We start from the raw sequence: 461,373 nt of genomic DNA on the forward strand, positions 1-461,373 counted from the left end.
CCAAGCCATAAGCGGTTGCCCGCAATGCAGGAAAGCGCCCTCGGCCAGCTTCCGCTCGGTCGTTTTGATTGCGCCCGTGAGCTTCCAGCCTTGAGAGATACCGATGATTTGCTCTTCGCTGATACCAACATCTGATAGCGCGTCGAGCACCGCGCCGATTCCAGCAGGGTCAAGGCCCACCTTGTCGAGCAGGCCAGCATCGTTGATGCGTTGAACAATGACTGCCAGAGCCGCAACGTCATCGCCTATCTTCTGCACCAGTGTCAGGTCGCCGATAGCGGCCAGATCCTGAATCCGTGGCGCCTCTGATTTACGCCGGGTTAGGACAGACGGGTGTGCGTACGCATGCGCCCAGTGCAGCCAGTCGCGTGAATCTCGAACACGCCCCATCACTGCCAGCCCGAGCAAGTCATCAAGACCGCCTCCGTCAACACCAACGACTATGACCTCACAGCGCTCAATCAAGCTGTCGAGGGTCAAGCCCGGCAAAGCCTGAGGCTCCCAGAAGTCCGCGCCAACCCAGCTATCGGACATCAGCGCCAAGCCGATCTCAATATTCAGGAACTTGGCGAGAAACCCTCGGATCTCGGCTTCACCGTCGATTTCGGCCTGCATAAACAAACGCTCGAGCGTTGCCCTGTCCACCGAGTACCCCATATTGGGGTTCACCAGGTGGAAGTTTTCAGGCAGTCGGGCTTCCCCGCTCTTGATCATCTCCGGCGGGAATTCGTAGATCACTGGTAAAAAGCGAGGGTCCTGAATCTTGCCCTCTCGAACGCCGCGCGCGTAGCTCAGCTTCGACTTGAATATTCCAGCTGGTGGCTCGTTCGATTGAGTTGTCAGCCAGATGATGAAGCCTTCAGGCCTCGACAGCAGGCCACCAGTCGCCTCTCGGATCATGTCCGGGGCTTTTGGGTTCTTTCCGAAGAGCCAAGCTTCGTCGATTAGCACGCCAACCGCTTTTTTCCCACCGACTACGTCACTGTCAGCAGCCACAACCTTGAGCGTCGCGCCAGTTTCACGGTGCGTGATCAACCTCATATGCGGCTGAACATGCATGAGCGCGCTCAGCTCGTCGTCATGCTTGATCATCGCCGCAGCAGGCTTGAACGAGTTATCAGCGATCTCTTTGGTCGGTGCGAGGATGATGAATTCAGCCTCAAGCCGCCAGTTACGGATCAACGCCGTCAGCATGATCGCGGCCGCAATGGTCGACTTAGAATTTTTCTTGGGAATGCATAGAAAGTATTCGCTGATCAGGCGCTGGCCGGTTTCGCTGTTGTAGCTTCCGAAAATCGCACCAGCAAACGCGAGTACCCAAGGCGCGCAGGCCGTTTCCATCGTCGGACTGCCAGGGGCGTCCACGATCTTCAGCGACCGGAACACCTCAAGACCTTCATGGGCTTCAGCAGGGAACAGAGGGTCTGGAATGATTGACTCGCAGGCAGACAGACGCCTCCACCAGTCAGGGCAGGCGGTAGTCCAGAGCATTGGTTTACCCCTTTACTACTGAGAGCGGCGGCTTGCCAGCTGAGAACCTGCCTTTACTGGCTTCTTTAGATGCCTCGGCCTTCTGCTCTTTTTTGCCTGCCTCGCCTCTTTTGCCATGCACATACGGCACAGCGGTCTGAGCAGCGTTACGACGGTCAAAAACTTTAGCTCTGGGTTCGTTCATCAAAGCCAGCAGCCAAACAAGCGGATCTTCCGTGGTGGGAAGGCATTCTAGAAATTCGCCACCGGCCTCATCGCCTTCCGGCGTGGCATCGGCTGGTGGTCCGCTCCGATTGCGCGACTTCTCGGGGTTAACACTCAACTCAGCACGCCGTGCAAGTATTGCGCTGGAAATCTTGGGGTCGTTAGCCCACCGAGAACCGGCTGCCGAAGCTGTCGAGGCCTTACATCCTGCGGCTTCCGCCGCCTCTTTGTTGGACGCACCCCGAGCCTTTGCGTCAACAAACTGTCGCTGTTTGTCTGTTAACACCATTAACATAAACCTTAGGGTCGGGAAAAAAAGTGCGGATGGGAGGGGGAGTGGTCTGGGACGCAGAGAGATCGTGTATTTTTACCCCCCCCGGTACGTCAGTGGCGTGCCGCTTTACTGCCGCACAATTGCCTTGGCTAGTTGTAGCACGCCAGTGTCGCCAATCAGCGCAGTCCTTGTGCTTCCTCTGCCTGCTTGACAGATGAGTGGCAAGGGCCACACAGGGACATCCAGTTAGAACGGTCCCAGAACAGCGTCATATCGCCTCTGTGCGGTATCACGTGGTCGACCGTATTGGCAGCTGTTACGCGACCAATCCTTTCGCAGTAGACGCACAATGGGTTTGCATCGAGGTGAACCAAGCGAGCCTTCTGCCACTTGGAGTCGTACCCACGCTGGGCAGCTGTGGTCTTGCCTGCTCGCCATGAATTCGTGTTGATCGTTTGCAATCTGTCCGGGATCGTCTGAAGCGTGCTCTTGAGAGTCTTCAGCCTGCCCATCAGGGATAACCGGTGATGGGCTCACCGTTCATGTAGTGGGTGGGCTCGGCATCAGGGTCTTCCGGCTCGCTGTCAGCAAGAGCTTCAATCAGCATCACCTGCTGCTCTGCCATTCGCTGTAGCAGATCGGCCTGGTTCTGCAGCAACTGGGTCTGCTTCACTTGCTCGGCCAGGATCTGGCTTAGCAAAGAGTTGCTGTGCTCGTTCATTTGCCACCTTGCTCCACTTCTTGAACCACTCGCGCCGTGCGGCGCATCCACTGCATGACATCGCTATTTGCTCTGACTGCGTTTGATCTGTGCGTCGACCTGATCGGCGCACGTGTCCAGCAGGTTGACGGCTCGGTCTTTCAAGGCCCACAGATCACCGTTCAGTGCCAGGTCTTCGTCGCTATCGCTGACCCGTTCGCACGGCACCATTACCGGAGCTTCCAGACTTACCGCTGATGTCTTTACCACCACTGGGCGCGGGCTTGCCGCGCAGGCCGTCAGGCAAAGGCTGATCAGCCCACTTACGAACAGCCGGGCTCTTACGCTTGAGGTCTTCAAAGTCTTTCCTCGCTTGTCGGGCCTTGTCTTCGCTGGCCTTGAGGCGCTGCTGTAGATCGGCCGTGTAGTTGGCATTGCGCTTGGCCTCGGCCTGGAGCGTGGTGATCGTCTTCTGGCTTTCGGCGTTGGCGTCGGTGGCATCCTTGGCAGTCTTCATCTGCAGCGTCACCTGCCCTTCCAGCGCGAGGACGCGGTACTGCTGGATACCGACCAGCAGCAGGCCCACCAAACTGATGATGATTGCAGCGGCGAGAGCCTTCATACGGAATCCACCTTGCGGCCAATGAACCGGGTCACCAGCTCGCGAATGGCTGTTACGCCGAGAAAGCCGATGGTGCCACCGGCAGCGACTGAAAGGCTGGGCGGCCAGGCCATCCACTCGATCAGGCTGGACGCAACGAGGCTCAACGCACCGCAGATCAACGCTTCAAAGAAAATCCGGCGCTTGCTGGTTTCCTTGGCGTCGTAGAGGACTCGCAGTAGAGAGACGATGATGGCCATGATCGCGCCCTGCCATAGTGGATTCGATAAGGCCATCCAGAGCTTGGCCCAGGTGTCTGGCTTGTCGGGCATAGTGCGCATCCGGTCTTGGCCCTTTCGGGATCTATAAACGAAAAAGGCCCGCCGATATGGCGAGCCTTTGAAATGGTTCAGAAAGCAAAAACCCAGCACTTGGCTGGGCTTAATCATCAGGGGTGCCGCGCTGGAACAGCTGAACACCGTGCCATGAAAACAGAGCTATTCCATATGGACAACTCTTTTTTAAGCTGCCGAGCGAACGCCCTCCAAATAGCAGTCCACCCAGGCAGCACCAGCCTTGATCAACTCGCGTGCCTTGCCCTCGCTCATTGCGAAGTGGCGACCGACCCGGATCGCGGGCCACTTGGCACCGTAATAGAACCAGACCATATCGCCCATCTGCTGATGGCGGGCGCACAGGCCGGCAACGGCGGCGTCAACAAGGCCGGCAAGTTCGTCGGTGATCACATACGACTTACCGGGCATCGGCATGGCATCCCGCATCAGGGCGAGCGTGGGCGATGCGTAGCTGGGCACACCCATACCATCCATCCGCCAATACCCCCACTGCTCGAGCATGTTTTCAGTTTCACCCAGCGGGCGGTGCAGCGTGTTGCGAGTCATCATGGTTAATCCCCCGATTCAGTATTTATTGCTCTGCGACCTGCCCGAGCAAGCACAATGTTTTGGCATGCGTGAATAGCCCTGCAAAACTCATCACTCTCCATTGGATGCTCGGCAGGCAGCTTCAAGTATTCGTTCCACACGCCGCCGAGAAGGCCTGCAATGAACGCTTCGCGGTCAGTCAGTACGATCGGCATGGTCAATCCCCTGTGTAATTCGATCCACCGGCACCGCGGCGGTTGTTCTGTTGGTAAATGGCGGCAGGTCCAGTCATCTGGTCCGGGCGCTTCAATTGTTCGATATGCCGGTCAGCGGCCTGCAGGCGCATGCTCAGCTGCGTCACCAGCACTTCCAGCGGCAGCGCTTCACCTGTCTCGGCGGCGACCCAGCCCGAGGCATTGCACTGCACGCATGCCATTTCGTGGAACACACCCTTGATAACAGCGCGACCTCGGCAGGCCGGGCACTGGGCCAGGTCAACTTGGGCGACGCGGAACGCTGGGCCGTGACTCTTTTTCATTGAGCCTCCAGCAATTGCTCGTGCAGGCGGTAAACGTTCGGGCCATCACCATAGGGCCAGTGCTGTACGGATAGCTCCTTGCCGGTTTGCATGGTCAGCACCAGGTGCTTGTCACCGTTCCAATTTTCGTAACGCATTGAGCTGACTTCGGCCGGATTCACAGCGAGGCCGGATGCCCTGTCGAGCACAATCATCATTTTTAAACCTCGCCTTTTATGGATTCGTGATCGCGCTGGAAGCCGCGCCGTTATTGGCCTCGACTGCATTCTGCGAATTTTCGTTTCTAGTCAGGGTCGAGCGGTGAATGCGGCTAAAGCCTTTCCCGTCTAACCATTCGTGCCACTTGTTCAGCGCGTCACGCTTGAGCAGCTCAGCCGAGGTGTGGATATAGGTCTGCACGTTGCGGGTCAGCGTGTGGTTCACCAGCATCTCGCCGATCAGGAAGTCGACGCCCAGATCAGTCCAGCCGGTCCGGGCCACTTTGCGCAGGTCGTGGCTCGTCCACTCACCCTTTCCCAGGCGAGCGAATACGGCACATGCCTGGCTGTCGCTGATCGGCCCACGGTTGCGAGCCGGGAACATGTAGGCACCCTTGTAGCCCTTCGACGACTGCCAGTCCCGATACCGCTCCAGCAGCGCGCAGGCCTGATGGGTCAGCGGTAGCCGGTGCTCACAGCGGGTCTTGGTGTTCTCGGCAGGAATGAACCATTCGCCCTGCTCACCCAGCGTCAGGTGCGACCATCGGGCCTGCCTTGTCTCGCCAGCACGCGTGCCGTGGCACAGCATCATCAAGGCCAGCATGCAGTCCTGCGGGTGCTGGTCGAATCCAGCAGCAAGGTCACCAAGCACCTCTTCCAGCTGAACGGCACGCAGGCGCGATGGTTTCGGCAGGATGCGGGCCTTGGTGAAGTCGGTGAACTTGAAACCGGCAACCGGGTTCTGGGCGATCAGACGCAGCTTTTCGGCCTGTCGGAACGCGACAACCAGCACGCCCCACATCAACCGGACGTAGGAGAGCGACATTTCGGCCTGCATGGGCCACATGACCAGCTTGTCCAAGGTGGACCGGTCCACATCGGCAATGAGCAGCTCGGACAGGCGCGGCTTGAGGTGGCAGGTGATGATTGAGGTGTTCGTGGCGCGGCGCTTTGCCGACAGGCTGCGCTCGGTGGACTGACGAACCATGAACCACTCCAGCAGCTGGCCAACGGTCTGCAGCGTGCCGGCAGCCGCAGAGGCCTTCGGGTCAGTCGCCAGGCGTTCCCGGATTTTCGGCAGAGCATTGATCAGCCCTTTCACCGGCAACTCTGGAAAACCGGCGATCTTCTCCCACTTCTTGCCCACAACCAGGTGCCAGGTGCCGCGCTCACGACTCTTATGAAACCGGAAGTAAACGCCCGGATAGCGAGCATCGCGCAGGTCGCGCACGTCTGAATTCGCTGCCTGCCGGCGGATTTCCGCATCAGAGAACGAAGTAAGCAGGGTCTGGCTCATGGGGCCACCACAGTCTTAGGAAGTCGGAGGTATGCGCGGATCTGCTCCATCGCGTCGAAATGACCACGGCAGACGATCGCCAGATAGCCTTGCAGGTTGAGCTGACGTATCCACTCGTACTGGGTGCCAGAGACGGCGGCATCGTTCGGCGGCGTTGCTTTGAATTCGATGTACAGGCCGAAGTACCCACCACGGGCCATCGGCAGCACCAGATCGGGAACACCAGCGCGCACGCCCTGCTCTTTCAACTTGACCGCCACCTGCTTGAGCCGGTGGCCACCGTTGGGAACGTGGTAGATCAACGCCGCCACCAGCGGCATTCGCAGCTTGAGCTCGCGCAGCAATGCGGCCTGCTCCAGGCCCTCACGGTCGACGGGCTTGGCGCGGGTACGCTTCGGTTTGAACAACGTCATTTCGGCGGGCTTCACGGTGACACCTTCCCTTCGCGAATCAGGGCGTCCTGGGTACGCATGACACCCTCGGCGTGGAACAGGCGGACTTCGTTACGACTCAGCACCGCCGGGGCGCGCAGGCGGCCATCGGCGATGTCGTGGCAGTACGCACACGCCCAAGCGGCCTGAAGGTCGTTCGGCTTGATGCCCATGCCGCAAGTCCCGGCGAGCCGGTAATGGGCCAGCACCGTGGTCGAGGATTCGCTCGAGCAGCCTGGGTAACGGATCTGGCATTCGCGGTCGCGCGCTGCCTTGGTGAGTTTGGTTTGTCGAGTCATCAGAACCGATCCTTGTTGTTGTACCGATCTGCAAGGCTTGCGACCTTTGCTGGTCTCGGTTGCTCTACCCAACCAGCGGCAAGCTGATCGAAGCGGCTGTACTGGCCGAGGAATGCGGCTCGCACAGTGCCCGTTTCGATATCCCGGCCCTTGCCGATAATTATCTCGGCGATGCCTTTGGCTTCGCTGTGTTCGTGGTAGACCTCATCGCGATACACGAACAAAATAATGTCGGCGTCCTGCTCAATCGCTCCGGACTCACGCAGGTCAGAACACAGAGGCCGCTTGTTCGGGCGTTCTTCACACTTACGTGAAAGCTGGCTGAGCAGGATTACAGGCACACCCAGCTCCCTGGCCATCAGCTTGGCGCTACGGGTCATGTGGCTTACTTCCTGCTCACGGCTGAACGTCCGAGAATCCGATTCCATCAACTGCAGGTAATCGATAACGATCAGATCCAGGCCGCGTTGGCGCTTGTGACGGCGCGCAGCAGACCGTATCCGGTTGATCGTCATCGACGCGCGGTCTGAGATGTATAGGTCGGCGTGCTTGATCTTGGCGGCAGCCCCCATCAGTTCGGCGCCGTGGGTATGCGGTGCTTTTCCGCTCTTGATCAGTTGCAGTGGCACCTTCCCTTCGGAGGCCATCAACCGATCCATCAAGCCGTTCTGGTTCATCTCAAGACTGAACACCATCACGCTCTTTTTCTCGCGGATGCAGGCATGGGACGCGATGTTCATCGCAAGGGTTGTCTTGCCCATTGCAGGCCGGCCAGCAATCACGATCAACTGTTCTGGCTTGAGCCCTTGCAGCTTTTCGTCGAGGTCTGCGATACCGGTCGACAGTCCGTCGATACCCTCTCCACGATCCGCTCGGGCCTGCAACACCTCGATGTAATCGTCCAGGATGTCCTGGGCTTTGATCACTTCCGCCGTGGCAGTCTTGCCGTCGATGGCCAGAGCCTCGGTCTGAATGGCTGCGACCTTGTCGGGGGTGGGCTGATCGCTGTAGGCGATATCGTTGATGCGAGAACCTAACTGGATCATGGCGCGATCTAGGCTGCGCTCCCGAACTGTGGCTGCATACGAGGACGCATTAGCAACGCTGGGTGTGTTTCTTGCAATTTCGGAGGCATACGCAAGAGCGCTGACACCATCGGCCAACTCGTGGATAAACACACCCACTGTCACGCAGTCAACAGGCTTGTTATCACCATGCAGAGCTAGGATTCCGCGATAGATGGCGGCGTTATCCTCGAAATAAAAATCATCGACCGCCAGGTCTGCGCTGAGAACGTCGATCAGTTCCTGACGCAAAAGCATCGCACCCAGCACGCTGTGTTCTGCCTCAAGGCTGTAGGGATCACGCACTGTAATTCCCCTCGACGACCTTCACGAAGTTGCTCGGCGCGATCAACCAGTCGAAGCTGGCCCGGAACGGTACAGAACCGTTCTTGCCGCCCGTTCGGCCCATCAGGAAGTCGGACTCAGCGACGATGGCGAAGTACTCGACCCAGAAATCCATGCTCTGGTGAACAGGGCTTTGGTTCCACCGCGCCTTGATCTGCTTTTTGCGGGTTTCAGAGAGCAGGACCACTGCCGGAAGCACTGGCGTCAACAGTCGATTGAACGCATCTACGATTTCCTGAACAGGACATTTCGGAGAGCTCGGAGCAGGATCTCCATCATGTGACGGTTCACCTGACGGTTCCCTTACGGTTCTGGGGGCATTTGGTGCCGGGGTTGGGGGCATATCCTGCCGGGGTGATGGGGCATCCGGTGCCGGGGGGCATTTGGTGCCGGGGGCATATGCTGCCGGGGTAATTGTGTACCAGGTTGACCGGCCAAATCGCTGGTTGCTCGCCAAGATCCCTGCGTCTTCGAGCCAGCGCAAAGCGTTGCGAACCGCGCGCTCAGAAAGACACGTCCGGATACCAATTGTCGAAACTGAAGGCCAGCAGACCCCCTCATCGCTCGCATTATCTGCGAGCGAGACGAGGACCGACTTTTGCGCAGGACTCATTCCCTGCAGAGGCCAGCAAAGGCTCATGATTACTGTGCTCACTTGCTGCACTCCAAGAACTGACGCGCCAGATATCGTGGGAGCTGGCAAACTGATGATTCAGGCTCGCTATTGCTCGGCGTTAATTTCGTATGCATAATCTGTCTCGCAAGTTGTGAAGAAGCCGGTCTAGCCACCGGCTTTTTTTTGCCTGAAATTTGGTACTGGATGAATTAACAGCTCATCCGCTGTACTACCCGCCCTTCCCGCCTAAGCGGATACTTGCCGTCAAGCCGGTAAAGACGCCGCATGCTCTTCAACGGGGTAAAGATCTGGGCGCAGTTCGTGTCGGGTAACCTGCCCGTCTACTGCCCGCTCGAATGGAATTACCAGATCGGCAGGCACCCTCTGATTCCGGTTAATGCACTGCCAAATGCGTGGCTGACTGGTGCTGCATAGGCGTGCAAGCTTGGCCTGTCCTCCAGCAAGGCGGACAACCATGTCTACTGGTCTTTCTTTTGTGGGCATGTCTGTGTGCCTCAGTGAGTCGTGCTCGAAATGATAACTCAAGTTATAGAACAAGCAAACACATGTTATTTGATGGGCGATAACGCGTGTTTTACCCTGCTGGGCATGAATGAGCCTACGAACACACTGGCGGGCCGAGTGCTTGCTAAGCGAACTACTCTCGGTATGAGCCAGCAACAGCTGGCTGATCGAGCGGGCGTCAGTCAAGTCACGATCCAGCATTTGGAGAGCGGCCGTAATCTGACATCTAAGAAAATGGTCGACATCGGTCGAGCACTGGGCGTGTCTGCGGAATGGCTTATGAGTGGCAAGTCCGATTCCCCACGCGAACTGCCGAATGTCGGGGATACCCGTCAGCCAGACCGGTACTACCGGTATCCAGTTATCAGTTGGGTTTCAGCTGGTGGCTGGGCTGAAGCTGTCGAACCGTATGCTCCCGGCGCCAGCGACGCCTACCAGTACTCGGACTATCAAGCCAAAGGTCCTGCGTTCTGGCTTGAGGTAAAGGGTGACTCAATGACTGCGCCGAGCGGTATTAGTGTGCCGGAAGGCCAGCTAATTCTCGTAGACACCCAGGCAGACGTGAAACCGGGGAAGCTTGTAATCGCGAAGCTTTCTGGCAGCAATGAAGCAACCTTCAAAAAGCTGGTCGAAGACGGAGGCGTTCGTTATCTGAAGCCTCTTAACAGCGCCTACCCCATCATAAAATTTGAAGCAGACTGCAAGATCATCGGTGTTGCAGTGAGGTCGATGAGCGTCCTGCCCTGACACACGAAGTAATTTAAGACCCGCATCAAGCGGGTTTTTTTACGCCCGGACACCTGAAGAGTACAGATGTACTCCACCCGAACGACACTCAAATCTTCCCTGTAAAAATATAACCAAGGTTATTGACATGGTTAAAACTTGGGTTATGATCACCTCCATAACTTATGTTATCTAGCAAGCCGGAGTTTCACCGGCTACCAAGGTCAGGGGGAATCCTGATCCCAGCCCCCGATAAGGGGACCGACTGGCTCAGAAATGAGAGCTCTTTTAGATGGACAGCATCACTGAAGCACCTGGCTTGCCGGGTGCTTTGGGATGACAACCACCGAGTAAAACGTAATGGACACCACCATCGTATGTGGGGCATGGAGAGGCCACCTCGGCCGTGGTCTTGCGCCGCGAGAGTTGCAGTATTTGTTGTCAGCCGCCCAAGGCTGCACAGCCAAGGAAATCGCCCGCACGTTCGGCATCGCGCCGGGCACGGTCGTCAAGCGGCTGTCGGTCGCCATGTTCAAGCTCGGCGTGAATCGCCAGACAGCGATGATCGCCGAGGCCATGCGCCGCCAGATCATTTCCCCGCTCTGCCTGTTGTTCATGTCGGTGATCGTTCTGCACGCGGTGCTGGGCGATGAATCGATGAGGCGAGAGCGCAGAGCTCCCGAGTCACGCCGGGGCGGGTACGAACAGAAGATCAGCCGTAAGGGTTCAGACAAGCTTCGACCAGTGGCAGCGATCTGCTGAGGAACAAATTAACGGACTGGCCTTGGCGACATGGTCAGGTTGGCAATCAACCGGAGAAACAGAAATGACAGAGGCTCAGTTAGCCGCGTTCAACGAACTGGCAGCAGCAGCGAAACAAGAAGACGAGGCACAGCGAGCATACGAGCAAGCAAGCACCGCTCTAGAGCTGGCGATCACTGCCCTTGGCGGAGCGCGCGGAGAGAGGTACAGAGCTCAAGAAATACTTCTGCAGTCGGCTCGCTCCACAAATGAGAACCCGGCTCCGCATTAAAGCCTGACTCAAGCAATTGGCTGTGGCCTCAACCAGCACTACGTCAGCCTGACGAAAACTGCCCGAACCCTGTCATAGCGCCAGGCTGCATCGGAGGTAGCAATCCCGCTGGGCGGTTCGATTCCGTAAGCCGAAAGGCGATCACCGGTACGGCCTGGATTGCTACCTCCGATGCGGAAGAGTTTAAACCGTTAAATCGGCCCCCTGCATCACCCTCCCCCCTAAATCAAACGACCGCATCGGCAGGTGCCAGGCCAGTCTCACGGCTGGGTTTGGTCACCCGCGCCTGTCATCTGACCAATGCGGTCAAGGAGCCTCACATGCATCAGACAATCAGCCAGCGTCGTGCAATCCTCGAAGGCCTGCGCCAGCGCTGCACCCTCTCCACTGCCGAGTTTTACGACAAGGTCGGCCGCAAGAATCCGGCAGCCCTGCCGCGCTTCACGGTCGTGCCGAACGGCAATAACGAGTTCGGCATCGTCGAGCGCTCGACAGGTAATGTATGCGGCGTGCATCGCGGCCACAGCGCCGCTTGCAAGGCCGCTGATCAACTGGAAGCCCAGCCTGTACGTCAGCGGTCGTTCGCCACTCACATGCTGCGCTGGACTGCTGCCATCGCTACCGGCCTGGCGCTCTTCGCGCTCTACGGTGCCAGCTGATGATCAGTCCAGAGCTGAGCACGATTCAGCGCAACAAAGAGCGGTCCGCCATCCTCGAGGCTGAGGTGGCTGAGTTCCTGAAGAGCGGCGGCGTGATAGCCACGCTGCAGGGCTTCGCTTATAAGCCCAGGCCGTATGGACGGATGGGCCCAGCAGCAACCCCAGCGCCTCGCCGCCGGACCAAGGACGCAATGCGCGCAGCAGCCCCACCGCCCCCTGAGCCGAATCTGCCACGGGGCCACGTCAGTGATGAGGTGGTCGCGCAGATCCGCCAAATGGCACAGACAACCACCATAACCGATGTGAGCCGTACCACCGGGGTCAGCCACCACATGCTTCGCAAGATCGCCGCACAGCACCGGTTCGAGTACAAGCGCTTCGATCCAAGCCCACATCTTTCGCGTGTGAAGGCCGCGCGTATAGACCCAGTCGCGGATGCATTGAACGTGCTGCGCATCAAGGAAGCGAGGGACCGCGGACTTTCGCGCAAGGCCGCAAAGGACCTGATCGGGATCAGCAGCACGCTGATGGAGCGGCTAATCAAAGACTTCGCCATCGACTACCCGCTGCACAGGATTCACCGCAAGTGAGGCGCGCTAACCCAGTCGAAAAAATGAACATCTGAGAACTTCCGGACTGCGCACGGCGTCTCACTTCGCTACTTAACAGAGAAAAAAACTCTAAACATCTCGCCCATAGCCGTCTTTAAATTCGATCTCAACCACCTCAATTGGAACATCCGAGTAGAAACTTAGGAATAAACTTATTCCCTTCTTCAATTCGATATTTTTGAGGGATACAGAGAACGTTTTCCCGTCATCAATGAATGTAGATCCTGAAAAAGAGCTGGTACTGATGCTGGGCCGAATTGGATCACCACTTGCACCGATTCTTTTATGAGCGTAACTGTACCCAGATGTCACTACCCGTGAACTCACCCCGGAGACCGGAGAAAGATTGGCAGTAAGTTCAATTACCAGCTCATATAAGCCATCACCGTTCTTGCCAAGATCGTGTATCCCAACTACTCCATTTGAGTAGGGCTCCAGAGTCCGCCTCAACGGCTCATTTTTTATACCTGACATTAGCTCTTCGCATGCATCTTCAAAACTTTTATCTGTAAAGTTCGCATATATCTTTTCTCTTAAAAAAAAGGGAACCTTACAAGCTTCAAGCAATACTGGAATTACAAATTTGCTGCCTAGTCCTTTTTCTTCCGCTATTTCCATAATAACCCCACCATTTATCTCACGCTCAACCCAATTGGATTTAAGCGAATCCGGCGAAAGGAACACGACCAGCTTGTCAGAAGAATCGATACCTTCAGATATTTTCTTTATAAGAGAATCGCCTGGGGACATTTCCCATGCATCAAGCCATACCGAAACCCCCCGGCTTTCCAAGTATGCGCCAACGTGCTTTACATTTGGTTTGTCTTTAGAAGTGTGACTTAAGAAAACCTTCATACAGCCTCCGTCTTCCGGCTCCATGCCGGTCACACGTAATACCCCATCCCCAACCAATTTGCCACCACCGGACGCCGGAGGGCGGCGCATGCAATGGAGAACACAATGCAAATTCAACGTGAAGGCCGCGTCACCTTCGGCGAAGCCCGTCTTGCCGTATGGGAAGAAGGTATCCCCCGCGAATGGGACGCCAAAGTTATCTGGGAGCGTAAATTCAAAGGCGAAGTGTTCAAGCGCATCATTCAGACGCTCAACCGGATCGGCTGGACTGTCGGCAAGCAGACACACATCTTCACCGACAACAATTCGCGCCATTGCATTAAGGGTGACCTGCAGGCCGATCTCAGGATTTCCGGGCGAAGCATTGAGCTGGAGTTCTTCCAAAGCGTAAACACGCCGGACCGTGCCGACCACGGCGGGCGCTACCAGAACGATAAAGAGAAGCACATGCCTTATCTGGCGCGCCTGGAGATGGAGCGCACTCGCCGACGCGTCCGTGACTACTTGTGCAATGTTTTCACCGGCTACACGTTCAAGGCGTCGGATCGAAAGTGTAGCTTGGGCGGTATGACCAACATCGAGTGGATCAATGCCGACTACGTTAGTAAGCGCCGCTTCGGTCCGCCGACTATTCCCGCTGCCGACTACAACTCAGGGTCAGGCGACAAGAAAACCATTGAGCATGGCGCGAAGGTCTGGACGACTGATCGCAAAGGCCGCTGGTACCAAGGCACCGCTTTCGTGAACATCAACAACATGTGGTGGGTGGCTCATGGCAAGTATGGCTACGACAACAAGGCTTGCTTCGAGCTGTTTGTCGAGCGGCCGACAGATATCAGAGCCAAGAAGAACGAGCGAGCCCGCCGCCAGCGCTTGGAAGACCTGATCGCTAAAGCGGTTGCCGGGATGAACTATCAGCGTGCCGAGGTGCTGCGCAAGGTGCTTTTCCCTAAGCCCGAGCCCCTTTTCATGATTTTCAATGTGAAAGATGAACTCTACTTCCGCCCCAACTACAGCGGCTACACCAAGGACACGGTGAGGGCTGGCAAGTACACTCGCGCCGAACTGAAGCCGTATCTGGGTGATTTCGACCAGAAAGACGACCTGAAGGCCGTGCCGATTTCACAGGCCGCCTAACCCACCCTCACCTATTGTGCTGAACGATTGATCACCATGATCAATAGCCAGACCCGCAATACGCTTTCAATCAACGCTGATATGGAAGCAGCGAATTCAACAAGCAAAGATAAATGTTCCATTTGAGGCTCCTCGTTTAAGACCTCAAATTAGAGAAGCATAAGCGCGTCGGGCTATAAGGTAATGCGTTTATGCAACAGATAACCGCTGCATAACTGCTACGTCGCCTGTGGACAACTCTCTAACCGCTCTCCGCACTTCAACGACTCACGCCACCCCGGCGAGGATGAACTATGCCTACCCAGAACATCGTCAGCGTCAGCGGCGGGAAAGATTCGACCGCGACACTGCTGGTGGCGATCGCGCTGGAGACAGAAAACCTGCAGGCCGTCTTCGCCGACACCGGCAACGAACATGAGCAGACTTACCAGTACCTCGATTACCTGGAGCGCGCGACTGGCATTCCGATCACCAGAGTTAAAGCCAGCTTCGCGCGGCAGATCGCCGGAAAGCGACAGTTCATCGCGACCAAATGGCGAGAGCAAGGCATCGACGAATCGATCGTGCTAGCCGCACTCGAAGTGCTGGAGCCAACAGGCAACCCTTTCCTTGACCTATGCATCTGGAAGGGTCGCTTCCCGAGCCGCAAGGCGCAGTTCTGCACGATGGAGCTGAAGCGGGACCCTATGCTCGAGCAGGTTGTTATGCCGATGATGGGTAAAGGCGACATGCTGGTCAGTTGGCAAGGCGTGCGCGCCGACGAATCACTGAATCGGCGCTACCTACCCGAGTGCGACGAGGTCGGCGGTGGCCTGTTCAATTACCGGCCAATTCTGAAATGGGATATTCCCGCAGTTTTTGAAGCGCACCGCTTCATGGGCATCGAACCTAACCCACTCTATTCCCAAGGAATGGGCCGTGTCGGGTGCATGCCCTGCATCAATTGCCGGAAAGACGAGCTTCGGGAAATCGCCCTGCGCTTCCCCGAGGTAATCGATCGTATCGACCGATGGGAGCGAATTGTTCAGCAGGCCAGCAAGCGCGGCGCTGCCACCTTCTTCGCCGGTTCCAACGCCAAACACCCGAAAGGCTCTATCGCAGACATGAGCGCACTTGAGGTGATGGAGATCGCGAGCATCCGCCAAGCTGTCGAGTGGTCAAAGACGTCCCGTGGCGGTATCCAGTACGACCTGATGATTGCAACAGACGCAACAGCATGCAGTTCTGCTTATGGCCTTTGTGAGTAACCGTAAGCCCGATCTCGCTAGGAATAATATTTAAACGGTAGATCTCCGTAGGCCCAAATAATGGTTCCGGCTATCACCAAGATGAAGATATGAGCATCGACTTTTTCGAACTCGGGCAGGAATATTTTCCGCAACTCATTCAAGCCCTCCCACCCAAAACCAGCCGGTGTTATCGACAGTCTCGCTTTTAGCAACACGGTTTCAGCGAGTAACGCGAATACAGTCATCACTGCGCCACTTCGACCAAACCACGACCCGGCGTCTAAGTCGGGAAGTTTTGGATAGGGGGCGATCACAGAGAGTACGGGCACTGCAATCGCAAAGATGATCAATGCCCAAACAATTTTTACGCATTTCCACAAGCCTGCCTCAGTAGGTCCGTCCACAACAATCTCCTTTTATTCCAACTAAGAACGCCGAATATACCGGCAAGGATAACCCGTGCTCAATCTCTTCTGGCGACTGCTCGCCAAGCTACTCGCGCACCCGGCAATCGCTGCCTGGGTCATCACCCGCGCCCAGCGCACCCCATACCTGCACATCCGGTCAGCTGACGGCCAAGAGGTGTACATGGGCCGCTGGTGGCTGTTCAACCCGTATGACCGGGAAACCCACCTCGGGCGAATCCGGTGGTGCCCTTGGTCGATCCGGGTACACCACATCATGCGGCCCGATGCCGACCGGGACTTGCACGACCATCCGTGGGATGCGCGCACGGTCATCCTGCGTGGCTTCTACAAGGAGCAGCGCCGCCATTTCTGGTTGGCTGGCGGGCATAGCGACCTCGAATACTGGCGGCGACCGGGCGCAACGGCCCAGCTCAAGCACGGCGAATACCACCGCATCGACGAAGTGTCTCCCGGCGGCGTGTACACGCTCTTCATCACCAGCCGCTGGAAAGGCGACTGGGGCTTTCTGGTAAACGGCGTGAAGGTCGCTTGGCGTGAATACACAGGGGAAGGATCATGACCAGCACGCCAATCTGCTGGCGTGCAGCGGCCCAGGCAGTGCCGAAACAACCGAGTATCACCGCCGAAAGGCCGATACTTGAACTCATAAAGCGCTTCTCCAAGGGTTTGACAGGGCCTCACTTTTGCCCGGTGCGCCCGAACACCCCGCAGTAACCACCCCATATCAATCAATTCAATGTCAGCCGCGTGCGCGGCAAGGACGAAGTCATGTCTGAAGAAAAGTTGATAGGCCCCGTCGAAGTCACTCGCGACGAGGACGGCTACTGGTATCACCCAGGAATCCCGGATTTCGATGAAGACCATGCCGCCTACAAAGCCTGGCTTGATGGTCAGCAGCTGAAGGTGGTCGGCTGGCACATGGACGGCGACCTTGAATCGCACCCCTATTGGGATGAAGACGCAGCCAACTGCATCGGCTGGGAGCCTGAAACACCCGCTGAGCCCGGCTGGTTCCTTCTGGGCATCTTCGACACGGACGATGGCCCATACGTGCAGTGGGCTTGGCGGGTGGTGACGCCATGACCCAGGCCAAGGAAAGACCGATCCTGTTCAGCGCGCCGATGGTGCGCGCCATCCTGTCCGGCCAGAAGACGGTCACCCGGAGAGCGATCAAACCTCAACCAACTTGGAATGGGAAATGGTTTCAGTGGGATGGACATGCGCCGAACAGTAAGCATGGAGCCGTTGGTAGTAACAACATCGAGGCAGCCCTCCTGATGAGCTTCAGCTCTCCTTACGGCAAGCCCGGCGACCGGCTGTGGGTGCGAGAGACGTGGTACTGCGATCACTTCCAAGTGCTACGCGGGCCATACCTGAAGCCGGACGATCTGGATGTTGTTGAGGCGCGTGAGGACGGAACGCTGGTCTACGCCGCCGATGGGCTTGCACCCTACGAGGCCGAGCAGCCAGCCTGGAAACCCAGCATCCACATGCCGCGCTGGGCAAGCCGCATCCTGCTGGAGATAACTGACGTGCGGGTCGAGCGCTTGCAGGAGGGCGACGGCGAAACAGCGTTCGAAAGCCGCTACGTCGCCGAAGGTATTCACCGGATCCACCACGGTGAGGGTGATTATTACTTCCACCCTTTCAAAGACGAGCCCGGCCCGGGCAACTGGTCCGATCCGCTCGATGCCTGGCGGGAGCTGTGGGTATCCATCAACGGTGCTGAATCGTGGAACGCAAACCCGTGGGTCTGGGTCGTCGAATTCAAGCGGGTGACGCCGTGATTCTGCGCAAAGGTTGGCTGCGCAGAAAGCTGGAGGCCGGGACGATCCGCATCGCGGCGCGCATTCTCATTGGCCGCAACGTCCAGCGCTCCGCTGTCGTCTCCCGCCGCGACAACAACGACATGTGGTACATGGCCGAGAAGTTGGAAGGCATCGCCGACCGAATCTCCCGCCAGTACCCATAACCCCCTTCCCTACAGAGCCTGCCGGTGATCGGCGGGCGAGGAATCGATATGGCCGCAAACACCGAATACAGCATGACGCTAAGCGATGCCTCCGATCTTGCGGGCATTGCTCAGCTTGACCTTGCTAAGCGGCGAGAAGCACTGACCCGGTATCTCCAAATCAATGGCTCTCAGAGGCTGTTGGAATTTACGGCCCAACTGATTGGTCTTGCCAACTCGGTCGCGGAAAACTGCGCAGAGATGAGCGACCAAGTGCTAATTGAAGAGTGCGGCGTCCACCCGGATAAGTTCATCGGGGTGAACCTGCCAACCATCATAGGCGCTTGCCAGGGCGTAATGATCGCCAGCAAGTGCGATCCCTCTGGCGCTTGCCACGGATGCGCCTACCGCCTTGGGTCTATTGCCAACCAATCGCCCATAACCACCTGCGATGCGGAATTCATGGCGCATGACAAGAAAGGATTCATGTGTCACGCGCACTTCGACGAACAAGGCGAGCCGACCAAGGTCTGCGTCGGTCACGCCAAAGCATCAAAATCCTAAGCCTTTCCGCCGCCCAGAGCGGCCCGGAGCATAAGCCTATGGCCACCGCTGCCAAGCTGCCGGAAGATCCGGCGCACGACAAAGTTACCGAAAAACGCATGGCCGAACTGATCGGCACCACCGCGAAAGCGCTTCAGCGAAAGCGCGAGCGCAACATAATCCCCGCCGGCGTCTGGATGAAGATCGACGGACGAATCATGTACAGCAAATGGAGATATGACGAATGGCTAGAGAACCTCTGGAACTCCCGACCGGTGTCGAGCTTATTGGGCAATCCATCAGAATCCGGTTCTCAAGGGGCAAGCGCCGCTGCTGTGAGACGCTCCCCTACCCCCAGACGCCGAAAGGCATCGCCGCAGCAGCAGGTCTACGTTCTCAGGTAAAACAGCTGGAAAAGCTCGGCGCGCTGACCCCAGAGAAGTACGCCGAGCTGTTCCCGAACTCCCGCAGCGCCAGCACACACAAGATCCCGATCTTCTTCGACTATGCGCAAGATTGGCTGGATAGTCTGCAGATCGTGGACAGCACCCGAAAGAACTATCGATCCGCACTGCAAACCTACTGGATTCCGTACCTGGCCAGCCTACGCCTTGATGAAATCACGCCGATGAAAATGCGCAAGCTGGCCACAGACATTCAATGGCCGTCCCCCAGCCGCAGGAAAGGTGCAGTGCGAATCGTCACCAGCATTTTTGCCCAGGCGGTCAGTGATGAATTGATCGTGCGCAACCCGGCCGCATCAATACCCGCGACTCGAGGTGTGAAGCGCGAAATTGATCCGCTGACGCGCGAAGAGGCAGACGCATTGATTGACCAGCTCTACAGATCGACAAGCGGTTTGCAGGCCATCTACGCAGCATTTTTCGAGTTTTCTTTCTACACGGGGATGCGTCCGGGCGAGGCGATGGCCCTGCGCTGGAGCGAGGTGGATACCCGCAAAAGATCGGCACGGGTATGCCGGATTCGCATCTACGGGAAGATTCAGGAAAGGACAAAAACGAAGGTGGTGAGGGAAGTTTTATTGAACGATCGGGCCTTACATGCACTCGATAAGGCTAGGCCGCTGACGGAGCTGCGCTCTGATTACGTGTTTGCACCCGAAGGGAATGGGGACCGAACAGAGCTTTTTATCCGCTCCGAGACGGGGCCAAAACGTTACTGGTTGAGCGCCATGCGGAAGGTGGGAATTAGAAGGCGCAGGATGTACGACACGCGCCACACCTACGCAACCATGTGCCTGATGTCCGGCATGAATCCGGCATTCATTGCCGCGCAACTTGGGCACAGCGTGCAGGTATTGTTGTCGACCTATGCGAAGTGGATCAGCTCGCCGAGCGACTGGGCAGAGCTTGAAAAGCTCAATATGAGTGAAAGTGGTACGAAATTGGTACGCACCGAAAGCCAGTAACGCCAAACACGCCGAAACACATAAGGTTTAGGACAAATGTGCGGATTAGCAGGTGAATTAGGTTTCGACCATCAACCAGCGGACTTAGCCGCTGTTGAACGCATTACCCATGAGCTGGCGCCTCGCGGCCCGGATGCGTGGGGGTTTCATAGCCAGGGGCCGGTTGCCCTTGGTCATCGTCGCCTGAAAATCATGGACCTGTCGGACGGCTCGGCGCAGCCGATGATCGACAGCAATCTGGGCCTGTCCCTGGCCTTCAACGGTGCGATCTACAACTTCCCGGAACTGCGTGCCGAGTTGGAAAGCCTTGGCTATCAGTTCCATTCCGGCGGTGACACCGAAGTGTTGCTCAAGGGCTATCACGCCTGGGGCGCAGACATGCTGCCCAAGCTTAATGGCATGTTCGCCTTTGCCATCTGGGAACGTGACAGCAAGCAGCTGTTCATCGCCCGTGACCGCCTCGGCGTCAAGCCGTTGTACCTGTCGAAAACCGACAAGCGCCTGCGCTTCGCGTCCTCGCTGCCTGCCTTGCTTAAGGGCGGTGACATCAGCGGGATGCTTGATCCGGTGGCGCTTAACCATTACCTCAACTTCCATGCGGTAGTGCCTGCGCCGCGCACCCTGCTGGCCGGCGTCGAAAAACTTCCGCCAGCCAGCTGGATGCGTATCGACGCCAGCGGCAAGGTCGAACAGAAAGTCTGGTGGACTCTGCCCTACGGCCCGCACGAAGACGAGAAAAACCTCACCCTCGAAGACTGGCGTGACCGCGTACTGGATAGCACGCGTGAAGCGGTAGCGATCCGCCAGCGTGCTGCAGTGGACGTCGGTGTGCTGCTGTCCGGCGGCGTCGACTCGAGCATGCTGGTCGGTCTGTTGCGCGAAGTGGGCGTCGAGGATCTGTCGACCTTTTCTATCGGTTTTCAGGATGCCGGCGGCGAGCGCGGTGACGAATTTCAGTATTCCGACCTGATCGCCAAGCATTACGGCACGCGCCATCACCAGTTGCGTATTCAGGAACGCGAGATCATCGAGCAATTGCCTGCGGCGTTCCGCGCCATGAGCGAACCGATGGTCAGCCACGACTGCATCGCCTTCTACCTGCTGTCGCGTGAAGTATCGAAGCACTGCAAGGTGGTACAGAGCGGCCAGGGCGCTGACGAACTGTTCGCCGGTTACCACTGGTACCCGCAAGTCGACGGCGCGAGCGATCCGGTTGCCGCCTACCGTGATGCATTCGTCGACCGCAGCTACGCGGAATACGCCGAGACCGTGCAGCCGAAGTGGCGCACTGCCAACGACGCAGCCGGTGATTTCGTTCGCGATCACTTTGCCCAGCCAGGCGCCAGCGCTGCTGTCGACAAGGCATTGCGTCTGGACAGCACGGTGATGCTGGTCGATGACCCGGTCAAGCGTGTCGACAACATGACCATGGCTTGGGGCCTGGAAGCGCGTACGCCGTTCCTGGACTATCGTCTGGTCGAACTGTCGGCTCGCATTCCGGGTAAATTCAAGCTGCCCGACGGTGGCAAACAGGTGCTGAAAGAAGCCGCGCGCATGGTCATTCCTTCGGAGGTGATCGACCGCAAAAAAGGCTACTTCCCGGTGCCTGGCCTCAAACACTTGCAGGGCGACACGCTTGACTGGGTGCGCGAACTGCTGACCGACTCCAGTCAGGACCGCGGCCTGTTCAACCCTGCCATGGTCGACAAGTTGCTGACCAACCCCGAGGGCCAGCTCACGCCATTGCGCGGCTCCAAGCTGTGGCAACTGGCAGCGCTGAACCTGTGGCTCAGCGAACAGGGACTGTGATCGATGAAACAGAACGCGACGACTTATAGCCAGCGCCTGTTGCGCGGCCAGTCGCCCTCGTACGAACGTCTGCAGGCGCGACTCGCTGAAGACGGCAGCCAGATAGATGCAGACCCTCTGGCGCTGCATTGTGGCTGGGGACGCTTGCTGATCGGTCACACCTACCCTGATCCGGCCGCACTGGCTCAGGACCTGCTCAACGAAAAACCCGGCGAGCGCGATATCGCCCTGTATGTGGCAGCCCCGCAACAGGTGCTGGCGCAATCGCCGCAGCAGTTGTTTCTCGACCCGTCGGACACGCTGCGTCTGTGGTTCAGCGATTACCGCCCGGCGCACCGTGTGTTTCGCGGCTACCGTATCCGCCGTGCGCATAATGAGAACGACTGGCAGGCCATCAACAACCTGTATCTGGCGCGCGGCATGTTGCCCATCGACCCCGAGCTGCTGACCCCGCGCCACGAAGGTGGCCCGGTGTATTGGGTGGCCGAGGACGAGGGCAGCAAGACGATCATCGGCAGCGTCATGGGCCTCAACCACCAGAAGGCCTTCAATGATCCGGAAAAAGGCAGCAGCCTCTGGTGCCTGGCGGTTGACCCGCAATGCACGCGGCCGGGTGTCGGCGAAGTGCTGGTCCGGCACCTGATCGAGCATTTCATGAGTCGCGGCCTGAGCTACCTCGACCTGTCGGTGCTGCATGACAACGATCAGGCCAAGGCGCTGTACGCCAAATTGAATTTTCGCAACCTGCCGACCTTCGCCATCAAGCGCAAGAACGGCATCAACGAGTCATTGTTTCTCGGCCCAGGCCCGCAGGCAGACTTCAATCCGTATGCGCGGATCATTGTCGAGGAAGCCCATCGACGCGGCATTGACGTGCAGGTGGATGATGCCGATGCCGGGCTGTTCACCCTCAGCTATGGCGGTCGTCGCATCCGCTGCCGCGAGTCGTTGAGCGATCTGACCAGCGCGGTGAGCATGACCCTGTGTCAGGACAAGAGCCTGACCCATCGTGCCCTGAAGGCCGCCGGCCTGCGCCTGCCCGCACAGCAAAGGGCGGGCAACGCAGACGATAATCTGGCGTTTCTCGAAGAGCACGGGCAAATCGTGGTCAAGCCGCTGGACGGTGAGCAAGGTCAGGGCGTCGCGGTTGATCTGCGCACCATTGAAGACGTGCAGAGCGCCATCGAACAGGCCCGCCAGTTCGACACTCGCGTGATTCTGGAAAGCTTTCACGAAGGTCTGGACCTGCGCATCGTGGTGATCGGCTTTCAGGTCGTGGCGGCGGCGATACGTCGCCCGGCTGAAATCATTGGTGATGGTCGCCACACCATCAAACAGTTGATCGAAGCGCAGAGCCGACGCCGCGCCGCTGCAACGGATGGCGAAAGCCGTATTCCGATGGATCAGGAAACCGAGCGCACGGTGCGCGAGGCCGGCTTTGACTACGCCGATATTCTGCCGATGGATCAGCGCCTGGCCGTACGTCGTGCTGCCAATCTGCATACTGGCGGCTGCCTGGAAGATGTCACGGCCATTCTGCACCCGGTGCTCCACGACGCAGCGGTGCGTGCCGCGCGGGCGCTGGACATCCCGGTGGTCGGTCTGGACCTGATGGTGCCGGCTGCCGACCAGCCTGACTACGTGTTCATCGAAGCCAATGAACGCGTAGGCCTTGCCAATCACGAACCACAACCCACCGCCGAACGTTTCGTCGATCTGTTGTTTCCGCACAGCCTGCCTGTGCATATCTGATCGCAGCTGCGGGCACGGCTGCAAATGGCGTATCAGCCTTTGCAGCCCGTGGCTTGCAACTGTTCCATAAGGAGCATCCATGACCCCTGCAAATATCCCCGATCCGGATCTGAAATACCTGCAGAAAGTTCTGTTGGAAATGCTCGCGATCCCAAGCCCTACCGGCTTCACCGACACTATTGTGCGTTACGTGGCCGAGCGTCTCGAAGAGCTGGGCATTCCGTTCGAACTGACCCGCCGCGGCACGATCCGCGCCACGCTGAAGGGCAAGCAGAACAGCCCCGACCGCGCCGTATCGGCGCACCTGGACACCATCGGTGCCAGCGTTCGGGAAGTTAAAGAAAACGGCCGCCTGTCACTGGCTGCGGTCGGCTGCTGGTCGAGCCGCTTTGCCGAAGGCAGCCGGGTCAGCGTGTTCACCGACACCGGCGTGATCCGTGGCAGCGTTTTGCCGCTGATGGCTTCCGGTCACGCGTTCAACACCGCCGTGGATGAAATGCCGATCAGTTGGGACCACGTCGAGTTGCGCCTGGATGCCTATTGCACCACCCGCGCCGACTGCGAATCGCTGGGTATCGGCATCGGTGACTTCGTCGCCTTCGACCCGCTGCCGGAGTTCACCGAGAGCGGACACATCAGTGCCCGCCACCTGGATGACAAGGCTGGTGTCGCGGCACTGCTCGCCGCCCTGAAATCCATTGTCGACAGCGGTGCCGAGCCGTTGATCGACTGTCACCCGCTGTTCACCATCACCGAAGAAACCGGTACGGGCGCGGCTGGCGTGCTGCCCTGGGACGTGAGCGAGTTCGTCGGCATCGACATCGCGCCGGTTGCGCCAGGTCAGCATTCCAGCGAACACGCCGTCAGCGTGGCGATGCAGGACTCGGGCGGTCCTTACGACTACCACCTGTCCCGCCATCTACTGCGGCTGGGTGTGGAAAACGAGTTGCCGGTGCGTCGTGACCTGTTCCGCTATTACTACAGTGATGCGCACTCGGCCGTGACTTCGGGGCATGACATCCGCACCGCCCTGCTGGCCTTCGGCTGTGACGCGACGCATGGCTACGAGCGCACGCATATCGACAGTCTGGCGGCGCTGAGCAAGTTGCTGGGTGCCTACATACTCAGCCCACCGGTATTCGCCAGCGATGCCAAACCGGCGCAGAGCTCGCTGGAGCGCTTCAGCCATCAGATCGAACACGATGCGCAGATGGAATCCGATACCCGCGTACCACCGGTCGACAGCCTGATCGGGCAGAATCGCGAAGAGAGTTGAGGCCCTGTGAATTGCGGTGCGTGGCGCCGCAGTTCTATCATCGCCGCTCATCGACACGAGAACCGCCATGCTGATCCCCTACGACCAACTGGAACCTGACACCCTCACTCGCCTGATCGAGGATTTCGTCACCCGTGAGGGCACCGATAATGGCGACGAAACACCGCTGCAAACCCGTGTACTGCGCGTGCGTCATGCGTTGACCAAGGGCCAGGCGGTGATCTTTTTCGACCTTGAGAGCCAGCAGTGTCAGCTGATGCTCAAGCACGACGTGCCGAAGGAGTTTTTCGAATAGCCTCCAAAGGCCGAGTCAGGTCATTTGCTCACAACGTCGCCTGCTGACCACGCCGCTCACCGAAGCGGCGTTGTTGCCTGTTGCGCAAGCGTCCTGGCGATTCGCTTGTAGACTTCGGCGCGGTGAACCTTGACGTCTTTCGGGGCATTGATCCCGAGCCTGACCTGATTGCCGTTGATGCCCAGAATCTGCACGGTGATGTCATCACCAATGGAAAACGTTTCGCCAATTTCCCGCGTCAGTACCAGCATTTTTCCCACCCTTGCGTTGCGCAAAAGAGGCAGGGTGCATGGCGAAACAAGGCGCTTCAATGCGCTGATGGCAAATCAGTAACGTCCTGCAACAGCACCGGAAAAGACTGAAGGAAACGTCTTACTTTCCAGCCAAATCCGTGGGAAATATCGTTCGCGGCAGTGGTTAATCAAGCGGCGGACCAACGCGGCCCCAGCAGAATGATGGTCGCACCGATGACGCAGAACGCCAGACCCAGCCAGTCCGTGCCCAGCGGCCTGACCCGCTCGACCAGCCCCAGCCAGGCAATCGACGCAACAATGTAGATCCCGCCATACGCCGCATAGGCTCGGCCCGCATAAGCCGCCTCCACACGTGTCAGCAACAGTGCAAACACCGTCAGGCTTACAAGCGCAGGAATCACCCACAGCGCGCTCTTGCCCTGACGTAACCACAGCCAGAAGGCATAGCAGCCGAATATCTCGAACAGAGCAGCGAGGAAAAACCACAGGTAATTGAGCATGAAAGGTTCTCAGGTCAGGGCTGCAAGATGCGCGCAACCCTATCAGAAAACAGTGTGGTCATGACCTTGATACCACCCAAGAGGACGCAGAGCGTCGCACGATAGTTGAGGTTATCGTTCCTCACGCTCCAGCGTGGGAATGCAGGTCACGACGCTCTGCGTCGCAAGAGGACGCGGAGCGTCCGGAACGGCATGACGACGCGGAGCGTCCGGAACGGCATGACGACGCGGAGCGTCGCACGATAGTCGCGATTATCGTTCCTCACGCTCCAGCGTGGGAATGCAGGTCACGACGCTCTGCGTCGCAAGAGGACGCAGCGCTTCCGGGTTAGTCAGGCATGCCCCTTCTGCGCCTTGGCGCGCATCTTCGCGCACATGACGGTCATTTCGTCGTACATCGCCTGCGGTTGCTTGCGCTTCATTTCCCAGGCCATGCGGCCTTCTTCATGAGGCAGGATCATGAACTCGCCTTCGCCAACCTGCCTGAAGATGCAGTCGGCGATATCCCCCGCGGTGATCGGCGACTTCTCCAGCAACCTGCCGATCTGCGCCTTCATCGCGGGCGTGGGGCCGCGGAAGGAATCCAGCAGGTTGGTCTGAAAGAACGACGGGCAGACCACATGAACACCAACCCCCTGATCATGCAGTTCGACCAGCAGGCTCTCGGAAAGCGCGACGACCCCGGCCTTGGCGACGTTGTAATTGCTCATCGCCGGGGCCTGCATCAGCGCTGCCATCGAGGCGATGTTGATGATCCTGCCCTTGCTGGCCAGCAGCATAGGCAGGAACGCCTTGCAGCCCTTGACCACCCCCATCAGGTTGATCGCGATCTGCCAGTCCCAGTCCTCCAGCGACAATTCGTTGAAAAAGCCCCCCGAGGCCACACCCGCATTGTTGACGATGATGTCGATGCCGCCAAAGCGCTGTTCGCACGCCTGGGCAAACGCGGTGAGCTGGCTGTAATCGCGAACGTCGCAACGCTGCACGAAACCGTCACCACCCGCCTTGCGTACTTGCGCAAGGGTCTCCTGCAAGCCGGCATCGTTGATGTCCGAGAGTGCCAGCCGCCACCCTTCGCGCGCCCAGCGCAGTGCAATTTCACGACCCAGACCTGAGCCGGCGCCAGTAATCATGATGCGGTTTTGCATAGCGAGTGCCTTGTGATGTGCAGGAGTTGCCTGAGTGTAATCACAGTGGAAGCACCACAAACCCACCATCAAGACGCTGAATGCCTGGAACAAACCGCAGCCCTATGGACGCCTGGACCGGGCCACATAACGGAGCAACAACAGGCCATACACCGACACATTGAGCAGCACGACGATGCCGCCCAGCCAGAGCTGTATGCCCGGCGTAAGCCCGGCCGGGTAAATCAGCGGGATCAGATAATGCTCAACGAAGCCCCCGGTATAACCCTGCCCTCCAGCGTTGCTGCGCAGGGTGTTTTCCAGCGGTGTCAGCGGGCAATACAGATGCAGAAACTCGACCGCAGTCCCCCAGGCCGCAGCTGGAACGTGCAGCAGTGCCAGCCAGGGCCTTCTCAATACCAGCAGTCCGCCGAACAGGACGAACACAATGAACAGTAGATGAAACACGACCACGGCATCCGCCGCCACTCGATAAACCATCATTGCGTCCTCTTGTGGCCCATCCCTCAGGTGGAAAGTTCGAAGCGAACGGAAACTTTTCAGGGCCTTTAGTTCAATTGTTTTTAAGACCGATTCAAACCCACCAGGTTAAAACGGGCCAAGTTATTGTCAGACAAAAGTACGACAAGATGCTGATTTTCAATGTTTTTTAGAAATGTAAGAAATTATTTAAAATAGATCGAACCTTTCTCCAACCCCCAGAGTCCGATGAGTCAAGCAGGCAAACTTCATACCGTCTGGCGTGACGTTTTAACGGCATCTGTTAATTAACACTAATGTAAAGAGGGAACTCACCATGGGTATCGGCACTATTCTTATCATCGTTCTGATTCTGCTGCTAGTTGGCGGTTTGCCAGTATTCCCGCACTCGCGCAGCTGGGGCTACGGTCCGTCGGGCATCATCGGTACGATCCTGGTGATCCTGCTGATTCTGGTGTTGCTCGGCAAGATATGACCTGCTGCTCCACGCAGCAGCGCATATAGCCAATAAAAAACCCCGCTTTTTCAAGCGGGGTTTTTTTATCGCTCATGAAAAAGCAGCCCGAAGGCTGCTTCGTTCACAACACCGGTACCTTAGTGCGAAACCGCACCACTGGCACCCAGCCCCGTCTGCGAGCGGACGAATTGCGGATAGAACAGAGCGCGCTCGCCCTCCGCCGCTTTCGACTTGTCGGTGATGGAGAAGAACCAGATACCTACGAAGGCGATGGCGATGGAAAACAGCGCCGGGTATTCGTAAGGGAAAATGGCTTTCTCGTGGTGCAGGATCTGCACCCAGATGGTCGGACCGAGCACCATCAGCACCACTGCACTGATCAGGCCCATCCAGCCGCCGATCATGGCGCCACGGGTGGTCAGGTTTTTCCAATACATGGAAAGCAGCAGAATCGGGAAGTTGCAGCTTGCCGCGACCGAGAACGCCAGGCCCACCATGAAGGCGATGTTCTGGCTTTCAAAGGCAATACCCAGAAAGATCGCCACGACCGCCAGGGCAATGGTGGTGATTTTCGAGATACGGATCTCGTCCTTCTCGTTGGCTTTGCCTGCCTTGATGACGCTGGCATACAAGTCGTGGGAAACCGCCGAAGCACCCGCCAGGGTCAGACCGGCAACCACTGCCAGAATGGTGGCGAAAGCGACTGCCGAGATGAAGCCCAGGAACAGACTGCCACCGACCGCATCGGCCAGGTGAACCGCAGCCATGTTGTTACCGCCCAACAAGGCGCCTGCTGCATCCTTGAACGCCGGATTGGTGCTGACCAGCAGGATCGCGCCGAAACCGATGATGAAGGTCAGGATGTAGAAGTAACCGATAAAGCCGGTTGCGTAGAGCACCGACTTGCGCGCTTCCTTGGCATCGCTCACGGTGAAGAAGCGCATCAGGATGTGTGGCAGGCCCGCAGTACCGAACATCAGGGCCAGACCCAGCGAGAACGCCGAGATCGGGTCTTTCACCAGCCCGCCAGGGCTCATGATCGCTTCACCTTTGGGGTGAACCTTGATCGCTTCGGAGAACAGCATGTTGAAGTCGAAGTTGACGTGCTTCATGACCATCAATGCCATGAACGACGCACCGGACAGCAACATCACCGCCTTGATGATCTGCACCCAGGTAGTAGCGAGCATGCCGCCGAACAGCACATAGAGGCACATCAGGATACCGACCAGCACCACCGCAACGGCGTAGTCCAGACCGAACAGCAACTGGATCAGCTTGCCGGCACCGACCATCTGCGCAATCAGGTAAAACGCCACCACGACCAGTGAGCCGCAGGCAGACAGGGTGCGAATTTCCTTTTGCTTGAGGCGGTACGACGCCACATCGGCAAAGGTGTATTTACCCAGGTTGCGCAGGCGTTCGGCGATCAGGAACAGGATGATCGGCCAGCCTACCAGGAAGCCGATCGAGTAGATCAGGCCATCGTAGCCGGAGGTGTAGACCAGCGCGGAAATACCCAGAAAGGACGCTGCCGACATGTAGTCACCGGCGATCGCCAGACCGTTCTGGAAGCCGGTGATCTTGCCACCTGCCGAGTAATAGTCCGACGCTGTCTTGTTCTTTTTCGATGCCCAGTAGGTGATGTACAGCGTGAAAGCGACGAAGACCACGAACATGACGATCGCGGCGACGTTCAGGGGTTGTTTCTGCACTGCACCCGTCAACGCGTCTGCCGCCCAGAGGGTCGGCGCGAAGGCGGCCAGGCCAAGTGCTGCTGATAGGCGCCGGATCATTGCTGAGCCTCCTTGAGGATCGCGTTGTTCAGGTCATCGAATTCACCGTTGGCACGGCGAACATAGATGGCCGTCAATATGAACGCGGAAAGGATCAGCCCAACGCCTATCGGCATTCCCCAGGTAATGGTCGAAGTGGGACTTAGTTTGGCCCCCAGAATATGGGGTCCGTAAGCGATCAAAAGAATAAAGGCCGCATACAGGCCAAGCATGATCGCCGAGAGAATCCAGGCGAAACGCTCTCTTTTGGAGACCAGCTCCTTGAAACGGGGGCTGTTTTGAATCGAGAGGTAAATGCTGTCGTTCATTGTTTTTGTCCTCGCAGCACAGATGAGATGTCACGTAACGCACTTTAGTCGGGTCCGGCGCGCACTCCAGACGACCTTAGTATTAGAACGACATTAGCTGTAGATACCTCTTCTCGCACGGCCTGGACCCGCCGGCAGTCGGTCGCACGGAAAATACTTCGGAGCGGAAAAACAAAAGGCCGTCTGGCGACAACACCAGACGGCCTTGAGAAGGGCTGTTCAGACACTTTGCGACTATTTGGCAGTCCATGCAGCAACGCGATCCGGGTGCTTGGCGACCCAGTCCTTTGCTGCCGCTTCAGGTTTGGCACCGTCCTGAATCGCCAGCATCACTTCACCGATTTCGTCCTTGGATGCCCACTGGAATTTTTTCAGGAAGGCCACGACCTCAGGCGCTTTTTTCTCCAGCCCCAGGCTGGCAACGTTGTCGACGGTTTCAGCCTCGCCATAGACACCTTTCGGGTCGTCCAGGAAACGCAGTTTCCACTTGGCGAACATCCAGTGCGGCACCCAGCCGGTAACCACGATGGATTTCTTCGCCTTCTCTGCGCGGGTCAGCTCGGCGATCATGCCTGCGCCGGAGCTCGCCTGCAGCTTATAGCCGTCCAGACCGTAGTCCTTGATGGCCTGATCGGTCTTGAGCATCACGCCCGAGCCCGCATCGATCCCGGTGATCTTCTTGTTGAAGGAGGCATCAGTCTTCAGGTCTTCGATGGTTTTGGCCTTGACGTACTCAGGCACGATCAAGCCAATCTTGGCGTCCTTGAAGTTGGGGCCGTAGTTGACGACCTGATCCTTGTACTTGGCGTAGTACTCGCCATGCGTGCCCGGAAGCCACGCAGACAGCATCAGGTCCAGCTTGTCGGTTGCCACCGCCTGCCACATGATCCCTGCAGCGACAGACTGCAACTTGACGTCATAGCCAAGCTTTTGCTTGATCACCTCGGAAGCCACGAAGGTGGTGGCGACACTGTCGGACCAGCCTTCCACATAGCCAATGGTCAGGGTCTTGGTTTCGGCAATCGCCAGCGTGGAGCTGACCGCAAGTACCAGAGCGGCACCCGCCCCCAGTATTTTTCGCATCATCATTGTCGCTTCCCCGGAAGTCTGCACCGACGGTTGTCGGAACATGGTTAACGTTGTTCTCCAGACCGCCCTCGCGCCCGACCTTGGGGCACGCGGCGCCTTGCACGTTTTTATCGCTGCCACGCGCAGTCAAACGCACCGCAACGCCACCCTGATCATCGACCTGCGGAACAGGCAGGCATGCTCTGTCTGCGACACTGGGGCAATGGGAAACGACAACAACGAGCCATCAACGACAACGCGCCCCGAAAAACGCCTTGATCCGGCCATCAACAGCTGAGGACGCTGCTTCATGCCTATGGGCGAGCCCCCTTCCCCATACCAACGTCGTATAGACGGTAGAGAACTGCAGCGCACCACTCTGGCTCATGTTTCGAAGGAAACACGATGTGTTACCGCAGCTTCACGATCACCGACGCGAACGGGTAACACGGAAACATTTTTTCCGGCTCCATGACCAGCCAACAATCATCAGAATCCGCAAATTACTGATTTTAAAGGTTTTTAAAAAACTGGCACGGGTCCTGCTATATCTCTGGTACAACAAAAACAACAAATGATGCGGCAAACCAATAAAAACAAGACGTAACGGCTCTGACACAACAAGAACAAAACGGACAGAGGCGCAGCTAACAGATTTTTTTGGAGTGGATCAGCTTTACAGGGCCCTTTCAATGAAAGGCCTCGCGACCGGACCGAGAACAATAAAACTACCGTCAGGTAGCTCCAGAACCGGTGGGATCACGCTGTTGTGCAGGCAGGTGATTAAAGCGAATCAGCGCTCAAAAAAATACGTTTGCTCTTGACCCCGGATAGGGGTCGCACAACAACGCTGTAAAGGGACTGGTCGCCAACAACAATAACAGGCCGCCCTATAACAATAAAAAGAGCACGTGAACCACATTGGAGGAGAGCTACGGCTCTCCTTTGTGCTTTCCGCGAGCTGGAAAATCCGCCTCCAGGCCATGGTCTGCCAACCTTTACCAGCAGTGCAAACGTCGCGCCGGGGCAGCAAATACGCTAGTCACGCAAAAATAAACCGCATATCTGCATTGCAAAATCCAAAGAACGTGTATTGTTCCGTCATATTTACAGGATTAACCAGTGGATGGGGCACTTTGGCACTACACCTTGGTCATAGCCTGCGTATTTCATCAGCACTTCTTTCCCAAGGGATTTAGTCATGCTCCGTTTTCTGCGCCTCGCCACTGTTATAGGTGGCTTGTGTTTAAGTGCGTCCGCTCTGGCAACCAACGTCGACTCCGCCACCTATGGCTACCCGCTGACTAATCCGTTCGAAGCGACCATTGCGACCACACCGCCCGCTCTGCGCCCCGACCTGCCTGACGATGAAGATATCGATCAGGATGTCTACACCCTGAACCTGCATCCCGAGCGCGAGTTCACCCTGCCCGACAACTTCTGGGCGGTGAAGAAGTTGCACTATCGCCTGGCCAAGCAGGACCACGCTGCCCCGCTGATCTTCCTGATCGCCGGCACCGGCGCGCCGTATAACAGCACGATCAATGAATTCCTGAAAAAGCTCTATTACGGCGCGGGCTACCACGTCGTACAGCTGTCTTCGCCCACCAGCTATGACTTCATGACCTCGGCCTCGCGCTTTGCGACTCCTGGCGTCTCCACCGACGACGCAGAAGACATTTATCGCGTCATGCAGGCCATTCGGGCTCAGCAGGCGCAACTGCCGGTAACCGACTATTACCTGACCGGTTACAGCCTTGGGGCACTGAATGCTGCGTTTGTCAGCAAACTGGATGAAACCCGCCGCAGCTTCAACTTCAAGAAAGTCCTGCTGCTCAACCCGCCGGTCAATCTCTACACCTCGATCAGCAACCTCGACAAACTGGTACAGACCAACGTCAAGGGCATCAACAACACCACCACGTTCTATGAACTGGTGCTGGCCAAGCTGACCCGCTACTTCCGCCAAAAGGGCTACATCGACCTCAACGATGCACTGCTGTTCGACTTCCAGCAGTCCAAGCAGCACCTGACCAATGAACAGATGGCGATGCTGATCGGTACCACGTTCCGCTTCTCGTCGGCTGACATCGCGTTCACCTCCGACCTGATCAACCGTCGCGGTCTGATCACGCCACCGAAATTCCCGATCACCGAAGGCACCAGCCTGACGCCGTTCCTCAAGCGTGCCCTGCAGTGCGACTTCGATTGCTACCTGACCGAACAGGTCATCCCTATGTGGCGCGCGCGCACCGACGGCGGTAGCCTTCTGCAACTGGTCGACCAGGTCAGCCTCTATGCACTCAAGGACTACCTGCACAGCAACACCAAGATTGCCGTCATGCACAACGCTGACGACGTGATTCTGGGCTCGGGTGACCTCGGCTTCCTGCGCAAGACCTTTGGCGATCGCCTGACCGTTTACCCGTACGGCGGGCATTGCGGCAACGTTAATTACCGCGTCAACACCGACGCAATGCTGGAGTTTTTCCGTGGCTAAACGTCTTTTACTTCTTGCCGCTCTGCTCTGTGCCGGCACAGTCCAGGCCGCTGACGCGGATACCAGCAACAAGGCCCAGCATCCGGCCACGGTGGCCCGTCAGACCGATGCTGATGGCTTTACCCAGCCGCTGAAGTCGCTGCAATTCAACCCGGGGCTGGATCAGCGTGAGTTCGAGCGCGCCTCCATCAACGCACTGGAAGTCTATGATCCGCTGGAATCCTGGAACCGCCGGGTCTACCACTTCAACTACCGTTTCGATGAATGGGTATTCCTGCCGGTCGTGGACGGCTACCGCTACATAACCCCTGGCTTCGTGCGCAGCGGTGTGAGCAACTTTTTCAGCAACCTGGGTGACGTCTCCAACCTGCTGAACAGCCTGCTGCAGTTCAAGGGCGAGCGCTCGCTGGACACCACTGGCCGCCTGCTGCTCAACACCACCATCGGCATCGCCGGTCTGTGGGACCCGGCGACCATGATGGGCCTGCCGCGCCAGAGCGAAGACTTCGGCCAGACCCTGGGCTTCTACGGTGTGCCGTCCGGGCCTTATCTGGTGTTGCCATTGTTCGGTCCATCGAACCTGCGTGACACCGGCGGCATGCTGTTCGATTACACGGCTGAAAACCAGATCAACTTCCTCAACGTGGCCGAAGTCAGCAGCGACCATCCGGAAATCACCGTGTTGCGTGCCATTGACCGCCGTTACGTCACCAGCTTCCGTTACGGCCAGCTCAACTCGCCGTTCGAGTATGAAAAAGTGCGCTACGTCTACACCGAGTCGCGCAAGCTGCAGATCGCCGAATAAGCGTAACGCAGTAAAACGACGGCCAGCCGGAGTGATCGGGCTGGTCGTTTTTTTATGGGCACTTTTACCTGCCTGGTTAATCACATGCCTCAGGCGCAAACGCCTGCGTCATTAACAGACAAAAAGGAATTTCCATGCGCTCTTTCGGTTTCAAGACAATCGTTGTGTGTATCGCACTGGCAGCGTGCCAGAGCATGGTCAGCGTTCAGGCTGCCACCAAGCCGCAGGCCGCCGCGCCCGCCGCTGCTGCGGTGCAAAACGCTTCACTGCTGGGCGGCAAACTGGCCTTCACCATTCCTGCGGGCTACGTACAAGGCGAGATGCCCGAGATTGACGCAAAGGCCAAGGCTCAGGGTGTGACGGGGTCGCTTTACACCAATGCGGCTGAAAAGCGCGTGTTGATCGTTACCGAAACGCCGATGCCAATGGGCGTGCAGGCCAGCGATAACGATGGCGCAGTACTTGATGGGCTGGTCACCGGCATCCTTGCCCAGCAGAGTACCGGCTACAAGGATTTCAAAAAGCTGGGTGACAAGAAGATCGTCAAGAAGAACGGTCTTGGTGTGCGCCAGCTGGACACCTCGGCGACCATGAGCGACGCCCAGGTGCTGAGCACGTCGATCATCGCGGCATCGGGTACTCGCGCAGCCGTGCTGAACGTGGTCTCCAATGCAAAGAATCCGAAAGAGCACGCCGCGCTGGTGAAGACCGTTATCGGCCAATGATCTGCGGACCGGTCAGCCGGTCCGATGCGACTCAATCCGCCCGCAACACGCCGAACATTCGCTCGCCCAAGGCCGGCCCCTGGACAGGACACAGACGAAATTCCAATTAGTGAATTCCAGTCCACAATAAAGGGAAAACTTGGCAAAGATACAAGCTCATTTCTGCAATAAGCTGGCGGACTTATTTTTAATGGGTCTGCACTATGCCTTCTCTGGAAACCACTGCCTCCGGCGCTCGCAGCGCAAGCTCGACCGGCGCCGGCTTGTCCATCGCGATTCTGGCCCTGGCCGGCTTCGTGATCGTCACCACTGAATTTCTCATCATCGGTCTGTTGCCTTCGATGGCCCGTGATCTGGGAATCTCCATCTCTACTGCCGGTTTGCTGGTGACGCTGTTCGCCTTCACGGTGATGCTCTTTGGCCCACCGCTGACGGCCATGCTTTCGCACCTGGACCGCAAGCGCACGTTCATCGTCATTCTGCTGATCTTTGCCGCCTCCAACGCACTGGCGGCGGTATCGAGCAATATCTGGGTGCTGGCGCTGGCACGGTTCATTCCGGCACTGGCCTTGCCAGTGTTCTGGGGCACCGCCAGTGAAACGGCAAGCCTGCTGGCCGGACCGAAGCGCGCTGGCAAGGCCGTTGCGCAGGTCTACCTCGGTATCTCGGCTGCCATGCTGTTCGGTATCCCGCTGGGTACGGTATTCGCCGATGCCGTGGGTTGGCGCGGGGCATTCTGGGCTCTGACGTTGCTGTCAGCGTTGATGGCTTTGTTGCTGGCACTGTCGATGCCGCGTATCGAACCTACCGCAAAGGTCGGCCTCGCGGAGCAGGCAAAAATTCTTCGGGATCCGTTTTTCCTCGCCAACCTGCTGCTGTCCATCCTGCTGTTCACGGCCATGTTCGGCGCCTATACCTATCTGGCTGATACGCTGGAACGCATCGCGGGCATCGAATCGGCTCAAGTGGGTTGGTGGTTGATGGGCTTCGGCGCGGTAGGCCTGATCGGCAATGCCCTGGGTGGACGTTATGTGGACCGCAGCCCGCTCGGCTCGACCATGGCGTTTGCGCTGCTGCTCGCACTGGGCATGACCGCAAGCGTACCCGCCGCAGGCTCCATGCCGCTGCTTGCCGTGGTACTGGTGATTTGGGGCATTGCGCACACGGCGTTGTTTCCGATCTGCCAGATCAGAGTGATGAAAGCAGCGCCTCAGGCCCAGGCACTGGCCGGGACCCTGAATGTCTCGGCAGCCAATGCCGGCATCGGTCTGGGATCGATCATCGGAGGCCTTACCATCGAGCACCTGGGCCTGGGTGCCGTAGGGTATGTCGCCGCTGTTGTTGCGCTGCTGTCCATCGGCGTTGCATGGATGACCAGCATGCAGAAAAACAGGGCACCGTTGTAACCGCCTGACCGTCGCTTTACTGAATTCGCCGGGCAGTGTGTCTGCCAACAACCAGACACCCTGCCCCGGTTATTCACGGTGTATTAGATTGTAAGTTTCGTCATATTTTTGAACGGGTTTTAGCACTGCTTATGTCATTTAATTGACTTCTAAACAGTGCCTCTTCATTAATATGTGGTTATTTGACACCCCTCGGCAAAATACTCTTCCCTTGCCACTAGTGAACGCTCAAACTCCAGCCTTTCGGTCAAGCGGCGTCGATTTCCGACCGATTCGAAAGTAATGTCCGGTAAGAATCTATGAGCACCTATCACCGCCGAGGGATGGCATTCGCCAAGCGGATCTACGCCCCGAGATGCTTCGGTGTCAGCGTTGGCTTTGTGACGGTCGCTGTTTCTTTGTATTACGTGAACACAGCACACTGGGCGTGGTTGTTGGCACTGCTCTACAGTCTGGTATGGCCACATGTTGCTTATCAGCTCGCAAGAACGTCACGCGAGCCCTACCAGGCTGAATGGCGCAATCTGCTGTTCGATTCGATGATGGGCGGTTTCTGGATTGGCGCGATGGGTTTCAGCGCCGTTCCCGGGGTCACGGTCCTCGCCATGATGGCCATGCATAACATGGCCGCCGCCGGGCCACGGCTGATGCTGCAAGGCCTGTGCATGCAGGCACTGGGCGTGCTGATTTCGCTGGCCGCGCTCGACCCTGTCGTCAATCTGCATGGCAACATGGCGCAGATCTACGCCTGCCTTCCGGTACTGGTGACCTACCCTATCTTCATTGGCTGGCTGAGCCATCAGGTCACACTCAAGCTATGGGAACACCGCAACATCCTGCGCAAGGTCAGCCGCACCGACAGCCTCACCGGCCTGCTCAATCATGGTGCGTGGAAGGACCTGCTTGATCTGGAGTACGCCAGTAGCCAGAACGCGTATCAGGAGTGCGTCATCGCGCTGATCGATATCGATCACTTCAAGGTCATCAACGACACTTATGGCCACCTGATGGGCGACACGGTGCTGCAGAGTATCAGCGAAGCACTGATCGAAAACCTGCGTGATTCCGACCTGATCGGGCGTTGTGGCGGCGATGAGTTCTGCGTCATTCTGCCCGACACCAGCTTGCTTCAGGCAAAGGAAATCCTCGAGCGCCTGCGTCTGGCGATAGACGAAATGACCTATACCCTGCATTGCGATCTCAAGGTCAGTCTCAGTATCGGTATTGCCGCCTATTCTCCTGAAATGCCGGATGCCTCGTCGTGGCTGCATGAAGCAGACAAGGCGCTGTATCTGGCCAAAAGCACAGGCCGCAACCGCGTCGCCAGCCCTCAGGATGCGCCGCCAGAACTCCAGTCGCTTGGCGCACAGGCCTGACCTGTCAACGCCTGTCCTTGAACAGCATGTCGAACAGGGATGAGAGACTCTTGACCCCCATCGCTTTCAGGAACGTCTCGCGCATGTCGTTACGCAGGCTTTCCAGGGTTATTTCCTTGGGTTTGGTGGCTTTTTTTACGGATGGCGTTTCTCGAGAGTCTCCTTCGCCGGGAGTGTACGTTTCCTTGGACAGCGTCCTTATGTAGTCACTCTTCTGGCTTTTATAGGTAGTGAAATCTGCCCCCAGTTGCTCGTCTCTTTCCCCCGCCGTTGAAAACCGGTTGATGACTTTTTCCATGAACTCAAAATTATTGTGCCCTATGGAGCCGTAGTCCTTGTCAGTGATGAAGCGAACAAACCCCTGGTCCAGCCGTGTTGTTTTTAACCCATCGCTCTCGGTAATACGCTTGGCGGTGGCCGCGTGCGGCTCGGTAAAACTGTAGAAAACCTTGTGGCCTTCGAGGTCATATGTTTTGCCCTGGTTCTGGCGGCCCCATATTCTTCCATCATCTTTCTCTCTATATGAGGCCAGTCCAAAAGCCAGATCATCAACATAGCCCAGATCAGCTCCCTGAGCGCTTGCCCATTCATAAACATCACCCAGCAGCCTGCGATCATCCCGGGTTAAAAAAAACGCCTCGGGCATGGACATTCCACATTCGGCTTTCCCGAGCATGGGCGCAGAACGACCAGAGTCCGCGACCCCAAATACCCTATGTTTCAGGAGGGCCTGGCCGCTGATGGTCACCGCAGAGTCTGGAGAGGTTGATCGAAGGGGGGGATTGGCAATTGAGGACATGGTCTTTGCTGCTCTTTTATCATCAAGTTGTTGCGCGGCTATCAGTGCATCTGCTCCGGAACTTATGACTCGCATGACGTTGGCTCCTGCCCCGAAAGACCCCTGACGGTTATCGCCAGGGATTAACAATCAGTACGTTAAATGAAAGGTGACTGTTTCTGGCCCGGCAGGCTTGCTTTGCCAAGGTCCACTTTCAGCGCTGTGCCTGATCATGACGTCGGAGGCATAGCTAAAACCAAGACTGTTGAATCTCTCAGTACTGCCAGGCACGCCTGGCGTTATAGAGATACAATCAGAATCATGTACACCGCCTCTCCTGAAACAAAGATTTGCGCGTTCGTTCACGCTTTCCGGAAAGGTAGTCGCGGTCCAGGAAATCTTTTGCAACCGAGAGTTGTTAGCCGCGCCGCGGGGGTAATCAGCCAATCTCAACTGGTGTCGGGAAAACGCACTGTGACCAGGCCCATTGATAAACGTCGGGGTTCTGGTAGTCGTCACCGAATAGTCGGCCGCCTGGCTGGCAGCCGACACTAACAAGAAAACCAAAGGTGTTATTTTTTTCATAGGCGTTACTCCAATATTTATAAATAAAATTCATCGGCCGTGCAAAAGCCCCAGGCTTGAAACGTCTGCACGAGCTGCTATTTCGTATCATTCGCCGGACGCGCTGACGCGCACTGAGCTTGAACGTGTTTTGTTAGAAAAAACCTGAACCGCTTGTAAAACCCTATCAGCCGAGAGGATCAACACCCGCTTCCAACACCTGCTTAGCCACACGCTTGATCAATGGAAAGTTCAAACGAGGACAGGTTATTCAACAGCCACTCAGGCGTATGCATCTCAAGCAATGTACCGATGGGCTGCTCCATCATCAGTGCTCCATAGAGGGCTTCCTCATTATCGAGGTGCGCTTGCTGGACAGCGCGATAGTTGAGCGGATAGATGCTCTTCTCAATGGGCAGTAATCGGTCGAAGTGTTCGAGCAGACCATGGAAGACGATTCGCCGCTCGACGGTGTTGCGCGTGGTGGCAATGAGTTTGACGAAGTACTCACTGTCCTGAGCCCGCAGCGCTTCGCTGGCGGTATAACGCTCGACCAGCGTGTGCGTTGAGGGGTCATCGAACACGATGCAGCACAGGTCTTCGCGCACCAGGCCTTTGAACGGGTTCTCGACTTCTGGCCGACGGCCGTGCAGGCCCAGTGCGAATTGTACGGCGCGCTCGGCCAGCCATTGACGCTTGCGGCCCTCAAGCCGGGCAATGTCTTCGAGCAAGGGTGACTGACGCCCATGCGAACGAAGCTGCCGACAGAGTTTGGCAAACAGGCCAACGGGGCCGGACAGCTTTGCCTGTTGCTCGGCCAGTTGCGCCACCGAAAGCGCGGACTGCCGGGTTGCCAGATGATGGAAGTTTGTTGTCATATTAAAACCGGGCCGCTGCGGATCCAGCCGCAACGACACGTCGGCACCTGACTCGCCCCGAACAAAACAAACAGTCATGAGTGGCTCCTTTTTTATTGTTTACAGTTCGTCGTGCGAGCAGGCTTCGGATATTCCTTTCTGCAGCCAGCCAGGAAGCAGTGCCTGATGGGCGTCACAGCGCAGCACGGTATTATTGATGGCACTGCCAAACGTCAGCAGTGCTCATTGCATTAACAAGTTACAGGTTGCGACAAGACACATTATGTATGTGCTGGCTCGCTGCGCAACCCGACAGATGTAGGGGGTCGGGTAATGTTTCCCGGAAGCAATAGAGATACGCACCTGGCCATGAGCTCGGCACGCGTCCTTACCTGGTTCTTTCTCAGCAGCGAAGAGACGTGATCGCGAACTGTGTAGTCACTGATACTGAGTTGCCTGGCAATTTCCTTGTTCGTACATCCCTGCAACAACAGGCCAAGAACCTCCTGCTCTCTCATTGTCACCCACATGATACTTCCCCTTGCCAGCATTTTGCCAAACAGGCAAATTTGTAGGATGTTTCTTACATTCGTCTTCCATGACCCAAACAGTAAGTCGGCACAGAAATCATTTTATTTAATCTTGTTTTGCATTAAAACGACACACCCCTCAAAGTCTCGCAACAAAACCGAAGACTGTAAGAAGAATCGCCGATAATTAAATATCGAGGAAAACTCCTACAACAAACTCGGAATAGTTACACCTATCTATTTACAGACGTCATAAGGGATTCACCTGACGAAACATTTCGCGCAGGCACGAGCCAAGAGCACATTAGATAAACAACGTAAACAATATGGAGAGGCGAAAGATAGACTTGAGGAAACGGAATTACAATCACTTGTTACAAATGAACGCGTCTGCCAGCAGGAACTTTCCGGCCATGTTCGAGCTGCCATTCACCCCACAGCAGAGGTGAGCAGCGGGCGTTGCGCCACCCGGGCCGGAGTTATCCGGCGTTACCGCTTGCCAGGTCATCCACCACCACGCCCTGGCGCAGGCCGAATACCGCTGCGGTAACCAGGCCCGTGGCGCCCATGATCAGGCTATAGAACACGCACACCCAGATATTCCAGGGCATCAGGGTAATCAGCATCAATGGCGTGGTGCTGGCCCAGAAGGCGTAGGCGATGTTGTAAGTGAACGAGATGCCTGACACTCGGATGTTCGCCGGGAACAGGCCGACCATCACCGATGGCACCACACCGACAATCCCGCACGCCAGCCCGGCAATCGCATAGGCGATGCCCAGTGGCATCCATTGCTCGATGAGGCTGGTGTAAAGCACGCCGATGCCTATCGGCATCAGCAGGCTGTAGAACATGATGCCGCGCCAGGCGCCGATGCGGTCGACCAGCATGCCTGCCAGCACACAACCTATATTGAGAAACACGATGCCGACGGCGCTCAGGGCAAAGGTGTCGCTGGCGCTGATACCAAAGCGCTGCTGCATGACCGTCGGGGTAATCACCACCAGTACCACCACGGCGGAGGTCAGCACAAAGGTCAGCAACGCAGCAGGCAGCAAGGATTGGCGGTGATCACGCAGAACCTGGCCAAGTGGCAGCGCCGGCAGATGTTCACGCTGGGCATGCATGGCGATGAACACAGGGGTTTCGTTCAGCCAGCGGCGTAGCCAGACCCCCACCACGCCGAATACGCCACCGAGCAGGAACGGAATACGCCATGCCCACTCAAGGATCTGGTCAGGGCTGAAGACTCGCGCCAGCCATGTCGCGGTCAGTGCGCCAAGCAGGTATCCGAACGTCAGGCCGGCTTGCAGTACGCCCAGTGCATAGCCGCGATGCCCCTTGGGCGCGTGTTCTGCCACGAATACCCAGGCACTTGGCACTTCACCGCCCACGGCGGCTCCTTGCAGGATGCGCAGCGCCAGCAGCACCAGCGGCGCCCAGTAACCGATCTGTGCGTAGGTGGGCATCACGCCGATCAGCAGACAAGGCAGCGCCATCATCAGAATGCTCAGGCTGAACACCCGCTTGCGGCCCAGCCGGTCGGCGAAGTGCGCCATGAGTATCCCGCCCAGCGGGCGTGCCAGATAGCCGGTCACGAAGATCCCGAAACTTTGCAGCAGACGCAGCCATTCAGGCATGTCCGGGGGAAAGAACAACTGGCTGAGGGTCAGCGCAAAGAACACGAAAATGATGAAGTCGTAGATTTCCAGTGCCCCACCCAGCGCCGCAAGGCTCAGGGTCTTGTAGTCGGCTTTGCTGAAGGGCTGGGAGTGGGAACGTACGATGTCCGTCATGAGGCATCCGAAACATGGCTTGAAAGAGCGCCTGGCGCTCACAGGGCGCGAAGAATAGCAAAGCTTGCGGGCGCACTGATACCGAGCTGACGCCTGCAACGGGAACGATCATCTCAACTATCGTGCCACGCTCTGCGTCGCATGCCGTTCCGGTTGACCAGATCAGACGCTCCGCGTCCTCTTGACGACGCGGAGCGTCGAGAACTGCATTCCCACGCTGGAGCGTGCGGAACGATCATCTCAACTATCGTGCGACGCTCTGCGTCGCATGCCTTTCCGGACGCTCCGCGTCCTCTTGACGACGCAGAGCATCGAGACCTGCATTCCCCCGCTGGAGCGATCAGTTTAACTATCGTGCGACGCTCTGCGTCGCATGCCGTTCTGGACGCTCCGCGTCCTCTTGACGACGCAGAGCATCGAGACCTGCATTCCCCCGCTGGAGCGATCAGTTTAACTATCGTGCGACGCTCTGCGTCGCATGCCGTTCTGGACGCTCCGCGTCCTCTTGACGACGCGGAGCGTCGAGACCTGCATTCCCCCGCTGGAGCGGGCGGAACGATGATCTCGACTGTCGTGCCAATACTCCGCGCACTAAAGCCCTTCCGCTAAAAGTTGACAGTGGCCGACAATCTCGCCGTTCTGGGCGCGCCCATGAACAGGTAGTCGTCACCCAGATACTCCCCGGCATCACGCCAGTAGCGTTTGTCGAACAGGTTGTCGACGGTCAGGCGCAGTACCGTGTCGTAACCGCTGATTCGGGTGCTGTAACGGCTGCCGATATTGAACAGTGCGTAGTCATTGACCTGCACGGTGCCTTCACGGTCAGCGTACTTGCTGGCGCTGTACTGCACGCCGCCGAGCAACGCGAGCCCGGGCACCGGCAGGCTGTAGTCGGCTTGCAAGGTGCCACGGTATCTGGGCACATTGAGGGCCTGATGATCATCGTAGGCCTCGGTGCCGCTGTCTTCAACGCGCGCCCGGATGGCCGCCGCACTGGCGGATATCTGCAGGCGGTCAGTCACCCAGCCACTCGCCCCCAGTTCAAGACCGGTGTTTTTCTGCTCGCCTTGCTGCACATAGGTAAACGTACCGTCATCGTTGGGCCTGGAGTACTGGTACGCCTGGCGGGCCTGAAACACCGCGGCGGTCAGGCTCATGCGCTGCCAGTCATACTTGATGCCTGCTTCGAGCTGTCGGGAGACGGTCGGCGCCAGAATTTCACTGGCATTGGTGGTGAACCACGCTGCCGTCCCGCCCAGCGACAGGCCCTTGCTGTAGCTGGTGTAGAGCGAAACATTGTCCACCGGCTTGTAGATCAGCGCCGCCTGGGGCAGAAACACATAGCGCTCGGTGTGTCGCGCATCGCTGCCGTCCTCGTTGAACGCCTGCTCGTCGAGCCGCACCCCGCGTCCGCCCAGCACGGTTTGCCAGTGCTCGTTGAGGCTGATCCGGTCAGTGGCAAACAGCCCGTACTGGCGGCTGTCCAGGCGGCGCTCGGTATGTGGCAGCGCCAGGGTCGAGGGGGCCACCTGCTCAGGCGCCTCATCGATAGTGCCCGAGCCGACGAATTCGTTGAAGGTCCCGCGCGTATCAACCGTACGGCGGTAGGCACTGCTGCCGAAGGTCAGCTCGTGCCCAAGCGATCCGGTAGTGAAGGTGCCGGACATGGCCGCTTCGACTTCGTCATTGCGACGCGTGTCGTCCGGGCTGCGGAAATCATAGATGTCATAACCCCCTTCGGCACTGAAGTGGTTGGGCACCGCCTGCCCTGCGCAGCTGGCCGAACCGTAGCAACCCCACGCAAAGGCACTGTAGTCATCAATGACCACGCGACTGCGCGACGCACTGAGGCTGCCCTTCCAGTTGTCATTGAAGCGGTATTCGAAACGTCCGTTGATGTTCAGCGAGTCGATACCGACCGGATTGGACCAGTTCTGGTAACCCAGCAATTTGCCCGGCGAGGCATCGTGAGGCAGCGTGGTGCCGCCCAGAAGCTGATAACCGGGCACCGAGCGCTGCTCTTTGCTCTGGTACTCGACATCGAGTTGCAACAGGGCGCGCTCACTGATGTTCCAGTCGAACGCCAGCGAGGCAAAATCGCGCTGGCCATCGGCGTGTTCGACATACGAACGAATGTCTTCATGGGCAAGGTTGGCGCGCAGGCCGAATTGCTGTTCACTGCCGAACCAGCCACCGACGTCGGTCGCGATGTAGCGCTCGCCGTGTTCGTTGGTAGAGACTGTGACCGACCGGACGTCCTGCGCCCGCTTGGTCTGATAGTTGATAACGCCACCGGGCTCGGCCACGCCGCTCTGCAGGCCGGAAAGCCCCTTGAGCAACTCGACCTGCTGCTTGTTTTCCAGCGCGACGTTCTGCTCGCCGGCAATGCTGCGACCGTTGATGCGATAACTGTTGGCGGCGTTCAACGAAAACCCGCGCATCACAAAGTTTTCGTAATAGCCCACCGGGGCATAGCCGTCGCCGACCGACGCGTCGTTGCGCAGCACTTCACTCAGCAACTTTGCCTGCCGGTCCTTGATCAACGCAGCGTTGAACACCGACACCGAGGCGGGCGTATCCAGCAGTGAAGCCTGATCGAATCCGAAGATCGATGCCCGCTCGGCTTTATAGTCGCCGGTACTTTCCGGCTCGCTGAACCCGGTGACATTGACCGCATTCAGGCTGAGCGCCTCTGCGGCCAGCAACGGCGAGGCAACGACCATGCCCAACGGTAACAATCGCCAGGCGTGGCGCATGGCAGGTCGGTAAGGCGTTCTCATCGAGCAGACTCCGCAAGGACAGCTGCCTGGACAGACGCGACGCACCTTCCGGCAGGGGGCCAACCTTTTACGTTCACTGCCGGTTTTTTTCAACCTTTACGTGATGCTTTGCCTGTAAACGAAGTGCAGGGGAAAACTTTACTTACGAATCGGCAGAGCGAGACCGGCTTCAAAACGCTTCGCACACTTGAATAATTAAGCGTGAATTAAGTAAGCGCGGATAATCTGAGTTCAACAAAACCGCTGAACCCATCAGCGTGTGATGAATCAATCAAGACAGATCAATCAAAAAGGAATACCCCATGAAACTTATGCCTGCCGTTTTCGCCGCTGTTGCCCTCACTGCTGTTGCAGGTGCCGCCCAGGCTGACGTTGGTCCCGATGAAGTGATCCGCCTGTACAAGTCTCAGGCGTTGGGTGACTTTGAACAGTTCAACAAGCAGGCCGTTGCCAAGCACACAGGCTTCACGGTCCACGATACCGAACTGGACAAGGACCGCACCGGCCGCCTGATCTATCAGATCGAACTGAAAGACGTCAAAGGTGTGGAGTGGAATTACGACGTCGATGCCAAGACAGGCGAAGTGGTACGTGACGCAAAGGATAATTGATCCGACTGCTTTACCGGTTACCACCGCAAGCAACTCATAAGAAAATCCCCACAATATTGTGGGAATTTTCTTTTTCAAGCGATTAACAGTTTATTACTGGGCCAAGCCGACTTTCAGCAGACTTCCCTTATCGTCGTCGGTCAACAGATACAAGTAACCGTCCGGTCCCTGACGCACATCCCGTATGCGCTGTTTCATGTCTTTCAACAGACGTTCTTCATGAACGATCTTGTCATTTTCGAACTGCAGTCTGATCAACTCTTCAGTGGCCAGGGCACCGATGAATACACTGTGATCCCATGCCTTGAAAAGGCTGTGATCATAGAACGCCATGCCACTGAGGCCCGGTGACACTTCCCAGACCTGGAACGGAATTTTGGTTCCTTCGACAACCTTGCCTTTCGACTCCGAAATCGGCTGACCCGAGTAGTCGATACCGTGGGTCGCGATCGGCCAGCCGTAATTCGCGCCACGCTCGATGATATTCAGCTCATCACCGCCCTTGGGGCCATGCTCGTTGGTCCACAACGTCCCGGTCCAGGGGTCGAGCGCGGCGCCCTGCTGATTGCGATGGCCATAGGACCATATCTCGGGGCGTACACCCTTCTGGCCCACGAACGGATTGTCTTTCGGTACGCTGCCGTCCGGATAGATGCGCACGATCTTGCCCTGCAGCTTGTCCAGATCCTGCGCCGTGGGGCGCTGATTGTTTTCGCCCAGGGCGATGAACAGGTAACCGTCGCGATCGAAGACCATCCGCGCGCCGAAGTGGTTGCCCACCGACAGTTTCGGTTCCTGGCGGAAGATGACTTCGAAGTCTTCCAGACGAGTCATGTCCTTGGACAGACGACCACGCCCTGCGGCAGTGCCGGCGGTATCACCTTCGGCGGCGGTCTTGCCGCTGCCCTCGGAGTAGGTCAGATACACCATGCGGTCCTTGGCGAAGTCCGGTGACAGCACCACATCAAGCAGGCCGCCCTGCTTCTGTGCCCAGACTTGCGGGACCCCGGAAAGCGGTGCGGACAATTTGCCATCCGCCGATACCACGCGCAGGTTGCCGGAACGCTCTGTCACCAGCATGCCTTGCCTGTCAGGCAGAAAGGCCAGCGCCCACGGATGATCCAGACCTTCGACAACAGGGGTCACCGTGACGGTGCCCAGTTCGCTTTTGTAGGTTTCCGTAGCGGCGCTGGCCGTCAGTGGCAGGCTCAGAATGGCTGCAGTACACAATGTCGCGATCAGGTTTTTTCTAGGCATGAGCGTTTCCTTATGCATTGAGTCGACGTCCACACGGGTTCGCCGGGTTGAAAATTCAGTTGCCGCGCTTGGGGTCGGTTATCGGTGTAGAAGGACGTGGCGTGTTCTGGCGCGTAGGGTAGCCGTTACCAATGCCACCGTTTTCCAGAGTGGGCTTGCGCACCGGCGGCGCGATGTTGGGGCCACGGGACGGTGGCACGCTGGACTCGGTGCCCTGGCGGCTGTTGGGGTTGGCACGGTGGATCGGGCTGTTATACGGGTTGCTGCTGGCACCATTGTTGAGGGTGCTGTTTGGCAGCGTCTGCGCCTGGACCGCGCCGATGCAGCATGACGCAACAAGCACGCCGCCGACAAGATTACGCACAAAACTGTTCATCACTACCTCTGGGCAAGGTGAAAACTTCGGAGTAACCGTGAAGACTCAGGCCTTTGATGGCAACCCGGGCCTCAGGTTCGACCCGGCACTGCCGATGAGCAAGCAAAGCGGTAGGAGAGTTTGTAACAAGGATGGTCAAGGCTGTCGCAGCCGAACGACGCGACGGCCTGCACCCGAGGTTTGCGGAGCACAAAAAAGCGCCTGGCGGGCAGTCTGTGTGATCACAGGACACAGGCTGACGCAGGATGCCTATGCAGACTTCAACGGCATACTGAAGGTAAAGACCGTGCCCTGCTCTCGCGTCGAGCACACCTCGAGCGTACCTCCATGAGCAATGGCGATCTCGCTGGCGATGTACAGCCCCAGCCCGAGCCCGGCTTGCGGCTCGTCGGTGATGGGTCTGGAGTACGGCAGGAACAGTTGCGCACGAACCGATTCAGGTATCGGCTCTCCCTGATTGGTAACGCTGAGCACAAACACATCGCCATGCACGCCTGCCGTCACTTCGACCGGGCTCTCGGCATCACCATGGCTGATCGCGTTGGACACCAGATTGGAGAGCAATTGTGCGATCCGCTCGTGATCGCAGCGAATACGCTCCAGCGCGCCTATGTTCGAGTGAATCGGCCGCGACGGGTGAACGCGTTGCACCTCTGAAATCACATGCTCCAGGGTTTTATCCAGACCGTGTGCCTCATGGATACTCAGAGGAATGCCATGCCCCATACGACCACGGGCAAAATCGAGCACGTCATCGACCAGCTGCGAGGCGCGCTGGCCAGAGGTCAGGATGTGTTGCACGATCTGCTGGGCCTTTTCATCCAGCGGACGACGCAGCAGCAATTCGGCACTGGCATTGATGGCAAACAACGGGTTGCGCAGGTCGTGCCCCAGCACCGCGATAAACTGCTCGCGCAGCTCAGCCACCTCACGTTCGGCGAGCAGGTCTTCACGCGCCTGTTGCAGGTTTTCCTCGGCCTCGATCTGCAGCGCCAGAAGACGTGCGAACGACACCATCATGGCCTCGATGGGCGTCCCGATCAGCTTTGCAGGCTTGGGATCCAGCGCGCAGATAGTGCCGAAAAAGGAGCCGTCGGAAAGAAAGATCGGCACCGAGATATAGCTCTGGAAGCTGTACAGACGTGGTGTGTCATGCGCACAGAACAGCGGGTCCTCGGCGACATGGTCAATCACCACAGGCTTGTGGGAACTGCGAATCTCGTGGCAGATGGTGCTGCTCAGCTCCAGCTCACCGCCGGGCTTCAAACCGAAGTCGAGCTTGTCCAGGACCGCACAGGCCGTCCAGCTGGTTTCGGTTACACGCGCCACGGCGGCGAAACCCAGCCCGGTGGATTCGGCAATGACCTGCAGGATGGCCGGCACTGCGCTGATCCGGTTGATCGTGGCCACATCATTTGAAATGGATCGCCGCATGTAGAACCTGTATGAGCCTTGAGGTGATGACGCAGCACGTTAGTTTAGGACTGTAACGATTTTTCTGCACCCGTGAATAACACGGGTTGCTCGTCAACCTGTACGAAACCTGATCAAACCTCGGATTTCGCCGGGGGACGCGGAAACGCCACCGTGAACGTCGTGCCCTCTTCAGCCGAAGAGCGAACCGTCACATCGCCCAGATGGGCTCGAACGATCTCGCGCACGATAAACAGGCCGAGCCCGACGGTGCGGGTCTCGTCACTGTCGCTGACCACGCGTACGACGGGCTCGTACAGGTCGTCTACCTTCTCCATCGGTATCGGTTCACCGAGGTTGTGCACCGACAGCTTGATCATCCAGGTGTCGAACGACGACGTAATCAAAACCTCACCGTCGTCGGCGCCGTAATTGATGGCATTGCTGACCAGATTGCCGAGCATCTGCAGCAGGCGGTCAGGATCCGCCGAACAGGCGCCCTGTCCTTCGCTGCGATGGGTCAGCACCCGATCCGGGAAAACCTGGCGCAGTTCTTCGACGCCCCGGGCGACGACTGCGTGAAAGTCGATAGGCTGAGGAACGACGGTAATGCCACTGCCCACCCGGGCGTGAGTGAAATCCAGCAGGTCGACAATCATGCGATCGGCACGGTCGGTGGAATGATTGATGTGTCCCAGAATCCGCTCCTGCCGCGACTCCAGTGGGGTGCGCTCCAGCAGTCCGGCGGCCATCTTGATCGCGGCCAGCGGGTTGCGCAGGTCGTGGCTGACGATGCCAATCATCTGCTCGGCAAAAATAGCCCGGATCTCCGCCTCGGCATGCGCCAGACGCAAGCGATTGCGCGCCGAGGTCAGCTCGCTCTGCACGGTCATCTGCTGTTGCAGGAGCTCTTCGGCAATTTTGCGGGCAGCCAGCAGTTCGCGCTCGTACTTGTTGCGCTCTTCGGCCAGGAACACGGCCACTTCATGCAGATACCCCGACGGGTACTCGCGGCGTACGGCGTTGAGCATCATCGGGATGGGGCGGCCATCGGCATGAATCAGCTCGACCTTGACCTCGGCAATTGACCCTTGCGACTGCAGCGTGGGCGCCCAGTGAGTCTGCAGAAAGGCCTTGCCTGCCAGACTCAGCAGTTCCTGAAAGCGGCGGCCCACAACAGCGTCGCGCTCCAGCCCCAGCCATCGGCAAAACGTCAGGTTGGCGCGCTCGATAGTGCCGTTGGGCAACGTGATCAACAGACCACAGGGCGCATGCTCGTAGAGGTCTTCGGTGACGGGCAGGCTCACCTGTTCAACGGTCATGGGCGGCACTCTCGCAAGAGGCCAGAAACTGATTCATCGCAGTAATGCATTCCTGTGCTGCGCTCATGTGCGGGTAGTGCCCTACATTGTCGATCATGTGCAGGGTGCTGTCGGTAATGACGCGGTGCAAGTACTCACCCACCTCGACCGGCACCACCATATCGTCGCTGCTTTGCAGAATGAGTGTTCTGCTCTTGAGTTGCGCGACATCGGCACGATGGTCGGATAAAAACGTCACGTGGGCAAACTGTCTGGCAATCTCCGCATTGGTGCGACAGAAACTGTTGGCGAGTTCTTCGCTCAGCTCAGGTCGATCCGAGGCACCCATGAGTGTCGGCGCGATGGTGCTGGACCAGCCCAGATAATTGCTTTCCAGCGTCTCAAGCAACGAATCGACATCGGCGCGAGTGAATCCACCCAGGTAATCTTCTTCGTTGAGGTAACGCGGGGACGGACCAATCATGATGTGACTGTCGAACCGACCGGGAGACTGAAGCTCGGCCAGCACGGCAATCATGCAACTGACCGAATGACCGACGTGCACCACCGGCCCCTCTGCGGCGAACTCGTTGACCACCTCCAGCAAGTCGGTTGCGTAGCCCTTGAGCGACGAATACTTGTGCGGATACCAGGCCGATACGTCCGAATTGCCGTTGCCCACCAGGTCGAACAGCACGACTTTGAAGCGCTCTGCGAAGTGCGGCGCTATAAAACGCCACATGTTCTGATCGCAGCCGAATCCATGAGCGAAAATCAGAGTGATCGGTCCGTCGCCCATAATGTTGACGTTGTTGCGCTGCTGGACCGACATATCGGGCTCCGAAAATGGCCAGGTAAACGGCTGGGTATGTGCATACCGTGATAAAGATGAGAGGAGGTTATCACCGTTAAAGGCACATTAGTGGCACAAACCGCACTTTAAGGCAGGAGCCAAAGAAGATTAATGATGGGCAGTGTTCTGAGGCGCACCTGAACTTCGCAGGTATCGGAGCGGTGTCGGGTGACGCAGAGCGTCACGAACTGCATGCCAACGCGGAGCATTGGCACGATAAGCCGTTGGATTTACGATGAGCGCGGAGCATGGGGCTGACAAGAAGCGGTCTTTACTCGCCGATGTCTTCGTTCCACAGCTCTGGCTTGCTGGCGATAAAGTCTTTCATCATGTGTGTGCACTCAGGGTTATCCAGCACGTCGATCTGCACGCCACGCGAGCGCAGCAGTTCTTCCTCGCCCATGAAGGACTCATTCTCACCGATGATCACTTTGCGAATCCCGTAGAGCAGAATCGCACCGCTGCACATCGCACAAGGCGACAGTGTGGTGTAGAGCACCGAGTCACGGTAGACACTGGCCGGCTGGCGACCGGCATTTTCCAGCGCATCCATCTCGCCGTGCTTCGTCGCACTGCCCTCTTGTACACGACGGTTATGGCCTCGACCGATGATCTCGCCGCCGTGGACGATGACCGAGCCGATGGGGATTCCGCCTTCCTTCAGCCCAAGTTGCGCCTCATCGAATGCTGCCTGCATGAATGCGTCCATGTTTTTTGCCTCGTCTCGTCAAAATAGCTGTCAGTGTTGCAGTGCTGCCTCGGCATTGCCCAGCGCACGACTGACAAATTGTCCCAGCAGCTCCGATGATCGGGCTTTCATATCGACGCTGACCTGGGTGTTTCTGGCCCTGAAGCTGTTTCCCAATGAAGGTGAATCCCCGCCCTGATTGAGCGAGCGCAATTCCTCGGCGGTAAATGAATGAGCATAAGCGGCTGCCAGATTGCGGTCCCACTGCGCCTGATATTCCGGTTTGAGGCGCTGTAATTCCTTCTGTACCAGTTCCTGCGCTTCAGTCTTGCCGACTGCCTGCACGATACCGGCAAACGTCGCCGTGCGCGAGGCGACCTGATACCCCAGCCAGGCAAGGCCCTCGCCCAGATTTCGTTGCTCCACCAGCGCCAGCGCCATGTCGTCGGCCTCTTCGGCACAGGCCGGATGCATCGCCTCCAGGCACAGACAGGCCAGCAATGCCAGGCAGGTATGCCACGTGCCGCGCGAGCCCCGAACATGATCAGTCATGACGCCTCCCGCATCGATTGACCCAGACCTGAACTTATCAGCTCGGCGGGGCTTTACCACTCGGCGCGTCGCATACCGGTCATTGATGCCGTTATCAGCTATGCGCCTCGCGTCATGCAGCAGAGTCATAGTTAAAGACTGCTGCTGACCCGGGTGGCAACATCGGCAGGTAACCAGGCTTTCCAGACCTCGGGATGCTGCTTGAGAAAGCGGGCAGCCACGACCTTGGCATCCTCGTGCTTGTCACTCATTTCGCCCAAGGTCTTGTTCAGCAGGTCAATCGGGAAATCCACGCCCTTGAAGACACTCACCAGCTCAGGGTATTGCTTGCTGAATTCTGCCGATACGCCGATCGACAGCGTTGCCGCCAGCGAAGACGTGCCGCGCGGGTTGGGGTTGCTGGCGTCGGTCAGGGTTTTCCAGGCTTCAGCGTCAAAGGCGGGCTCGTCCAGTTTGATCAGCTTGTACTTGCCCAACAGGGGCGTAGGTGACCAGTAGTAAAACAACACCGGCTTGCCGCGCCGGATGGACGATGCGACCTCGGCGTCCAGTGCTGCGCCCGAGCCGGTGCGGAAGTTGACGAAGCTGTCGGCCAGGCCATAAGCCTTGAGTTTCTGGGTGTTGACGATTTCCGAGGTCCAGCCGCTCGGGCTATTCAGGAATCGGCCTTTGTCCGGCGATTCCGGGTCTTTGAAGACGTCCTTGTAGCGCGCCAGGTCCGCGACAGACTTCAGGTCCGGCGCCAGCGGTTTGATGCCTTTGGCGGCGTCACCCTTGATCACGTATTCAGGCACCCACCAGCCTTCGGTCGCGCCCTTGACGATGTTGCCCAGGCCGAGCACCTTGCCTTCCTCTTCAGCCTTGACCCACACCGGACTGCGTCCGGTCCACTCTTCGGCGATCACCTGGATATCATTTTTCGCCAGCGCGGTTTCCAGGCTGACCGTACTGCCTGGCAGGGTATCGGTCGGGTAGCCATAGCCCTTCTCGACAATGGTACGCAGGACTTCAGTGATCAGGCTGCCGCTTTCCCAGGTCAGCGCGCCAAACTGGATAGGCTTGGTTTTTTCAGCCGCTGTCGCGGTCTGCCCGAGCAGGCCCAGCGCCAGAAGTGAACAGCCCAGGAGTCGTGTTATTGATTTCATGCTCACCTCAAATGGCGCGGAAGAAACGGGTCTGAAAGTATCGACACCAGCCTGCGCCGATTAGTTGTCACGGCTTGAGCCTCTGTATGATGCAAGGCTCCTATTTCAAGCGCAGCCGCGATGTCCGAAATCCAGTTCTACCCGCTACCTGATGAATGTCGCCCATTGCTGGGCAAGTTCTACCGCGAGCACCAGTCGTCAATGCGCGCTGCCAGCAAGGGCCAGGCCTGGGTTGCAAAACGGGCAGAAATCATCGGTGCGTTGTGCCTGACGCCTGTCGCAGAGGGGCATTGGCTGACCGGGCTGTTCGTCGCGCCGGCGGCTCGCGGGCAAGCAGTGGCGCAGGGCCTGATCGAAGCGGCATTGCAACCGCTGAACGGGCCGGTGTGGCTGTTCTGCCATCCGGACCTGCTGGGCTTTTATCAACGTTCAGGGTTCGCGACGGCCCGGCGTCTGCCACAGGCCCTGGGTGAACGGTTCATGCGTTACAGCCGCAGCAAGCCGCTGATCGCACTGTGCCGCGAAACCTGATGGCGTCGCAGCACAACACGACGATCACTCGTCGGCGTTGGGGTCCATGTCCGGAAACATCACGTCCATGAAGCCGAATTTGCTGAAATCGGTGATGCGCGACGGGTAAAGCCGACCGATCAGGTGGTCGCATTCATGCTGAACGACCCGCGCGTGAAAACCGTGGGCAACACGCTCGATGGGCTGGCCCTGAGGATCGAAGCCTTCGTAACGAATGCTCTGATAACGGTCCACCATGCCGCGCAGGCCGGGCACTGAGAGGCAGCCTTCCCAGCCCTCTTCCAGCGTCGGGCTCAATGGGGTAATCAGCGGGTTGATCAGGATCGTCTGCGGGACCGCCTCGGCCTGCGGATAGCGCTCGTTGCGCTCGAAACCAAAAATCACCAGTTGCAGATCAACGCCGATCTGCGGCGCCGCCAGGCCAACACCGCCGACGCTGTGCATGGTTTCGAACATGTCGGCAATCAGCGTATCGAGCTCGCTGCTGCCGAACATCTCTGCGGGTACCGGAGGGGCGATGCGCAACAAGCGCTCATCGCCCATCTTCAGGATTTTGTGGATCATGACTGCGTGTCTCTTGCCGACTTAAAAAGCGATCTTGCCACACAACACGATCAGGCTTCGTCCGCCTTCTGCAACGGCACCGAATGGTCGCGGCCCAGACCGGAGACATGCTGCTTGACTGTCTCGCTGCTCTCTTCGCCGCCGTCACCGGCTTCCTTCTCGCCTGCGTCCTTGCCTTCGGCGGACATGTGCTCGATCACCGCATTCATTTCCGCACCCAGCAACAGCACCGCCGCGGAAATATAGAAATACAGTAACAGCACGATGATCGCGCCGATGCTGCCGTACATGGCGTTGTAGTCGGCAAAGGTCTTGACGTAAAAACCGAAGGCCAGGGAAGCGACGATCCACACCACCACGGCCAGCACCGAGCCTGGGGTGATAAAGCGAAACTCCTGTTTGACGTCAGGCATCACGTAATAGATCAGCGCCACGGCGACCATCAGCAGGATAATGATCGCGGGCCAGCGCAGGATGGTCCACAGCGTGACGATGAAGTCTTCCATGCCGATCTGCGCGGCAATCCAGTTCATGACCTGCGGCCCCAGCACCATGAAGGCGGCTGCCGCCAGTAACATGCCAGCAATGCCTACGGTGTAGAGAATCGACAGCGGCAGGCGTTTCCAGATAGGACGCCCTTCGACCACGTCATACGCTGCGTTCATGGCGCTCATCATCAGGCGCACACCCGCTGACGCGGTCCACAAGGCGATGACGATACCGATCGACAGCAAGCCGCCCTTGGACTGCTGCAACTGGTCGATGACCGGGTTGACCTGCTCGAGCGCCTGCGGCGGCAAGAGAAACTCCGACTGCAGTCGCAACCAGGAAAAAAAGTCCGGCAGATGCAGAAAGCCGATCAACGCGATCAGAAACAGCAGGAACGGGAACAGAGAAAACAACATCTGGTAAGCCAGCGCCGAGGCATAGGTGGACATCTCGTCATCGAGGAACTCGTTGACGGTTCTCACCAGCACTTTGCCGACTTTCAATTTACGCAAATGGGGGAAAATCATGGCGCTTCCTCTCGCTCCCTTACTGGAAAACCTTACATCCTGAAAACCGGCATGTCATAGATGACGTGTCGCGTTGACGAACCGATACGCGAATACCGATGGCACATTGACTGGACAGGCCATGAAAGGTTTCAGTCCCGCAGAGCAGAAAGCATAACGGCCATCCGTGGATGACCGTTATCGGTAAACCTGCCCCGGCGCCAGGGCGCCGGGAACAATCGACTCAAGCCTTGTCCACGCCCTTCTTGATCGCGTCCTTGACCTTGCCTACGGTCTGCTGGCCTTCGCCTTTCAGCTCTTGTACCTTGCCTTCAGCCTGAAGTTTGTCATTGTCGGTAGCCTTGCCAACAGCCTGCTTGACGTTACCAACTGCTTCGTTGGCCATACCTTTGGCTTTATCGCTGGTGCTGCTCATCGAAAATCTCCTGGGTCTGAAGACCGCGCTGGAATCGGACGTCGTACTCGACAGAAGATTGACCTGTGCCGGTGGCCAAGAGTTTCAACTATTTTCCAGGCCACTCGTCTGCCGAGCATTTGGGCAGGTTTGCGGCAGAGTTTGTGCGAGAATGCGCGCCACCGTTGTCCGGCAGGGCCGACACGCTGAACACACCGATTCACAGGAACGTTATGAAACTCGATAAAAAGCTGGCCATTGCACGCAGAAACCAGGATCTGGGTGGCGCAGTGCTGGGCGTCAACAACACGCATTTCGCCGTGCTGGACCACAAAAGAAACATCTGGTGGTTCGACCTGCCTGTCCCGCGCCTGCAAGTAGGCCAGTACGAGTGGCTGCACCTGCTGCTGCACACGCCTGAAACCGACCAGTTACTGCATTTGAAAGTGACCACGGTATTCATGCGCGATCACATGGAAGGCCTTGAAGTGCGCAATGCCGACAAGCGCAAACCGACCGTCAGCCTGGAGCTGAGCGCCGACAAGGACTCTTTCCTCAAGGACATGCGCCCCAAGGGCAGCAACCTGAGTTTTGCCGGCTTCCTGCAGAAGTAGCGGTAAACCCGCCACCAGATTCGCGCACTGCGCCGGGTGAGCGTTGCGAGCAGCCAACCCTCACCCGGCACACCGCTTCAGGCAAATCGACGTACCGCCAGATAGCCCGCCGTACCGGCCAGCGCCGACACCACCGTGCCCCACGCATGATCCACCAGCGCCAGCTGCGCCGGCCAGCCCTGCAAGGTGGCCCAGTTGGTCAGGTCATAGGTGCCATAGGCAATCAGCCCCAGCAGACCGCTGCACAATGTCGCATGGCTCAGTCGTTGCACTCTGAGCGCAGGCATGACGCCGAAAAACACCACCCCCGCCCCATACAGCAGATAAAACGCGATGGCAGGTCCTAATACGGGCGTATCGAGCATCAGCGGTCCGAGCCATTCACGGTAGGTCGGCCCCATCAACACGCCCAGCCACAGTCCGTCGAGGATCAGAAACGCCAGCAATGTGCCGAAGTAAGCGATCAGTATTCTTTTCATGGCGCGTCCTTGATCAAGTTTCAGGGCCGGGAAAGCCCGCTTGAGGGTATGACCGACCAAAGGTAGACATTGATCCATCCAACTTCAGGACTTTTAAAAGGTGAAGGGAGTCAGTGTTAACGAGCGTTATGGAGTTTCAAGCACATGAACACTGTTGGTCCCCTGAAAATAGATGTCTGGAGCGACTACGTCTGCCCGTTCTGCTACCTGCAACTGGCCGTCCTGGAACAGCTTCAGCAAACCTACGGTGAGCGGCTCGAATTTAACTGGCATGCCTTTGAACTGCGCCCTGACCCATTGGCACTGCTCGACCCGAGTGCTGATTATCTGCGTGAAACCTGGTCACGATCTGTACTGCCGATGGCCGACAGGCGTCAGGTGATGATGAAGATGCCCAGCGTTCAGCCGCGCAGCCGCAAGGTTCTGGAAGCCGCAGTCTTTGCCAGGAATGCAGGAGGTTTTGAAGCGTTTCACAAAGAGGCTTACCGGGCGTTCTTCGAAAAGGGGCTGGATATCAGCGAGACGCACACGCTGCTCGAGCTGGCCACCACCACCGGACTGGATCGGCAAGCGATGGAGCAGGCACTCAATGCCGGTCATTTTGAAAAGGCCGTGTTGGACGACCGGCAACTGGCACAGAAGCTTGGGTTGAGAGCGGTGCCGGTCGTGCTGCTGCGACGCAGCGACGAGGCGCTGGAAGACGCGCGGGTATTCAACGGCACCTTGCCGTTTGAGCGCCTGAGCCAGGAAATAGACGCGCTCGCCACTTGGGCCTGAGGCATCGCGAGCTGCATTGACTGCAGCTCACATCAATTGCCGCTCAGGCACCCAGGCTGCGACGTGTTGTCAGACCAGCTCGATACGGTCGGCGTGAATCACGATCTGGCCCTGCTTGTACAACGCACCAATGGCCTTTTTGAAGTTGCCCTTGCTGACGCCAAACAGGCCGCTGATGACCTGCGGATCACTTTTATCGCTGACCGGCAGCGTGCCGTTGTTCTCGCGCAGCTTGGTGAGAATCTTCGAGTTCAGGCTGCTCGCGGCCTCTGCACCGACGGGTTGCAGGCTCAGGCTGATATTGCCGTCGCTGCGAATTTCCTTGATGTAACCCTTTTCCTGCTTGCCGGCGCGCATGAACTTGAACACTTCGTTCTTGTGAATCAGGCCCCAGTGCTTGTTGTTGATGATCGCCTTGAAGCCCATGTCGGTCGCTTCAGCCACCAGCAGATCGACTTCCTGGCCCACGCTGTAGTTGGCGGGAGTCTTGTCCAGGTAGCGATCCAGACGCGCAGTCGCGGTAATGCGCCGTGTGTGTTTGTCGAGGTAGACGTGAACCACGCAGTAATCACCGGCCTGCAAGGTGCGCTTCTCTTCGGAGTACGGCAGCAACAGGTCCTTGGGCAGGCCCCAGTCAAGGAATACACCGATGCTGTTGACTTCAACCACCTTCAGGCTGGCGAACTCACCGACCTGCACCTTGGGTTTTTCAGTGGTGGCGAGCAGCTTGTCTTCGCTGTCCAGATAGATGAACACATTGAGCCAGTCCTCATCTTCCGTAGGAACGTCCTTGGGGATGTACCGATTGGGCAGCAGGATTTCACCATCCTGCGCACCGTCCAGATACAGACCGAAGTTCGTGTGCTTGACGATTTGCAAGCTGTTGTAACGCCCGATTAAAGCCATTTCCAGATACCCTCATTACGTGGGCGGCATTCTACCCGACTTTGAGTCCGGGTTCGCGTTGCGTGGCCGAAGGTGTCGATACAGCCTCCACTCGTCAGTTTCCCCGATCCCCGTCGATCGACCTTGCTGCACTGCGGCGCAGCGCCACGTCGAAATTTTGTATCTGAAAACAGGCGCTTAGCGGCTTCCGGAATAAATTCGCCAAGCCACCGAGTGCAGGTTCGGCTCGGGCGAATGCCATATTCACCAAGCAATAATCAAGCGTTTCCTGTACTCTGGCTGGCCGTATTACGTTTATGAAGGTAAATGGCAGCCATGCGTATCAAAGCATCCCACTCGAAAGCCAAACCCGCCCCAGCCGTTGAAACGAGCGACTCGATCAACGCGCAGATTGCAGCTTTCCTGAAGTCCGGCGGTGAAATCCAGCAAATTGCCAAAGGCGTGAGTGGCCAGACCTTCGCACCGTCCAAGCAGATCAATCTCGGTAAAAAGTAAAACCGCGTCCTGCCTGTCGATCTCTACGCGCCTTGACGCTCAAGGCGCTAGATTGACCATCCTTCGCTGGATATTCTTCCGGTCACGCTGCTACTCTCTCCTCTGATATCACTATGACCACGAGCTGGATCACGCTCTGGACGTTATCTTCTTTGTGGAATGCTCGAATGAAGAACTGGATGCTTTTCGGTGCACTTGTCTACCTTGGCGGCTGCGCGTCGCAGCACTGCGAAAACGGCCCCAACGACAGTCAGCTCACCGACAGCCCTTGCCGGGCGGAGCATCTGCTCTATCAGAACGACATGCTGCAGGCCAAACTGCTGATCAGCGAAGACAACCGCGAAAACTATGAGCTGGCCGAAGCCATGCTGCGCCGTGCCGCACTTGACGACGCGTCGGGCGAAGCCGAGTTCTATCAGGCTGTATTGCTGATTCGCCAGCAGGCCGACCAAAAGCAGATCATCGATTTGCTGCAAACCGCCGCGAAACACAAGCATCCACTGGCCATCGCCCTGCTCTCCCAGCAACTGAGTGTCAGCGATCCAAAGCTTGCCGAACGTTATCAGTCTGAATACGCCCAACTGGACGTCGCCAAGAGTGGCTACCCGTCGTTTGAGCAGGCGCTGGTGGTGATTCGAGGGCTGATCATCCCGTCTGCGCGCACCACTGCGGCCAACTGACACACGACGGATCGACGAACGGTCCGCCCCGAGCTCATTTCAACGGTATGCTTGCGAGGCTCTAGCTCGCGGCTTGTGTCGGCTCCTGAGCCATTTTCGATACGCCATCCCTGACCACACTCCTCGCAGATCAAGGAGTGAGCCATGCTCAGCCATCGCTTACACGTGCTGTCTTTCAGCGCCATGCTTGTTTGTCAGTCCGTCTCTGCCCAGGTTCTGGAGCGGGATCTGGGCGACTTCGACCTGAAACTCGCCACCACGCCTACGCGCAGCATGGCCCAGGGTCTGGTGACGCCCACCGGCGGTTCCGGGTCCTTTCATGGCGGCATGGACCTGACCCACGAAAGCGGTTTCTACTTCGGGCAGTGGGCGCCCAACATGGGCCTGGCCTCCGATACCGGGATGGAGCTCGACTCCTACATGGGCTTCAAGAAGCCCTTCGATAACACCCTTGGCTACGAGCTGGGGATGATTCGTTACAGTTACCCCGACACCAGCCAGATCGACAGCCACGAGTTCTATGCCGGCCTGCGCATGCGCGACAGCCGGATCGGCGCGGCCTTCAGCAACGATGTCGGCACCCGCGACAGTACGGTATTCGTCGATCTGGGCGCCATCGAGCAACTCGGCGTCGGCGTGCGCATGCAGTACGCCAATCACCAGTTCGATACCCCGCAGTCCGCCGCCGACGGCGGGTTGATCAACGGCTTCAACGACTGGTCGCTGAACCTGTCACGCCCCTGGCTGGGCATCGACATGAACCTCATCTATAGCGGCTCAAGCCTGAGCGGCGGCGATTGCAGCGTCTACAGCGGCCACAACGCACGCTGTGACGGGACGTTCACCCTTAAAGCGGTGCGTTCATTCTTTTAAAGGCCCAAACCGGTTGAACTGCCAGACGCTACACTCCTCTACTGCACGTCAGTACGCCAAGGAGATGTCATGCAGTCTTTATTCAAAGCATTCGTCACACTGTTGATGACCGTTGCACTGCTCGCAGGATGCAATCAGGTAGGACTGGCGTACCGCAACCTCGACGTGATCATTCCGTGGACGCTCAGCGACTACCTGGACATGAATTCGGAACAGAAAGGCTGGCTGGACGTGCGCCTCAAGCAACACTTGAGCTGGCACTGCAGCACCCAGCTGCCGGAGTACCTGACCTGGCTGGACAAGCTCGAGGACATGGTCAAGACCGATCAGGTGACCTACGAAGGGCTGCAGGCTCGTACCAGCGAAGCCAAAGAAGCAATCGCCAAGATCTCGAAGGAAATCACGCCCTCTGCGGTAGAGTTGCTGTCGCGCTTTGACGACAAGCAGGTGCAGGAGATGCAGGAGTCGTTCGCCAAGGATCAGCGCAAGCGCGAGAACAAATACCTCGACCAGCCACTGGAACGTCAGATCGCAGAGCGCGCCGACCGTATGCAGAAACGTGTGACGCCGTGGGTCGGCAAGCTCAATCAGGCGCAGAAAGACCGCATTCAGGCCTGGTCTGCATCGCTCGGCGAACAGAACAAGGCGTGGATCGAGAACCGTACGCGGTGGCAGAACCTGTTTCTGGCCACGGTCCAGCAGCGTCAGGCCAGCGACTTCCCGCAACGCATCGCCGCGTTGCTGCAGGACCGCGAGACGTTCTGGACCCCTGAATACCGCAAGGCCTACGACCAGACCGAGAAGGCCGCGATATCGCTGATCGTCGACATCACCGCCCTGAGCACCCCGGAACAACGCGCCAAACTGCTGAGCCGCATCGCCGACATGCGCAAGGACTTCACCGACCTGGATTGCCTGAAGTCGCAGCAGAAGTGATCCGATAGCCCTCTTACCACACCTATCGTGCCCATGCTCCGCGTGGGTATGCCGTTCCGGACGCTCTGCGTCCTGCCTTGAGGGCGCGGCGCGGCGCAGAATCGTGACGCAGAGCGTCACCCAATGCATTCCCACGCGGAGCGTGAGGAACGATCGGTATCTACCGTGCCCAAGCCTTTCCGCTATCGTACCCATGCTCTGCGTGGGTATGCCGTTCCGGACGCTCTGCGTCCTGCCTTGAGTGCGCGGCGCGGCGCAGAATCATGACGCGGAGCGTCACCCAATGCATTCCCACGCTGGAGCGTGAGGAACGATGGTCATCTCAGCACAACTATGACTATCGTACCCATGCTCCGCCTGGGTGTGCCGTTCTGGACGCTCTGCTTCCTGCCTTGCGCACGCGGGCGCGGCGCAGAATCGTGACGCAGAGCGTCACCCAAGGCATTCCCACGCTGGAGCGTGAGGAACGATGGTCATCTCAGCACAACCATGACTATCGTGCCCGCGCTCCGCATGGGTATGCCGTTCTGGACGCTCTGCCTCCTGCCTTGAGTGCGCGGACAGCTCTCTGACTATCGTACCCATGCTCCGCGTGGGTATGCCGTTCTATGCGATCTGGGGCTTTTTGGCGATGATGTCGAAGAGCGCGGGGTCAAGCGGGTCGCCGGCCTGCTCATTGAGGACCTGACGTGGGTGATCATCCCCCGGAATGCTGCTATCGATCAAAGCCAGCAGGCTCGCGCCGCGCTTTGTCAGCATGTAGGTCGAGCCATCTCCGCCTTCCTCGCGAGGACGCGGTTCGATGTAGCTGCGATTGAGCAGCGTCTCGAATTCCGTGGATGTCGATGGGCTGCGGTTGTTCTGCACATCGTGCAGCAAACGCTCGATAAGGTCCCATTTGTAAGTCATGTCTATACACCTCCGTCCAGCATGGAATGATCACCCATGACCTCCAGCCACGGGCATGCGACTCAAAGGGTGTGACCTGCGAGGTGAATGACGGTTCAGAGAAGCTGGCGGACGGTGTAACGAGGCGTTATCAGTACTGTAAAGAGATTGATCGCTCCCGAATGCTCGGGAGCGATCACGGCAATCACTCGGCAGCCGGGGCCGGGGTGCTGCGTTTTTTCAGCGGGGCCATGCCGTCCTGGCTGACCAGGTCAGACTTGGGACGGTTGACCGTCTTGCGTTTGGTCGGCCCTTTGGCCGCGACCTTCTTCTTGTCGCCCTTGGCGTCGGTCTTTTTCTTCTTGACGCCGACTGCCTTGCCGGAGGCCTTGACCTTCTTCGGCCCGCCGTAGGTGCCTTTGACTTCCTTGATGACGCGACGCTCGAAGCTCTGCTTGAGATAGCGCTCCACGCTCGACATCAGGTTCCAGTCGCCATGACAGATCAGCGAGATCGCCAGGCCGTCGCTGCCTGCCCGGCCGGTACGCCCGACGCGGTGGACGTAGTCATCGCCGCTGCGTGGCATGTCGAAGTTGATCACCATGTCCAGACCTTCGACATCAAGGCCACGAGCCGCCACATCGGTGGCAACCATGATTTTCGCGCCGCCCTGCTTGAGACGGTCGATGGCCGCCTTGCGGTCCTTCTGGTCCTTGTCGCCGTGCAGCACGAACGCCTTGTATTCCAGCGCTACCAGGCGGCCATACAAACGGTCAGCCATGGCCTTGGTGTTGGTGAAGATAATGGCTTTCTGGTAGGTCTCGTTAGCCAGCAGCCAATTGAGAACCTGCTCTTTGTGCACATTGTGATCAGCAGTGATGATCTGGTGGCGTGTGCCGGAAGCCAGCTCGCTGACGCTGTTGACTTGCAGGTGCTGTGGATCCTTGAGCACCTTGCCGATCATTTCCCGCAGGCCAGCGCCGCCGGTGGTCGCCGAGAACAGCATGGTCTGCTCACGACCGGCACATTCGCCGGCCAGACGCTCGACGTCTTCGGAGAAGCCCATGTCCAGCATGCGGTCGGCTTCGTCCAGTACCAGCACTTCAACGTGCTTGAGGTCCAGGTTGCCTGCGTTCAACTGCTCCAGCAGGCGACCCGGCGTGCCGATCAGAATGTCCGGCACCTTGCGCAGCATCGCGGCCTGAACCTTGAAGTCCTCGCCACCGGTGATCAAACCGGCCTTGACGAAAGTGAACTGCGAGAAGCGCTCGACTTCCTTGAGCGTCTGCTGAGCCAGCTCACGGGTTGGCAGCAGGATCACCGCACGGATGTCGACACGGACCTTGGCCGGGCCGATCAGACGATTGAGGATCGGCAGCACAAATGCGGCGGTCTTGCCGCTACCGGTTTGCGCAGTCACCCGCAGGTCGCGCCCTTGCAGTGCGAGCGGAATGGCGGCCGCCTGCACAGGCGTAGGCTCGACAAATTTAAGCTCGGCCACAGCTTTGAGCAGGCGTTCGTGCAGGGCGAATTCGGAAAACACGGGTGCTACCTCGACGAAAAACAAAAATACAGCTGCATAGCGTAACGGTTTCGAGCGCCGGGGCCGAGTTTCTTTACCACCAAAGGCCGATTTTGTTTACCAACGGGCGGATAACGGCCATTCGAAACGCTGCAAAACCATTGAGCGCCGTCACGACACCGGCAGCAGCACATCGACCACCAGACCGCCGCCCGGCCGATTGCGTGCGGCGATCTGCCCGCCGTGCATTTCGATAGCCCGCAGGGCGATGGCCAGGCCCAGGCCAAAGCCCTGCGCGGCATTCTCCGGGCCGCGCTCGAAGGGCTGGAAAATCCGTTGCAGGCACGCCTCGTCCACACCTGGCCCCTGATCGATGACATTGACCATCAGGCACAGCGGCTGGGCCTGAACGTTGGCGACCACCACCACATCCGTGCCGACCGCCGTGTGGCGAACGGCATTGCGGATCACGTTTTCGAAGGCCCGGTAGAGCAGTTCGCTGTCGACCTGTGCGACGAAAGACCCGGGAGCCTGCAGCCTGACCCGACACTGCTTCAGTCCGGCCTCGAATTCGGCATCTTCGACGATGGCCGCCAGCAGGCTGATGACATCGACCTTTTCCCGCGTCAGGCTTTCGACATCGCTCTGCATGCGCGCCAGGGTCAGCAATTCTTCGATCAGTGAGTCCATGCGCTCCGATTCGCGCTCGATGCGTTCGAGCATGTCCAGTTGGCTCGGCTCCTGGCGCAACAGGCCGATGGCGGCGCTCATGCGCGTCAGCGGCGAACGCAGTTCATGGGAAATGTCATGCAACAGTTGTTGCTGAGAGTCGGCCATGACCTTGAGCTGATTGGCCATGCGGTCGCAATCCTCGGCAAGGTCGACGATTTCATCGCGCCGCCGGCCCATGTCGGGTTTTACCCGTGTGTCGAAACGGCCTCTGGCGACCTTGCCCATCGCCTCCCGCAATTTCATCAGCGGCGCCACCAGATAGCTGCTGAGAAACCAGCTGAACAGCGCACTCATGACCGTGCCGGTGATCAGCGGATTGAGGTGAGAGGGTTGATCGTCATGGTTGGGGCGCTGGGTAGAGCGGATGTGCACGAGTGCACCTTCGCGTGTGTGCACAGCCAGTTCGAAGCGAGGATTCTCCAGCGCCTCGCCCGCCAGCAGCAGACCCTGGTTGTCGTATAGCCCGACCCTGCCTTGCCCCTCCGGCTGCCAGGTATCGAGCAACGCCCGCCCTGCGGCAATGCCCGAGCGCTGCAAAATGCGCACTTCGTTATCGAGCACCGTGCTGAACGAAGGATCGCCCCGCCCTGACTGGGTGAACATGAACAGGCCGGCACCGACCATGAAGGTCAGGCTGGTCGCCAGCCAGAATGCCAGGAACAGCTTCCAGAACAACCGGTTCGGCCTCATGGCGTGATCAACATGTAGCCCAGATTGCGCACGCTCTGTATCCAGCTCTGGTTATCGTTGCGCGGACCGAGCTTGTGGCGAATGCTGCTGATGTGCACATCGATACTGCGATCGTAGCGAGCCAGCGGCCGTCCCAGCGCGTTCATCGACAGGTTCTGCTTGCTGACCAGTTGCCCGGCATGCCGCGCCAGCTCTTCGAGCAGGCAGAACTCGTTGCCGGTCAGTTCAAGCGTCGCGCCCTGCCAGCGCGCTTCACGCTTGCCTGGCCAGAGCATCAGCTCTCCGGCCTGAATCACATCCCGGACCGCATCGACTACCGACACCGCACGCACCCGGCGCATGATCGCCCGCAGACGCGCTACCAGTTCACCCGGCGAGCTGGGCTTGGGCACGTAATCGTCGGCGCCCAGTTCCAGCCCGGAAATACGGTCGATATTGTCGCCGCGGGCGGTCAGCAGAATAACCGGCACCTGGCTTTGCGCACGGATCCGCCGCAGCACTTCGATCCCGGAGATGCGCGGCATCATGATGTCCAGCACGACGATGTCGTGACGCCCGGACAAGGCTTCAATCTCGCCCTCTTCAGCGCTGTTGGTGCAGGTCACGTCGAAGCTTTCACGGGTCAGGTACTGGCTGAGCATTTCCGTCAGTTCCCGGTCATCGTCGACAAGCAATACGGAAGTCATGGCAGGCCCTTGATTGGTGGTTGCCGATTATCCCGACGCTGCTGCGGCGTGTCAGCCGGGCTCGATGATCTTTACCTAACCTTACACGGCGTTAACCGTCCCCAACATGCCCTCGCCCTATGCTGCGCAGCCAACAGCGCCCGCCGGACCGGCCCTTTCTGGCGTGTCATCGGCAGCGCTCAAATGCCTTTGTCGCAGCTTTCTGGAAAGGGTTTGATGATTTCTTCGCGTCTGCTTCTATCGTTCTGCCTGTTAATCAGCGTCCCGCTGGCACACGCCGACACTTTTTCCATCTCGGACATCCGCGTCAACGGCCTGCAACGCGTATCAGCCGGCAGCGTATTCGCTGCGCTGCCGCTCAATGTCGGCGATCAGGCCGATGAGCAGCGCCTGGCCGACGCGTCGCGCTCACTGTTCAAGACCGGTTTCTTTCAGGACATCAACGTTGCACGCGATGGCAATGTGCTGGTGATCAATGTAGTCGAACGTCCCTCTATCGCCAGTATCGAGATTGTCGGCAACAAGGTCATCAGCACCGACGACCTGATGAAGGGGCTCAAGCAGTCGGGGCTCAGTGAAGGCGAGATATTCCAGCGCGCCACGCTGGAGGGCGTGCGCAATGAACTGCAACGCCAATATGTCTCCCAGGGCCGCTACAGTGCCTCGGTCGATACCCAGGCGCTGCCTGCACCACGTAATCGCATCGCCCTGAAAATCACCATCGACGAAGGCACGGTGGCGTCGATCCAGCACATCAATGTGGTCGGCAACACAGTGTTCTCCGATGAACAACTGGCCGACCAGTTTCAGCTCAAGACCAGTAACTGGCTGTCGTTTTTCAAGAACGATGACAAGTACGCCCGCGAAAAACTCTCCGGCGACCTGGAGCGACTGCGCTCCTGGTACCTGGACCGTGGCTACATCAACATGGATATAAATTCGACGCAGGTGTCGCTGACGCCTGACAAGAAAGGCGTGTTCATTACCGTCAATATCACCGAAGGCGACCGCTATACCGTGGGCAGCGTCAAGCTGGGCGGCGACCTGAAAGTGCCGAAGGACCAGCTCGAACAACTGATTCTGGTCAAACCGGGCCAGGTGTTTTCACGCAAGGTCATGACTGACAGCAGCAACCTGATCACCCGCCGTCTAGGCAACGATGGCTACACATTCGCCAACGTCAACGGCTTGCCGAAAGCCAACGTTGCCGATCACACCGTTGATATCAGTTTCGTGGTCGACCCCGGCAAGCGCGCCTACGCCAACCGCATCAACTTTCGCGGCAACACCAAGACTGCCGATGAGGTGCTGCGCCGTGAAATGCGCCAGATGGAAGGCGGCTGGGCATCAACCTACCTGATCGACCAGTCGAAGGTGCGCCTCGAGCGTCTCGGTTTCTTCAAGGAAGTGAACGTCGAAACGCCAGCGGTCCCCGGCACCGACGATCAGGTCGACATCAACTACGCCGTCGAAGAACAGGCCTCGGGCAACATCACCGCCAGCGTGGGCTTTTCGCAAAGCGCCGGGCTGATACTCGGCGGCTCCATCTCGCAGAACAACATCCTCGGCACCGGCAACTTCGCCAGCCTCGGCATGACCCGCTCCGAGTACCAGACCAAGTACAACTTCGCGTTCACCAACCCGTACTTCACGCCTGACGGGGTGAGCCTGGGCTACAACGTTTTCTACAATGCGACCGACTACAGCAAGTATTACGACGATGACGACGAGGTCTCGTACTACTCGCTCAACAGCGTGGGCGCCGGGGTCAACCTCGGCTATCCGATCAGCGAAACATCGCGCCTGACCTACGGGCTGTCGATCCAGCGTGACACCCTCGACCCCGGCAGCTACAGCGCTGACGAGATCTATGACTTCATCGAGCGCGAGGGTGATGCGTTCACCAACCTCAAGGCCAGCGTCGGCTGGTCGGAATCGACCCTCAACAAGGGCGTGCTGGCCACCCGCGGTCACTCGCAAAGCCTGACCCTGACCAGCACCGTGCCGGGCAGTGACCTGCAGTTCTACAAACTCGACTACAACGGCCAGACCTTCCTGCCGCTCAGCGACACCACCTCGCTGCGCCTGCATACCAAACTGGGCTACGGCAACGGCTACGGCGATACCGACGGCCTGCCCTTCTACGAAAACTATACGGCGGGCGGCCAGGCCACGGTGCGCGGCTTCAAGGACGGCACGCTGGGGCCACGCAATACCCCGGCCACCGGCGCCTACGCCAGTCAGGGGCAGATCTACTATTCCGACCGCGACACTGAAGCCCTGGGCGGCAACATCCTGATCTCCGGCGGCATGGAATACCTGTTCCCGATGCCCTTCGTCAAAGACCAGAAATCCCTGCGCACCTCGCTGTTCTGGGACTTCGGCACGGTTTACGCCGACAAGTGCTACCTGACCACCACGCAGAACTGCGGCAACATCAATATCGACCAGATGGCCAGCTCGGTCGGCGTCGGCGTGACCTGGTACTCGCCGCTCGGCCCCCTGAGCTTCGACCTCGCCGTGCCGATCAAAAAGCCCGAAGACGCCGAGACCCAAGTGTTCCAGTTCTCGCTGGGCCAGACCTTTTGAGGCGGACCTTTTACAGCATGAACAAGGCGGTCTTTACCCAGCATTACCTGGCCCGGACCGCGCTTTACATCCCGTCGTTGAATACTGCCTGCACTACTCATCAGGTCAGGAGTTGTTACATGAGCCGCGAAGTCAGACAGATCACCCCCGATGTGCAGGAAATCATCCAGCACGCCTTGCGCTCACTGCTGGGCAAAGGCTTCGTCATCGCGCTGTTCGGCAGCGAAGATGCAACCGGGACCATGCACTACCACCTGCGCATCGACCACGACGCCACGGGGCTGGGCATCGAGCATCACGACCACGTCGAAGACGGCTTCATCGACGACATCTTCATGCTCGCCACCCGCATGAAAGCCATGCTAAAGCAACGCGAAACTCTGTCTCGCATGCACGGCGGCAGCCAGGCGACGGGCCAGGTGCGGCTACTGACCTGGATCACCGAGGACAACAGCCAGACGGTCATGCAAACCGCCGAGGCTGCGGGGCGCGAGTGTTTAAGTGCGTTGCGCGAGCGCAGGCTGCGGGCTTGAGTCATAGGCGCCGCACGGCTTAATCGATGGCCGCGACCATCAGTTCTCGCAGCCACCTGTGAGCCGGATCGCGGTGCAAACGCTCTGGCCACAGCATGAGCATTTCAAACCCGGGAATCGAAAGCGGCGGTTCCTGAACCACGAGCGTCGGCTGATTGCGCACCAGCCGTTCAGGCACTACCGCAACCAGGTCGCTGCAGGTCAGTGCAGACACCAGCGAACCGAAATGCGGAGCCGACAACACCACCCGCCGGCTTAACCCCAGCGCCGCCAGAGCCTGATCGGTGCTTCCAGCGAAGCCGCCGCCGTTGGGAGACATGACCGCATGCTCCAGCTCACAGAAACGTGTCAGCGACACAGGTTGCGCGAGATCCGGATGATCATGCCGGGCAGCAAGCACATAACGCTCATGAATCAACGATCGCTGGCGCAGCTTGGGCGGTGCCTCGTCGCGGGTGTGCAACGCCAGATCCAGTCGACCGCTTTCAAGATCCGCGGCCAGGCTGACCGGGTGCTTGTTCAGCATGGCCAGACGTGTGCCCGGAGCACTGTTGCGCAACCTGCCGAGCGACGGCCATATCAATGCGATGGTCGCGTAGTCGCTGGCAGCCACACGCCAGGTGTGATCGGCCGTTGCCGGATCGAAATCCCGGCCGGGCAGCAAAGCTGACTCCAGCGCTGCAAGTGCCTGACGGAGTGGTTCGCGCAGTTCTTCAGCCCGCGCAGTCGGGGTCATGCCCCGCGGTCCCGGCAGCAACAATGGATCCTCCAGCACCTGCCTCAGCCTGCCCAATTGCAGGCTGACGGTGGGCTGGGTCAGGTTCAGCCGATGCGCCGCGCGGGTCACGTTCTGCTCCGAGAGCAATGCATCCAGCGTGACCAGCAGATTGAGGTCGATACGTCGCAAGGTATTATTCATGCACATACCCAGTGTTTGGGAGATTGATTTCCAGCATACCCGAGCGAGTCTGTAGCGTTGCGTCATTACAGACAAACCGGAGCCCCTCATGAACGTACTTATTGTCTACGCCCATCCTGAACCGCGCTCGCTGAACGGGTCGTTGAAAGACTTCGCCGTCGATCATCTGCAGAACAACGGCCATCAGGTGCAGGTGTCCGACCTTTACCAGATGGGCTGGAAGCCGATCATCGACGCCAACGATGCACCCGGTCTCGAGAGCAGCAGCCGCTTTGACCCTGCCCTTGAGTCGCAACGCGTATTTGCCGCCGGTATTCAGCCGCCGGACATCGAGGCCGAACAGGCCAAACTACTCTGGGCAGACGCCGTCATATTTCAGTTTCCGCTCTGGTGGTTTTCGATGCCCGCGATCATGAAAGGCTGGATAGAGCGGGTATACGCCTGTGGTTTCGCCTACGGCGTGGGCGAGCACAGCGACCAGCACTGGGGTGATCGCTACGGTGAAGGGACGCTGGCAGGCAAGCGCGCCATGCTGGTGGTGACCATGGGCGGCTGGGAGTCCCATTACAGCGAGCGTGGCGTAAACGGGGCGCTGAACGATGTGCTCTTTCCTATGCAGCACGGCATCCTGTTCTATCCAGGCTTCGATGTGCTCGCGCCCTTCCCCGTGTACCGGGCAGGCAAAGTGGACAGCGCAACCTTTGCGCGGATTTGCGCCGACTACGGCAACCGCCTGGATACCCTGTTCACCCTTGAGCCCTTGCCATTTCGCAGGCAGAACGACGGCGACTACGAGATCCCGGCACTGACCTTGCGTCCTGAGCTTGCAGCGGGTCGGCAGGGACTGGGCATTCACCTGCGCGATCAGTGACTGATAACGAAAAGGCCCTGCTTGTGCAGGGCCTCTTCATGCGTAATGCTTTTTGGCGGACTACTTCAGGTTGTTCTTGAAAAACTCGCCCAGCTTGTCGAACGGGATCAGATCGACCCGATCGTACAGATCCACATGTCCGGCCTCCGGTACGATGATCAGTTGCTTGGGCTGGCCGGCCAGTTTGTACGCTTCCTCGCTGAACTCCAGAGAGTGCGCCTTTGAACCGGCGATGAACAACATCGGGCGTGGCGAGATGGTCGCGATGTCGTTGAACGGATAGAAGTTCATGAACTTGATGTTGCTGGTCAGCGTCGGGTGAGTGGTCAGCTCGGGGGACTGGCCTTCGGGCGTGAACTCGCCGCGTGGCGTGCGATAGAAATCGTAGAACTCGCGTTCGATCGGGGCGGATTTGTCAGTCAGCTTGTGTACGGTGCCGCTGGTGTAGGCCGTATCACCGCCGCTGTATTCAACGTCGCGCTGCAGCGCCGCCTGCTCGATGATCTTCTTGCGCTGCGCCAGCGTCTGCGAGTGTTTCAGGCCGTTGCGATTGGCGGCGCCCATGTCATACATGCTCACCGTGGCAATGGCTTTCATGCGCGGGTCGATCTTCGCGGCACTGATGACAAAGCTGCCACTGCCGCAAATCCCCAGAACACCGATTCGGTTTTTGTCCACGAAGGTCTGAGTGCCCAGAAAGTCCACTGCGGCACTGAAGTCTTCGGCGTAGAGATCCGGTGAAACGGCGTTACGCGGCTGGCCTTCGCTCCCGCCCCAGAACGACAGGTCCAGCGACAAGGTGACAAACCCTTGTTCGGCCAGTTTCTGCGCGTACAGATTAGCGCTTTGCTCCTTCACCGCCCCCATCGGATGGCCGACGATGATGGCCGGAGCTTTAACGTTCGGGTTCGAGCCTTTGGGTATAAACAGATTGCCCGCGACTTTCATCTTGTACTGGTTGTTGAACAGCACTTTTTGCGCAACGACCTTGTCGCTTGTGTAGAAATTATCGGCACCGTGAGACATGTCTGCTCCTGTCGCAGCGTATGAGCTGATTAAAAGCCCAAGCATCAAAAGAATCTTTTTCATGGCGTGTTACCTCGTTGAGAAATTGACCCGCGTTTATCTGCCCGGCCCTGACCGGTGTTGCTTTCCTGCAGAGACGCGTTGTCGCGTGCCGTCCAGGCCAGCGCGGCCGAACACACCAGTAACACGCCACCGAATGCGAACGGGCTCCACCAACCGAGTCTGTCGAACAGCGCGCCGCCGATGCCGGCCCCGGCGGTGATCGCCAATTGAATGGTCGCCACCATCAGGCCGCCGCCTGCCTCGGCATCGTCGGGCAGCGTGCGGCTCAACCACAGGCCCCAGGCAACTGGTGCCGGCGTGGCAATCAGGCCCCAGACGGCAAGCACAATGGCGACGGCCTGAGGTGAGTGCCCCATGCCGGTCAGTGCCACGGCCAGCACCGCCATCAGCAGCGGAATGGCGATCAGGCAGGCATACAGGCCTTTGTGCAGCAGCCTGCCGATCAGGTAGGTGCCGACCAGCCCGCTGGCTCCCAGCGCCAAAAGCATCAGGGACAACGTGTTGACGCTGACCCCGGTGATCTCTTCCAGAAACGGGCGCAGGTAGGTGAAGACGGCGAACTGGCCCATGAACAGCAACAGGATCGCGCTTATGCCGACGGCCACTTGCGGGTTACGCAGCAGGCGGAACGGATTGCGTGCCCGGTTGTGCGGCTGGCTGCGCATGGCCGGCAGGCTCAGCCATTGCCAGGCAAACGCCAGCGCCGCGAGCGGGATGACCAGGAAAAACGCGCCGCGCCAGCCGATGTATTGGCCCATGAAGCTGCCCAATGGTGCGGCGACCGTCGCCGCCAGCGCATTGCCGCCGTTGATCAGCGCCAGGCCCTTGGCGACCGATTGCTTGGGCACCAGCTTCATCACGGTGGCGGTCGACATCGACCAGAAGCCGCCAATGGCGATCCCGAGCAATGCACGGCCCGTCATGAACAACCAGCCGTTGGAGGCCAGCGTGACGATCACGCCAGACACCAGCAACAACAGGCTGAAGCCCAGCAGGACAGGCTTGCGATCCAGATGCCCGGTCAGCAGCGTGTTCAGCAGACTGGTCAGCACGGCAAAAAAGCCGGAGATCGAAATCGCCTGCCCGGCCTGCCCCTGACTGATGCCCAGATCCTGCGCGATGGGTGTCAGCAGGCTGACCGGCATGAACTCCGACGCAATCAGCACCACCACACACAGCGCCATCGAAAACACCGCGCCCCATGCGGGCGGATGAGTAGTTATTTCGGACTGCTTCAGAGTTGAATCAAATGCTTGCATGCGTCCTGACCTGACGACGTTAAAAATTAGTCGGCACAGGTTAGGGCAAAGGTATTAGGATGATTAGACACCACAATTTAAACGCGCTTGTGAGAAGGATTCAGCAATGAGCACACCCAAACTCAATGATCTGCAAGCCTTTCTGCAGGTGGCGCGCGATCAGAGCTTTACCAAGGCCGCCACCAAACTCGGCGTTACGCCTTCAGCCCTGAGCCACACCCTGCGCGGCCTTGAAGAGCGCATGGGCCTGCGCCTTTTGGCGAGAACCACCCGCAACGTAGCCCCGACCGAAGCCGGCGAACGGCTGATGCGCTCGATCGGGCCGCTGCTGGATCAGATTGCCGCAGAAGTCGAAGTGCTGGGCGAACTGCGCGACAAGCCCGCCGGCACCATTCGCATTACCTGCTCCGATGACGCCGCAGAGGGCATTATCCGCCCAATGCTTGCAGGGTTTCTCGCACAGTACCCGGATATCCAGGTCGAGATCTGCATCGACTACGGCTTCACCAATATTGTCAGCGAACGTTTCGATGCCGGCATTCGCTTGGGTGAGTCCATCAGCAAGGACATGATTGCCGTGCGCCTCGGGCCTGACTGGCGCTTGTCAGTGGTCGGGTCACCGGCCTACTTCGAGCGACACCCCGTCCCGCTGCAGCCTCAGGACCTGACTCAACACACGTGCATCAACATCCGCCACTCGCCGAACGGCAGTTGCTACGCCTGGGAGTTCGAGAAGGGCAGCCGCAAGCTCAACATACGGGTCAACGGGCAATTCACTTCGAACAGCATGATTCATGTGCTCAACGCCGCACTGGACGGCGTGGGCCTGGCCTACGTGCCGGACTCCATGGCCGAGCCGCACATCGCCAGCGGCCGCCTGAGAGAAGTGCTGGTCGACTGGAGCCCGTATTTCGAAGGCTTTCACTTGTACTACCCGAACCGGCGACAGGCGTCGCCGGCGTTCAGTGCGTTTGTCGAGGCGGTGAGGTATCGGGGCTAGTCCCCCGCCGCCTGATTAGTGCGCGGCTTTCAACGCATCCGCGACCTTGTTCAGCGAACCTTGAGCGGGCTCGGCAAGCAGTTTCAGCTCGGTGGTTTTGCCACGCACCACCACTTGCATGGCGGTGGGCGCACCCTTTGCGTCACCCACGATCCGGTAAGCGGTGTCGCCGCGCACGAAGCTCAATACTTGACTGGCAGCGTCGTACTTCAGTTGCTCACCGTCAGCCTGGGGAAACAGCAGCCCGACCTGATTCTTGCTGTCCACGGCCGCGTAGAAGACCGGGCTTGCGTCCCCTGAGCGGAACAACACAATGCGCTTGCCGGACGGCGCGAGCCTGAAGGACAGAAGAATCTCACGCTGCTCGTCTTCCTCCCAGACGATGCTGGTGGTGTGCGTCATCTTGCCATTCTGATTGCGACTGACTGTTTCAGTCGGCAGTCCCGACCCACCGGTATGGTCAAGGACCGTCTGCGTTTCAAGAACCGGCTCGCCATTACGGATGCTATACGTAGACGTCTGGTGCCAGCAGCAACCGTCCTTGGTCATGGTCTCGATCTTGCGGGCTTTCTCATTCACGCTGAACAGGCCGCAGTTGTTTTGCGCCAGTTGGGTAAACGAATCGCTGTGCCGAAAACCATCGGCCGTGCCGAGAAAGACCTGATACGAGGGGCCGTGGTAACAGCTGTTCTGCCCGTCCATCAAGGCCAGATCCTTGATGCCATCGAAGTTGAAATCCTGATAGATCAGTACGCTTTGTTCGCCATAGGGCAACTCGTGCACATTGGTTTTGACCTTGCCGGTTTTGGGGTCAGTGCCAAGCACCAGTTCATCGGACTGCACGCGGATCAAGGCCGCACCGCTCGCCTTGTCGTACACGTTGATGACGCCGGGACGAAACACATCGTCTTTGGCGGAAATATCCAGCGTCGCACGGTATTTATCGGAAAAATCCTGCAGGGTGTAGTTCTCCCGGGGCGAGCCCGCAAAGCCTGCTGCATCCATTTCCCCGTAGGTCGGTAACGCACCGGCGGCACTGACCAGTGTCGACGAGGCCAGGCCGAGCAGTACCCACAAGGCCTGCAAGCCGAGACGTGACGCACAGCGTTGAACGATGGATAGGTGCAAGACGCAACTCCTCTGATAATGAGCGATGAGTCTACTTCAGCAATTGATACAATTTGAAATCATTGCTCAACGTGCACTTCGTGCTCACAGGCCGCCCCGTCCGACCCGGTAAATGTTCTAATCACGCCCCCCTCTTCGCTCAACGGGCCCGATGCTTTTATGGATATTCACTCGCTTTGGCTCAAGACCCAGGAACTCTGGGACATGCTCGATCAGCACCCGTGGGTACGCACCGGGCTGGCGCTGATCCTGTTGCTGACCGCTGCACTGGTGCTTGGCCGCGTGGCGCGCTTTCTGGTGCTGTACGCCGTCAGGATGCTCGGCCGTCAGCCGTCCCTGCATTGGGTCAACGACTTCCGCCACAACAAGGTTTTCCATCGCCTGGCGCAGATGGTGCCGTCGCTGGTCATCCAGTTCGGCCTCACCCTGGTCCCGGGCCTGAGTACTGCGGGCCGGAACGTGATCGGCAACATCGCCATGGCCTTCACCATCCTGTTCATGACGCTGGCCATCGGCACCCTGCTCAACGCCCTGCTGGACATCTACGCACGCACCGAACACGCCCGCACGCGCTCCATCAAGGGTTACGTGCAGCTGTCGAAAATGATCCTGTACGTCTTCGCCGGGATCATCATCGTCGCCACCCTGATCGACCGTTCGCCCCTGCTACTGCTGTCCGGCCTCGGCGCCATGTCGGCGGTCATCCTGTTGGTCTACAAGGACACCCTGCTCTCCTTCGTCGCCAGTGTGCAACTGACCAGCAACGACATGCTGCGCGTCGGCGACTGGATCGAAATGCCGCAAGTCGGCGCGGACGGCGACGTGGTGGACATCACCCTGCACACCGTCAAGGTGCAGAACTTCGACAAAACCATCGTCTCCATCCCGACCTGGCGCCTGATGTCCGAGTCGTTCCGCAACTGGCGCGGCATGCAGCAATCAGGCGGACGGCGCATCAAGCGCAGCCTGTTCATCGACGCCAGCGGCGTGCGCTTCGTGCGCGACGACGAAGAACAGCAGCTCATGCAAATCCACCTGCTCACCGACTACATCGGCCGCAAACAGGCCGAACTGCTGGCCTGGAACCAGGCACAAGGCAACGTCGCACAAATGTCCGCCAACCGACGACGCATGACCAACATCGGCACCTTCCGCGCCTACGCCCTGGCGTACCTGAAAAGCCACGTCGACATCAACCCGAACATGACCTGCATGGTTCGCCAGCTCGAACCCACCTCACAGGGCATCCCGCTGGAAATCTACTGCTTCACCCGCACCACGGTGTGGGTGGATTACGAGCGGATACAGGGGGATATTTTCGATTATCTGATTACGGTGATGCCGGAGTTTGGGTTGAATTTGTATCAGCAGCCTAGTGGGGCGGATATGCGGGTGGGGTTGAGGGGGGAGCCGGCGCGGGTGGGGGCTACACCGTTGGTAGAGCCGTTGCCTACAGAACATTCAGGCTGAACGGCGCAGATAATGCGCAACTGAAGGCCTAAGATAGATTACAGCTTCATTGAGGCCAGCCGCTCTCTTGGTCTCGGCGAGTCGGCTTTGCGCCGATGGGTAGACCAGGTGCAAAGAACGCACGGGCGTCACCCAGCAGATCAAAGCGCTAACCCCGGAGCAGCAGAAAATCCAAGAGCTGGAAGCCCGAATTGCTCGCCTTGAGCGGGAAAAATCGATCTTAAAAAAGGCTACCGCGCTCTTGATGTCGGCAGATCTCGAGCGTTCGCGCTGATTGACCAGTTGAGCATCCACGATCCGGTTGATTGGCTATGCAAGGTGTTTGAATTGACCCGCGCGTGCTACTACGCTCGGCGTCTCAGGCGCCGCACACCGGATGTAGAACGCATTCGATTGCGCAGTTGGGTGAACGAGTTGTTCACCCAAGGCCACAGTGCTCCCGGTAGCCGCAGCATCATGGCCATGATGCAGAACGACGGTGAGCAGATCGGGCGATTCAAGGTACGCATCTGATGCGCGAGCTGGAGTTGGTCAGCAAACAACCGGGATCGCATACTTACAAAAAGGCAACGGTCGAGCGGCCCGACATCCCTAATATTTTGAACTGGGAGTTTGATGTGTGACCTTGCCCCTGAAAAACGTATCCCTTGCCAGGTGCCTCAATAGCCGCAAGGATACGACATGACTAAGCCCAAGACAGATCGCGTTAAATACACCCTTGAGTTCAAACTTGAGGCCGTGCGACTGGTCGATACAGGCCTGACGCTTGCTGCCGCTGCCCGCTCTCTGGGTATATCCGACCAGACCTTGTTCAACTGGGTCAAGGCGCATCGCCAAGGCAGGCTGACCGGCGCTGACATCAAGTCTGTCACTCCCGAGCAGATGGAGATAAGCCGTCTACGAGCCGAGCTGGCACGCGTCAAGATGGAGCGCGACATTCTGGAAAAGGCGACGGCGTACTTCGCAAAAGCATCCAGCTGAAGTACGCGTTCATCTTTACTCATCGCCGTCTCTGGCCTATCGGTGTGCAGTGCCGGGTGCTGGGCGTCAGTGCGACCGGCTTTCATTGCCACCAAGCTCGCTGTGCAGTTAATTGCCCTCAACGAGGTTTAAGCGACGCAGCATTGCTCGTCCACATTCGCGCCGCTCATGCCCGCAGTCGTGGCAGCTACGGCTGGCCCAGGATCTGGCACGGTTTGCTGGCTGACGGCGTTCGCGTCGGCAAAGAGCGTGTGCAAAAGCTGATGCAGCTTCATGGTATTTGCGGCAAGGGCAAACGACGTTTCAAAGTGACCACTGATAGCGCTCATGACTTACCCATTTCGGAGAACCTGCTGGATCGCCAGTTCGCCGTGATGGAGCCTGACAGAGCTTGGGTGGGCGACATCACCTACATCCCGACAGATGAGGGCTGGCTGTTTCTGGCGGTAGTGGTAGACCTGTTCAGTCGCCAGATCGTGGGCTGGTCGATGGACGAGCGCATGAAAAGCAGCCTGGTGATTGATGCGTTGCGCATGGCCTGGTTCAAGCGTCATCCACATAAGGCCTCCGGACTGCTGTTTCATAGTGATCGCGGGAGCCAGTACGCCAGCTTTGATTTTCGTCATGTCCTTCAGGGCTACGGGATTGTCAGCTCGATGAGTCGACGGGGCAATTGCTGGGATAACGCGTGCAGCGAGACCGTGTTCGGCTCGTTGAAGGTGGAACGTCTGCATGGCTTGAAATTCAAAACCCGACGCGCTGCCAAGGACGAGGTCATTAACTGGCTGCTGTGGTACAACCAGGAGCGCCTGCACTCGACGCTTCATTACGTAAGTCCGATGCAATACGAGCAGAACTGGCAAAGGCAACAACCTTAGATACTCAACCCCGACGCCGGGTTAAGGGATACGTTTCTCGGGGGCAAGGTCATTGCATCACACAGGCCCCATATACGGCCGTCGGAGAGGCAGAATGTATGCGCCCGTATGAAAGCGTCCAATACGTCAAGAGCCTGTTGAGGCCAATCGGGGAGGAGATCCAATATCCAAGTCAAACCTTCCCAACCTTCATTTCTGATAAGGCGACGAGCATACTCATTCGTATCAATCATCTGGGCAAGGTCACCATTATCTATCCAGTGGCGGAAAAATTGATGGTCATGTCTTTGAACCCCGGGGGGAATCAAAAACGAACGTATTAGGTGCTTAGTTTCTAGCTCAGATCTTATATCAGCAGAGGCTAAATATTCGGCTGCATGGGCGTCTGTTGGAAAGCGAAAATCTATAAATCTATATTTTCTCTTCTCTTCATAAGTGAAAACCATAGAAAGCCATTCTTCTAGACTGAGACTGGTTGCATCAAAAACTGGTCTTTCTTTTTTTGCTTTTGCCATGTCAATTTGCTGCTGCTTGTGTGGGGGGCTTGGGATGAGCCTTCTATGGCTGCATGCTGTTTATTATATATCGTAAGGTCGGTTTTATAGATTGACAACACCAAGCTTTCATCGGTTATTTGCTACAGGCAGCTATTGGCCGAATGCGGCCATTCGTGACTGGCAGAAATCGGTCAGAAGCGGTCGATTATCCAAATAAATCTGCCCCCGTTTTCTTAACCGCATGAGATGAGCGTTGCACCTTTGATTTAGAGATGTATCGAATCGGCTTTGGCAATAAATCAGGACACTTTTGAGAGGCAAGCCCTGAAGTCCGGTCTGACTACTTAAAGCCCCGTCGACGAGCAAGAATGGTGAGTGTGCAGCGATTTTCACCCAAGGGGCCGCCCATGCAAATGGTTCTCCGTTCGCACCTTGGCCGTGTTCTAGGCTATTTAGGGCGATCATGGAATGCAGCAAAAACATCCGCCATAAAATCCATGAAAACGATCGCTCGCTGGGGCAGCAGCCGATTCGCTAAGTATACGAATTGGATCGGGACGGGTGGCGCCACGTATTCGTTAAGCAGCAATTGAAGATTGCCACTTCTGAGCCCTTCCTCATAAAGCCATTGAGGCCCCTGCGCGATTCCCAATCCTGCATTGACGTACTCACGTATCGCCTCAGGCGAGTTGACACGCAGTCGTCCGGAGATCGGGACATCAGTGTTCTTAAACCGCCAGTTGGTTCCAGTGGATAGGAGGGTATAAATGAGGCAGTCGTGTTCCTTCAGGTCATCAGGCGAAGAGGGAGAGCCACGTTTTTCTAGGTACGCACGGCTGGCAACGCACACACGTTCGAACGATGCTAGTGGCCGGGCTCGCATTGCACTGTCCTCCAGGTGCCCAATACGAATCGCGAGTTCTACCCCCTCGTCGATTAAATTGACGTAGCGATCATTGATTTGAAGATCGAGCGACAGTTCGGGATAACGCGCTAGAAAGCTCGCCACGTGCGGTACGATGAAGGTGTGAGCCAATGCGGTCGGGCAAGCGACTCGCAGTAACCCAGACGGCGCTACGTTCCCTCTCAGTGAGGACTCTGACTGTTCCACTGAGTCCAGAATACGCCGCGCATCCGCGTAGTACCGTTCACCCTCGGGCGTGAGCATCAGCTTTCGTGTGGATCGGTGAAGCAGCCTGGTTTGCAAATGGTCTTCAAGAGCAGCGACGTAACGACTGACGTTCGGTTGCCCTAGTCCTAGATCACGTCCCGCAGCAGAGAAACTACCTGTCTCGACAGCGCGTACAAAACAGCCCATCAGTAACAACCGGTCCATCACGCCTCTTTTCATGCAGATTTTGCATGAGATCTATTCTATTTGCCCATCTTATCAGCGCGCTGGCATGAATACATAGTTGCTCTCAGAAGGTCAGCCGTCCGGCTGGCCGAACCAATAGAGAGGAAATTACATGTCCCGTTTACAAGGCAAGCGTACTCTCATCACAGGCGGTACAAGCGGCATCGGCCTGGAGACCGCCAAGCAATTTCTCGCCGAAGGCGCACGCCTGATCGTCACAGGTGTTAATCCTGAGTCCATGGCAAATGCTCAAGCTATTTTAGGGAGCGATGTCTTGGTGCTGCGAGCCGACTCAGCTAGTGTCGCAGCCCAGAAGAAGCTGGCGCAGGCTGTTCAGTCTCATTACGGGCAGCTCGACATTGCCTTTCTCAATGCTGGCGTATCCGTCTGGAAGCCGATCGAAGAATGGAACGAAGAGATGTTTCACCGCTCCTTTGACATCAATGTCAAAGGCCCTTACTTCCTCCTGCAAGCACTGCTGCCGGTCTTCTCAAACCCTGCATCGGTGGTTCTTAACACCTCGATCAGTGCACACTTGGGCGCCCCGCGCTCATCCATTTATGCCGCAACAAAGGCGGCCTTTCTAAGCATGTCGAAAACGCTCTCTAGCGAGCTTCTTCCGCGTGGTGTACGAGTAAATGCGGTCAGCCCTGGGCCGATCGACACGCCGCTGTACGACAAGGCGGGTATTCCCGATGCATACCGCGAGCAGGTCAACAAAGATATTGCTGCGACTATCCCATTTGGCCGTTTTGGCACGCCTGAAGAAGTAGCTAAGGCGGTGGTGTACCTCGCGTCGGACGAGTCTCGTTGGACGTTGGGAACAGAAATTATCGTTGATGGTGGTCGCTCGCTTTAACGAGATAGGCACGCCTTCGAGTCTGTACATCCCGCTTCCTGCCCGGAAGCGGGAGTTGTCGAAATAACAGTGAGTATTCAAATCTCGCAATCACAGCTCACGCTCGTTAGCCACGAGCTTTGTCCCTTTGTTCAGCGAGTGGCAATTTTACTTCACGAAAAGCAGGGTGGTTTTCCAAATCGACACCGGTCCCAAAGCTGCGCACCAGGGCAGCGGTGGCCAGATCAGTTCCAGCCTCTCCAACGCAAGCAGATTGAGGGCTGTAGCCGCATTCAGGATTCATTAGAGACTGCACACGGTTGCACGCGCTGATAACGAGCCGAGCGGTTGGCCAGGGTTGAGCGTCACCGTTCACGAGCGTACCTAGCTGCGGTTGGATCTCGAAGTGGCAGCGCATAGTGCAGGCCTAATCGGCGACAGTTTTACGTTTTGCGGACAAACAAAAGGCCTGCATCGCCGCAAGCCTTTGGTTGTATGGTGCAGGCACTATGAGTCGACCCCGGGACCTACTGATTACAAGGGAGATGCTTTTAACTTTTATATCAATGAGTTACGGATTTTATTATTACGTGACAACGTCGTAAACGTTGTGTGCTACTTAAGGTCTTCGTGTGCTATTACGTGGTCTAGCGGGGGAATAGCCGGAGTGTGTCAGGGCTATCGTAGGCTTTCGATCCCTAGCAGCCAGTCGCGGACGGCGGCTTTCGGCCCAGAGTGTGTAAAAACGCTAGATCCCGCTTCGATCTTCAACGCTGAGCAGCTTCGTAGCCTGATCAAGGCACGACTTCCCTTTGTGATGAGCTAAACCGCCCCAGCAACCCACCAGATCATCGGGACGCGCAAAAACAGGCGGTTTTTAGGCCTTTAGCGCCTTTATCAAGTGATGGGTACCGATGATTTTCATGACCCGTTTCAAGTTGTAGGCGAGCACATTCAAGCTCATCTCCGTACTCACCCCGGCCAGCTTTCGCGTCAAAAAGTGCGTCGCCCCCATCCATTGTTTGAGCGTCCCGAAGGGATGCTCAACCGTTCGTTTTCGGACTCGCATCATCTCTGGTGCTTTGCTCAGCCGAAGCTGCATCCCCTCCAATACATCTTCATGCTCCCAGCGTCGAACTCGTCGTTCCGTGCTCGGTGTGCACTGCGATTTCAGTGTGCAGTTCTGGCATTTCGAACTCCAGTAGCGGTGCAACTTCAGACCTTTTTCAACGCTGGAAAAACGCCAGATCAGCGCATTGCTAGCTGGACAAATGTATTCATTTTTTGCCGCGTCATAGATGAAGGCGTCGTTATTGAAACGCCCGTCAGCCTTGGCTCCAGAGGTCATAGGCTTGGGCACATAGGCGGTGATGCCTGCATCGTGACAAGCCAGGATTTGTTCGCCTTTGAAATAACCTCGATCCGCTACTACCGACAACGAATCTGACGCCATCGCCTCGCGGGCCTGCTTGGCAATCGAGCTGAGTTGATCGCGGTCAGAACCGACGTTGGTCACCTCATGGGCAACGATCAAATGGTGCTGCGTATCGACCGCTGTCTGCACGTTGTAGCCAACGATTCCCATGCCGCGCGTCATCATGGAGCGACTGTCTGGATCGGTCAGTGAGACCTGTTTATCCGGCGAATCATTGAGCTGGATTTCGATCGCTTGAAGCTCCTTCATTTGCTTCTTCAGTTTGGCGATTTTCTCTTCCAGCCGAACCGCGCTGGGCTCGGAAGCTGTTGGTTCTTGCCGATCGGCAGCATCGAGTGCTACCAGGTAACGATTGATACTCGATTCAATTTCTTCCATGCGCCGTTTCAGTTTGGCGCTGGTGAAATTGCGGTCGCGGTTGTTGACGGCCTTGAATTTACCGCCGTCAATGGCAACCAGATTTTCTCCGAACAGTCCCAACTGCTGGCACAGCATCACGAATTGGCGGCAGACGCCTCGGATGGCCTTGCTGTTGTCTTTTCGGAAGTTGGCGATGGTCTTGAAATCGGGCATCAAACGCCCTGTCAGCCACATCAACTCGACGTTGCGTTGGGCTTCTCGTTCAAGACGCCGGCTCGATTGAATGCGGTTGAGATAGCCGTATATGTAGATCTTCAGCAAGATTGCGGGGTGGTAAGCAGGTCGGCCGGTATCGGCTGGAATGACGCCTTCAAAACGTAGATTGACCAGGTCGAGTTCGTCGACGAAAACGTCCACTACTCGCACCGGATTTGTGTCACTGACGTAGTCGTCAAGGCTTTCGGGAAGCAAATTGCTTTGTCCGCGATGCTCACCTTGAATGAAACGTTTCATGGGCAATCCTGCGTTAACACTTTGGGCAATCATAGCAACGTTAGCCGGGTCTTCACGTACTCTGACGTAAGCACGATATGCTACTGAATTTGAAGTTGAAGGGCTTACCCATGGATGTAATTTCAGCGCACCGATTTTGTAAAAATCACCGAGCCCAAATTGAAGCAAGTGATCGTTGTGGCTGTTTTTACTGCTTAAGTGTGTTTTCGTCCGCAGAAATCACAGAGTGGGTCGATCTGGATACCACCGCTTTGTGTCCGAAGTGTGGGATTGACTCGGTCATCGGCTCAGCATCCAGCGCGCCGGTTAACCCAGAGTTTCTTTCGAAAATGAACGAGCACTGGTTTTAGACGATCCCATCATTCGATGGTTTTCGGTCTGTCGGGAATCTACACAGAACGTGGTTTGACCCAGCGCCTTACGATGCTGCTGATCGAATACGTTTTTACACACTCTGGGCCAGAAGCGGACACTCTCCAGTGTCTACTTAATCAGCGGTGATTCAGGGGCTGGGAGGTATACATAGTTGATTGCCAAGCTAATCCCCAAGCTCGAATTGCTGAAACCCCACGCGCCTGACGTAAACCCAAAAGTTATCCTTTGGCTCATATTGCTCCATGCAAACACTGTGTTCCTGGCACAATTCATCTTCGTCGATCAGGATGCGATCCCAATCGAAGTCAGGGTTCTTGGAAATGGTATAGCTAGGGTAAGGTTTGTCGAGATCGAAGTGGATCGAGTACACGAATAACGGAGATTCCCACGGCATGTGGGTTTCGTACAACCGCATCAGTTCGGGCATCTGTGCTTTACAGTGCTGTTCGGCAAACGTCAGTGCCTGGGGCAAATCATCCCACGTAGCCTTGACCGCGCGTTGCGCAGCGGCGAGCCTGGCGTAAGGTGGCTCGTCATTGTGGTGCTGGACGTAAATCAATCGGCTGCCGAACTGGAATTCGCATTGCCAGACACCCGAGGGAGCATGCCAGTGGCCAAGCATGGATTCGGTCAGTAGATTGATGTCCATATCGGTACCACACAGATGGAAAGGTGCTCAGTTTACCCTCTCTAATATCAGCCTGGGAATGCGTAGGCGTTTGGGCTATTTGTCCGACATCCACGGGATCTGACCGGCAGCTTTGGGTCGAAAGCGGCCGGCCGTGGCTGATTTCCCGGCCTGACACCGCTCAGGTGGTCATCGATCGTCACGCTGCGAGGCGAACAGGATGGGGATCGAGTCGAGGAAATGAAGTTTCTCAGGCACCTTCGTGTTCAGGCTTCGCCCACCATCATCTTCTTCTCTGATCGCAAAATTGCCACTTTCGAGTTGGTCGACCAACCACTCGATAAACACAGCCAAAGAGCTGGCCACCACGAATTTCTCTTCTTCGTCGCTTCCAAAATTGATGACCTGCCCCAGCGTACCACGGTCTCCGGGATCCAAATCCAAGCCAAGGTGGTTTCCACCGTAGTCGTAGGCAAACGGGATCCAGTACTTGTTGGCATACAAAGCTTGAACAGCGCCGGGTTTCGCCGAGGTGCAAAAAGCGCTCGCTTCGGTCATTTCTTCCGGTGACCATTGATCGATGATGCTTTTCCACGATTCCCAATGGGTTTTCGCACCCGCCAATGACAGGAAAGTAAGGCCATAGAAAGGCCCCGTGTTGACAGCATCCCTTTGCCCATCATGCAGCCGGTAAAGCGCCTTCAAATTCTCTGGAAAAGCCCTGCCGATCTGGCTTTCGAAATCGGTGATTGCAGCCTCTGAACAGCCCGGGGCCAAATCTTCACGGACCTCGGGAAGGTTGGCTTCCAACCAGTGTTCCAGTCGTTCCATCAATGTGTTCATGTCGAGCCTCCCTAGGGGCGGTTTACTATTGGGCTGAATCGGTACGGGAAACGTGGCGGTGAATGTCGCTCCCTGAGCCAAGAACCATTTTACCGTTATCGCGCCATCCTCAGCACGGGCGTGCAGCGGACGGTCGGGAAAGGCGGATTTCGACCCGAAGCTGCCCTTCACGAAGGGCAGAAATCGGCTAATAACTGCCATTCGTTCCACCATCAACTGCCAGCAATGCTGCCTAGAATACGCTGAGTGCCAGATTCTTGAGCATTTGCCTATACTCAAGGCAATCCAGTGTTTAACCTAGCCGCGACGCAGTTCGAGCTGTTGCTACTGGTATTCGGATGCTCTCGGCCGATACTGTTGAAAAAGTCGGTTTTCTCAAACTGCCAGCATATTGATCGGTGAAAGCGTATTTTTTATGCGCTGCCACGTGAAATCTGATTCCGAATACCTCTGCGCCGATTCTAGATTTAAAGCTCAGGCGCGTACTTTTCTGCTGTGAAAACCACTCCCGACTTTTTCAATAGAATCGACCAAAAGTGGACATTCGTCAGAGATTCCAGAAATCGTCAAGGTGGCAAGCTTCTTATTGGATAACCTATGCTTATACGTCAGCGCAACACGATATGCTTACCTGAAGGACGTTTTGACTCGTCTGCCCACGCAGCGGGCAAGTGACGCTACCGACTTGTTACCACATCGTTGGGCGCCCGTTTAATCACAAACTACTCAAGGAGAAAGCTGTGGACTTACGGATAGAGATAAATGAGACGCCTCAAGAGGCGGATTACCAAGCGATTTTGACACCGTTGCGCGAATACAACCAAACACAAACGGGGCTCACCGGAACTGAAAAACTTGCGATCTTAATCAAGGATGACGCGGGGGCTACGCAAGGTGGGCTATACGCAAAAATTTCTGGGCAGTGGTTATTTGTTGAGTTGCTGGTAGTGCCTGGAGTTGCCCGAGGGCAAGGTCTGGGCGCAAAGTTGATGAACAAGGCGGAAGCGCTGGCGCGTGAGAAAGGCTGTCAAGGTATCTGGCTGGACACGTTCTCTTTTCAAGCTCCGGACTTTTACCTCCGGCACGGCTTCAGCATATTTGGAGAACTTAAAGATTACCCGGTCGTTGGATACAACCGGTTTTTTATGCAGAAAAGACTTGATATCAATAAGCATAACGCTATCAATACTCAGCCTTGAGGCAATAACAGCAAAAACCTAAGAAAGGTGTATTACCCGGACACTTACCCTACAACATCGGTGGACGCGAGGCGCTGGACATGCGTTTCATCGCTAAAAACAATAAGGATTTCACTATAAAAACTGCAGGCAGTGCCTGGAAGAAAGAAGATGGGCCTTTTGGTCTTGTCTATAACGTGTGTGAAAAAACATCACCTGAAAACTGCAAGTTCACCGTCGTTCAGTAACACGAAATAACCTTGTCGCTCTTCAGCAAGCCTGCAATGGCTCGCTGAAGAGCCACTCACGTCAGATCATGCAAATCCTTGCCCAGTGCAGGCATGACCTCGAAATGAGAGAACACCACCTCCAGCCCTCCCCGTTCCGGGCTGCAGCACATTGGGCCTACGGCATAAGACTCACTCACGGGAAATGGTGCCAGGCGTAGCAGCGGCCAGCGCAGGCCGTCGCTGGAGTGCTGAATACGCAGTACGCCCTTGGCGACGGTGACCCGCAGCCAGAGACCGGAGGACGACTCATCAAACGCACCCGTGGCCCAATCGGATTGTCCGCAGGTTAGAACGCTGCCCAGCATCAGGGCTCCGTCACTGACTTCAACGCCGGTTTTGACCCAGTTGCGCTCGTCAATGCGGACCATCAAGCCCGCCTGATCGTAAAGTGTCTTGAAATCACCCTGCACATGCACTTGCGCAGTGAATTCACCGGTCACCGAAACACCCAGAAAATGACCGGTGTCGCGGCAGAAGCCGTAGTGCGTCTGCTGCCAGAAATCGGTTTGCGGGTCTGTGGTAACCGTCAGACGCTCGTCCGTCACGCTGCAGTGCCGGGGTTGGTTCAGCCAGATGCCTTTGTCGAACATGTCGCCTCCAGTGTGGGGTTGTCGAGGGTGATGGACCGGGTACGCCGGGAAACGTAGGCAGGCCCGTCGAAAGTGCTTCCTGATTGAAATGGATCAGGTTTTACCTTGGAAGGCCTGATCGCACTAATTGAGCCGCATTACCCGAAGGACCAAGGTGGGCCTGATCGCGATGTTGCGCCAATGCAGGGTGATCGATGCAACGATCATTTATGCGCCGAGCTCGACCAGGAACAAGGACGGCAATAGTCAGTCTGTCTAAAGCGAGCTCGATAATAATGACCCTTTGACGAAAACTTATACTCCAGCCTCCTTACCGCTTAAAAATTGACAATATGTCAGCCCGAGCTAAAACCAAAACCAATAAATTCTAGAAACACTAAAACAATCTAGCTTTAAATAAACTAATTAGAGGCCAAGCTCTTCAATTACGTCATCTTCCCCCATAGGAGAGTAGTCGGGTAATTTTTTTGCTTCACTCTCTGCAATAGCCTCTTCATTATCAAAAATATCAATTTTTTTACATCCAGACGCAATGCCCGATGTAAAGCGTACTGATTCATCATGAGGAATATAATCCTCATCATGAGCAACTATTCGCCAATCACCTTCGATTTTTCGATCAAACAATCCATAAGAGTCCAATATTACAGGCCGCCCAAGCCTTTTCATCGAAACTAATTTTGACGCGTCGGGAGTATCTAATACTTGATCAAATATCTCCGCTACGTGACCAAGACTGTTTTGAGTCATTACTCTACCAATACGGTATTTTCCATTTACAGAAAAACAGAAAATATCGCCCGACTTTATATTACGCAACAACGTTTTAGGCTTTTTCGCCCAGCTATAATATTTTACGCCCATCATCCACATCCTCCAGAGCCTAGTGATAATTTCTTAGCTCGATAATTGCCTTCAAAGTTACTCTGTCGAGAAGCTGCTCGAGTCGTATTATTGTGATCAAATGAATTGTATTTATTCCCCCTATTTCCTGGGGATATATCCTCTCCAATCACACCTGTTTTAGTCTCGTAATGCTCAATATAAGCTTGCTCATATCCTCTAGCCTGCCCGTAGTTGACATTTCTGTCCAAAGGTTTTAACTTCGCTCCAGAGCTAAGTCTACCCGCATCTACGTGTTCAGTACGGCGCCTAGCAATATCATTCGTAATGCCTACATAGTAAGGTTTGCCAGCCCCTTTATCGAATAATCCATATACATTAAACCCAGGAGCAAGCTCGTGCACCCATCCTAACGGGTCAATCCACTGGATAGGGTTTGGGGCATATTTATACAAATTCTCCCCACCCAACAACCCAATCGGATCCTGCGTTATAAACCGCCCAATCTCCGGGTCATAATACCGAAACGTGTTGTAATGCAGTCCCGTCTCGACATCAAAATACTGTCCTTGAAACCTTAGGTTCTGCTCAACCTCGTTCACCACCAGCTTCTCAACCGCCCCCCAGGCTCGGTACTTCGCCTGCCAGACAATCTGCCCTTCGGCGTCGGTCATTTCCAGCGGTGTACCGATCTGGTCGGTGTGGAAGTAGTAAACCTTGTTCTCTACCTCGCCTTCTTTCTCGTCAACACGCGCCAACGGTGCATAGCTGCCGGGCTCGTAGAGGTACAGGCTGCTCTGTCCCGGACTTTCCTCACGCAGCATGCGCAGGCCTTGCCAGAGGAAGCGTTTGTGGTCGGTTTGGCCTTTGATCTCGGACTGTTTAAAGACTCGCTTGCCCAGACTGTCGTGCTGGTAGCTGCTGGTGCTTTCCACCTGTGTGTCGGCCATGGTGCAGCTTCGTAGCAGAACTCTTCGCCGTCGACCACTCGACCGGTGTTGCTGTCGTAGCCGAATGCTTGAGTGCGATAGACGTAAGCGGCAAGTCGTCGCGTCCAATGGCGCTGATCGGTCGGCGATCCAGGTTGACTTGATACGGATAGCCACTGGTGTAATACAGATGGTTAGGTGCAGGCCTGTGCGAAGAGACTGTGTGCTCAACTCGCTGAGTAGATCGTACTCGCAGGGCAACGGTCCATAAGACACAGTATTTTTGACACAGTGGATCAACAGTTCTTAGACAAAGTCGATTTTTCAGCTTTGACGCCAAGTTTCTACCCCCTTTGGTTTTAACCTTAAACTATTAAAGAGCCGTAAATTCCAATATATTAAAAAGCAAAAAGTCTTATGCATTATTTTTAGTTATTGTCGAAGCTTTTCAGATAATCACCAAACCAAAACTCTACAGCCTCTTCATTAACGCCATACATACCTTCCCAAAAATCTACAGGATAGCTCCAGTCTGTTGAACGAGATTTTTTTGGTGCAAGTCCAATATACGTATAACCCTTAGTGAACCCTTTATGATCTGGGCTTTCCAAAACACCAATCTGCCCTAAAAAATCCAATAGACCTCGGGATAACTCTTTGTTTAACATGGAGCCCTGTATAGCCCTTACTTTTTTTCCAATGTCACAGGCGTTTCTTCAGGGCCTGATTCCCTAGCAGTTTTTAGCACCTTCTTTAAAATATCAATGGATTCAACTTTTTCTGATGGCGCTTTATTATGTTCCCTTAAGAAAAAATACAGTTGTTCAGGGTTTCCGCTGTTGCTGACGCCTATGCTATACCTAGCGAGGTTGCAAAAAGTGAAATCTCTTGTTTTTTTCTTAAACAAACCACAGATATTGCATTGGATATTTTCCGCAGACTGAAAACTATGCTTCGGAAAGTTCAACATAATAGCGTAAGCTGAGAGAGCTGCTCTTTTTTCTGGCTTGCCTGTTTCAAGACCTACCAAGAAAGATTCGACAATGCTTTCTTTTGCAGCTGATTTTTTCTCATGGAAAAGTTTTTCTATGAGTTCGTCGTGCTCAATTTCTTCACTTGGAAAAATCATATTATTTTCAAGCAGAACTTCTAGTGAGCGAGGACTACTCAGCGTTTCCAGAGCGCCGCTGCGATAAAAGTCTTTTATAGCCTTTTCCAAATCTTTATTCATAGTAACCCCTAGCAAGTTGCTGTGCCGACTGCGGTGCGCGTTTCAATGGGTGACAATGAGCTGACTTTGCTCACACCTTTTCCTTCCAAGTAATTATTGGCGCCAGCTACCCTTGCTCTACCCTTTTCTGTAGGAAGTTTATCGTCAGCCATACCATGGATAATATTTCCCCGCACATTAGCACTACCACGACCTAATATCGGTTTTTCTCTAACCCCGGCATTCTCAATGCCTCGTACAACATCATAATCCGTGCCTCTTGGAGTTATTTGAGAAATGCTATCGCCAGTCCCGAAACGTACGCCATCTGCTCCCTCATTTTTACCGTGACGACGCATAACATCGCTCAACGACGTTTTATCTGAAGCACGACCATGATAATAAGCACCATCTTCGTTAGAAAGGAAATAGTTCCAATCCAGCCCTAACGGATCAATCCAAGCCGTAGGGTTACGGCAATAGCCGTATAGATTAAACCCACCTTCCAACCCAATCGGATCCTGCGTAATAAACCGCCCAATCTCCGGGTCATAATACCGAAACGTGTTGTAATGAAGCCCCGTCTCGACATCAAAATACTGCCCTTGAAACCGCAGGTTCTGCTCGACCTTGTTCACCACCAGCTTCTCAACCGCCCCCCACGCCCGGTACTTGGCCTGCCAGACAATCTGCCCTTCGGCATCGGTCATTTCCAGCGGTGTGCCGATCTGGTCGGTGTGGAAGTAATAAACCTTGTTCTCTACCTCGCCTTCTTTTTCATCCACGCGGGCCAGCGGCGCGTAGCTGCCGGGCTCGTAAAGGTACAGGCTGCTCTGTCCCGGGCTTTCCTCACGCAGCATGCGCAGGCCTTGCCAGAGAAAGCGTTTGTGGTCGCTCTGGCTTTTGATCTCGGACTGTTTGGCGACGCGTCGGCCAAGGCTGTCGTACTGGTAGCTGCTGGTGCTTTCCACCTGCGTGTCAGCCATGGTCTCGGTTTTGACCAGGCGGTTTTCACAGTCGTAGGTGAAGGTCTGCCAGCGCACGATGCCGACAACTTTTTCGATCAGGTTGCCCCAGGCGTCGTATTTGTATTCGTGGTTCGCCCACTGTTTGAGGCGGTTGTCTTTGACGTGGTCGAAGCGGCTGGTGTTGAAGTTCAGGCGGTTGGCGGCGGCGTCGTAGCGGAATTCTTCGCCGTCGACCACGCGGCCGGTGTTGCGTGCCAGCAACTGGCCGTTGGCTTCGTATTCGTACTGGGTTTCGCCGCGCAGTTTGTCGAGGGTGCGGCTCAGTTCACCGGCCGGGTCGTATTCGTAGCGGCGGTGAATCGGGTTGTAGGCGTGTTCGACGTAACTGCCTGAGCAGTCCTGAAAGCGCACAACCTGAGCGAGGCTGTTCCGCCACAGGTATTTGGACTTGAGCGTCGGGTCGACTATGGTTCCCCAGTAGCATGTTGCTGTGGCGGGTCACCACGTCTTCGGTGTAGGTGAGACGAAGCGCACTGAATCGCCGTTACCATTGAACACCTCGCCGAGCTTGCTGTCGCTGTCGCTGTCGCTGTCGGTAGTACAGCTTGATTTGGTGTAAGCGATAGCACAGCGCTAATTCAAGAGAAAGTGGCAGCTGACTGAGACAAAGTTGGCAGTCATGCCGCGGCATACCTTATTAAAGAGCAATAGAGCTTTTGGTATATGTGGAGTAGGTAGCAAATGCATCGTTACGACTAATAAATCATTTTTTACGCTTGCGGTATCTGTGCCTTTCGAGCTAATAACTAGCTATACATAAAATGCTGGCTAGATTATTTTATTTAAAGTTGCTTGTGGTTTTTCTAGGCTTTAAAGATCTTAAATGTATCATTTTCATAATAAAACTTAAACGCATCGAAGTAGTTCTCGACGCTTGGGTGAGGTAATTGTTCATTAACATTTGATATTATATCTTCGATAATAGGTGTTTCTAGGGTCTCCTTCCAACCCTCACCTAATACTTGCGGAGGCAAGTAGTCTGTGGAGTCGGGCGGAAAATCGCGACTATCTAGTGAAAATGCCCCTTTGGTATCCAATGCCCATGGGGTGTCAGGAAGATAAAACCATGAGTCTGGCATCTCTGATATGTTTAAAATAACTTCTCTAATGCTATAAGTCTTCATTTTCACCTCAACATGCTGAGTTTTGCAACTTTTTAAATCCACCCTGCTGGTTAGGGTGGAGGCTGTTCTGTACGGGGCCTGGAGCCTTATGTTGCGCTCTAGGCATCAACTCAATATCTTTAGGGCTTTGAGCATTATGATGCCAAGAATGGTTTGGAGGGCTTCTATCACTGAAACCTCCTCTAGGACCAGGTTGAATGTGCTTTGCCGCATCTGGAGGAAGAGCTGGCTTTAGCTGGGGGTATAATGCTATAGCATATTCAAAGCATATGGCTGGTTACTAATTTTTCTAGATCGCTAATACTTATGCCGAAAGAGGTTTTTGTATTTGAGATTTTTGTGGCTAGATCTAATACAACGGCAATTTCATTTGAGGTTACTTTATTTTCATCATAGAGTTCGTCAATCTCATAGCTCAATAAGTCTATATTCTGCAGAGCCATGTCTACGCATTTATGAAGTTTGAAAGTGTCGGAGTCGATAAGAAATAATAAAAAATAATCTAATGCAATCATCAGATTTTGTGCATAGCTACCTTCTTGCTCAGAAAACTCCTCAGTGTCTGGTATGTTTTTCTTTACAGTATGCTCAATTTTTATAATAGAATCTTTCTTTTCGGACAGCGAGGTTTTTAGCGCTTCTACAACTAAACCTTCAAGATTTTCTGAATAGCAACTATCAAAAGCTTTTATAAGACGTATTTGCCTATACAAATAGCTTGCTATCAGCAAACATTTTTGTTGATGATTAAGTTTCTCGATATAGGACAACACGGTGGCGTCCTCAAAAATCAAATTCCACTGCATGTGCTTCCTCCTAACCGTTTCCGACTTTTTTTACCAGTTGTATGTGTGTCCGTCTTAACACCGTGCTCCTTCATTAAGTGTTCACAGTCCAAACACACCCCTCTCGATGCATCTATATTGGTCGCGCCTTTACCTGCTTTTATTATAGTTTCCTCTGCATGGCCCTGCCCATTTACGACGTTAATCCCTTTACCTTGAGCCCACTCTCGTTGAATTTTAGGCACGGTCTTATCGCTTGATGCAATGAATAATCCCCCTTTGCTATCCATTCCCAAAGCAGTAGTCTTAAACTTTTGCGCGGTAGGATCAAGCAAAGCATGAGCTTCATTCACAAGGCCTAGTAATTCAGATAAGCCCCATGGATCAATCCAAGCTGTTGAATTATGTGCATACTGATATAAATTAAACCCACCTTCCAACCCAATCGGATCCTGCGTAATAAACCGCCCAATCTCCGGGTCGTAATACCGAAACGTGTTGTAATGCAGTCCCGTCTCGACATCAAAATACTGCCCCTGAAACCGCAGGTTCTGCTCAACCTCGTTCACCACCAGCTTTTCAACCGCACCCCACGCCCGGTACTTGGCCTGCCAGACGATCTGCCCTTCAGCATCGGTCATCTCCAGCGGTGTACCAATCTGGTCGGTATGAAAGTAGTAAACCTTGTTTTCTATCTCGCCTTCTTTTTCATCCACGCGTGCCAGCGGCGCATAGCTGCCGGGCTCGTAGATATACAGGCTGCTCTGGCCCGGACTTTCCTCACGCAGCATCCGCAGACTTTGCCAGAGAAAGCGTTTGTGGTCGGTGTGGCCTTTGATCTCGGACTGTTTTGCGACTCGCCTGCCCAGGCTGTCGTATTGGTAGCTACTGGTGCTTTCAACCTGCGTGTCGGCCATGGTCTCGGTTTTGACCAGGCGGTTTTCGCAATCGTAGGTGAAGGTTTGCCAGCGCACGATGCCGACAACTTTTTCGATCAGGTTGCCCCAGGCGTCGTATTTGTATTCGTGGTTCGCCAACTGTTTGAGGCGGTTGTCTTTGACATGATCGAATCGGCTGGTGTTGAAGTTGAGGCGGTTGGCCGCAGCGTCGTAGCGGAACTCTTCGCCATCGACTACTCGACCGGTGTTGCGCGCCAGCAACTGGCCGTTGGCTTCGTATTCGTACTGGGTTTCGCCGCGCAGCTTGTCGAGGGTGCGGCTCAACTCGCCAGCCGGGTCGTATTCGTAGCGGCGGTGAATCGGGTTGTAGGCGTGTTCGACGTAGCGCTCTGGCTTTATGAGCGGGTTCTGGATCTGCGATAGCTTTTCCGCGGGCAGGGTGGTTGCGTACTGCCAGGCCTTACGACCCATGCTGTCGTAGCCGAAGCAACTGGTCAGCTTGCCTTGGGTGCGGTAGATCTCGCGATGGAGGTCGTCGCGCTCCATGTCGCTGATCAGTTGGCCGTCGAGGTTGAGCTGATGCAGGTGGCCGCTGCCGTAATACAGGTGGTTCAGATGCTGGCCGGTGGGCAGGGTCAGCGTGGTCAGGTTGCTGAGCGGATCGTACTCGTAGGCCAGCGCGCCCTGAGGCGTGGTTTCTTTGACGAGGCGGCCGAGCAGGTCGTAGGCGAAGTCGATCTTCTCAGCGGTGACGCCCAGTTTTCTGCCGGTGTCCGTCGGCTTGCGCTCGATTGACAGCAGTCGGTCGCCGTCATCGTAGGCGTAGTCCTGACGCGCATCGTCGTTGAGTCTGGCCAGCAGGCGACCAATCGGGTCGCGCTCCAGATGAGTGCTGCGCCGTGGCTGTTCGCCTTTCTCGCCGTAGCCGATTTCCTCGACCTGTGTCAGGTGTCCGCCGAGGTTGTAGCTGAAACGGCGGGTGAGGTTGTCGATGCGCTTTTCTTCGATCAGGCGGTCTGCGTCGTCGTAGGCAAAGCGGTAGGTCGCATCGTTTTCGTTGGTCAGGGCGACGAGGCGAATGGCCTTGTCGTATTCGTAGGTGATGGTCTGCCCTTTGGCATCCTGTCGCCATTTAGGCAGGCCACGGCCGTTGCGCAGCAGCTGGGTGGTCTGGCCTTTGCCGTCTGTGTGGGTCAGGACCTGGCCCAGTTCGTTGTAGGTAAAGGTCTCGCTGGTGCCATCCGGGTGGTTGATGCGCAGCACTTCGCCGTCGGGTTTGCGTTCCAGCGTGGTGGTGTTGTTCAGGGCATCGGTGACGGCCACCAGGTGGTGGCGCTCGTCGTAGCGGTAATAAGTGCTTTTGCCCGAACAGTCCTGAAAGCGCTGCACTTGCGCCAGGTTGTTCCACCACAGGTATTTGGACTTGAGCGTCGGGTCGACGATGGTGTGCGGCAGGCCGTCCTCACCGTTGAGGTACTCGGTCTTGTGGCCCAGCGCATCGATCTCGGCGACGAGGTTGCCTTTGGCATCGTAGTTAGCCTTCCAGGTACTGCCATCCGGGTAATCGACCTGAGTGATCAGCGTCGTCAGGTGGTGGTACTGGTAGCGAATACTGCGGCCCAGCGGATCGGTCTCCTTGAGCAATCGGGCGAACTCGTCGTACTCGAACGCCAGTTGGTTGCCATCGGGCAGGGTCAGCCCGGTCATGTTGCCGGTGTCGTCGATCTCGATGACGTAGTGATCGCCACTGTAGTCGCGGCTCGAGGTGACGCGATGATCCTTGTTGTAATGAATTTCCAGCTCGCGGCCCAGTACGTCGGTGACCCAGGTGGTGCGGGCCTCGCGGTCGTAGCGGAAGTGGAAATGCTCACCATCGCTGGTCTGGTGTTCGACGACACGCGGCTGGCCGTCGATGATTTCCCAGCGGTACTCGCAGGTCAGGCCCAGTGCGTTGCTGTGGCGGGTCATGACGCCATCGGTGTAACTGAAACGGCGCACTGAATCACCGTTGCGGTTGAACACCTCAGCGAGCTGGCCATTACTGTCGTAGTGGTATTGAACCAGCGTTTCGACCGCCTCGTTGTCGACGATGCGCTTGACCGAGGTCAGGCGCGTGGTCACTTCGTCGTAATGCAGGTGCACGCGGATCCCGCCCGTCGCGCTGATGTCGGTCAGCGTGCCTTGTTCAGTGCGGGTGAAATGCAGGAAGTGACCGAGTGCGTTTTCGATACGATCCAGCGGGACCGGCTTGTTGTCGTCAGGCACTTCGCCGAAGTAGAAGAAGATGTTGTCCAGCGTCTGCAGCAGGTAGTGCCCACCCTGCGTGCAGACCAGATAGACCTGTTCGTGAGGGTTGTAGATGCGCTGGCCGGGCGCTATGTCCACGAACGGTACGGTGCGGCCCTGGTTGTCCGTAAGGTAGAGGAAGCTGCCGCGCTTGCGCAGGCTTTGCTCCCACGGCAGCACCCAGCCTTTGCCGAGTACGCTGTCGACATTCAGATTGCTGGCGTAAAAACGCGACCATTCGATGGGCATCAGGCCTGGCAGGCTGAAGTCGATCTCATCCGGGATCAGCTTGCGGCCAGTCGTGGTGTCGACCGGATTGCCGCTCAGGCCGCCGATCGCACTGCGCATTACAGGCTCAACCACGTAGCGACTGCCCACTTCGCCGGCCACGAAACCTGCGGTGAACTTCAGGGCGCAGGGCAGCACTGCTTTCATGCCTGCCTGCGTTCCGGCCTTGATCAACTGGGCGATACCACCTGCCGCACCCGCCACGGCCATCAGCACATCGACGGTAGTGCGCAGCCAGCCTGGAATTTCGTCGTCCACTGGCAGATAGCGATACCTGCCGCCGCCGATGAATACGTTGTCGGAGCCGCCGGAGATGGTCGCGCCACAGGTCAGCTTGTCGCCTTTGCGCGCCGCCGCCACACTGTTGATGAAGACGTTGGTCGAACCCTCGGCAATCTTGACCGGCCCTGGATGTTTGTCGCAGGCACCAATGCTTTTTTCAACATGCGCTGCCTTGCGGTTGTTGATGTATACATTGGGTGAGGCCGTGATGATCGTGCCGGAAGGGGAGGAAAACATACTCCCTATGGCCTCTCCTGCGGCGGTGAGCAGGCTACCTCCGACGCCTGCTGCAAGTCCTGCCAGAAGAGCCACGCCGAACCCGCACGTGAAGGTTGCGATCGCCACCGTCGCAATGAGCGCAATACCGAGCACAGCCCCGATCAGGAAGCCCCCCAGGGCGCCGGTATGCGATATTTCGTCACCAAAGCGTGCTGCTTCGAACATCTCCCCTACTCCCGCCTGGCCATAGCAGAAAACCCTATGAGACAACCCGAAGAGCGGGTGATGTATTGCGGCGCTTGATAGTCCATTTAGGTTGTCTGTCCTTGAACTCTATTGGTCTAAGTTCGGTCAGCGTCAGGCTAACTTCATCTACTGCGACATACCTTACGCGACTGACCCACTGGATTTCTGCGACACAGTTCGAAAAAGATACAACAATAGCTGCAGGCCTACTCGGAAAAATGCCATTTCCTACGCCCCAAACCCACGTCCACACCCTTGCCACCCCATCCCTGCCACGCTAACCTCCCCGCCGTTCGCTGCCAAATCAGCGGCCGGATTTAGCGATCCGTTCTATCCAGGCGTGTCAGCGCCCCACACACTGCATCAAGCTAAACTTGAAGTACGTGCTATGGCGGCTGTGCGTCGGAGACCTTCGGGTCTGCCGGTTTCCTGGATACCGGTTCGCTAACCTTCGCACAGCTGCCACCCATTCGTTTAGCGACGTCTTGTGGCAGTCTCATATCCAGGAGCTGCACCCATGTTCACTGCAACCCCCTGCGTGACCCCTACCCCCCATTTCGAAGCCACCCTCTTCCTCCGCCACAGCCGCACCCTGCGCGCCATTTTCACTGAATCTCAAGCCTGGTTCTGCCTGGCTGACCTTGCGCGTCTGATGGGCAGGCCGCTGGATGAGCGCGCCACGCTCAAGCTCGATGCGGATCAGCGTCGCGAGGTCTGGCTAGAAGCTCATGGCGAGTGCCAGCGGCAGTTGATGATCAGCGAGTCCGGGGTGCTGGCGCTGCTGGTTCATCATTACGTGCCCGAGAACCGCGCGCTGCGTCAGTGGCTGACGCATGAGGTGCTGACGACCTTGCATGATCAACAGAACGTCACGCTGGATAACCCCAGAATGAGCCAGCTGCAATGGCCTGGCACATCGCTGAGCGTGCTGCACTGGCGCAGCGAAACCTGGGTTCGCTTGCGCGACATGCCGAATGTGGTGGCCGAGGCAGCTCCTCGTCCGAAGCGGCCGTTATGGCGCAGGGTGTTGAAGCGCATCAACACAATGCGCACTGCCGCCTGACCGGTACTGCCTGAACCCCGTTGACACCCTTCCCAGCAAAAAACATGATGCATCCACCCTAAAAACCGGAACGCACTCATGAGCGACAAGAAAAAGCTTTTGCTGACTGGCGCAAGCCGGGGTATCGGTCATGCCACGGTCAAGCATTTCAATGCCGCTGGCTGGGAGGTGTTTACCGCGTCGCGGCAGAACTGGGTCGATGATTGCCCGTGGGCTGAAGGTCTGCTCAACCACATTCACCTGGACCTGGAAAACATCGACAGCGTCAGCGAGAGCATGGCGGCGATCAAGGACAAGCTCGGCGGGCGGCTCGATGCGCTGGTCAACAATGCCGGCGTTTCACCGAAGACCGAGGACGGCGGGCGCATGGGTGTGCTGGAGTCGGATTACAGCACCTGGATCAAGGTGTTCAACGTCAATCTGTTCTCCACCGCGCTGCTGGGTCGGGGTTTGTTTGACGAGTTGAAGGCGGCCAAGGGCAGCATCATCAATGTCACCTCGATCGCCGGCTCCAAGGTCCACCCGTTTGCGGGGGTCGCCTACGCCACGTCCAAGGCGGCACTGTCGGCGCTGACCCGGGAAATGGCCTTCGATTTCGGTCCGCACGGGATACGGGTCAATGCCATTGCGCCGGGTGAAATCGATACGTCGATTCTGTCACCCGGCACCGCCGAGATTGTCGAGCGGCTGGTGCCGATGCACCGGCTGGGCAAGCCTGAGGAAGTCGCCTCGCTGATCTACTTCCTGTGTACGGCTGGCGCGTCCTACGTGAACGGTGCGGAGATTCACGTCAACGGCGGCCAGCACGTCTGACTCAACGTGTGCCGGAAACGCTCTCCGGCACGCGTCGCACGCCCAGGCGACTGATCCACACCGACGCCACGATCACCCCGCCGCCGATCAGCAGGCGGGTGAAGTCCTCATGCTGGTTCCAGATCAGCAGATTGATCAACAGCCCCAGCGGCACATGCAGGTTATTCATCACCGCCAGTGTGCCGCCGTTGACCATGCACGCACCTTTATTCCACCAGTACATGCCCAGCGCCGTCGAACACAGGCCGAGAAATAGCAGCACGATCCATTGGGTCGGCGCTTCGGGCAGGTGTTGCGGGTTGCCGAACATCAGGAACGCCGGCAGGACCACCGCCAGTGCGCCGAGGTAGAAGTAGCCGAAGCGTCGGTAATGCGGCAGGTCGCTCGGGTGGCGCGCCACCAGATGCTTGTACAGCACCTGCCCGGCGGCGTAGGTGAAGTTGGCCAGTTGCAGCAGCAGGAAGCCGCCTAGGAAGTCGCCGTCCAGGCCATCGTAACGAATCACGCCGGCGCCCAGCACCGCGACCACTGCCGCCAGCAATGCCCAGGGGTTGAAGCGTCGGTTCAGCGCATCTTCGATCAACGTTACGTGCAGTGGCGTGAGGATGGTGAACAGTAGCACTTCCGGCACCGTCAGCACCCTGAAACTCAGGTACAGGCAGACATAGGTCACGCCGAATTGCAGCGCGCCGATCAGCAGCATGCTGCGCATGAAGCGGGGTTCGACCTGACGCCAGCGGGTCAGCGGAATGAATACCAGACCGGCCAGCACCACGCGGACCAGCACCGCGAAATAACTGTCGACGTGCCCGGCCAGATAGACACCGATCAGGCTGAATGAAAACGCCTGAATCAGTGTGACGAAAAGTAGATAACCCATGCCCGCCCCCCATTTTTGAAGGGCGCGACCATAGCGGTTGCGTCACTCACTGTCCACTCGACGGCCGCCGCTTTTTGACGCCAAGCCGTCGCCGCGCCCCGCGTTACCCGTCACAAATATGACAGTCGCATTATTGACGTACATGTCGTCGGTTTCGACGAAAATATAGCCCATATCGGCAACTTTTCCACAGAAAAAGGTCTTATCATCCCGGCGCTGCAATATTGACTTAATTCATCCACATTCGTCGTCGCCTGGAGTAACACCATGATATTCAACACAAAAGACTTCGGAGCACTTGGCGACGGCGTCACTGACGATACGGCAGCCATTCAGGCCGCGATCGACGCAGCCGCTGCTGCAGGCGGCGGTGAAGTGGTGATGGGGGCCGGAACGTACGTCGTGTCCGGTGGCGAGGAGCCTTCGGATGGCTGCCTGATGCTCAAGAGCAACGTCACCCTGTCGGGTGCAGGCATGGGCGAGACGATCATCAAGCTCGCGGATGGCTCGGACACTAAAGTGACCGGCATCGTGCGCTCGGCCTATGGCGAAGAAACCCACGACTTCGGCATGAAGAACCTGACGCTGGACGGTAACCGCGACGCCACCACCGGCAAGGTGGACGGCTGGTTCAACGGTTACATTCCAGGCTCTGACGGCAAGGACTCGAACGTCACCCTCGACAGCGTCGAGATCAAGGATTGCTCGGGCTACGGCTTCGACCCGCACGAGCAGACCGTCAACATGGTGATCAAGAACAGCGTGTCGCATGGCAACGGCCTGGACGGCTTCGTGGCCGATTACCTGAGCGACAGCGTGTTTGAAAACAACGTCGCCTATGACAACGATCGCCACGGCTTCAACGTGGTCACCAGCACCCACGACTTCACCCTGAGCAACAACGTTGCCTATGGCAATGGCAGCACCGGCATCGTGGTGCAGCGCGGCAGCGAGAACATCCCCTCGCCCGCCAACATCACCATCACCGGCGGCGCGGTATATGGCAACGCCGCAGAAGGCGTACTGATCAAGCTGTCCAGCCAGGTTTCGGTCAGCGGCGTGGACATCCACGACAACGGCAACGCCGGCGTGCGCATTTACGGCAGTTCCGGGGTGGATATCTTCGATAACACCCTGAGCAACAACGCGCTGGGTTCAGCGCCGGAAATCATCATTCAGTCCTACGACGACACCACAGGCGTGTCCGGCAAGTTCTTCAGCGGCAGCGACAACCTGATCCGTGGCAACACGATCACCGGCAGTGACAACTCCACCTACGGCGTCGCCGAGCGCAACGAAGACGGCACCGACCGCAACAGCATCGTCGGCAACACCATCAGCCACACCAGCAAGGGGCTGACCCTGGTGTATGGCGATGGCAGCTTTGCCGGTGATGCGTTCCCGCTGGTGACCGTCAATGGCACCGAGGGCAACGACGTCATCACCGGTGGCGCGGCCCACGAGCAGATCTTCGGCCTGGCGGGCAAGGACACCTTGAACGGCGGTTCGGGTGACGACATCCTGGTCGGCGGTGCCGGGGCCGACAAGCTCACCGGCGGCGCGGGAGCCGACACCTTTCGCTTCGATCAGTTGACCGACAGCTACCGGACGGCGACCACCAGTTCCACCGATCTGGTCACCGACTTCGACATCAGCCAGGACCGCATCGACCTGACCAATCTGGGCTTCACCGGGCTGGGCAGCGGCAAGGGCGGTACGCTGAACATCAGCTACAACGCCACACTGGACCGCACCTACGTCAAATCACTCGACGCCGATGCCAGCGGCAACCGCTTCGAGCTAGGCCTGAGCGGCAACCTGAAAGACACGCTCAATGCCAGCCACTTCATCTTCCAGCATGTCGTGGAAGGCACGGCGGGCGGCGATACCCTCACCGGCACCGACGGCAATGACGTGCTCAACGGCAATGCCGGTACGGACCGCATCGACGGCGGCGCGGGCGCCGACACGATCACTGGGGGAGCCGATGCCGACACCCTGACCGGCGGCGCAGGCGCGGACCTGTTCATCTACAACTCGCGCCTGGACAGCTATCGCAATTACACCGCCAGCGGCACCAAGCAAAGCGACACGATCACCGACTTCAACCCGGCCGAAGACCGCATCGACCTGTCCAGCATCGGCCTGCGCGGCATAGGCGATGGCAGCGCCAACACCATTTACCTGTCGGTCAATGCCGACGGCAGCAAGACCTACATCAAGACCGATGCAGTCGACAGCACAGGCAATCGCTTCGAGATTGCCTTGCAAGGCAACCTGGCCGACAAACTCAGTGCGTCCAACTTCATCTTCTCTACCGCCTCAGCCGCCAATCAGGCACCAGTGCTCAATACGCCGCTGATGGACCAGAACGTTACCGAGCTGAAGGCGTTCTCCTACGCCGTGCAGCCCGGCAGCTTCAGCGACCCGGACAGCGACACGCTGACCTACAGCGCGACCCTGGCCGATAACAGCGCCCTGCCCGAGTGGCTGAAGTTCGACAGCAAGACCCTGACCTTCAGCGGCACACCGGGCGGCACGGCATCCGGGCTTTACTCGGTATTGCTGACTGCGAGCGACGCCACCGGCGCTTCGGTGGCCGACAGTTTTGCCATCAATGTGGGCAACGTGACGCCGGGGATCCTCACCGGCACCGAGAACGCCGAGGCGCTGTACGGCACCGAAGGCAACGATACGATTCTGGGCCTGGGCGGTGACGACACGCTGCGTGGCGATACCGGCGCCGACATCATCAACGGTGGCGCAGGACGCGACGCCCTGTACGGTGGCGCCGATGCCGACACGTTCGTCTACAGCGCACTGACCGACAGCTACCGCGATTACGACGCTGGCGGCCTGACTGCCACCGACACGATCTATGACTTCACCCCCGGTCAGGACAAGATAGACGTCTCCGCACTGGGCTTTCTGGGGCTGGGCAACGGCGAAGACCACACGCTGTACATGACCCTCAACGAAACCGGCGACAAGACCTACATCAAGTCCGCCACGGCGGATGCCGACGGCAATCGCTTCGAGATCGCCCTGAGCGGCAACCTGATCGACACCCTCACCGACGCGGACTTCGTATTCGGCCAGCGTGAGGCGCAGGAGATTCTCTACCTGCCGACCCTGGGCCAGTCCAACGCGCGCCTGCTGCGCATGACTGAAGACGATAACCAGTCCGGCACCTCGGAAATGGTCAAGGACCTGACCCGCTACACCGATTACGACGTGCGCAGCCAGTTCACCGACGCCAACGGTGATGGCATCGACCTCGCCGTGGGCGGCAGCACCGTGGTCGGCTACTCGACCGGCACTCAGGATGAACAGCGTGTTTCCTGGTGGCTGGTCGACACCGATGAGCCGGGCCCTGCGCTGTTGCGCGCCACCGAGTTGCTCAAGTCGCAACTGGCGTCGCTGACCGCCATCGACAAAGTGACCACCGGGATCATCTGGGGTCAGGGCGAAGAAGCCGCTCAGGAAATCGCCCGCGCCACCGACAAGCAGGCGGCGGCCGAGCTGTACAAGGCCTCGACCCTGAAAGTGTTCGACTACCTGCACGCGCAGATCGGTGATTTCACCGTGTACATCGCCGAAACCGGGCACTACCAGACCGACGCGGCCAAGGCGCGTGGTTACACCGACGAAAAGATCAACGCCATTGTCGAAGGCGCCGGGTACGTCAGAAGCGTCCAGGAAGCCATTGCCACTGAGCGCGCCGACGTCAAGCTGGCGGTTGACTACACCGACCTGCCCCTGCGTTACGAGGTCAACCCGCTGGTTTACCCCGATGACGTCTGGCACTTGCATGAAGAGTCCGCCGAGATCGTCGGCCAGCGTCTGGCCGATTTCATCGCCGATGACCTGGGTTTTCAGGGCAACGCCGCTGACAACAACGACCCGGCGGCCATTTTCGAGAGTGGCCAGAACGAAGGTGGCCATATCTTCGGCACCAGTGACGACGACACGCTGGTCGGCAGTTCCGGCAATGACGTGCTGGACGGCGATCAGGGCGCGGACGACATGAGCGGCGGCGATGGCAACGATATCTACGTGGTCGACAACGCTTTCGATACCGTCACCGAAAGCAACGACTCGCCCTCGCAGGTGGACACCGTGGTGTCGTCTGTCAGCTGGACGCTGGGCGCCAACGTGGAAAACCTGGTGCTTACCGGCGTGTCTGCGATCAACGGCACCGGCAACGCCGTGAAAAACGTCATCATCGGCAATGCCAGCAACAACATTCTCGACGGCGCTGCAGGTGCCGACATGCTGACCGGCGGCGATGGATCGGACAGTTATTACGTCGACGATGCCGCCGACCGGGTGGTCGAGACCAATACCGATGCGCAGGTGGGCGGCGTCGATACAGTGTACAGCTCGCTGGCCAGCTACACGCTGGGGGCCAATCTGGAAAACATCGTCATCAACAGCAGCGGGGCCGCCAATGCCACCGGCAATGCCCTGGATAACCTGATTTACGCAGGCGCTGGCGACAACGTCATGGACGGCCGCGACGGCAATGACACCGTGTCGTATCTGTTCGCCACCGCCGGCGTCACCGTTGCGCTGAACACCAGCGCTCAGCAAGCCACTGGCGGCTCGGGTCTGGACACGCTGAAAGGCACTGAAAACCTGATCGGCAGCCAGTTTGCCGACACGCTGACCGGCAACAAGAACGCCAACACCCTGAGTGGCGGCGATGGCAATGACACCTTGTCCGGTGGCGCGGGCGACGACGTGCTGATCGGCGGATCAGGCGCGGATACGCTGATCGGTGGCACCGGCGCAGACCACTACGTGTTCAATGGCATCAGCGATACGGGCCTGGGCGGACTGCGCGACATCATCAATGGCTTCAAGACAGTCGAAGGCGACAAGCTGGACTTCTCCGGCTTCGATGCCCGGCCGCTGACCGATGGCCACGATGCCTTCGTGTTCATCGGCAACGCGGCGTTCAGCGCCAACAACAGCGGTGAGCTGCGTTTTGCCGACGGCGTGCTATACGGCAACATCGATGACAACGTCGGCGCGGACTTCGAAATCCAGCTCACAGGCGTGCAGACGCTGCAGGCCGCCGACATCATTGTCTGATCGTCGCAAAGCACATCACTCATAAACAGCCCTGGAAACAGGGCTGCACTCTCAGAATATCTGCGAAAGCGACCGGGGTAAGTGATACCCACCACAACCCCGGTCAATCACCAACGCGTTGCGCAAAAACGCGAAGCCTTTGTGCCCCCACCCACAAATTTGTCTTATCCATAAGAGCGCTCTACTCTCAGGCGGGCTGACAGCTGAGCCTGATTCGCAACTTTATGATGCTGCGATTGAATCGGGATGAGACGTCGAGACTCTTGCCTGCGCCAACCTGCACACGCCGGGTGCGCGGTGCCTCCGGCCCGTTGATGAACACCACCGAACATTTGGCGTCTACTTCACCGTAGTTGTTGACGGTGATTGACCCGGTATCGTGATAGACGTCGTGGGCAACATAATCGATCTTCACGTCCTGGTACTGTTTTTCCACCTCGATGGGGTACGCCAGGGCCGTCACCGGCAACATGACCAGCAGCGCACAACACAGTCGATTCATTCGGCAATCTCCGAGTCGGGATTGTCAGAGTAGAACAACAAGCCCGTATTTAAAGAGGAATTACAGCATGAAAGCGCCCCGCGTGACTCTCGACCAGTGGCGCACATTGCAGGCCGTGGTCGATCACGGTGGTTTTGCTCAGGCCGCCGAAGCGTTGCATCGCTCGCAATCATCGGTGAGTTACACCGTGGCGCGCATGCAGGAACAGCTCGGCGTGCCGTTATTGCGTATCGACGGGCGCAAGGCGGTGCTGACCGAAGCCGGTGGCGTACTGCTGCGCCGTTCGCGGCAGCTGGTCAAGCAGGCCAGCCAACTGGAAGACCTCGCGCACCATATGGAACAGGGCTGGGAAGCGGAAGTGCGCCTGGTGATCGACGCGGCGTACCCTTCGGCACGTCTGGTCAAGGCGCTGACCGCGTTCATGCCGCAGAGCCGCGGCTGCCGGGTGCGACTGCGTGAAGAAGTGCTCTCCGGCGTTGAGGAGGTCTTGCTCGAAGGCGTGGCGGACCTGGCCATCAGCGGCTACAGCATTGCCGGGCATCTGGGCACCGAGATGAGCTCGGTCGAGTTCGTCGCCGTCGCGCACCCGGACCACGCCCTGCATCAGGCCAATCGCGAACTGACCTTTCAGGACCTGGAAAGCCAGTTGCAGGTGGTCATCCGTGACTCCGGCAGGCAGCAACCCAGGGACTTCGGCTGGCTGGGCGCGGAACAGCGCTGGACCGTCGGCAGCCTCGGCACCGCCGCGACCTTCGTCAGCAACGGCCTGGGCTTCGCCTGGCTGCCACGGCACATGATCGAGCGCGAACTGCGCGAAGGCTTGCTCAAGCCCCTGCGCCTGGACAAGGGCGGTAGCCGTAACCCGACCTTCTATCTTTACTCCAGCAAGGACCGGCCGCTGGGCCCGGCCACGCAGATCCTGATCGACCTGATCCGCAGCTTTGACACGACACCGCTCACCGCTGCACTCGGCACGCCGCAAAACGCCTGACCGGAGCAGGCACGTGGCGCTCTTCGCTCAGTCAGGGCTGCCTGCTGCACTTCAATCACACGCGGCTGGAATTCATCGCCAGCAACGCAGTCTGAAAATCCTGTGCGGTCCATGGACGTGCAGCCTGATCGCCTGAAGTGCTGCAAACCCGCCAATACGCTGGGCAAAAAAAGCCAAACGTGGTTACCTTGCCGGTCACAGTCGATATCTCTTAATGAAGGACGTGTTGCCACATGCTGAAAAAAATCGCTCTCGCCGCCTGCTCCGTGCTGTTCGCCGCCAACCTGATGGCTGCCCCGGATAAAGCCACGCACGTGGTGCTCGACACCAGTTTCGGCCAGATTGAAATCGAACTCGCAGACACCAAGGCGCCGGTCAGCACCCAGAACTTTCTGGGTTATGTCGACAGCGGCTTCTACACCAACACCATCTTTCACCGGGTGATTCCGGGCTTCATGGTGCAAGGCGGTGGCTTCACCCCGCAGATGGTTCAGAAGCAGACCAAGGATCCGATCAAGAACGAAGCCCAGAACGGTTTGCATAACGTGCGTGGCACCATTGCCATGGCGCGTACCTCGGACGTGAACTCGGCCACCAGTCAATTCTTCATCAACACCAACGACAATGCCATGCTCGACAACGGCGCACGCGACTTCGGTTACGCGGTGTTCGGCAAAGTCGTCAAGGGTATGGACGTCGTCGACAACATCGTCGACGCCCGCACTACTACTCAGAAAGGCATGCAAAACGTGCCAGTCGACCCGATCCTGATCAAGTCCGCCAAACGCGTCAACTGATCGGGAAACCTGCACCGCATGAAGCCTCGGGGCTTCGTGCGGTCCGGACGGGAGAGCCTCCACTTATCAAGGAGAACCCACGTCGCGTGGGTGTGATAGCCAATGCTTTATCGTCGTTTCGAAAAACTGATCGATATCTTCAAAGACGCTCCTACCGCTGCCCCGCCCAATACCGTCTTCGCGTTCTACCTCTACTACCTGCGTCAGGTATGGCCGACGTTCACCGCGCTGCTGGTGGTCGGGCTGATCGGTGCGCTGATCGAAGTGTCGCTGTTCAGCTACCTGAGCCGCATCATCGACCTGGCGCAAACCACGCCGCCGGAGAATTTCTTCAGTATTCACGGTTCCGAACTGATCTGGATGGTCGTCGTAGCTCTGTTGCTGCGGCCGATTTTCGTCGGCCTGCATGACCTGCTGGTACACCAGACGATCAGCCCCGGCATGACCAACCTGATTCGCTGGCAGAACCACAGCCACGTGCTCAAACAGAGCGTCAATTTCTTCCAGAACGACTTCGCCGGGCGTATCGCCCAGCGCATCATGCAGACCGGCAACTCGTTGCGTGACTCGGCCGTGCAGACGGTGGATGCGCTGTGGCATGTGCTGATCTACGCGATCAGCGCGATGGTGCTGTTCGCCGAGGCCGACTGGCGCCTGATGATTCCGCTGGGCACCTGGATCGCGGCGTTCATCCTCTCGCTGATGTATTTCGTGCCGCGGGTCAAGCAGCGCTCGGTGGATTCGTCCGATGCGCGCTCCAGACTGATGGGCCGCATCGTCGACGGCTACACCAACATCACCACGCTCAAGCTGTTCGCCCACACCAACCACGAGCAGCAGTACGCGCGCGAAGCGATGCGCGACCACACCGAAAAGAGTCAGCTGGCTGGCCGCGTGGTCACCTCGATGGACACCACCATCACCACCATGAACGGCATACTGATCGTCACCACGACCGGTCTGGCCCTCTGGCTGTGGACCCAGTCCATTATCTCGGTGGGTGCGATCGCGCTGGCCACCGGTCTGGTCATCCGTATCGTCAACATGTCCGGCTGGATCATGTGGGTGGTCAACGGCATCTTCGAGAACATCGGCACCGTGCAAGACGGCCTGGAAAGTATTTCGCAGCCCGTCACGGTCAATGACAAACCCGGCGCCCTGCCGCTGAAGATCGAAAACGGCGGTGTCAGGTTCGACGGCGTGGATTTCCATTACGGCAATGGCAACGGGATCATTCACAACCTCAACCTGGACATCAAACCGGGTGAGAAGATCGGCCTGATCGGGCCTTCCGGCGCGGGCAAGTCGACGCTGGTCAACCTGCTGCTGCGCATGTACGACGTGCAAGGCGGGAGAATCCTCATCGACGGCCAGGACATTTCCGAAATCACCCAGGAAAGCCTGCGCGCTCAGATCGGCATGATTACCCAGGACACCTCGCTGCTGCACCGCTCGATTCGCGAGAACCTGTTGTATGGCAATCCGCACGCAACCGATGAACAGCTCTGGGAATCGATCCACAAGGCGCGTGCCGACGAGTTCATCCCGCTGCTGTCGGACTCCGAAGGTCGCACCGGCTTCGACGCCCATGTCGGTGAGCGCGGCGTCAAGCTGTCCGGCGGGCAACGCCAGCGTATCGCGATCACCCGCGTGCTGCTCAAGGACGCGCCGATCCTGATCATGGACGAAGCCACCTCGGCACTCGACTCGGAAGTCGAAGCAGCGATTCAGGAGAGCCTGGAGACGTTGATGCAGGGCAAGACCGTGATCGCCATCGCGCACCGCCTGTCGACGATTGCGCGCATGGATCGCCTGGTGGTTCTGGAGAAAGGCCAGATCGCCGAAACCGGCACGCACAGCGAACTGCTGGCGCATGGCGGGCTTTATGCGCGTTTATGGCAGCATCAGACGGGCGGGTTTGTAGGCGTGGATTGATAGGGCGAGGCTGCCGGCCTCTTCGCGAGCAAGCTCGCTCCCACAAGATCTGCACACGCCATAAGATCTTCAGGGGCAGTGATCTCCCCGCTGCCCCGCCTGTCGGTCAGGTGTACACCGCACTTGTGGGAGCTTGCTCGCGAAGAGGCCCGTGCAGTCGCTGAATATCTGCTGGGTAGCTGCTCACCTGTCGGTCAGGTGTACACAGAAGTTGTGTGAGCTTGCTCACGAAGGTGCCAGTGCAGTCGCTGGATGTCTTCTGGGTAGCTGCTCACCTGTCGGTCAGGTGTACACCGAACTTGTGGGAGCCAACTGTCTTTCATCATCCCCCGATGAATGGGCATTTTATAATGCCATCGCGGATAGATTCCGCGATGGCAGGCAAAGCCCGCCCCCATTCAAACCGCATGATCACGCCATGGTGTTCCGTCGCGCACCATGGCGTTCAGGCGTATCAGCAACACCCGCATGCAGGCCACCAGGGCCACTTTCGCGCACTTGCCTTTGGCACGCAGCCTCGCATACCGCTCCTTGAAATCGGCGTTATAGCGCACCATCACCAGCGCACACATGTAGGTCGCACGGCGCAGTTTCGTCCGCCCACCGTAGATCTGCCGCTTGCCGACCTTGCTACCGCTGTCGTTGTTATACGGTGCCACACCGGCTAACGCTGCGATTTGTCCACGACTCAGGTCACCCAGCTCTGGCAGGTAGCAGAACAGGCTGGCGATTGTCACTGGGCCTACGCCCTTTACGGCATGCAGCCGCTGCAGCAGTTCTGAGTCGACCTTGCGCGCTTGTGCATCGACAAGCTGATCTACCGCTTTGATCTGCACTTTGAGGCTGGCTTCCAACGCAAGGTAAATGTCCACCACGCTGGGCAATATGGCCTGTTTGATACGGCGCCGGTTGTCGTCACGTTGTTGAAGCAGGTTGTTGCGCAAGTTCACCAGCTCAAGCAGGACTTCGCGCTCCTCGTCAGGCTTTGCGAAGCCCTTCGCCTCCAGGCTGGAGGCGAACATGGCCAGCATTTGCGCATCGATTGGATCGGTCTTGGCACGCTTGCCCATGGCCAGAGCGAACTGACGTGAGCGAACAGGGTTAATACGCTGGATCTTGAACCCTGCATTAGCCAGAAGCTTTACCGACAGTTTCTCGTAACCACCGGTGGCTTCAACAAGAACGCGCTCAACCTGATGGGCGCTGAGGTACTCGGCAATGCTGGCGAGACCTTCTTCAGTATTAGGTACACACAGCTCATCCGCTTTGGGAAACAGCGCAACCTGCAGCGTGGCCTTGGAAACATCAATACCGGCATAGGCGGACATGAGTAAAACCTCTAGGATAAAGGGTGAGAGGCGCTTTGGCCTGGCTCACGCTTGTTGTTCGAGGTCGGACTCAGTCAACTGTTCGAGCTTTGAGCCAAAGCGGGAAGAGTGGATGGCAGCTTGGCTCCCACACGTGCTCTAGGCACCGCGATTTGTCAGCTTGCCATCCACCCCTCTCACCCCAGACTTTACCTTGATCAAAGACACAAGCGAGCTTGCTCACGAAGAGGCCCGTGCAGTCGCTGGATGTCTTCTGGGTAGCTGCTCACCTGTCGGTCAGGTGTACACAGCACTTGTGGGAGCTTGCTCGCGAAGAGGCCCGTGCAGTCGCTGGATGTCTGCTGGATAGCTACTCACCTGTCGGTCAGGTGTACACAGAAGTTGTGTGAGCTTGCTCACGAAGGTGCCAGTGCAGTCGCTGGATGTCTTCTGGGTAGCTACTCACCTGTCGGTCAGGTGTACACCGCACTTGTGGGAGCGAGCTTGCTCGCGAAGAGGCCCGTGCAGTCGCTGGATGTCTTCTGGCCGGTTACTCCGCCTGCCGATACGGCAGCGCGCTGCGCGCTTCCTCGGCATAGGCCAGTACGCCGACTCGCTCCTGCTCCAGAAACTCGCTGACCGCGTCTTTCAGGCCTGGGTGCATCAGGTAATGCCACGAACGGGTGATCTGCGGTTCGAAGCCGCGGATCAGTTTGTGTTCGCCCTGCGCGCCGGCGTCGAATCGTTGCAGGCCGTGGGCGATGGCATAGTCCATACCCTGATAGAAACAGGTTTCGAAATGCAGCCGGTCAAACTCGGCCAGGCAGCCCCAATAGCGCCCATAGAAACTGTCGTCACCAATCAGGCTGAAGGCCATCGCCACAGGCCGTGAGCCCTGCAGCGCGATGACCACACGGATAGACTCAGGCATACGTTCGGCCAACAGGCTGAAGAACTCACGCGTCAGGTAAGGCGCCTGCCCACGCACCTCGTAGGTATTGGAGTAGCACGCATAAACGAAGTCCCACAGGACTTCGCTCATCTGCGCGCCCTCGAGCCATTCAAACTCGATGCCCTGCCCCGCCACTTGTTCACGTTCCTTGCGCATCTGTTTGCGCTTGCGTGAACTCAATGCGTCAAGAAAGTCCTGAAAGTCCCGGTAACCCCGGTTATGCCAGTGAAACTGGCAACCGATGCGCTGCAACCAGCCCGGCTGGGTTTCAAGCAAGGCATCGGCCGCCGGATCGGTAAAGTTCACGTGTGCGCTCGACAGCCCCTCACGTTGCAGGTATGCCGGCAGCTCGCCGAGCAACTCGATGCCACCCTGAGGCGTCGCGGACAGAATCCGCGAACCGCCGACCGGGCTGAACGGCACGGCGATCAGCAGCTTGGGGTAATAGGCGATGCCGGCGCGACGGCAGGCGTCTGCCCAGGCGTGATCGAACACGTACTCGCCATACGAATGCCACTTTCGGTAGGCTGGCAATGCCGCCACCAACTGATCGTTTTCGTAGTGCAGCACATGTTCGGCACGCCAGCCCGATCGTGGCCCGAGACTGCCGCTGTCCTCCAGCGAGCTGAGAAACGCATGCCGCAGGAATGGCTGATTGCCAGGTACCAGCGCATCCCACTGGGCAGGCGCAACGGTGGCGAGGCTGTCGATTACGTGAACAGGCATGCAGGTTCCCCGATAGGCTGACAGGGTGAAGAATATCCCTTATTGAGGCGTCATGTTCACCGCCTCGGCAATCTGCCTGGAAAGAGTGATCGCGAAATCATTGAGCGCCTGCTCACGCTCACTGGAGATCAAGCCAATCTGCTCGAGGTACTGTTGATCGGATTGCCGGTTTGGCGGCAACTCATCCAGGAGGGTCAGACGCTCGCTGAAGGGCTTCTTTACCCGTTCGAAATCAGAGGCGTAACGAGTTTCCAGATAACTCATCCAGAATTCCCTGGCGACCAGCGACTCGAAAAATGCCCGCGTACTTTCACGCGTGATTATTTCGCTGTGCGCATCCTGCAAATCAGCGTCGGTCACCTTCGCGATATTGCTGAACAGCATGGTTTGGGGCTGACCGGGCAGCTCAAGCCGAGCTTGCAGGCCGATACGGTAGGCCAGGCGTACTTCAGCCTCATCTACCCTGTAGCCGTGCTGCTGGCGAAGAGCAATCTCGCGCAGTGCAATTTTTTCCACCTGATCCAGACGGTCCAGGCTCCGGCTCATCTTGAACAGCTCCAGTGGCTGCGCGGCGTGTGGGGTGGACGACATGATCGAGAACACCCGCACGCGTACTTCCATGTCGCCAAAGATCAATGCAAGTCCATCGCCACAGGTCTGAGGGTGGGCGGCAATATCGAATAACTGGAGACGCAACTCCGTACTTGCCGAGGCCGCGTCTATCATTGCCCAGACTCTTGCGGCCAGTGCTTCATGGTTACTTGAAAAATCAGCCGAGTACGTCAGGTCCCCCAGCATCTGAAAAAAGTCCGTAGAACCCGCGCAGGCTCGCAGATCCTGCCAAAGCCTGGTACGCACCGCCGCCTGCTCACTGCTCAGACCTGCAAGCCAGGCGGCACTGCCAGGTCCGGCTTCAAGTGGAGAACGGTTCTGGCTGACACCCAGCCGCGGCCGCGTCCTGCCCTCGAGAAACAGTCTGATGCTAGCCAGCGTTGGCGGAGTCAACGGGTTGCCACTCAAATGCAGGTGAAGGCGGGTGGAACTGAGCGAGCGCTCGATATTATCAAGCTCCTCGATCGATATTTCCGAGATGCGATTATCGCGCACATCCAGACGAATCAAGTCAGACCTGCGCCAATTCCACACTGGCAATGTTTCAATGCCTGTAGAACGCAAAAACAGCATACGTAACGAGTTGAGCGCTGTGAGACGTGCCTGCGATCCAAGCGAACAATAGTTGAGATCAAGAACCTCCAGTCGGCGCAGATTCAGCAAAATGGCGTTGCAGGCGGCTGTCCAGTTCAAGGGGTTATGGTTGAGCGACAGCTCTGTAAGCAGTGTCATTCTTCCTATCGACTCTGGCAGGGATTGCAGTTCATTGAAGCCCAGGCCCAACGACCGCAGGTTAGGGAAGTTGTTCAGCAATGCATCGACATGTGCAGGGGTAAGCTGCATGTTCCGCGCTTTCAACTCAGCCACATGGCCAAAGCTGGCGGTTATATCCGGTATTTGCTCTACTCGCAGGTTATCCAGATCAAGCGTGTAGCCTAAAAACTCCCCCTGAAGACTGATGCTGTGAACGCTGAGTCTTCTCCAGCAGCCATGAAGGCGCCTCGCCGCGACCTCCCTTGACCTGCGCTGCAACGAGGACGTCGCTTGCGCTATCCAGGCATCCAGAGTGTTTTGCAGGGTGCGTAATTCATCAGCAAGACCGCGCAGCCTTCGCTTGACGAACCGGGGCAGTTGCCTGGCCGACCCGGTGTGTTCGGCGCGCAACTCGTCAAGGAAGCTCGCCACCTGAGCATCGGAAAAGTCCGGGTATAAACTTTTCACGGCAAGCTCCGGCGAGTGGCTGGACGCGCCAATACCCAGGCGACGAAACAAGCCGCGCAACCGTCCACTCAAGGGATAGCCAATGCGGCCATGGGGCAGGCGTTGCGGCCATTTGATACCCGGCTTGATCGGCTGCAATTGCAGAACGGCAGCCATCCGCTCACGTCGCTGAACCGCCGTATTGCGCAACAGACTGCGCAGTTGCGGCTCATCCGCGCCAGCTGGTAACTGAATGTCGAGCCGTACCTGTTCGGGAAGCGCCTGCAACAACGCCCTGAAAAACTGCTGATCGACCTCGCCGAGCGGCTCACCTGACGGTTCGAAACACTGGATCCCCGCTTCGGTGCTGACCAGCAGCCGATGCATTGAGGCCTGATCGCTGTCGAGACTGGCGATTTCGTCGCCCTCCAGCGAGTCCTTCAACAGATCGATCGAAACCTCACCCCGCCAGCCTGGCAGGTACTGCAGCATGCCCAGCGCCGCAGCCTGCGTGTCCAGATTGTCGGTTACCGCCCGATAGAAGCCTTCGGTGGCGCGGTTTATCCGCAGTTGCTGCTGATACTCGCGGGCATGCTCGGCCAGCGCCAGAGGAATGCGTTTTTCCGTGGTCATTCGCGCTTTGTCTGCATCGCTGGCCATGCCGATAAGTTCGAGCGCCACGCTGCTCGGCAAGCTGCCGAAGTCGCGCTGTATCAGTTGCACATGCGGGTCGTCGCTGCGACCTTCGAGCAGTTGAACGTCATCCAGCAGGCGTCCCACATGCGTCTGAGCGTAACCGGCCAGATAGCGTTTGAAGCCGCGCAGTTGAACGACCTTGTCGGCACTGTCGCTCCCGGTCAGGCGAGTGACTTCATCGGCGGGCAGACTTTCCAGCAATTGGCCAAGCACCTGACTGAGGTGCCCGGTCGGCCCGGCGACATGGGACGACAGCGTCATCTGCGATCCCGCGTTCCACGCTTCCAGCAGCGCCCCTTGCGCGTCGAGCAGTAACAGGCCGCGGGTCTCATGCCAGCGTGGTGACGACACCAGCAGTTTCAGCCACGGCCCAAGATGAGCAACATGAACCTGCGGCACATCATCGGCCTTCAGGGCTTCGATACAGACGTGCAACTGCCGTTCTGTTGCAACGCGCTGAATGGCGTCTTTCAGCAAGGCCGGAGGCCGGAGGTTTTCGACATGTATCTGACGCAGCAAGGCCTCGTTGGCGCCGGTAATGTGCAGGACTTTGTGAATGTCTTCTTCCGGCAGCGCATGACACGTCGGGTTCAGGCGCCTGAACGCCGTTACCTCGTCCCACCCCATGGGGTTTTCCCATTCATGGCGCCATGCGCCAGCACCGTTGTGCTTGAGCCTTGGCGCGTACGAACGCTCATTCACCGGATGCCTGACGCGCCATTGGCTGCCGTCTGCATCGGACTCGACGCAATACAGTTTGCCGTCCAGTGGCAGCCAGGTCTTGCCGTCGTGCTCATAAAGCCCAAGGGCGTTGCTGCTCAGGTTGTCGGGCAGGGAGACCGTATGGGCATAGGCATCGATGCTCGGCTTGCCGAGGCGCACCGCCCCATCGACACGCCTTTGCACCAGACTTTCGATGAACATCGAGGGTTGCAGCCCGTTCACCGCAGCCACGACGCCGCCTGCCACCAGCATCTGTGCAACGTTTTCGCCGATGTCGTAGACATGTTGCATGGCGTCTTCGACTTCATCGTGCGTCCAGTCTTCGTAAGCAACGAACGCTTCGCTGGCAAGCTGATAAAGGGCGACCACGGACATGATTTCACCCAGCACCGGCACAAAGAACCCGGCCACGTTGAGCAGGTTCATGCCGTTGTTTTCAAGGCTTTCGATCAGTGCATCGTGAGCCTGCTGGTCGACCTGTGCGGATGGCACCGCGATTACTTTTGAGTCGTCATAGGTTTTGGCCAGCAACTGCTCGTACAGCCGCTCGAACGGTGGCTTCGAGAATGGCTGTGCCTGCACGACCAGGTCGGCGTCGGGGTCCAGCGTGCGGTCCCCGGCGGGATACAGCCGCGCATCCAGTTTGGCAAAAAATGCCGGAGCCTGGCCGAGACTGACGAAACGACTGAAGTAGCGTCGGTAGTGCCTGCTGTCCAACGCCGTCACCAGCCAGGCGTTGAAGGCCCGCAGCGACGCAAACTGCTTGACCGGATGCGCAGGCTCGGCAGGCAGGTAGACCAGACAAGGACCGTCATCGGGCTTGGCGCCGTCCTGCTGTATCAATAAGGCACCCTGTAACAGCGAGCCTGAAAACGTGTAGGTATCGAGCATGTGCAACTGGCAATAGCGCACGCCCTTGCCATCCCAGCGTGGCTGGTCAACGGACTTCACCATGTCCAGCAGGGTCTGGTACGCCGCGTCAGTGATATCGCCTTTCATCATGGCGATATGCGCAAGCACCTCGACGGCGGCCCGCTCGCTGTCCATGAACGCGCTGGCAACCGCTTGCGCAGCCGGGCCTGGCGGCTTGAACACGCTGTCCAGGTGGGTCTGATACTGACGGCCCAGATCCAGTTCATGGCAAAAATCAGCGAACTGCTCAAGATCGATCGCCTGACGGTCCCGGTATTCGACCTTGTAGCGGCGTTCGGCGCTGTCGATCAGCCAGTAACGCAGGCCCCCTGTACGCAGGATTGCCGAGTAGGGATCGAAGCGGCTTCTGTTGCTCGGAGCGAAGTTCTGCAAGGCTGCCTGAAGCAAAGTCTGCTCGAGCGGAGCCGGGTTCCAGGTGCTGTCGTAGCGCCAGGTCATCAGTTGAAAGGCTTCAACGTCGAGGTCGAGCTGGAAACGTTCGACAAACGCTTTCGACAGCAAGGGGGCTGCAAATTGCTGCGCCGATAACAGGCGGGCGCGCACTGGCTCCAGCGCCTGCGCGTAACGCCGTGCGCTTTGCTGGCTGGCATGCAGTGTCTGGCGCAATACCGTGGGCGCACCCACATACCAGTCTGGCAAGTTGAGCCTGATGAATTCGCTGTTGACGTGCTCCGCTTCGAACGGGGCGCAATCCTGTGGTCGGGGCGTTACAGAGGCGTGTGCAACGGACGATTCTATGGTTTCAAAAGGGTTGTATCTGAAGGTGAACATGGTCGATACCGCTAATGGCTTTGTGAATAGCCAATACGATAAAGACCCAACGGCCTGCACATGACATAACGGGATATGACAGGTAGCGCCCGTCTCGAGAGCGCTACCCGTCGAACGCGATCAGCGCTTGCGCAGGATCACGCTGCCGATCGAGTAACCGGCGCCGAACGAACTGAGTACCGCCAGCGCGCCTTGCGGCAAGTCATCCTGGTAGGTGTGAAACGCAATCACCGAACCCGCGGAGCTGGTATTGCCGTAGGTGTCGAGAATCACCGGCGCTTCTTCGACCGTGGCGTCGCGGCCCAGCAGCTTCTTGACGATCAGATGGTTCATGCTCAGGTTGGCCTGATGCAGCCAGAAGCGTTTGACGTCGGTGATGTTGATGCTGTTGTCCTGCAAATGCGCAGCGACCAGTTCGGCGACCATCGGGCACACTTCGCGGAAGACCTTGCGGCCTTCCTGCACGAACAGCTTGTCCGGCGCGTTCTGGCCCTCGTCCGAGGTACGGTTGAGGAAGCCGAAATTGTTGCGGATGTTGTTGGAAAACTGGGTCAGCAAACGGGTGCTGACGATATCGAACTGATAAGGCGACGTGGCAAGGTCGGCGCGCTCGACCACCACCGCCGTGGCGCCGTCACCAAAGATGAAGTGGCTGTCACGATCCCGGAAATTAAGGTGCGCGGTGCAGATTTCCGGGCTGATCACCAGCAAGGCGCGGGCCTGCCCCAGTTGCACGCTGTTACAGGCTGCCTGAATGCCGAAGGTGGCCGAGGAACAGGCCACGTTCATGTCAAACCCGTATCCGGCGACACCCAGCGCCTGCTGAATCTCGATGGAGACCGCCGGGTAGGCCCGCTGCAGGTTGGAGCAGGCAACGATTACACCGTCGATGTCGGCTGCGGTTTTGCCGGCGCGTTGCAGCGCCTGTCTGGCGGCAGCTACACCCATCTCACAGAGGATCGACCACTCGTCATTGCTGCGCTCCGGCAGGTTGGGCTTCATGCGCTGCGGATCGAGAATGCCCTGCTTGTCCATGACGAAACGGCTTTTGATACCCGAAGCCTTCTCGATGAAAGCGGCGCTGGATTCACTCAGTGCCTGCACTTCGCCACGTTCGATAGCGGCGGCGTTATCGCTGTTGAACTGTGCAACATAGGCATTGAAAGACTGCACCAGCTCTTCGTTGGAGATGCTGTTGGCCGGGGTAAACAGGCCTGTGCCGCTGATGACGACGTTGTGCACGGTCGTTCCTCTCTTATTGGTTGCAGGTAATGACCTGCTCAGGCACGGCAACTGAAGGCCCACTGTTTTCCGGACCGACGTACCCGTGCGACTGTAAAAGCTGCCCGCAACAGGCAGCAGCATTTCATGACACGGTGAAGACAGGCGCGGAGTGTGCCACAGAGCCCGGTTTTGGCGCTATCGGGCCAATGAATATAGGCACGACAGGCGCCCTTTACTTCGCGGCGTGAAGCCGCGGATCAGCTCTCCACCTGACTCCACTGCTTGCTCAACCGTTTGTCCGACACCGGCATTTTTGTGCCCAGTTGCTGGGCGAACAGCGAGACGCGGTATTCCTCCATCCACCAGCGGTACAGGGCCAGTTCCGGGTCGCGCTTGCCCTCTTGAGCGTGCTTGTCGGCGCGCGCCTGGTATTGCGCCCACAGACCTGCAAGCTCGATGCTCCACACCCGATCCTTCTGCACCTGAGCCGGGAGTTTTTCCAGACGCATCTCGATGGCCTTGAGGTAACGCGGCAGTTCCTTGAGCCATACCGCCGGGGTCTCGCGAACGAATCCGGGGTACACCAGCTTGCTCAGTTGCGCCTTGATGTCGTTGAGTGCAACGGCCTGGGACAGGTCGATCTTGCCTTTGAAGCGCTTTTGCAGACCGTGCCACAGCTTGAGGATTTCCAGCGTCAGCTTCGCGAGCCGCTCGGCATGCTCGGTCCAGTCGGCGCGCTTGCGTTCAGCCAGTGACAGCAGACCGGCACCGTCGCGCGGCAATTCGGCCTCACCTTCCAGCACGCAACTGTCGAGGCTGGCCAGCAGGATGTCTTCGATCAACGCATCGATGCGCCCCAGTTCGCGATGCAGCAAGGCCAGCTCGGTCTGCCCCGGCAATTTGTTGCGCAGAAACTTGGCGGGTTCGGCCAGCTGCTGCAACAGCAAACGCTGCAAGGCACGACGATGCTGATACTCGGCCTCGGCCTGGGTCGAGAACCGGCCTTCCTTGACCGCGCCGCCCTCTTCGACCAGCGCCGGATAAACCGTCATCGACAGCCCGGCGATGTTCTGCTGGGTTTTCTGCGCCACTGCTGCAAAGGCCTTGGCCTGCACCGGTTGCTGGCTCTTCGCGGTTTGCGGCACGGCCAGCGCGGCCTGGCTCGCCTCGGCGAAGCGCGCGGTCAGCTCGGCCAGATCACGTCCCTCACCGAGAAACTTGCCGCCGCCATCGACGATTTCCAGGTTCATCTTCAGATGGCCTTCAAGCTGCTGTGCCGCCTCGGCCCAGGCTTCGTCGCTGACCCGTACACCGGTCATGCGCAGCAGTTCACGGCCCAGCGCCTGAGGCAACGAGCCCTCGCCGAAGGTGATGCGCTGCAACGCCGCCTTGATGAAATCCGGGACCGGCACAAAGTTCTTGCGTACCGCCTTGGGCAGGTTGCGGACCAGCGCGATGCATTTGCTCTCGAGCAACCCCGGCACCAGCCACTCAAGACGTTCGGCAGGCAGCGACAGCAACAACGGCGCGGGAACACGCAAGGTCACGCCGTCACGCGGGTGATTGGGTTCGAAGTGGTAGCTCAGTGACAGGCTCAGGTCGCCCAGACGCAAGGTGTCCGGATATTGCGCGGCGGTGACTTCGCTGGCCTCGCGGGCCAGCACGTCCTCTTCACGCATGATCAGCAACTGCGGATTCTTCTGGCTTTCGGTCTTGTACCAGCTGTCGAACGTGGCCGTCTGATGAATCTCGGCCGGAATGCGTGCTTCATAGAAGCTGTACAAGGTGTCTTCGTCAGCCAGAATATCGCGACGCCGAGCCTTGGCTTCCAGTTCGTCGAGCTGTTCCAGCAAACGGGTATTGGCGCTCAGACACTTGGCCCGCGACAGGATATCGCCACGCACCAGGCCTTCACGAATGAACAGCTCGCGCGAAACCACCGGGTCGATCGGCCCGAAATGCACCGGGCGACGGCCCACCACGATCAGGCCGAACAGCGTGATCTGTTCGAACGCCACGACCTGTCCGCGCTTCTTCTCCCAGTGCGGCTCGAAGTGATTTTTCTTGATCAGGTGGCCGGCCAGCGGCTCGATCCAGTCCGAATCGATCTTGGCAACCATGCGCGCGTACAGTTTGGTGGTCTCTACCAACTCGGCGGTCATCAACCACTGCGGACGCTTCTTGCCCAACCCGGAGGACGGGTGAATCCAGAAGCGCCGTTGCCGTGCGCCCAGGTAATCGCCCTCGTCAGCCTTTTGCCCGATCTGACTCAGCAGGCCGGAAAGAATGGCCTTGTGGAATTTCGGGTAATCGGCCGGCTCCTTGTTGACCGTCAGTTGCAGGTCGCGACAGATCAGGCTCAATTGCCGATGGGAATCGCGCCATTCACGCAGGCGCAGGTAATTCAGAAAATTGCGCCGGCACCAGTTACGCAGCGGGCTGGCGGTCAGGGTCTGGCGCTGCTCTTCGAAGCCGCGCCATAGATTGACCATCCCGGCGAAGTCCGAGTCGGCGTCCTTCCATTGCGCGTGGGCCTGATCCGCAGCCTGCTGACGCTCGGGCGGGCGCTCGCGCACGTCCTGTACCGACATGGCGCTGGCGACGATCAGCACTTCCTGCAGACTGCCCTGCTTCGCCGCTTCCAGCAGCATGCGACCCATACGCGGGTCAACCGGCAGACGCGCCAGTTGGCGGCCCAGCGGGGTCAGCTGATTTTCGCGATTGACCGCCGAAAGCTCCTGCAACAGGTTGAAGCCGTCGCTGATTGCCTTGCCGTCCGGCGGCTCGATGAACGGGAAGTCGGTGATCTCGCCCAGGCGCAAGTGCAGCATCTGCAGGATGACTGCGGCCAGGTTGGTGCGCAGGATCTCGGGGTCGGTAAACTCCGGCCGACCGTTGAAATCCTCTTCGCTATAGAGACGCACACACAGGCCGGGCTCGACCCGCCCGCAACGGCCCTTGCGCTGGTTGGCACTGGCCTGCGACACCGCCTCGATCGGCAGGCGCTGGACCTTGGCGCGATAGCTGTAGCGACTGATGCGCGCCGTACCGGTGTCGATCACATAGCGGATGCCCGGCACGGTCAGCGAAGTTTCAGCGACGTTGGTAGCCAGCACCACACGCCGACCGGGATGCGATTGAAAGATACGCTGCTGCTCGGCCGGCGAGAGGCGCGCGTAGAGCGGCAGAATCTCGGTGTGCTTGAGTTGCGCCTTGCGCAGCACCTCGGCGGCATCACGGATCTCGCGCTCGCCGGGCAGGAACACCAACACATCACCCGGGCTCTTGCGCTCGCTGCGCTCAAAGGCCGCCAGTTCGTCCAGCGCGGCCAGAATCGCCTGATCGACGGTCAGGTCCTCTTCGACGCTGTTGCCGTCTTCGTCCTGCTCGCTGGTCAGCGGTCGATACCAGACGTCCACGGGGAAGGTACGCCCGGACACTTCGATCACTGGCGCATCGTTGAAGTGCTCGGAAAAGCGCTGCAGGTCGATGGTCGCGGAGGTGATGATGACCTTCAGGTCCGGACGGCGCGGCAGCAGGGTTTTCAGGTAACCCAGCAGGAAATCGATGTTCAGGCTGCGTTCGTGGGCTTCGTCGACGATGATCGTGTCGTAGCGCTCAAGAAAGCGGTCGTGCTGGGTTTCGGCCAGCAGAATCCCGTCGGTCATCAGCTTGATCAGGGTGTTGCTGTCGCTCTGGTCCTCGAAACGCACTTGATAGCCGACCAGCGCACCGAGGGGCGTGCCGATTTCCTCGGCAACCCGGCTGGCCACGCTGCGCGCAGCGATCCGGCGCGGCTGGGTATGACCGATCAGACCGTGCTGACCGCGACCGATTTCCAGGCAGATCTTCGGCAACTGGGTGGTTTTCCCGGAGCCGGTCTCGCCGGCAATGATCAGCACCTGGTGCTTGAGCAGCGCCTCCTTGATCTCGTCACGCTTGGCCGCGATGGGCAGGTTATCGTCATAACGGATCGCCGGCACACTCTCGCGCCGCGCCGTGACCTGCGCGCAGGATGCCTGCACCCGCGCAACCCACTGCGCCAGCTTCGCCTCGTCGGGTTTTTTGCGCAGATCGTGCAACTGACGGCGCAGACGATGACGTTCGCTGATCATCGCGTGGTCGAGGTTTTTCAGAAGTTGGTCGATAGAGGGCGATTCGTCGGTCATCAGGCGCGCAGGGTCTTTTTTCAAATGGCAGATGCGGATTGTCGCAGATTGCGGTGGGTCGTGACGATGGTCTGAGGATTGGGCGGTCTATGACGGCAACGACGCAGCATCTTCTCTCTTGCACCAGCGCATCAAAAAAGACCAAAATAGAGCACTAACTGGAGTCCTAAATCATGCAAAGCATCCTTGCAGATGTCGCGGTCAGCGTCTCTGAACTCAAGAAAAATCCGTCAGCGGTCCTGAGTGGCGCTCATGGTTTACCTGTGGCCGTCCTTAATCACAATAAAGTCATGGGCTACATGGTCCCTGCCGAGGTGTTTGAAGCAATGATGGAGAGGCTTGATGACCTTGATCTGGCCGAGCTGATCAAATCTCGCCAACATGAAAAGCCGGTGTCGGTAGATATAGATGACCTTTAAGCTTGAATTTCTGCCCTCGGCCTTGAAGGAGTGGGAAAAACTGGGCCATACCATCCGTGTTCAGCTCAAGAAAAAGCTTCTCGAACGACTCGGACTACCAAGAATTCCAGGCGATGCGCTTCATGGCATGCCAGATCATTACAAAATCAAACTGCGCAGTGCAGGATACCGACTCGTCTATCGAGTCGAGGAAGATAGGGTAGTGGTAACCGTCGTTGCGGTAGGCAAGCGCGAGCGCGGGAATATTTATGATTCGGCCAAAGGCAGGCTTGGCCCTTGAGGTGCAGTGCATCTGCATTACACATCGGCATCCTGCAACACGCTCGGACAGGACGCAGAGCGTCAGGAAAGGCATTCACATGCGGAGCGTGAGGAACGAGAGGTGTCCGGGAGAACACTTCTCGTGGCTATGCATGGGGCGAGCGCTATCGCGATCTGAAAGGGTCAGTCCAATCGCTGAAAATGCATCGCATGGACGCACCGTCTTCGCGAACAAGTTCGCTCCTACAAAAGCCCTGCTCTGCACTCATCGAGATTTTTATATAACGATGAGCGCCTGGCGTGAGAATGAACGTCAATCCGGTTTCGGGCCTGCTCTTACTTCTTCACACCCAGTTTCTTCAATTCCTCATCACGCAGCTCGCGACGCAGGATCTTGCCGACGTTGGTGGTTGGCAGCACGTCGCGGAATTCGACGCTGCGCGGCACTTTGTAGCCGGTCAGGTTGGCGCGCATGTGCGCCATGACCTGTTCCTTGGTCAGGGTAACGCCGGGTTTGGCCACCACGAAGACCTTGATGGTCTCGCCCGACTTCTCGTCCGGGACGCCGATCGCCGCGCACTGAAGCACGCCGGGAAGTGTCGCCAGTACGTCTTCCAGTTCGTTGGGGTACACATTGAAACCGGAGATCAGGATCATATCTTTCTTGCGATCGACAATCCGGATGTAGCCGTCAGGCTGGATGATCGCGATGTCGCCGGTCTTCAGCCAGCCTTCGCTGTCGATCATTTCATCGGTCGCTTCCTGGCGCTGCCAGTAGCCTTTCATGACCTGCGGCCCCTTGATGCACAGCTCGCCGGTTTCACCGAATGCCAGCTCATTGCCCGCATCGTCGATGACCTTGCACAGGGTCGACGGCACGGGAATGCCGATGCTGCCCATCTGCACGTACTGAGAAGGATTGACCGTGGCCACCGGACTGGTCTCGGTCATGCCATAGCCTTCGCAGACCTGGCAGCCCGTCACCTGCTTCCAGCGCTCGGCGGCGGCCTGCTGCAAGGCCATGCCGCCGGACAAGGTGACTTTCAACGCCGAGAAATCGAGGTTGCGGAAGCCGTCGCTATTGCACAGGGCCACGAACAGCGTGTTAAGACCGACAAAGCCGCTGAACTTCCATTTCGAAAGTTCCTTGACCATGGCCGGCAGGTCACGCGGGTTGCTGATCAGGATGTTGTGATTGCCAAGCAGCATCATCGCCATGCAATGAAAGGTGAAGGCGTAGATGTGATACAGCGGCAGCGGCGTGATGATGATTTCACAGCCTTCGTCCAGGTTGGACGCCATCAGCGCCCGGCATTGCAGCATGTTGGCGATCAGGTTGCGGTGCGTCAGCATTGCCCCCTTGGCCACCCCGGTGGTGCCGCCGGTGTACTGCAGCACGGCAACGTCGACGCTGCCGGGCGACACGTCGGTCACTGGCTGACCACGGCCCTTGCCCAGCACATCGTTGAATTTGATGGCCTTGGGCAAGTGATAGGCCGGAACCATTTTCTTCACGTACTTGATGACGCTGTTGATCAGCAAGCGCTTGAACGGTGACAGCATGTCGGCCACTTCGGTGACAATCACCTGCCTGATCTGCGTCCTGGGTACGACCTTCTCGGCCAGATGGGCCATGTTTGCCAGACACACCAGCGCCTTGGCACCGGAGTCATTGAACTGGTGTTCCATTTCCCGCGCGGTGTACAGCGGGTTGGTGTTGACCACGATCAGCCCGGCGCGAATCGCACCGAAGACGGCAATCGGGTACTGCAATACGTTGGGGAGCTGCACGGCGATACGGTCGCCCGGCTGCAGGTCGGTATGTTGCTGAATCCAGGCGGCAAACGCGCCGGACAGCTCATACAGCTCACCGTAGGTGATGGTCTTGCCCAGATTGCTGAACGCCGGCTTGTCGGCGAAGCGCTGGCAGGACTGCTTCAGGACCGCCTGGACGTTAGGGTACTCGTCGGGGTTGATATCGGCAGGGATACCGGACGGGTACTTGTCCTTCCAGAAGTTATCAATCATTCAGTCGGCTCCGTAGCGATAGCGAATTCTTCACATCGCCTGAAGCGATGATTTTCTTGTGCTTGGAATTATGCAGTAGACGCTTTTTCCGCTTTATGACTGATCAAAAAGCGCGCCGAGAGTAGCAGCTTTGCCAAACGTCGACTAGAGGCAGAAGCAGGCCGCACAGTCACCAATAAGACCAGAAAATCACATCTGGTCACTTTTAATGCATTTAATAAAAACCTCATCACTGCCTCAAAAGCACCGGACCAGAGCGGCCAGTCAGCATAATCGCCTGTTTCCGAAAAAAATCGACCCCGTTTGCAGCGGTCTGCGAACGGGGCCAGGTACACAGATGGAGACGATTAAAGGGTCAGGCGATGTCACGAAGCTCGCGGCGCAGAACCTTGCCCACCGGGGTCATCGGCAATGAATCACGCAGAACGATCTGCCTGGGCACCTTGTAGCCGGTGAAATTCTCTTTGCAGAAGGCCTTGAGCTCTTCAATGCTCAGCCCCGGGTCTCGCGCCACCACGAACAGCTTCACAGCCTCCCCCGAGCGCTCGTCCGGCACGCCGATACAGGCGCAGTTGGCGACTTTCGGATGAGCCATGACCACGTCTTCGATTTCGTTGGGGTAGACGTTGAAACCGGACACGATGATCAGGTCTTTCTTGCGGTCGACGATACTGACAAACCCGTCAGCGCCAATCACGGCAATATCACCGGTCTTGAACCAGCCTTCGGCATCCAGGCACTCGGCCGTGGCATCAGGCTGGTTCCAGTAGCCTTTCATGACCTGCGGCCCCTTGATGCACAGCTCGCCACGCTCGCCGAAAGGCAACTCGACGCCATTGTCATCGATGACTTTCATGGCGGTGCCGGGCACGGGAATGCCCACGGTTCCCAGACGCGCCAGCGCGCCGTAGGGATTGGCACTGGCAACAGGCGACGTCTCGGTCAGGCCGTAACCTTCGACGATCGTGCAGCCGGTGATCTGCGCCCAGCGCTCGGCCGTGGCCTTGACCAGTGCAGTGCCGCCGGAGTTGGTGCTTTTCAGCGCCGAGAAATCCAGTTTTTTGAATTCCGGATGGTTCATGAGCGCCACGAACAGTGTGTTGAGGCCGATCATGGCAGTGAACTGCCACTTGCCCAGTTCCTTGATGAAGCCGCCGATATCGCGAGGATTGGTGATCAGGATGTTGTGATTGCCGCTGATCATCATGCACATGCAGTTCGCCGTGAACGCGTAGATGTGATAGAGCGGCAGCGGCGCGATCATCACCTCTTTGCCTTCTTCAAACAGCGATCCGCCTCGCGGCCCTTGCTGACGCATGCAGGCGTAGACCTGCTGCATGTTGGCGACCAGATTGCCATGGGTGAGCATCGCGCCCTTGGCCAGCCCCGTGGTGCCACCGGTGTACTGCAGAACGGCAACATCCTGCAGATCTCGCGGTACGACCTGCATGCGGCTGTCACGCCCCAGGCGCAGCGCCCGCTTGAAGCCGACGGCCTGAGGCAGATGGAATTCAGGGACCATCTTCTTGACCTTGTCGACGATGGTATTGACCAGCCAGCCCTTGGCCGCCGACTGCATGTCGCCCATTTTCACTTCGATCAGGTATTCGATGGCCGTGTCCGGCAGCACTTCCTGCACCAGCTTGCCGAACAGGTTGAGGTAAACCAGCGCCCGGGCACCGGAGTCCTTGAATTGATGGCGCATCTCGCGCGCGGTGTACAGCGGGTTGGTATTGACCACCGTCAGACCGGCACGCATCGCACCGAATACGGCGATCGGATACTGCAGGATATTGGGCATCTGTACGGCAATGCGGTCACCCGGCACCAGTTGCGTGTGCTGCTGCAAATACGCGGCGAAGGCGGCAGAATGACGCTCGAGCTCCGCGTAGGTCAGCGTCACGCCCATGTTGCTGAACGCAGGTCGGTCGGCGAATTTCCTGCAGCAGCGCTCGAACACATCGACGACCGATTGGTAGGTCTGCAGATCCACCTCGGCGTCGACACCCGCCGGACGCTTGTCATCCCAGAAGTCAGCTTGCATTATTTTTATCCTTTTTCCCTGCATAGGTCTGGGCGGACGTTAGCAGTTAAAGTGCCGCAGGCAAATAATCGTCCGGGCCTCATCAGCAGCATGAATCTTGTCTCTGTTCAGACTGAAATCCGTCGCCGGCGATACACTGCCCAAGGCAATCGGGCTGGCAAAGACACTTGCCCGATAGCGCAATAGCTGTATTCACACAACGTTTGCTTATTATTTGCCTTGAATGTGATCCGGGGAGCGCCAGCAAGCGTCTGAATGATCTTGTCCGCGCATTGGCGGCGACAGGTCATCAAGTGTTACAAATCGAGGCCAGGTCGGATTGCACGAACCGGCGCGCTTCAATTCATTTTTATTGTCAGGACAGCCACATGACTCAAGTCACCAACACGCCTTACGAAGCCCTTGAAGTCGGTCAGACCGCCAGCTACAGCAAGACAGTGGAAGAGCGTGATATTCAACTGTTCGCCGCCATGTCCGGTGACCACAACCCGGTCCACCTGGACGCCGAATACGCCGCCAAGACCATGTTCAAGGAGCGTATTGCCCACGGCATGTTCAGTGGCGCGCTGATCAGTGCGGCGGTTGCGTGCGAGTTGCCTGGCCCCGGCACCATCTATATCGGTCAGCAGATGACCTTCCTCAAGCCGGTAAAACTGGGCGATACCCTGACTGTGCGCCTGGAAATCCTGGAAAAACTGCCGAAGTTCCGCGTGCGCATCGCCACCCGCGTTTTCAATCAGAACGATGAGCTGGTTGTAGACGGCGAAGCCGAGATTCTCGCCCCGCGCAAGCAGCAGACCGTCGACCTGACCGTATTGCCCGAGATCACTTTCGGCTGATACCGCGCACGGGCGTGCGCCACGCAGCGCGCATGCCCGACTCGCCAGTGGCCTGAACAAAAAATTCATGATGCACCCGGAACTGCTTTCCTGCGCTTTCCACTCAGGGAACCAGTAGCGCTCCCTTATCCGGGTCACGAATTGTTCATCCCACAGGCGGGGAAATCAGCCATGAATACGATCAACAGAAACTACTACCCCGTCTCCGGGATTCCTGCGCAGGACGCCCCGGCACAGACCGATCAACTGCAGCCCCAAGGCCAGGGCATCAAGCCGGGCCACAATAGCAACCTGATCGACTTCGGCCTGACACAGCAGGCCAATGGCCCGCACTCCTCGCTGAATACCCTGGGCTCCAGAGTCCAGCCGACTGACACGAACACGTCTTCAAATATGCCGGGTGGCAACGGTGAGCAGGTACTGAACAAACTTGTGCAAGCGATCCGCAACATCCTCAACAACCTGCTCTCGCTGCTGGAAGGAAATCTACACAACGGCTCTGGGCCTGCACAGCCTCAACGCGATCAGACGCCGACGCTCGCTCAATCGCCCTCTTCCGCCTCCCCTTCCTCGTCGCCGCCTTCAACACCTCAGGGCAACGCAGAAAAACCCTTTGTGGTGCAGAACGATCACCCTTCAGAAAAACCTGTATCACTGCAAAAGAATACAGAGCCGACGTCCGCTGCGCCGTCACAAACAGCACCCCGGACGACCGAGCGAAGCAGTGCCACCCCAGACAAGACACCCGCCAGACCCGATGCGGTAAACCCGGCAGTGGTCCATGACCTTGCGCTGCCGAAAACTTCGACGGACACCACCGCCAAACCCGATAACACGGTTAACGCAGCCAAAACCGCGACCCCGGCCGCGCATGGCCAGGGCGCGGACATGTCCGGCATCATGGGTTTCGCCAAAGAGGCCAACACCACCGGCGGTAACGGCGGCGAAGTCGTCACGGTCAATACCGTGGCGGACCTCAAGAAGTACATGGAGGACGACAAAGCCCGCACCGTCAAACTGGGGGCCAACCTGTCTGCCGACAGCAAGGTGACCATCAACTTTGGCGCCAACAAGACCCTGCTGGGCACCGACAAGGGCAACAGCCTGCACAACATCTACCTGGCCAGCGGCAAGACCGCCAGCAATGACATCTTCCAGAACCTGAACTTCGACCACGACAGCCGTTATCGCGAAAACGGTGACATGCAGATGTTCATCAGCAGCGGTCAGAAATACTGGATCGACCACAACACCTATTCAGGCACCAAGGATCAGAACGCCAAAGGCCTGGACAAGCTGCTGTATGTCGGCGGGACGGCAGACAACGTCAGCCTGACCAACTCTAAATTCCAGAACAACGAATACGGCGTGATTCTTGGTCAGCCGGACGACTCCGCTCAAGCCAAGGCCGAGTACAAGGGCTACCCGCGCATGACCATCGCCAACAATGTGTTCAGCAACCTTGATGTTCGCGCACCCGGCCTGATGCGTCATGGGCAATTTGATGTGCTCAACAACTCGATCGACAACTTCCATCTTGGCTTCACCGCGACGGGGGATGCGACCATCCTTTCGCAGGACAACTATTTCGCGAAAGGCGTGGATGTTTCCGACAAGGCCAGCAACTCCGGCGTGCTGGATGACTATGGCGATGCGCACTTCAAGGACATCGGCAGCAATGTCAGCTTCACCCAGAAGTCAGCGGTGACCGCGTGGACGCCGAGCTATCAGCGCGACATCAAGACCGCCGAAGCCGCCAGAGCCTATGACCAGGCCAATGCCGGCGCCAAAACCGTGAGCTGATAGCGCGCGGCGCTCGATGCAGGGCGCGGCATGCAGACGAAAAAAAGGGCGACCGAAGTCGCCCCAAGTGCCTTGCGTGCTCATTGAATGCGTGCAGGCGCGTGTCCGCCCACAGCGCATTCGATGGAGCAAGATTAAGGCAGCGTGCATAAAGACGAGTTGATCCAGATCAGCTGTTGTAAAACCAAACTGATCAGATCAAGGGTGTGGCGGCGGGATCAGCGCTTTTTAGGCTTTTTGCCGGACTTTTTCTGCTTGCCCAACGGCATGGCCTGCTCGAAGGCATTGCGTACTTCATTGAGGCGCTTGTCATTCAGATCGTGGATACGCTTGGCGCGCTCGGCACCCAGGTCGATCAGTTGTGCATCGTCGCTCATGGCTTGCGGTTCTCGAACACGGGGAATCAGGACCAATAATGCTCAATCGCGGCAGCCCTGACCAGTCCCGTGACCCGCACAGACATGGGCAGTGCAGCGATCAGATCTGAATATCCACCCAAAGCCCCTGGCGCGGCTCATCGTCGATGAGCGGTACGACGGGTACGGTGTTGTCGGCGTTCAGCGAGTCACCCGGAACCACCAGCCCCTGGTATTCCTCGGCTTCTGCACCGCCATGAGCCTGTTGCTGTTGCTGCTGGCGCTGTTGCTCTTCACGCAACAGCAACGCGCTGCGCTCAGTATCTTCATTGCGCAGATCGATGGAGGTCTCGCTGGAGCTCTGCTGAACCGGCGCTACAGGCGGAATGTCCGGCATGCGTTTGGCCGGATCCAGCTGTGATGTCACAGGCACCACACTTAACGGAAGCATAGGTTGCAGCATGGTTTTATCTCCTCTTACCGGGGTGTCGGCCGTGCACGAGGCAACTTGAACCGGGCTGAAATAGCCAGTAGTGGTTTATAAGATCTTTTTTGACCCCTCTCAGTGAAATAAGTGTCATGGAACCAAAAATTCGATAGGTTCCGGCGCTGACCATGAGTTTTTTCACGCCGCCTTTGGCCTTCGGGGCGCGTTCCGTTAACATACTCAGCTTTTTCAAGCGGGAGACAGGCAGCATGGCGCAGCAGTATCAACCGGGGCAACGCTGGATTAGTGACAGCGAAGCCGAGCTGGGTTTGGGCACCGTTCTGGCACAGGACGGCCGCTTGTTGACCGTGCTCTATCCGGCCACTGGCGAAACACGTCAGTACGCACTGCGTAACGCGCCGCTGACCCGCGTGCGCTTCTCCCCTGGCGACGTGATCACGCACTTCGAAAACTGGAAAATGACCGTTCGCGAAGTCGACGATGTCGATGGCCTGCTGGTCTACCACGGCCTGAACGCGCAGAACGAACTGGTCACGCTGCCGGAAACCCAGTTGTCGAACTTCATCCAGTTCCGCCTGGCGACCGACCGTCTGTTCGCCGGCCAGATCGACCAGTTGTCGTGGTTCTCGTTGCGCTACAACACGCTCGAGCACACCAGCCGCCAATTGCAGTCCTCGCTCTGGGGCCTGGGTGGCGTGCGCGCACAGCCTATCGCCCACCAGTTGCACATCGCTCGTGAAGTTGCAGACCGCATCGCGCCACGCGTTCTGCTGGCCGACGAAGTGGGCCTGGGTAAAACCATCGAAGCCGGCCTGGTGATCCATCGCCAACTGCTGTCGGGCCGCGCCAGCCGCGTGCTGATCCTGGTCCCGGAAAACCTCCAGCACCAGTGGCTGGTGGAGATGCGTCGTCGCTTCAACCTGCAGGTCGCGCTGTTCGACGCCGAGCGCTTCATGGAAAGCGATGCCGGCAACCCGTTCGAAGACACCCAGCTCGCGCTGGTTGCCCTGGAATGGCTGGTCGAAGACGAAAAAGCCCAGGACGCCCTGTTTGCGGCAGGCTGGGACCTGATGGTGGTTGACGAAGCGCACCACCTGGTCTGGCACGAAGACAAGGCCAGCCGCGAATATTCGCTGGTCGAACAGCTGGCCGAAGTCATTGCTGGCGTACTGCTGCTGACCGCGACGCCGGAACAACTGGGCCAGGACAGCCACTTTGCCCGTCTGCGCCTGCTGGACCCGAACCGTTTCCACGACCTCAAGGCCTTCCGTGCCGAGAGCGAGAACTATCGCCCGGTGGCTCAGGCCGTTCAGGAACTGCTCGACAAGGGCAAGCTGTCCGCAGCAGCACAAGAGACCATTCACGGCTTCCTGGGTGCCGAAGGCGATTCGCTGCTGGCCGCGGTGAATACCGGCGACGAAGAAGCCAAATCGCGTCTGATTCGTGAACTGCTCGACCGTCACGGCACCGGCCGCGTGCTGTTCCGCAACACCCGTGCCGCGGTGCAGGGTTTCCCGGAGCGCAAGCTGCATCAATACCCGCTGCCCTGCCCCGTCGAATACCTCGAATTGCCGGTCGGCGAGCACGCCGACCTTTACCCGGAAGTCAGCTTCCAGTCGCATTCGGACGTCAGTGAAGAAGAGCGCTGGTGGCGCTTCGACCCACGCGTCGACTGGCTGATCGATACCCTGAAAATGCTCAAGCGCGTCAAGGTGCTGGTGATCTGTGCCCACGCCGAAACCGCCATGGACCTGGAAGACGCGCTGCGTGTGCGTTCCGGCATTCCTGCCACGGTGTTCCACGAAGGCATGAACATTCTCGAGCGCGACCGTGCCGCGGCCTATTTTGCGGACGAAGAGTTCGGCGCCCAGGTGCTGATCTGTTCGGAAATCGGCAGCGAAGGCCGCAACTTCCAGTTCTCCCACCATCTGGTCCTGTTCGATCTGCCGTCGCACCCGGACTTGCTGGAGCAGCGTATCGGGCGTCTGGACCGGATCGGCCAGAAGCACACCATCGAGCTGCACGTGCCTTTCCTGGAAACCAGTCCGCAGGCCCGCCTGTTCCAGTGGTATCACGAAGCGCTCAACGCGTTCCTCAATACCTGCCCGACCGGCAACGCCCTGCAGCATCAGTTCGGCCCGCGCCTGCTGCCGCTGCTGGAAAGCGGTGACGACGACGAGTGGCAAACCCTGATCAATGAAGCCCGCAGCGAACGCGAGCGTCTGGAAAGCGAACTGCACACCGGTCGCGACCGCTTGCTGGAGCTCAATTCCGGCGGCGCTGGCGAAGGTGAAGCGCTGGTCGAAGCAATCCTCGATCAGGACGATCAGTTCAGCCTGCCGATCTACATGGAAACCCTGTTCGACGCGTTTGGCATCGACAGCGAGGACCATTCGGAAAACGCCCTGATCCTCAAACCGAGTGAAAAGATGCTCGACGCCAGCTTCCCGCTGGGCGACGACGAAGGCGTGACCATTACCTACGACCGCAATCAGGCGCTGTCCCGCGAGGATATGCAGTTCATCACCTGGGAACACCCGATGGTGCAAGGCGGCATGGACCTGGTGCTGTCCGGCTCGATGGGCAACACCGCCGTGGCACTGATCAAGAACAAGGCGCTCAAGCCGGGCACCGTTCTGCTCGAACTGATCTACGTCAGCGAAGTGGTTGCGCCTCGTTCTCTGCAGCTGGGACGTTATCTGCCGCCTGCCGCGCTGCGCTGCCTGCTCGACCCGAATGGCAACGATCTGGCCAGCCGTGTGTCGTTCAACACGCTCAATGATCAGCTCGAAAGCGTGCCCCGTGCCAGCGCCAACAAGTTCATCCAGGCCCAACGTGACCAACTGACCCCGAGGATCAACGCGGGCGAAGAGAAAATCATGCCGAAACACGCCGAGCGCGTCGCCGAAGCGCAGCGTCGCCTGGCAGCCGACACCGAAGAAGAACTGGCCCGCCTGACGGCATTGCAAGCGGTCAACCCGACCGTGCGCGACAGTGAACTGGTGGCTCTGCGCACTCAACGTGAACAGGGTCTGGCCATGCTTGAAAAAGCGGCCCTGCGTCTGGAAGCGATCCGGGTACTGGTCGCAGGCTGAAGGCCGGTTACACACCCGCCTGCCACGCCCATGCGCCGCATGGGCATGGCGCTCCTGCTCAGGCTATGACGCAGAGCGTCATGAAAGGCATTCCCACGCTGGAGCGTGAGGAACGATGTGTACCGTAACCAAGCCCATGCTCCGCGATATCCGCCCCCCTATCATGCCCATGCGCCGCATGGGCATCGCGCTCTTGCTCCCGCTATGACGCAGAGCGTCATGAAAGGCATTCCCACGCTGGAGCGTGAGGAACGATGTGTACCGTGACCAGGCCCCTGCCCCGCGATATCAGCAACACCCCCTATCGTGCGCCTGTTCCCGATATCCGCAACACCCCCTATCATGCCCACGCTCCGCGTGGGCATGCCTTTCCGGACGCTCTGCGTCCTCCCAATCATCAAGGCCAAACGCGCCAGCCATCACTTTGATGCCAAATTGGCACCTCGTGTATTGGCAGGTTGTAAACAGCTTCTATACTCACCTTACAACGCCAGGCTTTCAGCCCTGGCGCCCTTGCAGTGAGAATAGGGCAAGCTATGGATTGGCTGGGTTTGAACGTATTCGCTGACCCACCAGCGGACGTGCAATTATTGATCGACTGTAGTCACAACCTGTTTCTGGTCGCGCTGGCTTACGGCGTGGCCTGTGCTGCGTGCTTTGCCACGCTGGATATTGCGGACCGTGTCATCCAGGTCGACGCCCTCAAAAGCCGTCGCCTCTGGAAAGCGCTGGGCGCGTTGTGCCTGGCCGGTGGCGTGTGGGCGATGCACTTCATCAGCATGCTGGCCTTTCAGGCACCGCTCAAAATCGCTTACGACCTCTCCATCACGCTGATTTCCCTGCTGATCGTATTGATTACCGCATTGGTGGCCATGCGAGCACTGACAGTCCCGGAACTGACTCTGAGACGCTGCCTGATCAGCGCGGTGGTGATGGGGGTCGGCATCAGCGTCATGCACTGCCTGGGCATGTCGGCCATGCGCTCCACTGCCACGCAGTACTACGAGCCGCGGATGTTCGCCCTGTCGATTCTGGTCGCAGTCCTCTCCAGCATTGCGCTCCTGACACTGCCGCGGCACTTGCGCCAGTACAACGGCATGTTTCATCAGATGTTCCGATATGCGGTCAGCCTTCTGCTGGGCGCGGGCCTGTTGACCATGCACCTGATGGGCATGAAGGCGCTGCGGCTGGTGATCCCGGAAGGCACTGAGCTGCACGGGCCCGCCACCGAAAACAGCCAACAGCTGGGGCTGACCATCGCGGCCATCGCCCTGCTGATCATCGCCGGCAGCATCAGTGCGGCAATGGCTGACAAGAAACTGCAAGGCAAGGAGCATGACCTGCAGCGGGTCAATGCACTGCTTACCCAGCTGGATCAGGCACGCGTCTCGCTTCAGCAGGTTGCGCATTACGACCCGCTGACCAATCTGATCAACCGCCGCGGTTTCAATCAGATCTTCGCCGAGAAGCTGCAGGAGCACACTTACAACAACGGCATGCTCGCAGTGATGTTCCTCGACATCGACCACTTCAAGCGCATCAATGACAGCCTGGGCCATGATGCGGGTGACGAGCTGCTCAAAGTGATAGCCGACCGCATCCGTGGTGCTACCCGGGTTCAGGACGTGGTAGCGCGCTTCGGCGGCGATGAATTCTGCATCCTGCTGAGCATTCCGGACTACGAAGAGGCACGACACCTGGCCCATCGGGTCATGCAAAAAATGAAAGAGACCATCGCGCTGGCAGGAAGACGCATGGTCATGACCACCAGTATCGGTATTGCCGTGTTCCCGCGTGACGGTTCGACCTGCGATGAGCTGCTCAAGCACGCGGACCTCGCGCTCTACCAGTCCAAGGACAAAGGGCGCAACGGCGTCAACTTCTTCAACCCGGCGCTCAAGACCAAGGCCAGTCTGGAGCTGCAACTGGAAGAAGAACTGCGCAATGCCCTGCGCGAAGGCACGGGGCTGCAGGTGTACTACCAGCCTATCGTCGACATGCGCACCGGCCACGTTGCAAAGCTCGAGGCGCTGGTGCGCTGGAATCATCCGCACCACGGCCTGCTGGTACCCGCCCGCTTCATCGGCATTGCCGAAGCCAACGGCCTGATTGCAGAGCTGGATAACTGGGTGCTGCGCCGCGCCTGTCACGACCTGCGCACTCTGCATCAGGAAGGGCTGGAACAGCTGATCATCTCGGTCAACTGCTCAGCGCTGACGCTGGGCCGCAACGAATTGGTCGAAGAGGTTGAACGGGCAATGGCCGATGCTGACGCAGCGCCTGGACGGCTGGAACTGGAGGTCACCGAAAATGCCTTGATGGGCAACATCAGCAACACCATCCTGATGCTCAAGCACATTCGCAGCCTGGGTGTTTCCCTGTCGATCGACGACTTCGGCACGGGTTACTCGTCGCTCGCCTATCTCAAGCGACTGCCACTGGACACGCTGAAGATCGACCGTTCGTTCATTATCGACATTCCCCAGTCACCGCAGGATATGGAAATCGTTCAGGCAATCCTCGTCATGGCGCATACCCTGCGCTTGAAAGTCGTGACGGAGGGCGTCGAAACCCAGGCTCAGCTGGAGTTTCTCAGGCAGTTTGGCAGTGATTACGTACAAGGTTATATGTTCAGCAGGCCTCAGCCGCTGGAGCGAATCCTGCCCCTTGCCAGACAGATGAATGAGCGTGAGGCCAGCTTGCAGTGGTCTGCCCTGCCACCACCGTATGCCCACGGACCTGACATCGGGATACCAGAAGCATCGGATGTGTTCGCCGAACTGTCTGACAGTGACGATTTCGCCAGTCACAGACCTGTTCGCACCTGAAGCGGCGCTGCATGGAACCATCGCCGAAAAGCCAGCACAGCCCGCTGAAACCGCCACCTCGAAAGGTGTGGTTTTACGCTACGCGGGCTGCCAAAGAGTTACCTTCCAACTCACCCGCGAAAACCGCAAGGCACCCAACTGGTGCGCAAATCATTCCTGCGCCCTGTTTTGAATCAATACCCAGGGTGCCACTACTACAGCCCACAGCACTGGATCTGTCTCCACCAGCTCAAGCGCCTTGGTTTCAGACACCTTGCCAACCTGCCCTTCAGCCAGCCATGCAGACACCCTGGCTGCATCATTTTCGGCCACTGCCTCGGCGACTTCGATCAAATCCAGAGGCAGCTCGACCCACAACAGGGCACCCTTGGCAAAGAATGGTTGCAATTCAGTCCAGGTGATTGAGGCCGTTTCGCCAAGCAGTTTGGCATAGAGGGTGCTAGGTTCTTGCGTCATGGGTTTCACCAAAAAGAAAATCGGCGCAATGATAGCGCCGAGTTTCCCACCGGCAAGCCCAGAAGCAGGCGATTTATCGCAGGGAAGTGCAGATAACCTTATGGATCTGAAGTGATTTCAGACACTCAAGCGGTTCGATTCTGTAACTTTCTTTCGATTAGGCGACACGCACAGGTTTGTCCCCGGACGCCCGGCTTTCCAAGCCCGCGAACGGCGCTCTAAACTGTTCCGGTACAGTTGGCGGTGCGGGACAACCGGTGATCGAATCGGTCCTGGAGCCTTGGCCATCAGGATTATAAAAACTACAACGCAAGAGTGGAGCATCATGACTAAGGGTACCAATAAGCTTTCAAGGCTGTTTGCCGCACTGGTTATGGCGGGGGTTGCCAGCCATTCGTTCGCAGCTGACACCATCAAGATCGGCATCGCCGGCCCCAAGACCGGCCCTGTCGCCGAATACGGCACCATGCAGTTCAATGGTGCCAGGATGGCCATCGAGCAGATCAACGCCAAAGGCGGCGTAGATGGCAAAAAGCTTGAAGCCGTCGAATATGATGACGCCTGCGATCCGAAACAGGCCGTTGCGGTCGCCAACAAGGTGGTCAACGACGGCGTGAAATACGTGGTCGGCCACCTCTGCTCCAGCTCCGCCCAGCCAGCCTCCGACGTTTACGAAGACGAAGGCATCATCATGGTGACCCCGGCTGCCACCAGCCCGGAAATCACCGCGCGCGGCTACAAACTGGTGTTCCGCACCATCGGTCTCGACAGCGCCCAGGGTCCGGCCGCTGGCAACTACATTGCCGACGTCGCCAAGCCGAAAATCGTTGCAGTGATCCACGACAAGCAGCAGTACGGCGAAGGTATCGCGACAGCCGTCAAGCAAACGCTGGAGAAAAAAGGCGTCAAGGTTGCACTGTTCGAAGGCATCAACGCTGGCGACAAGGACTTCTCCTCGCTGATTCAAAAACTCAAGCAGGCCAACGTCGACTTCGTCTACTACGGCGGCTACCACCCTGAGCTGGGCCAGATCCTGCGCCAGTCCAAGGAAAAAGGCCTGAACGCCAAGTTCATGGGCCCTGAAGGCGTCGGCAACGAGTCGATCTCGCAAATTGCTGGCGAAGCTTCCGAAGGCCTGCTGGTCACCCTGCCAAAATCCTTCGACCAGGACCCGGCCAACCAGGCGCTGACCGAGGCCTTCAAGGCCAAGAGTCAGGACCCGAGCGGCCCGTTCGTGTACCCGTCCTACTCCGCCGTACAGGTCATTGCTGACGGCATCGCTGCCGCCAAGTCCGAAGACACCACCAAGGTGGCTGCTGCCATCCACGCCGGTACCTTCAAGACGCCAATGGGCGAGCTGAGCTACGACGAAAAAGGTGACCTGAAGAACTTCCAGTTCGTGGTCTACGAGTGGCACTTCGGCAAGCCCAAGACCGAAGCCGCCAAATAAGCTGCTTGCGTTAACCCTCAAAGCCCACTGCCAGCGCAGTGGGCTTTGTTTTACGAATCCAGGCCCGTACGCAGGTTTCGGCAACCCGAACTGTATGCACGAGGCCCCCTGAAAATCTTAAAACCGTCAATAGCGGTTCCTTGATAGCGCAACAGGCTACGCATCGACAGAATGCCACCCCGGCGCACGTCAGAGAAATGCAGATCAGGTTTTTAGGAGCGCGGTAAATGCCCGAGTTATTCCACTACATGCAGCAGCTGGTCAATGGCCTGACCATTGGCAGTACGTATGCATTGATCGCCATCGGTTACACGATGGTGTACGGCATCATCGGAATGATCAACTTCGCCCATGGCGAGGTGTACATGATCGGTTCCTATGTCGCTTTCATGGCACTCGCCGGTCTGGCGATGCTGGGTATTCACAGCCTGCCGCTGCTGATGATTGCCGGTTTTGCCGCTGCGATCATCGTGACCAGTGCCTACGGATACAGCATCGAGCGTGTGGCCTACCGTCCGTTGCGCAACAGCAACCGTCTGATCCCCCTGATTTCTGCCATCGGCATGTCGATCTTTCTGCAGAACTCGGTCCAGCTTTCCCAGGGCTCCGGCAACTTCGCCATCCCCAACCTGCTGCCCGGCAGCCTCTCGTTCGGGCCTGGTGGCGCCGAGGAAGTGCTGATTTCCTACATGCAGATCGTGGTGTTCGTCGTCACCCTGCTGGCCATGACCGGCCTGACCCTGTTCATCTCCCGCTCGCGAATGGGCCGCGCCTGCCGCGCCTGCGCCGAGGACATGAAGATGGCCAATCTGCTGGGCATCAACACCAACAACATCATCGCCCTGACCTTCGTGGTCGGTGCTGCACTGGCCGCCGTCGCCGCCATGCTGCTGAGCATGCAATACGGCGTGATCAACCCCAACGCCGGCTTCCTCGTCGGCCTGAAAGCCTTCACGGCTGCAGTACTGGGCGGTATCGGTTCGATCCCGGGTGCCGTGCTCGGTGGTCTGGTGCTGGGCGTCGCCGAAGCCTTCGGTGCCGACATTTTTGGTGATCAGTACAAGGACGTCGTGGCTTTCGGCCTGCTGGTCCTGGTGCTGCTGTTCCGACCGACCGGCATTCTGGGTCGTCCGGAGGTTGAGAAAGTATGAGCAAGTCTTTCAAACAGGCGCTGTTCAGCGCCGCACTGGTCTGGGCTGTGGCCTACCCGGTGTTTGGCCTGAAACTGGCCTTTTCCGGCGTCACCCTGCAAGTGCAGAACGCCAGCCCGCTGACCCTGACCATTATTGCCGTGTGTTCGGTCCTGCTGTTTCTGCGCGTATTGTTTGCCGAGCAGATCAGCGGCCTGCGTCGCGGCTCCGACAAACCGCTGATCCCGCAAAAGACCAGCGACTTCCTGACCCAGCCGAAAACCCAGCGCTGGGGCCTGGCAGCGCTGATCGTGCTGGCCTTCATCTGGCCATTCTTCGGGTCGCGCGGTGCGGTGGACATTGCCACGCTGATCCTGATCTACGTGATGCTCGGCCTCGGCCTGAATATCGTGGTCGGCCTGGCAGGTCTGCTTGACCTGGGCTATGTCGGTTTCTATGCGGTCGGCGCCTACAGCTATGCCCTGCTGTCGCACTATTACGGGCTCGGCTTCTGGATCTGCCTGCCGATCGCGGGGCTGATGGCGGCGCTGTTCGGGTTCCTGCTGGGCTTTCCGGTGTTGCGTCTGCGCGGCGACTATCTGGCCATCGTGACGCTGGGGTTCGGCGAGATCATCCGCATCTTCCTGCGCAACCTGACCGATATCACCGGCGGTCCGAACGGCATCAGCAACATCGAAAAGCCGACCTTCTTCGGCCTGACTTTCGAGCGCAAGGCTGCTGAAGGCATGCAGACCTTCCACGAGTTCTTCGGCCTGCCGTACAACTCGATCAACAAGGTCATCTTCCTCTACCTGATCGCCCTGCTGCTGGCACTGGCGGCGTTGTTCGTCATTAATCGCCTGCTGCGCATGCCGATCGGCCGGGCCTGGGAAGCCTTGCGCGAAGACGAAATCGCCTGTCGCGCACTGGGTCTGAACCCGACCGTGATCAAGCTCTCGGCCTTCACCCTTGGCGCTGCGTTCGCAGGTTTCGCAGGCAGCTTCTTTGCTGCACGTCAGGGTCTGATCACCCCGGAATCGTTCACCTTCATCGAGTCGGCAATCATTCTGGCCATCGTGGTGCTGGGTGGCATGGGCTCGCAACTGGGCGTGATTCTGGCGGCCATCGTGATGATCCTGTTGCCTGAGCTGATGCGTGAGTTCAGCGACTACCGCATGCTGATGTTCGGCGCGCTGATGGTGCTGATGATGATCTGGCGTCCACAAGGGTTCCTGCCGATGCAGCGTCCCGAAATGAAATTGAAAGCGGAGCTGCCGAAATGAGCCGCCCATTACTGCAAGCCACCGGCTTGAGCATGCGTTTTGGCGGCCTGCTGGCGGTCAATGGCGTTGCCCTGACCGTCAATCAGGGGCAGGTCGTATCGATGATCGGCCCCAATGGCGCAGGCAAGACCACAGTCTTCAACTGCCTGACCGGGTTCTACCGGCCGAGCGCGGGCACCATTCTGCTCGACGGTGAGCCGATCCAGGGCCTGGCTGGTCACCAGATCGCGCGCAAGGGCGTGGTGCGTACCTTCCAGAACGTGCGCCTGTTCAAGGACATGACCGCCGTGGAAAACCTGCTGGTTGCCCAGCACCGGCATTTGAACACCAACTTCCTGTCCGGCCTGCTCAAGACGCCCGCGTTTCGCCGCAGCGAACGTGAAGCCATGGACTACGCCGAGCACTGGCTTGAGGCGGTCAACCTGCGTGAATTCGCCAATCGCCCTGCCGGGACGCTGGCCTATGGTCAGCAACGCCGCCTGGAAATCGCCCGCTGCATGATGACGCGTCCGCGCATTCTGATGCTCGACGAACCGGCGGCGGGTCTGAACCCCAGGGAAACCGATGATCTGAAAGCGCTGATCGGCGTGTTGCGCAGCGAGCACAACGCGACGGTCCTGCTGATCGAGCATGACATGAAACTGGTGATGAGCATTTCCGACCACATTGTGGTGATCAACCAGGGCACGCCTCTGGCCGATGGCACGCCGGAGCAGATTCGTGACAATCCCGATGTGATCAAAGCCTACCTGGGGGAAGCGTAAATGCTGCAGTTCGAAAACGTTTCCACCTTCTACGGCAAGATCCAGGCGCTGCACAGCGTCAACGTGGAAGTACGCCAGGGTGAAATTGTCACCCTGATCGGCGCCAACGGCGCGGGCAAGTCCACCCTGCTGATGACCCTGTGCGGCTCGCCGCGCGCCCACAGCGGCAGTATTCGCTACATGGGCGAGGAACTGGTCGGGCTGGAGTCGTCGATCATCATGCGCAAGAGCATTGCCGTGGTGCCGGAAGGCCGCCGGGTATTTGCGCGCCTGACCGTTGAAGAGAACCTGGCAATGGGCGGTTTCTTCACGCAAAAGGAGGATTATCAGGAACAGATGGACAAGGTCCTGCAGCTTTTTCCACGCCTCAAGGAACGCTTCAATCAGCGCGGCGGCACCATGTCCGGTGGCGAACAGCAGATGCTGGCCATCGGTCGCGCACTGATGAGCAAGCCCAAGCTGCTGTTGCTGGACGAGCCTTCACTGGGTCTGGCGCCGATCATCATCCAGCAGATTTTCGAGATCGTCGAACAGCTGCGCCGCGATGGGGTGACGGTATTTCTGGTCGAACAGAACGCCAACCAGGCCTTGAAAGTCGCCGACCGCGCCTACGTACTGGAAAACGGCCGCGTGGTCATGCAAGGCACAGGCGAAGAACTGCTGGTCGATCCGAAAGTGCGGGACGCGTATCTGGGCGGCTAAGCGCACGCCACGTCCCGAGAGGCCGAAACGGCTTTGCAGGAGCGAATCGGCCGACGCTTCGCCTGTTCGCGAAGGCGTTCGTTTAAACGATGTATTTTCGTCGAACAAAACGGCCCTTTCGCGAACACGTTCGCTCCTACTGTCAGAGTCAGGCCTGCACGATAGTCAAAGCCACTGCTCGCGCGATAAGCATCCAGGCCCTTGTGATGCACCTCCAGTCTGAGTAACGTGGCGGCACTTGTCTGGAGACCACATCATGTTTGCTGCCCGTTCCGTCCTCGTATTTGCTCTTCTACCGCTGTTTGCCGGGTGTCAGTTGCTCGGTAAACAGACCGAGGAACCGAAGGTTTCCACGGCGGGCATGCTCCGCATGCAGGGCGATCTGACCGGGGAGAACGGCCAGTTGCTGTTCAAGCCGTGTAACGAGCAGCGTCGCTACGTGGTCAAGGATCGCGGCAACACCGGCATTCTGCAGGAGGCGGCCTCGCTGGCGGACAGCAAGGGCACGGTGTTTGCCGATCTGCGCGGCAGCTTTGCCGCGAGCAAGGCGGCCAACAGTGACGGTCAGCTGGACCTGCATCAGCTGTACCGCGTCGAACGTCCAGGCCAGGCCTGTGAAGACCTCAACTTCAAACGCCTGACATTGCACGTCAATGGCAACAAACCCGCCTGGAACGTCAATGTCAGCGGCAAGGGCATGGTTCTGGAGCGCGAGGGCGTCGCGCCACTGGCGTTGCCCTACGTGGAAGAGAAGCTGCCGGACGGCAGTTTCAGCGTCAGCAGCGAAGCCAACAACCAGCGTATCGAGATATGGGTCGCACCACAGCGCTGCGTCGACAGCGTCGACGGCTCGGTGCAACACCTCACCGCAGAGCTGCGCATCAACGGCCAGGCCCAGCGTGGCTGCGGTTATTACGGCGGTTCACGCGACGACTGATCGCCCAGGCTCGCCGCCAAAGGGGTTCAGCGCTTATAATCGCCGGTTCTTGTAGTGCTGTCGGGCTGAACCTGCGGCCCGAAAACTGGACCCCTTAATGTTACGAATCACCGAACTCAAGCTGCCGATCGATCATCCGGAAGAAGACCTGCGCGTTGCGCTCTTGAAGCACCTGGGTATCGACAGCGGCGAACTGCTGGACTTTACCCTCTTCAAGCGCAGTTACGACGCGCGCAAAAAGTCTTCCGAGCTGTGCTTCATCTACACCATCGACTTCCAGGTCAAGGATGAAGAGGCACTGTTGCGCAAGCTGGCCAACGACCGCCACGTCGGCCCGGCACCTGATGTCAGCTACAAAGTCGTCGGTCACGCTCCCGAGGGGCTGACAGAGCGCCCGATCGTCGTGGGTTTCGGGCCCTGCGGTATCTTTGCCGGGCTGCTGCTGGCGCAGATGGGCTTCAAGCCGATCATCCTCGAGCGCGGCACCGAAGTTCGTCAGCGCACCAAGGACACCTGGGCGCTGTGGCGCAAAAACGTACTCAACCCCGAGTCCAACGTGCAGTTTGGCGAGGGCGGTGCCGGGACCTTTTCCGACGGCAAGCTTTACAGCCAGATCAAGGACCCGAAATTCATCGGCCGCAAGGTGCTGCACGAGTTCGTGAAGGCCGGCGCGCCGGAAGAAATCCTCTATGTCAGCAAACCGCATATCGGCACGTTCCGCCTGACCGGTGTGGTCGAGAACATGCGCCATCAGATCGAAGCGCTCGGCGGCGAAGTGCGCTTTCAGCAGCGCGTGACCGACGTGATGATCGAGGATGGCCAATTGCTGGGCGTGCAGCTGGACAGCGGCGAACAGCTCGAGTCCCGGCACGTGATTCTGGCGCTGGGCCACAGTGCCCGTGACACCTTCCGCATGCTGCACGGCCGTGGCGTGTTCATGGAAGCCAAGCCGTTCTCGGTGGGCTTCCGCATCGAACACCCGCAATCGTTGATCGACCGCGCGCGACTGGGCAAATATGCCGGTCACCCGAAGCTCGGCGCAGCCGATTACAAACTGGTGCACCACGCCAGCAACGGCCGCTCGGTCTACAGCTTCTGCATGTGCCCTGGCGGCACGGTCGTGGCAGCCACGTCAGAGCCCGGCCGAGTGGTCACCAACGGCATGAGCCAATACTCGCGCAACGAGCGCAATGCCAACTCGGGCATCGTGGTCGGTATCTCGCCGGAACAGGACTACCCGGGCAGCCCGCTGGCCGGTATCGAATTGCAGGAGCGTCTGGAGTCTCACGCCTATCTGCTCGGCGGCAGCAGTTACGAGGCCCCTGCGCAACTGGTCGGCGACTTCATTGCCGGCAGGGCCTCGACAGCCCTGGGCAGCGTTGAACCGTCCTACAAGCCGGGCGTGAAGCTGGTGGACCTTGCCGAGGCCCTACCCGCCTTTGCCATCGAAGCCATTCGTGAAGCCCTGCCGGCATTCGACAAGCAGATCAAAGGCTTCTCGCTGCACGACGCCGTGCTGACCGGCATCGAAACCCGCACCTCGGCACCGCTGCGCATTACCCGCGGGCCGACTATGCAGAGCCTGAACACCAAAGGCCTTTACCCGGCCGGTGAAGGCGCTGGCTATGCGGGCGGGATTCTCTCGGCTGGCGTGGACGGCATTCGGGTGGCCGAAGCGCTGGTGCGGGACATGCTGGGGATCGAGGGCTGAGCCCAGGGTGACTATCGTTCCCGCGATCCGTGCGGGAATGTATTTCGTGACGCGCCGCGTCACACATAAAAGCTGCGGTTCACCGTCAGGATCGGACGCGGAGCGTCCAGAACTGCATGCCAACGCAGAGCATTGGTACGATATTCACGCGCCATGCCTGGCGCACCAATAAAAAACCCCGAGCATTGCGGCTCGGGGTTTTGCTGTGCGGTGTTGCAGATCAGTGGGTAACGCGGCTGGTGCCGTTGACGCTCATGATACGCACGCGCTCGCCGACCCGGAAAATCTCGTTTTCCTGAACCTGCTGCACGTAGGCACGCATGCTGCCGTCGTCCTCACGCACGGTGATCTCGACACCTTGCGTACGGGTCAGGCCTTCCTCGGTCGCCGAACCCAGCAAACCACCGGCCACTGCGCCGATCACCGCTGCCACGATACTGCCGCGACCACCGCCGATGGCGCTACCGCCCACACCACCAACGACTGCACCCGCCGCGCCGCCGATCGGGGTCTTGGTGCCCTCGATCTTGACCGGACGCAAGGATTCGATCGTCCCCATGCGAACTGTCTGTACGGTCCTGGCCTCGTCACGGGAGTAGGAATCACCGGTCAGATTCGAGGTACAGCCGCCCAGCGTCAGAGCCATGGCAGTGAACGAAGCAACCAGAAGAGCAGACTTGCGCATAAAAGGAATCTCCAGAGGAATCAGTGGCCATTAGACTACCCGACAAAGGTGCTGTCACGGCCCCGAGCCTGCAAATTAAATTGATTCAGGCCTCATACAGCCATAGCCCGTATAACGCTCAGACGATTGGCCAAACGAATAATTCAATCAGGGTGCAAGGCGCTCACGTGTCCATCTGTCGTCTATCAAACGATAGTTCAAACGGTCGTGAAGTCGACTGGAGCGACCCTGCCAGAACTCGATTCGCTCGGGCAAAAGACGATAGCCACCCCAGTGCTCGGGGCAGTGTGGCTGGGTGTCTGCGAAGCGTTGTTCCGTCTGTCTGATCAGGCCTTCCAGTTCGTCGCGATCCGCGATTACACGACTCTGTGGCGAGGCCCATGCCCCCAGACGACTGCCCAGGGGGCGCACCTGGTAATAAGCGTCGGACTCTTGCGCAGAGACTTTCTCGACCCGCCCCTCGATACGCACCTGGCGCTCCAGTGTCGGCCAGAAGAAAGTCATCGCGGCAAATGGACGGGCAGCCAGTTGCTGGCCCTTGGCGCTTTCGTAGTTGGTGAAAAACGTGAAACCCTGAGTGTCGAGGCCCTTGAGCAGCAAGACGCGGCAATGTGGACGTCCTTCCTCATCAACCGTCGCCAATGTCATGGCGTTAGCCTCGACAGGCGGCTGCTCGGTGTTCACCGCATCGGCGAACCATGCATGGAAGAGTGCAAAGGGCTCGTCCGGCGATTGCGCTTCGGTCAACCCGTCGCGCGTGTAATCACGGCGCATATCGGCCAGGGTCTGGGTCATGGTCTGGTTCCTGCGAGGGCACGGATCGACTCCACGCGAAGCGTCAGTGACGATCCGCGTGGGTGCTGACAGGCTTAGTTACTGGCCTGGCTGTCATCCTTCTTGGCGGGCGTTGTGCTCTTGGCCGGAGCCTTGGCCGCCGCTTTGGTCGCTGCCGGCTTCTTGGCCGCTGCGGTGGTCTTGGCTGGCGCGGCCTTCTTGGCGGTGCTGGCCTTGGCCGGTGCAGCTTTCTTGGCGGTGTCTTTCTTCGCAGCGGCTTTCTTGGCCGGTGCGGCGGCAGGTGCCGGAGCAACCGGCTTGACGTCCTGGGTAGCAACCATGGTCGGCGCCACTGGCGGCAGTGCATAGCGGCTCATCAGCGCGCGCATGGTGTCCTGCGGCGTCATGAGAATCTCGACCCGGCGGTTGAGCGCACGACCCTGCAGGCTGTCGTTGGCGGCGCGCGGCATCACCGCACCCATGCCACGCTGGCTGAGGCGGTTACGCTCCAGGCCACTGAGACGGAAAATCGCGGCAACCGACTGCGCGCGTTCCTGGCTGATCTTCTGGTTGGCGTCGGTAGGACCCGACGTGTCGGCATGACCGAGAATCAACACGGCAGTTTTCTGATCGCCTTCGACCACCTTGGCCAGACGGGTGATCGGACCCAGCGTGTTGGGCAGCAGCATGGCTGGACGGTCAGGGTTGAACGAGCTGTCGACTGGCGCGGTGATTGCCAGCAGGTCTTCGCGGCGCTCCAGCTGGAACGGGCTGTCCTTGATTGCAGCGCGCAGGCGCGGCTCGTACTCGTCCAGCCACGCCTGGGTCACTTTCGGATCAGGCATCGGCAGCGCTTTAGGCTCGTCCTTGGCGGAGTCGTTGCCAAACGGCCACCACCACTTGGTGTCGGTTTCCGACTTGGCGACCATCGACGGCGCCGCTGGCTTGGCTGCCGGTTTGTCGGCAACGGCATCAGGTTTGGCCTGAGCACTGTCGCTGGAGCCGAACGGCCAGTACCACGGCGCGCTGTTTTCAGCACCCGTCGCAGGTGGCGGCGTTGCAGCAGCCTTGGCAACCGGAGCGGGCGCCGGGCTCGGTGCCGGAGCCTTGGCAGCGGTGCCTGCGTCAGCGGACTCGCTGCCGGAACCGAACTGCCACCAATGGCCTCCGGTTGCAGCAGAGTCGGATTGTGGGGTTTGGGCACAGCCGGTCACGGCGATGCACAGGGCGAGAACGAGGCTTTTATTAGACGACATGGGTAACCCGCAACGGTTTTTGATCAGACAGAAGGACGTAACTACGCCGGTATAACATGCATAAAGATGCAGTTGGAAAAAGAAACCGTCGTACGGTTCCTGTTACAGCCATTTAACTGACAGTCGGTATGAAACAAGCACTTATAGCCGATACTTACTGCAAACACTCACGCAGAACCCCGACCAGTTTCTGAGCGCGTGGGTCCATCAGAATGTAGGGCCCCAACGTATTGGTAACGAAGCCAAAGGCAACCTCGTGATCGGGATCGGCAAACCCTACCGAACCGCCCGCCCCCGGATGGCCAAAGGCCTTGGGCCCCAGGCCGTAAGTCGCATTGGCAACGCCCGGCTGATCGAGCATGCAGCCCAGTCCCAGACGGGTCGAGGTCAGTAATGTCTTGTCCTGACCGAGGCTGTGTTCACGGGTCAGCTCGCTGAGCATGTCTGCTTCAAGCAGGCTGCCATCGAGCAAACCGTTATAGAAACCGGCAAGACTGCGCGCATTGCCGTGGCCGTTGGCCGCCGGTTGCTGCATGCGCCGCCACTCCGGCTTGTTGGTGCTGGTCATGATCGACGGCGGGTTGGTAAACGCCTTGGCGGTGATCGAAGCCGGCTCGCGCATCGTCGCCTGCAGCACGCGCTGGGCAGCGTCGTCACCGGCATTGCCTTTGCCACGCGCGATGTGGGCAACGCGATGAAACTGGTCATCGGCCAGGCCCACATGAAAATCCAGCCCCAGCGGGCGGGCAATACGCGCCGCAATGGACTCCCCCGGGCCTCGGCCATCGGCGCGGCGCAGCATCTCGCCCACCAGCCAGCCATAGGTGATCGCCGCATAACCATGCCCCTGGCCCGGGGTCCACCAGGGCTCTTCGGCTGCCAGGGCGGCGGTCATGGTGTCCCACTGGTAAAGCGCTTCGGCAGGCAACGGTTCACGCAACGCGGGCAGGCCGGCCTGATGGCAGAGCAATTGGCGAAGAGTGATAGAGGCCTTGCCCGCCGCGGCGAATTCGGGCCAGAGCCTGGCCACGGGTTCGTCCAGCTTCAACTTGCCCTCTTCGACCAGTTGCAGAACGGCCACGCTGGTGAAGGTCTTGGTGCAAGAGAACAGGTTGAGAATAGTGTCGGTGTGCCACGCCTCGGCACCGTCCTTGTCGGCGGTGCCCGCCCACAGATCGATGACGGTCTGGCCGCCGACCTGAATGCACAAGGCAGCGCCGCGCTCCTGAGGGTCGTCAAAGAGCGCCGCAAAGGCTTCACGTACTGCTTCGAATTGAAGTTCGTAATGACCCTGGATCTGCAACGGCTGACTCCTGACTGCAACATGAGCCTGGCGACAGGCTAAACGGCCCGTATTGTTTCAGTGATCGAGCGCTTTGGGAACAGATGTGAAATGCTCTTCATCTTTGGCTCACGTTATTTCCCGGCGGAACGGTGGCAGCGCATTGAGAATCGCCTTGCCATAGCGCTGGGTGACCACCCGCCGGTCCAGCAGCGTGATGGTGCCGCGGTCCTCTTCGGTGCGCAGCAAGCGGCCACAGGCCTGCACCAGACGCAACGAGGCATCGGGCACGGCGATCTCCATGAACGGGTTGCCGCCACGCGCTTCGATCCACTCGGCCAGCGCGGCCTCGACCGGGTCATCCGGCACCGCGAACGGGATCTTGGCGATGACCACGTGTTCGCAGTAGGCGCCGGGCAAATCCACACCCTCGGCGAAGCTGGCCAGCCCGAACAGTACGCTGGACTCGCCGCTGTCGACGCGTGCCTTGTGCTTGTTGAGGGTTTCCTGTTTGGACAGGTTGCCCTGAATGAACACCTGCTTGCGCCAGTCACGGTCCAGGCCGTCGAACACATCCTGCATCTGCTTGCGCGACGAATACAGCACCAGCGTGCCTCGCGAACCTTCCACCAGACCGGGCAGGTCGCGAATGATCGCGGCGGTATGCGCCACCGAGTCACGCGGGTCGGCCTTGAGGTCGGGGACGCGCAGCACGCCGGCATCAGCGTGATGGAACGGGCTTGGCACCACCGCGGTCACCGCCCCCTTGGGCAGGCCGGCGCGCATGCGATAGCGGTCGAACTTGCCCAGCGCGGTCAGGGTCGCCGAGGTGACCAGCGCTCCGTAGGCGATGTTCCACAAATTGCGACGCAGCATTTCCGCCGCCAGGATCGGGCTGGCATTGACCTCGATATCGAACATTGCACCGCTGTCGGCCAGGGTCAGCCAGCGCGCCATTGGCGGGCTGTCTTCCGGGTCTTCGGCGGTGAAGGCTGTCCACAATTCCCAGTTGCCATGCGCGCGAGCCAGCAGGCTGCCGAACAGCGGATACCATTCTTCGGCCTGATGGCTGGCGATGCCGATGTTGACCTCACCGTCCATGCCTTCCTTGAGCAGCTCGGTCAGGCGCGTGAACAGGTCGTCGAGGCGCGCGAAGCCCTTCTTGAGCTCGATGCCCATCTCGCGAATGTGCTCGGGAATCACGCCGCCGACAAAGCGGTGACGTGGACGCTCGCGGCCCTGCATGTCCTCACCGGCGCGGAAATCCGCCAGTTGCTCGCAGGCACCGAACATGAACTGCTGATGGCCCTTGATCTCGCGGGCCAGCTCCGGCACCTGCTCGATCAGCTTGCCCAGATCGCCGGGCAGCGGATGCTGGGCCAGCAGCTTGGCGAGGTTCTTGGCGGTCTGTTCCAGCCAGTCGGCGGTCGATTTCAATCGGGTGTAGTGGGCAAAGTGGCCGATGGCCTTGTCCGGCAGGTGATGACCTTCGTCGAAGACATACAGGGTGTCACGCGGGTCCGGCAGCACCGCACCGCCGCCCAGTGCCAGGTCGGCCAGCACCATGTCGTGGTTGGTGACAATCACATCGACCTTGCCCATGCCTTCACGCGCTTTATAGAAGGCGCACTGCTGAAAGTTGGGGCAGTGCCGGTTGGTGCACTGGCTGTGATCGGTGGTCAGACGCGCCCAGTCCTGATCGGCGAGTTCCTGCGGCCAGCTGTCGCGATCGCCGTCCCACTTGTTGCCCGCCAGCTTCTGCAACATGCTGGTGAAAAGCTTCTGGCTGGCCTCATCGACTTCGATCTTGAAGCCTTCTTCCTCGAACAGCTGCGCGGTCGCGTTGGTCGCGTCACTTTCCTGCAGCAATGCGTCGAGCTTGGACAGGCACATGTAACGCCCGCGCCCCTTGGCCAGGGCGAAGGTAAAATTCAGACCGCTGTTGCGCATCAGGTCCGGCAGGTCCTTGTAGACGATCTGCTCCTGCAGGGCGACGGTCGCGGTGGCGATCACCAGCCGCTTGCCTGCCGCCTTGGCGGTGGGGATCGAGGCGATCGCGTAAGCCACGGTCTTGCCGGTACCCGTTCCGGCTTCGACGGCCACTACCGCAGGATCGCCCGAACGACGGCCCTCTTCATCGGTGTCAATGTCCCCCAGCACCTTGGCGACTTCAGCGATCATCAATCGCTGGCCATAGCGTGGCTTGAGGCTCTTGGCTTCGAGGAAACGCGAGTAAGCGCCCTGGATCTGGGTTTTGAGTTCGGTACTGATCATTGGCTTCGGTTCGGGGGCACGGCTAAAAAGGCTGGATAAATTTTCAGTAGTTCTGAGTGGGCGCTATCATAGCGCGCTAAATCCATCCGCGCAGAACGGAGTGTCCGATGACCGCTTTTTCTACTGTCTATACGTTGCATCTGCTGGCTGCTCTGGTGTGGGTTGGCGGCATGTTTTTCGCCTGGATGGTGTTGCGCCCGGCAGTCATTGCAGCACTTGAAGGCCCTTCTCGCTTGAAAGTGTGGGTCCAGGTGTTTCCGCGCTTCTTTGCCTGGGTCTGGGCCGCGGTGGTGCTGCTGCCGATAACCGGCATCGGCATGATTCAGCTCAACTTCACCGGCTTTGAAACCGCGCCGCGTTATGTGCAGATCATGATGGGCCTATACGTCGTCATGGTTGCGCTGTTTTTGCGTATCCAGTCATTGCAACTGCCTGAGCTGCGTCGCGCCGTGGAAGCCGAACAGTGGGCCGAGGGCGCGGCAGCATTGGGCAATATCCGCCGCCTCGCCGGCATCAACCTGATGATCGGTCTGGCCGTGGTCATGCTCGCCGCTGCTCGTCCGGGCCTTTGAGGTAAAACGGAACATCACGGGGCACTGGCGGTGACACCGCGCACAGCTTGCGGGCGTTTTCCTGCCCGATCGGTCATCTTCTGCACCTGATATCCAAGGCATTCAACATCTTGAAACAGTTTGGCATGGGCTGTGCAAACGCTTGCGATCAGCAGTACGCGCCCACGAAAAGGAGCTTCAATGCCACAGCCGCCATTCACTCGACCCGCAACGCCCTCAAGATTTCTCATGCCTCTGCTGTTCGCCGCCGCCGCCGCGGCGCTGCCCTGTACCAGCGTCCTGGCAGCACCCGCCACCGCCGAAGACTCGGCGCAAGGCGAAGCACTCAGCCCGCCCGCCTCGCCCAAGGAAGGTAAAGGCGCGTATTTTTCAGACTGGTTCAACCAGGACCTGACGCTGATCGGCAGCAAGGACATCAGCTTCGGCCCCAAGCCCAACGATGACATCTACCTGGAGTACGAATACTTCGGCCGCAAAGGGCCGTTCGAGCTGTATGGCTATGTCGACGTACCGAAGATCCTCGGCATCGGCAACGATAATGACAAAGGCGTCTGGGACCACGGCTCGCCGCTGTTCATGGAGCACGAGCCACGCATCTCGATCGACTACCTCGCCGGGCGCAGTCTGGCCGTCGGGCCGTTCAAGGAATGGTACGTCGCCTTCGACTGGATCTATGACCACGGCAGCAATACGGCCAACCGGGCCAACACCCTGTACAGCGGCCTGGGCACTGACATCGATACCCACTCGCGGGTCAATCTGTCAGCCAACTTCTATGGCCGCTACCAGTGGGAGAACTACGGCGCCAGCAACGAGTACTCGTGGGACGGCTACCGCGCGCAGCTCAAATACATCGTACCGATCAGCACCTTCGATAACGGTGCGTCGCTGACCTACATCGGCTTCACCAACTTCGATTTCGGCTCGGACCTCAAGAACGATCCGGCACGCACCGGCAACTCCACGGTCGCCACCAATGTGCTGCTTTATGCCTTCACGCACCTGCGCTTCACCCTGGTTGGCCGCTACTTCCACAACGGCGGCAACTGGCAGGACGGCAGCGAGCTGAACTTCGGCGATGGCAACTTCCGCGCGCGCTCCGATGGCTGGGGCTATTACGCAGGCGTGGGTTACCAGTTCTGAACCTTATTATGACGACAGGAGTTTTCATGAAACACACCACTCGCAACACGCTCTGCGCCACGCTGGCACTGCTCAGCCCGGCTGTCTGGGCGGCTACCGCACCGGTGGCACCGGTCACACCCAAGGTCATGCTGATCGCGATGTTTGCGCCCGAAGCACAGAACTGGATCGACCGGCTGCACCTGACCAAGGAAATCCAGGTGCCCGGCCTTGCCGCCGAGTACCCGGCCATACGCTGCAATGATCAGGACGTGTGCCTGCTGGTCACCGGCATGGGCCAGACCAACGCTGCGGCATCGACCCTGGCGCTGGCCCTGTCGCCGCAATTCGACCTGCGCAAGACGTACTTCATTGTCGCGGGCATTGCCGGCATCAACCCGCACCGCGGCACACTCGGCACCACGGCCTGGGCGCATTATCTGGTGGAGTTCGGCACGCAGTGGGAAATCGACTCCCGCGATGTGCCCAAGGAATGGCCGACCGGTTATCTGGGCATCAACACCAAGGGCCCGAACGAGAAGCCGCCACTGGATTACAAGACCGAAGTCTTCGAGCTCAACCCCAAGCTGCAGGCCAAGGCGTTTGCCCTATCGCACAAGGTGACGCTCAGCGAGAGCAAGGAATCCGCCGCGTGGCGCGTCAAATACCCTTATGCGCCGGCCAACCAGCCGCCGCAGGTCACGCAGTGCGACACGCTGGCGGGCAATACCTGGTTTTCCGGGACGCGTCTGAGCGAGCGTGCGGAAGTCTGGACCAAGCTGCTGACCGACGGTAAAGGCGAGTATTGCACCACCCAGCAGGAGGATAACTCCACCTACGAGGCTCTGTTGCGAGCGAGCAAGGCCGGCAAGGTCGATGTCAATCGCCTGGCTGTCGTACGTGCGGGCTCCGACTTCGATCGTCCGTATCCGGGTTACAGCGAGGTGGACAACCTGCTCAAGTACGCCGATCAGGGTGCCTTCGTCCCGGCGCTGGAAAACCTCTACCGCACCGGTAACCCGCTGGTGCAGGCGATTGTCGGCGACTGGAAGAATTGGGAAAAAGGCGTACCGCAATAATATGATGTGAAGCGATTCGCGACTGTCCGGATCATGGCCTTGCACCTGATCCGGACATCTCGCAGATTACAGACGTTGCAGGATCAACGCGCCTGCCGGTCCTGGAGCACCTGGCAGACCGGGCTCACCCTGTCTGCCAGCCTTGCCGCCTTCAGCGCGGTAGACGATACAGCCCTTGGACGCACCGCCCTTGCCTGCCTTGCCGCCTTCGCCAGCCTTGCCCGCTGCGCCACCCGCGACATTCACCTTGATGCGTTCGGCCGGATAGCTCTGTGGCAATTCGAGACGAACCTGCGCGCCCGCAGCACCATCGTGGCCATTGCCGCCGCTGTCGCCGTTATAACCACGCCCGGCCTGGCCCCAGGTGCAACCAGGGTCTTCGCCCGTGCCGCCGTCCAGCCCGGCATAGCCTGGGCTGCCTGCACCACCGCGGGCGTCAATCGACAGCTCTTCGGCATCCAGGCTCTGCAGGCGCAGGGTCAGGTTGCGTCCAGGCCGTGCCGGTTTCTCGAACGTACCCGGCGCGCCCCGTGCGGTGATCTGGCTGCCGGTGCCGAACTCACCATGCAGCACCACCATATTGAACGCCTGCACGCCAGGGACGATGGCAATTCGCGCTTCGTGCCCCAGCACCAGCTCGCCAATCTTCACATCATCGATACCGGCCGGGATCAGCAGAGTGCCGTAATCGGCCACTTCAAGGCGCTCGACCTGCAGAACGCTGCTGTTGCCAGGCAGACGCATCAGCGAGTGCGGTGCAACGATAATTGCCTGGGCCATGGCCAGAGGGCTGAACAATGCTGCCAGCAGAACGAGCTTACGCATGAGTGTGTCCCCTGACCGGACGGCCGATGGATTGAACGTGAAAGATGCCGAACAGGATGATTTTGCCCCGGTCGCGCCACGGATGCCGGCGACCGCGCAGGCTGCCGTTGAACAGGATCAGTTCCAGCAAATGAGTCAACAGCAGTACCGCGCCGGCCATGTCGATCATCACGCCAAGCGGGCTGGGCGCCTCAATCGCCGCGTTGACCAGCACCACCAGCCAGAAGCCCAGCATCAATATCTTTCCCAGCCCCCAAAACACCTTCATTGCCTGCCCACCCCTTGTCATGATCCGTTACGAAATTGCAGTCTTCGCATGCTTTTCGTCGCCGCACAGTAGACGTGCTGTACGCCGAATATGCCAGCGGTGTGTTGAAAAAGATCAAGCATAGATCGTTGTCGTGCATCTGTGGACACCGGCCTTGGACTGACGGCTGTTCAGAGCCGGCCCGGCAGGCTAGTCTTGTTCGTCAACCAGAGGACTTTCAATGACCGTCGGCTACTCGAACCGTACGCCCCAACAAGCGCTGGCCGCCCTGCTCGATCGCTATGCGCCGCAACGCCTGCTGTTGATCGGCGCTCAGGCGTTCCCGGCGTTGCAAGCCTTTCAGGAGGCCCACCCGCAGACCGAGGTGGCGCTGGCCGAACCCGGTGCGCTGCCTGCCCATCTGGCGGCGCAACGTTTCGATCTGGCGCTGGTGGTCGATTGTCTGGAACACATCCCCAAGCGCACTGGCCTGGAACTGCTGGGTGGCATCCGCAACCTCAACGCCAGCCGCATCGCGGTGCTTGCCGATTTGCAGGCCTGCGGTTGGCAGGAGACCGATTTTTTCTCGCTGGCGCTGCAATGCAGCGAACGCTTCGCCCGCGACGAGCAGGTGCTGAACCTGTTTACGTACGACTTGCGTGAGTACAAACAGGTGCCCGACTGGTTGAACGCGAAGTACTGGGCCAACCCGGAGAATTTTGGAAAGTATTGGTGGTGACCCTTTGAATATAAAGGGCTTACCCAAACATGACTAGCAACGTCAATATGCCAGTGCAGGGCCAACTGTCACCAGCCTCGTCACCAACGACCCGATCAGCACCTTTCCATCTGGCATTACAGGCGCTCAGGGATCTACTACCTAAGGGTATGTCCAATGGGCTGCTCTGCCCGTAGCCTTACCCTCTCTCTTGGATCTACCGATAGGCAGACGCAGACCGCCATGCCATTCTCCAAGGACATCCTCTTGTTTACATCCCCTATAAGGGAAACGGTTGCTCCGGCGTCTATGAGTCACTTCAAGATAGCCTGATGCAACGTGCCCAAATCCTGAAGCTCATCAACGAAGAGTTGCGGATACCGGGCCGTCAACGCTCGAAGCACAACTGGCTGCTCGACCACGGTGCGGTAGACCCAGTTACGACCAAGCTCATGGGTCTAGGCGAACGTAATATAGATTGGACACCGCTTTACGTTTGCGTGGAACCCGATCCATCCGCCGAGCCACTCAAGCACTGCGACATGCTGACTTTGAGCAGGCAAGCAAGGCACACCCACTTTACCTACAAAGCCTGGAGCCCAGCCGGGCAGAAGCATTGAATGCATGGGTACCGCCATACGTGTCTTTTCCACCCATCGTACAACCAGATATAAACACGGACATAATGATGCTGATTCGAAGTCATTCTCTGCCAGCGCTTAATCTTGTCGATACGGCAATGACTGTATCAGGCGTAGAGCACCCTTCTGAAACAAGACGATTACCCGACAACTCCATATTTAAATACACCCCTTCGAGGGTGATGTTAAATAAGCTAGAAAACCTGGTTCAAAAGCTAAAAGACCCAGACTGCGAACTGGAAGGCAGCCTTCTTGAGCTCCTCAGTTTGGTAATTGTTAAAGATGACGACTGGCCCAAAAACGCTTTTCTGGTGTGGAAGCATTATCCTGATACCACGCCGTGTGCGGTCTTCAGACCCGACGAGGAAAAAAGCCGGGGAAACTACGATACGCTATCAGAAGAGCAAAAATTTCAGTGCATTGAGGTGTGCCGTGAAGGCAAAGAGACATACACAGTAAGTCAAAGGGAAAAAAAATGGGAGAGCTCGGGAGAAGACGCTTTCTTTAGAGTTATGCTTGCTGTCAAGGCGGATGCACCGACAGATACCATAAGCCCTAAGCAAGCTACGGAATTTAAGGAGCAGCTGTACAAAAACTTACTTAATCAGTACGACTCTATAAGTACATCTATTCAACCTGGCGCTTCACCTCTTATGTCACTCGATCACGTCAACCCTGCAAGGGCCCCGCTACAGGTAAATAACCCTCCCATTCAACTGAAGTGCAACCCCAGATGGGCCAATCCTGAAACAAGGCCAGCGTGTAAGTATTCACCTGTCAAAGTCTCTGAATCAACGAGCAAGGAGACCATGGACAGTATGCAGGCCGTGCTTGACAATCGGATAAACGAATGCAGGAAACTGGCCATGGACCGAGCCATTCCGGGAGACGGCAGTTGGTTCTCGTTTATAAGAGGGCCTCAACTGCACGAGCCACATCTTAATAAAGCTACTGTTCCTGCTTTTGTTATAAGCGGCGGCAGCGCGCATAAGCTGGCGGCAGAGCTTACCAAAGACTATAGCTTGGCATGGCATCCCAAAAACATGCGTGGGGCGCGTGGGCGGCGGGCGGAACCTATCTATCTTCTTGTTCATAAAATGGATTACCCGACCTACGCTTCCACGATGAAAGAGGTGATCGAACACTATCCGAATCTGCATATTATTGGCTGGGATGGTGGAGGTTTGACAGGTTTTGGTGCCGCTCGAGCAGCGGCCTTGGCCTTTGCCGATACGCTGCCCTACCGCCCTGAGCGGATAATGATGATCGACCAGGATGTCGTGAAGACAGAACAGACCAGGCACACGAATCCAATCATTAAAAACAAGGTGGAAAGTCTGCACCAAACGATAGAGCAGCCTATCGTGGGCTACGGTGTCGGCTACCCGACGCGACAAGCAACGCCTTCACCCTTCAGCAAGACACCCACGCCCAGACCTTCGGATCTGGATGGCCCAGCTGAGCAGTTTGTGTCCATTCGCGCCCCCTTCCTCCGAGAAGGAGATGGCATCTACCCCCCTTACATGGTGGCCGGCGGAGAAGACATGCTAATGAGTAAGCAATTGAAGTTGAGTAACGATCACCGTAACGTAGCTTTGCAGCAAGAAATGATTATTAAAAAGGAACTAGAAGGGCCTGCAGACAGGCCGAACCCTTACTGGGATAAGGGTCGAATCAATACTCTAAAAGCACTCTTCGATGCTGAAAAAAATATAATGATTGAATTTGAAGGTCAACACATCAACCTTGACACCCTCTTGAGGAAATTTGAAGCCAATGGCTGGATCTCTTCACATCCAAGTGACGAATCCTATAATGTGGCAGCCTGTATCGTCGAGCGAATCATCTTGCGTTTAAGCAATGATTTGGCGCGTAAAAATATTCAACACCCATCAGTATCTTCTTCCTCCAACTCACTCAAGACGGGTGAATCGCGTCCTGTATCGTGAGCGCATCAGCGAAGTGTATGTTCATATGAGTATCTTGTTGAGGTGCGCCTGTAGCTGAATCACGCGCGCGTCGTTACAACAACTTTTTGTCAGAAATCATTGCCTTTCTTTTTTGAAAATACGTTAAGGAATTTGAATGAAAATCCAGAACAACCTGGGTGTGTACGCGCCTGCCCAGCCCTCAACCTCGGGCATCGAAAAATCTCAAACGTCTAACGCGTTGATGGACGTATATCCCAAGAAAGACTTCAAGGTCGTTCCGTCAAATATTCATATGGTCTGGGTCGGTTCTCAACCCGGCGACAAACAGCAAGAGTATGTACGCCAATGGGCAAAAAAAAATCCGGATTGTACCGTCATGCTATGGGTTGATGCCTCGCAGTTCAAAGCTTACGAAACCAATAAAATCACTCGGCAGCAAGCAGAGAACGTGTTCCCGGAGTATCAGTCAGAGAAGCTGATGCGTGGTCTGTTCAGTCAACTTGAGACGACGCTTGATACGTCCGGCAGCGTGTCGAATCTAAGCGCACAAAAACAGGCTCTGAGTGAATTGAACAAAGAACTCCTGGCCGAAGGTAATGAGTCCTTGAAGCAAAACGTGCTACCTCACGCCGCGGAAGTGACCTTACATAATGCACGATTGGCACTGGCCGCGTTCAAAGAACACACCGCCAGGCATGATGATAATTTTTTTCAGGCTGAGAGGATTATTCTAGACCAAACCGTCAAGTCATGGGATCGACTGACAACAAATGCAACCCGTGACGTTGTCACGTTGAATGAGTTGCAGAAAAAATTCCAGGGTATTAAAAACGTTCAGATTCGCGATTTGAGCAATTCGAAAGACATCCGACTCAAGAACAAGGACGCTTATCAGCACGAAATCATCGGGCGTAATGGTGCCTACCCAGCCGCATCCGACATTGCTCGTTACGAGATATTGCACGAATACGGAGGTGTGTATGCAGATATCGATCTGGAGTGCATGCGGCCGCTAAGTGGAGTATTGCACGCGCACCCGGACCTAATGTTAGTAGGTTTGGCGCAAGCCAAGAGCGAGGCGTCCGGTAGCACGACCCCCTATTTTGCGAACGCGTTACTTGCGGCACACCCTGGCAGTAAAATGCTTTCCGACTTTATCGATAAAATAGGTGAGGACTACAAACGTCTGAAAGGCAATGAGTTCAGAGGGGATCGGTATTTCAGTCGTCCTAATAAAAGCACGATTGAAGCGACCGGCCCTAACGGATTGCGCGGTCACGTCGATGCGGTAATACGTAAGGCGCAGGGGCTGTCATCGTTGATGCGTGACGACGCGGTGTCGTTATCGGAACGTATCTGGGGGCAGGATCTATCTCAAAACAAAGACTTCTGGTCATCGTTGAAGACGCACTTCAATTTCCCGGAAAACTACGTGAATTTTGAAACTGACGAGCAACAGAATAGTGCTACCAAGGCCATGGCCGGGGGGGTGACAAAACAGGCTAGCGCAGCACAAAAAACCTCATTGCAAAACACGATAGTTATCTCTGGAGTACACAAGAGTGTTTCAACAGAGCGAACAGTGACCACTGAAAAGGTCGCAAGCTTGATTCTAAAAAAAGTCCAGGAAAAACGACAAGCTGGCAAGCCAGTCATCATCTTCGTTTCCGGACCTTCGGCGTCCGGAAAGTCAACGCTGACTAAAGCGCTGGAACAAGCAGAGTTGACATTTGAGTCGATCAAAACTGACCACTTCTTGAAGTCTTTCTCGGAGCTGAGTAAGCACCCAGGCAATCGAGGTCCAGTGACAGACTGGGCGGTCGTTCACGGGCATGTCGACTCGTTCAACAGAGAGCTGGCAACGCGAGTGATGGACAATATATTGAGTGGCAAAGGCGCCACTTACAGCCTGCCGAGCACCTATCGCGAGGGGGTTATGATTGGAGGCTTTCCGCGAGGGGAGCGCGATTCTGATGGACCCTATAAAGAAATTAGATTGCCTGTCTGTGACACTTATTTAATTGAAGGCATCTGCACACCTCATTTGATCAAGGATGCGGCGCATGTCGTAGTGCGCCTCGACTGTGAGTTCGAAGAAACAGTTAAAAGACGAGCTAATCGTGGTCACGATGAGTCGATTCCGGCCGAAGTCAAGGTAGCTGAAGACAAAGGCCAGTATTTAGCATTCCAACAGGCAATGAACCAACTGGAGATTAGACCTGACATTCATCTGGACTCATCCGGAATGAATCCTGGACAGTTTCGCTTATTCAGAAATTCATAACGAAATTTTGGTCCTGCAACAAAAAAGGCGTCCCGAAAGACGCCTTTTTTTCAGCACCCCAATTGACACCCTGCCGGCTGCCTGTCTGGTCTGTGTGGTTGCCCATCTGGTCTTGTGGCTTTACGGGCACCTCAAACGGCCTTGACGAAAAATACAGAATATTTGGGAGTGATCACCTAATTGCTTCTACTCCCGTGTGCCCTCGCGCAGGTCCGCGCGGGCTAATAAGGCCCCCAAGAAGGCGACCCAATGGGCACCTTAGAGACTCGCCAACTGTCACCAACGCTGTCACCATGTCGTCACCAGAAACCTTGAGGTCCCCTATGAACCCCACTACGCCAGGGCCTCCATCAGTCGTCTCTCGGTTCTGGGGCCAACCCGGAGAATTTTGGAAAATACTGGTGATGAATCATGAGTAGTGCTATTTGCCCGTGCGGCAGCGGTGATCTGTTGCTGGCCTGTTGCGGCCATTATCACGCTGGCCAGCCTGCGCCGTGTGCGGAAAAGCTGATGCGCTCACGTTACAGCGCTTACGTGCTGGGACTGACCGATTATCTGGTGGAATCCACGCTGCCGGTGCAGCAAAGCGCACTGGACCGTGAAGCCATCGCTCAGTGGAGCGCGCAAAGCACCTGGCTGGGGCTGGAGGTGGAAAGCGCGGAAGTGTTTGGCGGCAAGCCTGAGCATGCATTTGTGACCTTCACTGCTCGTTGGCACGATGGCAACGGCGAACACAGCCACAAGGAACGCTCGTCGTTCGTGCAGAATCAGGGCCGCTGGTACTTCATCGACTCCACCGTCCCCCTTAAAGCCGGCCGCAACGATGCGTGCCCGTGTGGCAGTGAGCAGAAATTCAAGAAGTGTTGCTCCGGGTATGTCGTTTGAGCGGGTCCTAAATCCGAACCGCACTGCCCACACTCGGTAGGGACGCAGAGCGTCCAGAACGGCATACGACGCAAAGCGTCCTGCGATAGTCGGGATTCTCGTTCCGCACGCGTCAGCAGTCAGGTCGGCGTGATGCCGCGATCAAAACTCCAGCTGTGCCGAAAACGCGACGGTGCGTGGGTCGCCCAGGTAGCTGCTGTTGAGCCAGTATTCTTTGTTGGTCAGGTTGCTGACGTTGACGCGCAGGGTCAGGTCGTTTTCTGCAAGGCGCAGGCGGTAGCGGGCTCCGGCGTCGAAGGTGGTGAAGGACGGCAGGTCGTTTTCGTTGCTTTGATCGGTGTATTGCTTGCCGGTGTAGAACGCCCCGCCGGTCATGGCCAGGCCTGGTACAGGGTTGATGTCGTATTCGGCATAGACCTTGGCCAGTTGCTTGGCGACGTTGGTTGGCACGTTGCCTTCATCCGCCGCGACACCGGTTTTCTTGATTTTCGGGTCGAGCAAGGTAAAGCCGCCCACCACGGTCAGTTCCGGGATGACCTTGCCGGTGACGCTGAATTCCAGGCCGTTGTTCTCCTGACGTCCGTCCACGACGTAGATGTTCGCGCCTGTGGTGTAGCCGTTGGGCTTCTCGATGTTGAACAGCGCCAGGGTCAGCAGGGTTTCGCCCAGTGTCGCCTTGGCACCGATTTCGTATTGTTCGCTGATTTCAGGCGCAAACGCCTGGCCGGCATTGGCGGTGCCGCCAGGCGCGACGCCGCCCGATTGCAGGCCTTCTATATACGTCGCGTAGGTGGTCAGCCACGGCAGCGGTTTATAGACCAGCGAGATGTTCGGCGAGGTCTTGCTCTCGTTGTAGGTGGTCTCGGTTTCGGCGGAACCGAACGCCTTGGCGTAGACGAACTCGTTGGCGTAGGTTTTGATCTGTGTGTTGGTCACACCCAGGATCGCCGACCACTGCTCATTGAAAGTAATGACGTCACCGATCAGGACGTTATTGCTTTCCGAACTGTTGGCCAAGCGCTGGGCGCCATGCCCGATGGAGTAAGACGGTTTACCGACCTGAGGCGTCTGGTCCAGCGGTATCGTGCCCACCGGCGAGGTGTATTGCGGGCCTGGCTGATCGGGCGTGTACGGAATGTGATCCTCGTACTGTTTCTGCCGTGAGGTATTGCCCTGATAGCCCACAGTGACCTTGTGACCGATAAAGCCGGTATCGAACGCCGCATCGAGGAACAGCGAACCGGTCTTTTCTTCGGTTTCAATCGGCGCGAAGGCATACAGCGGCTGCGAGTAAAGGCCCGCGCTGTAGACCGTCGGCCCGGTGTAGGTGTTCTCCGAGGTGTACTGCTGGGCAGCGAAGGCCGCGCGCAAGGTGAACGTGTCGTTCAAGCGCCACTTGGCACGCACGCCGGCCTTGTCGGACTCGTAATCGGAAAACGACCACTTCTGGCTGTAGAGCTTGTCGTTGTCCAGCGATGCCGCGCCGGGGCGCAGGGATTGGTCACCGAAATACCAGTAACTGGTCAGGCCGCGAATTTCGGTCTTCTTGTGCGAGGCGTCGAACTGCACCAGCAGGTCGTCGGACACGTTCCAGTCCAGCGCCAGGGAAATCATCTCGCGGCGACGCTTGTTCAGATCGACAGCGGTTTCGCCATCCTGAGTCAGCACATTGAGGCGATAGGCGAATTTGCCCTCGCTGTCGATCGGCCCGCCGAAGTCACCATGCAGGTAGTAATTCTCACCCCCGGCATTGCCCAGGGTGACGCTGTTGTAGCGTTGATAGGTCGGGCGCTTGAGCACGTAATTGACCAGCCCGCCCGGCGAGGCCGGACCATACAGGAAGCCGGTCAGACCGGTGATGACTTCCAACTGCTCCATCTCTTCCATGTAGTTGCTGCCGTCGGCACCGTTGGTGAAACGCAGGCCATCATTGGCGATGTTCAGGCTGCCCGCGCTGCTGAAGCCTCGAATGTTGACGGCACTGGCATAACCGGCGCTGGTCGGCGAGTACATCTGGGTGAACGGGTTGTGCTTGATGACATCGTCCAGCGAGGTGGCCTGGATGTTTTTCAGCAGCGCCTGAGGCGTTACGCTGATGGAATAAGGCGCGTCCTGCAGACGCATGCCACCCAGCGCGCCGACACTGCTGACGTTCTCGCTGCGATAACCTGCGGCTTCCGAGCCTTCGAGGGGCGTGCTGTTGGCGTTGATGTTCACGTCCGACAGGTTCAAGGCGTTCTGTTCCATGACCATCAGCGTGTACGTCCCGGCGCTGCTCTGCACCAGTTGCAGGCCGCTGCCACGCAGAGCCTCGCGCAAGGCCGTGGCCGCATCGAAATTGCCTTTCACCGCCGAGCTGGTCTTGCCGGCGACCAGCGCCGGGTCAAGACTCAATGCCAGGCCACCCTGGCTGGAGATCTGATTCAGCGTAGTGGCCATCGGGCCTGCGGGCAGATCATAGGCAACCACGCTGGCCTGCTGCGCCGCCATCGACAGCGGGCTGGTCAGAGGCGTGCACAGGGCGATCGCCACGGCCAACAGACTGGGACGCAGAAGGGTGTCTAACGAACGGGACATCGGGCAACTCCTGATGGAATACTTCTCAATGCCTGTTAGCCGGACGAACGCTCGAAAGTAACAGGGCTGATTGAAAATAATTCCGTTTCAGGAATCAGCTGACTGGCAGCATCATTCCGGGATGATCTTCAGGTGCGACGTATCGGGCGCCTCCTGCGCCTCGGCTTTTTCGACCTGGCCCATGTCGCTGCCCAGCGGGGCCAGGCTCAAACGCGAGAGATCCAGCAGCGGCGCAACAGGCTGAGGCTTGCCGGGCAGCAACTCGACGCCCGCTTCTGCGACCGAGTAATCCGGCGCATCGACGTCCACAAAAGCCGCCATGTAAGCGTCGCGCGGTTTGATCTGCAAACGCCCCGGACTGACCGAGGCTTTGCGCAACCAGTTCGGTGCGTCGGGCGGTGGCGCCAGTTCGACCTCTTCCATGGGCGGTGGCGTGTTCATTTCCAGCACACGCACCAGCGCGCCTGCGCGCTCGAGGGTGGCGCGGTATTTCTCTGCGGTTGCCGCGTCGAGATTGTTTTTCAGAACCAGTCGGCGCCCCGAGAACAGCAGGTCCAGACGTTCGGCATCTGCATTGAACAGCTTGCCAAGGTTAGCCCTTACCTTCTCGGGTTGTGCTCCAGCGACCAGTTCGGCGCTGAAGACAATTTCGTAGAGATTCATGGAAGAAGACACCAATATGCACGTCAGTAAAAGTATGGCGTAGCGTCAGACAGCGCAACAAGCGCGTTGCCCTCGACCGTCGAGTTGGTAGACTCAGGTGTCAAAGGGAGCACATCCATGTCTTTTCAGGCGCACATTACAAGAATCATAAGCCTTGCGTTGATCCTGTTCGGGCTCAGCGGATGCTCGCTCCTGAGCTTTGACCGCGCTCAGGAACCGGAAGTGCATTTGCTGAAGGTCCAGGTGGTCAAGGCGAGGCTGACACAGCAGGATTTCAAGCTGTACTTCGAAGTTGATAACCCCAACGAAGACAGCTTGCTGGTGCGTGGCCTGAAGTACAAGATCACCCTCAATGACATGGTCCTTGTCGATGACACGTTCAGCGACTGGTTTGTCGTCGACGGTAATAGCCGCAAAACCTTCGTGGTGCCGATTCGCACCAACCTCTGGCGCTACGCACGGTACATCGCTCAACTGCTGAAAAAACCTGATGAGCTGATCCATTATCAGCTGGACGGCAAGCTCAAGACCGGAATCGTGTTCAGGCACAACGTCCGCGTCGGCACATCAGGCGATGTGCTGCCGCAAGACCTGATCCAGCGCCGATGATCATTCAGCCTATCCGCCCAGCTTGCCCTTGATCAGTTCCAGAAGAAACTTCCAGATGTCAGCGGCCCACAATGCCCGGTTGACGGCACTGATCAGCGCACCACCGAACGAGCCCAGCAGAAACCCCACGCCCGTGGTGTTGCGCGGATCTGCGATGCCAAGGTAATCACTGGCGATGCCGGTGAGGAACACCGCACAGGCCACACCGGTCACCAGAAAAACCAGCCAGGCACGCCAGTCAAGCAGACCTGCCTTATGCCACCAGCCAGAAATGATCGCACCCACCAGACCGGCTACCAGCCATTCGCCTCGGTCTGCCAAACCATTCAAGATATCCATCGCTTCTGACTCCGTTCAAGAAATACAGCCGTTCACGAACACAGAAAAATTCAGACACTGGGGGACCTGCCGGGGGATTGCCGCGGCGCCGGCACCGTTCAAAAAACTAAAAATTAAGCATGCTTAAAATCACAGGCAAACGTGCACCATCAACCCACCGGGCTATCGGGCGAGCAACAGAGGCTTGAGGTCAGTTATCGATGTAGCGCTGCCAGCCGATCCTTACCGAACCGTCTGGCTGACGGTCAATCTCGATGCCTTCGGTCTCTTCGATTTCCTGCAGCACCACGTTCCAGCTGTCCACGGGCTCATCATCACGACGGGCGACGATGACCCACTGGGTCTTTTGAACATTGGGCGCGGATACCAGCCGTTGAATGCGCTTGCCGATCTGCTCGTAGGAAGACCTGCCTGCCGATCCATTATCATTGCCAGCCATGACAGCCCCCGAGGCATAACTGTATATAAATACAGTATTCCAGCTGTAGGAACCTCGCAAGCATTTCGTAGGACGTTTCCTGACGAGCATTTTCGGTGAAAACGCCCGCACGCCTTGTCAAACAAGGCTTACAGCTTGCCGGTCATCCTCACCGCCACGCCGATAATGCGACAGTCGGCACCGCATTCGATCATTTTGTACGCCGGGTTCAAGGGCTTCAGGTAGCGTGTGCCGCCATCCTCGACCAGCTTCTTGAACGTCGCCTCGTTGCTGGCGGGCAGCTTGGCGATCACCAGCTTGCCGGGCTGCACATCGGCCTCCGTGTCCACCAGAATCATCATTCCTTCCGGCACACTGACGCCGGTGGGCGCGGTCATCGAATCGCCCTTGACCTCCAGCCAGAACGCCGGCCCCTTGGAGTCATAGTCGGAGATTTCATAGCGGTCGGAAAAACCGTCGGGGTAAGGCTGAACCGCTTCCTCCCAAGAGCCTGCCGACACCCAGCTGATCACCGGGTAACGGAAGGACATGTCCGGCTGATCGATCAGCGCAACGTTGGCGTCGAAGGCAGGCGCTTTTTCCGGTCCCTCGCCAATCGCCAGCCATTCGGCACGAAAGCCCGTGGCCCGCGCCAGTGCGTAAAGGTTTTCCGGCCGCAGGCTTTTGCTTTCCCCGCTGATCCATTGGGTAACGGCAGAGTTGGCCACGCCGCACTGGGCGGCAATTTCACCTTTCTTCAAGCCACTGGCGGCGATTGCCCTGGCGATACGTTCCTGTCGGGTCATGAGTCGGCTCTGCATAGGGGAATAAAGAACGCTGAAAAACGCTCGACTGAAACTAAGCATACTTAAAAAATGGCGCTGTGCGAATCGCAATATGCCGATACTGCTTGGCCATGATTTACGGGATAATGCGCGCCAGATTTAATTGCGGAGTAAAACCGATGAACCAGCAAGACCATGTGCATGGCCCCGATTGCAACCATGATCACGATCACCACGACCAGCAGCACGGCCATGTACACGGCCCGAACTGCGGTCATGCCCATCAGGAGCCGGTGCGTAATACCCTTAAGGATGTCGGTCGTAACGATCCCTGCCCGTGCGGCAGCGACAAGAAATTCAAGAAATGCCACGGCGCGTAAGGCGCGGAGCATTCTGACGACGGCCTGCATTGCAGGCCGTTTTCATTTGAGTGTGCTGCATGCTTTCAGGTAGTGATCCAGGGCATGTAGCCATGGCTGCAATGTGGCGCAGAGCGTGGCGAGCGAGAGGCGTCTGGCCAGCCTCTGCAAAATCCTGAAATAAACTACCCCGTGCCGCTTGCGTGCGGCTTGCCTGCTCTCTAACGTAGCGACTTTTGTACGTTACCCCTCCAGGAGCTTGCCCATGGCCTCGCCAGCCCTTCGTCATTTTCTACCCCGATTCGGCGCTGCCGCTGCTGCGGCGAGCTTCCTGAGCCTTGCCGGCTGCCAGTTGGGCGGCAACGATCCCGAGACCGTGCTGCCTGTTTCCGGGACGTTCCCGCTCAAGGGGCTGGCGCAGAACGTTTCCGTGCGCCGCAACAACATGGGCATGCCGCTGATAGAAAGCAGCAGCTACCACGATGCGCTGTTCACGCTGGGCTACGTTCATGCCGGTGATCGAATCAGTCAGATGCTCGGCATGCGCCTGCTGGCGCAGGGCCGTTTGTCGGAAATGGCCGGCGCGGATGCGCTGGACGTCGACCGCCTGATGCGCTCGGTCAACCTCAAGCAGAATGCCAGCGACCTGTACAACGCCGCTTCGCCGCGTTTGAAACGCTTCTTCGATGTCTATGCGCGCGGCGTGAACGCCTACCTGTTCCGTTATCGCGACAAGCTGCCTGCCGATATCGCCAGCTCGGGCTACAAGCCGGAATACTGGAAGCCGGAAGACTCGGCGCTGATCTTCAGCCTGCTCAACTTCAGCCTGTCGGTCAACCTGCAGGAGGAGCTGTCGGCGCTGGTCCTGGCGCAGAAAGTCAGCGCGGACAAGCTCGCCTGGCTACTGCCGACCTACCCTGACGAAGAATTACCATTTGCCGAAGCCGACAAGCTCAAGGGCCTGAACCTGAACAATCAGGTCACCGGCCTGAGCGATCTGAACAGGATCGCCCTGCAGCTCTCGGACCTGAACATGCTCGGCGTCGCGGCCTCCAGCAACTGGGCCATCGCGCCACAACGCAGTCGCAACGGCAAAAGTCTGCTGGCCAGTGACATGCAACTGCCCGCCGGGCTCAATTCTGCCTGGAGCTTCGTGCAGATCCGTGCACCGAAATACCAGGTGTCCGGTGTCACCATCGCCGGTATGCCACTGGTACTCAGCGGTTTCAACGGCAAACTGGCGTGGAGCATGAGCAACGTCAAGGGCGACAATCAGGATCTGTTTCTGGAGAAGATCAAGCGCGAAGGCAACCGCGTTTCCTACATGGTTGACGGCAAATGGCTGCCAGCGGCGGCCCATCAGGAAACCTTTCTGGTCAAGGGCGGCAGCCCGCTGCGTGAAACCGTGTACGAAACCCGCCACGGCGCGCTGCTCAACGCCTCTGCAACCCCGCCCGGCAACGGTTTGAGCCTGGCGCTGCAAGTCCCGAACTTCAAGGATGACAAGAGCCTGGATGCGTTCTTCGATCTGTCCCGTGCACCTAACGTCGAGAAAGCCTTCGACACCAGCCGCGAGATTCGGGCGATCACCCTGAACATGATCTTTGCCGACGCCTCGAACATTGGCTGGCAGGTCACTGGCCGCTTCCCGAACCGCCGCGAAGGCCAGGGCCTGCTGCCTTCGCCGGGCTGGGATGGCAAGTACGACTGGGACGGTTTTGCCGACTCGATGCTTCATCCCTATGATCAGGACCCGCGCCAAGGCTGGCTCGCCGCAGCCAATCAGCGCACGATTCCGAAAGGCTACGGCATGCAGCTCTCCAACTCGTGGGGCTACCCGGAGCGCGCCGAGCGAATTGCCGAACTGGCCAACGGGGGCAAGCAGGACCTGCGCAGCACCATCGCCATGCAATACGACCAGACCACGACGTTCGCCGCCAAGCTCAAGAGCATGTTTCAGGCGCCCGGCATGAGCAAGCCGCTCAAGCAGGCCGTTGATGCCCTGCCCGAAGCCGATCGCAACAAGGCCCGTGAAGCGTTCACGCGCCTGATGGCGTTTGACGGCAAGCTCAGTGCTACCTCGGCTGATGCGGCGCTGTACGAGCTGTTTCTGCAGGAAAGCGCCAAGCAGATTTTCCTTGATGAGTTGGGTCCGGAGACCAGCCCTGCCTGGCAGGCACTGGTCGCCAACGCCAGTTCATCCTACTCGCCACAGGCCGACCACTTGCTGGGGCGCGATGACAGCCCCTATTGGGATGACGTCAAAACCCCGCAGAAGGAAGACAAACCGGCCATCCTCGCGCGCAGTCTGGCGGCCGCCATCACCAGCGGCGACAGCCTGTTGGGCAGCGATCACAAGGCCTGGCAATGGGGCAAGCTGCACCGTGACAACTGGGCCTCGACCAGCCCGCTGGCCAAGCAGTTGGGTGGCGGCGAGTTCAACCGGGGCGCCACGCCAGCGGGCGGTGATCACACGACGCTGAACGTATCCGGCTTCGAGTGGGGCAAGGGCTTCGACACCCGCATGGCACCGGGTCTGCGCATGATCGTAGACTTCAGCCTGGTCGAACCGATGACCGGCCTGATCAGCACCGGCCAGTCCGGCAACCCGGCCAGCCCGTACTACGCCAACAGCATCGAGCCGTGGCAGAAAGGCCAGTACCAGTCGATTCCGGTGCAACAACAGAACTACGAAAAGGGCTACGGCAAACAGCGCCTGACGCTGACGCCGGGCAAGTAAGCGCCGAAAACCGGACGCAGAGCGTCCAGAACGGCATACCCACGCAGAGCATGGGCACGATAGCGTTCTTCAGTACACCTATCGTTCCCACGCTCCAGCGTGGTAATGCAGTTCGTGACGCTCCGCGTCACACGGCAGTGTTTCTTTGTCAGGTAGATTGGGGTTCAGCTCAGGTCACCTTTTCGCCCCTCGGCGAGTTACTTTGATGAGGCCAAAGTAACCAAAGCCTTTCGCTCCGTTTCCGGCCCGACTTCGTCGGGTTCCTTTGTCCTGACACTGATCCGGGGGTCGCCGCAACGGGCCATCCATGGCCCAGACTGTGTAAAAACCCAAGGTAAACCTTTGCTATGATTCCCCAGGATTTCATTGCAAGGGTTGCCCATGAAACGCTTCATTCAAGGTGAACACAGAGGTCAAAGTACCTTGCTTCCCGAGAGTCTCGACGATTACGTCAGCGACACCAATCCGGTGCGCGTTGTCGATGTCTTTGTGGATGAGCTCGACCTGATCACCTTGGGTTTTGAAAGCGCTGTCCCCGCTGAAACGGGCCGACCGGCCTACCATCCTGCAGTCATGCTGAAGATCTACATCTACGGCTATCTCAACCGTATCCAGTCAAGCCGACGCCTTGAGCGCGAGGCGCAGCGCAACGTCGAGCTGATGTGGTTGACCGGTCGCCTGATGCCGGATTTCAAGACCATCGCCAACTTTCGCAAAGACAACGCAAAGGGCATTCGAGGAGTCTGTCGGCAGTTTGTCGTGCTGTGTCAACAATTGGGGCTTTTCTCGGAGCATTTCGTTGCCATCGATGGCAGTAAATTCAAGGCGGTCAATCACCGCGATCGCAATTTCACCAGTGCCAAACTGAAGCGTCGGATGGAAGAGATTGAATCAAGCATTGCCCTTTATCTAAAGGGGCTGGATGCGGCTGATCGGGAAGAGCCCAAGACTGCAGGCCCCAAAGGCGGCCTAGAGGAGAAGATCGCCAAATTGAAGGAGCAAATGAAGGCGTTGCAGACCATCGAGGTACAGCTTGAAGAATCCCCGGACAAACAAATTTCGCTGACCGATCCGGACGCGCGCTCAATGATGAGCAGTGGGGGAAAAGGTATCGTGGGTTACAACGTACAGACCGCGGTGGATACCAAGCACCATTTGATCGTCGCGCACGAGGTGATCAATGTGGGTCACGACCTTGATCAACTTAGTTCGATGGCCCAGCAGGCCCGTGAGGTGATGCAAGTCGAATCGTTGTCGGTGGTGGCGGACCGCGGGTATTACAAAAGCGGAGAAATCCTGGCCTGTCACGAGGCAGGGATCACAGCTTATGTGCCAAAAACGCTGAGCTCGCGGGCCAAATTTGATGGCCGTTTCGGCAATGACGAGTTTGTTTACGACGCGGACAACGATGTGTACGTCTGCCCCGCCAATCAAGTGCTGATCTGGCGCAACTCTTACATCGACAAGGGCAAGAAGCTGGACGTTTACTGGCGCTCCAACTGCCAGGCCTGCTCGATAAAGGCGCAATGCACACCGGCCAGAGAGCGAAAAATTCGGCGCTGGGAACATGAGGCAGTACTGGAAGAAATGCAGGCCCGCCTGGCTAACGCGCCGCAGGTAATGACCATCCGCAAGCAGACCGTCGAGCACCCCTTCGGGACTCTCAAGCAGTGGATGGGTGCAACGCATTTTCTGACGCGACGGCTTGGCGGAGTGAGCACCGAAATGAGTTTGAACGTGCTTGCTTATAACTTGAAGCGGGTAATGAACATCCTCGGCACGCAGAATCTTGTAAAAGCGCTGGCGGCTTGAAAAGCCTCCATTGCGCCCGATAAAAGGGGCTGTAAAGCGCTATTAACGGCCTTAAGGGCGGATTAGAGCGATGGCAGGACTTTCAAGGCGTTCCGGCTAGCCAAGTATCGTCTGCGCTACGCGCAGCCGATACTTGGGCTGGTTTTTACACACTCTGGGCCCGGTGCGGCTAGCCTGGCGTCCTGCCAGGCTACCCCCGGATCAGCGCCAGGACTCAGCCGTCACTTACGTCGCACTCTGCGTCGTCTGTGCCATCGCGACAAAAAAGCGCTTTTATGCACGATAGTGTTCTTCTGGACATTTATCGCACCTCACGCTCCGCAGCGCTCACGCAAACTCCCCGAACTTCCAGTTCCTTCCCGGCTCATAGCTAACAAGCCCATCCATACGGTTGCCCCATGGATCTTGTCGTTGCGCGCCCCGAAGGTTTGTACTGCCCACCCGGTGATTTCTATATCGATCCATGGCGTCCTGTCGAACGCGCCGTCATCACCCATGCGCATGGCGATCATGCCCGCACGGGCAACGAGCATTACCTGTCAGCCGCCAGTGGCGAGGGTATTCTGCGTTCGCGCCTTGGGCAGGACATTAATCTGCAGACTCTGGAGTACGGCGAAACCATCACCCATCACGGGGTGAAACTGAGCCTGCATCCGGCCGGGCATGTACTGGGGTCGGCGCAAGTGCGACTGGAGTACCAAGGCGAGGTCTGGGTTGCTTCCGGCGATTACAAAGTCGAGCCGGACGGCACCTGTGCGGCCTTCGAACCGGTGCGCTGCCATACCTTTATCACCGAATCGACCTTCGGCCTGCCGATCTATCGCTGGGCGCCGCAGGCGCAGATCTTCGAAGGCATCAACCAGTGGTGGCGTGCCAATGCAGCCCAGGGCAAGGCCAGCGTGTTGTTCGCCTACTCGTTCGGCAAGGCCCAGCGCATCCTCCACGGCATTGACGCGCAGATCGGACCGATCCTGGTGCACGGCGCCGTCGAGCCGCTGAACCGCGTGTATCGCGAGGGCGGCATCTACATCCCGGAAACCCAATACGCCGGCGATTTCAAAAAGACCGATCCCGCGCTGCGCCAGGCGTTGATCCTCGCCCCGCCTTCAGCGGGCGGCAGCAGCTGGATGAAGCGCTTTGGCGAATACAGCGATGCGTTTGCCAGCGGCTGGATGATGCTGCGCGGCACACGACGCCGGCGCGGTGTGGACCGCGGTTTTGTGCTGTCCGATCACGCCGACTGGCCGGGCCTGCTGTGGGCTGTGGAACAGACCGGCGCCGAACGCGTCATGGTGACCCACGGCTCGGTCGGCATACTGGTGCGTTACCTGCGTGAACTGGGTCTCGACGCACAGGGCTTCAGCACCGAATACGGCGATGAAGAAGACAGCAACCCGGCAGCCGGCGAACCCGAGGCGGCAGGCACCGGTGAGGCTCAGTCATGAAAGCCTTTGCTGAACTCTATGCACAGCTGGACGCGACCACTTCAAGCAACGCCAAACTCGCCGCAATGCGCGACTACTTCGAAAAGGCGGCAGCAGAGGACGCCGCCTGGGCGGTGTACTTTCTGTCAGGCGGCCGCCCACGGCAATTGGTGCCGACCCGTGTGCTGCGCGAACAGGCCATGACCCTGGCAAGTCTGCCGGAATGGCTGTTCGAAGAGAGCTATCAGGCGGTCGGCGACCTGGCGGAAACCCTGTCGCTGTTACTGCCCCAGGCCGACCACAGTAATGACGAAGGCCTGGCCACGTGGATGGAAGACAAGCTGTTGCCATTGCGCGGCCTGCCGCCTGAAGAACTTGCCGAGCGGCTGCCGATGTTCTGGTCGCAGTTGGACCGCAGCAGTCTGATGGTCTGCATCAAGCTGATCACCGGCAGTTTCCGGGTCGGCGTGTCGAAGCTGCTGGTCACCCGTGCGCTGGCGGCGCTGGCAGATATCGACAGCAAACGCGTCGCACAACGGCTGGTGGGCTACACCGATCTATCGCACAGGCCCAGCGCCGAACGCTATTTGAAGCTGATCGCGCCGGAATCCGAGGATGAGCACGCCCAACGCGGCGGCCAGCCCTACCCGTTTTTTCTCGCCCACTCCCTGCAACAGCCCGCCGATCAGTTTGAGGCGTTGCTCGGTCCGGCGCAGAACTGGCAGGTGGAATGGAAGTGGGACGGCATTCGCGCGCAACTGGTCAAACGCGACGGGCGCTTGTGGATCTGGTCACGCGGCGAAGAACTGGTGACCGACCGTTTTCCGGAGCTGCACAGCCTGGTGCAGTGCCTGCCGGACGGCACGGTGATCGACGGCGAAATCGTGGTCTGGAAAGCCCCCGATGCGAACCCCGATGGCGATGCGGAGTTTGCCTTGAACAGCGATGCTCCTGCGGCAGCGCCTTCGGTCCAACCGTTCGCCCTGCTGCAACAGCGCATAGGCCGGAAGACGCTGGGCAAAAAGATTCTTGCCGACGTTCCGGTCGTGGTGCTCGCCTATGACCTGCTGGAGTGGCAAGGCGATGACTGGCGCAGCCGCCCGCAACATGAACGCCGCTCGCAACTGGAAGCCTTGATCGAAACCTGCAAGAGCGAGGTGCTGATGCCCTCCCCGGTGCTCAGCGGCAAGGATTGGCTCGACCTGGCCACCCAGCGCGAAGCCTCCCGCAGCCTGGGCGTCGAGGGCATGATGCTCAAGGCTCGCGACTCGCTGTATGGCGTCGGTCGCACCAAGGACATGGGGGTGTGGTGGAAATGGAAAATCGACCCGTTCAGTGTCGATGCCGTGCTGATTTACGCGCAACGCGGTCACGGACGACGCGCCAGCCTGTACAGCGACTACACCTTTGCGGTGTGGGATGGCCCGCCCGAATCGAGTGAACGCACGCTGGTGCCGTTCGCCAAGGCCTACTCGGGGCTGACCGATGAAGAAATGCGCAAGGTCGACGCCATCGTTCGCAAGACGACGGTGGAGAAATTCGGGCCGGTCAGCAGCGTAACGCCGACGCTGGTGTTCGAGCTGGGCTTTGAAGGCATCGCCCTGTCGAAGCGCCACAAGAGCGGCATCGCGGTGCGTTTCCCGCGCATGCTGCGCTGGCGCCAGGACAAGCCCGTCGCCGAAGCCGACAGTCTGGCGACGCTGCAGGACCTGCTGAACTAGAGCACCAAAAAGGCGCACACCAAATAGCGTGCACCTTTTTGAAACATCGAAGAACGAATCATCCCGCCTCCCTGCAGGAAACTTCCTGATTCGTTACCAATCTTCCGCTCTGTCTCACCTGACACCGCACCTTGCGTAGGACCGGGCGATGAACACCAACCCTGTAAGCGCGCATGGGCGGCCAATTGCCAGCCGTTTATATGAAATAGCGACAACCCCTTACATTTCAAACGCACGTTCGTTCCTCTGGTTCGGAAATTGCTAACCAATGCCTATCTGGCACTTGCCGGTAGCACGCTTCGCGTATTCCCAACGCCCCATTTAAGGTTTTAAGGACTGAACAATGAAAAAAGCATGGCTGACTCTTTCTGCACTGGCTCTGTGCATCGCCGCCGGTAACACCATGGCCAAGGAATACAAGGAACTGCGCTTCGGCGTCGATCCATCTTATGCACCGTTCGAATCCAAAGCGGCCGACGGCAGCCTGGTCGGCTTCGATATCGATCTGGGCAACGCAATCTGCAAAGAGCTGAAAGTCAAATGCAAATGGGTCGAAAGCGACTTCGACGGCATGATCCCCGGCCTCAAGGCACGCAAATTCGACGGCGTTATCTCCTCGATGACCGTGACCCCTGCTCGCGAAAAAGTCATCGACTTCTCCAACGAGCTGTTCTCCGGCCCGACCTCGCTGGTGTTCAAGAAAGGTGCAGGCTTTACTGCCGACCCGGCCAGCCTGAAAGGCAAGACCGTGGGCTATGAGCAAGGCACCATCCAGGAAGCCTACGCCAAGGCGGTACTGGACAAGGCCGGTATCTCCACCAAGGCCTATGCCAACCAGGATCAGGTTTACTCCGACCTGACCTCGGGCCGTCTCGACGCCTCGATCCAGGACATGCTGCAGGCCGAACTGGGCTTCCTGAAATCGCCAGCCGGTGCTGACTACGAAGTCAGCAAGCCTATCGACAGCGAACTGCTGCCAGCCAAAACCGCTATTGGCATTGCTCAGGGCAACAAGGAACTCAAGGCGTTGCTGGACAAAGGCATCGAGGCGATGCACAAAGACGGCACCTACGCTGAAATCCAGAAAAAACACTTTGGCGACCTGAACCTCTACAGCGGTAAATAACACCCCGACGCCCATCGATTTCGGCGATCATTCGTCGCCCGATCGGTGGGCGTTTTTGTTGGTAACAAGGCCTATCCATGCTCGATGCACTCATGCAAAACCTGGGACTCTCGGCATTCAGCCTGAAGGGCTTTGGCCCGCTGTTGCTGGAAGGCACCTGGATGACCGTCAAACTGGCTGTGCTGTCGCTTGCGCTGAGCATTTTGCTCGGACTGATCGGGGCCAGCGCCAAACTGTCGAGCTCTGCGCTGCTGCGCGTGCCGGCGCAAATTTACACGACACTGATCCGCGGTGTTCCGGACCTGGTGTTGATGCTGCTGATTTTCTACAGCCTGCAAACCTGGCTCACCATGCTGACCGACGCGATGGAATGGGAATACATCGAGATCAACCCGTTCGGCGCAGGCGTCATCACGCTGGGCTTCATCTATGGTGCGTACTTCACCGAGACCTTTCGCGGCGCGATTCTGTCCGTGCCTCGCGGTCAGGTGGAAGCAGCGACGGCCTATGGATTGAAACGCGGCCAGCGCTTTCGTTACGTTGTGTTCCCGCAGATGATGCGTTACGCGCTGCCGGGTATCGGCAACAACTGGCAGGTGCTGCTCAAGGCGACTGCGCTGGTATCGATCATCGGCCTGGCCGATCTGGTCAAGGCGTCACAGGATGCGGGCAAGAGCACCTATCAGTTGTTCTACTTTCTGGTGCTGGCAGCATTGATTTACCTGCTGATCACCAGTGCCTCGAACTTCGCCCTGCGTTGGGCTGAGCGGTATTACTCCGCAGGCAGCCGGGAGGCACAGCGATGATCGAATTGCTGCAGGAATACTGGAAACCCTTCCTTTATACAGATGGCGTCAACGTCACCGGTCTGGCGATGACCATGTGGCTGCTCAGCGCCTCCATCGTCATCGGCTTTTGCGTGTCGATCCCGCTGTCCATTGCGCGGGTGTCGAGAAACCGCTGGGTGCGCTGGCCGGTGCAGTTCTACACCTACCTGTTTCGCGGTACGCCCCTCTATATACAGCTGCTGATCTGCTACACCGGCATTTACAGCCTTGCCGCGGTGCGTGAACAGCCGATGCTCGATGCGTTCTTTCGCAATGCGATGAACTGCACGATCCTGGCTTTCACCCTGAACACCTGCGCCTACACCACGGAGATCTTTGCCGGGGCGATCCGCAGCATGGCCCACGGCGAAGTCGAAGCGGCCAAGGCCTACGGCCTGACCGGCTGGAAGCTTTATGCCTACGTGATCATGCCGTCGGTGCTGCGCCGCTCTCTGCCGTATTACAGCAACGAAGTGATCCTGATGCTGCACTCGACCACTGTGGCCTTTACCGCCACGGTGCCGGACATCCTGAAAGTGGCGCGGGATGCCAACTCTGCCACTTTCATGACGTTCCAGTCCTTCGGTATCGCCGCCGTCATGTACCTGACCGTGACGTTCATTCTGGTCGGGCTGTTCCGCCTTGCCGAACGCCGCTGGCTGGCCTTTCTCGGCCCAGCCCATTAATCAGGACTGAACATGCGCCATCACACCCATGACTTGCTGTCGCCAGTGCCCGGCACTGGCCGGCAAATCCACAGCTTCCATTACGGCCCGCAAAACGGCGCCGGCAAAGTCTATATTCAGGCGTCGCTGCATGCCGACGAGCTACCGGGCATGCTGGTGGCCTGGTACCTGAAGCAGCGTCTGGCCGAGCTGGAAAATGCCGGTCGCCTGCTGGGCGAAATCGTTGTGGTGCCCGTCGCCAACCCGATCGGTCTGGAACAGGTGCTGATGGACACCCCGCTGGGCCGCTACGAGCTGGAAAGCGGCCAGAACTTCAATCGCTGGTTCAGCGACCTCGGCACTCAGGTCGGTGATGACATCGAAGCCCGACTCACTGCCGACGCAGAGCACAACCGCGCGCTGGTCAGGGACAGCCTGCTGGCGGCGCTGAATGCCGTACCGGCGACCACCCAGCTGCATTCGTTGCGCCTGACCCTGCAGCGCCTGGCCTGCGATGCCGACATGGTGCTGGACCTGCACTGTGATTTCGAGTCGGTCGAGCACCTGTACACCACGCCCGAGGCCTGGCCGAAAGTCGAACCTTTATCCCGCTACCTGGGCGCGCAAGCCAGCCTGCTGGCGACCGACTCAGGCGGGCAGTCGTTCGATGAGTGCTTCACGCTGGTCTGGTGGCAATTGCAGCAACGCTTTGGCGAGCGCTTTCCGATGCCCATGGGCAGCTTTTCAGTGACCCTGGAGCTGCGCGGGCAAGGCGATGTCAACCATGCGCTGGCCAGCCGCGACTGTCAGGCGATCATTCATTACCTGATCGATGCCGGCATCATTGACGGCGATCTGCAGCCACTCCCCGAACTGCTCTACCCCGCTACGCCACTGGCAGCGGTCGAACCGGTGGCTACGCCGGTCGGCGGCCTGCTGGTGTTCTGCGCGATGCCCGGCGAACACGTCGAGGCCGGCCAGCTGATTGCCGAGGTCATCGACCCGATCAGCGACACCGTGACCTGCATCCATGCCCTCAACGCAGGCCTGCTGTATGCGCGTTCCCTGCGCCGCATGGCGACTGCCGGCATGGTCATTGCGCATATCGCCGGCACCCACGCCTATCGCAGCGGCTATCTACTTTCTCCTTGAGGACCTGTCATGTACAAACTGACCATCGATGGCCTGCACAAAAGCTATGGCGACAACCACGTGCTCAAAGGCGTATCGCTCAAGGCCAGCAGCGGTGACGTCATCTGTCTGATCGGCGCCAGTGGCTCCGGCAAGAGCACCTTTTTGCGCTGCATCAACTTTCTCGAACAGCCCAGTGACGGGGCGATGAGCCTGGATGGCAAGCAAGTGCGCATGGTCAGCGACAAGGACGGCATGCGCGTTGCCGACCCGGATGAGCTGCAGCGTATCCGCACGCGGCTGGCGATGGTGTTTCAGCACTTCAACCTGTGGGCGCACATGACCGTGCTGGAAAACATCACCATGGCGCCGCGCCGGGTATTGGGCGTGCCCAAGGCCGAAGCGGAGGCTCGCGCGCGCAAATACCTGGAAAAGGTCGGTCTGCCGGAGCGTGTCGCCGATCAGTATCCTGCGTTTCTTTCCGGTGGTCAGCAGCAGCGCGTGGCCATCGCCCGTGCGCTGGCGATGGAGCCGGAAATCATGCTCTTCGACGAGCCTACATCCGCGCTGGACCCGGAGCTGGTTGGTGAAGTGCTGAAGGTCATTCAAGGCCTGGCTGAAGAAGGCCGGACAATGATTCTGGTCACCCACGAAATGGGCTTTGCGCGCAAGGTGGCGAGCCAGGTGGTATTCCTGCACCAGGGCCAGATCGAAGAATCCGGCCATCCGGATGAAGTCCTCAACAACCCGAAAAGCGAGCGTTTGCAGCAGTTCTTGAGCGGCAATCTGAAGTAGCACGGATTGCTGCGTACACACGTCTGGATCCCCCCTCAAATCTCGTTCCCACGCTCAAGCGTGGAAGACGCTCTACGTCATCAAGAGGACGCAGAGCGTCCAGAACGGCATGCCGACGCGGAGCATCGGCACGATGGTGTTATCCCTGACGACTATCGTTCCTCACGCTCTGGTGTGACCCCCGAAGGTTGGACAATTATCCACCTACGCTGCCTTGGCGGCCTGCATTCTGTATTCCACAGGACTCAGGCCGTTAAGCTTCAGTTTTATGCGTGAGTGATTGTAATACTCAATGTACTCTTCGATACCCGCTTGAAGCTCATCCAGATCGTTAAATTTGTTCAGGTAGAAAAATTCGGATTTCAGCGTGCTAAAAAAGCTCTCAATAGCCGCGTTGTCGTAGCAGTTACCCTTGCGCGACATGCTGGCTGCGATCGAATTCTCATTGAGCAGTCGCTGGTAAATAGGCATCCGATATTGCCAACCCTGGTCGGAATGCAAAATCGGCTTTTCATGCGGTCCAAGCCGCTTAAATGCTCCTTCAAGCATTTCGTCGACCATGGAGTACAGCGGGCGCCTGGCAATCGCATAGGAAATGATTTCGCCGCTGTACAGATCCATGATCGGCGACAGATAAAGTTTCTGGCCTCCTACTTTGAATTCGGTCACGTCGGTGGCCCATTTCTGGTTAGGGTATTGCGCTTTGAAATCACGCTTTAGCAGGTTAGGCGCGGCCTTGCCTGTTTCGCCTTTGTAGGAACGGTATTTCTTCACGCGTATCAGGCTCTTCAGGCCTAGCTGCCCCATTAGTTTCTGCACCGTCTTGTGGTTCACAAGATGGCCCGCCCTGCGCAACGCTGCCGTGATGCGACGATAGCCATACCGGCCCTTGTGCTCGTAGAAAGTTGCCTGAATCAGGTCTTTCAGCCCGGCGTATTTGTCATCTGCCAGCAGTACCTTTTGTTGATAGTAAAAAGTGCTGCGTGCCAGACCGGCAAACTTCAGCAGGCCGTCCAGAGAATGTAAAGGCCTCAGTTCCATCACGATTTGCGCTTTTTCTGCTGCGCTATTCGTTGCTTCTTCTGAACCAAGGCATCGAGCTTTTTTAGATAATCGACCTCCATCCGCAGTTGCTTCACCTCGGCAAGCAACTCGTCACGCGAGCGCGATTCATCGTTGATCGGAGCGGAGTTCACAGGGGGAAGGGGCGTCGTCATCTTTCTTGGGCGTCCAACTTTCTTAGGGGGCTTTGAGGATGCGTTAAGAGCACCTTCGTCAAAAAGGCGCTGCCATAGATTGATGATGCCGAACTGACGGATATCGAACAAGGCCGCTGTCTGGCGCAGTGATAATCGCTCATCATGCATGCGCTTCAAAACAGCTAGCTTGAATTCGTCACTGTAACGCTGCCGCCTTTTCTCTTTAAGAGCGGCTGGGCCGTGGATCTGATAAGCCGCGACCCACTGACGAAGGCAGGAAAAGTCCACATCGTGGCGACGCGCAACATCCCTCAAACCTGCCTTGCCGGCACAATACTCTTTCACGGCTGCGAGTTTTGCCTGCTCTGTATATTTACCCATGACGCCTCCAAAGGTTGCATCCAACCTTCGGGGGTCACACCACTCAGCGTGGGAACGCACTTCGTGACGCTCCGCGTCATCAAGAGGACGCAGAGCGTCCAGACCGGCATGCCCGACGCAGAGCATCGGCACGATGGTGTTACCCCTGACGACTATCGTTCCTCACGCTCCAGCATGGGAATGCACTTCGTGACGCTCCGCGTCATCAAGAGGACGCAGAGCGTCCAGAACGGCATGCCGACGCAGAGCATCGGCATGATGGTGTTATCCCTGACGACTATCGTTCCTCACGCTCCAGCGTGGGAATGCACTTCGTGACGCTCCGCGTCATCAAGAGGACGCGGAGCGTCCGGAACGGCATGCCGACGCGGAGCATCGGCACGATAGTCATGGTGTTACCCCTGACGACTATCGTTCCTCAAGCTCCAGCGTGGGAACGCATTTCATGACGCTCCGCGTCATCAAGAGGACGCAGAGCGTCCGGAACGGCATGCCGACGCGGAGCATCGGCACGATAGTCATGGTGTTACCCCTGACGACTATCGTTCCTCAAGCTCCAGCGTGGGAACGCATTTCATGACGCTCCGCGTCATCAAGAGGACGCAGAGCGTCCGGAACGGCATGCCGCCGCGGAGCATCGGCACGATAGTCAATCCAGGAACGATCAGCCACATAACCATTTAAACTATTACCCTTTCTCTGCTGTCTCTGACTTAACGCCACTCAGAGCACACTCAGACGGATGAGCAGACCCACCGATTTCGCTCGACGATGGTTTCTCGCCCGGGGCTGGAAGCCCTTTGCGTTTCAGAAAGAGGTCTGGGCAGCGGTGAAGAATGGCGAGTCCGGTTTGCTGCATGCCAGCACCGGCTCGGGCAAGACCTACGCCGTGTGGTTCGCCGCGCTCAACCGCTTCGCCAAAGCCAATACGCTCACCGCTGACAACAAACCCCGCAAACGCAAACCGCCTGCTGAACCGCTGAGTGTCCTGTGGATAACGCCCATGCGCGCCCTGGCCGCCGATACCGCCCGGGCCCTTGAGGCACCACTGGCCGAACTGGATATCCCCTGGTCGGTCGGCTTGCGCACCGGCGATACCAGCGGCAGTGAACGCGCCCGGCAGAGCCGGCGGCTGCCCTCGGCCTTGATCACCACCCCTGAAAGCCTGACGCTGCTGCTGACCCGTGCCGACGCTCAGGTCGCCTTGTCGACGCTGAAGATGGTGGTGGTGGACGAATGGCACGAGCTGATCGGCAACAAGCGTGGCGTGCAGTTGCAACTGGCCCTTGCCCGCCTGAGGCGCTGGAATCCACAGCTGATCGTGTGGGGCATTTCCGCGACGCTGGGTAATCAGCAACACGCGCAGCAGGTGCTGATCGGCGACGGCGGCGTGACCGTGCAAGGCAAGATCGTCAAGGACTTGCAGGTCGATACGCTGTTGCCGTCTTCCATCGAACGCTTCCCGTGGGCCGGGCACATGGGCTTGCGCATGTTGCCGCAGGTCGTCGCCGAGGTGGAAAGCAGCGCGAGCTGTCTGGTGTTCACCAACACCCGGGCGCAGTCGGAAATATGGTATCAGGCGCTACTGGAGGCCCGCCCCGACTGGGCCGGGCTGATTGCCCTGCACCATGGATCGCTGGCCCGAGAGGTACGCGACTGGGTCGAACGCGCGTTGAAAGAAGGCGCACTCAAGGCCGTGGTATGCACCTCCAGCCTGGACCTGGGCGTGGACTTTCTGCCGGTCGAGCGCGTGTTGCAAATCGGCTCGCCCAAAGGTGTCGCGCGCCTGATGCAGCGCGCCGGTCGTTCGGGCCACGCGCCGGGTCGCCCTTCGCGCGTGACGCTGGTGCCGACCCACAGCCTGGAACTGGTCGAAGCCGCTGCTGCACATGACGCCGTCGAAGCTCGGATGATCGAGCCCCGTGAGTCACCACACCAGCCGCTGGACGTGCTGGTCCAGCACCTGGTCAGCATCGCCCTGGGCGGTGGTTTTCTGCCCGAAGAGCTGCTGGCCGAAGTACGCAGCGCCTGGGCTTACCGCAACCTCAGCGACGAGCAATGGCAATGGGCGCTGGCGTTTGTCCGCAACGGCGGCCACTCACTGACCGCCTACCCCGATTACCGCCGCGCCGAACCCGACGAGGACGGCGTCTGGCGGGTCCCTGATGCGCGTCTTGCCAGACGCCACCGCATGAGCGTGGGGACCATCGTCAGTGAGGCCACCGTCAACCTGAAATACTGGAAAAAAGGCGGCGGTGGTGGCTCTCTGGGCAGCGTCGAGGAAGGCTTTATCGCCAGACTCAAACCCGGTGACGGCTTTCTGTTCGGCGGACGCTTACTGGAATTGGTTCGAGTAGAAAACATGACGGCCTACGTCAAGCGCGCGACCGGCAAGAAAGCCGCCGTGCCACGCTGGAATGGCGGTCGGATGCCGCTGTCCAGCGAACTGGCAGATGCAGTGGTGGAGAAGTTCGATGCCGCTGCGCGGGGCCAATTCAACAGCCCGGAAATGCGCGCCATCAAACCCCTGCTGGAAGTGCAGCAGCACTGGTCAGGGCTGCCGAGACGCGACACGTTGCTGGCCGAGACACTCAAATCCCGCGAAGGCTGGCATCTATTCCTCTACCCGTTCGCCGGCCGTCATGTGCACCTGGGGCTGGGCAGCCTGCTGGCCTGGCGCCTGAGCCGGCATCGGCCGCTGACCTTTTCCATCGCCGTCAACGACTACGGGCTGGAGCTGCTCAGCGCCAGCGAGATCGACTGGTCGCAGACGTTGCAGGCCGAGCTGTTCAGCGAAACGGATCTTTTACCCGATATCATCGCCAGCCTGAACGCTGGCGAGCTGGCCCTGCGGCGCTTTCGGGAAATCGCGCGTATCTCCGGGTTGGTGTTTTCCGGCTACCCTGGCGCGGCCAAGAGCAATCGTCAGCTTCAGGCATCCAGCGGACTGTTTTTCGAGGTGTTCAAGCAATACGACGCTGACAACATGCTGCTAACTCAGGCCGAACAGGAAGTCCTGCGTCAGGAACTGGACCTGCAGCGCCTGGAGCTGACGTTGCGCCAGATCAACAGCCGCACGCTGGACCTGCACGCTATAAAACGCGCGACCCCGCTGGCCTTTCCACTGCTGGTCGAACGCTTTCGCGAAAGCCTCAGTTCGGAGAAACTTGCCGACCGCATCGCGCGCATGGTTCGCGATCTGGAGAAAGCCGCTGGCCCGGAGCCTGAACGATGACGCCGTATCTTGCTGTCACGCTGGCAGGAGAAGAACTGTGGTTGCTGGCCGACAAGGCCATCTACTACCCTGCCGAACGATCCTTGCTGATTGCCGACGCGCACTTTGGCAAGGCGGCCGCCTATCGCAAGCTCGGCCAACCGGTGCCGCACGGCACTACACAGGCGAATCTGCGCCGCCTGGACAGCCTTCTGAATGCCTATCCCTGCGATCATCTGATCTTTCTGGGCGATTTCCTGCACGCGCCGGAGTCTCACGCAGTCGGCACCTTGGCAGCGCTGGAACAATGGCGGGCAGAGCGCTCGACACTGCGCATCACACTCATCCGCGGCAACCACGACAAGCGGGCCGGCGACCCGCCTGCCTACCTGGGCATCGATGTGGTTCCCGAGCCCTTGGCGCTTGGGCCCTTTGCCCTGCAGCACGAGCCCGATGCGCACCCTGACCTGCATGTACTGGCCGGGCATGTTCATCCGGTGTATCGGCTAAACGGTCGCGGTCGGCAAAGCTTGCGGCTGGCGTGCTTCTACCTGGGCCAGCGCGTCAGCCTGCTGCCGGCCTTCGGTGAATTTACCGGCGGTTTTCAGATTCGCCCGGCACCGGACAGCACGATCTATGTGACCGGCGGTGATGCAGTGTGGCGAGTGGCATAGCGGCAACGGTCGCCACATACAAAACTGCCTGCCGCTCGCGAGCGCAGCAGGCAGTTTTGTGATGATCAGGCCACAGGTGCGGGTGGCGGCTCGTCAGGAACAGTAGGACCGCCTGGCTCGGTAGGCTCCGGGAACGGCGTGTCGGGGCCTGGATCACCCGGGATCCCGCCGCCGACCATGTTCAGCTCCGGGCTGAGATCGGAATGAGCCATCAATGACCAGGCGAGTAACCCGATCTCGTTAAGCGGAGATTGAACCTGTTCAGAGATTTTGAAAGTAGTCTTCATAGGGCACTCCAGATCAAAGGCCGTCGCACGTAATGAATTATGCGAAAGCATGTGAGCAGATAGAGTGCGAAATAGAGTATTAATTCAATTCCACTAGTCACCTGGACCGCAAATCAGGTACGCGGCAGGGTGACGCCACGCTGGCCCTGGTACTTGCCACCCCGATCCTTGTAGGAGACTTCACACTCCTCATCGGACTCCAGGAACAGCATCTGCGCCACACCCTCGTTGGCGTAGATCTTGGCCGGCAGTGTCGTGGTGTTGGAAAACTCCAGCGTCACATGGCCTTCCCACTCAGGCTCGAGCGGCGTGACATTGACGATGATGCCGCAGCGCGCGTAGGTGCTCTTGCCCAGGCAGATGGTCAGAACGTTACGCGGAATGCGGAAATATTCGACGGTGCGCGCCAGTGCGAACGAGTTGGGAGGGATGATGCATACGTCGCTCTTGATATCGACGAAGCTTTTTTCATCGAAGTTTTTCGGATCGACCGTGGCCGAATTGATGTTGGTGAACACCTTGAATTCGTCGGCGCAACGCACGTCGTAGCCGTAACTGGACACCCCGAAAGAGATCACCCGATCAGCACCTTCGCCACGTACCTGGCGCTCTACGAAGGGCTCGATCATCCCGTGTTCCTGCGCCATGCGGCGAATCCACTTGTCCGATTTGATGCTCATGGCGGTGTCCTGAATAGCGAGGTGAAAAAGATATCCGGCATCTTACCGGGCTGAGGCCGACGGTTCAAAGGCAACAGATCGCGAGTTTGCGTGACCGGCCGGGCTGTTTCGCCGCGAATGGAAATAATCATCAACAGACCATTGGCACGTTCGGAAAAAAGGGTTAAGGTGGCGTCACTGTGTTGCTTGTGTCACTGAGAATCTCTACACGATGTTGAATTTCGATCCAACCATCTCCATGAATTTTCCAGCTCTTTGCACTCAGTCTCGGCCAGGGCTCTTCCTACGCCGCAGTTAACTTTGTCCAAGGAGATTTACTATGTCCAATCGCCAAACTGGTACCGTTAAGTGGTTCAACGATGAAAAAGGCTTCGGCTTCATCACTCCACAATCCGGTGACGACCTGTTCGTGCACTTCAAAGCTATCCAATCCGACGGCTTCAAAAGCCTGAAAGAAGGCCAACAGGTTTCTTTCATCGCTACCCGCGGTCAGAAAGGCATGCAAGCTGAAGAAGTTCAAGTTATCTAACTTGTACTGATTCGCTTAAAAACCCCGCCCTTAAAAGCGGGGTTTTTTATTGTCCGTCTTTTGACCTCTCGCGGCTTGAGCACCTGCTGCACAGCTGACCGGAACGAGAGAAGCACCTCCCCCGCCCGATCACCGCCATACAATCAGTCGTCGCTTACCGAAATGGTCGGCATGGCCGGACTTGCAGCTTCCTGCAACACGATCCGTGCACCGACGTGACGTGCCAGTTCCTGATACACCATCGCAATCTGACTCTCCGGCTCGGCAATCGCCGTAGGCCTGCCGCCATCTGCCTGCTCGCGAATCAGCATCGACAGCGGCAGTGACGCCAGCAGTTCGACATCGTACTGCGTCGCCAGCTTCGCGCCGCCACCCTCACCGAACAGATGCTCGGCATGGCCGCAGTTGGAGCAAATGTGCACCGCCATGTTTTCCACTACGCCCAGCACCGGAATGTTGACCTTGCGGAACATCTCGACACCTTTTTTCGCATCCAGCAAAGCCAGATCCTGCGGTGTGGTGACAATTACGGCACCGGCGACCGGGACTTTCTGCGCGAGCGTCAACTGGATATCACCGGTGCCGGGCGGCATGTCGATGACCAGATAATCCAGATCATTCCAGGCAGTCTGCGTGACCAGTTGCAGCAACGCTCCTGAAACCATCGGCCCGCGCCAGACCATCGGCGTATTGTCGTCGGTCAGAAAAGCCATCGACATCACCTCGATGCCATGCGCCTCGACCGGCACGAACCACTTCTGATCCTTGATCTTCGGTCGCGTACCTTCGGGAATACCGAACATCACCCCTTGGCTCGGTCCGTAGATATCGGCATCGAGGATTCCGACGCGGGCGCCCTCGCGAGACAGCGCCAAGGCCAGATTGGCGGCGGTAGTGGACTTGCCGACACCGCCCTTGCCGGACGCGACGGCGACAATGTTTTTCACATTGGCAAGCCCCGGAATCTGGCTCTGCGCCTTGTGCGCGCTGATCACGCTGCTGATGGCGACCGTGGCCGAACTGACACCGTCCAGATTCTCGATGGCAGTTTTCAACACGTGCGCCCAACCGTTCCTGAACAGGTCGGCGGCATAGCCCAATTCGAGTTGCACGCTGACCTGTGCCCCCTGAATATCGATGGACCGCACGCAACCGGCAGTGACCGGATCCTGATTCAGATAGGGGTCGGTGTACTGGCGAAGAATCGTCTCCACCGCTGCGCGATTGACTGCGCTCATGGGCTTACTCCGTAAAAAGACTGACTGGAACAGCCGACTATCGTACCTGTTCTGCCAGCAGCCCACATGATTTCACTGAACTGCGCCCAGCCTTTCAGGAGCATTCCCACAACCGCACGGGTGAAAAAAATCGTTCAGACCTTTATAGTGGCCGGTCTCCGTTTCACTTCAAGTAGCCGAGCCCCATGTCCGAGCCACGCAAGATTCTCGTTACCAGCGCCCTGCCCTATGCCAATGGTTCCATTCACCTTGGCCACATGCTCGAGTACATCCAGACCGACATGTGGGTGCGTTTTCAGAAGCACCGCGGCAATCAATGCATTTATGTCTGCGCGGACGACGCCCATGGCTCGGCAATCATGCTGCGCGCCGAAAAGGAAGGCATTACGCCAGAGCAACTGATCGCCAACGTCAAGGCCGAGCACAGCGCCGACTTTGCCGACTTCCTGGTGGAATTCGATAATTTCCACTCGACGCACTCGGACGAGAACCGCGAGCTGTCGAGCATGATCTACAAGCGTCTGCGCGATGCCGGTCATATCGCGACGCGCTCGGTCACCCAGTACTTCGACCCGGAAAAGAAAATGTTCCTGGCCGACCGCTTCATCAAGGGCACCTGCCCGAAATGCGCGGCCGAGGACCAGTACGGCGACAACTGTGAAAAGTGCGGCGCCACCTATGCCCCGACGGACCTCAAAGACCCCAAGTCGGCGATTTCCGGGGCCACGCCGGTGCTCAAGGACTCGAAGCACTTCTTCTTCGACCTTCCTGCATTCGACGCCATGCTCAAGAGCTGGACACGCAGTGGCACCCTGCAGGATGCCGTTGCCAACAAGATCGCCGAATGGCTGGACAGTGGCCTGCAACAGTGGGACATCTCCCGCGATGCGCCCTATTTCGGCTTTGAAATTCCCGACGAGCCCGGCAAATACTTCTACGTGTGGCTCGATGCGCCAATCGGCTACATGGCCAGCTTCAAGAACCTGTGCGCACGTCGTCCGGACCTGGACTTCGATGCGTACTGGGGAAAGGGCGCGACCACCGAGCTCTATCACTTCATCGGCAAGGACATCGTCAACTTCCATGCGCTGTTCTGGCCAGCCATGCTGGAAGGTGCTGAGTTGCGCACACCGACCGGCATCAACGTCCACGGCTACCTGACCGTCAATGGTCAGAAGATGTCGAAGTCGCGTGGCACCTTTATCAAGGCGCGTACCTACCTCGACCACCTGCCGCCCGAGTACCTGCGCTATTACTACGCGTCGAAGCTGGGCCGTGGCGTCGACGACCTGGACCTGAACCTCGAAGACTTCGTGCAAAAGGTCAACTCCGACCTGATCGGCAAGGTCGTCAACATCGCCAGCCGTTGCGCCGGGTTCATTCACAAGGGCAACGCCGGTGTGATGGTCGAAACCAATGCGGCGCCCGAACTGACCGACGCGTTTCTGACGGCTGCACCCAGCATCGCCGACGCCTACGAAGCCCGCGACTTCGCCCGCGCCATGCGCGAAACCATGGCTCTGGCGGACCGCGCCAATGCCTACATCGCGGAGAAAGCGCCATGGGCGCTGGCCAAACAGGAAGGCAAGCAGGATGAGGTCCAGGCCGTATGCGCGCTGGGCATCAATCTGTTCCGCCAACTGGTGATTTTCCTCAAGCCGGTCCTGCCGAATCTGGCCGCCGATGCAGAAAAATTCCTCAACGTCGAACCACTGACCTGGGAAGACCACAAGACCTTGCTGGCCAATCATCAGCTCAACCCGTTCTCGGCACTGATGACCCGTATCGACCCGGTCAAGGTCGAGGCCATGGCCACTGCCTCCAAGGAAGACCTGACCGCTACCGACTCGTCGGCGGACACCGCGCCTGCCGGTAATGGCGAACTCGCCAAGGACCCGCTGTCGGCGGAAATCGACTTTGACGCCTTTGCCGCCATCGACCTGCGCGTCGCGCTGATTCTCAAGGCCGAACATGTAGAGGGTGCCGACAAACTGCTGCGCCTGACCCTGGACATCGGCGACGAGCAGCGCAATGTCTTTTCCGGCATCAAGAGCGCCTACCCGAACCCGTCCGAACTCGAAGGCCGTCTGACCATGATGATCGCCAACCTCAAGCCGCGAAAAATGCGTTTCGGTATTTCGCAGGGCATGGTGATGGCTGCAGGCCCCGGCGGTGAGGAGATCTATCTGCTCAGCCCGGACAGCGGCGCCAAGCCAGGCCAGCGCATCAAGTAAAAAACGCAAGGCCCGGTATCCTGCCATCAGGCAGATACCGGGCCTTTACGCATTCGCAAGCTCCCTGATCTGTCCGATAATGCTGCTCTCTCAATAGACAGAACACCTGTTGGTCACCTGGCAAGATCATGACTGAATTGATTCGCCTGCTTCCCGACGTGGACCTCATCCGCAGTATCGACGCCCTCCTGCCGCAGACTCAGTGCGGCAAGTGCGGCCATCCCGGCTGCAAGCCTTACGCCGAAGGTATCGCTGGCGGTGAAGCCATCAACAAATGCCCACCGGGCGGCGACGAAACGATAGTCCAGCTGGCCGAACTGCTGTCTGTTCCGGTCCTGACACTGGACCTGCAACGCGGCACTGCACCTGCGCAGGTTGCCTTCATTCGCGAAGCAGAGTGCATCGGTTGTACCAAATGCATTCAGGCCTGCCCCGTGGACGCCATTCTCGGCGCAGCCAGGCTTATGCACACCGTGATTATCAATGAATGCACAGGCTGTGATCTGTGCATTGCTCCATGCCCGGTGGATTGCATTGAAATGCACCCGCTGCCACTGGCAACGGTCACGCCCGTCGTGGGTGGTCTGGCCCCTACTCCCGAGCTGCAGGAGGCGCGGCAGCGCAAGCGTAGCAACGCGCGGATGCGTTTCGAAGCCCGAAATGCACGCTTGCACCGCGAGCAGCAAACGCGGCTGGCAGAGCGCCTTGCGCGGTCGCAGCGCGTTGAATCCGCTCGTGACGTGCTGCCTCGATCCGCCGCCGCACTCGCCCGGAACGACAAGCCTGCCGGTCCGGATGAAGCAGTGAAAAAAGCCCGGATTGCCCTGGCCATGAGCCGCGCGCAGCTCAACAAGTCACTCAAGGCATTTGGGCACCCTCCCATTGCGGAGCAGGCCGCCAGGCTTGTGGAATTGCAGCGCGAATACGAAGCTGCCGAGCAGGCACTTGCAGCGCTTCTACCGCCCCCCGCACAGGCTCATTCCGAGGAAAAGCTCCGCCCATGAATGCCGCAAAACGCCAGGAAATCTTTCGCAGGCTGCATGAGGACAATCCGGACCCAAAAACCGAATTGGCCTACACCACGCCTTTCGAACTGTTGATAGCCGTCATCCTTTCCGCCCAGGCCACCGACGTAAGCGTCAATAAGGCGACTGCCAGGCTCTACCCGATAGCCAACACCCCACAGGCCATCTATGAACTGGGTGTAGAGGGGCTTTCCGAGTACATCAAGACCATCGGCCTCTACAACAGCAAAGCCAAAAACGTGATCGAAACCTGCCGCATGCTGGTGGAACTGCACAACGGTGAAGTACCGCAAACCCGAGAAGCACTCGAGGCGTTGCCGGGCGTCGGGCGCAAAACCGCTAACGTTGTGCTCAACACCGCTTTCCGCCAGATCGCGATGGCGGTAGACACGCATATCTTCCGCGTCAGTAACCGCACAGGCATCGCGCCAGGGAAAAATGTGGTGGAGGTGGAAAGGCAACTGATGAAATTTGTGCCGAAAAACTACCTGCTCGACGCTCATCACTGGCTGATTCTGCACGGGCGCTATGTTTGCCAGGCCCGTAAACCGCGATGTGGCAGTTGCCGTATAGAAGACCTGTGCGATTACAAGGCAAAAACGTCCGACGATTGAGCCAGACAGCTCATTGCTGTCCTGGCGATTGAAAAAATCTTTTTTACCGACCTGTGGATTGTCGATATAAGAAGCGCCAGAGAGCCCAAGCCCTGGAGTCGACTTCATGAGCAATGACAACGAACAACTGGATGTAGACGACGACCTTGTCTCCATCGACACGGACGACACAGAACCCGCGACTGTCGAGCCAGCGAAGACCAACCTGAGCAAACGACGCACCATCGACAACCTGCTTGAAGAGCGGCGTTTGCAGAAGCAGTTGGCTGATTACGACTTCGATTTCTAGGCAGGCCTGAAATCCCGCATTGACTCCCTGCTCGATCAAGACATTTGAAGCCTCTCGCAGAAGAGGCTTCAATACGTGATCAATACAGGAAATGAATACTGAATGGCTGACCTGCATGGCCAGGCATCAGCCACAACCCTTTTCGACAATCCCTACTCAGACAAGCCCGTTACGCTGGGCGAGCTCGATCAGATCGACCAGCGAATGCGCGTTGAGCTTGAGCAACAAACGCGTTTTATAGGTGCTGACGGTCTTGTTGCTCAGAAACATGCCGTCTGCAATTTCCTTGTTGGTCTTGCCTCGAGCCAACTGCTGCAGAACCATCATCTCCCTGCCGGAAAGTCGGTCGACCATGTCCGACTCACTCGCGTTGCCCATACTGGAGCGAACGGTGTGCAATGCCTGGTTGGGAAAGTAGCTGTACCCTGACAGTACCGCCTTGATGGCACTGAGAAGTTCGGTCAGATCCTGCTGTTTGCAGACATAGCCGGCGGCCCCGGCCTGCATGCAGCGCATGGAGAAATGGCCTGGCGCCTGGGAGGTCAGGATCAGCACCTTGAATGGCAGCGTCATGGCTGACAGACGGGCAATCACCTCCAGCCCGTCGAGCTTGGGGATACCGATATCAAGAATGACGATATCCGGGAGGTGCTCACGCGCCAGTTGCAGCGCATCCACACCGTTGTCAGTCTCCGCGATGACCTCATAGCCATGACGCTCCATCAGCATGCGTACAGCAAGGCGAATGACGGGATGATCATCCACGATCAGCACTTTATTCATGGGCAGTCCATTTTTCGCTATTCGAATTTTCAGAGCCAGCACAATAACTTAGTCGTTTACTGCTTTGCATGGCGCTCACCCTTGTGGACTGACAGCCAAAGACCGTTCCTACAATTACAGCAGAAACTTCCTACAATACTTGGCAGGAACGTACATTTTTTATTAATTCTCACAAAGCCTTCCTTTTGGGAACCTGGTGAATGTGTTGCTGATAGCCGCGGCACAAGCATCGCAACATCAGTAGATAAATGCGTGCAACAGGCGCCCACCGAACGCTTACATTCAAAGGTGACCCTGCCACACCGGTTAAAAGTATTGCCGGAACATTCCTGCATCAGTGTCACAAACCGACCAATACATGGCTTATCGCCAGCAATGTAAAACCAATTCCCTTTAGCTGAATCATTAAGAAAACAGGTCGTTCCCTGTGCCCGATAGAGCACAGCTGCTGTCACAGCCCCTTGTAACCGGTCTGCGGAGTGGAAAGCGACACCTGCACATAACGCCCCTGTAGCAGGGCGACTGAAAAGCTTCTGCATGCGGATGCCCTAGCCTGCAGACATATGATCGAAGACTACTGGATGCATCCCACACGCTAAATACGTAAACAAGGTTTAAAAATTACACATTATTTACAGATTTTCGTACAAATATTTATTTAAGGAAAGACCTCACAGAACAGCAAGAAAAATCCTACAAACAAAACGCACGGCAGCAACGTGCCACACCGCTACGAACCGCTCATTGACATGTCTATGCTCAACAAGCCCACAGTCTCACTGTCGCAAAATCTTACATACACACTAGCATTAGCCTACATCATTCAAGACCATCAGTAGGTCTTTCGACAAGTAGCAAATACCATTTTTCATTTCAAAGCCAGACGCATTCTTTCGAATAGGAAACGGACTACACGATTAGCGGACGCAACATTACAACCCGTAAGACATTATAAAAACCGCCCAATCAATTCTTGTAACCCGCTATTTTTCCCTTGCAAATTTTATTACCAGTCGTTACTTTTTTAACAGCAACTTCATTACTTACTGCCCTTGAACACGCGCAGCTATATGAAACACCGTCGCTGCGTACTGTACTTGTGTACTTCATCAGCGATGCATTTAAGCAGGCTTCATGTAGTGCGCGTCCGAATGAGTTCGGGCACTGGGTATATAGCCGATCCGGCATCGCTGCTCTCTGCAAACTCCCGGGGCGCCTGGCAACTTTTTGAATGGCCCCTGTGTATAACCATGTTCAAAAAGGGATGTACCATGAACACTAAATACACTCGTACGCGGTCATCAACGCCCACCGCGTCTGATCTCGCCACCGCAGTAGAAGCCTTTATTGCCAGCGGTGGTGTTGTTGCAGTCATTCCCGAAGGAGAGACCGCTGAATTGGCCGCCCCGTCATCACCTCGTACAAAACCTGCGCAGGAACAGGGGCTTGAACTCGCGGGTAAAGTGCAGCAACTGAGGTACCTGGCGGCCAAGGGCGCCGGTTTTACCGCGCTACAGTATTCACTGCGAATGAGTAAAAGGGATGTGCGCCGGCTGGCCACAGAAAATGGCGTGACCATCAACCTCAGCCAGCCCCTGCTTACCCCGCGCAGGAAGGCCCTCGATGACGTTACGGATATCGATGACGTCGTTGCAGGTCACGCCATGCACTACTCGGCATTGGGCTACACCGCGTCCGAGATAGCCCGGATACTCGATCTGAGCCTTCGTCAGGTACTCGGTATTGGCAAGGCCTATCGATTTGAGTTCAGCCAACGACGGGAGAGCGACAAGCTCTGAATAACGACGCAAAAAAAGAAGCAGACTGCGATACGTATCAGGGAGCCGATGGAAAACCCTGTTATTCCCTGCCCTGAACTTCCACAGCTGTTGTAGGAAAAGACTAAAACAAATACGCCCTTTTCGACGCTAATCGTAAGAAGGTCTTCAAAGATTCAATACTTGACGCGCCTGGCGACCGCTGCACGCTGAGAATGCAAGGTAAAACAGGCATAACCCTACCGGCATAAGGCTACCTTGCATCGCACATATACCCTGCCTATCAACCATTATGACGACACTGACTTAGCGTCTTTTTACATGACGCCCGGAAGGAATAACCCTGTCGATATTATTTGCAGTGCAGCCCTGAACGGGCTGCACTTGTCGAACAACTTGCTGTATCAGAACAGCTTGCGGCCCTTGTTGGCGGCAATCCGCATGCGCAATGCGTTGAGCTTGATGAAGCCCGCTGCATCGGCCTGATCGTAGGCACCTGCGTCGTCTTCGAACGTGGCAATGTTGGCGTCGAACAGCGAATCATCCGACTTGCGACCGGTGACGATCACATTGCCCTTGTACAACTTCAGACGCACAACGCCGTTCACGTGAACCTGGGACGCGTCGATCATCTGCTGCAACATCAGACGCTCAGGGCTCCACCAGTAACCTGTGTAGATCAGGCTGGCATACTTGGCCATGAGTTCGTCCTTGAGGTGGGCGACTTCGCGGTCCAGGGTGATCGACTCGATGGCGCGGTGAGCACGCAGCATGATGGTGCCACCAGGCGTCTCGTAGCAGCCACGGGACTTCATGCCCACATAACGGTTTTCAACGATATCCAGACGGCCGATACCGTTTTCGCCACCGATGCGGTTCAGGGTCGCGAGCACAGTGGCCGGGGTCATTTCGACACCATCCAGGGCAACGATGTCGCCATTGCGATAGGTCAGCTCAAGGTAGGTCGCAACGTTTGGCGCGTCCTCAGGGGACTTGGTCCAGCGCCACATGTCTTCTTCGTGCTCTGTCCAGGTGTCTTCCAGCACGCCGCCTTCATAAGAGATGTGCAGCAGGTTGGCGTCCATGGAGTACGGAGATTTCTTCTTGCCGTGACGCTCAATGGGAATGTTGTGCTTCTCGGCGTAGTCCATCAGTTTCTCACGCGACAGCAGATCCCATTCGCGCCACGGAGCGATGACCTTGACGCCTGGCTTGAGCGCGTAGGCACCCAGCTCGAAACGTACCTGGTCGTTACCCTTGCCGGTTGCGCCGTGGGAAATGGCGTCAGCGCCGGTTTCGTTGGCGATCTCGATCAGACGTTTGGCGATCAACGGACGGGCGATGGAGGTACCCAGCAGGTACTCGCCTTCATAGACAGTGTTGGCACGGAACATCGGGAAGACGAAATCGCGCACGAACTCTTCGCGCAGGTCATCGATGTAGATTTCTTTCACGCCCATGGCCTGAGCCTTGGCGCGTGCCGGCTCGACTTCTTCACCCTGACCCAGGTCAGCGGTAAAGGTCACCACTTCGCAGTTGTACGTATCTTGCAGCCACTTGAGGATTACCGAAGTATCCAGGCCACCGGAATACGCGAGAACTACCTTGTTTACGTCCGCCATGCCATCACTCCACCGGGTTGTACGGAAAACCGCTGATTCTACCGTTCAAACCAGCAAATTTACAGGGGCGCGACAGCTTGTGACGACAAGGCGACGTCTGACAGATGCTTTTTACAGGCTTTAAGAGGTGTGCGCTGCGCTGGCAGACGCAACCGGCACCGGGCGCTCATCGGGCGCAACACGCTCGAGGTGCACATTCACCCGACGGTTGCGCGCACGATTGGCTTCGTTGGTGTTGGGCGCCAATGGGTAACGTTCGCCGTGAAAGCGCAGGGTGATTTGCTGCTCGGGAACGCCCTGAGCCTTGAAATAATCCATGACCGCCAGCGCGCGACGGCGAGACAGGTCACGGTTGGTCAGGCGATTGCCGCTGTTATCCGAATGACCGTCCAGTTCGATACGGTTCACGGTCGGGTCAGCCTTCAAGTAGGCGACCATGTTATCCAGGCGCGCCTTGGCACGGGCATCCAGTTCGATACCGCCGCCAGGGAAACCCACTTCAGCCTGTTTGATCTGATCGAAGTTCATCGGCAGCAGCTTGGCAGTGCATGCCTGGTAATCGCTGAATGCCTTGCTGAACTTGACCGGCAGCAGACGTACCTCCATCTGGCCGCCATCCCGGGTGTAATGGCGAATCAGCGGACTGCGCCCGTCCATCAGACCACTGATCAGGCGGCCGGCCTGGGCCTGGGAGGTATTGAAGGGAATATCGCCATTGCTGACGCGCACTGATCCCAGGTTGATATCGCCGCGACCCGGTTGCCACGGTGCCGCAGCGGCCAGCAGCGTCGCAGAGCCGTTACCGAGCATGTTGTATGAAGCCTTGAGGCGAAACGTCGCCTGCTCGCCCGCTCGGCGCACGAACTCACCGGCCCCGAAGTCGGTGATCGGTTGAGTCAGGCGGCACTCGAACTGATCGCCTTCGACCTTCCACTCAATGCTCTCCAGACGCGTCTGGAAACTGATAGCCATCGCCGGGAGGCTGGCAAACATGCTGAGCAGGGCTAAATATCGCTGGCGCACGGGAGGCTCCACTGGAAATGAACGCGAAACAGAAAATTACCGACTGACAAGGGAGCTATCGGTAACTTCATGCAAAACTTGATAGCGGATGCCTGAGAGAGTCTTTTCCGGTAGCATTCCCAGCGAGTTTGACCCGCCTGGAATCCCCAATGTCTGACCGCCTGACCCTCCTGCGTCCCGACGACTGGCATATTCACCTCCGTGACGGAGCTGTCTTGCCTCATACCGTTGCTGACGTAGCGCGAACTTTTGGCCGCGCAATCATCATGCCCAACCTCGTGCCTCCGGTACGCAACGCGCAGCAAGCCGATGCCTATCGCCAGCGCATTCTGGCGGCACGTCCGGCCAGCAGCCGCTTCGAGCCATTGATGGTGCTGTACCTCACCGACCAGACCACGCCCGACGACATCCGCACCGCCAAGGCCAGTGGCTTCGTGTATGCGGCCAAGCTGTATCCGGCCGGCGCGACCACCAACTCCGATTCCGGTGTCACCAGCATCGACAAGATCTTCCCCGCCCTCGAAGCCATGGCCGACGTCGGCATGCTGCTGCTGGTGCACGGGGAAGTAACACGTGGCGAAATCGACGTATTCGATCGCGAGAAGGTCTTCATCGATGAGCACCTGCGCCGTGTAGTCGAGCGCTTCCCGACCCTGAAAGTGGTGTTCGAACACATCACCACCGGTGAAGCGGTGCAGTTCGTCAATGAAGCTTCAGCCAATGTCGCGGCGACCATCACCGCGCATCATCTGATGTACAACCGTAACCACATGCTGGTCGGCGGGATTCGTCCGCACTTCTATTGCCTGCCGATCCTCAAGCGCAATACTCATCAGACAGCCCTGCTCGACGCGGCCACCAGCGGCAGCGGCAAGTTCTTCCTGGGCACCGACTCGGCGCCGCATGCCCAGCATGCCAAGGAAAACGCTTGCGGTTGCGCCGGGTGCTACACCGCCTACGCAGCCATCGAACTGTATGCAGAAGCTTTCGAGCAGCGTAACGCTCTGGACAAGCTGGAAGGCTTCGCCAGCCTTCACGGTCCGGCGTTCTACGGCTTGCCCGCCAATCAGGACACCATCACGCTGGTGCGTGACGAGTGGACCGCCCCTGCCAGCCTGCCGTTTGGCGAGTTGACCGTTATCCCGCTGCGCGCAGGTGAAACACTGCGCTGGCGTCTGGAGGAACACGCGTGAGTGAAGATCATTTTGACGACGAACACGAAGGCCACGGCGGTGGCGGCGGTTCCCGTCACCCGATGGCGGCGCGCTTTCGCGGCTACCTGCCAGTGGTCGTCGACGTAGAAACCGGCGGCTTCAATTCAGCCACCGACGCCTTGCTGGAAATCGCTGCGGTGACGATCGGCATGGATGAAAAAGGCTTCGTGTTCCCGGAACACACCTATTTCTTCCGCGTAGAACCGTTCGAGGGTGCCAACATCGAAGCGGCGGCGCTGGAGTTCACCGGCATCAAGCTCGATCACCCGCTGCGCATGGCCGTCAGCGAAGAAACCGCGATGAACGACATCTTCCGCGGCGTGCGCAAGGCCCTCAAGGCCAATGGCTGCAAACGCGCGGTGCTGGTCGGCCACAACGCCAGCTTCGACCTCGGCTTCGTCAATGCCGCCGTCGCGCGGATGGACATGAAGCGCAATCCGTTTCACCCGTTCTCCAGCTTCGACACCGCCACCCTCGCCGGCCTGGCCTATGGTCAAACCGTACTGGCAAAGGCCTGTCAGGCTGCCGGCATCGACTTCGACGGACGCGAGGCGCACTCGGCCCGTTACGACACCGAGAAGACCGCCGAGCTGTTCTGCGGCATCGTCAATCGCTGGAAAGAAATGGGCGGTTGGCAAGATTTCGACGACTGACGTCGTTACGTCTGTGAATGGACCGGCCTTGCGCCGGTTTTTTCATGTCTGCAGCGGGACGATCCAGAGGGCGGACAAATGATGCGATTCTCGCGAAAGCAACCGCTCATCGCTCGACCTGAATACAACCCAAAACAGTTTTGACAAGCATTCTCATTAACATTAAGCTCCTCGGCACCAAGCAATAAACCAGCGACGGTCCATAGCTTATGTATGTTTGCCTCTGCCAAGGTGTCACCGACGGTCAAATCCGGGATGCAATTCTGGAAGGCTGCTGCAGTTATCGTGAAGTCCGTGAAACACTGGGTGTTGCGAGTAAATGTGGAAAATGCGCCTGCCTGGCAAAGGAAGTGGTGCGTGATACGCTGACCGAGCTGCAAACCAGCCATGCCTTGCTGGCCTATCCGGCAAAATTTTCAGCTGCCTGAATCCCCTCTTTTAAAGAACCGGACACCACGTCCGGTTTTTTTATGTCTGTAATTCAAGCGCTTAGCGTCAAGATGCGGAACTCAAACATTCTTATTCCTATTTAATTTCACTTATTATTCAACAACTTAGGTTTGACAGACGTTTAAGCGCAGCTCACACTCGGCACTTATATACACAAGCCACCGGCAGGACCTCGAACATGAAAGGCGACATTACCGTCATCCAGCATCTCAACAAGATCCTCGGGAACGAGCTGGTCGCTATCAATCAGTATTTCCTGCATGCGCGCATGTACGAAGACTGGGGTCTGAAAAAGCTGGGTGGCCACGAATATAAAGAGTCCATCCATGCGATGAAGTACGCTGACAAGCTGATCAAGCGCACCTTGTTTCTGGAAGGGCTGCCAAACCTGCAGGACCTGGGCAAGATCCTCATCGGTGAGCACACCAAGGAAATGCTGGAGTGCGACCTGAAGATCGAGCAAAAAGGTCTGGCCGATCTGAAAGCCGCGATCGCTCACTTCGAGACCGTCGGTGACTTCGGCAGCCGTGAGCTGCTGGAAGACATCCTTGAGCCCAAGGAAGAGCAAATCGACTGGCTGGAGACTCAGTTGGGTCTGATCGTCAAGGTAGGTATCGAGAACTACCTGCAGTCGCAGATGGGTGACTGATTCCCCCATCGCGCCGCAATGAAAAAGCCCGCCTCAATCGAGAGCGGGCTTTTTCTTGTGTGTAAAACCATGCTGGAGCGCAGGGAACGATAATCTCGACTATCGTGCGACGCTCTGCGCAAGGCTTTACTCGGCCTTGGCGGCGGATGCTTCCTTGACCAACGTCTGCAACGAACCGTCATCCATCATCTCGGTGATGATGTCGCTACCACCGACCAGCTCACCGGCAACCCACAGTTGCGGGAAAGTCGGCCAGTTGGCGTACTTTGGCAGGTTGGCGCGGATTTCAGGGTTTTGCAGAATGTCGACGTAGGCAAACTTTTCGCCACACGCCATCAATGCCTGGGAAGCCTTGGCCGAAAAGCCGCATTGCGGAGCGTTCGGAGCGCCTTTCATGTAAAGCAGAATGGTGTTGTTGGCAATCTGCTCTTTGATCGTTTCGATGATATCCATGGAGCACCTCGGCTGAAATATCCGACTCAGTTGTCGGCACGGTGACACATTGTAACGAAATCCCGAGCATGACGCTCTGTCTTGAGGCTTAACACGCCACGACCTGCACCGGTACGCCGTTCAACGCCGCGTTGCCGGACAGCACGTCGAGTTGCCGTTCGTCGGTCAGGTCATTGGCACTGACGCCGGGCAGGCTCTGCGCGATCGCCATTTTTACCCCTGAACGCGAATGCCCCCAACCGTGCGGCAGGCTGACCACCCCGCGCATCATGTCCAGACTGCCCAGCACCTGAACCTCGATCATCCCGACCCGGGAGCTGACCCGGACCTGCTGGCCGTCACTCAGACCACGGCACGCGAGATCGTCAGGATGCATCAACAGTTGATGCCTGGGTTTGCCCTTCACCAGCCGATGGTAGTTGTGCATCCATGAATTGTTACTGCGCACATGCCTGCGGCCAATCAGCAGCAACTCGCTTGCCTGAGGAGAAGGGTCGGCTGCAAAGCGCGCCAGGTCGGCCATGATCACCTCAGGCGCGGCCTGAATGCGGCCATTGGCGGTCTTCAGGCGCTGTGCAAGATTGGCCTTCAACGCCCCCAGATCGAGGCCGTGCGGATGACTGTCCAGGGTTTCCAGTGACAGCTTATGGGACGATGCATCGCCATAGAGGCCTGCACGCAGCCCGCGATCGATCATCTGCGCAGGCGGCAACGTGGGTTTCAGCGCTCGCTCGGCCTTGGCAGCAAAGGCGCTGGCCAGCCCGACGAAGATCTCCCAGTCGTGCAGGGCACCTTCGGGCTTGTCGAAAATGGCCCGATTGAAGCGCGTGACGTTGCGCACTGCGAGCGTGTTGAAGGTGGTGTCGTAGTGATCATTTTCCAGTGCCGAGGTGGACGGCAGGATCAAGTCGGCGTGGCGAGTGGTCTCGTTGATGTAAAGATCGATGCTGAGCATGAACTCAAGCCCTTCGAGCGCCTGCTCCAGCTGACGGCCGTTGGGCGTCGACAGAACCGGGTTACCCGCAACGGTCACCAACGCGCGAACCTGCCCTTCCCCGTCCACAAGCATTTCCTCGGCGAGCGCCGAAACCGGCAACTCGCCGCCATACTCTGGCAGGCCGGACACCCTGCTTTGCCACCGATTGAAATGACCGCCGGATGTCGAGCTGACGAGGTCGACGGCGGGCTCCGTACAGAGTGCGCCACCCACACGGTCCAGGTTGCCCGTCACCAGATTGATCAGTTGTGCCAGCCAATGACACAGCGTGCCAAAGGTCTGAGTCGACACGCCCATTCGCCCATAACACACCGCCTTGTCAGCGGCCGCGAAATCCCGTGCCAGTTGCCGGATCTGCTCGGCGGCGATACCGCAGCGCGGGCTCATGGCCTCTGCAGTGAAGCCGGCAATGGCCTGGCGAACCTGCTCCAGGCCGTCGACAGGCAAATGGCTCTCGCGGGTCAGCCCCTCTTCGAACAGCGTATTGAGCAGCCCGAACAGCAACGCTGCGTCACCGCCCGGACGTACGAACAGATGCTGGTCAGCGATGGCAGCCGTCTCACTGCGGCGCGGGTCGATGACCACCAGTTTGCCGCCGCGCTGCTGGATCGCTTTCAGACGCTTTTCAACATCCGGAACCGTCATGATGCTGCCATTGGACGCCAACGGATTGCCGCCGAGAATCAGCATGAAGTCGGTGTGATCGATATCCGGAATCGGCAACAGCATGCCGTGGCCATACATCAGGAAACTGCTGAGGTGGTGCGGCAACTGATCGACCGACGTCGCCGAAAAACGATTGCGGGTCTTGAGCAGGCCGAGAAAGTAATTGCTGTGGGTCATCAACCCGTAGTTATGCACGCTGGGGTTGCCCTGATAGACCGCTACCGCGTTCTGCCCACGGCGCTGCTGAATGGCGTAAAGCCGCTCCGCCACCAGATCGAACGCCTGCTGCCAGGCAATCGGCTGCCACTGATCACCGCTGCGCAGCATCGGCTGGCGCAAACGATCAGGGTCGTTCTGGATGTCCTGCAGCGCTACGGCCTTGGGGCAGATATGACCGCGGCTGAACGTGTCCAGCGGGTCGCCCTTGATCGAGGCAATGCGCGGCGCAGAATCCGCCTCCACGACGGTCTCGATCACAAGACCGCAAATGGCCTCGCACAGGTGGCAGGCTCGGTAGTGTTCAGTCCGGGTCATCACAGCCTCAGATCGTGTCATGGCAATCCGGTTGATTGCCGAACACTCACTATGCTGTCTGCTCATGCCCCGCGCCACTGATGTTCGGCCCGTGAATCGAGGGGCATCAGGCGCGCGGATGAGTTGGCCGAATCAACCGCCGATAGGCGTGACGACCTTGCGCTGTTGCTGGATTTCAGCCACGGTTTCGATCTGTTCCTGCGCCAGGTGGACGCCGGTCAGGTCGCCGATCAGGCGCCAGTGCTCGTCGAGGCCGGAGCTGATGGTGGCCATGCGATCGATCATGCGCCGCCCCGCCGTACGCGTGACTTCGTCCTCGCTGCGCAGCAACTCGAAAGACATCGAGGTCATCGACGCTGTCAGATGGGTAAGTGTGCGGGCGGTGAGCCCGAGCAACTCCGTTAATTGATGCTCTTTTGAGTCCATTCCCCCACCCCTTGATCAGTAATGTATCGGCAACGATTTATAACTCACGTCCGGGATTAAAGAAACGGTCCTTGTTTCAAGCCCGTGAAGCGCGTCCCATCAGGCAACGCCCGCGCAGACGTGGACTGTTACAGGATTGGTACTAATTGCCAAGCGCTATTTGGGCAGTGTACAAATGCTGCCTTCGGAAAAAGTGCAGATGGCTGTCAACCTTCTCAGCGTAGCCAGTTTTTGCCCCGTCAACACAGAATAACGGCGTCCCCTCTATCCGGGACGCCACTAGTACCCATGTTTCAGAAAAACGCATGCTATTGGTAAGACGCGACATTTTTTTATACTATCGCGCCTTTCTTATTCGTCGCCCCGTGCGGCTTCCGCCGCAGGTCTAGCCCGTTTTATCGATAAAAACCGGCTTTGATAACCTGCGGTCTGTTGCAGAAAAGGTAGTTAATCATGAACGCCAGGCACTTTCTCTCGATGATGGATTACACCCCGGATGAACTCTTGGGCTTGATCCGTCGTGGCGTAGAGCTTAAAGACCTGCGAAATCGCGGTGTACTTTTTGAACCGCTGAAGAACCGGGTCTTGGGGATGATTTTCGAGAAATCCTCGACACGTACCCGTCTTTCTTTTGAAGCAGGGATGATTCAGCTCGGTGGCCAGGCCATCTTTTTGTCGCATCGGGACACCCAGCTGGGCCGTGGCGAGCCGATTGCCGACAGTGCAAAAGTGATGTCGCGCATGCTGGATGCGGTCATGATCCGTACTTATGCGCACAGCAATCTGACCGAATTCGCCGCCAATTCACGCGTGCCGGTTATCAACGGCCTGTCCGATGACCTGCACCCGTGCCAGTTGCTCGCCGACATGCAGACCTTCCTGGAGCATCGCGGCTCGATCAAGGGCAAGACCGTTGCCTGGGTCGGCGATGGCAATAACATGTGCAACAGCTATATAGAAGCGGCGATTCAATTCGACTTCCAGTTGCGTGTGGCCTGCCCTGCCGGCTACGAGCCAAACGCCGAGTTCCTGGCACTGGCTGGCGAGCGGGTCACCGTGGTCCGCGATCCGAAAGCCGCAGTTGCCGGCGCCCATCTGGTCAGCACCGATGTGTGGACCTCCATGGGTCAGGAAGAGGAAACCGCCCGGCGCAAGAAGTTGTTCGCGCCGTTTCAGGTCACGCGCGCCCTGCTCGACCTGGCCGACAAGGACGTGCTGTTCATGCACTGCCTGCCTGCCCATCGCGGCGAAGAAATCAGTGTCGACCTGCTGGATGATTCGCGCTCGGTCGCCTGGGATCAGGCAGAAAATCGCCTGCACGCGCAGAAAGCACTGCTGGAGTTTCTCGTCGCGCCGTCCTGCAAGCCCGCATGAACCCGTTGCTGCTGAATCTGCGCAACCTCGCTTGCGGCTATCAGAACCAGCGCGTGGTGCAGGATCTGAACCTGCACCTCAACGCGGGCGATATCGGCTGCCTGCTGGGCTCGTCGGGCTGCGGCAAGACCACCACACTGCGCGCCATTGCCGGTTTCGAACCGATCCATGCGGGTGAGATCACCCTGGCGGGCGAAGTGATCTCCCGGCCGGGCTGGACCCTGCCGCCGGAGAAACGCCACATCGGCATGGTGTTTCAGGATTACGCGCTATTTCCGCACCTGAGTGTCGCCGAAAACATCGCATTCGGCATTCGCAACCACCCGCGCCTGGATCAGGTGATCGCCGAGTTGCTTGAACTGGTCAACCTCGGCGCGCTGGGCAAGCGTTATCCTCACGAGCTGTCCGGTGGGCAGCAACAGCGAGTGGCGCTGGCCAGAGCGTTGGCGCCCGAGCCGCAGCTCCTGCTGCTCGATGAGCCCTTCTCCAACCTGGACGGCGAGTTGCGTCGGCGCCTGAGCCATGAGGTGCGCGATATTCTCAAGGCGCGTGGCACCAGCGCGATTCTGGTGACTCATGACCAGGAAGAGGCTTTTGCCGTCAGCGATCACGTCGGTGTATTCAAAGAAGGGCGCCTGGAACAGTGGGACACGCCCTACAATCTTTATCACGAACCCCGTACGCCGTTCGTTGCCAGCTTCATCGGCCAAGGCTATTTCATTCGCGGGCAGATGATGGACCCGCAATCGGTGCATACCGAACTCGGCGTATTGCGCGGCAACCGGGCATACCCGGGCGTCAGTGGCACCGCCGTGGATGTCTTGTTACGTCCTGACGATATCGTCTACGCGCCGCACAGCGACCTGAAAGCAAGGGTCATCGGTCGAACCTTTCAGGGCGCCTCGACCCTGTATCGCCTGCAACTGTCGACCGGCAGTCAACTGGAAGCCATTTTCCCCAGCCACGCCGACCACGGCCAGGGTGAGGAAGTCGGTATTCGTGTGGCAGTTGACCATCTGGTGCTGTTCCCGGCGCCCGGCAGTGTAGCCGTGCAGACGCTCAATAACTGAGGCGCAGGTCATTCCCTGCCGATCGGGGCAAACCTGGCCTGGGTATGTTCAGCCAGCACTGCTGGCGAAAGCTCGACCTCAAGCCCCCTCCTCCCGGCACTGACGTAAATGCTTGCAAAGCGCTGCGCGGTCTCGTCGATAAAGGTGCGCAGGCGCTTCTTCTGGCCCAAAGGGCTGATACCACCCAACAGGTAACCCGTCGAGCGTTGCGCCGCCGCAGGGTCGGCCATCTCGGTTTTTTTTGCTCCGGCAGCCTGCGCCAGCGCCTTTAGATCAAGTGTTCCGACGACCGGCACGACGGCGACCAGTAACTCGCCTTTTTCGGTACTGGCGAGCAGCGTCTTGAAAACCTGTGCAGGCTCCAGACCCAGCTTTTCCGCTGCCTCCAGCCCATATGACGGCGCTTTCGGATCATGTTCATAACTGTGAATGCGATGTTCGGCGCGGTTTTTTTTCAGCAAATCCAGTGCGGGTGTCATGCAGCGCTCCAAAAGGTTCCGAATGCCCATCACTTTAAGCGAAGTAAAGTGAACATGCCTTGATTCACGCCACCTGCGACACTGATAGCCTTTTGATAACAGCCTGAATTACCCGGTATAAAAGGGCCTTGCGGGGTGCTGGCGACTTTCTGACCGTTCGGTTCCGACCTTTGACAGCGGTGTTTCTTGCCTATATTTTTTCGTTTACGAATATTATCGAAAGCGATTTTTCGGTATAACTCGCAACGGCGATCAGAAATGGGGTTTTTTCTGAGACGCACGAATAACGAGCACCCACACCTGTCTCAGGGTGCCGAGACAAAAACAAAAAATGAGGTATCCATGTCCATCGCACTAAAACAACCGACGCTCACCGGGCAATGTGTGGCTGAATTTCTTGGCACCGCCCTGATGATTTTTTTCGGCACAGGATGCGTTGCAGCGCTCAAGGTAGCGGGAGCCACCTTCGGCCTTTGGGAAATCAGCATCATCTGGGGCATTGCCGTCAGCATGGGGATCTACCTCAGCGCCGGCATTTCGGGTGCCCACCTCAACCCGGCCGTCAGCATCGCGCTGAGTCTGTTCGCCGGTTTTGAAAAACGTAAATTGCCCTTCTATATCTCGGCGCAAATCGCAGGCGCGTTCTGCGGAGCGGGTCTGGTGTACCTGCTGTACATCAGCCTTTTTTTCGACTTCGAACATGCTCACCACATCATTCGCGGCAGCGAGCAGAGTCTTGAACTGGCCTCGGTGTTCTCGACGTATCCGAACCCGGCCATTTCGGTCGGTCAGGCCTTTCTGGTCGAAGTGGTCATCACCACCATTCTGATGGGTGTGATCATGGCCTTGGGCGATGACAGCAATGGTTTGCCGCGCGGCCCGCTGGCACCCTTGCTGATCGGCCTGCTGGTAGCCGTGATCGGCAGCTCGATGGGCCCGCTGACCGGTTTCGCCATGAACCCGGCGCGCGACTTCGGTCCGAAGCTGATGACCTTCTTCGCTGGCTGGGGTGAAATGGCCTTCACTGGCGGTCGCGACATTCCTTATTTCCTGGTTCCGATTTTTGCGCCCATTCTGGGTGCCTGCCTTGGTGCTGCCGGCTACCGCGCGCTGATTGCGCGTCATCTGCCAAGCGCCGCTCCTGTTGAAAATGAAAAAGAGGCTCCTGTGGTTCGCGGCAAAGTTCAGGCTTCATCTTGATTTCACTCAATTTGAATCTCACCCAACTGAATCCCACCCAATAATGCAAGGCAATCGACATGACTGACACACAGAACAAGAACTACATCATTGCTCTTGACCAGGGCACCACCAGCTCGCGCGCGATCATCTTCGACCGCGACGCCAACGTGGTGAGCACTGCCCAAAGCGAATTCGTTCAGCATTACCCGCAGGCAGGCTGGGTCGAACACGACCCGATGGAAATCTTCGCCACTCAGACCGCGTGCATGACCAAGGCGCTGGCGCAGGCCGATCTGCACCACAACCAGATCGCCGCGATCGGTATCACCAATCAGCGTGAAACGACCGTCATCTGGGAACGCGACACCGGCCGCCCGATCTACAACGCCATCGTCTGGCAGTGCCGCCGCAGCACCGAGATCTGCCAGCAGCTCAAGCGCGATGGCCTTGAGGAGTACATCAAGGACACCACAGGCCTGGTGATTGACCCGTACTTCTCCGGCTCCAAGGTCAAGTGGATCCTGGACAACGTCGAAGGCAGCCGTGAGCGCGCCCGCAAAGGCGAGCTGATGTTCGGCACCATCGATACCTGGCTGATCTGGAAATTCACCGGTGGCAAGGTTCACGTCACCGACTACACCAATGCCTCGCGGACCATGCTGTTCAACATCCATACGCTGGAATGGGATCAGCGCATGCTCGACGTGCTGGATATCCCGCGCGAGATGCTGCCGGAGGTCAAAGCCTCCTCCGAAGTTTACGGCCACAGCAAGAGCGGCATCCCGATCGCCGGTATCGCAGGCGACCAGCAGGCGGCGTTGTTCGGCCAGATGTGTGTCGAACCCGGCCAGGCCAAGAACACCTATGGCACTGGCTGCTTCCTGCTGATGAACACCGGCAAGAAAGCCGTGAAATCGGCGCACGGCATGCTCACCACCATCGGCTGTGGCCCGCGTGGCGAAGTGGCCTATGCGCTGGAAGGCGCGGTCTTCAACGGTGGCTCGACGGTGCAGTGGCTGCGCGACGAACTCAAACTCATCAACGACGCGCTGGACACCGAATACTTCGCCGGCAAGGTCAAGGACAGCAACGGCGTATACCTGGTGCCGGCGTTCACGGGCCTGGGCGCACCTTACTGGGACCCGTACGCACGAGGCGCATTGTTCGGCCTGACCCGTGGCGTGAAAGTCGATCACATCATCCGTGCAGCGCTGGAATCCATCGCCTATCAAACCCGCGACGTGCTCGATGCCATGCAACAGGACTCCGGCGAACGCCTCAAGTCGCTGCGCGTGGACGGCGGTGCCGTGGCCAACAACTTCCTGATGCAGTTCCAGGCAGACATTCTCGGCACCCACGTCGAGCGTCCGCAAATGCGTGAAACCACGGCACTGGGTGCAGCCTTCCTGGCCGGTCTGGCGATTGGTTTCTGGAGCAGCCTGGACGAGTTGCGCAACAAGGCCGTGATCGAGCGTGTGTTCGAGCCATCGTGTGAAGAAGCGCATCGCGAAAAACTTTACGCAGGCTGGCAGAAAGCCGTCGCGCGTACTCGTGACTGGGAACCGCACGAAAACGAAGAGTGACAGCGCTGTTGTAAGGAGGGGAGCAGGATTCCGGCTGACAGGTTGCACTTTCCTGCGGCATGATGGGCGCCATTTGTAGAGGGCGCCCAAGGAAAAACAATGAACCTGCCTCCCCGCCAACAACAGATCCTCGAACTGGTCCGCGACCGTGGCTATGTCAGCATCGAGGAGATGGCGACGCTGTTCGTCGTGACCCCACAAACCATTCGCCGTGATATCAATCAATTGGCGGAAATGAACCTGTTGCGCCGCTACCACGGCGGCGCGGCCTATGACTCCAGCATCGAAAACACCGCCTACGCCATGCGTGCGGACCAGATGCGCGACGAAAAACAACGGATCGCCGAGGCCATCGCCGCGCAGATCCCGGACAACGCCTCGTTGTTCATCAATATCGGTACCACCACCGAATCCATCGCACGTGCGTTGCTCAACCACAACAACCTGAAGATCATCACCAATAACCTGCATGTGGCGTCGATCCTCAGCACCAAGGATGATTTCGAGGTGCTGATAGCAGGCGGTAATGTGCGGCGTGACGGCGGCGTTGTGGGCCAGGGCAGCGTCGACTTCATCACCCAGTTCAAAGTGGACTTTGCCCTGGTGGGCATCAGTGGCATCGACGAAGACGGCAGCCTGCTGGATTTCGATTACCAGGAAGTGCGGGTGTCCCAGGCGATCATCGCCAACGCTCGCAAAGTGCTGCTGGCGGCTGACTCCAGCAAGTTCGGGCGCAACGCCATGGTCCGCTTGGGGCCGATTACCCTCATCGATTGCCTGGTCACAGACCAGCCACCGGTGCCCGCACTGCAGCAACTGCTGACCCAGCACAAGATTCGTCTGGAAGTGGTGTGATTGTCAGGCGCGAGCGGTGTTCGCGCGGCGGTCCGCAGTGCTCATGAAGACGGTGCATCGAGCGCCCCATTTTCTGGAGTCTGTACCGGCCTCTTCGCGAGCAAGCTCGCTCCCACAAGACTTGTGTATGTATGGCGCAGCGCGCATCTGTGACGCGAAGCGTTACCCAAGGCATTCCCACGCTGGAGCGTGAGGAACGATAGCCGCCCGTAAGAACACTATCGTGCCCATGCTCCGCGTGGGTATGCCGTTCCGGACGCTCTGCGTCCTCTCCTGTTTCGGCGGGGCAGCTCAGAGCTGTGACGCAGAGCAGTTCCGTGCCGACTGTGCACCGATCCTGCCTGTGCTAATTCCCGCCCTACAATGTTCACATTTGTTCTTTTCTTTATTTCATCATCAGTATTTTCAATCGATACGTGCTGGCAACGGTCATTTTATTGAGCTATGATTTTCGGAAATGAACATTAATGTTCAGATTCGCCTTTCGAGCACTGCTCACGAATTGTCCAGGAGGCCACCAATGCCCCACACCAACGTGCCAACCCCGCCCCTCTCAGAGGTTTACGACATTGCCGTTATTGGCGGTGGCATCAACGGTGTCGGCATTGCAGCGGATGCCGCAGGTCGCGGCCTTTCGGTTTTTCTGTGCGAAAAGGACGACCTGGCCAGCCACACGTCCTCGGCCAGCAGCAAGCTGATCCATGGTGGCTTGCGCTATCTGGAGCATTACGAGTTCCGCCTGGTGCGTGAAGCCCTGGCAGAACGCGAAGTGCTGCTTGCCAAAGCGCCGCACATCGTCAAGCCAATGCGTTTTGTGCTGCCTCATCGTCCGCACCTGCGTCCGGCCTGGATGATTCGTGCCGGGATGTTCCTGTATGACAACCTCGGCAAGCGCGAAAAACTTCCCGCATCGCGAACCATTCATTTCGGTGCGGACAGCCCGCTCAACCCGAGCATCACCCGCGGCTTCGAATACTCCGACTGCTGGGTCGACGATGCGCGTCTGGTCGTGCTCAACGCCATGTCCGCTCGTGAGAACGGTGCGCACATTCATACTCAGACCCGCTGTGTCAGCGCCCGCCGTATCAAGGGCATGTGGCATCTGCATCTGGAGCGCAGCGACGGCAGCCTGTTTTCGATCCATGCCAAGGCATTGGTCAATGCGGCAGGCCCGTGGGTGGCCAAGTTCATCCGTGAAGACCTCAAGCTCGACTCGGCTTACGGCATCCGCCTGATTCAGGGCAGCCACCTGATCGTGCCGAAACTGTACGAAGGTGAGCACGCGTTCATTCTGCAGAACGAAGACAAGCGCATCGTGTTCACGATTCCGTACCTGGAGCACTTCACTATCGTCGGCACCACCGACCGTGAGTATCAGGGCGATCCGAACAAGGTGGATATCACTGAAGGCGAGATGGATTACGTACTGAAAGTGGCCAATGACCACTTCAAGAAACAGTTGAGTCGCGCAGACGTGCTCCACACGTTCTCTGGCGTGCGCCCGCTGTGCAACGACGAGTCCGATAATCCGTCTGCCATCACCCGTGATTACACGCTTTCGTTGTCAGGCGGCGCTGACGAAGCGCCGATTCTGTCGGTGTTCGGCGGCAAGTTGACCACCTACCGCAAACTGGCCGAGTCGGCGATGGCGCAGTTGGCACCGTTCTTCAAACAGATGAAACCGAGCTGGACGGCCAAGGCTGCCCTGCCGGGTGGCGAAGACATGACCACCGCCGAAGCGCTGGCAACAGAAATGACCCGCCGCTGCAGCTGGCTGCCAGCCCCTATCGCCAAACGCTGGTCGATCACTTACGGCAGCCGCAGCTGGCGCTTGCTGGAGGGTGCGCAAAGCCTGGAAGACCTTGGTCAGCATTTGGGGGCGGGCCTGTATACCCGCGAGGTCGATTACCTGTGCGACCAGGAATGGGCCACCAGCATCGAAGACATCCTGTGGCGCCGCACCAAGCTCGGTCTGTTCACGACGCCTGAAGAACAGGCTGCCGTGAGCAGCTACCTGGAAACAGTGGTGCGCAACAAAGCCTCTTTCGAAGCGGCCTGATCATCCGCCTGCAACCTGTTCACCCATCGCGCGGTGAACAGGCTTCTCTACTTGCTGCCCTCTTCCTGCACAACCCCTTCCATTCGGTTTTCCGAACAATCGACCCCGCCTTATTCGGCTTCCCGGACGCATTGATCCGTAACACCAAAGCCAATATAAAGAAATCCCTTTAAATTCAGCATGTTGACTTCTTAAAAAAGCTTGGCACGACTCATGCTCTACATTCTGAACCGAGCGTTTCGACAAGGGCGTGTGTCTGGATGTGGACGCCGTTGAAGCATTCGCCAAGAAGCGGGCCGACTCTGATGGCGGCCCCATCAATAAAAAATGAAATCAAGGACTCACCCATGCGCATCGTTCCCCACCTGTTGGGCGCAGCAATCACTGCCGCTCTGATCAGCACGCCGGTTTTCGCCGCCGAACTCACCGGCACTCTGAAGAAGATCAAGGAATCCGGCACCATCACGCTGGGCCATCGTGACGCCTCCATTCCGTTTTCCTACATAGCGGATGCTTCGGGCGTACCTGTGGGCTACTCCCATGACATCCAGCTGAAAATCGTCGAAGCCATCAAGAAAGACCTCGACATGCCTGACCTCAAGGTCAAGTACAACCTGGTGACTTCACAGACCCGTATCCCGCTGGTTCAGAACGGCACCGTCGATGTGGAATGTGGCTCGACCACCAACAATGTCGAGCGTCAACAGCAGGTCGATTTCTCCATCGGCATCTTTGAAGTCGGCACACGCCTGCTGTCGAAAAAGGACTCCAGCTACAAGGATTTCGACGACCTGAAAGGCAAGAACGTCGTCACCACGGCCGGCACTACTTCCGAGCGCATCCTCAAGGCGATGAACGCTGACAAGCAGATGGGCATGAACGTGATCTCCGCCAAAGACCACGGTGAATCCTTCCAGATGCTCGAGTCCGGCCGTGCCGTCGCGTTCATGATGGACGACGCGCTGCTGGCAGGCGAAATGGCCAAGGCCAAGAAGCCGGACGACTGGGCAGTGACCGGCACTGCACAATCCTACGAAATATACGGCTGCATGGTTCGCAAGGGTGACGCCCCGTTCAAGAAGGCTGTCGATGACGCCATTGTCGCTACCTACAAGTCGGGTGACATCAACGCTATCTACAGCAAGTGGTTCATGTCCCCTGTCCCTCCGAAAGGTCTGAACCTGAATTTCCCGATGAGCGACAAGCTCAAGGAGCTGATTCAGAACCCGACCGACAAAGCGGCTGACGACAAAAAAGCCTGAAGGACCGGTTCGGCCAGTCCGAACTGACGGTATCCCGGGCGGGCACTGCCTGGCCGGGATCGCCTCGTCACTCCTGACTGACGACAGTGCGTGCATTTCGATAGCAATAAAAAGAGGGGGAGACCCTGATGAATTACAACTGGGACTGGGGCGTATTCTTCAAGTCCACCGGCGTCGGCAGCGAGACCTATCTGGACTGGTTCATCTCCGGTCTGGGCTGGACCATCGCCATTGCTGTAGTTGCCTGGATCATTGCCCTGATACTGGGTTCGGTGCTGGGCGTCATGCGCACCGTGCCAAACCGTCTGGTGTCGGGCATCGCCACGGTATACGTGGAAATCTTCCGTAATGTGCCACTGCTGGTGCAGCTGTTCATCTGGTACTTCCTGGTGCCCGACCTGCTGCCGGAAAACCTGCAGGAGTGGTACAAGCAAGACCTGAACCCGACCACCTCCGCGTTCCTCAGCGTAGTGGTCTGCCTTGGCCTGTTCACCGCTGCACGGGTCTGCGAACAGGTGCGTACCGGCATTGAGGCACTGCCCAAGGGCCAGGAATCGGCCGCACGCGCCATGGGCTTCAAGCTGCCACAGATCTACTGGAACGTGCTGTTGCCGCAGGCTTACCGGATCATCATTCCGCCGCTCACCTCCGAATTCCTGAACGTGTTCAAGAACTCATCGGTCGCGTCGCTGATTGGCCTGATGGAGCTGCTCGCGCAGACCAAACAGACCGCCGAGTTCTCCGCCAACCTGTTCGAGGCCTTCACCCTCGCGACCCTCATCTACTTCACGCTGAACATGAGCCTGATGCTGCTGATGCGTGTGATCGAGAAGAAAGTCGCCGTACCGGGACTCATCTCACTGGGGGGCAAATAAATGGACTTCACTGGAATCGTTCCGGCCATTCCCGGTCTGTGGAACGGCATGGTCATGACCCTCAAGCTGATGGCGATGGGTGTCGTCGGCGGCCTGGTGCTTGGCACGCTGCTGGCGTTGATGCGCCTGTCATCGAACAAGCTGCTGGCCAATGTGGCCGGCGCCTACGTGAACTACTTTCGTTCGATCCCGCTGCTGCTGGTGATCACCTGGTTCTATCTGGCCGTGCCGTTCGTGCTGCGCTGGATTACCGGTAAGGACACGCCCATCGGTGCGTTCGCCTCCTGCGTCGTGGCCTTCATGATGTTCGAAGCCGCGTACTTCTGCGAAATCGTCCGTGCCGGTGTGCAGTCGATCTCCAAGGGACAAATGGGCGCCGCTCAGGCGCTGGGCATGAACTACTCGCAAATGATGCGACTGATCATCCTGCCCCAGGCGTTTCGCAAGATGACCCCGCTGCTGCTGCAACAGAGCATCATTCTGTTTCAGGACACCTCCCTGGTGTACACCGTCGGCCTCGTCGATTTTCTCAACGCATCGCGCTCCAGTGGCGACATCATCGGGCGCGCCAACGAGTTCCTGATCATTGCCGGCCTGGTGTATTTCACGATCAGCTTTGCCGCCTCGCTGCTGGTGAAGCGTCTGCAAAAAAGGTTTGCCGTATGATTTCCATCAAAAACGTCAACAAGTGGTATGGGGACTTCCAGGTACTGACCGATTGCAGCACCGAGGTCAGCAAGGGCGAAGTGGTGGTGGTGTGCGGCCCGTCCGGCTCGGGCAAATCGACCCTGATCAAATGCGTGAACGCGCTGGAGCCGTTTCAGAAAGGCGAGATCGTCGTCGACGGCACATCGATCTCCGACTCGAAGACCAACCTGCCGAAACTGCGCTCGCGGGTCGGCATGGTGTTTCAGCACTTCGAACTGTTTCCGCACCTGAGCATTGTCGAAAACCTGACCATCGCGCAGATCAAGGTACTGGGCCGCAGCAAGGCCGAAGCCACCGAGAAGGGTCTGAAGCTGCTGGACCGCGTCGGTCTTTCCGAGCATGCGCACAAGCATCCCGGCCAGCTTTCCGGTGGGCAGCAACAGCGTGTCGCCATCGCGCGCGCGCTGGCGATGGACCCGGTGGTCATGCTGTTCGACGAGCCCACGTCCGCACTTGACCCGGAAATGGTCAATGAAGTGCTCGATGTGATGGTGCAACTGGCCCAGGAAGGCATGACCATGATGTGCGTGACCCACGAAATGGGTTTCGCGCGCAAAGTCGCCAACCGGGTGATTTTCATGGACAAGGGGCAGATCGTCGAAGACTGCGCCAAGGAAGAGTTTTTCGGTGACGTGAGCGCACGCTCGGAACGCGCCCAGCAATTCCTCGCCAAGATTCTTCAGCACTAGGCAATAGCTTGACGGCTGTCCGCCTATCAGCGGGCAGCTGTTCGGTCCAGGACGACTGTGATGAAATGCGACCCCACTCTTTATCGCGCCGCCCCGCCATCACTCGCCGTGAAACCCCGTCTGATCCGTCAACTGTTTCTGCCGCCGCTGATCCTCATGCTGATGATCGGGCTGGGCTATATCGCCTATCTGGTCAGTGAACACAGCGGCATCAAGAGCCTGCGCGAAACCGGCGAACGCCAGCTTGAGCTGCACGCGCGCACGGTCGAGAGCGAAATCAGCAAATACACCTACCTGCCCAGCGTGCTGGAGCTCGAATCCAGCGTGTCGCAGTTGCTGAACGAACCGGGACCCGAGCTTCAGCAGCAGGTCAACCGCTACCTCGAAGGGCTGAATCGACGCAGTCGCAGCCGTGCCATTTATGTAATGGATACCACCGGACGCGTGCTGGCCACCAGCAACTGGCGCGACGCCGACAGTTATCAGGGTGAAGACCTGTCTTTCCGTGCCTACTTTCAGGACGCGGTGCGCGGCCTGCCCGGGCGCTTTTACGGCATCGGCACCACCACCGGAGAGTCGGGCTATTACCTGGCGCACGGGCTGGAAGACAAAGGCCGCATTATCGGCGTTGCGGTGATCAAGGTGCGCCTCGAAGCACTCGAAGAACGCTGGCAGCGGGCACGGCTGGAGGCGTTTGTCAGCGACGAGAATGGCATCATCATCCTCTCCAGCGACCCGGCCCGGCGTCTGAAATCAGTGCGCCCGCTCACGGCTGAGGTCAAGGAACGCCTGGCTCGCAGCCTGCAATATTACTGGTGGCCGCTCAACGAACTGGTGCCACTGGAACGGGAAACCTTGTCCGAGGGCGTCGAGACATTGGTTTTCCCCGCCAACATCAGTGTCGACCGCGAACACAAAAAGGTCAGTTATCTGGCCCAGAGCCGCCCGCTGAGTGACACCGCCTGGCACCTGACACTGCTTACCCCGCTGGAGAATCTGCGCCGTGAAGCGGCCAATCAGGGCATGCTGGTCGCCGTGGCTTGCGCGCTGGTGACCTTTCTGCTGATCGCCTGGAACGAGCGGCGTAAGGTCATCTCGACCCGGCTTGCGGCCAGGGAAGCGCTGCAGGCTGCCAACAACGAGCTGGAACGCAAGATCGCCGAACGTACCGAACACCTGCGGGCCAGCAACGAACGCCTCAAGGCGCAGATTCGTGAACGAAGGCAGGCTGAAGACACCTTGCGCAAGGCGCAGGACGAGCTGGTACAGGCCGGAAAGCTGGCAGCCATCGGCCAGATGTCGACCAGCATCGCGCATGAACTGAACCAGCCTCTGGCCGCACTGCGCACCTTGTCCGGCAACACCGTGCGCTTTCTGGAACGAGGTGCGCTGGACACCGCGAGCACCAACCTGCGTACCATCAATGATCTGGTCGATCGCATGGGCCGCATCACCGCCAGCCTGCGCGCATTCGCCAGACGCGGCGACGATCAGGGCCAGGCGCAACTGAGCAAGGCTGTCGATGCGGCGATGCAATTGCTGGGCGTGCGCGTGGAGCAGTCCGGTCTGACGCTGCATCGAGACTTCGTCGACGCCACCCTGACCATCGACCAGACCCGCCTGGAACAGATTCTGGTCAACCTGATCGGCAACGCACTGGACGCCATGTTCGACCTGCAGCAACCGGAGTTATGGCTCACCGGATCGGTTATCGACGGCCGATACCGTCTGCGGGTACGTGATAACGGGCACGGCGTCGATGCCGACGCGCGCAAGCATCTGTTTGAACCTTTTTTCACCACCAAACCGGGCGAACAAGGCCTGGGCCTGGGCCTGACACTGTCGGCGAGCCTTGCCGCCGCAGCCGGGGGCAGCCTGAGCGCAGAGCATCCGCAGGACGGCGGTACGACGTTTGTCCTGAGCCTGCCGTTCATCCCCGATGCCCGCCACCCGGACAGCCCGACATGAGACGACACCCATGAGCATAAACAGCGACCTGACCGTCCTGATCGTCGAAGACGATCCGCATGTATTGCTCGGCTGCCAGCAGGCCCTCGCGCTGGAAGACATCGCCAGCGAGGGCGTTTCGAGCGCCGAAGAGGCCTTGAAACGTATTGATGACAACTTCGCCGGTATCGTCATCAGCGATATTCGCTTGCCGGGTATCGACGGGCTGGAGTTGCTGAGCCGTCTCAAGGCACGTGACAGCAGCCTGCCGGTGGTGCTCATCACCGGCCATGGCGACATCACCATGGCCGTCAACGCAATGCGCGATGGCGCTTACGATTTCATGGAGAAACCCTTTTCGCCTGAGCGTCTGGTCGACGTCACCCGGCGCGCACTGGAGCAACGCGGCCTGGCCCGTGAAGTGTGGGCCTTGCGCAAGCAACTGGCCGAACGCGATTCGCTGGAAGGCCGGATCATCGGCCGCTCCCCGGCCATGCAAAACCTGCGTGCGTTGATTGCCAACGTCGCCGACACCTCGGCCAACGTACTGATCGAAGGTGAAACCGGCACGGGCAAGGAACTGGTCGCGCGCTGCCTGCACGATTTCAGTCGGCGCAAGGACAGCCAGTTCGTGGCGCTCAACTGTGGCGGGCTGGCGGAAAGCCTGTTCGAGTCGGAAATCTTCGGCCATGAAGCCAACGCCTTTACCGGCGCGGGCAAGCGGCGCATCGGCAAGATCGAACACGCGCACAACGGCACGCTGTTTCTCGATGAAGTGGAAAGCATGCCGGTCAATCTGCAGATCAAGCTGCTGCGCGTCCTGCAGGAGCGAACCCTCGAGCGGCTGGGTTCCAACCAGAGCGTCGCCGTGGATTGCCGGGTCATAGCGGCGACCAAATCCGATTTGAATGCCTTGGGCAAAACCAATCAGTTCCGCAGCGATCTGTATTACCGCCTCAACGTTGTCACGCTTGAACTGCCACCCTTGCGTGAGCGCCGCGAAGACATTCTGCAGTTGTTCGAACACTTCCTGCAGTTGTCGTCGTTACGCTTCGACCGCGAACCGCCCGTGCTGGATCGGCAAACCAGCTCGAACCTGATGAGCCATGACTGGCCGGGCAATGTACGCGAACTGCGCAACGTGGCCGAGCGGTTTGCCTTGGGTCTGCCAGCGTTCAAGCAGTCAGGCACGGTCAGTGAAAACCAGAGTCTGGGGTTTGCCGAAGCGGTCGAAGCCTTCGAACGCTCATTGCTCGGCGACGCCTTGCAACGCAGCGGCGGCAACCTCAGCCAGGCCAGTCAGGAACTGGGCATGGCCAAGACCACACTGTTCGACAAGGTCAAGAAATACGGGCTTTGAGCACTGCGCCCGATCTGGAGCACGCGGCGTAGCGCAGATCTGTGACGCAGAGCGTCACCCACTGCACTCCCACGCTGGAGCGTGAGGAACGATAGGCGTTCACGCCCCTACGCCGGAGCGCGAGGAACGATAGGCGTGCGCAAGATACCTATCGTGCCCATGCTCCGCGTGGGCATGCCTTTCCGGACGCTCTGCGTCCGATCCTGCACAGACAGTGCGTTACTGCGATTCACCGACAATCTGGCGAATCGCGCTGACGAACACCTCGACCGGCTGACCGCCCGAGACGGCGTACTGGTCGTTGAAGACCATGGTCGGCACGGAGGTGATACCGCGAGACGTCCAGAGCTGCTCGGCCTCACGAACCTCGGCGGTGTACTCGTCACTGCCCAGGATGGCCTGAGCACGCAGACGGTCCAGGCCGACCTTCTGCGCCACAGCTGCCAGAGTCTGGTGATCGGACGGGTCTTTCAGGTCGCTGAAATACGCCTCGAACAGCGCCTGCTTCAACGCGTGCTGCTTGCCTTGCTGTTCGGCCCAGTGCAGCAGGCGATGGGCATCGAACGTGTTGTAGATACGCCGCTCGCCGCTGGCAAAGGTGAAGCCGAGTTCAGCACCGCGTTCACGGATGGTTTCGTGAATACCTTCGATCTGTTCCGGCGTGGAGCCGTACTTTTCGGCGATGTGTTCTTTGATGTCCTGCCCTTCGGCAGGCATGTTCGGGTTCAGCTCGAAAGGCTGGAAGTGAATGTGCGCTTGCACCTCATCCCCAAGTGCCTCCAGCGCCTGATCCAGCGCGCGCAGACCAATGACGCACCAGGGGCAGGAAACATCGGAGATGAAGTCGATCTTCAGTGCAGTTGTCATGTCGGCCCTTTTCGGTAAGCAAAGGTCACACGATACACCTCTGCCCATGCCTGACAACCGGGCCGGCTTACAACTGAGCCAGGTTGCGTCCGTCTTCATGCTGGGCCTTCAGGTACGGCAGCACTGCACCGAGCAACGGGGCCTTGAAGGCCTCCTGAAAACGGTGCGCCAGCCCCGGAATCAGGCGCAGCTGGCTGCCCTGAATGTGCGCGGCCACATGCACACCATGCATGACCGGCAACAGCGGGTCAGCCGTGCCGTGAACCACCAGTACCGGCAGACGCAGACGGTTCAGCAGTTCCACGCGGCTGGGCTCGGCCAGAATCGCCATGATCTGGCGCTTCACACCCTCGGGATTGAACGCCCGGTCATAGGAAACAGCCGCCTGATGCAGCAATTGCTGGCGATCGTCCTTGACCTGCGGGCTGCCCAGCGCGGCAAGCAGATCGGCCTGTTGCTCGATCGCCACTTCCCGATTGGGCGCGCCGCGCCGCGCCAACAGTTGCATAAGCGCGGTACTGGGCATAGGCAAACCCTGCGCACCGGAACTGGTCATGATCAGCGTCAGGCTTTCGACCCGCGACGGCGCCAGATCGGCAAGATGCTGAGCGATCATGCCGCCCATGCTCGCGCCCAACACGTGAAACTGGCGAATCTGCAATGCATCCATCAGACCCAGTGCATCGTCGGCCATATCAGTCAACGAATAGGGTGCCGAGACAGGCAGGCCAAGTTTGTAACGCAGCACTTCGAACGTCAGATTGGCATCCGCTGGCTGTTGCACCCACGAAGACAGACCCACATCGCGATTGTCGTAACGAATCACCCGATAGCCCTGCTGACACAACGCGACCACGACTTCATCCGGCCAGTGAATCAACTGCCCACCCAGCCCCATCACCAACAGCAAGGCAGGGTCGGACTCGCTGCCAATACTCTGGTAGGCAATCCGCACATCCTTGAGGTTGGCCATCTGTACAGGAACATCGGTATCACAACGATCGGCCGCAAAAGACGGCAAGCCGCACAGAAGCGCGGCCAGAAAAATTAAAACCCGCATGAAAAACACCAAAAAACAGAACCCCAGTAGGCCGCGAGTCTGATGATGTTTTTCCAAGCGCGCTGCCACACTTGCGTGACAGTTTGATGAATGGCGCTGAGCGGTCGTTAATCGGGTATTACATTACGCAGCGACCTGATCCGCCACCATCAGGTTTTCCCCAAAACGGGCGCGCGCTTCGAGCAACGATTCCTGATGCCAGTTCGAATGCGTATCGCACTCGCCCAGGGACAGAACCTTGTAAACCGGCAGACGATCAAACACCGGGGCCAGCAGCTCCGGTTCGGTCACGCTGTCCAGATGCAACCCTGCAACCGGCAGCAAGGCCGCGACACCCAGGTTGGGCCGCAGGTCACCGTGATAGAGGCCGATGAGCTTCTTCAACGGCGAATACTGAAGAATGTGATAGGCACGTTCGAAGGCGTTGCTCCATGCCAGCGGCAGGTCGAGCGCGAGGATCGGTTCGTCGATCTGAATCCACTCGACACCGCGCGCAGCCAGACGCCCGAAGATCTCGCCATACACCGGCAGCAGATGCTCCAGCAGGTCGAGGCGATCTACCTCGTCACCCTGAACGTCACTTAGCCAGAGCAGTGTCAGAGGACCGATCAATGCAGGTTTGCGGCCTTGCTCGCCTGCTTCAGCGACGCTCGCCAGCAACGACGCCCAATCGGGCTGAAAACGCTGGTCGCGTTTCAGGTGTGGCACCTGCTGCGGGTAACGCGCCATCAACCAGGTGCGCAATTCGACGCCCGTGGTCGTAACACCCTGATCCTGTTTCCAGAAAGCCTGCAGAGCGTGCTGCAGTTCACGGTCTGCGCCAATGTGAAAATAGTCCGGGTGTTGAGTCAGGGCCACGATGCGTCCTCCATAAAAGATGGGGCTATTGTCGACAGCTGACACAACATGAGACAAACTCATTTTTTTCGTGTTGATCACAAATACTGCTCATGGAGCACTGACCGTGCTTGAAATACGCCACCTCAAAACCCTGCATGCCCTGCGCGAGGCCGACAGCCTTGTGGAGGCAGCCGAGCGCCTGCATTTGACGCAGTCGGCGCTGTCCCATCAGTTCAAGGAGCTGGAAGAGCGCATGGGCATGCCGCTGTTTGTACGCAAGACCAAACCGGTGCGCTTTACCAGCGCCGGTTTGCGCCTGCTGCAACTGGCCGACTCCATCCTGCCGCAACTGCGCAGTGCCGAGCGCGACATCGCCCGACTGGCCGGTGGTACGGCGGGACGCCTGCACATGGCAATCGAGTGCCACAGCTGTTTTCAGTGGCTGATGCCGACCATCGACCAGTTCCGCGATGCCTGGCCCGAGGTCGAACTGGACCTGTCTTCCGGTTTCTCGTTCGCGCCCTTGCCTGCCCTGGCGCGTGGCGATCTGGACCTGGTGGTGACCTCGGACCCGCTGGAATTGCCCGGCATCACCTACGTGCCGCTGTTTACCTATGAAGCGATGCTGGCGGTGGCCAATCAACATGCGCTGGCAACCAGGCCCTACATCGTCCCGGAAGACTTGCTGAGTGAAACGCTGATCACTTACCCGGTGGAACGCGACCGGCTGGACATCTTCACGCGCTTTCTGGAGCCCGCCGACATCGAACCGGCACAGGTACGAACATCAGAGTTGACGGTGATGATGATGCAACTGGTCGCCAGCGGGCGCGGGGTCTGCGGCATGCCGCACTGGGCGCTGCATGAATACAGCTCACGCGGCTATGTGAAGGCCAAGCGGTTGGGCGAGAAAGGACTGTTTGCGACGCTCTATGCCGGTATCCGCGCCGACATGCTCGACGCACCGTACATGCGCGATTTCCTGCTGACCGCCAAGGACACCTCGTTTTCGACGCTCGACGGGGTAAGTGTGGTTCGCTGACAGTGCCGTCCTGCACCACGATGCAGGACGACTGCGCCGTTCAGCTACGTGCTGCCTGCCGCTTCAGATACAGCGGCAGGATCAGATCGCGGGTCAACGGGGCCAGTTGCAAACCCGCATGACTGTCCGCGTCAACCCACAGCACTTCCTCGATCTCCGCGGCAGGCACTGCCTCAGCGTCAGTCCTGACCTCATACAACTGACAGTTGACCTCGAAACCGGGCTCGTTGGCGGCAGGTGCCGTGAACTCACCAAGAAACACCGCCTGCGCCGGATCGACGCTCAGCCCGAGCTCTTCTTCGAGCTCTCTGGCCAAGGCTTGCGCTGCCGGTTCACCGGGCTCGATCTTGCCGCCCGGCTGCATGAAGGCCTGGGTACCGCGCTTGCGCACCAGCAGGGTCCGGCCATCTGCACCGATCAGCAGCGCCGCCGCGATGCGGATGATCTTCATGGAAAGATCTCCGTTTTCAGCAGCCGCGCCTGATCAGCCCGTTCCAGCGCCAGAACGATCAGGCGATGGATCAGTTCGGCATACGACAGACCGCTGGCCTGCCAGAGCTTGGGGTACATGCTGATCGAGGTGAAGCCCGGCAGCGTGTTGACCTCGTTGATGATGATGTCGCGCCCTTCGGTGACGAAGAAATCGACCCGCGAGAGCCCTGCGCAGCCCAGCACCTTGTACGCCTGCAACGCGACGTCACGCACCTGATCACTCAGATCGGCGGGCAGCTCGGCGGGAATGGCGATGCGTGCCTGATCGCCATTCAGGTACTTGGTGTCGTAGGCATAGAATTCATCGTTGGCAATCACTTCGCCACAGACACTGACCTGCGCATCGAAGTTACCCAATACCGCGCACTCCACTTCCCGGCCAACGATGCCCTGCTCGATCAGCAGCTTGTGATCGAACTCGAAACCCAGCGCCAGTGCTGCCGCGAAACCGGCCTCGTCAGACACCTTGCTCACGCCCACCGATGAACCCTGGTTGGCCGGCTTGACGAACATCGGCAGCCCCAACTGGTCGGCAGCCTCCGTGAAAGAAAGGCTCTCTCCACGCGACAGGACCCTGAACGGCGCGACGGCAATGCCCGCATCGCGCAGCAGACGCTTGGTCACGTCCTTGTCCATGCAGGCCGCAGAGGACAGCACATCGGCGCCGACAAAAGGCACGGCCAGCATGCGCAGCAGACCCTGCAACGCGCCGTCTTCACCAAAAGCGCCGTGGATCAGCGGGAATACCACATCGATGGCTGCCAGTGGCTGGCCTGACTCGACGTCGACAAACTGCCCGCCGATACTGCCCGGCAGCAAGGACAATGGCTTGCCTGATGCGCTCAGTTTGATCCGTGCAGGATCAGTGGCATTAAGCAGGTAATCGGCTTCGTCGAAATGCAGCCAGCGGCCCAGCTTGTCGACGCCGATCAGGGTCAGTGCATAGCGTTCACGATCAATCGCATTGATCACGTTGCGTGCCGACTGCAACGAAACCTCATGCTCGCTGGATTGCCCACCGAAAACGATGGCGACTGACTTTTTCAAAGCGGTTACTCCTGTTTTTCAGGCCGCGAAGATAAAAGCAATGTCGGCTGTTAGTCCAGTAGATGATTGGCCGTTGGCCTGAAATTCAGACAAAAAAATCCCGGTCGTGGGCAATCCATGCGAAATGCCCAAGACCGGGAGGTCAAACCACTCATTGAGCGGCTGCGGTTTCTTTCTTGCCAGCAGAGCCAAAGGTGGCGAAACGCTTGTTGAAACCCGCGATCCGGCCTTCGGTGGTGGCCTTGCGCTGCTGCCCGGTGTACATCGGGTGCGAGGCACTGGAAACGTCGAGCGCAACATAAGGATAGGTAGTGCCGTCGGTGTGCTGTTGCGTGCGGTCCGTGTCTACGGTCGAGCCGATAAGAAAGTAGGCGTCGGCAGCGGTGTCGTGGAACAGCACGGTGCGGTATTGAGGATGGATATCGGGTTTCATCGTGATCTCTCCGGTGAGTTGACTGAAATAGTTATACAGTAACATAACGGAAGATGAGAATGACTGCTGTTGATTGCCATCATTGGTGAGGTTGATCGAACACGCACACGGTGCCGCTGTCGGCGTAACGCCGCCGGGCCGCTTGAGCCAGAGACATTCTGTAATAGCGCGCCTTTGCAATTGCCCTCGATTAGCGGCACCCTGCCGCGCCGCCGAACGTCACTGGTCGCCGGCCAGGAACCTGAGCCTCTGTGGCCTATCTTTACTCATTCGCACTTTCAAGAGTCCACCGTTATGAATAACGGACGCGATCATCGAATCGACTTCTTTCGCGGCCTGGCGCTGATCTTCATATTCTGGGATCACGTGCCGGACAATCCTCTGGCGCAACTGACTGTACGCAACTTCGGCTTCAGCGACGCGGCGGAAATCTTCGTTTTCCTCGCCGGTTACGCCTCGATCCTGGCCTACGGGCGGATCGCTCGACGTGACGGCATGCTGGTGGCTGGCGTGCGGATCCTGCGCCGGACCTGGGTGCTGTATGTGGTGCATATCTTTCTGCTGACCCTGCTGATGGGCATCGTCTTCGTCGCCAACAATCACGTCGAGACGCGCGACATGGTCCAGCAGATGGGCCTTGAATACTTTGTCGGCAACCCGCAACAGGCATTGGCCGATGAACTGCTGCTGCGCTTCAAACCCAACCTGACCGACCCGTTGCCGCTGTATATCGTGCTGTTGCTGACTTTGCCGCTGACCTTGCCACTGATGCTGCGCAAACTCGAAGTGGCCGTCGGCCTGTCGATTGCCCTGTACCTGATGGTGCCGTTACTGGGCTGGAACCTGCGCGCCTACGAAGGCGGCGGTGTCTGGTACTTCAACCCGGTGGCCTGGCAGCTGCTGTTCGTGCTCGGCGGTGCGTGCGCGTTGCGCAGCGAAACAGCCACGACAGCTGAGCGCCCTCCGTTGCGCCAGCAACCCTTGTTCATGCTGGCCGCCATCTACGTGCTGATCGCAGGCATCCTGACCTTCAGCGAAAAATGGCCCGGGCTGCACGCCGCGCTGGTCTCCAGCCTGCACCTTGAAAGCCTTTACCCGATCAGCAAGACCGATCTTGCGCCCGTCCGGTTACTGCACTTCCTTGCCCTGGTCTACGTCGTCGCCCGACTGCTGCCAACCTCAAGCACCTGGCTGGAAAACTGGCCTGCGCGCCAGACCTGTCGCATGGGCCGCTATTCACTGGAAGTCTTTTGCCTGGGCGTCCTGCTCGCCCCGTTGGCTGACATGGCCAATGCACTGGCAGGCGATACATGGCCCATGCAAGTGACGACCGCAATTGTCGGCCTGGGGTTGATGATGTTGATGGCCAATGGGCTGGAGTTGAATAAACGCCTAGGGACATCGCCACACCTGTTGCCAACTTGAGAACAGCGTCACGTTTGCATGCCCTCTCGGAGATTTCCTACTGGTTTGTCAGGCCAAGTTTTTCAGGAACTGGCCGCTATCCGGTATGAGACCAAAGAGAGGGCAATGCTTTGAACATAAATGGAATTCCAAATCCGGCAAACATCCCGCAACAGTCCGCGTTGGTAACCGGTGTTAAGAACGTTGATCCGACAGAAGACATCAGTCTTCAAGAGGCCATTGCATCTGACGAAAAAGCGACAGAAAAAAAAGTATTCTATGACGATCAGAAAGAGCCGTGGTTATTGGAGTCGATCAACGAACACATCACAAACAGGCTTGACTACGTAGCTCACAAAAAGAGACTCGACGTGCTGGAGCTTGCGCTGGTAAATGTCACCTATGATAGCTTTCGAAAAGAACTGCAAGAAACCCACCCCGACATTGCACGTAAAAACTTTGGCTTCACACTGACCGAAAGTGCATCCATCAAGATAATTGACTACGATAACAGCCTGACTGCAAACGACACATCAGTTCTTACCCACGCCATCAACGAGTTCAGAGAACTCAAGGAGCAAATACAACATCATGCAAAGACCATCATGACCCTGGTGGACCACGACCATGAAACATTTGGCGGCCGATACAAGCTGGATATCAGTAATTTTCAAGACGTGATCGACTATGGCAAGATCATGAACACCAGCGTACAAAAAATGCAGGACGAATGGATAAATCAAGTTCAAAGTAATGCTGAAAAACGGGACTTCTCGTATATTTCGTTGGCGGTATGAAACATCAGTCTGGCGAGACAAATGATTCGCCAGGCTGAGTTAGACGTTAACCGCGAGGAGCAACAGCTCGTACAACGGTTTGTGTGCAAATATGCCCCATAAAGACGATACGAGGGGTCGCTGTCATTGGCCCCAACGAAAAAATATGCACGATATAACCAGCAATTTTGTAGTAACTCCGTCATGTATTAAAACATCTTTTTTTGTGCACAAAGTCTTGGGCCTCCAAGCCTCCGCAGCAGCGTCCGAACTCGATACACTGAGAGGCATAGCCGTTGGAGTCGCTTATTGCAATCATGCCCATAGGTATTCTCAAAAATTATGCAGAGGCAGGTTGCTACTGACAACATCGACGCAATAGATATTGAATCAATTAGTCAACCCTTCGCGCTGAAAATACAGAAACCTCCTACAAAAAACTATCCCATCTGCATTCTAGGAAAAGTCCTACGCAACAAACAGGAAAAGTTTTTCAGCGCAATGCCGTTAGAGAGTTGTCACCAACAGCGAAGGGCGTTTCAAAATGAACATCAACTCCCCTACCAACACTATTTATAAGCAGCCATTTCCCCGCCAAATAACCTCACTAGAGGCACGCCCAGAAAAAGATGCTCAAACGGTCGAAAAACAACGCAACCCTAATGAAGAATTCTACCGCTATGAGGACTCTCCGTGGCTAACAAAAAACTCAAGAGGTGAAATCGCATCATTCTACAAGAGGCTTCCCAAAGAAGATATTGATGACCTTAGAGACAAATACCTGAAGGAGCTAATTAAAACATCGAACGCAGAAATGTGCCGCATGTTCGACAATTACCACGAATTCAAACAACAGCTTCCTTATTTAAATTTGGAGCTGTCAAATAAGCATTTTGGTTTCACACTGGGTTTCAACGAGGCCATTCAGGTTACAGATCCCGACGGTGTACTCACCCCCGCAGAATTCACCTACCTGACCGAGAAGTTGAACGAGCGCCAGTCACTGAAAGACGACCTACGAAAGAATGCTAAAAGCGTCATGGAACTCGTAGACCAATATACGGAAAAGCTTGACAACCGCCACACGCTTAACCTGGAGAATTACAGCAAGATTATTGACTACGGACAGGTATTCAGCCGCAACCACATCGGCAATTTCATCAACACGATTCTTTATCAAGTGGAGCGTAATGCGCCGAAGCGTGAGGATGAGCACAGGTCCATAATTGACATTCACGCTTGACTTATACACGATTAGGACTCTACAGAGCCCTAATCTTTCAGCAACAGGAAAAGGCATTTTTTGTCAGGCGCGGCAGCCTTGCTTGCAGAAATGGAAAATATTCTGCCTGGATATTTCCAGGCAGAATATTTAAGCTTAGATCAATTCCTGGACCAATTAGTTAACCACCGCTTGCAAATATGACCGAAATTATATTTGTGCGGCTTGTCAGCCAATTGTTCCGGCAGCACATTTTTAGCCCAGTAGGATTTTGATTGATAGCGTGTACTCCAAGTTTCTCTTCCGTTTTCGCTGTAATGAGTAAAGTTATCAGCAAGCTTTCCGCCTTCACATCGGCCGAACGTTATCAACTGCATGATCTTCCCAGAACTGTCCGAGGTATACGTCACACCAGCGTCGCTTTCTACACCTAGAAAAAAGTCTAGCACCCCGCCCTCTAATGGAAAAGCTTTGCTGTCTGTAAAGGTAGCTTCCAGCATGGCATTTGTAAGTGCTTGAGTCGCCAAAAAAGGAGGATCGGTAAAACCATACGGAATCAATCTGAAGCCTTTCTCATGGTGCAAGTCATACTGCATATGAGGAAAAGAGCCAAATACTACTTTATAGTCAGCCGTATCAAACTTGGCACCGTCAGTTGCAACGATACGTATATTGACTTGCGAACCAGGGTTGAGCGCTTTGATTCTCTCTGCCGATGAGTGACGCTTGGACTGCCATTGCCCGCCGTCCACCTGATACTCAAGCCGCCATTTCTGGTTATAGTCTCTGTCCGGCGTCGTAATCAAAACATTCTGGCCGCGTACTGCAGTGAATCCATACTGATGGACCGCCGTTGTGCTTTCCAGAACATTACTGATCTGATGAATCTTGTCCGACAGCACCACAGGAATCGAATGATTTTGGTTTTGTGCAGTCTGCTCCGACGGCATGGGCGGTTCAGTGATAACTGGTGCCACCTCTACTTGCGCCCTTGCATGGCAAGACATTGCCAATAATAGCCCGGACACAAACGTACGACCCGCCCTGCTCTTCTTGTATTTCATTTTATTGATCTCGATAGTAGTGATTGATTACCCAGGGCATCATTGCCACTGACAAAATCGGACGTAATCAACTGTTACCTCCAAGATCAAGCGCTTGAAACAATTATCGGAAAGGTCTTACAAATAACTGATCAGACTTTAAAAACTAAAAGCCAGTTTGAAAACTGCTTCACGAACGCCTGTCCATGACCGATCCCCTTTCAATCAGGCTTGGTGCCTGAAGAAGCAACCCGCGGGCTAGGCTCGTCTAAGCAGCCCCTCCGAGCGGCTCGAAAACCACCAGACAATTCCCTCCCACAATCCCATCCAGCGTCTAAGCTTGGGTCAGGTGCTTTGACAGGATGACCGGACAATCGACTATGGGCGCATTTCGGCATTCCGATAGCAAGCAAGAGACGCTATCCGCTGATCGTGAGGATGATCCTCGTACGCCCAAATATCCGCGTCGCAAGCGATACGGATGGCGGGTGTTCTGGGTCGTGGTGGTGTTAGCCGGGGTTGCATTGGGCGTTGCGGTGGCCGTGGAGAGCAGGACCTCCAGGCTTCAGGCGCGGGAATTCAGCCGCTTTGCCGCGAGCCTGGGTTATTCAATGCAGCCCGGGCCTAGTCATGACGTGGTGTATCCCGGTGACGGGCCGTTCGACCGGCGCCTGGGCTATTCATCCATGGATGAATTCCTCTCGCGCCTGCTCAAGCGCGATTATGTGATTACGCGTCAGACCCGGTTTTCGCCGGAACTGTTGCGTTACGTCCGGCATGGTTTTTTCGTGCCTTACGAGGAAAAAACCCAGGCCGGGCTGTCGATCACCGATTGCCGAAACGAGCCGCTGTACGAGTTCAGATACCCACAGCAGTTTTACCCGACCTTCGCCGCCATTCCGCCGATGCTGGTGAACAGTCTGCTGTTTATCGAAAACCGTGATCTGCTTGATCCGCAGCAGCCCATGGCCAACCCTGCGGTGGACTGGCCACGTTTTGTCAAAGCCGCCTGGTCGCAACTGGCGAAGATGTTTGCCCTCCCCGGCCAGTCGGCTGGGGGCAGCACGCTGGCCACTCAGCTGGAAAAATACCGTCACTCCCCAGACGGACTGACGCTGTCGGGTTCGGAAAAGCTGCGGCAGATGATTTCTGCCAGCGTTCGCGCCTATCAGCCAGGGACCGAGACACTCGCCGTGCGCCAGCGAGTGGTGCGTGACTACCTGAACAGCGTGCCGCTGTCTGCGGTGCCGGGGCATGGCGAGGTGCATGGTCTGGCCGAAGGACTGCGGGTGTGGTTCGGCGCAGACTTCGGCAAAACCAACGAGATACTGGCTTCGAATCCGGGCAATAAACAGGCGCTGGCCGACAAGGCGCTGGCGCTGCGTGAAGTGCTCTCACTGGTAATCGCCCAACGTCGCCCGTCGCACTATCTGGCCAAGGGACGCCAGGAATTGGCAGAGCTGACCGACAGCCACATCCGCCTGCTGGCCCAGGCCAACGTCATCGACCGACCGCTGGCCGATGCCGCGCTGGCAGCCCAGGTCACCTACCGCGACTGGGCGCAGCAACCGACCCTGCAGCCCATCGAAACCAATAAGGGCATCAGTGTCGCGCGCACTCGCCTGTCGAATCTGCTCAATCGCCCGCTTTACGACCTCGACCGTCTCGACCTGTCCGCCACCAGCACCCTGCATGGCGAATTGCAGCGCAGCGTCAGCCAGTACCTGCGTGACCTGGCCAACCCTGAGTTTGCCGCAAAGACCGGTTTGATGGGCGAGCGCCTGTTGACCCCGGCCAGCACAACGCAGGTGCGCTACAGCTTCACGCTGTTTGAACGCGGCGTGGATGGCTCGCGGGTCAGGGTCCAGACCGACAGCACCGATCAGCCGTTCGATATCAACGAAGGCAGCAAGCTGGAGCTGGGCTCGACGGCGAAGATGCGCGTGCTGACGACGTATCTGGAGATCATCGCCGAGTTGCATGGGCGCTATTCGGGCTTGAGCCCTGCGCAGTTGCGCAAAGTCCCGGTCGAGGAACCGGATCGGCTGACCCGTTGGGCGGTGGATTATCTGCTGCTGAACAAGGACCGTGACCTGGCGAAGATGCTTTCGGCCGCACTCGACCGCACCTATTCGGCCAGCCCCGCAGAAGCGTTCTTCACCGGTGGCGGCATGCACCGTTTCAATAATTTCCGGCGCGAAGACAACGAGCGGATTCCGACCCTGCGCGAGTCGCTGCGTGAGTCGATCAACCTGCCGTTCATTCGTCTGATGCGCGATGTGGTGCGCTACAGCACCTATCAGGCGCCCAACAACAGCGCCGAGCTGCTCAAGGATGATGACAACCCGCGCCGCCAGGAATACCTGGCGCAGTTTGCCGACCGCGAAGGCACGGTATTCCTGCTGCGCTTCTGGAAACGCTACAAGGAAAAGACCACGCAGGAGCGGCTCGACACCTTCCTCGACGGCATTCACCCGACGGCGATCCGCCTGGCTGCGGTACACCGTTACCTGTTGCCGGGCGCTGATCAGGGCACATTTAACGCGTTCATCCGCGCCCACCTGGACGAGCCCAGGGCGAGCTCGAAACTCACCGACAAACGTCTCGCCGATCTGTACCAGAGTTACGGTCCGGGCACTTATGACCTGCCCGATCAAGGCTACATCGCCCGCGTCCATCCGCTGGAACTGTGGCTGGTGGGCTACCTGCTCAAGCACCCGGAAGCACAGTTCAAGGACGCGGTGGCCGCCAGTCGTTACGAACGTCAGGAAGTCTATGGCTGGCTGTTCAAGAGTCGCCACAAAGGCGCGCGCGACAGCCGGGTGCGGACCATGATGGAGGTCGAAGCGTTTCTGGACATCGAGCAACGCCGGCAACGTGTGGGTTATCCGTTCGACTACCTGGTGCCTTCGCTGGCGACGGCTATCGGCAGTTCGGGAGACCGTCCGGCGGCGCTTGCCGAGCTGATCGGCATCATCCAGAACGATGGGATCCGCCTGCCTGCGGTGCGCATCGACAGTCTGCACTTTGCCGCCGACACGCCTTATGACACTCAACTGAGCATCAACCCGGAGCTGGGCAAGCGTGTGTTGCCATCGGAAGTCGCCGCGGCAATGCGCGAGGCCTTGTCGCAAGTGGTGGACGGCGGCACGGCCAAACGCGTGCAAGGCACGTTCAAGATGCAGGACGGCAGTGTGCTGGCGATGGGCGGCAAGACCGGCACCGGCGACAACAGGATCGAAAGCGTCGGTGCCGGCGGGCGCATTCTCAGCTCAAGGGCGATCAACCGCACGGCGACTTTCGTGTTTTATATCGGCGACAACCACTTTGGCGCGCTCACGGCGTTCGTACCGGGACGCGCTGCCGAGGGCTTTCGTTTCACCTCGGCGTTGCCGGTGCAGGTGCTCAAAGGCATGGCACCGATCCTAACGCCTTACCTGGAAAACCACGGACAGGCGATGTGCAATGCCCCGCTCGCCGATGCGCCTAAGGGTGTCTGAGCGGCAATGACCGCTCGTCTGCCAGCTCTGTGATTACAATAAGATACATCTTAAGGTATATCTAACTTGTAACCAGAGAGCAAAAACATGCGTGAAGATAAACATCCACCCCACCATCGTCCGCCGCATCTTCGTGAAGCAGGTGAAGATCGCGACGGTTTTGAAAAACGTCCAGGCCGCGAACGCGGTGGACGTGGCCCTCGGGTTTTCGCCCCTGGCGATCTGAAATTGCTGCTATTGGCGTTGATCGCCGAACAGCCTGCCCACGGCTATGACCTGATCCGCAAGATCGAAGGTCTGTTCGAGGGTGCGTACTGCCCCAGCCCCGGCGTTATCTACCCCACCCTGACGTTTCTTGAAGAAAGCGAAATGGTGGTCGGCGATGCCCAGGCCGGCAAGAAGCTCTACACCGTCACCGATGCGGGTCGCCAATCCCTGGAAGATCAGGCCGTGGCGCTGGAAGGTGTGCGCATGCGCATCGATGTCAGCAAGCGCTCACTGCGCGGCCATGACCGTCCGCCGGAAATCCATGAAGCGGTGCACAACCTGCGCCACGCGCTGCAGATGCACCATGGCCGCTGGAGCCCGGAAGAGATTCTGCGGGTCAGCGAACTGCTCAACAGCACGGCCAGGGCGGTCGTCGATGGGCCCCAACCTGCCTCGGAGGAGTCGGCATGAATTCACAGCAGTCAATCCATCGTGTCATGCATGAAATCAAGCGACGCAAGCTGCAGGTGGTGCGGGTCACGGAACTGACCCCCCTGATGCGCCGCATTACCTTGCAGGGGCCGGAGCTGGCGGGTTTCATCAGCCTGGGCACGGATGACCACGTCAAACTGTTCTTCCCGCAGACGGCAGAACAACAGGCCGCGCTGGAAAACCTCAACCCTGCCGGCGACAAGGACACGCCGCGCCCGCCGATGCGCGATTACACGCCGCGTCGCTACGACGAAAAAACCGGGGAACTGGATATCGATTTCGTGCTGCATGGCGAAGGCCCGGCGACCACTTGGGCCGCTCAGGCAGCGCCCGGGCAATTCCTGCACATCGCCGGGCCAAAGGGTTCGATGGTGGTGCCGGACATGTTCGACAGCTACCTGCTGATCGGCGACGAAACAGCCATTCCCGCCATCGCCCGACGCCTCGAAGCGCTGCCCGCCAACCGCGCTGCGCTGGTGGTGGTCGAGGTGGCCAACCCGCAGGAACAGCAGGTGTTCGACAGCGCCGCACAGGTCGACGTGATCTGGATTGTACGCGGCGAACAGAATCTGCTGGACGTCACGCGGCGCCTGGAGATGCCCGAGGGCAAGCTGTACGCCTGGGTCGCGACCGAATCCGCGCTGTCACGCAAGCTACGTCGTGTACTGCTCGACGAGTTCGGCCTGGAAGAGGAATTCGTCAAGGCTGCCGGTTACTGGAAGCTGGACAGCACTGAAGAATGAGCAGGACCGGGCGACTCACAGCGTGCGACGAGACGCCCGTTTATCGACGCCCAGCAACAACAATGCGATGAGCACGAAACCGAGCAGTACACCCAGCGCGTTGATGAATGCCTTCGGAAAACCGATCGTACCGACATCGATGAACGGGTACAGGTAATCACCGAACATGTGGCCCCGTAGCAGGACATAGGCGAAGTAGACGATCGGATAGATCGCCCAGAGCGCTACATGGCCCAGACGCAGCGCGCCCTTGGGCACGTACAGCCACCAGTAAATCACGAACGCCAGCGGCATTATGTCGTGCAGCAGTTCGTCGGCCACCCACTGCCAGCCTTCCGGGTGCCACAAGTGGCGCAACAGGATGTTGTAGGCGATGCCCACCAGCGCGATGCTTACCGCAATGCCGCCGCATACCACCGGATGCCGGAAGAACCGGTGGCCTGCCGACTGCTGTGTCGTCAGGGCGCAACTCAGCGCGACCGCTACAAGCATGTTGGTCAGTACGGTGAAGAAACTTGAAAAGCGTACCAGCCCACCCAGCAGACTGGCGTGATCGGCATAACGGCCAATCAGGATCAGGTAAAGCTGAATCACCAGTCCCGACCAGCCGAGGCAAGCGGCCACGAGGGCGTAATAGCGCTGTCCCTGCGCAGGTGGTGGATGTTCGCTGAGCATCAATCGGTATCCTTGAGTGCCGGCCTCCGTGCCAAGCTATTCTGGCGGGTCTGTTACCAGCCCTTGCTGCGATGCAACTTCACATACAGCGCTTCGACCTTCTCCCGCGCCCAGGGTGTCTTGCGCAGGAAGGTCAGACTGGACTTGATGCTCGGATCGCTTTTGAAGCAGCGAATATCGATGCGCTCGGCAAGGCCGGACCATTCGTAATGTTCGACCAGCGCGCTGAGGATCTGCTCCAGCGTGACGCCGTGCAACGGGTCAGAGTGAGGTGTTGTCATGATGAGCCTTGAAACGGATGAAGAAGAGACGAACCTGAACGGATCTCCGGAGTACGCAGGTGCGTTCCGAAAGTCTGCCATTGTAAGCGCCACGCCTTGATAAAACACAGTCGGCCTGCAGCACTATTGCCGGCCTCGCAATGATCCATGTCAGGTTTTTCGCTTTTAGAAAAATTGTTAGCGCCCTATCATTGCCGGGTTAAGGATTGAAGATTCCCCCTTCTGCAGATGTTCCTTCGGACAAAAGCCTATGCACGAATTCGGGCGGCAAGGGTCTACGACTCGATGACCGCGCGACCGAACGTGCAACCGCGCTCTGCCTGACGGTTTAATTCCACCGTCGGCGATTCGTCTCAACAAGCAGCTTCAAGGAATGGCGCCAAGGCAGGCGATGCTTAAAACAAGATGTCAATTACTTACTTCTCGCGGAGATTCGCATTATGAGCACTGACAGTGCTTCAAATAGAAATCGCCTGTTACCGACCCTGCTCGGGCTGGTGATCCTGTTGATGGGGCTGGCGTTGCTGGTCGGTGGCGCCCGACTGCTGCAACTGGATGGCTCGTTGTATTACCTGCTGGCCGGTATCGGTTTCGCCGTAACTGGCGTGTTGTTGATCACCGGTCGTGCGGCTGCGCTGGGCCTTTATGCACTGCTGCTGTTCGCGAGCACAGTCTGGTCGTTGTGGGAAGTCGGCCTCGACTGGTGGCAATTGGTGCCACGCCTGGCGCTGTGGTTCGCCCTGGGTATCGTGTTGCTGCTGCCATGGTTCCGCGAGCCGCTACTGCGCAACGGTCCGGCACGCATGGGCACCGGTGCACTGAGCATCGCTGTGGTGCTGGCCGGCCTGACCGCACTGGCAAGCCAGTTCACTAACCCGGGTCGTATCGAAGGCCAGCTGGACCGCGAGACGGCTGGCACGACCAACACCGCCCCGGCCATGCCTGACGGCGACTGGCAGTCCTACGGCCGCACCGCGTTCGGTGACCGCTACTCGCCACTGGCGCAGATCACGCCGGAAAACGTCAACAAGCTGGAGCCGGCCTGGACCTATCGCACGGGTGACATTCCGGGGCCGAATGACCCGGGTGAAACCACTGCCGAGAACACCCCGCTCAAGGTCAACGGCATGCTCTACGTGTGCACGCCGCACAGTCAGGTGATCGCCCTTGACCCGGATTCGGGCAAGGAAATCTGGCGCTTCGATCCGAAGCTCAGCACTCAGAACGCTGCCAACTTCAAGGGTTGGGCGCACATGACCTGCCGTGGCGTCACCTATCATGACGACGCTGCCTATGCCGCCAGTGCCCCGGCGCAAAGCCCGACGGTCCCGGCTGCCGACGGCACGGCCACTGCCAGTGCTGCCTGCCCGCGCAGAATCTTCCTGCCGACTGCCGACACCCGTCTGATCGCGCTGAACGCCGACACCGGCAAGATGTGCGAAGACTTCGGCAACAAGGGTTCGGTTGACCTGACCGCCAACATGGGCACCTTCGCTCCGGGCGGCTACTACTCCACGTCGCCACCGGCGGTCACCAAGGACCTGGTGATTATCGGTGGCCACGTCACTGACAACGTTTCCATGGACGAGCCGTCCGGCGTGATCCGCGCCTATGACGTACACACTGGCCGTCTGGTGTGGAACTGGGACAGCGGCAATCCGGAAGAAACTGCGCCGATCGCCGAAGGCAAGATATACACGCGCAACTCGCCGAACATGTGGTCCATGTTCAGCGTCGATGAAAAACTCGGCCTGATCTACCTGCCGATGGGCAACCAGACGCCGGACCAATGGGGCGGCGACCGTACCAAAGAGTCCGAGAAGTACAGCGCGGGCCTGGTTGCACTGGACATCGCGACCGGCCGCGTACGCTGGGACTACCAGTTCACTCACCATGACCTGTGGGACATGGACGTGGGCGGTCAGCCGACCCTGCTGGACATGAAAACCGCTGACGGCATCAAACCCGCTGTGCTGGCGTCGACCAAGCAGGGCAGCATCTACGTGCTGGATCGCAGCACCGGCAAGGAAATCGTGCCGATCAATGAAGTGCCGGTCCCGCAAGGCGCTGTTGCGGGCGATCACACCTCGCCAACCCAGCCCAAGTCCGACCTGAACTTCATGCCGCCGCCCCTTAAAGAGCGCGACATGTGGGGCGTGACACCGTTTGACCAGATGATGTGCCGGATCGACTTCAAGTCGCTGCGCTACGATGGTCCGTTCACCCCGCCTTCGCTGCAGGGTTCGATCGTTTATCCGGGCAACTTCGGTGTGTTCGACTGGGGCGGTATTTCCGTCGACCCGGTGCGTCAGATCGCCTTCGTCAATCCTAACTACATGGCTTTCCGCTCGAAGCTGGTGCCTTCTGCCGAAGTTGAAGGCGGCCCGGGCCGCAAGAGCGAAACCGAAGGCGTACAGCCGAACAAGGGCGCGCCTTATGGTGTGATCCTGGAAGCACTGCTGTCGCCGATGGGCCTGCCTTGCCAGGCGCCAGCATGGGGTTACGTGGCGGCGGTCGACCTGACCACCCAAAAAACCATCTGGATGCACAAGAACGGCACCGTGCGCGACAGCTCGCCGATCCCGCTTCCGCTGACCATGGGCGTTCCAAGCCTGGGTGGTACGTTCACAACCGCCAGCGGCCTGGCGTTCATGAGCGCTACGCTTGACCAGTACCTGCGTGCTTATGACGTGCGTAACGGCAAGCAGTTGTGGGAAGCCCGCCTGCCAGCAGGTGCGCAAACCACCCCGATGACCTACACCGGCAAGGACGGTCAGCAATACGTGCTGGTCGTTGCAGGCGGTCACGGCTCACTGGGCACCAAACAGGGTGACTACGTGATGGCGTTCAAACTGCCTAAGTAATGCGTTGCTGAGGTCAATGAAAAGCGGCTACCGAGAGGTAGCCGCTTTTTTTTGTCGCCACTGAAACTTGATTTCAGTGGCGCCAGCTACCAGGCAGGGCTGCGGATCTGTGCGCTCTCCCAGACGACTATCGTTGCGCACGCTCCAGCGTGGGAATGCCGTTCCGGACGCTCTGCGTCCTCTCTTGAATGTGCAGCGCGGCGCAGATCTGTGACGCGGAGCGTCACGAAATGCATGCCAACGCGGAGCATTGGCACGATAAAGTTCACACGACTATCGTTCCGCACGCTCCAGCGTGGGAATGCCGTTCCGGACCCTCTGCGTCCTCTCTTGAATGTGCGGCGCGGCGCAGATCTGTGACGCAGAGCGTCACGAAATGCATGCCAACGCGGAGCATTGGCACGATAGGGTTCACACGATTACCGTTGCGCACGTTCTGCGTCCGCTCCCCAGTGCGTATGGCTAGCGCGCTTTGGCGCTGCTTTTGTCACTGGCGCGCAGGATGTCGTTCCAGCGGCGGACCAGGTAGTTGTGCTCGTTCATGACCGAATTCCACACGGCGATGTGGCCCATGCGTTCTTCGTAGGAGCCGCCGTCGCGGACCTCTCCGGCGTCGATCAGCGGCAAGCCATCGCTGCCGAGCAGTTGTTCGCGGGCAGGCAGGCCGGCGTACCAGTAATCCCATTCGGCAGCGCTGAGGTGATCACGGCTGCGTGCCGGATTGCCGATGTAATAGCCCTGCCGCGCCATCACTGCGCCGGGCCAGCCCGACAGCCACCAGTTCAGGTACGCATAGGCGGCATCCAGCACCGGGCCCTTGACGTGACGTGACAAGGAAAGCCCGCCAAACCAGCCGCGATAACCTTCCTTGGGCACCGCCACGCGGTACTTGACCCCCGCACGGTGCAGCCTGACCAGGGTCGGTGACCAGAGGCTCTGAATATCGATGTTCGGGCTGAGCATTAGTTCGGCGGCTTCTTCGTCACCTGACCAGAACGCACCAAAATGCCCTTGCTGCTGTTTGCGCACCAGCACATCAGCGAGCCGATCGATCTCTTCGATGTTCATGTTGCCGATGTCCTTGAAGCTCGCCAGCCCCGCCCCCTGCACAGCCAGGGCGGCATCCAGCGCGCCGATGGCCGCGTCACTCTGCAAGGCGATGCGCCCGCCCCATACAGGGTCGAGCAACCAGCCCCAGCTTTCGTCCGCAGAGCTCAAGCCATCCGGCAAGCGCTCGGGGCGATAGGCGAAGCTGTCGGCGTTATGGGTCAGCGGCAACATGCTGATGCGCTCGGTCACCGCACTGCCCAGGCTGCCGTCGTGCTGCACGAACAAACGCTCGCTGGGCACACTGCCGCTACCAGGCTGATCGGTAGGCCGCAGCCGGCCCTGCTTGGGCAAGTCGTTGATTTCGTGCCACAGCGCGATGCGCCGCGTGTCGATGGGTTGAATCGCCCGCGCAGGCCAGACGAAATCGACGTTATGAAACCACTGATCGTAAAGGTCGTAGCTGTCTGGCTGCATGACCGCGATGCGTTGCGCGGTTTGCACGTCGTGAATCTGGTAGACCAGCTTGATCCCCAGCTCCTGCTCGGCCCGCTCACGCAAAGACTCCAGCAGGGTCACGGAGGTGCCCAGCACACGCAAGGTGATGGTCATGCTGACGACTCGCCGAGCGGCGGCGCGAAACTGCCGGAGAAGACTTCAAACGAACGACGCAGCAGATCGGGATCGAGACCGCGCAGGATGAACACCAGCCGTGAGGTGCGATCCTCGCCCGGCCAGGCGGCAAGGTGCACCGGCGCATGCAGGCAATGCTGCACACCATGAATCACGATGGGAGCCTGATTGTCGTTCACGTTGAGCAGCCCTTTGACGCGGAGGATTCGTTCACCGTGGCATCTTAACAGCATCGACAGCCACACCCCGAAGCCGACCCAGTCCAGAGGGCGCTCGAACGTCAGGCAACAGACTTGCGCATCACCATGCCGCGCGGAGGTCGACAGTACCCGGTGCAGTTGCCAGCGCGTCACTTCAGCGGCCGGTTCGTCGCTGCGCATGCCCTCGCCCAGCAACAACTGATCGCCGCTGTGGACATCCGCCGTATCCAGCAGCGGCGCAGAAAAATTCAGTGCTTGCAGATGCTCGCGCAGGCCATCCAGCACCGACTCGTCGACCAGATCGGTCTTGCTCAACAGCAGCCGGTCCGCCGCCGCGACCTGCGCCAGCCACTCCGGATGCAGACGCTCTTGCAGCGTCGCGTGGCAGGCGTCCACCAGCGTGACGATCAGGCCGATATGAAAACGCCCGCGCAGTTGCGGGTCGTTGCTCAGCGTGGTGAGAATCGGTGCCGGATCGGCCAGGCCGGTAGTCTCCAGAATCACCCGGCGAAACGCAGGAATTTCACCTCGATTACGCCGCTCCAGAAGACCGAGCAGCGCGTCTTTCAATTCACCGCGAACGGTGCAACAGACACAACCGCTGGGCAGCAGCACGGTGTCCGGTGCGACCTCTTCAACCAGCAGATGATCGATACCGACATCGCCGAATTCGTTGATCAGCAGTGCGGTGTCGCCCATGTTTTCATCGGCCAGCAGGCGTTTGAGCAATGTGGTCTTGCCGCTGCCGAGAAAGCCGGTAATCACATTCAGGGCAATGCTCATGATGACCTCTGCAGATGATCAAGCAGACCTGAATCAAGCGGATCCAGCGGTCGGCCGATCAGCAACTCGGCCTTCTGCCAGAGCTGCTCCAGACCGGTCGCCAGTTCCTGCTTGCCGGTGGCCCCGAGCAGAAGATAGGAAACGCCCTGAAAATCTTCGACCTTCAGACGAAACGGCGCGACCACCTTGTTGATGGCAGCAATACGCCGCAAGCGCTCACGCCGCCGGGGCAGTTCTGCCGCCAGCGGATCGCTCCAGTGCACGTCCTCTCCCAACAGCCCGCACAATCCACACATCAGGTGTTCTCCGGCTGTTTGCTCATGGCATGACGTCGCCGGAATTTGGGCCCAGTGTCTGACCGACGAACAGATTGCCACCCGGCTCGCTGGCCAGTAGCACCGCCACCGGGGCGACCTCTTCGGCCAGACCGAAGCGGCCCAGCGGCAACTCGGCGGCCTTGGCGGTTTTCCAGGCGCTGCTGATTCCGGCCACCAGTGGGGTTTCGATCGGACCGGGCGCAATGGCGTTGACCAGCACGTTGTCCTTGGCGACTTCCAGCGCCAGGGACTTGCTGAAACCGATCACCCCGGCCTTGGCGGCAGCGTAGTGGGTCAGTTCGGCACCGCCCTTGATACCCAGTTGCGAGGCGACATTGATGATGCGCCCCCAGCGCTGGGCAATCATGTGCGGCAATGCACGCTGGCTGGCCACGAACACGCTGGTCAGGTCGATGCGCAACATGTCGTTCCACATGTCGAGGGTCAGGTCGACGCAACGCGCCTGGGTCAGCATGCCCGCGTTGTTGACCAGAATGTCGATACCTCCGAACTGTTCGACACAGGCATCGACGCTGGCTTGCGCGCCGTCGACGCTGCCGACATCGGCCACGCACTCCTGAACCTGCGCGCCAAGCTGGCGGCACTCTGCAGCGATCTTCGCCAGGCTGTCGGCGTCTCGGTCGCCCAGCACCAGACGCGCGCCTTCAGCCGCATAGGCGCGGGCGATGGCTGCGCCGATGCCACTGCCGGCTCCGGTGATCACTACGCGCTTTTGTTTGAGTTGCTGCATGGGTCGGATTCCTTGGTTGATTTGGGGATCACGGCGTATGGCTCGCGAACGCTCAGTCACTGGCACGCCATTCCCGGCGTCTGTACTGAACGCTTCGCGAGCACGCTCCCGATCCGAATCGATCTACTCGGGCCAGCGCACGGTCAGGCCACCGTCGATCACGATGCTTTGCCCGGTCAGGTAACTGGCTTCATCGCTGCACAGAAAACGCACCAGCGCAGCGACTTCATCCGCCCGGCCGACACGGCCCAGCGGGATGGCTTTGGCCGCCTGCGCCAGACCTTCAGGCCCCAGCGAGTTCGTGCTGTCCAGCGATTGCGGCGTCTCGATCAAACCGGGAATCACCGCGTTGCAACGGATGCCCTTCGCTGCGAGCTCCACCGCCAGTGACCGACACAGCCCTGGTACGCCAGCCTTGGCCGCTGCGTAATGGGAATGGTCCTGCCAGCCATACACACCACCGGCAATCGAGGAAATCGCCACCAGCGCCCCGCCCTCACCCATGTGCCGGACGGCGGCGCGGAAGGTGCGCATCACGCCTGTCAGGTCGACGTCGAGCATCTCGTTCCAGCGCTCGTCGGTCATTTCCAGCAACGGCGCGCGGCGCAACAATCCGGCATTGGCAACCGCGTAGTCGATGCGGCCGAATGCCTTGACCGCCTGCGCGGCCAGGTCATCGACCGACTCGGTGAAGGTCACGTCCAGTGGCAGCATCAGGCATTCGCCGCCCGCCTCCGCCACCAGCCTGCGGGTTTCGTCCGGATCATGCGGATCAGCCGGATAGAACCCGCCTGCCACCGCCACCCCCTGGCGGGCAAAAGCCACTGCCAGGGCCTGACCAATGCCACTGGCGGCACCGGTTATCACTGCAACTTTACGCGTCATGTGCTGCTCCTCATTTCACCGTTTCAGGTCGCACGTGTTTAGCCGCGAACATCAGCGCACCCGACAGGAAGCAAGGCACTGCGCCGAAGTACAATGCCGAGGTCTGCCAGTCGCCGCCGGCGCTCAGTACCGATGTGGCACCGAAACCTGCGACCACGGCACCGAGCGGGCCCATGGCATGGATGATTGCGCCGCCCGTGGCACGAATGCTGGTCGGGAAGCTTTCGCTGATGAAGAACAATGCCGCCGAGTACGGGCCGATCAGGAAGAACAGCCCCAGGCTGTACAAGCCGACCACCGTCACCATGTTGCTCGGCCCGTAAAGCATGCCGGCAAACGCCAGGCCGCCGAACATCCAGCCAAGGCCGATGACATTACGGCGACCGATCCGGTCACCCATCCAGCCGTGACACAGGTAGCCGCAATAGCCCACCAGGTTGGACAGCACCAGAATGATCAGCGAGTTCTCGAACGAGATGTGGTGAACGCTGACGATCACCGTCGTACCCAGCACACTGAACACCTGAATGGCCGCCCAGTTGAGCAGGATCGCAGCACCGATCACCAGGGTCGCGCGACGCGACGAACCGCGAAAGGCAGCGCCGATACCGGCCTTGCTGTGTTCTTCGTAATCCACCCCGTAAGTCTGCGCCACGGCCTTCGCCTGGCTGAGGTCGCCCTTCTTGCGCAATTGGGTGATGCGTTGATGGATCTGAAACTGCGGGCTCTCCTTGAGCTTGCGCGCCAGGATCGCGATGATGATGGCCGGGATCGCTGCAAACACGAAGCAACCCTGCCAGCCGATGACCGGCAACAGCACCGCCGTCAGACCGGCCGCGATCAGCGCACCGACCGGCCAGCCGCCCTGCACCAGGCTGTAGATGAAGCCACGGCGCTTGGTCAGTCGCGGGTCGTCGGATGCAGCATAGATTTCGCTCAGATAGGTCGCGTTGACCGTTTCCTCTGCATAACCCAGACCGCCCAGCGAACGAATGAGGATCAGGGGCGACTTGCCCCACGCTCCGCCGATGGCCGTGAGCGCCGAGCAGATCGCCGAGCCACTCACGGTAAAAATGATACCCACGCGCCGTCCCAGGCGATCTACCAGCGGGCCGATGGCCAGAGCCACCACCGCGGTGCCGACCGCGACCCAGGTCGCGATTTCGGCCTGTTCGACCTCACTCCAGCTGAAATGCCGACCGATTTCCGGTAACAGCGTGCCAAACAGAATGAAGTCATATACCGCAAACACCCACGCGAAAAACGCAATCCATGTGGCGAACCGTACTTGCTCCGGAGTCAGTTGCTCAGGTTTCCAGCCGGTCAGGTCGAGCTTATTGTAAATGGACATGAGTGACGCCTCGGACAGGGCAATGAATCAGCGGGTACGGGGGTTGCGACGCACGAAGTCGTCGGCAATCTCGTCGAAAGTGACGAACTTGACGCCAGCATGGCTTTGAATGTGCTCGATCAAGCGCTCCAGCATCAGCAGCACTTGCGGGCGACCAGACACGTCCGGGTGAATGGTCATGGTGAATACAGCGTGTTCATGTTCGCGATAGACCCAGTCGAACTGGTCGCGCCACATTTCTTCCAGGTGCCGAGGGTTGACGAAACCGTGGCTGTTCGGCGCCTTCTTGATGAACATCATTGGCGGCAGATCGTCCAGGTACCAGTTGGCCGGGATTTCCACCAGATCGGTTTCTTCGCCACGCACCAGAGGCTTCATCCAGGTATCCGGATGTTGGCTGTAATCGATTTTGGTCCACTTGTCGCCCACTCGAACGTAGTAAGGGTGGAAGTCGTTGTGCATCAGGCTGTGGTCATACTTGATGCCTTTCTTGAGCAGCAGCTCGTTGGTGACGTTGCTGAACTCCCACCATGGCGCGACATAGCCGGTCGGACGTTTGCCGGTCATTTGCGTGATCAGGTCAATGGACTTGTCGAGGACGATCTCCTCTTGCTCCGGGGTCATCGCAATCGGGTTTTCATGGCTGTAACCATGCACACCGATTTCATGCCCGGCATCCGCCACGGCTTTCATCTGCTCGGGGAAGGTCTCCATGGAGTGCCCCGGAATGAACCAGGTGGTGCGCAGACCGTAACGCTCGAACAGCTTGAGCAGACGCGGCGCGCCGACGTCACCGGCGAACAGGCCGCGGGAAATGTCGTCCGGCGAATCCTCGCCACCATAGGAGCCCAGCCAGCCGGCAACGGCATCCACATCCACACCAAACGCACACAGAATTTCTTTGGCCATCGTTGTTCTCCCACGGGTTAATCAGATCGGTTTCGCGCGGTACGGCACGCGGGCCGGTTGGCATTGCAAAACGTGTTCAAGGGGCTGCGATCAATGACTCCACGGTCAGCGCCGCACGCAGCAGCCGTGCGTCTTCGCCTGCCGGTGCGCTGAGCAACAGCCCGGTGGGCAGGCCCGAGGCATCGCGGCCGCTGGGCAATGACACGCCGGGCATGTTCAGCAGGCTGCCGGGCATGGTCAGGCGCAGCGTGGCGAGGTTGGTTTGAACGAACAGATCGTCGTCCTTGAGCAGCGGTACGAGCGGCGGCGCCACATGGGCCACGGTCGGGGTAATCAGCAGCGCGCCGTCCAGTTCGAGGGTCAACTGCTCCTGCAACCGCTCGCGCGCGGCATACAGATTGACCAGCAGGCTGGCCGGCATGGAACGGGCGGCCTCCAGGCGCTTGCGAACCCTGGGGTCGAGCTGGCTGGCGGCGTCGCTGTCGAGCAACGCCTGATGCAGCGCGAACGCTTCGGCTGCGCCAAGCCAGCCCTGTTGCTGGATCAACAGCAAGGTGGCCTGAAATGCCTGGCAAGGCTTGACCTCGATCAGCGCGCCACTTGCACGCAAGGCTTCGACGGCACGCAACAGGTTGTCGCGAACGGCCGGCGTGACGCGCTCGTCTTCCAGCACCGCCTGATCGAGCAGAAAACGCTGACCGGCCAGGCTGCGTGGTATCAACGATGAAGGTTTGCTGCGCGCACAGAGCAGATCGTCGATCACCAGAGCGTCGCGCACGCTGCGGGTCAGTGGCCCGACGCTGTCCAGCGTCAGCGCCAGCGGGAAAACGCCGTCGCGGCTGTAGCGGCGGCTGGTACTGCGAAAACCCACCAGGCCATTGAGCGCTGCCGGCACACGAATAGAACCGGCGGTATCGGTGCCCATTGCAATCGGTACTGTTCCGTTGGCCACGGCGACTGCCGAACCTGAAGACGAACCGCCCGGAATGCGCGGCGAGCTGTCGCTGTTGGGGTTGATCGGCGTGCCGAAATGTGGGTTCAGGCCCAGCCCTGAATAAGCGAACTCACTGAGGTTGGTCTTGCCCAGGCTGACCATCCCGGACCTTGCCAGCAGCCCGACACTCGGCGCATCCAGCAGCGCGGGCGACAGGTTGTTGCGCACCGCGGCGCCGGCGGTCGTGACGCTGCCTGCCACGTCGAAAAGATCCTTCCAGGCGATGGGCACGCCGTCGAAGGGGCTCAATGGCTGCCCTTGTTGCCAGCGGGCCGCAGAGGCTTCAGCTTCCCGACGTGCCCGTTCGATACTCATGGAAATGAACACATGATCGGCGGTTTCTGCCTGTTGCAGGGCCTTGTCCAGAGCCTGCACAGGGTCACTGCGCCCCTGAGCAAAATCCTCGGCCAGTGCGCAGGCATCACGGGTAACGCTGTGACTCCCGGTATCGGTCATGGACATCACACCTTTAAAAATGTACTTATTAATAAAATGTACATTTAGTAAAGGCAGGTTCCATGCCAATCTGCACGTCGCGACGCACTGACCCGATCGAGCTGATGGCCCTTTCGCGCTGGAACCGCCGTACTAGAAACCTTTTTGCAAAGGCATCAATCAGTTGCGATAAAGCTTCGCCGGCGCACCAGATCGTCATAAAGAAATAATGTATCTTTTATAAAAGGTACATTTCAGTGCAAAAAAGTAACGGGGGCCCCATGAACGAGCATAAGGACGTGTGCCAAGGTGACAACAGCGCTTCTGTGCGAGAATCGTCCGTCAACCGCCAGAAGTGTATGAAACCGATGTCAGAAGAGGACCCGCGCACCGCGTCGCGCTACGCCATGATCCGCGAGGTGTTGCGTAACGCTATCGTCTCGGGCGCGGCCACCAATGGACTGGTACTGCTTGAAGCACCGCTGGCAGAACTGTTCGGCACCAGCCGGGTGCCGGTGCGCAAGGCGCTCAATCTGCTGCATGAAGAAGGCTTGATCAGCCGTTTCGACGGCCGGGGTTATCTGGTCAATCCTGACGCGCAGGAAGTCGAGCCGCTGCGCCTGAGCCTGAGCCACAAGCAGTTCGGGCTGGACAGCAGTGAAGAACTGGTCGACACCCGCCCGCTCGGCGAACGTATTCATGATGAGATCGGTGCGGCATTGTCGGCCTGTATCGCGTTTGGTCACTACCGGCTGGATGAACAGAGCGCCGCGCAGCATTACGGAGTGAGCCGCGCAGTGGTTCGTGAGGCGCTGATGCGTCTGCGCGATCGCGGCCTGGTGGAAAAAGAGCCTTACTCGCAATGGCTGGCGGGGCCGCTGACGGCCCGGGAAATCACTGAAGACTACGAACTGCGTGCCTGCCTTGAGCCCGAAGCCTTGCGCCAGACGGCGCCACAGCTGAGCCGCGAAACCCTGGAGGCAATGCTGGCCAGGGTCGTCGAGGCGCAAAACGCCGAACAGTGCAGCCTTGAGGAAATCGAGCGCCTTGAGGACGACCTGCATCAGCAATGCCTGGGCGGCCTGCAAAACCGCAAGATCGCCATGCTGATCAGCCAGGCGCAGAGCCCGATGATCATCAACCGGATTTTCTATCGCCTGCTGAGCATTGGCGCCGATGAAGCGATGCTGGCCGAACATCGGCTGATCATCGAATTGCTGCTGCACGGCGCCTTCGACGCCGCCGCCCTGAACCTCAAGGAACACCTGCTGCGCGCCCGGCAGCGCATGCTGCAACGCCTGAAAGTCCTGTCGGTATTGCCGGAGCAGGAAGTGCCGGGGTATCTGACGCGGTTGAGTTGAGGTGGGCTGGATCACTCTCGCTGCCACGCTATATAAACGAGTCAACTCGCACTCGGTGTGAAACCCGGTTTCTGTAGGAGCGGACTTGTCCGCGAAAGGGCCTGTACATTCACAACATTTCTGCTGCCCAAACGCCCTCTTCGCGAACAAGTTCGCTCCTACACGAGCGTCCGATTTCGTAACGCCCGGCAGCGCATGCCACGCTACAAACGAGTCAACTCGCACTCGGTGTGAAACCCGGTTTCTGTAGGAGCGGACTTGTCCGCGAAAGGGCCTGTACATTCACAACATTTCTGCTGCCCAAACGCCCTCTTCGCGAACAAGTTCGCTCCTACACGAGCGTCCGATTTCGTAACGCCCGGCAGCGCATGCCACGCTACAAACGAGTCAACTCGCACTCGGTGTGAAACCCGGTTTCTGTAGGAGCGGACTTGTCCGCGAAAGGGCCTGTACATTCACAACATTTCTGCTGCCCAAACGCCCTCTTCGCGAACAAGTTCGCGCCTGCACAAGCGTCCGATTTCGTAGCGCCCGGCAGCGCATGCCACGCTATAAACGAGTCAACTCGCACTCGGTGTGAAACCCGGTTTCTGTAGGAGCGGACTTGTCCGCGAAAGGGCCTGTACATTCACAACATTTCTGCTGCCCAAACGCCCTCTTCGCGAACAAGTTCGCTCCTACACGAGCGTCCGATTTCGTAACGCCCGGCAGCGCATGCCACGCTATAAACGAGTCAACTCGCACTCGATGTGAAACCCGGTTTCTGTAGGAGCGGACTTGTTCGCGAAAGGGCCTGTACATTCACAACATTTCTGCTGCTCAAACGCCCTCTTCGCGAACAAGTTCGCTCCTACACAAGCGTCCGATTTCGTAGCGCCCGGCAGCGCATGCCACGCTATAAACGAGTCAACTCGCACTCGGTGTGAAACCCGGTTTCTGTAGGAGCGGACTTGTCCGCGAAAGGGCCTGTACATTCACAACATTTCTGCTGCCCCAACGCCCTCTTCGCGAACAAGTTCGCGCCTGCACAAGCGTCCGATTTCGTAACGCCCGGCAGCGCATGCCACGCTACAAACGAGTCAACTCGCACTCGGTGTGAAACCCGGTTTCTGTAGGAGCGGACTTGTCCGCGAAAGGGCCTGTACATTCACAACATTTCTGCTGCCCAAACGCCCTCTTCGCGAACAAGTTCGCTCCTGCACAAGCGTCCGATTTCGTAACGCCCGGCAGCGCATGCCACGCTACAAACGAGTCAACTCGCACTCGGTGTGAAACCCGGTTTCTGTAGGAGCGGACTTGTCCGCGAAAGGGCCTGTACATTCACAACATTTCTGCTGCCCAAACGCCCTCTTCGCGAACAAGTTCGCGCCTGCACAAGCGTCCGATTTCGTAGCGCCCGGCAGCGCATGCCACGCTATAAACGAGTCAACTCGCACTCGGTGTGAAACCCGGTTTCTGTAGGAGCGGACTTGTCCGCGAAAGGGCCTGTACATTCACAACATTTCTGCTGCCCCAACGCCCTCTTCGCGAACAAGTTCGCGCCTGCACAAGCGTCCGATTTCGTAACGCCCGGCAGCGCATGCCACGCTACAAACGAGTCAACTCGCACTCGGTGTGAAACCCGGTTTCTGTAGGAGCGGACTTGTCCGCGAAAGGGCCTGTACATTCACAACATTTCTGCTGCCCAAACGCCCTCTTCGCGAACAAGTTCGCTCCTACACGAGCGTTCTATTTTTTAAGGTCCAGGCTACGACTTACTTGCCGATCACTTCGCTGCGCATCGGTGCCAGACGGGCGATGAGGCGGTTTTGTGCGGGGACCGGGACCTTTTCGGTGTCCATCGAGGCGATCAGATCTTCGACCAGCGCGTTGAAATCGCTGGGCGTCAGGTTCTGGCCCTTGTGCGCCTCGGCCATGCTGTCGCCGGTATAGCGACACGGGCCGCCGGACTCGACGCAGAGTTGCTCGACCAGTTTGTCGCGCAGCCGCACGATGTCGACTTTCCTGAAGTGCTCGACGATCCGCTGATCCCTGGCCACGTTTATCAGCATGCCTTCGACGATGCGCTGGATACCGGCACGCTGACCCAGGTCCTGGTAGAGGCTGTCATCCTTGGGTGGTTGTTGCTGCTGCGCGCAACCGGCCAGCAGCGTCAGCATCATGGCTATCAGCAAGCGCCTCATCAAAAACTCCCCTGCACAGACAAATAGGTACCGTTCTGGTTGTCCAGCGTGGCGATTTCTCCCAAACGGGCGTAAGCCAGGACCACGGACAGGTGCTTGTTGGGAAAATAGCCGAGAAACACATCGGCCCAGTCACTCTCGCCTGCAAACGACAGGTTGTCCGGCTTCTCGCGATATTCGACGCCCAGCGCCCAGCGGGGATTGAACAGCACCGCCACCGAACCCTCCTTGAGCAGGCTGCGGCTGTCGCGGCGATCGCCGCCAAACCCCAACAGTCCGGTTTCGTTGGCGCGGCTGTAACGCACGCCGCCGTTGACCACGACGTTGTAGCCGAATGCCGCGCCCATGAGCAACCGGCTGGCCGTCAGGTAGCCTTCGACATCCGAGTCACGCCGGGCACCGACCAGGCTGGGGATCAGGAAATCGTTCTGATGCTTGTACTGCACACCCAGAGAAACCTGCGGCAGGCTTTCGTAGATCAGGTCGCCGAACAGCCGTACCTTGACGCCGAACACGTCCTGACTGAGGTTATCGTCCGGCAGGCTGAGCCTGTGCTGCAGGTTGCTGATATCGAAACGCTGATGCGCATAGGAAAACTCCACGCGATTGCCATAGGCGACCGCCAGGCCTGCCACATCAAGGTTGTAGTCCGGCAGATTCACGTGCGTGGCGAAGGCGGTAGCACCCCACTCGCCTTGCTCGCTGTAGCCGGTGATCACCGCCCACGGGGTTATGCCGCCGCCGGCGCTCCCTTCAATGCTGGTCGCGCCGCCCGTGGCGATCAACCGGCCGTTGTCGCCCAAAGCGGGCGTCGGAGCAACGCCCGCCATACCCACCAGCAAAGACCCTAACAGCAGCGATGTTTTGTGCAACATGAATTAATTCACCATAAGACCGGGTGACGCCTGGTACGTGGCAATCCATGCCTCGAATGCCGACGCGGTCAGCGGTCGACTGATCAGGTAACCCTGGGCCGTATCGCAGTGCCAACGCCGGAGCAGGTCCAGGCTGTGTTGGTACTCGACACCCTCTGCCACCACCTTCAGTCCGAGGTTGTGGCTCATTTCAATGGTCGACCGCACGATCACTGCGTCTTCACTGGTTTCATCCAGGTTGCGCACGAAAGACTGATCGATTTTCAGCTCTTGCACGGGCAGACGCTTCAAGTGCGCCAGTGACGAGTAACCGGTACCGAAATCGTCGATCGACAGGCTGATGCCGCAATCGCGCAGGCGATGCAGGACGATCAGTGCCTTTTCCGGTTCGCTCATGACGGCGCTTTCGGTGATCTCGAATACCAGTTGTTCGGCAGGCACGGCGTATTGCTTGAGCAGTTTCATGACATAGCCGACCAGGTCATCACCCAGCAGGTCATCAGCGGAAATGTTCACCGACACCTGCAGGACCAGACCGCGCTGGCGCCATACGGCCAACTGGCGCATTGCCTCTTCGATCACCCAGTTGGTCAGCAGGTAAATGCTTCCGGTGCGCTCGGCGAGGACGATGAATTCGGCGGGCGAGACACTGCCGAACTGCGGATGAGCCCAGCGCAACAACGCTTCGGCCTGACGCACATAGCCCTGACGAATATCCAGCTTGGGCTGGTAATGCAGCGATAGTTCGCCATTCTGCGCGGCCTTGCGCAGGTCACGAATGAGCGTGATCTGCCGCTGGTGGGCCAGGTCACGTCCATCCTGATAGATCTGCAGGCGACCGGGAAGGAACGTGGCATCCTTGCGGGCAATGGCCGCACGGCTGAGCAATTCCTGGGCGGAATCACCGTGTTCCGGGTAGACCGTGATACCAATGCAGCACTCAAGCTCTAGCTCATGATTGTCGATACGCTGCGGCTCACTGAGCAGACGCTGCACAGCGTCTGCCATGCCCACCGCGCCAGCGCTGGACGTGTTGTCCAGTAGCAGCAGAAACTCGTTGGCCCCCAGAAGCGCCACGGTATCGCCGGCGCGCAGATTACCTTGCAGGCGCTGACCCGCCTGCCGTAACAACTGGTCAACACCTTCGGCGCTCACGCTTTCGCTGATCGTGGCGAGGTTCTCGATGCTCAGAGACAACAGGGCAACCCCGCGATGTGCCGCAATCGAACTGCCCAGACGCTCCATCACCAGCGCCCGGTTGGGCAGCCCGGTCAGATTGTCGTGCAGGGCGTTGTGGGCCAATTGCCCCTCGCGCACGGCAATGCCCTGCTGCATGGTGTTGATCGCGTCGGCGAGCATGCCGAGTTCATCGCTACGCACCAGCGCGACCGGCGTTTTATAGTCGCCATCACCAATACGTTTGGCCGCCGTGGCCAGGGCCCGTACCGGCAGCGAGACGCTTCGCGCCAGCGCCAGTGTGCCGATCAGCGAGGCCACCAGGGCGGCCATGGAAATCCAGAAGATCTTTTGATTCAGTGGCGCGAATGCCTGATAGGCCTTGTCCAGAGGGCTCTGCAACAGCGCGATGACCTGCCCGTCGCCGCCATTGCTGGTGTTGGCGAGCATCAGGGTCTGACTGAGAAAGTTAAGGTTCGATTGCTCGGTCAGCAACATCTGGCCTTCCGAGGAGCTGCGCATCAGCTCGATCAAACCCGCGTGCAGGGCCGCTGGCTGGGTACTGATCAGATCACCGGTCTTACCGTCTTCTACGGTGAGAAAAGACACTTCCAGACCGCTGAGCGAACGCAGTTCTTCGGCAATATCGCTGTCGATGGTAAAGCCCATGACCACGCGGCCGATCGGCAATGGCGCGAGAACGGTGGCCTCCACCAGCAAATGAGGGTCTCCGCCGCCGGGCACAATGAGCACTGACTGACCGGCACGTTTGGCGTTGCGCAGGGCCTGGTCATAGACAAATCTGGAACCCTCGGGGACTTTCGGCACGGTGCTGGCAATCACCACGCCATCCATGCCCAGCAGGAACATGTCGCTGGCGTTGATGCGTTTGCCATGGTTGAGCAACACCGAGCGAATGGTCGAGGAATCGGCACTGGCCACAGCGTCGCGAAAGCCAAAATCGGCGGCCACCAACTGCACCGTGTCACGCAAACGTTTGCCGCGCAGATCGATCAGCCGTTCGAACACGCGGCTACCCACTTCCAGTTGTGCCTGGGCCTGAGTACGCACCGCATCGCCCGTTGCAACCTTGACGGCGAGATAAACCGCACTCACGACAATCAGCAACAGGACAATCAGAACCCCGGCGATGCGCGCCTGAAAGCTGGCTTTAAATTTCATTCATGCGTGGCCTCGTGGAAGGCGTCACCGAAGCGGCCCGGTGCGGGCTTGCCGGGTTTGTCCTCGGCCTCCACTTCGACCGCCAGGTTGAAACGCTGGGTGAGGCCTGCCGCCGGCACCTCGAACTCGCCGCCCGATACAGGCTGCATGTCCGCGATGCGCGGATGCCAGAGGGTGGCGGCATAATGCCCGGCCGGCACCTGATCCAGCTTGAGCAGGCCGTTTCTGTCGGTCACGCCGAACCATGAATCGTCGGTGACGTAGATGTAACCGACCATCCAGTCGTGGATGTTGCAGCCCAGCACCACCACGCCGGGCTTGTCGAACAACAGCGGATCCGAGGGCACGCCCTCGTAAAGCCGCAACTCGAAGCGCTTGGCCGGAGAAAAGGAGTAGACCTGGTGGCGGATGTTGTCGCTGTTGGGAAACTTGACCTGGGTGCCGGCGTGGACGGCCAGTACATGTGGTGCAAACTCCTGATCACGCTGGTCCATTGACGCCTTCAACACGATAGGTGAAGGATCGGACGGCCCTTTGAGCGTTACCACCGCATCTGCAAGGGGCTTGCCTTCCTTGTCCATTACCTGGGCAGTAAAGCTGGAAGCCGATGCGTTTGCAGCCGATGCTATCCACAGTCCTGCCACTAATGCAGAAATAAATACGTTGGTCATGCCTGATTCAACCCATACCGGCGGCGCTGTAAATGAAGTAAGCCCGTTCTTGTCAGCCCTGACAGGCCCGCTAATAAATAACGGTTTTCCAACCGCTTTACAGACTATCGACCAAGACTATTGAAACCTGAGAGCCGCTGCCCCATCTAAGAGCCATGTTCAACTTCTCAGGTGCCCCATGAGCGACCAGCAGACAGACTCGCCAGACTTGCCCAATGACGCAGACGAGCACGACGTGTCTCTGAGTTCCGACAGCACCTCGCTGGCCTTGCCCGGCCAGAACCTGCCCGACAAGGTTTACATCATTCCGATCCACAACCGTCCGTTCTTTCCGGCGCAGGTCCTGCCTGTCATCGTCAATGAAGAGCCGTGGGCCGAAACGCTGGAGCTGGTCAGCAAGTCCGAACACCATTCGCTGGCGCTGTTCTTCATGGACACTCCGCAGGAAGATCCACGCCACTTCAAGACTGACGCACTCCCCGAGTACGGCACTCTGGTCAAGGTTCACCACGCCAGTCGTGAAAATGGTCGTTTACAGTTCGTCGCGCAGGGCCTCAGCCGGGTGCGCATCCGTACCTGGCTCAAGCATCATCGCCCGCCGTATCTGGTAGAAGTCGAATACCCGCAGCAGCCCAATGAGCCGACCGATGAAGTGAAGGCCTACGGCATGGCCCTGATCAACGCGATCAAGGAACTGCTGCCGCTCAACCCGCTGTACAGCGAAGAGCTGAAGAATTATCTCAACCGTTTCAGCCCCAATGACCCCTCGCCGCTCACCGACTTTGCCGCTGCCCTGACCTCGGCCACCGGTGTCGAATTACAGGAAGTACTCGACTGTGTGCCGATGCTCAGGCGCATGGAGAAAGTCCTGCCGATGCTGCGCAAGGAAGTCGAGGTTGCACGCCTGCAGAAGGAAATCTCTGCCGAGGTGAACCGCAAGATCGGCGAGCATCAGCGGCAGTTCTTCCTCAAGGAACAGCTCAAGGTCATTCAGCAGGAGCTGGGCCTGAGCAAGGACGATCGCAGCGCCGACATCGAACAGTTCGAGCAGCGCCTGGAAGGCAAGACCCTGCCGCCACAGGCGCGCAAGAAGTTCGACGAAGAAATCGGCAAGCTCAAGGTGCTGGAAACCGGCTCGCCCGAATACGCCGTGACACGCAATTACCTGGACTGGACCAGCTCGTTGCCATGGGGCGTCTACGGCGCCGACAAGCTGGATCTCAAGCACGCACGCAAGGTGCTCGATCAGCACCATGCCGGGCTTGACGATATCAAGGCGCGGATTCTCGAATTCCTTGCGGTGGGTGCCTACAAGGGCGAAATCAGCGGCTCGATCGTGCTGCTGGTCGGCCCGCCGGGGGTGGGCAAGACCAGTGTCGGGCGCTCGATTGCCGAGTCGCTGGGGCGACCGTTCTATCGCCTGAGCGTGGGCGGCATGCGCGACGAGGCGGAAATCAAGGGCCACCGCCGTACCTATATCGGTGCGCAACCGGGCAAGCTGGTGCAGGCGTTGAAAGACGTTGAAGTCATGAACCCGGTCATCATGCTCGATGAAATCGACAAGATGGGCCAGAGCTATCAGGGCGACCCGGCGTCTGCCCTGCTGGAAACCCTGGACCCGGAACAGAACGTCGAGTTTCTCGATCACTACCTGGACCTGCGCCTGGACCTCTCCAAGGTCCTGTTCGTGTGCACGGCCAACACGCTGGACTCGATCCCCGGCCCGCTGCTTGACCGGATGGAAGTGATTCGCCTGTCCGGCTATATCACCGAAGAGAAGCTGGCAATCGCCAAACGCCACTTGTGGCCCAAGCAGTTGGCGAAAGCCGGCGTTGCGAAAAACAAGCTGAGCATCAGCGACAGCGCACTGCGCGCCGTCATCGAGGGTTACGCTCGCGAAGCCGGTGTGCGGCATCTGGAGAAACAGCTTGGCAAGCTGGTGCGCAAAGCTGTCGTGAAACTGCTGGACGAGCCCGATTCAGTGATCAAGATCGGGCCGAAAGACCTCGAAGCGTCGCTGGGCATGCCGGTGTTCCGCAGCGAACAGGTGCTGTCCGGCACCGGCGTGATCACCGGTCTGGCCTGGACCAGTATGGGCGGCGCTACCCTGCCGATCGAGGCGACGCGCATTCATACGCTCAACCGCGGCTTCAAGCTGACCGGGCAATTGGGCGATGTGATGAAGGAGTCGGCCGAAATTGCCTACAGCTACGTCAGCGCCAATCTGTCGAAGTTTGGTGGTGATGCGAAGTTCTTCGATGAAGCGTTCGTGCACGTACACGTCCCCGAAGGTGCCACCCCGAAAGACGGCCCGAGTGCGGGCGTGACCATGGCCAGCGCCTTGCTGTCCCTGGCCCGCAACCAGCCACCGAAAAAAGGCGTCGCCATGACCGGCGAACTGACCCTGACCGGGCATGTACTGCCCATCGGCGGCGTCCGCGAAAAAGTCATTGCCGCGCGGCGCCAGAAGATCCACGAACTGATCCTGCCGGAGCCTAACCGTGGCAACTTCGAAGAACTGCCGGACTATCTCAAGGAAGGCATTACCGTGCACTTCGCCAAACGCTTCGCCGACGTGGTGAAGGTGTTGTTCTAAAGATTGATACTGCGCAGGTCCCACGCTGAACTGGCACAAGAGGTGTTCTATCGGGCGCCTCTCGTTCCGCACGCTCCAGCGTGAGTGAGAATGCAGTTCTGGACGCTCTGCGTCCGATCCACAGCGCGACACCTGTCGTACTCCCCCACAAAACTCCGATCAGTTATCCTTGCGCCTCGTATCGCGATACCGGAACTTGCCATGACCCCTGCCCGTTTCATTGCCCCGCTGAGCCTTGCGCTGCTGACGGCGTGCGCTCAGACGCCGAAAAACATTGTTTCCATCGACACGCAAAGCGACTGCCCGCTGACACTCACGTCCGGGCAGACATTGATCCTGACCCTGCCCAGCAACCCGACCACCGGCTTTCGCTGGCTGACCCAGAACCCGGCCCAGAACATCCTGCGCAGCCTGGGCCCTGAGGTGTATGCCAGCGCCGAGAGCAAGGAAATGGTCGGCAACGGTGGGCAGTCGGTCTGGCGCTTCAAGGCCACCGATGCCGGGACCGGCCGGCTGATGATGGTCTATCAGCAGCCCTGGGCACCCGAAGTCGCCCCGGAGCAGACCTTCGAGTGCGCCATCAGCGTGAAGTGAGGCGTTGCGCGCGGCTTGTCCGACAGCACGTACTGCACCATGCATCCCGGCGGCAACTTGGCTAGAATGCCCGCCTTTCAAAGCCTTCGCCGGAATCGCCGTGAGCAAAGAAACCGATCGTATTTTCGCCCAGCCGCTGACCCAGGTACCTGACTTCGCCTTCAACGAAGACGTGGTGCGGGTATTCCCGGACATGATCAAACGCTCGGTGCCCGGTTATCCGACGATTGTCGAAAACCTCGGTGTCCTAGCCGCGCAATTTGCCCAGCCAAACACTGTGCTCTATGACCTGGGCAGTTCTCTGGGCGCCGTCACCCAGGCCCTGCGCCGCCATGTGCGCGGTGAGGGTTGTGAGGTCATCGCGATAGACAACTCCAGTGCCATGGTCGAGCGTTGCCGTGAATACCTCAACGCGCAGGACTCCATGTTTCAGGAGTTGTTGCCGGTGCAGGTGCTCGAAGGCGACATCCTCGCGCTGGCGTTCAAACCGGCCTCGGTGGTGGCGCTGAACTTCACCCTGCAATTCATCGCTCCCGACCAGCGCCTGGCATTGCTCGGGCGCATTCGTGATGCACTGGTGCCCGGCGGCGCGCTGATTCTCTCGGAAAAGCTGCGCTTCGATGACCCGCAGGAACAGGCGCTGCTGACCGACCTGCACATCGCCTTCAAACGCGCCAACGGCTACAGCGACCTGGAAATTGCCCAGAAGCGCAGCGCCATCGAAAACGTCATGAAACCCGACAGCCTAGAAGAACATCGCCAACGCCTGCTCGCCGCAGGTTTTTCCAAGGTGGTGCCGTGGTTTCAATGCCTCAACTTCACCTCGTTGATTGCCCTGCCATGATTGATCTCGCTCCCCTCGTCCGTCGTCTGGCGGGAACCCCTCTGGCCGATTGGGCCAATGGCCTGCAGGCCCAGCTCAACACCAAGATGGCCAAGGGTCACGGTGACCTGCAGCGCTGGCAAAGTGCGCTGGATGCCTTGCCCGACCTGCAGCCCGAGCGAATCGACCTGATCGACAGTTTTACCCTGGAAGCCGAGTGCAACGGCGAGACCCGCACCGTGCTGCGCAAGGCATTGCTGGGCCTGTCACCGTGGCGCAAGGGGCCGTTCAATGTGTTCGGCGTGCATATCGACACCGAATGGCGCTCGGACTGGAAGTGGTCGCGGGTTTCGCCACACCTGGACCTGAAGGGCAAACGCGTTCTGGATGTCGGCTGCGGTAACGGTTATTACCAGTGGCGCATGCTTGGCGCCGGGGCCGACAGCGTGATCGGGGTCGACCCCAACTGGCTGTTCTTCTGTCAGTTCCAGGCCATGCAGCGCTATCTGCCTGACCTGCCCGCCTGGCACCTGCCGTTCGCGCTGGAAGACTTGCCCGCCAATCTGGAAGGCTTCGACACAGTCTTCTCGATGGGCGTGCTGTATCACCGCAAATCCCCCATCGACCACCTGCTGGCCTTGAAAGACTGTCTGGTAAAAGGCGGCGAGCTGGTGATGGAAACCCTGGTAGTGCCGGGTGATGTCCATCAGGTGCTGGTCCCGGAAGATCGTTATGCGCAGATGCGCAACGTCTGGTTCCTGCCTTCAGTGCCTGCTCTGGAATTGTGGATGCGCCGTGCCGGCTTCACCGATGTGCGTTGCGTCGACGTCAGCCACACGACGGTCGACGAACAACGCAGCACCGAGTGGATGCGCTTTCAGTCCCTGAGCGACTATCTGGACCCCACCGATCACAGCAAGACAGTCGAGGGCCTGCCTGCCCCCATGCGTGCGGTGATCGTGGGGCGCAAGCCCTGAGGGACGAGTTATCTGGCTGCCGCCACGATCAACGCCTTCATCTCGGCCACTGCCGCCTTGAAGCCGACGAACAGAGCATGAGCCACCAGCGCGTGGCCGATGTTCAGTTCGTTGATGCCCTTGATCGCGGCGACGGCTTCGACGTTGTGATAATGCAGGCCGTGACCGGCATTGACGATCAGCCCCTGGGCGAGACCAAACGCTACGCCATCGGCGACCCGCTGCAGTTCTTCGGCGACTTCGGTCGGGGTCTGAGCATCGGCATAGCGACCGGTATGCAGTTCGATGGCGGGGGCGCCGACGCGCTTTGAAGCGGCGATCTGACGCTCGTCGGCGTCGATGAACAGTGAAACCTCGCAACCAATCTTCGCCAGTCGCTCGACCGCTGCCTTGATCCGCGCTTCCTGCCCTGCCACATCCAGACCGCCTTCGGTGGTCAGCTCCTGCCGTGTCTCAGGCACCAGGCAGATATGCGCCGGACGAATGCGTTCGGCAAAGGCGAGCATGTCTTCGGTGACGCCCATCTCGAAATTCATGCGGGTCTGCAAGACATCCTTGAGCAGCAGGACATCGCGCTCCTGAATGTGTCGGCGGTCCTCACGCAGGTGGACGGTGATGCCGTCGGCGCCTGCCTCTTCGGCATCCAGGGCAGCCTTTACCGGGTCCGGGTAGCGCGTGCCACGGGCCTGGCGCAAGGTGGCTACGTGGTCGATGTTCACGCCGAGAAGGATACGAGTGCTGTGGGTCACGGTGGTCTCCAGAAAAATGGGCGAGCTGGTCGAAGCAGGCTGTAGAGAATAAAGCCTGATCAAGGCTTGCGAAACAGTTCACGACTGACTAACGGGCGACCGCCCAAGTGTACCGCCAGCGCCTGACGCATCAGGCGCTTGGCAGCGGACAACGCGCCGGGGACGCTCCAGTCAGCTTCGGACATGGCCAGTAATTCCGCGCCCTGAAAAAGACCGGGCTGAAGCAGGTACACACGCTCGAGCCCGGCATCGACCTGCAGGCGATACATGCCATCAATGGCCAGCGGTTCGCCGTTGATGTCGGCGTCCATCGCGAAGCCATAGCCCAGGTCATCCAGCAAGCGCCATTCGAACGAACGCAGCAACGGCTCCAGCGGACGCCCCAGAGCAAGGGCCAGCAGCGTGGCAGCGTAATGTTCGAACACCGCAGGATGAGGGTCTTCGGCAGGCAACAGGCGAATCAGCAGTTCGTTGAGGTACATGCCGCTGAACAGCGCCTCGCCGGTCATCCAGGTGGCGATGCCCGCGCTTTCCATGCGGCCGACATTCTTCAGCTCGCCCCGCCCTCGAAACTCGACCTCGAGGGGCACGAACGGGCGTGCCAGCGAACCCGCCTTGCCCTTGGCACTGCGCAGCACGGCACGCAGACGGCCCTGAGGCGTGAGGAAGTCGACCAGCGCGCTGTTTTCGCGATACGCACGACTGTGGAGCACATAAGCAGGTTGGCCGGTGGGCGTGCTCATCAGGCTGGCTCGAGAGGGAAGTGTTCGCCCGACCACCGAAAGGTCGGGCGAAAGGACAGCTTAGAGGTCGCCGTAGCCAAGGGAACGCAGGGCGCGCTCGTCATCGGACCAGCCACCTTTGACCTTGACCCAGAGGTTGAGCATCACCTTGGAGTCGAACAGCAGTTCCATGTCACGACGCGCATCACTGCCGATGCGCTTGATGCGATCGCCCTTGTCGCCAATGATGATCTTCTTCTGTCCGTCGCGCTCGACGAGAATCAGCGCGTGGATATGCAGGGTGCGGCCCTGCTGCTTGAACTCTTCGATCTCGACGGTGATCTGGTACGGAAGCTCGGCACCCAGCTGGCGCATGATCTTCTCGCGAACCAGTTCGGCGGCCAGAAAGCGGCTGCTGCGATCGGTGATCTGGTCTTCCGGGAAGAAGTGGTCATTCTCCGGCAGATGCGAGGCAATCAGGCTTTCCAGCGCTTCGAGGTTGTGGCCATGCTGCGCGGAGATCGGCACGATGGACGCATTCGGCAGCTGGCCCTGCAGCCACTCCAGGTGCGGCATCAGGTCGCTCTTGTCCTCGATGCGATCGGTCTTGTTGATCGCCAGGATGACCGGACCCTGGACATACTGAACGCGCTCCAGAACCATCTGGTCTTCGTCCGTCCAGCGGGTGCGATCGACGACGAAGATGACCACGTCGACGTCCTTCAGCGCCGCCGAAGCGGTCTTGTTCATGTAACGGTTGAGCGCTTTCTCGCCATTCTTGTGCATACCGGGGGTATCGACATAGATCGCCTGAACGGCGCCCTCGGTCTTGATGCCCAGCATGTTGTGGCGCGTGGTCTGCGGCTTGCGCGAGGTGATCGCGAGCTTCTGACCGAGAATGTGGTTGAGCAGCGTGGACTTGCCTACGTTGGGACGGCCGACAATGGCAACATAGCCACAGCGTGTTGCGGTTGTATCATTCATGACCGTTCTCCACGCCCAGGGCGATGAGTGCTGCTGCGGCGGCTACCTGTTCGGCAATCCGGCGGCTGACACCCTGTCCTCGGCTTTTTTCATTCAATAGGTTGATCTCGCATTCGACGAAAAACGTCCGGCAATGCGGTTCGCCCTGGATATCCACCACCTCGTAACGCGGCAGTTCACAGGCCCGCGACTGGAGAAATTCCTGCAGTCGGGTCTTGGGGTCCTTGTTGGTGTCCACCAGCGTCAGGCTGTCAAATTCGGTGGTCAGCCAGGCCAGGACGCGCTCGCGCGCTGCTTCCATGCCTGCATCCAGATAGATCGCCCCGATCAGCGCCTCGAGCGCGTCGGCGAGAATCGACTCACGACGGAAACCACCGCTTTTCAACTCGCCCGAGCCAAGGCGCAAGTACTCGCCCAGATCAAAACCACGCGCCAGCAACGCCAGGGTTTCGCCCTTCACCAGCCGCGCGCGCAAGCGGGACAACTGGCCTTCGCGAGCCTGGGGGAAGCGCTCGAACAGCGCCTCGCCGGCCACGAAGTTGAGAATGGCATCACCGAGAAACTCCAGACGCTCATTGTTGCGACCGGCAAAACTGCGATGGGTCAGGGCCAGGACCATCAGCTCCTGATCCTTGAAGGTGTAGCCGAGCTGACGCTCAAGGCGGCTCAAGGATACGCTCACGGTTTACCCACGCTGAATTGCTTGTCGAACTTCAACACCAGATCGATGTTCTGGAACCACGGTTCACGCTGCTCATAGTTCAAATGAGCCTGGAACGCATTGTTCTCCACCGTCACTTTCAACGCCTTGTTCAAATCTATATCCCGAATGCTGTTGACCTGCATGTTCTTACCGACATAACCGTAAAAATCGTCGACCGTGGTGATGTCCAGGGTCTTGTTGGTGTCGACCGCTTCGATGATTTTCTTCATCGTCATGTAGTCGAGGTAGTGCGGGACCAGCTTGAAGGCCGTGCTCGTCGCAAACGCGACCAGCGCCAGCAGCAACAGCCAGCCCACGAAAGAAAAGCCTTTTTGAGAAGTAGAGAACGTCATGTTCGACTTCGACCTCAAGAGTGCAACGCCTCCTGACCGGGTCGACTCATGCTTCAGAGGCGTTTCCAGTCAGCCCAAATGACATGCGGCGCTGCTCAGGCAGCGCCGCATCGATTACTTGATCAGCCCTACGCGCGCAAAATTGGGGAAGTGGCTCAGTTTCGGCTCGGGCCAGCTCATCCACACCGCGAACGCCTTGCCTACGATGTTCTTGTCCGGGACCATGCCCAGCTCGTCCTTGGGAATGTTGGGATCATCCCAGTAACGGCTGTCGTTGGAGTTGTCACGGTTATCGCCCATCATGAAGTAGTGCGCGGCAGGCACTGTCCATTCACTGTCAGGCGGCGCGCGGTAGCGGCTCATTTCCTGACGGATCTGATGTTCGACTTCGCCCAGCTGCTCTTCGTACAGTTCCGCGCTGCCCAATGTGCCGGGCTCGGTGCCGATCAGCTTCTTGGCGACCAGCTCGCCATTGATGAACAGCCGCTTGTCGCTGGTGTAGCGGATACGATCACCTGGCAGACCCACGACACGCTTGATGTAGTTGACGCTCGGGTCGCTCGGGTAGCGGAACACCATCACGTCGCCACGCTGCGGATCACCGATCTGAATCACCTTCTGGTCCAGTACCGGCAGGCGAATGCCGTACGCGAACTTGTTGACCAGAATGAAATCACCCACATCCAGTGTCGGCTTCATCGAGCCCGAAGGAATCTGGAACGGCTCGACCAGAAACGAACGAAGCACCAGCACGATAAACAACACCGGGAAGAACGATTTGCCGTACTCGACCAGCAAAGGCTCCTTGTTCAAGCGCTCCACGACAGCAATGTCAGGTTCGCCCACGCTGCCCTGATAGTTGGAAATGGCAGCCCGGCGACGAGGCGCCAGGATGACCAGATCAATCAGTGCAAGCACGCCACAGACGAAGACAGCGATGACCAACAACAGCGGGAAATTTAGTGACATAGGACCTGACTATTCCAACCTGAGCACTGCAAGGAAGGCTTCCTGTGGAATTTCCACGTTGCCGACCTGCTTCATGCGTTTCTTACCGGCCTTTTGCTTCTCCAGCAATTTACGCTTGCGGCTGACGTCACCGCCGTAGCATTTGGCCAATACGTTCTTTCTAAGCGCCTTGACGGTTGTCCGGGCCACAATCTGACCGCCGATAGCCGCCTGAATTGCCACGTCGAACATCTGTCGAGGGATCAGCTCTTTCATCTTCTCGGTCAACGCACGCCCCTTGTAGTGTGCGTTGTCGCGGTGAACGATCAGGGCCAGGGCGTCGACCTTCTCGGCGTTGATCAGCACGTCGAGCTTGACCAGGTTGGCCGACTGGTAGCGATCAAAATGATAATCCAGCGAAGCATAACCGCGGCTGACAGACTTGAGACGATCGAAGAAGTCCAGAACGACTTCGTTCATCGGCAAATCGTAGCTCACCTGAACCTGCGTGCCGAGGAACAGCATGTCGTGCTGTACGCCACGTTTTTCGATGCACAACGTAATGACGTTGCCCAGGTGCTCCTGCGGCACAAGAATATTTGCGCGAACGATGGGCTCGCGCATGTCTTCGATGGCCGACAGGTCAGGCAGTTTGGAAGGGTTATCGACGTAAATCGTTTCGCCGGTCTTGAGCAACAGCTCGAAGATTACAGTTGGCGCGGTGGTGATCAGGTCGAGATTGTACTCACGCTCCAGGCGTTCCTGGATGATCTCCATGTGCAGCATGCCGAGGAAGCCGCAGCGGAAGCCGAAGCCCAGCGCGTCGGAACTCTCGGGCAGGTATTGCAGTGAAGAGTCGTTCAGGGTCAGCTTTTGCAGCGCTTCACGGAAGTCTTCGAAGTCGTCCGAGCTGACCGGAAACAGGCCTGCATAGACTTGTGGCTGAATACGTTTGAAGCCAGGCAGGACGTCGACGTCGGGGGTGGTGCTAAGGGTCAGGGTGTCACCGACCGGCGCACCGTGAATGTCCTTGATGCCGGCAATGATGAAGCCTACTTCGCCGGCTTTCAGATCGACGGTCGCCGTGTGCTTGGGGTTGAACACGCCCACGCTGTCGACCAGATGCAGCTTGCCGGTCGACTTGACGAGAATCTTGTCGCCCTTCTTGACGCGGCCGTGGCGCACACGCACCAGGGACACAACGCCCAGGTAGTTGTCGAACCAGGAGTCGATGATCAACGCCTGCAGCGGATCTTCGATATTGCCGGTGGGCGCTGGAATGGTCGCGACCAGACGCTCGAGGACCTCGTCCACGCCCATGCCGCTCTTGGCGCTGCACGCCACGGCATCGGTGGCGTCGATGCCGATGATCTTCTCGATCTCTTCCTTGACGCGGTCCGGATCGGCCTGCGGCAAGTCCATCTTGTTCAGTACCGGCATGACCTCAAGGCCCTGCTCGATGGCGGTGTAGCAGTTGGCGACCGATTGCGCCTCGACGCCCTGCCCTGCATCGACCACCAGCAACGCGCCTTCGCACGCGGCCAGAGAACGGCTGACTTCGTAGGTGAAGTCGACGTGCCCCGGGGTGTCAATGAAGTTCAGTTGGTAGGTGATACCGTCTTTGGCCTTGTAATACAGGGTAACGCTATGGGCCTTGATGGTGATCCCGCGCTCGCGCTCAAGATCCATGGAGTCCAGCACCTGCGCTTCCATTTCGCGCTCGGTCAGGCCGCCGCACATTTGAATGAAGCGGTCGGCCAGCGTCGACTTGCCATGGTCAATGTGGGCGATGATGGAGAAATTGCGGATATGACTCAAATCACTCACGGATCAACACTCAAAAAGGTTGCAGGCAGATTGCCCGCCGAAAAATAGCCGGGAATTGTACCTGAACTAAGCAAGAGGCGTCACGCTTACAGGCACCCGGATCGGCGCACGGTAAACAAACGGGCACAAAAAAGGGTGGCCATGGCCACCCTTTCCGCTTAAACCGACCGGTTACTCGGACAGCTTGAAGGTGATGAAGGTCGCACGGCCCTGACGCAGAACACGCATCGAGACAGAGCGATCCTTGGGCAGGCTTTTCGCCACCTCGGTGAACTGCTTGCTGGACGTGATCGCCTGATTGTTCAGGTGAGTGATCACATCACCCGCCTGCAGACCGATCAGCGAAGCCGGGCCGCCGGTGACTTCCTTGATGGCAACGCCACCTTTGAGGTCCAGGGATTTCTTCTGCTCGGCGGTCAGCTCAATCACCGATACGCCCAGACGATTACTGCTGCGCTCGGCACCCGTACCTCCAACATCGCCCATTTCCTGACCTTCATCAGGCAGCGCGCCGACGGTGACCGTCAGCTTCTGACGCTTGCCGTCGCGAATCACTTCAAGTTCGGCCTTGCTGCCGTCCTTGAGGTTGCCGATCAGGTGCGGCAGGTCGGCCGACATGACGATGGGCTGGCCGTTGGCGCTCAGAATCACGTCACCCACCTGCACACCGCCCTTGGCAGCCGGGCCGTCTTCAAGCACTTGCGCAACCAGCGCGCCGGCAGGCTTGTCCAGACCAAACGACTCGGCAAGGTCCTTGTTCACTTCCTGGATGACCACACCCAGCCAGCCGCGGCTGACTTTGCCGTTGGCCTTGAGCTGGTTGGCCACATCCATGGCGACGTCGATCGGAATCGCGAACGACAGGCCCATGAAACCACCGGAACGCGTGAAGATCTGCGAGTTGATCCCGACGACCTCGCCAGCCATGTTGAACAGCGGGCCACCGGAGTTACCCGGGTTGATGGCCACGTCGGTCTGAATGAACGGCACGTAGGTGTCGTTAGGCAGGCTGCGCCCCTTGGCACTGACGATACCCTTGGTCACGGAGTGATCGAAACCGAACGGCGAGCCGATCGCCAGAACCCATTCACCGACCTTGAGCGTATTGGAATTGCCCAGTTTGGCGGTTGGCAGGTCCTTGCCCTCAATCTTCAGAACGGCAACGTCGGTACGCGGATCGGTACCGACCAGCTTGGCCTTCAACTCGCTGCGATCGGACAGGCGTACGAGAATCTCGTCAGCACCATCGATTACATGATTGTTGGTCAGCACGTAGCCGTCAGGGGAGATGATGAAGCCCGAGCCGAGGGACTGAGCTTCACGCTGGCGATCACCCTTGCCTGCACCCGAGCCCGGCGGACGCGAACCTGGCGGCATGCTGCGCTCGAGAAACTCACGAAGCATCGGCGGCAGGCCTTCCAGATCAGGCATCTGCTGATTGGCGACGGCACGGTCCGGCAACTTCTGGCGCGTACTGATATTCACCACTGCGGGCGATGCCTGCTCGACCAGCCCGGTGAAGTCCGGCAGGTTTTCGGCCTGAGCCGTAGCAACCTGACCGAGCATCAGCACAGCGGCAATCAATGAAAAGTAGGATTTCATGCGTGGTATCGACATATGGCTCCCGTTCGTAACGAGGAAAAAATTAAGCAGTCCGAAGCAACCGACTCAAAGACCTCAAGCAACGATGCTCATCTCTGGATCAGCGACATGACCTCTGGAAACGACAAAAGGCCAGAGCTGCGAGGCTGTGACCTATAGAAAAAAAACCGAGCTTTTGCAATCTGGAAACCTCACCAAACATTTCAGCGCCTTTGCTCAAGCCAGGTTGAGTGCGGCCTGGCGGCTTCTGTAACCCAGGATGAAAATTTTTACATCCCGGGAGCCGTGACTCCAAATGTTTATTTATTGGCTGAAGGTTCGTCGTTACGCATCGACAATGCTATGCGCTCTGCAGTGCCCATCGGAACTTCTCCGACGACCGTCACCATCATGTCGCCCTGCGGCGTTGTCAGACGGCGGGAAACGGCCACTGTCGGGCCTAGCTGGGTGCGAATATCCGAAGAAGCACCGCCTTTCACCGATTCGATGAACACCGAAAAACGCGCCAGACCGTCGCTGTACATGAGATGCGTCACCGCCGACTGCGTAGCAGGGTCTTTGCGCACACCGCTGCTGCTGACGTCAAAACCCGGCGGCAGCCAGTCTGAGTGCCAGGCCACAGGGCTTATGGAGGCCTCAGGCTTGGTCTTCACCACAGAAACAGGCTTGCAGTCGGCACTGGTCTTGAGCATCTGTTCGGACAGCACGCTGGCGGTATCGAGATCAGTAAACTGGAAACGCTCGAGCAACTGCCCCTTCTCACTCAACAGAAGCGACTTGAGCACAAGACCGGTTTCGTTATCCAGGTGCAATTCGAGGCCGTATCGATGCTGGTCCTTGGGGGACAGCGCAACGATAGTTGCCTGACGACCGGCCACTCTGGATTTGCCGGCAATTTTCATGTCGTACCAGGCGGATAGTCTTTTGACATCGAATGCGCGGGCAGAAGAATCGGCCGGATTGGCCACCCCCGCTTCCAGCGTGCCGCTGACGCACTGAGTAAGCCCGTCAACACGCAATACTTCCTGAGCGGAACCATCAAGCTGTAGCAGGCGCTCCTGAATATGACCGTCCGCTATGCGGTGCCAGATTCGATGGGTAGAAAAACTACCATTGCGCTCGTATACAAACGTACCTTGATAGCCCTGCTGCTGATCAACCTTGGCAAGACGATTGATTGCGTCTTGCGCATCATCAGCCTGTACCGGGAGGGCAAGCCATCCACCAAGCAGTAACGGCAGTAGAGGGACGGCTCGCATGATCCTCCTTAACGGTTTTCCAGGCTCGCAGCACGTGCGTATGGCAGCGCGCTTTCAGTACCTTTCAACGCCGCTTCCTGGGCGTGCTGGCGCAGATAGCCCGGCAGACGCTGGTCACCTTGACCACCGCCCTGCAACACACCATTGGCCATAGGACCAGGCGCTTGCTCGGCGCTTTCAGTGTAACCAGCCAGTACGGCCGGGCCTTTGACTTGCGGAACAGTCAGGTTGGCAGGCTGTTGGGTCTGCTGTGCCAGTTGTGCACCGGCAATGTCATCCTGGTTATACAGGCGGACACCAGCCAGAACGGCTACGGTAACCGACGCTGCAACGGCCAGACGACCCAGCGTACGCCAAGGACCGCGAGCTGCCTTGAGCGGGCTGACTTCATCGGCGATCGCGGCAGACACAGCAGCCGAGATATCCAGATGAGGCACCAGCAGCTCTTTGTGCATCGCTGCACGAGCAACTTGGTAACGCGACCAGGTGGCGCGAGTATCGGCATCGTCAATGGCATTCAATACCCGACGTAATTCCAGTTCGTCCGCTTCGTTATCCAGTACCGCGGACAGCGATTCCTGCAGGGCTTCACGACTCATGGCGGGTTCCTCTCTTGGGCTATCGCCGCTGTCTCAGGATTCCTGCAACAACGGCTGCAGGGCTTTATCGATGGCTTCCCGAGCGCGGAAGATCCGAGAGCGCACGGTACCAACAGGACACTGCATGACGCTCGCAATGTCTTCATAACTCAGACCATCGAATTCACGTAAAGTTAGTGCCGTACGTAAATCTTCCGGGAGAAGCTGGATGGTCCGATGGACGGTGCCTTCGATCTCATCCCTCAACAATGCACGCTCCGGCGACTCGATGTCCTTGAGGCCGTGGTCGCCGTCGTAGAACTCCGCGTCTTCAGACCTTACATCGCTATCCGGTGGTCGCCGACCTCGCGAGACCAGATAGTTCTTCGCCGTGTTAATGGCGATGCGATACAGCCACGTGTAGAAAGCACTGTCACCGCGAAAATTTCCGAGAGCACGGTAAGCCTTGATAAAGGCTTCCTGTGCAACGTCTTGAGCCTCATGGGTGTCGTGCACGAATCGCACGATCAACCCTAGAATTTTGTGCTGATACTTCAGCACCAACAGATCAAATGCTCGCGTATCGCCACGCTGTACGCGCTCGACAAGCTGCTGATCCTCTTCCTGGGTTAGCATGAACACTCCTCGTTGAGCATGAAGGAGTGTTGCAACTGATATTGTTCAGGCTCGCAAACATAGACTCGGGCTTTTCGCAAAAGTTCTCCCCCTTCAAGCAAGTTTCCTGCAAGCCATCTTAAAGCGTGCACGAAAAACGCAGCTCGACACGGTCGGCTGCGCGAATAGTCTTGTCGCCAGTTTCGCAGTTGATGATCACTTATCTAACCCTGCGAAATCGACGCTGTTCCTGTGTAGGCAACCTGCTATTGAGCATGGTTCTTTACAAAAAGTTCCATTGACACAATCGCCGGCGTGAGCCGCAAATGGCATAAAACTCCTTTGAATCAACACACTGGAGTATTTCCAGTGGCCGAACAAAAGGAAAACAATAGGCATGCCGTCCGGGACTGGAGCACAATCCAGACCCGCCGTGGTCTCACATTGCCATGTAGGCGCGGCTATTGTGCCGTTACCCCAATACTTATACTAGTGGTCGCCAAGGGCAGAATTCGCAGATGAGTCAACATTTTCAGCATGACGTACTGGTAATCGGCAGCGGCGCTGCCGGGTTGAGCCTGGCACTGACCCTGCCCGACCACCTGCGGATTGCAGTCCTGAGCAAGGGCGATCTCGCCAATGGCTCGACATTCTGGGCGCAGGGCGGTGTTGCGGCAGTGCTGGATGACACCGACACCGTGCAGTCTCATGTTGAGGACACGCTGAACGCAGGCGGCGGCCTTTGCCACGAAGACGCTGTGCGCTTCACTGTCGAACACAGCCGCGAGGCGATTCAATGGCTGATCGATCAAGGCGTGCCTTTTACCCGTGGCGATGACGCAGACACCGACGAAAGCGGATTTGAATTTCACCTGACGCGTGAAGGCGGCCATAGCCACAGGCGGATCATTCATGCTGCAGATGCCACAGGTGCCGCCATTTTTCGCACCTTGCTGGAACAGGCCATCAGGCGACCCAACATCGAATTGCTCGAGCAGCGCGCTGCCATCGACCTCATCACCGAACGCCGTCTCGGCCTGGACGGAGAGCGCTGCCTTGGTGCCTATGTGCTCAATCGCCACAGTGGCGAAGTGGATACGTACAGCGCGCGCTTCACCATCCTGGCGTCGGGCGGCGCCGCCAAGGTCTACCTGTACACCAGCAACCCTGACGGAGCCTGCGGCGACGGCATCGCCATGGCCTGGCGTTCCGGCTGCCGGGTGGCGAACCTTGAGTTCAACCAGTTTCACCCCACTTGCCTGTATCACCCGCAAGCCAAGAGCTTTCTGATCACCGAGGCACTTCGCGGTGAAGGGGCCTACCTCAAGCTGCCCAACGGCGAGCGCTTCATGCAACGCTTCGATGAGCGGGCGGAACTGGCCCCGCGCGATATCGTGGCCCGCGCGATAGACCATGAGATGAAGCGACTGGGCATCGACTGTGTGTATCTGGACATCAGCCACAAGCCGGAAGCCTTCATCAAGACGCACTTTCCAACCGTCTATGAACGCTGCCTGGAGTTTTCCATCGACATCACCCGCGAGCCGATCCCCGTGGTCCCCGCCGCGCATTACACCTGTGGCGGCGTGATGGTGGACAGCAAGGGGCATACCGATGTGCCGGGCCTGTACGCCATCGGCGAGACCAGCTTCACAGGCCTGCACGGCGCCAACCGCATGGCCAGCAACTCGCTGCTGGAGTGCTTCGTCTATGCCCGATCGGCCGCCGCAGACATCGAGAAGCAACTGAATGACGTGCAGATGCCCGCCGCCCTTCCGGCCTGGGATGCCAGCCAGGTCACTGACTCGGACGAGGACGTGATCATTGCGCACAACTGGGACGAGCTGAGGCGGTTCATGTGGGACTACGTCGGCATTGTGCGCACCAACAAACGCCTGCAGCGCGCTCAGCACCGCGTGCGCTTGCTGCTGGATGAGATTGACGAGTTTTACAGCAACTACAAGGTCAGCCGCGACCTGATCGAGTTGCGCAATCTGGCGCAGGTGGCCGAACTGATGATCCGCTCGGCCATGCAGCGCAAGGAAAGCCGCGGTCTGCACTACACGCTGGACTATCCCGATATGTTGCCGGAGGCGCTGGACACTATTCTGGTGCCGCCCACCTATGCCTGCTGAATTTCAAACGCACGCGCAGACGTCGGTGAATGTCCGGCGTCAATGCGTCATGCGGGATACAACAACTGTTTATTGATCGTGCTGGCCGACCGGCGATAATCGGGCGAAAACGCAGAATGACCACCCACGGCAAGGCAAGACTGTCAGGGCATAACTGCACAGGCTGCCAGCCGTCACGTACATTCCACAGTTGCCAGCCTTGATGATCGCGCCTGAGCGCGGTGAATGCCGCCGGATGCGTCAGCAGGATGGCGCGTGGTATCACCCGGACAGCGTGCGCCAGACATATCAGCACACCCAGCGCTGCAGCCCACACAGCGATGTCCAGCCAGTACAACGCGACCAGTGCCAGACACTGGACCGCGAGGTACACCGTCACCAGCAGACGTGAAGCCTGCCAGTGACATTCAAAGCGATCACTGGGGCTGGACACGATCCAGAATCATGCGAACCATGCGCTGCAATTCAGCATCCTCGGATTCGGCACGCTGCATGAACCAGCCGAACATATCCTGATCCTCACAGGTCAGCAGACGGCGGTACAAATCGCGGTCCACGTCATTCAAATGTGGATAGACCTCACGGACAAACGGCACCAGCAGCACGTCCAGTTCAAGCATGCCGCGGCGGCTGTGCCAGTAAAGGCGGTTGAGTTCAACGTCTTCGACCATGGAGCGCTCCTCAAAGTAGGCGGCAAGTATACAGCCGTGAGCCGGGCGCGCGAATCTCGCAATGGTCGCAGCAGTTTTCATGTACCCGTATGCATAACCTCGACTCGGCACTATGATGTGTCCCCGGACTTTTTTCCCAATCTGCGATGACCATGGCCCACACAGCTTTTTTCTGCACGCTATCCCATGAGGGCGTTCTCGCCGTTCGCGGCGTGGATGCCAGCAAGTTTCTTCAGGGTCAGCTGACGTGCAACCTCAATTATCTGAATGAAGACACATCCAGCCTGGGTGCCCGTTGCACACAGAAAGGCCGGATGCAGTCGAGTTTTCGTATCGTCTTCGAGGGCGACGGCTGCCTGCTGGCGATGGCTGGCGAACTGATCGAGGCGCAACTGCTCGACCTGCGCAAATACGCAGTGTTCTCCAAATCGAAGCTCACGGACGAAAGCGCAGACTGGGTGCGCTTCGGCCTGCAGGACGGGGACGCCGCGCTGGTCAGCCTGGGGCTGGATCTGCCACAGCAAACCGATAGCGTGGTGCGCGCCAACGATCTGATGGCGATCCGCGTCTCGCCAGGCCGGACCGAGCTTTGGGTGCGCAGCGCAGAGGCCGACAGCATCAAGTCGCGTCTGGCATCGCACTTGAATGAAGCCCCGCTGAACGACTGGCTACTGGGCCAGATACGTGTCGGCATCGGTCAGGTGTTCGGCAGCACTCGCGAAGAGTTCATTCCGCAGATGATCAATCTGCAAGCGGTTGGCGGCGTCAGCTTCAAGAAAGGCTGCTACACCGGCCAGGAAATCGTTGCCAGAATGCAATATCTTGGCAAACTCAAGCGCAGGCTTTATCGCCTGACCCTGAGCGGCGAAGAGATCCCGCAGCCCGGTACGGCACTGTTCTCACCGGTGCATGCCAGCGCGGTGGGCAACGTTGTCATGGCCGCACAGGATGGGCAGAACATCGAACTGCTCGCGGTATTGCAGGGTGATGCGGCAGAAGACGGTCGTATCAATCTGGGCTCGCCAGAAGGCGCAGCGCTGCAAATGAGTGAACTGCCCTACACACTGGACAGCAAACTCGAAACTCAGCGCTAGCCAGACGAACACATTCAGCTTCCTAGTGTCTTTAGAGCGATCCAGTACAGCCTGGCGCTCTGAAGGGCGCGCGGATAACTCTGGACACCCCCAACAGCTGCGAGATGCAACATGAGCAAGATGGCTGACGAGGTGCAGAGAAACTTGATCAAGGCCATCGACAGAGATGCCTTGTTTCTCCCCACCCTGCCGGAAGTGGCACTGAGAATTCGCCTGGCTGCAGAGGACACCGAGATCAGTATCTCGGCCCTGAGCAAGGTCATCGGTAGCGATACAGCCCTTTCGGCACGCCTGATAAAGGTTGCGAACAGCCCCTTGCTGCGCCCGAACTTTGAAGTCAGCGACGTCAATACCGCGATTCGACGCTTGGGCGTCAACTACACCTGCAACCTGGCCATTGGTCTGGTGGTCGAGCAGATGTTCCACGCCAAATCGCCGGTCATCGAACAGAAAATGCGCGATATCTGGAAGCAAAGCCTGCAGGTTGCCGGTATCAGCTACACCCTGTGTCAGCGCTACACCAATCTGAAACCTGATCAGGCCACGCTCGCCGGGCTGATCCACCTGATCGGGATTCTGCCGATCCTGACCTATGCCGAAGACCATTACGAGTTGCTGTCCGACCCGATCAGCCTCAACCACGTGATCGACAGCATTCATCCGGTCATCGGCGAGCGCCTGCTGCGCTCATGGGACTTCCCTGAACCGCTGGCCTGTGTGCCAGGCCAGTTCCAGAACTTCGCGCGCGTCTCGAAAAACCCGGACTACACCGATCTGGTACAGATCGCCACGGTGCATATCCACAGAAATACCGACCACCCCTTCAGCCTCATTGAAATGGTCGACCTGCCTGCCTACAGCCAGTTGAGACTTGCCAGAGCCGAAGACGTGCTCAGCGCCCAGATGGACGAAGCCAAGAGCATGCTCTACTAGCCTCGACCCATCAGGTGGCGCTGAAACTGACCCTTACCTTCAAGCCGCGCTCGGCGCCCTCGTGCAAGGTGATTCTGGCCAGATGTGCCCGGCAGATCTCACCCACAATCGCCAGGCCGAGCCCGGCACCGCTGCCCTGCTGGCTGCGACGGTAAAAACGCTCGAAGACCCGTTCACGCTCATCTGCAGGAATGCCGGGACCATCATCCTCGACCTCCAGAACACCCGGCGCATAGACCCGCAACACCACGTTGCCGCCTGGCGAGGTATGGGCCAGCGCATTGTCGATCAGATTGCTCAGCAACTCGTTCAGCAAGGTCGGCTCGCCGCGCAGCCAGACCGGCTCATCAGCCTCCAGCGCCAGCGCCACGCCCCGGGAATGAGCCAACGGCGCCATGGCCATGCCCAGCTCCCTGGCCAGTTGACTGAGATCCAGCTGTTGCGCCCCACCCTCGGCGATGGCCCGCGCGCCGTTTTCGATGCGCGCCAGGGACAGCAACTGGTTGGCCAGATGCGTGAGTCGATCGGTGCCGAGCGCCGCCGACTCCAGCGTGCTGCGCCAATGCTGCGGGTCGCGTTCGCGCAGCCCCAGTTCGACCCGCGCCTTCAGGGCGGCCAGCGGGGTACGCAGTTCGTGGGCCGCATCGGCGATGAATTGCGCCTGACGCTCGAACTGCACGCGCAGTCGCTCGGTGAAGTGGTTCAGCGCGCCCACCAACGGACGCAGTTCGTGCTGCACCTCAACCATCGGCAACGCGCGCAGATCATCCGGCTGACGCTCCTCGACGGCAGTACGCAGCCGCTCCAGCGGTCGCAATGCCGCGCTTACCGTGAACCAGACCAGCAGCAGCGCGCCCCCTCCGAGCATGCCCAGGCGCAGCAATGTGTCGGCCATCAGGCTGCGCGCCATGCCCTTGCGCGCTTCCTGGGTTTCGGCAACGCGGATTTCAGCGGTACCGTTCATGCCCGGGTCGGTCACCGGCTTGAGCAGGCTGACGACGCGCACATCCTGCCCCTGATAGGTTCCGTTATAAAATTTCGCCAGGGCCGGGTAATCGTCGGTACGCAAGGTACCGGGCGGCGGCGAAGGCAGGTTTTCATAGCCGGAAATCAGCTTCTGATGAATGTCATTGACTTGATAGTAGATGCGCCCTTCGCTGTCGTAGGCGAAGGTATCCAGCGCCACGTAGGGGATGTCGGCGCTCAGCGTCCCATCACGCTGGGTCAGACCGGCAGCGATGGTCCGCGCGGAAGCCAGCAATGTGCGGTCATAGGCGGTGTCGGCCACTTCGCGGCCATTCCAGTAAGCGCTCATGCCGCTGGCCAGCATCAACACCACCAGCAGCAAGGCCAGGTTCCACAACAACCGCCAGCGCAGGCTGTCGTTAATCATCACGGCTTTCCAGCAGATACCCCAGACCGCGAAAGGTCACGATGGCCACGGAATGCCCGTCGAGCTTTTTCCGCAGACGATGGACATAGATCTCGATGGCGTCGGGGCTGGCTTCTTCATCGAGCCCGAACACCTGCGCCGCCAGTTGCTCCTTGCTCATCACCCGACCCGGCCGGGCGATAAGCGCTTCCAGCACCGCCTGTTCGCGAGAGGTCAGGGTCAGCAGTTCTTCACCAAGCGTGAAACGTCGCGTATCCAGATCGTAGGCCAGCACGCCGCAACACTGTTGCCGCTCGCCACCCAGCACACTGCGCCGCAGCAAGGCCTTGACCCTGGCTTCCAGCTCGGAGAGTTCAAAAGGCTTGGCCAGGTAGTCGTCGGCGCCCAGATTCAGGCCATGGACCCGGTCCTTGACGTCACTGCGCGCCGTCAGCATCAGCACCGGCAGGTTTTTGCTGCGCGCGCGCAGACGCGCCAGCACTTCGAAGCCATCCATGCGCGGCAACCCGACATCGAGAATGGCAACGGCGTATTCCTCGCTGTTCAACGCCAGGTCGGCAGCCACGCCATCATGCAGCACATCAACGGTCAAACCCGCGCTTTTGAGCGCCTGCGCGACACTTTCAGCCAATTGCAGATGATCTTCCACAAGAAGAACACGCATCGCCGTCTCCTGATTGTCACTGTTGTTATCGATCGGGGTATCGAGGCTCGTGGCGGTGGAGTTTACAGGCCGGCCGCCGTCTGTGAAGGCCAGAAACGCTTCGCGGCTCTTCAATCACGACGCGAAAGGCAGCTGAAAGGTTTACGAAAGGTTTGTCGTTTAGCATCGCGAGAAGACCCGACAAAAGGGTACGTAAAAAACAGGCGCCCGGATGCGTCTGAACAATAAAAACAATAAATCGCTAAACGGAGTCACGCCATGTCTACGCCCGCCCAGGCTCACCAGCCCATGGAGCACATCCCGTCGAGGGCTGCTCTGCACACTCTTACCGCTACCCGCCTCGAAACAACACACCAGCGCAAACGCCCGCCCCTGTGACACAGCACTCAGGTTTCGCCATGCGCGTGACAAAAGCGCCTGCTGGACAGCTTCTCTCTGCCAAAAACAACAATATCTCTGGAGACTGAACATGAAATTTTCCCTGCGCCATATAGCCGCCACCGCTGGGTGCATGCTGATTGCCAGCCAGTTGCTTGCCGAACCCAAACGTCCGGAATGCATTGCCCCTGCCTCGCCCGGTGGCGGGTTCGACCTGACCTGCAAACTGGTGCAGAGCGCACTGATCAACGAGAAGATTCTGAACTCGCCGATGCGCGTCACTTACATGCCAGGCGGTGTCGGCGCGGTGGCCTACAACGCAGTCGTCGCGCAGCGCCCCGCCGATGCCGGCACACTGGTCGCGTGGTCCAGCGGTTCGCTGCTCAATCTGGCACAGGGCAAATTCGGTCGTTTCGATGAAAACGCAGTGCGCTGGCTCGCCGCTGTGGGCACCAGCTATGGCGCCATCGCCGTGAAGAGCGACTCGCCCTACAAGAACCTCGACGACCTGGTCCAGGCGCTCAAGGCCGACCCGAGCAAAGTCGTGATCGGCTCGGGCGGCACCGTGGGCAGCCAGGACTGGATGCAGACCGCGTTGATCGCCAAGGCCGCAGGCATCAACCCGCGCGCCCTGCGCTACGTGGCACTCGAAGGCGGCGGTGAAATCGCCACCGCGTTGCTCGGCGGCCACATCCAGGTGGGCAGTACCGATATTTCCGACTCCATGCCGCACATTCTGAGCGGCGACATGCGCCTGCTCGCGGTATTCGCCGAGAAGCGTATCGACGAACCCGAAATGAAAGACATCCCTACCGCCAAGGAGCAGGGCTACGACATCGTCTGGCCTGTAGTGCGTGGCTTCTACCTCGGGCCAAAGGTCAGCGACGAAGACTACAACTGGTGGAAAGCCTCGTTCGACAAGATCCTGGCCTCCGAAGACTTCGCCAAACTGCGCGACCAGCGCGAGTTGTTCCCGTTCGCCATGAGCGGCACGGAACTGGACACCTACGTCAAGAAGCAGGTTGCCGACTACAAAGTGATGGCCAAGGAATTCGGCCTGATTCAGTGATTGAACTCAATTGACTGACATTCCGTTGCGCCCGCCTAAAGGGCGCGACTCAGGAGCTTCTCATGGTCATACAACGCATCTTCGCTGGCGTGCTGTTGCTGGCATGCATAGGCCTTGCCCTTATGGCCTGGCCTTATCAGGCACCTTTTTCCTATGAACCGGTCGGACCGCGCGCCTTCCCGCTGCTGATGCTCGGGCTGATGGGCGTCGCCCTGCTGTACCTGCTGATCAGACCCACACCCATCGTGCACACCGAGGAAGACCCGGAGCTGGACCGCGAGACCCTGATCAAGATCGGCGTGTGCATCGTCCTGCTGCTGGTATTCGCAGGGCTGTTCGAACCGCTGGGCTTCATCCTCAGCAGCATTCTGATCGGCATCCCCATGGCCCGCCTGTATGGCGGTCGCTGGCTGCCGAGCGTGGTGGTGGTGATTCTGATGAGCGTCGGCCTGTACCTGCTGTTCGACAAGGCCATGGACGTCCCCTTGCCTTTGGGCCTGCTCAGCGTTCTGGAGAATTAAAATGGATACTTTCGGTTATCTGGGCCAGGGCTTCGGTGTCGCCCTGACGCCTTACAACCTGATCACGGCGCTGTGCGGAACATTGATCGGTACTGTCGTCGGCCTGCTACCGGGGCTTGGGCCGATCAACGGTGTCGCGCTGCTGATCCCTATCGCCTTCGCGCTGGGCCTGCCGCCCGAATCGGCGCTGATTCTGCTGGCAGCCGTGTACCTGGGCTGCGAATACGGCGGACGCATCAGCTCGATCCTGCTGAACATTCCGGGTGAAGCGTCCACCGTGATGACCACCCTGGACGGTTACCCGATGGCCCGCCAGGGCCTGGCCGGGGTCGCACTGTCGCTGTCGGCCTGGAGCTCGTTCATCGGCGCGTTCATCGCCACCTGCGGCATGGTGCTGTTCGCGCCGTTGCTCGCCAAATGGGCGATTGCCTTCGGTCCTGCCGAATACTTCGTGCTGATGGTGTTCGCGATCGTCTGCCTGGGCGGAATGGCCGGTGACCGGCCGTTGAAGACGTTCATTGCCGCGCTGATCGGGCTGTTCCTGTCTGCGGTCGGTATCGATGCCAACAGCGGGGTGTACCGTTTCACGGGCGACAACATACACCTCACCGATGGCATTCAGTTCGTGGTGCTGGTGCTCGGCCTGTTTTCGATCAGCGAAATCCTCTTGCTGCTGGAGAAAACCCATCGCGGCCAGGAGGCAGTCAAGGCCACCGGGCGCATGATGTTCAACGTCAAGGAAGCCGCTGCCGTGTTCGTGGTGAATATTCGCTGCGGTCTGCTGGGGTTCATCCTTGGCGTATTGCCTGGCGCCGGTGCGACGCTGGCCAGCGCGGTCGCTTACATGACGGAAAAACGCATCGCCGGCGCTGGCGGCAAGTTCGGCCAGGGCGACATGCGTGGCCTGGCCGCACCCGAGACAGCCATCGGCGCGACGGCCTGCGGCGCCCTGGTGCCGATGCTGACGCTGGGCGTGCCCGGTTCAGGCACCACAGCGGTGATGATCGGCGCGTTGTCGCTGTACAACATCACGCCCGGCCCGATGCTGTTTCAGCAGCAGCCGGACATCGTCTGGGGCCTGATCGCGTCGTTGTTCATCGCCAACATCATGCTGGTGATCCTCAACATCCCGATGATTCGCATCTTCACGCGCATCCTTGCTGTGCCGAACTGGGCGCTGGTGCCGGTGATTGCGATCATCACCGGCATCGGTGTGTATGCAGTGCACGCTACCACGTTCGACCTGTTCCTGATGGTCGGCATCGGTATCTTCGGTTACATCCTGCGCAAGCTGGACTTCCCGCTGTCGCCGATCCTGCTCGGCTTCATCCTTGGTGGCCTGATGGAGCAGAACCTGCGTCGTGCCCTGTCGATCTCCAACGGCGAACTGGGGATCCTCTGGTCCAGCCCGATTACCCTTGGCGTCTGGGTGGTGACCGTGTTCATGCTGCTGTTCCCGCTACTGCGCATCTGGCGCAAGCGCGCCAAACAGCAGGCTGCTGCGACGCATGGCTGATTCCTCTCTGCGCCAATGGTGGGCAACACCGCTGATCGGCCTGCTGGGCGGCTACCTCGCCAGCCAGGTCGGCTGGCCGTTGCCGTGGATGGTGGGCTCGTTGCTGGCAATCATCCTGGTGCGCTGCCTGACACCCTGGCAGCTGGCGCAGATTCCCGGCGGGCGCAAGTGTGGTCAGTTGATCATCGGGATCGGCATCGGCCTGCACTTCACCCCGGTAGTCATCGAACAGGTACTGGCGCATTTCGGGCTGATTTTCATCGGTGCGCTGGTTACCAGTCTGTCGTGTCTGGTCGGCGTGTGGCTGATGCTGCGTACCGGAGAGGATCGCCCTACGGCGTTCTTCTCCAGCATGCCGGGCGGTTCCGGGGAGATGGTCAACCTCGGCGCTCGTAACGGTGCAACGCTGAGCAGTGTCGCGGCCGCACAAAGTCTGCGGGTACTTGCCGTCGTGCTGTGCGTGCCGGCGATCTTCAAATACCTATTGGGTGATGGCACACCCGCGTTGCATGCCAGCGTCGTCGACTGGCGCTGGCTGGCCGTTCTGTTGCCGCTCGGTGCCGCGCTGGCCTGGCTGTGGCAACATCTCAAGCAGCCCAATCCCTGGCTGTTCGGCCCGCTGCTGCTCAGTGCCGTGGTGAGCGTGGTCTGGGACTTGAAAATCGGCCTGCCCAACGGTGCCAGCCAGCTTGGCCAGTTGCTGATCGGCAGCGGGCTGGGTTGTCATTTCAATCGGGAGTTCTTTCGGCGTGCGCCATCGTTCCTGGCGCGCACGCTGCTGGGCACTGCGCTGACCATGCTGATCGCCGCGCTGGCGGCACTGGCGCTGAGCGCCCTCACCCACCTGGACCTGCGTTCACTGACGCTGGGCATGATGCCCGGCGGCATCGCAGAAATGAGCCTGACCGCCGAAGTGCTGCAACTGTCGGTGCCGCTGGTCACGGCCATGCAGGTCATGCGCCTGCTGTTCGTGCTGTTTCTCGCCGAGCCGCTGTACCGACGCTGGAACAAACGGCTCGCTGACTGAACAGGTCGCTGGAACCCTTTCAAATTCAAATCAGAGCGCAGGCAAGCGCCAGTCAATCGGCGCGATGCCGTTTTGCTCAAGGTACTTGTTGGCCCGCCCGAAGTGCCCGTTGCCCAGGAAGCCTTTGTAGGCTGACAACGGCGAAGGATGGACAGAGGTCAGCACCAGATGCTTGGTCGCATCGACCAGTTTCTGCTTGCTCTGCGCATGAGCGCCCCACAGCAGGAACACCAGATGCGGCTGATGCTCGCTGACCACTTGGATGATCCGGTCAGTGAAGTGCTGCCAGCCTTTGCCCGCATGCGACGCCGCGTTGGCACGTTCGACGGTCAGGGTGGTGTTCAGCAACAGCACGCCCTGATCAGCCCAGGATTGCAGGCAACCGTGGTTCGGAATATCGATGTTCAGGTCGCGTTTCAGCTCTTTGTAGATGTTGACCAGCGATGGCGGCGTCGGCACACCCGGTTGCACCGAGAAGCACAGACCATGCGCCTGATTCGGGCCGTGATACGGATCCTGGCCAAGAATGACCACTTTCACGTTATCCAGCGGCGTGGAGTTCAACGCATTGAAAATCAGCGGACCGGGCGGATAGATTTCCTTGCCCGCCGCGTGCTCCTGACGCAGAAACTCGCGCAATTGAGCCATGTAGGGTTGTTCGAATTCGTCACGCAGGGCGTTTTTCCAGCTGGGCTCAAGCTTGATGCGGTCGTCGCTAGTCATGGTTACATCCGGTAAAAACAATGCGCGGACACTAGGAAAGCCGGGCAGCAAAGTCAATGCCGGTCGCGCTATGCGCCTTCAAGATCGGACGCAGAGCGTCCAGAAAGGCGTGCCGACGCGGAGCGTCGGCACCATAGTCATGTTGCAGCAGTCAGTTTGCAGCAGTCAGTTCACAGCGCTGACACGATCGTGAGCGCGCGGCTTTCAGCTAGCGATGCCCGCCACGACCATCGCCGCGCCCGCCTCGTCCATGATCACGGCCATCTCTTCCGCCACGCCCACCGTGGTCATCCCAGCCACGATTGCCTCGGTCGCCGCGGAAGCCGTCGTTACGTCCGAAACCGCCATTGCCGCGAAAGCCGTCATTGCGGCCGAAGCCGTCGTTTCTCCAGCCATAACCCGGTGGACGTCCCGGCTGGTAGTAGCGCGGCGGGGGCGGTGGCGCGTAATAGCGTGGTGCCGGGGCGTAGTAGCGAGGCTGGGTGTAATAGCGCGGTTGAGGCGCTACATAGATGCGTCGCTCCTGATAGTAGGTAGCGCGATAGCCATTGTCATACGCGTAGGCGCCGCCAACGACAGTCGGCTGCGTGTACACATCGGATTCGTAGTAACCGGGCCCTGCGTAGCAACCAGAAAGGAAAAGGGTCAGCAACGTGATAAGCAAGGGTCTTCGATACATGGCGGCCTCCTGGACCGCGATTGGGCCAAACCAGCGACGCTGGGCGGCGTCCGTCAAAGCGGTTGGCGGACGAATTGTCTGACATCGAAAAGGCCTTCTAGTGCCTTGGGGCAGCCTTAAGGCCTGACTACGAATGGTTGCCCACTGGCTCGCAAAGGCTCTGCGACCAAGGCCTGCAGGCGTATTTCAACGTTCTACAAAGATGCTACAAAACATTTCATCCGCCGTTGCCTCATCACGGTGCGCCCTCGCACCAGCACAAGGCAGTTCTTGCGGCAGCTGACCGTGGACGACTCGGTCAGCCCTTGAATAACAAGGCGCAGCACGAGTTGGCACAACTCTCGCTTGAGTGAGCAGTGTGCAGGAGTCAACACAGGTTCGCGGCACCACAATTTGCAATAGCCGACTAGGGTTCCGGCTTGCCGCCAGGCAAGTGGCTGGTCCGAGAGTTGGCGACCTCCAGTAGAGGTTACACGGCGGGACAAAAGCCCGGGAGACAGGGACACCAGTGGTGTCACGTTGCTCCTGGCCGCCTTTTTTCACTACTGGAGATTTCTCAACATGCAAAAGTCTCGTCTCTTCGGTCTGCTGACGGCAGGCCTGCTTGCTGCGTTGAGCCTCTCGGCGAATGCCGCCCAGAAAGATCACTTCAACGTCTGCTGGACCATCTACGCAGGCTGGATGCCGTGGGAATACGCAGGTAGCCAGGGCATCGTCGACAAGTGGGCGAAAAAGTACGGCATCAAGATCGATGTCACCCAGCTCAATGACTACGTCGAATCCATCAATCAGTACACCGCCGGCCAGTTCGATGGCTGCACCATGACCAACATGGACGCCCTGACCATCCCGGCCGCAGGTGGCGTGGAAAGCACGGCACTGATCGTCAGCGACTTCTCCAATGGCAACGACGGCATCGTGCTCAAGGGCGAAGGCAAGAAAGTCGCCGACCTCAAGGGCATGGACGTCAATCTGGTCGAACTGTCGGTGTCTCACTACCTGCTGGCCCGAGCGCTGGACAGCGTCAAGCTCAGTGAAAAAGACCTCAAGGTGGTCAACACCTCGGATGCCGATATCTCGGCCGCTTTCAATACCGACGATGTACAGGCGGTTACCACCTGGAACCCGATGCTCTCGGACATCAAGGCCAGGCCCGGCGTCACCGAAGTGTTCAACTCCAGCCAGATCCCCGGCGAGATCATGGACATGATGGTCGTCAACACCCAGACCCTGAAAGACAACCCGGCCCTGGGCAAAGCCCTGACTGGCGCCTGGTTTGAAGTGGTCGCGCTGATGAACGCCAAAAACGCTCAGGCCAAGGCGGCGCTGGAACACATGGCCAAGGCATCGGGCACCGATCTGGCCGGTTTCCAGGCGCAACTGGACACCACCAAGCTGTTTGCCACGCCCAAGGAAGCGCTTGAGTTCGCCACCAGCAAACAGCTGCCGGACACCCAGCGCAAGGTGGCTGACTTCTCGTTCGCCCACGGTTTGCTCGGCGAAGGCGCACGCGACGCCGATGCGGTCGGCATGTCGTTCGCCAATGGCGTGACGCTCGGCGACAAGGGCAATCTCAAGCTGCACTTTGACCCCAGCTACGTGCAGATGGCCGTCGACGGCAAGCTGTAAATCACGCTCAGTAGAAAGGTCATTGCCATGCGTTTGATAAACCGCCATCCGGATAGTGCCGGTCGCCTGATACTGGTGATCCTGCCGTTCGCCCTGTTGCTGTTCGCCTATTTCATGGGCTCGGCCACCCGGCTTGCGGAAAACCCCAGCGACAAACTGCTGCCCAGCGCGGTACAGATGGCCGATGCGGTCAAACGCATGGCGTTCGTTGCCGACCCGCGCAGCGGTGACTATCTGCTGTGGCAGGACAGCGCATCGAGCCTGCAACGCCTGGCCATCGGCCTGGGGATCAGCGCGCTGTTGGGTCTGTGTCTGGGCATCGCAGCGGGCATCCTGCCGTTGTGCGGCGCACCGCTGTCGCCCTTGCTGACGGTGCTGTCGATGGTGCCGCCGCTGGCCATTCTGCCGATTCTGTTCATCGTGTTCGGCCTGGGCGAGTTGTCGAAGGTGATGCTGATCGTGATCGGTATCACACCGATTCTGGCCCGTGATCTGGAACAGCGCGCCCGTGAAATCCCGGTCGAACTGCTGATCAAGGCGCAAACCCTCGGCGCCTCGACCTGGACACTGATCCTGCGGGTGATCCTGCCGCAATTGCTGCCACGCCTGTTGATCGCCCTGCGCCTGGTGCTGGGTTCGGCGTGGCTGTTCCTGATCGCCGCCGAAGCGATTGCTTCGACTGACGGTCTGGGCTACCGGATCTTCCTGGTGCGGCGCTATCTGGCGATGGACGTGATTCTGCCGTACGTGGTGTGGATCACCCTGCTCGCCTGGCTGATGGACTGGGGCCTGAAGGCCCTGACCCGACGTGCCTTTCCCTGGTACGAAGGAGCGCGGGCATGAGCTTTATCAGTGTGCGCAACGTCTGGCAGCAATACGCCGACCAGGTGGTGCTCGAGGGCCTCAACCTGAACGTGGCCGAAGGCGAGTTCTGCACGCTGGTCGGCGCGTCGGGCTGCGGCAAGTCGACCTTTCTGCGCCTGTTGCTGGGTCAGGAATCCCCCAGTCGCGGCCTGATCACGCTGGACGGCACGCCCCTGCGCAATGAGCCGGATGCCAGCCGTGGCGTGGTGTTTCAGCGCTATTCGGTGTTCCCGCACCTGTCGGTGCTCGATAACGTGGCGCTGGGTCTGGAGCTGCCACGCTCGCCCTTGCTCGGCCGGCTGTTCGGCCAGGCAAAAGGCGAGGCCCGCGAGCACGCCGCGCAGTTGCTCGGCAAGGTCGGCCTCGGGCATGCGCTGGACAAGTATCCGACACAATTGTCCGGCGGCATGCAGCAGCGCCTGGCCATCGCTCAGGCACTGATCATGAAACCGCGCGTCCTGCTGCTGGACGAGCCGTTCGGCGCGCTCGACCCCGGCATCCGCAAGGACATGCACCACCTGCTGCTGGACCTGTGGCGCGAAACGAAACTGACCGTGTTCATGGTTACCCACGACCTGTCCGAAGGTTTCAACCTCGGCACCCGCCTGCTGGTTTTCGACAAGGTACGCCACGACCCGCACGCACCCGGCGCCTATGGCGCACGCATCACTTACGACATCCCCCTCAACAGCGAACGCCGCGCCGAGCGCGCCGCTATCGATTCGCTGCTCAACGTTTCAGAGGAGCCTGTTCAATGACTGACTCAACCACGCTGTACCCGGTTTTCGCCGAAGAACTGCTACCCGGTGGCGGCCATCGTTCGTTCATCCTCAAGCGCGGCGAACTGCTGCGCCTGACCGACCTGCACGGCAACGCCAACGTCAGCCTGACCCTGCTCAACGCCCACGAAAAAACCGAGCGGCTGAACCTGCCCGACAGCCTCAAATGCCAGCACACCGCTCGCCTGAGCAACGGTCATTGCCTGTATTCGGACATGGGCCGCGTACTGGCGGCCATCGTCACTGATACCTGCGGCTGGAGCGACAGCATTGCTGGCGTGCTCAATGCTCAGGAGGTTGCTGAAAAGTATGGCCAGGGTCGCTACCAGGAATTGCGCAACGGCTTCTTTCGCAATGGCGTCGACAACCTGCTGGTCGAGCTGGGCAAATGGGGGCTGGGACTGTCCGACCTGCTGATGACCCTCAACCTGTTCAGCCGTGTCGATGTCGACGAGGCAGGAACCCTGCACTTCGCCCCGAACAATTCCAAAGCCGGCGACTACATCGAACTCTACGCACCGATGGACACGCTGGTGGTGCTGACCGCGCTGCAACACCCGATGGACCCCAACCCGGAATATGCCCCGCAACCGCTCAAGCTCAGCTGGATGAAGGCTGACGCCAGCGTTGCCGAGCACTGCCGCACCTCGCGCCCGGAAAACGCGCGCGGCTTCATCAATACCGACCGCCTGTTCGCCTGAGGAGCCTTGTCATGAACTCACCCACTCACCTTTGCTGCGACGCGACCATCCCGGCCGGCGAGCCGTTTCTGGCCGAGGTCAAGGCCGGGCAGACCGTGCGCATCCTCGACCTGCAAGGCAATCAGGCCGTCGACACGCTGTTTTTCAGCCTGAGCAACCCGCGTGAACGCTACGACGTGCAGCGCACCCTGCGCCGTCAGAACAGCGTGTACCTGACCACCGGCAGCGTGCTGTTTTCCAACCTCGGCCAGCCGATGCTGACCATTGTCGATGACACCTGCGGTCGCCACGACACACTCGGTGGCGCGTGCGCGCAAGAGAGCAACACCGTGCGCTACGCCCTGGAAAAGCGCTACATGCACAGCTGCCGCGACAACTACCTGCGCGCCTGTGTGCATGACGGCCGTCTGAGCAAGGCTGACATCGGCCCCAACATCAATTTCTTCATGAACGTACCCGTAACCGCCGAAGGCGGCCTGACCTTCGAAGACGGTATTTCCGCGCCCGGCAAATACGTCGAGCTGCGCGCTGAAATGGACGTGATCGTGCTGATTTCCAACTGTCCGCAGCTCAACAACCCCTGCAACGGCTACAACCCGACGCCTGCGCAGTTGTTGATTCGCGACTGACCCGGCACCTGCCCTCAGCAACGGACGACCGTTGCGTAGATTGATCAATAGCGGGACGGCCCGCTTCCCATCACGAAACCGAGTGCGACTGGGTTTCCGGGGTTATGCCATGTTCGACAAACTGCTGATCGCCAACCGTGGCGCCATTGCCTGCCGCATCCTGCGGACCCTGCGCACCTTGCAGGTCAAGGGCGTGGCGGTGTATTCCGAAGCCGACGCTGCCAGCCTGCACCTGATGCAGGCCGACGAAGCCCACAGCCTGGGCGAAGGTGGCGCAGCCGGAACCTATCTGGCGGTGGACAAGATCCTCGCCATCGCCAACGCCAGCGGCACCAAAGCCATTCATCCCGGCTACGGTTTTCTCTCCGAAAACGCTGCATTCGCTCAGGCCTGCGAAGACGCCGGTATCGCCTTCGTCGGCCCGACGCCCGAGCAACTGCGCGTATTCGGCCTCAAGCACACCGCCCGAGCGTTGGCCAAGCAGCATGGCGTGCCCATGCTCGAGGGTACTGAACTGCTCGACAGTCTGGAGTCGGCCATCGCGGCAGCCCGCACCATCGGCTACCCGGTGATGCTCAAGAGCACGGCAGGCGGTGGCGGCATCGGCATGCGTGTGTGTCGCAGTGCCGAAGAGCTGGCTGACTCGTTCGAGGCGGTCAAGCGCCTCGGTCAGAACAATTTCAGCGATGCGGGTGTGTTCATCGAGAAATACATCCAGCGCGCCCGCCACCTGGAAGTGCAGGTGTTCGGCGACGGTCAGGGCGAGGTGCTGGCGCTTGGCGTACGCGACTGCTCGGTGCAGCGGCGCAATCAGAAAGTGCTGGAAGAAACCCCGGCCCCGAACCTGCCGCACGGCATGGCCGAAGAACTCTGCGCAGCGGCTGTCAAACTCGCCAGGGCAGTCAATTATCGCAGCGCCGGGACGGTCGAGTTCGTCTTCGACAGTGAAGATCAGCGCTTCTATTTTCTGGAAGTGAACACACGCTTGCAGGTCGAGCACGGCGTCACCGAGCAGGTCTGGGGCGTGGATCTGGTCAGCTGGATGGTGCAACTGGCCGCCGGTGATCTGCCGCCGCTGGATCAGTTGCAGGCCGGTCTGAAACCGCTTGGTCATGCGATTCAGGCGCGGCTGTACGCGGAAGATCCGGGCCGTGACTTCCAGCCCTGCCCTGGCCTGCTGACTGCGGCTGATTTCCCGCCTGCCGATGGCCGGACGCTGCGCATCGATACCTGGGTCGAAGCCGGTTGCGAGATACCGCCGTACTTCGACCCGATGATCGCCAAGCTGATCAGTTGGGCACCGACCCGCGAGGACGCCAGCGCCGGGCTGATCGACGCGCTGAACGAAACGCGTCTGTACGGTGTGGAAACCAATCGCGACTACTTGCGCCAGATCATTGCCGACGCGCCGTTCGCCAGTGGCCAGCCATGGACCCGCTGTCTGGAAGATCTGGTGTATCGCGCTGACACCTTCGAAGTGCTGAGCGGCGGCACCCAGACCAGCGTTCAGGATTACCCGGGACGACTGGGCTACTGGGCGGTCGGTGTACCGCCATCCGGGCCGATGGACAGCCGCGCGTTGCGCCAGGGCAATGAGCTGCTGGGCAACCCCGAAGGATGCGCTGCGCTGGAAATCACCATGAGCGGGCCGCTACTGCGCTTCAACACCGATGCGGTGGTCGCAGTGACCGGTGCGCACATCCCGATCACCCTCGATGGCCAATCCTGTGCGATGAACACCGCGCTATTGGTGAGCGCCGGTTCGACGTTGTCGCTGGGCACCATCGCAGGTGCCGGTGTACGCAGCTACCTGTGCGTGCGCGGCGGGCTCGACGTGCCGGATTATCTGGGCAGCAAAAGTACCTTTACCCTCGGCCAGTTCGGCGGTCATGGCGGTCGCGCGCTGCGCGCCGGCGATGTGCTGCACATCGCGCACCTGGTGGAGCGAAGTGCGGGGCAGCGGATTGCCGACGAAGCACTTGAAGCGCTGACAGACGTGCGCCGGATGAGGGTCATTTACGGCCCGCATGCGGCCCCGGAATACTTCACCGAAGCGTACATCGAGAGGTTTTTCGCGACCGACTGGGAAGTGCATTTCAACTCCAGCCGCACCGGCGTGCGTCTGATCGGCCCCAAACCCGAATGGGTGCGCGCCGACGGCGGCGAAGCGGGCCTGCACCCGTCCAACATTCACGACAACCCGTATGCGATCGGCGCGGTGGATTTCACTGGGGACATGCCGGTAATCCTCGGGCCGGATGGGCCCAGCCTGGGCGGATTCGTCTGCCCGGTGACCATCATCGAGGCAGACCTGTGGCAGCTGGGGCAATTGAAGGCTGGCGACAGGGTCCGATTCACCCCGGTCAGTGTCGAGGCGTGTCATGCAGAACGATGTGGGAGCGAGCTTGCTCGCGAAGACAGTATTCCTGACGCAGAAAATCCATCGACTGTGCCGCCCTCTTCGCGAGCAAGCTCGCTCCCACAAGGCACCGCAAACTCCAGTAGGAACGAACTTGTTCGCGAAGGCAGTATTCCTGACGCAGAAAATCCATCGACTGTGCCGCCCTCTTCGCGAGCAAGCTCGCTCCCACAAGGCACCGCAAACTCCAGTAGGAGCGAAGTTGTTCGCGAAAGCTATATGCCTGACGCAGAAAATCCATCGACTGCAACGCCCTCTTCGCGAGCAAGCTCGCTCCCACAAGGCCCCGCAAACGCCCGTAGGAGCGAACTTGTTCGCGAAAACAGTATTCCTGACGCAGAAACCCCATCGACTGCACCGCCATCTTCGCGAGCAAGCTCGCTCCCACAAGACTCCGCGAACTCCCGTAGGAGCGAGCTTGCTCGCGAAGGCTATATGCCTGACGCAGAAAATCCATTGACTACACCTCCCTCTTCGCGAGCAAGCCAGCTTCCACAAGGCCCCGCAAACTCCCGTGGGAGCGAGCTTGCTCGCGAAGGCTATATGCCTGACGCAGAAACCCCATTGACTGCACCGCCATCTTCGCGAGCAAGCCAGCTTCCACAAGGCCCGGCAAACTCCAGTAGGAGCGAACTTGTTCGCGAAGGCAGTATTCCTGACGCAGAAAATCCATTGACTGCACCGCCATCTTCGCGAGCAAGCTCGCTCCCACAAGACTCCGCGAACTCCCGTAGGAGCGAGCTTGCTCGCGAAGGCTATATTCCTGACGCAGAAAATCCATTGACTGCACCTCCCTCTTCGCGAGCAAGCCAGCTTCCACAAGGCCCGGCAAACTCCCGTAGGAGCGAACTTGTTCGCGAAGGCAGTATTCCTGACGCGGAAAATCCATCGACTGCAACGCCCTCTTCGCGAGCAAGCTCGCTCCCACAAGGCCCCGCAAACTCCAGTAGGAGCGAAGTTGTTCGCGTAGAGGATCTGCGCACTCCGGTCATCCTCGACATCGGCCAGGACGATAAACGCCTGGTCGCACGTCTGTCCGGCGATACCCATCTGCTGCTGGAAATCGGTGCGCCGGAGCTGGATCTGGCGCTGCGCCTGCGTGGCCACGCACTGATGCTTGCGCTGGAGGCCAAGGCGCTGGCGGGTGTGATCGACCTGACGCCAGGCATTCGCTCGCTGCAAGTCCACTATCGCCCCGAGCAGCTGCCGCTTCGGCAACTGCTCGACATCGTCGCCGGAGAATGGGACGCGGTGTGCGCCGCGAAAGACCTGCAAGTGGCGTCGCGCATCGTCCATCTGCCACTGTCCTGGGACGACCCGGCCTGCCAGCTGGCCATCGAAAAATACATGACTACCGTGCGCAAGGACGCACCGTGGTGCCCAAGCAACCTGGAGTTCATCCGCCGTATCAATGACCTGCCCAACCTCGACGAAGTGCAACGTACGGTGTTCGACGCCAGTTATCTGGTCATGGGCCTGGGCGATGTGTACCTCGGCGCACCGGTGGCCACGCCGCTGGACCCGCGCCACCGGCTGGTCACCACCAAGTACAACCCGGCACGCACCTGGACCGCCGAGAATTCGGTGGGCATCGGCGGCGCCTACATGTGCGTGTATGGCATGGAGGGCCCCGGCGGTTATCAGTTCGTTGGCCGCACGTTGCAGATGTGGAATCGCTATCGCGACGTCGCCGCCTTCCAGGGCAAACCATGGCTGTTGCGCTTCTTCGATCAGATCCGTTTCTACCCGGTCAGCGCCGACGAACTGGTGCGTATCCGCCGCGACTTCCCGCTGGGTCGCTTCGCCCTGAACATCGAACACAGCACCCTGAATCTGGCTGATTACCAGGCCTTCCTGAGCCGCGAAGCCGAAGGCATTACGGCATTCCGCGCCCAGCAAAACGCCGCTTTCAACGCCGAGCGCGAACGCTGGATCGCCAACGGGCAGGCCGATTTCCAGAGCGATGAAGGCGTGGCGCCGAACACTGAAGAACAGCCCCTGCAACCCGGCCAGCAAGGCGTCGACAGCCACATCGCCGGCAATCTCTGGCAAGTCCAGGTGCAACCGGGAGCGCGCGTGGAAGCAGGCGATGTGCTGGTGATTCTGGAGTCCATGAAAATGGAAATCCCCCTGCTCGCCCCGATCAACGGCGTGGTGCAGGACGTCAGGGTGCAACCCGGCTCGGCAGTACGCGCAGGGCAACGGGTGGTGGTGCTGAGCGCAGACTGAATCGAACAACTTTTCACTTTCAAGGGAATCCCGTCATGAACGACACAGCACTGCCCAATGACCTGCGCCTGGACACCGTACGCACGGCCTACCAGTCCGGGCGGATATCCCCGCGCCAGCTGATCCTGGCGCTGCGCGAAAAAGCCGCAAGGCTGAACAGCGATTATCACCTGTTCATCCACCTGCTCAGCCCGGCTGAACTCGAGCCTTACCTGGCCGCACTGGACGATCGTGATCCCAGAGACCGGCCGCTGTTCGGCGTGCCCTTCGCGATCAAGGACAATATTGATCTAGCGGCCATTCCAACCACCGCAGCCTGCCCGGACTACGCCTACACACCCGAGCACTCGGCAAGCGTCGTCGCGCAACTGATCGCACTGGGTGCAGTGCCCATGGGCAAGACCAATCTGGACCAGTTCGCCACGGGTTTGAACGGCAGCCGCTCGCCCTATGGCGCCTGCCCCAACAGCGTATTGAACGAGTACCCGTCCGGCGGCTCGAGCGCCGGCTCGTCGCTGGCCGTGGCCCTGGGCGTCAGCAGCTTCTCGCTGGGCACCGACACGGCGGGCTCGGGCCGAGTGCCTGCGGCACTGAACAACCTGGTGGGAATGAAAGCCAGCAAGGGGCTGATTTCCACGGCGGGCGTGGTGCCCGCATGCCGCACGCAGGATTGCGTCTCGACCTTCACCGCCACGGCGCGGGAAGCCAGCGAGCTATTGGCACTGATCGCCGCCTTTGATCCGCGCGATGAGTACAGCCGTCGCAACCCGCTGTGGAACGACGCCTCGGCGTTCGGCACACCTCGCCCGTTTCGCTTCGGTGTACCCCGCGCCGAGGACCTGCAGTTCTTTGGCTGTGCCGAGGGGCCCGGACTGTTCAGCGCAGCCATCGACCACCTCACCGCGCTGGGTGGCGAAGCGGTCACGGTGGACTTGTCACCGTTTCTCGAAGCGGCGCGGTTGTTGTACGAGGGGCCGTGGGTGGCGGAACGCTACAGCGTCGCCGGGCAGTTGATGGAAGAACGTCCTGACGCGGTATTGCCGGTGATCCGCGACGTGCTGGCCAAAGCCCCCCAGGTCAGCGGAGTCGATACGTTTCGCGCGCAATACCGCCTGCAAGCACTCAAGGCGACGTGCGATCGGGCGCTTGAAGGGCTGGAGTGCGTAGTAACGCCAAGCATCGGCCGCCCGGTGACATCCGCAGAGCTGGCGGCCGAGCCGGTGTTGCGCAATTCGGAGCTGGGTTACTACACGAATTTCGTCAACCTGCTCGACTACGCCGCCGTCGCCGTGCCCAGCACGTTCATGAGCAATGGTCTGCCGTGGGGCGTGACGCTGTTCGGACGAGCGTTCACCGATCAGTACCTGCTCAGCCTGGCCGACGCGTTGCAGCGGCAAACCGGCCTGCCCTTGATTGGCGGCGAAGCACCTCGACTGCCTGCGCCGCAGAGCACTGCGCGCAACGATATGGCGCGGTTGGTGGTCTGCGGTGCCCATCTGGACGGACTGGCGTTGAACTGGCAGCTCAGGCAACGCGGGGCACGCCTGCTGGGAACCACGCAAAGCTCGGCCGACTATCGGCTGTATGCGCTGGCCGGTGGTCCGCCGTTTCGGCCCGGCATGGTGCGGGTGGCCGAACAGGGCGTAGCCATCGACGTGGAGGTCTGGGAGTTGCCAAGTGTCGAGCTGGGATCGTTCCTGACCGGCATTCCGGCACCGCTCGGGCTGGGCAAGGTGCAATTGGCCGACGGCCGCTGGGAGACCGGTTTCATCTGCGAAGCCTATGGCCTGGAGGGTGCCCGCGATATCAGCCAGCTCGGCGGCTGGCGTGCGCACCTGCAACAGCAGTAAGCGCAAGGCGGCACGCTCGGGCGTGCTGCCTCACTCTTTCAGCGCGCTGGCGTGTCGCGATACATAGTTGTGACCTTCCCCATCACGCTTCTCGAAATAATGGGCATTCATTCATTTTGACCGCACGTCATGAATCCCATCTGGAGTCCGCTTCGCCAGGACACGCTGTTTCACCCATCCTCATTGCTGCTGGAACAAACCAGCGTTCTGCGCCCCGAGCACAGCAGTAGCAGACACGACACGCTGAACGCATCGATACCGTTTACCCTGGCGGACGGCTTTTCAATGCCCGAACCAACGCCGTTGCCTGCGGTAGCGGAAGAAAGCGATCCGGAAGACGCCGCGCCACACATCGAACGTCAGCTCAGGGCCATGCGTAACAGTGCAGGCTTCCGGCTGATTGCCGACTCGCCATTGCTCCTGCAAGCCTGCCAGCTGGACATGGACTTTCCGCCGACCCGACAGGATTACGTTCGCCAGCACCTGACCGAGCTGCTCAGACAGAAAAGCGGCAAGGCACTCGACCCGGACGTCCTGCAGATCACCTTCAGCAACAATGACCGACCTGCTGTTGACGACAATGGACACGAGCATTACAGCGTCAGCCTGTCGCTGACCGATGTGGCGCTGGCCAGCTTCGAGCCTGCGCACTTCCAGGCGCTGTCGCGTAGCACCCTTGCCGATCTTTCACTGTGCGAAAACACGCCTGTGCTGACAACCGCGCAGATGTTCAAGCTGATTGGCGAGCTGCCGCTCAAACGCAATTACCACGCCGTACTGCAGGCTTTCAGAGCCCGACACGAGGCGACCTGGCGCACATTGTCGCGGCTGGCGTTCCTTGACAACCTGGCTCGGCAGCTCAATCACAGGCACATCAGCCGGGACGGCTATTGGCTGGCGCTGGACGCCATGGGACTTGACCGGTCTCCCATCGACACCGACACGATCAGCATGAGTGGACGAGGGGAAAAATCCGAGGTCCGGATCCTGACCCTGAATGGCAAACGGGTGCCGGAAATATTTCAGATCAGCTCGAAAACCACCTCGCACTGTTTCATTCACATCCTGGGTGCCAAGGGCAACGTCGTCGAATACATCAGCGATGATCCACGGCAAATGAGCAGACGCCTGTTGGCGGCGATGAACGCCTCGGGGCTCTACGGCCAGGTATTTCTTTCGCTTGAGCAGCATGCAGGCATCGTTGCCGAGGCGCCGCTGATCGAAGGCGACCTGTTCACCGCACTGACCCAGGCCTGGTTCGCCGGGCTTCTAGCCGACAGCCACGCGCGCAGCACGCTCGACCTGCTCAGACCGGTAGCGCGCAGTCTGGCGCTGGCTGGTGCAGCAGACCTGTGGCAGGTACAGCCAGGCATTCTGGAGCAGATCCCGGCTGCATCGAAAATGGCCGGCCAGGTCATGGCGAGCTATCTACAGGAAAACCACGCGCTGACGCTCAACCCCGAACAGGTATTCATCGCTTATCAACCCGGCTATTCGAGCAACCCCCTGGGCAACCCCAGATTGCCGCCTACGTATATTCACACGCCCGACCCGAGGCCGATCAGCCTGAGCGAGGCGCTGATAAGCAATTATCGAGTCGATCACCCAGCTGGCTACATCGACCACGGCGGCGGCACCATCGTCTTCCTCGACCCCACCGGGCAGGGCGACAGTGAGCAGGGTCAGTTGCTGGAGATCAGTCCGCAGGCGCTCGAGGATTACATCAGAGCCTTCGACTTTCTGACCTGGATGACCCAGCGCGTCCACGACTTCTGGGACCAGCGGAGAACCGCCATCGAACAGGCGTTCAGAACCACGTTCATCAGCCAGGCACTGATCAGCCTCAAGCGCGGCAGCCTCACGCGCAGCACCTTCGATCTGCTCGTGGAAACCCTTGCGCCCTCGGCGCCTGATCAATGGCGGTCACTCGGTTTTTTCGTCCAGGGCGCGTTGATCGACGGCATGCAACAACAGTACACCGGCCTGCTGGTGCTTGAGCAACCGGGCTCACCGAACGTGCTTTATCAGGCGGGCCACGCCGATGCGTTCATCGAGTTTGCAGATGACACGGCGCTGAAGCTGCATCTGAACCGGGCAACGGCCAATCCGGAATGGCGTGAGGCGGTCATGCGGTATGTTCCCCGCCGTCATCACCAGCGCCTGGACTACCTGCTCAAATTATGGGGCGGGACACAGGCGCCCAACCCACCCGTTTCCATCCTTCGCCCCTGGACCGATGCGCTGTACAACCCTGACACGCGACAGGCCATGAGCCACTCGTTGTGTGAAAAAAGGCTGGAAGACACGCCATTCGCTTTTCTACACCAACTGCTCAAACAGAACGCGCGGGATGACGCAGAGGATCAGATCGTCACGTCAACGCAGGTAACCCTGGCGGACTGGACCGACCGGCTGCAGCAATTACAGCGGCTGCTGGTGCCGATGTCCTTGTTGCTGACACCTGCGCTCGTTGCCTCCCTGGCGACGGAAATTGGCATCGCCTCGCTGGCCATTGCCGCAACCCATCTGCCGGGCAGCCGTTACGCAGAGAAAAACCAGGCGTTGCTGGCCACGCTAACGCTGGGCTTGCTGCAACTGGCTCCGCACACGCCAAGGCTGCTGCGCTCACTGAGCCGAATCGTCAAACCTGCCGTGCGTAACCGCCAAACCACCGCGATTACACTCAACCGGGCGCTCGGCACCCGGCCGTTGCGCAGGCAATTTGTCACGCCGCGGCAGACCCGGCTGGAGAAATTCTTTCACACCGACGCCCTGCTCAAGCGCTGGACGGTCAGCACTGCCGTCTCGTCAAACCTGTTGCAGGTCCATGCCTGGAAGCTGGGTAAAAGGTTCCTCTTATGGACGTCCGACAGAGGTCAGGCGCGCACTCTGGTGGTCAGCAGCCATGGGTACTACACGCCGTGGTCCCGAACGGTGAAGATCCCCAATGGCACCGAGATTCGCACCTACGCGCCGCATGGCTACGAACTGGTGGACCCGAAGCTGCATCGGGTCGTCAATAAGAACGCCCGGCCATTCGCCCGTTCCAACACGGCGGTGCACAGCGTGATGCAGCCCACACCGCTTGAACCACTGCTTCTCACCGACAAGTTGATAGCAGGCACTTCGCTGCCCGGCAGGCTGAAGAACTACAGCCTGTCCAAGTTTCAGACGACGACCAGCGAGACCTATGACGAGATCGCAAGCGTGGTGGGCAATTCGCGCGCCTCGCCCCTGCGCGGCTGGTTGCCGCCGACGCCGATGGATGTTCTGACAGTGCGCAATCGCTTCGGCATGCCCCCGCCATCGCTGGCCGACCTTTTCGAAAGCCTGTCCATGCAAGGCATCCATTACGACAGAATATTGCTGGTGCACTGCCGGTGTGCGGCGATATCGGCGCTGATGAACCGCTCACCCGTCTATCATGCCCCGGCAGCGAGCTCGGTGATTGCTAATATGGCCTGAACCGAACACCCCGATCATCCAGCAAGGCGCTTACTCTCGACATGACAACGGCCTCCCCTGACACCGCGCTGTGCCCCCTCTGCGGCTTCAGCAACCAATGCAGCCTCGCCGATCCGCGCACCGTGGACCAGCCCTGCTGGTGCTTTTCGCAAAGTATCGACCCGGCATTGCTGGCAGCGCTGCCGGATAACCTTCGCGACAAGGCCTGTCTGTGCCCGCGCTGCGCCGGGATCAAGGATGCTGCGCCAAATCCCCAGGCACGCCGGGCCACAGAGTAAGATGCGCGCCCCGTCCTTCGCTCGCCGTTATCGCCATGCGCCTTGATCGTTTCCTCAGCAACCTGCCACGCTTCAATCGTCAGCAAGTGCGCCTGGCGCTGGCCAGCGGACGGGTGCAGGTAGACGGCCAGGCAACCCGCGACCCGCACCACGAAGTACGCGAATTCAGTTGTGTGGCGCTTGACGAAGAAATCCTCCAGGCAGGCAAAGTCCCCCGCTACTTCATGCTGCACAAGCCCGAAGGCTGCGTCAGCGCGACGAGCGATGCGCAGCATCCGACCGTGCTCGATTTGCTGGACGAGCCTGACAAGCACGAACTGCACATCGCCGGACGGCTGGACTTCAACACCACCGGCCTGATGCTGATAACCAACGACGGTCAATGGTCGCGGCGCCTGACTCAGCCACAGAGCAAAATGCCCAAAGTCTATTACGTCGAGACCGAGCAACCGATCGACGAACGCTACGCCGCGAAATTCGCCGAAGGCCTGTATTTCGCATTCGAAGGCATCACCACGCAACCGGCGCAATTGACCTTGTTGGGGCCGCGCAGTGCGCGCCTGAGCATTGTCGAAGGCCGCTATCATCAGGTGAAACGAATGTTCGGCCACTTCGACAACAAAGTGTTGCGCCTGCATCGGGAGAACATCGGCATGCTGGCGCTGGACCCCGACCTGCGCCCCGGCAGCTACCGTGCGCTGAACGCCGGAGAAATCGGCCTGTTTTGAACGTCATGGCCGCCTGGCAGACGCTGGTCGGATCGGCACAGGCCTTTGATCGACTATCGCATGTCTGTCACGAAACGCGGGCAATGTCATAGGCACGCATACCTGTCTACGCCAGGAGTGAAACCTATGTCGCCAGAAAAAGCAGTGCTCGACATTCAAGGACAGTTTCGGGTTTATACCGAGCTCTACCGCACCGATGCCGCCGCCAAGACCATCATTCTGGTCAACGGCTCGCTGGCCACTACCGCATCATTTGCCCAGACAGTCCGCAGCCTTCATCCGGCCTTCAACGTGGTGCTTTACGATCAGCCCTATTCAGGCAAATCCAAACCGCACAACCTGCATGGCGCGCCACTGACCCGGGAAGAGGAAGGCCAGTTGCTGCTGGAACTGATCGATCACTTCAACGCCGAGCACGTGCTGTCCTTCTCGTGGGGCGGCGCAGCGACGCTGGTTGCCCTGGCGCATCGGCCAAAACGCATCGAAAGCGCAGTGATCAGTTCGTTCTCCCCAGTGATCAACGAGAAGATGCATGACTACCTGTGTCACGGCATCACGCACCTGGGCGCGCACAACCGTTATGACATGGGCCACTTGATCAACAACACCGTCGGCAAGCATCTGCCTACGTTGTTCAAACGCTTCAATTTCCGTCATATCAGCAGCCTGGATGCTCACGAGTATGACCAGATGCATTACCACTTCAGCCAGGTTCTGGAGCTCGACCCGGACAATTACCTGACCGCAGGCAAGAACATCACCGCCCCCGTGCTGTTCATCAACGGTGCCCTGGATGAGTACACCTGCGCGCACGAAGCAGCGCAGTTCTCCCGGTACCTGAACAATTGCAGCTTCAGCACCATCGACGCCACCGGCCACTTTCTGGACATGGAACACAAGGCCGCCTGCCGCGACTCGAAACAGGTGCTCATGAACTTCCTGCAACCGGCACAGGTGTCACGCGACGGCCATAACCGGGTTCAGGACTATCCGTCCCTGACCTTCTGAAAACCACACACCAAGCCACCGTCGGTTGCGGAACATTGTCATCTGGCGGTTGGTTTTCGGGGTGAGTATCAGGGGGCAAAGCGCTGCGGGGTAAAATTAGCGCTTCAAATCGAGGCAGGGTTCTGGTACAAAGTCAGCCGCTCAGAGCAGCTCTCAGAGCGGGTATAGTTTAGTGGTAAAACGAAAGCTTCCCAAGCTTTAGTTGAGGGTTCTTATTGGACACCCCTCCTTGGTGCATGGTAAAAACGCGTAATGCGGGTATAGTTTAGTGGTAAAATGAAAGCTTCCCAAGCTTTAGTTGAGGGTTCGATTCCCTCTACCCGCTCCACCTTTCAGCCAATGATTCCGGGCATCCCAGGCAATCCGAACCTAGGGCCCAAGCCCGTAAAATTCTCTCGCAGCCCCTCGAAAACCGCCCCCCCATAAGTCCCGAAAATCTGGTGCACCGTCGACGCCCTCTACACGGCGCCTTGTCCATACCGCTTTCCCCCTTTCGCTCACTCAATAACTCCATAAAGACTCAATCTGCAGACATGCCAGCAGAGCTTGAATGGTGCACCCCCAACCATCTTGAAACCAGCCAGAGGGAGTGCACGGACTGGCCATGCTCCCCCAGACAACCAAACTGACGAAATCGAAACGCGGAATCCATAACTTGGAAACGCGATCACACCATCTCGACGTACCGCAGCAGTCGAAACTGAACCTCAGTCGTCCTTCACTCGGCTCGCCGCCTTTTCGCGCTCGCGCTGGCGGAATCGCTTAACGAAGCTGCTATCGATTAACTCATCTACTTCCAGCTCAAGTGCGCAGTTGACCAAAGATGACATTGAGTTATCGGACAGTGAGAAGCTATTCGGAATCCATCCATGGCGCCTAGCTCGATTTGAATCAAGACTGGCCTCAAAGGCTTTCAAAAAGTCCGCAAGTCCCGAACGCCGCCCTTCTGTAGCTGCAATTGCAGTTGGGCCGTTAGCAACTGTGACCGCCTTCCCGGCATCGGCACCAATAGTAGTCACGAACTCACTAATCGATGGCCAGTACTTCAGATCAAATTGATAGGTCAGTTTATCTAACTGCTTCTCAATATAAGACTCGAAGAGACCATTGCCTTTACCTGCATCACGAGCGACGTCAATAATATGATAGTGAGTTTCGCTGCTAAAACTCGTTTTCTCTTGAACTTCAGTGCGCCGAGAAATCAGGTCACTCAACAACTTTGATACTTCCGCAATCCTTACATTCAAGTCAGTCAACTCGTCCCTCGCTTCACGAGCCTCTTTGACTCTTTGGGGATTCCAAGAATATACCGTGGTATTGAGTACGTCGAAGAATGACGTAAGCGCGTTGGGTTGATCTGCCAATGTCCCGTATAGCTCGACGTAAGCGTCCGAAAGCTCATGAGTGCGAGTGAGAAGCCGTAGGATGCGCGCATTGATGCTAGGCCAAATCTGGTTCTCTACGTTGTACCGGTAGTCCTCGCGAAGAACGTTCTCACACGATTCGATTGCAACAGCGCGGTTAGTGACTGTCATTTTGCTTACCTGATGTATGGGATGAGCAGATGATAAGGTCTCAACCACTAAGCGTCGGTACCTATCCGAGAATAAATTTGCAGGTTACAGGTACCACTTAGCGCCCTCGTCACAGACTGCTCCCACATCAACACTCTGCAGGCACAGATAGACTTGTGTCCAAATAATCCCGCGACAACTTAGCGCCTACCCACTCAGCGAGGCGCAGTCATTCTTTACAGTAAAGTAAAGTTAATCCGAAAAAGCATGAGTGGCGAATCCCCTCCCTTTCAGTAACACTTAACCTACTTTGCTACAGGTAAACAAAATGAACGTGGCCACCCCATCTCCCGTCGACGACCTGCTCAATCCTAGCGAGACCGCGTCACGCCCTGTCAGGATTCTCGCAGCAGCAGGCAGGATGTTTATCGAGCATGGCTACGAGGGCGCGAGCATGGAAGAGATCGCCAAAGCGGCAGCGGTCACCCGCCAGACCCTCTATAACCGCTACCCCGAAGGCAAAGAATCGCTATTCGTCGCGGTGGCGGAACGCATGTGGAAGGCGTTTCCAATCATGAACGTCGCCAGCGATGAGTCGGCATTGGCTGACCCCAGAAACGGACTCCGACAGATCGCCATTGAGTTTGCGGGCTTTTGGTCTGGGCCAATGGCCGCTGATTTCCTACGCATGGTGATCCGGGAAGGTCGGCGCTTCCCACTGCTGGCCAGCCGATTCGATGAAGTCATACAGGAGCCCGCCATGACCGTTGTAAGCGACTATCTCGGTGAATTGGCGCTGCGGGGTATCCTGGCAGTTCAAGAGCCTAAGATCGCTGCTCGCGACTTCATGGGCATGATTGACGGTCGAGTCCTGTGGACTCAGGTCAGAGGCAACAGCGAACCCCTCGTTCGCGATGAAATCGAACAGATAGTAGACCGAACAGTGGACATTTTTTTACGTTCGCTAAGGCACTGAGAGGCGCGTCCAAACCTCTTGCGCAAGGTAAAACCCCGTGCCTTAGGAGTACCAAAATCCCTAAAGCCCCTTGATACCCGCTCAGCCCTCACGCCTAACTGCGCCGACAGTTAGACAGGGAGCACAAACGTTGAAAGCCAGAGGCCGAGCCATGAGCCCCAACAAGCACGTCGAGGCAGGCTAGTAGCACATTCGGCGACGGCCCAAGAGGCCTCTAGGGCCGAATTTCAAGCAGACTCACCCCTTCGGCGGGTACGGATCGTTGCCATATGAATCACGATCCCGAATCTTGCCATCCTTGCCGTGTATCAGCACTTCGCTTTTCTGGTTCTGCGCTATCCCCCGAGCCGCATCAGCAGCCTCTTGCTGAGTTCGATGATGAGATGTGTCCTTGGAATTGCCTTCCCCTCGAACTGCCCACCCATCATCACGCTTCACCACGTGCTGGTTTTTGCCTTTACCTGCCATGTGACACCTCGCTGAATAAGGTTACTTAAAGCTAGCAGCACGGCGCCAAAACACAATATGTAGGGACAAAAAAACACAACCAACACGCTATGTAGTGAATTCAGAGTCAGCGCACCCAATTGAACCAGCCAGCTTGGCGAAGGCGGAGACCCGTCGGAAGATCAGAAGTCAGCATTTTCGAATTGCTCACGCGAAGCTTCAGACAAGCGCTCATCATCTGTTTCGTACTTCACCTTGCTGATTGAGTGATAGACGAGGCTGTCGCTCACATATTGGATGCAAGGCCCATCAGACCGCTTCGGGCCCAAGATCATGTAGCCGTTCCGGATACGTCCCACGGTGGATGTCGCCGCGCACGCTACGTGGGAGAACAGCACGATATTGCTACCTGCGCTTTCCTGTACCGACTTGAAAATCACACCATCAATACGGGGCTTGCAGTGAATAGCAAGGTACTCGGCGATAACCTGCGTAGTCAGGTAATCCCGTTCTGATCCAGGCAGCACGGGCACAGTGATCTCATCGTGCAGGAACTTCAGGAAATCCCGCCGCCCCGCCTTAGAGTTGTATTTGGAGTCAAAGAAACTTGGCGCAGGCCCAAGATCTGCGCTTTCGAAACGCCCGAAATCCAATACCTTGACCGTCCTGGTCAACCTGAACCTACCGCTCACAACCTTGCTACCCACTGGAGGCCGGAGCTCTGCGACACAGGTCTTGCGCTCAAATGCTCCGTAGAACGCAGGGACACCGACAGGGTTCATCCGGCCCTCCCCGGCACGTTCCTTAGGCGGAGCCCCGAGGTTGCGTGCTGGGTCGGCGGCGATCTCGGAGACACTGCCCGAGGCCATGCAAGTCCGCGCCCGGTAGATCGCAGGATCGTCTTCAGGTGTGAGCAAGCGTACAACGGCGTGTTCATCCGATGAAGCTGAGTACTTGTCCAGGTCTTTGAAAAGCCAGTCCAGGAACGTCTTGGCGCTTTCATTAAAGAAGCGGACACCATGCTTCATGCCCTCTTGAAACTCACACCATTGGTGGCCAATGTCATCCAACCTGAACGGTTGCCTGGAATACTGAATGTCGTCGCTGTACGACGTTAGTCCTCTGCACACAGCACCCACAACGGGTTCAATGTTGTCGCAGCCAAAGATCTCGCTGACCCAGTATTCAATGCTCTCCCCTTCCTGGTAGTCAACGAGCCCATCGCTCCAGCGCCGTCCGTACTCACCTTCACAGATGTGGGTACCAAGGATTTCAGTGACCTTGGATACAAGCTTAGAAAGAGGTATGCACTTGCGGATAGAGCTACACAGGCTGCACGTGGAAGATGCCCCCTCGCGCTGAATCTGCCGCCCCAGGTAGGGGTCGTGCACGCAACGATAACAAACCACCTTCGCACCCTCGCCGTCCTTCACATTGTCCTCTCGCATGGTGCTGGCAATACCTGAGCCTGTTCATAAGGTGCGCATGATGGCTGAAGCGCTGCGATTCGAATACCACCGGCGCCAAGCTGCTCCCTCGACCATCACGGCTATCGTTTGGAACGTGATTGGGCCCGTCGTACCCACTTTCAATTGTTTTTCACTTCAAGTGATGCAGTGTTAAATCCTCCCCATGTGTTTGACGCTCCCTTGCCCGCCCAGAGCGGGCTTTCTTTGGACTGATCCTTACCCAGCAAAACCAGAGCGCCTAATCACCTCTGCCACGTCGATGCGAGCCCCCACAGCTCCATGAAAGCTCGCATTCTAGGAATGATGGTACGCTGTGACGCTTACTCGACTGTTCGCTTAAACAGGTCGATTAGGTTACTCAGAAGGTTGCACAGGATGGCAAAGAAACCCAAATTCTACGCAGTCGTCCAAGGACGGAAGCTCGGTATTTTCAGTGCTTGGGAAGGTGGTGCTCGCTTGTCCATTGAGCGATTTCCGGAGGCTAAGCACCAGTCTTTCGCCACACTCGAACTGGCGGAAGAATGGTACCGCCAACAAAGCCCTACGCCCGGTTCAAACCACTCCCCTGTCCTCCACTTCAGCACTGAAGGCATGGAGAACCGGTCGGCCACTGCTCCCCAACAAGCGGCCTTGGACGGGATCGTTGCTAGGCGATACGTCATCTACCTGATCCTCGATCCCGTGACTGAAGAGCCCTTCTACGTTGGGCTGACGACCAACCTTGAAAGGCGACAGCGCGCCCATCTGGGACGTGCCAAACTCAATACGAAGCGGGCCGCAACCAAAATTGCCGAGATCCTCGGCGCCGGCATGACACCCATTTTCAAAGTTGTAGAATCCTGTGGCTCGGAACAGGACGCGTTGGACGCAGAAACGCGATGGGTCGAGGAATGTACGGCAAGAGGTCACATCGTCTGGAATCGGTGGAAGGAACATCAGGATATCCAGGCTGTTCGATTAAAGCCGAAGCTGGAAATGGATCGGATCGTTGGTGACGGCCCTTTCTTTCTCGGCCCCTATCCGTATAAGTCTCGATTCGAGCTAAAAGAGAGGCTCAGCGCATTCTTAATCAAGGCCTCATCGGGCTTGATCGAGCATCCCATAGCCATAGAAAAGCTCAAGCTGATATGGTTAACGACCAGGCATTCGGGGGACGTGAGCGAGTTTCGCATCGTCAGCGGGGCAGTCAGGCATCAGCTCGAAGCAGTACTGGTGTCAGGGAGTACCGTCGACTTTGACTACGGCTCCGTGATAGACCGCCTCCCTTGAGTACCTTGGCACACGCGAGGCTGCAGGCGAGTCCAACCAAAGCCATTCGTTAGCGCTGACGGCTCAAGTGCAGGAGCGACGGCGTACCCGCCCGATGCATATCTGATTGATCGCCGTTATTTTCAGCGAAGAACGGATTATTCAGGCCCAAGAAATCAGCCATCCAAGCTTTTTCCTCTGCACTTGGCTCATAGGAATATGCCGTTTCACCCTCCACTTGTTATGCCAGTTCGCGCCAATATCTCGGATGACCAACTGCATCCAGAAAAACAAGCTCGCAGGACACATAGCACATCCAGATTCCCGAGGTCAGGAACTGAATGTCTAATTACAGGGACTCCTCAGAGCCTGTGTACTCACGAATGGGAGTCAGTTGCTTATCCGACCGCTCCCATCATCTTGTCATAGTGCTCCTCAAACCCTGTCCTCACGAACACCTGCCTGAACCGCTCCACGTAGTGAGCCGGCTCAATCTCACCAAAATCCGTGAGGTTGACCGCATCGGCGTGAGACTCACGATTAACGTATCGATACAGGGCCTTAAAATCTGCATCCTCATCGGCCAACGCCACGAGCGCCTCCTGAAGCACGTCCTGGCGGTGCACAAATGTGAAGTAGTACTCCAGGATATTCCGCATCATGTTTGGAATGACGGTCGCAGAGGTACGCCCTGCCTGGGCATCCTTGATGGCCTGCCAGAATGATTGGTAGTCATTCTGTACGTCAGTGGCCTTCATGGGCGTGATGACGCTGTGTGCAGCCTTGGTGATCCGGAACAACGAGAACTCGTCCGATTTTTTTAGGTGCTTGAGCATCTCGTGAAAGAAGAACAGGTTGTGCGTCAGGATGAAGACCTGCTTGAAGCGCTCTTTCGGGCTGAGTACTCGCCGGTGGATCATGGAGGCGATGTCGTAAATGTAGTTATGAGAAAGGCTTGATATGGGATCGTCGATGACGATGATACGCTCGCTTTTCAGCTTGGAACCGTTTTCATCGAGCTCGCCGTTACAGACTTCAAGAAAGTATAGGAAGGAGATCAACGTCTTCTCACCCTCGCTGAGCGTCTTGAACACGCCGGCCTGCTGGTCGGGCCTTTGCAGCTTGTAACGAGGAAGCTCACCCTCCTCTCTGACAACCAGAAAGCCCTTGAGCCCGAGCACAGCCAACGACGTGTTGATGCTGTCGATGGACTGGTCGATGTTCGTGATCTTGGCTTTGCTCAGAGCAATAGCATCCCGGTGAACCTGAGCCTTTATGCGGATCTCGTCAGCCAGCTTTCGCTTCTCCTCCTTTTTAACACCAAGCTCGCTATGTACCTTTCTCGCGGACGTGATGACCGTGTCGCAGCTCGCTCGAAAGCAGTTCCAGAAACGCGTTTTGATGTTCTCCAGGTGGGTTTTCTTGTCTTTTACCTTGAGGTTGAAGGCATCAATCTTCTGCTGATCTTCCGCGATCAAGGCGTTGATTCCGCTGAGCAGAGCCTCGGTCGACTCCAGCGTGATAACCATCGATGGACTCGCCAATTTGGCAGCCAGCTCTTGAATGTTTTGGGTGAATAATGCGTCCAACCTTGCCAGAAGTGCCTGGTACTCAGGAGCCCGATACTCCGCACGCTGGGACTGGCCTTTCAATCGAGCGACACCGCCGTCGTATCGGTTTTTCAGAGCTTTCAGCTGAGAGACCCGCTGCTCGTACGTTTTGTCGAACACCTTCCGGATTTCATCGTAGAAACCAGCTGGCAGGGTTTGCTGGCAAAACGGACACTGCTCGCGTTCGTGAAACTCAAGGGCATGCTTGACCCAGTCCGAGTTACCCAGATCAGTAATCAACGCGGAAAGGTACGAGTCGCCGGATCCGGAAATGACTTCGGAAAGCAGGGGGCTGGTTTCAACCTCGCTTTCTGCAAATCTGAGAGTAGGTATCGCAGGGAGCTCGGTATCTCCCGCAGACTGCAACTGCTCCGCCTCAGTTGCCAACGCGGTGAAATCCTCACTCGATGTCACAAGCGCAATATCACGTAGTTTGTCGCCGAGGCGCTCTTTGGTATTGGGCCCAACGAGGCAATACCGGAGAGGGCCGGTTTCGAAAGGTTTTTTTAGGGCCCATAGCTGATCCAGCATGTCCGCTTTTTTGGCTTTCTGAGAGTCGCCAAAAGCGTTCCCTGCCGCCACCTCGGCCTGATGTTCAGTCAACACCTGTTTGAGGGCCAGCTCGGCAGCCTCCAGCTCTTTCTCTGCCTCGATATTGCCTTCATTGAGCGTGAAGATGCCGGCCTGCGAACTGGCCTGGAAGTTGGCCTCCATGAAGGTATGGTTGTACACCAACACCTCACGCTCCGCTAAAGCAGGCTGAGTCTGGCATTGGTGATACCGCAAATCAGCAGGGTCTTGGAGGTAGTTCCCAATGGTGGTTTTGCCCGTGCCATTGTGCCCATAGAACATGTTCACTTTCGTGAGTGGGCCGACCTGGGAGTTGAGCTCGGGCGAGTAGCTCGATACGCCGCGCAGTATGAGATTCTTGATCACGTCGCTGTCCTTAGCTGCCAGAAACTAACACGTCCGTATCCTATTACTGACACGCCCAAGAGGAAAGACCGCCTTCCTGGCCTCACGCCAAAGCCACTACTGCAAGTAAATGCCTCCCCGTTGCCACAGCATCAGCGCAGTGTCAGATCGGGAGGTTGATGAAGCTTTAGCAGCGTGATACCGTCGAGCTTCGATTTATCTGAATCGAGCGGTCGGTCAGCAAAGCCTTTGCGCATCAGGTGTTTCTCCCTTCTTTTCGCACGCACTTCGACGATAGTCAGCGGAAAGCCGACACCCTGACGTATTGGAGAATTGCCATGCGCCTTCCGATCTATGCCCAAGATTTGCTGCCCAATGCAGCCTTCAAGAAGCTCGCCAAAAGCCTCAAAAACAGGTGGCCAGTCCAGCCCTCGATCCAGCAAACGCTAGCCAACGAAATCCTTTCTAAAGGCTTGGGGTATCTGGACTATTACGAGCTCAGAAGTTCGTCCCTAAACTGCCCTCCTGAAACGCCGACACCTTCCGAAAGGGACGCGCGCGCCGGGATTGTGGCTGCACTTGCTTCTGCTCTCCAATCCGCCAATGAGATATCCGTCACTCTTAGCCGCCTGGAAGCTTTCGTAGAAACACTTCCGTTGACAGCCTTGACCGCCTTCAAAATGGCGGCTTCAAGCGCCACATCATCGCTAATCACCAAGCCGTTAACGCTCGACCCGACACCAGGTCAAGTCTGCCCAGTGAATCTTACCTGCCCTGCAAAGACAACTCCGATGTACACAGCTCCAATGATAAGAACGGAAATACCCACCCCTTTCGGGCGTCCCGAGAACTCGATTAGCCAGAAGGAGATTGAGGCACTCAGGCAGGTTGTCAAACGCACAAGTAGTCTGCGCGACCAGAGTATTTTTCTTCTGTTGGAGTCTGGGCTGCGAGCAAATGAAATCCTCAGCAGTCAGGTACCCCATGTCCGCAATTTTGAACCCAGCTCGTACCAGTTCAAGATTTTTAATAGCAAAAGTCGACCAGTCGTAACGAGAGCAGACGCGATTGGGAAATACATCGACTCAGCGGGACTAGCTCCGGGGGATTACCTGTTTCCGTCTAAAGAGGATCCCGCGACACCAATGTCTGCCCATGAGCTCTGGCAGATTTTTCGCTCGTGGCAAAAGGATGCTCGACTCGCGACCCCGCAGCGCAGCCCACGAAGTCTGAGAAACGCGGCCATCCTCAAGTCGGTGATCAAAGGCTCTGCGCTCTCTTCACCTGAGCAGATCGCTACGCGGGTGGGGCACCTTTACCAGTACACGACAGAGCATTATACGGCTCTGAGTGACACTGATCCTGCGAGCGCCCGCAGCGAGAAAACGCAAAAGAAATAACGAGATTCTTAGGCCACGGGTGCATCTGATCACATGGGCCAAGCCACGGTGCCCAGATGGCTAATAACTCCGCAGGGCGTCTTACATAACGCCCTTTTTCCATGCGGCGGTACCCTAGTCACATGCCAAAGCCCAAGAGATAGAAAAGGCCTTTTGGGCCCTCACAGCGCGCAGGAGAACAAACCATGAAAGTTCAGGCAAGTCAGTTTGTAACAACTACTAATGACCGCGTGCTTACCGATGACGGTCAGCAAGGGATGCGTGGCGAGCAGGGTATCGGTTCCTCAACAGAGCGACAGCAAGGTCACGTCGCTGCAGCGATCTACGCGAGTTGCGGCCAGTTGGATAATCGCCAACTGGATGAGATCATCGAATGGGTTAGTCTTTTCAAAAGATAATCGAAAGCTAAAACAACGAAGCCACGCCCCCCGTGTGGGCCCCAGCCGTTGCGCCAAGATAGCCGTTGCCCCGCTGGGCGCCTCGCAGAAAGCAATTAATCCAGCGCGGCGCCCACCAGCTATGCCTGATCCAAGGTATCCTGCCAGCATCGCGGGGTGGTTGGCCCTGCCTTCGATACAAGCGCCCAGATGCCCATCAAATTCATTCTCTTCGATGCCTTCGGCACCCTGCTCCAGATCACGAAAGGCCGGCACCCCTATCGCCAAATCCTCAAGGCAGGCATCCGCCAAGGCCGCAGACCTCAGCCGGACGACCTCCGCCAGATCCTCACCCGCAACTTGAGCCTCACCGATGCGGCAGAGCTTTTTGGAATCAAAATTCAGCCCGCACACATGGCTGATATCCAAGGTGACCTTGAGGCAGATCTGAGTGCTATCGAACCGTTCGAGGATGGCCAGCGTGCAGTGGAAAGGTTGCAGGCTGCGGGCCTCAAAATAGCGATCGCGTCGAACCTAGCTGCACCCTACGGAGCTGCGGTTCGACGTTTTTACCCAACAGTAGACGCTTATGGGTTTAGCTTTGCCGTCGGGGCCATGAAGCCCGAACCGTTCCTCTACCGAGCAACCTGTGAGCTGCTAGGGGCCGATACTACCGACTATTTCGGTGACAACAGCGTTGTAATGATTGGTGATTCGCCTCGATGTGATCGTGACGGCCCCAGGGAGGTGGGCATGAGGGGGTACCTTTTGAATCGCGCGGGTGGAAAGGACTTCACCAACCTAGCGGATTTCACCGACGCAATACTGTCCAGCGATGCGCAGCGAGGGCATTTGTGGAACCCCTAATGCGGCAGTCGCTAAAGAGGCTGATGAAATCGACCAGACGAGCAACCCCGTTACCACGATTGGGTATCCCGCACTATATCGGCTGGAACTGCTGCGTTTGACGCAGCCAGCTCCCGCCGCACACTGATGTCAGGCGTGCTTTGCCTGGATATCTTCTACCCCTCCACGAAAGGCACCAGGTAGTTGACCAGTCTATCTGCCCGGATCGGCGAGTGCTCGATTGAAAGCTGACACTGCCCTTCAAGCTCGATATCGGTTAACTGAGACTCACATAGATCTTTCAGCAATACCCGGGATTCAGCAACCAGTTGGTTCAACCGATCAAGCGTGAGCGCATAGCTCTCATGCGCTGACGCTGCAGCGGTTGCCTTGTTTGTGGGGTGCACCACCACACGATGACTTGAGTAGCCGGGGTAGTTTCGGACAAACCACTGCTCTGCGACCAGAAGCTGACCATGCTCCTCCTTGGTCAACGGGTTTTTGTCCTGTTTGCGACTTTTTGCTTCCAGGATCAGAGCAGTCTTGTTGGGGAGCAGCCAAAGTACATCAGGCCCCTCCCCACCAACGTCATGGCGCTCTGTAGTAAGCCCTATCAAGCTACCGAGTTCTGCGAGCGCCTGCTCGAACTGATTGGCAGAGGCGCTGCCGTGCAACTTGGACACCACCTCCTCGAAGCGTTGAAGCAGGCCACGCCTGATCCGGTATCCACGTAGCTGAACGGCAATCGCTGCGCCTTGTGCGCCAGGAGACGCCAGGGGCCGGTAGGGAGGAGCAGTGCGTGGACGCAAAAGGTTGCGGTTCGCCGAAAACGCCGATCGTTGGAGCTCGTCGCTGCGCTCGGCTTGCCCCCAGTTTTCCGCGATACGGCCTGCCAATTGGTACAACCAGCCACGTGTTTGATCATCCACCGCGCCCTGAACACCTGCTAACTGATCCAGGCGTTCGATAGCTTTGTCATAAAAGCCGTCGGCCCAAAGGTTGAAGGCCTTGCGTTCCGTTGAGGCCGCATTGAACCGCTTCGGGTCTGGCGCCTCTGGCCCAACGTTTTCCGCAAGGGTTGCGGCATGGTACTCAATCCATCCGATGTCCCGATTGATGCTGAGCGCGATTGTATTGGTCAACTCGTTGACGTCACTGACTTCTTTGCTGACCGTCGACCCCATTTCGAGCTGTGCCCGAGTCGCGCTCGTGAGCAGCCTGAAGTTCGCGTCCTTGGCAATCCAACCAGCCAAGTCCGAGCCAAGCAGCAGCACTACGCAATGGTCGCCAGCCCCACGCGCTCCGCGTCCGATCCCCTGCTCTATCCGCTGAGCGAGCATGCGACTGATAGTAGCGCCACCATAGAGGGTCGCAGCACGTAACAGCTCATAATCAGACGTGCCGGAGGGAAGCCCTTCCATCACCAGTACTCTGCAAGAGTCACCGGGTAGATCAATTCCATCGTAACGGTTGGCAAATACGAATGGCCCATTGGTTCTACGCGACTGCAAAGCCTCGATCGCAATCTCCACTTGGTCTGAGCCTTCCGCGAACTGCGCAGTGTCAGTCCATGCCTGCGCAGCATAGTTGGCGTGCACCAAAGCCACAGCCCCCAGGTTCATCCCAGCCACTTGCTTGAGCGTTGACTTAGCGACCTGTTGCGGATCGAAATCAAAGGGCATTAGGCTTGGGATCAGGATCATCCGCTCACTGATTCCCGCGAGAGACCTAGAGGTTAACGCGTTGTTTACGAGCTGAGGATCGGCGTCGAACGTGCGGACAATTTCACTATCGTCAGCGATGGTCGCCGACATGTAGATACGTCGGGGAGCATCAGCGAATGTGGGGAAATTGTTTACCTGGGGCAGAACACTCGTAATGGTGAAAGCTTTGCCACTGATCAGCGCATGGCACAGATGCAGATTGTCTCGCAGCAATGGCCAAGCATACGGAACGTTCGCACCGTCGCCTCGCAACATTCCCCGTACGGTATCCAACTGCTCATTCCAGGCCCAATAAGGTACTTCCACAACGCCGCTGTTGAGGCCTGAAACGGTATCGTCAAAAGTGCCTAGTCGATCGATGTCTCGAAAAGCATTGCGGAACAAGGTGCACAGCGCCCCGTACGTTTCCTTGTCTTTCTCAGAGGAAACCTCAAGGGTGAACGACTCGCGCACCACAGAGAATGCTACGTGGGCGTCATCGAGGATCACGGCACCTACTCGAATGGGCATTTTCTGCCCACGAACCCCAAACTTGCTATGGCCGTTGAACAAAGCTTTGTACGAGGCGACCATGACAGCCTTGCCGTTCACAAAGTCGTCGTGCAGGGTCTGGCCCCGGATGTATGGGACAGCGAGAATTCCCAGCGATCTCGCTTTCTCCAAGGTCTGCTTAACTAACTGCGTGGTCGGAGCCAGATACAGAACGGGCTCTTTGAGGTCATTCAGAGTTGACTGAGCGATCAGCAGACCCACTAGGGTCTTCCCGCCCCCAGTGTGGAGCTTGACGACCGTATCACGCTCATCCTTACGCTCGAACCATGCCTCCAGCACCTCGGCTTGACTGGTGTACAGATCATTGATGCCTTGTGGCTTAGGCATGCGTCTGAAGATTTCCAGGGGATCGATAGGAGCAGGTCGCAGAGACTGCGATCTGAGTTTGTTGAAGTCCACCATCCTTGTTTACCTCGCAGTCGCTATTGAGCTTTAGTCGCTCATGTTCATTGGGTTATATCTCATCTTCTACGATTACTTGTTCTGCTTTGCCATGCTGGAAACCCGCGATCCAGCCACGGGACTATTCCCAGCCTGGGCTATAAATGCGCTCGCCGCATTAGGCCATATTTGTGAGCTGTCAAATGGTGTCTGGCCTCCTAGGCCAATCCCGAGGAATCAGGGCATCCTCAGAGAGCTTGTTCCACCGCTTGCGAGTAGCCGCGACGTAACGGGGGTCATCCCCGAAGAAGGCGTGCTCAATCAGCAGTACCTGCAGACCTTCCTGGGCAGCCGTCTCATTGAAAAGAAAGTCGATGTGTCGACGCATGGCCGATACCTCTTCGTTTTCTCCAATCGACGACTCGTCTTCCCCACGTTGCGGGTAGTAGGGTCGGCTAATCTGGTCGAACGCGAGGAAGGCTGGTACTGGAGCATTGATTTCACCCAGGTACTTCTGCAGCGCGAAGGACAGGGCAATGTGGATCGCCAGGTAGTTTTCGTCCGACCCTGCATCATGCAGACGGAGAACGGCTCCTGTGCCCTCCTCGATGATCGCCACCTCCGGAGGCTTGGAAGAAAACTCAAGGTCTGCCCCAATGCATGGCGCGACCGTAGGCAACTTGGCGAACGCCTCCGACAGGTATTGCGACACCTTGCGTTCGGCGCGAGAGAGCAACACTTGCTTGGAGTTACTGTCGATCAGCGCTTCGAGTCTGAGAATCTGCTCATGCAGAACACTGAGGTCAGAGCCGGGTTGCGGCCTGGTCGGATTCATCTCCAAAAACTGCGACACCTTACCCAGCAGATGGGAATGGTACCGGGCCAAGCTATCCATTTGCTTGGCTTCATCACTTTGCCGAACCCAAGTCTTGATGCGCTCATCGGTTTCACGCAGCTTGATATTGAGTTGATCGATCTCGATCTGTAACGAGTCTTCATGTTCGATCAGGCGCGGCCTGACACTCTCGACCGCCACGCTTTCCGATCGTACGATCTTGATGGATTGGTGGATCGCTTCAGAAATCGCAATGCCACGCTCCGTCGGTGTGTCGCACAACGGACAGGTGCCAGAAGCTGGCTGAAGATGCTCGGCAATCTTCAGTTTCTCGTACTGGCGTTGGACAGCGCCCTGAAAACCCACCATGTCCTGAAGGGCCGAACGGGTCGCACGGGATTGCCTGCGCGCTTTCTCGATGTCACTCAGTAGGCTACGCCGCTTTTCGTACAGGTTACCTAGCTCGCTTTCGTTGGGGTTCGACACAGCTTTGGCATTGATCCGCTTGACCCGTTGCAGGATGGCTTCCAATTCCTGCTCGGTAGCATCGTCCGAGGGGAGGTCACATAGGCCGCTGCGACTAGCATCGAGCAGCAAGCGCATGGCGTGTTTTTTGTACTCGCTGCCGGCTGCCTGGCGAGTTCGCTGCTGTCGCTCCTCTCGCTCAAGCTGCTTGCGAAGATCGCGCAAACGCCGCTCCTGGAGCACGGTGTCCTCGTTCACGACTCGCAAGAAATAGGGCATCGTCTCGATGATCGCTGGAGCTTCGTCAGCCTGATCTAGCCCATGAAGCAAAGCCGTTTCGTTATAGATGACATCCTTGGGAACGAACATGTAGGCCGTGGCGTGGCGCACCGTTGGGCGCCATTTACGGGCGATCTTGTCATCGGAAACGTCAGACACACCGCCGATGCCAAATGCTCGTTCGATGAAGGCTTTACCCGCATCGACCGTCGTAGCACCTTGGAGCTGGTGAGCAGTGTCGGGAATTGGCAAATTCCGCCCATTGCTGACGAACATCTTGGTGCTGGTGCCTTGGCCAACAGGCGGGACAAGGCGCGCCGTAATCATTTGCGCGCCATCCAGCACCCACTTCACACCGACCGCCACACTGTGGCGTTTCACATGAGCTGCGAGTTCGCACTTGCTGGAGCCAAGGCAGTAATCGATGGCTTTGATCAGAGTGGATTTACCCGTACCGGAGGCACCGGTAAAAATGTTCACCTCACCCAGCCGCAGATCAAGGATGCGAACCCGCCCGCCTTCGCCGATAAAAAAGATGTTTGAGATGTTCCAGCGGCTCACAATTCTAGCCCCATCATGTCGAATACAGTCCGTGTAGTGCCGGCCAGGGCAAACCAGCAGCCCAAGCGGTCAATGTTCTTGAAAATGTTCCGGGTCTCCTCACTCAATTGCTTGGTGAGGACTTTGCGGAACGAGGCTGCGCCCAAGACGAGTCGACCTTCGGCATTGACCATGAGCAATTGGCTGAAGCATGCAAACTGGATCGCCTCGGTAACGATATCCAGGGAGCCATTCACTCGATCTGCAAGCCGGATCTGAATGAAGGGGCTTCGATGCAGCCACTCCAATAGGCCCGTCCTTCGATCGGTACCCGCAAAGGTAGACGCTAGGTCACCTGACAGCGCCAGCGGCAAGGCTGCGTAGCACAACGTGAGGTCTGGCGGCGTGTTGCTGCGAGAGCAGTACTCTGAAACAAAGTGGGTCAGTAACGCAGCACAATAGGCCGGGTTGGTTTCGGCATAGATGTCGTGGGCAATGGCCATACTCTAATCCTTGAGGAGGTTCAGATAGTCGACATGCCACCCAACCAGCTGGTCGATTGCCAACACTTGGTAAGTGCCCCGCACGTAATAGTGCCCGCTCCAGCTCGGCGCAATCGGCTCGACATCCTTGGGGGCATGGTCATGAGCCCAGCGCAGAAGCTCCAGCCCTTTGGCCTCGACTTCGAGAGGATCTAAACCCTCACAATCTTCTGCCATTCGAGAGTGGAGATCCGACCAACGCTCGGTGAGCTTTGCGTCATAACTGACGATCTTCGACCGCATCTGAGGTTTTTCGACAATCCACTTCGCCCGTTGCTGCGTCGCCCTCCATTGCTCACGGACAGCCTTAGTGACATCAGAGGGTCTTCCCCGAACCAAAGCGATCTGGCGATAGAGCATACCGTCAGACTCATAGTCATCGGGATGGTTGACCATGTCGAAATCAGCGATCAGCTTTTCGTCGTCCAGATGCGCGATGATGGAGGAGATGCTGTGTTCCATTTCGCTGCGCTGAATCACCCGATCGCGCTTGCCACACAGGGTGTACACCACCTGCTGATCCCACCACGCAAGCAGTCGCTCAGCCGCTTGGGAACGCTGATCCTTCGGGAGCAGGTGCAGGTGTTTGGACAGCGCCTCAGGGATCTGCCCAATCGTGACAGTGCCATGCTGAATGCGGATTCGTCGTAGCAGACTCGATCGGGTTGATGGGTCAAGGTTGAGGAATGCCTCACAGCCGGCAGAACGTGGTGTATGCGGAAGCTTATCACCTGCGGCCTTCGCAGCGGTGCGCTCATCAACGACACGGCTGGCTTCCTCAAGCATCGCATTGAGCAAGGTCTCTCGATTCGCCTGGGGGTCACACAGAGCCATCAAGGGAGAGTCGCTGGGTACGGTGCCGACTGAAACAAGGCAGAAGGTCGTATCAGCCAGTGATACGAGTGGGATGGCATCAATCCATACCTTGATGGTTTTCCACAACGCCACGCATGCCAGTGTGACGGGGGGCGGATTTTCTTGGACGGAATGCTTGAGTTGGTACAGAAGGGTCTGGCCGTTAGCCGTGAGCTCTACGTCGTCCAGCCTTTCGATTGCCACCGCAGCGTCATCATTCGTCTGCGATATCAGCGTCAGTAGAGCGAACTGGCTCTGGAAATAAAATCCCAAAGCGGCTGCGGACGCCTCATGAATCGTGTTTGATTCTGCACCTTCCATCACCCGAACAAACGCCTCCCTGGTGCAATAATGCGATCCAATTTAATCGCAAAATGATACCAGAGTGCCATTATTAATTCACAGGCTGACACCGGCTTTAGGTAAGGACGAAGGTCGACTAGGCAACCGGAGAAACTCGGCAAACCGTCTTCACCTCCACCTTCGACGCGCCGGAGTCGAGCTTTAAGCTCATTTGACGATCAGCGTCTCGACGCCCGTGACCATATCACGAGAGGATTCGATCACGCTGGGGTTGTCGTTGCCGACTTGCCTGAACAGCGCGATCACCTCATCAATGTCCATGAAGAGCAAAAACTTATCTTTCTCACGGTCTGAGGTGAAGAAAAATCCGGACAGTCCGCCCTCTTCCGAGACACAGGGTGCGAAGATGAAGCTGTGTATGACCCCGCCGCAAACGAAGGGAATACTCCGCTTCTCTTGATTACCTTTGTTGAAGTCATAGAGCTCGTCAAGCCTATGATTATTACGCCAGGTCACAGGTTTGAGGTTGGCGAACTTGCTGACCGCGAGCAGCATGGCTCGTGTCTCATCAGTCACTTTCGTGGGGGTTTCAGTCAGCCTTCTGACCGAGTAAAACCCTATGAAGATATCCCGCTCGATCTGGGCAAGCTGATCTTCAGATAGCTCTCTAGATCCCTTGAGAGCTGCGAGGCGCTTAGCCAGTTTCAGCAGAGGTAGCTTCCAGTTTTCACTTTCCCAAACCATTGAGTAAGCCCCCCAAGGATTGCGCCTGCGTCCAGCATGGCCGCCCTACAACCCGAGATCCACCGTGAATCGTGTATCCCTCATCTCATCAGTTGCCAATTGATCGCTGACCAGACGCTGCAATACACAATAGTAGAGATAATCGCGTTTATGCTGTCGCACCCAGAGAACGGATGCCAGCGGGTCATCATTGCCCCAGTCGTCGTTCAGGCAAACCTGCAGGGCCCTGAAGGCCGCGTCGCCCACGCTTGTTCGATATAGCCGAGTCATATCGTCATGCCCAGGCGGACGTGCATAGGTGTGAAGCACACCACGAATGACATCTTGCAAAGACTGCCCATACGATCGAGCAGCACAATGCCAGACCTCATTTTCCAGCTCAGCCCGTTCCACGGCACGCTCCCAACAAATTAGACCGGGATGCAATTTCCACGTAAATCAGCCTCTGTGCCACTGCTCATGGACGCGAGCGCGGGAGCGCTTATCCAGGTACCAGAACGATCAGTAATGTGCCGCTGGCCATGATCGACAATGTAACGATCAGCCCTTTGCGCCGGCCCACGTCATCGATATAGGCCCCCAGAATCACAGCGCCCAGCGGTCGCAGCAAGAAGCCTGCGCCGAAGACAGCAAAGGTCATCATCAGGGCGGCGAATTCACTAAAGGCGGGAAAGAAAGCTGACGCGATCTGGGTGGCGTAGAAGCCGAAGAGGAAGAAGTCGAGCTGTTCCAGGAAGTTGCCCGAGGTCACTCGGAATACGGCGCCTGCCTTGGATTTGGCGGACGCTGGCCGCGATTGGGATGAGCCATGCATTGTTGTTCTCCAGCGATCTTATTAGGTGCTTTGTTAGCGCTTTGATCGAGGATTCTGCGTGGCACACCTTGATACGATAAGTGTTATGTTTCCATCGATTGATGCCGAGGCTCTATCAATGCTTGCTGGTGCTCCCGTCTTTTTCAGCATCCGGGCCAGCCGAGCAACGCTCTACTTATGAAACTTCTCAAGATGGCTTTGGAGGTCTGTGGCCAGTTCGATGTAGGAATGCACCGAGTCCTGTGTTGGCTCTGCGCCTACCGCATGAGCGGCATCGTTCCGAAGACGTCGTAGCTCGTGGTAGAGCGTAACCTGTGTCTCGCTCAATGCCCCGATACCCGACAACTCCTGCGCCAGGCGAGCTGCGGTTATATAAGACTTGGCTGGATTTGCTGAGCTTCGAGCCAGCGCTGCACGAGCAGCTGCCTCCACACGCACCCATGATTCCTGGATGGCTGAGCGCGGATGGAGCGCTGCGAGCTGGAACAGGAATTCTTTAGAGGCGGTTACGTCTGCACTCAATGGCGGGACAGGCTGTGCAGGCTTGTCGACCATCTCTTTGAGCTTGTTCACGTCTCGTTCGAACTCAGCCTCAACAGGGCCTGCTTTGAGCTTTTTGAGGAAAGGCGCCAACGCCTTCAATTCTGGCTTAAGTAATACCAGTGCAGCCACAGCCACCGCTGGCCAAGCCAATGCCTTGATCAATTCGGAAATAAAGGTAAAAACGTCCATTGCCATCCTTGGATAACTCCCGCACCCAAAATGAAGCCACTCAAAAAAATGGCTACCTACCCACTCCAACCTGACTTGGCACAGACCGTGCTCGTAAGGCAGCCAGCTTTTTATTCATGCCCAATACCTGATCCGTCGTCAAGACCGAAGTGTTAACCACCCCATAAAAATCCCTTACTAAACCGCTAGGGTTGTGCGACGGAGGCCTCGCACCTCCAGCTATGGAAGATGCCAAACCGGCTATTTGTAAGCGGTCAGCGAACACACCTTGATCACGCTGGTGGGTAGTTGCTCGCTTTTAGCGAGGTCTCACGAGTCTCTAGTACGAATTATTGCTTAGCCAGAATTCAGAATAATTCTGAGCCACCCAAAGGCGTAGGGGTGTCCCTTCCCTCTCCACTAGAGCTCCGACTACGTCCGTCGGCGCGCTACCCATTCCAAGTGACTAGCCGCCTTAGGCATTTAAATCAGTTCGTAATATCCCATTTCGCTAATTTTTATCCCTGCCCTACGGTCAGGAGTAAAGCGCTCCTTAATGATATAAAATAAGTCGTGGAAGACAGTTTTCGAGGTTGCGAAATAGCTGTGCCCTAACCCGAACATGTCTGCGCCAGCCGCTGTTACGTCGACCGTAGACAAACCCCTGATTACAATGGGTGGAGAGGCATTGCCCGCGCGATTGAGCTTGTGCAATTTGGTCGACGCAAGAATAGCTCGATCAGTTCTGGAAGCATATAAAGTTACCTGTTCGTACTTTCCAAACGACCGCGAAATCTGCTTGAATCGACCCTCGTCGATATCAGGAGCAGCCAGTACTACTTGGCTGACTGGAGTTGCACCTGGCTGGTTTTGCCAATTCTCCAGCACGGCTAAAAGCGCCCTATTGCCCATGCTATGAGCGACGATATGAAGGCGTTGCAACCCCAGCTTGGTCGTGACCTCGGTCAGAAACGTACGAAGGTGCTCTTGAGACCACTCGATCGTCGATTCATCAGCGGCATAGTTTCCTATTCCCCCCCGCGATGACCAGCTGTAACACAGCTTCACTCCAATAAATTTCAGATCATGGCAGATCTGAGCCGCCCGCCAGATCGCTTCGTCGAAACTGACGTTGAAACCATGAATGAACAGCAGCCCCTCACCATCCTGGAGCCGCGTGCTTCTGCACCAATCACTGAGTTCTAAGGGGGTCAGTCTGTGTATAACGATATGCTTGCAGGGGTCTTCATCAGGCGTCGACCAAAACCTTATCCCACGACTGGGGCGCTCCAGCGCGCCTTCTTTGTGAACATGGGGAATTGAAACATTCGCAACACCATAAGTGACCTTGTCCTCTCCTCTGACATCACCAAACGTCGCGTCACCATTGTTATTGACTGTCAGCAGCCGATCGGTGCCAAAGTGAAGCATATGGGTTGTGAATTGCTGATCAGCTTCGAGCGCTAGCTTGGCTGGTGACCTGCCTACCTGCAAGGTATCAGGGAGTTTAGAGATTGGTTTGCGCGCATGAATGATATTGTTCTGATCGCCACGAAGTACACGCGTGACTTTTAAAGTGGAGGTGCTAGGTTTTTCACCACCAACTCTAGGAGATACAATTCTGACGGAATGGACGACAGGATGAGCCTTTCGACTGGTTGGTCGACGAGGCGATGACCTGGAAGCTTCGATATCCATCTGAGCAGGACGAATGGCAGTTGAGCGCCTCACCAAGGTGCGAAAATGAGCCTTTTTGACAAGCCCTCTTACTGCTCCATCTCTAAGAGATTGAGCGTCGAGCATTTCCCTCAAACGTTCTGACTCGTCAAGCAACTTGATCGATGTGCTACCAAGGCGAATCTCATTAAACCGTGCTTCTGCACTGGGGTTACGAATGTTCTGCCTCAGGAAATTGGCAAACTCACCGGTCGGAGATGTTTGCCAGGCGATGAAAACGTTTGTTGAGCTGACTACCCGCTGATACGGTTTGGACGTAGAAATGTTCCTCAACAGAATGGCGGCGGCCAGCTTCAGGTCTTCAGTTGTTCGCATGATCATCCTTGGAGGTCATTTCGGGCTAGGCTATTTTGAGAAATTTAGGGCACTGGGATCGCTTATCGGGAATTTAGTTGGCCCCACGATTTTGCATACGAGCTGCGTGTCGCTGATCCACAGAGCCCGTAACCCAGAATAAAGTGGTCACATCGATTTGACGGAAATGACCTCGACGAACTTGTATTTCTTGCGGGCGGCTTTGACAGCATCTTGCTCTGCCTGCAGTTTGCTGAGCGTGTCTACTTCATGAGTCAGCTCGAACGTTTTGCCTTCAAACTCATTGCCAACACGGAGAGTGACGCGGAGCCTTGGAGTGAACGCCTTCGAAACTTTTTTCTTGGCTACCGGCACCGCTGGTTTCACGAACACGACCTCGGGCACCGTTTCCGGTCTCGGGGCAGCGGCGAGCTGCGGTGCAGGTACGGCGTCACCGAAGAGCGCGCGGCGCATTTCTTCTTCGCTCAAATCAGGATTCATACAGTGTCTCGGCGGGAATTATGTTTAGCTCGTCCGATTCTATCAGTACGGCCGGGGGCATCCCATCAGCGGATGGCGAGCACTGGATCGCTTAGCCGGCAATAACTGGCGCTGACCGACTCCAACACAGATACGCATATGTGCCTATGGAGATGAAGGCTTCGTGAATGGATTGAAACCTGACTACTTCAGTCCCAGTCGGTCAGCGCGAGAACAGGCTTAGCACTGACAAGCTCACCTAGTGACCACTGAGCCATCCACACCGTAAAGAACCTTCCCATCAACCACTGATTGCCAAGCGGCTCGAACTGGGTACTCCAAGTCACGGTCAAGAAGCCTCTTTCTAGCATGAGCCTTGAACTCATCCAGAGACCAGAATGCAAGCGAGACCGCTTCTTCTGCAGGCAGGCCATAAGCCTGCCCGTTGCTTGAGTCCCAACTATTGCTTAGAAACTCAAGCGCAAAGCGATCTAGGCTTGGGTCGCTATCCTTCAAGATATGTAAGAGATTTGGGCATGCTTGAGGAGCGAGGCGCGCGAGCGTCCACAGGATGAATCCAGGGCGGTTCTGATCAAGGAGGGCTCCCCTTTTTCCCACCTCGGTGACATTGGTAGCGAAGGCGGCGGCGCATGTCTTTTTTCGAGCAGCACTAAGCTTGAATATATCTGAGGATTGGTTGCGACTGTCGAGATAGCTTCGTCTCAAAATCTCTGCCGCACAGGTGATTGCTTGAGGGTCACGCACAATTTTCTCAGCTATGGAATCGAAGCCTTTGGGCTGCCCTGCATTTGCCAACTGTGAGATTTTTTGCAAAGCCAGATCTTCAGCTCCAACGCTGAAGATAACCCGCCGCGATTGAGTGCGACTTACGAATACAGGAGCATCTACAAGCCTCGCGATTGAGATGCATGTATCTACAAGGTGGTCGTTCTCCGGGCGAGGTAGCGATTCTCCAACCTCCCCAAGCATGTCTATAAACTCGTTACAGTTGTCGATGGTCAGCTGAGAAACGATGACTGCTCTTGCACTGGCATCCTGCAGGTATTGACGCGCGGATTTGATACTCACATCCCCATCAGTAAGACTTAACTGCAGAGCAATGGCCAACCGTGATGGGTGTGAAATGACGCCTTCTGCGTACGTGCCCTTCCCGAGGGATCGACTTTTCTCGGCCAACGCGACGTCAGGAAACAGGAAGTGGACGACCTTGATCAAAGCCGCCTCCGAACAGGTGTCATAGGCACGTTGACGTTCAGCTATTCCATCTTCGATCAGATTCTTTGAATCGCCCATCTCGAAGGCATCGCTCGAAAGGCGTCCGACAAACAACCGAGGCTGTCTTTTCAAAAGCTCAAAAACAGCAGGCGCTTTAACAGAAAGGGCTACGAGTCCGAGGATGTCTGCAAAAACGATCTCACCCCGGAGCAAAGGCTCCGTGAGTCGCACGGCGTTGAATACGCGAACGACGTCGCGTGGCTGGTTCAAGAGCTCACGTAACCCAGAGTGATAGATGAAACCTAACCGCTGATCTTGACCCTCAAAATTTCCACGTAATACCTCAGGTGCGAGGCTCTCCAACGCGTCGTTGAAAAGTCTGCCTCGGGCGCTGAGTGAAAGGTTCGGTAAAGGCATCCTCACCTGAACAATCTTGTCCAAGTACGAGCCTGCGTGCGGGACGTTCAAATTCTGCAGGGCCCGACTGACATAATCCGAATCCCACGCCACGACATAGCCAATTTGAGGCAGCTCACCTACCGCCTTGATGATTCGGATCATCTCGAAGATTTCGGATGGAAACAGCCGGTCGATGTCATCGATGAACACGATCACTGGCCGGTCAAACGCCCTCAACGCGGCTTCGACATTTTGCTTATAGGCTTCAACGTCGGGCGTCTTGTATTCAGAAATAGCGCTCGTTGCATCCCCTGCTGCGTCTACGACAGACTTGATCAACGACGTCCAAGGCTCTGCGCCTGGTATCAACTTGACCAGGTCAAAAACCTTTGAATAAGCCTTGAGCTCTCTGGCGACTTTCTTGCCGTCGCGGCTGCGGTCGCTGAGTTTGATGGCTTTCGCAATGCTGGAAAGAAACTGACGCAGCAGTGCGTCTTTGTCGCCGATCAACCATGGATTGAAATGAACGATCACTGGAGATGCCGCCTCGGTATCTCTCACCAAAAGCGCCTGGATCATTGCAAGCGTTGAGCTTTTTCCGCTTCCCCACGCCCCTTCAATCGAGAGAACGAACCCAGCCGAACTGGAGACTCTGCGTAGCGCGGAAGCCGCGATACTCGCAAACCCCTCTCGGGATAGCTGATCGTTGGCTAGGGCAGTATCAGGCTGAAGGGGCAGATCGAAATCAATCTTTGCAGCGTGTACGGCAGGATTCAACGGCGCGGACTTCTTTCCCACAGACTTTCCCCACAGGACAAATCGATGTCCCCTTTGACGATGGATTACTGACGGCAGTGAACGGCAGTCGGCGTGTTGTCATCGCAACTCATTGGATAATGCCCGATATCCAGAGCTCCGTGTTGAACGCTGATTCGCTGAAGGCAGATGGTCTCGAAGAGCTAAAAATGCGTGCCGATAGAACCAGTGAAGCGCCTTGAGGGGCCTTGAGGCGTTTGAGAGGTCGTGCTCATATAATTGATGAGGCATCCTGGCTGCGCAGATAGCGCTTGAGCTTGAGCTGATCACGCATCCAGTCACTCGCGTCATCTGATTCGCGCATCATCGTGGCAAATTTTTCAGGCGTTACCTCCCGATTGCGTTGTTGGAAGTACTCGCCATTTCCACGATCTGGGACGTTGTGAGGATGCCGGATCATTGAATTAAATCCATTCCCGTCGGAAGTCTGATGATGGACGAAAGGGTGGCACGCCTGCGCTGCCCCGGCCCGATGAGCACATACACAGAATCCTCGGTCTCAAAAAATCGGCTTTCGCTGAAGGACTCCATTGGGGCAGTGCGGGCCCAGCCACCAATCGGGTACCTGCTAAGGGTGTCGTGCACCATGTCCAGGAATACGACCATCATGGGGTACTGTCCCATATCGGCCAGGCCGTCACGCACCTGATCGGGCATCTCCAGATCGAAAACAACCCAGTCCTGAACCACACAGTACGGTTTCCCGGGAAACCTCTCGGCTACTTGTGCTGCAGCCTCCTCGGGAGAAGCATCCAGCCCTTCCATGGCCAGACCCGGGCCGCGCAGCATCTCTGCCAATATTTTCAGCTTGTCCATTTGCGCCCTTAATGTTCGACCCGTCGGCTGAGATCCAGAGGTAGCTCTTCAGTGCTCTGCGGCACCAAGACGTAGGCGCTACCAGTAGAGGTCAGTGCGACGGCGTATGCGTCTTGATCAACGAACTCAACGATCACGGAGGTACGGATGCGCCGACCATCCTTGAAGCGGTTTTTCTTATCGAAGTAAACAATACCGGTCAGCATGAAACCCTCAACCTCAGGACAGAACAAAAACGCAGTTATCCCAATATTGAAATGCGCACGTCTGGCATCCGCGACTTGAATAGGCACCCGCCCTGCATCAGACATAGGCGCTTTCGTCTTGATCCATCGAGGACACAAGGACGTAATGGTCACCTCCACATTCGCTCTGCAGCAAGGTGTAGCCGCTTTGAAGAGCAATGACTCGCACAGGCGGGGTGAGGATAGTCTCACCGTCTCCTATTGTGCCAGAGAGATCAAAGTATGCATGCGCGGCATAGTGCTCACCAACCTTCCCAGCGCCCAAAAGGTACGCGTCCACCACGACTTTCCAATCGTACTTCTTTGCGTCTAAAACCGCTTTTGGAATGCTCATGCTCTATGTCCTGCGGCCTTATAAAACTCATTTGCATTGATCAAAATTCAAAACCTTCAATGGATCAAAACCGGTTTGTTCATTGGGATACCCGAGAGGGTTTGAAACCAACCTGCAGCCACCCAGCTCGACGTCAACCGCTTGGTGGGTATGCCCAAAAATCCAGACATCGCTGAACATCACCAGTGAATGCCAGTTGTTGCAATATGCCGCCGTGAGATGCCCTTCATGCTCATGACCGCCAACCTCTACAAGGGGCGCATGATGCGTAATGACGACAGTCTTCCCGTCGAAAGGCTTCTGCAACTCAGCAGCCAGCCACTCACGTGATTGACGGCTACGGGCAGCGACCTCATCTGTACGCAGCTTGTGAAAATTCGAGCCTGCGCGGATTACTCGGAAGTCGGTCATGGTGTTCCTGGCAGCAGCGCTCGCGGCAGTCAAATCACCCGTAGCGCTGAAATCCGTCCATCCTGTACAACCTAAAAACCTGATGCCATTCTTGATGAAGACGTCGTTTTCCATCACGTGGACATGACTCTCTGCCACCTGCCTCGCCTTCTCCAGCGTCCGGTCAAAATGCCCGGAGTAGTACTCGTGATTGCCGACGATGTAGAGCACTTCACATGCGAACGCCTGGTTCGCCCATTTCACGCCGCGCTCTCTCGTGTGAATGTCCCCGGCGAGCACGACAAGATCAACGTCCGAGACCACAGGCTCGAATGGCTTGAATTCGAGGTGTAGGTCAGACAGAACGCTAATCTTCATTCCCAGTTCCATTCTCGGTTTAGCTATAAATTGATGTACCCAACATCTTCAGATGCGAGGCGGCGCCTGCTTGACTGAGGTTCATGCGATGAGTGGGTACATCGTTCGGGCACGCATCTTAGCCGAACAAGACCGTTAGTGTCAGCATCCGCTGTTTATTGGTCATAATGACTGTGGCTCTATCCTCGCTTTTGGACGCCTATGTCACTCAAGATCGAGGTAGCGGCGGCGCTTCGCGGAATTCGCCAGCAGCGTCAATTGAGCTATGAGGACTTGGCGGGGGGCTCGCTGCGCACGACTATTGGCGCCCTAGAGCGCGCCGAAGCCGGCGTCACCTTCGACAAGCTCCATGAGATTGCCGAGGTACTCGGTTTTGACCTCGTGACGCTCGTGGCCCTGTGTGTAGGCCTCAAGGATGGCCAGGAGCCTCAGGCTATAATGGAAGCGGCCATGCGGGAGCTTCAGGCGTTCGAGGCATCGGGCGGTATGGAACTCGTCCAGGAGCAGCTTGAGGACGGCAAGCTTTTTCCCCGAGCTGTCGGTAAGCCGAGGAAAGTGCGCAACGAGGACGCCGTGCTTGCGCTCAAAGCACAAGGTAAGAGCCCGGCTGAAGCAGTCGAGATTTTGGGGTTGTCTCGTACAACCGTATCAAGGTACTGGCTCGGCGATGGTGGCAGTTGAAGAGTGTAGGTGACGGTGCGTGATTTGAAGTTGGCTCTGATCTATCATCCTTAGCTATGTTCAGCGTCCACAAGTTGCCCCAATTGAATGAACTGCCTGAGCATACCATTGCCCAGCGGTGAGGCCTGCGTTTGATAACGCTATTTGGCCGCTCGGCATGAAACTACTGAAAATGACGGGGCGGCTGCGCTGCTGAGAAATACAACGTCAACTCGGTGACTGATATTAATAGTTACCACTGCGCAAGGTTCCGCTTCGCCATAACCCTCCTGAACCGCTCGTTGCTCATTTACTGGAAATGTATCGAGCTCAATAAATCAGGGTCGTCGAGAATGCTTGCGGGTTAAAAATAATCTAGGAAATGACAGCAAGTTGCTTGATGAAATAGATGATTAAAGCTTATCCGTTCGCTTCTGGAGACGTCGGATGCTTGAACGGGCTCGATACATATCCTCAGCGGCAACGAATGCCTCAATCTGCGCAGCCTCTCCCTATCGAGATCCAACAGAGCCCGCCGCGCCACCGATCCAAGGCCATCAGCGAGCCGGGCAACCCCTGGAAGACACCTACCCTACTGTCAGTTTGTCGTTGATTTCTCGCGTCTCGTTTGGCTGACGAGTGTAAACCGATCCTCTGAATACGTCGTCTCCGGGCCTGGTATCGACTGCCCAGATGCGCTTCCAGGCAAGGCGGATCAGCACAGGAATCCAGGCACGCCGCAGACACGTGAGCAATGGCTACAGGACAACAACTAGGTCATGAAGCGCTACAACGAACATGTCACAGCGCATGGCGTGTTCAGCGATGGCATGCGGTGCTCCTAGCCTGATCGACCTCCGGTACGGCCCTGGGTGCGGGTAAGGTTTCTCAACCGTTGCCAAGCGGTATCTATTGCAAGCTGCGTTCTTCGAGTCCGATATGCTAACGAGATGCTATCGCACGAACGATCTCCAGCGTAGGCTTCAGGTTATGCAGGACGCACCCAAGTGACCACCAAGGAATTCTCATGTACCTCACCATCATGAAGCCACAAGCGATTCCGCAAATCGCCGTGCTAGCCCGTGGCCTATGGGTCGTTGAAGGCCCTGATGGCCCGGTACTGGTAGTCAAAACAGTCAAAGAGTACATCTTGGCCGCTCAGCAAAGGCGTGAATTGAAGCTATACCTAGCGCCGTACAAGGCAGATGAGACGCGGGGACTCACGCTACTCACTGCCTGCTTTGATGACCCACAAAGTCCACTGCTGATCAAAACCGCACTTATTCCTAGCGACCCTCTCACCGACGCGCTGCAAAGTCTCCCAGACGAGTTCTACGTTTGCTTTTTCGATGAGCACAATCGTGAGCTTTTCGGTGCCAAGGCCCAGGCTAAGCTTGGTCAGCTACGTCGAGATCTCAGTACCCTGACTCCTGTGGGAATGGATCACTGGCCCAAGATGTATGAGCAGGCGGACATGTGGTTCAGCCTCACCACTCATGCGGACGATGCGCGCGCCTTAACGGTGTTTCTTCAGGAGGATCTGTTCCCTTCCGATTATCTGATCACCGACATGACCAGCCAGGACTTTCGGGGCTCTAGAGGCTACTCAAACTTCAAGCTTGAGCGTGCAGAGCCAGGTACTTTCCAGGAGCTGGATATCGTTTACCTACTCCAGCGTGCCTACCCGTCCGAGCGAATCGTCCATGGGCCCTTGAAGGTTTCCGACGGCGAAGAGCTGGCAGACCTAGTGGTTATGGGTAACGAGGTAACTTTGCTGCTCCAGGCGAAGGATAGCCCCAATACACCAGCGATTTTGAACACAAAGCTTGAGCGAAAACGCAAGAAGGCAGCAAGTCAGCTGAAGGATGGCCTTCAGCAGTTGCGTGGCGCTATTTCAACAATCAGGCGAGAGACAAATCCAGCCCTCAAGCTTGTAGACGGCACACCCTTGGACATTGACCTCTCAGCACGCCCCCTTGTGGGAGTTGTGGTGGTCAAAGAGTTGTTTATCGACAACTACGAAGAATACACCGCCATGATTTTGCAATTCATGGACGAGGTGGGTGTCCGGGTCTTGGCGTTTGATTACAACGAGTTTGAGGTCATGACTCGGCACTGCCCTTCGGAAGATGAACTGCTGTCAGCGTTCTTCCAAATTTCCAAATGTGCTGAGGAGAAGCGGATCTATCCCAGACTGCGCTTCACGGATCTGCCGCCACACTAGTGGGGAGGTAGCGAACCTAGCGGTCGGCAGCTCCCCGGCACCGCCATTGGCGATGCCCCTTCTCCTCGACCTGCAAAGCTCTTGTGTCCGGTCAGCGAATGAATAGGCTCGTCAGCAGGTGCTGATGCTCTTCGTCATCCAACGATACGGCTATAATCGTCAATCGTCCCCTGCACTCACCAAAAAAAGCGAGCCAGGAATGTCACAGCGAATGCAATTAAATACAACCTTTTCATACAACCAAATATTTTGGATTAGAAGCTTGCCAGGAAAAGACGTCGGATTGTCCAATCGAATTTTCGACGATGTATCCAGCGCATTCCGCTCGAAAAATCGTGAAATAACACTCTTTGAAATAAATTCAAGCAAAGACCTAACAGATCTACTTGATACTTTAATCTATGAAAGCCATTTTGGACTTAAACCTTTTTTACATTTAGATATGCACGGAGATAAAGGCAAGGGGCTGCACATTGCAAAAACCAATGAATTTGTAGCATGGAGCTTAATTTCCAAAAAGCTGAGAACGATAAACTCAGCAACCGGTAACAATCTGTGCATCATCGGCGCTGCGTGTTATGGCCTTACACTTCTCAAGCATGTAGATCTTAGGGCTCACACGCCTTTTTATATCCTTCTCGCACCCGAGAAGAAAGTTCAAGCCGGGTTCCTAGAAGACAATCTTCCTAAATTTTATGTCGAGCTTCTATCTTCTGGCGTTATTGATGAAGTCTACGAAAAACACCTTGCATCGAGGTTCAATTATTTCCATAGCGAAAAAGTCTTAGCCATTCATCTCGCAAACTATATCAAACTGGGTTGCATCGGCAAGCCGGCAGCTGAACGAAGAGAACGACTACTTACCGAAATGCTCTCAGAAGGAATGGAATATACGAAAGAAAACCTTCAAAGTGCCCGCAAACATCTTAAGGCAGGCCTTAAGCCCAACCAAGAACTTTTAGAACGGTATGCAGCACCTTTTCTCGGCAACAGGACTTGCACTCTCAAAATTGATGAACTGCTTGAGCTATTAGAAAGTTAGGAAATACTAGGCAACATACTCATCACCCGAGTATAAAAATAACAACACCCACCGACAGGTGAGCCGTTTACGGCAGCAAGACGTCAGCGGCACCTAACGGTTCGCGTTGCGGTGTCGAGCTGTTACCTCATGCCACACCGGCTCTCGTCCCAGTCAACCTCCCCCACCGTCCTTCTTGGGGATAACGTGTCAGAGCGTCCGATAGAGAAAAACGTGACACTTGTCACATCTTCAGCAACACCCAACCTTCCGATACTCAGGTTGTTTCTCACCAGATAACTGCAAGCCTCTGTGTCAAAAGCAGAAACACAACGAATTCTCTATACGATTGAATTTAAACGAAATGTATTGATAAACCTGAATCTTGTGCTTGGCTTAAGTAGGTACCAAATGTTGACTTGAACCTTAGCGGAGCGATTCCTGATGAAAAAAACACCATTGCGTCAAGGTATGGTCAACGGGCTGGTCAGTGAGGTGGTCGAGGGCCTGAAGGCGGTTAGGGATAATGCAGAAATCATTGCAGAAATCACCGAGGCCGACCCCGCAAAAGCCTATAAGGCGGCGTTTCAGATAGCCATCGAAGGCGGTGGTGCCGAGGAGCACATTCGCAGCCGCTACGAGGGTTTGAACTGCGCGGAGATTGCGGAAACGTTGGCCAGCAAGCCGTCCCAACCAGCGACTCCAGCGCCTGCCACTCCAGCGTCCCCTCCCAAGGTGACTGACACTGAGAAATGAAGTACAGATGCTCACGATCTAAAACGCTTCCACTCGGACAGCGTCAGGCGGAAACCTAACCTCGTGCCTCATGGGGTTGGGCTCTGCCCCCTCTCCATACCACTACCGAGCCCCTCTGAGCGTCGTGCGGCTCAAGCATGTACAGCGCAACACTTCCTCAAGTGCTTGGCCTACCGTTCGCCGGCATTTGTTTCGACCGACTCACATACCGAGCGGCGTAGAATCGAACTGGGGGTGCTCCATACCAATCGCAAGTTGAGTGAGGTGGGCAGGATGGCGCCCATGACCTCTCCTTAACCCACCTCGACTTTGACTATCGAATCAACAACGCGGTAAGCAGGTGCAAGTGCACCTCATCATCCAGCGACACGGCAATAGATCCAGATCTAGACATTTCTACCTGAACAGGCTTGGAGTCGTACTGATAAGTAATTTTTATCTTGTCGATCGGTGCAGCGCGCCCACCCGTGATTTCCAACAATTTCGTCATCGCATTACCGGTCGAGGCGATATCCACCCGGTAGCTGCTTTCGATATCAAAGGTCACCGCGCCAGACACGATGCGCTTGGCCATGACCCTCGTGAGGCGCTTGTCGGCTTTCAACTGCTGGTAGACCAATGAGATATCTGGCTTCACGATCTCCAGGGCGAATGTTGTCCCGGCTGCAGCCCGGATGAGCTCTACGAACGGTTTCAGATCCTTGGGCGGCGAGCTCATGCAGATCGAATAACGATCTGGCCCCAGCGACTCGAACACCATGTCAAAGCTGATGAACGTCGAGTAACTCGACTCGACCGTCTCACCTAGAGGATTCGTAAACGACTGGGTGATATCCCGTTGCTCGTGATACCGAAAGGTTGCCTTGCCATCCAGGACTTCAAGAACCTCGACACCGATCCGACTCTCGTCGTTGAACGGCTGCTGTCGAAGGCCATGAACAAGGGTCTGAAAGTCAATGCGAGCGGTCAGAACCCACAGTTTCAGCCGCTTTGACTTCATGCCAATAAACTCCTTTCGATGTCATCCAGTGTTTTCTGCGCTGCTTCCTCCAAGCGGATTTTGAGCTTCTGCTCAAACACCGGCTCGGCACGCACCAGATTCTTGGCGTATTTCCCATTGTTGTAGTTGTAGACACCTTTCACGATGTATGAGAAATCACAGTACCTGGACTGGTTACCAAACTGAGCCTCGAACTGAACGATCTCTGAACCTACGAGCTTCTCGCGAGCAGTCCACCGAATTTTCCATAGGTAAAAACCGTGCCCCTCAAGCTCCATCAGCTGCTTGGACTCCAAGACACCTTTGCCCTTCAGTGATGCCTTGTCGATGCGGATAATCTTGTGAACCATGACTTCTGGCTGCGGCCTCGCCAGCTCGGTTTCCGGATCGCCACCCTCGCCCTCATCGTCTGAGTCAAACTCAACCGCATCCTCGATCACCAACGCCTCATCGCTGAGATCCAGGTCATCATCTTCTCGATCTTTAGGGTTGAATGTGGAGACGTCGACGACATCAACCACCTCCATGCCCTTGAGGTTGCGGATCAAACTGCGAAGGAAATTCGTCCTGATGCCGGCATCCGAAATTGCCTCCAGAGAGATAGTTCGGGTCGCCACGTCTTTGTCAGTGACTATCTCGATCTGGGAATACAGCTGATCGGTGATGTCCTTGAACTTTTCGTTCATGGGCCCAGTGATTTTCCAGCCGTTGCCCTGCTTCTCAAGGATTACCTCCGCTGTCTTCTCGACGACCTGGCGGAACTCCGCCTGGCTCAGATCAAGCTTCTGGTATTTGACGGTGAGCTTGAGCTGATCCCCATGGATAGCTACTTCAGCCTGCTCGTGCTGATCATCCACAAGCCACTCCTTGACGGAGGTCAGAGCGTCGGTCAGCTGATCTTTTGTAACCGCCGTGGTGACGACCACATTCGTAGTTTTCTCACGACTGTCACGGCCACCTACCAACAGCGAAAGATTCCGATAATCGTAGTAATCATGGAACAGGGCACTGAACCGATTGGCCAGGAATTTTTTGTCTGACTCATTGGAGATCACGATCCCCCTGGAGAGGAAGACCTTCCGGAGCTCAGCGCTCGTAAGGCTTCGCTGCGTGAGCGCGTCAAAGATCGCTTTGTCGGACGCGAAGTACAGGCTACCCATTCTCATGTCAGTCTCGCTCCCAGCCGATCGCTTCGGGCTTATAGTTCGGAATCGCGTGATTCACGATGTCCAGTTCGATTGCCTGCAATTTCCGCTTGCGATTCTCGTCTTCGCCCCACTCAGTGACGTAGCTGTTGATGGCAGCGTTGAAGTTGCTGAGGATGCTGCTGTGATGGTAGCGATTGGCAACCCTGATCCGGATCTTCAATTCTTTGTTGGCATTAAGGATTTGGAACCTGGACAGGGCGTCAAAGAGGTACCTGAATTCGATCTCACTGCTGCCATCGCGGCGATAGTAGATCAGGTAGCCTTCGCTATAAGTTTCTGTCGGCTTCATGGCCTTTTCGCAGTACGAGATCACCTCTTTGTGGTGGATGATCATGTACGGCGAAGCGATGAGCTCAGCGGTGGCCGCGCGCTCCCAGTATTCGCCACTGGCCTTATGCAAAACGAGGTCAGGATAATAGAAGGTGTAGTTGTCCTTAGGAAATGTCCCTGCCGCTCTGAGGGCATTCACATCGACCTGCAGCGTCTTCAGGTAATTGATCAGTGAAGGTTCGACGATATGAATCTGCTGAGAATCCTTGATGTGCAGGTTCTCGCCCTTGTAGTCCTTGAAGTGATCGTAGAAATTCTTGTCGTACTCGTCGTCGTGGTTGTACACGAACAGCATCCCACGAACCTCATACCTCTCACGCTTAGCCAAGTGATAGCGCGTCTGCCACTCCGTTGAGGCACGGGCACAGTCGATTGTCTTGCCCAAGGATTTCAAGGCCTTCTTGATCGAGTCCAGCGTGATTGAGCCCACCGCGTAGCTCTTCAAATCGGTATGAAGGTAGACGGCTTTATTCAGATAAGGGTCTGCGTACTTGAACACCACGTCAGTCGGATGCGTGTGCTCAGACTTCTTCGAGGGCGCGTGCGTTTCCTTCTTCACACAGGCGAAGTTGAGGTTCGCCGGCCCCTCTTTCTTCCAGCGAAAGAAGCTGAATATCTCGTTGGAAACGAGCTCCGCGAGCCTTGCAATTTTTTCGGTTTCGCCGCCTGACATGGTCGTTCCTGTCACGAAATGAATGCGCAGGAACGAGGTCAGCCAAGGTCGGGGCCTGAGCCGTCTGGGTGCGTCCTGCTATAGATATGGCTTCATGCCAGTACAAAGTATCGCAAAACCTTTGACGTCGCCATGGCGACGGTCAGGGTTCGAGCACGACTGTGTCGAAATTCATCAAATTTGCGCATGGACGCAGAGCCTTGGCATCACGCGGCGCGTTCCATCAGCACAATCGAGTCGTCAGCCGGACTGTTGGAAATATTTACCGGCATGGGCATTCAAGCATGCCTCTATAGCCAGCAAGGGATGAACCTATGCATCTATGAGGATTGGGGAAACGGCGGGAACGACTTTAGAGGCGCCGGAAAATAGGGGGTCGCAGAGAATACAGGCGAAAAAAGACATAAAGAAGCGCCTTGTTAGCACTTTTAGCTATTTCTAATTTTACTGTACAGTCAATACCATCCGGTTCGCGAGATTAAATCACCATACCGGAGCCTTGTCAATATATGCGTAACCCGACGATTGCAAAAGAGCTGAGCCCCCTAGCCCCTCGTCGGCAGAAGGGTAAAAAGCAGCCAGGCCCCGGCGGCAGCATGCAAGCGATGAATAGCCTCACGCTAGTCAAGGGCGAGCCTCCCAGGCTTTACGAGACAGCTACAGGCATACCGTTAGATTTCTACAACGAGTTCACCGAGCACCTCTGGGACGAGATCGGCATCAGCTACGCGCGTAACTCGGTCATCACCTTGGAGAGAGGTGGGCGCGCGCTTGCCGAATTTCTCTATGAGACCGGTGCCCTTTCTGGCCGACTTGACCCTGCTACTGCATCGAAAACCATGCAGCTTTTTCCATCCTATCTCATCGATGGGGCGGACGCCAAAGACCCGATTGTCCGCCAGGCATTCATTCGAACAGGCCGAAAAACGCTCTCCCCCAAGTCTGCGGGCCCATACATCGCAGGCGCCAATCTGATGCTGAGAGTCTGCAGCGCAATCACGTTCGAACAGGCAGAAATGTCCGCCGTCCTAACGGGTCAAGCGCCCCTAGAGCAAGTGAATGAGTTGCCGGAACTCCGTCCCCGGGTGCGCAGCCCTCAGGAATTGGCTCAGATCCACGCCAACACCCTGCAGGTCAAACCCTCTCTTGGCAAAGATGCAAAGAAAACCCAAGGAGGCCTGCGCACGCCCAAGAACAAGAAAAAGCGGGAGGCCAAACATATCGGCATCCCTCACATTCTGCCGATGCTTGAAAACGCCCCGACTCGGCTGGACGGCCTGATCTGGTGCTTTGGACTCGGGAGTTTGAGGGTATCGGAAGCGATGGGGATTCGCCTGGAGGACATAGACGTCCACAAGAGGATCATCCGCGTCGAAGACCCTCAAGGCTTGCGTGACACGACCAACAAGGAAAGCTTCGGCTTCAAGGGCCGCAAGACAGCTGTTGTGACTATGTTCGAGCCGTTCCAGTCGATATTTTGGGAAAAGCTGGCTGAGTACATGGCTGTGCGCCCTTCTTCTGACAGCCCTTGGCTGCTGCTGTCGTTGGATGAAGATACCTACGGTGTACCTCTCTGCGAACTCAATGCCAACAGCGTCAACAGGGCGGTCAATCGCAGCATCCAAGCCACGCAGAAGAAACTGAAGTTCGTAGCGCCTCAAGGAAACTACTCGTCCCACCAATTCCGCCACCTGTACGGCGTGTGGGCACGTAACTATGTGGTGGTGCCAGGCCGACCTAAACCTGGCCTCGACCTGCCTGAGATCCAGTTGTTGATGGGCCATGCTGACCTCAAAAGCACTGAGATCTATGCCGCCGACTTGGGTATTTACACCCTTGTGGAGGTAGATGCTGCAAATGAACTCATCTACCACCGGGGCGCCGGGGAAAGCATTGATTACTACCGTGGCCAAGCCTATGCGCGCCTAAGCGAGCAACTGCTGCAGCAGGGCCCAGAAGCGTGATCAACACCACCGACAACCTTACCGTGCACGGCGACGATGTCCTGCAAAGCGCTCAAGCCATCTTGCAAGAGTTGGCTCAGAAAGCTATGGAAGCCGAGAATGTCGCGGGGAAAGCAAATCCAGAGCTTCTGAGGGATATGCAGGCCAGACACCGTCTGGCCTTATCCATCTTCTTGCGGCATCGGAAAGGTCGGGCCCTGACCTACCAAGAGCTCACTAACCTCTACAGCCTATGCCTCGTACCCGACAAACAGCTCGATCTCGCCATGCCCCTTTATGAGGAGCTCACGGGCGAGTACACGCCAAAGCTGAAAGATGTGAGCGGACTTCGCATCCCTATCCGGGCGATGTTCGTACTCTTGTGGGCGAAGGGACACGTCACGCTCCCCCATAGCTTCAACCTGAGTGGCATATGGGCCAAGTACCCAGAAATGATAGGCATGTCCGAGGGTTTCATTCACCAGATCGCTGGACTCAACGCATCGCATCAGCAGCGCTGCGCTCGCACTTTCCAGTACCGTGTGAACTGGAAAAAGCCTGAAAATATAGTATTTGAAGAGCTGTGGGAGGCAGCGCCTGCAGTTGTAGACAAACAGCGTGAAATAAAGAGCAAGGCAACAAAGGGCAGTAAAGGTTTGGATTTTTCCTACCTAGCTTGGCTTCACCTGTTCGCCAAACAATATCCATCGATTGTAAGCCCTGATCAGGCGCGTCTACTTGAGGGGTATCACGCGCATCTAAGCACGACCAGGATCGAGAAATCGAGTACCGAAATCAAAAAGTCCTATGCGGAGTTCGCAATGCACTGGGGTTCGATCGACCCCAGCCAGTCAAAAAGCGAAAACCTAAAATGGAGAAGATCCCGTTATGCCGCCGGCCTTGATGGCCGCAAGAGGAAGAACAAACAAAAAATTGAGGATAAAATCGCCCGAGAAGGCGCCCAAAACTGGGAAGCACAGAGCGTACTTTCCCCTGAGGAGTATGCAGCTCTGCCTGGCCGCAGGCGGCCTACAAAGGGCGACTATGAATGGGTCGAGAGTTACTACAATACCCCAGAGAATCCTCACATTGAGGACAACTTAGCCTCTTGGGTAAGAGCTGGACAACTGCATCTTGAGCATATCGAAGAGCACCAACCCAAAAGCAGGGCGCAGGAAGTTGGCTACATTCACATCCTGATGGACTACTTGGGCAGGTATTTGCCCGCTTGGCTGAGAAAACACCCGGACAGCGGCGTTGAATTCCCGACTAACATCGAGGAATTCCACCGATCCATATTTTGGCATCGCACAAAAAAAAACACCAAGATCAAAAATCTCAAGGATACCTCGCACCTCGACCTGCCTCTCACACTGATGCAGTTCTACGATCTTAAACGCAGTATCAAAACAAAGTCGCATTTCATTTTTTCGGTATGGCGGTACTTTGAGGTCGCGATAGCAAAAAGTAAAGAATTGCTGCCAGATGGCAGAGCACTGGTCAGTGGCCCCTACACAAATCCGGTTCATCCAAAACTGGACTCACCTGGAAGTGGCCCAGCGGGGAAAAGTGACAAAATCCCCTTGCCCATCGGCTCCATGATTATGGTCGAGGCCTACATGCTGGCACTCGATGCGATCGGGGTTGAACTTCAAAACAAATGCCTGACAGGCTTACTGAGCTTCCAAGACTCTCTGGATCTGAAAAACAGCGTTTGGATTGATCTCGAAAAATACGGAATTTCATACTCCCTCAAGCTGTGGAACCCCGACGACATCTCTGAAACCCTGGAGGTGCCTCTCAAAAAAATCATCAACGCTTATTCGTGGAAAAGTGAGAATTATAAATACGCTGGCCGTGAAATTTACGTCCCATGGCTGTCACAGTTGAGAATGCTCACCACAGCCATGTTTTCTGGGCTACGCCTTCAAAACTGCCAATGGCTGGATATTCGCAGCTTTGACAAATATTATGATGCCTCTCTGCGGGGTAGCCTTAGCAGCTGCATTCTCTACGTCAACACCGATAAAAGCGGCAATAGCCGCCCCGTGTCGCTCCCTTACAAGGTTATGGACGTACTGCTCCAAGAGCGCCACTTTCAGACTAAGCAGTACGGCAAAAAATACAAAGGTGTCTATTACGAAAACGATATCAGCAATGCGAAGAAGTACGGAAAAATCCAACCTCTCTTCCGGAGCCCATGGCTCGATAGCGGCTTGCCGTTTTCTGATCCCTCTTACGCAGCTAAGTGGACGTTGATTCTTCGTGGCTTTCAAGAAATGTACAACAGTTTCGTGCCACCTGAAAGTCGCCATCAATTCGTGGAGCAGACGGCCAGTGGAGATTGGTCGGCAGTACATACACCCCATGCGCTACGTGCAACTTGGATCACCCACCGCCGTATTTATGCATTTCTCGATTACGCCATCATCGGAGGGCAAGTAGGCCATGCCCATCGGTACACATCCGCGCATTACGTAGTGCCGACGCGACAAGAAACGCTCACCCTAGTTGAATCTGCCAACAAAGCAGTGTCTGCGCATGCATTTGCTGCTCTGACCGGCAGACCTCCCAGCCCGTCATCGCCAGAATCAGCGCTGGTCAAAGGCTGGCAAAAGCACCGCAAAGATACAGTGCGCGAACAGCACCTGATTTCCGTACTTCCAGGTATTCTGGACATTGAGGAGACAGGTCTGGACTTGATTGCTAGCACCAAAACTCAGCGCGTAAAATTTCTGGACAATTGCATTTGTGCGTTAGACGGTGATTGCCCTAAAAAATTGATGAATTTCACAAGAAAAGCTCGAACTTGTGGTATCTGCCCTTATGCAATATTCGGCATCGATCACCTACCCGGTCTGAACGCAAAAGTTCGCGACCTAGCCAACCGCGTTGATCATCTTAAGCCAAGGCTTCAGCAATTACACAAACATCAACCACACTCGTCCAATACCGAGATAGTCTACGACGAGCTTTCGCTGAGCGCGTTGGAACTGGCCGGATACCGTCAAGTCGTTCAGATTCTTGAGAAAAACTGGCGGGAAGAGAAGTTTCCGAAAGGGTACATCACTCGTCATCGCGACCTTGCTAATGCTGTACGTCACAGCGTTGATATGGACGACCCGAAACAGCGCGTTCTCTCCATGCTGTTAGACATGTCCCAGTTTCCTGCCTTGGCGTCAGAGCATTACCCGCTAATCCTTGAAGAGATGGCACGTAACCCCGAGTTATTGATAGTTGTCAACCAACCAGTCGACGAAAAAGAGCGCTACATTGGTCAAATTCTTTCAATTATGAATGGTGCGGGTCTTTCATTCGGGGATATTGCTGCGTACGCCCTGAGCAAACCTTCTGCCCTCTCACCCAAAGACCAAGCTTCGATGGCGATGGTGCACTGAGATGGCCAAGCGAGCTCGTGAGACTGGGCCGAACCGACCATGACAAAGAAACCCACCAAAGCAGTGCGAAGAGGAGCGCCTGAAACAGTGAAAGCGCGACGCGGCGCCGCGCAACTCAACGCGACGATTGCTCGAATCAATGCTGCCTTGGAGGTGCTTCAGGAGAGTGGTGACCCCTTCAAAAATATCAGCCAGTTAGCAAAGGAAGTAGCCCGCATTTGCGGCATAGATCGCAGCTTGCTGTTAAAGCGTGGGAAGACATACAGGCAGTGTTTGGAGCGCTATCCGGCATTGCTGGGCGATGGGAGCAGCGCTCCTACCCCGTACAAGATCGATATCGATCCAATGCATCCGGTCATGATTCGAACTGCGCAGTTGGAGGAGGAGAACGCCAAGCTTCGCAACATCGTAGACGACCTGTCGAAACGGACTGTCAGGGCTGCACAGTCTCACGGGGTTGCCGCCAAAGCCAGCGTACCTGAGTACCAACGCGAATACGAAGTGACCTGCCAGCTCGTAGACAGAATCCTCGATCACAAGCCAGCCATTCAGATCGTCGACGACACCCTGACCGACTTCTCGGATGTCAGCGGGATTCCGAAACCAGTTGCGGATTCCAAGCTCATCGCCCCTTACCTCAAATGGAAAAATAGCCGTGCTTAAGTTGAATGATGGTTGTATCGGTGGCGCTGATGCTGAGGACGGCGCTGGAGTTGCTGCTGGCACGGGGGTTGATGTCCAGGGAGGCACGCCGCTTGAGGTACTGCGCGCCATGACGCCGCAATTGGAGTCAGCCAGGAAGCTGCGCCTGGTGGTCTTGGAGGTCATCGAATCAGGTAAAGGCGTGCCTATGCGAGCTGGCAAAATAAACCTCGCATGGCTTGCCGGGACGGTTGGACTTACCAGGCAAGTGTTCTATCCAGGGCGCGGTGGGGAGGAGCTTTCCCAGATTGCTGATCTCTTGCTGGAGCACGTGCGATCCCAGTCGTCCACCAAGCCACATACGCAGTACGACAAATCGCTGGCCAGTTTGCGAACCGAGATTCAGTTGCTCCGAACCAAACTGCGAGAAGCTGAGCAGGCCATACAGTGCGCTGCCTTCCGAGAGGAAATCATTAGATCAGGGAAGATCCTCACGTTCTGACCGGGCTCCTGTCGGGCCCCGCAGGACGCCGATTGGTTCGCCTCTTTGTGGCCCTTTTTTCCTTCTAACCTTTTTAACCAGTGGTGCACAGCCAATGGCAAAGCATTATTTCGTCCGAAAATACACACTCACACTGAGTGGCGAACGTCAATTCCATCTCATATCTCTGGCCACTGGGAACACCTTCAAGGCGACGCTTGATCCATCGCTGATATTTAAACCACTGTTCCCAGGAATGACCTATCGCGCGTCCATCGTTAAGCGCGGGAGAGGATTAGTCATCGCCTCAGTTGCCCTGGTTGCTTTAGTTGCCTCAGACGCCTCAGTTTCCTCCAGCGCTGAAGTGGGATTCGATGAGTGTAAGGCGCTTGCGGGCTTTGTTAGCACTCAAGGTGCGCTACCCCTTTTCGCTGCGCCTTATGGTCTTGGGAACTTGTTGATCGAGACTGGCTTAGCAGAGCGGCGCCGCGTCCGGCAATTGCTTGATCATGAGAGTCGATTCATCTTGGGGAAACATCTTGGCGATGCCCAAACGGCCCAGCTGCAGTTCGCATGGGAGGAATACGTGGCCTTCCAGAAAGCAGTGTCCGGAATCATGCTCCAAGGATTTCCACAGTCCACTGCGGAGCGAATGGTGACGTGCCTGCAAGTAGACGCTGACGCCATCCTGGCCAACCCCCTCATTGCATTGCCGTTTCTTGAGGCCGATGTTGCTCCAGCAGTGCTTTCCGGCTCTGAGTTGATTCCGGGGTTGAGCCATTCATTGGCGCTGCTGCAGTACCTGGAAGCACAGTCCCTGGCGGGCAATACCGTCGTGGAGGTCGGGTCGATTTGTGGAGGTAGTGATGTTGACGGGTGCGAGGCTGTGAACCGTTTCAGGGCAGGTGGGGGGTTGGCTGATGTGCTTGAGGCATTGCGCGAGTGTGAGCGGCATGGCTGGGTTGTGGTGACGGCGGGCCTAGTTCAGCTTCGAAGCAACTACTGCTTGCAGAACGCTGTACGAGACCAACTGACCAGGATCTGCCGCCCGTTTCACCCAGTGTACAGCCAGCGTGAGCTTGAACATGCTTTCAGTCGTTTGGGCGCATTCACTCCCGATCTCTTCGCTCACGACATGCTCGACGAGGTGTCGTTGGCACTGAACTCGCGATTGGTGGTTGTGCGCTATGACGATAACAAAGCAGCCATTGAGTTCATCCAGCAGTACTGTGCTGTCTCTGAGCTCCTCACAAATGCCGTTCCAACATTGGTGACAGCCGCCAGTGCCAGGTGTGTGGCGTCTGAGGATGAATTGGGTTTTGCCAATGTTCCGTTCTACAACATAACCGACGGTACTCATGGGCAAGCAGTCGTTGTCCAGCAGTTCAATCAGCTGCCGTTGTTCGAGATTTTTCAGCTGCTGGCAGGGCTAGGAAACGTGGTCAATCTGATTGCCCTGGTCGACACCACCCTGCCAGCTAATGCAGCTGTCGAGCAGATGTCTCGCTACTTCACAACGGTAGACGTCCGAGTGCGTCGGCAAGGTGCTTTGCCCATCCAGCAGTGCTTTCGGGAGCTTTCTGCTATTGAGGCGCGGATTGACGTGGAGGACGTGCAGCGTATCGCAGTGGTGTGCGATTGCCCAGAGGTCTCGCTGATGCTCAACCGGCGATACAGCTCGGTTCCAGCAGAGACGAAAGTGCCCAAAAAAGGTGATCTGATCCGGCTCTCACCTCGCGGCCTACGGCGCCAGGATGACGCCCTGATTCGCGTTGTGAACGTTAAGCCCGGTGAGCTTTTTATACTGCAATCGCAAAGGTATCGGACGATCAAAGCTGACGAATTTGCGGGGTACTCGTGGGCTGCGGGGTTCGCTCTTAGCCCTCGTGAGGCGAGCGGGTTGGCTCTCCCACCAGTGCTGGTGTTCACCTCTGCTCAAGGCGGTTCTGATGAATGCGGCTCCGGTGGACACGGCTCTGGTGGGGATATGAAGGGGATGGCCTTAGTCAGAAACCTACAGGCGCAAGGGGTTCGCGTGATTGAACACTGCGTGTATGAGATCGAGGGATTTCCGAGGGTTGCGGGCGCTGGGACGTTGCAGCGGATTGTGCCGTTGGTTGAGTGATGCTCTGAGCGAAAGGTTACATTCATTGCATCCTGAGATGAACTTGTAATGTTGAAAATCAGGGGACGACCCGAAACAAGCGGTCGCTGTCATAACAAACCATAATCCCCCTCCTCAATTCAGGCCTCCACACAATCAACAAGAGGCCGTCATTAAAAATCCCTTATCAAAAATAATGCCTATCAACTATTGGCCTGATATCAAAACCCTCGCAATCATCTTTAATAACACTCGGAATAAGCTTCCGGTAATACATGTGCCTCCACAACATACCAATAGCAAACTCCTGAGGCTCGCCCCATTCAAGATGCTCGTTTTCGTTCGTGACATAGACGTAGCCCACCGCATGGGTCACCACTCCGAAATTTTTAGTGAATACATCTTGCATGGCTTTCATTTCACTCCGCTCTCTGCTAAACCGCCTCAGCATATCCTCCTTATCTAGCGGATATAGCTCGTCATCAGAGTCATAGGTGTCGCCAGTATCTTTTAAGCCAAGCATCATCCTAAGATGGATCGCATGCGCCTCTTTCAAAAAGGTAATGTGCCCGTGATTAGAGCAAATATTCCATACACCGAGTATTGACTCATCATATAGACCGCTTTCACTACCAAGCACTCCTACGTTATAGGATTCCGATTTGCACTTTGGCTCTTTGCAGGCAACCTTGAACATGTCATGCGCGTCGCTGAAGTGATTGATTAGATCATAAAACTCGTGCTTAAACTTTTCCACGAGCGCGTAATCGTTGCGCACAATCACTACATTTTCAAAATGCTGCCCTGCTCTTCTAGACCAATTGTAACTACCTGTTACAATAGTGCAATCATCAATAACACAAAACTTATTATGCATCAAATTAGTATAGCGCTTTGTTTTAATAGGGTAAAAATTAACACCACCTATCTTGGTAGATAAATTTTTCTTATTAATCACATCATCATTAAATACTATATCAACCTGAACCCCATTATTAACCAATTGCTGTAGAGTCGACTCAAAGACCTCACTACTTAACCAAGCAACGCATACTCTTACAGACTCACGTGCCTTCCGGAGCTCTTCTTTTATTTTTTCCTGAATATCTTCAAAGTAAGCCTCAGTGGTGATAGTTTCCGGCTTGTCAAAATAGTTGGAATTCACGATCACTTTTCCATGTACATATCGAAAATTTTATATTGCCGAGAATGGTCGACTTCGTACGTTGAAGGATACGTGAAACGCTGCTCTCAAGACACCTAGGCTTGATCACAGTCAACTGATTAGATACTAGATATGCTTTCGGTTCATTTATGCCCGCCCGCGCCTACTCCGCATCTGAGTTCGTGCAGCCATAATCTTAGACCACGCTGTGAGCTGGGAGGGCCTCAAGCTGATCATCCGTCGCACAATCTGACATGCGAATCAGGTACGAAAGGCTCGGCCATTTTGACCAATTAGCAGAATTTCTTGGGAGCGAGAGGCCCGAAGCAAGCAGGTGCGTCCCATCTATTACCGTTAGCCAACCGACCGTCGAGACCTGGCTCCAAGTCAAGCGACCTTGCGGTAGGAAGCCACGACTACCACGATGCAGAGCGGCAACGGTGACGCTCCGTGATCGCATCTGATCTTGGCCTTCCAGTGATCATCCATCGCTCAGGCCATCACACCTTGGTATCGTAACCGTCTGAAGGAGCCGCAATGCCCCTAGATATATGGGATGCTCCCACAGACGCAATGACCGTGAAAATTTTCCATCCCGTGATGAGATTCCGGTATAAAGGGGGAAGGAAGCATCACAGTGCGTGGAGTTCGAAATCAGCCGGCGTCTGTCATGGCAGCTTAACGGTCACACGTAGATTTTATAATTATCGGCTAGACGGCATGGAAACCAAACTCTTAGACCTGTATCAAGCGGCTGTTTTCCTTGAGATATCCCCAGAACTTCTTGTCTATTTCACAAAAAACACCGTGAAAACCGGAGATACCAAGAAGCTCAAGTTTTCTAAAGATGGGGAAAGGTATCTTTTCGACGAGGCAGAACTGAAAAGTTATGATTCCTGGCTTAGAGATCCTTGGCCAACCCCTGCCAACTCCAATCGTCCCAATTTGCCCAAAGCTATTCGAGATGAGATAAAGCTAGAAGCCAGCTTAGAGTGCGCCGTATGCTACAAACATGCCGAATCCTGCGAGGCTGCTCACTTAGAGCCGAGTCATAAAGGCAAATGCAACCACCCTCATAACCTAATCTGGCTGTGTCCCACCCATCATGCAAAATTTGACTATGGCAAGCTTGGTAAAAAAGGAACCGACAATCAGGATATTTTAAGTATAAAGCAATACCTCCGAACATTCAGACGCTTTGTGTGGGAGGGACAAGCTGAAGTAATGCAACGCCTTGCCTTGTTGCTAAAAATCTGCAGCCAGCTCAACACCAGACTTGCACAACCGGTAGGAGTATCGCATACCGCGTTTGAAAACTTAGCGAATCAAGCAATTGCCCTGGTTCCAACGCTGACCAAAAAGTCAGAGGAATCAACCATCAGCCCCTCTTTAGAAAAGCTGTTAGCTGAAATTTCAGATGTAAGCGCGAATCAAGACTCTACTACCAGATCAAAACTTGTAGAAGTTTCGTCATTTGAAGAAAGGTTTCTTGAGGAAAGCGGTCTAGTCAGGTGTCCGCTGTGCGAACACCGGGGATCAACACATAGCTTTGACTGCCCAGTTTGCCAAGGAGATGGCACGATTGATGAAAACATATCCGTTGACCTTAGAGATTTTGATTTGGTCACATGCAAGCTATGCAAGGGAAGTAGATCTTTCAACGGTGAAACTTGTATCGCATGCGATGGTGAAGGAGAGTTTGAGCGCAGGATTGAGGAGCGAATCGATTACTCTCAATATGACTTTGTAGATTGCCCTGTTTGCAAGGGTACTGGTCGCCTGCATGGAGAACGCTGCTTAGCCTGCGACGGCGAGAAGCGAATGATGCATGGACACGCCCAAAATATAGATGTAGCCGTTTATGACTACATAGACTGCCTTCTGTGCAAAGGAAGTGGCAGGCATGACGGAGACACATGTCAGCTTTGCTACGGTGAAAGAGTACTACTTCGGCGGTATGCTGATATGGTCGACCTTTCGCTGTATGAAAACGTAAAATGCCCAGCCTGCAAGGGGAAGAGGAAGCTGTATGGTGAAGATTGCATTGCCTGCAACTCAGAGGGTTGCATGACTGCTGGCCTAGCATCTGAACTGGACGTGTCCCTGTATAGGATGGTCACTTGTCCTCATTGCAAAGGGCAGTGCAGGATTAACCATGAAGAATGCCAGACTTGTAACAGCGAAGGCGAGCTACTGAAGTATTACGTCGAAAAATACAGCTAGCAACTCCCAAATCAAGCCACTCATGAAAAGGTTTTTTGGAAACTCCTGGGGGATAAGTGGTCGGCATTTGAGGGAAAGCTTGATTACCTGGCGATCAACCCTACCTGCTAGCTTTTGGGTGGCCTCGCCTTGGACAAACATAGACCGCTCATCCAGCATGTATCTTGTTCAAAATTTCCGGGATATCGCCATACTCCTCGTACCAAATGACGCTCACCCCTAGCTCACGCATAAGCTCTTCGTTGGTGGCATGGTGTCTTTCAAGGAAGCGCTCAACCACAGCATTTGAGATTTTGAGAGGCTTGCCACTCGCCCCCTCCATAAATTTCTTGGAGGTCAAACGCCGCATGAAAGCGAAGTGTTTGGGCTCCTCGATCGATTTGGACGCAATCTCCAATAGCCGGCGCAGATTCGGATCAGTCAGTGAAAGACCGATCATAAGGCATGAGCTTTCCTTGAAGCTGTTCAACTGTACCAAGTTCGACCAGTGATAGGCGTCACGGTATATCTGATGATAGCCTTCCTCAGAGAAAACTAAGGTGCATCGATCCAGATTGGAGTAGCGCTGCCTATCCTCCGGTAAGAAACCATGCACATGGTATACAGGTAGTTCTTCAGCGCTTGGTGTCTCAAATTCTTCGAACACACTTTTATGTACCAACGAGCGAGAGAGTAGAGCCCTCTCAATGAAATCATCAAAGTTATAGGTCAAAATAGATCTTACGTTGGCACCGGTTCGAGTCGGGGTACATAGCTTCGCGATAGAAGAAATCAGCTCTGATTCGACTAGGAATTTTTTGTCACGCAAAGAATAAAGCTGATGGGTGATCGCATCAACGAACCCTTGCTGTTCTACAGGTGAGCCCACAGCAAGCCCTTTTCGGATATACCTTGCTAACATCAATGTAGACGGCCCATCTACTTCCATTAGCCTGGCGACGATTTCAGACACCTTAGCCGGATCGCCGTGGGGGCCACCGAAATTTTCCTGCGATAGCATAGAAACAAGTAAGGAATTCAGCAGAGTATTCCAGTCAGGCAAACCAGCGCTACTGGATACTCCGGCGCCAAGAGTTAAAGAAAATCTGCCCGCTCGGTATTTTTCAGCAACTGCTTTTACTAACTGATCACGATCTTCCTTCCAGGATCTGACAGTACGCTCCGCAGCCATTTTTAGACGCAGAGAAAACAAATTAGCGGTGAGGGTTTCTGCAGCCTCTTTATGCTTCAGCATCAGCTCGTTGACTTCACTCTCCCCCCAGAGGTAGACAAGGCTGTCCACTCGTGGATTTTCTTCATTGATATAAATACTTTTCTTCAGATCTGATATTTTCGGAGCAATAATCAGCAAACTGTAACCGCGACTAGCATGCCCCCTAAATTTTTCAACGGTAGCATCGAGCTTTGACCGGGAAACAGAAAATACGATTTCCACTACCAGCGGTGAGGAAATTTCACCGATACCACTTGGAGCAATGGCGTCAAAAGCCGAAACATGGCTATCTTGACCCTCAACTTTCTGTCCTAACTGCTCTCCCTCGACCTGTAGGAGTTTGATAATGAATGCTTCTAGGAAAAGATATCCGCCCGATCCATACTGCGCCAAGCGCTCTTCCAGAGTGTTGAGATCCATCTACTCAAATCCTAATTCATGAGGTCGATTGGGCTACGCTGAAGGCAAACTAACACTGACAAGCCGTCACACCAAAGCCGCTTGGAGGGGCTCACGCTACCACAGATTCAGACGCCATTTGTAGCCATTGGCCATCTCTTCGTCGCGCTGCCTCAGTACCTCTGGCAGCTCTGATTGGAAGGGTAATTATGTCGAGCTCACAGGTCGGAGCCGCCGACCAAAAACCGCGACAGGGGCTACAGATCGGACAGCGCTGAGCGAAGGTTGCGTTGCAATTGGCTCCAGGGATACTGTGGTATGAAGGTGCACCGTGGTGCACGGTGGAGAGAACGGCTATCCCCCCATGAAAAAGGGGGCTCAGAGACGAGCGATCACTACACGGATACACGCTTTGAGCCGGAATGTCCAATAAAGGTTCGATTCCCTCTACCCGCTCCACCTTTCTCCTGCCCCATCGTTTTACTAAAATCCATTGAAAAACAGCGAGACAGTCAAGTAGGGCTCCAGCGAAGTGACGCAGCGACAATCTCCCCCGCCGTTCGGGCGGAATCTATGTCCTTCTCATCACCGTCCCGGCTCGCTATCGCGCTCAGGTCCGGCAGCAAAAAATTCATGTATCCACCAAAACGACTAATCTCAAGGCGGCTAAAGCTGTAGCATCCCATCTGTTGGTGCAATAGCACTTATGCATGAGAGAGTTCGACCCTGCCTTCATTGATAACGCCATTCCAGAAAATACTATCAACGAAATTGCAGGTCATGAGAGGGGTGACATAAGAAGCCTAAACCGATATGGTAAGGACGTAGCCGCACGCCAGTGTCCTCACTTGGAAAACCAAACTTCAATCTTCCTGCCATACAGCCATTTAAAGTCCACGAGGGCCTAGCTTCCGTTAAGCACACACTACATAGGAGAGTGTCGCCTGCAAACTCCTGAAGAATAATTTAAATAACAAATACAACTAACCCCTCCCCCCTTAGGAGCGCCCCTTAAAAAGGGACGCCCACGTCTATCAAACATAGAACCCATCACTCAGAGACAAACAACTTCAATGCAACTTCGTTTGTCGACAGCGTATTTAGCACAGAATCTATAAGCTGGAAGGCTTGTAAAGTCTCTGGTGCACATTGTTGCCCACGTCGAATTTGAGCATAGAAATCTTTTTTCGAAAATGCATTGCCAACCACAATCCAAATCTCTTTCTCTACGGCCAAGGACTTACGCCTCCGAGTGATAGTGTCCCATGCATAGTCAATCAACGCGCTATAATCACCACCATTTTTTCTTATGTGTTCTTCGGGAAAAGTTTTGTCGATCAATCGAAGTCTGCTTACGTGATCCGGATGAGCGTTATCGGTCCGCCACGGAGACTTCAACATATTCCAGTTTGCGAAAAAAAGTTGTGCATTTGGTGAGGTTAATGCTTCGAGGTTTTTAACAGCCTGCGTCCCGACCATCGCAAGAGCGCCAGCAGAAGAATGTGGTGCTTCGACGTCTGCACATTTAACATGAATATAGATCAGTTTTGACGGTGTGCTTGCAATAAAGTCGGCCGGTTCCGTCCCTAAGTCTGTGCATAGCAAAAAGTCTAGGTCCGCCACGTGGGGGAAGAAAGGCCCTAGATCTGCTATGGTTTTAGTAAGATCTGCGGAGTCTTTTAATTTATCAATAATGTAAAAAACCGAATTCCCAGGGAAGAGATTTTCAGTAAGCAAAGCCGAATCGCCTTTTTCTTTCAGGCCTTTACATTGCAGCTCTTTAATCGAGTGCAGACACCTGCCGACATGAGATTCCGCGATATCTACACCCAGCTCAGTTGGAAGCCGCATTTTATAGTAGCTGCCGGAAAAATAACTAATCGAATCTTGATACAAAATCTTAACAATATTATCGCTTAATACTTGATCAACTGATTGACCGTACTGATAGCTCTTATCCCCACCCTTTAGCTCAACATTGGTTAGCGTCAACTCGTCTAAAGCATGCAATCTAGGCAACTTAGTTTTTATGCTGTATAAAATAACTACCGATATATGACCCTTACCAACACCAATCGAAAAAAAATTATTAACTGGATCATACTGAATGTAATGGATGTCGTTATCAACGGTAAATCTGTTTTGCCCGCCGGCAAACTCAAGGGGCGTTTCAAATGTGCTTAAGTCCAGTAACAATACAGCAGGATCGCCACTTGGACTATCATTAACAGGTTTAGCAAAAGAGTTCAGAAGAGGACTTGTATTCTTATCTGCATTTTCTATCACTTTATGAATATCATCAATCCAATACGAAAGCTGCGCTAGGCTCATGTTCTTTTTTTTCTGGTCAGAAACCCTACCTGATCCGACACCGAGGTAGTAGCTAGTATCCGATACACCTTCAGGCGTCAGGTTATCTACTAGAAGCGTTGAAATTGCGTAGGCTGCATTAGCTTGAGACGAATTTATCGCCTCAAGATTCCTCCCCCTCCATGAAACCCCTTCAGGCCGATGTTTGGCATCCCCTATCGCAAAACTAGTAGTGCTTTTGGTTTTAAGGCTTTTAGTTCTGGCGGCTAGAGCCAGTATTTGATCCAAAGAAATAGTTGACCCAAGACCAAACTCCGGCTCGAACGCGTAGTTTATGCCCCTACTATCATACACAACTAAAAGATCACCAGCCTCGCGCAAGATAATAACTTGCAAAGCAGGTTCAAAAAACAAGGAATCACTTAGAAACTTTGAGTTACTAAAGCTAACACTCGTTATCACTGAAAAACCCAATGAAAGCTGGGTGGTGACAAGCTCTCCATTCGTCACAAGCTTCCAATATAGAGTATCCACCAGCACAGGGAGTGAAAAGTTAGGCTCTTTATTAATAAAGCAAAGGGAAGCCAGTGGTAACCTCAAACTATGCTCTGGATTAAACTCACTGATATTAAACTTCTTTTTATAGCCCGAATCAAAATAGCTAATTTCTGGAAAAGAGTCTAAATACGACTTCAGGAGCACGGATGTGTCGAGAGACTTCAGAAAGGATGAGACAGCGCCTGGATCACTTAGATATTCGTCAAACTTTATAAAATTACTCCATAGGCGTGTATTAGATCCATTACTGAGATCCAGAACATAAGCTACAAAATCCCCACTCTTGCGAACGACTCTACCAACAGTTTGCACGAGCTCCCTGCCACTGCCTATAGGATAGGTGAGCGCTAGGATTTTGGCATTTGGTATGTCAACTCCTTCATCAAGCTTCCTTTGATGAATTATAACTTGGTAATCAGAGGACTTTAGGGCCTTAGGAACTGCTGATTTGAAATTCTCTCTCGCATCCCCGGTGAACTGTTGATGTATAGCTAAGGTTTTATAGTGCTGCGAGAATATCGCCTCATATTTAGCTATCTCATGATGGTTCTTGCATTTTATTATACACTTTGTATCAGGCTGCTCATTGAGCAGAACCTTAATCCGTTCACTTAGCTCCCCCTCATTAACACTCTCAAACTTCGGACTACATAAAACCTTATGCTCTAATGCGTGCTTAAATGTGTAAATAAAACTAGTTTCCGGTGAAACATCAAATTTAAAAAGGTCATTCCGGTAAGGGGTGGCAGTAATGATTATTTTATGCGCCTTAATTGCTCGCGATATCTTACTCCATACTGGCGACGGCTCCGAATGCCCCTCATCAATAATTATTAGATCGATAGCCTTCGTGAAGGCCTGCAGGGTATCCACATCTGTGGATGAAAGCTTTTGAAATGTAGTGACGTATACCCCAGTATCTGAAACTTGCTTTATTCCTGACCATACCGGTTTTAAAGGAATACTCTCCCGCGGAATCCGCTCTTCAAAAAACTCGCCTGAAAGCTGTTTGAGTATTTGATCCTTTACAGCGGAGCGATGGCAGACAACAAGCACGTTTTTCTTTGAGCTGAAGTGTGCAATTGTGGCTATCACACCGGTTTTTCCAGCGCCGGTCGGAAGGCTGATGAGACAAGAATGTTTTGTCTCGGCACCAGCGAGGTAATTAAAAGCTGACTCAATGCCTTTTTTCTGACCCGTGCGCAGACTTTTCCAGAGCTTGTCGTTAACGAAATCTGAACCCAGCTGCATAACACCTTCCTTAGCAATTAAGACTGCCGGTAAACGACTGTTTTCCGGTACCTCTGACGAGGGTCAACCTAACCTGTCAGGAAATTAGCCTTCTTTTCTGACAGGCCATCCTATTTTCGACATCGTATTCCTACAGGAGAAATGGGCAGATGGCCACTTTTGGTTACGGACGTGTCTCAACGTCATCGCAGGACTCAGAGAACCAGCGACTAGAGCTCGCCGGTGCCGGTTGGGCAATTGACTACTGGTTTGCCCTGCTCAGTGGATCGTCTTCCGACTCGGGCTTGTCGGGCTTGACGGGTTGTGAGCGAAAGCGAAAATGATGGTGGTCCATCTCACCAAAAAAGTCCCCCAGCCCCAGGAACTGGAGGGTCCAGTGAGTCAGTTCGCGCAAGTCTGCGCTTGATACCTCACCTTCGAACAGGGTGTTGGCGCGCTCCCTGACGGTCTTTTGGTCGGTCTCGAACCCTCTGGTCCAATCCTTGCCGGTCAATACCCGCCCAAGAAACCACGCTTCGCTTGAAAGCACGAGGCTGTCATCGACCAGTCGGCCCGCCATCGTGAATTTTGCCGCAAACACGGCTGACTCGCGAAACCTGGGCTCCTGGTAGCCCTGATCGGCGCCGTACATCGCATCGAGCTTCTCGGCAACGAGACGACTGTCGTAAAGATGAGCATAGAGCGTGTGGCTCCATATGCGCTTCTTGGGCAGCGCCTGTTGACTGACGATACTTTCCGGGGTCCACGGAAGCAGCGGACGCTGAATTGACGTGTCATGGATAAACGCTTCGTATCGATTAGCGCGTTTTTTCAGCTTGGGTGCTGATTGTGGTTGCAACAACTCGACCGCATGCCAGTACCGGACGATGCTTTCTTGATCCATCAAAATGACTTCCCCTGACTCACTGATCGGGCCTTTTTAGGTGTTAGAAGGCGCGGTATTGCGTGATAGTAAAACGATTGGGTACCGGTGAATGCAACCCAAACATCGAAGTCATTGCAGTAGACCGGCACTGGCCTTACCCACCCCCGCCTCTCCCGGCACCCGCGCCTTGGCCTCTTGCGCCGAAACCGGCGCCACCAGGTACTGCCGATACTCGCGAAACGCCTGCAAGACAGAGGCATCCTGCGGGCGATAGTCGTCGCCGCTATCCTGTTGCTGATTCGCCACACAAGGCCTGCCGATCACGCTCATGCACACGTTGTTTGCAGCCGTCGAAACCGGCTCGAACAAAGCGAATGCCGTACCTGGCTGATCCGTATCGTTGAACAGTGGGTGGGCTACGTTTTCGAAGTCGTTTCCCTCTACCAGCAACTGTGAAGATGAGGTCCGCGACATGATTGCGCCTTGGTAGGTCATGCGCTGAAAGACGTTGTTGACCAGTTGAGCGCGGATTTGCGCATTTTTCATCCCGCCGGAATGAGGTGCTCTGCCGGAGGTGTCGTGTATGTAGTTTCTCGACAGCGTCAGCGTGTCCTGACTGCCGAGGAACAGCCAGACCCAATAATGATGGCCATCGCAGGTAGACGAGTAAGGCGTACGGCCGTCGAATTCATTGCTGGAAATGGTGACGTGTGAAGCAGTGCCCCAGCCTGTCACGATCATCTGTCTGCCGATCCGCGCAAAGGTGTTGTGATCGATCCACACGCCATCGGCCTTGTTCAGGGTCAGCGCATCGCCGCCCCATACGACATGCGGGTTGATATCCGAAAGGGTCAGGTTACGAACGATCACGTTATGCGCACCGTCGCCAATGAACAGTCCAGCGCCCTGAATGCCTGCCTTGTCGCCAAGCCCGATCAATGTCTTGTTGGAACCGACTTTCAGTGGCTTCAGACCCGCGTTGTCGTAGGTCACCATGACGGGCGGCCTTGATTGGCAGAAGTCGTTGGCACCATTCAGTGCAAGCTGCTCACCACCCTGCGGGCACGGTTTCACGACGCGGCCAGGTTCGGTGGTTGTGGTACTGCCGTTGGCAATCACGCTCGCGCGGAAGTCGAACGTGTGGTCCAGGACAATCACTCGGGGTGTGTCATCGGTGCAGGCCCCGTGTGAGTCATGCGACGAGCAGAGTGCTGATCGAAGTTCATCCAGCGTGGAGGGATGCACGGCAGCCGCGGAGCCTCCGCCGGTCACGCCCTTGGCAAAACCTTCAGGTATGTCTGCTGCCCACAGGCATTGCGCTCCTGACAGGAGCAGAACCAGAGTGGTGGCGATCTTCAGACAGCCGCTTTGCAAAAGAGAACGCAGGGGCGTCATCGGTTGAGCTTCCAGTCATGCCCGCGGGAATCGCGGGACAATCTGGATGCTAAACGGACTGCGGCCTGGCCTGCTCCGCTTCCATGGTGTTGGTCAGCCTACGTTCAGGCTCCCTCGCTCACGAAAACACCCGCTCCATCCTGACGCTGTCAATCCCGCGCCCATGCCCGTCGATATCGACCGAGACCACGGCAAAGCCCAGGTTCGAGTAAAACCCCTGAACATGCTGGCTGGTATCGATAAAGGCTCGGTTGACGCCCGGTAATGCCTGCATGCGTTGCAGTCGGGCCTCGGTCAGAAACCTGCCAAGGCCGCTGCCGTGGCGGTCGCTGATGACCATGCCCCAGGTCAGCTCTGCCACTTCAGGGTCTGACAACACCAGGTATCCACCGCAGGCGACAACCTCGCCGTCACGCTCGGCTACGAAGTACTGGCCCAAAGGGGCCATCAGAAAACGGGCAAATTGCTCGCGCTCCGCAGGGTCGAAGTAGCGCGGGACGTTGGTGTCGAAGATATCCAGACATCGCTCACGATCTGCAAGGGTGTACGGACGCAGCATGTCCATGACAGGGGCCTGTTTTACAGGGGTGATTAAAGCGCCTGGCGAAATATATCCTGAATCTGCTCAAGATCGGCAGGACGCGGGTTAGTCAGGCCGCAGGCATCTTTCAGGGCATTGCTGGCCAGCATCGTGAAGTCTTCCTCCTTGACGCCCAGCGTAGCAAGACCTGCCGGGATTTCCACGGCAGCCGACAATGCACGAATGGCGTCGATGGCTGCCTGAGCGCCTTCTTCCGGAGAGAGCCCACGGATATTGCTGCCCATGGCGTGTGCAACGTCGGTCAGGCGTGCAGCGCTGACGCTGGCGTTGAAGCGCTGCACATGGGGCAGCAATACGGCGTTGCACACACCGTGGGGCAAATCATAAAAGCCGCCCAACTGGTGCGCCATGGCGTGCACGTAGCCCAGTGACGCGTTATTGAACGCCATGCCAGCCAGAAACTGGGCATACGCCATGTTCTCGCGGGCAGTGATATTGGCCCCGTTGTTGAATGCGTCGCGCAAATTGTTGGCGATCAGCGCCATAGCCTGTAACGCACAGGCGTCAGTGATCGGGTTGGCAGCCGTGGAGACATAGGCTTCGATTGCGTGAGTCAAGGCATCCATGCCAGTGGCGGCAGTCAGCGACCTGGGCATGGCGACCATCATGTCGGGATCATTCACGGACAGCAGCGGCGTGACGTTGCGGTCGATGATCGCCATTTTTACGTGCCGGGCTTCGTCGGTAATGATGCAGAAGCGGGTCATTTCACTCGCGGTTCCGGCGGTGGTATTAATGGCAATCAATGGCAACTGCGGTTTTGCCGAACGGTCGACGCCCTCATAATCGCTGATATGCCCCCCGTTGCTGGCGCACAGGGCAATACCTTTTGCACAGTCGTGAGGCGAGCCACCGCCCAGCGATATGACGAAATCGCACTGGCGCTCCTGCAACAGGGCCAGGCCGTTCTCGACGTTGGCGATGGTCGGGTTGGGCCGGGCACCGTCGTACACAACCGAGTCAATGCCCTGCTCCACCAACAGCCCGGCGACCTGACTGGCTACTCCGGCCCTGGCAAGGCCAGCATCCGTGACGATCAGAGCCTTGCGAAATCCGTATTTGCGTATGGCGAGCATGGCTTCGTCAATGCAGCCAGTGCCGATGATGTTCACAGCGGGGATGAAAAAAGTGCTGATCATGACGGACCCTCGAGGGTAGCGCGGATGCTGGGGTGATGAGCCAAGCATCCGCCTTGCGCGAGGTACAACCATTGATCCAGCGCAACGAAGCAGTCAAACGCCAGACCGTTGGTCGCAGACGCTTCGGCCACTGCGCACAGGACGGCTATTTTCAGCCAATAAAGCCGTCGCTCTTGAGCAGCGTTTCCAGGCAATGCTCGCTGAGGCCGTAGAACGTCTTGAGCTCCTGAATGCGCGCCAGTAACTGAGCCGGATCGACCGGCTCGGCACGCTTGACCGCGAGGATCATCTTGTTCTTGTTGGTATGCTCCAGCGAGATGAACTCGAACACTTTGGTCTCGTAACCGCATGCTTCCAGCAATAGCGCGCGCAGGCTGTCGGTGACCATTTCTGCCTGCTGGCCCATGTGCAGACCGTATTGCAGCATCGGTTTCAACAGCGTCGGGCTCTGGATCTGCAAGCGGATCTGTTTGTGGCAGCACGGCGAGCACATAATGATCGAGGCGCCGGAGCGAATGCCCATATGAATGGCGTAGTCTGTCGCGATATCACAGGCGTGCAGCGCAATCATCACGTCCAGCGCGCTGGACGCCACTGTACGCACGTCACCCTGCGCAAAGGTCAGCCCCGGATGATCGAGCTTCGCCGCCGCCTCGTTGCACAGCGTGACCATGTCTTCGCGCAGTTCGACACCGGTCACCTGCCCTTGCGCCTGCAAGGTGTTGCACAGGTAGTCGTGGATGGCGAAGGTCAGATAACCCTTGCCTGAGCCGAAGTCCGCAACCTTGATCGGCTGATCGAGCTTGAGCGGCGATGAGCTCAGTGCATGGGAAAACACCTCGATGAACTTGTTGATCTGCTTCCATTTGCGCGACATGGCCGGAATCAGCTCATGCTGGCGATTGGTCACACCCAAGTCAGTCAGGAATGGCCGGGTAAGCTCCAGGTAGCGTTTCTTCTCGCGGTCATGCCCGGCCGAAGGAGCCTGGCGCTCCTGCTGAGCCTTGCTTTTGAACAGCGTCGTCTTGCCCTTCTTGCTGAACTCCAACTGCACCTCGTCGGTCAGCGACAACAGGTGCGCATTCTTGAAGGACGCCGGAATCAGGCTGGCAATGACAGCCACCGCTTCAGCAAGCGAAAAATTCTTGGTGATGTCACGAGTCTTGTAGCGATACACGAAGCTCAGGCACGGTTGTTCCTTGACGGTCAGCGGCTTGATGATGATCCGCTGCAAGTCGGCTTCGCTGCCCACGTATTTGGCCAGGACCAGCTTGATCAGCGAGTTCTGCGACAGGCTGATGTCCAGCAGGCCAAGGAACTGCGCGAGGTGATCGGTCGCAGCGATGGGTGACGTGGAGGTAATGACTGACATTGAAAATGTGCCTCAAGCGTCCCGTCCGGGACTCGAAAAATCAGACCGGCATTTTAGGCGCGTCGGCACGTCAAGGGCACCCTTATTTTTCAGAGACTACGCGGGCTGTTAGTGCGGTCCTACACACCATTGCGACACGCACATGATCGGTAAAACAATCTCTACCGACAACAGCGAAGCATTGCTTGCGCCGTATAAAAACACCTTTATAGTCGTTGTGGCTGATTACAGATAATCAGATAAAAGTTCTGGAGCCTTTTGCTCCGGCAGAATAAACCGCACAAGGAACGTGCCTTATGTTGAGTCAAGCAGCACTGCTGGAAAACGACACACTCGCGCGGGTCACCTTAAAACCCGTAGAGTATTTGAACCTTATACTTGATGATGAAAAAAAGGGTGGCCGTGGCGCCGCGCTTATTTTGACCAAAGAAGACATTCTTAGTCTGAAACGTTACGAACGACACGCCCTTAACATCCCCACGTCACTCGCTCGCGTCGAACAGCAATTGGGTTTTACAACCAGTAGCATTCCCGGGCTTGAGCCTAAAGACATGCTGGTGACTTACAAGGCAATCCACAACCACGGCAAAAGCTGGCTGGGTATCGAGGACGCCATCAAGCGCAGCGGTTTCACCATTGACCTGTTTGCCGCACACTTCTCGGATCAGGGTCGGCAGATCATCAGTTACATTGAAAAAATGGACTTTGCCAGGCAGCTGGGTCTGACCGTTGTCGATCTGACCCTTGAAGAGGTCCGCGATACATCGCCCACGCCACTGGGGCAAACCGACCAGAAGGTCTGTATCACGCTGGCCCAGTTCCTGAAAGAAACCGCGTCACAAATAAAGAACCATCAGCACGCTGCCAGCACGTTGGCGCAACACATCGATACCTTCAGCACCGTCCTGAGCGTTCAACTCATTCCCGGCATCAACGATAAGGTAAAACTGGCAAAGCGCTCTGATCTGGACCAGCAGATCAGCGAACTGGAAAAAGACATCGAACAGCTGACCGTCGATATAGAACACAAGAACAAAGAATATAAGGCAGCCATAACCAATATTGCCTGGGGTGGTTTCGGAGGGCCCATCGGGGTTGCTATCACGGGAGGTATTTTTGGCGCCCAGGCGGAAAAAATCCGGAAAGAAAAAAACCGGATGATCGCCTCCAAGAACCTCAAGGTTCAGACCCTCAAGGAAAAAGTTCCGTTGGCCGCCGCCGTACGCAGCCTGCAGATACTCTTCGAGGATATGAATATTCGCATGATGGACGCTCATCAGAGTGCGACCAATCTGAAAGACCTATGGACCCTGCTGGCGGCATACATTGACAGCTCTGCAGATGAACTGGCAGCGATCAGCGACGATCAGGCACTGCTGATTTTCGCTATACGGTTTCAGGCCGTAGTCACACCGTGGCTGGAAATAAAAAGCATGACCGCCCAGTTACTGAAGCTGTTTGAAAGTGCGCTGGACCAGTTTCAACACGAACAGCAATCCAGCCTGAAAGGACAATGACCATGAGCACTGAAACCTTGGGTAAGCCGATGGTCCTCACGCCTCCCGATACTGAAATCATGAATGCCGCCAGCCAGAATATTCTGGCCCAGGTGAATACGTTGAAGCTGGACTTTCTGCCGGCGATGAAAGAAAAAATGCTGTCGCTTCAAAACGCATTGACGCGTGCAGACAACGCCTATCGTGAAGCGCTGGCCGATATCACTGTGCAGTTGAATAACGTGAACCTGCAGCCGATTGATCTGAGGCAACAGCACATTGAAGCAGACGCTCGACTCAGCGATAAACAAAAGAAGCAAGCGATCAGCCTGCTGAACGGCGAGCGCATTCGTCTGCTCTCGAATCTGACCGCCGTTTTGCGCAGCAGCGCTCACGCCATTGCCGAGCGCAGCGATGATATGGCGCAAATAAACCTCACGCTGGAAGACAACCGTTTACAGGACATACTCCAGCAACAGATTGACGGCATGACACAACGCTCAGCCGCTTTGGAAAGCGCGATGAGTGTCATCGCTGAAGACCGGCGCCTGCTTGACACAACGATCAAGACCTATGAAAAGTACAACCTTGCCGACCTGTTCAAGGACATGCTGCCTACTCAGGAAGAACTGCAGATCGTCACCATGCCATCGCCGGAACTTGCGTTGATCACCGCCGGAATTGCCAGACTCGGAAAACTCCTGGACAAGATCAGCAGCGCCCTGACCTACCTTGACCTTACTGAAGAACGCGACAGACTGAGGTCGCGCTATAACGCACTGCTCGCCGAGTCCCGCACGGTCGCCCAGGAAGCAAAGTCAATCAACGGAAGGCTCGATGAGCTGACCGGGCTCGCTGACATCAGCAAGAGCAAGGCACTTTGGGTCAAAGAGGCCAGGAAGGTTTATCACTCGCTCTACAAATTTCTGGATCAGATCACGTCGCAAGATGACGCTTCTGCACCGATCAGCACGCCTGTCGAAAAACTGAAGACGTACATAAAATCGTTCTACGATATCAGGCGCCTCGTCTGACGCGTCAGCCTTCAATATAAAGGCAGGCGTTGATCCATATCGACACCTGCCTTTTGTTGTTACCCCAGCACCACCAGCCGATTCGGCAATTCATTCCTGCCGTGAGTCACTGGTACATGATCGGCAAGCAGCTCGCCACAGGCATGGATACACCCGAGAAACCCCTGCAAGGTCTGTCCGTCTCTGACCTGCTGGGTAAACACGTCAACCATCGCCTTCCAGGTGTCGTTGTGCAGACGACTGGCAATGCCATGGTCAACCAGGATTTCGACATACCGTTCGGCCTCGCTGACAAACACCAGAATGCCGGTTCCGTCGTGGGTCTTGTGCAGGTTCTGCTCGAGAAACTGCCGACGCGCGAGATTCCCGGCCCGCCAGCGCCGCACCGAAAGCGGCACCAGCAACGCGGAGACCTTCGACAGGCGACACACCAGCGCGACAATAATGAACGTACTCATCTGCGCGAGCATCAACTCGTCCGCGCTCAACCATTGAAGGCAGTAGTTGATCGTGCCCGGCAGCAGCAGGCCGATCAGCCCGGCCCAGATCAACGGCATGTAGGCATAGTCGTCAGCGCGAGCGGCCAGTACCGTGACCAGCTCGGCGTCAGTGCGCTGCTCGACGCGGTCAATCGCTTCGGCAACCTGCCGCTGTTCGTCTTTGTTCAGTAAAGCCATGGTTCCCTCATTCCGAATCAATCAACTACCAGTTGCCTGAAGCACCGCCACCGCCGAAGCGTCCGCCACTGCGATCGGCGACTCTTTCACGTGCGGGCCGGGTGGCGCCGCCCCGTCTGACACTAATGATTACAATCCCCAGCACGATGAGGGTCAACACGATACCGATCAGCCAGACCTGGTCGTCATCGGGCTGCTCGTCATAGTCGGACATCTGCCCTGTCGGCTCGGGATAATCGGGTATCTGCCCACCCAATGCCGCGATGACCGCGCGCGTACCGCGCTCTATGCCGACGGCAAACCGGTTGTCGTCAAACTCGGGGGTCATCAGCATGTCGATGATCAGAGACGCCTGGGCGTCATTGAGACGGTCCTTCAGCGCACCGCCGACCTCCATGAACACCTTGCGCTTGTCGCGATAGACCACCAGCAGAACACTGTCATCCTTGCCGTGCAGCCCCAGGCCCCAGGCGTCGCCGAGTCGAGAGCCGAACTCTTCGATGCTCGAGCCCTGCAGATCAGCGAGGGTCACCACCACTACCCGCTCCCCGGTCGCCTTTTCATGGGCGCTCAGAAGTCTGGCCAGACGAACCGTAGTCTGGCTGTCGAGCATCTGTGCGGCATCCACCACACTGCCGGTCATCGGCGGAAAAACCAGTGCTGATGGCTCTGCCTCGGCCCGCAATACCCCTCCCAACAGCATCACCATGTACAGCATCCACTGTGAAACAGACTTCAAAATCCAGACCTCCGGTGTTTTTTTGAATCCATTGAAACGACACGCCTTAGCCAAAACACAAGTTCCCCGGCATAATCCACCGCCAACACCTGGTGCGTTCACTATTTGATCGAACAGGGTCTGTACAAAAATCAATCAAACCGCCATTTTCGTACACACCCTGGGGAGACTTCGTACAGTCAAGCGGATAGCAACTATCCTTGCATCACGTACGAACCATAACGCCAAAGGTCCATAACCCAAAAACTGGCTGTCGGACATTAAACGCGAGTTACTGACAAAAGCCTTGAGAAATCATTCATGAATAAGCTGTGTTTATTAGGTTTGCTGGTCGGTATGGCCAGTCAGTCGGTGATGGCCCAGACCGCTGCCGCCACGGACAATACAACGCTTCAGGCCAAGAATGCCTTCATCGGCAAACTCATGAAACAAATGACTCTGGACGAAAAGATCGGTCAATTGCGACTCATCAGTATCAGTTCGGAAATGCCACAGCCGCAAATTCTCAAGGAAATTGCCGCCGGACGAATCGGCGGTACGTTCAACTCCATTACCCGTTCGGAAAATCGTCCGCTGCAGGAAGCCGCAGTCGCCAAAAGCCGTCTGAAAATTCCGATGTTTTTTGCCTACGACGTGATTCACGGTCACCGGACGATTTTCCCGATCAGCCTGGGCATGGCCGCCAGCTGGGACATGGACGCCATCGCGACGATGGCCCGGGTCTCGGCCAAAGAAGCCAGTGCCGACAGTATCGACATGACCTTCGCGCCCATGGTGGATATTTCCCGCGACCCTCGCTGGGGCCGCAGCTCCGAAGGCTTCGGTGAAGACACCTACCTGGTGTCACGCATTTCCGATGTGATGGTCAGGTCCTTCCAGGGCAAGAACGTCGCAGCCAATGACAGCATCATGGCCGCCGTCAAACACTTCGCCCTGTATGGCGCGGTAGAAGGCGGGCGCGACTACAACACCGTGGACATGAGCATGACGCGCATGTACCAGGACTACCTGCCGCCGTACAAGGCCGGCATCGATGCCGGCGCCGGCGGCATCATGGTCGCGCTCAACTCGATCAACGGCGTCCCGTCGACCTCCAACAAATGGCTGATGCAGGACCTGTTGCGCAAGGACTGGGGCTTCAAGGGCGTGACCATCAGTGACCACGGCGCGCTCAAGGAGCTGATCGACCACGGCGTGGCCAAGGATTTCCGCGAGGCCGCCAAGCTGGCTATCAAGGCGGGCGTCGACCTGAGCATGAACGACGCGGCCTATGGCGAGCAGTTGCCCGGGCTGGTGAAAGACGGCGAGGTTTCCATGAAGGAAATCGACAGCGCCGTGCGTGAAGTGCTGGGTGCCAAGTACGACATGGGCCTGTTCGCCTCGCCTTACGGTCGCATCGGCGTTGCCGCCGATGACCCTGCCGACACCTATGCGGATGACCGCCTGCACCGTGCCGAAGCTCGCGATGTGGCGCGCAAGACGCTGGTGCTGCTGAAAAACCAGAACGAGACATTGCCACTCAAGAAGCAAGGCACCATCGCGGTGATCGGCGGACTGGCGCAAAGTCACCTCGACATGCTCGGCAGCTGGTCGGCAGCCGGTCGTCCCAACCAGTCGGTGACAGTGTATGAAGGGCTGGCCAACGCGGTCGGCGACAAGGCCAAGCTGGTTTACGCACGCGGTGCCAACGTCAGTGACAATGAACACGTCCTCAACTACCTGAACTTCATGGAGAAGGAAGTAGAGATCGACCCGCGTCCGGCGCAGGAAATGATCGACGAAGCGGTCAAGGTCGCCGAGCAGGCCGATGTGATCGTTGCCGTGGTCGGTGAGTCGCGCGGCATGTCCCATGAATCGGCCAGCCGCAGCAGCCTGAACATTCCGGGCAAACAGCGCGACCTGATCAAGGCGCTCAAGGCCACTGGCAAACCACTGGTGCTGGTGCTGATGAATGGCCGTCCGCTGGTTCTGGTCGACGAACAGGAACAGGCCGACGCCATGCTCGAAACCTGGTTCCCGGGCACCGAAGGCGGCAATGCAGTGGCTGACGTACTGTTCGGCGACTACAACCCGTCGGGCAAGCTGGCCATGACATTTCCGCGCTCGATCGGTCAACTGCCGGTCTACTATGCGCACCTGAACACCGGCCGTCCGTATCACGAAGGCAAGCCAGGCAACTACACCTCGCACTATTTCGAGGAGCCCAATGGCCCGCTGTTCCCGTTCGGTTATGGTCTGAGCTACACCCAGTTCGACGTCTCGGACATCACGTTGTCGGACGCCAGCATGACGCGCAAAGGCAAGCTCACTGCCAGCGTGACCGTGAAGAATACCGGCAAGGTTGCCGGTGCTACCGTTGTGCAGCTGTATCTGCATGACGTAGCGGCGTCGATCAGCCGTCCGGTAAAGGAACTGAAAAACTTCGAAAAAGTGATGCTTGAGCCCGGAGAAGAAAAAGTCGTGACCTTCACCCTCAGTGAAGACGATCTGAAGTTCTACAACACTGAGCTCAAGCACGTGGCGGAACCTGGCGAATTCAAGGTCATGATCGGCCTGGACTCCGAAGCTGTGAAAGAAGCGACCTTCAATCTGTTGTAACCCCTGCGCATGGCGCGTTCGTGAGCAGTCGCTCGGGAACGCGCCAACAGGGTCCGATCAGGCTGCGACATGACGCTCAAGCATCGCTACTGGCGCATTACCCTGTACGTGCTGCTGATTCTGGCCGGTGCAGCCCTGTGCGCCGGGCTCGCGATGCGTCAGGCGCAGCGTCACGCAATGTCTGAAGATGCCGCGCGTGCCGAAGGACAACTGGCACTGTATGCCAATACCCTGCACACCCTGATCGAGCGCTACCGCGCCCTGCCCTCCGTTCTGGCACTGGACCCGGAAATTCGTGCCGCGCTGAGCGGCCCGGTAACCGGTGAAGTACAGAACGCACTCAACCTCAAGCTGGAAAAAATCAACAACGCGGCTCATTCGTCGACGCTGGAGTTGCTCGACCTGCAGGGTCTGGCGATTGGCGCGAGCAACTGGCGCACGCCCAACAGCTATGTCGGTCACAACTACGCTTTTCGACCCTACTTCCTGCAGACCCGCGCCAAGGGTACCGGGCGCTTTTATGCGGTCGGGGTGACCACCGGAATTCCGGGGTACTTTCTGTCCAGCGCGGTGTTGAATGATACCGGTGGGTTCATGGGGGCGATGGTCGTCAAGCTGGAGTTCCCCAGCCTCGAGCAGGAGTGGGATAAGGGCGGCGACCTGCTGCTGGTCAGCGATGAGAAAGGCATCGTGTTTATCGCCAATCAACCAGGCTGGCGCTATCGCGAGCTGCAGCCGATCTCGGTGGAAGACCGTGCCACCCTGTTGCGCACCCGCCAGTACGACAAGCAGGTATTGTCACCGCTGCGCAGCCGGGTCATCGACAGCTTCAGCGAAAACAGCCATTTGAGCCGTGTCGACGGCCCGGACGGCACCACGGACTATCTCTGGCAGTCGCTGCCACTTGCGGACGAGAACTGGACCCTGCACCTGTTGCGCAAGCCGCCCGCGTCCAGCGAGGATGTGCGCAACGCAGGACTGGCCGCCGCAGGCATCTGGCTGGCGCTGGTATTTCTGAGCCTGTTTCTCTATCAGCGCTGGCGACTGGCGCGACTGAGGGAGCGCAACCGGGATGAACTGGAGCGCCTGGTGCAAGAGCGCACACGCGATCTGCACACCGCGCAGGACGGTCTGGTGCAGTCGGCCAAACTCGCGGCGCTGGGGCAGATGTCGGCAGCGCTGGCCCACGAAATCAACCAGCCGCTGACCGCCCAGCGTATGCAGCTGGCGACCCTGCGACTGCTGCTCGATCAAGGCCGCATCGATGAAGCCTGCAAAGCGCTGGTTCCCGTCGATCAGCAACTGACACGTATGGCCGCCTTGACCAGCCATTTGAAGACCTTCGCACGCAAGAGCCCCAGCGGCCTGCGCGAGAGGCTGGACCTGGCCACGGTGGTCGATCAGGCCTTGCTGTTGCTCGACCCGCGCCTGCGCGAGGAACACGTCGACTGCATCCTGCATCTGGCACGCCCGGCATGGGTGCGCGGCGACGCCATCCGCCTGGAGCAGGTGCTGATAAACCTGCTGCGCAATGCACTGGACGCCATGCGCGAGTGCCGCTCCAGGCGCCTTGAAGTGCGTATCGACGCCCTCGACAATCAGTGGCGGCTCAGCGTCAGGGACAACGGAAGCGGGATCGCTGCGGAAAATCTGCCCAGCATTTTCGATCCGTTCTTCACCACCAAACCGGTAGGCGATGGTCTGGGCCTTGGCCTGGCGGTGTCGTACGCCATCATTCATGAACTGGGCGGACAACTGACGGCGCAAAACCATGCGGACGGCGCCGAATTCTGGTTCAGCCTGCCCAACGACTTTCTGGAGGCCTGACCCGGCATGTTGAATTCGGTCATCGTGGTAGACGACGAGGCGCCCATTCGGCAAGCCGTCGAACAATGGCTGACGCTGTCGGGGTTCGAGGTGCAAGTCTTCGCCCGCGCCGAAGAGTGCCTGGCGCACCTACCGGAACACTTCCCGGGCGTCGTGCTGACCGATGTGCGCATGCCAGGCATGAGCGGTCTGGAGCTACTGACCCGGTTGCAAGACGCAGACCGCGACCTGCCGGTCATCCTCCTGACCGGTCATGGCGATGTGCCGATGGCCGTGGAGGCGATGCGCGAAGGGGCCTATGACTTTCTGGAAAAACCCTTCAGCCCGGAAACCCTGATCAGCAACCTGCGGCGCGCCCTCGAGAAACGCCAACTGGTGCTGGAAAACCGCCGCCTGCATGAGCAGGCCGATGCCAGAACCCGCCTGGACGCCACGCTGCTCGGCGTATCGCCCGGCATGCAGACACTGCGCCGCCAGGTGCTGGAACTGGCGCAACTGCCGGTCAATGTGATCATTCGCGGGGAAACCGGCAGCGGCAAGGAACTGGTCGCTCGCTGCCTGCATGATTTCGGGCCGCGCGCCGCCAGACCTTTTGTTGCACTCAACTGCGCGGCCATCCCGGAGCACCTGTTCGAAGCCGAGCTGTTCGGCCACGAAAGCGGCGCCTTCACCGGCGCGCAGGGCAAACGCATCGGTCGTCTGGAGTATGCCGACGGCGGCACGGTGTTCCTTGATGAAATCGAGAGCATGCCGATGGCACAGCAGGTCAAGCTGCTGCGCGTTCTGCAGGACAAGCGCCTTGAGCGGCTGGGCTCGAATCAGAGTATCGACGTCGACCTGCGAATCATTGCCGCGACCAAGCCTGATCTTCTCGAAGAAGCGCGTGCCGGGCGCTTCCGCGAAGATCTGGCCTATCGCCTGAACGTTGCCGAGCTGCGCCTGCCGCCGCTGCGCGAGCGTCTTGAAGACATCGCGCAACTGTTCAGCCACTTCGCCCGCGCCGCCGCCGAACGCGTGGGCCGGGAGGCGCCCGCGCTGGATGCAGCGCGCCTGAGCCTTTTGCTCGGCCATGACTGGCCTGGCAACGTGCGCGAGCTGGCCAATGCCGCCGAGCGGCAGGCGCTGGGTCTGGAGCAGGCCCTGCCGCAACCTGATACTCAATGGCAGGGACATTCATTGGCGGCGCGTCAGGAAGCCTTCGAAGCACAATGCCTGCGCGCTTCGCTGGCCCGTCATAAAGGCGACATCAAGGCGGTGCTCAATGAGCTGCAACTGCCTCGAAGGACGCTGAACGAGAAGATGCAGCGCCATGCTCTGGTACGCGAAACGTTCCTCGAATGAGGGCTGCGCAGATTCCGTACAGCTTGTTCCGGCGATAACCGAACATTTCCTGCAGCGCCGGGTCTGCATACTGTTCACGGCTATATGAGGTCGTGATGGCTGGATACTTATGAGGCATAATGACATCATGCCCGCATGGCATTCAGCTCACTTTGACAGTCCGAAAGATGGGGCATTTTCTACCGTGAATACTCCCCTCGACCTCCCATTGGGAGGCGGCGAAATGGGTCGGTTTATCCGAGAGACGGACTGGTCGACGTCCGCGCTGGGACCTAAGCAAGCATGGCCCGCAGCGCTACTGTCTTCAATGAATCTGATGCTCAATTGCCCTGACAGCATGTACCTGCTCTGGGGCCCGGACTACACCCTGTTTTTCAATGACGCTTACGCTCAGGTCCTGCCCATCGCGGCAGCACAGGCGCAGGGGCAGCCCATTGCCTCGGTCTGGGGCGATGCCTGGGAAGCCGTGCGGCCGCTCGCCGAGCTGGCACTGGCCGGACAAAGCCGCCGCTCCGACAATATTCAGCGCACCATCGTGCGCAATGGCAAGCCCGAGCAGACCTGGTGGTCGCTCTCCTACTCGCCGCTGTATGGCGATAGCGGCCTGATCGAGGGCGTGTTCTGCCGTGTCAACGAGACCACCTTGCAGGTCATGGCTGAAGCACGTCAGTCGGAAAACGAAGCGTTCACGGACCGTGTGCTGTCGAGCATCAACGACTGCATCAAGGTGCTGGACCTGGACTCGCGCCTGACCTTCATGAGTGAGGGCGGTCAGCGGATCATGGAGGTCAGCGATTTCAACGCGATTCGCGGCTGCCCCTGGCCTGACTTCTGGCAGGAACAGGGCAATCTGGACGCCATCGCGGCAGTCGAAGCGGCCAGAGCGGGTCAGAACGCCAGTTTTACGGGCTCGGCGCGAACCCTGGCCGGCACCACCAAGTGGTGGCACGTGCAGGTCAGCCCGATTTTCGGCAAGGATGGCAAACCGGAGAAGATCCTCTGTGTGTCCAGGGACATGACCCAGCTCAGAGACGCTGAAGAAGCCCTGCTGTCGCTCAACGAGACGCTCGAGCAGCGCGTGGTCGAACGCACCCAGGACCGTGATCGCATCTGGCGGCTGTCGACCGACCTGATGCTGGTGGCGCAGTTCGACGGGATCATCTCGGCAGTCAATCCGGCATGGACGCAAGCCCTCGGCTGGTCGGAAGAACAACTGCTCGACAGCCAGTTTCTGGCACTGGTGCACCCTGAGGACGTGGACAGTACGCTGGCCGCCATGAGCGGGCTGGAGAACGGCCGCACCATCCCGCACTTCAAGAATCGCTATCGCCATCAGGACGGCTCGTACCGGACCATCTCCTGGACGGCCGTGCCGGACAAGCAATTCATCCATGCCGTCGGCCGTGACATTCAGGCCGAGGAAGAGGCCAATGAAGCGCTGCGGCTTTCACAGGACGCCCTGCATCAGGCGCAGAAGCTGGAAGCCATTGGCCAACTTACCGGCGGCGTAGCGCATGACTTCAATAATCTGTTAACGGTGATCCGCTCCTGCAGCGACCTGCTGAAGTCGCCAAACCTCGAAGAGCATCGTCGCGTCAAATACGTCGAAGCCATTTCCAGCACGGTGGACCGGGCCGCGCGCCTGACCGGACAGTTGCTGGCGTTTGCCCGCCGTCAGGCCTTGCAGCCGGAAGTGTTCGATGTGTGCAAAAGCGTGGCGCGCATTGGCGAGATGATGGACACGCTGACCGGCGCGCGGATTCAGGTCAGCATCGACCTGCCTGCCGAGCCGTGCTTCATCTTCGCCGATGGCAGCCAGTTCGATACTGCGCTGGTCAACATGGTGGTCAACGCCCGCGATGCGATGTCCGGCGCGGGGCGGCTGGTCATCAAGGTTGAATGTGCTGCCTGTCCTGCCGACGATCAACCCGCTTCACTCGGCGAGGGTGACTGTATAGAGGGTGACTATGTAAAGGTATCGCTGACCGATACCGGCGCCGGTATTGCCAAGGAGAAGCTGGGCCTGATCTTCGAACCGTTCTATACCACCAAGAGTGTCGGCCAGGGCACCGGGCTGGGTTTGTCGCAGGTATTCGGTTTTGCCAAACAGTCGGGTGGTGAAGTGCTGGTTGAAAGCGAGCTGGGCAAAGGCAGCCGCTTCACGCTGTGCCTGCCCAGCGCACAAAATCACGAAGTCGTCCAGGAAGACCATCGCCACACCCTCACCCCGTTGCCCGGGCTGTGCGTGCTGATGGTCGAGGATAATCAGGACATCGGCACCTATACCCGCCCCATGCTTGAGCAACTGGGTTTTCAGGTACTCTGGGTGAGCAGTGCCGCCGAAGCGCTGAAAGAGCTTTCCGGCAACCCGGAAAACTTCCATGTGGTGTTCTCGGATATCGCCATGCCGGGGATGAGCGGCCTGGAACTGTACGCCGAAATCGAAGCGCGCTATCCGTGGATGCCGGTGGTTCTTACCACCGGGTACAGCACTGAGTTCGCGACGATCGCTCAGGACGAAACACAGCGCTTCGACCTGTTGCAGAAACCCTACTCCAGAGACGATCTGGCGGCGATTCTGCACAAGGCGGTGAGTCGTAGCGGCGAACACTGAGGGGATGGATTCGCATCAATTCATCACGCCAGCGGATTCACTGATGCCTGATACGCATGAGTGAATCCCGGCACTTCCGACGCATAAAACCAAGACAACACCGGTTGCCTTGATTCAGAATCACGCAAAACATCGCAACACTCTTAGAGCAGGGAGCATTTTCGAGATGATCGTCGGTATTGATCTGGGCACCACCAACAGCCTGGTGGCTGTATGGCGCGACGGCAGCAGCGAGCTGGTGACCAACGCATTGGGAGAAACACTTACCCCCAGCGTTGTCGGGCTGGACGACGACGGGCAGATTCTGGTCGGCAAGGCAGCCCGCGAACGCCTGCAGACCCACCCGGAAAAAACCGCCGCCCTGTTCAAGCGCTACATGGGCAGCGCCCAGGAAATTCGCCTCGGCTCTGCTACTTACCGCCCCGAAGAGCTGTCCTCGCTGGTGCTCAAAAGCCTGAAGGCTGATGTCGAGCGCGCGTTTGGCGAGCCGGTCACGGAAGCGGTGATCAGCGTTCCGGCCTATTTCAGCGACGCTCAGCGTAAAGCCACGCGTATTGCCGGAGAGCTGGCGGGCCTCAAGGTCGAGAAGCTCATCAACGAGCCGACAGCGGCGGCACTTGCGTATGGCCTTCACCAGAAGGAAGGCGAAACCTCGTTTCTGGTCTTCGATCTGGGTGGCGGGACCTTCGACATCTCGATCCTCGAACTTTTCGACGGCGTGATGGAAGTACGTGCCAGCGCGGGCGACAACTTTCTGGGGGGTGAAGATTTCGATCAGGTCATGGTCGAGCACTTTGTGAACCTGCACCGCGATGAGCCGGACTTCCCGTCAACGGAGCTGATTGCCCCGGCCTTGCGGCGCGAAGCCGAGCGGGTGCGCAGGGCTTTGGGCCAGGACGCAAGTGCCGACTTCGTATTGCGTCACGCCGACAGGGAATGGCGAAAGACCATTACTCAAGAGCAGATGAGCGATTTTTATGCGCCCCTGCTCAACCGCCTTCGCGCGCCGGCCGAGCGTGCGCTTCGAGACGCGCGGATACGCGTCGCCGATCTGGATGAGATTCTGCTGGTGGGCGGCACGACGCGCATGCCGTTGATCCGCAAGCTTGCCGCGAGCCTGTTCGGGCGCTTCCCTTCCATTGCTCTCAATCCCGATGAAATCGTCGCTCAGGGCGCAGCGGTGCAGGCGGCACTCAAGCACCGGGATGCAGCGCTGGAAGAGATCGTCCTCACCGATGTGTGCCCTTACACGCTGGGGATCGAGACCATCACGCAAGTTGGCAATCGCTATGAAAGCGGTCACTACCTGCCCATTATCGAACGCAATAGCGTCGTACCGGTCAGCCGGGTAAAAACAGTGCAGACCGTCAGTGATGATCAAGAGCACGTTATGGTGCGGATCTTTCAAGGCGAAAGCCGTATGGTCAAGGACAACATCGCCCTGGGCGAGCTCATTATCCCGATCCCCAGGGCGAAGGCCGGCGAAGTGGCGCTGGATGTGCGTTTTACCTATGACAATAACGGCCTGCTGGAGGCCGACGTGATGACACAGCTGACCGGGGAACGTCACAAGCTGGTCATCGAAAACAACCCTGGCGTGATGACGCCTGATGAAATACAGGAGCGCCTTCAGGTACTCGAAGCACTCAAAGTCCATCCGCGCGAACAACAGGCCAACACTCATCTGATCGCCAGACTTGAACGCCTGTATCAGGAATGCCTGGGCAGCGATCGAGAACTTATCGATCACTGGACCACCCAGTTCCAGCATGTGCTGGAGACGCAGGACGAGCGGCAGATCAGCGAAATTCGCAAGCAACTCAAACAGGAAGTCGACACGTTCGAGCAGGGCGCAAGATGATCGACTGTTGGTCAGTACTTGAGCTGAATAACGATGCCGACGAGCGCAGCATCAAACGCCAATATGCCCGGTTACTGAAGGTCAACCGTCCTGATGAAGACCCGGTAGCCTTCCAGAATCTGCGTGATGCCTATGAAGAGGCGCTGCAGCGGGCACGATCACGCGCAGATGAAGACGACCAGCCTGTCATGCTGCGCCAGCCCTTGCCTGAGCCCTCGCCTGCACCGCTTCCGACAACGACCGTTATCGAGCAGCCCGATGGCATGGACTGGCTTCAACAGGTCAGGCAAACCACAGCGCAGAACCTGCTCGAGCAACAGCAGCTCGCCATGGAGCATGGACAGGCCGAGCGCTTTCAACAACTGTTGCTGCTGGAGTGCCTGAACGACTCGGCGCGTCGTGTCGAGTTGATCAAAGCTGCATTTCAGCATCTGCGCTGGCTGACGGTATGGCAAAGCATTCACATCAGCAGCTACCAGCAGCACGCCTTGGCCGAGGCGATATTGCGCGAGGCGTTCGAAGCATTCAGCGCACTCATCGAGAGCGGGCAGCATGCACGCTTCATTGAAGAACTTCAGACGCTGGAGCAACAGCCCTGGCTGACAGAGCTGGAGCGTCGCGAGCATTTGCAATGCAGGTGCATGGTGTTGCTGATTGCCAGCCACCCTGTGACCTCTGACCTGCTGGAACAGACGCGCGCGGTATTTGGCTGGAACCTGCAGCAAAACCTTCACCCCGGCCCGGAAGACCTCTGGCAGGCGCTGCGCCATCGATACGAAGAAGTGGAGTACGCCGAGCATCTGCAACGCCTGCTCGACGCCAAACCGAGCACTGCCGAAGGCAAGGCCGCGCACTTGATGTTCAAGCCGCCACGTCTGGCCGCGCGGATCCGTACCGCGGTCAAGCAAGACGCCTCGGTGTGGAACGCCTGCGCGCATATTCAGGAGCAGTTGACCGTCCACTACCCCGACATCCTCAAGCGCTACCCCGAAGCAGACCTGAACGCCTGGAAACTCATGCGTGAGCAGAGCGATTTCACGCCGCTCATCTGGGTCTACATCGGCGCTTTTCTGCTGGCGTTGCTGGCCCCTCCGCTAGCGCCTGAAGGGGTGGAATACAATCCGGGAACGCGGGTCGTCGCGCTGTTCCTGACATCGCTGTGGACAACCGTCGGCTTTTTCATCTTCATCTGCGTATGGCGTCCGCTGATGGTTCTCGCAGAGCCTGCCGATGCCTGGCTGAGCAGCAAGTTACTGCCCAAGGTGCTGAGCTGGCCCGGTGCCCAGGCGCTGGTCTTGCGGCATGGCCTTCCGTTTTTGTTTCTGGGCCTTGTCCACGTGCTTGACGGCCCGCGCACGCTGCTGGCTTATCTGCTGCTGGCGGTGCTGTGGGTCGCCCTGTCGCCTTATCGCTACCTGTTTCAGACGGCGCCTGCCCGGCAGAAGATTCGGCAGTTTTATGCAAGGCACACAGTCATGGTGATCATCGGCACGCTGAGCATCGTCATGGCGGCGCTGTTGATCTCCTCTAAACTGAGCGCTTGAGCGGTCTTCTGTCGGCAATCGACCAGAACACCCTACGGCGAGCGCTCCCATCGGCAAGAATCCGCTTATCCCAATCGGGCAGATAAGCGGATTCTTGCTCATCAAAGTCGTCCTACCGCTCTAGAACAAGCCTTCATGGTCTGGCACAGCTCCTGCTATGTAACGGGCAGGGCATCGAATGCCTCCTTCCAAAAATAATGAAAACAAGGAACACCATGGAAACCTCCAATCCCGCCTCTCATGGGTCGGCTGCTACTGCCGCTGGCCAGAAAACCACCTCCAGCCGTCTCAAATCGATTTTCAGTGGCTCGGTCGGCAACATGGTCGAGTGGTACGACTGGTACGTCTACGCCGCCTTCTCGCTGTACTTCGCCAAAGCCTTCTTTCCCAAGGGCGACACCACTGCCCAGTTGCTCAACACCGCCGCGATTTTTGCCGTCGGCTTTCTGATGCGGCCCATCGGTGGCTGGCTGATGGGGCTGTACGCCGACTATAAAGGCCGCAAGGCTGCACTGATGGCCTCGGTGCTGCTGATGTGCTTCGGCTCGCTGATCATTGCCCTGACACCGGGCTATGAAAGCATCGGCGTCGGTGCTCCGATCCTGCTGGTGTTCGCCCGCTTGCTGCAGGGCCTGTCTGTCGGCGGTGAATACGGCACGTCCGCCACCTACCTCAGCGAAATGGCCACCAAGGAACGTCGTGGCTTCTTCTCCAGCTTTCAGTACGTCACGCTGATTTCCGGCCAGCTCATCGCGCTGGGCGTGCTGATCGTTCTGCAGCAGACGCTGACCACCGAGCAGCTGTATGCCTGGGGCTGGCGCATCCCGTTCGTCATCGGCGCCCTGTGCGCAATCGTCGCGCTGTTCCTGCGTCGCGGCATGGAAGAAACCGAGTCGTTCACGCGCAAGAAGAAGGAAAAACCCAAGGAAAGCCTGATGCGCACGCTGATGCGTCATCCCAAGGAACTGATGACCGTCGTCGGTCTGACCATGGGCGGGACGCTGGCTTTCTACACCTACACCACTTACATGCAGAAGTATCTGGTCAACACCGTCGGCATGAGCATCACCGACTCGACGTCGATATCAGCGGCGACACTGTTTCTGTTCATGCTGTTGCAGCCGGTCGTTGGTGCGCTGTCCGACAAGGTCGGGCGTCGTCCGATCCTGATCGCGTTCGGCGTACTGGGAACGCTGTGTACCGTACCGATCCTGACCACGCTGCATACCATTCAGACATGGTGGGGTGCGTTCTTCCTGATCATGGCGGCATTGATCATTGTCAGCGGCTATACCTCGATCAACGCAGTGGTGAAGGCCGAGCTGTTTCCGACCGAGATCCGTGCGCTGGGCGTCGGTCTGCCTTACGCCCTGACGGTATCGATCTTCGGCGGCACTGCGGAATACATCGCGCTGTGGTTCAAGAGCATCGGGATGGAAACCGGTTACTACTGGTACGTCACTGCCTGTATTGCCTGCTCGCTGCTGGTGTATGTGTTCATGAAAGACACCCGCAAACACTCGCGTATCGAAACTGACTGATCGGATTGCGACGATTCTCGTGCCCAGGCTCCGCTCTCATCGTTATATACAGATCTCGTGGGAGCGAGCTTGCTCGCGAAGAGGCCGGTACAGCCTCCAGAAATAGAGCGTTATGACTGACTCTTCATGAGCAATGGGGATCGCCGCCCCGTTCACTCCATTTTTTGGGCTTATCGAGACGTGTGTATAACGCTGAGGACTCCGCGCAGGCAGAAGAGTCATTCAGGCTCACTTACAACGATCAATAGCATCGCCCGCATTGATACATCAGCCGCTCCAAAACAATCAATTACATCCGGGACCTGCAACAGAGTGTTACAGGGCGGTGCGTTATTTAGCCGAATTTCAGCAATAACTGCCTGAATAAACTGAACTTTAAATTTGTCAAGAGCCTTTATTACAAGACTTTTCAGGAATTGCACCACAATAATGCAACACCGCCTGCAAGGCCCGAAACCAGAGCATTACAGACAACTATCATTTTCAGCGATGATCGCTAGCAATCCTATTAACTTCTTAATAATCCGCTGGCGCGTAGCATTGCCTCCATACCGGGATGACAACTCACCCGACACTCATTGGAGACATCATCATGAAAACCAACACACTGATCTTTGGCCTGGCTATCTCCGTTCTGGCTTCCAGCGCATTTGCACTTCCAGCCACCCACGTTCAAAGCGACCTGTCCAGCGCCACCCTCGTTGCTGAAGGCGGTACCAAACACACTAACGTAGGCTCGATCCGCGTATCGGCTGACGGCGCAGATCACGTCGGTGCCAACCGTCTCGCCGCTGATGGCGCAGACCGCGTCGGTGCCAACCGTCAGGCTGCCGATGGTGCAGACCACGTCGGTGCCAATCGTCTTGCTGCAGACGGTGCAGATCGCGTAGGCGCCAATCGTCTGGGCTGATCGCTCACGCAACACCCCCAAAGCCCGGCCGATGTCGGGCTTCTTCATGTCTGGCTCAGGATGAAACACACACGCCCCTCTGGCATCCTCTGCAAATGCGCAGCACTATGCTGACATCCACTATTGAGCCCATCAGGAACCGAGCATGTCAGACGCTATTCACTCCTACGAGCCATCCAAGGGTCACGGCCTGCCGCACGACCCGTTCAACGCGATTGTAGGCCCACGCCCGATTGGCTGGATTTCGTCGCAGGATGCCAACGGCAAACTCAACCTGGCACCTTACAGCTTCTTCAATGCGTTCAACTACGTGCCGCCGATTATCGGGTTCTGCAGCGTGGGCCGCAAAGACAGCCTCAATAATATCGAGCAGACCGGCGAGTTCGTCTGGAACCTGGCGACCCGCTCGCTGGCCGAAGCCATGAACCAGAGCTGCGCACCGGTGGCGCCGGACGTCAGCGAATTCGAGCTGGCAAACCTGACACCACTGGCCTCGCAGATCGTATCGGTGCCGCGCGTACTCGAAACGCCAGTGTCGTTCGAGTGCAAGGTCACGCAGATCATTCAATTGCAACGCGCCGACAAGGAACTGGTGCCCAGCTGGTTGATTCTCGGCGAGGTGGTGGCGGTGCACATCGACAAGTCACTGCTCAAGGACGGCGTTTACGATACCGCCGCCGCCGAGCCGATTCTGCGCGGCGGCGGCCCGGCGGATTACTTCCAGCTCGGCCCGGAAGCGCTATTCAAGATGTTCCGCCCAGGCGCCTGATCAGGCGTCAGCCCAGACCGGTTCGCCCTCTGCATCAATATCGACCAGCCGCTGCAGCTCTTGCACAGCGGCCAGGTCGGCATCATCGGCGGTCTTGAATTTCTGGTCCGGCAGCAGCGCATGGAAGCGCGGTGCGCCGCCGGCGCCCAGCGCCTTTACGGCAATCGCCGCGTTATAACCCTGCTCGGACGGCATCACTGCCGAGACCACTTCAAACCCGTTGTATTCCTTGCGTGCCATGTCTCTCAACCCTGCCAATACGTCTAAGCGCGAATTCTAGCGCGTCTTTCGGCTCGTCCGACACGCGGCATGCAGCGATAAGGCAGCCGACGCAAAACCCAACCTTGTCCTACACTCTAATCAGTCCTTTCAAACTGCTCTGTAGCCGAGGTAAGGAGTGCGTCATGAAAGCAATAACAAGAAAGTGCATGGTTGTCGCAGGTGCTCTGGCGGTATTGGCTGTATACGGCGCCGGTGCCTATCGTAACGAACTGGCGCGCCAGGCCCCCTATGTCTCCAGCTGTACGTTTGGCCATTGCGTGCCAACCGATGCAACCTTCAGCGCCTTGCGATGAGGCGCGCACAGCGTGAATTGCATCGCCATTGCGCAAAGGCAGCTATCGATTAGCAAGCTATCGGATTAGACTGGCCAGACTCTCCCGCCACACTTGCGGCGGGTCAACACTGCCATCAGGTTTTGCCTTGACCAGTCTTAATCAAACGCCTCCGGCCATCCGCAGCATCCTGTTTGCGTTGATGATGGCAGTCCTGCTCAGCGCGCTGGACCAAACCATCGTCGCGGTCTCGATGCCCGCCATCTCTGCCCAGTTCAGAGACATCGATCTACTGGCCTGGGTCATATCCGCCTACATGGTGTCGCTGACCGTGGCCGTGCCGATCTACGGCAAACTCGGCGATCTTTACGGGCGACGTAAACTGATGCTGTTCGGGCTGGGGATTTTTACCCTGGCGTCACTGTTCTGTGGCCTGGCGCAGAGCATGGAACAACTGGTCCTGGCGCGCGTCCTGCAAGGCATCGGCGCGGGCGGGATGGTTTCGGTCAGCCAGGCGATCATCGCCGACATCGTTCCACCTCGCGAACGTGGCCGCTATCAGGGTTATTTCAGCAGCATGTACGCCGTGGCCAGCGTCGCCGGGCCGGTGCTTGGCGGCCTGATGACTGAATACCTGTCCTGGCGCTGGGTGTTCCTGATCAATCTGCCATTGGGGGCCGCTGCGCTGATCGTCGCGTATCGGACCCTGGTTGGCCTGCCGGTGCCGCAGCGCAAGCCGATCATCGATTACCTGGGTACCGTGCTGATGATCATCGGTCTGACAGCGCTGCTGTTGGGGATTACCGAAATTGGCCAGGGGCATGGCCTGGGCGATGCCGAGGTTCAGTTGTTACTGGGCACGGCCCTGCTGACGCTGGCCATTTTCGTCTGGTACGAACGTCGCACTGCCGAACCGTTGCTGCCCATGCATCTGTTCACCAACAAGAGCGCCGTGCTGTGCTGGTGCACCGTGTTCTTCACCAGTTTTCAGGCCATCTCCCTGATTGTCCTGATGCCGCTGCGTTACCAGACCGTCACCGGCGGCGGAGCAGACAGCGCCGCCCTGCACTTGCTTCCACTGGCTATCGGCATGCCGATGGGTGCCTATTTCGCCGGGCGACGCACCGCGCATACCGGGCGCTACAAGCCGCTGATCCTGACCGGTGCACTGCTGATGCCGGTTGCGATTCTGGGCATGGCCTTCACGCCCCCGCAATCGTTGATAGTCATGAGCCTGTTCATGGTCCTCACCGGTGTTGCTACCGGCATGCAGTTCCCCACGTCATTGGTCGGCACTCAGAATTCGGTTCAGCCCCGGGATATGGGCGTGGCGACCAGCACGACCAATCTGTTCCGCTCACTGGGTGGTGCAGTGGGCGTGGCACTGATGTCGGCGCTGCTGTTGGCCATGTTGCAGCACACCGGGGTCGGCCAACTCGGCGCAGGAGCGCTGGGTAGCGAAGGCAGCTCCGGCAACGTCCTGCTCGACAGTCTGAACGCGGCAACCGGCCCCGCGCTGGAAACCCTGCGCACCGAACTGGCAGTGACCTTCAGAAACCTGCTGATCACCAGCGCGGCCATTTCGCTGCTCGGTCTTGCGGCAGCCGCAGTGATGCCCAATACATTATTGCGAGGACGGGACTGATCGGCCTTTCCGGCTCAGGAAGGCAACCCGGCCCAGAACCATTGCGTTTTCTTGCTCTTTATATGAGCAAACGCAGGCATCAGTTCACCCTCGTCGAAGTGCCGACGCGAACCGGACTGTGCGCTGCTGAACCAGCTGCCTGAGCGAGGGCATGCTTGCCCGGCATAGACCGGCGGCAGCGGCTTTTCATCGAATCGCGCATACCACTGCGCAGTGGTTTCATCGGTAAAACCGATTCCGGGAGCCAGGTAGGGATGAAGATTGCCGGTGTCCTGCAGGCGAATCGGTTTGATCATCCTGTTGACCGTCACATAAGGCTTTGGCGGCGGCAGCCCTCGCCCGCCCAGCTCAGGCACCTCGCCGGCGCGAATGATCAGGCCGTTGCGATAGGTGTGAAAAACGATCTCACTGTGCGCACTCATCTCGCCGCGCATTTTGTCGCTGCCCCCCAACTGCCTGACGAACGCATCACCGAGCACGGTGTACCAGCTGACGCCCTTGATGCGGTCCAGCAGACGCAGGCTTTCAATGTGCGGGCCGGGGTCGACCATCAGCCCGCTAAAATCCTGAGCAAGCCGGAATTCCCACGGCAAATACTGATGGCCATCGCAAGGCAACACACAAGCAAGACCACCAAAACCGTGCTCGGCCTGCAGTTCGCTGCTGAGGTACCTGATCCACTCCTCGTAATGTTTCAAGCCGTCGGGCTCGGTCAGGTATGACCAGGGCAGAACCATTTTCAGACACGATCGATCGTTTTCGGCCTGCCCCTCTGAGGTGTTCATCACGAACAGGCTATAGGTGGCGACTTCAGCCTGAGTGGCGCTGGCGATAGACCAGATGAACTGCTCGTCTGGCGGACTCTCGACAATCTGACGCCGGGTCGAGGCGAAACCGGAGCCACTCAGGCGGCGCATGCGTTTGAAGAGTTGCCATTTGAGCCTGGTTTTGAACGCATCGTAAAAGCGCGAAAAACAGGCTTCGACGCGACGCTTCATCTCCACGGTGTGGCCATTGCGAAAATACAGCGTAGTGATCAATCCCAACCGTATGACCGGTGTGCCCAACACGGAATCCATGGCCACGCGTTCGGACTGTTGCGTAACCCTGGCCAATAACCTCACAGCGTCAGTTGCAGTGTCCGACATGCCCCGCCCTCCCATCAGTCGCGGGGGTCAGGTTTTTGCGCGTACCTGCATGCCCTTCGCAGGTTTCGGTCACGCCGGAAATGTCCCCACTCATTGGGTAGCCATGGCCCTGCCAGCTCGAGTGGACATCAGCGTAACTGGCGATGATTTCAAGGCACATAGGCGCAAGATTCGGCAAAAACATGCAACCTTCCTCTCTTCTGATTCTTTCAGGAGGCGAAGAGTGAAGGGAGTTTTCCTGCGGGGCAATACTCGGAATTTACTTTGGGAAATCAGCTACATGTATCAGGAAATGTCCTACCTGCTTCCTACAATATCTTGTCAGATCAACGCTCGCTGATACCTGCACGGTGGGCGCAATCAATGAATACCGGCAAACGATCGGTAAACACACTCTATAAGAGGCACGAATCGGAGTCAGGCTCTGCACAGCGTCGCTGGCAGGCGGAACCGGCGGGTGCCCCGCCGGTCATGTTCAGTCAGGCACCCACTGTCGAGCGGTTATTATCGATCAGCAACGTCGGGCTGAAACGCAGCATGTCCAGGCACACGTCGACCAGTTGCTCGGCCTCTGCAGGCAGCGAGAAGCTGTCCGGAACCAGCAGCCATTGATAGATGATGCCGTTGACGTAAGCAAACAGGGCCACTGCAGCGCGCGCGGTGTCCAGCCTTTTGGGTAGCTGCCCCTGGCGTACGGCATTGTTCAGCCCCAGGGTGATCCGATCGTGGCACTGTATGGCATTGTCCTGGCGCTGACGACGAAAATCACACATCTCGTCGGTAAACTCGCACTTGTGAAACAGGATTTCATTGATGCGACGGGTTTTCGGGTCCAGTGCGAGCTCATGAAACAGGTGAATCAACAGATTTCTCATGCAGCCCAGCGGGTCTTCCTCTTCCTCGCTCTGACTGGCCTGCGCCATTTCGTCGAGGGGTTCCTGAAGACTGTCGAGCATGGCCTGCACCAGATCGGCCTTATTGTTAAAGTGCCAATAGATGGCGCCTCGCGTCACACCGGCAAGGGTTGCAATGTCGGCCAGCGTGGTGCGGGCGACGCCTCGCTCATAAAAAGCCTGCTCGGCAGCCTCCAGAATCTGGCTGCGAGTGATCTGAGCTTCCTCTTTGGTGCGACGAACCATGGCAATAAGACCTCAAAAAATTCACCTCAGGCACGCGTCTTGCGTCATGCCTCGAGATATGGCCGGGCGGCATTTGTCTCGCCTTGTCCCGAATTGGCTGCCGGCTTCCTGAATAGTGGCCGAATGCGCACAGCGGGTGTTTACAAACAGCCGCGAATGTAAGTATATTCCTTAGCATGCTACTTATCTAGCCGAAATATTTTTTAACACTTCAACGTACTGTTGAGAAAACAGGCTCCTGCCCCGAGGATCTTCATGCAATTCAAGCCAGCTGTTACCGTTCTGGTCACTGCCATCGCCCTGGCAACCCTGCTCAGTGGCTGTAGCAAGAAGGAACAGGCCGCCCCGCCTGCGCAAACCCCTCAGGTAGGCGTCGTTACCATCAAAGCACAGCCCTATACCCTGACCACCGAGCTGCCGGGCCGGACCACCGCCTTCCGCGTCGCCGAGGTTCGCCCTCAGGTCAACGGCATCATTCTAAAGCGCCTGTTTACCGAAGGTGGCGATGTCAAAGCCGGTCAGCAGCTCTACCAGATCGACCCGGCTGTCTATGAAGCCAACGCCAACAGCGCCAAGGCCACCCTGCAGTCCGCCAAGTCGATGTCCGATCGCTACAAGCAACTGGTCAGCGAGCAGGCAGTGAGCCGTCAGGAGTACGACACGGCGCTGGCATCGACCCAGGAAGCTCAGGCAGCCCTGCAGACCGCCCAGATCAACCTGCGCTACACCAAGGTGCTGGCACCTATTTCCGGTCGTATCGGTCGCTCCGCGGTGACGGAAGGCGCACTGGTGAGTAGCGCGCAGACCGATGCGATGGCAACCATCCAGCAACTCGACCCGATCTATGTCGACGTGGTGCAGTCATCTGCCGACATGCTCAAGCTGCGCAGCGACCTGGATAGCGGCAAACTGCAGAAAGCCGGCGACAACGCCGCGAAGGTCAAGCTGACCCTGGAAGACAACAGCGTCTACGCCCAGGAAGGCAAACTGGAGTTCTCCGAAGTATCGGTTGACCAGACCACCGGCTCCGTGACCCTGCGTGCCGTGTTCCCGAACCCTGAGCACCGTCTGCTGCCGGGCATGTTCGTTCATGCGCAGTTGCAGGCTGGCGTCAATTCGAAAGCCATCCTGGCACCGCAGCAAGGCGTAACCCGCGACCTGAAAGGCACGCCGACCGCCATGGTCGTCAATCAGGACAACAAGGTTGAAATGCGTACGCTGGTGGCCAATCGCACCGTGGGCAGCGACTGGCTGATCGAAGACGGCCTGAAAGAAGGTGATCGCGTCATCACCGAAGGCCTGCAGTACGTCAAACCAGGCGCCGAAGTGAAAGTCGCCGAAGCGACCAACGTCAAAGGAGCAAACCCGGCACCTGCCCCGGCCACTGATAAAGCCGCAGGCAGCAAAGGGGAGTAACCCATGTCGAAATTTTTTATTGATCGACCCATTTTTGCCTGGGTTATTGCCCTCGTGATCATGCTGGTCGGTGCGCTGTCGATTTCCAGCCTGCCGATCAACCAGTACCCGAGCATCGCACCGCCCGCCATCGGTATCCAGGTCACCTATCCGGGCGCGTCTGCCCAGACGGTGCAGGACACTGTGGTTCAGGTGATCGAGCAACAGCTCAACGGTATCGACAACCTGCGTTATGTCAGCTCGGAAAGTAACTCCGACGGCAGCATGACCATCACTGCGACGTTCAATCAGGGCACCAACCCGGATACGGCGCAGGTTCAGGTGCAGAACAAGCTCAACCTCGCGACCCCGCTGCTGCCACAGGAAGTGCAGCAACAGGGTATCCGCGTCACCAAGGCAGTGAAGAACTTCCTGATGGTGATCGGTCTGGTGTCGGAAGACGGCAGCATGGGCAAGGAAGACCTGGCCAACTACATTGTGTCGAACATGCAGGATCCGATCTCGCGGACCTCCGGTGTGGGTGACTTCCAGGTGTTCGGTTCGCAGTACGCCATGCGTATCTGGCTGGACCCAGCCAAGCTGAACAACTTCCAGCTGACCCCGGTGGACGTGAAAGACGCGATCACCGCGCAAAACGTCCAGGTGTCGTCCGGCCAGTTGGGCGGCCTGCCATCGATCAGCGGTCAGCAACTGAACGCCACGATCATCGGCAAGACCCGTCTGCAGACCGCCGAGCAGTTCGGCAACATCTTCCTCAAGGTCAACACCGACGGCTCGCAGGTTCGCCTGAAAGACGTCGCCACGGTCGGCCTGGGCGCAGAGAACTACAGCACCGACTCGCAGTTCGACGGCAAACCGGCTTCCGGTCTGGCGATCAAGCTCGCCACCGGCGCCAACGCGCTGGACACCGCCAAGGCCATCCGCGCGACCGTTTCCTCGCTGGAGCCGTTCTTCCCGCCTGGCATGAAAGTCGTGTATCCGTATGACACGACACCGGTGGTCAGCGAATCGATCAACGGCGTGGTGCACACCCTGATCGAAGCGATCGTGCTGGTGTTCCTGGTGATGTACCTGTTCCTGCAGAACTTCCGCGCAACCATCATCACCACGATGACCGTTCCGGTGGTCTTGCTGGGTACGTTCGGCATCCTCGCGGCCTTCGGTTTCACCATCAACACCCTGACCATGTTCGGTATGGTGCTGGCCATCGGCTTGCTGGTGGACGATGCGATTGTGGTGGTGGAAAACGTCGAGCGGGTCATGGAGGAGGAAAAGCTCTCCCCGCGCGACGCCACGATCAAATCCATGACACAGATTCAGGGCGCACTGGTCGGTATTGCCCTGGTGCTGTCGGCGGTTCTGTTGCCGATGGCGTTCTTCGGCGGCTCCACCGGGGTGATCTACAAGCAGTTCTCGATCACCATCGTCTCGGCCATGGCCCTGTCGGTCGTGGTTGCGCTGATCTTTACCCCGGCGCTGTGCGCCACCATGCTCAAGCCCATCGATCACGAGAAGCACGGACAACCGAAACGGGGTTTCTTCGGCTGGTTCAACCGCACCTTCGACCGCAGCGTTCTGAGTTACGAGCGCGGCGTCGGCAACATGCTCAAGCACAAGTGGCCTGCGTATCTGGGTTACATACTGATCTGCGCGGGCATGGTGTTCATGTTCATGCGTATTCCGGCTGCGTTCCTGCCGGAAGAAGACCAGGGCGTTATCTTCGCTCAGATCCAGACACCGGCCGGCTCCTCGACCGAGCGCACGCAGGAAGTCATCGATCAGATGCGTGAGTACCTGCTGACCAAGGAAAGCGGCGCGGTGAAGTCGGTGTTCTCGGTAAACGGCTTCAACTTCGCGGGCCGCGGTCAAAGCTCGGCGATTGCGTTCGTGATGCTCAAGCCGTGGGAAGAGCGTGATTCCAACAACAGCGTTTTCGAACTGGCCAAGCGGGCTCAAGGCTATTTCTTCAGCCTGCGCGACGCGATGGTGTTTGCGGTCGTCCCGCCTTCGGTACTCGAACTGGGTAACGCCACAGGCTTCGACGTCTACCTGCAGGATCAGGGCGGCGTGGGTCACGACAAGCTGATGGAAGCGCGTAACCAGTTCCTCGGCATGGCTGCACAGAGCAAGATTCTGGCGGGCGTGCGTCCGAACGGTCTGAACGACGAACCGCAATACCAGTTGATCATCGACGACGAGCGCGCCAGTGCATTGGGCATCACCCTGTCGGACATCAACAACACCCTGTCCATCGCGTTGGGTGGCAGCTACGTCAACGACTTCATCGACCGTGGCCGTGTGAAGAAGGTGTACATCCAGGGCGATGCAGGTGCGCGTATGACGCCTGAAGACCTGAAGAAATGGTACGTACGCAACAGCGCGGGCGAGATGGTGCCGTTCTCGGCCTTCGCCAGCGGCAAATGGTCCTACGGCTCGCCGAAACTGTCACGCTACAACGGCGTGGCGGCAGAGGAAGTACTCGGTACTCCAGCCCCTGGCTACAGCAGCGGCGACGCGATGAACGAAGTCGAGGCGCTGGCCAAGAAGCTGCCGCAAGGTATCGGCATCTCGTGGACCGGTCTGTCCTACGAGGAACGCCTGTCCGGTTCACAGGCCCCTGCCCTGTATGCCCTGTCGCTGCTGGTCGTGTTCCTCTGTCTGGCGGCATTGTATGAAAGCTGGTCGATTCCGATCGCGGTCATCCTCGTGGTGCCACTGGGGGTTATCGGTGCACTGATGGCAACCAGCCTGCGCGGTCTGTCCAACGACGTGTTCTTCCAGGTCGGGTTGCTGGTGACGGTGGGTCTGGCGGCGAAAAACGCCATTCTGATCGTCGAGTTCGCCAAAGAGCTTCATGAACAGGGCAAGAGCCTGGTCGACGCGGCGATCGAGGCCTGCCGCATGCGTCTGCGCCCGATCATCATGACCTCCATGGCCTTCATCCTTGGCGTTGTGCCGCTGGCGATTTCCTCGGGCGCAGGTTCGGGTAGTCAGCATTCGATCGGTACCGGCGTAATTGGCGGTATGATCACCGCAGTTATTCTGGCGATCTTCTGGGTGCCCCTGTTCTTCGTAACGGTTTCAGGGCTCTTCAAGAGCAAGCAGAAACATATTTCACACGATGAGGCTGGCCAATGAGCAAGTCATTGATCTCACTTGCAGTTACCGCGTTCATTCTCGGCGGCTGCTCTTTGATCCCCGATTACAAGCAGCCGCAAGCACCGGTCGCGGCACAATATCCGCAAGGGCCAGCGTACTCGCCGGTCGAAGGCGCCAAAATGGCCGCCGCGGAGCAAGGCTGGCGGCACTTCTTCAATGACCCGGCGCTGCAGCAGCTGATTCAGACTGCACTGCTCAACAACCGTGACCTGCGGGTTGCGGCGCTGAACATCGACGCCTACCGCGCCCAGTACCGTATCCAGCGCTCAGACCTGTTCCCTGCTGTTTCGGCCACCGGTAGCGGCTCACGTCAGCGCGTGCCGGGTGACCAGTCGCAGACCGGTCAGCCAGGCATCACCAGCAGCTACTCGGCCACCCTGGGTGTCAGCTCGTACGAGCTGGACCTCTTCGGCCGGGTCCGCAGCCTCAGCGAGCAGGCGCTGGAGACCTACTTCGCCAGCGAGGAAGCGCGTCGCAGTACCCAGATCAGTCTGGTGGCCAGCGTCGCCAATGCCTACATGACCTGGCAGGCCGACAAGGAACTGCTCAAGCTGACGCAGGACACCCTGAAGACCTACGAAGAAAGCTTCCGTCTGACCTCGCGCGCCAGCGAAGTCGGCGTTTCTTCGGCACTGGACCTGAGCCAGTCGCGCACCGCCGTCGAAAGCGCGCGCGCCAAACTGGCCCAGTACCAGCGCCTGGTTGCCCAGGATCAGAACAGCCTGGTGCTGCTGCTTGGCACCAGCCTGCCCGACAACCTGCCGGCCAGCCACTTGCTCGATTCCGACATGCTGACCGAAATGCCGGCAGGCCTGCCGTCCGACCTGCTGCAGCGTCGTCCGGACATTCTCGAGGCCGAGCACTCGCTCAAGGCGGCCAACGCCAACATCGGCGCGGCGCGTGCAGCGTTCTTCCCGAGCATCAGCCTGACGGCCAGTGCCGGGACCAGCAGCAGCGAGCTGTCCGGCCTGTTCAAGGGCGGATCGGGCGCGTGGCTGTTCCAGCCAAGCATCAACATCCCGATCTTCAACGCCGGCAACCTGCGCGCCAGCCTGGACTACTCGAAAATCCAGAAGGAAATCAGCGTCGCCAACTACGAGAAGGCGATTCAGACCGCCTTCCAGGAAGTGTCCGACGGCCTGGCTTCGCGCAAGACCTATGACGAGCAGCTCCAGGCGCAACGTGACTTCGTCGCGGCCAACCAGGATTACTACCGTCTGGCCGAACGTCGCTACCGGATCGGCATCGACAGCAACCTGACCTTCCTAGACGCCCAGCGCTCGCTGTTCAGTGCGCAACAAACGCTGATCACCGACCGCCTGTCGCAGCTGACCAGCGAGGTCAACCTGTACAAGGCCCTCGGCGGCGGCTGGTATGAAAGAACCGGGCAGACCGAAACCATCTCCAAGGAGAAGCCTTCGGTTCAGTTGTTCTGATTGCAGTGCATAAAAAACCCACCTGATCAGGTGGGTTTTTTTATGGCCGAAACACACCTGCGATCAGTGATCCTGATGCAGGTACTTGGGCTCTTTGGGCAAACGCAGACTGAACAGGAACGCTACCGCCATCATCGCCGTCACGTACCAGTAAAAGCTGTTTTCCATTCCGGCACTCTTGAGCTTCAGGGCAACCCACTCAGCCGAGCCGCCGAACACCGCGTTGGCCACCGCATACGCCAGCCCTACGCCCAGCGCACGAACCTGTGGCGGAAACATTTCGGCTTTGACCAGCCCGCTGATCGAGGTGTAGAAGCTGACGATCGCCAGCGCCAGGGTAATCAGCACGAAGGCAATGAACGGGTTGGTGGTGGTCTTGAGCGTCATCAGGATTGGCACTGTACACAGCGTACCCAGCGCGCCGAACAGGAGCATCGAATTGCGACGGCCGATGCGGTCTGCGAGCATGCCGAAGAACGGCTGCATGCACATGTACAGAAACAGCGCGCCGGTCATGATGTAGCTGGCGGTCTTGGCTTCCATGCCCCCGGTGTTGACCAGGTATTTCTGCATGTAGGTCGTGAAGGTGTAGAAAATCAGCGAGCCACCGGCGGTGTAGCCCAGCACGGTGATGAAGGCCGCAGCGTGATGCTTGAACAGTGCCGCAATACTGCCCGCGTCCTTATCCTGCCGGCTTTCGGCCGTGGTGGTTTCATTGAGGGTGCGACGCAGCAGCAAGGCGATAACCGCAGCGCCAGCACCGATCACGAAGGGGATGCGCCAGCCGTAGTCACGCAGCTCTTCGGTGGTCAGGAATTGCTGGAGAATGACCACCGTCAACACCGCCAGCAGTTGCCCGCCGATCAGGGTGACGTACTGGAACGAAGCATAAAAGCCGCGCTGGCCACGTAGCGCCACTTCACTCATGTAGGTGGCCGTGGTGCCGTACTCGCCACCTACCGACAGACCTTGCAGCAGGCGCGCCATCAGCAGCAAGGCCGGCGCCCAGGCACCAATCGATGCATAGGTTGGAAGGCAGGCGATGATCAGTGATCCGGCACACATCATGGTGACCGAAATCAGCATGGAGTTCTTGCGCCCATGTTTGTCCGCGACACGACCAAACAGCCAGCCGCCAATCGGACGCATCAGAAAGCCAGCGGCAAACACACCCGCGGTGTTGAGCAACTGAACGGTCGGATCATCGGAAGGAAAGAAAGCCGGTGCGAAATAAATTGCGCAGAAAGCGTAGATATAGAAGTCGAACCATTCGACCAGGTTGCCGGATGAGGCGCCGACAATCGCGAAAATTCTTTTGCTTCGCTCCTCGCCGGTGTAATGCGGTGCTTTTGATGTTGTAGTCATTATTTTCCCCAAGCAGAACTGTCCATAAGAAACAATCTGTAACACCGTCTTTAATCGAGCACAATCAGTCAGGCCAATTCAGCCGACAGGAATAGCGGTATCGTTGAACATTCCGCGCCCGGACGAACAACAACCCGGATCATCGGCCCGCCTTTTCGTGGAGGCAGACAAACGATCCGGGTTGCTGGACAACAGGTTGAAGCAGGAGGGTTTACCGCTCGATGGCCAGTGCAAGCCCCTGCCCGACGCCGACGCACATGGTTGCCAGGCCTCTGCGCCCGCCGGTTTTCTCCAGATGGTGCAGCGCCGTCAGCACCAGCCGCGCGCCGCTCATGCCCAGCGGGTGGCCGAGGGCAATCGCCCCGCCGTTGGGATTGACCTGCGGTGCATCGTCGGCCAGACCCAGTTCGCGCAAGACCGCAAGCCCCTGGCTGGCAAACGCTTCATTGAGTTCGATGACATCGAAATCAGTCACCGCCAGGCCCAGACGCTCGACCAGCTTGCGCACCGCTGGCACCGGGCCAATGCCCATCACCCGAGGTGCAACCGCCGCGCTGGCCATGCCGAGCACGCGGGCACGCGGCGTCAGGCCATGCTTTTTCACCGCTTCGGCCGACGCCAGAATCAGCGCAGCAGCACCGTCGTTGACCCCGGACGCGTTACCGGCAGTCACCGTGCGGTCCGGGCCGTTGACCGGCTTGAGTTTGCTCAGGGTTTCCAGACTGGTATCGCCACGCGGATGCTCATCCTTGTCGACAAGGGTCTCGCCCTTTTTGTGCGCGACTCGCACCGGCACGATCTCTTCCTCGAAAAAGCCCGCAGCCTGGGCAACGGCAGTGCGTTGCTGGCTGCGCAGGGCGAAAGCGTCCTGATCGGCTCGAGAAATCCTGAAGTCGGTTGCAACGTTGTCGCCCGTCTCGGGCATTGAGTCCACGCCGTACTGTGCTTTCATCGCCGGATTGATAAAGCGCCAGCCGATGGTGGTGTCTTCCAGCTTCACGTTGCGCGAAAACGCGGCATCGGCCTTGCCCATCACGAAGGGCGCGCGGGACATCGACTCGACGCCTCCGGCGATTGCCAGCTCGATTTCACCTGACGCGATGGCCCGGAAAGCGGTGCCGATGGCGTCCATACCGGACGCGCACAGGCGATTGAGGGTGACCCCCGGTACGCTTTGTGGCAGCCCGGCCAACAGTGCGGCCATGCGCGCAACGTTGCGGTTGTCCTCGCCGGCCTGATTGGCACAGCCGAAAAACACTTCGTCGATCTCCTCCCAGTTGACCGACGGGTTGCGCTCCATCAGCGCCTTGATCGGCACCGCCGCCAGGTCGTCTGCACGCACTGAAGACAGCCCGCCACCAAAGCGACCGATGGGCGTACGAATCGCATCGCAAATAAACACTTCACGCATCACGCTTCTCCTGCAACCTGACCGTGAGCCGCGGCAGTCCGTGCTTCCAGATCACGCAGCGCCGTCAGCTCGACCTCGGTAGGCTCTTCGGAGACCACAACGGTGTCGGCAAAGCGGATCGCCCAACCGGTTGCGGCGATAACCTGCTCACGGGTCACGCCAGGGTGCAGCGTAGTCACGACGAACTCGTGGGTGCCGGCTTCCGGCTCCATGATGCACAGGTCGGTGATGATGCCCACCGGGCCGGCACCGGGCAGGCCCAGACGCTTGCGCGAATCGCCGCCTTCGCCATGGCCGACCGAGGTGATGAAATCCAGCTTGTCGACGAACGAACGCGCCGACTGCTTGAGAATGATCAGCACTGACTTGGCCGACCCAGCGATCTCCGGCGCACCACCGGCGCCCGGCAGACGCACTTTGGGATGGTGGTAATCACCGACCACGGTGGTGTTGATGTTGCCGAAGCGGTCGACCTGCGCTGCGCCGAGAAAGCCGACATCGACGCGACCGCCCTGCAGCCAGTAACGAAAGATTTCGCTGGTGGATACCACTGTGTCTGCGGTTTCAGCCAACTCGCCATCGCCGATAGACAGCGGCAACACCGTGGGCTTGGCACCAATCGGACCGGACTCGTAGATCAGTACCACGTCAGGCGCAGAGGTAAGACGTGCCAGATTCGCCGCCTTCGAAGGCAGGCCGATGCCGACGAAGCACACAGAACCATTGCGCAAGCGACGGGCTGCGGCGACGGTCATCATTTCACTGGTGGAGTAAGTCATTGTTTGGCCTCCGAAGCGCGAGCCAGCTTGCTCTGGAATTCACTGAAATCTGCGGTGCCGTGGATGTATTCATCGATCCACGCGGTGAAGGTCTCCCGGTCTCTGGCGATCGGGTCCCAGGCCTGATAGAAGGGGTTGTCACGTTCGTAGTAACCGTGCGCATAAGACGGGTGAGCACCGCCTGGCACCAGACACACAGCGCTCAGCGCCCAGGTCGGCAGCACGCAGGAGTTCATCGGGGCGTTCAGGTCATCGACGATTTCTTCCACCGTCACAATGCAGCGCTGTGCAGCCAGCGCGGCTTCTTTCTGCGCACCGAGAATGCCCCACAACAGCACGTTGCCCTTGCGGTCGGCTTTCTGTGCATGAATCACGGTCACGTCCGGGCGCACCGAAGGCACCGCTGCCAGCACCTCACCGGTGAACGGGCAGGTGACGGTCTTGATCAGCGGGTTGACCTTGGGCAGGTCAGAGCCGGCGTAAGCGCGCAGCACAGCGAACGGCAGACCGGACGCACCGGCTACATAGGCGTTGGCGAGGTCGGCATGGCTGTGCTCTTCAATTTCCATCGCGCGCGGCCACTGTTTTTCAACGGCATCGCGCAAACGGTGCAAGGAGCCAACGCCAGGGTTGCCGCCCCACGAAAAAATCAGCCGCTTCGCACAACCGGCGCCGATCAACTGGTCGTAGATCAGGTCGGGAGTCATGCGCACCAGGGTCAGGTCCTTTTTACCCTGACGGATGATTTCATGGCCAGCGGCCGTGGGGATCAGATGAGTGAAGCCTTCCAGCGCAACGGTGTCGCCATCGTTGACCAGTTGCTTCACCGCATCGCGTAGAGAAAGAATGTCTGCCATGAGGTGCTCCGAACCCAACATCACGTTCAATGATCAGCGCGAAGACCTGCGCCGGAATGAAAATGAGGTTATGCCTGAGCAAGAGGGCAAACAATCCGATAATCGACTAAACGTTCGGTAATCGAACAAATTCAATCAGCCAAAACACGGCCACTTCAGGTAAACAGCTGCGTACTCAAGTCGCGACTGGCATCGAGCATGATCGGCAGAAAGCGCTGTTCCAGCTCGCTGCGTGCCACACGTCCGGCGCTGGTGCTGACATTCAGCGCCGCCAGCACCTGGCCCGACGCATCATAGACCGGTACCGCAATTGAACGCAGCCCCTGTTCCAGTTCCTGATCGACAATGCACCAGCCCTGTTGCCGAACCAGTTGCAGACATTCGAGCAAGGCTTCCGGGGTGCGAATGGTGCGGCTGGTCTTGGGCTGCAGATCGACATGGTCAAGGTATTCATGCAACGACACGTCATCCAGTGCGGCCAGCAGAATGCGGCCCATGGACGTGCAGTACGCGGGAAGACGACCGCCCACGGAAAGGTCGACCGAGATCAGCCGCTGCGTGGTGGCAGAGCGCGCGATATAAAGAATGTCGTCGCCTTCCAGCGTGGCCATGTTGCACGCCTCGTGCAGCTGGTCGCTCATACGGTCCAGATAAGGCTGCGACGAGGTTGCCAGTGGCGTCGATGACAAATAGGCGTGGCCCAGCGTCAACACCTTGGGCAGTAGCGAGTAGGTACGGCCGTCAGTGGTCGCATAACCGAGCTTGATCAGGGTGTGCAGACAACGACGCACTGCCGCACGGGGGATCTCCGTGCGATGGCTGATCTGCGCAATGGTCAGGTGCCGCTTGCGCTCCTGAAAGGCATGAATCACGGCCAGCCCACGCGCCAGCGAGGTCATGAAATCCGGATCACCGGTCAGCGCCTGAATGCGCTTTGCGGGCGACGCCACGATGGGCGGTGCCAATGAGGCAAAAGATTTACGCAGTTCGTCGTTCATTGACACACCTTATGTAACTGCCTTTCAGGCCCTGTAAACCGCAGGTTTCAGCTCTTTGCAGGGGAGCGAAGCCAACCCCCGGTTGTGCGATTATCGAACAGGTGGCCGATAATCGCAATTGACCCCATGTAAATATACTTATACCTTTACCTCTGCCATGAAGTGACTTCTTGGAAATACTGGTCAGGTACCCACTGAGAAGTCCAAGGCAGCGGCCTTGCTCACCAAGCAAGGCCGTTTTCATTACTCAGGCGCTTGCTGTGTGCCCGATGCTCGCGACACCCTCCCCCTCCCGCTCTCGATCAGCGCCCGCCGCGCAACTCCACACATCCTGCATATAAAAAACGGTGAATTTCTTCGCCAACATTTTGTCGTCGAAAATGAAAACTGTTTTATAAAACTTATGTCATATAAACGGCTCACTGAAACTTCGGAACAATCGTACAAAAAAACCAGACCTGTGAACTCATTCAACCTCTGTTGTTGACGTAGCAGAAGTTCTTGGAGATAGTATCGGTCAGTTGGTTGGCAATACCCTCGCAACGATTGATCCATTCACCCGATTTCTGCCTCGACTGTCCTGTCGAAGCGTTGTCACGGTGCACCATCGCCGCGAGACCATCAGCAAGCCTGCCAGCGCAAGCCCTGTGCTTGAAATCAAACGTGTGTCGCTACGACAGGTATTTCTCTCTGGTGCACGTAGCCGCAGACAACAACAGGCATGTCCAGTAACCCTTTCGCGCAATCGCCCGAACAGGTCGCTGACTGTATTGGGTATACAGCCAGACTGGAGTGAACATACTTGCACTGTTTTGCGTCATCGCCAGAGCCCATTCGACTCGATCAGGTATTAAAGTGACTAAAGATGAACTGCGCGCGGAACTTGAGCGCCAGGAACAACGCTACAAGGATGTCTACGGCGGTGAAATCACCACCTACGCCGCGCAACCGGAACCGGAACGCAAGCCCTGGCGCAAGAGAGCCAGCCTGCTGGACCAGGCGTTCAAGCAAGAACTGCAAAAGATGGAAGAAGGCCTGAAAGAAGAGCCGTAACAGCACGGGTCCGATGATCCCTGCCCGATTACGTCTTCGACTTCCAGCACCCGGAATTACACGCCTCACGGCCTCATTGAGCATTCAACGGGGCGGCGCTCATGCGTCTTTTTTTTGGTTTGAGGCGACACCTCGCGGTGACGACAAGTCGTTCGGTATTTTTTCTGTCATAATCGCGCCCCCTTCAGACCCGGTCAGAAAACCTACATGATCGATTTATTCAGCGGGCTTGATGCCTGGGTGCTTGTGAGCCTGTTGCTCGCCCTGGCTTTCGTCCTCACCTTCGAGTTCATCAACGGCTTTCATGACACCGCCAACGCGGTGGCGACAGTCATTTACACCAAAGCAATGCCGCCTCATCTGGCCGTGTTCTTCTCCGGTGTATTCAACTTTCTCGGCGTGTTGCTGGGCGGCGTGGGCGTTGCCTATGCCATCGTGCATCTGCTGCCGGTCGAACTGCTCATCAACGTCAACACCGGACACGGCCTGGCCATGGTGTTCTCGCTGCTGGCGGCGGCCATTACCTGGAACCTCGGGACTTGGTACTTCGGTATTCCGGCCTCCAGTTCGCACACGCTGATCGGCTCGATACTCGGTGTGGGTCTGGCCAATGCCCTGCTCAACGATATCCCGTTGGCCGATGGCGTGAACTGGCAGAAAGCGATCGATATCGGCGCTTCGCTGGTGTTCTCGCCGCTGGCCGGCTTTATCGTTGCGGGTCTGGTGCTGGTTGCCCTGAAATGGTGGCGTCCACTGTCGAAGATGCACAAGACCCCCGACCAGCGCCGCAAGCTGGATGACAAGAAGCACCCTCCGTTCTGGAACCGACTGGTACTGGTCATTTCCGCCATGGCGGTCAGCTTCGTACACGGTTCGAATGACGGCCAGAAAGGCATTGGCCTGATCATGCTGGTACTGATCGGCATCGTGCCCAGCCAGTTCGTACTTGACCTGACCAGCACGACCTATCAGATCGAACGTACCCGCGATGCGACCCAGCACCTGAGCCAGTTCTATCAGCGCAACAGCAGCACGCTGGGCGAATACCTGGCCATGGGCAAAGCCGAAAAAGGCGACCTGCCGTCCAGCTCCGCGTGTAATCCGAAGCAGACCGAACCTACCATCGACGCGCTGCTCGACCGCCTGAAGGGCGTGTCCGACTACCACGCGCTGGCCCCTGAAAGCCGCATCGAAGTGCGTCGCTATCTGTTGTGCCTGGACGACACCGCCCGCAAGGTCGGCAAACTTCCAGACCTGTCAGCGCGTGAAAAATCCGACCTGGAGAAGCTTCGCAAGGACCTGACCACCACCACCGAGTACGCACCGTTCTGGGTGATTCTGGCGGTCGCACTGGCGCTGGGTATCGGCACCATGGTCGGCTGGAAGCGTGTAGTCCTGACGATCGGCGAGAAGATCGGCAAGCAGGGCATGACTTACGCACAAGGCATGTCCGCGCAAATCACTACCGCCTGCGCAATCGGTCTGGCCAACGTGTTCAGCCTTCCGGTGTCCACCACGCACATTCTGTCGTCGGGTGTGGCCGGCACCATGGTCGCCAACAAGAGCGGCCTTCAGGGCGGAACCGTGCGCACCATCCTGCTGGCCTGGGTGCTGACCCTGCCGGCAACGGTCGCCTTGTCCGCAGCGCTGTTCTGGCTGGCTTCCAAGGCCCTGGCCTGATCTAGGCTCTGTACGAAAAGTCGGCGAGCGAAGGTCAGGCGAGGCAAAAACAGGCGAGGAACGGCCGGGGTCGCGATCGACTCTACGTGTTGTAAATGAGCATTCCGATTGGACTCGCATCCGAGCCTGTTTTTAACGAAGCATCACCGAGCGCAGCCACTTTTCGTAAAGAGCCTAAAACCCTTCGGGCGGTGCATGCCTTGCACCGCTCAAGGGTTTGACTCACTTATCCTCTTGCTCCCCCTCCTCCTCAAGCCCTTCACCAGGCGCTTGCGCTTGCTGCAGCTCGCGCCACAGTGCTGCGGCACCGTCGAACTCAGTGCCATTTTCCGCAGTCAGTTCCGCAGGGTCATAGCGGCTCAGGCAGCCCTCGCCAAGCGTTGCCGGAGCGGTGGAAGTGGCTTTGTCGAGAGGATCGGTCATTGGCTGTCACCTTGCGCGTTACACCATTGCCGACAGCTGAGTCGGAAGCGCGACAGACGCGCTCCCGAAAAGATAGATCAGCCGAAGACGACTGTCTTGTTGTCGTGAACCAGCACACGGTCTTCCAGATGAGCGCGCAAGCCGCGGGCCAACACCATCTTCTCCACGTCGCGGCCGAAACGCACCATGTTTTCGATGCTGTCACGGTGGCTGACGCGCACGACGTCCTGCTCGATGATCGGACCGGCATCGAGCTCTTCGGTCACATAGTGACAGGTCGCGCCGATCAGCTTGACGCCGCGCAACGAGGCCTGATGGTACGGCTTGGCACCCACGAACGATGGCAGGAAGCTGTGGTGGATATTGATGACCTGATGGGCATATTCACGGCACAACTGTGGCGGCAGAATCTGCATGTAGCGCGCCAGAACCACGACGTCGGCCTGATGATGACCGACCAGACGCGACACCTCGGCGAATGCCGGCTCCTTGTCTTTCGGGTCAACCGGAACATGGTAGTAAGGGATGTCATGCCACTCGACCATGCTGCGCAGGTCCTGGTGGTTTGAAATCACACAGGCGATGTCGCAGTCGAGTTCGTCACTGTGCCAGCGGTGCAGCAGGTCGGCCAGACAGTGTGATTCGCGACTGGCCATGAGCACGACGTGCTTCTTCTGCGCCGAGTCGGTAATGCGCCAGTCCATCGAAAATTCTTCGGCAATCGGCGTGAAGGCTTCACGGAACCCGTCCAGGTCAAAAGGCAGGGTGTCGGCACGGATCTCGTGACGCATGAAAAACCAGCCGCTGAGATTGTCCGAGTGATGACTCGCTTCGGTGATCCAGCCGTTATGGGACGCCAGAAAGTTACTGACTTTGGCAACGATGCCTACACGGTCCGGGCAAGCAATCACCAGACGAAAAGTGCGCATTGGGGGAAACTCCAGAACTTCGCAAAGCCGCTATTCTAGCGGCTGCGCAGCAAAACTGCAGTATCTCTGTTGCCTGAATGCAGAGGCCGAAAAAGCACACCGCCAAGGCCAAAGATTGCACCGTGCCAGTATGCGTTTTCCGGGTGCGCACCGCTAAACAAAACCTGTAATAAGAAGGGCTTTATAGCGGCGATCTTTTGAAGGAAGCGTGACGCGTCCCTAGTTCAGGCGTCTGTAGGACGTGTGTATATTGCTAAATAATTCAAATAAAACTTTTATTTAATGTTTACTTGCTCATTTACAGTGACTATTATTGCCGCACTGTATCCCTGCAACCCTCACAACATAAGGTCTCCTCATGTCCCTGATCAACGAATACCGCGCTACAGAAGAAGCCATCAAAGAACTGCAAGCCCGTTTGAAGAACCTGTCGCAAGACGACAAACTGCAAACCGAGCTGGAATTCGAAGGCAAACTGCGCACGCTGATGGGCGAATACCAAAAGTCGCTGCGTGACATCATTGCCCTGCTGGATCCGGATGCCAAGGTAAACAAGGCCCCTCGTGGCGGCGCTGTTAAACCTGCCGGCACCAAGCGCGCCCGTAAGGTCAAGCAATACAAGAACCCGCACAACGGTGAAGTCATCGAAACCAAAGGCGGCAACCACAAGACGCTGAAAGAGTGGAAAGCCAAGTGGGGCAGCGACGACGTTGAAAGCTGGGCCACTTTGCTGGGCTAAGCTTCACCAGGTCGCGGTTCATTGCGATTGAAAAAACGCCAGCCTGCTGGCGTTTTTTATTGCCCGGTATTTTTTATACGCCCAGACGGTTACTCAGCCTGTGTGCGTAATCCTGCCACTGCCGTAACACCTCCAGCTGCTCTGGCCCGGCACTAAGGGAGCATTCTACCCATGCGGCCGTAAAGTCATGCAGGGTGTTGGGAGCGCCCCATTCCGGGTTGCGCAAGCGCTGCTGACAGAAATCCCGCCAGCGTGTTTGCTCTTCGCCACTCAAGGTGTCAGGGAAGTTACGAGCGCGATACCTGAATAACAATTCAGGCAATCGGGCATCATCAAACGGCCACGCATCACGCGCCAGTTGTTCTGGCTCGGCCTGTCGAACTTGCTCACACAGTCGACGATCACGGTCCCCGATAAAACCGTCATATAACTGCTGTTCGGGATCGTCACTTGCGGCGAAATCGTCCTTGCCGTAAATGGCAGCCAGTTTACCGTGCCAAACTTCGCGGTTTTCACTCAATTGCGTTGCGCGTGCCTGATAGCCGGCCATGTCCAGTTGCAGCCGCTGCTGATCTTCGCTGCGCAGCACCCCCAGCGGGGCGATCACCGGGCAACGGTTTATATGCAACAGTTTGAGCGGCACGGGCAATTCGCCGTCGCTCAGCGCATCGTGCCGCGTATATAAACGGCGCTTGAGTATTTCAGCGTCCTCGTGCAACAACGGTGCATGATCCAGGTGCAGATCACACACGATCAGCGCGTTGCGATTATGCGGGTGCCAGGCCAACGGCAGCACCACGCCCAGGTAATTGCGCGCCGCAGAAAAGCGTCCCGAAATATGCACCAGAGGCTGCATCAGGCGAACCTGTTCCTGGACTTTCTGCTTACTGCGCAAGGCGAACAGATAGTCATAAAGCTTCGGCTGCTTTTCACGAATCAAACGTGCCAGAGCAATCGTTGCACGGACATCGGATAAGGCATCGTGCGCCTGTCCGTGATCAATACCGTTGGCAGCCGTCAGCCGCTCCAGTTTCAGCGTGACCCGACCGTCCTGTTCCGGCCAGACAATGCCATCGGGGCGCAATGCATAGGCGGCCCGCACAACATCGATCAGATCCCAGCGACTGTTGCCCCCCTGCCATTCGCGTGCATAGGGGTCGAAGAAGTTGCGATAAAAACTGTAGCGCGTGACTTCGTCATCGAAACGCAAGGTGTTGTAACCCGCGCCACAGGTACCCGGCGCAGACAGCTCGGCATGTACGCGCGTCATGAAATCGGCCTCGCACAAGCCTTTTTCTGCCAGCGTGGCGGGAGTGATTCCGGTAATCATGCAGGCGGCAGGATGAGGCAGGATGTCATCGCTGAGCTGGCAGTGCAGATTGACCGGCGGCGCGATTTCATTGAGCTCGGTATCCGTGCGAATTCCGGCCATCTGCAGCGCACGGTCATTGCGCGGGTTGATACCGGTGGTTTCGTAGTCGTACCAGAAGATGCTGGAGGTCACGGGCTGATCCTGAACAAAAGACCCGCGAAGTGTAGGGCGTGACAGGTGTCATTGGCTAATCGGGTCGTATCCGGCGCACCGGGAAATGTTTTCTTACAGCCCGCGTATTGAATGGTCGGTTGCTTAGCTCCGCTGCGCTAGCTAGCATCAGTTTTCGTTTTCAGGCGCGTCCTTCGACAATGTCATCCCGTCCCGCTTCGCCAAGGAATGCAGCGCTGCCCACGCCGTTGGACACGCGCATTGAAATCGAGACGCCAGAAGGCATCGATATGCTTCTGCGCCCTGCCGGGCTGGTTTCCCGCGCACTGGCGTTCGGCATCGACTTCGCCATTCGCGCAGCCCTCGTCGGCCTGTTCTTTGTGCTTCTGCAGTTACTCGACAAGCTCGGCATGGGTCTGGCCGCTCTGGTGTTCTTTCTGGTGAACTGGTGGTACATGGTGCTGTTTGAAGTGCTCAACCAGGGACGCACACCCGGAAAGCGCCTGCTCGGGCTGCGGGTGGTGCACGACGACGGCACGCCCATCGACTGGTCTTCGTCGCTGATCCGTAACCTGCTGCGCTTCGTCGACATGCTCCCGCTGGGCTACGGGCTGGGGGCGATTACTTGTCTGAACCACCCGTTCTTCAAACGGCTGGGCGATCTTGCAGCGGGAACGCTGGTGATTTACAGCGACCGGCCGGTAGCGCGCCCTACCCTGCCGCAGGCCGATCCGGTCATCGTGCCTTTTGCCCTGCATCTGGATGAACAGCGGGCGGTGCTCGGCCTGGCGGAACGGCAGGCTGAACTGTCCAGCGCGCGAACCCAGGAACTCGCGGCCATCCTTGCCGAACCCTTGCATATTCCCGCCGACACGGCGGTCGCTCATGTAAACGGCATCGCCCGCAACCTGCTGGGGCCGACATGAAGCAGAGCCTGTTTGAAACCCGCCATCAGCAGGAGTGGCAACGCTTCGAGCAGCGCCTGACGGCCCTTGAACAAGGCAAGGCCGATGTCCGTGGCGGCGAGACCTTTCCCGGCGACTATCGACGCCTCTGCCACCATCTGGCGCTGGCACAGGAACGCGGCTACAGCAGCCATCTGGTCGACCCCCTGCATCAGTTGGCCATGCGCGGTCATCAGCAACTTTACCGTCACCGCAGCACTGCCGGGGTGCGACTGCTGAGCTTCGTTCTGGGCGGCTTTCCGCGACGCGTGCGGGCCGAGTGGCGCTTTGTGCTGGTCGCCAGTCTGCTGCTGTTCGGCAGCCTGATCGGCATGGCATTGCTGGTGTACGGTTTTCCACAACTGATCTACAGCGTCGTCAGCCCCGAACAACTGGCAGACATGCAGAGTATGTATGACCCGTCGGCCAGCCGGGTCGGTCAGCCCGTCGAACGGGGTTCCGATACGGACTGGATGATGTTCGGCTACTACATCATGAACAACATCGGCATCGCGTTTCAAACCTATGCCAGCGGCTTGCTGTTCGGGCTGGGCAGTCTGTTTTTTCTGCTCTTCAACGGCTTGATGACCGGCGCAATCGCCGGGCACCTGACAGACATCGGTTACGGACAGACCTTCTGGCCCTTCGTCATCGGTCACGGCGCGTTCGAGCTGACGGCCATCGCTCTCGCCGGGGCGGCGGGCCTCAAGCTGGGCTGGGCCTTGCTGGCCCCCGGACGGCTGACGCGCAGCGCCGCCCTGCGCATCGCCGCGCGGGCCAGCATGCAACTGGTCGGCGGGGTGATCCTGTTTCTGCTGATCGCAGCCTTCATCGAGGCGTACTGGTCATCGATGACCTGGCCCGGGCCGCTTCTCAAGTACCTGACAGGTGCCGCCCTGTGGTCGCTGGTGGCCGCGTATCTGACTCTGGCAGGACGTACACCCCATGCGCCTGACTGAGTCGACTGTTGCCATACGCCCTCGCTCGCCCTGGGAGGCCATCGACCTGGGCGTGCTGCTCGCCGGGCGGCACCGCGGCGTGCTGATGAGCAGTTGGGCAATCGTCACCCTGCCCTTTTTCTGCGTCCTCAGTGCGTTGCTCTGGGATTACCCAACAGCTGCCATTCTGCTGTTCTGGTGGCTCAAACCTGCGTTTGATCGGTTGCCGCTGCTGATCCTTTCGCAGTCACTGTTCGGTGCCACGCCGACACTGCGCCAGGCCCTCAAGGCCTGGCCGGCGACCCTGAAGGCGCAACTGCTGCCCAGCCTGTTGTGGCGACGTCTTTCCCTGAGTCGCAGTTTCCAACTGCCGGTGCAGCAACTGGAGCATCTGGCCGGTACCGAACGCGCCCTGCGCATCGGCCTGCTCAGCCAGAAAGACCTGCGTGCCGCACAGCTGCTCACCATCGTTGGCGCACACCTGGAATACGCACTGTGGATAGGCCTGCTGGTCCTGCTCTACGCCCTGATACCGCAGCAGATCCAGATCGACTGGCACTGGATGAATCTGCTCGACGTCGAAAACCAATGGCTGTGGATCGACCACCTGACCAACCTCTTCTATGCCTTGGCGCTGATACTTTGGGAACCTGTATATGTCGCCTGCGGCTTCACGCTGTATTTGAATCGCCGCACGGTTCTTGAAGCCTGGGACATAGAACTGATCTTCCGACGCCTGCGTCAGCGCCTGATCGGTACGGCCTATGCCGTATTGATGGGCGTCGGGCTGGTACTTTCCGCAGCACCCGCACCGGTCTGGGCCGATCAGCAAAGCTACAGCTGCCCGCTGCCGGAATCCGCCCCTGCGCAATCCGCTCCGTCCGTGGCGGCACCCGATACGCCGCGCCTGACCCGCCAGTCCCTGACCAGCGAAGCGGCGCGCAGCGAGATCCAGAGCGTTCTGCAACAGCCACCCTTCCGCAATCCCAGGACCGAAACTGGCTGGCGCTTTCCTGAAAAACAGAAAGGCCCGTCTGCAGCCCGGGACGCGCGCGATCAGAGCTGGCTGATGACCTGGCTCAATCGGTTTCTGCGCGCAGCGAGCGCCTTGGCCAGCCTGATTGAAGTACTGCTGTGGGGCGTGGTCATCGGGCTTGTAGGGCTGGTGATCTTTCGTTACCAGGACTGGTTCAGGACCTTCGTTAGCCGGAAGGCCGGCAAGGCAAACACCACCCGCCCGGCACCCGAGCAGCTCTTTGGTCTGCAAGTGAATGCCGAAAGCCTGCCCGACGATGTTGCCGGCCGGGCCGAGCAGCTCTGGAACAACCAGCCTCGTGAAGCGCTGGGTCTGCTATACCGCGCCCTGCTCAGCCGCTTGCTGAGCGACTATCGATTGCCATTGAAAAATGCCGATACCGAAAGTCAGGTACTCGAACGCATCGCCGCGCTCAACCAGCCGCTGCTGAGTGAGTTCAGCCGCACGCTGACCGCACACTGGCAAAACCTCGCCTACGGGCATCGCCTGCCACCGGCCCACGCCCGGCAGGAACTCTGCGATGGCTGGCGTCGCCTGTTCAACCAGGCAGCGCAGCCATGACCCGCCGCACCGGGCTGCTGATCGGGCTGCTGGTCCTGTCATTACTGGCAGGCGGCGCGCTGTTTCTGAGCACTCAGCTTGAGCGCTACGAAAAAACGGTCGATCAGGGCCCCTCGCCAGAGGCGAAAGCCAATCCCTGGCTGGCGGCCGAACACTTTCTGCGTGGCCGCTCCCTCACGGTGAATATCACCGATACGCTGGCCCAGCTTCCCGACCCGAGTCAGAGCACCCAGACCCTGCTGCTGCTCGATGACCGGGAAGACATGACCCCGGCGCAAACCCAAAAGCTGCTGAACTGGGCCGAGGCAGGCGGGCACCTGCTGTTCGTCGCCGAACAACTCTGGGACGAACAAAAAGGCCGCAGCGGTGACTTGCTGCTGGACAGTCTGCAGATTCACCAGTACCTCACCAAAGACATCAATGCCAAGGAACAGCAACTGACCGACGCTCAGCCGCCACTGCCCATCCCGCTGATGACGCCCGCACCCAAACACAAGAAAATGCCCTGGCCAGAGCTGACCCGCCTGTACCTGGAAAACGAGAGCGCCCCGGCCTACATGAGTTTCGATCCGGCGTTTCACCTCGAAGACCCGGAAGATCACGCTCAATCCTGGGCGAACAGCGCCGATGCCACGCACCTGCTGCAGATAAGCCGGGGCAATGGGCTGATCACGGTTGTCACGGACGCCAACCTGTGGAAAACCCGCTCGATCGGCCACTATGACAATGCCTGGCTGCTCTGGTATCTGACGCAGGGCAGCGAAGTGACCCTGGTGCTGCAAACCGAACACGACAACCTGCTGAGCCTGTTGCTGCGCAACTATCCGCAGGCGCTGCTGACGCTGGCACTGCTGATTGCTCTGGGTCTGTGGCACATCGGCCTGCGCGAGGGCCCGCTGCGTCGACCCGCGCCACTCGCACGCCGCCAACTGACAGAGCACCTGCGCGCCAGTGCCGAGTTCCTGCGCAAACATGCCGGGCAGCAGACGCTGATCAAACGCCTGCAACAGGACATCCTGCGTCGCGCCCGCCAACTGCATCCCGGTTTCGAGCGGCTGGTCATTGCCGAACAATGGCAAGTGCTTGCTCGCCTGACCCGTCAGCCCACCAGCGCCATCAGCGACGCGCTGCGCCCTCGCCCGCCGCAACGCCTGTCCCACAGCGAATTCACCCGCCAGGTAGCCCACCTGCAAACAATCAGGAATGCCCTATGAGTGATCAAACACCCGCCCCATCAGGCAGCACCGAGCCACTTGCCGAGCCCGCAGCCGAATCCACCACCCAGTTGCAGCAGCGTCAGCGCGCCAGCCAGTTGGCTCAGGCGTTGCGCAATGAGCTGCAAAAGGCCGTGATCGGACAAAATGCGGTTATCGACGACGTGCTGACCGCGCTGATCGGTGGCGGACATGTGTTGCTGGAAGGTGTTCCGGGGCTTGGCAAGACGCTGCTGGTTCGGGCGCTGGCCAGTTGCATCGGCTGCGAATTCGCCCGCATCCAGTTTACGCCGGACCTGATGCCCAGCGATGTGACCGGTCATGCGGTGTACGACCTGCAGACCGAGCAGTTCAAGCTGCGCAAGGGGCCGCTGTTCACCAACCTGCTGCTGGCCGACGAAATCAACAGGGCACCGGCCAAGACCCAGGCGGCATTGCTCGAAGCGATGCAGGAGCGGCAAGTCACCCTTGAAGGGCGCGCCCTGCCGATCCCGCAGCCGTTCATGGTGCTGGCGACCCAGAACCCCATCGAACAGGAGGGCACCTATCCATTGCCGGAAGCTGAACTGGACCGTTTCATGCTCAAACTGCGCATGGATTATCCCGAAGCGCAGGAAGAGCTGAACATGGTGCGTCAGGTCACCCGCTCGTCCCGGGCTGACATGCTGGATGTGCGACCGCTCAGGGTCATCATGCAGGCCCGCGAGGTTCAGGCGCTGCAACGCATTGCCAGCGAGCTGCCCATCGATGAGCAAGTGCTGGACTACGCCGTGCGGCTGGCACGCAGCACGCGCACCTGGCCGGGTCTGAGTCAGGGCGCAGGCCCGCGCGCTTCGATTGCGCTGGTGCGTGGCGGGCGGGCCCGAGCTGTGTTGCGTGGCGGCGAGTTCGTGACCCCGGACGACATCAAGGGCTGCGCACTGGCGGTGCTGCGACACCGGGTCAGGTTGTCACCTGAGCTGGACATCGAAGGGCTGTCGGTGGATCAGGTGCTCAGGCAGATCCTCGACCAGGTCTCGGCACCGCGCCTGTGAAACAGGTCCTCAAGCCGTCGGTCACGCTGCTGCGCTGGCTCGGCGGGCTGATGGGTGTGGCCGTGCTGCTCGGCACGCTTCATGCGCTGGGCGTCGAGTATCCGGCAAAAATCGACGACCTTTACTGGGGGGCATTGCTGACCCTCGTCGTCGTGAGCGTGCTTGATGCAATCTGGCTGCTCAGAAGCCCCTCGCCACGTGTGCAGCGTGAGCTGGCGGGCAGTCTGACGCTGGATCGCTGGAACGAAGCCCGACTTGATGTGCAGCACGACGGTGGCAGCCCCGTGACCGTGCGGATATTCGATCATGTGCCGCACGGGCTGGAACACGAAAACCTGCCGCAGTCACTCACCCTGGCCGCACGCGGTAAAGGCAGCATTGGCTATCGTCTGCGCCCGTCAAGCCGGGGGCATTTCACCTTTGAGCGTTGCGAAATCAGCCTGCCGGGGCCTTTGCGCCTGTGGACGGCACGACGCTACCTGGCAGTGCCCGGCACCACGCGGGTCTATCCGGATTTCGCCCGCCTCTGCGGCGGTCAATTGATGGCGGTGGATAACTGGCTGAGCCAACTGGGCGTGCGCCAGTTGCAACGTCGCGGGCTGGGCATGGAATTCAACCAGTTGCGTGAGTTTCGCGAGGGCGACAGCCTGCGCCAGATCGACTGGAAAGCCACCGCCCGCCAGCGAGCGCCCATCGCACGGGAATACCAGGACGAGCGGGATCAGCAGATCGTTTTCATGCTCGATTGCGGACGTCGGATGCGCAGTCAGGACGGCGACCTGTCTCACTTCGATCACGCCCTCAACGCTTGCCTGCTGTTGAGCTATGTCGCGCTGCGTCAGGGTGATTCTGTCGGTATTGCGACCTTTGCCGGCGAGCAGGATCGTTATCTGGCGCCGGTGAAGGGGCCTGGACAGCTGAATCGGGTGCTCAATTCGGTCTATGACCTGCAGACCACCCGGCGCCCCGCTGACTACAGCGCCGCCGTGCGCCAACTGATGGTTCGTCATAAAAGACGCTCACTGGTGGTGTTGATGACCAACTTGCGCGATGAAGACGATGAGGAGCTGCTGGCCGCCGCCAGGCAGCTCGGTAAACAGCATCGGGTACTGATTGCCAGCCTGCGAGAGGAAGTACTCGACGGCCTGCGCCACTCACCGGTGCACACGTACGATGAAGCGCTGAGTTATTGCGGAACGATCGACTTTCTCAACGCCCGGGCTTCGCTGCATGATCGCTTGAGTGCGCAAGGCATCGTGATCATGGATGCGCGGCCAGGAGAACTGGGACCACAGTTGGTCAACCGTTACATGAGCTGGAAAAAGGCAGGGACGTTATGAACGACGCCCTGCCCTTCAGGCAGCAGCCTCAGGCAGAGGCTTCGTAGGAGGGGTAAAAGCAGAAGTACTGTCGCAACAGCTGCACGAACCCCAGATACTCTGCAGAAACCTGACACAATTCAAAACCGGAGTCATAACTGCCAGGTGTCTCGTCTTCGTGACACCAGAGGCACTTGGCGCTCACATCGATGGGCTGTCCGATATTGCCATTCGGCAGTTTCAGGCACAGATCGAACCTCGCCCCCACCAGGATCGGCAGGCTGCTGATAAGCATCAGCCCCTCACCGGAGACATTCCCCAGACACCCCACCAGCTTGCCGGTATGACGATTGAAAACCTGCAGATAATCCTGCAGTTGATGGCGTTCGATTTTCCGCTCTTTATACATGGCAGGCTGCCTTCCGGGACCGGTGCTGCGACCACGCAACACTGTGTGTTCGTTGCGGATGTCGAATACGCTGCACGACAGAGGCTATCCAGGAAACAGTCTCGACCCGGAGCCCTGCAGCTCGTCCGCTTAATGACCTCAGACTAGCTCACAATTAGTCGAAATCCACCCGAACACAGCACCTTCCATTCAAACGAGGGTAATTATTTCGATACGGGAGCGTTTCGAACAGGTACAGGTATGGGTCTGGCAGGTTGAGCCCTGGGGTAAAGGCCTGTTTGTGCCAGCGTGTCGAGTCTGGCGCGTGCGCGGAAGGCGTATTCACTTTCCGGATACTGCGCCATCAGGAATTGATAGGTCTGTGCCGCATCGACATACAATTTCTGTCGCTCCAGGCACTGGCCGCGCAACATCGACACTTCCGGCTGGACATAACGGCGCGAGCGGCTCTGGCGTTCGACCTTGGAGAGATCGAGCATCACCCGATCACAGTCACCTTCCTGATAGGCACGGTAGGCGTGATCGAGGTTGGAATTCATCGCCCAGCGGGTGCAACCGCTGAGCACAGTCAGTAATACAACAATCGTTACAATACGCATGGGACTCTCCTGTTCTCTGCCCTGTATCGGCGTCACGGCCTGTTTCTTCAGGCCAATAGAGCGCCGGTTGTCAGCCGATTGCCCTCCCTGACCCTGACACGGTAGTGCAAAGGAACAATGACTAAAGACCCAGACAGGAGTAGCCTCTCGCTGCGCTTCAATTAAGGAGTTTGTGCATGACCGTTCGCCGCACCAAAATCGTCGCCACACTTGGCCCTGCCAGCAACTCGCCGGAAGTCATCGAACAACTGATCCTTTCGGGTCTGGACGTTGCTCGTCTGAACTTCTCTCACGGTACTCCGGACGAGCACAAGGCTCGCGCCAGGCTGATCCGCGAAATCGCCGCCAGACACGGGCGCTTCGTCGCTCTGCTGGGCGACCTGCAGGGTCCGAAGATCCGTATCGCAAAGTTCACCGACAAGCGAATAGAGCTGAAGGTCGGTGACAAGTTCACCTTCTCCACTGCTCATCCGCTGACCAGTGGCAACCAGCAGATCGTGGGTATCGATTACCCGGATCTGGTCAAGGATTGCGGCGTAGGCGACGAGTTGCTGCTCGACGATGGTCGCGTGGTCATGCGCGTCGACACCCAGACCGCTGACGAACTGCACTGCACCGTGCTGATCGGTGGTCCGCTGTCCGACCACAAAGGCATCAACCGTCGTGGTGGTGGCCTGACGGCGCCGGCACTGACCGAAAAAGACAAGCAGGACATCAAGCTCGCTGCCGAGATGGACCTGGACTACCTGGCCGTTTCCTTCCCGCGCGACGCCGCTGACATGGAATATGCTCGCCAGCTGCGCGACGAATCCGGTGGTACGGCCTGGCTGGTGGCCAAGATCGAACGCGCCGAAGCCGTTGCCAACGACGAAGTGCTGGATGAACTGATCCGCGCCAGTGATGCGGTCATGGTCGCTCGTGGTGACCTGGGCGTTGAAATCGGTGATGCCGAACTGGTCGGCGTACAGAAACGCATCATCCTGCACGCCCGTCGCCACAACAAGGCGGTGATCGTCGCCACGCAGATGATGGAGTCGATGATCTCCAGCCCGATGCCGACGCGTGCCGAAGTGTCCGACGTGGCCAACGCCGTGCTCGATTACACCGACGCCGTGATGCTGTCGGCCGAAAGTGCTGCAGGCTCCTACCCGATCGAAGCGGTTCAGGCCATGGCCCGTATCTGCATCGGTGCTGAAAAGCACCCGACCGGCAAGACTTCCAGCCACCGTATCGGTCACTCCTTCACCCGTTGCGATGAAAGCATCGCGCTGGCGGCCATGTACACCGCCAACCACTTCCCGGGCGTGAAGGCGATCATCGCACTGACCGAAAGCGGCTACACCCCGCTGATCATGTCGCGCATCCGCTCCTCGGTGCCGATCTACGCGTTCTCTCCGCACCGTGGTACTCAGGCGCGTGCTGCGATGTTCCGTGGCGTCTACACCGTGCCATTCGACCCGGCAGCGCTGCCGCCAGGTCAGGTCAGCCAGGCCGCAGTCGACGAACTGCTCAAGCGTGGTCTGGTCGAGCAAGGTGACTGGGTCATCCTCACCAAGGGCGACAGCTACCACACCATCGGCGGCACCAACGGCATGAAGATTCTGCACGTCGGCGACCCGTTGGTCTGATCGCAGCACACTGCAAGCCAAGGCCCCGTCTCGCAAGAGTCGGGGCCTTTTGCGTTGGGTCAGCCTTTTGTGATTATCGTGTCGAAGAACGAGAACTGTAACTGACGTGCCTCTTATTCCCGCGCCACAAACACATCAGCCAGCAATTGATTACGCGGCAGCCCCGCCAGATAAAGGCGCTTGGCGAACATCTCCACGCTGTCGGCACTGCCGCACACCAGCGCCATCGCGTGCCGCGACATCAGGCGCAGTTCAGCCAGGGTTGCCTGTAGCGTCTGCGGGGTAACCAGCTGAACATGCACTTGGGAATAACGTTCAGCCAGGGCGTGCAGTTCATCGGCCAGATAGTGCTCCTGGCTGTCGCGGGCCAGGTGAATCACGCGTATCGCGCCTTGATGGTCCTGACGCAGAGCCTCGCGCAGCACGCCCCACAAGGGACCGAGCCCGGTGCCGGCGGCCAGCAGCAACAAGGGCTTCTCCTGCCAGTCCGGGTCGTAACGCAGCGCACCACCGCGCAATTCGCCGAGCCTCAGGGCATCACCGACCTGCAACTGGCGGGCAACGTCACGGAAGGCCCCGGGCTGCTGGCAATCGACATGAAACTCCAGAAACGCATCCTCACCGGGAAGGCTCGCCAGCGAGTAAGGCCGTGCAACACCGCTGTCAGTCCACAACACCTGGTGCTGCCCGGCGCTGTAGCGCAAAGGTCGCGCAGGCTCCAGACGCAAACGCAGCACCGACGCAGAGAGCCAGTCGCAGCCTGCCACTGTGGCAGGCAGGCCATCACGCTGGGGGTCAAACACCTCGACAGCCAGATCCCCCGTCACTCGGCACTGACAGGCAAGCCGCCAACCCTGCTGGCGCTTTTCGGCAGGCAGCGCGTCGGGCAACGCGTCTTCAGGCTCGCCCTTTACGACGCGCACCAGGCACGCATGGCAACTGCCGGCACGACAGCTATAAGGGACCGGAATACCGGCATGGTTCAGGGCGTCGAGCAGATTGCTGGCCGATGTCACCGACCAGCTAAGCTCACCCACATGCAATTGAGGCATCAAAACGGCCTGTGCAGAAAATAACGGCGATTGTACAGACTGGCCTGTCGGGCGGGTTATACTGCCGCGCCTTTTTGCGCCCGCTATCGCCAACCTGACAGCTCTGGTTCAAGCCGCAGTTCCAGACTGCCGCCGATAGCGTAATTGAATGTTCCCGTCCTTACAGAGGAGCGCGCCGCATGACCGTGATCAAGCAAGACGACCTGATTCAGAGCGTTGCAGACGCACTGCAGTTCATTTCCTATTACCACCCCGTGGACTTCATCCAGGCCATGCACGAGGCGTATCTGCGTGAAGAGTCGCCTGCCGCTCGTGACTCCATCGCCCAGATCCTGATCAACTCGCGCATGTGCGCGACCGGTCATCGCCCGATCTGCCAGGACACCGGCATCGTCACGGTTTTCGTGCGCGTGGGGATGGATGTTCGCTGGGACGGCGCCACCATGGGCCTGGACGACATGATCAACGAAGGCGTGCGTCGCGCGTACAACCTGCCTGAAAACGTGCTGCGTGCCTCGATCCTTGCCGATCCGGCAGGCGCTCGCAAAAACACCAAGGACAACACCCCGGCCGTCATTCACTACTCCATCGTCCCGGGTAACACCGTGGAAGTGGACGTCGCGGCGAAAGGCGGCGGTTCGGAAAACAAATCGAAGATGGCGATGCTCAATCCTTCCGACTCGATCGTCGACTGGGTTCTGAAAACCGTACCGACCATGGGCGCAGGCTGGTGCCCACCGGGCATGCTCGGCATCGGCATCGGCGGCACCGCAGAAAAAGCCGCGGTCATGGCCAAGGAAGTGTTGATGGAGTCCATCGACATTCATGAACTTAAAGCCCGCGGCCCGCAGAATCGTATCGAAGAGATGCGTCTGGAGCTGTTCGAGAAGGTCAACCAGCTGGGCATTGGCGCTCAGGGCCTGGGCGGTCTGACCACCGTGCTCGACGTCAAGATCATGGATTACCCGACCCACGCCGCGTCGCTGCCGGTGTGCATGATCCCCAACTGCGCCGCCACCCGCCACGCGCACTTCGTACTCGACGGCAGCGGCCCTGCTTCGCTGGAGGCGCCATCGCTGGACGCCTACCCGGAAATCGTCTGGGAAGCCGGCCCATCGGCCCGCCGCGTCAACCTCGATACCCTGACCCCGGAAGAAGTACAAAGCTGGAAACCGGGCGAAACCGTTTTGCTCAATGGCAAGATGCTCACCGGCCGCGACGCGGCGCACAAGCGCATGGTCGAAATGCTCAACCGGGGCGAAACCCTGCCGGTGGACCTCAAGGGTCGCTTCATCTACTACGTCGGCCCGGTTGATCCGGTGCGCGAAGAAGTCGTCGGCCCGGCCGGCCCGACCACGGCCACCCGGATGGACAAGTTCACCCGGCAGATCCTCGACCAGACCGGCCTGCTGGGCATGATCGGCAAATCCGAACGCGGCCCGACCGCCATCGAAGCGATCCGTGACCACAAGGCCGTGTACCTGATGGCGGTTGGTGGTGCGGCGTATCTGGTGGCTCAGGCGATCAAGAAATCCCGCGTCGTGGCCTTCGCCGAACTGGGCATGGAAGCGATCTACGAGTTCGAGGTCAAGGACATGCCGGTGACCGTGGCCGTAGACAGCAACGGTGAGTCCGTACACATCACCGGCCCGCAGATCTGGCAGAAGAAGATCAGCGACAGTCTGGCGGTGGAAGTGCAGTAAACACCGGATAACACCCGTCTCATTGAGGCGGGTTTTATCGTTTATGGTCAGCGCCAGGTTTGCGCCGCGCCGCTTTTTATATACCGATGCAGCGGCATCTTCCTGGCCATTTGGTCGGCGAAGGTAAACAGCTGCCATCCTCGATAACGTTCGAACTCTTGCCACTGGGCCATGCTTTCAGAGCAGACTCAGACCGATGCCGTCATACCCATCGGGTCTGCATATAGCTCCTGCACTCGGCTTCCTCATATCGCTCGCTTCCTTCACTCGTTATATTAGTTAACACACTCGTACCTGAGTGAGCAGCAAAAAAGCTGTCATCATTAAAAGTAACAGTGTGCTTACTCTCCCACTTGTTCTCTAAGATCCAGGCGCCAAAGTGCAGAGTGCGCATAGGAAAATATGAGCAGCGCCCAGGTGTCTGCGTTACGTAAAAGCAGGTTGCTCCTGAGTGTTTTATCGGTCTGCAGTTTTTTTTCGACATCGCTGGCGTGTGTGCTGCCGACGAGTGACAGCAACGTTTTTTTGGAAACGTTTTTTTCAGAGGTTGTGGCGAGCTTTTTGTCATGCAACCCTGCTCCGACTTCGTAGGCTTCCTCCGAGGTGTCTTGGCTATTAGGATTTATGGTGTGTCCTTTTCGATAGTAATAGAAATCTTCAGTGTTTAGCTTTATATGTGAAAGCTCGTGAATAAACGTCATGGCCATTACTTTTTTTGATTCTTTTAGCCCTGCTTCCGTGAAAAATATTCGCTCGTGAGGGTCACCCTTCATGACAAAAGCAAGCTCAGTGGGCACCTTGCTTTTTACAACCACCAGCTGCTCGGCATTTTCATTTTTGTAACTGATTGCAGCGGCATGAAGGGTTCTGACGTTGTTTAATAGCACATCATGGTTAGAATCCTGCCCCCCCAGTATTTGATCTGCCAGCGCAGAGGCGTTAGCGAGCTCGGGGTTCTCCAGTGCCTTGATCGCCTCGGCAGTCGCTGTCACTGCATAATCAATTGCGTTTCTTAACGTACCCGCTGTGTCACTATTATTTTTTTGAAGGTCCGTAAGCCCGCGGCTCAAAATAGGCCCCCTCTTTAAACGCACCTCTAATTCTGTCATGTCGTATTTTGTTTTGTATTTCGCGAGTCCCGATGCATCTCGGTAATTAACAGGTGAGTTTGCGATGAACTGATAAAGATTCAACCCATCCACATCCCCCGCCGGGTCCGGATTGATCCACCTTTGCAACCACGGCGCGTAATACCTGAACCCGTAATAATAAAGCCCGCTGGCATCGCGTTCTTTACCCGAGTAACGAACTGTTTTGTACTTGGCTTCTACTGAACTGCGCGCCGCCCACCAGGCCGTGCCGCCAAACGGATAATAACTTTCCTGGCTGATCAGGCCGCCTTGCTGATCAAGCTCCAGCGTGCTCGAGCCCAGATGATCACCCAGGCTGTAACGCACCTGATCGTTCGCAACAGCATCTGGTTTTCCCGCTTCCCAGTGCAACACCCGCACGCTGTTGCGACCCGCCTGAGTATTAATAACGTGAAGGGTTTCGCCATCGGCTGTGGTGCGGATTTCCAGCCCCGGCAGGTAGCGCACTTCGTTGGTCAGTGTGCGACCTGATGCCTGTGCGGTGCTGATCTTGCGACAACGCTGACCCTGCCCATCGTAGATATAACGCTCTTCATCGTTCGGCTGGTCTTCACGTTGCACGGTGGTGATGTGCTGCAACTGATTACGCGCATCCCAGCTCATGGTCTGCCCACGCACGAGTTGCAACAGGTTGCCGTTGGCGTCGAAACTTGTGGCGAAATCCACTTCTCCTTCATCGTCGGGCAGGCTGCGATTGCTGTCGGGATCAACGTGCATGTTGCGGGTGAAGTTGTGCGCGCCCTCGTGGCGCATTTGCAGCAGATTACCCGCAGCGTCGTAGCGGTAACGCTGTGTGTAGTTGCTAACCTGACACGGGTCATCCGTCGGCAGAGATTGCAGGCCCGGCAACGCCGGGCCATGGCTGGCACCGTTTCTGACTTCACAGCCGCTGGCTTCGATCAGCTGATACAGCGTGTCGTACTCGAAGCGACTGATCGGCTCGACGAGCTGGTTGTTGCAATAACGGTCTGGCTGGGACGCATCGTTGACCACCAGAACATTACCGACCGGGTCATAGCTGTAAATCAGCTTTTGCAATAGCGCGCCATCCGCCGCCATCGCGCTGAGTGCAGCGAGCCGGCTGTCCTGCGGATCATATTGGAAGTGACTGACAACACCATTGCCGGCCGTTTCCTGCTCGACCTGGTCAAGCGCGTTGTAATGAATTTCACCGACCAGCGTTTGCGGTGGTGAGGCACCGGCCAATGTCAGTTCAGCCGCTTTCAACTGCCCAGCGACGGTCAGGCCAAAGGCCTGTGTATTGCCCATGGCATCGGTCTGCCAGATCGCTTCGCCCAGCGCATTGACCCCACAGCGGGTTTGCAGCCCGACAGGCTCAAGCAATGCATCGCGCTCTGCTTCGCCCAGCGGCCAGTCCGGACTTTCAGGCGCTTGCAAAAAATGCCGTTTCTCACCCAGCGCAGCGCCAGGCAGGCCGTAATCATGCAGCAAGCGCGAGCCTGCCGTATCGTCATGGCGAATCAGTTGATTGCATTGGTTATGCTCAGCGGCGTCGGCGCCACCGTAGGCCAGGCGTTCCAAGACAAGCCCCTGCTCTGTCACAGAGACCGGGCGCAGCGAACTGTCGTATTCCATCAAGCGCTGAGTGCCTCGCCCATCGCAGCTTTGAAGCAACTGCCCGGCCTCGCCCATCAGGTTCAGTCGCCAACCCGAGTCGACGCTTTCACTCAGCAAAGCCGCTCCGGACAGACTGAACCTGACCACCCGGTTTGCCGGGGTCTGCGCTTCGGTTTCCGAGCGACTGAACAGACGCGGATCACGACCGACAACCGGACGCCCTGCCCGGTCATAGCGCTGATGGGTCACCCGCGCGGCAAGAGGCTGCCCGGCCACAGTTCGACAGAACTGCACGCTACGCACAACCAGCGCACGCGGATCAATGACCACCAGTAGCGGCGTATTGCTGTGCACAATCGAACTCATGACCTTCATCCATGAAAGTTTGATAAGAACACTATTTCCTGCCTGACAGGATCAGTGCACGGACGTGCAGCACGAAAAATCAAGCTCATACTTCAAATACAGACCGGACGCCCTCGCGCGACCACAGCATCCTGCATCTACTTAACATAGCCTCGCGCCTTCATTTTTGAAACAACCTGCTCTCTTCCGAGAAAAAGCCCTAAAAATGCAATATTATCTGCATTATTACGCAGGATGCGGTCCCTGACACCCGGGTACGTTAAGCGGTTAACGTGGATATCTTGAAGACTACGGGTTGCAAACAGACTTGTTACATCATCTGCCGTCAGTTTACCTTCGCGAATCATGCTATCAATATTCGAAAATATGACGTGGTCATGCTGCCCTGCTGTGACATGACTTGCCGACTCTAACATGCTCTGCAAATGCTCATCCACGTCACCTGGTGTTAACTGCTCAACACCTTCATCCCGATTGACGTTCGCATTCATATAAATGTAATCCTTCGAACGCCTCTGCGTGGTATGGGAAATTTCATGGCCCATTACCAGCGCGGTTCCCAGCACATGAAAATCCAATACCTCCCGCCCTAAAAATATTCTTTTGTGTGGGTCGTTTGAAAAGGTAAGACCCTGAGTACCTGGCTGCCTGCCAAAGACGGCAAACTGATTAAACCCGTGCCCTGCCGTATAATCCTGCACCACGTCGTTCAAACTCGCGTACTGACTGGCCATTTCGGGCATTTGTGCCAGTGATGTATACCCCATGACATTCCAGACGACGACTTTTTGCGTTTCAGTTAAATCTCCGCTATTAAAAACACGCTGACTCTCCTTATAGGCCACTTCAACAACCTCAAGGGCATGACCCAGCTTATCTGTCGGAGGCTTCTTCAACAGTTTTATATTTTCTCTGCCTCGAGCGATGAGGGTGAGGCCACTTGAACTGGCCTGCTGCTCGTAAGCGTCTTGAAAGCCCTGATAAGGTCGATGTTGCAAACCCGCTATATCTTTATTTCGTAACGGACTATTCCCAACCATTGCATAAAGATTCAACCCATCTACAGCCCCCGCCGGGTCAGGATTGATCCACCGCTGCAACCACGGCGCGTAATACCTGAACCCGTAGTAATAAAGCCCACTGGCATCGCGCTCTTTACCCGAGTACCGAACTGTTTTGTACTTGGCGTCCACTGCACTGCGCGCCGCCCACCAGGCCGTACCGCCGAACGGATAATAACTTTCCTGGCTGATCAGGCCGCCTTGCTGATCAAGCTCCAGCGTGCTTGAGCCCAGATGATCACCCAGGCTGTAGCGCACCTGGTCGTTCGCAATGGCATCTGGTTTTCCCGCTTCCCAGTGCAGCACCCGCACGTTGTTGCGATCCGCCTGAGCGATAACGACGTGGAGAATTTCTCCACTCGCCGTGGTCCGGATTTCCAGCCCCGGCAGGTAGCGCACTTCGTTGCTCAGCGTGCGACCTGATGCCTGCGCGGTGCTGATCTTGCGGCAACGCTGACCCTGGCCGTCATAGACATAGCGTTCGTCATCGTTCGACCCGTCTTCACGTTGCACAGTGATGATGTGCTGCAACTGATTACGCGCATCCCAGCCCATAACCTGCCCGCGAACCAGTTGCAGCAGGTTGCCGTTGGGATCAAAACTAGTGGCGAAATCCACATCCTCGTCATCGTCGGGCAGGCTGCGATTGCTGTCCGGTGCAACGTGCATGTTGCGGGTGAAGTTGTGTGCGCCTTCGTGGCGCATTTGCAGCAGGTTACCCGCACGATCGTAGCTGTAATGCTGTCTGTAGTTGCTGACCTGGCAAGGATCGAGCGTCGGCAGAGGTTGCAGACCGGGCAGCGCCGGACCATGACTGGCACCGTTTCTGACCTCACGACCCGTGGCTTCGATCAACTGATACAACGTGTCGTAACAGTAGCGGTTTATCGGCTCGATACGCTGATTGCCGCAATACCGGTCTGGCTGCGAGGCATCGTTGATGAGTAGAACGTTACCTGCCGGGTCATAGCTGTAATTCAGTTTTTGCAGCACTGAGCCGTCAGCAGATAGCGCACTGAGTTCAATCAGCCGACCGTCCTGTAGATCATACACATAGCGACTGACCACGCCATTTCCTGCCGTCTCCTGCTCGACCTGGTTGAATGCGTCATAGTCAATTGCACTGACCAGCGTTTGCGGCTGTTCCGTATTGGTCAGGGTCAGTTCAACAGCGTGCAGTTGCCCCGCCGCACCGTAACTGAAACGCTGGACGTTACCGTTGGCGTCAGTCTGCGCCAGCGCTTCGCCCTGCGCGTTGAAAGCCCGGCGTGTCTGCAGGCCGACGGGCTCCAGCAGTGCATCACGATCAGGTTCGGCAAGTGGCCAGTCCGGGCGGTCAGGCGACTGCAGGAAACACCGTTCCTCACTCAGAACCCCGCCCGACAGTCCATAGTCCTGCAGCAGGCGCGAGCCTGCCGTATCGTCATGGCGAATCAGTTGATTGCACTGGTTACGCTCAGCAGTGGCGGGCCCGCCATAAGTGAAGCGCTCGGTCATTCGGCCTGATTCGTTGATCGCCAAAGGGCGCAATTGCGCGTCGTATTCGATCTGGCGCGGGTTGTCACGTCCGTCCCAGCCGTCGACTAACTGCCCCGCTTCGCCATTGAGGCTCACCCGCCAACCTGAGTCGACACTTTTCGATAGCAGCAAAGCCCCGGACAAACTGACGATTTGCATCAGGTTCACAGGCGCACAGACACCGTATTTCAAACGACTGGCAAAACGTGGATCGCGACTGGCGATCAGTCGCCCGGCCTTGTCGAAATATTGCTGCGTCACCCTGGCTTCAACAGGCTGATCATCAGCGCCACGATAGAACTGCACACTGCGTACCGGCAGGGCCCGTGAATCGCTGACCGCCAATTGCGGCGTATTGGTGTGCATGATCGAGTTCATCCTTGAAACCTCTATCCGCCGTTAGTGACGCCCTTCAACCATAACAGCAGACAAACGGAAGCACGCGGCTTGGTCAAGAACCAATAGGCATAAACTTTGGGTGGTCAATCGCCAATGAATATACCTTCAGCGGCGGGCACTAATGCTTTGTTTTTATAGGAAATGCTTGGTGTTGCTGATGGTTGACTGACACTTTTGTCAGCTAGACGCGAGCGCCATGGTAAACAAGGCTGTGTCATGACCACTGGAGCGCCGGACATGACCGAGCAACCCTTCTCCCTTCTACGCAACCTGGCCCGAACCGGGAACGACACGCACGAACATGGCGATGACACGTTACCGTTCATCAACGCGATGGAAAAACTGAACATCCATTCAGTGTTCGATATCGTACGGCGCTCCAAAAGCGCTTTTGTTCACGAACTCTCACGTATCAGTGATGCTGATGCAGCGCTCGCCTATGAAAACGCTCGCTGTTACGCCACCCAGATCGTGCGCCTGTATCGCAATCAACTGCTGTCTTCAGGCCGGCCCCAGCCAGTGACACGGCGCACCGGCGTGCGTTCACTGGTAGACATCGGGCCCAGCTTTCCCAATCTTTTCAAGGAAAACTGGGATCTGTTTTGCAAGGTGGGTGCGATAGAAGCCAAGGATTCGCCCGTTGCGTACCTGACGTCCTTGTACCGGTTTGCTCTGGAACAGCTGGAAGGCAGCGTCGCGGAGGACAGCCGAATCAAACTCCATGACCGACGGCCTGATCTCAAAGGTCTGTTGATCGACCAACAAAGCACCTTCACGCCAATCCCCACGCTGCACATCGTCAATCAGGTGTTAAGTAAAGCCATCAATGCCTACGTGGACACGGTGCCTGAGGACAAGGGCAAGTCTATTTACCAATTGGTGGCCGAAAAACAACACCCGTTTCAGTTTCCTTACAACTTCCACTTTCAACAGATCAGCCTCGGGCTTGCCGGGAAGAAGCCAATGTTAGGCGAGCTGAATTACTGCGTCAGCCTTGAACTTCCAACCACTTCCAGGTACGGCAGTGACTATGGAAAAGTGCAGCACTCCAGTGCCATCGCACAAGTGCTGATGAGCGGAGCAGGCCCAGAGCAACAGGCAATCGTGATTGAACCTGCCTTATCCAGTCTGGCAAACGCAGACACGTCAGCAGACCTGACCCGTCAGTTCTTCAAAACGAAATACAACGTCGATTACGTCGACGACGCCAGCAATCCTTTGAATAATCTGAACGTCTTCCTGGAGAAGACGGGTCTGGACAGTGACGGAGTCGAAGCCCTGCTTGCCATAGGCAACCACACGGCCTATGCCTCTCCCAACATCCGTGCAGCGGGAAACACCGCAGATGAAGACTCCCCACTCGATGCGAGCCTGACAGCAATCAAGGCCCGATTCGGAGCTGGCTACGTCAATGGCCCGACCAATCAGCCGGCAATGGCTCTGAACAAGGATGCGTACGGCACTGAGCGGCTGGTAAACACCAGCGTGGACCGCTTCGACCGTCTGCAACGCATGATCCGTCTGCAGCGCTGGACGGGCATTCCGTTTACAGCGCTGGACACGTTGGTCATGGCGGTCATTCGCTCCGAAGGCGCCGTGAACCTGCAGATGGTGCTGACGGTAAATACGCTACGCGCACTGGGAACCTATCGGTATCTGAACAAACGTTACGGCCTCGCGCCTGATGAGTTTGCAGCCTTTGTTCACCTGATGCCCGGCGAGGCAAACGACGGACGCTTGCCGATGTTCGACCGGGTATTCAACAACCCGGCATTGTTCGATACTCCGCTGGTGCTGGATGGGTCGATTCTCGACCTCGATCAGGACAGTAGCCAGCACGTCAAGACTCGCGCTCAGTTGAGCCGAGCCCTGCAGTTATCCAGCACTCATGAAGGCTTGAGGCAGCTGGCCGTCGATGTTCGCGAACTGATTGGCAACGCGCCCACTGACTTCAGACTCAATTTGAGCATGATTTCTTCGCTGTACCGCCAAGCCCGCATTGCTTCGATGTTCGGTCTGACCGCAGCAGAATGCCGGGCATTGATCGACCTGCTGGGCACTCTGTCTTTTCGGAAAAAGGTGGTCTCAGGTCAACTCGACGACACCGAACCGGACGTGCTCGATATCCTGATGCAACTGGACTGGGCAGTCACGTGGCTCAAAGCGTCTGACCGAGACATCGCTGCACTGCGACGTCAGCTAGGCTGGGGCATCACCGAAACAATAGTCACGCAGGAACTGACTGTTCAACTTGAGCAATTAACCAACGATGCGCGCCAGGCTGTACTGAAGAGAGACCAGCTGGCATCCCTTGACTTGCCAAGCAAGGATGACCAAAACAACACCATCAATTGGTGGACTATCCTCGATTACGACCTGATCGACGGATTAGGGCTGGTCACGACTCAGCCGCTGCACGAGGAACCCGCGGTCAGCATCCGCCGCACCCTGCATGAACGCTTGTCCTCCATAGCCATCGCGGAACCCCTTGCAAGCGAAGTCGAAGCCAGACTTGAAACGTTCGTATTGAACGGCTACCGGAGTCAACATCGGCTGGTGGAAGGGCTGTTGCTGACCCTCACCGGTTTGCCGCCGGACCGTTGCGAGCCGGTGATACGCTGGGCAGGCAGCGATGCAGGCAAGTTTCTCGGTGCGTTACTTTGGGATGATGGCGCCATTCAGAAGCTCTCGACGCTGATTCGCTATTCAGAAGTCAGCCAGCAACTGGGGCTGAGCGCCCGGGCGTTACGCACGTTTTTAATCAGTCCACGCTGGCTGCATGCAGACTTTGGCTTCCTGCTTCCCCTTTCAATGAACAGTCTGTATTTGCTCGACCGTTACCGCAACTGGCGCGACAACTGCGGTTACCCGGAAGAAACGCTGCTCGATTATTTCAAGCAAGCCAATGACACGCATCGAGACAATACCCAATGTGCTGCGCGGCTGGCGTCACTGACAGGCTGGACGTCATCTGAGGTGCTGGCCGCAAACGCATTGCTGACGGGGTCAGATCGTATCGCTTCCAGCATGCACGAGGTGGACTGGTTGACCCGGATGCACAGCGCCAGTGATGTCACCGGCCTTTCGGCAAGACAATTACTGTCGGCTACTGACCTGACAGCGACCAGCACTGCCTCGCACTGGAAGTCAGCAGGCGAAGCCGTGATAGCCGCCAACCGTTAAGTCGTGAGCATTAACCTGTTCAATGCCATGGAGGCCTGATCATGTCCGATACCCTTGAAAGCCGGCTCAACGAATCCTTTCGCGATGCGCTGGTGGCGTACTATCTGGGTGAGGTCGTACCCAACGACCCTATGCTGAAGCGCCTGGGCCTGGACCAGCGCTTGAAAACGGCCAACGACCTGTACGAGTTTTTTCTGCTCGACAATCAGGTCGGCAATGAAGTCCAGACCAGCTATGTCGCATCGGCAATGAGCAGCCTGCAACAGCTCATCAATGGCACGTTACTGGGCATGGAGCCCGGCTATGAAACACTGCTGCCGACCGAAGCGCGCTTTGTCGAGTGGCGTGAACGCAGCAGTCAATACCCGATCTGGGCGGCCAATATGCAATTGGCACTGTATCCGGAAATCTATATTTCTCCGGCATTGCGCTTGAAGAAGTCCGGCTACTTCACGCAACTGGAAAACGATATCAATCAGAACAGGATCAATGTCGACACGGCGCAGGAAGCGGTAAAAGCTTACCTGGCCAGTTTTGAAGAAGTCGCCAACCTGACCATCATCAATGGCTATATCGACAGTGATCGATTTGCGCAAGGCAAGTACTACTTTATCGGCACGTCGCGCGCCGAGAATATTTATTACTGGCGCACGGTGGACATGAATGAGCGTGCCTACCAGGAAGGCACTGAAGGGCCGAAGTTCGATAATCCGACACCCGGTGCCTGGTCCGACTGGAAGCGCGCCGAGATCGGCATCAATGCCAATACGCTGGAAAGAACCATTCGCCCGGTGTATTTCAACAATCGGTTGTTTGTGGCGTGGGTGGACCTGGTTCACGTGACAGAACAGGTAGCGGTCACGCTGCCCGAAGGTACAGTCAAGCCAGCTGCCGATGGCAGTATCCCCATCACCCCACCGGCTGACATCGCGCCCTTGACGGTGGTCACACCCAATGTGCGTCTGGTATTCAATATTTCCTATAAAAAATACGACGACTCCTGGAGTGCGCCACACATCTACATGGACGTGACAACACCCAATGTCGTCACCCGGGCAGGCAAGGCAGTCAACCTTGAAAACGACCTGAACAGTATTGCGATCTTCGATGTATCGGCCTCCCCGGAATCGCTGTTTATCGCGATGTATGCGGGTGAAACGCTGGCGCCTGGTGACACCGATGGCTCAACATCGACCTATGCTTTTCTGCACACGGCCTTTATCGACAAGAATTTCAACAAAACGCCAGCTTTTCCAGTTGCGAACTACGTAGACGCCGTTTCCGACAAGGCAGACCTGGGTCCGGAGCAGCCCCGCGTGCGCAAGACCTGTTGGGCATTTGCTTTAAAGAACAAGGGGAATTTTCAGTTTACGTGGAGTTTGTATATCAGGCTAAAACCATCCCTGACAACATCTCCAAACACTGGCGATACCTGGTGGGACTACCAAGACCATCAGGAAGCAATAGCCCAGATGACCGGTACCTATGCACCCCGCCTGGACCTTGAAAACGCCACAATAAAATTAAGCACTGCAATAACCAAGGACATCCTCATTAAGGGTACGACTAAAACCACACTCGTATTGACTGAGCCCGCCAGCCAGTGGACGTTTGAGTTCATAACGACACCCTACGATCTCGACCTCGACCAGAACAGCTTTATATTACAGAACGGATCAAACTTAAAAATCGAATCAACCGGAGGCTATTGGGGCGATCTGTCGCTGAACCTGTATAGCGCCGTAGACGCCCTTCCCTCAAGCACCGCGTTCCTTCGCAACCAACACAATAGTTATTACCGTATAGAACGATATACCACCGACTGGAATCTTGGAGGCGGCAAACTGAAGGTGGGCGCTGTCGAGCTAATGTCTTTGGCGGCAACCGACCCGGAGGTCATATCCTCGGCACTCATAGCACTTATACAAGGCGAAACTTCATATGATCTGTATCCCTCTGTACACGTAGGGCCTCACTACGCTGACACGCTTTCTTTCGCTCAATGGTTCAGTTACCCATTGGATATGAGCGTCCCCCACAACAACTCGCAAAAGCACCTGACCGCACGACCTCCGACCAGCAGTATTACGGCACCGAGCCATTACGAAACAACCATTACCTTCGATAAATCCACGCTTCTGCCAAATCTTCCGCAAACCCAATTCATCAGCGGCTCGAAAAAGTTTTATATCACTCATGGCGTCGGCGTCAACTCGATTGATCCCCCGGTCTGGATCGGTAACGCCCTCAAATCCACAGAAATAGAACTGGAGTGGGCAACCGCTGACGGGAGCGACCCTATCGCGCCCAAAATCAGCAAACGCATAAGCGCCATTCTGGGCATCGCCGAATACATCGATTTCTCCGCCTCCAGCATTCGGTTCAGCGACAACTCGACCACCGACACCCGCGACCCCATTCGCATGAACACGCTGTTTGCCCGCGAGCTGATCAACAAGGCCAACATTGCGCTCGAAGCCTTGTTGTCCTGGGACACCCAGCAGCTACAGGAACCGCCCATCGGTGATGACGCCATCGCTGACCTGATGGACTTCAAAGGCGCCAACGGCCTTTACTTCTGGGAGCTGTTTCTGCATCTGCCGTTCATGATCTCCCATCGCCTCAACCTGGAACAACGCTTCACCGATGCCGAACGCTGGCTCGGGTTCATCTTCGACCCGGGCCGTAAAAAAACCAGCGACGCACCGGCTTACTGGAACGTTCGACCTCTGGTTGAAGTACCTGATCCGGATTACTTTCTGCGCGCCCCGATCGACCCGGACGGCATCGCGGCAAGTGACCCGGTGCGCTATCAGAAAGCGGTGTATTTCCATTACATCAAGAACCTGATCGACCGGGGCGACATGGCCTATCGGCAACTGACGCCCGACAGTCTGGGCGAAGCCAAGCTCTGGTATGTGCGTATTCTCGACCTGCTCGGGCCGCGCCCGGATGTGAAACTGATCAGCCAATGGACGCCTGTGGCGTTGGGCGATCTGGCAACGTCCAGCAGTCCGGGCCTGCGGGCTTTCGAGCAGCAGCTTGTCGAGCAGGAGCAACAGGTACGTACCAGCGCCGCCTTCAACGACGGCAAAGCCACTGTCAGTTTCAGCCAACCGTCCCTGCGCCTGAGCACCTTCGGCAGCGACCCGACATTGAACGAGGAAGACAGCGATCACTTCATCCTCCCGATGAATTCGGAGCTGGTCAAATATTGGGACATGCTTGAGTCGCGCCTGTACAACCTGCGCCACAACATGACGCTGGACGGCAAGCCACTCTCCCTGCCGCTGTTCGCTGCACCGCTGGACCCAAGGGCACTGCTCGCGGCCTACGCCAATGGCGCGACCGATGGTGGTGCTGGCAGCCTGCTGGCTCAGGAAACACCGCACTATCGCTACCCGGTCATGTTTGCCAGGGCCAGCGCGGCGGTGGAAACCCTGATCCAGTTTGGCTTCACCCTGCTGTCGATCATTGAGCGCAAGGAGCAAGGGCAGTTGATGGAGCTGCAACAGCAGCAGGTTTGGGAGTTCGCCCAGTACGCCATTGACCTGCAGCTCGAGGCGCAAAAAGTCGAAGTTCAGGCACGCAAGGCATTGGAGGCCAGCAAGGCCGTGATTGATGCCCGAGCCGGTTTTTACGGCCAACTGGCGGCTGAAAATGTCAGTGCAGTGGAAATCGCAGCGGGTGCCGCCAAACTTGTTTCACGGATTGCCGAAAGCGCTGCCAGTGCGGCCAGCATCGTGGCTTCAGCCATGAAAGTAGCCCCTAATCACGCCGGTATTCATGCCGGTGCAACCGGCGGTATGGCCGTTGGTGCCGCAGCCGGAGGGGCAGTAGGCGGCTTCAGGCTGGAAGGCGTACCGGAAATGGTTGCAACTGGCGCTCATGCGTTCGCCGCGCGATCTGCGGCTGTCAGTGATGCACTGGAGCGCACGGAAATGTTCCGTCGGCGCCTCCAGGAATGGGAACACGCGCGCGATCAGGCCTTGCTTGAATCTGAACAGATCACCTTGCAACTGGCTGTCCACGACGCCCAGACCCGCGTTACCGCCTTGCAACTTCGTCAGGCTCAGGAAGCCAAAAAACAGGCCGAGACCGTCTACGCATTTCTCAACAAGCGCTTCACCAACAGCCAGCTCTATCAATGGCTCAATGGGCAGTTCTCGACCTTCTACTACCAGGCCTATGACGCAACATTCTCACTGTGCCTGGCGACGCAAGCCTGCTGGCAGTATGAAATTGCCGACTACTCGGCCTCCTTCATCCAGCCCGCGGCCTGGAAAGACGCGTGGCGCGGCCTGGCTGCTGGCGAGGCCCTGAAACTGAATTTGCTGCGCATGGATGCAGCCTACATGGCCCGCAACGAACGCAAAATGGAGATCGTCAAGACGGTTTCGGTGCGCCAGCTGCCAATAACCGAGGGAGATGCTGCCGGGATCAATCACGGCTGGGATGCAGTGGTCGAGCGCCTGGCGCAAGACGGGATTGCCGAGTTCGAAATCACCCGAGCCATGCTTGACGACGATTACCCGGGCCACTATCTGCGTCGTATCAGACGCATCAGTGTGTCGTTGCCCGTCACGGTCGGGCCTTATCAGGACATCCGCGCCACCCTGACCCAGTCGTACAGCGCGGTGCAGATGGACGCACAGCCTGACGCGCCGCTCAAGGAAAACATGCGCGCCAGCCAGCAGATCGCCTTGTCTACCGGCGTGGACGATGACGGGCTGTTCGTTTTCAACTTCGACGATGAGCGTTATCTGCCGTTTGAGGGCACCGGTGCGATCTCTCGCTGGACCCTGAGCTTTTCCAACCCGGCATCGCAGCGCGACATGATCGACTCGATCACCGACATCATCGTGCACATGCGCTACACGGCGAAAAGTCGTTAACCGACAGGGAGCAAGCGTCATGGAAGCTCAATCGCAATCGCAGAATCAATCGCCGCAGTCTCTCCAGCCGGCTGTTGCCACCCCGTCATTACCCAAAGGCGGTGGCGCGATTCAAAGCATCGGCAAGGGCTGGGGATCGGTTGGCACCAGCGGCGCGGCATCACTGGAGATCGCCCTGCCGATCAGCCAGGGCCGCGGTTACGCGCCCGCCCTGTCGCTGAGTTATCAAAGCACCTCCGGCAACGGTGTGTTCGGGCTTGGCTGGAATCTGAACACCAGCAAAGTGGCGCGTCGTGCCAGCAAGGGCGTACCGAGCTACACCGACGATGATCTTATTTTCGGCCCCGGAGGCGATGTCTGCCTGCCAGAACGCGACGACAGCGGCGCGCTGGTTTCGAGTCAGGTCAGCCGCTACAACGGTGATGATCTGGATGCGACTTATCAGGTAGTGCGTTACTTCAGCAGAGTCGAGGGGGCCTTTGCGCGCATCGAGCATTGGCGCGTAAACAACACAGATCCCGGCTTCTGGCTGATTCACGGCGCCGACGGCAGCCTGAACCTCTATGGCAGGAAGATCTCGTCGCGTATTGCCGACCCGGCAGACATGAACCGGGTTGCCGAATGGTTGCTGGATGAAAGCATGAATGCCGTCGGTGAACACATCCTCTACGAATACAAGCCCGAAGACCATCAGGGCCTGCCGGAGGATCACCCGAGAAACTTCCGCGCCCAACGTTACCTGAGCCGGGTTCGCTACGGCAATGCCAAGGCGCACCCTTTGCTTTACCTGTGGGAGGAAGATTCGCTGGACGATTTGCTGTGGCACTTCGACCTGTTATTCGACTATGGCCAGCGCGACACCCGCAGTGATCCGCCGCCCGAATATGACGAGCAATTTACCTGGCCCGTGCGCAGTGATCCGCATTCAAGTTTCGCCTACGGTTTTGAGCTGGGTAATCTGCGCCTGTGCCGGCAGGTTCTGATGTTCCATCACTTCCCGAATGAACTCGGAGCATCTCCGCTGCTGACCCGGCGACTGCTGCTGGAGCATTATCAGACAACCCTCGGCTACAACATGCTGAGCGCGGCGCATTCAGAAGCATGGGATGGCACTGACTGGCGGCGCTTCGATCGACAACCCCCTGTGCAATTTCAATACACCGATTTCAGTCTTGAGTCGGGCACTTACACGCCGCTGGAGCCCATGGCCGGCCTGAATGACGGCCAGCAATACCAGTTGGTCGATCTGTATGGCGACGGCTTGCCCGGCATTCTGTATCGCGACGACAAGGCCTGGCTTTATCGCGAACCGATCCGTGATACCGCTGGCACAGCAGATGCCGTTGCCTACGGAACCTGTCAACCGTTACCCCGCATTCCCACGGCTGATTCAGCCGCACCGGTACGTCAGACCCTGACAGATCTGACCGGCGACGGGCGGCTGGACTGGGTTGTCGCCCAACCGGGAATGGCCGGATTCTTTACCCTCAACCCTGATCGAAGCTGGTCGAAATACGCCACGTTCTCGGCTTTTCCTGCAGAGTTTTTCCACCCGCAAGGCCAAATGGCGGATCTGGTCGGCGACGGGCTGTCGGATCTGGCCTTGATCGGCCCACGTAGCGTTCGTCTGTATGCCAACCGTCGAGCCGATGGATTCGCCGCAGCGGTGGACATTCCTCACGACGAGGATCGCCTGCCATTGCTCAGCGACAGTTCCACTGAACTGGTGGCGTTCAGCGACCTGCTGGGTACCGGGCAACAACACCTGATCCGGATACGGCACAACGAAATCCGCGTCTGGCCGAACCTGGGCCGAGGCCGGTTCGGCAAGGGCCAGTTGTTTGCCACACTGCCCTACACCTATGAAGCTTTCGATTCGAGCCGGGTGCGACTGGCGGACCTGGATGGCTCAGGTGCCAGTGACGTGCTTTATCTGCAAGCCGATGGCTTCCAGGTCTTCATGAATCAGGGCGGCAACGGTCTGGCCGCGGCCTTCGATCAGCCCTGGCCAGAGGGCGTGCGTTATGACCGATTCTGCCAGTTCAGTGCGGTCGATCTGCTGGGCCTCGGCTTTTCCAGCCTGGTGCTGACCGTGCCACACATGGCGCCCCGGCACTGGAGCCTTTACTACGCAGCCGACCGGACAGGCACGGTGCACAAACCGTATTTGCTGAAGGCCTCGGACAACAATCTCGGTGCTGCCGGAGAAGTCAGCTATCGCAGTTCGGCGCAGGAATGGCTGGACGAAAAGAACGAGCTGCGGGGCGCAGGCAGCGTTGCCGTCTCGGAATTGCCGTTCCCGGTTCATGTGGTCGTCAGGCAAACCCTGCAGGACAAGGTCACTGGCAATACGCTGACCCAGTTGTTCCGCTATCGACAGGGTTTCTATGACCCTCGCGAACGCGAGTTTCGCGGCTTCGGCTTGCTCCTGCAGACCGACACCGAAACGTCGTCGCAGAATCAGGAAGACTTTACCGCTCCGGTATTGAACAAGACCTGGTTCCACACCGGACGCTACCCCGCCAGACCTTGCACTGACTATGACCGCAGCGACCTCCTGGCACGCTTGCCCGGCGAACATGTGTTGTCCCGACTCGACGCCGCAACCCAGACAGAGCTGCCGATAACAGACGCGGATGACGCGACCTTGCAGGAAATGGCACGAGCGCTGAGCGGCTCGGTACTGCGCGGCGAAGTCTTTGGACTCGACGCCAGTCAACGTCCCACAGTGCTGTATTCGACCCAGTCCTGCCGCTATCTGGTTCGCCAACTGCAAGCATTGAGCGCACATCGACCCTACGCATCAATGCTGCCGCTGAGCCTGGAAGTCATCACCTATCGTTACGAGGCCGAGGAACTGGAGGATCCGATGTGCGAACACAGCCTGAACCTGGCGTGGGACCGCTACGGCTCGATGCTCCACTCAGCCAGCGTCAACTATGCGCGGCGCAAGAAACCGGGCGACGCGCCCCCCTTCGCGGACCCTTACCAGCAACAATGGTGGGAAGCGTCGCACGACGAAGCTCAACAACAGTTCTACGCGAATGAAATGCGCGCCGAAGCCATTCATCTGGACAGCCCGCAGAGCTGGCGTCTGGGGCTGCCTTACCGCACACGCAGCGATGCCATGCTCATTCCGGCAAGCGCCTTGACGCCTGCGCAGATCAGCTACGAACAGTTCGCCGATCCGGGCGGGCCATTCGCAACCTTGCCACGCACGCTCACCAGTCTGTCGGTGCAACGCTACATCGGTTGTGGCGATGGCGAGGCGACCTTTCAGGCGCTGGCTGACGCCGTTGAAACGGCTGAACTGGATGATCATGCACTGAGCGCCTATGAGCGGGTCATGGACAGCGTCACTCTGGCCGAAAAACTCGTCGAGATCGGCTATCAGCAGATGCCCGGCTTTCTGCCGGCAGACAGCCTGAACCTGTGGTCGGTAAAACGCGGCTTCGCCACTTATGCCGGTCCGGAGCATTTCTTTCACCCCACCACATTCAGGCCCACACGCAGTCATGGCTGGAGTCTCGTCGAGTACGACGCCTACGATCTGTTCACGACTCGCATTACCGACCCGGCAGGCTGCGTCACCACGGCTGAATACGATTATCGTGTGCTGCAGCCAAGACGAATCATCGACCCCAATCAGAACTGTCAGGAAGCGGATTACGACGCCTTTGGCAGGGTATGGGCAACCAGCTTTTACGGCACGGAACTGGGTGAGGCAGCCGGTTTTCCGCCGCTCAATCGCGCCGGACATTATTGGGCTTCTGCCAGCGATGTCGTACTGCAACCCGACTATGCGCTGGGCAGGCAGGCCAGCGCGGCCTATTACGATGGCAATACGGCTTTGGGGCGGGTCCACATACCGCTGGCAACCGCTGTCCTGGTTGCGGACCGCTACCCCGAAGATCCAGACAGGCAGATCCGCATCAGCATGGCGTCGATAGACGGCTTCGGTCGCACCCTGCAAACCCGTCAAAAGGTGGAGGACGGCGACGCCTATTCCGTCGATGAATGGGGCAATCTCGAGCTGGTCGGCGGTCAACCGAAAATTGTCCACGCATCGCCACGCTGGCGGGTCAGTGAACGGGTGGAATACAACAATAAAGGCCTGGCGGTGCGCGTTTACCGGCCGTATTTCGCCAACAGTCATCTGTATGTGAACGACGCCTCGATACGCTCACAAAACATCGTCGACAAACAGTTCTACGACCCGCTGGGGCGTCCGACCATCACCATTACCGCCAAAGGCTGGATGCGCCGGCAGACCTATCGGGTCTGGTACACAATAAGTGAGGACGAAAACGACACGGCCGAGGAAGTGCTGGCCGCGAGGAAGGCAGCCGAGCATGGTCAGTAGCGCGGTACATGCCCATACGCCGGAGTTGATCGTTTGCGAGGGGCGTGGCCTGGTTGTGCGCCAGGTCCTTTTACATCGAACCGAAGCCACGGAAGCGGCCGCAATGCGGGTTACCCGACAGCGTTTCGACCCGGCAGGCAGAATGATCGCCGCCACTGATCCACGTCTGGCCAGCGCCAACCGGAGCACTGTCTACAGCCTTGGCGGCAACGCGTTGGCCACTGAGAGTGTCGATGCCGGCTGGCAACGGGTGTTATTCGGCGAGGCGGGCCAGGTCTTGCGCGACTGGGATGGTCGCGGCACCGAGAAGCAGCTCGAGTACGACCTGCTGTTACGCCTGAGAAATATCATCGAACAGAATCGCTGCGCGGAGCGGTTCACCTATGGCCAGGCAGATGCAGCGGCACACAACCAATGCAATCAACTGGTTCGCCATGACGATACGGCGGGCTCGCGCTTGCTGGCGGATTACGGGCTGCTCGGCGTAGCGCTTTGTGAAGAACGACAGTTCCTGCAAACCCCTGAAAGCCCGGACTGGCCGCTGGCCGAAGCCGAGCGCGATGCCTTGCTTGAGCCTGTCGTGCTGCAAACCTGCTGGCGGTTCAATGCGCTGGGCGACGCGCTTGCGCAGACCGATGCCATGGGCAATACCCAGGCATTTGGCATGACTGTCGCCGGACAGTTGAAAGCGGCTGGACTGACATTGGCCGGTGCCTCACAGCCGCAGACACTGGTCAATGAAATTCATTACAACGCCTTCAATCAGGTCGAGCAGGAAACAGCGAGCAATGGCGTAGTCAGCCTTTATTCCTATGATCAACAGGACGGCCGGCTGACCGGGCTGAGCGCGATCTCTACTGACGGCACGCTGCTGCAGCAACTCAATTACAGCTATGACCCGGTGGGCAATATCCTGCTCGTCAACGATGCGTCTCAACCGGACAGGTATTGCGACAACCAGCTTATCGAACCGATCAGTCGCTTTGCTTACGACACGCTGTATCAACTGATCGAAGCCCGCGGCCGTGAAGTCCGAAACGGTGCCAGCCATGGCCCCGCGTTGCCCGGGCTGCAATCTCTGCCAACCATCGATCCTTGCCAGGTCAGCAACTACACACAGAATTACAGCTACGACGCAGCGGGCAATCTGCTGCAAATGCGCCACGAAGGCGCGCACAACTTCACCCGCAACATGCACGTTGCACCGGACAGCAATCGCAGCCTGCCCGACGATGACGGCGATGTGGATTTCGCTACGAGTTTTGATGCCAACGGCAACCTGCTGCAACTGGTGCGTGGTCAGATTATGGGCTGGGATGTGCGTAACCAGTTGCAGCACATCACCACTGTGCAACGTGAAGACGGGTCGAACGATGACGAACGCTATGTCTATGACGGCCAGGGTCAACGTTGTCGCAAGATCAGTACTGCTCAGGCATCAGGTCGCACGCTGATCAACGAAGTGCGCTACCTGCCGGGGTTGGAAATTCGTACTACGGCCGATGGCGAAATCCTCCATGTCATCACCGCTCAGGCGGGTCGCAACAGCGTGCGAGTGTTGCACTGGAAAGCCGGAAAACCGGGCATTATTACGAACGATCAGGTGCGTTACAGCCTGAGTGATCATCTAGGGTCGAGCACGCTGGAACTGGATCAGCAAGGCGGCCTGATCAGCCAGGAAAGTTATTATCCGTTCGGCGGTACGGCCTGGTGGGCGGCGCGCAGCGCAGTGGAAGCGAAGTACAAGACAGTGCGTTATTCGGGCAAGGAGCGCGACGCCAGCGGGCTTTATTATTACGGGTTCAGGTATTACGCGCCGTGGTTGCAGCGGTGGATCAATCCGGACCCGGCGGGAGCTGTGGATGGGTTGAATCTGTTCGGCTACGTAAGAAACAGTCCAATCACCTATTACGACAGGTTGGGATACATGGGGAAGCACGCGCTTGAGTCGCCGCCATCACCCGCTCGTCGAAAACCAATAACCTCAAATAGCTATGCCCTTGAAAATCAAGATGCGAGACCCGGTGTTTTGTGGGGCGATCAGGAGCCATTCCTCGGACCTGCTTACACATTACCAGACAGATATCTTGTTTCCGGATTGGAGGAGAGATTGGCCGCAGCTGATAAAAATTCCGGCAAGGCGACCGCTGTTGTGGCAACGATGTTTGATCATGATAGCAACTTAGAAGACTACCCTTACACCGTAGAATCAAAACACCTTCAAGAAAACGACGACTTCCTCAACGACTACGCGCCCAACGAATGGACCTTTCGTTCAAATTACAAAAGAAGCGGAAGCAATGACTACCATGCCAATGACGTAGTCCGATACCAGTATAGAACCATCGCCCAAAAAACAAATACCCATGGCGTTTTACCTTCGGTTATAAAAAATAGCTTCGTCGTGAATAATGAGACGTTGACGAAAACTTTGACAATAGAAAACAAAACTCCGGAAATGCTACAGACTTTTCTTCAGGAAACGCCCAACGGCAAGCGAACTCAACGAGTACTTGACGACTTTGGCATGGAGGCTTTATGGGTTGATCGGCAGGGGGACTCAGAATTCCCCTTCGCTGACTTTATTGTTGCTGTACGCCCTAAACAGCAATCATATAGCCAGACTGGCTTTTACTAGGGAAACGATGGGGAAGACTTCCAAATTTGGTAGAACGTCTGATCTCAATCGCCGAGACGCCTGATGAAGCAGATGACCTTCACCGAAGCCGAATACGCCGCACGGAAAGTTTCTCTTGGTCAATACCAGGTTGGTAAAAGGACGTCTAGATATGAACGAAGCTATGCATGCCCATACCACTGACCGAGTTTCAAATGGAGGCATTGTGGGTGCAGCGCCAAACAGATCCTGTACTGGATCCGATCAGCCATTTTACGCTCGGAGTGAAACACATTAATCATTTTAAACTGTAGACTCACGTCACCATCTCCAATATTGAGAATGCTCGGTACTTGCAACCGCAACTCAAAGTAAAGCCATTTTTATTTATAAGGCAGCACTCTGACAGTGCAAAGCGGCCGATAGATTCTGTACGACCACTCTGACAACAAGTAGAGATATTTCAGTCAACACCAAAGGTTGCTGACAACCATGTTCGATAAAAATAAAGATTACGCTGTTGAAACATATGGATACCTGTATGCAACGTAAGACCGATCGAACGTGGAGATTTGAAACATGCCATTTGATGCGTACATCAAAATCGAAGGCATTCCAGGCGAAGCGCTGGATGATCGCTACAAGGACTGTATCGAGATCACCGGGTATGGTTTCGGCATGCACCAAAGTACCTCCGCCACGGCGAGTTCTTCAGGAGGCGCCTCGTCGGGTCGGACGTCCTTGAGTGATTTCACGTTCACCAAATCACTCGACAAGTCGAGCTGCAAGCTCATGGAAACGCTGTGCGCGGGCAGGCATCTGAAGGAAGTCGTCTTGTCATTGCATCGTGCAAGCGGAGACAAGGTCAAATACTTTGAAGTGCTGCTGGAAGAAGTCATCATTTCCAATTACACCCAGCATGCCAACGATGGCATCCCCAGCGAGACCATCAGCCTCAACTACGGAAAAATAAAAACCACCTACACCCAGCAGAAAAGATCTGACGGTGCCGGTGGAGGAAATATCTCGGGGGGCTGGAACCGTATCAACAACAAGGTCTATTCCTGACGTCTTGAAAGCGCATGCATCAAACGTCACGACATGATCAAGGAAAGACTATGGCACGGCCATTTTTTACTGCCGCCTGGGCGGCTTCGCAACATATTTATAATCCGGTAGCGCCGGAAAAGCGAGTGGCAGAGGTGATTGGAGGGTTCGTCGCACAGAATATAAATAATCCTGATGCGTTGGCAAGATGGAAAAACACCTGCGCAGTCAGAATGAGCTACATTCTAAATTACACAGGAGCAAAAATCCCAAAAACACCAGATCAGACAGTCTCCGGAGAAGATCGAAATCAATATTTCTTCCGCATCACTGATCTCAAAAATTTTCTGATAAGAAATTGGGGCAAACCAGAGATAGTCAAATACCCGCCCTCTGATAGCGGACCATTGGCCAACAAAAAAGGCATCATAGTATTTGAAATATCAGGCTGGTCAGACGCTCGAGTACATGCAACTTTGTATGACGGGAGCATCTGCTATGACCATTGCTATTTCAACGAACCTGGCGTTAACTATCGGACAGATCAAGCAAATTTCTGGAGCCTTACGTAATGCGTTCGTTTCGTGCAGCAATTCTGATTTTCTTAACGCTCGATACGCCTAGTATTTATGCATCTGTTACGCCAACGTCACCAGAGGGAATGTACCGCACTCATGCACAAAACTATAAAGACCTTGTTCTTGCCACCTGCATCGCCAGCGCTTACAAATATAATGAAACCGTCGGGATAGATGCCGGCAGCAGTGTAACCGCGCTACGCGACTGGGCCAATTATGACTGGGAAAAAAGCCCTGGAAAGCTTAGAGAACTTGTGGACAATTATCTCGTTAGAGACTATACAAATCCACTGGTTGAGTCCGAAATAAAAGGCGTGAAATTCGATTTACTTAAGTGCCTTGATCTTTACCATAGCAAAGAGCTAGACGCATTGACAAAAAAGGTCGTAACCAACCCTACGCATACCGACATACAAGACTATAAAAAACATTAGGCAGCACAAGGAGCTAAATGCCATGAGGCTATTTCTTGCAACCACGAAACTACTTCTCTTGTTAGCAACATCCAACTGCTTTGCCTACACCCCCATGTCATCGCCCGAAGGCATGTACAGAACCTTTGAAAAAAACTACAAGGACATGGCGCTCGCCACCTGCATAACCACCGTTTATAAATATGACGTAAACGTCGGAATTGACGCGGGTAGCAGTGTCAGTGCAATGCGTGACTGGACCTACTATGACATGGAAAAAAGCCCTCTTGCCGTCAAGGCCCTGGTTGAAAAATACCTCACGCGCGACTACACAAACCCGTTGGCCGAATCCCAGATCAAGGGCATAAAATTCGACCTGCTGAAATGCCTGGACATGTATCACAGCAAGGAGCTCGACGCGTTGACGAAGAAGGTCGTGACCCACCCGAATCATACCTACATGCAGAATATCAAAAAGCCTTAACTACTCCCTACATGCAACAAGCCTGTCCGGCAAACGCTGCACAGGCTATTTCCATTACAAGAACTCTACTCCGCACATTATCTATAGGGCGGAGACACGTCATGCTGATTCAATGTGATCCGATAGCTTCTTAACGTGTCGCCCTCGGTGATGTACTGCTTGCTGAAATACTGATAAACAGCCCCCGTCATCTCCCCGCCTACACCGAAAACATCTTCAGCAAACCCATTTCGATAATTCTTGTAGGAATTATCAGCAGGACGCCTCCCTTCCAATTGAAGGAAATTTCCGAGAAAATCCCGGCCTCTTGCGCTTGGCTATTCAGGTCTCTAGCCTTCATCGATCGCTGCCCAATCAGCGATCAGGTTTGGTAGACCTGCTTTTGCTGGCGCAATGTGCCACCTCCGCGAGGCGATCTCTTTCGTCCCGTTTTCATGGTGGCCGTGCGCATGGCATCTTCGGATGCACCGGGTGCCAGCAGCCGGTCTACCAACTTGCACACGGCCGCCACCTTATCGTTTGGTAGCGATTAATGACGGCTCCCACAAGTTCTGCTGGAGTTGCAAACATGCCCGATAAAATCGTCCCCGACCCGCCCACCGCCCTGTTCACCGTCAACGCATCCGTCAGCCAGGAGGAAGCGCTCAACTACGCTTCGGATCTGCTGCGCTGCATCATTACGACGGCCTATGAGTCCGGCGATAGCACCCAGGGCACCAGCCGTGACCTGGCGTTTTCGGTGTTGCACATGGCCGAGATGGCCAAAGCCATGGTTGATCGTTCACTGGAATGCATCGTTTGAGCAGATGACAACCGGGGCCGCGCTCGGCCCCGCGCAAACCTCAGTTACGCTGATCCAGCAAGTTCACCACCAGCCGGTCGATCCAGCCCCACAAGCGCTGTTTGACGCGCCGCCACAGCGGCCTGGCCTTCCAGTCTGCCAGCGTGGTTTCGGCGCTCAGAGCGAAGTCTTTTTCGAAGCTGGCGACCACGTCGCGGGTCAGTCCGGGGTCGAGGGCTTCGAGGTTGGCTTCCAGGTTGAAGCGCAGGTTCCAGTGATCGAAGTTGCACGAACCGAGACTCACCCAGTCGTCGATCAGGACCATTTTCAGGTGCAGAAAGCAGGGCTGGTATTCGAACACCTTGACCCCGGCGCGCAACAGGCGCGGGTAGTAGCGGTGACCGGCATAGCGCACGGACGGGTGATCGGTGCGCGGTCCGGTCAGCAGCAAACGCACATCTACGCCACGCGCGGCCGCCCGGCGCAAGGCGCGGCGAACTTTCCAGGTGGGCAGAAAGTAAGGGGTTGCCAGCCAGATCCGCTTTTGCCCGGTGTGCAGCGCACGTACCAGCGATTGCAGAATGTCGCGGTGCTGGCGGGAATCGGCATACGCCACGCGGCCCAGCCCCTCGCCGGTTACCGGGGCTTTGGGCAGATGATCAAGACCGAAGTTTTCTTTCGGACGCCAGGCGAAACGCCGGGCGTTGGCGTGGAACTGCCGGTTGAACAGCGCCTGCCAGTCAATCACCAGCGGCCCGGTGATTTCGACCATCACTTCGTGCCACTGGCTGGCGTCCTTGTCCGGCTCCCAGAACTCGTCGGTCACGCCGGTGCCGCCCACCACGGCCAAGGCCTTGTCCACCACCAGCAGTTTGCGATGGTCGCGGTAGAAGTTGCGCACGCCCCGCCGCCAGTGGATCGGATTGTAGAAACGCAGAATCACACCGGCATCGGTCAGTTGCTTGCGCAGGCCGGCGTCGAAGGCTTTTGAACCGAAGTCATCGAACAGGCAGCGCACGATCACGCCACGCCTGCCCGCCTCGACCAGCGCGCGCACGATGGCGTCGGCGCAAGCCCCGGCTTCGACCAGGTACAACTCCAGATCGACCTGCTGCTCGGCGCGATCAATGGCTGCGATCATGCGCGGGAAGAACGCAGGACCGTCGATCAGCAATTGAAAGCGGTTGTTTTCACGCCACGGGAAAATCGCACCGTTCATATCAGCGCGCCGTGAAGATCAGGACAGCCCCGACCGGGACCGAAAGGCTCACCGCCGACAATCCTGCGGCATTGCGCAAGGCTTTGAAGTCCGGGGCCATATCGAAATCCTGGGCATGGATCACCAGCGGCTCGAGCGTCACGACCTGAAAGCGCCGCTCGTCGAGACGCGTCGCCAGCAGCTCGGCGTTATAACTGTGGGTCTTGCCGCGCAGGCTGACGGTCAGCGGTAAACGCAGTTCGAGCTGTGCGCCGGGCGCCAGGTTATTGATCGGGCGCATGTCGAGCTGCGCATTGATCTGAGCAGCCGGAAACTTGCGCACCTGAAACACCTGCTCTCGAAGGCGCTCGTCGCGCAGCGGAATGCCGGTGCTGACCGAGTCGGTTTCAACCTCTACCTCAGCCAGCCCCTTGGCGTCGACTTTGCCGTGCAGCACGAGAAAGCGATGCACCTCGGCAATATCGGCATTTTTGGTCGAGGTGAACGAGAGTCGCGACGACTCGTTATCCAGATACCAGTTCGCATGGGCAGGTAACGCCACTGCGGCCAGCATGACCAGCAGCAGGCGATTCATAGTGAGCATGCAGACTCCAGACGTGCAATTGAGGGCCACCTTATCCGCCTGTCTGACCGCTGGCAAACGCCTGCGTTCGGCGACAATCCATCAAGCCCTCATGGCAGCAGGCGACAGCCCTGTCGCTCACCCTGCCACGATGCACTGCTGGTGCGTCCCAGGCCGCTGGCAATGACCCGTTTTTGACTGCTGTCGTCAACCAGGGTGCTGGGCAGATACTGCTTGATGTAGCCCTGGCAATACGCTTCGGAATTGTTCATGACGTACCTGCACGAACAGTATTCCTTGGCGGTGTAGGCACTGATGATGGTCGGAAATGCCTGCAGGTTCACACGGTACTGCCAGGCGAGTACGGCAAGTGCGGCAACGATCAGCAATAGCAGGCTGCTGAAGGGACGGCGCAGGATGAACATTCGACGCGAGCTCATTGACCGCCCTCCTTGCCGAACGCGGCCTGTACGCGCTTGAGCATCTCATTGTGGTTGTAGGTACTGTCGCGGTCATCGGCATAGCGCACGATCACCAGCTTCTGATCGGGAATTACATACAGCGCCTGCCCCCAATGCCCCAGTGCCGCGAAGGTGTCGGGGGGAGCGTCCGGCCACGGTCCTTTGCCGCCATCGCCAGTGCGGTTAAGCCACCATTGACCTGCGGGCACTTCAACGCTGGCATCCACGCCTTCGCCGGCAAACGGCGTCAGCGCGAAGTCCATCCACTGCTTGTTGAGCAACTGCCGATCCTGCCATTGTCCGCCGCGCTGCATCAGCAGGCCGATGCGGGCCAGATCGCGGGCGGTCATGTAGGCATAAGAAGAGCCTACAAATGTACCCGCGCCATCGGTTTCCCAGACCGCACTGCGGATGCCGAGCGGGTCGAACAGCGCGGTCCATGGATAACCCGGATAAGCCTCATCGCCGACCATCTTTTTCAAGGCCGCCGCCAGCACGGTGCTGTCGCCGCTGGAGTAAAGGTAAGTCTTGCCTGGGGGTTGGGCAGCGCTGTGATCGGCGGTGAAGCGCGCCATGTCATCACGCCCGCGGGTGTAGAGCATGGCGACCACCGAGGAGTTGAGCGGAGCGTATTCGTAGTCTTCCTGCCAATCCAGACCCGAAGCCCAGTGCATCAGGTCTTTGATGGCGATATCGGGGTGCGCCTTGAACGGCGTGTAGAACTTCGCTACCGGGTCATTCAGTTGAAAGCGCCCTTCTGCGAACGCCACCCCCAACACCGTCGCCATGATGCTTTTGCTGATCGACCAGGTCAGGTGCGGCGTTTGCGCGGTGGTGACACCGGCATAGCGCTCGTACACAACGTCGCCATCACGAATCACCAGCAGCGCATCGGTGCGTACGCCCTTGCGCGAGGCGTCGTCACGCGGCGGGAAGGCATAGGCCTCGAGCTCTTCGATGGCCGCAGATCGCGGCACAGACCGAGAAGGCCATTGCTCTGTCGGCCATGTTTGAGCAACGACGCCCTGGGCGCTGAAACCCAGGATCAGAACCAGACACAGACGGACAAATCCACGCGGCATGACAAGGCCTCTACAGAATGATCCGCACACCGTATCAGCGTTTCATGACAGTCAGCTATCAACCCAAGAGCAGACGCAGAGGAAATGGCTACAGCGCTTCCCGTCACACAACCATCACCAAAGCTTCACAGGCATGACACGCCATCTCCCTAGCCTGCAGTTACGGCAAAGCGCCTGGACAAATCAGTCAACCAGCCCTTTCTGCATCTGCAAGGCTGGCTCATGGAGATTCGTATGACCCAGATCGCCCGCATTCGTGACAACACTTCTGAACGTCGTCTTCAGGCCGAGCGCCTGATTGGAGCGCGCGCCTTGCAGGAAGCACAGGCGTTGCGTTTCAGTGTGTTCAGCGAAGAGTTCAACGCTCGTCTCAACGGCGCGGAACAAGGCCTGGACATCGACGATTACGATGTTCACTGCTCGCACATCGGGGTACGCGACCTGAACACCGGGCGTCTGGTTGCCACGACCCGGTTGCTCGACCACCAGGCCGCCAACACGCTGGGGCGCTTCTACAGCGAAGAAGAGTTCAGCCTGCACGGGCTGGTCAATCTGCAGGGGCCGATCCTCGAACTGGGTCGCACCTGCGTCGATCCGGCCTACCGCAACGGCGGCACCATTGCGGTGTTGTGGAGCGAACTGGCCGAGGTGCTCAACGAAGGCGGCTACAGCTACCTGATGGGCTGCGCGAGCATCCCGATGCAGGACGGCGGTATTCAGGCCCATGCGATCATGCAACGCCTGCGCGAACGCTACCTGTGCAACGAGCACCTGCGCGCCGAACCGAAGAATCCGCTGCCGACCCTCGACATCCCGAGCAATGTGATCTGCGAGATGCCACCGCTGCTCAAGGCCTACATGCGTCTGGGGGCCAAGATCTGTGGCGAACCGTGCTGGGACGAAGACTTCCAGGTGGCCGACGTGTTCATCCTGCTCAAGCGCGACGACCTGTGCCCGCGCTACGCCCGCCACTTCAAGGCGGCCGTGTGATGAGCCGGTTGCGCGGCTATGCCCGCGTAGTCCGGGTGCTACTGGTCGTAGCGCTCGGATTGACGATTGCCAGCGCGTTCGCGGTCCTGGAACGCACCAGAATCGGAGGTTCGATGGAGCGCAGACAGCGCTGGAGCCGCTGGTTCATGGCGCGACTGACCAACGCCCTGCCGTTTCGCGTCACCGTGACAGGTCAACTGCCGACCCAGCCCATGCTGTGGGTCAGCAACCATGTGTCATGGACCGACATCGCCCTGCTCGGCATGCTCGCGCCGCTGTCGTTTCTGTCGAAGGCCGAAGTGCGCACCTGGCCGGTAGCGGGCTGGCTGGCGCTGAAGGCCGGTACGCTGTTCATTCGTCGCGGATCGGGCGACAGCCGTCTGATCCAGAAGCAGATGTGCAACCACCTGCAACAAGGCAACGCACTGCTGATCTTCCCCGAAGGCACCACCACGGACGGCAAAAGCCTGCGCACCTTTCACGGTCGTCTGCTGTCCAGCGCCATCGACGCTGGCGTGCCAATTCAGCCGGTGGCCATTGGTTACTCGCGTGACGGCAAACCGGACCCGATAGCCCCGTTCATTGGCGACGATGACCTGCTGTCGCATTTGCGCCGACTGTTCGCCAACGAGCAGAGCGACGTGCATATTCACTTGCTGACACCGATCCCGACCGCTGACCAGGAACGCGCCGCACTGGCCTTCAAGGCCCAGCAGGCGGTTCAGGTGGCATTGTTTGGCGAGCCGCCGGCTCAGCCGAGCGAAGTGGTTTCGCGGCCGGCCCGAGCGGCCTGAGCGAAGTTCTCGAGCAGCGGATAGAACTCGGCAAAATCCGCACTCAAGGGCTGGTACAGCGCCTGCAGTTCCTGCATGCCGCCGGCCAGCCCTTCGGGTCGTGACAGGCGTCGGGATATGCCGCTCAACACCTGCTCCAGCACCCCGAAATCCCGGTACGAACCCAACCAGTCCTGCGCCGCCATGCGCGGTGCGATCAGCGCCAGCCGCTCGGGCAACTGCGGCTCGGCAGCCAGCGTGGCATAGACCTTGCGGGTGAATGCGTCCAACGGCAGATCGGCATAACGATGCCAGTCGCGCGCCAGGCAATGATCGAAAAAGACGTCGAGCATGATGCCGGCATAGCGCCGTCTCTGCAGCGGAAAGCGCGCAATGGAGGCCTTGATCAGCGGATGACTGTCAGTGAAGGCGTCGATGCTGCGATGCAGACGAATCGCCGCTTCCAGCTCCGCAGGAAAACGTCCCGGCAGCGGACCTTTGACGAAGTCGCCATACAGGCTGCCGAGCAATTGAGCGGGCCGATGCCCACCAAGATGAAGATGTGCCAAGTAGTTCATGGCTGCAAGCCTAGGCCGCTTTCGGGCCTGCTGTCCATATATCGTTATAACCCGATATAGCGATTTGACCCATCCTAAGCACATAATCATATTTGTATATCGCGAAATACAGATATAAGGTTCGCTCTATCGCGATATAACGCTACACCGCCTGTGAGAACGACATGCCTATCGACCTCGACGACATAATAAAAGCCCTGGCCCACCCGGTCCGCCGAGAAATCCTGACCTGGCTGAAAGACCCGCGTGCAAGCTTTCCCGCCCAGGAGTACTCGATCGAACACGGTGTGTGTGCCGGACAGATCGATCAGCGTGCGGGATTGTCACAATCCACTGTCTCGGCCCATCTGGCGACTTTGCAACGCGCTGGCCTGATCAGCAGCAAGAAGGTCGGCCAATGGCATTTCTTCCGACGCAACGAAGAAGTCATACAGGCATTCGTTCAGGCGCTGGTTGAAGAACTGAACAACCCGACCTGATTTTTCAACGTTTACCAGGAGCTGCCCCGTGCCTCTTTCGCTACTCATTCTGGCCCTGAGCGCCTTCGCCATCGGCACCACCGAATTCGTCATCATGGGCCTGCTGCCTGATGTGGCGGCTGACCTTGGCGTATCGATCCCCGGTGCCGGCTGGCTGGTGACCGGCTATGCGCTGGGTGTCGCCGTCGGTGCGCCGTTCATGGCCATGGCCACGGCAAAACTGCCGCGCAAGGCTGCGCTGGTCACGCTGATGGGGATTTTCATCATTGGCAATCTGCTCTGTGCGCTGGCCAGTGACTACAACGTCCTGATGTTCGCCCGCGTGGTGACTGCGCTGTGTCACGGTGCGTTCTTTGGCATCGGCTCGGTGGTTGCCGCAGGTCTGGTGCCCGCCAACCGGCGTGCCTCAGCGGTGGCCTTGATGTTCACCGGCCTGACCCTGGCCAACGTACTGGGCGTGCCGCTGGGCACTGCGCTGGGTCAATACGCAGGCTGGCGCTCGACCTTCTGGGCTGTCACGGTCATCGGCGTGATTGCGCTGATCGGCCTGATCCGCTTCCTGCCAACCAACCGCAATGAAGAAAAGCTCGATATGCGCGCTGAACTGGGCGCTCTCCGCGGTGCCGGCATCTGGCTGTCGCTGACCATGACTGCGCTGTTCTCGGCGTCCATGTTCACCCTGTTCACTTACATTGCCCCACTGCTCGGCGAAGTCACCGGTGTATCGCCCAACGGCGTGACCTGGACCCTGCTGCTCATCGGTCTGGGCCTGACCGCCGGCAACGTGATCGGCGGCAAGATGGCCGACCGCCGCCTGTCATCCACGCTGATTGGCGTGTTCGTCTCGATGGCGGTGATCTCCACCATACTCAGCTGGACCAGCGCCGCGCTGATCCCGACTGAAATCACCCTGTTCCTCTGGGCAGTCGCGGCCTTCGCTGCCGTCCCGGCGCTGCAGATCAACGTGGTGACCTTCGGTAAGGCGGCACCCAACCTGGTTTCAACCTTGAACATCGGCGCCTTCAACGTCGGCAACGCACTCGGCGCCTGGGTCGGTGGCAGCGTCATCGCCCACGGTCTGGGCCTGACCAGCGTACCGCTGGCGGCAGCCGTACTGGCAGTGCTGGCGCTGCTGATCACCCTGATTACTTTCCGTCAGACCGGCAATCCGGATCTGGCACACGCTACGCATTGATCAATTACGAGGATTCGATACATGACGACTATCTTTGACCCGATCACCCTGGGCGATCTGCAACTGCCCAACCGCATCATCATGGCCCCACTGACGCGCTGCCGTGCCGATGAAGGCCGTGTGCCGAACGCGATGATGGCCGAGTATTACGTGCAGCGCGCCTCGGCCGGCCTGATCCTGACTGAAGCCACCTCTGTGACGCCGATGGGCGTGGGCTACCCCGACACCCCGGGCATCTGGTCCAACGACCAGGTACGTGGCTGGAGCAACATCACCAAGGCCGTGCACAACGCCGGTGGCCGTATCGCCCTGCAGTTGTGGCACGTGGGCCGTATTTCCCACCCGTCCTACCTGAACGGCGAAACCCCGGTCGCGCCGAGTGCCATTGCGGCTGAAGGGCACGTGAGCCTGATGCGCCCCATCACACCACTGCCAGTACCTCGCGCGCTGGAGCTGGCGGAAATCGGTGACATCGTCGAGGCCTATCGCGTCGGTGCGGAAAACGCCAAGGCTGCGGGCTTCGACGGCGTGGAAGTGCATGGCGCCAACGGCTATCTGCTTGAACAGTTCCTGCTGACCGGCAGCAACCAGCGCACCGACGAGTACGGCGGTTCGGTGGAAAATCGTGCGCGTCTGCTGCTCGAAGTGACCGACGCAGTCATCGATGTCTGGGGCGCTGGCCGTGTAGGTGTTCACCTCTCGCCTCGCTTCGACATGCACGACATGAGCGATGCAAACCGTGCTGAAACCTTCAGCTACGTGGCCAAAGAGCTCGGCAAGCGCGGTATCGCCTTCATCTGTGCCCGTGAGCATGATGCTGAAGACAGCCTCGGCCCACAGTTGAAGAAGGATTTCGGCGGCGTTTATATCGCCAACGAGAAGTTCACCAAAGACAGCGCCAATGCCTGGCTGGCAGAAGGCAAGGCCGACGCAATCGCGTTCGGTGTGCCGTACATTGCCAACCCTGACCTGCCGGAGCGGCTGGCCAGCGATGCCCCTCTGAACGAAGCCCATCCGGAGACGTTCTACGCCAAAGGGCCGGTCGGTTACATCGACTACCCGCGCCTGTAAAACGTTACTGCAAGGCAAAAAACCCTGACTCGCAAGAGTCAGGGTTTTTTTATCGCCCGTGCAAGGGTAACCGCTACGGCGCAACGTCAGGCTTGACTGTACCTAACACATTGCCTTCGGCGTCGGTGATCGTACCATCCGCCATCTTCCAGCGACCGTCCGGGTAGTTGACCGAGCCATCCGCAAAAACCCAGGTTCCATCCTTGTGCTGGATATCACCATTGGGGTGCTCTGTAGAGCCATCGGCATGCACGGTCGTGCCGTCAAGGTTCTGCACGGCTCCGTCAGAATGGGTGACGGATTGACCATCTGCAGACTCGACGCTGCCGTTCGGATAGCTGACAGTACCGTCCGCGTTGTTCACGCTGTTGGGCGGCTGGACCAGTTGCAGGACGCCCGTTGCGGTGTTGACGACTGCCAGTAGTTTGTCCAGACGCGAAGGTGCAGCAGGCACCGGGGGCACCGTCTGCGGTACCGGCTCACTGGTAGAGGGCTTGACCTGCGGCTTGACTGGCGGCTTGGCCGGGTTCGTTGTCTTGACCGGCGGTTTCACAGGCGGCTCGACCGGGTTCGTTGTCTTGACCGGCGGTTTCACAGGCGGCTTGACCGGGTCCGTTTTCTTGACCGGCGGTTTCACAGGCGGCTTGACCGGATCCGTTTTCTTGACCGGCGGCTTGACTGGATCTTTCGCCTTGACCGGGGGTTTGACGTTTACCTTTGGCTTGATTGATACCGGATGCTCAAGATGCATGGGCTGAAGTTCTCCAGCAACGAGGTCATCTTTTTCGATTGTGTCTTTGTGTATATCGGTGTGCATCTCTTTGATTCCATTCATTATTGAAACTCCGTTTATTCAACTGAAACGCAAGCGTAAGCCCTCCCTCCACTGGCAGGCATATAACTATTTAGCGATTGCAAAAAAACCGGGCCACCTGCCTGCCGCTATGGGTAGCAGCAGGCAAGGTGCGGTATCAACGACGTGCGTTGAGCTGTTGCGAGAGGTTCTGGATCTGACTGTTAAGCGTGTTGATGCTACGGGTGACCTGCGCACGGAAGGCATCGAACTCGGCAGTATTGCCGCCTGCTGACGGTGCCGGAGTATTTTCCTGCTCGCTCTTGAGCACCATCAGCTCTTGTTCAAGTCGCTCGACAGCAGCCGAAGGGTTGCTCTGCTTTTTCAGGGCTGCGACATCGGCTGCCACGCTCTTGATCTGGGCGTCCAGCTTGCCCTGCTCAGCCTGAGCGGTTTTCAGGTCAGGCAACGCTGTTTTCAGCGCAGCCAGTTCAGCGACAACGCTTTTCAATTGTTCCTGCATCTGCGCGTTTTCGGTTTGCTGTTGCGCCGTTTGCGCGGCCATCTGCTCCAGACGCTTGTCGAGACTGCCTTGCTGACCTTCAACGCCTTCACGCTGTTTGTCCTGGTCTTCCAGTTGCGCTTCGAGCAACTTGATGCGCTGCTTGAGGGCTTCGCCGTCACTGGACAGCGATTCGGTGGCCACGACCTTGCCGGAGATATCCTGCAAACGCCCCGCCGCCTCTTCGCTGATACGCGCAAAGCTTTCCTGCGTCGCCACCAGTTGTTGCTCCATCAGGGACACTTGCTGAAAGCTCCACCAGCCAAGGCCGCAAAACGCAATGAACAGCGCACCGACCAATGCCCAGAGCGGCCCGGTGCTCGGCCCCTTGACCTTGACCACAGGCGTGGTGCGCGAATAGACGGTGGTGCGCTCGCGTGCGCCATTGCTCGGCGCAAAGTCGTCGTCATCGTCCTTGGCGCTCAGGCTGGGAACGTCATCGACATCGTCGTAGGGATCGTTGCGCATGAATAACCCTTCAGGAAGCTGTTAAATCAAAGTTCGTAAATCAAAGTTCGGCAGTATAACAACAGCGCAGAATCAATCTCACTGTGCTACTGCCGCATTCAGATCGGGTGCTGTGCCTGCCACCAGCCACAGAATTCATCCAGCGCCGTCCACAGGCTGACCTGCGGCTGATAATCCAGATAATGCCTTGCACGGCCGATATCAAGCGTGAAGTCCTTGTTCATGACCTGCATGCCCAGTCTGGACAGCGTAGGTTCAGGTCGGCCCGGCCACAGCATGCAGGCCGCTTCGTTGATCGCCGCCGCACTGTAGGCCAGCCCGTAAGAACGATAGCGGGTAACCTGAGGCAACTGCATCTGCCGCATCACATAATTGATCGCATCCCACAACGGGACCGGCGTGCCGTTACTGATGTTGTACGCCTTGCCCAGCGCAGACCCGGTTGCCAGCAAGCTGCTCAACAGCGCTTCATTGAGGTTCTGCATGCTGGTGAAATCGACCATGTTCAGGCCGTTGCCTACGATCGACAGACGCTTCTTGCGCTGCATGTGCAGCAGCCGCGGAAAGATACTGTTGTCGCCAGCACCGGTGACGAAACGCGGCCGCAGGGCAATCACTTCCAGGCCGAACTCTTCAGCGCCGAAGACCTTTTGCTCGGCCAGGTATTTGGTGGCCGCATAGTGGTTGTGGAAGCGCTTGGGCACCTGGTCTTCGGTGATATCGCGGCGGGAGTGACCATTGAAATAGATCGACGGCGATGACAGGTGGACCAGCCTGCGCACTCTTTGTTTCAGGCAGCCCTCGACAATGTTCTCGGTGAGTTGCACGTTGCCCTGGACAAAATCCTGACGACGCCCCCACATGCCGACGGAGCCGGCGCAATGCACCACGGCCTCGACGTCATCGCACAGCGCACGCACCAGATACGGGTCGGCGAGGTCGCCCTGAATGAACTCGGCGCCGCGTCTGACCAGATGCTCGACCGCATCGGCACGACGGCCATTGATCCGCACGCTCATGCCCTGCTCAAGGGCAAAACGCGCAAAGCGTCCGCCGATGAAGCCACTTGCGCCGGTGACCAGAATTTTCATTTACCGCTCCATTAACGCGTCTGCGTGACAGGGGTAACCCGACACGCATTGATTACACATGATCGTAATGACGATCATTCATCGCTCAACGGCACCAGCCAGTGGGCAGCATGTTGTGCCAGATGCCCGGTGAGACGTGTCAGCAACTGACCACCGTTGCGCCAATGGTGCCAGTACAACGGCACATCAATACAGCGATCCGGCAGCAGTTCAAGCAGCGTGCCGCTGCGCAATTGCTCGCGCACTTGCAGTTCGGGCGCCAGCCCCCAGCCCATTCCGGCTTCGATCATACGGATGAAACCCTCGGAAGAAGGGCACAAATGATGCTCGAAACCGTCCTGCACACCAAGCAATGCCAGATAACGATGCTGCAAAAGATCATCCGGCCCGTAAACGAGCGCCGCTGATCTGACCAGCTTTTCGGGGCTGACACCGTCCGCAAAATGGCGCGCGATGAATGCCGGGCTGGCCAGCGCCCGATAGCGCATCGCCCCCAGCAACTGACTGCGCGCCCCGGCCACCGGGCGCTCACTGCCACACAGACACGCTGCGACTTCGCCAGCGCGCATGCGTTTGAGCCCGACGTCCTGATCTTCGACCACCAGGTCCAGCAACAGACGATGCTGCGTGCAGAAGTCACCAATGGCCGGAGCCCACCACGTTGCCAGACTGTCGGCGTTCAAGGCGATCCGCAAACGCTCGGGCATGCCCTCCTCGTCCAGTGCCGGCACCTGACTTTGCAGATCGCGCTCCAGCAAGCGGACCTGCTGCACGTGATTGAGCAGGCGTCGGCCGATGTCGGTCGGGCTCGGCGGCGTGGCGCGGACCAGCACCGGCTGCCCAATGCGCGCCTCCAGCAATTTGATCCGTTGCGAGACCGCTGACTGCGACAGCCCCAGCACCTGGGCCGCACGTTCGAACCCGGCCTGCTCGATAACTGCGGCGAGCGCGGACAACAGCTTGTAGTCGAACATCAGTTTCCCTAATGAGAGATGATTATTATTGGTTTTACTTATATCGCTTCAACATTGAAAGTCGCCACCTGAATCTGCTCGATGGGAACGTATTTATGTGGCAAAGCTACTTCAACGGATTGCTGATCGCCGCTGGCCTGATCATGGCCATCGGCTCGCAAAACGCATTCGTACTGGCTCAGGGGCTGCGCCGTGAACACCACGTGTCAGTCGCGATGCTCTGCATTATCTGCGATGCCATTCTGGTCGCCGCCGGGGTGTTCGGTCTGGCCAATGTGCTGGCGCAAAACCCGACCCTGCTGGCGGTGGCGCGCTGGGGCGGTGTGCTATTCCTCAGTTGGTATGGCGTGCAGGCACTGCGCCGGGCCTGCTCGAAGCAGAGCCTCGAACACGGTGCCGCGGCTGGCAAAAGATCGCGCCGCACGGTACTGCTCAGCGCATTGGCCGTGACCTTGCTCAACCCGCATGTGTACCTGGACACCGTACTACTGATCGGCTCGCTCGGGGCACAACAGAGTGTGCCGGGCGCCTATGTAGCAGGCGCCGCGAGCGCTTCGTTCCTGTGGTTTTCCTGCCTCGCCATCGGCGCGGCCTGGCTCGCTCCCTGGCTGGCCCGCCCTGCCACATGGCGTCTGCTGGATGTGATGGTGGCGGTCATGATGTTCAGTGTGGCGTGGCAATTGATCCGTTCGGCCTGAAGGTTTCATGTCCGTTGAAGCAACAGCGCGGGAACCTCTATCCCACACAGTTGTTGCGTGGTTAAGCCGTAGGCCCGGTGCTATAGTCCGGGGTCTGCGCCGCAAAAGAGTAAAACTCCCGGTGCATGCTGTATCTGGCCGCCCGTGATCGGCCCTGCGACTACCGCAATTGACCTGAAAGGAGATAAACCATGGCTTTTGAATTGCCGCCACTGCCCTACGAAAAAACAGCTCTGGCGCCGCACATTTCTGCGGAGACTCTGGAATATCACCACGACAAGCACCACAACACCTACGTCGTGAACCTGAACAACCTGGTGCCTGGCACCGAGTTCGAAGGCAAGACCCTGGAAGAGATCGTCAAGACTTCTTCGGGCGGTATCTTCAACAACGCCGCTCAGGTCTGGAACCACACGTTCTACTGGAACTGCCTGGCCCCTAACGCTGGCGGCGAGCCTACCGGCGCTCTGGCCGAAGCCATCAACAAGGCGTTCGGTTCCTTCGACAAGTTCAAGGAAGAGTTCAGCAAGACTTCTATCGGCACTTTCGGCTCCGGCTGGGGCTGGCTGGTGAAGAAGGCTGACGGCTCCCTGGCACTGGCCAGCACCATCGGTGCCGGCAACCCGTTGACCAGCGGCGACACCCCGCTGCTGACCTGCGATGTCTGGGAACACGCCTACTACATCGACTATCGCAACCTGCGTCCGAAGTACGTGGAAGCGTTCTGGAACCTGGTGAACTGGGACTTCGTGGCCAAGCAATTCGCCTCCTGAGTCCAGCGTCATCGAAAAACCCGGCCTAGCGTCGGGTTTTTTATGTTTTCCGGCCGGTAAAGCTCGCTCACCCGATGCCTGTTTCACAGACGGCGTCGAACACCCGCCTGCCAGTCAGGCGAATCGCAAATCTTTTTTCGCCTGCCGCTCGTACTTTGTGTATTGTCAGAAAACGCTAGCTGACTCGTGCCACAACGTAATTCTCTATGACGTAATTCTTTACAGTGTTCTGCTCAGGTTACCTAACTGGCCACCCGACGCATTGAGGTGGCTTTGGCCAGCAGGTGCAAGGAACGCGAAGATCAGCCAGGCGTACCGGTTGTGACAAGGTCACGGCGTGCGGGCCTGGTTTTTCGAGGGTCATGAGGCGATATGCCCTCCGACACGAACTAAGGAACGGCCATTGAAGCTGGAACTCAAGAACAGCCTGTCGGTAAAGCTGCTGCGCGTTGTGCTGCTTTCGGCGCTTCTGGTGGGCGTCCTGCTCAGTTGTGCGCAAATCATCTTCGACGCCTACAAGACACGTCAGGCCGTGGCGAGCGATGCCGAGCGAATTCTCGGCATGTTCCGCGATCCTTCGACACAGGCCGTCTACAGCCTGGACCGCGAGATGGGCATGCAGGTCATCGAAGGCCTGTTCCAGGATGACTCGGTACGCATGGCGTCCATAGGGCACCCCAATGAAAGCCTGCTGGCCGAGAAAGACCGGCCGCTGAAAGACTCCCCCACCCGGTGGCTGACAGACCTCATCCTCGGCCAGGAGCGCAGCTTCACCACTCAACTGGTAGGCCGCAGCCCCTACAGCGAGTATTACGGCGACCTGCGCATCACTCTCGACACTGCCAATTACGGCGAAAGCTTTCTGGTCAATGCCGGCATCATCTTTGTCGCCGGCGTGCTGCGTGCGCTGGCAATGGGGCTGGTGCTGTATCTGGTCTATCACTGGCTGCTGACCAAGCCGCTGTCAAAGATCATCGAGCACCTGATCGCGATCAACCCCGACCGCCCCAGCGAACACCAATTGCCGTTGCTCAAAGGCCACGAGAAAAACGAACTGGGGATCTGGGTCAACACCGCCAACCAATTGCTGGCCTCCATCGAGCGCCACACTTATCTGCGCCATGAGGCCGAGAACAATCTGCAGCGCATGGCGCAATACGATTTCCTCACCGGCCTGCCCAATCGACTGCAGTTGCAGACACGGCTGGACAGGATTCTGGAGGACGCGGGACGCCAGCAACACAGAGTGGCGGTTCTTTGCGTGGGACTGGACGACTTCAAGGGCATCAACGAACAGTTCAGCTACCAGTCCGGCGATCAATTACTGCTCGCACTCGCTGACCGCCTGCGCGCGCACAGCGTACTGCTCGGCGCACTGGCGCGCCTGGGCGGCGACCAGTTCGCGCTGGTTCAGTCCAACATCGAACAGCCCTACGAGGCAGCAGAGCTGGCGCAGAATATTCTCGATGAGCTGGAGGCACCGTTCATTGTCGGTGACCAGCAGATTCGACTGCGGGCAACCATCGGCATCACGCTGTTTCCCGAAGACGGCGACAGCACCGAAAAACTGCTGCAAAAAGCCGAACAGACCATGACGCTGGCCAAAGCCCGCTCGCGTAACCGGTATCAGTTCTACATCGCCAGCGTGGACAGCGAAATGCGCCGCCGCCGCGAACTCGAAAAAGACCTGCGCGAAGCCCTGCCACGCAATCAGTTGTACCTGGTCTATCAACCGCAGATCAGCTACCGCGATCACCGTATCGTCGGTGTGGAAGCGCTGATCCGCTGGCAGCATCCGGAGCATGGCCTGGTGCCGCCGGACGTATTCATCCCGCTGGCCGAACAGAACGGCACCATCATCGCCATCGGGGAATGGGTGCTGGATCAGGCCTGCCGCCAGCTGCGCGAATGGCTCGATCAGGGGTTCACCGATTTGCGCATGGCCGTCAACCTGTCGACCGTGCAGCTGCATCACGCGGAACTGCCCCGCGTGGTCAACAACCTGCTGCAGATCTATCGCTTGCCACTGCGCAGCCTGGAACTGGAAGTGACCGAAACCGGGCTGATGGAAGATATCAACACCGCCGCCCAGCACCTGTTGAGCTTGCGACGCTCCGGTGCCTTGATTGCCATCGATGACTTCGGCACCGGCTATTCATCGCTGAGCTACCTGAAAAGCCTGCCGCTGGACAAGATCAAGATTGACCGCAGCTTCGTGCAGGACCTGATCGATGACGACGATGACGCTACTATCGTGCGAGCCATTATCCAGCTGGGCAAGAGCCTGGGCATGCAAGTGATTGCCGAAGGTGTGGAGACCGTCGAGCAGGAGGCCTATGTCGTGACCGAAGGCTGTCACGAAGGCCAGGGCTATCTGTACAGCAAGCCGCTGCCGGGTCGCGAACTGCTGGCTTACCTCAAGCAGTCGCGTCAGGACCACGCCGCCAGTCTGTGAGCCGATTTGCATGCTCCCGGCCATTCACCTCATCTTGAAACCGACTGTTACAACCTGCCGAATGCCTGAACACACCCACACAGGCGTTTTGCCTTTACATCGAATGCAAATCTTTCGCATTATGTCGCAGATTTTATGGGCGTACCCCCGCCATCACCTTTATCGACGCAGGATTCCGTCATGATTCGTATGCCTCTGGCAACCGCTAGTCTGTTGGCCATCGCTATCTCTCTCGCCGGTTGTGGCGAAGGCAAGGACAAGGCTGCCGCACCGGCTCCCGCGCCAGCCGCTGCTCCGGCGACGCCGGCTGCGACGCCTGCTGCTCCTGCTCCGGCAGCCGCCGCCCAGACTGACGACGCGGCGGCCAAGGCTGTGGTCGCGAACTACGCCAACATGGTGTCCGCCGTGTTCGACGATGCCGAGGCCGGCGCGAAAAAACTCAGCACGGCCGTCGACGCCTTCCTGGCCAAACCCAACGATGAAACCCTGAAAGCCGCCCGTGAGGCGTGGATCGCTGCGCGTGTGCCGTACATGCAGAGCGAAGTCTTCCGCTTCGGTAACACCATCATCGATGACTGGGAAGGACAGGTTAACGCCTGGCCCCTGGACGAAGGCCTGATCGACTATGTGGCCAAGGATTATCAACACGCACTGGGCAACCCGGGCGCCACTGCCAACATCATCGCCAACACCGAGATTCAGGTCGGCGAAGACAAGGTCGACGTAAAGGAAATCACCTCCGAAAAACTCGCCAGCCTGAACGAGCTGGGCGGTTCCGAGGCCAACGTCGCCACCGGCTACCACGCCATCGAATTCCTGCTCTGGGGTCAGGACCTGAACGGTACCGGCCCTGGCGCCGGCGCACGTCCGGCCAGCGATTACCTGGAGGGGGCTGGCGCAACCGGCGGCCACAATGATCGCCGCCGCGCCTACCTCAAGGCCGTCACCGACCTGCTGGTCAGCGACCTTGAAGAAATGTCCGGTAACTGGAAGGCCGGCGTGCCCGACAACTACCGCGCCACGCTGGAAGCCGAACCCGGCGAAAGCGGTCTGCGCAAAATGCTCTTCGGCATGGGCAGCCTGTCGCTGGGTGAACTGGCGGGCGAGCGCATGAAAGTCGCGCTGGAAGCCAACTCCAGCGAAGACGAACACGACTGCTTCAGCGATAACACGCACAACTCGCACTTCTACAACGGCAAGGGCATTCGCAACGTTTACCTGGGCGAGTACACCCGCACCGACGGCAGCAAGGTCAGTGGCCCGAGCCTTTCGTCTCTGGTCGCCAAGGCAGACCCGGCCACCGACGCCACCTTGCGCGCTGACCTGGACGACACTCAGGCCAAGTTGCAGGTCATCGTCGATCACGCGAACAAGGGCGAGCATTTCGACCAGTTGATTGCTGCCGGCAACACGGCTGGCAATCAGGTGGTGCGTGATGCAATCGCCGCGCTGGTCAAACAGACAGGCGCTATCGAGCAGGCGGCTGGCAAGCTGGGCATCACTGACCTGAACCCGGACAACGCCGATCACGAGTTCTGATCAACCGCGTTTGTTGCAGTAACCATCAATGCCGGTCAGTTCGCTGACCGGCATTTTTTGTGTCTGATTGACAGGCATCGTTTGCAACTGCCGTGCGCGTTGACCTGCGACATGGGCAGACTCTCGAGGCATCAGTACAACGTATCCGCAATACGCCCCGGCAACGCCTTGTCGTAGGCGTCACCGTCGATCTGCTCAGCCGAAACCGCCTTGAGGATCTGCCCGGCAGTGGGTAGCGCGCTGCGTTCGATGTGCTTCGCCGGGTCCCACAAACCGGACCTGATGGTCGCCCTGCTGCACTGGAAATACACGCTGGTCACTGAAATGCGCAGCACTGACCAGGGCAACTGGCCCTTCACTGCAAAACGCGAGAGCAACTCGGGCTCAACCGATATCTGAGCGGTTCCGTTGACGCGCAGGGTTTCACCCACGCCGGGTATGAGGAACAGCAGCGCAACGCGCGGATCGTTGACGATGTTGCGCAGCGTATCGATGCGGTTGTTGCCGCGTCGGTCCGGCAGATAAAGCGTCTTGCTGTCCTCGATATGCACCAGGCCCGCCTGATCGCCACGTGGAGAAGCATCGAGCCCGTCAGGCCCGGCAGAGGCAAGCACGGCAAACGGTGCCTGCTCGATGAAAGGCCGGTAGACCTCATGAATGTGGTCAACTTCCTTGATGAGCGAAGGAGGTGCGATCGGGCCATAGATCGCTTCCAGTGCCTGGAGGGTGGTCACGAACGCGCTGTTGTCCGGGTTATTCATTGGATAATCTCTGCTGACCGTTGGTGTATGAATGCTGCCAGCGTCATGTGACTGATCGTGTGAAGCAGCCTGCGCAGCATAGGCAAAAACATCAGGACCCGACCAGCCTCAAAGATTCGTAACATCACATTGCACAACACGTCGCAAACGATAATCCCTCTTATTCAAACCGCACGAGGCTGATAAGCTTGCACGCCCCGATTTTTCGCCCCGTTGCAGGATGTTTATGAGTACGCGGCTCCGTCTATCACTTGCCTTGCTCACGACCCTGGTCCTGAGCGCATGCGATGACGCCCCGCGTTTCACGCATGCCGAGCCGGGAGAAGCCTTGTCGGGTGGCAGCGCCACCGTCAGGAAGAGCGACCAGAGCGCTTTCTCGATGCCCTCGGCCAACCTGGCCCCCGTGCGGCGGCTGGACTTCAGCGTCGGCAACAGCTTCTTCCGCAGCCCGTGGGTGATTGCGCCATCGACCACCACGGCTCGCGATGGGCTTGGCCCGCTGTTCAACACCAATGCCTGCCAGAACTGCCACATCAAGGACGGTCGCGGTCATCCGCCGGAGGCTGGCGACAGCAATGCCGTGTCCATGCTGGTCAGGCTGTCGATTCCCGATGACCCGGCCTATGCCGACCTTATAAAACGCAACGGCGTGCTGCCCGAACCGGTCTACGGCGGGCAATTGCAGGACATGTCGAACCCCGGCGTAACGCCCGAGGGCAAGGTGCGGGTCGAGTACGATGCGCTGACGGTCGAGTTTCGCGATGGCACGTCAGTCGAGCTGCGCCAGCCGACCCTCAGGATCACCCAGTTGGGCTATGGCCCCATGCACCCCGATACTCACATCTCGGCTCGCGTGGCCCCGCCGATGATCGGTCTGGGCTTGCTCGAGGCGATTGCCGATGACGCCATCCTTGCCAATGCCGACCCCGATGACAAGAACGCCGATGGCATCTCGGGACGTCCCAACTGGGTCTGGGACGATGCTCGGCAAAAAGTGGTGATGGGCCGGTTTGGCTGGAAAGCCGGCCAGCCGAATCTCAACCAGCAGAACGTGCACGCCTTTTCCGGCGACATGGGGCTGACCACCAGCCTGCGCCCTTTCGATGATTGCACGCCGGCCCAGACCGATTGCCTGGCTGCGCCCAATGGCAATGGCCCGGATGGCGAACCGGAAGTCAGCGACAACATCCTGCGCCTGGTGGAGTTCTACACCCGCAACCTGGCTGTTCCGGCGCGCCGCAAGGTCGACGACCCGCAGGTGCTGGCAGGCAAGAACCTGTTTTTCCAGGCGGGCTGCCAGCAATGCCACACCCCTTCTTTCAAAACCCGTAGCGACGCCGCCGAACCCGAGTTGGCCAATCAGGAAATTCGCCCGTACAGCGACCTGCTGTTGCACGACATGGGCGAAGGGCTGGCCGATAACCGTACCGAATTCCAGGCCAGCGGAAGTGAGTGGCGCACCCCGCCCTTGTGGGGGCTGGGCCTGACCGGCACCGTAAGCGGACACACGCAACTGTTGCATGACGGTCGCGCGCGCAATGTGCTTGAGGCGATACTGTGGCACGGCGGCGAAGCGCAAGCGGCGCAGCGCCAGGTTCTGGCTTTTGACGCCCAGCAACGTGAAGCGCTGTTGGCCTTCCTGAATTCGTTATGATTGCGCCCTTTGCAGAATCTTCCTGTTCAAACACCTTCCTTTAAGAAATAAGGAGCCGGACATGTTCCGACCCAAGTTGTTGCTGACCAGCCTTGCGGCGCTTGCCTTGGGTGCCTGCTCGCCATCCGACCCTCAGGCGGTGACGTCCGCAGCGATTGCCAAACAGGTCATCCTGCCGACCTACAGCCGCTGGGTAGAGGCTGATCGTCAGTTGGCAGCCAGCGCATTGGCGTTCTGCCAGGGCAAGACTGATCTGGCCAGCGCCCGCGCCGACTTTCTGAAAGCACAGAAGACCTGGGCCGAGTTGCAACCACTGTTGATCGGCCCTCTGGCCGAAGGCAATCGCGCCTGGCAAATACAGTTCTGGCCAGACAAGAAGAACCTGGTGGGCCGTCAGGTCGAGCAACTGGTGACTGCACAGCCGCAGATCACCGCTCAGGAACTGTCCAAGGCCAGTGTCGTGGTGCAGGGTTTGTCCGCCTACGAATACATCCTCTTCGACGCCGACATCGACATGGCCAATGCCGAGCAGAAAGCACGCTACTGCCCGCTGCTGATGGCCATCGGTGAACGCCAGAAACAACTGGCTGAAGAAATCCTCAACAGCTGGAACAGCACCGACGGCATGCTCGCGCAATTGAGCAAGTTCCCCAATCAGCGCTACGCCGACTCTCATGAAGCCATCGCCGAATTGCTGCGGGTTCAGGTCACCGCCCTCGACAGCCTGAAGAAAAAGCTCGGCACGCCACTGGGTCGTCAGAGCAAGGGGCAACCGCAGCCCTTCCAGGCAGATGCGTGGCGCAGCAAGTCGTCGCTCAGCAGCCTGGAAGCCAGCCTGATCAGCGCCGAGACGGTGTGGACCGGTGTCGACAACAAGGGCTTGCGCGGCCTGCTGCCCGCCGAGCAGAAACCGCTGGCCGACAAAATCGATGCCGCCTACGCTAACAGCCGCAAATTGCTGTCGGAGCTCAAGCCGCCACTGGCCGACCTGCTGGCCACGGATGCAGGACGCCAGCAACTCAATGCGTTTTACGACAGCCTGAACGCCGTGCACCGCCTGCACGAAGGCGAGCTGGCCAAGGCCCTCGGCATTCAGTTGGGCTTCAACGCCAACGACGGCGATTGATCAAGAGGTACATGTGATGTTGCGACGTCAGGCCATGGCGCTCGGCAGTCTTCTGCTCAGCGCCTGCACGCTGGGTGGCTGGACCCTGTTCAGGCAAAAGGACACACGCCCCTTGTTGCTTTCCGCTCGCGACGATGGCGACGGCAAGCACTACGCGGTGGGTTTCAAGCTCGACGGAACGCAGGTATTCGCCACCCGGGTGGGCCAGCGCTGCCACGACATCATCAATCATCCCGACCTGCCACTCGCAGTGTTTATCGCCCGTCGCCCAGGTACTGAAAGCTACCTGATCGACCTGCGCGATGGCCGCTTGCTGCAAACCATCGTTTCGCAGCCTGACCGCCACTTCTACGGCCATGCCGTGATTCATCGCGACGGCGAATGGCTGTATGCGACGGAAAACGACACCCGCGATCCAGGCCGCGGTTTATTGGGCGTCTACCGCTTCGTCGGCGAGCGACTGGTGCACTCGGCTGAAATTTCCACGCATGGCATCGGTCCGCATCAGGTCTCCTGGATGCCGGACGGTGAAACGCTGGTGGTCGCCAATGGTGGCATTCGCACCGAGGCGGAAAGCCGGGTAGAGATGAACCTCGATGCCATGCAACCCAGCCTGGTCATCATGCAGCGTGACGGTACGTTACTCAGCAAGGAAGCGCTTTCCCAGCAGATGAACAGCGTGCGCCACATGGGTATTGCCAGCGATGGCACCATCGTTGCGGGTCAGCAGTTCATGGGCGACAGCCACGAGTTGGCCGAACTGCTGGCCATCAAGCGTCCAGGCCAGCCATTCCAGGCGTTTCCGGTAGCAGAGGAGCAATTGCGCGCGATGGCCCACTACACCGCCAGCGTCGCAGTACACAGTGACCTGCGACTGGTGGCCCTGACGGCGCCACGCGGCAATCGCTTCTTCATCTGGGACCTGGACAGTGGCGCATTGAAACTGGATGCGCCGCTGCCGGACTGTGCGGGAGTGGGGGCTGTCGCCGACGGCTTTGTCGTGACCTCAGGCCAGGGACGCTGCCGCTTCTATGACTGTCGCAAGGCGCAACTGCTGGCTCGGCCATTGGACCTGCCAGCCGGGTTGTGGGACAACCATCTTCATCTGGCTCAGGTGGGTTAGGTACAGGGCCTGCAAGGGCTTCAGTTTTTGACCCCGGTGCCCTGCGCCAGGCTGTACATGAACAGCAACAGGTCGTGGTCCGGCTGCACGTTCACCAGATTCTTCGCCACGCGTGGCATCGGGCAATGGCCCTCGCCGTGCTGCGTGGTGAGGATGCGAGTAGACGGTTGTTCAAGCGCCGCCACGGCGACGGTGGCAACTGCCAGTGCACCGAAGATAAACAAACCTCTTGCCATTTCTAGCTTCATGACTCTAAACCTTTGATAGAGCTGCCAAACGCTGCCTGATAAAAGTAGATCAACTTCTGCCAGTCTGCAGCGCTGAATGACGAATGGCGTCGTAGCTGTTTCATATCATGCTGGGCTGCGCCTTGAGCGGTAAGGCGACGACGGCCCTTCTCGAGATCGAGCAAGGCGACCTCGACATTGGCGTCCGGCCCTTCCCCTGTCACGCGCACGAAAATGTGCTTGATGTACAGACAGCTGTGCTGCCAGCGCCCCAGGTGCATGCGCGCCAGCGTGGCTGCCACTTCCTTGAGCACCCGCTCATAGAACAGCTCGCCATGGCGCTCGCGCCCTCCGGCAGCCTGCCACTTTTCAATTTCCTCGAAGCCTTCCAGCGCCACGGTGACCAGCAATGCCCTCCAGGCGTTGTCCTCACCCCGTTCAGCACCGCAAAACACCACTTCGGGGACGACGACGCCAAGCTTGCGCAGGCCTTCAAGCGCCTCGCGCTCGCGCAGTACGGTGGGGCGGCCCAACGGGTGCAGCAGGCTGCGGTAGATATGACCTGTCTGACGCTTGGCATAAAGGGTCTGCCCATCGTCCATGACCAGCCGCTGCACACCACTTTCGCCACCGCGACGCACATTGGGTTCTTCAACCCATTCGCCACGCTGGCTCCAGAACTGATCGAACTCATTCTGGATCGGGTTCACAACTGGTTCTTTCACGGACTGCAAACCCATCTTTTTACCTTTTACGTAGGACATAGACTCGCCACATGGCGTACATGGGCAGGAAATCCATTCGGTTCTGGATGCGAAATCCTGCCTGCTCAAATTCGGTTTCTGCGGTAACAACAGGTAACACAAAACGATTCTGGTAACTTTCCCGCCCGGTTTTTTGCTGGCGCTTGTTCTCCAGGCGCGCACGCTTCCATGCCTTGAAATTGCCATCAACCCAGAGGGAGACGATCACGCTGTCACGGGTCACGCGCTGAAACTCGCGCAATAGAGCCATCCGGTCGCTGGACTGACCGACATGGTGCAACAAGCGCATGCAGAAAATGCTGTCTACTGCGTTATCCGGCAGGTCGATGGCAAAGGCAGATGTCTGCAAAGGTTGTACCCGTTTTACAACGTCTGCCGGCTGCGAGGCACAGGCGGTACTGAGCATGTCTGCGGAGTTATCGGCACCGATGATCGAGCGGTTCGGCTTCTCGGCCAACAATGGCCAGAAGCGTCCGGCACCACAAGGCAGGTCCAGCACCAGGCCCGGGTCTCCGGCCATGTGCAGCGCCTTTCTCGCCAACTGTTCATCGCGATGATGCGACAGCTTGCGCCAGATACCGTCCTGATGCTTTTCCAGGTACTGGCGGGCGTGTGTCTTGTCGTACTTTCGGGAAAACTCGAGTTCGATGCGATCGCTCATGAGAGCAGCTCCTGATGTTGATGGGGGCCAAACTAAAGGCACCGCCGTCACCGTCAGGTCATCTGAATGTGAAAAAAATGTTACCTTTTAACGTCAGGTGTTTCGAGATTTTACAGAGAGTTAGAGGCCGTGTGTGGCCAATCGACGAAGTGCAGTCAATTGGCCGCTACACAATGAGGCCGGTCTACTCGGGAGAAAGGTCAGGGTTTGATCACGTTGAGCGTTACCTTGAACCGGCAACCATGAGGTTCCATAGGGGTGAGATCGACGCTCCATCCCTGGTTGGTACAAATGCGCTGCACCAGTGACAGCCCGAGGCCCAGCCCCTCTCCGCGCTGCTCGTTGCCGCGTACGAAAGGCTCGAACATTGCCTCGCGCTTCTCCTCGGGAATGCCCACACCACTGTCCTCCACGGTGAAGCTTTCGGCGTGCAGGGTCAGCGCAATGAATCCGTGATCGGTGTAGTGAAGCGCGTTGCGCAGCAAGTTGCCCATCACGGCATGCAGGAAGGTCGCGTTGTAACGAATATCGGACAGCTGGTCATCGGCCGGTGGCGTGTAGGTCAACTGCAGCCCCTTGCTCTCTATCGGGTCACGCCACTGGGAGATCAATTGTTCGGCCACCCCGACCAGCGTGGCCTTGGGCGTCATGGCCGGGTCTTCGCGCTGGGTGCGAGCGAGCATCAGGAAGGTTTGTACCAGATCGCGCATTTCTTCGCAGGCACGGCCGATACGCTCGACCTGACGGCGGCCGCGCAAATCGAGCGCAGGGTTTTCCAGCAGCAGCTCACAAGAGCTGGCCAGCACCATCAATGGCGTACGCAGTTCATGGCTCACGTCGCTGGTGAACATGCGCTCGCGAATCAACGCCTGCCGCAAACGGCCCAATGTCGCATCGAAGGCCACCGCCAACTCGCCGACTTCGTCAGCGGCGTAGTCGGGCGCCAGTGGCGGTGCCAGTCCGAGCAACTGGTCACGGTGGCGAACCTGCCGGGCCAGACGCACCACAGGTGCCATGACCCGGCGCGCCAGCACCCAACCCAGAAACACCGCCAGCGCCAGGGCCAGAACGAAACCGACCAGCACTACGGCGAACAGCACCCGCTCACGCTCTTCAAAATCGCTCTGATCCTGCAACAGGGCGTAATGCCGGCCATCCACCACCTCGATCATGGCGTGGTATGACAACGGCCCACGGAACACCTCATGGAAACCTGGCTCAAGGTGACGAATATCCTTGGGCAGGTCGAAGTCGCCCGGACCATTGGTGAAATAGAACAACTGGTCGGGCTTGGGCCGGTGGCTCCAGTCGCTGACGCTGTCCATCAGCATCAGACGGTTGAGGTCACCACCGAGTCCGGCGGAAATCAGCTTTTCTTCGACCAGGTGGACGGTGGAGATGATCCCGATGGCGAACGACCCGGCGACCAGTGCACTCATCAATGCGAAGGCAATGATGATCCGTTGCGCAAGACTCTGTTTAAACTCCATCCCGGCCCTCGGCCAAGCGATAGCCCACGCCATGCACGGTCTGCAACAGCGGTTTGCCAAACGGTTTGTCGATCACCTGACGCAACTGGTGCACATGGCTGCGCAGGCTGTCGCTGTCCGGGCAGTCATCGCCCCACAGCGCTTCTTCGAGAATCTCACGACGCAGCACGTGCGGGCTTTTCTGCATCAGGACGGCGAGCAGCTTGAGCCCGACCGGGTTGAGCTTGAGCATGCGCCCCTCACGCGTGACCTCGAGGGTGTCGAGGTCATAGACCAGATCGGCCACCTGCAAGGTACGCCGCCCGCCGCCTTGGGCACGACGCAATACCGCTTCGATCCGCGCGGCCAGTTCAGACAGGGCAAACGGCTTGAGCAGGTAGTCGTCAGCACCGGAGCGGAAACCCTGCAGACGGTCGTCCAGTTGATCGCGGGCGGTCAGCATGATGACCGGCGTGTCGCGCCGGGCATCTTCGCGCAGACGCTTGCACAAGGTGTAGCCGTCGATACCGGGCAGCATGATGTCGAGGACGATCAGGTCGTAGTGCTCGGTGGCTGCCAGATGCAGTCCTGAGAGGCCATCCTGGGCGCAATCGACGGTATAGCCTTTCATGCCCAGGTAATCGGCCATGTTCGCCAGGATGTCGCGGTTGTCTTCAACCAGAAGAATTCGCATAAAGCACTCTCATATGCAGTTTGGGCTGGCGCAGCTTAAGACGAAGTGGGCGTGAGGGCCAGCGCCGAAATGGCATGACGTTTTTTTCACCTATGATTCATAAGGCTCATGACACACTTTGAGACGAACCGTCGCACACAATAATCGCGGCATGCCCTTCAAAGATCTGGATTCGATATGTCGAAAACCGTCGCCCCACCCTACTCCCGTTCGATCAACCCGTGGATTTACCTGGGTATTCCTGTCGCCGTGGCGCTGATCCTCATGCTGCTTGAACTGACTTCGCTGGACATGGACATCGCCAAACTGGCCTTCGATCCGGTCAGCGGACAGTTCATCGGCAGGCACAGTTATTTTCTCGAAGACGTTCTCCACGACCGCGCCAAACAACTGGTCATGGTATTCGG

Annotated in this window: 398 protein-coding genes, 1 tRNA gene, 8 pseudogenes and 1 riboswitch (2 of these 408 running past the window's edge); of the genes and pseudogenes, 202 read left to right on the top strand and 205 right to left on the bottom strand. The window is 58.0% G+C overall.

Features of this window, described 5'->3' with window-relative positions; all coding sequences use genetic code 11:
• From AC54XV_RS19390 to AC54XV_RS19475, 18 genes and pseudogenes are all read right to left on the bottom strand, one after another.
• A protein-coding gene (locus tag AC54XV_RS19390; RefSeq protein WP_496717146.1) for a terminase large subunit crosses the window boundary here: on the bottom strand, positions 1 to 1,491 show its 5' portion. Its footprint begins 189 nt before the window's first position; the window shows 1,491 of its 1,680 coding nt (coding positions 1-1,491); its start codon is at positions 1,489 to 1,491; the stop codon falls past the left edge of the window.
• Positions 1,492 to 1,495: 4 nt separating this feature from the next.
• Positions 1,496 to 1,984 carry a terminase small subunit gene (locus AC54XV_RS19395; protein WP_496717147.1) on the bottom strand — a complete coding sequence of 163 codons (489 nt, stop codon included), beginning with the start codon at positions 1,982 to 1,984 and terminating at the stop codon, positions 1,496 to 1,498.
• Positions 1,985 to 2,145: 161 nt separating this feature from the next.
• A complete protein-coding gene (locus AC54XV_RS19400; RefSeq protein WP_496717148.1) occupies positions 2,146 to 2,481 on the bottom strand; it encodes an HNH endonuclease in 336 nt (111 codons plus the stop codon).
• A complete protein-coding gene (locus AC54XV_RS19405) occupies positions 2,481 to 2,690 on the bottom strand; it encodes a hypothetical protein (RefSeq protein ID WP_496717149.1) in 210 nt (69 codons plus the stop codon). The genes AC54XV_RS19400 and AC54XV_RS19405 overlap by 1 nt, the downstream gene beginning before the upstream one ends.
• A 63-nt stretch (positions 2,691 to 2,753) precedes the next feature.
• Positions 2,754 to 2,942 carry a hypothetical protein gene (locus AC54XV_RS19410; RefSeq protein WP_230852676.1) on the bottom strand — a complete coding sequence of 63 codons (189 nt, stop codon included), beginning with the start codon at positions 2,940 to 2,942 and terminating at the stop codon, positions 2,754 to 2,756.
• Positions 2,872 to 3,291, bottom strand: a complete 420-nt coding sequence (locus AC54XV_RS19415; protein ID WP_496717150.1) for a hypothetical protein — start codon at positions 3,289 to 3,291, stop codon at positions 2,872 to 2,874. The genes AC54XV_RS19410 and AC54XV_RS19415 overlap by 71 nt, the downstream gene beginning before the upstream one ends.
• Positions 3,288 to 3,611: a phage holin, lambda family gene (locus AC54XV_RS19420; RefSeq protein ID WP_082427135.1), complete on the bottom strand. Its 324-nt coding sequence runs from the start codon at positions 3,609 to 3,611 to the stop codon at positions 3,288 to 3,290. The genes AC54XV_RS19415 and AC54XV_RS19420 overlap by 4 nt, the downstream gene beginning before the upstream one ends.
• Positions 3,612 to 3,791: 180 nt before the next feature.
• Positions 3,792 to 4,175: a hypothetical protein gene (locus AC54XV_RS19425; protein WP_010439553.1), complete on the bottom strand. Its 384-nt coding sequence runs from the start codon at positions 4,173 to 4,175 to the stop codon at positions 3,792 to 3,794.
• A gap of 2 nt (positions 4,176 to 4,177) precedes the next feature.
• Positions 4,178 to 4,369 carry a hypothetical protein gene (locus tag AC54XV_RS19430; RefSeq protein WP_496717151.1) on the bottom strand — a complete coding sequence of 64 codons (192 nt, stop codon included), beginning with the start codon at positions 4,367 to 4,369 and terminating at the stop codon, positions 4,178 to 4,180.
• Between the two features lie 2 nt (positions 4,370 to 4,371).
• Positions 4,372 to 4,692: a hypothetical protein gene (locus AC54XV_RS19435; RefSeq protein WP_496717152.1), complete on the bottom strand. Its 321-nt coding sequence runs from the start codon at positions 4,690 to 4,692 to the stop codon at positions 4,372 to 4,374.
• Positions 4,689 to 4,829, bottom strand: coding sequence for a hypothetical protein (locus AC54XV_RS19440; protein WP_496717153.1), 141 nt, complete (start codon positions 4,827 to 4,829; stop codon positions 4,689 to 4,691). The genes AC54XV_RS19435 and AC54XV_RS19440 overlap by 4 nt, the downstream gene beginning before the upstream one ends.
• A gap of 76 nt (positions 4,830 to 4,905) precedes the next feature.
• Positions 4,906 to 6,186 carry a tyrosine-type recombinase/integrase gene (locus AC54XV_RS19445; protein WP_496717154.1) on the bottom strand — a complete coding sequence of 427 codons (1,281 nt, stop codon included), beginning with the start codon at positions 6,184 to 6,186 and terminating at the stop codon, positions 4,906 to 4,908.
• Positions 6,183 to 6,614 carry a VRR-NUC domain-containing protein gene (locus AC54XV_RS19450; protein WP_496717155.1) on the bottom strand — a complete coding sequence of 144 codons (432 nt, stop codon included), beginning with the start codon at positions 6,612 to 6,614 and terminating at the stop codon, positions 6,183 to 6,185. Before AC54XV_RS19450 ends, AC54XV_RS19445 begins: the two co-directional genes overlap by 4 nt.
• Complete coding sequence (locus AC54XV_RS19455; RefSeq protein WP_496717156.1) at positions 6,611 to 6,916, bottom strand: DUF1364 domain-containing protein; 306 nt, start codon at positions 6,914 to 6,916, stop codon at positions 6,611 to 6,613. Before AC54XV_RS19455 ends, AC54XV_RS19450 begins: the two co-directional genes overlap by 4 nt.
• Entirely contained in the window at positions 6,916 to 8,286 is a 1,371-nt protein-coding gene (gene dnaB, locus AC54XV_RS19460) for a replicative DNA helicase (protein ID WP_496717157.1), read from the bottom strand. The genes AC54XV_RS19455 and dnaB overlap by 1 nt, the downstream gene beginning before the upstream one ends.
• Positions 8,279 to 8,512: a hypothetical protein gene (locus tag AC54XV_RS19465; protein ID WP_310886591.1), complete on the bottom strand. Its 234-nt coding sequence runs from the start codon at positions 8,510 to 8,512 to the stop codon at positions 8,279 to 8,281. The genes dnaB and AC54XV_RS19465 overlap by 8 nt, the downstream gene beginning before the upstream one ends.
• Before the next feature lie 279 nt (positions 8,513 to 8,791).
• Positions 8,792 to 8,965 (bottom strand): annotated as a pseudogene (locus tag AC54XV_RS19470) (helix-turn-helix domain-containing protein); the annotation flags it as partial.
• Positions 8,966 to 9,205: 240 nt separating this feature from the next.
• The gene (locus AC54XV_RS19475) at positions 9,206 to 9,445 is read right to left on the bottom strand and encodes a transcriptional regulator (protein ID WP_496717158.1); all 240 of its coding nucleotides are present in this window, start codon (positions 9,443 to 9,445) and stop codon (positions 9,206 to 9,208) included.
• Between the two features lie 72 nt (positions 9,446 to 9,517).
• Between AC54XV_RS19475 and AC54XV_RS19480 the strand changes: the two genes are divergently transcribed.
• The 4 genes from AC54XV_RS19480 to AC54XV_RS19495 all read left to right on the top strand — a co-directional run bounded on the left by AC54XV_RS19480 (position 9,518) and on the right by AC54XV_RS19495 (position 12,474).
• Positions 9,518 to 10,213 (top strand): LexA family protein, encoded by a 696-nt coding sequence (locus AC54XV_RS19480; protein ID WP_496718976.1) that lies wholly within the window; start codon positions 9,518 to 9,520, stop codon positions 10,211 to 10,213.
• A 339-nt stretch (positions 10,214 to 10,552) separates the two neighbouring features.
• The gene (locus tag AC54XV_RS19485) at positions 10,553 to 10,954 is read left to right on the top strand and encodes a response regulator transcription factor (protein ID WP_024639033.1); all 402 of its coding nucleotides are present in this window, start codon (positions 10,553 to 10,555) and stop codon (positions 10,952 to 10,954) included.
• 591 nt (positions 10,955 to 11,545) lie between these two features.
• A complete protein-coding gene (locus AC54XV_RS19490) occupies positions 11,546 to 11,884 on the top strand; it encodes a hypothetical protein (RefSeq protein WP_024640756.1) in 339 nt (112 codons plus the stop codon).
• The gene (locus AC54XV_RS19495; RefSeq protein WP_496717159.1) at positions 11,884 to 12,474 is read left to right on the top strand and encodes a hypothetical protein; all 591 of its coding nucleotides are present in this window, start codon (positions 11,884 to 11,886) and stop codon (positions 12,472 to 12,474) included. The genes AC54XV_RS19490 and AC54XV_RS19495 overlap by 1 nt, the downstream gene beginning before the upstream one ends.
• Before the next feature lie 90 nt (positions 12,475 to 12,564).
• Here the strand turns inward: AC54XV_RS19495 and AC54XV_RS19500 are convergent, their stop codons facing one another.
• Entirely contained in the window at positions 12,565 to 13,350 is a 786-nt protein-coding gene (locus AC54XV_RS19500) for a toll/interleukin-1 receptor domain-containing protein (RefSeq protein ID WP_496717160.1), read from the bottom strand.
• A 105-nt stretch (positions 13,351 to 13,455) separates the two neighbouring features.
• Here AC54XV_RS19500 and AC54XV_RS19505 point away from each other — a divergent pair, with 105 nt between their 5' ends.
• Together AC54XV_RS19505 and AC54XV_RS19510 are read left to right on the top strand one after the other, a co-directional pair.
• Positions 13,456 to 14,487, top strand: coding sequence for a hypothetical protein (locus tag AC54XV_RS19505; RefSeq protein WP_496717161.1), 1,032 nt, complete (start codon positions 13,456 to 13,458; stop codon positions 14,485 to 14,487).
• 293 nt (positions 14,488 to 14,780) lie between these two features.
• A complete protein-coding gene (locus tag AC54XV_RS19510; protein ID WP_496717162.1) occupies positions 14,781 to 15,734 on the top strand; it encodes a phosphoadenosine phosphosulfate reductase domain-containing protein in 954 nt (317 codons plus the stop codon).
• A gap of 17 nt (positions 15,735 to 15,751) precedes the next feature.
• Here the strand turns inward: AC54XV_RS19510 and AC54XV_RS19515 are convergent, their stop codons facing one another.
• A complete protein-coding gene (locus AC54XV_RS19515; RefSeq protein WP_496717163.1) occupies positions 15,752 to 16,120 on the bottom strand; it encodes a hypothetical protein in 369 nt (122 codons plus the stop codon).
• Positions 16,121 to 16,175: 55 nt separating this feature from the next.
• Here AC54XV_RS19515 and AC54XV_RS19520 point away from each other — a divergent pair, with 55 nt between their 5' ends.
• The 10 genes from AC54XV_RS19520 (at position 16,176) to AC54XV_RS19565 (ending at position 25,199) form a co-directional block, all read left to right on the top strand.
• Positions 16,176 to 16,703 carry a hypothetical protein gene (locus AC54XV_RS19520; RefSeq protein WP_496717164.1) on the top strand — a complete coding sequence of 176 codons (528 nt, stop codon included), beginning with the start codon at positions 16,176 to 16,178 and terminating at the stop codon, positions 16,701 to 16,703.
• Positions 16,704 to 16,912: 209 nt separating this feature from the next.
• Positions 16,913 to 17,227 carry a hypothetical protein gene (locus tag AC54XV_RS19525; protein WP_496717165.1) on the top strand — a complete coding sequence of 105 codons (315 nt, stop codon included), beginning with the start codon at positions 16,913 to 16,915 and terminating at the stop codon, positions 17,225 to 17,227.
• The gene (locus AC54XV_RS19530) at positions 17,224 to 17,931 is read left to right on the top strand and encodes a hypothetical protein (RefSeq protein WP_496717166.1); all 708 of its coding nucleotides are present in this window, start codon (positions 17,224 to 17,226) and stop codon (positions 17,929 to 17,931) included. The genes AC54XV_RS19525 and AC54XV_RS19530 overlap by 4 nt, the downstream gene beginning before the upstream one ends.
• Positions 17,928 to 18,116 (top strand): hypothetical protein, encoded by a 189-nt coding sequence (locus tag AC54XV_RS19535; RefSeq protein ID WP_496717167.1) that lies wholly within the window; start codon positions 17,928 to 17,930, stop codon positions 18,114 to 18,116. The genes AC54XV_RS19530 and AC54XV_RS19535 overlap by 4 nt, the downstream gene beginning before the upstream one ends.
• A gap of 48 nt (positions 18,117 to 18,164) precedes the next feature.
• Positions 18,165 to 18,659 carry a hypothetical protein gene (locus AC54XV_RS19540; protein WP_496717168.1) on the top strand — a complete coding sequence of 165 codons (495 nt, stop codon included), beginning with the start codon at positions 18,165 to 18,167 and terminating at the stop codon, positions 18,657 to 18,659.
• A gap of 223 nt (positions 18,660 to 18,882) precedes the next feature.
• The gene (locus AC54XV_RS19545; protein WP_496717169.1) at positions 18,883 to 20,067 is read left to right on the top strand and encodes a tyrosine-type recombinase/integrase; all 1,185 of its coding nucleotides are present in this window, start codon (positions 18,883 to 18,885) and stop codon (positions 20,065 to 20,067) included.
• A gap of 36 nt (positions 20,068 to 20,103) precedes the next feature.
• A complete protein-coding gene (locus AC54XV_RS19550) occupies positions 20,104 to 21,876 on the top strand; it encodes an N-acetylglutaminylglutamine amidotransferase (protein WP_496717170.1) in 1,773 nt (590 codons plus the stop codon).
• A gap of 3 nt (positions 21,877 to 21,879) precedes the next feature.
• Complete coding sequence (ngg, locus tag AC54XV_RS19555; RefSeq protein WP_024639726.1) at positions 21,880 to 23,628, top strand: N-acetylglutaminylglutamine synthetase; 1,749 nt, start codon at positions 21,880 to 21,882, stop codon at positions 23,626 to 23,628.
• A 79-nt stretch (positions 23,629 to 23,707) separates the two neighbouring features.
• Positions 23,708 to 24,904, top strand: a complete 1,197-nt coding sequence (locus tag AC54XV_RS19560) for an osmoprotectant NAGGN system M42 family peptidase (RefSeq protein ID WP_003402538.1) — start codon at positions 23,708 to 23,710, stop codon at positions 24,902 to 24,904.
• A gap of 67 nt (positions 24,905 to 24,971) precedes the next feature.
• On the top strand, positions 24,972 to 25,199 hold the full coding sequence (locus AC54XV_RS19565; RefSeq protein ID WP_003314533.1) for a YheU family protein: 228 nt from the start codon (positions 24,972 to 24,974) through the stop codon (positions 25,197 to 25,199).
• Positions 25,200 to 25,255: 56 nt separating this feature from the next.
• On the opposite strand, the gene csrA is transcribed toward AC54XV_RS19565, so the two are convergent.
• The 4 genes from csrA to AC54XV_RS19585 form a co-directional block, all read right to left on the bottom strand.
• Positions 25,256 to 25,450 (bottom strand): carbon storage regulator CsrA, encoded by a 195-nt coding sequence (gene csrA / locus AC54XV_RS19570; RefSeq protein ID WP_003402536.1) that lies wholly within the window; start codon positions 25,448 to 25,450, stop codon positions 25,256 to 25,258.
• Between the two features lie 170 nt (positions 25,451 to 25,620).
• On the bottom strand, positions 25,621 to 25,953 hold the full coding sequence (locus AC54XV_RS19575) for a YnfA family protein (protein WP_003393231.1): 333 nt from the start codon (positions 25,951 to 25,953) through the stop codon (positions 25,621 to 25,623).
• A 332-nt stretch (positions 25,954 to 26,285) separates the two neighbouring features.
• On the bottom strand, positions 26,286 to 27,101 hold the full coding sequence (locus tag AC54XV_RS19580; protein WP_003402533.1) for an SDR family oxidoreductase: 816 nt from the start codon (positions 27,099 to 27,101) through the stop codon (positions 26,286 to 26,288).
• Between the two features lie 102 nt (positions 27,102 to 27,203).
• The gene (locus AC54XV_RS19585; protein WP_057458058.1) at positions 27,204 to 27,581 is read right to left on the bottom strand and encodes a DUF2784 domain-containing protein; all 378 of its coding nucleotides are present in this window, start codon (positions 27,579 to 27,581) and stop codon (positions 27,204 to 27,206) included.
• Between the two features lie 316 nt (positions 27,582 to 27,897).
• Between AC54XV_RS19585 and AC54XV_RS19590 the strand changes: the two genes are divergently transcribed.
• Positions 27,898 to 28,056, top strand: a complete 159-nt coding sequence (locus tag AC54XV_RS19590; protein WP_002552554.1) for a DUF3309 family protein — start codon at positions 27,898 to 27,900, stop codon at positions 28,054 to 28,056.
• Between the two features lie 119 nt (positions 28,057 to 28,175).
• Here AC54XV_RS19590 and AC54XV_RS19595 read toward each other — a convergent pair whose 3' ends face one another.
• From AC54XV_RS19595 to AC54XV_RS19605, 3 genes are all read right to left on the bottom strand, one after another.
• Positions 28,176 to 29,834 (bottom strand): cation acetate symporter, encoded by a 1,659-nt coding sequence (locus AC54XV_RS19595; protein WP_003402531.1) that lies wholly within the window; start codon positions 29,832 to 29,834, stop codon positions 28,176 to 28,178.
• On the bottom strand, positions 29,831 to 30,142 hold the full coding sequence (locus AC54XV_RS19600) for a DUF485 domain-containing protein (RefSeq protein ID WP_003314526.1): 312 nt from the start codon (positions 30,140 to 30,142) through the stop codon (positions 29,831 to 29,833). The genes AC54XV_RS19595 and AC54XV_RS19600 overlap by 4 nt, the downstream gene beginning before the upstream one ends.
• A gap of 234 nt (positions 30,143 to 30,376) precedes the next feature.
• Positions 30,377 to 31,231 carry a glycine betaine ABC transporter substrate-binding protein gene (locus AC54XV_RS19605; protein ID WP_011268630.1) on the bottom strand — a complete coding sequence of 285 codons (855 nt, stop codon included), beginning with the start codon at positions 31,229 to 31,231 and terminating at the stop codon, positions 30,377 to 30,379.
• Between the two features lie 40 nt (positions 31,232 to 31,271).
• Here AC54XV_RS19605 and AC54XV_RS19610 point away from each other — a divergent pair, with 40 nt between their 5' ends.
• From AC54XV_RS19610 to AC54XV_RS19635, 6 genes are all read left to right on the top strand, one after another.
• Entirely contained in the window at positions 31,272 to 31,508 is a 237-nt protein-coding gene (locus tag AC54XV_RS19610) for a hypothetical protein (RefSeq protein ID WP_003402529.1), read from the top strand.
• A 903-nt stretch (positions 31,509 to 32,411) separates the two neighbouring features.
• Positions 32,412 to 33,710 (top strand): serine/threonine protein kinase, encoded by a 1,299-nt coding sequence (locus tag AC54XV_RS19615; RefSeq protein WP_024640447.1) that lies wholly within the window; start codon positions 32,412 to 32,414, stop codon positions 33,708 to 33,710.
• Positions 33,703 to 34,515 carry an MlaA family lipoprotein gene (locus tag AC54XV_RS19620; protein WP_003402525.1) on the top strand — a complete coding sequence of 271 codons (813 nt, stop codon included), beginning with the start codon at positions 33,703 to 33,705 and terminating at the stop codon, positions 34,513 to 34,515. The genes AC54XV_RS19615 and AC54XV_RS19620 overlap by 8 nt, the downstream gene beginning before the upstream one ends.
• 134 nt (positions 34,516 to 34,649) lie before the next feature.
• Positions 34,650 to 35,240 carry a DcrB/PsbP domain-containing protein gene (locus AC54XV_RS19625; protein WP_024659541.1) on the top strand — a complete coding sequence of 197 codons (591 nt, stop codon included), beginning with the start codon at positions 34,650 to 34,652 and terminating at the stop codon, positions 35,238 to 35,240.
• Positions 35,241 to 35,443: 203 nt separating this feature from the next.
• Complete coding sequence (locus AC54XV_RS19630; protein WP_003402522.1) at positions 35,444 to 36,646, top strand: MFS transporter; 1,203 nt, start codon at positions 35,444 to 35,446, stop codon at positions 36,644 to 36,646.
• Between the two features lie 299 nt (positions 36,647 to 36,945).
• On the top strand, positions 36,946 to 38,022 hold the full coding sequence (locus tag AC54XV_RS19635) for a diguanylate cyclase (RefSeq protein WP_011268632.1): 1,077 nt from the start codon (positions 36,946 to 36,948) through the stop codon (positions 38,020 to 38,022).
• A gap of 4 nt (positions 38,023 to 38,026) precedes the next feature.
• Here the strand turns inward: AC54XV_RS19635 and AC54XV_RS19640 are convergent, their stop codons facing one another.
• The 5 genes from AC54XV_RS19640 to AC54XV_RS19660 form a co-directional block, all read right to left on the bottom strand.
• Positions 38,027 to 38,896: a hypothetical protein gene (locus AC54XV_RS19640; RefSeq protein WP_111522637.1), complete on the bottom strand. Its 870-nt coding sequence runs from the start codon at positions 38,894 to 38,896 to the stop codon at positions 38,027 to 38,029.
• 692 nt (positions 38,897 to 39,588) lie between these two features.
• The gene (locus AC54XV_RS19645; RefSeq protein ID WP_003402519.1) at positions 39,589 to 40,320 is read right to left on the bottom strand and encodes a hypothetical protein; all 732 of its coding nucleotides are present in this window, start codon (positions 40,318 to 40,320) and stop codon (positions 39,589 to 39,591) included.
• Between the two features lie 182 nt (positions 40,321 to 40,502).
• A complete protein-coding gene (locus tag AC54XV_RS19650) occupies positions 40,503 to 40,772 on the bottom strand; it encodes a helix-turn-helix domain-containing protein (RefSeq protein WP_003402518.1) in 270 nt (89 codons plus the stop codon).
• Between the two features lie 458 nt (positions 40,773 to 41,230).
• The gene (locus AC54XV_RS19655; RefSeq protein ID WP_058398905.1) at positions 41,231 to 42,547 is read right to left on the bottom strand and encodes an MFS transporter; all 1,317 of its coding nucleotides are present in this window, start codon (positions 42,545 to 42,547) and stop codon (positions 41,231 to 41,233) included.
• Positions 42,548 to 43,152: 605 nt separating this feature from the next.
• The gene (locus AC54XV_RS19660; RefSeq protein ID WP_496717171.1) at positions 43,153 to 45,327 is read right to left on the bottom strand and encodes a TonB-dependent siderophore receptor; all 2,175 of its coding nucleotides are present in this window, start codon (positions 45,325 to 45,327) and stop codon (positions 43,153 to 43,155) included.
• Positions 45,328 to 45,629: 302 nt separating this feature from the next.
• Between AC54XV_RS19660 and AC54XV_RS19665 the strand changes: the two genes are divergently transcribed.
• Entirely contained in the window at positions 45,630 to 45,938 is a 309-nt protein-coding gene (locus AC54XV_RS19665; protein WP_096127129.1) for a PepSY domain-containing protein, read from the top strand.
• A 93-nt stretch (positions 45,939 to 46,031) separates the two neighbouring features.
• On the opposite strand, the gene AC54XV_RS19670 is transcribed toward AC54XV_RS19665, so the two are convergent.
• The 8 genes from AC54XV_RS19670 to AC54XV_RS19705 form a co-directional block, all read right to left on the bottom strand.
• Positions 46,032 to 47,195, bottom strand: a complete 1,164-nt coding sequence (locus AC54XV_RS19670; protein WP_057458044.1) for a PQQ-dependent sugar dehydrogenase — start codon at positions 47,193 to 47,195, stop codon at positions 46,032 to 46,034.
• 55 nt (positions 47,196 to 47,250) lie between these two features.
• Positions 47,251 to 47,571 carry a hypothetical protein gene (locus tag AC54XV_RS19675; RefSeq protein WP_003402512.1) on the bottom strand — a complete coding sequence of 107 codons (321 nt, stop codon included), beginning with the start codon at positions 47,569 to 47,571 and terminating at the stop codon, positions 47,251 to 47,253.
• 249 nt (positions 47,572 to 47,820) lie between these two features.
• Entirely contained in the window at positions 47,821 to 49,005 is a 1,185-nt protein-coding gene (locus tag AC54XV_RS19680; protein WP_024638951.1) for a GAF domain-containing sensor histidine kinase, read from the bottom strand.
• A gap of 113 nt (positions 49,006 to 49,118) precedes the next feature.
• A complete protein-coding gene (locus AC54XV_RS19685; RefSeq protein ID WP_496717172.1) occupies positions 49,119 to 50,306 on the bottom strand; it encodes a PAS domain-containing sensor histidine kinase in 1,188 nt (395 codons plus the stop codon).
• Positions 50,296 to 51,117, bottom strand: a complete 822-nt coding sequence (locus AC54XV_RS19690; RefSeq protein WP_057458046.1) for an alpha/beta fold hydrolase — start codon at positions 51,115 to 51,117, stop codon at positions 50,296 to 50,298. Before AC54XV_RS19690 ends, AC54XV_RS19685 begins: the two co-directional genes overlap by 11 nt.
• A 292-nt stretch (positions 51,118 to 51,409) precedes the next feature.
• Positions 51,410 to 51,847: a nucleoside deaminase gene (locus AC54XV_RS19695; protein ID WP_024642217.1), complete on the bottom strand. Its 438-nt coding sequence runs from the start codon at positions 51,845 to 51,847 to the stop codon at positions 51,410 to 51,412.
• A 30-nt stretch (positions 51,848 to 51,877) separates the two neighbouring features.
• Positions 51,878 to 52,378 carry a hypothetical protein gene (locus AC54XV_RS19700; protein ID WP_024642218.1) on the bottom strand — a complete coding sequence of 167 codons (501 nt, stop codon included), beginning with the start codon at positions 52,376 to 52,378 and terminating at the stop codon, positions 51,878 to 51,880.
• Between the two features lie 131 nt (positions 52,379 to 52,509).
• Positions 52,510 to 53,523 carry an ABC transporter substrate-binding protein gene (locus tag AC54XV_RS19705; RefSeq protein ID WP_110393027.1) on the bottom strand — a complete coding sequence of 338 codons (1,014 nt, stop codon included), beginning with the start codon at positions 53,521 to 53,523 and terminating at the stop codon, positions 52,510 to 52,512.
• A 120-nt stretch (positions 53,524 to 53,643) separates the two neighbouring features.
• Here AC54XV_RS19705 and AC54XV_RS19710 point away from each other — a divergent pair, with 120 nt between their 5' ends.
• Positions 53,644 to 54,054, top strand: coding sequence for a GNAT family N-acetyltransferase (locus AC54XV_RS19710; RefSeq protein WP_024642220.1), 411 nt, complete (start codon positions 53,644 to 53,646; stop codon positions 54,052 to 54,054).
• A gap of 24 nt (positions 54,055 to 54,078) precedes the next feature.
• Here the strand turns inward: AC54XV_RS19710 and def are convergent, their stop codons facing one another.
• The 3 genes from def to AC54XV_RS19725 form a co-directional block, all read right to left on the bottom strand.
• On the bottom strand, positions 54,079 to 54,618 hold the full coding sequence (def, locus tag AC54XV_RS19715) for a peptide deformylase (RefSeq protein ID WP_003402497.1): 540 nt from the start codon (positions 54,616 to 54,618) through the stop codon (positions 54,079 to 54,081).
• A gap of 50 nt (positions 54,619 to 54,668) precedes the next feature.
• Positions 54,669 to 55,634, bottom strand: coding sequence for a YihY/virulence factor BrkB family protein (locus AC54XV_RS19720; protein WP_011268643.1), 966 nt, complete (start codon positions 55,632 to 55,634; stop codon positions 54,669 to 54,671).
• A 223-nt stretch (positions 55,635 to 55,857) separates the two neighbouring features.
• Entirely contained in the window at positions 55,858 to 56,049 is a 192-nt protein-coding gene (locus AC54XV_RS19725) for a CsbD family protein (RefSeq protein WP_003402493.1), read from the bottom strand.
• A 212-nt stretch (positions 56,050 to 56,261) separates the two neighbouring features.
• Here AC54XV_RS19725 and AC54XV_RS19730 point away from each other — a divergent pair, with 212 nt between their 5' ends.
• Entirely contained in the window at positions 56,262 to 56,642 is a 381-nt protein-coding gene (locus AC54XV_RS19730) for a hypothetical protein (RefSeq protein WP_003363371.1), read from the top strand.
• A gap of 77 nt (positions 56,643 to 56,719) precedes the next feature.
• Here the strand turns inward: AC54XV_RS19730 and AC54XV_RS19735 are convergent, their stop codons facing one another.
• The gene (locus AC54XV_RS19735) at positions 56,720 to 57,121 is read right to left on the bottom strand and encodes a DUF2177 family protein (RefSeq protein ID WP_011268644.1); all 402 of its coding nucleotides are present in this window, start codon (positions 57,119 to 57,121) and stop codon (positions 56,720 to 56,722) included.
• 144 nt (positions 57,122 to 57,265) lie between these two features.
• On the opposite strand from AC54XV_RS19735, the gene AC54XV_RS19740 reads away from it, so the two are divergent.
• Entirely contained in the window at positions 57,266 to 57,898 is a 633-nt protein-coding gene (locus tag AC54XV_RS19740) for a DsbA family protein (protein ID WP_011268645.1), read from the top strand.
• A gap of 69 nt (positions 57,899 to 57,967) precedes the next feature.
• Here AC54XV_RS19740 and AC54XV_RS19745 read toward each other — a convergent pair whose 3' ends face one another.
• Complete coding sequence (locus tag AC54XV_RS19745; RefSeq protein ID WP_011268646.1) at positions 57,968 to 58,804, bottom strand: CvfB family protein; 837 nt, start codon at positions 58,802 to 58,804, stop codon at positions 57,968 to 57,970.
• 306 nt (positions 58,805 to 59,110) lie between these two features.
• Here AC54XV_RS19745 and AC54XV_RS19750 point away from each other — a divergent pair, with 306 nt between their 5' ends.
• The 4 genes from AC54XV_RS19750 to AC54XV_RS19765 all read left to right on the top strand — a co-directional run bounded on the left by AC54XV_RS19750 (position 59,111) and on the right by AC54XV_RS19765 (position 61,788).
• Positions 59,111 to 59,299, top strand: coding sequence for a PFL_1563 family small protein (locus AC54XV_RS19750; RefSeq protein WP_002554403.1), 189 nt, complete (start codon positions 59,111 to 59,113; stop codon positions 59,297 to 59,299).
• 167 nt (positions 59,300 to 59,466) lie between these two features.
• Positions 59,467 to 59,979, top strand: coding sequence for a hypothetical protein (locus AC54XV_RS19755; RefSeq protein WP_057458049.1), 513 nt, complete (start codon positions 59,467 to 59,469; stop codon positions 59,977 to 59,979).
• Positions 59,980 to 60,123: 144 nt separating this feature from the next.
• A complete protein-coding gene (locus tag AC54XV_RS19760) occupies positions 60,124 to 60,852 on the top strand; it encodes a TorF family putative porin (protein ID WP_011268648.1) in 729 nt (242 codons plus the stop codon).
• A gap of 69 nt (positions 60,853 to 60,921) precedes the next feature.
• Positions 60,922 to 61,788, top strand: a complete 867-nt coding sequence (locus tag AC54XV_RS19765) for a DUF6279 family lipoprotein (RefSeq protein ID WP_003402482.1) — start codon at positions 60,922 to 60,924, stop codon at positions 61,786 to 61,788.
• A 606-nt stretch (positions 61,789 to 62,394) separates the two neighbouring features.
• Here AC54XV_RS19765 and AC54XV_RS19770 read toward each other — a convergent pair.
• The 4 genes from AC54XV_RS19770 to AC54XV_RS19785 all read right to left on the bottom strand — a co-directional run bounded on the left by AC54XV_RS19770 (position 62,395) and on the right by AC54XV_RS19785 (position 66,306).
• On the bottom strand, positions 62,395 to 62,697 hold the full coding sequence (locus AC54XV_RS19770; protein WP_003402479.1) for a hypothetical protein: 303 nt from the start codon (positions 62,695 to 62,697) through the stop codon (positions 62,395 to 62,397).
• A gap of 184 nt (positions 62,698 to 62,881) precedes the next feature.
• Positions 62,882 to 64,219 carry a DEAD/DEAH box helicase gene (locus tag AC54XV_RS19775; protein WP_003402477.1) on the bottom strand — a complete coding sequence of 446 codons (1,338 nt, stop codon included), beginning with the start codon at positions 64,217 to 64,219 and terminating at the stop codon, positions 62,882 to 62,884.
• A gap of 150 nt (positions 64,220 to 64,369) precedes the next feature.
• Positions 64,370 to 65,605 carry a HAMP domain-containing sensor histidine kinase gene (locus tag AC54XV_RS19780; RefSeq protein ID WP_024660173.1) on the bottom strand — a complete coding sequence of 412 codons (1,236 nt, stop codon included), beginning with the start codon at positions 65,603 to 65,605 and terminating at the stop codon, positions 64,370 to 64,372.
• Positions 65,606 to 65,616: 11 nt separating this feature from the next.
• Positions 65,617 to 66,306 carry a response regulator transcription factor gene (locus AC54XV_RS19785; RefSeq protein ID WP_024638938.1) on the bottom strand — a complete coding sequence of 230 codons (690 nt, stop codon included), beginning with the start codon at positions 66,304 to 66,306 and terminating at the stop codon, positions 65,617 to 65,619.
• A 216-nt stretch (positions 66,307 to 66,522) separates the two neighbouring features.
• Between AC54XV_RS19785 and bamA the strand changes: the two genes are divergently transcribed.
• Both bamA and AC54XV_RS19795 read left to right on the top strand, forming a co-directional pair.
• A complete protein-coding gene (bamA, locus tag AC54XV_RS19790) occupies positions 66,523 to 68,895 on the top strand; it encodes an outer membrane protein assembly factor BamA (protein WP_159372292.1) in 2,373 nt (790 codons plus the stop codon).
• A gap of 119 nt (positions 68,896 to 69,014) precedes the next feature.
• On the top strand, positions 69,015 to 69,428 hold the full coding sequence (locus AC54XV_RS19795; RefSeq protein WP_024659750.1) for a hypothetical protein: 414 nt from the start codon (positions 69,015 to 69,017) through the stop codon (positions 69,426 to 69,428).
• A gap of 19 nt (positions 69,429 to 69,447) precedes the next feature.
• Here AC54XV_RS19795 and AC54XV_RS19800 read toward each other — a convergent pair whose 3' ends face one another.
• Positions 69,448 to 70,347, bottom strand: coding sequence for a LysR family transcriptional regulator (locus AC54XV_RS19800; RefSeq protein ID WP_024650581.1), 900 nt, complete (start codon positions 70,345 to 70,347; stop codon positions 69,448 to 69,450).
• Between the two features lie 88 nt (positions 70,348 to 70,435).
• Here AC54XV_RS19800 and AC54XV_RS19805 point away from each other — a divergent pair, with 88 nt between their 5' ends.
• A complete protein-coding gene (locus tag AC54XV_RS19805; RefSeq protein ID WP_496717173.1) occupies positions 70,436 to 71,218 on the top strand; it encodes an NAD(P)H-dependent oxidoreductase in 783 nt (260 codons plus the stop codon).
• Positions 71,219 to 71,278: 60 nt separating this feature from the next.
• Here the strand turns inward: AC54XV_RS19805 and AC54XV_RS19810 are convergent, their stop codons facing one another.
• Together AC54XV_RS19810 and AC54XV_RS19815 are read right to left on the bottom strand one after the other, a co-directional pair.
• Positions 71,279 to 72,307, bottom strand: a complete 1,029-nt coding sequence (locus AC54XV_RS19810) for an alpha/beta hydrolase (RefSeq protein ID WP_346396884.1) — start codon at positions 72,305 to 72,307, stop codon at positions 71,279 to 71,281.
• Positions 72,304 to 73,566, bottom strand: coding sequence for an MFS transporter (locus tag AC54XV_RS19815; protein WP_496717174.1), 1,263 nt, complete (start codon positions 73,564 to 73,566; stop codon positions 72,304 to 72,306). Before AC54XV_RS19815 ends, AC54XV_RS19810 begins: the two co-directional genes overlap by 4 nt.
• A 106-nt stretch (positions 73,567 to 73,672) precedes the next feature.
• Here AC54XV_RS19815 and AC54XV_RS19820 point away from each other — a divergent pair, with 106 nt between their 5' ends.
• Positions 73,673 to 74,566, top strand: coding sequence for a LysR family transcriptional regulator (locus tag AC54XV_RS19820; protein ID WP_058822631.1), 894 nt, complete (start codon positions 73,673 to 73,675; stop codon positions 74,564 to 74,566).
• Positions 74,567 to 74,581: 15 nt separating this feature from the next.
• Here AC54XV_RS19820 and AC54XV_RS19825 read toward each other — a convergent pair whose 3' ends face one another.
• Positions 74,582 to 75,694, bottom strand: a complete 1,113-nt coding sequence (locus AC54XV_RS19825; RefSeq protein ID WP_496717175.1) for an XAC2610-related protein — start codon at positions 75,692 to 75,694, stop codon at positions 74,582 to 74,584.
• 159 nt (positions 75,695 to 75,853) lie between these two features.
• Between AC54XV_RS19825 and AC54XV_RS19830 the strand changes: the two genes are divergently transcribed.
• The 3 genes and pseudogenes from AC54XV_RS19830 (at position 75,854) to AC54XV_RS19840 (ending at position 79,023) form a co-directional block, all read left to right on the top strand.
• Entirely contained in the window at positions 75,854 to 77,164 is a 1,311-nt protein-coding gene (locus tag AC54XV_RS19830) for a mechanosensitive ion channel family protein (RefSeq protein WP_496717176.1), read from the top strand.
• 39 nt (positions 77,165 to 77,203) lie between these two features.
• Positions 77,204 to 77,784 (top strand): annotated as a pseudogene (locus tag AC54XV_RS19835) (transposase); the annotation flags it as partial.
• 61 nt (positions 77,785 to 77,845) lie between these two features.
• Positions 77,846 to 79,023 (top strand): IS3 family transposase gene (locus AC54XV_RS19840; RefSeq protein WP_162886835.1). Its coding sequence is split into 2 segments (ribosomal slippage): positions 77,846 to 78,116 and positions 78,116 to 79,023, totalling 1,179 coding nucleotides; the frame shifts between segments, so codons are not numbered across the junction.
• Here AC54XV_RS19840 and AC54XV_RS19845 read toward each other — a convergent pair.
• Positions 79,020 to 79,538 carry a hypothetical protein gene (locus AC54XV_RS19845; RefSeq protein ID WP_496717177.1) on the bottom strand — a complete coding sequence of 173 codons (519 nt, stop codon included), beginning with the start codon at positions 79,536 to 79,538 and terminating at the stop codon, positions 79,020 to 79,022. The two genes, AC54XV_RS19840 and AC54XV_RS19845, sit on opposite strands and share 4 nt — an antisense overlap.
• A gap of 430 nt (positions 79,539 to 79,968) precedes the next feature.
• Entirely contained in the window at positions 79,969 to 80,856 is an 888-nt protein-coding gene (locus tag AC54XV_RS19850; protein ID WP_024641718.1) for a LysR family transcriptional regulator, read from the bottom strand.
• A gap of 133 nt (positions 80,857 to 80,989) precedes the next feature.
• Between AC54XV_RS19850 and AC54XV_RS19855 the strand changes: the two genes are divergently transcribed.
• Positions 80,990 to 81,736 (top strand): SDR family oxidoreductase, encoded by a 747-nt coding sequence (locus AC54XV_RS19855; protein ID WP_024641717.1) that lies wholly within the window; start codon positions 80,990 to 80,992, stop codon positions 81,734 to 81,736.
• An 856-nt stretch (positions 81,737 to 82,592) separates the two neighbouring features.
• Here the strand turns inward: AC54XV_RS19855 and AC54XV_RS19860 are convergent.
• From AC54XV_RS19860 to AC54XV_RS19870, 3 genes are all read right to left on the bottom strand, one after another.
• Positions 82,593 to 84,023 (bottom strand): IS1182 family transposase, encoded by a 1,431-nt coding sequence (locus AC54XV_RS19860; protein WP_058398702.1) that lies wholly within the window; start codon positions 84,021 to 84,023, stop codon positions 82,593 to 82,595.
• A gap of 538 nt (positions 84,024 to 84,561) precedes the next feature.
• Positions 84,562 to 85,047, bottom strand: coding sequence for a hypothetical protein (locus AC54XV_RS19865; RefSeq protein ID WP_003402406.1), 486 nt, complete (start codon positions 85,045 to 85,047; stop codon positions 84,562 to 84,564).
• Between the two features lie 168 nt (positions 85,048 to 85,215).
• Positions 85,216 to 86,070 (bottom strand): SMI1/KNR4 family protein, encoded by an 855-nt coding sequence (locus AC54XV_RS19870; protein ID WP_232914013.1) that lies wholly within the window; start codon positions 86,068 to 86,070, stop codon positions 85,216 to 85,218.
• A 421-nt stretch (positions 86,071 to 86,491) separates the two neighbouring features.
• Here AC54XV_RS19870 and AC54XV_RS19875 point away from each other — a divergent pair.
• The 3 genes and pseudogenes from AC54XV_RS19875 to AC54XV_RS19885 all read left to right on the top strand — a co-directional run.
• A pseudogene (locus AC54XV_RS19875) lies at positions 86,492 to 86,584 on the top strand (transposase domain-containing protein); the annotation flags it as partial.
• A 25-nt stretch (positions 86,585 to 86,609) separates the two neighbouring features.
• Complete coding sequence (locus AC54XV_RS19880; protein ID WP_024642162.1) at positions 86,610 to 87,068, top strand: GNAT family N-acetyltransferase; 459 nt, start codon at positions 86,610 to 86,612, stop codon at positions 87,066 to 87,068.
• A 47-nt stretch (positions 87,069 to 87,115) separates the two neighbouring features.
• Positions 87,116 to 87,295 (top strand): annotated as a pseudogene (locus AC54XV_RS19885) (DUF3757 domain-containing protein); the annotation flags it as partial.
• A gap of 56 nt (positions 87,296 to 87,351) precedes the next feature.
• Here the strand turns inward: AC54XV_RS19885 and AC54XV_RS19890 are convergent.
• From AC54XV_RS19890 to AC54XV_RS19930, 9 genes are all read right to left on the bottom strand, one after another.
• The gene (locus AC54XV_RS19890; RefSeq protein WP_024642163.1) at positions 87,352 to 87,927 is read right to left on the bottom strand and encodes a DUF1349 domain-containing protein; all 576 of its coding nucleotides are present in this window, start codon (positions 87,925 to 87,927) and stop codon (positions 87,352 to 87,354) included.
• Between the two features lie 405 nt (positions 87,928 to 88,332).
• Positions 88,333 to 88,794 carry an Imm26 family immunity protein gene (locus tag AC54XV_RS19895; protein WP_060409199.1) on the bottom strand — a complete coding sequence of 154 codons (462 nt, stop codon included), beginning with the start codon at positions 88,792 to 88,794 and terminating at the stop codon, positions 88,333 to 88,335.
• The gene (locus tag AC54XV_RS19900) at positions 88,791 to 89,720 is read right to left on the bottom strand and encodes an RHS repeat domain-containing protein (protein ID WP_236120962.1); all 930 of its coding nucleotides are present in this window, start codon (positions 89,718 to 89,720) and stop codon (positions 88,791 to 88,793) included. Before AC54XV_RS19900 ends, AC54XV_RS19895 begins: the two co-directional genes overlap by 4 nt.
• A 407-nt stretch (positions 89,721 to 90,127) precedes the next feature.
• Complete coding sequence (locus AC54XV_RS19905) at positions 90,128 to 90,367, bottom strand: hypothetical protein (protein WP_496717178.1); 240 nt, start codon at positions 90,365 to 90,367, stop codon at positions 90,128 to 90,130.
• A gap of 17 nt (positions 90,368 to 90,384) precedes the next feature.
• Positions 90,385 to 90,930, bottom strand: a complete 546-nt coding sequence (locus AC54XV_RS19910; RefSeq protein ID WP_201279923.1) for a hypothetical protein — start codon at positions 90,928 to 90,930, stop codon at positions 90,385 to 90,387.
• A gap of 8 nt (positions 90,931 to 90,938) precedes the next feature.
• Entirely contained in the window at positions 90,939 to 92,288 is a 1,350-nt protein-coding gene (locus AC54XV_RS19915; protein WP_159372295.1) for an RHS repeat domain-containing protein, read from the bottom strand.
• A gap of 452 nt (positions 92,289 to 92,740) precedes the next feature.
• Positions 92,741 to 93,061: a DUF7716 domain-containing protein gene (locus tag AC54XV_RS19920; RefSeq protein WP_058822149.1), complete on the bottom strand. Its 321-nt coding sequence runs from the start codon at positions 93,059 to 93,061 to the stop codon at positions 92,741 to 92,743.
• 260 nt (positions 93,062 to 93,321) lie between these two features.
• Positions 93,322 to 93,867, bottom strand: a complete 546-nt coding sequence (locus tag AC54XV_RS19925) for a hypothetical protein (RefSeq protein ID WP_024642120.1) — start codon at positions 93,865 to 93,867, stop codon at positions 93,322 to 93,324.
• Positions 93,852 to 98,045 carry an RHS repeat-associated core domain-containing protein gene (locus AC54XV_RS19930; RefSeq protein WP_496717179.1) on the bottom strand — a complete coding sequence of 1,398 codons (4,194 nt, stop codon included), beginning with the start codon at positions 98,043 to 98,045 and terminating at the stop codon, positions 93,852 to 93,854. The genes AC54XV_RS19925 and AC54XV_RS19930 overlap by 16 nt, the downstream gene beginning before the upstream one ends.
• Before the next feature lie 538 nt (positions 98,046 to 98,583).
• On the opposite strand from AC54XV_RS19930, the gene AC54XV_RS19935 reads away from it, so the two are divergent.
• Both AC54XV_RS19935 and AC54XV_RS19940 read left to right on the top strand, forming a co-directional pair.
• Positions 98,584 to 99,129 carry a BRO-N domain-containing protein gene (locus AC54XV_RS19935; RefSeq protein WP_003418416.1) on the top strand — a complete coding sequence of 182 codons (546 nt, stop codon included), beginning with the start codon at positions 98,584 to 98,586 and terminating at the stop codon, positions 99,127 to 99,129.
• A 78-nt stretch (positions 99,130 to 99,207) separates the two neighbouring features.
• Positions 99,208 to 99,942 (top strand): SDR family NAD(P)-dependent oxidoreductase, encoded by a 735-nt coding sequence (locus tag AC54XV_RS19940; RefSeq protein ID WP_044310166.1) that lies wholly within the window; start codon positions 99,208 to 99,210, stop codon positions 99,940 to 99,942.
• A 1-nt stretch (position 99,943) separates the two neighbouring features.
• Here the strand turns inward: AC54XV_RS19940 and AC54XV_RS19945 are convergent, their stop codons facing one another.
• Positions 99,944 to 100,822, bottom strand: a complete 879-nt coding sequence (locus AC54XV_RS19945; protein WP_003402392.1) for a carboxylate/amino acid/amine transporter — start codon at positions 100,820 to 100,822, stop codon at positions 99,944 to 99,946.
• A gap of 267 nt (positions 100,823 to 101,089) precedes the next feature.
• Here AC54XV_RS19945 and AC54XV_RS19950 point away from each other — a divergent pair, with 267 nt between their 5' ends.
• Positions 101,090 to 105,919 (top strand): M10 family metallopeptidase C-terminal domain-containing protein, encoded by a 4,830-nt coding sequence (locus AC54XV_RS19950; protein WP_496717180.1) that lies wholly within the window; start codon positions 101,090 to 101,092, stop codon positions 105,917 to 105,919.
• A gap of 187 nt (positions 105,920 to 106,106) precedes the next feature.
• Here AC54XV_RS19950 and AC54XV_RS19955 read toward each other — a convergent pair whose 3' ends face one another.
• Positions 106,107 to 106,421: a hypothetical protein gene (locus tag AC54XV_RS19955; RefSeq protein ID WP_003314461.1), complete on the bottom strand. Its 315-nt coding sequence runs from the start codon at positions 106,419 to 106,421 to the stop codon at positions 106,107 to 106,109.
• A gap of 67 nt (positions 106,422 to 106,488) precedes the next feature.
• On the opposite strand from AC54XV_RS19955, the gene AC54XV_RS19960 reads away from it, so the two are divergent.
• The 3 genes from AC54XV_RS19960 (at position 106,489) to AC54XV_RS19970 (ending at position 110,144) form a co-directional block, all read left to right on the top strand.
• Positions 106,489 to 107,412, top strand: a complete 924-nt coding sequence (locus AC54XV_RS19960; protein WP_003402385.1) for a LysR family transcriptional regulator — start codon at positions 106,489 to 106,491, stop codon at positions 107,410 to 107,412.
• A 233-nt stretch (positions 107,413 to 107,645) separates the two neighbouring features.
• Positions 107,646 to 108,209 (top strand): peptidylprolyl isomerase, encoded by a 564-nt coding sequence (locus AC54XV_RS19965; protein WP_003402383.1) that lies wholly within the window; start codon positions 107,646 to 107,648, stop codon positions 108,207 to 108,209.
• Between the two features lie 102 nt (positions 108,210 to 108,311).
• The gene (locus AC54XV_RS19970) at positions 108,312 to 110,144 is read left to right on the top strand and encodes an ABC transporter ATP-binding protein (RefSeq protein ID WP_011268676.1); all 1,833 of its coding nucleotides are present in this window, start codon (positions 108,312 to 108,314) and stop codon (positions 110,142 to 110,144) included.
• A 398-nt stretch (positions 110,145 to 110,542) separates the two neighbouring features.
• On the opposite strand, the gene AC54XV_RS19975 is transcribed toward AC54XV_RS19970, so the two are convergent.
• The 5 genes from AC54XV_RS19975 to hrpA form a co-directional block, all read right to left on the bottom strand.
• Positions 110,543 to 111,472, bottom strand: a complete 930-nt coding sequence (locus AC54XV_RS19975; protein WP_024638365.1) for an IS110 family transposase — start codon at positions 111,470 to 111,472, stop codon at positions 110,543 to 110,545.
• A 529-nt stretch (positions 111,473 to 112,001) separates the two neighbouring features.
• Positions 112,002 to 113,129, bottom strand: coding sequence for a GNAT family N-acetyltransferase (locus tag AC54XV_RS19980; RefSeq protein WP_011268677.1), 1,128 nt, complete (start codon positions 113,127 to 113,129; stop codon positions 112,002 to 112,004).
• A 39-nt stretch (positions 113,130 to 113,168) separates the two neighbouring features.
• A complete protein-coding gene (locus AC54XV_RS19985; RefSeq protein WP_024659700.1) occupies positions 113,169 to 118,064 on the bottom strand; it encodes an NEL-type E3 ubiquitin ligase domain-containing protein in 4,896 nt (1,631 codons plus the stop codon).
• Between the two features lie 120 nt (positions 118,065 to 118,184).
• The gene (locus AC54XV_RS19990; protein ID WP_011268679.1) at positions 118,185 to 119,306 is read right to left on the bottom strand and encodes a beta-ketoacyl-ACP synthase III; all 1,122 of its coding nucleotides are present in this window, start codon (positions 119,304 to 119,306) and stop codon (positions 118,185 to 118,187) included.
• Between the two features lie 239 nt (positions 119,307 to 119,545).
• Complete coding sequence (hrpA, locus tag AC54XV_RS19995) at positions 119,546 to 123,457, bottom strand: ATP-dependent RNA helicase HrpA (RefSeq protein ID WP_496717181.1); 3,912 nt, start codon at positions 123,455 to 123,457, stop codon at positions 119,546 to 119,548.
• A gap of 173 nt (positions 123,458 to 123,630) precedes the next feature.
• On the opposite strand from hrpA, the gene AC54XV_RS20000 reads away from it, so the two are divergent.
• Positions 123,631 to 123,876: a type II toxin-antitoxin system Phd/YefM family antitoxin gene (locus AC54XV_RS20000; RefSeq protein ID WP_003402372.1), complete on the top strand. Its 246-nt coding sequence runs from the start codon at positions 123,631 to 123,633 to the stop codon at positions 123,874 to 123,876.
• Positions 123,866 to 124,156, top strand: coding sequence for a type II toxin-antitoxin system RelE family toxin (locus AC54XV_RS20005; RefSeq protein WP_011268681.1), 291 nt, complete (start codon positions 123,866 to 123,868; stop codon positions 124,154 to 124,156). Before AC54XV_RS20000 ends, AC54XV_RS20005 begins: the two co-directional genes overlap by 11 nt.
• A gap of 317 nt (positions 124,157 to 124,473) precedes the next feature.
• Here AC54XV_RS20005 and fadD1 read toward each other — a convergent pair whose 3' ends face one another.
• Entirely contained in the window at positions 124,474 to 126,165 is a 1,692-nt protein-coding gene (gene fadD1 / locus AC54XV_RS20010) for a long-chain-fatty-acid--CoA ligase FadD1 (RefSeq protein ID WP_011268682.1), read from the bottom strand.
• 355 nt (positions 126,166 to 126,520) lie between these two features.
• Entirely contained in the window at positions 126,521 to 128,209 is a 1,689-nt protein-coding gene (fadD2, locus tag AC54XV_RS20015) for a long-chain-fatty-acid--CoA ligase FadD2 (RefSeq protein WP_496717182.1), read from the bottom strand.
• Positions 128,210 to 128,577: 368 nt separating this feature from the next.
• Between fadD2 and AC54XV_RS20020 the strand changes: the two genes are divergently transcribed.
• On the top strand, positions 128,578 to 129,048 hold the full coding sequence (locus AC54XV_RS20020) for a MaoC family dehydratase (RefSeq protein ID WP_003402365.1): 471 nt from the start codon (positions 128,578 to 128,580) through the stop codon (positions 129,046 to 129,048).
• Positions 129,049 to 129,219: 171 nt separating this feature from the next.
• On the top strand, positions 129,220 to 130,851 hold the full coding sequence (locus AC54XV_RS20025) for a pectate lyase family protein (protein ID WP_032656730.1): 1,632 nt from the start codon (positions 129,220 to 129,222) through the stop codon (positions 130,849 to 130,851).
• A 218-nt stretch (positions 130,852 to 131,069) separates the two neighbouring features.
• Here the strand turns inward: AC54XV_RS20025 and AC54XV_RS20030 are convergent, their stop codons facing one another.
• Together AC54XV_RS20030 and AC54XV_RS20035 are read right to left on the bottom strand one after the other, a co-directional pair.
• Positions 131,070 to 131,228, bottom strand: coding sequence for a hypothetical protein (locus AC54XV_RS20030; RefSeq protein ID WP_011268687.1), 159 nt, complete (start codon positions 131,226 to 131,228; stop codon positions 131,070 to 131,072).
• Positions 131,229 to 131,328: 100 nt separating this feature from the next.
• Positions 131,329 to 131,670 carry a hypothetical protein gene (locus tag AC54XV_RS20035; RefSeq protein WP_011268688.1) on the bottom strand — a complete coding sequence of 114 codons (342 nt, stop codon included), beginning with the start codon at positions 131,668 to 131,670 and terminating at the stop codon, positions 131,329 to 131,331.
• 233 nt (positions 131,671 to 131,903) lie between these two features.
• On the opposite strand from AC54XV_RS20035, the gene rapA reads away from it, so the two are divergent.
• Positions 131,904 to 134,750, top strand: a complete 2,847-nt coding sequence (gene rapA / locus AC54XV_RS20040) for an RNA polymerase-associated protein RapA (protein ID WP_024640262.1) — start codon at positions 131,904 to 131,906, stop codon at positions 134,748 to 134,750.
• A gap of 536 nt (positions 134,751 to 135,286) precedes the next feature.
• Entirely contained in the window at positions 135,287 to 137,578 is a 2,292-nt protein-coding gene (locus AC54XV_RS20045) for a putative bifunctional diguanylate cyclase/phosphodiesterase (RefSeq protein ID WP_496717183.1), read from the top strand.
• A gap of 150 nt (positions 137,579 to 137,728) precedes the next feature.
• On the opposite strand, the gene AC54XV_RS20050 is transcribed toward AC54XV_RS20045, so the two are convergent.
• Positions 137,729 to 138,034: a DUF2288 domain-containing protein gene (locus AC54XV_RS20050; RefSeq protein WP_011268691.1), complete on the bottom strand. Its 306-nt coding sequence runs from the start codon at positions 138,032 to 138,034 to the stop codon at positions 137,729 to 137,731.
• Here AC54XV_RS20050 and AC54XV_RS20055 point away from each other — a divergent pair.
• From AC54XV_RS20055 to AC54XV_RS20090, 8 genes and pseudogenes are all read left to right on the top strand, one after another.
• Positions 138,033 to 138,284, top strand: a pseudogene (locus tag AC54XV_RS20055) (hypothetical protein); the annotation flags it as partial. The gene AC54XV_RS20050 and the pseudogene AC54XV_RS20055 overlap by 2 nt on opposite strands.
• A gap of 75 nt (positions 138,285 to 138,359) precedes the next feature.
• Positions 138,360 to 139,484 carry a branched-chain amino acid ABC transporter substrate-binding protein gene (locus tag AC54XV_RS20060; protein ID WP_011268692.1) on the top strand — a complete coding sequence of 375 codons (1,125 nt, stop codon included), beginning with the start codon at positions 138,360 to 138,362 and terminating at the stop codon, positions 139,482 to 139,484.
• Positions 139,485 to 139,711: 227 nt separating this feature from the next.
• Entirely contained in the window at positions 139,712 to 140,635 is a 924-nt protein-coding gene (gene livH, locus AC54XV_RS20065) for a high-affinity branched-chain amino acid ABC transporter permease LivH (RefSeq protein WP_011268693.1), read from the top strand.
• Positions 140,632 to 141,897 (top strand): high-affinity branched-chain amino acid ABC transporter permease LivM, encoded by a 1,266-nt coding sequence (locus AC54XV_RS20070; RefSeq protein WP_011268694.1) that lies wholly within the window; start codon positions 140,632 to 140,634, stop codon positions 141,895 to 141,897. The genes livH and AC54XV_RS20070 overlap by 4 nt, the downstream gene beginning before the upstream one ends.
• Positions 141,894 to 142,661 carry a high-affinity branched-chain amino acid ABC transporter ATP-binding protein LivG gene (gene livG / locus AC54XV_RS20075; RefSeq protein WP_024640013.1) on the top strand — a complete coding sequence of 256 codons (768 nt, stop codon included), beginning with the start codon at positions 141,894 to 141,896 and terminating at the stop codon, positions 142,659 to 142,661. The genes AC54XV_RS20070 and livG overlap by 4 nt, the downstream gene beginning before the upstream one ends.
• Entirely contained in the window at positions 142,662 to 143,363 is a 702-nt protein-coding gene (locus AC54XV_RS20080; RefSeq protein WP_024641388.1) for an ABC transporter ATP-binding protein, read from the top strand. It begins immediately after the preceding gene.
• A gap of 256 nt (positions 143,364 to 143,619) precedes the next feature.
• Entirely contained in the window at positions 143,620 to 144,300 is a 681-nt protein-coding gene (locus AC54XV_RS20085; RefSeq protein ID WP_003314432.1) for a COG3650 family protein, read from the top strand.
• A gap of 97 nt (positions 144,301 to 144,397) precedes the next feature.
• A complete protein-coding gene (locus tag AC54XV_RS20090) occupies positions 144,398 to 146,011 on the top strand; it encodes an NAD(P)/FAD-dependent oxidoreductase (RefSeq protein ID WP_003402342.1) in 1,614 nt (537 codons plus the stop codon).
• A 220-nt stretch (positions 146,012 to 146,231) separates the two neighbouring features.
• Here the strand turns inward: AC54XV_RS20090 and AC54XV_RS20095 are convergent, their stop codons facing one another.
• From AC54XV_RS20095 to dinG, 5 genes are all read right to left on the bottom strand, one after another.
• Positions 146,232 to 146,696, bottom strand: coding sequence for an outer membrane lipoprotein (locus AC54XV_RS20095; protein ID WP_003314430.1), 465 nt, complete (start codon positions 146,694 to 146,696; stop codon positions 146,232 to 146,234).
• A gap of 147 nt (positions 146,697 to 146,843) precedes the next feature.
• Positions 146,844 to 147,491 (bottom strand): pyridoxamine 5'-phosphate oxidase, encoded by a 648-nt coding sequence (gene pdxH, locus AC54XV_RS20100; protein ID WP_003402338.1) that lies wholly within the window; start codon positions 147,489 to 147,491, stop codon positions 146,844 to 146,846.
• 74 nt (positions 147,492 to 147,565) lie between these two features.
• A complete protein-coding gene (locus AC54XV_RS20105) occupies positions 147,566 to 148,726 on the bottom strand; it encodes an OmpA family protein (RefSeq protein ID WP_011268698.1) in 1,161 nt (386 codons plus the stop codon).
• Between the two features lie 154 nt (positions 148,727 to 148,880).
• A complete protein-coding gene (locus tag AC54XV_RS20110; protein ID WP_024661126.1) occupies positions 148,881 to 150,029 on the bottom strand; it encodes an EstA family serine hydrolase in 1,149 nt (382 codons plus the stop codon).
• A gap of 108 nt (positions 150,030 to 150,137) precedes the next feature.
• Complete coding sequence (gene dinG / locus AC54XV_RS20115) at positions 150,138 to 152,282, bottom strand: ATP-dependent DNA helicase DinG (RefSeq protein ID WP_003402334.1); 2,145 nt, start codon at positions 152,280 to 152,282, stop codon at positions 150,138 to 150,140.
• A gap of 107 nt (positions 152,283 to 152,389) precedes the next feature.
• On the opposite strand from dinG, the gene AC54XV_RS20120 reads away from it, so the two are divergent.
• The 3 genes from AC54XV_RS20120 to AC54XV_RS20130 all read left to right on the top strand — a co-directional run bounded on the left by AC54XV_RS20120 (position 152,390) and on the right by AC54XV_RS20130 (position 155,055).
• Positions 152,390 to 152,854 carry a CopD family protein gene (locus AC54XV_RS20120; RefSeq protein ID WP_024661127.1) on the top strand — a complete coding sequence of 155 codons (465 nt, stop codon included), beginning with the start codon at positions 152,390 to 152,392 and terminating at the stop codon, positions 152,852 to 152,854.
• A 180-nt stretch (positions 152,855 to 153,034) separates the two neighbouring features.
• Positions 153,035 to 153,997, top strand: coding sequence for a nucleoside-specific channel-forming protein Tsx (locus tag AC54XV_RS20125; RefSeq protein ID WP_496717184.1), 963 nt, complete (start codon positions 153,035 to 153,037; stop codon positions 153,995 to 153,997).
• A 26-nt stretch (positions 153,998 to 154,023) separates the two neighbouring features.
• Positions 154,024 to 155,055, top strand: a complete 1,032-nt coding sequence (locus AC54XV_RS20130; RefSeq protein WP_024661129.1) for a purine-nucleoside phosphorylase — start codon at positions 154,024 to 154,026, stop codon at positions 155,053 to 155,055.
• Between the two features lie 66 nt (positions 155,056 to 155,121).
• On the opposite strand, the gene AC54XV_RS20135 is transcribed toward AC54XV_RS20130, so the two are convergent.
• Both AC54XV_RS20135 and AC54XV_RS20140 read right to left on the bottom strand, forming a co-directional pair.
• A complete protein-coding gene (locus AC54XV_RS20135) occupies positions 155,122 to 155,880 on the bottom strand; it encodes a hypothetical protein (RefSeq protein ID WP_003418460.1) in 759 nt (252 codons plus the stop codon).
• The gene (locus AC54XV_RS20140; RefSeq protein ID WP_024661130.1) at positions 155,873 to 156,148 is read right to left on the bottom strand and encodes a DUF1145 domain-containing protein; all 276 of its coding nucleotides are present in this window, start codon (positions 156,146 to 156,148) and stop codon (positions 155,873 to 155,875) included. The genes AC54XV_RS20135 and AC54XV_RS20140 overlap by 8 nt, the downstream gene beginning before the upstream one ends.
• A gap of 220 nt (positions 156,149 to 156,368) precedes the next feature.
• Between AC54XV_RS20140 and AC54XV_RS20145 the strand changes: the two genes are divergently transcribed.
• From AC54XV_RS20145 to AC54XV_RS20165, 5 genes are all read left to right on the top strand, one after another.
• Positions 156,369 to 156,866, top strand: coding sequence for a DUF6231 family protein (locus AC54XV_RS20145; RefSeq protein ID WP_024661131.1), 498 nt, complete (start codon positions 156,369 to 156,371; stop codon positions 156,864 to 156,866).
• A 311-nt stretch (positions 156,867 to 157,177) separates the two neighbouring features.
• Positions 157,178 to 157,465 (top strand): hypothetical protein, encoded by a 288-nt coding sequence (locus AC54XV_RS20150; protein WP_024661132.1) that lies wholly within the window; start codon positions 157,178 to 157,180, stop codon positions 157,463 to 157,465.
• Positions 157,466 to 157,530: 65 nt separating this feature from the next.
• Positions 157,531 to 159,435, top strand: coding sequence for a hypothetical protein (locus tag AC54XV_RS20155; protein WP_496717185.1), 1,905 nt, complete (start codon positions 157,531 to 157,533; stop codon positions 159,433 to 159,435).
• Positions 159,436 to 159,571: 136 nt separating this feature from the next.
• Entirely contained in the window at positions 159,572 to 161,701 is a 2,130-nt protein-coding gene (locus tag AC54XV_RS20160; RefSeq protein ID WP_024661134.1) for a TcdA/TcdB catalytic glycosyltransferase domain-containing protein, read from the top strand.
• 411 nt (positions 161,702 to 162,112) lie between these two features.
• Positions 162,113 to 162,586 (top strand): YchJ family protein, encoded by a 474-nt coding sequence (locus tag AC54XV_RS20165; RefSeq protein ID WP_003402315.1) that lies wholly within the window; start codon positions 162,113 to 162,115, stop codon positions 162,584 to 162,586.
• Between the two features lie 141 nt (positions 162,587 to 162,727).
• Here the strand turns inward: AC54XV_RS20165 and AC54XV_RS20170 are convergent, their stop codons facing one another.
• Positions 162,728 to 165,163 carry a TonB-dependent receptor gene (locus AC54XV_RS20170; RefSeq protein WP_024661135.1) on the bottom strand — a complete coding sequence of 812 codons (2,436 nt, stop codon included), beginning with the start codon at positions 165,161 to 165,163 and terminating at the stop codon, positions 162,728 to 162,730.
• Positions 165,164 to 165,274: 111 nt separating this feature from the next.
• On the bottom strand, positions 165,275 to 165,826 hold the full coding sequence (locus AC54XV_RS20175) for a hypothetical protein (protein WP_003402313.1): 552 nt from the start codon (positions 165,824 to 165,826) through the stop codon (positions 165,275 to 165,277).
• Between the two features lie 117 nt (positions 165,827 to 165,943).
• Between AC54XV_RS20175 and AC54XV_RS20180 the strand changes: the two genes are divergently transcribed.
• The gene (locus AC54XV_RS20180; protein WP_003402312.1) at positions 165,944 to 166,435 is read left to right on the top strand and encodes an LEA/WHy family protein; all 492 of its coding nucleotides are present in this window, start codon (positions 165,944 to 165,946) and stop codon (positions 166,433 to 166,435) included.
• 9 nt (positions 166,436 to 166,444) lie between these two features.
• Here the strand turns inward: AC54XV_RS20180 and AC54XV_RS20185 are convergent, their stop codons facing one another.
• The 3 genes from AC54XV_RS20185 to AC54XV_RS20195 all read right to left on the bottom strand — a co-directional run bounded on the left by AC54XV_RS20185 (position 166,445) and on the right by AC54XV_RS20195 (position 167,998).
• Positions 166,445 to 166,774: a hypothetical protein gene (locus tag AC54XV_RS20185; protein WP_003402310.1), complete on the bottom strand. Its 330-nt coding sequence runs from the start codon at positions 166,772 to 166,774 to the stop codon at positions 166,445 to 166,447.
• Between the two features lie 190 nt (positions 166,775 to 166,964).
• Positions 166,965 to 167,213, bottom strand: a complete 249-nt coding sequence (locus tag AC54XV_RS20190) for a DUF1654 domain-containing protein (RefSeq protein ID WP_003402309.1) — start codon at positions 167,211 to 167,213, stop codon at positions 166,965 to 166,967.
• 128 nt (positions 167,214 to 167,341) lie between these two features.
• Positions 167,342 to 167,998 carry a LexA family protein gene (locus AC54XV_RS20195; protein ID WP_003402307.1) on the bottom strand — a complete coding sequence of 219 codons (657 nt, stop codon included), beginning with the start codon at positions 167,996 to 167,998 and terminating at the stop codon, positions 167,342 to 167,344.
• A 158-nt stretch (positions 167,999 to 168,156) separates the two neighbouring features.
• On the opposite strand from AC54XV_RS20195, the gene AC54XV_RS20200 reads away from it, so the two are divergent.
• The 10 genes from AC54XV_RS20200 (at position 168,157) to AC54XV_RS20245 (ending at position 180,577) form a co-directional block, all read left to right on the top strand.
• Complete coding sequence (locus AC54XV_RS20200; protein WP_032607517.1) at positions 168,157 to 168,357, top strand: SEC-C metal-binding domain-containing protein; 201 nt, start codon at positions 168,157 to 168,159, stop codon at positions 168,355 to 168,357.
• A 244-nt stretch (positions 168,358 to 168,601) separates the two neighbouring features.
• The gene (locus AC54XV_RS20205; protein ID WP_024661136.1) at positions 168,602 to 171,076 is read left to right on the top strand and encodes a penicillin acylase family protein; all 2,475 of its coding nucleotides are present in this window, start codon (positions 168,602 to 168,604) and stop codon (positions 171,074 to 171,076) included.
• A 381-nt stretch (positions 171,077 to 171,457) separates the two neighbouring features.
• Positions 171,458 to 172,888 (top strand): IS1182 family transposase, encoded by a 1,431-nt coding sequence (locus tag AC54XV_RS20210; RefSeq protein ID WP_060409751.1) that lies wholly within the window; start codon positions 171,458 to 171,460, stop codon positions 172,886 to 172,888.
• Positions 172,889 to 173,286: 398 nt separating this feature from the next.
• On the top strand, positions 173,287 to 174,333 hold the full coding sequence (locus tag AC54XV_RS20215; protein WP_003402302.1) for a ligase-associated DNA damage response exonuclease: 1,047 nt from the start codon (positions 173,287 to 173,289) through the stop codon (positions 174,331 to 174,333).
• Complete coding sequence (locus tag AC54XV_RS20220; protein ID WP_024641878.1) at positions 174,330 to 176,033, top strand: ATP-dependent DNA ligase; 1,704 nt, start codon at positions 174,330 to 174,332, stop codon at positions 176,031 to 176,033. The genes AC54XV_RS20215 and AC54XV_RS20220 overlap by 4 nt, the downstream gene beginning before the upstream one ends.
• A 343-nt stretch (positions 176,034 to 176,376) precedes the next feature.
• The gene (locus tag AC54XV_RS20225) at positions 176,377 to 177,159 is read left to right on the top strand and encodes a transporter substrate-binding domain-containing protein (protein WP_003402298.1); all 783 of its coding nucleotides are present in this window, start codon (positions 176,377 to 176,379) and stop codon (positions 177,157 to 177,159) included.
• A 77-nt stretch (positions 177,160 to 177,236) separates the two neighbouring features.
• Positions 177,237 to 177,965, top strand: a complete 729-nt coding sequence (locus AC54XV_RS20230; RefSeq protein ID WP_032656763.1) for an ABC transporter permease — start codon at positions 177,237 to 177,239, stop codon at positions 177,963 to 177,965.
• Positions 177,962 to 178,672 (top strand): ABC transporter permease, encoded by a 711-nt coding sequence (locus tag AC54XV_RS20235; RefSeq protein ID WP_032656765.1) that lies wholly within the window; start codon positions 177,962 to 177,964, stop codon positions 178,670 to 178,672. Before AC54XV_RS20230 ends, AC54XV_RS20235 begins: the two co-directional genes overlap by 4 nt.
• Positions 178,673 to 178,684: 12 nt before the next feature.
• Positions 178,685 to 179,803, top strand: a complete 1,119-nt coding sequence (locus tag AC54XV_RS20240; RefSeq protein ID WP_032656767.1) for a succinylglutamate desuccinylase/aspartoacylase family protein — start codon at positions 178,685 to 178,687, stop codon at positions 179,801 to 179,803.
• Between the two features lie 9 nt (positions 179,804 to 179,812).
• A complete protein-coding gene (locus AC54XV_RS20245; RefSeq protein ID WP_003412889.1) occupies positions 179,813 to 180,577 on the top strand; it encodes an ABC transporter ATP-binding protein in 765 nt (254 codons plus the stop codon).
• 204 nt (positions 180,578 to 180,781) lie between these two features.
• Here AC54XV_RS20245 and AC54XV_RS20250 read toward each other — a convergent pair.
• Positions 180,782 to 182,157 (bottom strand): IS3-like element ISPsy9 family transposase gene (locus tag AC54XV_RS20250; protein ID WP_099081513.1). Its coding sequence is split into 2 segments (ribosomal slippage): positions 180,782 to 181,686 and positions 181,686 to 182,157, totalling 1,377 coding nucleotides; the frame shifts between segments, so codons are not numbered across the junction.
• Between the two features lie 742 nt (positions 182,158 to 182,899).
• Between AC54XV_RS20250 and AC54XV_RS20255 the strand changes: the two genes are divergently transcribed.
• Both AC54XV_RS20255 and pdeM read left to right on the top strand, forming a co-directional pair.
• Entirely contained in the window at positions 182,900 to 185,392 is a 2,493-nt protein-coding gene (locus AC54XV_RS20255) for a ligase-associated DNA damage response DEXH box helicase (protein WP_032656770.1), read from the top strand.
• On the top strand, positions 185,389 to 186,045 hold the full coding sequence (gene pdeM / locus AC54XV_RS20260; protein WP_011268716.1) for a ligase-associated DNA damage response endonuclease PdeM: 657 nt from the start codon (positions 185,389 to 185,391) through the stop codon (positions 186,043 to 186,045). The genes AC54XV_RS20255 and pdeM overlap by 4 nt, the downstream gene beginning before the upstream one ends.
• 65 nt (positions 186,046 to 186,110) lie before the next feature.
• Here pdeM and AC54XV_RS20265 read toward each other — a convergent pair whose 3' ends face one another.
• Complete coding sequence (locus tag AC54XV_RS20265; RefSeq protein WP_003405455.1) at positions 186,111 to 186,332, bottom strand: hypothetical protein; 222 nt, start codon at positions 186,330 to 186,332, stop codon at positions 186,111 to 186,113.
• Positions 186,333 to 186,445: 113 nt separating this feature from the next.
• A complete protein-coding gene (gene dcd / locus AC54XV_RS20270) occupies positions 186,446 to 187,012 on the bottom strand; it encodes a dCTP deaminase (protein ID WP_002554836.1) in 567 nt (188 codons plus the stop codon).
• A gap of 319 nt (positions 187,013 to 187,331) precedes the next feature.
• Here dcd and AC54XV_RS20275 point away from each other — a divergent pair, with 319 nt between their 5' ends.
• The gene (locus tag AC54XV_RS20275) at positions 187,332 to 187,541 is read left to right on the top strand and encodes a cold-shock protein (RefSeq protein ID WP_002554837.1); all 210 of its coding nucleotides are present in this window, start codon (positions 187,332 to 187,334) and stop codon (positions 187,539 to 187,541) included.
• 143 nt (positions 187,542 to 187,684) lie between these two features.
• Here the strand turns inward: AC54XV_RS20275 and apbC are convergent, their stop codons facing one another.
• Positions 187,685 to 188,779 (bottom strand): iron-sulfur cluster carrier protein ApbC, encoded by a 1,095-nt coding sequence (gene apbC, locus AC54XV_RS20280; RefSeq protein WP_003405454.1) that lies wholly within the window; start codon positions 188,777 to 188,779, stop codon positions 187,685 to 187,687.
• Positions 188,780 to 188,964: 185 nt separating this feature from the next.
• Between apbC and metG the strand changes: the two genes are divergently transcribed.
• The 4 genes from metG to AC54XV_RS20300 all read left to right on the top strand — a co-directional run bounded on the left by metG (position 188,965) and on the right by AC54XV_RS20300 (position 192,941).
• Entirely contained in the window at positions 188,965 to 191,013 is a 2,049-nt protein-coding gene (gene metG / locus AC54XV_RS20285) for a methionine--tRNA ligase (RefSeq protein WP_058398689.1), read from the top strand.
• A gap of 128 nt (positions 191,014 to 191,141) precedes the next feature.
• Entirely contained in the window at positions 191,142 to 192,017 is an 876-nt protein-coding gene (gene rsxB / locus AC54XV_RS20290; RefSeq protein WP_024639296.1) for an electron transport complex subunit RsxB, read from the top strand.
• Positions 192,014 to 192,652, top strand: a complete 639-nt coding sequence (gene nth, locus AC54XV_RS20295; protein WP_003405450.1) for an endonuclease III — start codon at positions 192,014 to 192,016, stop codon at positions 192,650 to 192,652. Before rsxB ends, nth begins: the two co-directional genes overlap by 4 nt.
• A gap of 106 nt (positions 192,653 to 192,758) precedes the next feature.
• On the top strand, positions 192,759 to 192,941 hold the full coding sequence (locus tag AC54XV_RS20300) for a PA3496 family putative envelope integrity protein (RefSeq protein WP_011268720.1): 183 nt from the start codon (positions 192,759 to 192,761) through the stop codon (positions 192,939 to 192,941).
• 156 nt (positions 192,942 to 193,097) lie between these two features.
• Here AC54XV_RS20300 and AC54XV_RS20305 read toward each other — a convergent pair whose 3' ends face one another.
• Entirely contained in the window at positions 193,098 to 193,724 is a 627-nt protein-coding gene (locus AC54XV_RS20305; RefSeq protein ID WP_002554843.1) for a response regulator transcription factor, read from the bottom strand.
• Between the two features lie 1,271 nt (positions 193,725 to 194,995).
• Between AC54XV_RS20305 and AC54XV_RS20310 the strand changes: the two genes are divergently transcribed.
• Positions 194,996 to 195,523: a hypothetical protein gene (locus AC54XV_RS20310; RefSeq protein ID WP_024652099.1), complete on the top strand. Its 528-nt coding sequence runs from the start codon at positions 194,996 to 194,998 to the stop codon at positions 195,521 to 195,523.
• Between the two features lie 383 nt (positions 195,524 to 195,906).
• On the opposite strand, the gene AC54XV_RS20315 is transcribed toward AC54XV_RS20310, so the two are convergent.
• A complete protein-coding gene (locus AC54XV_RS20315) occupies positions 195,907 to 197,124 on the bottom strand; it encodes an argininosuccinate synthase (protein WP_003363593.1) in 1,218 nt (405 codons plus the stop codon).
• 120 nt (positions 197,125 to 197,244) lie between these two features.
• Positions 197,245 to 198,147, bottom strand: a complete 903-nt coding sequence (locus tag AC54XV_RS20320; RefSeq protein WP_011268722.1) for a flagellar protein MotY — start codon at positions 198,145 to 198,147, stop codon at positions 197,245 to 197,247.
• Positions 198,148 to 198,296: 149 nt separating this feature from the next.
• Here AC54XV_RS20320 and pyrC point away from each other — a divergent pair, with 149 nt between their 5' ends.
• The 4 genes from pyrC (at position 198,297) to bfr (ending at position 201,113) form a co-directional block, all read left to right on the top strand.
• Complete coding sequence (pyrC, locus tag AC54XV_RS20325; RefSeq protein ID WP_496717186.1) at positions 198,297 to 199,340, top strand: dihydroorotase; 1,044 nt, start codon at positions 198,297 to 198,299, stop codon at positions 199,338 to 199,340.
• Entirely contained in the window at positions 199,337 to 200,014 is a 678-nt protein-coding gene (gene rnt, locus AC54XV_RS20330; protein WP_003412908.1) for a ribonuclease T, read from the top strand. The genes pyrC and rnt overlap by 4 nt, the downstream gene beginning before the upstream one ends.
• Before the next feature lie 209 nt (positions 200,015 to 200,223).
• A complete protein-coding gene (locus AC54XV_RS20335; protein WP_003350768.1) occupies positions 200,224 to 200,442 on the top strand; it encodes a bacterioferritin-associated ferredoxin in 219 nt (72 codons plus the stop codon).
• Between the two features lie 200 nt (positions 200,443 to 200,642).
• On the top strand, positions 200,643 to 201,113 hold the full coding sequence (gene bfr / locus AC54XV_RS20340) for a bacterioferritin (RefSeq protein ID WP_002554851.1): 471 nt from the start codon (positions 200,643 to 200,645) through the stop codon (positions 201,111 to 201,113).
• 126 nt (positions 201,114 to 201,239) lie between these two features.
• Here bfr and grxD read toward each other — a convergent pair whose 3' ends face one another.
• From grxD to plzR, 3 genes are all read right to left on the bottom strand, one after another.
• Positions 201,240 to 201,566: a Grx4 family monothiol glutaredoxin gene (gene grxD, locus AC54XV_RS20345; RefSeq protein ID WP_011268724.1), complete on the bottom strand. Its 327-nt coding sequence runs from the start codon at positions 201,564 to 201,566 to the stop codon at positions 201,240 to 201,242.
• Positions 201,567 to 201,654: 88 nt separating this feature from the next.
• On the bottom strand, positions 201,655 to 203,763 hold the full coding sequence (locus tag AC54XV_RS20350; protein WP_024660260.1) for a molybdopterin oxidoreductase family protein: 2,109 nt from the start codon (positions 203,761 to 203,763) through the stop codon (positions 201,655 to 201,657).
• 132 nt (positions 203,764 to 203,895) lie between these two features.
• The gene (gene plzR / locus AC54XV_RS20355; RefSeq protein WP_003405437.1) at positions 203,896 to 204,189 is read right to left on the bottom strand and encodes a PlzR type 4 pili assembly inhibitor; all 294 of its coding nucleotides are present in this window, start codon (positions 204,187 to 204,189) and stop codon (positions 203,896 to 203,898) included.
• A 453-nt stretch (positions 204,190 to 204,642) separates the two neighbouring features.
• Between plzR and argF the strand changes: the two genes are divergently transcribed.
• The gene (gene argF, locus AC54XV_RS20360; protein ID WP_003405436.1) at positions 204,643 to 205,563 is read left to right on the top strand and encodes an ornithine carbamoyltransferase; all 921 of its coding nucleotides are present in this window, start codon (positions 204,643 to 204,645) and stop codon (positions 205,561 to 205,563) included.
• The gene (locus tag AC54XV_RS20365) at positions 205,560 to 206,633 is read left to right on the top strand and encodes an ABC transporter ATP-binding protein (RefSeq protein ID WP_058398688.1); all 1,074 of its coding nucleotides are present in this window, start codon (positions 205,560 to 205,562) and stop codon (positions 206,631 to 206,633) included. The genes argF and AC54XV_RS20365 overlap by 4 nt, the downstream gene beginning before the upstream one ends.
• Before the next feature lie 8 nt (positions 206,634 to 206,641).
• Here AC54XV_RS20365 and ybaK read toward each other — a convergent pair whose 3' ends face one another.
• Complete coding sequence (gene ybaK, locus AC54XV_RS20370; protein ID WP_003405434.1) at positions 206,642 to 207,112, bottom strand: Cys-tRNA(Pro) deacylase; 471 nt, start codon at positions 207,110 to 207,112, stop codon at positions 206,642 to 206,644.
• Between the two features lie 342 nt (positions 207,113 to 207,454).
• On the opposite strand from ybaK, the gene AC54XV_RS20375 reads away from it, so the two are divergent.
• The 10 genes from AC54XV_RS20375 to aauR all read left to right on the top strand — a co-directional run bounded on the left by AC54XV_RS20375 (position 207,455) and on the right by aauR (position 219,632).
• Positions 207,455 to 208,312 carry an MIP/aquaporin family protein gene (locus AC54XV_RS20375; protein ID WP_003405433.1) on the top strand — a complete coding sequence of 286 codons (858 nt, stop codon included), beginning with the start codon at positions 207,455 to 207,457 and terminating at the stop codon, positions 208,310 to 208,312.
• Positions 208,313 to 208,371: 59 nt separating this feature from the next.
• Positions 208,372 to 209,877 carry a glycerol kinase GlpK gene (gene glpK, locus AC54XV_RS20380; protein WP_003405430.1) on the top strand — a complete coding sequence of 502 codons (1,506 nt, stop codon included), beginning with the start codon at positions 208,372 to 208,374 and terminating at the stop codon, positions 209,875 to 209,877.
• Positions 209,878 to 209,976: 99 nt separating this feature from the next.
• Positions 209,977 to 210,732: a DeoR/GlpR family transcriptional regulator gene (locus AC54XV_RS20385; protein ID WP_496717187.1), complete on the top strand. Its 756-nt coding sequence runs from the start codon at positions 209,977 to 209,979 to the stop codon at positions 210,730 to 210,732.
• Between the two features lie 520 nt (positions 210,733 to 211,252).
• A complete protein-coding gene (gene glpD / locus AC54XV_RS20390; protein WP_003405428.1) occupies positions 211,253 to 212,791 on the top strand; it encodes a glycerol-3-phosphate dehydrogenase in 1,539 nt (512 codons plus the stop codon).
• Between the two features lie 347 nt (positions 212,792 to 213,138).
• Positions 213,139 to 214,053: a glutamate/aspartate ABC transporter substrate-binding protein gene (locus AC54XV_RS20395; RefSeq protein WP_024639294.1), complete on the top strand. Its 915-nt coding sequence runs from the start codon at positions 213,139 to 213,141 to the stop codon at positions 214,051 to 214,053.
• Between the two features lie 128 nt (positions 214,054 to 214,181).
• A complete protein-coding gene (locus AC54XV_RS20400) occupies positions 214,182 to 214,928 on the top strand; it encodes an amino acid ABC transporter permease (RefSeq protein WP_024639293.1) in 747 nt (248 codons plus the stop codon).
• On the top strand, positions 214,929 to 215,594 hold the full coding sequence (locus tag AC54XV_RS20405) for an amino acid ABC transporter permease (protein ID WP_058398687.1): 666 nt from the start codon (positions 214,929 to 214,931) through the stop codon (positions 215,592 to 215,594).
• Complete coding sequence (locus tag AC54XV_RS20410) at positions 215,591 to 216,325, top strand: amino acid ABC transporter ATP-binding protein (RefSeq protein ID WP_024639292.1); 735 nt, start codon at positions 215,591 to 215,593, stop codon at positions 216,323 to 216,325. Before AC54XV_RS20405 ends, AC54XV_RS20410 begins: the two co-directional genes overlap by 4 nt.
• A gap of 60 nt (positions 216,326 to 216,385) precedes the next feature.
• Complete coding sequence (gene aauS, locus AC54XV_RS20415; protein ID WP_011268729.1) at positions 216,386 to 218,293, top strand: two-component sensor histidine kinase AauS; 1,908 nt, start codon at positions 216,386 to 216,388, stop codon at positions 218,291 to 218,293.
• 10 nt (positions 218,294 to 218,303) lie between these two features.
• Positions 218,304 to 219,632 (top strand): two-component response regulator AauR, encoded by a 1,329-nt coding sequence (gene aauR / locus AC54XV_RS20420; RefSeq protein ID WP_011268730.1) that lies wholly within the window; start codon positions 218,304 to 218,306, stop codon positions 219,630 to 219,632.
• Positions 219,633 to 219,851: 219 nt separating this feature from the next.
• Here the strand turns inward: aauR and AC54XV_RS20425 are convergent, their stop codons facing one another.
• From AC54XV_RS20425 to AC54XV_RS20435, 3 genes are all read right to left on the bottom strand, one after another.
• The gene (locus AC54XV_RS20425; protein ID WP_011268731.1) at positions 219,852 to 220,499 is read right to left on the bottom strand and encodes a DsbA family oxidoreductase; all 648 of its coding nucleotides are present in this window, start codon (positions 220,497 to 220,499) and stop codon (positions 219,852 to 219,854) included.
• 67 nt (positions 220,500 to 220,566) lie between these two features.
• Positions 220,567 to 221,559 (bottom strand): alpha/beta fold hydrolase, encoded by a 993-nt coding sequence (locus tag AC54XV_RS20430; RefSeq protein WP_011268732.1) that lies wholly within the window; start codon positions 221,557 to 221,559, stop codon positions 220,567 to 220,569.
• Positions 221,560 to 221,682: 123 nt separating this feature from the next.
• On the bottom strand, positions 221,683 to 222,417 hold the full coding sequence (locus AC54XV_RS20435; RefSeq protein ID WP_024642364.1) for a 5-methyltetrahydropteroyltriglutamate--homocysteine methyltransferase: 735 nt from the start codon (positions 222,415 to 222,417) through the stop codon (positions 221,683 to 221,685).
• A gap of 106 nt (positions 222,418 to 222,523) precedes the next feature.
• On the opposite strand from AC54XV_RS20435, the gene metR reads away from it, so the two are divergent.
• Positions 222,524 to 223,441: a transcriptional regulator MetR gene (metR, locus tag AC54XV_RS20440; protein WP_003405405.1), complete on the top strand. Its 918-nt coding sequence runs from the start codon at positions 222,524 to 222,526 to the stop codon at positions 223,439 to 223,441.
• 40 nt (positions 223,442 to 223,481) lie between these two features.
• On the opposite strand, the gene AC54XV_RS20445 is transcribed toward metR, so the two are convergent.
• From AC54XV_RS20445 to AC54XV_RS20455, 3 genes are all read right to left on the bottom strand, one after another.
• On the bottom strand, positions 223,482 to 223,892 hold the full coding sequence (locus AC54XV_RS20445; RefSeq protein ID WP_011268734.1) for an NUDIX hydrolase: 411 nt from the start codon (positions 223,890 to 223,892) through the stop codon (positions 223,482 to 223,484).
• On the bottom strand, positions 223,889 to 224,980 hold the full coding sequence (ddlA, locus tag AC54XV_RS20450) for a D-alanine--D-alanine ligase (protein WP_024660518.1): 1,092 nt from the start codon (positions 224,978 to 224,980) through the stop codon (positions 223,889 to 223,891). Before ddlA ends, AC54XV_RS20445 begins: the two co-directional genes overlap by 4 nt.
• 151 nt (positions 224,981 to 225,131) lie before the next feature.
• The gene (locus tag AC54XV_RS20455) at positions 225,132 to 225,413 is read right to left on the bottom strand and encodes a type B 50S ribosomal protein L31 (RefSeq protein WP_011268736.1); all 282 of its coding nucleotides are present in this window, start codon (positions 225,411 to 225,413) and stop codon (positions 225,132 to 225,134) included.
• Positions 225,414 to 225,707: 294 nt separating this feature from the next.
• Between AC54XV_RS20455 and AC54XV_RS20460 the strand changes: the two genes are divergently transcribed.
• Positions 225,708 to 226,838 carry an OpgC domain-containing protein gene (locus AC54XV_RS20460; protein WP_057457067.1) on the top strand — a complete coding sequence of 377 codons (1,131 nt, stop codon included), beginning with the start codon at positions 225,708 to 225,710 and terminating at the stop codon, positions 226,836 to 226,838.
• A gap of 110 nt (positions 226,839 to 226,948) precedes the next feature.
• Positions 226,949 to 227,614, top strand: a complete 666-nt coding sequence (locus AC54XV_RS20465; RefSeq protein ID WP_011268738.1) for a hypothetical protein — start codon at positions 226,949 to 226,951, stop codon at positions 227,612 to 227,614.
• A 46-nt stretch (positions 227,615 to 227,660) separates the two neighbouring features.
• Here the strand turns inward: AC54XV_RS20465 and AC54XV_RS20470 are convergent.
• Positions 227,661 to 227,909: pseudogene (locus tag AC54XV_RS20470) on the bottom strand (hypothetical protein); the annotation flags it as partial.
• 228 nt (positions 227,910 to 228,137) lie between these two features.
• Here AC54XV_RS20470 and AC54XV_RS20475 point away from each other — a divergent pair.
• Entirely contained in the window at positions 228,138 to 228,836 is a 699-nt protein-coding gene (locus tag AC54XV_RS20475) for a hypothetical protein (protein WP_003405391.1), read from the top strand.
• Between the two features lie 140 nt (positions 228,837 to 228,976).
• Here AC54XV_RS20475 and AC54XV_RS20480 read toward each other — a convergent pair whose 3' ends face one another.
• Entirely contained in the window at positions 228,977 to 229,879 is a 903-nt protein-coding gene (locus AC54XV_RS20480) for a hypothetical protein (protein ID WP_058398685.1), read from the bottom strand.
• 359 nt (positions 229,880 to 230,238) lie between these two features.
• Between AC54XV_RS20480 and AC54XV_RS20485 the strand changes: the two genes are divergently transcribed.
• The 3 genes from AC54XV_RS20485 to AC54XV_RS20495 all read left to right on the top strand — a co-directional run bounded on the left by AC54XV_RS20485 (position 230,239) and on the right by AC54XV_RS20495 (position 234,800).
• Complete coding sequence (locus tag AC54XV_RS20485) at positions 230,239 to 233,358, top strand: transglycosylase domain-containing protein (protein WP_496718979.1); 3,120 nt, start codon at positions 230,239 to 230,241, stop codon at positions 233,356 to 233,358.
• A gap of 87 nt (positions 233,359 to 233,445) precedes the next feature.
• Positions 233,446 to 234,036 (top strand): PadR family transcriptional regulator, encoded by a 591-nt coding sequence (locus AC54XV_RS20490; RefSeq protein ID WP_003412958.1) that lies wholly within the window; start codon positions 233,446 to 233,448, stop codon positions 234,034 to 234,036.
• A complete protein-coding gene (locus AC54XV_RS20495) occupies positions 234,033 to 234,800 on the top strand; it encodes a siderophore-interacting protein (RefSeq protein WP_024660520.1) in 768 nt (255 codons plus the stop codon). The genes AC54XV_RS20490 and AC54XV_RS20495 overlap by 4 nt, the downstream gene beginning before the upstream one ends.
• Before the next feature lie 15 nt (positions 234,801 to 234,815).
• Here AC54XV_RS20495 and AC54XV_RS20500 read toward each other — a convergent pair whose 3' ends face one another.
• Both AC54XV_RS20500 and AC54XV_RS20505 read right to left on the bottom strand, forming a co-directional pair.
• Positions 234,816 to 235,475 carry a Pr6Pr family membrane protein gene (locus tag AC54XV_RS20500; RefSeq protein ID WP_011268743.1) on the bottom strand — a complete coding sequence of 220 codons (660 nt, stop codon included), beginning with the start codon at positions 235,473 to 235,475 and terminating at the stop codon, positions 234,816 to 234,818.
• Between the two features lie 53 nt (positions 235,476 to 235,528).
• Positions 235,529 to 235,756 carry a VF530 family protein gene (locus AC54XV_RS20505; protein ID WP_003405366.1) on the bottom strand — a complete coding sequence of 76 codons (228 nt, stop codon included), beginning with the start codon at positions 235,754 to 235,756 and terminating at the stop codon, positions 235,529 to 235,531.
• 440 nt (positions 235,757 to 236,196) lie between these two features.
• Here AC54XV_RS20505 and AC54XV_RS20510 point away from each other — a divergent pair, with 440 nt between their 5' ends.
• Complete coding sequence (locus AC54XV_RS20510) at positions 236,197 to 238,620, top strand: glucose/quinate/shikimate family membrane-bound PQQ-dependent dehydrogenase (RefSeq protein WP_058398684.1); 2,424 nt, start codon at positions 236,197 to 236,199, stop codon at positions 238,618 to 238,620.
• Positions 238,621 to 239,082: 462 nt separating this feature from the next.
• On the opposite strand, the gene AC54XV_RS20515 is transcribed toward AC54XV_RS20510, so the two are convergent.
• From AC54XV_RS20515 to AC54XV_RS20550, 8 genes are all read right to left on the bottom strand, one after another.
• On the bottom strand, positions 239,083 to 240,279 hold the full coding sequence (locus tag AC54XV_RS20515) for an ABC transporter substrate-binding protein (protein ID WP_058398683.1): 1,197 nt from the start codon (positions 240,277 to 240,279) through the stop codon (positions 239,083 to 239,085).
• The gene (locus AC54XV_RS20520; RefSeq protein WP_011268747.1) at positions 240,276 to 241,283 is read right to left on the bottom strand and encodes a CobW family GTP-binding protein; all 1,008 of its coding nucleotides are present in this window, start codon (positions 241,281 to 241,283) and stop codon (positions 240,276 to 240,278) included. Before AC54XV_RS20520 ends, AC54XV_RS20515 begins: the two co-directional genes overlap by 4 nt.
• Entirely contained in the window at positions 241,280 to 241,579 is a 300-nt protein-coding gene (locus tag AC54XV_RS20525) for a hypothetical protein (protein WP_003405362.1), read from the bottom strand. Before AC54XV_RS20525 ends, AC54XV_RS20520 begins: the two co-directional genes overlap by 4 nt.
• 22 nt (positions 241,580 to 241,601) lie before the next feature.
• On the bottom strand, positions 241,602 to 242,351 hold the full coding sequence (locus AC54XV_RS20530; RefSeq protein ID WP_058398682.1) for an SDR family NAD(P)-dependent oxidoreductase: 750 nt from the start codon (positions 242,349 to 242,351) through the stop codon (positions 241,602 to 241,604).
• Positions 242,352 to 242,474: 123 nt separating this feature from the next.
• Positions 242,475 to 243,236 carry an SDR family NAD(P)-dependent oxidoreductase gene (locus tag AC54XV_RS20535; protein WP_032656816.1) on the bottom strand — a complete coding sequence of 254 codons (762 nt, stop codon included), beginning with the start codon at positions 243,234 to 243,236 and terminating at the stop codon, positions 242,475 to 242,477.
• Positions 243,237 to 243,246: 10 nt separating this feature from the next.
• On the bottom strand, positions 243,247 to 244,587 hold the full coding sequence (locus tag AC54XV_RS20540) for an MFS transporter (RefSeq protein WP_024659862.1): 1,341 nt from the start codon (positions 244,585 to 244,587) through the stop codon (positions 243,247 to 243,249).
• Positions 244,588 to 244,614: 27 nt separating this feature from the next.
• On the bottom strand, positions 244,615 to 245,496 hold the full coding sequence (locus tag AC54XV_RS20545) for a polysaccharide deacetylase family protein (protein ID WP_496717188.1): 882 nt from the start codon (positions 245,494 to 245,496) through the stop codon (positions 244,615 to 244,617).
• A 76-nt stretch (positions 245,497 to 245,572) separates the two neighbouring features.
• Complete coding sequence (locus AC54XV_RS20550; RefSeq protein WP_024639275.1) at positions 245,573 to 246,946, bottom strand: amidase; 1,374 nt, start codon at positions 246,944 to 246,946, stop codon at positions 245,573 to 245,575.
• A 347-nt stretch (positions 246,947 to 247,293) separates the two neighbouring features.
• Here AC54XV_RS20550 and AC54XV_RS20555 point away from each other — a divergent pair, with 347 nt between their 5' ends.
• Positions 247,294 to 248,286: a GntR family transcriptional regulator gene (locus AC54XV_RS20555; protein ID WP_374754970.1), complete on the top strand. Its 993-nt coding sequence runs from the start codon at positions 247,294 to 247,296 to the stop codon at positions 248,284 to 248,286.
• Between the two features lie 1,754 nt (positions 248,287 to 250,040).
• Here AC54XV_RS20555 and AC54XV_RS20560 read toward each other — a convergent pair.
• The 4 genes from AC54XV_RS20560 to AC54XV_RS20575 are packed head-to-tail and all read right to left on the bottom strand — an operon-like array spanning position 250,041 to position 254,373.
• Positions 250,041 to 250,469 (bottom strand): group I truncated hemoglobin, encoded by a 429-nt coding sequence (locus tag AC54XV_RS20560; protein WP_058399198.1) that lies wholly within the window; start codon positions 250,467 to 250,469, stop codon positions 250,041 to 250,043.
• Positions 250,469 to 251,344, bottom strand: a complete 876-nt coding sequence (locus tag AC54XV_RS20565) for a DUF3034 family protein (RefSeq protein WP_003405355.1) — start codon at positions 251,342 to 251,344, stop codon at positions 250,469 to 250,471. Before AC54XV_RS20565 ends, AC54XV_RS20560 begins: the two co-directional genes overlap by 1 nt.
• Positions 251,345 to 251,347: 3 nt before the next feature.
• Positions 251,348 to 253,702: a putative bifunctional diguanylate cyclase/phosphodiesterase gene (locus AC54XV_RS20570; protein WP_058399197.1), complete on the bottom strand. Its 2,355-nt coding sequence runs from the start codon at positions 253,700 to 253,702 to the stop codon at positions 251,348 to 251,350.
• Complete coding sequence (locus AC54XV_RS20575) at positions 253,699 to 254,373, bottom strand: methylamine utilization protein (RefSeq protein ID WP_024639458.1); 675 nt, start codon at positions 254,371 to 254,373, stop codon at positions 253,699 to 253,701. The genes AC54XV_RS20570 and AC54XV_RS20575 overlap by 4 nt, the downstream gene beginning before the upstream one ends.
• 178 nt (positions 254,374 to 254,551) lie before the next feature.
• Here AC54XV_RS20575 and lon point away from each other — a divergent pair, with 178 nt between their 5' ends.
• From lon to cmoB, 4 genes are all read left to right on the top strand, one after another.
• Positions 254,552 to 256,969, top strand: coding sequence for an endopeptidase La (gene lon, locus AC54XV_RS20580; RefSeq protein ID WP_003405352.1), 2,418 nt, complete (start codon positions 254,552 to 254,554; stop codon positions 256,967 to 256,969).
• A 201-nt stretch (positions 256,970 to 257,170) separates the two neighbouring features.
• Entirely contained in the window at positions 257,171 to 257,563 is a 393-nt protein-coding gene (locus AC54XV_RS20585) for a protease inhibitor I42 family protein (RefSeq protein WP_003418576.1), read from the top strand.
• A gap of 100 nt (positions 257,564 to 257,663) precedes the next feature.
• Positions 257,664 to 258,407: a carboxy-S-adenosyl-L-methionine synthase CmoA gene (gene cmoA / locus AC54XV_RS20590; protein ID WP_003405350.1), complete on the top strand. Its 744-nt coding sequence runs from the start codon at positions 257,664 to 257,666 to the stop codon at positions 258,405 to 258,407.
• The gene (cmoB, locus tag AC54XV_RS20595; protein ID WP_032654501.1) at positions 258,404 to 259,363 is read left to right on the top strand and encodes a tRNA 5-methoxyuridine(34)/uridine 5-oxyacetic acid(34) synthase CmoB; all 960 of its coding nucleotides are present in this window, start codon (positions 258,404 to 258,406) and stop codon (positions 259,361 to 259,363) included. Before cmoA ends, cmoB begins: the two co-directional genes overlap by 4 nt.
• 8 nt (positions 259,364 to 259,371) lie before the next feature.
• Here the strand turns inward: cmoB and pdxJ are convergent, their stop codons facing one another.
• The 11 genes from pdxJ to rpoE all read right to left on the bottom strand — a co-directional run bounded on the left by pdxJ (position 259,372) and on the right by rpoE (position 269,724).
• Complete coding sequence (gene pdxJ / locus AC54XV_RS20600; protein WP_003405348.1) at positions 259,372 to 260,112, bottom strand: pyridoxine 5'-phosphate synthase; 741 nt, start codon at positions 260,110 to 260,112, stop codon at positions 259,372 to 259,374.
• 59 nt (positions 260,113 to 260,171) lie between these two features.
• The gene (gene recO / locus AC54XV_RS20605; RefSeq protein ID WP_058399196.1) at positions 260,172 to 260,855 is read right to left on the bottom strand and encodes a DNA repair protein RecO; all 684 of its coding nucleotides are present in this window, start codon (positions 260,853 to 260,855) and stop codon (positions 260,172 to 260,174) included.
• A gap of 60 nt (positions 260,856 to 260,915) precedes the next feature.
• Positions 260,916 to 261,818 carry a GTPase Era gene (era, locus tag AC54XV_RS20610; RefSeq protein WP_003363707.1) on the bottom strand — a complete coding sequence of 301 codons (903 nt, stop codon included), beginning with the start codon at positions 261,816 to 261,818 and terminating at the stop codon, positions 260,916 to 260,918.
• Positions 261,811 to 262,500: a ribonuclease III gene (rnc, locus tag AC54XV_RS20615; RefSeq protein WP_002554906.1), complete on the bottom strand. Its 690-nt coding sequence runs from the start codon at positions 262,498 to 262,500 to the stop codon at positions 261,811 to 261,813. Before rnc ends, era begins: the two co-directional genes overlap by 8 nt.
• A complete protein-coding gene (locus tag AC54XV_RS20620; RefSeq protein WP_003405344.1) occupies positions 262,497 to 262,874 on the bottom strand; it encodes a DUF4845 domain-containing protein in 378 nt (125 codons plus the stop codon). The genes rnc and AC54XV_RS20620 overlap by 4 nt, the downstream gene beginning before the upstream one ends.
• 114 nt (positions 262,875 to 262,988) lie before the next feature.
• Entirely contained in the window at positions 262,989 to 263,843 is an 855-nt protein-coding gene (lepB, locus tag AC54XV_RS20625; RefSeq protein ID WP_003363711.1) for a signal peptidase I, read from the bottom strand.
• 9 nt (positions 263,844 to 263,852) lie between these two features.
• The gene (gene lepA, locus AC54XV_RS20630; protein ID WP_024660706.1) at positions 263,853 to 265,649 is read right to left on the bottom strand and encodes a translation elongation factor 4; all 1,797 of its coding nucleotides are present in this window, start codon (positions 265,647 to 265,649) and stop codon (positions 263,853 to 263,855) included.
• Positions 265,650 to 265,820: 171 nt separating this feature from the next.
• A complete protein-coding gene (locus AC54XV_RS20635) occupies positions 265,821 to 267,251 on the bottom strand; it encodes a DegQ family serine endoprotease (protein WP_223272533.1) in 1,431 nt (476 codons plus the stop codon).
• 299 nt (positions 267,252 to 267,550) lie between these two features.
• The gene (locus AC54XV_RS20640; RefSeq protein WP_496717189.1) at positions 267,551 to 268,510 is read right to left on the bottom strand and encodes a MucB/RseB C-terminal domain-containing protein; all 960 of its coding nucleotides are present in this window, start codon (positions 268,508 to 268,510) and stop codon (positions 267,551 to 267,553) included.
• A gap of 8 nt (positions 268,511 to 268,518) precedes the next feature.
• A complete protein-coding gene (locus tag AC54XV_RS20645; protein WP_003405339.1) occupies positions 268,519 to 269,109 on the bottom strand; it encodes an anti sigma-E factor RseA C-terminal domain-containing protein in 591 nt (196 codons plus the stop codon).
• A 33-nt stretch (positions 269,110 to 269,142) separates the two neighbouring features.
• A complete protein-coding gene (gene rpoE / locus AC54XV_RS20650) occupies positions 269,143 to 269,724 on the bottom strand; it encodes an RNA polymerase sigma factor RpoE/AlgU (protein ID WP_002554912.1) in 582 nt (193 codons plus the stop codon).
• Positions 269,725 to 270,221: 497 nt separating this feature from the next.
• Here rpoE and nadB point away from each other — a divergent pair, with 497 nt between their 5' ends.
• Positions 270,222 to 271,838: an L-aspartate oxidase gene (gene nadB, locus AC54XV_RS20655; protein WP_058399194.1), complete on the top strand. Its 1,617-nt coding sequence runs from the start codon at positions 270,222 to 270,224 to the stop codon at positions 271,836 to 271,838.
• Here the strand turns inward: nadB and AC54XV_RS20660 are convergent.
• The gene (locus tag AC54XV_RS20660; RefSeq protein WP_058399193.1) at positions 271,807 to 272,271 is read right to left on the bottom strand and encodes a protein YgfX; all 465 of its coding nucleotides are present in this window, start codon (positions 272,269 to 272,271) and stop codon (positions 271,807 to 271,809) included. The two genes, nadB and AC54XV_RS20660, sit on opposite strands and share 32 nt — an antisense overlap.
• Entirely contained in the window at positions 272,255 to 272,509 is a 255-nt protein-coding gene (locus AC54XV_RS20665; RefSeq protein WP_003363729.1) for an FAD assembly factor SdhE, read from the bottom strand. Before AC54XV_RS20665 ends, AC54XV_RS20660 begins: the two co-directional genes overlap by 17 nt.
• A gap of 152 nt (positions 272,510 to 272,661) precedes the next feature.
• Here AC54XV_RS20665 and ygfZ point away from each other — a divergent pair, with 152 nt between their 5' ends.
• Both ygfZ and AC54XV_RS20675 read left to right on the top strand, forming a co-directional pair.
• Complete coding sequence (ygfZ, locus tag AC54XV_RS20670; RefSeq protein ID WP_058399199.1) at positions 272,662 to 273,603, top strand: CAF17-like 4Fe-4S cluster assembly/insertion protein YgfZ; 942 nt, start codon at positions 272,662 to 272,664, stop codon at positions 273,601 to 273,603.
• 111 nt (positions 273,604 to 273,714) lie between these two features.
• Positions 273,715 to 274,536 carry an HDOD domain-containing protein gene (locus AC54XV_RS20675; RefSeq protein WP_003405327.1) on the top strand — a complete coding sequence of 274 codons (822 nt, stop codon included), beginning with the start codon at positions 273,715 to 273,717 and terminating at the stop codon, positions 274,534 to 274,536.
• A gap of 10 nt (positions 274,537 to 274,546) precedes the next feature.
• Here AC54XV_RS20675 and AC54XV_RS20680 read toward each other — a convergent pair whose 3' ends face one another.
• Positions 274,547 to 275,929 carry a sensor histidine kinase gene (locus AC54XV_RS20680; RefSeq protein WP_003405326.1) on the bottom strand — a complete coding sequence of 461 codons (1,383 nt, stop codon included), beginning with the start codon at positions 275,927 to 275,929 and terminating at the stop codon, positions 274,547 to 274,549.
• The gene (locus AC54XV_RS20685) at positions 275,922 to 276,593 is read right to left on the bottom strand and encodes a response regulator (RefSeq protein WP_003405325.1); all 672 of its coding nucleotides are present in this window, start codon (positions 276,591 to 276,593) and stop codon (positions 275,922 to 275,924) included. The genes AC54XV_RS20680 and AC54XV_RS20685 overlap by 8 nt, the downstream gene beginning before the upstream one ends.
• 463 nt (positions 276,594 to 277,056) lie before the next feature.
• On the opposite strand from AC54XV_RS20685, the gene AC54XV_RS20690 reads away from it, so the two are divergent.
• The 4 genes from AC54XV_RS20690 (at position 277,057) to AC54XV_RS20705 (ending at position 281,104) form a co-directional block, all read left to right on the top strand.
• Entirely contained in the window at positions 277,057 to 278,040 is a 984-nt protein-coding gene (locus tag AC54XV_RS20690) for a Bug family tripartite tricarboxylate transporter substrate binding protein (protein WP_173924670.1), read from the top strand.
• Positions 278,041 to 278,102: 62 nt separating this feature from the next.
• Positions 278,103 to 278,561, top strand: coding sequence for a tripartite tricarboxylate transporter TctB family protein (locus tag AC54XV_RS20695; RefSeq protein WP_011268760.1), 459 nt, complete (start codon positions 278,103 to 278,105; stop codon positions 278,559 to 278,561).
• Position 278,562: 1 nt separating this feature from the next.
• Positions 278,563 to 280,077, top strand: coding sequence for a tripartite tricarboxylate transporter permease (locus tag AC54XV_RS20700; protein WP_003405319.1), 1,515 nt, complete (start codon positions 278,563 to 278,565; stop codon positions 280,075 to 280,077).
• Positions 280,070 to 281,104, top strand: a complete 1,035-nt coding sequence (locus AC54XV_RS20705; protein WP_058399192.1) for an AbrB family transcriptional regulator — start codon at positions 280,070 to 280,072, stop codon at positions 281,102 to 281,104. The genes AC54XV_RS20700 and AC54XV_RS20705 overlap by 8 nt, the downstream gene beginning before the upstream one ends.
• 30 nt (positions 281,105 to 281,134) lie before the next feature.
• Here the strand turns inward: AC54XV_RS20705 and ung are convergent, their stop codons facing one another.
• A complete protein-coding gene (gene ung / locus AC54XV_RS20710) occupies positions 281,135 to 281,827 on the bottom strand; it encodes a uracil-DNA glycosylase (RefSeq protein ID WP_003405314.1) in 693 nt (230 codons plus the stop codon).
• Between the two features lie 208 nt (positions 281,828 to 282,035).
• On the bottom strand, positions 282,036 to 282,422 hold the full coding sequence (locus AC54XV_RS20715; RefSeq protein ID WP_161938934.1) for a hypothetical protein: 387 nt from the start codon (positions 282,420 to 282,422) through the stop codon (positions 282,036 to 282,038).
• 479 nt (positions 282,423 to 282,901) lie between these two features.
• Positions 282,902 to 283,004, top strand: a riboswitch (guanidine-I (ykkC/yxkD leader).
• A gap of 63 nt (positions 283,005 to 283,067) precedes the next feature.
• On the opposite strand from AC54XV_RS20715, the gene AC54XV_RS20720 reads away from it, so the two are divergent.
• From AC54XV_RS20720 to AC54XV_RS20775, 12 genes are all read left to right on the top strand, one after another.
• Positions 283,068 to 284,135, top strand: coding sequence for a putative urea ABC transporter substrate-binding protein (locus AC54XV_RS20720; protein WP_011268762.1), 1,068 nt, complete (start codon positions 283,068 to 283,070; stop codon positions 284,133 to 284,135).
• Positions 284,136 to 284,162: 27 nt separating this feature from the next.
• Complete coding sequence (locus AC54XV_RS20725) at positions 284,163 to 284,978, top strand: ABC transporter permease (protein ID WP_024641902.1); 816 nt, start codon at positions 284,163 to 284,165, stop codon at positions 284,976 to 284,978.
• The gene (locus AC54XV_RS20730) at positions 284,975 to 285,757 is read left to right on the top strand and encodes an ABC transporter ATP-binding protein (RefSeq protein ID WP_058399191.1); all 783 of its coding nucleotides are present in this window, start codon (positions 284,975 to 284,977) and stop codon (positions 285,755 to 285,757) included. The genes AC54XV_RS20725 and AC54XV_RS20730 overlap by 4 nt, the downstream gene beginning before the upstream one ends.
• Positions 285,754 to 286,479, top strand: coding sequence for an urea amidolyase associated protein UAAP1 (locus AC54XV_RS20735; protein ID WP_058399190.1), 726 nt, complete (start codon positions 285,754 to 285,756; stop codon positions 286,477 to 286,479). The genes AC54XV_RS20730 and AC54XV_RS20735 overlap by 4 nt, the downstream gene beginning before the upstream one ends.
• 11 nt (positions 286,480 to 286,490) lie before the next feature.
• Positions 286,491 to 287,108: an urea amidolyase associated protein UAAP2 gene (locus AC54XV_RS20740; RefSeq protein ID WP_003405298.1), complete on the top strand. Its 618-nt coding sequence runs from the start codon at positions 286,491 to 286,493 to the stop codon at positions 287,106 to 287,108.
• Between the two features lie 109 nt (positions 287,109 to 287,217).
• Positions 287,218 to 291,756 carry a 5-oxoprolinase/urea amidolyase family protein gene (locus AC54XV_RS20745; RefSeq protein WP_496717190.1) on the top strand — a complete coding sequence of 1,513 codons (4,539 nt, stop codon included), beginning with the start codon at positions 287,218 to 287,220 and terminating at the stop codon, positions 291,754 to 291,756.
• Positions 291,757 to 291,791: 35 nt separating this feature from the next.
• Positions 291,792 to 293,606: an allophanate hydrolase gene (atzF, locus tag AC54XV_RS20750; RefSeq protein ID WP_058822868.1), complete on the top strand. Its 1,815-nt coding sequence runs from the start codon at positions 291,792 to 291,794 to the stop codon at positions 293,604 to 293,606.
• 129 nt (positions 293,607 to 293,735) lie between these two features.
• Positions 293,736 to 297,071: a dermonecrotic toxin domain-containing protein gene (locus AC54XV_RS20755; RefSeq protein ID WP_058822869.1), complete on the top strand. Its 3,336-nt coding sequence runs from the start codon at positions 293,736 to 293,738 to the stop codon at positions 297,069 to 297,071.
• Between the two features lie 41 nt (positions 297,072 to 297,112).
• A complete protein-coding gene (locus AC54XV_RS20760) occupies positions 297,113 to 297,349 on the top strand; it encodes a cysteine-rich CWC family protein (RefSeq protein WP_024642869.1) in 237 nt (78 codons plus the stop codon).
• Positions 297,350 to 297,384: 35 nt separating this feature from the next.
• Positions 297,385 to 298,077: a pseudouridine synthase gene (locus AC54XV_RS20765; RefSeq protein WP_024650669.1), complete on the top strand. Its 693-nt coding sequence runs from the start codon at positions 297,385 to 297,387 to the stop codon at positions 298,075 to 298,077.
• Between the two features lie 126 nt (positions 298,078 to 298,203).
• The gene (locus AC54XV_RS20770) at positions 298,204 to 299,085 is read left to right on the top strand and encodes an alpha/beta fold hydrolase (RefSeq protein ID WP_058822870.1); all 882 of its coding nucleotides are present in this window, start codon (positions 298,204 to 298,206) and stop codon (positions 299,083 to 299,085) included.
• 254 nt (positions 299,086 to 299,339) lie between these two features.
• A tRNA-Gly gene (locus AC54XV_RS20775) sits at positions 299,340 to 299,413 on the top strand.
• Between the two features lie 379 nt (positions 299,414 to 299,792).
• Here AC54XV_RS20775 and AC54XV_RS20780 read toward each other — a convergent pair.
• Complete coding sequence (locus tag AC54XV_RS20780) at positions 299,793 to 300,620, bottom strand: hypothetical protein (protein WP_330750760.1); 828 nt, start codon at positions 300,618 to 300,620, stop codon at positions 299,793 to 299,795.
• Between the two features lie 307 nt (positions 300,621 to 300,927).
• On the opposite strand from AC54XV_RS20780, the gene AC54XV_RS20785 reads away from it, so the two are divergent.
• The gene (locus AC54XV_RS20785; RefSeq protein WP_060409111.1) at positions 300,928 to 301,575 is read left to right on the top strand and encodes a TetR/AcrR family transcriptional regulator; all 648 of its coding nucleotides are present in this window, start codon (positions 300,928 to 300,930) and stop codon (positions 301,573 to 301,575) included.
• Between the two features lie 237 nt (positions 301,576 to 301,812).
• On the opposite strand, the gene AC54XV_RS20790 is transcribed toward AC54XV_RS20785, so the two are convergent.
• Entirely contained in the window at positions 301,813 to 302,043 is a 231-nt protein-coding gene (locus AC54XV_RS20790) for a DUF2188 domain-containing protein (protein WP_080265828.1), read from the bottom strand.
• A 161-nt stretch (positions 302,044 to 302,204) separates the two neighbouring features.
• Positions 302,205 to 303,470 carry an RES domain-containing protein gene (locus AC54XV_RS20795; RefSeq protein ID WP_330750758.1) on the bottom strand — a complete coding sequence of 422 codons (1,266 nt, stop codon included), beginning with the start codon at positions 303,468 to 303,470 and terminating at the stop codon, positions 302,205 to 302,207.
• 396 nt (positions 303,471 to 303,866) lie between these two features.
• On the opposite strand from AC54XV_RS20795, the gene AC54XV_RS20800 reads away from it, so the two are divergent.
• Entirely contained in the window at positions 303,867 to 304,760 is an 894-nt protein-coding gene (locus AC54XV_RS20800; RefSeq protein WP_496717191.1) for a ribonuclease H1 domain-containing protein, read from the top strand.
• A gap of 377 nt (positions 304,761 to 305,137) precedes the next feature.
• Here AC54XV_RS20800 and AC54XV_RS20805 read toward each other — a convergent pair whose 3' ends face one another.
• Positions 305,138 to 307,285 (bottom strand): AAA family ATPase, encoded by a 2,148-nt coding sequence (locus AC54XV_RS20805; protein ID WP_496717192.1) that lies wholly within the window; start codon positions 307,283 to 307,285, stop codon positions 305,138 to 305,140.
• A gap of 317 nt (positions 307,286 to 307,602) precedes the next feature.
• On the opposite strand from AC54XV_RS20805, the gene AC54XV_RS20810 reads away from it, so the two are divergent.
• The 3 genes from AC54XV_RS20810 (at position 307,603) to AC54XV_RS20820 (ending at position 309,908) form a co-directional block, all read left to right on the top strand.
• Positions 307,603 to 308,664: a tyrosine-type recombinase/integrase gene (locus AC54XV_RS20810; protein ID WP_330750755.1), complete on the top strand. Its 1,062-nt coding sequence runs from the start codon at positions 307,603 to 307,605 to the stop codon at positions 308,662 to 308,664.
• A 185-nt stretch (positions 308,665 to 308,849) separates the two neighbouring features.
• Positions 308,850 to 309,062: a hypothetical protein gene (locus tag AC54XV_RS20815; RefSeq protein WP_057420164.1), complete on the top strand. Its 213-nt coding sequence runs from the start codon at positions 308,850 to 308,852 to the stop codon at positions 309,060 to 309,062.
• 189 nt (positions 309,063 to 309,251) lie between these two features.
• Positions 309,252 to 309,908, top strand: a complete 657-nt coding sequence (locus AC54XV_RS20820; RefSeq protein ID WP_330750754.1) for an HAD family hydrolase — start codon at positions 309,252 to 309,254, stop codon at positions 309,906 to 309,908.
• A gap of 155 nt (positions 309,909 to 310,063) precedes the next feature.
• Here the strand turns inward: AC54XV_RS20820 and AC54XV_RS20825 are convergent, their stop codons facing one another.
• The 16 genes and pseudogenes from AC54XV_RS20825 to AC54XV_RS20900 form a co-directional block, all read right to left on the bottom strand.
• Positions 310,064 to 312,490 carry a DEAD/DEAH box helicase gene (locus AC54XV_RS20825; RefSeq protein ID WP_496717193.1) on the bottom strand — a complete coding sequence of 809 codons (2,427 nt, stop codon included), beginning with the start codon at positions 312,488 to 312,490 and terminating at the stop codon, positions 310,064 to 310,066.
• A 253-nt stretch (positions 312,491 to 312,743) separates the two neighbouring features.
• Positions 312,744 to 314,684 (bottom strand): DUF3732 domain-containing protein, encoded by a 1,941-nt coding sequence (locus tag AC54XV_RS20830; RefSeq protein ID WP_330753397.1) that lies wholly within the window; start codon positions 314,682 to 314,684, stop codon positions 312,744 to 312,746.
• A complete protein-coding gene (locus AC54XV_RS20835) occupies positions 314,681 to 315,166 on the bottom strand; it encodes a three component ABC system middle component (RefSeq protein ID WP_330750747.1) in 486 nt (161 codons plus the stop codon). Before AC54XV_RS20835 ends, AC54XV_RS20830 begins: the two co-directional genes overlap by 4 nt.
• 3 nt (positions 315,167 to 315,169) lie before the next feature.
• The gene (locus tag AC54XV_RS20840; RefSeq protein WP_330750746.1) at positions 315,170 to 316,381 is read right to left on the bottom strand and encodes an ABC-three component system protein; all 1,212 of its coding nucleotides are present in this window, start codon (positions 316,379 to 316,381) and stop codon (positions 315,170 to 315,172) included.
• 189 nt (positions 316,382 to 316,570) lie between these two features.
• Entirely contained in the window at positions 316,571 to 317,107 is a 537-nt protein-coding gene (locus tag AC54XV_RS20845) for a hypothetical protein (protein WP_330753396.1), read from the bottom strand.
• Positions 317,108 to 317,152: 45 nt separating this feature from the next.
• Positions 317,153 to 317,500 (bottom strand): hypothetical protein, encoded by a 348-nt coding sequence (locus AC54XV_RS20850; RefSeq protein WP_496717194.1) that lies wholly within the window; start codon positions 317,498 to 317,500, stop codon positions 317,153 to 317,155.
• 91 nt (positions 317,501 to 317,591) lie between these two features.
• Positions 317,592 to 317,921: pseudogene (locus tag AC54XV_RS20855) on the bottom strand (citrate-proton symporter); the annotation flags it as partial.
• Positions 317,922 to 318,092: 171 nt separating this feature from the next.
• The gene (locus AC54XV_RS20860) at positions 318,093 to 318,653 is read right to left on the bottom strand and encodes a hypothetical protein (RefSeq protein WP_330750744.1); all 561 of its coding nucleotides are present in this window, start codon (positions 318,651 to 318,653) and stop codon (positions 318,093 to 318,095) included.
• A gap of 462 nt (positions 318,654 to 319,115) precedes the next feature.
• Positions 319,116 to 320,684, bottom strand: a complete 1,569-nt coding sequence (locus AC54XV_RS20865; protein ID WP_496717195.1) for an alpha/beta hydrolase — start codon at positions 320,682 to 320,684, stop codon at positions 319,116 to 319,118.
• 147 nt (positions 320,685 to 320,831) lie between these two features.
• Positions 320,832 to 321,164, bottom strand: coding sequence for a hypothetical protein (locus AC54XV_RS20870; RefSeq protein WP_496717196.1), 333 nt, complete (start codon positions 321,162 to 321,164; stop codon positions 320,832 to 320,834).
• A 234-nt stretch (positions 321,165 to 321,398) separates the two neighbouring features.
• On the bottom strand, positions 321,399 to 323,576 hold the full coding sequence (locus AC54XV_RS20875) for a KAP family P-loop NTPase fold protein (protein ID WP_496717197.1): 2,178 nt from the start codon (positions 323,574 to 323,576) through the stop codon (positions 321,399 to 321,401).
• 229 nt (positions 323,577 to 323,805) lie between these two features.
• A complete protein-coding gene (locus tag AC54XV_RS20880; RefSeq protein WP_060409120.1) occupies positions 323,806 to 323,994 on the bottom strand; it encodes a hypothetical protein in 189 nt (62 codons plus the stop codon).
• Positions 323,991 to 324,410, bottom strand: a complete 420-nt coding sequence (locus AC54XV_RS20885) for a DUF6957 family protein (protein WP_057420012.1) — start codon at positions 324,408 to 324,410, stop codon at positions 323,991 to 323,993. The genes AC54XV_RS20880 and AC54XV_RS20885 overlap by 4 nt, the downstream gene beginning before the upstream one ends.
• 8 nt (positions 324,411 to 324,418) lie before the next feature.
• Positions 324,419 to 324,721, bottom strand: coding sequence for a hypothetical protein (locus tag AC54XV_RS20890; protein WP_060409121.1), 303 nt, complete (start codon positions 324,719 to 324,721; stop codon positions 324,419 to 324,421).
• Entirely contained in the window at positions 324,714 to 324,989 is a 276-nt protein-coding gene (locus AC54XV_RS20895; RefSeq protein ID WP_496717198.1) for a hypothetical protein, read from the bottom strand. The genes AC54XV_RS20890 and AC54XV_RS20895 overlap by 8 nt, the downstream gene beginning before the upstream one ends.
• Before the next feature lie 27 nt (positions 324,990 to 325,016).
• Entirely contained in the window at positions 325,017 to 325,757 is a 741-nt protein-coding gene (locus tag AC54XV_RS20900; RefSeq protein WP_496717199.1) for a metallophosphoesterase, read from the bottom strand.
• Positions 325,758 to 325,958: 201 nt separating this feature from the next.
• Here AC54XV_RS20900 and AC54XV_RS20905 point away from each other — a divergent pair, with 201 nt between their 5' ends.
• From AC54XV_RS20905 to AC54XV_RS20920, 4 genes are all read left to right on the top strand, one after another.
• The gene (locus AC54XV_RS20905) at positions 325,959 to 326,438 is read left to right on the top strand and encodes a helix-turn-helix domain-containing protein (protein ID WP_496717200.1); all 480 of its coding nucleotides are present in this window, start codon (positions 325,959 to 325,961) and stop codon (positions 326,436 to 326,438) included.
• Between the two features lie 1,006 nt (positions 326,439 to 327,444).
• Entirely contained in the window at positions 327,445 to 328,641 is a 1,197-nt protein-coding gene (locus tag AC54XV_RS20910; protein ID WP_330750736.1) for a hypothetical protein, read from the top strand.
• A 124-nt stretch (positions 328,642 to 328,765) separates the two neighbouring features.
• Positions 328,766 to 329,683, top strand: a complete 918-nt coding sequence (locus tag AC54XV_RS20915; RefSeq protein WP_496717201.1) for a hypothetical protein — start codon at positions 328,766 to 328,768, stop codon at positions 329,681 to 329,683.
• 423 nt (positions 329,684 to 330,106) lie between these two features.
• Positions 330,107 to 330,418 (top strand): hypothetical protein, encoded by a 312-nt coding sequence (locus AC54XV_RS20920; RefSeq protein WP_057420018.1) that lies wholly within the window; start codon positions 330,107 to 330,109, stop codon positions 330,416 to 330,418.
• 313 nt (positions 330,419 to 330,731) lie between these two features.
• Here AC54XV_RS20920 and AC54XV_RS20925 read toward each other — a convergent pair whose 3' ends face one another.
• Genes AC54XV_RS20925 through AC54XV_RS20935 form a run of 3 tightly spaced genes read right to left on the bottom strand, consistent with a single transcriptional unit; the run spans position 330,732 to position 333,629 of the window.
• Positions 330,732 to 331,418 (bottom strand): hypothetical protein, encoded by a 687-nt coding sequence (locus AC54XV_RS20925; RefSeq protein WP_060409127.1) that lies wholly within the window; start codon positions 331,416 to 331,418, stop codon positions 330,732 to 330,734.
• Positions 331,415 to 332,578 (bottom strand): hypothetical protein, encoded by a 1,164-nt coding sequence (locus AC54XV_RS20930; protein WP_496717202.1) that lies wholly within the window; start codon positions 332,576 to 332,578, stop codon positions 331,415 to 331,417. Before AC54XV_RS20930 ends, AC54XV_RS20925 begins: the two co-directional genes overlap by 4 nt.
• 7 nt (positions 332,579 to 332,585) lie before the next feature.
• Positions 332,586 to 333,629 carry a PD-(D/E)XK nuclease domain-containing protein gene (locus AC54XV_RS20935; protein ID WP_496717203.1) on the bottom strand — a complete coding sequence of 348 codons (1,044 nt, stop codon included), beginning with the start codon at positions 333,627 to 333,629 and terminating at the stop codon, positions 332,586 to 332,588.
• Positions 333,630 to 334,225: 596 nt separating this feature from the next.
• Between AC54XV_RS20935 and AC54XV_RS20940 the strand changes: the two genes are divergently transcribed.
• The 5 genes from AC54XV_RS20940 to AC54XV_RS20960 all read left to right on the top strand — a co-directional run bounded on the left by AC54XV_RS20940 (position 334,226) and on the right by AC54XV_RS20960 (position 342,218).
• Complete coding sequence (locus tag AC54XV_RS20940) at positions 334,226 to 335,593, top strand: tyrosine-type recombinase/integrase (RefSeq protein WP_330750732.1); 1,368 nt, start codon at positions 334,226 to 334,228, stop codon at positions 335,591 to 335,593.
• The gene (locus AC54XV_RS20945) at positions 335,590 to 338,970 is read left to right on the top strand and encodes a site-specific integrase (protein WP_496717204.1); all 3,381 of its coding nucleotides are present in this window, start codon (positions 335,590 to 335,592) and stop codon (positions 338,968 to 338,970) included. Before AC54XV_RS20940 ends, AC54XV_RS20945 begins: the two co-directional genes overlap by 4 nt.
• Positions 338,971 to 339,009: 39 nt before the next feature.
• A complete protein-coding gene (locus AC54XV_RS20950; protein ID WP_496717205.1) occupies positions 339,010 to 339,633 on the top strand; it encodes a hypothetical protein in 624 nt (207 codons plus the stop codon).
• A 109-nt stretch (positions 339,634 to 339,742) separates the two neighbouring features.
• Positions 339,743 to 340,114, top strand: coding sequence for a hypothetical protein (locus AC54XV_RS20955; protein WP_060409153.1), 372 nt, complete (start codon positions 339,743 to 339,745; stop codon positions 340,112 to 340,114).
• A 94-nt stretch (positions 340,115 to 340,208) separates the two neighbouring features.
• Positions 340,209 to 342,218 carry a hypothetical protein gene (locus AC54XV_RS20960; protein ID WP_496717206.1) on the top strand — a complete coding sequence of 670 codons (2,010 nt, stop codon included), beginning with the start codon at positions 340,209 to 340,211 and terminating at the stop codon, positions 342,216 to 342,218.
• Positions 342,219 to 342,384: 166 nt separating this feature from the next.
• On the opposite strand, the gene AC54XV_RS20965 is transcribed toward AC54XV_RS20960, so the two are convergent.
• The gene (locus AC54XV_RS20965) at positions 342,385 to 343,362 is read right to left on the bottom strand and encodes a phospholipase D-like domain-containing protein (protein WP_496717207.1); all 978 of its coding nucleotides are present in this window, start codon (positions 343,360 to 343,362) and stop codon (positions 342,385 to 342,387) included.
• 720 nt (positions 343,363 to 344,082) lie between these two features.
• Here AC54XV_RS20965 and AC54XV_RS20970 point away from each other — a divergent pair.
• Positions 344,083 to 345,585 carry an HNH endonuclease gene (locus tag AC54XV_RS20970; RefSeq protein ID WP_496717208.1) on the top strand — a complete coding sequence of 501 codons (1,503 nt, stop codon included), beginning with the start codon at positions 344,083 to 344,085 and terminating at the stop codon, positions 345,583 to 345,585.
• A 148-nt stretch (positions 345,586 to 345,733) separates the two neighbouring features.
• Here AC54XV_RS20970 and AC54XV_RS20975 read toward each other — a convergent pair whose 3' ends face one another.
• Positions 345,734 to 347,218: an SIR2 family protein gene (locus AC54XV_RS20975; protein ID WP_496717209.1), complete on the bottom strand. Its 1,485-nt coding sequence runs from the start codon at positions 347,216 to 347,218 to the stop codon at positions 345,734 to 345,736.
• 542 nt (positions 347,219 to 347,760) lie between these two features.
• Between AC54XV_RS20975 and AC54XV_RS20980 the strand changes: the two are divergent.
• Positions 347,761 to 347,898: pseudogene (locus tag AC54XV_RS20980) on the top strand (hypothetical protein); the annotation flags it as partial.
• A gap of 349 nt (positions 347,899 to 348,247) precedes the next feature.
• On the opposite strand, the gene AC54XV_RS20985 reads toward AC54XV_RS20980, so the two are convergent.
• From AC54XV_RS20985 to AC54XV_RS21010, 6 genes are all read right to left on the bottom strand, one after another.
• Positions 348,248 to 351,316 (bottom strand): DEAD/DEAH box helicase, encoded by a 3,069-nt coding sequence (locus AC54XV_RS20985; RefSeq protein WP_058822871.1) that lies wholly within the window; start codon positions 351,314 to 351,316, stop codon positions 348,248 to 348,250.
• A gap of 241 nt (positions 351,317 to 351,557) precedes the next feature.
• A complete protein-coding gene (locus AC54XV_RS20990; protein ID WP_235595646.1) occupies positions 351,558 to 352,199 on the bottom strand; it encodes a hypothetical protein in 642 nt (213 codons plus the stop codon).
• Between the two features lie 111 nt (positions 352,200 to 352,310).
• Positions 352,311 to 353,576: a pectate lyase family protein gene (locus AC54XV_RS20995; RefSeq protein ID WP_496717210.1), complete on the bottom strand. Its 1,266-nt coding sequence runs from the start codon at positions 353,574 to 353,576 to the stop codon at positions 352,311 to 352,313.
• A gap of 118 nt (positions 353,577 to 353,694) precedes the next feature.
• Positions 353,695 to 354,141, bottom strand: coding sequence for a GNAT family N-acetyltransferase (locus tag AC54XV_RS21000; protein WP_058822873.1), 447 nt, complete (start codon positions 354,139 to 354,141; stop codon positions 353,695 to 353,697).
• Between the two features lie 26 nt (positions 354,142 to 354,167).
• Positions 354,168 to 355,316, bottom strand: coding sequence for an L-threonine dehydrogenase (gene yiaY, locus AC54XV_RS21005; RefSeq protein WP_496717211.1), 1,149 nt, complete (start codon positions 355,314 to 355,316; stop codon positions 354,168 to 354,170).
• Between the two features lie 151 nt (positions 355,317 to 355,467).
• On the bottom strand, positions 355,468 to 356,688 hold the full coding sequence (locus tag AC54XV_RS21010) for a class I SAM-dependent methyltransferase (RefSeq protein WP_024642875.1): 1,221 nt from the start codon (positions 356,686 to 356,688) through the stop codon (positions 355,468 to 355,470).
• A gap of 296 nt (positions 356,689 to 356,984) precedes the next feature.
• Between AC54XV_RS21010 and AC54XV_RS21015 the strand changes: the two genes are divergently transcribed.
• Complete coding sequence (locus AC54XV_RS21015) at positions 356,985 to 358,205, top strand: alpha-xenorhabdolysin family binary toxin subunit A (protein ID WP_003406231.1); 1,221 nt, start codon at positions 356,985 to 356,987, stop codon at positions 358,203 to 358,205.
• A complete protein-coding gene (locus AC54XV_RS21020) occupies positions 358,202 to 359,218 on the top strand; it encodes an alpha-xenorhabdolysin family binary toxin subunit B (RefSeq protein WP_003406239.1) in 1,017 nt (338 codons plus the stop codon). The genes AC54XV_RS21015 and AC54XV_RS21020 overlap by 4 nt, the downstream gene beginning before the upstream one ends.
• A 59-nt stretch (positions 359,219 to 359,277) precedes the next feature.
• On the opposite strand, the gene AC54XV_RS21025 is transcribed toward AC54XV_RS21020, so the two are convergent.
• Positions 359,278 to 359,895 carry a TPM domain-containing protein gene (locus AC54XV_RS21025; protein ID WP_003406246.1) on the bottom strand — a complete coding sequence of 206 codons (618 nt, stop codon included), beginning with the start codon at positions 359,893 to 359,895 and terminating at the stop codon, positions 359,278 to 359,280.
• Positions 359,896 to 359,920: 25 nt separating this feature from the next.
• A complete protein-coding gene (locus tag AC54XV_RS21030; RefSeq protein ID WP_058399071.1) occupies positions 359,921 to 360,604 on the bottom strand; it encodes a TPM domain-containing protein in 684 nt (227 codons plus the stop codon).
• 330 nt (positions 360,605 to 360,934) lie between these two features.
• Between AC54XV_RS21030 and bglX the strand changes: the two genes are divergently transcribed.
• From bglX to AC54XV_RS21075, 9 genes are all read left to right on the top strand, one after another.
• On the top strand, positions 360,935 to 363,232 hold the full coding sequence (gene bglX, locus AC54XV_RS21035) for a beta-glucosidase BglX (RefSeq protein WP_058399066.1): 2,298 nt from the start codon (positions 360,935 to 360,937) through the stop codon (positions 363,230 to 363,232).
• Positions 363,233 to 363,301: 69 nt separating this feature from the next.
• The gene (locus AC54XV_RS21040; protein ID WP_011268779.1) at positions 363,302 to 365,059 is read left to right on the top strand and encodes a sensor histidine kinase; all 1,758 of its coding nucleotides are present in this window, start codon (positions 363,302 to 363,304) and stop codon (positions 365,057 to 365,059) included.
• Positions 365,060 to 365,065: 6 nt separating this feature from the next.
• Positions 365,066 to 366,400: a sigma-54-dependent transcriptional regulator gene (locus tag AC54XV_RS21045; RefSeq protein ID WP_058399065.1), complete on the top strand. Its 1,335-nt coding sequence runs from the start codon at positions 365,066 to 365,068 to the stop codon at positions 366,398 to 366,400.
• A 223-nt stretch (positions 366,401 to 366,623) separates the two neighbouring features.
• A complete protein-coding gene (locus AC54XV_RS21050) occupies positions 366,624 to 369,014 on the top strand; it encodes a PAS domain-containing protein (protein WP_080396055.1) in 2,391 nt (796 codons plus the stop codon).
• Between the two features lie 166 nt (positions 369,015 to 369,180).
• Entirely contained in the window at positions 369,181 to 370,875 is a 1,695-nt protein-coding gene (locus AC54XV_RS21055; protein ID WP_003406277.1) for a molecular chaperone HscC, read from the top strand.
• On the top strand, positions 370,872 to 372,419 hold the full coding sequence (locus AC54XV_RS21060; protein ID WP_058399064.1) for a J domain-containing protein: 1,548 nt from the start codon (positions 370,872 to 370,874) through the stop codon (positions 372,417 to 372,419). Before AC54XV_RS21055 ends, AC54XV_RS21060 begins: the two co-directional genes overlap by 4 nt.
• A gap of 215 nt (positions 372,420 to 372,634) precedes the next feature.
• Positions 372,635 to 373,960, top strand: a complete 1,326-nt coding sequence (locus tag AC54XV_RS21065; protein ID WP_003363806.1) for an MFS transporter — start codon at positions 372,635 to 372,637, stop codon at positions 373,958 to 373,960.
• Positions 373,961 to 374,552: 592 nt separating this feature from the next.
• Complete coding sequence (locus tag AC54XV_RS21070; RefSeq protein ID WP_011268785.1) at positions 374,553 to 374,870, top strand: hypothetical protein; 318 nt, start codon at positions 374,553 to 374,555, stop codon at positions 374,868 to 374,870.
• A 145-nt stretch (positions 374,871 to 375,015) separates the two neighbouring features.
• Complete coding sequence (locus AC54XV_RS21075) at positions 375,016 to 375,639, top strand: flavin reductase family protein (protein ID WP_003406312.1); 624 nt, start codon at positions 375,016 to 375,018, stop codon at positions 375,637 to 375,639.
• Here the strand turns inward: AC54XV_RS21075 and AC54XV_RS21080 are convergent, their stop codons facing one another.
• On the bottom strand, positions 375,640 to 375,879 hold the full coding sequence (locus AC54XV_RS21080; protein WP_003406313.1) for a hypothetical protein: 240 nt from the start codon (positions 375,877 to 375,879) through the stop codon (positions 375,640 to 375,642).
• 164 nt (positions 375,880 to 376,043) lie between these two features.
• On the opposite strand from AC54XV_RS21080, the gene AC54XV_RS21085 reads away from it, so the two are divergent.
• Together AC54XV_RS21085 and AC54XV_RS21090 are read left to right on the top strand one after the other, a co-directional pair.
• Positions 376,044 to 376,214 carry a hypothetical protein gene (locus AC54XV_RS21085; protein ID WP_162885101.1) on the top strand — a complete coding sequence of 57 codons (171 nt, stop codon included), beginning with the start codon at positions 376,044 to 376,046 and terminating at the stop codon, positions 376,212 to 376,214.
• Positions 376,215 to 376,341: 127 nt separating this feature from the next.
• Positions 376,342 to 377,838, top strand: coding sequence for an MDR family MFS transporter (locus AC54XV_RS21090; RefSeq protein ID WP_003406314.1), 1,497 nt, complete (start codon positions 376,342 to 376,344; stop codon positions 377,836 to 377,838).
• Between the two features lie 14 nt (positions 377,839 to 377,852).
• Here the strand turns inward: AC54XV_RS21090 and AC54XV_RS21095 are convergent, their stop codons facing one another.
• Positions 377,853 to 378,986, bottom strand: a complete 1,134-nt coding sequence (locus tag AC54XV_RS21095; protein WP_058399063.1) for a DUF3396 domain-containing protein — start codon at positions 378,984 to 378,986, stop codon at positions 377,853 to 377,855.
• 479 nt (positions 378,987 to 379,465) lie between these two features.
• On the bottom strand, positions 379,466 to 380,125 hold the full coding sequence (gene pmeR, locus AC54XV_RS21100) for an auxin-lysine conjugate-binding transcriptional regulator PmeR (protein WP_003406317.1): 660 nt from the start codon (positions 380,123 to 380,125) through the stop codon (positions 379,466 to 379,468).
• A gap of 255 nt (positions 380,126 to 380,380) precedes the next feature.
• Between pmeR and AC54XV_RS21105 the strand changes: the two genes are divergently transcribed.
• From AC54XV_RS21105 to AC54XV_RS21115, 3 genes are read left to right on the top strand one after another with little or no spacing between them, the layout of a single operon-like run.
• Positions 380,381 to 381,541 carry an efflux RND transporter periplasmic adaptor subunit gene (locus tag AC54XV_RS21105; RefSeq protein ID WP_003406318.1) on the top strand — a complete coding sequence of 387 codons (1,161 nt, stop codon included), beginning with the start codon at positions 380,381 to 380,383 and terminating at the stop codon, positions 381,539 to 381,541.
• A gap of 3 nt (positions 381,542 to 381,544) precedes the next feature.
• On the top strand, positions 381,545 to 384,679 hold the full coding sequence (locus AC54XV_RS21110; RefSeq protein WP_011268787.1) for an efflux RND transporter permease subunit: 3,135 nt from the start codon (positions 381,545 to 381,547) through the stop codon (positions 384,677 to 384,679).
• Positions 384,676 to 386,136: an AdeC/AdeK/OprM family multidrug efflux complex outer membrane factor gene (locus AC54XV_RS21115; protein ID WP_011268788.1), complete on the top strand. Its 1,461-nt coding sequence runs from the start codon at positions 384,676 to 384,678 to the stop codon at positions 386,134 to 386,136. The genes AC54XV_RS21110 and AC54XV_RS21115 overlap by 4 nt, the downstream gene beginning before the upstream one ends.
• Positions 386,137 to 386,199: 63 nt before the next feature.
• On the opposite strand, the gene AC54XV_RS21120 is transcribed toward AC54XV_RS21115, so the two are convergent.
• The 5 genes from AC54XV_RS21120 to pcaR form a co-directional block, all read right to left on the bottom strand.
• Positions 386,200 to 387,501 carry an MFS family transporter gene (locus tag AC54XV_RS21120; protein ID WP_024650600.1) on the bottom strand — a complete coding sequence of 434 codons (1,302 nt, stop codon included), beginning with the start codon at positions 387,499 to 387,501 and terminating at the stop codon, positions 386,200 to 386,202.
• A gap of 211 nt (positions 387,502 to 387,712) precedes the next feature.
• The gene (gene pcaF, locus AC54XV_RS21125) at positions 387,713 to 388,915 is read right to left on the bottom strand and encodes a 3-oxoadipyl-CoA thiolase (RefSeq protein WP_327194665.1); all 1,203 of its coding nucleotides are present in this window, start codon (positions 388,913 to 388,915) and stop codon (positions 387,713 to 387,715) included.
• Positions 388,912 to 389,691 (bottom strand): CoA-transferase subunit beta, encoded by a 780-nt coding sequence (locus AC54XV_RS21130; RefSeq protein WP_003406327.1) that lies wholly within the window; start codon positions 389,689 to 389,691, stop codon positions 388,912 to 388,914. Before AC54XV_RS21130 ends, pcaF begins: the two co-directional genes overlap by 4 nt.
• A complete protein-coding gene (locus AC54XV_RS21135; protein WP_024641851.1) occupies positions 389,688 to 390,548 on the bottom strand; it encodes a CoA transferase subunit A in 861 nt (286 codons plus the stop codon). Before AC54XV_RS21135 ends, AC54XV_RS21130 begins: the two co-directional genes overlap by 4 nt.
• A gap of 155 nt (positions 390,549 to 390,703) precedes the next feature.
• On the bottom strand, positions 390,704 to 391,546 hold the full coding sequence (gene pcaR / locus AC54XV_RS21140) for a pca regulon transcriptional regulator PcaR (protein ID WP_003363842.1): 843 nt from the start codon (positions 391,544 to 391,546) through the stop codon (positions 390,704 to 390,706).
• A gap of 855 nt (positions 391,547 to 392,401) precedes the next feature.
• Between pcaR and AC54XV_RS21145 the strand changes: the two genes are divergently transcribed.
• Both AC54XV_RS21145 and AC54XV_RS21150 read left to right on the top strand, forming a co-directional pair.
• Complete coding sequence (locus AC54XV_RS21145) at positions 392,402 to 392,599, top strand: hypothetical protein (RefSeq protein WP_002554967.1); 198 nt, start codon at positions 392,402 to 392,404, stop codon at positions 392,597 to 392,599.
• Between the two features lie 207 nt (positions 392,600 to 392,806).
• On the top strand, positions 392,807 to 394,279 hold the full coding sequence (locus AC54XV_RS21150; RefSeq protein WP_003363847.1) for an inorganic phosphate transporter: 1,473 nt from the start codon (positions 392,807 to 392,809) through the stop codon (positions 394,277 to 394,279).
• Between the two features lie 222 nt (positions 394,280 to 394,501).
• On the opposite strand, the gene AC54XV_RS21155 is transcribed toward AC54XV_RS21150, so the two are convergent.
• Both AC54XV_RS21155 and purU read right to left on the bottom strand, forming a co-directional pair.
• The gene (locus AC54XV_RS21155) at positions 394,502 to 394,702 is read right to left on the bottom strand and encodes a hypothetical protein (protein ID WP_011268790.1); all 201 of its coding nucleotides are present in this window, start codon (positions 394,700 to 394,702) and stop codon (positions 394,502 to 394,504) included.
• A 77-nt stretch (positions 394,703 to 394,779) separates the two neighbouring features.
• Positions 394,780 to 395,631, bottom strand: a complete 852-nt coding sequence (gene purU, locus AC54XV_RS21160; RefSeq protein WP_496717212.1) for a formyltetrahydrofolate deformylase — start codon at positions 395,629 to 395,631, stop codon at positions 394,780 to 394,782.
• Between the two features lie 358 nt (positions 395,632 to 395,989).
• Here purU and mvaT point away from each other — a divergent pair, with 358 nt between their 5' ends.
• The gene (gene mvaT, locus AC54XV_RS21165) at positions 395,990 to 396,370 is read left to right on the top strand and encodes a histone-like nucleoid-structuring protein MvaT (RefSeq protein ID WP_002554971.1); all 381 of its coding nucleotides are present in this window, start codon (positions 395,990 to 395,992) and stop codon (positions 396,368 to 396,370) included.
• Between the two features lie 73 nt (positions 396,371 to 396,443).
• Here mvaT and sbcB read toward each other — a convergent pair whose 3' ends face one another.
• Positions 396,444 to 397,874, bottom strand: a complete 1,431-nt coding sequence (gene sbcB / locus AC54XV_RS21170; protein WP_058398647.1) for an exodeoxyribonuclease I — start codon at positions 397,872 to 397,874, stop codon at positions 396,444 to 396,446.
• Between the two features lie 179 nt (positions 397,875 to 398,053).
• Here sbcB and AC54XV_RS21175 point away from each other — a divergent pair, with 179 nt between their 5' ends.
• Genes AC54XV_RS21175 through AC54XV_RS21200 form a run of 6 tightly spaced genes read left to right on the top strand, consistent with a single transcriptional unit; the run spans position 398,054 to position 404,920 of the window.
• Positions 398,054 to 398,779, top strand: a complete 726-nt coding sequence (locus AC54XV_RS21175) for an RDD family protein (RefSeq protein ID WP_024639161.1) — start codon at positions 398,054 to 398,056, stop codon at positions 398,777 to 398,779.
• Positions 398,776 to 399,756, top strand: coding sequence for a stage II sporulation protein M (locus tag AC54XV_RS21180; protein WP_003406336.1), 981 nt, complete (start codon positions 398,776 to 398,778; stop codon positions 399,754 to 399,756). Before AC54XV_RS21175 ends, AC54XV_RS21180 begins: the two co-directional genes overlap by 4 nt.
• On the top strand, positions 399,743 to 401,332 hold the full coding sequence (locus AC54XV_RS21185; protein ID WP_058398646.1) for a DUF4129 domain-containing protein: 1,590 nt from the start codon (positions 399,743 to 399,745) through the stop codon (positions 401,330 to 401,332). The genes AC54XV_RS21180 and AC54XV_RS21185 overlap by 14 nt, the downstream gene beginning before the upstream one ends.
• Positions 401,329 to 402,546, top strand: coding sequence for a DUF4350 domain-containing protein (locus tag AC54XV_RS21190; RefSeq protein WP_058398645.1), 1,218 nt, complete (start codon positions 401,329 to 401,331; stop codon positions 402,544 to 402,546). Before AC54XV_RS21185 ends, AC54XV_RS21190 begins: the two co-directional genes overlap by 4 nt.
• Positions 402,543 to 403,580 (top strand): AAA family ATPase, encoded by a 1,038-nt coding sequence (locus AC54XV_RS21195; protein WP_096104505.1) that lies wholly within the window; start codon positions 402,543 to 402,545, stop codon positions 403,578 to 403,580. Before AC54XV_RS21190 ends, AC54XV_RS21195 begins: the two co-directional genes overlap by 4 nt.
• On the top strand, positions 403,577 to 404,920 hold the full coding sequence (locus AC54XV_RS21200; protein WP_024651814.1) for a DUF58 domain-containing protein: 1,344 nt from the start codon (positions 403,577 to 403,579) through the stop codon (positions 404,918 to 404,920). Before AC54XV_RS21195 ends, AC54XV_RS21200 begins: the two co-directional genes overlap by 4 nt.
• A 28-nt stretch (positions 404,921 to 404,948) precedes the next feature.
• Here the strand turns inward: AC54XV_RS21200 and AC54XV_RS21205 are convergent, their stop codons facing one another.
• Both AC54XV_RS21205 and AC54XV_RS21210 read right to left on the bottom strand, forming a co-directional pair.
• A complete protein-coding gene (locus AC54XV_RS21205; RefSeq protein ID WP_024659508.1) occupies positions 404,949 to 405,308 on the bottom strand; it encodes a PilZ domain-containing protein in 360 nt (119 codons plus the stop codon).
• Positions 405,309 to 405,511: 203 nt separating this feature from the next.
• Positions 405,512 to 405,907 (bottom strand): tetratricopeptide repeat protein, encoded by a 396-nt coding sequence (locus AC54XV_RS21210; protein WP_058398643.1) that lies wholly within the window; start codon positions 405,905 to 405,907, stop codon positions 405,512 to 405,514.
• Between the two features lie 176 nt (positions 405,908 to 406,083).
• On the opposite strand from AC54XV_RS21210, the gene pyk reads away from it, so the two are divergent.
• Positions 406,084 to 407,535: a pyruvate kinase gene (gene pyk, locus AC54XV_RS21215; RefSeq protein ID WP_003363893.1), complete on the top strand. Its 1,452-nt coding sequence runs from the start codon at positions 406,084 to 406,086 to the stop codon at positions 407,533 to 407,535.
• Between the two features lie 113 nt (positions 407,536 to 407,648).
• On the opposite strand, the gene AC54XV_RS21220 is transcribed toward pyk, so the two are convergent.
• The gene (locus tag AC54XV_RS21220) at positions 407,649 to 408,587 is read right to left on the bottom strand and encodes an iron-sulfur-binding ferredoxin reductase (RefSeq protein ID WP_058398642.1); all 939 of its coding nucleotides are present in this window, start codon (positions 408,585 to 408,587) and stop codon (positions 407,649 to 407,651) included.
• 179 nt (positions 408,588 to 408,766) lie between these two features.
• Between AC54XV_RS21220 and AC54XV_RS21225 the strand changes: the two genes are divergently transcribed.
• The gene (locus AC54XV_RS21225; RefSeq protein WP_011268799.1) at positions 408,767 to 410,290 is read left to right on the top strand and encodes a fumarate hydratase; all 1,524 of its coding nucleotides are present in this window, start codon (positions 408,767 to 408,769) and stop codon (positions 410,288 to 410,290) included.
• Between the two features lie 341 nt (positions 410,291 to 410,631).
• Here the strand turns inward: AC54XV_RS21225 and AC54XV_RS21230 are convergent, their stop codons facing one another.
• Positions 410,632 to 413,385 carry an RHS repeat domain-containing protein gene (locus tag AC54XV_RS21230; RefSeq protein ID WP_496717213.1) on the bottom strand — a complete coding sequence of 918 codons (2,754 nt, stop codon included), beginning with the start codon at positions 413,383 to 413,385 and terminating at the stop codon, positions 410,632 to 410,634.
• 137 nt (positions 413,386 to 413,522) lie between these two features.
• Positions 413,523 to 416,342 (bottom strand): RHS repeat domain-containing protein, encoded by a 2,820-nt coding sequence (locus tag AC54XV_RS21235; protein ID WP_058398641.1) that lies wholly within the window; start codon positions 416,340 to 416,342, stop codon positions 413,523 to 413,525.
• Between the two features lie 237 nt (positions 416,343 to 416,579).
• Here AC54XV_RS21235 and AC54XV_RS21240 point away from each other — a divergent pair, with 237 nt between their 5' ends.
• From AC54XV_RS21240 to AC54XV_RS21280, 9 genes are all read left to right on the top strand, one after another.
• Positions 416,580 to 419,546 (top strand): Tc toxin subunit A, encoded by a 2,967-nt coding sequence (locus tag AC54XV_RS21240; protein ID WP_230081800.1) that lies wholly within the window; start codon positions 416,580 to 416,582, stop codon positions 419,544 to 419,546.
• A 41-nt stretch (positions 419,547 to 419,587) separates the two neighbouring features.
• Positions 419,588 to 424,441 carry a Tc toxin subunit A-related protein gene (locus tag AC54XV_RS21245; RefSeq protein WP_058398640.1) on the top strand — a complete coding sequence of 1,618 codons (4,854 nt, stop codon included), beginning with the start codon at positions 419,588 to 419,590 and terminating at the stop codon, positions 424,439 to 424,441.
• Positions 424,442 to 424,460: 19 nt separating this feature from the next.
• Positions 424,461 to 428,804, top strand: coding sequence for a SpvB/TcaC N-terminal domain-containing protein (locus AC54XV_RS21250; RefSeq protein WP_496717214.1), 4,344 nt, complete (start codon positions 424,461 to 424,463; stop codon positions 428,802 to 428,804).
• Entirely contained in the window at positions 428,794 to 431,442 is a 2,649-nt protein-coding gene (locus AC54XV_RS21255; RefSeq protein ID WP_060409679.1) for an RHS repeat domain-containing protein, read from the top strand. The genes AC54XV_RS21250 and AC54XV_RS21255 overlap by 11 nt, the downstream gene beginning before the upstream one ends.
• A gap of 558 nt (positions 431,443 to 432,000) precedes the next feature.
• Positions 432,001 to 432,489, top strand: coding sequence for an Hcp family type VI secretion system effector (locus AC54XV_RS21260; RefSeq protein WP_054091393.1), 489 nt, complete (start codon positions 432,001 to 432,003; stop codon positions 432,487 to 432,489).
• A gap of 50 nt (positions 432,490 to 432,539) precedes the next feature.
• Positions 432,540 to 433,040 (top strand): type VI secretion system amidase effector protein Tae4, encoded by a 501-nt coding sequence (locus AC54XV_RS21265; RefSeq protein WP_080395997.1) that lies wholly within the window; start codon positions 432,540 to 432,542, stop codon positions 433,038 to 433,040.
• Positions 433,040 to 433,480: a type VI secretion system amidase immunity protein Tai4 gene (locus AC54XV_RS21270; RefSeq protein ID WP_054091394.1), complete on the top strand. Its 441-nt coding sequence runs from the start codon at positions 433,040 to 433,042 to the stop codon at positions 433,478 to 433,480. The genes AC54XV_RS21265 and AC54XV_RS21270 overlap by 1 nt, the downstream gene beginning before the upstream one ends.
• 22 nt (positions 433,481 to 433,502) lie before the next feature.
• Positions 433,503 to 433,943, top strand: coding sequence for a type VI secretion system amidase immunity protein Tai4 (locus AC54XV_RS21275; RefSeq protein ID WP_496717215.1), 441 nt, complete (start codon positions 433,503 to 433,505; stop codon positions 433,941 to 433,943).
• A 568-nt stretch (positions 433,944 to 434,511) separates the two neighbouring features.
• Positions 434,512 to 434,745, top strand: coding sequence for a DUF6124 family protein (locus tag AC54XV_RS21280; protein ID WP_003313478.1), 234 nt, complete (start codon positions 434,512 to 434,514; stop codon positions 434,743 to 434,745).
• Between the two features lie 40 nt (positions 434,746 to 434,785).
• Here AC54XV_RS21280 and AC54XV_RS21285 read toward each other — a convergent pair whose 3' ends face one another.
• The 4 genes from AC54XV_RS21285 to AC54XV_RS21300 form a co-directional block, all read right to left on the bottom strand.
• Positions 434,786 to 435,943 (bottom strand): phospholipase D-like domain-containing protein, encoded by a 1,158-nt coding sequence (locus AC54XV_RS21285; RefSeq protein WP_054091395.1) that lies wholly within the window; start codon positions 435,941 to 435,943, stop codon positions 434,786 to 434,788.
• A 1-nt stretch (position 435,944) separates the two neighbouring features.
• The gene (locus tag AC54XV_RS21290) at positions 435,945 to 436,526 is read right to left on the bottom strand and encodes a YceI family protein (RefSeq protein WP_011268811.1); all 582 of its coding nucleotides are present in this window, start codon (positions 436,524 to 436,526) and stop codon (positions 435,945 to 435,947) included.
• A gap of 89 nt (positions 436,527 to 436,615) precedes the next feature.
• A complete protein-coding gene (locus AC54XV_RS21295) occupies positions 436,616 to 436,945 on the bottom strand; it encodes a hypothetical protein (protein ID WP_003405911.1) in 330 nt (109 codons plus the stop codon).
• Positions 436,942 to 438,048, bottom strand: a complete 1,107-nt coding sequence (locus AC54XV_RS21300) for a serine hydrolase domain-containing protein (RefSeq protein ID WP_024659783.1) — start codon at positions 438,046 to 438,048, stop codon at positions 436,942 to 436,944. The genes AC54XV_RS21295 and AC54XV_RS21300 overlap by 4 nt, the downstream gene beginning before the upstream one ends.
• Before the next feature lie 234 nt (positions 438,049 to 438,282).
• Between AC54XV_RS21300 and olsB the strand changes: the two genes are divergently transcribed.
• Both olsB and AC54XV_RS21310 read left to right on the top strand, forming a co-directional pair.
• Positions 438,283 to 439,038, top strand: coding sequence for an L-ornithine N(alpha)-acyltransferase (gene olsB / locus AC54XV_RS21305; protein WP_003405915.1), 756 nt, complete (start codon positions 438,283 to 438,285; stop codon positions 439,036 to 439,038).
• The gene (locus tag AC54XV_RS21310) at positions 439,038 to 439,832 is read left to right on the top strand and encodes a lysophospholipid acyltransferase family protein (protein ID WP_032654383.1); all 795 of its coding nucleotides are present in this window, start codon (positions 439,038 to 439,040) and stop codon (positions 439,830 to 439,832) included. The genes olsB and AC54XV_RS21310 overlap by 1 nt, the downstream gene beginning before the upstream one ends.
• Here AC54XV_RS21310 and AC54XV_RS21315 read toward each other — a convergent pair.
• Complete coding sequence (locus tag AC54XV_RS21315; protein ID WP_003405918.1) at positions 439,790 to 440,389, bottom strand: acyl carrier protein phosphodiesterase; 600 nt, start codon at positions 440,387 to 440,389, stop codon at positions 439,790 to 439,792. The genes AC54XV_RS21310 and AC54XV_RS21315 overlap by 43 nt on opposite strands.
• A 164-nt stretch (positions 440,390 to 440,553) precedes the next feature.
• Between AC54XV_RS21315 and AC54XV_RS21320 the strand changes: the two genes are divergently transcribed.
• Genes AC54XV_RS21320 through AC54XV_RS21330 form a run of 3 tightly spaced genes read left to right on the top strand, consistent with a single transcriptional unit; the run spans position 440,554 to position 443,134 of the window.
• On the top strand, positions 440,554 to 440,868 hold the full coding sequence (locus AC54XV_RS21320; protein WP_003405921.1) for an ArsR/SmtB family transcription factor: 315 nt from the start codon (positions 440,554 to 440,556) through the stop codon (positions 440,866 to 440,868).
• Between the two features lie 28 nt (positions 440,869 to 440,896).
• Entirely contained in the window at positions 440,897 to 442,063 is a 1,167-nt protein-coding gene (locus AC54XV_RS21325) for an MFS transporter (RefSeq protein ID WP_011268814.1), read from the top strand.
• 21 nt (positions 442,064 to 442,084) lie between these two features.
• A complete protein-coding gene (locus AC54XV_RS21330; protein ID WP_003405927.1) occupies positions 442,085 to 443,134 on the top strand; it encodes an alkene reductase in 1,050 nt (349 codons plus the stop codon).
• Positions 443,135 to 443,207: 73 nt separating this feature from the next.
• Here the strand turns inward: AC54XV_RS21330 and AC54XV_RS21335 are convergent, their stop codons facing one another.
• The 4 genes from AC54XV_RS21335 to AC54XV_RS21350 all read right to left on the bottom strand — a co-directional run bounded on the left by AC54XV_RS21335 (position 443,208) and on the right by AC54XV_RS21350 (position 447,022).
• The gene (locus tag AC54XV_RS21335; RefSeq protein WP_058398638.1) at positions 443,208 to 443,969 is read right to left on the bottom strand and encodes a hypothetical protein; all 762 of its coding nucleotides are present in this window, start codon (positions 443,967 to 443,969) and stop codon (positions 443,208 to 443,210) included.
• A 136-nt stretch (positions 443,970 to 444,105) separates the two neighbouring features.
• Positions 444,106 to 444,957: a hypothetical protein gene (locus AC54XV_RS21340; protein ID WP_057458325.1), complete on the bottom strand. Its 852-nt coding sequence runs from the start codon at positions 444,955 to 444,957 to the stop codon at positions 444,106 to 444,108.
• A gap of 98 nt (positions 444,958 to 445,055) precedes the next feature.
• Entirely contained in the window at positions 445,056 to 446,048 is a 993-nt protein-coding gene (locus tag AC54XV_RS21345) for an NAD-dependent epimerase/dehydratase family protein (RefSeq protein WP_024640930.1), read from the bottom strand.
• Between the two features lie 74 nt (positions 446,049 to 446,122).
• On the bottom strand, positions 446,123 to 447,022 hold the full coding sequence (locus tag AC54XV_RS21350) for a LysR family transcriptional regulator ArgP (RefSeq protein ID WP_011268819.1): 900 nt from the start codon (positions 447,020 to 447,022) through the stop codon (positions 446,123 to 446,125).
• Positions 447,023 to 447,117: 95 nt separating this feature from the next.
• On the opposite strand from AC54XV_RS21350, the gene AC54XV_RS21355 reads away from it, so the two are divergent.
• The 4 genes from AC54XV_RS21355 (at position 447,118) to AC54XV_RS21370 (ending at position 452,487) form a co-directional block, all read left to right on the top strand.
• The gene (locus tag AC54XV_RS21355) at positions 447,118 to 447,720 is read left to right on the top strand and encodes a LysE/ArgO family amino acid transporter (protein WP_024652472.1); all 603 of its coding nucleotides are present in this window, start codon (positions 447,118 to 447,120) and stop codon (positions 447,718 to 447,720) included.
• A 191-nt stretch (positions 447,721 to 447,911) separates the two neighbouring features.
• Positions 447,912 to 448,493, top strand: coding sequence for a superoxide dismutase [Fe] (gene sodB, locus AC54XV_RS21360; RefSeq protein ID WP_011268820.1), 582 nt, complete (start codon positions 447,912 to 447,914; stop codon positions 448,491 to 448,493).
• A 403-nt stretch (positions 448,494 to 448,896) separates the two neighbouring features.
• Positions 448,897 to 450,948, top strand: a complete 2,052-nt coding sequence (locus AC54XV_RS21365; protein WP_058398637.1) for a putative bifunctional diguanylate cyclase/phosphodiesterase — start codon at positions 448,897 to 448,899, stop codon at positions 450,946 to 450,948.
• Positions 450,949 to 451,128: 180 nt separating this feature from the next.
• A complete protein-coding gene (locus AC54XV_RS21370) occupies positions 451,129 to 452,487 on the top strand; it encodes an imelysin family protein (RefSeq protein ID WP_054092421.1) in 1,359 nt (452 codons plus the stop codon).
• 131 nt (positions 452,488 to 452,618) lie between these two features.
• On the opposite strand, the gene AC54XV_RS21375 is transcribed toward AC54XV_RS21370, so the two are convergent.
• Entirely contained in the window at positions 452,619 to 453,248 is a 630-nt protein-coding gene (locus AC54XV_RS21375; protein WP_058398636.1) for a pyridoxamine 5'-phosphate oxidase family protein, read from the bottom strand.
• Between the two features lie 226 nt (positions 453,249 to 453,474).
• Between AC54XV_RS21375 and AC54XV_RS21380 the strand changes: the two genes are divergently transcribed.
• From AC54XV_RS21380 to AC54XV_RS21390, 3 genes are all read left to right on the top strand, one after another.
• Complete coding sequence (locus tag AC54XV_RS21380) at positions 453,475 to 454,902, top strand: di-heme oxidoreductase family protein (protein WP_058398635.1); 1,428 nt, start codon at positions 453,475 to 453,477, stop codon at positions 454,900 to 454,902.
• A 61-nt stretch (positions 454,903 to 454,963) separates the two neighbouring features.
• Complete coding sequence (locus AC54XV_RS21385; RefSeq protein ID WP_024659791.1) at positions 454,964 to 456,028, top strand: imelysin family protein; 1,065 nt, start codon at positions 454,964 to 454,966, stop codon at positions 456,026 to 456,028.
• Between the two features lie 16 nt (positions 456,029 to 456,044).
• A complete protein-coding gene (locus AC54XV_RS21390; protein WP_032654374.1) occupies positions 456,045 to 457,151 on the top strand; it encodes a DUF1513 domain-containing protein in 1,107 nt (368 codons plus the stop codon).
• 20 nt (positions 457,152 to 457,171) lie between these two features.
• Here AC54XV_RS21390 and AC54XV_RS21395 read toward each other — a convergent pair whose 3' ends face one another.
• The 5 genes from AC54XV_RS21395 to colR all read right to left on the bottom strand — a co-directional run bounded on the left by AC54XV_RS21395 (position 457,172) and on the right by colR (position 460,966).
• Positions 457,172 to 457,399: a hypothetical protein gene (locus AC54XV_RS21395; protein ID WP_011268826.1), complete on the bottom strand. Its 228-nt coding sequence runs from the start codon at positions 457,397 to 457,399 to the stop codon at positions 457,172 to 457,174.
• Positions 457,396 to 458,118, bottom strand: a complete 723-nt coding sequence (locus AC54XV_RS21400; protein ID WP_003405954.1) for a lipopolysaccharide kinase InaA family protein — start codon at positions 458,116 to 458,118, stop codon at positions 457,396 to 457,398. Before AC54XV_RS21400 ends, AC54XV_RS21395 begins: the two co-directional genes overlap by 4 nt.
• A gap of 4 nt (positions 458,119 to 458,122) precedes the next feature.
• Positions 458,123 to 458,803: a class I SAM-dependent methyltransferase gene (locus AC54XV_RS21405; protein ID WP_003405955.1), complete on the bottom strand. Its 681-nt coding sequence runs from the start codon at positions 458,801 to 458,803 to the stop codon at positions 458,123 to 458,125.
• A 200-nt stretch (positions 458,804 to 459,003) separates the two neighbouring features.
• A complete protein-coding gene (locus AC54XV_RS21410; protein WP_003413322.1) occupies positions 459,004 to 460,293 on the bottom strand; it encodes a sensor histidine kinase in 1,290 nt (429 codons plus the stop codon).
• The gene (gene colR / locus AC54XV_RS21415; protein ID WP_002555020.1) at positions 460,283 to 460,966 is read right to left on the bottom strand and encodes a two-component system response regulator ColR; all 684 of its coding nucleotides are present in this window, start codon (positions 460,964 to 460,966) and stop codon (positions 460,283 to 460,285) included. The genes AC54XV_RS21410 and colR overlap by 11 nt, the downstream gene beginning before the upstream one ends.
• Before the next feature lie 177 nt (positions 460,967 to 461,143).
• Between colR and AC54XV_RS21420 the strand changes: the two genes are divergently transcribed.
• A protein-coding gene (locus AC54XV_RS21420; protein WP_057458315.1) for a phosphatase PAP2 family protein crosses the window boundary here: on the top strand, positions 461,144 to 461,373 show its 5' end (the start). The gene runs 511 nt beyond the window's last position; only the first 230 of its 741 coding nucleotides appear in the window; it begins with the start codon at positions 461,144 to 461,146; its stop codon lies off the right edge, out of view.

Source organism: Pseudomonas fragariae (ex Marin et al. 2024) (genome assembly GCF_059621105.1).

Bases quoted from the DNA above. Each gene is read 5' to 3' on its own strand.
- AC54XV_RS19395 (WP_496717147.1), bottom strand. From the start codon at position 1,984: ATGGTGTTAACAGACAAACAGCGACAGTTTGTTGACGCAAAGGCTCGG.
- AC54XV_RS19400 (WP_496717148.1), bottom strand. From the start codon at position 2,481: ATGGGCAGGCTGAAGACTCTCAAGAGCACGCTTCAGACGATCCCGGAC.
- AC54XV_RS19405 (WP_496717149.1), bottom strand. From the start codon at position 2,690: ATGAACGAGCACAGCAACTCTTTGCTAAGCCAGATCCTGGCCGAGCAA.
- AC54XV_RS19415 (WP_496717150.1), bottom strand. From the start codon at position 3,291: ATGAAGGCTCTCGCCGCTGCAATCATCATCAGTTTGGTGGGCCTGCTG.
- AC54XV_RS19420 (WP_082427135.1), bottom strand. From the start codon at position 3,611: ATGCGCACTATGCCCGACAAGCCAGACACCTGGGCCAAGCTCTGGATG.
- AC54XV_RS19425 (WP_010439553.1), bottom strand. From the start codon at position 4,175: ATGATGACTCGCAACACGCTGCACCGCCCGCTGGGTGAAACTGAAAAC.
- AC54XV_RS19430 (WP_496717151.1), bottom strand. From the start codon at position 4,369: ATGCCGATCGTACTGACTGACCGCGAAGCGTTCATTGCAGGCCTTCTC.
- AC54XV_RS19435 (WP_496717152.1), bottom strand. From the start codon at position 4,692: ATGAAAAAGAGTCACGGCCCAGCGTTCCGCGTCGCCCAAGTTGACCTG.
- AC54XV_RS19440 (WP_496717153.1), bottom strand. From the start codon at position 4,829: ATGCGTTACGAAAATTGGAACGGTGACAAGCACCTGGTGCTGACCATG.
- AC54XV_RS19445 (WP_496717154.1), bottom strand. From the start codon at position 6,186: ATGAGCCAGACCCTGCTTACTTCGTTCTCTGATGCGGAAATCCGCCGG.
- AC54XV_RS19455 (WP_496717156.1), bottom strand. From the start codon at position 6,916: ATGACTCGACAAACCAAACTCACCAAGGCAGCGCGCGACCGCGAATGC.
- AC54XV_RS19475 (WP_496717158.1), bottom strand. From the start codon at position 9,445: ATGCCCACAAAAGAAAGACCAGTAGACATGGTTGTCCGCCTTGCTGGA.
- AC54XV_RS19480 (WP_496718976.1), top strand. From the start codon at position 9,518: ATGGGCGATAACGCGTGTTTTACCCTGCTGGGCATGAATGAGCCTACG.
- AC54XV_RS19485 (WP_024639033.1), top strand. From the start codon at position 10,553: ATGGACACCACCATCGTATGTGGGGCATGGAGAGGCCACCTCGGCCGT.
- AC54XV_RS19490 (WP_024640756.1), top strand. From the start codon at position 11,546: ATGCATCAGACAATCAGCCAGCGTCGTGCAATCCTCGAAGGCCTGCGC.
- AC54XV_RS19495 (WP_496717159.1), top strand. From the start codon at position 11,884: ATGATCAGTCCAGAGCTGAGCACGATTCAGCGCAACAAAGAGCGGTCC.
- AC54XV_RS19500 (WP_496717160.1), bottom strand. From the start codon at position 13,350: ATGAAGGTTTTCTTAAGTCACACTTCTAAAGACAAACCAAATGTAAAG.
- AC54XV_RS19505 (WP_496717161.1), top strand. From the start codon at position 13,456: ATGCAAATTCAACGTGAAGGCCGCGTCACCTTCGGCGAAGCCCGTCTT.
- AC54XV_RS19510 (WP_496717162.1), top strand. From the start codon at position 14,781: ATGCCTACCCAGAACATCGTCAGCGTCAGCGGCGGGAAAGATTCGACC.
- AC54XV_RS19525 (WP_496717165.1), top strand. From the start codon at position 16,913: ATGTCTGAAGAAAAGTTGATAGGCCCCGTCGAAGTCACTCGCGACGAG.
- AC54XV_RS19530 (WP_496717166.1), top strand. From the start codon at position 17,224: ATGACCCAGGCCAAGGAAAGACCGATCCTGTTCAGCGCGCCGATGGTG.
- AC54XV_RS19540 (WP_496717168.1), top strand. From the start codon at position 18,165: ATGGCCGCAAACACCGAATACAGCATGACGCTAAGCGATGCCTCCGAT.
- AC54XV_RS19545 (WP_496717169.1), top strand. From the start codon at position 18,883: ATGGCTAGAGAACCTCTGGAACTCCCGACCGGTGTCGAGCTTATTGGG.
- AC54XV_RS19550 (WP_496717170.1), top strand. From the start codon at position 20,104: ATGTGCGGATTAGCAGGTGAATTAGGTTTCGACCATCAACCAGCGGAC.
- ngg (WP_024639726.1), top strand. From the start codon at position 21,880: ATGAAACAGAACGCGACGACTTATAGCCAGCGCCTGTTGCGCGGCCAG.
- AC54XV_RS19560 (WP_003402538.1), top strand. From the start codon at position 23,708: ATGACCCCTGCAAATATCCCCGATCCGGATCTGAAATACCTGCAGAAA.
- AC54XV_RS19565 (WP_003314533.1), top strand. From the start codon at position 24,972: ATGCTGATCCCCTACGACCAACTGGAACCTGACACCCTCACTCGCCTG.
- csrA (WP_003402536.1), bottom strand. From the start codon at position 25,450: ATGCTGGTACTGACGCGGGAAATTGGCGAAACGTTTTCCATTGGTGAT.
- AC54XV_RS19575 (WP_003393231.1), bottom strand. From the start codon at position 25,953: ATGCTCAATTACCTGTGGTTTTTCCTCGCTGCTCTGTTCGAGATATTC.
- AC54XV_RS19580 (WP_003402533.1), bottom strand. From the start codon at position 27,101: ATGCAAAACCGCATCATGATTACTGGCGCCGGCTCAGGTCTGGGTCGT.
- AC54XV_RS19585 (WP_057458058.1), bottom strand. From the start codon at position 27,581: ATGGTTTATCGAGTGGCGGCGGATGCCGTGGTCGTGTTTCATCTACTG.
- AC54XV_RS19590 (WP_002552554.1), top strand. From the start codon at position 27,898: ATGGGTATCGGCACTATTCTTATCATCGTTCTGATTCTGCTGCTAGTT.
- AC54XV_RS19595 (WP_003402531.1), bottom strand. From the start codon at position 29,834: ATGATCCGGCGCCTATCAGCAGCACTTGGCCTGGCCGCCTTCGCGCCG.
- AC54XV_RS19600 (WP_003314526.1), bottom strand. From the start codon at position 30,142: ATGAACGACAGCATTTACCTCTCGATTCAAAACAGCCCCCGTTTCAAG.
- AC54XV_RS19605 (WP_011268630.1), bottom strand. From the start codon at position 31,231: ATGATGATGCGAAAAATACTGGGGGCGGGTGCCGCTCTGGTACTTGCG.
- AC54XV_RS19610 (WP_003402529.1), top strand. From the start codon at position 31,272: ATGGTTAACGTTGTTCTCCAGACCGCCCTCGCGCCCGACCTTGGGGCA.
- AC54XV_RS19615 (WP_024640447.1), top strand. From the start codon at position 32,412: ATGCTCCGTTTTCTGCGCCTCGCCACTGTTATAGGTGGCTTGTGTTTA.
- AC54XV_RS19625 (WP_024659541.1), top strand. From the start codon at position 34,650: ATGCGCTCTTTCGGTTTCAAGACAATCGTTGTGTGTATCGCACTGGCA.
- AC54XV_RS19630 (WP_003402522.1), top strand. From the start codon at position 35,444: ATGCCTTCTCTGGAAACCACTGCCTCCGGCGCTCGCAGCGCAAGCTCG.
- AC54XV_RS19635 (WP_011268632.1), top strand. From the start codon at position 36,946: ATGAGCACCTATCACCGCCGAGGGATGGCATTCGCCAAGCGGATCTAC.
- AC54XV_RS19640 (WP_111522637.1), bottom strand. From the start codon at position 38,896: ATGCGAGTCATAAGTTCCGGAGCAGATGCACTGATAGCCGCGCAACAA.
- AC54XV_RS19645 (WP_003402519.1), bottom strand. From the start codon at position 40,320: ATGACTGTTTGTTTTGTTCGGGGCGAGTCAGGTGCCGACGTGTCGTTG.
- AC54XV_RS19650 (WP_003402518.1), bottom strand. From the start codon at position 40,772: ATGCTGGCAAGGGGAAGTATCATGTGGGTGACAATGAGAGAGCAGGAG.
- AC54XV_RS19655 (WP_058398905.1), bottom strand. From the start codon at position 42,547: ATGACGGACATCGTACGTTCCCACTCCCAGCCCTTCAGCAAAGCCGAC.
- AC54XV_RS19660 (WP_496717171.1), bottom strand. From the start codon at position 45,327: ATGAGAACGCCTTACCGACCTGCCATGCGCCACGCCTGGCGATTGTTA.
- AC54XV_RS19665 (WP_096127129.1), top strand. From the start codon at position 45,630: ATGAAACTTATGCCTGCCGTTTTCGCCGCTGTTGCCCTCACTGCTGTT.
- AC54XV_RS19670 (WP_057458044.1), bottom strand. From the start codon at position 47,195: ATGCCTAGAAAAAACCTGATCGCGACATTGTGTACTGCAGCCATTCTG.
- AC54XV_RS19675 (WP_003402512.1), bottom strand. From the start codon at position 47,571: ATGAACAGTTTTGTGCGTAATCTTGTCGGCGGCGTGCTTGTTGCGTCA.
- AC54XV_RS19680 (WP_024638951.1), bottom strand. From the start codon at position 49,005: ATGCGGCGATCCATTTCAAATGATGTGGCCACGATCAACCGGATCAGC.
- AC54XV_RS19685 (WP_496717172.1), bottom strand. From the start codon at position 50,306: ATGACCGTTGAACAGGTGAGCCTGCCCGTCACCGAAGACCTCTACGAG.
- AC54XV_RS19690 (WP_057458046.1), bottom strand. From the start codon at position 51,117: ATGTCGGTCCAGCAGCGCAACAACGTCAACATTATGGGCGACGGACCG.
- AC54XV_RS19695 (WP_024642217.1), bottom strand. From the start codon at position 51,847: ATGGACGCATTCATGCAGGCAGCATTCGATGAGGCGCAACTTGGGCTG.
- AC54XV_RS19700 (WP_024642218.1), bottom strand. From the start codon at position 52,378: ATGACTGATCATGTTCGGGGCTCGCGCGGCACGTGGCATACCTGCCTG.
- AC54XV_RS19705 (WP_110393027.1), bottom strand. From the start codon at position 53,523: ATGAAATCAATAACACGACTCCTGGGCTGTTCACTTCTGGCGCTGGGC.
- AC54XV_RS19710 (WP_024642220.1), top strand. From the start codon at position 53,644: ATGTCCGAAATCCAGTTCTACCCGCTACCTGATGAATGTCGCCCATTG.
- def (WP_003402497.1), bottom strand. From the start codon at position 54,618: ATGATCCACAAAATCCTGAAGATGGGCGATGAGCGCTTGTTGCGCATC.
- AC54XV_RS19720 (WP_011268643.1), bottom strand. From the start codon at position 55,634: ATGATTTTCCCCCATTTGCGTAAATTGAAAGTCGGCAAAGTGCTGGTG.
- AC54XV_RS19725 (WP_003402493.1), bottom strand. From the start codon at position 56,049: ATGAGCAGCACCAGCGATAAAGCCAAAGGTATGGCCAACGAAGCAGTT.
- AC54XV_RS19730 (WP_003363371.1), top strand. From the start codon at position 56,262: ATGAAACTCGATAAAAAGCTGGCCATTGCACGCAGAAACCAGGATCTG.
- AC54XV_RS19735 (WP_011268644.1), bottom strand. From the start codon at position 57,121: ATGAAAAGAATACTGATCGCTTACTTCGGCACATTGCTGGCGTTTCTG.
- AC54XV_RS19740 (WP_011268645.1), top strand. From the start codon at position 57,266: ATGAACACTGTTGGTCCCCTGAAAATAGATGTCTGGAGCGACTACGTC.
- AC54XV_RS19745 (WP_011268646.1), bottom strand. From the start codon at position 58,804: ATGGCTTTAATCGGGCGTTACAACAGCTTGCAAATCGTCAAGCACACG.
- AC54XV_RS19750 (WP_002554403.1), top strand. From the start codon at position 59,111: ATGGCAGCCATGCGTATCAAAGCATCCCACTCGAAAGCCAAACCCGCC.
- AC54XV_RS19755 (WP_057458049.1), top strand. From the start codon at position 59,467: ATGAAGAACTGGATGCTTTTCGGTGCACTTGTCTACCTTGGCGGCTGC.
- AC54XV_RS19760 (WP_011268648.1), top strand. From the start codon at position 60,124: ATGCTCAGCCATCGCTTACACGTGCTGTCTTTCAGCGCCATGCTTGTT.
- AC54XV_RS19765 (WP_003402482.1), top strand. From the start codon at position 60,922: ATGCAGTCTTTATTCAAAGCATTCGTCACACTGTTGATGACCGTTGCA.
- AC54XV_RS19770 (WP_003402479.1), bottom strand. From the start codon at position 62,697: ATGACTTACAAATGGGACCTTATCGAGCGTTTGCTGCACGATGTGCAG.
- AC54XV_RS19785 (WP_024638938.1), bottom strand. From the start codon at position 66,306: ATGACTTCCGTATTGCTTGTCGACGATGACCGGGAACTGACGGAAATG.
- bamA (WP_159372292.1), top strand. From the start codon at position 66,523: ATGATTTCTTCGCGTCTGCTTCTATCGTTCTGCCTGTTAATCAGCGTC.
- AC54XV_RS19795 (WP_024659750.1), top strand. From the start codon at position 69,015: ATGAGCCGCGAAGTCAGACAGATCACCCCCGATGTGCAGGAAATCATC.
- AC54XV_RS19800 (WP_024650581.1), bottom strand. From the start codon at position 70,347: ATGAATAATACCTTGCGACGTATCGACCTCAATCTGCTGGTCACGCTG.
- AC54XV_RS19805 (WP_496717173.1), top strand. From the start codon at position 70,436: ATGAACGTACTTATTGTCTACGCCCATCCTGAACCGCGCTCGCTGAAC.
- AC54XV_RS19810 (WP_346396884.1), bottom strand. From the start codon at position 72,307: ATGAAAAAGATTCTTTTGATGCTTGGGCTTTTAATCAGCTCATACGCT.
- AC54XV_RS19815 (WP_496717174.1), bottom strand. From the start codon at position 73,566: ATGCAAGCATTTGATTCAACTCTGAAGCAGTCCGAAATAACTACTCAT.
- AC54XV_RS19820 (WP_058822631.1), top strand. From the start codon at position 73,673: ATGAGCACACCCAAACTCAATGATCTGCAAGCCTTTCTGCAGGTGGCG.
- AC54XV_RS19830 (WP_496717176.1), top strand. From the start codon at position 75,854: ATGGATATTCACTCGCTTTGGCTCAAGACCCAGGAACTCTGGGACATG.
- AC54XV_RS19845 (WP_496717177.1), bottom strand. From the start codon at position 79,538: ATGGCAAAAGCAAAAAAAGAAAGACCAGTTTTTGATGCAACCAGTCTC.
- AC54XV_RS19850 (WP_024641718.1), bottom strand. From the start codon at position 80,856: ATGGACCGGTTGTTACTGATGGGCTGTTTTGTACGCGCTGTCGAGACA.
- AC54XV_RS19855 (WP_024641717.1), top strand. From the start codon at position 80,990: ATGTCCCGTTTACAAGGCAAGCGTACTCTCATCACAGGCGGTACAAGC.
- AC54XV_RS19860 (WP_058398702.1), bottom strand. From the start codon at position 84,023: ATGAAACGTTTCATTCAAGGTGAGCATCGCGGACAAAGCAATTTGCTT.
- AC54XV_RS19865 (WP_003402406.1), bottom strand. From the start codon at position 85,047: ATGGACATCAATCTACTGACCGAATCCATGCTTGGCCACTGGCATGCT.
- AC54XV_RS19870 (WP_232914013.1), bottom strand. From the start codon at position 86,070: ATGGCAGTTATTAGCCGATTTCTGCCCTTCGTGAAGGGCAGCTTCGGG.
- AC54XV_RS19890 (WP_024642163.1), bottom strand. From the start codon at position 87,927: ATGTTCGACAAAGGCATCTGGCTGAACCAACCCCGGCACTGCAGCGTG.
- AC54XV_RS19895 (WP_060409199.1), bottom strand. From the start codon at position 88,794: ATGATGGGCGTAAAATATTATAGCTGGGCGAAAAAGCCTAAAACGTTG.
- AC54XV_RS19900 (WP_236120962.1), bottom strand. From the start codon at position 89,720: ATGGCCGACACACAGGTGGAAAGCACCAGCAGCTACCAGCACGACAGT.
- AC54XV_RS19905 (WP_496717178.1), bottom strand. From the start codon at position 90,367: ATGTTAAACAAAGAGTTATCCCGAGGTCTATTGGATTTTTTAGGGCAG.
- AC54XV_RS19910 (WP_201279923.1), bottom strand. From the start codon at position 90,930: ATGAATAAAGATTTGGAAAAGGCTATAAAAGACTTTTATCGCAGCGGC.
- AC54XV_RS19920 (WP_058822149.1), bottom strand. From the start codon at position 93,061: ATGAAGACTTATAGCATTAGAGAAGTTATTTTAAACATATCAGAGATG.
- AC54XV_RS19925 (WP_024642120.1), bottom strand. From the start codon at position 93,867: ATGCAGTGGAATTTGATTTTTGAGGACGCCACCGTGTTGTCCTATATC.
- AC54XV_RS19930 (WP_496717179.1), bottom strand. From the start codon at position 98,045: ATGTTCGAAGCAGCACGCTTTGGTGACGAAATATCGCATACCGGCGCC.
- AC54XV_RS19935 (WP_003418416.1), top strand. From the start codon at position 98,584: ATGTTCACTGCAACCCCCTGCGTGACCCCTACCCCCCATTTCGAAGCC.
- AC54XV_RS19940 (WP_044310166.1), top strand. From the start codon at position 99,208: ATGAGCGACAAGAAAAAGCTTTTGCTGACTGGCGCAAGCCGGGGTATC.
- AC54XV_RS19945 (WP_003402392.1), bottom strand. From the start codon at position 100,822: ATGGGTTATCTACTTTTCGTCACACTGATTCAGGCGTTTTCATTCAGC.
- AC54XV_RS19950 (WP_496717180.1), top strand. From the start codon at position 101,090: ATGATATTCAACACAAAAGACTTCGGAGCACTTGGCGACGGCGTCACT.
- AC54XV_RS19955 (WP_003314461.1), bottom strand. From the start codon at position 106,421: ATGAATCGACTGTGTTGTGCGCTGCTGGTCATGTTGCCGGTGACGGCC.
- AC54XV_RS19960 (WP_003402385.1), top strand. From the start codon at position 106,489: ATGAAAGCGCCCCGCGTGACTCTCGACCAGTGGCGCACATTGCAGGCC.
- AC54XV_RS19965 (WP_003402383.1), top strand. From the start codon at position 107,646: ATGCTGAAAAAAATCGCTCTCGCCGCCTGCTCCGTGCTGTTCGCCGCC.
- AC54XV_RS19970 (WP_011268676.1), top strand. From the start codon at position 108,312: ATGCTTTATCGTCGTTTCGAAAAACTGATCGATATCTTCAAAGACGCT.
- AC54XV_RS19975 (WP_024638365.1), bottom strand. From the start codon at position 111,472: ATGTCCGCCTATGCCGGTATTGATGTTTCCAAGGCCACGCTGCAGGTT.
- AC54XV_RS19980 (WP_011268677.1), bottom strand. From the start codon at position 113,129: ATGCCTGTTCACGTAATCGACAGCCTCGCCACCGTTGCGCCTGCCCAG.
- AC54XV_RS19985 (WP_024659700.1), bottom strand. From the start codon at position 118,064: ATGTTCACCTTCAGATACAACCCTTTTGAAACCATAGAATCGTCCGTT.
- hrpA (WP_496717181.1), bottom strand. From the start codon at position 123,457: ATGACCGACGAATCGCCCTCTATCGACCAACTTCTGAAAAACCTCGAC.
- AC54XV_RS20000 (WP_003402372.1), top strand. From the start codon at position 123,631: ATGCAAAGCATCCTTGCAGATGTCGCGGTCAGCGTCTCTGAACTCAAG.
- AC54XV_RS20005 (WP_011268681.1), top strand. From the start codon at position 123,866: ATGACCTTTAAGCTTGAATTTCTGCCCTCGGCCTTGAAGGAGTGGGAA.
- fadD1 (WP_011268682.1), bottom strand. From the start codon at position 126,165: ATGATTGATAACTTCTGGAAGGACAAGTACCCGTCCGGTATCCCTGCC.
- fadD2 (WP_496717182.1), bottom strand. From the start codon at position 128,209: ATGCAAGCTGACTTCTGGGATGACAAGCGTCCGGCGGGTGTCGACGCC.
- AC54XV_RS20020 (WP_003402365.1), top strand. From the start codon at position 128,578: ATGACTCAAGTCACCAACACGCCTTACGAAGCCCTTGAAGTCGGTCAG.
- AC54XV_RS20025 (WP_032656730.1), top strand. From the start codon at position 129,220: ATGAATACGATCAACAGAAACTACTACCCCGTCTCCGGGATTCCTGCG.
- AC54XV_RS20030 (WP_011268687.1), bottom strand. From the start codon at position 131,228: ATGAGCGACGATGCACAACTGATCGACCTGGGTGCCGAGCGCGCCAAG.
- AC54XV_RS20035 (WP_011268688.1), bottom strand. From the start codon at position 131,670: ATGCTGCAACCTATGCTTCCGTTAAGTGTGGTGCCTGTGACATCACAG.
- rapA (WP_024640262.1), top strand. From the start codon at position 131,904: ATGGCGCAGCAGTATCAACCGGGGCAACGCTGGATTAGTGACAGCGAA.
- AC54XV_RS20045 (WP_496717183.1), top strand. From the start codon at position 135,287: ATGGATTGGCTGGGTTTGAACGTATTCGCTGACCCACCAGCGGACGTG.
- AC54XV_RS20050 (WP_011268691.1), bottom strand. From the start codon at position 138,034: ATGACGCAAGAACCTAGCACCCTCTATGCCAAACTGCTTGGCGAAACG.
- AC54XV_RS20060 (WP_011268692.1), top strand. From the start codon at position 138,360: ATGACTAAGGGTACCAATAAGCTTTCAAGGCTGTTTGCCGCACTGGTT.
- livH (WP_011268693.1), top strand. From the start codon at position 139,712: ATGCCCGAGTTATTCCACTACATGCAGCAGCTGGTCAATGGCCTGACC.
- AC54XV_RS20070 (WP_011268694.1), top strand. From the start codon at position 140,632: ATGAGCAAGTCTTTCAAACAGGCGCTGTTCAGCGCCGCACTGGTCTGG.
- livG (WP_024640013.1), top strand. From the start codon at position 141,894: ATGAGCCGCCCATTACTGCAAGCCACCGGCTTGAGCATGCGTTTTGGC.
- AC54XV_RS20080 (WP_024641388.1), top strand. From the start codon at position 142,662: ATGCTGCAGTTCGAAAACGTTTCCACCTTCTACGGCAAGATCCAGGCG.
- AC54XV_RS20085 (WP_003314432.1), top strand. From the start codon at position 143,620: ATGTTTGCTGCCCGTTCCGTCCTCGTATTTGCTCTTCTACCGCTGTTT.
- AC54XV_RS20090 (WP_003402342.1), top strand. From the start codon at position 144,398: ATGTTACGAATCACCGAACTCAAGCTGCCGATCGATCATCCGGAAGAA.
- AC54XV_RS20095 (WP_003314430.1), bottom strand. From the start codon at position 146,696: ATGCGCAAGTCTGCTCTTCTGGTTGCTTCGTTCACTGCCATGGCTCTG.
- pdxH (WP_003402338.1), bottom strand. From the start codon at position 147,491: ATGACCCAGACCCTGGCCGATATGCGCCGTGATTACACGCGCGACGGG.
- AC54XV_RS20105 (WP_011268698.1), bottom strand. From the start codon at position 148,726: ATGTCGTCTAATAAAAGCCTCGTTCTCGCCCTGTGCATCGCCGTGACC.
- dinG (WP_003402334.1), bottom strand. From the start codon at position 152,282: ATGATCAGTACCGAACTCAAAACCCAGATCCAGGGCGCTTACTCGCGT.
- AC54XV_RS20120 (WP_024661127.1), top strand. From the start codon at position 152,390: ATGACCGCTTTTTCTACTGTCTATACGTTGCATCTGCTGGCTGCTCTG.
- AC54XV_RS20125 (WP_496717184.1), top strand. From the start codon at position 153,035: ATGCCACAGCCGCCATTCACTCGACCCGCAACGCCCTCAAGATTTCTC.
- AC54XV_RS20130 (WP_024661129.1), top strand. From the start codon at position 154,024: ATGAAACACACCACTCGCAACACGCTCTGCGCCACGCTGGCACTGCTC.
- AC54XV_RS20135 (WP_003418460.1), bottom strand. From the start codon at position 155,880: ATGCGTAAGCTCGTTCTGCTGGCAGCATTGTTCAGCCCTCTGGCCATG.
- AC54XV_RS20140 (WP_024661130.1), bottom strand. From the start codon at position 156,148: ATGAAGGTGTTTTGGGGGCTGGGAAAGATATTGATGCTGGGCTTCTGG.
- AC54XV_RS20145 (WP_024661131.1), top strand. From the start codon at position 156,369: ATGACCGTCGGCTACTCGAACCGTACGCCCCAACAAGCGCTGGCCGCC.
- AC54XV_RS20150 (WP_024661132.1), top strand. From the start codon at position 157,178: ATGCAACGTGCCCAAATCCTGAAGCTCATCAACGAAGAGTTGCGGATA.
- AC54XV_RS20155 (WP_496717185.1), top strand. From the start codon at position 157,531: ATGATGCTGATTCGAAGTCATTCTCTGCCAGCGCTTAATCTTGTCGAT.
- AC54XV_RS20160 (WP_024661134.1), top strand. From the start codon at position 159,572: ATGAAAATCCAGAACAACCTGGGTGTGTACGCGCCTGCCCAGCCCTCA.
- AC54XV_RS20165 (WP_003402315.1), top strand. From the start codon at position 162,113: ATGAGTAGTGCTATTTGCCCGTGCGGCAGCGGTGATCTGTTGCTGGCC.
- AC54XV_RS20170 (WP_024661135.1), bottom strand. From the start codon at position 165,163: ATGTCCCGTTCGTTAGACACCCTTCTGCGTCCCAGTCTGTTGGCCGTG.
- AC54XV_RS20175 (WP_003402313.1), bottom strand. From the start codon at position 165,826: ATGAATCTCTACGAAATTGTCTTCAGCGCCGAACTGGTCGCTGGAGCA.
- AC54XV_RS20180 (WP_003402312.1), top strand. From the start codon at position 165,944: ATGTCTTTTCAGGCGCACATTACAAGAATCATAAGCCTTGCGTTGATC.
- AC54XV_RS20185 (WP_003402310.1), bottom strand. From the start codon at position 166,774: ATGGATATCTTGAATGGTTTGGCAGACCGAGGCGAATGGCTGGTAGCC.
- AC54XV_RS20190 (WP_003402309.1), bottom strand. From the start codon at position 167,213: ATGGCTGGCAATGATAATGGATCGGCAGGCAGGTCTTCCTACGAGCAG.
- AC54XV_RS20195 (WP_003402307.1), bottom strand. From the start codon at position 167,998: ATGACCCGACAGGAACGTATCGCCAGGGCAATCGCCGCCAGTGGCTTG.
- AC54XV_RS20200 (WP_032607517.1), top strand. From the start codon at position 168,157: ATGAACCAGCAAGACCATGTGCATGGCCCCGATTGCAACCATGATCAC.
- AC54XV_RS20205 (WP_024661136.1), top strand. From the start codon at position 168,602: ATGGCCTCGCCAGCCCTTCGTCATTTTCTACCCCGATTCGGCGCTGCC.
- AC54XV_RS20210 (WP_060409751.1), top strand. From the start codon at position 171,458: ATGAAACGCTTCATTCAAGGTGAACACAGAGGTCAAAGTACCTTGCTT.
- AC54XV_RS20215 (WP_003402302.1), top strand. From the start codon at position 173,287: ATGGATCTTGTCGTTGCGCGCCCCGAAGGTTTGTACTGCCCACCCGGT.
- AC54XV_RS20220 (WP_024641878.1), top strand. From the start codon at position 174,330: ATGAAAGCCTTTGCTGAACTCTATGCACAGCTGGACGCGACCACTTCA.
- AC54XV_RS20225 (WP_003402298.1), top strand. From the start codon at position 176,377: ATGAAAAAAGCATGGCTGACTCTTTCTGCACTGGCTCTGTGCATCGCC.
- AC54XV_RS20230 (WP_032656763.1), top strand. From the start codon at position 177,237: ATGCTCGATGCACTCATGCAAAACCTGGGACTCTCGGCATTCAGCCTG.
- AC54XV_RS20235 (WP_032656765.1), top strand. From the start codon at position 177,962: ATGATCGAATTGCTGCAGGAATACTGGAAACCCTTCCTTTATACAGAT.
- AC54XV_RS20240 (WP_032656767.1), top strand. From the start codon at position 178,685: ATGCGCCATCACACCCATGACTTGCTGTCGCCAGTGCCCGGCACTGGC.
- AC54XV_RS20245 (WP_003412889.1), top strand. From the start codon at position 179,813: ATGTACAAACTGACCATCGATGGCCTGCACAAAAGCTATGGCGACAAC.
- AC54XV_RS20255 (WP_032656770.1), top strand. From the start codon at position 182,900: ATGAGCAGACCCACCGATTTCGCTCGACGATGGTTTCTCGCCCGGGGC.
- pdeM (WP_011268716.1), top strand. From the start codon at position 185,389: ATGACGCCGTATCTTGCTGTCACGCTGGCAGGAGAAGAACTGTGGTTG.
- AC54XV_RS20265 (WP_003405455.1), bottom strand. From the start codon at position 186,332: ATGAAGACTACTTTCAAAATCTCTGAACAGGTTCAATCTCCGCTTAAC.
- dcd (WP_002554836.1), bottom strand. From the start codon at position 187,012: ATGAGCATCAAATCGGACAAGTGGATTCGCCGCATGGCGCAGGAACAC.
- AC54XV_RS20275 (WP_002554837.1), top strand. From the start codon at position 187,332: ATGTCCAATCGCCAAACTGGTACCGTTAAGTGGTTCAACGATGAAAAA.
- apbC (WP_003405454.1), bottom strand. From the start codon at position 188,779: ATGAGCGCAGTCAATCGCGCAGCGGTGGAGACGATTCTTCGCCAGTAC.
- metG (WP_058398689.1), top strand. From the start codon at position 188,965: ATGTCCGAGCCACGCAAGATTCTCGTTACCAGCGCCCTGCCCTATGCC.
- rsxB (WP_024639296.1), top strand. From the start codon at position 191,142: ATGACTGAATTGATTCGCCTGCTTCCCGACGTGGACCTCATCCGCAGT.
- nth (WP_003405450.1), top strand. From the start codon at position 192,014: ATGAATGCCGCAAAACGCCAGGAAATCTTTCGCAGGCTGCATGAGGAC.
- AC54XV_RS20300 (WP_011268720.1), top strand. From the start codon at position 192,759: ATGAGCAATGACAACGAACAACTGGATGTAGACGACGACCTTGTCTCC.
- AC54XV_RS20305 (WP_002554843.1), bottom strand. From the start codon at position 193,724: ATGAATAAAGTGCTGATCGTGGATGATCATCCCGTCATTCGCCTTGCT.
- AC54XV_RS20310 (WP_024652099.1), top strand. From the start codon at position 194,996: ATGAACACTAAATACACTCGTACGCGGTCATCAACGCCCACCGCGTCT.
- AC54XV_RS20315 (WP_003363593.1), bottom strand. From the start codon at position 197,124: ATGGCGGACGTAAACAAGGTAGTTCTCGCGTATTCCGGTGGCCTGGAT.
- pyrC (WP_496717186.1), top strand. From the start codon at position 198,297: ATGTCTGACCGCCTGACCCTCCTGCGTCCCGACGACTGGCATATTCAC.
- AC54XV_RS20335 (WP_003350768.1), top strand. From the start codon at position 200,224: ATGTATGTTTGCCTCTGCCAAGGTGTCACCGACGGTCAAATCCGGGAT.
- bfr (WP_002554851.1), top strand. From the start codon at position 200,643: ATGAAAGGCGACATTACCGTCATCCAGCATCTCAACAAGATCCTCGGG.
- grxD (WP_011268724.1), bottom strand. From the start codon at position 201,566: ATGGATATCATCGAAACGATCAAAGAGCAGATTGCCAACAACACCATT.
- AC54XV_RS20350 (WP_024660260.1), bottom strand. From the start codon at position 203,763: ATGACCCGGACTGAACACTACCGAGCCTGCCACCTGTGCGAGGCCATT.
- plzR (WP_003405437.1), bottom strand. From the start codon at position 204,189: ATGGACTCAAAAGAGCATCAATTAACGGAGTTGCTCGGGCTCACCGCC.
- argF (WP_003405436.1), top strand. From the start codon at position 204,643: ATGAACGCCAGGCACTTTCTCTCGATGATGGATTACACCCCGGATGAA.
- AC54XV_RS20365 (WP_058398688.1), top strand. From the start codon at position 205,560: ATGAACCCGTTGCTGCTGAATCTGCGCAACCTCGCTTGCGGCTATCAG.
- ybaK (WP_003405434.1), bottom strand. From the start codon at position 207,112: ATGACACCCGCACTGGATTTGCTGAAAAAAAACCGCGCCGAACATCGC.
- AC54XV_RS20375 (WP_003405433.1), top strand. From the start codon at position 207,455: ATGTCCATCGCACTAAAACAACCGACGCTCACCGGGCAATGTGTGGCT.
- glpK (WP_003405430.1), top strand. From the start codon at position 208,372: ATGACTGACACACAGAACAAGAACTACATCATTGCTCTTGACCAGGGC.
- AC54XV_RS20385 (WP_496717187.1), top strand. From the start codon at position 209,977: ATGAACCTGCCTCCCCGCCAACAACAGATCCTCGAACTGGTCCGCGAC.
- glpD (WP_003405428.1), top strand. From the start codon at position 211,253: ATGCCCCACACCAACGTGCCAACCCCGCCCCTCTCAGAGGTTTACGAC.
- AC54XV_RS20395 (WP_024639294.1), top strand. From the start codon at position 213,139: ATGCGCATCGTTCCCCACCTGTTGGGCGCAGCAATCACTGCCGCTCTG.
- AC54XV_RS20400 (WP_024639293.1), top strand. From the start codon at position 214,182: ATGAATTACAACTGGGACTGGGGCGTATTCTTCAAGTCCACCGGCGTC.
- AC54XV_RS20405 (WP_058398687.1), top strand. From the start codon at position 214,929: ATGGACTTCACTGGAATCGTTCCGGCCATTCCCGGTCTGTGGAACGGC.
- AC54XV_RS20410 (WP_024639292.1), top strand. From the start codon at position 215,591: ATGATTTCCATCAAAAACGTCAACAAGTGGTATGGGGACTTCCAGGTA.
- aauS (WP_011268729.1), top strand. From the start codon at position 216,386: ATGAAATGCGACCCCACTCTTTATCGCGCCGCCCCGCCATCACTCGCC.
- aauR (WP_011268730.1), top strand. From the start codon at position 218,304: ATGAGCATAAACAGCGACCTGACCGTCCTGATCGTCGAAGACGATCCG.
- AC54XV_RS20425 (WP_011268731.1), bottom strand. From the start codon at position 220,499: ATGACAACTGCACTGAAGATCGACTTCATCTCCGATGTTTCCTGCCCC.
- AC54XV_RS20430 (WP_011268732.1), bottom strand. From the start codon at position 221,559: ATGCGGGTTTTAATTTTTCTGGCCGCGCTTCTGTGCGGCTTGCCGTCT.
- AC54XV_RS20445 (WP_011268734.1), bottom strand. From the start codon at position 223,892: ATGAAGATCATCCGCATCGCGGCGGCGCTGCTGATCGGTGCAGATGGC.
- AC54XV_RS20455 (WP_011268736.1), bottom strand. From the start codon at position 225,413: ATGAAACCCGATATCCATCCTCAATACCGCACCGTGCTGTTCCACGAC.
- AC54XV_RS20460 (WP_057457067.1), top strand. From the start codon at position 225,708: ATGAATAACGGACGCGATCATCGAATCGACTTCTTTCGCGGCCTGGCG.
- AC54XV_RS20475 (WP_003405391.1), top strand. From the start codon at position 228,138: ATGAACATCAACTCCCCTACCAACACTATTTATAAGCAGCCATTTCCC.
- AC54XV_RS20480 (WP_058398685.1), bottom strand. From the start codon at position 229,879: ATGAAATACAAGAAGAGCAGGGCGGGTCGTACGTTTGTGTCCGGGCTA.
- AC54XV_RS20485 (WP_496718979.1), top strand. From the start codon at position 230,239: ATGGGCGCATTTCGGCATTCCGATAGCAAGCAAGAGACGCTATCCGCT.
- AC54XV_RS20490 (WP_003412958.1), top strand. From the start codon at position 233,446: ATGCGTGAAGATAAACATCCACCCCACCATCGTCCGCCGCATCTTCGT.
- AC54XV_RS20495 (WP_024660520.1), top strand. From the start codon at position 234,033: ATGAATTCACAGCAGTCAATCCATCGTGTCATGCATGAAATCAAGCGA.
- AC54XV_RS20500 (WP_011268743.1), bottom strand. From the start codon at position 235,475: ATGCTCAGCGAACATCCACCACCTGCGCAGGGACAGCGCTATTACGCC.
- AC54XV_RS20505 (WP_003405366.1), bottom strand. From the start codon at position 235,756: ATGACAACACCTCACTCTGACCCGTTGCACGGCGTCACGCTGGAGCAG.
- AC54XV_RS20510 (WP_058398684.1), top strand. From the start codon at position 236,197: ATGAGCACTGACAGTGCTTCAAATAGAAATCGCCTGTTACCGACCCTG.
- AC54XV_RS20515 (WP_058398683.1), bottom strand. From the start codon at position 240,279: ATGACCATCACCTTGCGTGTGCTGGGCACCTCCGTGACCCTGCTGGAG.
- AC54XV_RS20520 (WP_011268747.1), bottom strand. From the start codon at position 241,283: ATGAGCATTGCCCTGAATGTGATTACCGGCTTTCTCGGCAGCGGCAAG.
- AC54XV_RS20525 (WP_003405362.1), bottom strand. From the start codon at position 241,579: ATGTGTGGATTGTGCGGGCTGTTGGGAGAGGACGTGCACTGGAGCGAT.
- AC54XV_RS20530 (WP_058398682.1), bottom strand. From the start codon at position 242,351: ATGCAGCAACTCAAACAAAAGCGCGTAGTGATCACCGGAGCCGGCAGT.
- AC54XV_RS20535 (WP_032656816.1), bottom strand. From the start codon at position 243,236: ATGACGCGTAAAGTTGCAGTGATAACCGGTGCCGCCAGTGGCATTGGT.
- AC54XV_RS20540 (WP_024659862.1), bottom strand. From the start codon at position 244,587: ATGTCCATTTACAATAAGCTCGACCTGACCGGCTGGAAACCTGAGCAA.
- AC54XV_RS20545 (WP_496717188.1), bottom strand. From the start codon at position 245,496: ATGGCCAAAGAAATTCTGTGTGCGTTTGGTGTGGATGTGGATGCCGTT.
- AC54XV_RS20550 (WP_024639275.1), bottom strand. From the start codon at position 246,946: ATGACCGATACCGGGAGTCACAGCGTTACCCGTGATGCCTGCGCACTG.
- AC54XV_RS20555 (WP_374754970.1), top strand. From the start codon at position 247,294: ATGTCAGAAGAGGACCCGCGCACCGCGTCGCGCTACGCCATGATCCGC.
- AC54XV_RS20560 (WP_058399198.1), bottom strand. From the start codon at position 250,469: ATGAGGCGCTTGCTGATAGCCATGATGCTGACGCTGCTGGCCGGTTGC.
- AC54XV_RS20565 (WP_003405355.1), bottom strand. From the start codon at position 251,344: ATGTTGCACAAAACATCGCTGCTGTTAGGGTCTTTGCTGGTGGGTATG.
- AC54XV_RS20570 (WP_058399197.1), bottom strand. From the start codon at position 253,702: ATGAAATTTAAAGCCAGCTTTCAGGCGCGCATCGCCGGGGTTCTGATT.
- AC54XV_RS20575 (WP_024639458.1), bottom strand. From the start codon at position 254,373: ATGACCAACGTATTTATTTCTGCATTAGTGGCAGGACTGTGGATAGCA.
- lon (WP_003405352.1), top strand. From the start codon at position 254,552: ATGAGCGACCAGCAGACAGACTCGCCAGACTTGCCCAATGACGCAGAC.
- AC54XV_RS20585 (WP_003418576.1), top strand. From the start codon at position 257,171: ATGACCCCTGCCCGTTTCATTGCCCCGCTGAGCCTTGCGCTGCTGACG.
- cmoB (WP_032654501.1), top strand. From the start codon at position 258,404: ATGATTGATCTCGCTCCCCTCGTCCGTCGTCTGGCGGGAACCCCTCTG.
- recO (WP_058399196.1), bottom strand. From the start codon at position 260,855: ATGAGCACGCCCACCGGCCAACCTGCTTATGTGCTCCACAGTCGTGCG.
- era (WP_003363707.1), bottom strand. From the start codon at position 261,818: ATGAATGATACAACCGCAACACGCTGTGGCTATGTTGCCATTGTCGGC.
- AC54XV_RS20620 (WP_003405344.1), bottom strand. From the start codon at position 262,874: ATGACGTTCTCTACTTCTCAAAAAGGCTTTTCTTTCGTGGGCTGGCTG.
- lepB (WP_003363711.1), bottom strand. From the start codon at position 263,843: ATGTCACTAAATTTCCCGCTGTTGTTGGTCATCGCTGTCTTCGTCTGT.
- AC54XV_RS20635 (WP_223272533.1), bottom strand. From the start codon at position 267,251: ATGAAATCCTACTTTTCATTGATTGCCGCTGTGCTGATGCTCGGTCAG.
- AC54XV_RS20640 (WP_496717189.1), bottom strand. From the start codon at position 268,510: ATGCGAGCCGTCCCTCTACTGCCGTTACTGCTTGGTGGATGGCTTGCC.
- AC54XV_RS20645 (WP_003405339.1), bottom strand. From the start codon at position 269,109: ATGAGTCGTGAAGCCCTGCAGGAATCGCTGTCCGCGGTACTGGATAAC.
- rpoE (WP_002554912.1), bottom strand. From the start codon at position 269,724: ATGCTAACCCAGGAAGAGGATCAGCAGCTTGTCGAGCGCGTACAGCGT.
- nadB (WP_058399194.1), top strand. From the start codon at position 270,222: ATGAGTCAACATTTTCAGCATGACGTACTGGTAATCGGCAGCGGCGCT.
- AC54XV_RS20665 (WP_003363729.1), bottom strand. From the start codon at position 272,509: ATGGTCGAAGACGTTGAACTCAACCGCCTTTACTGGCACAGCCGCCGC.
- ygfZ (WP_058399199.1), top strand. From the start codon at position 272,662: ATGGCCCACACAGCTTTTTTCTGCACGCTATCCCATGAGGGCGTTCTC.
- AC54XV_RS20675 (WP_003405327.1), top strand. From the start codon at position 273,715: ATGAGCAAGATGGCTGACGAGGTGCAGAGAAACTTGATCAAGGCCATC.
- AC54XV_RS20680 (WP_003405326.1), bottom strand. From the start codon at position 275,929: ATGATTAACGACAGCCTGCGCTGGCGGTTGTTGTGGAACCTGGCCTTG.
- AC54XV_RS20685 (WP_003405325.1), bottom strand. From the start codon at position 276,593: ATGCGTGTTCTTCTTGTGGAAGATCATCTGCAATTGGCTGAAAGTGTC.
- AC54XV_RS20695 (WP_011268760.1), top strand. From the start codon at position 278,103: ATGGTCATACAACGCATCTTCGCTGGCGTGCTGTTGCTGGCATGCATA.
- AC54XV_RS20700 (WP_003405319.1), top strand. From the start codon at position 278,563: ATGGATACTTTCGGTTATCTGGGCCAGGGCTTCGGTGTCGCCCTGACG.
- AC54XV_RS20705 (WP_058399192.1), top strand. From the start codon at position 280,070: ATGGCTGATTCCTCTCTGCGCCAATGGTGGGCAACACCGCTGATCGGC.
- ung (WP_003405314.1), bottom strand. From the start codon at position 281,827: ATGACTAGCGACGACCGCATCAAGCTTGAGCCCAGCTGGAAAAACGCC.
- AC54XV_RS20720 (WP_011268762.1), top strand. From the start codon at position 283,068: ATGCAAAAGTCTCGTCTCTTCGGTCTGCTGACGGCAGGCCTGCTTGCT.
- AC54XV_RS20725 (WP_024641902.1), top strand. From the start codon at position 284,163: ATGCGTTTGATAAACCGCCATCCGGATAGTGCCGGTCGCCTGATACTG.
- AC54XV_RS20730 (WP_058399191.1), top strand. From the start codon at position 284,975: ATGAGCTTTATCAGTGTGCGCAACGTCTGGCAGCAATACGCCGACCAG.
- AC54XV_RS20735 (WP_058399190.1), top strand. From the start codon at position 285,754: ATGACTGACTCAACCACGCTGTACCCGGTTTTCGCCGAAGAACTGCTA.
- AC54XV_RS20740 (WP_003405298.1), top strand. From the start codon at position 286,491: ATGAACTCACCCACTCACCTTTGCTGCGACGCGACCATCCCGGCCGGC.
- AC54XV_RS20745 (WP_496717190.1), top strand. From the start codon at position 287,218: ATGTTCGACAAACTGCTGATCGCCAACCGTGGCGCCATTGCCTGCCGC.
- atzF (WP_058822868.1), top strand. From the start codon at position 291,792: ATGAACGACACAGCACTGCCCAATGACCTGCGCCTGGACACCGTACGC.
- AC54XV_RS20755 (WP_058822869.1), top strand. From the start codon at position 293,736: ATGAATCCCATCTGGAGTCCGCTTCGCCAGGACACGCTGTTTCACCCA.
- AC54XV_RS20760 (WP_024642869.1), top strand. From the start codon at position 297,113: ATGACAACGGCCTCCCCTGACACCGCGCTGTGCCCCCTCTGCGGCTTC.
- AC54XV_RS20765 (WP_024650669.1), top strand. From the start codon at position 297,385: ATGCGCCTTGATCGTTTCCTCAGCAACCTGCCACGCTTCAATCGTCAG.
- AC54XV_RS20770 (WP_058822870.1), top strand. From the start codon at position 298,204: ATGTCGCCAGAAAAAGCAGTGCTCGACATTCAAGGACAGTTTCGGGTT.
- AC54XV_RS20780 (WP_330750760.1), bottom strand. From the start codon at position 300,620: ATGACAGTCACTAACCGCGCTGTTGCAATCGAATCGTGTGAGAACGTT.
- AC54XV_RS20785 (WP_060409111.1), top strand. From the start codon at position 300,928: ATGAACGTGGCCACCCCATCTCCCGTCGACGACCTGCTCAATCCTAGC.
- AC54XV_RS20790 (WP_080265828.1), bottom strand. From the start codon at position 302,043: ATGGCAGGTAAAGGCAAAAACCAGCACGTGGTGAAGCGTGATGATGGG.
- AC54XV_RS20795 (WP_330750758.1), bottom strand. From the start codon at position 303,470: ATGCGAGAGGACAATGTGAAGGACGGCGAGGGTGCGAAGGTGGTTTGT.
- AC54XV_RS20800 (WP_496717191.1), top strand. From the start codon at position 303,867: ATGGCAAAGAAACCCAAATTCTACGCAGTCGTCCAAGGACGGAAGCTC.
- AC54XV_RS20810 (WP_330750755.1), top strand. From the start codon at position 307,603: ATGCGCCTTCCGATCTATGCCCAAGATTTGCTGCCCAATGCAGCCTTC.
- AC54XV_RS20815 (WP_057420164.1), top strand. From the start codon at position 308,850: ATGAAAGTTCAGGCAAGTCAGTTTGTAACAACTACTAATGACCGCGTG.
- AC54XV_RS20820 (WP_330750754.1), top strand. From the start codon at position 309,252: ATGCCCATCAAATTCATTCTCTTCGATGCCTTCGGCACCCTGCTCCAG.
- AC54XV_RS20825 (WP_496717193.1), bottom strand. From the start codon at position 312,490: ATGCCTAAGCCACAAGGCATCAATGATCTGTACACCAGTCAAGCCGAG.
- AC54XV_RS20835 (WP_330750747.1), bottom strand. From the start codon at position 315,166: ATGGCCATTGCCCACGACATCTATGCCGAAACCAACCCGGCCTATTGT.
- AC54XV_RS20840 (WP_330750746.1), bottom strand. From the start codon at position 316,381: ATGGAAGGTGCAGAATCAAACACGATTCATGAGGCGTCCGCAGCCGCT.
- AC54XV_RS20845 (WP_330753396.1), bottom strand. From the start codon at position 317,107: ATGGTTTGGGAAAGTGAAAACTGGAAGCTACCTCTGCTGAAACTGGCT.
- AC54XV_RS20860 (WP_330750744.1), bottom strand. From the start codon at position 318,653: ATGGACGTTTTTACCTTTATTTCCGAATTGATCAAGGCATTGGCTTGG.
- AC54XV_RS20865 (WP_496717195.1), bottom strand. From the start codon at position 320,684: ATGCGAACAACTGAAGACCTGAAGCTGGCCGCCGCCATTCTGTTGAGG.
- AC54XV_RS20870 (WP_496717196.1), bottom strand. From the start codon at position 321,164: ATGAATCCTGATTTGAGCGAAGAAGAAATGCGCCGCGCGCTCTTCGGT.
- AC54XV_RS20880 (WP_060409120.1), bottom strand. From the start codon at position 323,994: ATGATCCGGCATCCTCACAACGTCCCAGATCGTGGAAATGGCGAGTAC.
- AC54XV_RS20885 (WP_057420012.1), bottom strand. From the start codon at position 324,410: ATGGACAAGCTGAAAATATTGGCAGAGATGCTGCGCGGCCCGGGTCTG.
- AC54XV_RS20890 (WP_060409121.1), bottom strand. From the start codon at position 324,721: ATGTCTGATGCAGGGCGGGTGCCTATTCAAGTCGCGGATGCCAGACGT.
- AC54XV_RS20895 (WP_496717198.1), bottom strand. From the start codon at position 324,989: ATGAGCATTCCAAAAGCGGTTTTAGACGCAAAGAAGTACGATTGGAAA.
- AC54XV_RS20900 (WP_496717199.1), bottom strand. From the start codon at position 325,757: ATGAAGATTAGCGTTCTGTCTGACCTACACCTCGAATTCAAGCCATTC.
- AC54XV_RS20905 (WP_496717200.1), top strand. From the start codon at position 325,959: ATGTCACTCAAGATCGAGGTAGCGGCGGCGCTTCGCGGAATTCGCCAG.
- AC54XV_RS20910 (WP_330750736.1), top strand. From the start codon at position 327,445: ATGTACCTCACCATCATGAAGCCACAAGCGATTCCGCAAATCGCCGTG.
- AC54XV_RS20915 (WP_496717201.1), top strand. From the start codon at position 328,766: ATGCTCTTCGTCATCCAACGATACGGCTATAATCGTCAATCGTCCCCT.
- AC54XV_RS20920 (WP_057420018.1), top strand. From the start codon at position 330,107: ATGAAAAAAACACCATTGCGTCAAGGTATGGTCAACGGGCTGGTCAGT.
- AC54XV_RS20925 (WP_060409127.1), bottom strand. From the start codon at position 331,418: ATGAAGTCAAAGCGGCTGAAACTGTGGGTTCTGACCGCTCGCATTGAC.
- AC54XV_RS20930 (WP_496717202.1), bottom strand. From the start codon at position 332,578: ATGGGTAGCCTGTACTTCGCGTCCGACAAAGCGATCTTTGACGCGCTC.
- AC54XV_RS20935 (WP_496717203.1), bottom strand. From the start codon at position 333,629: ATGTCAGGCGGCGAAACCGAAAAAATTGCAAGGCTCGCGGAGCTCGTT.
- AC54XV_RS20940 (WP_330750732.1), top strand. From the start codon at position 334,226: ATGCAAGCGATGAATAGCCTCACGCTAGTCAAGGGCGAGCCTCCCAGG.
- AC54XV_RS20950 (WP_496717205.1), top strand. From the start codon at position 339,010: ATGACAAAGAAACCCACCAAAGCAGTGCGAAGAGGAGCGCCTGAAACA.
- AC54XV_RS20955 (WP_060409153.1), top strand. From the start codon at position 339,743: ATGACGCCGCAATTGGAGTCAGCCAGGAAGCTGCGCCTGGTGGTCTTG.
- AC54XV_RS20960 (WP_496717206.1), top strand. From the start codon at position 340,209: ATGGCAAAGCATTATTTCGTCCGAAAATACACACTCACACTGAGTGGC.
- AC54XV_RS20970 (WP_496717208.1), top strand. From the start codon at position 344,083: ATGGAAACCAAACTCTTAGACCTGTATCAAGCGGCTGTTTTCCTTGAG.
- AC54XV_RS20975 (WP_496717209.1), bottom strand. From the start codon at position 347,218: ATGGATCTCAACACTCTGGAAGAGCGCTTGGCGCAGTATGGATCGGGC.
- AC54XV_RS20985 (WP_058822871.1), bottom strand. From the start codon at position 351,316: ATGCAGCTGGGTTCAGATTTCGTTAACGACAAGCTCTGGAAAAGTCTG.
- AC54XV_RS20990 (WP_235595646.1), bottom strand. From the start codon at position 352,199: ATGGATCAAGAAAGCATCGTCCGGTACTGGCATGCGGTCGAGTTGTTG.
- AC54XV_RS20995 (WP_496717210.1), bottom strand. From the start codon at position 353,576: ATGACGCCCCTGCGTTCTCTTTTGCAAAGCGGCTGTCTGAAGATCGCC.
- AC54XV_RS21000 (WP_058822873.1), bottom strand. From the start codon at position 354,141: ATGGACATGCTGCGTCCGTACACCCTTGCAGATCGTGAGCGATGTCTG.
- yiaY (WP_496717211.1), bottom strand. From the start codon at position 355,316: ATGATCAGCACTTTTTTCATCCCCGCTGTGAACATCATCGGCACTGGC.
- AC54XV_RS21010 (WP_024642875.1), bottom strand. From the start codon at position 356,688: ATGTCAGTCATTACCTCCACGTCACCCATCGCTGCGACCGATCACCTC.
- AC54XV_RS21015 (WP_003406231.1), top strand. From the start codon at position 356,985: ATGTTGAGTCAAGCAGCACTGCTGGAAAACGACACACTCGCGCGGGTC.
- AC54XV_RS21020 (WP_003406239.1), top strand. From the start codon at position 358,202: ATGACCATGAGCACTGAAACCTTGGGTAAGCCGATGGTCCTCACGCCT.
- AC54XV_RS21025 (WP_003406246.1), bottom strand. From the start codon at position 359,895: ATGGCTTTACTGAACAAAGACGAACAGCGGCAGGTTGCCGAAGCGATT.
- AC54XV_RS21030 (WP_058399071.1), bottom strand. From the start codon at position 360,604: ATGGTGATGCTGTTGGGAGGGGTATTGCGGGCCGAGGCAGAGCCATCA.
- bglX (WP_058399066.1), top strand. From the start codon at position 360,935: ATGAATAAGCTGTGTTTATTAGGTTTGCTGGTCGGTATGGCCAGTCAG.
- AC54XV_RS21040 (WP_011268779.1), top strand. From the start codon at position 363,302: ATGACGCTCAAGCATCGCTACTGGCGCATTACCCTGTACGTGCTGCTG.
- AC54XV_RS21045 (WP_058399065.1), top strand. From the start codon at position 365,066: ATGTTGAATTCGGTCATCGTGGTAGACGACGAGGCGCCCATTCGGCAA.
- AC54XV_RS21050 (WP_080396055.1), top strand. From the start codon at position 366,624: ATGGGTCGGTTTATCCGAGAGACGGACTGGTCGACGTCCGCGCTGGGA.
- AC54XV_RS21055 (WP_003406277.1), top strand. From the start codon at position 369,181: ATGATCGTCGGTATTGATCTGGGCACCACCAACAGCCTGGTGGCTGTA.
- AC54XV_RS21060 (WP_058399064.1), top strand. From the start codon at position 370,872: ATGATCGACTGTTGGTCAGTACTTGAGCTGAATAACGATGCCGACGAG.
- AC54XV_RS21065 (WP_003363806.1), top strand. From the start codon at position 372,635: ATGGAAACCTCCAATCCCGCCTCTCATGGGTCGGCTGCTACTGCCGCT.
- AC54XV_RS21070 (WP_011268785.1), top strand. From the start codon at position 374,553: ATGAAAACCAACACACTGATCTTTGGCCTGGCTATCTCCGTTCTGGCT.
- AC54XV_RS21075 (WP_003406312.1), top strand. From the start codon at position 375,016: ATGTCAGACGCTATTCACTCCTACGAGCCATCCAAGGGTCACGGCCTG.
- AC54XV_RS21080 (WP_003406313.1), bottom strand. From the start codon at position 375,879: ATGGCACGCAAGGAATACAACGGGTTTGAAGTGGTCTCGGCAGTGATG.
- AC54XV_RS21085 (WP_162885101.1), top strand. From the start codon at position 376,044: ATGAAAGCAATAACAAGAAAGTGCATGGTTGTCGCAGGTGCTCTGGCG.
- AC54XV_RS21095 (WP_058399063.1), bottom strand. From the start codon at position 378,986: ATGTCGGACACTGCAACTGACGCTGTGAGGTTATTGGCCAGGGTTACG.
- pmeR (WP_003406317.1), bottom strand. From the start codon at position 380,125: ATGGTTCGTCGCACCAAAGAGGAAGCTCAGATCACTCGCAGCCAGATT.
- AC54XV_RS21105 (WP_003406318.1), top strand. From the start codon at position 380,381: ATGCAATTCAAGCCAGCTGTTACCGTTCTGGTCACTGCCATCGCCCTG.
- AC54XV_RS21110 (WP_011268787.1), top strand. From the start codon at position 381,545: ATGTCGAAATTTTTTATTGATCGACCCATTTTTGCCTGGGTTATTGCC.
- AC54XV_RS21115 (WP_011268788.1), top strand. From the start codon at position 384,676: ATGAGCAAGTCATTGATCTCACTTGCAGTTACCGCGTTCATTCTCGGC.
- AC54XV_RS21120 (WP_024650600.1), bottom strand. From the start codon at position 387,501: ATGACTACAACATCAAAAGCACCGCATTACACCGGCGAGGAGCGAAGC.
- AC54XV_RS21130 (WP_003406327.1), bottom strand. From the start codon at position 389,691: ATGACTTACTCCACCAGTGAAATGATGACCGTCGCCGCAGCCCGTCGC.
- AC54XV_RS21135 (WP_024641851.1), bottom strand. From the start codon at position 390,548: ATGGCAGACATTCTTTCTCTACGCGATGCGGTGAAGCAACTGGTCAAC.
- pcaR (WP_003363842.1), bottom strand. From the start codon at position 391,546: ATGAACGACGAACTGCGTAAATCTTTTGCCTCATTGGCACCGCCCATC.
- AC54XV_RS21150 (WP_003363847.1), top strand. From the start codon at position 392,807: ATGATCGATTTATTCAGCGGGCTTGATGCCTGGGTGCTTGTGAGCCTG.
- AC54XV_RS21155 (WP_011268790.1), bottom strand. From the start codon at position 394,702: ATGACCGATCCTCTCGACAAAGCCACTTCCACCGCTCCGGCAACGCTT.
- purU (WP_496717212.1), bottom strand. From the start codon at position 395,631: ATGCGCACTTTTCGTCTGGTGATTGCTTGCCCGGACCGTGTAGGCATC.
- mvaT (WP_002554971.1), top strand. From the start codon at position 395,990: ATGTCCCTGATCAACGAATACCGCGCTACAGAAGAAGCCATCAAAGAA.
- AC54XV_RS21175 (WP_024639161.1), top strand. From the start codon at position 398,054: ATGTCATCCCGTCCCGCTTCGCCAAGGAATGCAGCGCTGCCCACGCCG.
- AC54XV_RS21180 (WP_003406336.1), top strand. From the start codon at position 398,776: ATGAAGCAGAGCCTGTTTGAAACCCGCCATCAGCAGGAGTGGCAACGC.
- AC54XV_RS21185 (WP_058398646.1), top strand. From the start codon at position 399,743: ATGCGCCTGACTGAGTCGACTGTTGCCATACGCCCTCGCTCGCCCTGG.
- AC54XV_RS21190 (WP_058398645.1), top strand. From the start codon at position 401,329: ATGACCCGCCGCACCGGGCTGCTGATCGGGCTGCTGGTCCTGTCATTA.
- AC54XV_RS21195 (WP_096104505.1), top strand. From the start codon at position 402,543: ATGAGTGATCAAACACCCGCCCCATCAGGCAGCACCGAGCCACTTGCC.
- AC54XV_RS21205 (WP_024659508.1), bottom strand. From the start codon at position 405,308: ATGTATAAAGAGCGGAAAATCGAACGCCATCAACTGCAGGATTATCTG.
- AC54XV_RS21210 (WP_058398643.1), bottom strand. From the start codon at position 405,907: ATGCGTATTGTAACGATTGTTGTATTACTGACTGTGCTCAGCGGTTGC.
- pyk (WP_003363893.1), top strand. From the start codon at position 406,084: ATGACCGTTCGCCGCACCAAAATCGTCGCCACACTTGGCCCTGCCAGC.
- AC54XV_RS21220 (WP_058398642.1), bottom strand. From the start codon at position 408,587: ATGCCTCAATTGCATGTGGGTGAGCTTAGCTGGTCGGTGACATCGGCC.
- AC54XV_RS21225 (WP_011268799.1), top strand. From the start codon at position 408,767: ATGACCGTGATCAAGCAAGACGACCTGATTCAGAGCGTTGCAGACGCA.
- AC54XV_RS21230 (WP_496717213.1), bottom strand. From the start codon at position 413,385: ATGAGTTCGATTGTGCACAGCAATACGCCGCTACTGGTGGTCATTGAT.
- AC54XV_RS21235 (WP_058398641.1), bottom strand. From the start codon at position 416,342: ATGAACTCGATCATGCACACCAATACGCCGCAATTGGCGGTCAGCGAT.
- AC54XV_RS21240 (WP_230081800.1), top strand. From the start codon at position 416,580: ATGACCACTGGAGCGCCGGACATGACCGAGCAACCCTTCTCCCTTCTA.
- AC54XV_RS21245 (WP_058398640.1), top strand. From the start codon at position 419,588: ATGTCCGATACCCTTGAAAGCCGGCTCAACGAATCCTTTCGCGATGCG.
- AC54XV_RS21250 (WP_496717214.1), top strand. From the start codon at position 424,461: ATGGAAGCTCAATCGCAATCGCAGAATCAATCGCCGCAGTCTCTCCAG.
- AC54XV_RS21255 (WP_060409679.1), top strand. From the start codon at position 428,794: ATGGTCAGTAGCGCGGTACATGCCCATACGCCGGAGTTGATCGTTTGC.
- AC54XV_RS21260 (WP_054091393.1), top strand. From the start codon at position 432,001: ATGCCATTTGATGCGTACATCAAAATCGAAGGCATTCCAGGCGAAGCG.
- AC54XV_RS21265 (WP_080395997.1), top strand. From the start codon at position 432,540: ATGGCACGGCCATTTTTTACTGCCGCCTGGGCGGCTTCGCAACATATT.
- AC54XV_RS21270 (WP_054091394.1), top strand. From the start codon at position 433,040: ATGCGTTCGTTTCGTGCAGCAATTCTGATTTTCTTAACGCTCGATACG.
- AC54XV_RS21275 (WP_496717215.1), top strand. From the start codon at position 433,503: ATGAGGCTATTTCTTGCAACCACGAAACTACTTCTCTTGTTAGCAACA.
- AC54XV_RS21280 (WP_003313478.1), top strand. From the start codon at position 434,512: ATGCCCGATAAAATCGTCCCCGACCCGCCCACCGCCCTGTTCACCGTC.
- AC54XV_RS21285 (WP_054091395.1), bottom strand. From the start codon at position 435,943: ATGAACGGTGCGATTTTCCCGTGGCGTGAAAACAACCGCTTTCAATTG.
- AC54XV_RS21290 (WP_011268811.1), bottom strand. From the start codon at position 436,526: ATGCTCACTATGAATCGCCTGCTGCTGGTCATGCTGGCCGCAGTGGCG.
- AC54XV_RS21295 (WP_003405911.1), bottom strand. From the start codon at position 436,945: ATGAGCTCGCGTCGAATGTTCATCCTGCGCCGTCCCTTCAGCAGCCTG.
- AC54XV_RS21300 (WP_024659783.1), bottom strand. From the start codon at position 438,048: ATGCCGCGTGGATTTGTCCGTCTGTGTCTGGTTCTGATCCTGGGTTTC.
- olsB (WP_003405915.1), top strand. From the start codon at position 438,283: ATGACCCAGATCGCCCGCATTCGTGACAACACTTCTGAACGTCGTCTT.
- AC54XV_RS21310 (WP_032654383.1), top strand. From the start codon at position 439,038: ATGAGCCGGTTGCGCGGCTATGCCCGCGTAGTCCGGGTGCTACTGGTC.
- AC54XV_RS21315 (WP_003405918.1), bottom strand. From the start codon at position 440,389: ATGAACTACTTGGCACATCTTCATCTTGGTGGGCATCGGCCCGCTCAA.
- AC54XV_RS21320 (WP_003405921.1), top strand. From the start codon at position 440,554: ATGCCTATCGACCTCGACGACATAATAAAAGCCCTGGCCCACCCGGTC.
- AC54XV_RS21330 (WP_003405927.1), top strand. From the start codon at position 442,085: ATGACGACTATCTTTGACCCGATCACCCTGGGCGATCTGCAACTGCCC.
- AC54XV_RS21335 (WP_058398638.1), bottom strand. From the start codon at position 443,969: ATGAATGGAATCAAAGAGATGCACACCGATATACACAAAGACACAATC.
- AC54XV_RS21340 (WP_057458325.1), bottom strand. From the start codon at position 444,957: ATGCGCAACGATCCCTACGACGATGTCGATGACGTTCCCAGCCTGAGC.
- AC54XV_RS21345 (WP_024640930.1), bottom strand. From the start codon at position 446,048: ATGAAAATTCTGGTCACCGGCGCAAGTGGCTTCATCGGCGGACGCTTT.
- AC54XV_RS21350 (WP_011268819.1), bottom strand. From the start codon at position 447,022: ATGTTCGACTACAAGCTGTTGTCCGCGCTCGCCGCAGTTATCGAGCAG.
- AC54XV_RS21355 (WP_024652472.1), top strand. From the start codon at position 447,118: ATGTGGCAAAGCTACTTCAACGGATTGCTGATCGCCGCTGGCCTGATC.
- sodB (WP_011268820.1), top strand. From the start codon at position 447,912: ATGGCTTTTGAATTGCCGCCACTGCCCTACGAAAAAACAGCTCTGGCG.
- AC54XV_RS21370 (WP_054092421.1), top strand. From the start codon at position 451,129: ATGATTCGTATGCCTCTGGCAACCGCTAGTCTGTTGGCCATCGCTATC.
- AC54XV_RS21375 (WP_058398636.1), bottom strand. From the start codon at position 453,248: ATGAATAACCCGGACAACAGCGCGTTCGTGACCACCCTCCAGGCACTG.
- AC54XV_RS21380 (WP_058398635.1), top strand. From the start codon at position 453,475: ATGAGTACGCGGCTCCGTCTATCACTTGCCTTGCTCACGACCCTGGTC.
- AC54XV_RS21385 (WP_024659791.1), top strand. From the start codon at position 454,964: ATGTTCCGACCCAAGTTGTTGCTGACCAGCCTTGCGGCGCTTGCCTTG.
- AC54XV_RS21390 (WP_032654374.1), top strand. From the start codon at position 456,045: ATGTTGCGACGTCAGGCCATGGCGCTCGGCAGTCTTCTGCTCAGCGCC.
- AC54XV_RS21395 (WP_011268826.1), bottom strand. From the start codon at position 457,399: ATGAAGCTAGAAATGGCAAGAGGTTTGTTTATCTTCGGTGCACTGGCA.
- AC54XV_RS21400 (WP_003405954.1), bottom strand. From the start codon at position 458,118: ATGGGTTTGCAGTCCGTGAAAGAACCAGTTGTGAACCCGATCCAGAAT.
- AC54XV_RS21405 (WP_003405955.1), bottom strand. From the start codon at position 458,803: ATGAGCGATCGCATCGAACTCGAGTTTTCCCGAAAGTACGACAAGACA.
- AC54XV_RS21410 (WP_003413322.1), bottom strand. From the start codon at position 460,293: ATGGAGTTTAAACAGAGTCTTGCGCAACGGATCATCATTGCCTTCGCA.
- colR (WP_002555020.1), bottom strand. From the start codon at position 460,966: ATGCGAATTCTTCTGGTTGAAGACAACCGCGACATCCTGGCGAACATG.